Origin of the sequence: Nocardia puris (genome assembly GCF_036051655.1) — a bacterium.
GTDB lineage: Bacteria > Actinomycetota > Actinomycetes > Mycobacteriales > Mycobacteriaceae > Nocardia > Nocardia puris.
In genome coordinates this window covers 861845-1317592 of the sequence record NZ_CP107943.1, presented here as the reverse complement: position 1 = coordinate 1317592, position 455748 = coordinate 861845, and the positions used below count along the sequence as shown (strand labels likewise).

Genomic DNA, 455748 nt, shown 5'->3' with positions numbered 1-455748 from the left:
GATTCCTTGACGAAACTTCAAGAGCGACAGTCGAAGTTGCAGGCGCTCGACATCAAGCCCATGCCCGACGACGACGGCAACGCGGTCGATATGTGGCTTGTCCAGATCGGCGGCAACGTTGAAGTTCCGGCCGAACTCGCCTCCGACGAAGACGACGAGCCCGAGGACGATGACGGACTAGAGGACCTGGACGACGAATAAGACTCGGAGTGTCTAACTGCCCCCGGGCACTCCGCCCATAGCCCCGCGACATACGCCCCTTCCCGTTCCTGTCGCGGGGCTTCGCCGTAGATGAGGGAGAAGCACATGCACGTAACGGATCGTCGGGCTGAGGCTGTGCGGATGCGTCAGAATGGCGCGAGCACCGAGGAAATCCGAAAGACGTTGGGATACAAGAACGCCGGGACTGTCCGAAGGCATTTGCGCGAGGCTGGTACGTCGGTAGTGCTACCCAAGCCGGAACGTCGTTCGCGTCCCAGTGATGACGACGGGTTGCCAGTAGATGTTCTGACGTCTCGGGATCGTCGCGTGCATCGAATGATCGAGCAGCACGCGCGGAGGCGTCACGAGCGTCTTGAGGGTCTGCTACGCGCGTCCGGGTTGCACGTGTCGCAAATGACTGCCGCGCAACTCGGTTCGCGTGTCTGGTCGTTGGAGCAATACGACGGTTAGGCGGTTCCGAGGTTCCGGTGATCGCTCACGCTGTCGAACCAGCGGATGAAGTCCACGGTCGATCCCCACCCCTCGCGAATCCGGTCATGGATCGCACGCTGATCATGGCCCGGTACGAACTGACGTCCGCCGGATACTTCAGTGCCGCAGCCACATTCACACACGCGGGGCGCTCCAGGTTCGTTGTCGATGTAGGTAACAGGGTTGCGGAACGCATCTACGGTCCGGCCAATGAGAGAGTCGTACGCAGCGTCGCCGGGCTTGAGTACGCGGCCCACGATGGCCTGCTTGACGCCGCCGTCTACCAGGTCCACGTCTTCGATGCCGTCGATCTCGACAACCGTGCGGACTACGCCATCGAATGAGAACGTCGCATACCTCTCCTTGGCTGCGCGTGGGCCGAGCTTCCACACGCCACGGTTCTGCTTGTACGTCACTTCGTCGGACTGGCCGTAGTCCCAGCCGACCTGGGTACGACCCCACACGCACGAGTCGAGGACTTCGCGGTGAGGACCGAGCTTGAAGTTGAGCGCCATCGTGTACTCCTAATCGGGAAGCGTAACCCAAGGGCTTAGGTTATCGGTTACGATGGGAAGTGTAGGCGCGACGGAGACGATAAAGCAAGGGCTTGGGTTAAGTTTATCTGCCTCTGATCACAGTCCGTGCACACAGTTGCCGACGTGCGGTGTGGAACCGGTCATCTCATCAGCCATCAGAACGCAGCCGATCCAGTGCGGCCGTGATCATGGCTCGCGCGTCCTTGCCGTAGACGGCCTGCGCGCGGAGTAGGTCGAATGCCTTCTCGTACAGGGCGATTTCGCGAGGCTGGGTGATGGTGAGTTCGGCGGCGATCGTCTCAACCATGACCATGCGGGCGTCGTAGATGACGAAGTTGGTAGTCACCACGTTGTGGGCGACCTCCAGCGGAATGACGCCGAGCACGACGCGCGGAAGCTGCATCACTGTGAGTACGCGGTCAAGCTGGCCGATCATTACCTCGGCATCGCCCATGCGGGTGTAGAGGGCCTGTTCAGCGATGATGAAGTGGAACTTGTGGTCGCCGTGGTACAGGACGCGCTGACGTTCGATGCGCGAGGCTACGCCCTCGTCGAGATCGTCGGGGATGTCGTAGAAGTCGATCACCTGTCGAAGGATTGCTTCGGCGTACGGCGGGGTGTGGAGAAGGCCGGGCAGCACATTGGACTCGTACCACCGCAGAAGGCGGGCCTTGTCTTCGAGCGTGATGGATTGCTGCTGTCGTCGGCGCGTGCCAGTGCCCAGAAGACGCCGGTACTCCAGGTATGCGGCTTCGACGTTGCGCAGGGTGGCAATGAGGTCGGGCACTTGATCCGCGGTGCCGGTATGGATGCACCACACCCGGATGTCGTCATCGGTCGGCGTCTGCTTGCCGTACTCGATCTTCGACACCTTGGAGCTGTGCCAACCCGCGAGAGCGGCAAGCCTCGTACCACTGAGCCCGGCGTCCTTGCGGATGTCCCGCAGCCGATGGCCGAGTGCCTGCCGCGCCTCATCAACTCCTGTCACCGGGTGATGTACTCCGCGTGGGGGACGCCCTTGTCCCACACCCGATTCCACACGCTGCGGATGTACCCGACTATCACGGGATCTGTCGTGACGGCCAGACCGCCGGCCGCCCCATCGGGGGTAAAGGTGTTGAACGCCACGAGGTTGTCATCGAACAGCCAGAAGTCGTCCGTAGACAGCTCGGATGGGTCGATCAGATGCCGAGCCAGATACCGGATGTCCTCGCCGTCCTTGATGTTGCGATGGGCGACCTCAAGCGACCATCGGACGTAATCGGTGTGCGGCTCGGTGACCACGCGGGCTCGCTTCATCTGGCGACCTGATGCGGTTATCCCACGGACCAGTTCTTCCCACTCGCGGAACCACTCGTAGTCGTCGGGCTCCCCGTCGAGAAAGAGCCGGAACGGTTCGGACTCTTCGGGTGTGGAGTAGGAATCCTGCACTTCGAGGTGATACGCCGTGCGCTCGAAGGTGTGGAAGAGGTCGTAGAACGCCTCATGCTGCAACAGCTGCATCGCCCCTGATCTCCTGTCCGACCGGAACCTCGATGCACGTCTCGTGGTCCGGGATATTCATCTCTGCCAACACATCTGCGTCGGTCACCAGTTCGCCGCTGAGGGTGAACGTCCCGTGGCCGGTGTCCTGGAGCAGCACGCCCAGGCACGTCCCTGGTTCGAGGAACGCGAGTAGCGGGTGCGAGATCTCCACCTGGTCATCGTGTCCCGGTACCCGCCAGCCCTGAACGATGTAGGTGCCACGGTCTGTGAAGTACAGGGTCGGGGAGTTGCCGCCGTTGGTGTGTTTGCCGAGGAAACGTATCTTCATGATTTTCTCTCCCTCTATGGTTGTGCTCCGTTTTGCGAGCACACACATAGATCGTCAGATGCCATCGGTGACCAGTCAACACCTCAAGGGCTCAGAAGCAAAACGGAGCAAAAGTATTCAGATTTGCGCGCTCAGATTCTTACGTTCGATTGCAACGGGTCGGGTGAGGTGCGCTTGACGCCTTCACCCGACTCGGAGCCAATCTGCGAAAGGGCTTGGCGTGCAAGACGAACAGTGCCATGTACGCATCCGGTTCGGGCCTCACGTGCTCGACTTCTGCGCAGCGAGACAGGCCGCGATTCTGTACGCGAAGGACGTAGGGGAATGGCTCGGCGTTCCCGTACTGATAGACGATGAAGTCCGCGACGACATGCCGCCCCTACCCTGCGAGTCGCTATGGTCGTGATCGCCCTCAGCCTCGTCGTAGTCGCGGCGTTCGCGCTCGGCTTCATGCTGGGCCGCCATCGCTCCACACCGCGCCCGCCAGGACGGCACAGCGTCGCGTACTTCGAAATGGCCTCTGAGACAACGATGGAGCTGCCGGTCGTCACCGAAGCGCGACGCACGACGCGATGACCTACCGTATCCGTCCCTGAGTCGTCTCCAGAACACCTGGCACGTGCCCGCTCGAGTGATCGTATGGTCGACGTTCGCGAGGACCTCACGGGCGAGCTGAGGGGCAGATGTGCTGGTAGAGCGGCGATTCCACCACAAAGCCCCGGCCGTAGCCAGGGCTGAGAGGTTCGCGAGGTTACTCGGCGTCGGGTGTGGGTTCTTCGGTCGCCTGCTTCGCGGCTTCGGCCTCGGCCTTTTTCGCGGCCTTGGTGGCTTCGCGTTCCTTGATCCACTTGGTGAAGCGGGTCTTCATCGGACCAACGTCCTTGGTGGTGAACGAGTAGCGCGACCCGGCGCCCACAGCTTCGTAGTCGTCCGACGCGCGCAGGAACACGCGCAGCGTCTTCGGGTCGGTGCCCAGCGCTTCGGCAACCTGCTTGGTGGTCAGGGTCTCGGCGGGCTTCGTGGTGGTCTTTTTCGCGGCGGGCGTAGTCATCGTGGTCTCCTTCGTCGGTGTCGCCTTGGTGGCGTGCGACAGCAACGTAAGAGAGGTCGGGCGCTGGTCCGTATAGGTCGCGATGGACTCCGTGGCAAGTTGTGACCTTCGCCCCCGCGTCGCGCAGCGGTGTGGGTGTGTGTCGTGTGCGTGCGCTGTGTCGTCTGGGATGCGTGCCGACGTCACGGTGTGAATGTTGACGCCAGAGCACGAAAAGCCGGTCTCACCTGCGTAGAAGCAATACAGTATCGCGTACCGTGTTGACACGCGGGGGCGCTACTCGGCTTTCTCGTAATGAAAAGGTCGGGGGTTCGATTCCCCCAGGCGGCTCCAGGTCAGAGGCCCTTTCCGGTTCGCCGGGGAGGGCCTCTGTCGTGTCAGTGTGCCAGGAACTGCCAGGACGTGGATTGTGCTCGGCCGACGTCCATTGTGGAGTTCCGCGGGACTGGTCTCGCCAGGCCGCGGTCCGCGTCGTGTTTGCGACGTTTCACTCGTCGAAATGCCTACGGCGACCCTTGGCCGGTGCTGGTTCGCGGGCGGGCCGGTGAGGTGTGGCCACCGGATGCGACGGCGATTCTCGGCTTGAACCTGACGTAAGGTCAGGTCTTAGCGTTGATGGCGCCGGCGCACGGTGTGCCGGTGGAAGTGGGATGAGATCGGATGGGCCGGTACGGAACCGAGCGGGTGTGGAAGGTCGGTGAGCTCGCGGCGGAGGCCGGGCTGACGGTGCGGACGCTGCATCACTACGACCGCATCGGGTTGGTGTGCCCCGCGGAGCGGACCGGCACCGGACACCGGCTCTACACCGCCGGTGATGTCGAGCGCCTGTACCAGGTGCTGGCGCTGCGCCAACTGGGACTGGGACTGGATCGGATCGCCGATCTGCTCGCGGGCACGGTGGATATGGCGCAGGTGCTGTCGGCTCATCGCGACTACCTTGCCGCGCAACTGGCCGCAACCCGGGACCTGTTCGCCCTGGTCACGTCCCTGGCCGCGACAGCGGAGGACAGGCCGGACACCTCCTCGGACCGCTTCCTGGAATTGATCAGGAGAACAGTCATGGTCGACGACACCTTCAAGCAGTACTTCACCGAGGAACAGCTGACGCAGCTCGCGCAACGCCGGGAGGTGATCGGCGAGGAGCGGATCCGGCAGGCCGAAGCGGGATGGGGTGAACTCATCCCCGAAGGTCGACGCGGCGATCGCGGAGGGAATGGATCCGGCTTCACCGCAAGCGCAGCGGTTGGCGGCGCAGTGGATGGACCTCCTGGAAGGCTTCCACGGCGGCGACGAGGGCCTGCGCGACAGTCTGTACCGCATGCAGGCCGGCGAGGCCGACCGGATAGAAAGCGAGTTCTGCGGACCGTCTCCCGCGCAGATCGAGTTCATCGCGGCGGCGAACGCCGCGCGCGGGTAGGCGACCTCCTGCGGGGAGGCGCTCGGCGTCGGAGACCCTTTCGTTTCGTTGGGAGGGTCTCCGCCTTGCCGGCGATGCAGTTGGCGCTGGCCGACGAGGTCTACAACGGTCACGCCACCTCGCACCGCTCGTTTCTGCCGCCGGGAAACGATGCGAATCGGGCCGGTGTCGACGACTTCTCCTACGTACCCGCAGACCGCGCGAAACCTGCCGGGAGAGCCGGATACGAGCCGGGCGAGCTGAGCTTCGACCTGGTGATCGACGTCGCTGACGAGAATCTCGCGCAGTGGTTGCAGAGCCACTACGACAAGATCGGCGTGACGCTCTCCACCGTGAGTCTGGACCCCGGATGAGTTGTTCGGTGTGCGTGTACAACCCGGAACCCGACGACGGCGTGGACGAAGTTCGGCGAGAACCGACGCCGAACGGCTCCACAACGGGTTCAACGGCTTTGAATTACCGCGGCCTGTTCCGCACGGACTACGAATCCCGCACGCTGCGTGAGCATTTGCGGGGGAGCCCGGTACCCGCCTGAGGGGGTTGCTCCCGGGCCGGGCGTCGTTGACCGACCCGGGAGAACGATGCGGATCAGACCGCGGTGGCGTGGGAATGCCGGGCGCCGCCGGCGATCTGATCGAGGAGCGTGTTGAAGCGGTCGGCGGCTTCGACGTTGCCGAGGTGGCCGGTGGGCCAGATCTGGTGGCTCGCCAGCGAACCCGCTTCGGTGAGGCCCGCCAGAATGGGGGCGTTCATGCGGGCGGGCAGCAGGCGGTCGTACTCGCCCGCGATGACCGTGGTGGGCACGGTCAGGTGCTTGGCGGCCTCGCCCAGGTCGAGCTGGGCGAGGGCGGCGGCGTGCAGGCCGCGGGTGAGCGGACGGCAGGAGCGGATGATGCCGAGCGAGAACGCCACCTCGTCGGCGGTGGCCTTCTTGTTCATGATCCGCGCTTTGAAGATCGCGTTGACGGCACGGCCGCCGGGCAGCGGCACCGGCGCGGTGAGCACCGACTCCGAGATCAGCATCGGCATGCGCACGCCCGCGCCGAGCACCGTGACCGGGCGCTTGGCCACCGTGAGCGGCTTGTTCAGCAGCGGCAGCATGTCGGTCTCGTGCCGGATCTCGCGGGCGGCGGTATTGGCCAGCGCCACGGCCGAGGCGCGCGCGGCGACCTGCTCGGGGTAGCGGGCGCCCCACGCCTGGATGGTGATGCCGCCCATGCTGTGGCCGACGAGCACCGCGCGGCGACCGCGCGGGAGGGCGGCGTCCAGGACGGCGGCCAGATCGTCGGCGAGGGTGTCGCCGCTGGGGGCGATCGAGCCCAGCGTGCTCTCGCCGTGGCCGCGCTGGTCGTAGGCGACGACGCGGTAGCGGTCGGCCAGCGCGTTGATCTGCGGGTTCCAGTACTCGATGCAGCAGCTCCAGCCGTGGATGAGCACGATGACCTCGCCGTCGGCGGGGCCGTACGCGTGCACCCGGAGGCGGGCGCCGTCGACGGTGGTGACGGGGATGACATCGTGCGGCACGGTCGGCTTGTTCAGCGAAGCGGTCGCGAAGGTGCGGGAGCGAAGTCCGGCACGGTAGGCCGCGGTGAGTGGTTCCGCGGTGCGGACGCCCGCCAGGGTCTTCATCGAGGTCACCAGCATTGAGCACTCCTTTGTGTCGTCCGCCACGTTACAGTGCAAGCACAGTGCTTGCTAGTGCAAGCGCTCAATGGCGGAAATCCTGGCTCCGTGATGTGAATACCCGGAATTCACTCCGGTGAACCGGCCCGACCGGCGCAAAGTTCGCGCGCCCGTGGGAAGGCCGGTCCACTCGGTGGGATTCGTCACACCGGGTTCATCGGCCGCCGCGCGCGAAGTGCTAGCCCGGACGCGGGATCGTTATCGGCTCGTGAGGAATGGAACGTCGCTGTTTCGAGTCGGGGACGGAACGCGCGGGCGTTCACCTTCCCTCGGGAGCCGCCGGCGGCAGGACGCCGAGGTGGAGCCAGGCGGCAGTGTCGATAGCGTGCGGGTCGCCGAGAGGTACCGGGCGACGATGGTGGCTCGCGCAGGTCGCCGAGGGGAACTGGGCGACGACGGTGACTCGCGCGGGTCGCCGAGAGGAACCAGGTGACAGTGTCGGCGTCGCGTAGGTCGCCGTAGATGAGCAAGGCGGGCCGCTCGGGGAAGGCGATGCGGGCGCCTCAGGGGGCCGCCAGTTCGGCGATCACGTCGGGGACGACCAGGCAGACCTGATCGTCGGGATGGAAATCGCTGGGCATGTCGCGGCGGTTGGGCGCGCGGACGAACACCACCACCGAGGAGCCATCACCCGGGTCGAACTCGACCGCGACGGCGCCGGAATCGTCGTCACCGAGTGTTCGCCAGTGACCCACATGCCCGAATTCGAGCCTGCGAGCCGCGCTGACCCCGAATCCGTCGAGCCGGGTACCACCAACGGCGTTCACGGCACGAAATTCTACGCTGCCTGCGCGAACGCCGAAGGTTTTCGATCATGATCACCGCCGGGCTGGCAGGATTGCGGCCATGACCGGGATCCGTTTCGCCGCCCCGATACCCGTCCTGCGGATGTTCGACGTCGCGCGGGCCTACGAGTTCTATTGCGACTACCTCGGATTCACCGTCGACTGGGAGCACCGCTTCGGCCCCGACTTCCCGCTCTACGCGCAGGTGTCGCGGTCGGGCGCGCGACTGCACCTGAGCGAGCATCACGGAGACGGCACGCCGGGCAGCGTGGTGTGGGTGGCCGTCGGCGATATCCACGCGCTGTACGCCGAGCTCGCCGCGAAGGACTACCGCTACGCCAAACCGGGCCCGCCCGAGGACGGCCCCGGCGGTCCGGGCTTCGACCTCACCGATCCGTCGGGCAACGTGCTGCGCCTGGCCCAGCCGGACGACTGAGGGCCGTCGAGCGCCCTGACCGGACTCGCCTCGGTGGCGTCGATCATGCTGCGGGGGCCGGCGCGATCGCGAGCACGGCCGCGGTGGCGCCGAACGGACGCGCGCCGCTACCGTGTTTCTCGTGGACACCGCGCATTTCGCCACCCAGCCGAGCCCCCCGCCGCAACGGGTGCGCAAGACGGGCTGGCGCGCGCTCGGATGGCCGCTGCTGGCGGCGGGCGCGGGCGTCGGCGCGGTCGCGCTGCTGCACTTTCGCGACCCGCACGTGGAGGGTTCCTACGGCCTGTGCCCGCTCTACGCGCTGACCGGCGTGTATTGCCCGGGGTGCGGCGGGATGCGCGCGGTGCACAACCTCACCGACGGCCGCATCCTCGACTCGTTGCAGAGCAACCTGATCGCGATCCCGTTGCTGCTGGCGCTCGCGCTCTTCATCGGCGACTGGGGGATGCGCGCGTGGCGCGGAGACAAACCCCGGGTTCCCGACATTCCGCGCCCGCTGCTGTGGATTCTGCTCGCGTTTCTCGCCGTCTACGCGGTGGTGCGCAATACACCGTGGGGCACCTGGCTCGCCCCGGTATAGGCACCGCTGTCCTTCGACCGGAGCGCCGTCTCGATTCGAGCGCCGACTACGGGGAAGCTGACGACCATGAGCCCACACAGCGCGGAGGTCCCGGAATGACCGACTCCTTGAAGGCCCGGGTGCGGGCGAAACTGGTGCGTCAGCTCGACGAGGACGGCGTCCCCGACAGCGAACAGGACGACCCGCGCCAGATCGCCGTCGCCGTCGACCTGGACGCCCTCGACAGCGTCGCCGACGACGACCCGCTGGTGGAGGAACTCGCCACCCGCTACCTGGTGTTCTGAGCGCTCAGCGCGATCCCGACCCCACCTGTCCGCCGTGCGGCGGCAGTTGCGGCAGCGTCTCCGAGTGCAGCCAGGCGTCCCACAGCGGCCGCAGCGGGATGGCGGTGTAGTGGCCCGCGAGGTCGGTGAACTCCTCGGTGGTGACCGACGCGTGCCGGTAGCGGTGCACCCATTCGCGGATCAGCGTGAAGAAGGTCTTGTCGCCCAGCTCCAGCCGCAGCGCGTGCAGGGTGAGCGCGCCGCGCTTGTAGACGCGGTCGTCGAACATGCGGGTGGCGCCGGGGTCGCCGACGACGATGTCCTGCGGCTGCCTGGTGAGGTTGTGCCGGGCGGCGCGGGCGAGCTGATCGGCCGTCGGACCGCCCGAAGCCTCCGACCAGATCCACTCCGCGTAACAGGCGAACCCCTCGTGCAGCCAGATGTCGCGCCACTGGCGCAGGGTGAGGCTGTTGCCGAACCACTGGTGGGCCAGTTCGTGCGCCACCAGCCGCTCCGAGCCGCGCCGCCCGTCGCAGTGGTTCGCCCCGAACACCGAGATGCCCTGGGCCTCGATGGGGATCTCGAGGTCGTCGTCGGTGACCACCACCGTGTACCCGGCGAACGGGTACGGGCCGAACTTCTCGGTGAAGACCTCCATCATCTGCGGCTGCCGCGCGAAATCGTGCTCGAAGTTCGCGCGCAACCGGGCGGGCACCACGGCCTGCATCGGGATCGCGGCGTGCGTGCCGCCCACCCGGTGCCTGCGGTACGGGCCGATCTGGATGGTGGCCAGGTAGCTCGACATCGGCTCCGGCTGCTCGTACACCCAGGTGGTCTGGCTGGCCTTGGTCTGCTTGCGCACCAAGGTGCCGTTGGCCAGCGCGTAGTACGGGCTGTCGGTGGTGATCGAAATGCGGTAGCTCGCTTTGGAACTCGGATGGTCGTCGCAGGGAAACCACGACGCCGCGCCGTTGGGCTGGCTGGCCACGAGCGCGCCCTCGGTGAGCTCCTCCCAGCCGACCTCGCCCCACGGACCGCGCACCGGCTTCGGCACGCCCGCGTACTGCACGACGACCGAGAGCGCGCCGCCGGCGGGGATCTTCTGCTGCGGCGTGATGGTCAGCTTGCCGCGCTGGTGGGTGTACTTGGCGACCTTGCCGCCGTTGACGAGCACCTTCGACACGGTGAGCGCCTGGGACAGGTCGAATGCGAAGCGCGGACGCGCGGCGGTGGTGACGGCGGTGATCTCGGCGCGCCCGCTCAACCGGTTGCTGGCGACCTTGTAGGTGAGATCCAGTTCGTACCGGGAGACGCGATAGCCCCGGTTCCCGTTCTGCGGCAGGTAGTCATCGATGGGGGCTTCGTAGAACTTGTCCCCCATCAGCGGCCCGTTTCCCGCGTCCACGGCGCGATGGGGTTGCCCCACCAGCGGGTCGAGGGCGGCACGGTGTCACCGCGCATCACCAGGGAGGCGGGGCCCACGGTGGCGCCGGCGCCGATGCTCGCGGCGGGCAGCGCGACACAGTGCGGGCCCAGGGTGGCGCCCGCGCCGAGCACGACGGTGTCCATGGCCATGATCCGGTCGTGGAACAGATGGGTCTGCACCACACAACCGCGTTCCACGGTCGCGCCGTCGCCGAGTGTCACCAGGTCAGCCTCCGGTAGCCAGTAGGACTCGCACCATACCCCGCGGCCGATGTCGGCGCCGAGCGCGCGCAGCCACAGGTTCAGCACCGGAGTACCCGTCGCGGCGCGCGCGAACCACGGCGCGGCGACGGTCTCCACGAACGTGTCGGAAACTTCGTTGCGCCACACGAACGAACTCCACAGGGGATGCTCCTCCGCGCGAATCCGCCCCACCAGCAACCACTTCGCGAGCACCGCGCTGCCGCAGGCCACCGCGCCCGCCGCCAGCAGCACCACGCCGCTGAGCAGCGCGGTGGGCAGATGCCCGATGCGCTGCGCCAGCCAGGCCAGCGCGAACAGCACGCCCAGGCCGATGGCGAAGGTCACCAGAACCGGGAACAGGCGGCAGGTCTCGACGAACGCGCGCGCCACCCGCAGCCGCTTCGGCGGATCGTAGGTGCGGCGCGCGTCGGCGGATTCGGAGGCGCGGCGCAGGCGCACCGGCGGGCTGCCCAGCCACGACGACCCGGCCTTCGCCTTGGTCGGCGCGGCCGAAAGTACCGCGACCAGACCGTTCTTCGGCACGCGGCGGCCCGGCGCGGTCATGCCGGAGTTGCCGAGGAAGGCGCGTTTGCCGACCTTCGCCTCGCCGATGCGCAACCAGCCGCCGCCGAGTTCGTAGCTGGCGATCATGGTGTCGTCGGCGAGGAAGGCGCCGTCGGCGACGGTGGTGAACTTCGGCAGCAGCAGCACCGTGGACGCCTCCACGTGCTTGCCGACCTTCGCGCCGAGCAGCCGCAGCCACACCGGCGTGAGCAGGCTGGCGTAGAGCGGGAACAGGAAGGTGCGGGCGGAATCGAGCAGCCGCTCGGTGGACCACGCCTGCCAGCCGACCCGGCTGCGCACCGGGTGGTAGCCCTCGGTGAGGCCGATGGCGAACAGCCGGACCAGCACGATGGTGGCCGCGGCGTACACGCCGAGGCTGAGCAGCACCGCGACCGGCAGCATGAGGAACGCGCGCGCGAGTCCGTCGGCGAGCGTGGTGGTGTCGCGCACCCACCAGGCCAGGAACGCGCCGCCCGCGCCGATGCCCGCGACCGGCAGCGCCGCCAGGATCATCGACGTGACGCCGAAGATCACCACCCAGTGCCGGGCGCGCGCGGGCGTCTCCGGCGGCCAGGGGTGCTGGGCCCGGCCGACTTTCACGGCGGGGGAGCCCGCCCATTGCTGTTCCGGCTTGACCCGTCCCGACACCGCGGAGCCGGGCGCGATCTCGGCGTTCTTGCCGATCTTGGTGCCGGGCAACAGGATCGAGCGCGCGCCCACCACGGCGCCGGGCCCGACGGTGATGGGGCCGATGTGCACGAGATCGCCATCGATCCAGTACCCCGAGAGGTCGACTTCCGGTTCGACGCTGCATCCGTCGCCGAGTTCGAGCATGCCCGTCACCGGTGGCAGGGTGTGCAGGTCGACGCCCTTGCCGATCTTCGCGCCGAGCGCACGCGCGAACGGGACCATCCACGGTGCGCCGGAAAGGTTTTCGGCACCGCTGGCTTCGGAGAGTCGCACGGCCGCCCAAAGGCGAAGGTGCACTTGGCCGCCGCGCGGATAACTGCCGGGTTTCACCCCGCGCAACAGGATTCGCGCGCCCGCGACGCACAGCGCCATCCGGCCGGGTGGTGAGATGAACAGGACGAACGCGATCAGCGCCCACCACCAGGACAGGCGCGGCAGCCACGGCAGCGAGCCCGACCACGCGGCGATATTGCCGACGATGGCCAGCCAGGTGAGCCACTGCAAACCCGTGAGCGTGGTGAGCGGGACCGTCGCGAGCACCTGGGTGATCTGCGCGGAGAGCGGGGTGGGGCGCACGTCGCGCTCTTCGACCTCGGCGACGGGTGCGCTGGCGTCGAGCAGCGCGGCAAGCGCGCCCAGGCGCGGATGGTCGTAGAGATCGGCCACCGTGATCCGCGGATACCGTTCGCGCAGCGCCGTGACCAGTTGGGCGGCGGCCAGCGAGCCGCCGCCGACGTCGAAGAAGTCGGTCTCGGGGCCGGTGACCTCCGCGCCGAGGATCGCGTCCCACTGTGTGGCGACCCAGCGTTCGGTGGCGGTGAGCCCATCGTCATCGGTGGCCGGGGCCTGTTTCGGGAGCGGCCAGGGCAGGGCGGCGCGGTCGACCTTGCCCGAGGTGCGGGTGGGCAGTTCGTCGACCACGGCCAGACGCGGCACCAGCGGGGCGGGCAGTTGTCCGGCGAGCAGTTCGCGCGCGGCGTGGATGTCGTAGTCGGTGTCAGGACCGGTGAGGTAGCCGACGAGGATCTTGTTGCCCGCCTTGGTGGTCCGGATGGCGGCGGCCGCGCCGGTGACGCCGGGCAGGTGTTGCAGCGCGTTGTCGATCTCGCCGAGTTCGATGCGCCGGCCGCCCAGTTTGATCTGGTCATCGGCGCGGCCCAGGAAGATCAGGCCCGCGCTCTCGTTGCGTACCAGATCGCCGCTGCGGTAGGCGCGCTCCCAGCCGAGGGTGGGCATTGGCGCGTACTTCTCGGCGTCCTTCGCGGGGTCGAGGTAGCGGGCCAGGCCGACGCCGCCGATGACGAGTTCGCCCGTCTCGCCCTCGGGGACGGGCTTGCCCTCGGCGTCGACGACCGCGAGATCCCAGCCGTCCAAAGGCAATCCGATGCGCACCGGGGGTTCGCCGGTGAGGCGGGCGGCGCAAGCCACGACCGTGGCCTCGGTGGGGCCGTAGGTGTTCCAGACCTCGCGGCTCGAATTGTCCTTGTCCGCAAGGCGTTCCGCGAGTTCCGGCGGGACGGCCTCGCCGCCGAAGATGAGCAGCCGCACCGGCTCCAACGCCTCCACGGGCCAGGTGGCGGCCAGCGTCGGCACGGTGGAGACCACCGTGATGCCGCGCCGCACCAGCCAGGGGCCCAGGTCCGCACCGGTACGCACCAGGGCGCGCGGGGCGGGCACCAGGCACGCGCCGTTGCGCCAGGCCAGCCACATCTCCTCGCAGGAGGCGTCGAACGCGACCGAGAGGCCCGCCAGTACGCGGTCGCCGGGCGCGATCGGTGCGTCCTGGAGGAACAGGCGCGCCTCGGCGTCGACGAAAGCGGCGGCGCTGCGGTGGGTTACGGCGACGCCCTTCGGTGTGCCGGTGGAGCCGGAGGTGAAGATGATCCAGGCGTCGTCGGTGAGGGTGGGGTGGGTGGTGGGGCCGGGTGCGGGCGGGTGGGCCGCCGTGCTTCCGGAGCTCTGCTGGCTTGTGCCCATGAGGGCTTCGTCTTCGACGGTGAGTTCGCGGGCGTCGTCGGCCGTACCCGCGGGGGCTACGTCGGCGATCTCGATGCCGTCGGCGGTGGCGATCGCGCGCACCCGCGCTTCGCCGAAGACGAGGCGGGCGCGCTCCTCGGGGTCGTCGGCGTCGACGGGCACGTAGGCGGCACCGGCCCACAGGACCGCCAGGATGGTGACGTAGAGGGCGCGGTCGCCCGACGGCATCCGCACGCCCACCCGGTCGCCTGGGCGCACGCCCGCCGCGTGCAGTTCGGCCGCCCGCGCCCGCACGGCGTCGAGCAGTTCGGCGTAGGTGAGGGTGGCGGCGCCGTCGTCGAGGGCGTCCGCGTCGGGGTGGGTCGCGGCGGTCGCGGCCACGATGTCGATCAACGTGCGCGGTGGCGGCGCGTCGAGCCCGCGCAGCAGCGGGGACCCCGATGCGCGCTCGACGGGCTCGTCGCCCGCCGAGGCGTCGATCTGTGGCTGGAGCATCACGTCCGGCCCACCTCTCATAGACCTGCCTGGCGTTGTCGTCTGTTTGTTTCACAGGAGGGTTACCGATTGGCAAACGCCGCGGGTGACCAACTGAACACGGTACTCGCGGTTCGGGGCAGTCAACGCCTTCGGCGCGTTGCTGAGCATGGGCAACGCCGTCGGCGTGGTGCCGGGCGGTTGGCCGCATGATGGGCCTGTGGTCGCCTCGGCGGGGAGTGTCGTCGCTGGCGACGAACCGGTTTGTGGTGAGTATGTGCTGGTCGAAGGGGTCGATGCGCGAGGTTTCAGGTCGGTGGGCCTGGGCTTGGAGGTGGGTCGGCCCGCGGGATGGGGCGAAGGGTGCGATGTGTGGCGCGAATCGCAACGAGATCGGCTTCGGGGCGTGGCCGATTTGCGCGAACCTCTTCGGATTCGGTTGCGCACGTGCGGAAGCCAACGCCTTCGGCGTATTGCTCGGCAGTAAGTGCCAGCGACACAGGTTTACGTTCGGGTCCCGAGATGCGCAGAGGATCCGTGAGGTCGTGATACCCGGGAAGGCGCAATGCCACGGGATGATCGGTTGGGTGGCACATTCGCCCCGGTGATTCGATGAGCCACGCCCTCGGCGTAATTGCCTGGCGGGGCCGGCGCCTCCGGCGCATCACTCGGCAGTGGTCCCGTCGTCGCAGGTGAGCTGGGACTCGCTGCGCTCAGGTTGCCGAGGCCGCTGTGCCCACCCCGAGGGCGGTCAGGATCGCCGCACTGGTCTGTTCGAGCCGGGTGCGCACGCGTGGGCTGCGCAGGAATGCCACGGCGCGGGCGGCGGCCAGGGCGAGCAGGACCATGAATCCGGCGGCGATGGCGCATTCGATCGCGCCGAGGGCGAGGGTGTTGAGGAAGGTGATCTCGGTGAGGAACTGGGGGAGCACGGCGAGGTAGAACAGGCCCACTTTCGGGTTGAACAGACACGAGATGACACCCGCGGTGAACGCCGAGCGAACCGAGGGAGGCGCGGCGGGCGCGCCCTCGCCGACCGGTCCGACCGTGCGGCGGCGGCTTTCGAGCAGCGCGCGAATTCCCAAGTACACCAAATAGATTCCGCCGACGACCTTCAACACGCGATACGCCGACGCCGACTGCTCCAGCAGCGCCGCGACTCCCGCCGCCACCACGACCGCCCACACCAAGCCGCCGAGCGCCGACCCGATCGCGGCGGCGACGCCGGGTCGCGCGTCGACCAGCGAGAACCGCAGCACCAGGAACGAATCGGGGCCCGGCGTCAGCGCCAGCACCACGCACAGTCCGACGAATCCGAGCAGCAGCGAAGGGGTCACCGATCGATCAGATCGCGGCCCGGTGTGACGCGCAACCGAAAAATCCCGGTTGACAACGCCGCGGCGGGTCTGCCAATCTCGGTTCAGGTCATGAGTGCCAGCGACAAGCCCCGGCTAGCTGGTCGGCAACCCTCCTCCGCGGTGGGGTGCTCCGGGTGACGACCTGGCCGCCGTCCGACCGGGCGCGGCAAGCGCGGACTCGCCCGAACCCCCTTTCGCGAGTCCCTGAACCGACGGGATGACGTGATGACTGCTGTGCTGGAACCGACCTGTGCCCCGCTCGCCCAGGTGTCCGGTGACGACCTCCGGGTGCCGCTCGTGCAGGGCGGCGCCCGCGAGTACGCCAACTTCGACTACGCCGCGAGCGCACCCGCGTTGCGCCAGGTCACCGACCGGATCGGGCAGCTGCTGCCGTACTACGCGAGCGTGCACCGCGGCGCGGGCTACGCCTCCCGGGTCTCCACCGAGTGCTACGAGGCCTCGCGCGGCGCGGTGCACCGTTTCCTCGACGCCGCCGACGATCAGGTCGTGGTGTTCACTCGCAACACCACCGATTCGCTGAACCTGCTGGCCTCCTGTGTGCCGGGCGATACGGTGGTGCTCGACATCGAGCATCACGCCAACTTCCTGCCGTGGACCAAGCACGGCCGCCGCGTGGTGCGCGCCGCCGACACCCTCGCCGAGACCATCCGCCTGCTGGTCGCCGAACTGTGCAGCCGCCCGACCGCGCTGCTCGCGGTGACCGGCGCGTCCAACGTGACCGGTGAGGTGCTGCCGCTGGAGCGGCTGGCCGATATCGCGCACCAGTGCGGCGCGCGCATCCTAGTGGACGCCGCGCAGCTGGCCCCGCACCGCCGGATCAGCTTGCGCGACAGCGGAATCGACTACCTCGCGTTCTCCGGGCACAAGCTCTACGCGCCGTTCGGGGCGGGTGTGCTCGTGGGGCGCCGGGACTGGCTCGACGCGGCCGAGCCCTACCTCGCGGGTGGGGGCGCCGTCCGTAACGTGACGGTTGATTCCGCCGAGTGGGCGCCGGCTCCGCAGCGGCACGAGGCGGGTTCGCCGAACGTGCTGGGCGCGGCCGCCCTCGCCGCCGCCTGCGACACGCTCGCCGCCATCGACCCCGACGACCTGATCGCCCACGAGCGCGCGCTCGCCGACCGCCTGCGCGACGGGCTGTGCGCGATCCCCGGCGTGCGCACCCTGCGCGTCTTCGCCGACAGCCCCGACACCGTCGGCATCGTGGCCTTCACCGTCGACGGTTTCGCCCCCGGCCACGTGGCCGCCTACCTCTCCGCCGAACACGGGATCGGCGTGCGCGACGGCCGCTTCTGCGCCCACCCCCTGCTCTCCCGCCTCGGCCTCGACGCCGCCCTGCGCGCCAGCATCGGCCTCGGCACCACCACCGCCCACGTCGACCGCCTCATCGACGCCATCGCCACCCTCGTCCGCGGCGACGCCACCTGGACCTACGCCCCCACCGAAGGCCACTGGAACCCCACCCCCGAAACCCGCCCCCTCACCACCGACCCCACCGGCACCACCCCCTGCCTCACCTTCTGAGCCGGGATCGGCCGCCGACTCTCCGATGCCGAATCGTGACCCATACCGTCGGTGTTATATAGCATTGATGGTATGGGTTGGGGTATTGTCGAGCTGGAGCCTGAGGTACGCCACTGGTTGGAATCGCTTCCGACCGCGATGTTCGCGCGAGCCGCGTTCCATATCGATCTATTGGCTGATGTGGGACCGCTGCTCGGCGAGCCGCATACTCGCCAGCTCGATGGGAAGCTACGCGAGTTGCGGTTCTATCTCGACAGCGAAGCGATTCGTGTGACCTACTGGCTGGCGTCAGGGCGCAGGATCGTACTGCTGACCGTGTTCGCCAAGTCGCGGATGCGGGAACGGGCGGAGATCGAGCGGGCGCGCCGAGCGTTTCGGCGCTGCGTCGCCGAGCGGCACACGGCCGAGGAGGATTGAACGATGGCTGATCGCACGGAATGGTCCGATCTCAGGGGCCGCCGGATGCGGGAGCCCGGCGCCGAGGAGGAGTACGCCGCCGCGCGTCTTGCTCATCAGCTCGGCCTGAAGATCAGGCGGATGCGTGAGGAGCGAGGGTGGAGCCAGGCGGAGTTGGCGGGTGCCGCCGGGATGACGCAGCCCGCTGTGGCGCGGTTCGAGGCCGGTGGGACGGTGCCGAGTTTGCCGGTGCTGGGGCGGCTCGCGCGGGCGCTGGATGCCGAGTTGGTGGTGGAGGTGCGGCCGCGGGTGGCGTGACGGCTCAGGTGTCGAGTTCGGTCGGCCGGTGGTAGCGGCCGTTGTAGTAGAGGAGGGGGGCGGCGGCGGGTTTTTCGTCGGTGTTGTCGTGGACCCGGGTGACGAGGCCGATGACGAGGGTGTGGTCGCCGATGGGGATGAGCTGGTGGACGACGGCGCGGACCCAGATGGGGGTGCCGTGCAGGACGGGTTCGCCGGTGTCCAGGGTGGTCCACAGGGAGCGGTCGGTGAACCGTTCGCCCGCCGCGCGGGAGAAGCGCTGGGCGATGTGGCGCTGATGTTCGCCGAGGAAGTGCACCACCACCGAGTCGGCGTCCAGCATGGCCGCCATGCTCGAGGACGTGTGCGCGATATTGAACGAGATGAGCGGTGGTTCCAGCGAGAGCGACGCGAACGAGGTGGCGGTGAACCCGATCGGACCGTCCGCGCAACTCAGCGTCACCACGGTGACGCCGGACGGATAGTGCCGCATGGACGTGCGGTACTGCTCGGCGGTGATCCCGCTCAGATCGTCGGGAACCCGGATGCCGGCCTCGGGCCTCGATGCGTCACTCACGCCTCGAACCTACGCCGGTCACGCGCGCGGCGGGCATGCCCGTTGACGTTCGTTTGACGTCCGCTCGAGAAAACCGCAGTTCATCAGGGCCGCGCTGAGAGGAATTCGACACCGCGCAAACTCACTCCACCTCGATCGGCAACCCCGCCGTGATCCGCATCAACTCCCGGAACGACGTCCGGAACAGCGTGTTCGGATGCCCGCCCGCCGCCCACACCTCGCGGTGCCGCGCCAGCGCCGTGTCCACCCAGGTGGGCAGGTTGCAGGGATGTCCGACGGGCGCGACGCCGTCGGCGGGCTGCCCGGTGACCTCGCGCACCATCTCGGTGGGCGCGGGCGAGAGGGTGCCGTCGAGCCGCTTGCCGGTCTGGTCGAGGTCGACGCGATGCACGCCGGAGACCAGCAGCAGCACCGGATCGTCGTCGAGCAGGAAGACCTGCGATTCGAGCACCGCGCCCACGTCCACGCCGAGGGCGCGCGCCGCTTCGGCGGGGGTGGGCGCCGCCGCGGGCCTGCTGACGAGGACGCCGTGATGCCCGCGCGAGATCAGCGTGTCCGCGACTCGGCAGGCGGCCGGACTCAACTGCGACCTGCGCATGAATCCAGGGTAGGACGGTTGCGGAAGATACGCCGGGACAATGGGATCGATCAGTATTCCGGCCACCCGCCTTCCGGCCCGAGCAGATCCTCGATGCGCGCCCGCGTGATTCGCGCCAGCTCGGTGACGCCGTGTTCCTCGCGGCCGGGAATCGTCTCGTGCGCAACCACATCCAGGGCGCGGTCGAGGTCGGCGCCGGAGAGCGCGAGCAGTTCCACATCGGCCTTGGCCAGCAGTGCGGCGCGATCGGCGTAGGGGCGGCCGTCCGCCATGGCCGCCGCCCAGGTGACGTTGCAGCAGCATTCGAACATGGCGTGCACGGCGCGCGAGCGGGTGAGGGAATTGAATCGGTCGAGGCCGATTCCTTGGTGCATCAGCATGGTGGTCTCCCAACCCGGAACAGCGTTTGCCGACGCGACCATGATCCGTCCGCGCACCCCCGGCGAACCAGGGGCACGCGGCGCATTTTGCACAGGATTAACGCGGGGGCCGCCACGTGACGCGCGGGTGTCGCCGACGGCCGCGACCGGTGCCGATACGCTGTAAAAATGACTGATTGGCAGGCTTTCACCGTCGAGATCTCCGACCATGTCGCGCGCGTGACGCTGACCGGCCCCGGCAAGGGCAACGCGATGGGCCCGGACTTCTGGCGCGAGCTTCCCGAGATCTTCCGCGGCCTCGACGCCGACCCGCAGGTGCGCGCGGTGGTGCTGACCGGTTCCGGCAAGCACTTCTCCTACGGCCTGGACCTGCCCGCGATGGCGGGCACTTTCGGCCCGCTGCTGGCCGAGAAGGCGCTGGCCGCGCCGCGCACCGATTTCCTGAAGGAGATCCGCCGGATGCAGGACTCGGTCACCGCGGTAGCCGAGTGCGCCAAGCCGGTGATCGCGGCCGTCTCCGGCTGGTGCATCGGCGGCGGCCTGGATCTGATCGCCGCCGCGGACATCCGCCTGGCCAGCGCCGACGCGCTGTTCAGCCTGCGCGAGGCGAAGGTCGCCATCGTCGCCGACATCGGCTCGCTGCACCGCCTGCCCGGCATCATCGGTGAGGGTCACCTGCGCGAACTCGCCTACACCGGCAAGGACATCGACGCGGCGCGCGCGGAGAAGATCGGCCTGGTCAACGACGTGTACCCGGATCAGGAGGCGGTGCTCGCGGCCGCCGACGCGCTGGCCGCCGAGATCGCCGCCAACCCGCCGCTGGTGGTGCAGGGCGTGAAGGACGTGCTGGCGCAGAAGCAGGCGTCGGAGGTGGCCGAGGGGTTGCGGTACGTGTCGGCCTGGAACGCGGCCTTCCTGCCCTCGGAGGATCTGACCGAGGCGATTCAGGCGGTGTTCGAGAAGCGCGCCCCGGAGTTCAAGGGCAAGTAGCGCATTCGGGCAGCGTTTGCCTCGGGCGCCTGTGGGGCGACATACTTGCGTCGCACAACTAATTGTGCGACGCAAGTAAAGGTGGCGGTGCGTGGACGACCTTCCGATCGAGGCGATCGCGATGCAGCTCACCCGTCTGGGGCGCATCCGGGAGCGCACGGCGGCGCAGATGCGCAGCGCCGACGGCGTCGAGCCCGCCGCCTACGTGGTGCTGTCGAAGTTGCTGAGCGAGGGGCCGATGCGCTCGGGCGCGCTGGCCGAGGCGGTGCATTCCGACGCGTCCACGGTGAGCAGGCAGGTCGCCCAGCTCGTGGAGCGCGGCTTGGTGCGTCGCGCGGCCGACCCGGCCGACGGCCGCGCCAGCGTGCTCGAGGTGACCGAGCACGGCCGCGCCATCGCCGCCCGCATCGGTGAGCGCCGCCGCCACAACCTCTCGCTGGTGACGGCCGATTGGCCCGAGCGCGATCGCGCGGCGTTCGCCGAACTGCTCACCCGGTTCGTGGACGACTACGAGCGCGTGCGCCCCTCGATGATCTCGCTGTTCCGCGGCCCGAACGGAACGGAGAGCGATTCGTGACGGCCCGCACCACCGAGGTCTCCGAGGGCGGCTTCACCCATCGCCAGATCCTGACCATCCTCAGTGGGCTCATGCTCGGCATGCTGCTGGCCTCGCTGGACCAGACCATCGTCGCCACCGCGATCCGCACCATCGCCGACGATCTCGACGGTTACTCCCTGCAGGCGTGGGCCACCACCGCCTACCTGATCACCGCCACCCTCACCACGCCGCTCTACGGCAAGCTCTCGGACATGTTCGGCCGCAAGCCGTTCTATCTCGCGGCCATCGCGATCTTCGTGGTGGGGTCGCTGCTGTGCACGCTGGCGCAGTCGATGTATCAGCTGGCGGTGTTCCGCGCGGTGCAGGGACTCGGCGCGGGCGGCCTGCTCTCGCTGGCGCTGACGATCCTCGGCGATATGGTCGGCGCGCGCGAACGTGCCCGCTACCAAGGGTATTTCCTCGCCGTGTTCGGCACCTCCAGCGTGCTGGGTCCGGTGCTCGGCGGCGTGCTGGCCGGCCAGGAGACGCTGCTCGGGGTGAGCGGCTGGCGCTGGGTGTTCCTGGTGAACGTGCCGCTCGGGCTGATCGCGCTGGTCGTGGTGTCGCGGGTGCTGCGGCTGCCGCACCGGCCGCGCTCCACCGACCGCGTGGACTGGTGGGGCGTGCTGGTGCTGGCGGTGGGGTTGGTGCCGCTGCTGGTCGTCGCCGAACAGGGCCGCGAATGGGGATGGGGGAGTGGGCTTTCCCTCACCTGCTACGTGATCGGAACCCTGGGCGTGCTCGGATTCGTCGCGGTGGAGCGGGGATTGGGCGGTGCGGCGCTGATTCCGTTGCGCATCTTCACCAATCGCACGTTCGCGCTCGGCGTGGTGATCGCGACCGTGGTGGGCGCGGCCATGTTCGGCGGGCTCGCGCTGCTGCCGCAGTATCTCCAGGTGGTGCGGGGCGTGTCACCGACGGTGGCCGGATTGCAGATGCTGCCGATGGTGCTCGGGATGATGACCGGGTCGGTGCTGGCCGGTCAGCTGATCGCGCGCACCGGCCGGTACCGGATCTTCCCGCTGATCGGCGCGACCATGCTGACGCTGGGGCTGTTCCTGCTGCACTTCCTGGACGCCGACAGCCCGATGTGGATGGTCATGCTCTTCATGGCGTGCACCGGATTCGGGCTCGGCAACCTGCTGCAACCGATCACGCTGGCGTTGCAGAACGCGCTGCCGCCCGCCGATATGGGCGTGTCCACGGCGGCCTCCACCTTCTTCCGGCAGATCGGCGGCACGCTCGGCGTCGCGGTGTTCCTGTCCATCCTGTTCTCGCGGCTCTTCCCGGATATCGCGGGCGAATTGCGCTCGGCCGCCGATGATCCCGAGTTCGCCAGGGCGGTCGCCGAGGGTGCGCGCAGCGCGAACCCGGCCGACGCGGCCTTGGCCAAGGGACTGCTCACCGGCGACACCTCGGCCGCGGGCGAGGTGCTCAAGGACAGCTCCATCGTCCAGCGCCTCAGCCCGGACCTGGCCCGCCCCTTCCAGATCGGCTTCGCCGAATCCATGTCCACCGTCTTCCTCGCCGCCACCATCCTCTCCGCCCTCGCCCTGGTGCTCGTCCTGTTCTGGAAGGAGATACCCCTGCGCACCGCGGGCGGCATCGCCGCCGCCAAAGCCGAGGCGACCGAAGACGATTCGCTCCTCGACGTCGAATCCCGCCTCGTCGACCGCACCGGGCTGCTGCTCCCGGGCGGTGAGGCCGTGAGTCCGCCGGTGAACGGGCGGGCGGAGAGCGCGGAGCGGAAGGGATAGGTGCCGCGCCGCTCGAGTCGCCGCGAATCCCCCTGCCGCGGTGCACCGTAGACCGGTGTCATATGAGGTGACGGTTCGCTGTGATGCGTATCGCGTTACCTGGTCCGGTGTTTGACACTCCTTCCGCGCGCCGGGTGTACTCGGGCCTGTTGTCCGAATCGTTATCCGGCGGTGGCCGGGGTGCGGCGGGCGGCGACGCAGGGTCGGGTCGGTATCCGCCTCGGTGGCCGGTACTTCCGGCCGGGGCCGAGGAGGCGCCGAAATATGGAGGAAGGTGGGGGATTTCGCGTGTCGGGTCGCCATCGCAAAGTGGACCTCAGACGCCGCACGGCGCGGATCGCCATGGGTGCGGTACCGATGTCGATGCTGGTCGCGTACTCCGGATCGGCTCAGGCGGCGCCCGCGCCGCAGCCGGGGATCACGATTGCGGATCAGCCGGGTGCCGCTGAGGGGCAGCAGCCCGGCGTGACGCCGCTGCCACCCGGCGCGCACGCGCCCGGGAACAGCGCGCTGCCGGGACTTCTCACCGGATCGGCGCAGCCTGCGCGCGCTCAGTTCATCACTCCGCAGCCGGGCGTGACCACGCCGAGCCAGCCCGGAGACGCGCGGGACCGGCCGGCGCCCACACCGGTGCAGCCCGGCGTGACCTAGCCGCCCACGCCGGAGCCGACGCCCGTGCAACCGGGCGTCACCGCACCGGTCCCGCCACCGCAATACGTCACGCCCGAACAGGATCTGGCGGGCGAGGCGCCGGAGACCGACTTCGCCCAGTACCGGCAGGAGCCCAATCCGCCGCAGGTCGCGCCGCTGAAGGTGGGCGAGCTGCATCCGCCGGAACCGACCCCGCCGGTCGCCGTGATCGTGCCGCCGTCGGACACGTTGCGCGCCGGTGATCTGAATGTCGTCGCACCGGATTTCCTTTCCCCGCAACAGGTCCACGACATCAACTCGGTGTTCGCAGGCCCGGAAGCGCAGATCTCGCAGTTCGCGCGCTCGGTCGGCGTCGCGCCCACCCGGGCGGACTCGGTGGCCGCGGGCGCCGTCGGCGGTGCGGTGACGGGTGCGCTGATCGGATGTGGCGCCGGAGTCGCCGTCGGGGCGGCGACACTGTTCATGGCGCCCTTGATGGTGCCGGTCGGCTGTGTGCTGATGGGTACGGGCTTCAGCGCGGTCGGCGGGCTGATCGGTGCCGGTCAGGGAGGTCTGCGATGAGGCGCATCAGGCTGGCCGCGACGGCTGTGTGCGCGCTCGTCGCGGTGGGTGTCGGCGCGGGAACCGTGGCGGCCGAGCCGGTTTCGTCGCCGGGCCACACGATCGACAGCGCGACACTGGTGCACGGCAACGAGCACGGCATCGGATACACCTTGCGCTACACGGAGGGCGAATCCGTGCGAACGACCTTGGACGGCGGCGTTTTTCGAGTGGTCGAAGCCGGCGTGGTGATCGAGGACGAGGCGGGCACGGTCGTCACGACGCTGCCGCTGGTGTTCCCCGCGCGCGATCGGCTCGTCACGCTGGAGCCGATCGTCGAGGCCGACGGCAAGTCGTTGACGCTGCGCGCGATCGATGAGCCGTTCCCCGGTCAGGACACGCGCAGCGCGCAGGAGCGCTGGCATGCCGAGGCCGAGCGCGCCGCGTTCGGTGCGCTGATCGGTGCGGGCATCGGGCTCGCGATCGGCCTGTTCGGCGGGATCATCGGAATTCCGTTGTTCACCGCCGTCGGCGCCGCGATCGGATTCTTCGTCGTCGGCGGGCAGCCGCTCATCGACGCCGGCGTCGCATACTTCACCGGCCAGCCCTGATTCGGTGGGTGGAGTTCGGCGCGAATCGAATTCCTCACCCCCGCAAGCACTTCCACCTAACGTTTCACCCCACAGGGTGGGGGAAACGAACCGCGGGGGTTGGTGGCACCACCCCTAGGGTCGGCTGTTTTCCCGGCGTTTGCTTTCTACCTTGAATGAGGTCGATGACGAATCGAATTCATTCAGGAGCAGGAAATGCGTATCAAATCCATTATCGCCGCGGGTTTGCTGGCTGTGGCCGCCGTTGCCGGGGCGTCGGCGGCGGGAACCGCCGGTGCGATGGCGCCGCACCCGTCGAGCTACGAGGGCACCTACAGCGGCTACCAGGGCACCTACATCGGCACCTACGCCACGCTGGCGGCGTGCCGCGCCGACGGTGAGTCGCCCAGCACGGGCGGCTACTACTGGGAGTGCGTGGAGACCTGGGACGGCTGGGACCTCTACATCTACTACTGACCCGACGCGCACCGGGCAGGGGAGGCCGGTGCCGGACGAGAAAAGGGACGCCCGTGTCGACGGGCGTCCCTTTCTGTCGCGGGGTGGTGGCTCAGTGGCCGCCCTGCTCCTGCAAACGCTTGAACGACGCCTCGATCTCGGCCTCCGCCTCGGCGCGGCCGACCCACTCCGAACCCTTCACGAACTTGCCGGGCTCGAGGTCCTTGTACCGCTCGAAGAAGTGCTTGATGGCGGCCAGCTCGAATTCCGGGATGTCGGCCAGGTCCTGGATGTGATTCCAGCGCGGGTCGCCCGCGGGGACGCACAGCACCTTGGCGTCGCCGCCTGCCTCGTCCTCCATCTTGTACATGGCGACCGGGCGGGCCTCGACGATCACGCCGGGGAACACCGAATCGGTCAGCAGCACCAGGGCGTCGAGCGGGTCGCCGTCCTCGCCGAGCGAGTTCTCGATGTAGCCGTAGTCGGTGGGGTAGGCCATGGACGTGTAGAGGTAGCGGTCCAAGCGCACCCGGCCGGTCTCGTGATCGACCTCGTACTTGTTGCGGGAACCCTTGGGGATCTCGATCGTGACGTCGAACTCCACGCCATCTCCTTCTGTGATGCATTCGGTCGGCGTGTTCCCCCGACCCGACAGGCTGTTCGGGGGAACCGTAGCGCAACGAGGATAGTGTGGTCACCGGGGACATGGGTGCGCCAGGAGTGCGCGGCGGAGTCAGGGAGACGGCGGCAGGTGCTTGGTCGGAGCAAGAAGAATATCGGCGGATTGGCGCAACGGCGGCGCCGCAGGCTGTGGATCTGGTTCGGCGCCACCTTCGGGGTGCTGGTGATCGCGGCGGCGGCGGGCGCCGCGATCGTGCGTCCGTGGACGCCCGAGTTCCGGCACGGCGGCCTCACCATCGCCGATCCGCCCGTGCCGGTGCGGCCGTTCCCGCAGGTCTCGCCCGCGCCGGCCGCCGCGCCCGCGCCGAGTCCGGCGGGGGTGGTGGCCGCGCTCGGCCCGGCGCTGGACAGCCCCGATCTGGGCGCGTTCGCGGGCGTCATCACCGACGCGGAGAGCGGAACGACCTTGTGGAGCAAGGATTCCGACAAGGTGATGATCCCGTCCTCGACCTTGAAGCTGCTCACCACGGCCGCCGCGCTGATCGCGCTGCCCGACGATCAGCGGGTCGCCACCACGGTGGTGGAGGGGTCGGCCCCCGGTGAGCTGGTGCTCGTCGGCGGCGGCGATCCCACGCTGACCGCCCAGCCCGACGGCAAGGGCTATTACCCGGATGCGGCGCGCCTGTCGGATCTGGTGGATCAGATCCGCGCCTCCGGCCGCGCCGTGGACACCATCGTGGTGGACCTGTCGGCCTACACCGGGCCGTCGATGGCGCGCGGCTGGGAGGATATCGACATTCCCGGCGGCTCCATCGCGCCCATCGACGCGGTGATGATCGATGGCGGCCGCCTCGACCCGCTGGTGGAGTACTCGCCGCGCACCCCGACCCCCGGCCTCGACGCGGGCCGCCGCCTCGCCGCCGACCTCGGGCTCGATCCGGCGCGGGTGCGGGCGGGCACGGCCGCACCGGGCGCCGCGCAGGTGGCGAAGGTGGAGTCGGCGCCGCTGCACACCCGTCTGCACGCCATGCTGGTGCACTCCGACAACGTGCTCGCCGAGACCGTCGGCCGCGAGATCGCCCTGGCCACGGGGCACGCACCGTCGTTCTCCGGCGCGGTGGCCGCCGTCACCGCCACACTGGAGCGGGCGGGCTTCGCGATGGACGGGACGGTCATGCACGACACCAGCGGACTCTCGGTCGACGACCGGCTCTCCGCGCGGCTGCTGAACGAGATCCTCGCGACGGCCGCGCGGCCCGCGCCCGACGCCCGCACCGTCCCGGCGGGCACCGACGCGCGCCCCGCCGCCGACGACTTGGCCGCCACGCTGGCGCCGATGCTGGACAACCTGCCTGTCGCGGGCGCGACCGGCTCGCTGACCAGCAGGTACGTCACCCAGAACCGGGTCGGCGCCGGATGGGTGCGGGCCAAGACCGGAACTCTGTCGGTGTCGAGCACGTTGGCCGGGTATGTGCTCGACCGAGACGGAAGGGTGCTGACCTTCGCGCTGATGTCGAACGACAGGCCGCCGGAGGTGAGCAGGCCGGCGTTGGATGCCATCGCGGGCACGCTGCGCAACTGTGGATGCTCGTGATGGGTGGTTGAACCATGTCGGATAACCCGGTGAACGGCAACGGCGCGGTCGCCGTCGCGAAGGACGGCGCCAAGCGGCGCGGAGCCCTGACGGGCAGCGTCGACTGGCGCCTGGCCGCGCGCACCGGGGCCGCGCTGGTGCCGCCCGGCCCGAAGGCCTCGCGGTACGCCGCGCGACAGGTGGTCGAGGAGCTGGCCGAGGCGTCGGTGCGGGCGGAGGGCCCGGTCCGCGAGGTCTCCGGTCTGCTGGACGACCGGCCGGTGCCCGCGGCCCGCGTGGTGGACCGGCCGGGCTGGATCAGCGCCGCCGCCGATTCCATGGGCCACCTCACCGGCACCGACGGCGACGAGAAGCGCGGACTGCTCGCGGGCAAGCCCGCCGGGGTGCAGGCGGGCGCCATGCTGGCGTTCCTGTCCACCGCGATCCTCGGCCAGTACGACCCGTTCACCGGGCCCGACGGCACGCTGCTGCTGGTGGCGCCCAACATCATGATGGTCGAGCGCGCGCTGGGCGTGGACCCGGGCGACTTCCGGTTCTGGGTGTGCCTGCACGAGGTCACCCACCGCGTGCAGTTCTCGTCGGCGCCGTGGCTGGCCGAGTACATGCGCTCGAATGTCGACACGCTCGGCGAGATCGGTGACGAACCGATGGCCGAGATGCTGGGCCGGCTGATGAACGAGCTGCGCGAGCGGCGTTCCGGTGATGCCCCCGACGATCCGGCCTCGCGCGGGATCGTCGGCCTGCTGCGCGCGACCCAGGCCCCCGCTCAGCGCGAGGCCCTGGACCGGCTGCTCATGCTCGGCACCCTGCTGGAAGGGCACGCCGACCACGTCATGGACGCCGTCGGGCCGACCGTCATCCCCACCGTCGCCCAGATCCGCGCCGCGTTCGACAAGCGCCGCAAGCGCCCCGCCAACCCGGTCCAGCGCCTGCTGCGCGCCCTGCTCGGCGTGGACGCCAAGATCGCCCAGTACGTGCGCGGCAAGAAGTTCGTCGACCACGTCGTCGACCGCGTCGGCATGGAGCGCTTCAACGTGGTGTGGACCAACCCCGACACCCTGCCCCGCCCCGACGAGATCGAAAACCCCGACCGCTGGATCGCGCGAGTTCTGGGCTGAGCCTCACCCCAACGCTTCCACCACCACCCGCGCCGCACCCGCGACCAACTCGTCCCGGCGTGCCGCGTCCTCCTGCCCGCGATTCGACATGATCGCCACCACGATCGGGGCCGCCCCCTCCCGCGGCCACAGCAGTGCGATGTCGTTGCGCGTCCCGTAGTTCGCCGAGCCCGTCTTGTCGCCGACGATCCAGTCCTCGGGCACGCCCGCGCGAATCGTGGTGTCGCCGGTGGTGTTTCGCACGAGCAGGTCCACCAGGGTCGCGCGGCGGTCGGGTGGCAGCAGGTCGCCGAGGGTGTAGGCGCGCAGGCTGGTGGCCATGGCGCGCGGGGTGCTGGTGTCGCGCGGGTCGCCGGGGGTGTAGTCGCTCAGGTCCGGTTCCCACCGGTCGGATTCGGTCACGTTGTCGCCGATGGCGCGCAGCGCGTCCTCGAAGCCCTGCGGTCCGCCCAGTTCCGCCATGGTGAGGTTCGCGGCGGTGTTGTCGCTGTAGCGGACGGCGGCGTCGATGAGTTCCAGCAGCGTCATGCCGGTGGCGACCCGCTGTTCGGTGATCGGTGCGTGTTCCAGGAGGTCGGCTTCGGTGTACGTGACGACGCGCTCGAGCTCCGCGAGGGTGTTGCGTTCCAGCAGCGCGCCCGCGGTGAGCGCCTTGTGGGTGGAGGCGAAGGCGAACCGGTCGTCGGCGTGGTGGGCGATCTCGCGCCCGGTGGCGGTGTCGATCGCGTAGACGCCGAGGCGGGCGTCGAATTCGGTTTCCAGGGCGGCGAATTCGGCCGCCAGGTCGAGCGCGGCCGGGGGCGCCGTGGACGACGCCGCCGTGGACGACGCCGCCGTGGGCGGCGTGGTCGGCGCGGCAGCCGGGTCCGGCCCGCCGCAGCCGGTGAGCGGGAGCAGGACCAGCAGGGCGGCACAGGCGGGGAGCGACGATCGTCTGGGCACGGGCATCCTTTCGCGTCCGGCGGCGGACGGGTGGGTCCGCGCGCCGCTCTCGTGGTTCCCGGTCGGGAGCCTCGGTGAACCTGTGTATCGGATTCGGTGGATGCCGGTGGATAACTGGCCGTAGGCTCCTGCGCATGGGCTGTGCGGTGAGAGGGACACCGGGGGCTGCGTCGCGCAGATTGCCCGAAACGCAGGCGGCGCTGGAGGTGCGCCACGCGGTGCGGGGGTGGGCGGGGGAGTACCTGGCCGGTGACGCCGTCGCGGTCGCGCTGTCGGGCGGGGCGGATTCGCTGGCGCTGACGGCGGCGGCAGTGGTCGAGATCGGACAGGTCGACGCGCTGATCGTGGACCACCGGTTGCAGCCGGGATCGGACGCGGTCGCCGCGACGGCCGCCGAGACCGCGCTCGCGCTGGGCTGCCGGTCGTCGCGCGTGCTCCCGGTGACGGTCGGCACCGACGGCGGCCTCGAGGCCGCTGCCCGCGCGGCCCGCTACGAAGCCCTCGACGCCGCCCGCGGCGACCTGCCTGTCCTGCTCGGGCACACCCTCGACGACCAGGCCGAAACCGTGCTGCTGGGACTGGCCCGCGGTTCCGGCGGACGCTCGATCCAAGGCATGGCCGCCCACAACGCGCCGTGGGGCCGCCCGCTGCTCGGCGTGCGCGGGCACACCACCCGCGCTCTCTGCGCCGACCTCGGCCTCACCCCGCACGAGGACCCGCACAACAGCGCGGCGGAATTCACCAGGGTCCGGCTGCGCACCGAGGTGCTGCCGCTGCTCGAGGACGTGCTCGGCGGCGGGGCCGCGGCGGCGCTGGCCCGCACCGCCGACCACCTGCGCGAGGACGGCGCCCTGCTCGACGCCCTCGCCGCCGACCTGCTCGACGCCGCCCGCCTGCCCGGTGATGGGCGCGCCCTGGACGCCGAGACGCTCGCCACTGCCCCCGCCGCCCTGCGCAGGCGGGCGGTGCGCGCCTGGCTGCTGGAATGCGGCGCGAAGGCCCTGACGGACAGGCATTTACGGGGCGTGGACGCGCTGCTCACCGCGTGGCGCGGCCAGGGCGGCGTGGCCGTCGGCGGCGCAGCGCCGGGCACCAGGTTGGTCGCCGCGCGCCAACGTGGCACGCTGACACTGCGTGAGCAGCGGCGGGAGCGATCGTGACCGGCGGACAGCACAGAGAAGGGACCCCAACTGACGTGTACGGCGACGACATCGCGTCGGTGTTGATCACCGAAGAGGAGATCGCGGCCAAGACCAAGGAACTGGCCGAGCTCATCGCCAAGCGCTACCCCGCGGACGCGCCGGAGGGCGATCTGCTGCTGGTCGGCGTGCTCAAGGGCGCGATCTTCTTCATGACCGACCTGGCCAAGGCGCTGCCGATCCCCACCCAGATGGAGTTCATGGCGGTGTCCTCCTACGGTTCGTCCACCTCCTCCTCGGGCGTGGTGCGCATCATGAAGGACCTGGACAAGGACATCGCGGGCCGCAACGTGCTGATCGTCGAGGACATCATCGACTCCGGTCTCACGCTCTCGTGGCTCAAGCGCAACCTGTCCACCCGCAATCCCGCCTCGCTGGAGGTGGTGACGTTGCTGCGCAAGCCCGACGCGCTGCGCACCCCCGTCGAGGTCGCACACGTCGGCTTCGACATCCCCAACGAGTTCGTGGTGGGCTACGGCCTCGACTACGCCGAGCGCTACCGCGATCTGCCCTACATCGGCACGCTGGACCCGAAGGTCTACGGCGGGGCCTGAGGCAGCAACGCGAAGATCGTCGCGGGCGAGCCGGAGCCGTCCCGGTGGACGGCGCCGCCCGCCACGATCCACGCGCCGGTCTCGGGGAGTTCGGCCAAGCCCGCGAGGCATTCGAGGCTGATCCGGTGCGCGCCGTAGAGCAGTTTCGACACCGCGTAGGTGGGGTCGGCGCCGTCGGGGCCGAAGGTGTCGATGCCGAGGGCGCCGCGCTCGCCGAGGCGGCCGGTGTGCAGCAGCCAGGTGAGCGTTTCGAGGGCGAATCCCGGTTGGCGGCCGGTGAATTCGGGGCGGCCCCATTTCGCGTCCCAGCCCGTCCACGCGATCACCGCCGAGCCGTCGGGGATACGGCCGTGTAGCGCTTCCCAGGCGCGCAGATCGTCCACGGTGACGAGATAGCCCGGGGCGGCGGCGCACTGTTCGCGCACGTCGACTTTCACGGCGGGCAGCACCAGGTCTTCGGGGTCCAGTTCGTGGGCGGCCAGACCGTCGGCGCGGAAGTGGATCGGTGCGCCCCAATGGGTTCCGGTGTGCTCGCCCTGGTGCACGTAGCGCAGGTAGTAGCCGTCGTCATCGATCGTCGCGACCACCTCGGCGCGGAATTCCGGGTCGCCAGGGAAGATCGGCGTGGTCGCCGGATCGTGCACGTGGGACAGGCTGATCACCCGGCCGAACGGGCGCGCCGGCCGGCTCACCGCGGCGCGGCCTGCTCATCGGGCTGCTGTTCCGGGGTGGGCGCCACCACGCGTTCGAGGGCCCGCAGATCGTCCTCCAGCGCGCGGAACAGCAGGTAGGTGATGACGAACGCGATGATCGCGCCCGCGCACAGCACCCGCACCGCGACGATCACCGATGGGATGTCGGCCGGCGGCAGGAATGTCACGCCCGCCACCGCCAGCAGCGGCACCGACGCCGCGATCGCCAGGTAGCCGTTGCAGCGGCGGTCCAGGCCGCGCAGGCGTACCGCGTCCTCGGCGTCGATCTCCCCGTGGCGCAGGAAGATCGGATAGACGCAGCGGACGATGTAGAAGCTGGCCAGGAAGAACGGATACGACGCCGCGATCGCACCGCACACCACGATTGACGCGAGGAAGTGCACGATTGCGTTGGCGGTGATGTCGCCGGTCGACAGTTGCAGGGCAAGAGGGAAGATCAGGGCCGACAGCACCCACAGCAGGAACGCGACTGCCACCGCGCGTTCGCTGACCAAGAGCGTGTCGGTTCTGGCTCGGCGCAACGTATCCGGGTCGTATCTGCGGCCTTGCCGCAGGCCCCGCGTCACCGTGAGCACATAGCGCGACACATACAGCACCACAAGGAAACCCAGCGGGAAGAACACCGCGTTCACCACGCTGGTGATGATCAGGAAGGTGCGCTGCGCGTCCTCGGGCATCCGGTCGACGATCAAGGTCTGGTTGTGCTGGATGTTGTACAGCGAGGCCAGCACATTCGGCACGCCGATCGCGATCAGCAGCACCGGGACGATCCACCGCCGCAGCCGCAGCCGCCAGCTCCCCGGCTGGGGATCGACCAATTCGCGGGCGCGCGCGTCCAGGCACAGGTCCAGCTGTTTGGCGAGCACCGCGCCGTCGGCCCAGCGCCTTTCCCGTTCCGGCTCCAGGCATTTCAGCAGCACTCGGCGCAGCGCGGCCGGGCAGTCCGGCGGCACCCGGTCCAGCGCGTGGGATTCGACGCCCACACTGCGGCGCTCCAGCATGGCTTCCAAGGTGGTGTCGTCGCCGCGTCCGTCCGCGCCCGCGGTGGTGTCGTCGAACGGCTTCGCGCCGGTGAGCAGTTCCCACAGCACCACGCCCAGGGAGAAGATGTCGGCGCGGGTGTCCAGATCGGCGGCGGTGCGGTCGCGGCCCGGATGGCAGGCCTCCAACTGTTCGGGCGACATATAGGCCAGCGAGCCGCCGAAGTATGCCACCGGGCTGGTGCCCTCGACGTTGCGGCTGAAACTGATATTGAAATCGGCGAGCTTGGGCACCGCCTCGGCGGTGAGCAGCACATTGGCCGGTTTCACGTCGCGGTGCAGCACGCCGTGCGCCGACGCGTAATCCAGCGCCTCGGCCAGCCTGCGGCCCAGCCAGGCGACAGTCTCCGGCCAGCTCAACGTCGCGATCTCGGCGCGCACACTGGAATCGGTGGGCCGGATCTCGCCCTTCTCCTCCATCGCCGCGTCCACCGCGTCCAGCAACAGCCTGCCGCTGCGCTCGGCGGGCGGAGTGGCGCGCACCCAGCGCAGCGCGCCGAGCAGCGTGCCGCCCGGCAGGAACTGCATGTACAGCAGGCGCAACCGTCGATTGCCCGCCTCGCCCGCGCGGAGCAGGCGCTGATCGAAGACGCGCACGATGTAGTCGTGATCCAGCTGGGCCAGCGTCTGCGGTTCGGTACCGTGATCGGCCGAGATCTTCACCGCGACCAGCCGCTGCAACGAGCGCTGCCGCGCCAGGAACACCCGCGCGAACGCACCGCTGCCCAGGCCGGTCAGCAGGTCGAAGTCATCGATGCGCTGACCGACCTCGATCCGGTCCAGCGGATCGGCGCCCCGCAACCCCGAGGTCTCGTCGCCGATCGCGGTGGCCGTGAGATCGGTGGTGCCGATCCCCGTCGCGGTCGCGTCCATGTCCGTAGTACGAACCGACGGAGTGGTTCGGTTCAATGCGGCCCGGGTGGGGTCGTCGGTGGTGGGGGTGTTTTCGGGGGGCCACGGGCGGGTGTTGTCCGGTGCGGCGGCGCGGGTCGGCTCGCCCGGGTCGGGCTCGGTGGTGAGCGAGTCGTTGATGGGTGTGTTTCGGTCCGGGCGGTCGGGTTCGCCGGTGGGCGGGTGGCCGGTCGGCCGCGGTGCGCCCGTTCCGGCCGACGATCGCGCGGCCTGGCGCGTGCCGTCGAGGCCGGGGGAGTCGGCCAGGGGTGTCCCCGCGGTATGGCGGGTGATGTCGGATTCGGTTCTGTTGCTGGATGATTCGTCGAAAGCGGGGTCGGTTACGGTCGAGTTGTCCGGCTGGTCCCGGACGTGCACGGTGATGTCGTTTTCGGGTGCGGCGAGGTCGGTGGCGGGGCGGGTGGCGTCGGGCTCGTGTGCGATCGGCGGGGTTCCGCCGGCGTCGCGTATCGAGGGATCGGCGCTCTGAGCCCCACGGCCGCGGGGTGCGCGGAGGGTGCGGTGGCCTCGGTCGGTGTCGTCTGCGGTACGAGGTGAGCCGGGTTCGTCGTCGCGGTCGTCGTCCGGGGTGGCGCGGCGGGTGCTCTGGTCGACGTCGTCGGTGTTGAGGAGTTCGCGGAGTTCGGCGGATTGGTGCGGGTATTCGCGCAGGTAGTCGCGGGGGTCGACGCGTTCGCCGCTGTGCCTGCGGACGACGAATTCCTCGTACACCAGGCCCGCGGGCAGATTCTCGGGCTCGAGGTCCGGGAACTCGGCGCAGTACTCGGCGAGCCGTTTGCGCCGAGCGGTGGCGGGGGAGCGGTGCAACCAGCGGTGTCGCAGGTCGACGCGGATCAGTTCGATCAGCGCCTCGAAGCGCAGCGTGCGCGCGTCGGGCAGGAAGGCGGCGATCTGGGGGAGCGGGCCCGGCCCCTCCTCCGGCGGCAGGCGCGACACGGCCGCCCACGCGTCGGCGAAACGCGCGACCGCGACGGACTCCGAGTGCAGGAGTCTGGCGCCGGTCGCGGAGCCCGAGGCCGGATCGGGGCGGGGAGTCCCCTCGGACTCGCTATTAACCATGGGACCACCAGCTGTAGAGAAACCCGCCACACCCGACGTCATCGTCCCCCGAGCAGTATCCGAAATGATAACTTGCGCCACAACAGCGGATCACCCGATTTCGACAACGATGCGACGGGGGCGAATCAGCACATGTACGACGAGGCCACGGCGGTAGCGGAGGATTCGGCGCACACCACGACCCCAGCCGCTCCCACACCCGCCACCCACCCCCTCGCCACCCCGCCGGAAGAATCCCCGGATCTCGACCGGCACGCCGGGCCCGCGACTCAGCCGCGCCGGAGCTGGGCGGCTGGCGAACCCGCATCTCCCGGACCCGCCGCCGAGATCGTGGCCGCCGTACAGGAAGGGACCGCCACCCCCTCGGAAATCGTGGCCGGTGCACTCGCGCGCATCGCCGAGACGGACCGGTGGACCAACGCTTTCCGAGTGGTCGATGCCCGCGACGCGCGCCAGGCAGCAGTGGCACTCGCCAAGCGGGTAAACCTCGACGCACTGCCGATGGCAGGTGTCCCCGTCTCGGTCGATCGGGAGTGGAGCGGTGATCCGGTGGTGAACCGGTTGCGCGACGCGGGCGCGATCGTGGTCGGCCGAACCGCCGTCTCGGAACTGGGCCTGTGGCCGATGACGGACGCGCCCGGCCGGATCACCCGGAATCCCTGGAACACCAAGCGCGGGGCCGGTGGGTCCGCGGGCGGCGCGGCGGCGGCCGTCGCGGCGGGCTTGGTACCCGTGGCGCATGGCGACGGCGGATTCTGGTCGGTGCGGGTGCCCGCGGCGTGCTGCGGGGTGTTCGGGCTCCAGCCGGGCCGCACCATCGGCGACACCGGCGGCGTGCTGGCCACCACCGTCGACGACGCGGCGCTGGTGCTCTCCGTCCTCGCGGCTCGCCCCGACCTGGCCTGCCCGGAACCGCCCGGACATCTACGCATCGCGCTGGCGCTGAACGCCCCGCTACGACTATCGCGCCGGGACCCGTACTGGATCGACGCGGCCCGCGCGGCGGCGGCCGTCGCCGAAGCGGCAGGTCACCGCGTCGAGGAAGCCGAACTACCGTACGGCGACATCGCGTCGGCCCTGCTACCGCGCTGGCTCACGATGGCCCTACCGGACCGGACCCCCGATCTACCCCCGCGCACCCGCAGGCACCTGGCCTTCGGCCGTCTCGCCCGCCGCCTGCACGCGACCCGCTCCACCCGGATCGACCGGGCCGAAGCCCGGCTGCTGGAATTCTTCGAACGCTACGACGCCGTGATCACCCCGGCGCTCGCCGCCTCCCCGCCCCGCGCTACGGCGTGGCATCACAGGGGATGGGCGGCCAATCTCCGCACCGCCGCGCGCTTCGCGCCCTTCACCCCCGTCTGGCACCTGATCGGCTGGCCCGCCGCGTCCGTGCCGATGGGCACGCACCCGCACACGGCCACGCCGCTCGCCGCGCAACTGGCCGCGCCACCCGGCCGGGAAGCCGCCCTGCTCGGGCTCGGCGCCCAGCTCGAGCGCCTGCACCCGTGGCGGCGGACCGTGCGCTGAGCGTCAGCTCGCGAGCGGTTGCTGCTGCTGGGTCGCGAAACCGCCGTCCACGGCGCGGCTCGCGAATTCCAGGATGGTCGGGCGCGAGTCGTCGGCCCGCCACGCCACGGCCAGTTCGCACGGGGCCAGGCCCGTGACGGGGCGCGCGGTGAGTCCCGGCCAGCGATACATCGGCACGTTGTTCTCGGCCAGCAGGCAGACGCCGAGTCCGAGGCTCACGGCCTCGAGCTTGTCCTCGGGGGTGGCCGCCTCCGCGCCGATGCGCGGGGCGCGCCCGCCGCGGGCGTCGTTGCCGAGCCAGAAGTCGCGCACCGCACCGGCTTCCGAGGGCAGCGCGATGAACGGCTCGTCGAGCAGATCGGCGAAGTCGATGGCGTCCTGGTCGGCCAGCGGGTGGTTCTCCGGCAGCAGCACCCAGCGCGGCTCGGTGCGCAGCACCTGCCAGCGGTAGCGGTTCGGGTCGGGCAGCGGCAGCCACACCAGCGCCAGATCGGCCTGGCGCCCGGCCAGTCCGCTGGACGGATCGGTCCAGGACGCGGCGTGCAGCGCCAGCCGATGCCCGCTCGCGCTCTCCAGATCGTTGAGCAGCCCCCGGCCCAGCGCGGACTGGATGCCCACCCGCAGCACCTCGCCGGCCTCCTGGAGGGACACGTTGGTGACCTCCCAGAGTTCGAGGATCTTGCGGGCGCCCTCCAGCAGTTCCTTGCCCGCGACGGTCAGGGCGACGCTGCGCTGGTTGCGATCGAACAGGACCACGTCGAGCTGGCGCTCCAGCTGGCGGATCTGGCGCGACAGGGTCGGTTGGGCGATGTGCAGCCGCTGGGCGGCGTTGGTGAAATGCAGTTCCTCAGCGACGGCGACGAAATACCGCAGGTCGCGCAAGTGCGGGTCCATAGCCCCTTGCTATCAGAATCGGTCCGCAATTTCCAGCCTTATCAGGCCGGAAAGTTTGGATAGTGGCATCGAAACAGTCGGCAGGTTTGTTAGTGACAGCATATTGCCTGAGCCGGACATATGCATCACCGATATGGCGAATTTCCGGCAGCCCGCGCGCATCCGGCGTATCCCCCTGGCTCTGGACGATTGACCAGCGCATATCGTCCGCCACCGTACCGTACTCGACGTCATGCCAGCTCGCCGGGCGCTCGCGGGCTATCGATCGGGAACCGCGCGCGCCGCCGAGTTGCGCCGGTCACGGAAAAATATGTGACGTTGAACACGTTTCGGCGCGCCGGAGTGACTGCGGCTGCCCGCATGCCGGAAACGCGACGAGGGCGCCGCGGCCATCTCGACCGCGACGCCCTCGGATACCGCCGGGCGTCAGGCGCCCCGCACGCGCTCCTCGTAGGCGCGGCGCTGCTCGGTGTCGACATCGCCCAGGAACGCGTCGCTCGCGCCGAGCGCCCGCGCGATCCCGTCGCCGACCGCCTCCGGCAACAGTCCGACCACCTGCGAGATCAGGCCCGCGACGGTCGTGACCCGCACCTTCGACCGCGGCGAGGCGATGAGATCGGCGATGGCGTCGGCGATCTCCTCGGGCTCGGCCGGCCGCAGCACCTTCGGCGTGCTCACGCCGGACCCGAGCTCGGTCTTGGTGAGCGTCGGCAGCACCGACGAGAACCGCACGCCACTCTCGCGATACTCCTCGCGCAGCGTGTCGGTGAACCCGAGTACCGCGTGCTTGCTCGCGTTGTAGGTGGCCAGGCCGGGGATGTGGGTCTCACCGGCCAGCGACGCGATATTGATGATGTGGCCCGCTCCGCGCGGCAGCATCCGGGCCAGGCCCAGCTTGGAGCCCAGGATCACGCCGTAGACGTTGATGTCGAGGATGCGGCGGGTGATCTGATCGGGCTCGTCCACCAGGCGGCCGGTCGGCATGATGCCCGCGTTATTGATGAGCACGTCCACCGGGCCGACCGAGCGCTCCACCTCGTCCAGGAACGCCTCGAACGAGGTATGGTCGGTCACGTCGAGCTTGCCGTAGAACTCGAAATCGCGCGCCGCGCCGGACTCCTTCACGGTGACCTCGTCGATGTCGCCGATCGCGATCTTCGCGCCGAGCGCCTGCAACGCGGTCGCGGTGGCCAGCCCGATGCCGCGGGCGCCACCGGTGATCACCACGACCTTGCCGCGGATCTTCGCCGAGTCCGTCATTTGTCGTCTCCCTTGAGTTTCAGCAGTGCGGGGATGTCGATGCGGCGCAGTCCGCGCGCCCCCGCCGCGCGCATCGCGCCGAGCGCGGTCAGCAGCTTGGGAACCTGGTACGGGTACCAGAACAGTTCTTTCTGCTGGGTGGGCAGCATCGGTTTGGTGATGGCCTGCTTGCGGCAGTACTTGCGCACGCCCTCGGCGCCGCCCCAGCGCGCGCCGACGCCGGACAGCCCCCAGCCGCCCATCGGCAGCGCGTAGCTGAACAGGTTGGCGAAGACGTCGTTGATATTGACCGCGCCGGCGTTCAGCTGCCGGGCGATCCGCTCGCCGCGCTCCTTGTCGCCGGTCCACACCGAGGCCGACAGGCCGTAGATGGAGTCGTTGGCCAGGCGGATCGCCTCGGCCTCGTCGGCCACCTTCATCACCGGCAGCGTCGGGCCGAAGGTCTCCTCGGCGACGCAGGACATGTCGTGGTTCACGTCCACCAGCACGGTCGGTTCGAAGAACGTGCCCTGGCCGGTCGCCTTGCCGCCGGTGAGCACCCGCGCGCCCGCCGCGACGGCCTCGTCCACGTGCCGCTGCACGATCCGCACCTGGTTCTCGTTGGCGAGGGCGCCCACGTCGTGCTTGAGCTCGCGCTCGTCGATGCCCTGGCGCAGGGCCTTGACGTTCTCGGTCAACTTCGCGACGAACTCGTCGTAGACCGGGGCCTCCACGTAGACCCGCTCCACCGAGATGCACACCTGGCCCGCGTTGAACATGCCGCCGAAGGCGATGCCGTGCGCGGCGCGGTCGATATCGGCGTCGGCGAGCACGATGGCCGGGTCCTTGCCGCCCAGCTCCAGGCTGTAGGGCACCATCCGCTCCACGCAGGCGGCCGCGATCCGGCGGCCGGTGGCGGTGGACCCGGTGAACTGGATGTAATCGGCGTTGGCCACCACGGCCGCGCCCGTCTCGCCCGCGCCCGTCGCGACCGCCAGCACCGGCGGCGCGCCGATCTCGGCCCAGCCCCTGGCCAGTTCCAGCGCCGAGAGCGGGGTCACCTCCGACGGTTTGAGGAGCACCGCCGCGCCCGCGGCGAGCGCCGGGATCACGTCCATGATCGGCATCGCCAGCGGGAAGTTCCACGGCGTGATCACCCCGACCACCGGATACGGCCGGTAGGCGACGGTGAGCTTCTTGACCCGCGCCAGCGGGCTGTGCGGCGACGGGTGGTCGTCGGCGAGGAATTTGGCCGCGCGGCGCGCGTAGTAGCCGATGAGGTCGGTGCCGAACGCCGGGTCGATCAGCGCGTCGGCGCGCGGTTTGGAGGTCTCCGACTGGAGCACGTCGGCCAGGTGCTCGGTGTTGTCGATCAGCCAGTCCTGGAGTTTCAGCAGCCACTCCTTGCGGCCGTCGGGGCCGATGGCCTCCCATTCCGGCTGGTAGAGGCGCAATTCGCGCACGGTGGCGGCGACCTCGTCGGCGGACTGGATCGGCACGGTGCCCACGATCCGGCCGGTGCCGGGATTGCGCACCTCGAGGACGGTCGGCGCGGTCTGCTTCGCGCGCGGCGCCCGCTTCTTCGCCGTGCTCGGCTCGGTATCGGTCACTTGCTGTCTCCCACTGCGTCGTGTGCGGTGCGCCGCTGCCGGCGTCCGCTGTGAATCAGCTCACTGAACTATGATCGTGACACAATGTGAACCAGGATTCTTGGACCACTTTGTCAACGGAATCGGATCTTCTTGTGACAGCGGAACAAAGTCGCCGGCGCGTGGCCACCGACAGCCAGGTGGTGCGGGACTGGCTGGCCGAGTACGTCTTCGAGACCATGCGCACCGAGACGCTGGAGGCCGTGGTCGACCGGCTCGACCGGGCCATCGTGGCCCGCGTCCCCGAACTGGCCGACCGCGATATGAACCGCGATCTGGCCGCCAGCACCCGCGCCCACGCCAGGACCATGCTGAGCGGGCTCACGGTCGACACGTTCGACTACGCGCTACCCGAGGAGGCGCACACCTTCGCCCGCACCGTCGCCCGGCGCGGCTACGACCTGCGACTGCTGCTGCGCACCTACCACTTCGGCATGGACGCCGTGCTCGATTACATGACCGACGCGCTCGACCAGCGCGAGGTCCCGCCCGAGATCGAGACCGCGGTGCTGCTGCGCCTGTTCGACCGCGCCACCAAGTGGGTGAACATGTCGGTCGAACTACTCACCGACACCTATATGGAGGAGCGTGAACGGGTGCTGCGCGCGGCGCTGAACCGCCGCACCGAGACCGTGCACGCGCTGCTGGCGGGGGAGGAGCTCGACGCCGACCAGGCGTCGGTGCGCCTGGGTTACCGGCTCACCGGCCACCACCTGCCGTACGTGCTGTGGACCGACACCGACACCACCGACGGTGAACTCGCCGCGCTCCTGGAACGGGCCGCGGGCCGCGTCGCCACCGAGCTGGGCTGTGCCCGCCCGCTCATCGTGCCGTCGGGCGCGACCGGGATGTGGGCCTGGGCGAGCGTCGAGGACCCGGGCCGCGCGGCCGAACTCGCCGCGCCCGGCCGGCTCGTCCGCGAACTCGACGGACGGGTCGAGCCCCCGGTGCGGATCGCGTTCGGCGTGCCCGCGCCGCGCCTGGACGGATTCCTGGCCGGGCACCGGGAGGCCGTCGCCGCCCGGCAGGTGGCCGAGCGGGGCGCGGGTGGTGCGCGCGTGGTCGCGTACCGGGATGTGGAGATCGCCTATCTCGCGGGCGCCGACGAATCGGCCATGCGCGGACTCGTCCGCCGCGAACTGGGCCCGCTCGCCGGCGCCGACCCCGCGGCGGTCCGGCTGCGCGAGACGCTGCGCGCCTACCTGGGCACCCACCGCAGCCCGGAGGCCACGGCGAAACTACTGGGGGTGCACAAGAACACCGTGCGCTACCGCGTGCAGCGGATCGAGGAGTTGCTCGGGCACCCGGTCGAGCGGCGGGGGTTGCCGCTCGAGGTCGCCTTGGCCTGTGTGGCGGCCTACGGCGTGGAGACCGGGTAGCTCAGTCCACCGCGGCGCGCCGCAGCGGCGGCTCGGCGGCGGTCGCGTCCACCGGCGAGTCGGGCAGCTCGGCGAGCAGTGTGGTGGTGGCCGCGGCGATGGTGGCGACCGCTTTGTCGACCGCCGCTTTCGTGGTGACGCTCAGTCCGGAGACGCCACCGACCTTGCGCACGTACTGCAGTGCGGCAGCGTAGATTTCCTGCTCGGTAGCCGCAGGTTCCAAGCCGCGCAGGCGGGTGATGCTTCCACTCATGGGTGCACATTAGCTGGCTGTCGGCCGATGCGGCAGTGCGGAAAGCGGGGTAACGCGAATTCACCGCCGGACACGCGGGCAGCTCGGCGATATCCGGGTACCCGGCCGGATCGATGGGGAACAATCGGTGGCATGCCAGCCCGCGGTATACCCACATTGACGACCTTCCCCTACGAAGAGCTCGACAAGCGGGAGGAGGACCACTGGTCCGGCGCCGCGGTGTCCGACGACGAACTGCGCGCGCTGGCGCTCGGCGGCTTCTACTCGACCCGCTGGGACGCCTTCCACGACGCGCTGCTGCTCGGTCCCGAGCGCGAACACCCGCTCGGCGACCGCCGCGAGCTCGCCATCGACACCCTCACCGGCGCCTGGGGCATCACCGACGGCACCGAGGCGCAGGCCTCCATGGAACAGCTGCTCGACGGGATGCACGCCCCGCTCTACGCGCTGGTCCACCCGTTGGTGAAGGCGTCGCTCAACGCCACCGAGCGCGACCGCTTCGGCGAGCGCGCCGACCGGCACCGCGCCTTCCTGCGCCAGGTCGGTTCCTTCCGCGGTATGGAGAACCCCGAGGCGCTGGTCCGCGACTACGACATCTGGTCCCAGGCCATCAAGATCGGTTTCACCGACCACCTCGCCCGCCCGCTGCCCGCCGACATCCACGCCTGGGATCTGGCCCGCGTGGTCGCGGTGGCCAGGATGGCGTTCACCGCCGGGTACCTCGACGCCGATGTGGCGTGGGGCTACCTCATGCGCGCGCTGCCGCTGGCCCAGCGCAAGTACCGCAACTGGCGCCAGTTCGGCGACGCCTACCTGGCCGGCTGGACCTACTGGCAGGCCTGCGAGGACCTGGCGGAACTGAAGAACGGCGGCGTCGACCGCCGGATGGAGCTGTTGCGCCTGTGGACGCGGCCCACCAGCCCGTGGCGGCGGATCCCGCTGCACGGGAAAGAGGAGGGCTGAGGCCCGCGCCCGCTACCCGGAATCGGGCAGCGAGCGCAGGATGCCGCGACCGTAGCGCTGGAACTGGCCGTCGTCGACCATGCCGAGCGAATGCCGTTCGACCAGCAGTTCCCATTCCGAATACAGCTGGGCCACACCGGGATCGGGCGCTCCGGAGGCGCCGTCGGCGGAATCGCGGCGCACCGCGAAGTTGACCGCGCAGGCCACCCGCTCGGTGTCGGCGCGGTCGGCGCCGGTGAAGTGCAGGGTGCGGTTGCCGTCGTGCACCTCGATGACGGTCGCGCCGCCCGGGGTGTCGATCTCGCCGGGGACCGGCACCGAACCCTCGATCGACCTGGCCCACAGCACCGCGGGGACCGGCAGTTCGTGCGCGTAGCGGGCGCCGGAGCCGATCGAGACGAACAGCAGCCTGCCCGTGGTCGCGGCGAGCAGCCCGGGACCGTTGCCCGCGGGCGGGTGCGCGACGGTGACCGCCGTCTCGAGCACGTACTCGTCGGGGGTGACGTAGCGCTGCAACGCCGCGATCGCGGACTTGGCCTCGCGCCGCGGCGCCATCCGGCGCACCGCGCGCTCCACGTCGGCGCGGCTCGGCCCGGACTTGGTCCAGGTGGGGGCGGGCGGATTCAGATCGGGCGCGGCCACATCGATGCGCTGCGCGGCCAGGACCTGTTCGTTGATCCGCTCGACGATCTCGCTGGCCGCGGGCACGTCGTGCTCGGCGATCAGCACCGGCAGCGGCGTGCGGTCCGCGGGCACGCCGGTCAGCACCGGGGTGGGATACCGCAGATAGATCTCGATGACGACGGCGTCGTCGGCGCGCCGGTTCAGCCGCACCTTCAGCAGGTCGGTGACCGGCACGTCCAGGACGCGCTCGCCGTCACCGCCGGGCCGCAGCACGATGAGCCTGCCGCGACCGTGACGCAGAATCGCCGTGGGTGTCCGTAGCTCGACTATGTCCATACCCCCTGCGCTCTTATCCGACTCGTCCGATGTGTGGCGCGCGGGTGGCCGCGCCGCGGTATCCGGGTGTGGTTGCCGTGGAGCCGCCTCCTCCGAACTCGTCGCCCACCGCGTGGGTGATGTGTCGTCGCTCACCATAGGTCGAACATGACATGATTGTGGCCACTCGACGAGAACCGTGTCGGGGATCTCGGGAACCTCCGCCGTTCCCCGTCCGTTCAACCGTCGAACCGCACCAACTGCCGCACTGCGCGATGTATCGAGTAGACCGTACGCGGTAACGTGGCATGTCCGCATCCGATCCACCCGGAACCCGGGTCGGTGCGGGCGGAATGTGACACGACGCGCCCGACGTTTCGCTAGGCAGAACCGGAGACACCCGGAAAGGACTGGCCGCCCGGCCTACGCTCTATGAACCGCAAGACAGTGTTCCGCACCCTGGCCATAGTCTCGGGCATCCTGCTCGTGATCTATGCGTTCAGCTATTTCGGCAATGACACACGCGGCTGGAAGAGCGTCGACACCTCGGTGGCGTTGAGCCAGCTGAGCGACAAGGGCAATGTCAAGAACGTCCAGATCGACGACCGCGAGCAGCAGCTGCGGATCGAGCTGAACAACGGCAACGACGCCACCGGCGGCGAGACCCAGATCCTGGCGAAGTACCCGGGCGGTAGCGACACCTCCGGCCGCATCTTCCAGGCCGTGCAGGATTCCGGCGCGCCCTATAACACCGTGGTCAAGCAGGAGAGCTGGTTCACCCAGATCCTGCTGTTCGTGCTGCCGATGATCATCCTGCTCGGCCTGTTCATCTTCGTGATGGCCCGCATGCAGGGCGGTGGCCGCGGCGGCATGATGGGCTTCGGCAAGTCCAAGGCCAAGCAGCTGTCCAAGGACATGCCCAAGACCACCTTCGCCGATGTGGCCGGCGCCGACGAGGCCGTCGAAGAGCTCTACGAGATCAAGGACTTCCTGCAGAACCCGGTGCGCTACCAGGCGCTGGGCGCGAAGATCCCCAAGGGCGTGCTGCTCTACGGCCCGCCCGGCACCGGCAAGACCCTGCTGGCGCGCGCGGTCGCGGGCGAGGCGGGCGTGCCGTTCTTCACCATCTCCGGTTCGGACTTCGTCGAGATGTTCGTCGGCGTCGGCGCCTCCCGCGTGCGCGATCTGTTCGAGCAGGCCAAGCAGAACAGTCCCTGCATCATCTTCGTCGACGAGATCGACGCGGTCGGCCGCCAGCGCGGCGCGGGCCTCGGCGGCGGTCACGACGAGCGCGAGCAGACGCTGAACCAGCTGCTGGTCGAGATGGACGGCTTCGGCGACCGCACCGGCATCATCCTGATCGCGGCCACCAACCGGCCCGACATCCTGGACCCGGCGCTGCTGCGCCCCGGCCGCTTCGACCGGCAGATCCCCGTCGGCAACCCCGACCTGGCGGGCCGGCGCGCCATCCTGCGGGTGCACTCGCAGGGCAAGCCGATCGCGCCCGAGGCCGATCTGGACGGGCTGGCCAAGCGCACCGTCGGCATGTCCGGCGCCGATCTGGCCAACGTCATCAACGAGGCCGCGCTGCTCACCGCCCGCGAGAACGGCGCCGTCATCACCGGTGAGGCGCTGGAGGAGTCCGTCGACCGCGTGATCGGCGGCCCGCGCCGCAAGAGCCGCATCATCAGCGAGCACGAGAAGAAGATCACCGCCTACCACGAGGGCGGCCACACGCTGGCGGCCTGGGCGATGCCCGATATCGAGCCGGTCTACAAGGTCACCATCCTGGCCCGCGGCCGCACCGGCGGCCACGCTATGACGGTGCCCGAGGACGACAAGGGCCTGATGACCCGCTCGGAGATGATCGCCCGCCTGGTCATGGCCATGGGCGGCCGCGCGGCCGAGGAACTGGTGTTCCACGAGCCCACCACCGGCGCGTCCTCCGATATCGACCAGGCCACCAAGATCGCCCGCGCGATGGTCACCGAGTACGGCATGAGCGCGCGCCTGGGCGCGGTGCGCTACGGCCAGGAGCAGGGCGACCCGTTCCTGGGCCGGTCCATGGGCATGAGCTCGGACTACTCGCACGAAGTGGCCCGCGAGATCGACGAGGAGGTGCGCAACCTCATCGAGGCCGCGCACACCGAGGCCTGGGCCATCCTCAACGAGTACCGCGACGTGCTCGACGAGCTGGCCACCGCGCTGCTGGAACGCGAGACCCTGCACCGCAAGGATCTCGAGCAGATCCTGGCCGCGGTGGACAAGCGTCCGCGCATCACCGCGTTCAACGATTTCGGCGACCGGGTGCCCTCGGACAAGCCGCCGGTGAAGACCCCGGGCGAGCTGGCCGCCGAGCGCGGCGAGCCGTGGCCGCCGCCGGAGCTCACCAAGCGCCCCGAGCCCGCGCAGCAGCGCGACGCCGTGCCCGCCAACGGCTATCCGCCCGCGGGCGGATACCAGGCGCCGCCGCAGTACGCCCAGCCCGCGACGGGTGGGCACCCGGTGCCGCACGCGCCCACGCAGGCGTACCCGCGCCCGTCGGGCACGCACGGTTCGCGCCCCGACTACGGCGCCCCCGCCGGTTGGTCGGCCCCCGGCTGGCCGCCGCGCGAGGAGCCGCAGCAGCAGAACTACGGCGGTGGCTGGAGCGAGCGGCCGCGTCCCGGTTACCAGCCGTGGGCCGACCCGCAGCAGGGTGGCAGGCCGCAGCAGGGTGGCTACGAGGAGCAGGGTCGTCCCGCGCCGCGCGAGGACGACGACCGCGACTGGGAGGGACCGAACGGTCGGCGCTGAGCGATCGCCGATTACGCTCGACGTCGGGGTGCCGGGTGATTGCCGGCGCCCGGGATTTGGAGGTGTCCTCGTTTGTCGGCCAACAATCACGTCGTCGGCTCGGCGCTCACCGAGGTAGCGCGCGACGGGCAGCCCGCCCGTCCGGAGCTGGTCGCACTCGGGACCGGCCGGGCTTTCGACCAGGCACGCGCCGAGGCGGCCGTGCGGGAACTGCTCATCGCGGTCGGTGAGGACCCGGACCGTCCCGGTCTGATCGATACGCCCTCGCGGGTCGCGCGCGCGTATCGCGAGGTGTTCGCCGGACTGTACGTGGAGCCCGATCGGGTGCTCGACACCACGTTCGACGAGGGACACCAGGAGCTGGTGCTCGTCCGCGACATCCCCATGTACTCGACCTGTGAGCATCACCTGGTGTCGTTCCACGGCGTCGCGCACGTCGGCTACATCCCCGGCCCCAGCGGCCGGGTGACCGGCCTGTCCAAACTGGCCAGGCTGGTCGACCTGTACGCCAAGCGCCCGCAGGTGCAGGAGCGCCTGACCAGCCAGGTCGCCGACGCGGTGATGCGCAAGCTGGAGCCGCGCGGCGCGATCGTGGTGGTGGAGGCCGAGCACCTGTGCATGGCGATGCGCGGCATCCGCAAGCCGGGCGCGTCGACCACCACGTCGGCGGTGCGCGGGCTGTTGCAGTCCAACGCCGCCTCGCGGGCCGAGGCGCTCGATCTGATCCTGCGCAAGTGAGGGAGGCCGCGGTGTCCGCTCGCCCCGTCGTCCGAGCGCGCGGTGGCCGCTCGTGCGTCGTGATGGGCGTGGTGAACGTCACCAGCGATTCGTTCTCCGACGGCGGGCGCTACCTGGACCCCGAGGTGGCCGTGGCGCACGGCGTGGAGCTGTACCGGGCGGGCGCCGACATCATCGACGTGGGCGGCGAGTCGACCAGGCCGGGCGCGGTGCGCGTGGACCCGAGGACCGAGGCCGCGCGGGTCGTGCCGGTCATCCGCGGACTGGTGGAGGCGGGCGTCCCCGCCAGCGTCGACACCATGCGCGCGAGCGTGGCCGAGGCCGCGCTGGACGCGGGTGCGTCGGTGATCAACGACGTGTCGGGCGGGCGCGCCGATCCGGCCATGGTGAAGGTGGTCGCGGCGGCGGATGCACCGTGGATCCTGATGCACTGGCGCGCGGGCGCCGACTACCGCCACACCGGCCCGGCCGACCATTACGACGACGTGGTCGCCGAGGTGCGCGCCGAACTGTCCGCGCAGGTGGATCTGGCCGTGGCGGCGGGCGTCGAGCCGGAGCGGCTGATCCTGGATCCCGGCCTCGGTTTCGCGAAGAACGCCGACCACAACTGGGCCCTGCTGGCCGCGCTGCCCGAATTCGTCGCGAGCGGCATACCGATCCTGATCGGCGCGTCGCGCAAGCGTTTCCTCGGCGCGCTGCTCGCCGACGAGGAAGGCCCCCGCCCGCCCGACGGCCGCGAGGTCGCCACGGCGACGGTCTCGGCGCTGGCCGCCACCCACGGCGCGTGGGGTGTGCGCGTGCACGATGTGCGCGCCTCCCTGGACGCCATCGCCGTCACCGACGCGTGGCGCCGCGCCGCCGCCACCCGGGTGGCCGGATGAGTTCGGACCGGATCGAGCTGCGCGGCCTGCGCGCGTTCGGCCGTCACGGCGTGTTCGAGCACGAGCGCCGCGACGGCCAGGAGTTCGTCGTCGACCTCACCGTGTGGCTGGACTTCACCGCGGCCGCCGCCTCCGACGACCTCGCCGACACCGTGGACTACGGCGCGCTGGCCGAACGCGCGGTGCGGATCGTGCAGGGACCGCCGCGCGATCTGATCGAGACGGTGGTCTCCGAGATCGCCGACGACGTGATGACCGATCCCCGGATCCGCGCGGCGGAAGTGGTGCTGCACAAGCCCTCGGCCCCGATCCCGCACACCTTCGCCGACGTCCGCGTGGTCACCACCCGCGCCAGGGAGGACGCGTCGTGAACGAATCCCGTTCGGGGACAGTATGAGTCGCGCCGTCCTGTCGATCGGCTCGAATATGGGGGACCGGCTCGCGCAGCTGCGCTCGGTGGTGGCCGGGCTGGGTGAGCGCGTCGTCGCCGTGTCGCCGGTGTACTCGACCGCGCCGTGGGGCGGCGTCGATCAGGACGATTTCCTCAACGCCGTCGTCGTCGCCGAGGACCCGGCGCTGGACGGGTGGGGCTGGTTGCGCCTCGGTCAGGAGTTCGAACGCGCCGCGCATCGCGTGCGCGAAGTGCGGTGGGGGGCAAGGACATTGGACGTGGACGTCGTGACCTGCGCGGAGCGTGGCGCGCCGGTGGTGAGCGCCGACCCCGAGCTGACGCTGCCCCACCCCCAGGCGCACAACCGGGCCTTCGTGCTGATCCCGTGGCTGGATGTGGACCCCGGCGCACACCTTGCCGCCGACGGCGCCGACCGCCCGATCCGCGACTGGCTGGCCGCGCTCGACCCTGCCGAGCGGGCCGGGGTGCACCGGACCGAGTTCGAGCTGCGCGAGGTGCCCGAACGCGGCGATCGTGTCCGCGCGCGCCGGGGGCCGGCCGGGAGGCCCGCGTGAAGCTGCAGCCGACCAGGATGCTCGACCTGCTGATCAACTTCCTGATCGCCGCGGTGGTCGCGTGGATCGCCACCCGCATCGCCTACGGCAATTTCCCGCCCATCTCGGTGTTCGCGGGCGCGTCCCTGTACCCGGTGGCGGCGATCGAGGTGGTGCTGGCGTTCGTCATCCGGTCGCGGGTGAACGACAGCCAGATCGGCGACGGCCGTCACCAGCTGCACCCCATCACCGCCGCCCGCGCGGTGGCGCTGGCCAAGGCGTCGTTGCAGGTGGGGTCGATCGCGGCGGGGATCTGGCTCGGCTTCCTGTTCTGGGTGTTCCCGCAGCGCGGCACCCTGCGGGCCGCCGCGGCCGACGCGCCCGGGGCGATCGTCGGATTCTTCGCGGCGCTGGCGCTGGTGGGCGCCGCGCTGTGGCTCGAGTATTGCTGCCGCGCGCCCGAGGATCCGCCGGACGATCCGGCTACTACTTAGCAAACATTCTGGGTGGAATCACCGTCGCCGCTTCTGTGCGCCCGGGCCCATCCCCGCTACCCTGGCGTCCATGGTTTCACCCTCCCGTAGCAGCACTTCCCGTCGACGGCGGGATCACGCGGGAAAATTGTTCGTCGGCGCGCTGATGGCGCTCGGTCTGGTTGCCAGCATTTTCCTGGTGTTCAGCGACAACCTCCAGTACACCAGGATCGGCCTGGTAGCCGCGCTGTGGGCGGCCGCGATCGGCGCGCTCGCGGCCACGAAATACCGCAAGGACGCCGCCGTCGACAACGCCAAGGTGCGTGATCTCCAGACGGTGTACGAACTCCAGCTCGAGCGGGAGATCACGGCTCGGCGCGAGTACGAGATGGGCGTCGAGGCGCGGGTGCGCGAGGAGGTGGGCGCCGACGCCGCGGAGATGGCCGCGCTGCGCGCCGAACTGACCGTCCTGCGCGAGAGTTTGCAGCGCCTGTTCGACGGCGATCTGCCGATGGATCGCCCCGCGCTGCGCGCCGACGCCACGCGGGTGCAGGAACTGCCGCGCGCGCACGGGAGCCCGGCGAACGGTAGCTCGCCGAATGCCAACGGCCGTCCGGACATGATGACGCCCATCTTCTCGCCCGATCACCCGGCCCCGCCCGCCTTCGCGACCCCGTACGACGAGCCGGTCACCGCCGAGACCTCCGTCGTCACGGTGGACGACGAGTACGACACCGGGCCGATCTCGACCCCCGCCGGGTGGGCCGACGCCTTCACCGATCCCGGCGAGACCGCCGCGCATCCGTACGCCCCGGACGACCCGGACACCGACGTGTCCATCGGCCCGCCGCTCCCGCCCAGCGGCTGGTTCGGCCCCGAGCCCGACGCCGAGGACGCCGGGCGGAGCGCCTCGCTCGGTTCGCCCGATTCGGCCGAGCCGTTCGGCACGCCGGAAGCGGCCGCCGCGTTCGGCGCTGCCGACGCCGAGGGCCCGTTCGGCCCGCCGACCCCGGCCCGGCCCGAGGCACAGTCGGTCCCGCGCCGCCTGCCGCCGCCCGAGGAGCCGGCGCGCCCGTCGATTCCGGAAACGCCCGCCCCGGTGATCGGCACCTCGAGCACGCGCCGCCGCAGGCGGGTGGCGGATGAGGAGAACGGCGACACCGGGCGCCGCCTGTCGGTCGCCGAGATCATGGCGAACCTGCAATCGGAGCGCGGCGGGGACGGATAGGCCGGCAGGACTCGTCGCACGATGCGCGCGGGTCGAGCAGGTTGACGAGCCGCAGCCGCACGTCCGGCCGATATCCGGGCGCTCGCACCTCGCGGCTGTCCGCACCCACCGCCGCCCGCACCCACCGCCGCCCGCAGCCGCACGCGCCCACTGTTCGATATCTCACGTCGCGGCCCCATGGCATGGGGAAACGCCCGGCCGATATCCTCTCCTCGTAACGTCCGGTACCCGCAGCGCGGGACTGGAACGACATCGAGAGGACAACGTTGACCTCGAGAAGTGTGACTTCCGACGACGCGGCTTCGGGTTTCGACCCCGCGCCCGCACGCCTGACGGTGGGAATCGTCTCGGCGGGACGCGTGGGTTCGGCACTCGGCGTCGCACTCGAACGCGCCGGACACGTGGTGTTCGGCGTCGCCGCCATTTCCGACGCCTCCAAGCACCGGGCGCGGACCAGGCTGCCCGAATCGCGGATCCTCCCCGTGGAGGAGATCGCGACGCGCAGCGAGCTGCTGCTGCTCGCCGTGCCCGACACCGAGCTGGCCGGGCTGGTGCGCGGCCTGGCCGGGGCGAAGGTGGTGCGTCCGGGCACCCTCGTGGCGCACACGTCCGGCGCGAACGGTGTGGGCGTGCTCGCGCCGCTGGCCGAGCAGGGCGCGCTGCCGCTGGCCATCCATCCGGCGATGACGTTCACCGGTCACGACGAGGACGTGAGCAGGCTGGGCAACGCCTGCTTCGGCGTCACCGCCGCCGACGAGGTGGGTTACGCCATCGCGCAATCGCTGGTCATCGAGATGGGCGGCGAGCCGGTCCGGGTGTCCGAGGGCGATCGTGCGCTATATCACGCGGCGCTCGCGCACGGCAGCAACCATCTGGTGACCTTGATCCTGGACGCGGTCGAGGCGCTGCGCGAAGCGCTCTCCGGTCCGGGCCTGCTCGGCCAGCAGACCGTCGACGACCAGCCGGGCGGACTGGCCGAGCGCCTGCTCGCCCCGCTCGCCTCGGCCGCCTTGGACAACGCGCTGCGCCGCGGGCAATCCGCGTTGACCGGCCCGGTCGCGCGCGGTGACGCCGACGCCGTCGCCGCGCACCTGGCCGCGCTGGAGGCGGTGGACCCGCGCATCGCGGCGGGCTACCGGGCCATGTCGCTGCGCTCGGCCGAGCGCGCCGACACCAACCCCGCCCTGATCGAGCTCCTGGAAGGACGCCGGTAGATGGATCCGAAGCTGCTGCCCGGCGCGAGCGACGGGCCCGGAGGAGGCATCGTGCGTAACCACGCAGGGCACCGGGAGCGCCGAAATGGATAAACGAGCGTATCGACCCGGCGAACTCACCGTGCACCACGATCCCGCCGTCGTCGCCTCCGTGGCGAAGGCGTTGCGTTCGGTCGGGCGCACCATCGGCTTGGTGCCCACCATGGGCGCGCTGCACGAGGGCCACCTGGAGATCGTGCGCCGCGCCAAGCGCACCAATCAGGTCGTGATCGTCTCGATCTTCGTCAACCCGCTGCAATTCGGCGCGAACGAGGATCTGGACAAGTACCCGCGCACCCTCGACGCCGACGTGGCGCTGCTGCGCGCCGAGGGCGTGGACCTGGTGTTCGCGCCCAGCGTGTCGGACATGTACCCCGACGGCCCGCGCACCACCGTGCACCCCGGCCCGCTCGGCGCCGAACTCGAAGGCGCCAGCCGCCCCACGCATTTCGCGGGCATGCTGACGGTGGTGGCCAAGCTGTTCCAGATCACCCGCCCGAGCGAGGCGTTCTTCGGCGAGAAGGACTACCAGCAGCTCACGCTGATCCGGGAGATGGTGCGCGATCTGAACTTCGACCTGAAGATCGTCCCGATCCCGACCGTACGCGAGGCCGACGGGCTCGCCCTCTCCTCCCGCAACCGCTATCTCGATGCGGCGCAACGGGAAACGGCGCTGACTCTCTCGGCGGCGCTGGCCGCGGGCAGGCACGCGGGCGGCCTCGGCGGCCCGAGCGTGCTGGCCGCCGCCCGCGCGGTGCTCGACACCGCGCCCGGCCTCGACCTCGACTACCTGGAGCTGCGCTCCTCGACCCTGGGCCCCGCGCCCGAATCCGGCAACGCCCGGCTGCTGGTGGCGGCCAAGGTCGGCGCCACCCGGCTCATCGACAACGCCGCGATCACCCTGGGCGCGCCGATCGACGGTCACCCGAACCTCGCGGTCCAGCCGGAACCGGCGGTGTCCGAGCCCGCCCCGAACCCTCACGCTTCCTGAGAAAGGCGACGAAGATGTTGCGCACCATGATGAAGTCCAAGATCCACCGCGCCACCGTGACCCACGCCGACCTGCACTACGTCGGCTCGGTGACCGTCGACCAGGATCTGCTGGACGCCGCCGACCTGCTCGAGGGCGAACAGGTCTGCATCGTCGACATCGACAACGGCGCCCGCCTGGAGACCTACGTGATCGCGGGGGAGCGCGGCTCCGGCGTCATCGGCATCAACGGCGCCGCCGCGCACCTGGTGCACCCCGGTGACCTGGTGATCCTCATCGCCTACGGGATGATGAACGAGCGGGAGATCGCCGAGTACGACCCCAAGGTGGTCTTCGTCGACGAGCGCAACCGCCCCGTCGAACTGGGCTCCGATCCGGCGCACGCCCCCGAGGGATCGGGGCTCACCTCCCCGCGCTCGCTGACCTTCGCCTAGCGCGGGCACGGATCGGGGAGCAATGCTGCTGACCATCGACGTCCGTACCACCAGCATCGAGCTCGGCCTGTTCGCGGGCAGCGGCTCGCACGCGCGGCTGGCCCGGCACTGGCGGATGCACACCAATCCGCTGATGACCGCCGACGAGTTCGCCATGCACGTGCGCGGATTGGTCGGCTCGGAACTGGACACCGTGGTGGGCGTCGCGGCGCTGTCCACGGTGCCGCCGGTGCTGCGCGAATTGCGCGCCATGCTGGCCAAGTATTGGGCGCACGTGCCGCACGTGGTGGTGGAACCCGGTGTGCGCACCGGAATTCCGCTGCTGGTGGACAATCCGAAAGAGATCGGCGCCGACCGGATCGTGAATGCCCTTGCGGCGCATCAGCGTTTCTCCTCGGCGGCGATCGTGGTGGATTTCGGCACCGCCACCATCGTGGACCTGGTCTCGGCCAAGGGCGAATTCCTCGGCGGCGTGATCGCGCCCGGCGTGGCCATTTCCGGTGAGGCGTTGATCGAACGCGCCGCGCTGCGCCGCGTGGAATTGGCGCGCCCGCGTTCGGTGCTCGGCAAGAACACCGTGGAGGCCATCCAGTCCGGCGCCGTATTCGGGTTCGCCGGTCTGGTGGACGGCGTGATCGACCGCATTCGCGACGAGTTCGACGCATTCGCCGGCGACGACGTCGCGGTGGTGGCCACCGGCATCAGCGCGCCGCTGATCGTGCCGGAGTCCGAGACCGTCGAACACCACGAGCCGCACCTCACGCTGACCGGCCTGCGGCTGGTCTACGAGCGCAATCTCGCGCGCAAGCGGGCGTAGGGCCGCGGAAAATGGGGCGAGGGTCACGTGGGCGCCGGGCTTCCGCATCCGGAAAGCGCGCTGATACACTCGGCCGCGTGACATTGCGCGTGCGTACCCGGGAGTGTTGTCGAGGCTGACTAGGCCTCGACCGATCGAGGCCGCCCCTAGGCCCTCGACCGTCACGAACTCCTGGAGATGCGCTGATGCGTTCTTCTGTCATTTCCCTCGATTCCGCGCGCACCACCCTGTCGGCCACCCCGCCGCTGGACCGCGCCGTAGCGCCCACCTTGCCCACCCGCCTGCGTCCCGCCGATCTGCTCCGGCTGACCGACGAGGGCGCCGAGGACGTGCTGGCCGGCCGGTACGACCACCTTCTGCCCACCGGCGGCAGCTGGCCCGTCGACGAGCGCTGGGCCACCCGGCTGCTCACCGACGACGAGGTCGACGTCTGGCTGATCAGCTGGACGCCGGGTAAATCCACCGAACTGCACGACCACGCCGGATCGCTGGGCGCGCTCACCGTGCTCAGCGGCGCGCTGTCCGAATACCGTTGGAACGGCAGGGAATTGCGCAATCGCACCCTGTCGGCCGGCGATCAGGCATCCTTCCCCATCGGCTGGGTGCACGACGTGGAACGCGCCCCCGCCGCCGTCGTCGAATCCACCGGCCCGCTCGAGCCGACGCTCAGCGTGCACGCCTACTCCCCGCCGCTCACGGCCATGTCGTATTACGAGGTCACCGGCCACGGCACCCTGCGGCGCACCCGAACCGTCCTCACCGACCAGCCCGAAGGTGATATCTGATGAGCCGTTTGACCATCGATCAGATGCTCGACGACGCCCGCGCCCGACTCGACCGGATCTACGCGTTCGAGGTGCCCCAGGCGCTCGCGCGGGGCGCGATCCTGGTCGACATCCGCCCGCAGGCCCAGCGCGACCGCGAGGGCACGCTTCCCGGCGCGCTGGTGATCGAGCGGAATGTGCTGGAATGGCGCCTCGACCCGTCGAGTTCGGCGCGCCTGGCGCTGGCCGCCGATCACGACGTGGAATGGATCATCGTCTGCTCCGAGGGCTACACCTCCAGCCTGGCCGCCGCCTCGCTGCAACTGCTCGGCCTGCACCGGGCCACCGACCTCGTCGGCGGCTATCAGGCGCTCAAGGCCGCGGGTCTGCTCACCGTCGCCAGTGGCGCGCCGCACTTCGCCCGCGAGGTGACCGCGCTGGCCTCGCTGTAATCCCCTCGACGCTTCCATCTCGAATTACCCGGTAAACCAATAGCTTTCGACTACCGGTCGCGGTTCGCCCGGAACCGCGACCGGTGCGTCGTGTCCGGGCAAGGGCTCCGGAATCGATGCGGATTCGTTACCGCGGGGCGGGGTGCGGGCGGCTCGCAAAAGGATTTCCGGTGCACGCTAGGGTTAGCGGATGTGAGCACCTCGAACACGCCCCCAGCACGCCCCGCCGCGGAAGTCGACGACGTTCCGGAGCAGATGCGGATTCGCCGGGAGAAGCGTGAGCGGCTGCTCGAAGCCGGCTCCGAGGCATACCCCGTCGTCGTCGCGCGCACCCACACCCTGGCCGAGATCCGCGCCGCGCACCCCGATCTGGCGCCGGACACCGCGACCGGCGAGCAGGTGGGTGTGGCGGGCCGCGTCATATTCCTGCGCAATACCGGCAAACTGTGCTTCGCCATGCTCCAGGAGGGCGACGGCACCAAGTTGCAGGTCATGATCAGCCTGAACGGTGTGGGCGCCGACGCGCTGGCGTCGTGGAAGTCCGATGTGGACCTGGGCGACTTCGTCTTCGTGCACGGTGAGGTCATCTCCTCGCGCACCGGGGAATTGAGCGTGATGGCCGATTCCTGGTCGATGGCGGCCAAGGCGCTGCGCCCGCTGCCGGTGGCGCACAAAGAGCTCAGCGAGGAGTCGCGGGTCCGCCAGCGCTATGTCGATCTGATCGTGCGGCCCGAGGCCAGGGAAATGGCCCGCAACCGCGTGCGGGTGGTGCGCGCGCTGCGCAACGCGCTGGAGCGCCGCGGCTTCCTCGAGGTGGAGACGCCGATGCTGCAGACGCTGCACGGCGGCGCCGCGGCCCGGCCGTTCGTCACCCATTCCAACGCCCTCGATATGGACCTCTACCTGCGCATCGCGCCGGAGTTGTTCCTGAAGCGCTGCGTGGTCGGCGGTATCGAGAAGGTCTTCGAGATCAACCGGAACTTCCGCAACGAAGGCGCCGACTCCACGCATTCGCCCGAGTTCGCAATGCTGGAAACCTACGAGGCCTACGGCACCTACGACGACTCGGCGAAGATGATCCGGGAATTGGTGCAGGAAGTGGCGCAGGAGGCCTTCGGCACGCAGGTCGTGACGCTCGCCGACGGCACCGAATACGATCTCGGCGGCGAGTGGGCGACCGTCGAGATGTACCCCTCGTTGTCGGATGCGCTCGGCGTCGAGGTCACCCCGGAAACGTCTGTCGCGGAATTGCGTGCGCTCGCCGATCGCACTGGACTGGAAATTCCCGAAGGCAAGGGCTATGGTCACGGCAAGCTGGTCGAAGAACTCTGGGAGCACGCATACGGAGACAAGCTCTACGCACCGACTTTCGTGCGCGACTTCCCGGTCGAGACCTCCCCGCTGACGCGGCAGCATCGCAGCAAACCCGGCGTCACGGAGAAGTGGGACCTGTATGTTCGCGGCTTCGAGTTGGCCACGGGCTATTCGGAGTTGGTGGATCCGGTGATCCAGCGCGAGCGGTTCGTCGACCAGGCCAGGCTGGCCGCGCAGGGCGACGACGAGGCAATGGTCCTGGACGAGGACTTCCTCGCCGCGATGGAGCACGGCATGCCGCCGACGACGGGAACCGGCATGGGAATCGACCGGTTGTTGATGGCGCTGACGGGTTTGGGAATCCGCGAAACGATACTGTTCCCAATTGTGCGTCCGGTCACTCGCTGAGGTAACTTGGATCTCGTCTTGGAAATTTCCGAATTCGGGGTATTCTTGCCTCGGGTAATCGGCCTGGAGGCGGGTCGCACGATTTCGAGAGGACGTTCATCTCATGGCAAAGAAGGTCACCGTTAGCCTGATCGACGATGTCGACGGTGAGTCCACCGCGGACGAGACCATCGAGTTCGCGATCGACGGTGTGTCGTACGAGATCGACTTGTCCGCGGCGAACGCGGCCAAGCTGCGTGACGGTCTGGAGCAGTGGGTTTCCAGCGCTCGACGGACCAGTGGCCGCCGCCGTGTGAAGACCGCCGCCGGCGCCACGACCGCGCCGAAGAGCCGGGTCTCCATCGATCGTGAACAAAGCGCCGCAATTCGTGAGTGGGCGCGCCGTAATGGCCACAAGGTGTCGGCGCGGGGCCGTATCTCCGCCGACATCACCGAGGCTTACAACAAGGCCGCGAAGGGCTGATCGGTAAATTCCGCTGCCGCCCGGGCGAATCGTGCGACGCCCGGGCGGCAGCGTCGTTTCCTGGCGCGCCGCACGTCGCCACGCCGGGCCGGCGCGGTTCGATCTTGCTCGCGGGTGCCGGGGCGCGGCACCATGGAGGCTGTGCGAAGGTTGTCACTGGCGGTATGGAGAGATGAGGTATCGGCGCAGTGACCGGATTCGTCGGATCAGTATTGCGATTCACCGATGACTCGGGCCGCCAGCAGGAGCTGGGTCTGAGCCCGGAGCGTCAGCGCGTCACCATCGGCCGTTCCCCGCAGGCCGATCTGGCGCTGCGCTGGGACGCCGAGGTGTCCCGGCTGCACGCGGCCGTCGAGTATCTGGGCACGCACTGGACCATCGTGGACGACGGCCTGTCCACCAACGGCACGTTCATCAACGGTGAGCGACTGGTCGGCCGCCGCCGCCTGATGGACCGCGACCGCATCCGGGTGGGCACCTCGCTGCTGTCCTACCACGACTACGGCGCCGAGGCCGACGACGCGACCCGCACCTCCAGCAGTTCGGTGCCGACCCTGCGCTCGCTCACCGAGACCCAGCGCGCCGTGCTGGTCGCGCTGTGCAGGCCGTACAAGAACGGCACCGGTTTCGCCACGCCCGCGTCCAATCAGCAGATCGCCGAGGAACTGTTCCTCAGCGTCGACGCCATCAAGACCCACCTGCGCACGCTGTTCGCGAAATTCGGCGTGGAGAACCTGCCGCAGAACCAGAAGCGGGTCCGCCTGGCGGCACTGGCCATGCAGAGCGGGATCATCTCCGAGCGCGATCTCTAGGACCGTGGACGCTCGCGCATGGGCGCGAGCGTCCGGGCCATGGTCGCCCGCGCGCGATCGCGATTGACTGATATCGCCTCGCCGGGACACTCCGGCCGCAAAGTCAGGAGAGATCGCATGATCGCGCTTCGTATCGCCGCCCTCGTCGCGGCCGCGCTGTCGACCGGGCTGATCGCCGGCGTCTTCTACGCCTACGCGATCTCGGTGATGCCCGCGCTCGGCGGGCTCGACGACCGGACGCTGGTGTCGGTCATGCAGAAGATCAACGTGGTGATCATCAACCCGTGGTTCATGATCGGCTTCCTCGGCACGGTGGGTTTCAGCGCGCTGGCGGCGGCGCTGCACCTGGGCCGGGAGCATCGCGCGACGCTCGTCTGGGTCGGTATCGCCTTGGCGCTCAACGTGATCGCGTTCGCCGTGACGGTGGCGTTCAACGTGCCGCTCAACGTCGGGCTGGAGGCGGCGGGCGATCCGGGCGCCATCGCCGACCTCGCCGCAGTTCGCGCGGAGTTCGAGGCGGAGTGGGTGCGTTACAACGTGATTCGCGCGGTGCTGCACACGCTGGCCTTCCTGGTGCTGTGCGGCGCGCTGTTCGCGGCGGGCGCGCAGCAGGGGGAGCGGGCCGCGCTGCCCGCCACCGAGCCGGTTCCGGCGCACAGCGCGAACCAGTTCCAGTAGTCGGCTCGCCGAAACCGTGCCATCTGGGACAGTGCTCGAGTTACCTTTCTGGAACAGGTTTCAGAAAGGTAACTCCCATGCGACGTGTCCCAGGTGCGCTGACGGTGGCTCTCGTGCTCGCGGCGCTGTGGATCAGCGCCGCGGGCGCGGCGCACGCCCAGCGCTATCCGGTGGTCTACAACTTCTTCTCCGGCATCCCCTACGAGCTGACGAATCCGGGCGGTTCGCTGCCGGGCGCCAACGACTGGTCGTGCCGTCCGAGCGCGGAGCATCCCAACCCCGTCGTGCTCGCGCACGGGACCGGCGGTGGGGCGCAGACGAATTGGGGCGTGTACGCGCCGCTGCTGGCCAACGAGGGGTACTGCGTGTACGCGCTCACCACGGGGGCGCACGCGGTGCCGTGGCCGCTGTCGGAGATCGGCGGGATGCGCCCGATCCAGGAGAGTTCGGCGCAGCTGGCCGCCTTCGTCGACCGCGTGCTGGCCGCCACCGGGGCGCGGCGGGTGGACATCGTGGGGCATTCGCAGGGGAACTTCACCGGCAACTACTTCGTCAAGAAGCTCGGCGGCGCGCCGAAGGTGGACAAGCTGGTCGCCATCGCACCGCCCTGGCTCGGCACCAACGCGGGCGGCGTGGGCACGGCGGCGCAGTTCGCCGACCGGCTCGGCATCGGCGCGGCCTTCCGCTCCGGGCTCGGTGACCAGCTCTGCATGGCCTGCCCGCAGATGTTCCAGGGCTCGCCGTTCCTGACCGACCTCAACGCCGGCGGCGTCTACCACCCTGACGTGACCTACACGAATATCGCCACCCGCTACGACGAGGCGGTCGTGCCGCACACCAACGGCCTGGTGCCCGCGCCCAACGCCACCAATATCGAGGTGCAGGACGGCTGCGCGCAGGACTTCACCGAACATGCGGGCATCGCGGGCTCGATGCGGACGGCGCATTTCGTGTTGAACGCCCTGGACCCGGCGCATCCGCGCCCGGTGCCCTGCGTGTTCGCCGCGCCGTTCACGGGGTAGGTGCGGATCGGGGACGAGGGCGTCCTCGCGTGTTCGCTGTGCGCGGACCCACGCCGATGACCGCCCCACTGGTCGCCGGTCGACGGTAGGTTGTCCGGAACCAGGTCGTATCCGGGCGGCGGAATCCCGCGCGGGTGCGGACGGTCGGCGGGAACAATCGGGCCCGCCCGGCCGTTCGGCCTGGCAGACGCGGTGTTCGCCGACGCCGCCGCGTGTGGCGCTGTTCGCTGTGGGCAAAACCGGATCGGAAACGAAACCCGGGACGGCCACGTTATGAGTGAATGACCGTGTTGCCGCCGGTCCGCAATAGGGTGGACTGGAGGCGGCTCGGACCCCTGCCAACTAGAGTGGAGGCGGGGGCCGCAACCCCCGGGCTTCATGGCAGGCTGACGACCACAGGTTGACCACACAGCGGGTGAAGCGTCGGACGCCACTGAAGGTCTGAGCAGGAGAGTGAGGGAGCGATGTTCGAGAGGTTCACCGACCGCGCGAGGCGTGTCGTTGTCCTGGCCCAGGAAGAGGCCCGGATGCTCAACCACAACTACATCGGCACCGAGCACATCCTGCTTGGCCTCATCCACGAGGGCGAGGGTGTCGCGGCGAAGTCGCTGGAATCGCTTGGCATTTCGCTGGAGGGTGTGCGCAGCCAGGTGGAGGAGATCATCGGCCAGGGCCAGCAGGCCCCGTCCGGTCACATCCCGTTCACCCCGCGCGCCAAGAAGGTGCTGGAGCTGAGCCTGCGCGAGGCGCTGCAGCTCGGCCACAACTACATCGGCACCGAGCACATCCTGCTCGGCCTGATCCGCGAGGGTGAGGGCGTCGCGGCGCAGGTGCTGGTGAAGCTGGGCGCCGATCTCAACCGCGTGCGCCAGCAGGTCATCCAGCTGCTGTCCGGCTACCAGGGCAAGGAGCCGGTGGAGTCCGGCACCCGCGGCGAGGCGGGCACCCCGTCCACCTCGCTGGTGCTCGACCAGTTCGGCCGCAACCTCACCCAGGCCGCGCTCGAGGGCAAGCTCGACCCGGTCATCGGCCGCTCGAAGGAGATCGAGCGCGTCATGCAGGTGCTGAGCCGCCGCACCAAGAACAACCCGGTGCTGATCGGCGAGCCCGGCGTGGGCAAGACCGCCGTGGTCGAGGGCCTGGCGCAGGCCATCGTCAACGGTGAGGTCCCCGAGACGCTCAAGGACAAGCAGCTCTACACCCTCGACCTGGGTTCCCTGGTCGCGGGCAGCCGCTACCGCGGCGATTTCGAGGAGCGCCTGAAGAAGGTGCTCAAGGAGATCAACACCCGCGGCGACATCATCCTGTTCATCGACGAGCTGCACACGCTGGTCGGCGCGGGTGCCGCCGAGGGCGCCATCGACGCGGCCTCCATCCTGAAGCCGAAGCTGGCCCGCGGCGAACTCCAGACCATCGGCGCCACCACCCTCGACGAGTACCGCAAGTACATCGAGAAGGACGCCGCCCTGGAGCGCCGGTTCCAGCCGGTGCAGGTCGGCGAGCCCACCGTCGAGCACACCATCAACATCCTCAAGGGTCTGCGCGACCGCTACGAGGCGCACCACCGGGTGTCCATCACCGACGGCGCGCTGGTGGCCGCCGCGACGCTGGCCGACCGCTACATCAACGACCGGTTCCTGCCGGACAAGGCGATCGACCTCATCGACGAGGCGGGCGCGCGCATGCGCATCCGCCGCATGACCGCGCCGCCGGACCTGCGCGAGTTCGACGACAAGATCGCCGACGCCCGCCGCGAGAAGGAAAGCGCCATCGACGCGCAGGACTTCGAGAAGGCCGCGCGCCTGCGCGACAAGGAGAAGCAGCTCGTCGCCAAGCGGGCCGAGCGCGAGAAGCAGTGGCGCTCCGGCGATCTCGACGTCGTCGCCGAGGTGGACGACGAGCAGATCGCGGAGGTGCTGGCCAACTGGACCGGCATCCCCGTCTTCAAGCTCACCGAGGAGGAGACCAGCCGTCTGCTCCGCATGGAGGACGAGCTGCACAAGCGGATCATCGGCCAGGAGGACGCCGTCAAGGCGGTCTCCAAGGCGATCCGCCGCACCCGCGCCGGTCTGAAGGACCCCAAGCGCCCCTCCGGCTCGTTCATCTTCGCCGGCCCGTCCGGTGTCGGTAAGACCGAGCTGTCCAAGGCGCTGGCCAACTTCCTGTTCGGCGACGACGACGCGCTCATCCAGATCGACATGGGCGAGTTCCACGACCGCTTCACCGCCTCGCGCCTGTTCGGTGCCCCTCCGGGCTACGTGGGCTACGAGGAGGGCGGCCAGCTCACCGAGAAGGTGCGCCGCAAGCCGTTCTCGGTGGTACTGTTCGACGAGATCGAGAAGGCGCATCAGGAGATCTACAACACCCTCCTGCAGGTGCTCGAGGACGGCCGCCTCACCGACGGCCAGGGCCGGACCGTGGACTTCAAGAACACGGTGCTGATCTTCACCTCGAACCTGGGCACCTCCGACATCTCGAAGGCCGTGGGCCTGGGCTTCACCCAGTCCAACGCCGAGGGCTCGAACTACGAGCGGATGAAGCTCAAGGTCAACGACGAGCTCAAGAAGCACTTCCGCCCCGAGTTCCTCAACCGCATCGACGACGTGATCGTCTTCCACCAGCTCACCAGCGAGCAGATCGTGGAGATGGTGGACCTGATGATCGGTCGCGTCGCCACGCAGCTGAAGAACAAGGACATGGCGATCGAGCTCACCGATCAGGCCAAGAGCCTGCTCGCCAAGCGCGGTTTCGACCCCGTGCTCGGTGCCCGCCCGCTGCGCCGCACCATCCAGCGCGAGATCGAGGACCAGCTCTCGGAGAAGATCCTCTTCGGCGAGATCGGCCCCGGCCAGACCATCGAGGTCGACGTCGAGGGCTGGGACGGCGAAGGCACCGGCGAGGACGCCAAGTTCGTCTTCACCGGCAAGGCCAAGCTGACCAAGACCCCCATCGAGGAGAAGCCCGAGGTCGTCCTCACCGGCGCCGCCGAAGGCACCACCGAGGCCGCCGCCTCCGGCGAGTAAGTCACGAACCAGAGCCCGCCCCCATCGAAAGATGGGGGCGGGCTTTCTTGTGCCTGCAGTCTTTGTTCCCGCAGCGGTGAACCAGCCCGACTGTCCGTGGGTGTGGCGGGGACGTGCTGCGCCGCAGGTGAATCGTTCGGGGCGGCGATATTCGCTCGATGCGGTGGCGGGCGGCCAATAGACTGGGGTGAGCTCGGGAGGGGTGTCGAAGTGGCGGGTCTGATTCCAGAAGCGCCGGTTACGGGGGACCCGGACCGGGACGCGAAAGTCGCCGAGAATTGGCCGGAGATCGCACGTTCGCTCCGGATCGCGTTGGTCGTCGTTCCGCTGGCGGTCGTCGGGGTGATGGCGGCGGGCATGGTGTTCGCGCCGCTGGAGGTGGTGCTGTGGCTATTGCCGCTGCACATCGTCGTGATGAGTTGCCCACCGTTGATCGCGTTGCTGTGGTTTCAGGGGTTCGGCGTGCATCGGGTGGACGAGTGGCGCAAGGCGTCGCGGGGGATCGACGCGCAGTTGTGGTTGCACGGTTGCCAGATCTTCCTGGCCATCGCGGCGATCGATGGCGCCTGGGTGTCCACGTGTTTCCTGGTGCTCCTCGTCGGCATCGGATTACGGGGGCTCAGCGAGTCGCATCTCTTTCGTGCGCGATTGCGCGCGGTCCCGAGATATCTGCCGGGGGACGTGCGGCCGCCGCGCACTCCGCCCGATCGGACGTTGCCCGTGGGCCGCGTGGAACTCGCCACGGTGACGGGCGACGGCGTCTACGACATCGTGCTCGACACCGACCGTATCGAGGTCACCGGCCGTGGGGCGGACACCAGCCCGCTGGCCGCAATTCCCTTGCGCGACATACGGAGAATCGAAACCGCCACGTACGAGGACGACAACCCGCGCTACTGCTGCTATGTCGCCGCGGACGGCCGCGCGCTCTTCGGCGACCGCCCCCGAGCCGTCGTCCTGCGCGCCGGAGCCCACGGCGTCCTGCGCATCCCGACCGCGGACGCCGATCACACCGTGAACCTCATCAGGAACCGCCGCGGGTGAGTCGGCCGCGTTCAGCATCCTCCTGACGCCGCTGTCGTCCCCGAACTGATCCGCCGTCGTCGCGAGTGGTTCTCGCGACGTGCCGACCGCGTGACCGGAGTCGCCTCGAAGATTGCCGGCGCGCTGCGGATCAGCCCCAGAACATCAGGGCTGCCTGTTCTTTCGCGGCGGTGTCGGTGAGGAAGGTTCTCAGGTCGCCGTAGTTTTCTTGGAGGTAGTCCAGCGCCCAGTCGGTGGTCCAGATAGTGGGGTAGATGTCGCTGTCGCTCATACGGTTCGCGTCGTAGTGGCGCGCCAGGTCCGAGAATGGCATGTCCCGCAAGGTATTCGCGGCCTGCGCTACGGTGGCCGCGCTCCATCCGAAGCGTGACCCGTCATCCCTGATCGGGTCGCCGTCTTTCAGCAAGTCGATATCGATATCCGCCGCGGAGAACAAGAACTGCAGGCCGTCCCATGCCTTGTCGAGATCGGTCTGGGCGAAGCCGGGGCGGTCCTCCAACACCTCGTCGAGCACGTCCTCGTTCCCGAGGAGGACCTCCTCCAGTTCCTCCGGCGTCACCGCGTAGAAGCTCATGATCATGCCCATTTACCTACCCCCACTGCTCGGTTGATCGAATACCGGCGAGAGTACTGCCGGGGTCCGACACGAACGGCGGACGCGGGCTCAGTTTTTCTCGGGTTCAGGGGTTTCCGAGACGTTCGCCGTGGGTTCCTTCGGCGCGGGCTCGACCTTTCCGTTGCCCTCGGCCCCCACCGCGGCGGGGACGCGGCGCAAGCCGGTGTCGGAGGGGAGGCGGGCGGCGACGCGATAGCCGCCGCTGGGGCGCGGGCCCGCGGTGAGGGCGCCGCCGAGGGCGTGGATGCGTTTGCGCATGGTGATGATGCCGTTGCCGACCGGGCCGGTGCGGGCGGGCGTGGTGGTGGGGCGGGAATTGTCGATGGTGAGGTCGAGCGAATCGGCGGTGTAGCGGATGGTGACGTTCGCGCCGGCGCCAGGGGCGTGCCGCAGCACGTTGTCGAGGGATTCCAGGATGATCGTCGCGGCGGCCACGTCGATGGTGCCCGGCAGGCGACGCACCTCGCCGACGATCTTGGTCTCCACGTTCAGCCCGTCGGCGCGCACGCCGCGCAGCAGCACGTCCAGGTCGTCGATGCTCGGGTCGGGCAGGCGCACCGGCTCGGGCGCGACGGGCGCGGGTTCGGGCTCCGGCTCGGGTTGGTGCGCGGGCTCGCGCACCTCCAGCCGGGGCGCGGCCCGCCAGGCGCCGCGCCGCGGACGCGCCGGGCGGGTGGGCAGCGGGTGCTGCTCGGCCTCCTCCAGATCCTCGGCGCTGACCCCGGCGCGGATCACGCCGAGCAGTTTGTGCACCTCGGCCAGGGATTCCCGGCTGGCGATCTTGATCGCGGCGAGCGTGCTGCGCGCCTGCTGCGGCTTCTTGTCGAACAGTTCCAGCGCCATCGAGGACTGCACGTTGATCACCGAGATGTTGTGCGCCAGCGCGTCGTGCAGCTCGTGCGCGGTCGCCAGGCGCCTGCGGTTCTCGGACCGTTCGCGTCGGGCCTTCTCGTCGCGGCGCGCCGCCGCGGCCCGCGCCCGCCGCTCCCGCTCGGCGATGCGCCACTGGCGCAGCACCTCGGCCGCCGCCACCAGCGCCGCGAGCCAGCCGAGGATGCCGAACGCCGCCCACAGGTCGGTGTGCCTGCCGAGCAGCGCGGGCACCGGCCACACGAACAGCAGGTACGCGGCGGGCACGACCGGGTATGTCCACCAACGGTTTCCGTGCACGGCGGCGGTGAGGAAGGCGATCGCGAAAGCCAATACCACCGGCCCGAATCCGTAGCCGACGGCGAGGTAGAGCCCGCAGGCGGCCAGCGTGACCCCCAGCACCGGCAGCGGCTGCACCCGCCGCAGGCCCAGCGCCAGCGGCCCCGCCACAAGCAACACGTAGCCGAATACGTCCAGCGCCCGCACCCCGGACTGGCTCGCGTTCACCGCGTAGCCGCCCCCCACCTGGATCGCGGCGACGATCGCCGCGATGCCCCAGTCCCGCACGACCGAGCCACGATTCGCTTTGCCTGGCGCATTCACCCTTGCAGCCTAAGCGGCCGACCGCCGTTCGGCGCCCGTCAACCGAGCATTTGCGGCGTTCTCGCCGCAAACGCGGAGGTCGCGATCGCCCTCGCTACGCGGGTGACCTCGAACGTCCAGCGGGGGCATGTCGTCGAGTCGCCGCGGCCCGGCCCATGGGGTCGACGATCCGAACCTCTTCCCGCCGAGAGCAATCGGGGTGCTCGGTTCTACTTCACCGGCAGGCGGCGCGCCGTCGGCCGGAATCCGGCGCGATCGCCGGGGCCGATCCGGTCGATTCCCCTTACCAGGTCGAACACGGGGCTTGACCTGAACGAATGTTGGGGCCCGATCTCGGTGCGGTCGCCGCCGTGGCGCTCACCGAGGACGGGCACGCGGGCCGCGCCTACAACCTCGCGGGCCCGGAGGCGCTCACGCCGCGACAGCGCGTCGCGATGCTGGCCGAGACGGTGGGCCGCGCGATCGTCTTCGAGCAGATCAGCCGCGAGCGGGCGATCGACCGGCTGCTCGCGACGAGTGTCTCGCGCGCTGACGCCGAGTGCGTGATCGGCTGGTACGCCGACCCGCCGGCGTCGGCGAGCACACCCGACGGCACCGTCGAGCGGATCCTCGGCCGCCCCGCGCGCACGTTCGCGGAGTGGGTGACCGAGCACAAGGACCGCTTCTGAGCGGAAGTCGGGCGGTGGCGGCGCGCGTACCGAGGGGTCGCGCCGCCCTCGCCGGTCCTGAACGCGTGCGCCCGGCTCGCGGCTGATCATGTTGCGCGCCAGAGTGATTCGCTTGCGGAGAGCCGACTCCTGGCTCGCGCGTGCCGAGGGGAGTAGCGCCGCCCTCGGCGGGTTGTGAGTACGCGGGCACGGCTTGCAGCTGATCATGCTGCGCACCAAGAGGATTCGCGCGTCCAGAGCCGGGTCATGAAGTCCGGCAGGCCCTCCAGCAGCGAGCTCTTGTGGACCGCGCGGTCGCGCGTCACGAGCGCCCGGTCCGGATTCGGACCGAGCCCCGATGCGCTCGGCGTGGTCGTGCACAAGATCGTGTCCGCTCGGCCGATTTCTCGCCCTCACGCTGATTCTGGGCGGAATCGTGCTCGCGCGCGTCACCGATCCCGGCTGAGTCCGCCGGGCGGAGTATGGTCCGGTCATGAATGCCCAGCCCGTTCGCACACCGGATCTGTCCACGCGGCCGCACGAGATCACCGTCGAGCGGGTGATGAAATCCCCGCCGGGTTTGCTGTACGCCGCGCTGACCCAGGGCTTCGACATCTGGTTGGCCGTACCGGATTCCGTGCGCATGACCCCCGCCGTGCGCGAGCCGTTCTACTTCGAGACCGAGGCCGAGGGTGAGCGGGTGCCGCACTACGGCCGGTTCCTGCGCCTCGAGCCCGAGCGCACCATCGAGTTCACGTGGGTGACCCGCGCGACCGAGGGCGCCGAGACCGTGGTGACGATCGGGTTCGTCAAGCAGCCGCGGGGCATCCGGCTTCGCCTGCGCCACGCCGGATTTCCGGGGGAGGAGGCGGCCCGGCGCCACGGACGGGAGTGGCTCGCGCTGCTGGAACGGCTGGACAGCCGATTGAGCCCCGCGGACTGAGCGCGGGCGAGTAGGTTCGGATCAGACGAACTCGTCCACCCTCGTGAAAGGACAACGATGCCCACACGCACCGCGCGCACCGCATGGACCGGCGGACTGCAGGACGGTTCCGGCCAGGTCGAACTGACCAGCTCCGGTGTCGGCAAGTACGACGTGTCGTTCCCCAAGCGTTCCGCGGACGCGGCCGACGGCACCACCAGCCCCGAGGAACTCATCGCGGCGGCGCACTCCTCCTGCTACGCGATGGCGCTGTCGGCCCAGATCGGCAACGCGGGCGGCACCCCGGAGAGCCTGGACGTCACCGCCGATGTCACGCTCGGCCCCGACCCGGCGGGCGGCTTCCGCATCACCGGTATCAAGCTGACCGTCCGCGCCCGGGTCTCGGGCCTGGACGCCGACGGCTTCATCGCCGTGGCCGAGGCCGCCAAGGCGGGCTGCCCGGTCTCCAAGGCGCTCGCGGGCGTCGACAGCATCACCCTCGACGCCGCGCTGGCCTGACGGTTCTCCCCGCGCGGGAGTCGTCTCGCCGGACACGGTCCCGCGCCGGGTGTACGTGGCGCGGGACCGCGGTGACTGTCGGTACACGCTCCGACCCATCACAAGGTAGTCCAAATAAATTTGTTTGGCTACCCGAAACTCGTGGTGTGTCGACCGGCGAAGTGCGCGCGAGCGCCGGACGCCCACATCGCGGGCACGGCGACGAGCACCGCCGCGACGTGCACAGCCCGCAGGACCGCGATCAGCAGCGTGCCGGGTGTGGCCGCGCTCCACGGGATTCCGCCGTCGAGCACCGCGGTGGCCGGTTCGATCAGCAGCGAGGACAGCCCCACCACGCCGAGCCCGAGGGTGAGCGCCAGCCGCGCCGGATGACTGCCGCGCGACATCAGCACGGCCGCCGCCAGCACGGCCAGGTAGAGCGCCGCCCGCACTGCGAGTCCGACGGCGAGCCCTCCGACATCGGCCTCGGCGGTGTCGAGCGCGACGGCGGTGTGGACGAGTGCCTCGGCTACTCCGGCGAGCAGGGCGACCACAACTCCGGTGAACGCGATCGAGACCGGTCGCGGAACGGAAGGGGCAGTGTCGGTCATGGAAACCGACACTGCGCCTTCACGTCTCGTCGCGGATCACGCCGCGGTAGCGACTTCCTCCCCTACCGTGGTGCCAGAGCGCGAGGCGAACTCGGTGAGCGCCGCGAACACCAGGCCGAGCGCGGCCCACAGCGTGGTCGTGACGGCCAGCGACGACACCCGGAACTGCCACAGCAGGCTCGGCGGGAAATCCTCGGCCACTTCGTCGATCCCGGGCAGCAGCACGTAGCCCAGTGCGGTGATCAGCACGAACGCCGCGACACCGGCGATCAGGCGCACCGTGTCCAGCTGCCCGGCGAGCAGCTTGTACACGTACACCCCGGCGCCGACGGCCGCCAGGCCGAGCAGGACCACGGCCACCCACAACCAGGTGCGCTCGTTGATGGTCTCCGGATCGCCCACGGCCGGTGGATTGGCCGGGTACTTGAAGAACGGCACCGCGACGATCGCGGCCCAACCACCCACACCGAGCGCGAGGGCCAGCTTCGGCCCCGGCAGCGCGGTGTGGCGCCGCGCGTAGTGCGCGACCGAGGCGAACAGGGCGCCCACCGCGAGACCGGTGATGCCGAGTGCGAGGAACTGGCCGAACTTCTGTCCGGACCTGCTCACCGCGGCCCCGTCGTCCCCCTCGCCGTGCGAGTGACCGCCCGCCTCCTCCTCGGGGGCGTGCGCGGCGGCCGCCTCCTCGATGGCGATGGCGGCGTCGATCTTGGGCTCGCCGACGAAATAGCCCACCGTGGCGGCCAGCAGACCGGCGATCAAACCGGCCAGCAGGCCGCGCAGCAGCAGGGTCTTCAGTGTTCCGGTCAGTGGCACGGGACACCCAGCAGGTGACGTCCGTCGTGCATCAGCTCGTGCAGGAACATCCCGCCGCGCGAGAGGGTCCCCTGGTCGAAGCCGACCAGGTACAGGGTGAGCAGTGCGAGCAGAACGACACCGACCGTGACGAGCACGGTTGCCAGGGAATCGGTTTCCCGTGCGGGTGAATGCGCGATGGCCATTCGAGTCCTCCTAGGGGAAGGGGCGCGTCCCCGTGAGATGGGCGGTCGCGACGGTGCCGGTGTCTGGCTTTCCGGCACCGTTCCCGCCGGGCCGCGAACGGCTCGGGACGGACTCGGTGCGAGGAACACAGTGGCGCGACCGCTCCGGATTCACACCGGAATTACCGCATCACCCTCGCTTTGGTCATCTCGAACTGTGACATTCCACGCCATCGGCGTCAATACGCGTCAGGACGCGGGCTTGGCCGCCACGTCCAGCACCACCTCGAACTCCAGCAGCGAGGCGCCCGTCGAGACCGGCTTCTGTTCGCCGGACCCCGCGTGCGCGGCGCGGGCGGGCCCGTCGCGCCAGGCGGCGAAGGACTCCTCCGAATCCCACTGTGTCACCACGAAATAGCGGTTCTCGCCCGCCGTGGGACGCAGCAGCTGGAAACCGAGGAAGCCGGGGGAATTCTCCACGGCGTGCGCGCGGTGGGCGAACCGCTTCTCCAGTTCGGGACCCGCGCCCTCGGGGACCTCGATCGCGTTGATCTTCACGACAGCCATGCCCCGACAATACGTCGGCGCGGCGGGTGCGATGCGCGCGCCGACGCCTCGACCGGGCACAATCGAGCCGATGTGGTACGACGAAGGCGGAGCAGGGGTGCCGATCCTGCTGCTGCACGGCTTGATGGGCAGCGCCCGGACCTGGGGCGATCAGCTCGACTGGCTGCGCGGGCACGGCCACGTCTACACCTTCGACGCCGCGGGCCACGGCCGTCCGGCGCCCGCCGAACTCAGCACCGAGGCGTTCGTCACCGATCTGGCCGAGGCCACCGCGCACCTCACCGAGCCGATGGTGGTGATCGGCCATTCCATGGGCGCGCTGCACGGCTGGGTCTTCGCCGCCCGCCACCCCGAGCGGGTGCGGGCGCTGGTGGTGGAGGACATCGCGCCGGATTTCACCGGCCGCACGGCCGCCGACTGGGCCGCGATGATCGAGTCCTGGCCGCAGCCGTTCCCGGACGCCGATTCGGTGCTCGACTACTTCGGCCCGGTCGCGGGCCGGTACTTCCTGAACTCCTTCAGCCACGGTCCCGACGGCTACCGGCTGCACGGCTCGGTGGCCACCTTCCGCGACATCTCCGAGGAGTGGGGCGGCCGCCACTTCTGGGACGAGTGGCGGGCCGTGCGGGTGCCCGCGCTGCTCATCGAGGGCGAGCACACCATCACCCCGCCCGGCCAGATGCGCGAGATGGCCGAGACCAACCCCAACGCCGAGCACGTGCTGGTCCGCGGCGCCGGGCACCTCGTGCACGACGACCAACCGGAGCGCTATCGCGAGGCCGTGGAGAAGTTCCTGCGGCGCGTCCTGGACTGAGGCCTCGTGACCGGCTGAGCGGGCTGAACCGGGTCAGCCGCCTTCGCCCGCGAGCGCGAACAATCCGTCGGCGGTCTGCTCGATCAACCCGTCCACCAGCAGCGAATCCAGCGCCCGGTCTCGCTGGCCCGGATCGCGCGTCCACGCCAGATCCAGCCGCACCCGCTCGACCGGTCCGCTCGCGTCGCGCAGTACGTCGAGCAGGCGGCCGCGGGCCTGGCGGTCGGTGCCCTCGTACTTCTGCGTGCGGCGCACCACGTCCGAGACGGGCCGCCCGGCCGCCACCCAGGCGCAGTCCGGCAGCGGGCAGCGCGCGCAGTCCGGGGTGCGGGCCGTGCACACCGTAGCGCCCAGCTCCATCAGGGCGGCGGAGAACTTCGCGGCGCGGGCCACCTGCGCGGGCAGGAGCGCCTCGGTCTCGGGCAGATCCCGCGACGACGGGTTGCCGGCCTCCGCGCGCCCGTGCACCGCCCGCGCCACCACGCGCCGCACGTTGGTGTCCACCACGGGAACCCGCTGCCCGTAGGCGAAGCACGCGACGGCGCGCGCGGTGTACGCGCCGATGCCGGGCAGGCTCAGCAGGACGTCCACGTCGGCGGGCACCTCGTCGCCGTGCTCGGCGGCGAGCACCCGCGCGCATTCGTGCAGCCGCAGGGCCCGGCGCGGATAGCCGAGCTTGCCCCACGCGCGCAGCACCTCGGCCTGCGAGGACGCCGCCATCGCCGAGGGCACCGGCCAGCGCGCCACCCACTCCCGCCAGATCGGCTCGACCCGCACCACCGGCGTCTGCTGGAGCATGATCTCGCTCATCAGGATCTGCCACGCCGTCACGCCCGGGCGTCGCCAGGGCAGATCGCGCGCGGACTCGGTGTACCAGTCCAGCAGCGCGTCGTGGTCGACGTGGCCCGTGCCCGGACCCCGCCGGATGTCGGTACCGCCGCGCATCTCCCTCACCGTCCCCGCCGAGCGGCGGCCAGTCGATCTTTGCCGGCCCGTAACGAAGCGGACTCGCTGGTAACCATCGGCATGTGCACAATGGCGATATGCCTGGTTCCAATCCGATAAGTGCCTGGAAGTCCCTCCGCGAGGGCAACGAGCGCTTCGTCAATGGCAATTTGATGCATCCTAGCCAAGGCGCGGCCGACCGGGCCAAGCTCGTGGCCGGTCAGCATCCGCACGCCATCCTGTTCGGCTGCGGCGACTCCCGGGTGGCCGCCGAACTGATCTTCGACCAGGGACTCGGCGACATGTTCGTGGTCCGCACGGCGGGGCACGTGGTGGACAGCTCGGTGCTCGGCTCCATCGAATACGGCGTGCACGTGCTGAACGTGCCGCTGATCGTGGTGCTCGGACACGACAGCTGCGGCGCCGTGAAGGCCACCATCGACGCGCTCGACGGCGGCGAGGTGCCCGGCGGGTTCATCCGCAGCGTGGTGGAGCGGGTCACCCCGTCCATCCTGATCGGGCGCCGCGAGGGCCTGTCCGGGGTGGACGAGTTCGAGGCCAGGCACGTGGTGGAGACCAGCAAGCTGCTCATGCAGCGCTCGATGATCATCTCCCAGCGGGTGGCCACCGGTCAGCTCGCGATCGCGTGCGTGACGTACAAGCTGGCCGACGGCCAGGTCAAATTGCAGCGCGTCGTCGGCAATATCGGCGAGGTCGTCTGATCCGGTCCGGGCGGGCCGAATCCCCAGCGTGCGGGGGTCGGCGCGGGCGCCACGCCCGCGCCGACCGGCCCGACACGCCGAGGTCCTGAGACGCCCCACCCGGTCGTGGCCGTAAGTTTGAGACGTGCTGGAACCGACTGGACCACTGCCTCCGGAGATCTACTGGCGTCGTCGCGTTTTCGCCATCGGAGTTCTCGTCGTGGTGCTCGCGCTGGTGATCTGGCTCGTGGTGATGGTCGCCCGCGGCGGTGACTCGCCCGGCGGAACCGCGGCCGCGACCTCGACGACCACCGCGGCGACGTCGACCTCGGCCGCACCGGAATCCGACACCGCCGACCCGAGTGCCACCCCGGCGCCGAGCGCCGCGCCCGCGGGGGCGGCGGGCCAGTGCCCCGATCAGTCGCTGGCGGTGAAGGTGACCGTCGAGCAGCCCACCTATCAGGTCGGCGAACAGCCGGTGTTCGGGATCGTCATCACCAACATCTCCTCGGAGACCTGCTCGCGCGACGTGGGTTCGGGCCTGCAGCAGATCTCGGTCTACACCCTCGACGGCACCCGCAGGCTCTGGTCGAGCACCGACTGCTACCCCGACGGCCAGCCCGACGTGCGCGATATGAACGGCGGCGAGCAGGCGGCCTTCCAGGTCACCTGGTCGGGATCGACCTCCCAGCCGAACTGCGCGGGCGAGCGCGTGCCGGTGCCGCCGGGCGCGTATTCGGTTGTCGCGCAACTGGGTTCGGTGCGCAGCGCGGCCGAGCCGTTCAATATCGCCTGAGCGGAGCGGATTTCGGCGATTCGGTCCGCGCCCGGCGTGATCGGGGCGGCGCGCTGGAAGCCCGCACCGCGCAATCGGGCCCGCTCAGAACCGGCGGATCGGGCCGGGACGGTCGAACGGGCGGTCCGGGCTCAGCGCGGCCAGCCGGGTGAGCGCCTCCCTGATGCGCGCCGCCCGCGGCACGCCGATGCCGTCCACCGCTTGCAGATCGGCGACGGTGGCGGCCAGCAGCCCCTGCACGCTCCCGAACGCCGACACCAGCGTCTCGATATCGGTGAACCGCAGGCGCGGGATGCGGGCCAGCACGCGGAAACCGCGCGGGCGCACCGGGCGCTCCAGCGCCGCCGCGCCGTCCGGATAGCCCAGCGGCGCGGCCAGGCTCGCCGGGTCCAGCAGTTCGGCGTCGGTGAGCGCGTCCATGCCCGACAGCGCCCGCTCGACGGTCGCGGGGGTGACCGGGCCCGCGAGGTAGTCGCGGACCAGCAGTTCGCGCGACCACGCGCTGTCGCCGATCAGCTCCTCCAGCCGCAGCGCCAACTGCCTGCCGTCCACGCCGAGCTCGAGCACATCGCGCTCGATCTCGTGCCCCACGCGGCGCATCCGTTCCAGCCGCTGCGCCGCGCCGAGCGCGTCGCGCAGGGTGACCACATCCTCGAGCTCGGCGGCGGTGAGCTCGGCGCACACGTCGTCGTAGCCGCCGCGATAGCGCTCCAGCGTGCCCAGCGCCTGATCGGCGCGCGTCAGGATGGCCGCCGACGGCTGCACCAGGTGGCGCACACCGGCCACGTAGACCGTCATCGTGCGCATCGATTTGCTCACGGCCACCACGGGATGGCCCGTCTGCGCGGCGGTGCGCTCGGCCGCGCGGTGGCGGGTGCCGGATTCCGCGCTGGGCAGTGACGGGTCGGGTACCAGGTGCGCGTTCGCGCGCACGATGCGCGACGCGTCGGCGGTGAGCACCACCGCGCCGTCCATCTTCGACAGTTCCCGCAGCCGGGTCGGCGCGAAGTCCACGTCGAGTTCGAAACCGCCGTCGCACAGGGCGCGCACCCGCTCGTCCCAGCCGAGCACGATCAGCCCCCCCGTGCGGCCCCGCTGGATGCGCTCCAGGCCGTCGCGCAGCGCGGTGCCCGGCGCGATCCTGGCGATCACCTCCGGCAGCGGCGAGTGCTCGGGCGCCTCGCGCGGCGGCTTCGGCGGGACCGACCTGCCGCGCAGGTACGCGGCCCACCGGCCCGGGATCACTCGGCCTCGCCCCGCGGTGACCGTCCCGAGCGCAGTCCGCTGATCCGCAGCGCCGACCGCACGTCACCCACCTCGTGCACGCGCATCCCCCCGTTCTTCACCCGCTCCAGGCCCGGCGGCACCAGCGCCGTGGTGAACCCGAGCCGTTCGGCTTCGGCCAGCCTACGAGCCACCCCCGTCACCTTGCGCACCTCGCCCGCCAAGCCGACCTCGCCGAGGATCACCCAGCCCGCGGGGATCGCCGTATCGGCTTCGGCGCTGGCGATGGCCAGCGCGATGGCCAGGTCGGCGGAGGGCTCCACGAGCCGCATCCCGCCCACGGTCGCCGCGTAGACGTCGTGCTTGCCGAGGAACACCCGCCCCCGGCTCTGCAGGACGGCGAGCACCATCGCGACCCGGTTGTAGTCCAGGCCGCTCACGGCGCGGCGCGGCTGCGGGATCTCGGTGCGCACGGTGAGTCCCTGCACCTCGCCGACCAGCGGCCGCTTGCCGTCCATGGCCACGGTGACCGCGGTGCCGGGGACGGTCTCGGTGCGGTGGTGCAGGAACAGCCCGGACGGATCGTCGACGCCGGCGATGCCGTCCTCGTGCAGCTCGAAACAGCCGACCTCGTCGGCGCTGCCGAAGCGGTTCTTCAGGCCGCGCACCATGCGCAGCGTGGAGTTCTTGTCGCCCTCGAACTGCAACACCACGTCGACCAGGTGCTCCAGCGTGCGCGGGCCCGCGACGTTGCCGTCCTTGGTGACGTGGCCGACCAGCAGCACGGCCACACCGCTGGCCTTGGCCAGCGAGGTGAGCGCGGCCGTCACGGCGCGCACCTGCGTGACGCCGCCGATCACGCCGTCCACGTCGGGCGCCAGCATGGTCTGCACGGAGTCGACCACCAGCAGTGTCGGGCGCACCTGCTCGACGTGTCCGAGCACGACCGACAGATCCGATTCGGCCGCCAGGTAGACCCGCTCGTGCACCGCGCCGGTGCGGTCGGCGCGCAACCGCACCTGGCCCGCCGACTCCTCGGCCGTCACGTAGAGCGCCCGCTCGTCGCGCGCGGCGGCCCAGCGGTGCGCCACCTCGAGCAGCAGCGTGGACTTTCCCACACCCGGCTCGCCGGAGAGCAGCACCACCGAACCCGGCACGACGCCGCCGCCGAGCACCCGGTCCAGCTCGTTCACGCCGGTCGGCTTGGCCCTGGTGACCTTCGAATCAATGGTGGAGATGGGCGCCGCGGCCGTGCTCGGCAGCATCGCCTTGCGGCCGGGTGCGGCGGCGGAGGTGGACGCGGCGACCTCGTCGACCGTGCCCCACGCCCCGCACTCCGGGCATTTGCCGACCCACTTGGCGACCTCGTGCGCGCACGCCGAACACCGGAAGACCGGCTTGTTCCTGGCCAAAGGCGCCCCCGCCTCTCGGGATGTCGGACCGCGTCAGCGCGCGCCGGCGCGTCGGCTCAGTGGCCGCCGCCCGCGCCCTCGGGCGCGGGGCCGGACTTGTCGGACTCGTGCCGGTCGGCCTCGACGCCCGCGTCCACCGGGACCTGCACCTGGACGGTGCCGTTCTGCTTGAAGTTGAACGACACGGTGTAGGTCAGGCCCGGGGTGATGTCCTTGGTCAGCCCGGTGATCTCGATGAGCGCCTGGTTCGCCTCGGGGTCGATGGGCGGCTGCGCCGAGGTGGCCGGGGCTTGGGTGGTCGGCGAGGCCGTCGGCTCGGCGGTGGGAGAGGTGGTCGGCGCGGAGCCGTGGTCGTCGCCGTGCTCGCCGGCGGCGCCGGCGGTGGCCGCGGCCACGACGGTCTGCTGCGGGCCGACGCTCAGCACGCGGTCGCCGGTGGGCGGGGTGATCGTCACGGTGCCGAGGTCGGTGGTGACGCTGGTCAGCTCGTCGGTGACGGTGCCGCTGTTGTTCACGATGGCCAGCGCGAGCACCGCCTTGCCGCCCTGGGTGTTGGTGTAGCCCTCCGACGGGTACACGATGTGGACGTTGCGCAGGGAGATCTGCTCCACATCGATGTTGTTGCCGTTGATGGCCGGAGCCTGGTTGGCGGTCTGGGAGACCTGTCCCGCGCTGCAGCCGGACAGCGCCAGGGCCGCGCCCGCGGCGAGTGCGGCAACGGTGACCATGAGACGAGGCTTGCGCGCCACCGGCGAGGCGGTCACAGCATTCTGGGCAGTCACGGGTTGTCCTCCATGTCGACCGGGATCACTCCGCTACGGAGAGTAGTAACTAGGCAGCGTAGTAGTCGACATCGGGAAGGCCGCGCCCGGCCCGGCGTGTCCGCGCCGCGACACCGCGTGCGGTCGGCATCCGTTGGATAACGGTTCGGTGGCCCGCGGGGTCGAGTAGCGGGTGGAGTGCCCGGAAGAGGGCGGCGTCTCGGGCCCAGGTGGTGCCGGTCGATAACTCGTTACGGCACAACGTAATGCACACCGAGCGGGTTCTGTCAACCCCCTCGGCGCGCTAGTTGTGGCCCTGACCTGCACAGTTGATCGCGCCGTTATCGAGTCGCATGTTAAACTGTGAACATCGAAAGGGGCACGGGACACATGATTTTTAAGGTCGGAGACACCGTCGTTTACCCCCACCACGGAGCGGCGCTGATCGAAGCAATCGAGACTCGCACCATCAAGGGTGAGCAAAAAGAGTATCTGGTCCTGAAGGTCGCACAGGGTGACCTCACCGTCCGCGTTCCTGCGGAAAACGCCGAATACGTAGGTGTGCGCGACGTCGTGGGCCAGGAGGGTCTCGACCGAGTCTTCCAGGTGCTGCGCGCGCCGCACACCGAGGAGCCGACCAACTGGTCCCGCCGCTACAAGGCCAACCTCGAGAAGCTCGCCTCCGGCGATGTGAACAAGGTGGCCGAGGTCGTGCGCGACCTGTGGCGCCGGGAGCAGGATCGCGGGCTGTCCGCCGGTGAGAAGCGGATGCTCGCCAAGGCCCGTCAGATCCTCGTCGGTGAGCTCGCGCTCGCCGAGGGAACCGACGACGGCAAGGCCGAGACGCTGCTCGACGAGGTCCTCGCCGCGGCTTCCTAGACCGTGAACGACGCCGACAGCGACAATTTCGTCGTTGCCTTGGTGCCTGCCGCCGGTCGTGGCGTTCGCCTGGGTGAAAACATGCCCAAGGCGTTCGTCCCGGTCGGCGGCACGCCTATGGTCCGGCTGGCCGTGGACGGCCTGCTGGCTTCGGGCGCGGTCGACCGTGTCATCGTCATGGTGCCCGCCGAACTGGTCGAGAGCGCAGTCGCCCTGCTGCCGCCCTCGGACGCCGTGCACGTGGTGGTCGGCGGGGCCGAACGCACCGACTCGGTGCGCGCCGGTATCGCGGCCGCCCCGGATGCCCGAAGTTTCCTGGTGCACGACGCCGCCCGCGCGCTGACCCCGCCCGGCCTGATCGCGCGGGTTGCCGCCGAATTGCGCGCCGGTCATCGCGCGGTGGTCCCCGCGCTGCCCGTGGTCGACACCGTCAAGTCGGTCGACGCGCAGGGCGTCGTCACCGGCACCCCCGATCGCGCCACATTGCGCGCCATCCAGACCCCGCAGGGCTTCGCTGCGGGCGTGCTGCGCGAGGCCTACGCGGCCGACGTGCCCGCCACCGACGACGCGGGACTGGTCGAACGCCTCGGCATCGCGGTGCGCACCATCCCCGGCGACCCGCTCGCCTTCAAGATCACCACCCCGCTGGATCTGCGCCTGGCCGAGACGCTGTGCGCCGCCGCGCGCGGCGTATGAGAACGTCGTGGCCATGCGAGTTGGTATCGGCAGCGACGTCCACCCCATCGAACCCGGCCGCCCGTGCTGGATGGCCGGCTTGCTGTTCGACGGCGACGACGGGTGCGCGGGCCACTCCGACGGCGACGTCGCCGCGCACGCGCTGTGCGACGCGCTGCTCTCCGCGGCCGGCCTCGGCGATGTGGGCGCGGTGTTCGGCACCGGCCGCCCGGAGTGGGCGAACGTCTCCGGCGCGGCCATGCTCACCGAGGTGCGCAGGCTGCTCGGGGCCGCCGGCTTCGCGGTCGTGAACGCCGCGGTGCAGGTCATCGGCAATCGGCCCAAGATCGGGCCGCGCCGCGAGGAGGCGCAGCGGGTGCTCGGCGAACTGCTGGGCGCGCCGGTTTCGGTGTCGGGCACCACCACCGACGGGCTCGGCCTCACGGGCCGCGGCGAGGGTGTCGCCGCGATCGCCACCGCGTTGCTGCGCGAGGACGTATAGCACCACCGTGCCCGCCGGTCGAGCCGGGGCACGATCCCCCAGCTAGACCGACTAGGATCGACCCCCGTGACACTGCGCCTCTATGACACCGAACGCCGAACCATGCGCGAATTCGCGCCGCTGGTTCCCGGCCGCGCTTCGGTGTACCTCTGTGGGGCGACGGTGCAGGGGCAACCCCATATCGGTCATCTGCGCAGCGGCGTCGCGTTCGACGTGCTGCGCCGGTGGTTGCAGGCGCACGACTACGACGTGCTCTTCATCCGCAACGTGACCGACATCGACGACAAGATCCTCACCAAGGCCGCCGAGGCGGGCCGTCCCTGGTGGGAGTGGGCCGCCACGCACGAGCGCGCCTTCGACGAGGCGTACCGGCTGCTCGGCGTGCAGCCGCCCTCGGCGGAGCCGCGCGCCACCGGGCACATCACCCAGATGGTCCAGCTGATGCAGCGGCTCATCGACCGCGGGCACGCCTACGCCGCCGAGGGCAACGTCTACTTCGACGTGCTGAGCTTCCCCGCCTACGGCCGACTGTCCGGGCACAGCATCGAGGACGTGCACCAGGGCGAGCGGGTGCTCGAGGGCGAGGGCAAGCGCGATCCGCGCGATTTCACCCTGTGGAAGGCCGCGAAGCCGGGCGAGCCGAGCTGGCCGTCGCCGTGGGGCGCGGGTCGCCCCGGCTGGCACCTGGAGTGCTCCGCGATGGCCGAGTACTACCTCGGCCCGGAGTTCGACATCCATTGCGGCGGTATGGATCTGGTGTTCCCGCACCATGAGAACGAGATCGCCCAGTCCAACGCCGCCGGCGACGGTTTCGCCAGGTACTGGCTGCACAACGGCTGGGTCACCCTGGGCGGGGAGAAGATGTCCAAATCGCTGGGCAACACGCTCTCGGTGCCCAACGTGCTGAAGATGGTGCGCGCCGTGGAGCTGCGCTTCTACCTCGGCAGCGCCAATTACGGCTCGGTGCTGGAGTACTCGGAGAAGGCGCTCTACGACGCGGCCGCCTCCTACCAGCGCATGGAGGCGTTCGTGCACCGCGTGGTCGAACGCGTCGGCGAGGTCCCGGTCGGCAAGTGGACCGACGAGTTCGCCGCCGCCATGGACGAGAACCTCACCGTGCCGCGCGCGCTGGCCGAGGTGCACCGCGCCGTGCACGAGGGCAACAAGGCCCTCGACGCGGGCGCCACCGACACCGCGCTGGAGCTGGCCGGCCAGGTGCGGGCCATGCTCGGCATTCTCGGGGTCTGCCCGCTGGATCCGCAGTGGCACGGCGGGCAGGACGATTCGGCGGCCCGCGAGGCGCTGGACGTACTCGTCGAGGCCGAACTCGAGCGCCGTCAGCAGGCCCGCGCCGACAAGGACTGGGCCAGTGCCGACGCCGTGCGCGACCGGTTGCAGGCCGCGGGTATCGAGGTCACCGACACACCCCGGGGCGCCGAATGGTCGCTGGGCAACGCGCGCGGAAAGGCGAACTGATGGCAGGGAACTCGCAGCGGCGCGGTGCGATCCGCAAGGGCGGCACCAAGAAGGGGCAGGTCGTCGGGTCCGGCGGCAAACGCAGGCGCGGTCTGGAGGGGCGCGGCGCGACCCCGCCCGCCGAGCTGCGCACCAAGCATCCCGCCGCCAAGCGCGCGGCGGCCAAGGCCCGTGCGGCGCAGGCGCGCCCGAAGTCCGGCGGCGCGCCGGGCCGGGCCGGGGGCCGCCGGGACGACGGTCCCGAGTTGGTGCTCGGCCGCAACCCGGTGGTGGAGTGCCTGCGCGCCGAGGTGCCCGCGACCGCGCTGTACGTGGCGGTCGGCACCGAGAACGACGAACGCCTCAGCGAGAGCGTGCAGCTGGCCGCCGACGCGGGCATCTCGATCCTGGAGGTGCCGCGCACCGACCTGGACCGGATGAGCAGCAACGGCCTGCACCAGGGCCTGGCGCTGCAGGTGCCGCCGTACCGCTACGCCCACCCCGACGATCTGGCCGACCGGGCGCAGAGTTCGGCCGAGCCCGCGCTGCTCGTCGCGCTGGACAACATCTCCGACCCGCGCAACCTGGGCGCGGTGATCCGCTCGGTGGCGGCGTTCGGCGGGCACGGCGTGGTCATCCCGCAGCGCCGCAGCGCCAGTGTCACGGCCGTGGCCTGGCGCACCAGCGCGGGTGCCGCGGCCCGGCTGCCGGTCGCACGGGCGACGAATCTGACGCGCACGCTGAAGGATTGGGCCGACCGCGGCTTCCAGATCATCGGCCTGGACGCGGGCGGGGACGTCACGCTGGACGAGTTCGACGGCAGCGTGCCCACCGTGATCGTGGTGGGCTCGGAGGGCAAGGGCCTGTCGCGGCTCGTGCGCGAGACGTGCGACGCGGTCCTGAGCATCCCGATGGCGGGCCCGGTGGAGTCGCTGAACGCGTCGGTCGCGGCGGGCGTGGTGCTGGCCGAGGTGGCGCGGCAGCGGCGGTCCTGACCGGTAGCCGAAATCGGACTTGCGGCCTGAAGCGCAAAAGCGCTCCGGCCCCGTAGAATTCGGCTGGTGGTGATACCCAACCAGCCTGTCGGCAGCCCGGTCGAGCATCCGCACGCCAACGCGGTGCTCGCGCTAGGCGCCGCCAGCATCTTCTGCTGCGGCGCGCTCGGCCCGGTCGCATGGGCGATGGGCAAGCGCGCCGTCGATCAGATCGAGGACTCCAACGGCGCCGTCGGCGGTCGCGTGCAGGTCATGGTGGGCATGACGCTCGGGATCATCGGCACCGTCCTCATGGTGCTGATCGCGATTCTGTTCCTGTTCGTGATGGTCGGCGGTCGCGCCTGAGCCGACCGCTCAGTCCAGCACGGGGCGTTCGGCGCCGCCGTCCCAGGACGGCCATTCGGAGCTGATGCTGCCGGTCCAGTTGGGCTGCCTGCGATCGCGGAACGCGGCCATCGCCTCGCCGCCGTCGACGCTCTTGGCGACCTGCGCGTTCAGTTCCGACTCCAGCTGACCCACCATGGCCGGGGTCATGCCGAGCCCCTCCCACAGCAGCCGCTTGGACAGCCCGACCGGCAGCGGCGCGGACCCGTTGGCCAGGTCGTGCGCGACCGCCAGCGCCGTGGGCAGCACCTCGCCGCCCGCCAGGCAGGCGTTGGCCAGGCCCATGGCCTTGGCCTCGTCGCCGTCGAAGGTGCGCCCGGTGAGCATGATGTCGGCCGCGTTGGCCATGCCGACCAGGCGCGGCAGCGTCCAGTGCGCGTAGCCGTCGGCCAGCACGCCGCGGCGCACCTGGCTGAGCCCGTACACCGCGTCGCGGGCGACGTAGCGCAGATCGCACTGCAACGCCAGCGCCAGCCCGATGCCGACCGCGTGCCCGTTCACCGCCGCGATCACCGGCTTGCGCACCTTCCACGGCGCGGGCTCGATGGTGGCGCTGACCTCGCCGACCCGGCTGGACAGGTCGGCCCCCGCGCAGAACGCGGGCGGGGTGCCGGTGATCACCACCACCCGGATCGCGTCCTCGGCGTCGCACCGCTGCAGCGCGGCGCCGAGTTCGGCCGCCATCGCGGGCGTGAAGGCGTTCTGCTGGGCGGGGCGGTTGAGCGTGAGCACGGCGATGCCCGCGGAGACATCGACGAGCAGTTCCGAACTCATGCCCATGGATCGTAGTGGATGGGTGTCGCGGGCACGGCCGCTCCGCGCGGCCCGTTCACCGCAGGATCTTGCGGCCGATGGCGTACTTGTGCACCTCGGTGGGGCCGTCATAGAGGCGGAAGGCGCGCATATCGCGGAAGATCATCTCCACCACGGTCTCGTCGCTGATGCCGATGCCGCCGAGCACCTGCACGCAGCGGTCGGCGACCTTGAACAGTTCCTCGGAGACGTAGCTCTTCGCGATGGAGCTCTCGTGGCGGGCCTTCTCGCCGTTGTCCATCAGCCAGCAGGCGTGCCAGATGGTCAGGCGACACTGGTGCAGCGCGATCTCGTTGTCGGCCAACATGAACGACACGCCCTCGTGCTCGCCGATCGGCTTGCCGAACGCGGTGCGGGTCTTGGCGTGCTGGATGGCGATGCTCTGCGCGCGTTCGGCCGCGCCCAGCCAGCGCATGCAGTGCGTGAGCCGCGCGGGCGCCAGGCGCAGCTGGGCGTAGCGCAGCGCCTGGCCCGCCTCGCCGAGCAGCGCGGTGCGGGGCAGCACCAGGTTGTCGAAGCGCACCACGCCGTGGCCCGCGACGTAGTTGCGGTCCATGGTGTTCATGGTGCGTTCGATGACGATGCCCGGCTGGTCGCCGTTGGTGAGGAACAGCGTCGGCCCCTCGGGCAGGTGCGGGTTGGGCGCGAGGCGGGCCATGATGATCCACGTCTTCGCGCCGTTCGCGCCGGTGATGAGCCATTTGCGCCCGTTGACGGTGAAGTTCTCGCCGTCGAAGGTGGCTTCGGTCGAGAGCTGGGCGGGATCGGAGCCCGCGCCCTCGGGCTCGGTCATGGCGAACACCGACCGCTGCCTGCCGTCGATCACCGGCACCAGGTAGCGCTCGGTCTGCTCCGGGTTCGCGATCTTGGACAGCAGGAACATATTGCCCTCGTCGGGCGCGGCGCAGTTCATGGCGATCGGCCCCAGCGTCGACCAGCCGGCCGCCTCGTAGAGGACGGCCTGCTCGACGTGGGTGAGCCCGCGCCCGCCGAGTTCCACCGGCGCCTGCACCGTGAGCAGCTTCTCGGCGCGCGCGAGTTCGACGAGTTCCTGGCGCAGGTCGTCGGTGGGGCCGTGCTGGGTCAGGCGCGGGTCGCGCTCGAACGGGACGATCCGGTCGATGACGAACTGGCGGACGCGGTCGCGCTCGGCGGCGAGTTCGGCGGGAATCGTGAAGTCGATCATCGGTGATCACCATTCGTTCGGCGGCGTTTGCGTCGAGCATACGAAACCGTGCCGGGGCGACTGAAGGCGGCTGCCATCAAATGCTGTCGAGCGTCGAAGTCCCGCGATGGGTTCGTAGTTCCGGAACGACGCGTCAGGTGTGCTCGGCCAGCTTCGACCGGTCTCCACCACGGGCCTTCGGCGCACGGCGTATCGCCGACAGCGCTCGACACGAGCCACGAGTTCGTCCACCTGCCGACCTCCCGCACCGGCGAATCTCAGCGCACGCGCGCGAGTCACAGCGCGGCACACGGAATTCGTGGCGCACCGGCGGCGAATCTCAGCGCACGCGCGCGAGTTTGCGCTTGCGCGCCCCGACCACCCGGCACACCAGGTAGATCGCGAACGAGATCGTCGTGACGAACGTCGACACCGGCACGCCGGGCGCCAGCGAGAGCAGGATGCCGCCGACCGCCGAGACCTCGGCGAACACGATCGCCAGCACGGTCGCGCGGGCCGGGTCGGCGGTGATCTGGGCGGCGGCCGCGGCGGGGGTGATGAGGATGGCGAGCACCAGCAGGGCGCCGACGATCTGCACGCCGAACGCGGCCGTGACGCCGAGCAGCACCGCGAACACGATCGAGAGCGCGCGCACCGGAACCCCGCGCGCCACCGCCACTTCCGGATCGGTGCTGGCGAACAGCAGCGGCCGGTAGATCGCGGCCAGCACCGCGAGCACCAGCGCCGAACACGTGATGAGCAGCGCCAGCCCGTCGTAGCCGACGCTCACCACCTGACCGGTGAGCAGCGAGAACTTCGACCCGGCGCGTTCGGGCCCCAGCCAGAGGAACAGCACCGAGAGCCCCAGACCGAAGGAGAGCACCACGGCGATCACCGAATCGCGTTCCCGCGCACGGGTGCCCAGCACGCCGAACAGCACGGCCGCCACCACCGATCCGGCGATCGCGCCCAGTCCCACGCCGACCCCGGCCAGCAGCGCGGCCGCCGCGCCGGTCAGCGACAGCTCGCTGGTGCCGTGCACCGCGAACGACATCTGCCTGCTGATGATGAGCGGTCCGATCGCCCCGGCGAGCAGGCCGAGCAGCGCCGCGGCGAGCACGGCCTGCTGCACGAAGTCGTAGCCGAGCAGATCGGCCGTGGTGGACAGGTCGAACATCTTCGAGAAGACGTCGGAGAGCTTGTCGATCACGCCTTGACCCCGCCCAGATCGGAGTCGGCGTGGCAGTGCGCGCCCGCGGCGCCCAGCGCGTCCATGGTGTCGCCGGTGCCGACCACCACCAGCCGCCCGCGCACGCGCAGCACGTCGACCTCGGTGCCGTAGAGCTCGGAGAGCACCGCCGAGGTCATCACCTCGTCGGGCGTGCCGATCCGGAACTTGCCGTCCACCAGGTACAGCACCCGATCCACCAGCGGCAGAACGGGATTGATCTCGTGCGTCACGAACAGCACGGCGGTGTCGTGCTCGCGCCTGCGCCGATCGATGAGTTCGGCCACCAGCCGCTGGTTGGCCAGGTCCAGGCTCAGCAGCGGCTCGTCGCACAGCAGCACGGTCGGGTCGCCGACCAGCGCCTGGGCCACCCGCAGCCGCTGTTGCTCACCGCCCGACATGGTCTCCAGCGGCGCGTGCGCGTACTTCTGCGCGCCCACGGCGGCGACGGCGGCGTCCACCTTGCGCTTGCGCTCGGCCCGTCCACGCAGCCCGAGCCCCCAGCGGTGTCCGTCCACGCCCAGCCCGACCAGGTCCACCCCGCGCAATTGCACGCCGGAGTCGATGGTCTTCTGCTGTGGGATGTAGCCGATGTGGTGATTGCCCATACGCGCGGCGGCTCCGGCCACGAACGCGCGGCCCGAACTCAGCGCGAGCTGGCCCAGCAGCACCTTCAGCAGCGAGGTCTTGCCCGAGCCGTTGGGTCCCAGCACGGCGATGAACTCGCCGGGCGCGACGTCCAGATCCAGGTCCTGCCAGAGCGTGCGTTCGCCGAAGGCGAGCCGCGCCGACTCGAGCCGCAGCGCGGACGAGCCGTCGGCGGCCCGCCGCACCCGTGCGGTGTCTCCGGTCAGCGCGGTCGCCTCTCCCATGGTGTCCCCGATCAGCGCAACGCCTCGGCCAGCGCCTCGGCGTTCGCGGTCTGCCACTGAATGTAATCCACGCCCTCGGGCAGGGTTTCGGTCACCTCGACGACGGGGATGTCCGCCGCCTCGGCCAGCGCCCGCACGTCCTCGGTGGTCTTGTCCTCGGTCTGGATGTTGTAGATCAGCGCGCGCACCTGCTTGCCCTCGATGAGCTGGCGCACGGCGGCGACGGCGGCGGGCGACGGGTCGGTGCCCTGCTCGATCGCTTCCTGGAACTCCTGCGGCGTGCGGTCCTGGGCCTTCGCGGCGAGCAGCAGGTAGGTGGCCAGCGGTTCGGTCTGCAAGACGGGCTGGTCCGGGTGTTCGGCCGCGATGCGGTCGGTGATGGCCTCGATGCCGGCCAGGCGCGCGGTGAACGCGGCGGCGCGGTCGGCGTAGTCCTGCTTGCGGTCGGGGTCGATCTCGCCCAGTTCCTCGGCGATGTGCTCGGCGACCGCGCCGACCACGTGCACGTCGTACCAGATGTGCTCGTTGCCGTGGTCGTGATCGTGGCCGGGGGAGGCCGGAGTGCCCGCGCCGCCGTGGCCGTCGGCCGGGGCGGTGGGCTGCGCCTCGTCGCCGTGGTCATGACCGTGGTCGTCGGCCGGGGCGGTGGGCTGCGCCTCGTCGCCGTGGTCATGACCGTGGTCGTCGGCCGGAGCGGTCGGCTGCGGTTCGTCACCGTGCCCGTCGGCCGGGGTCGTGGGCTGCGTGCCGTGGTCGTGGTCGTCGCCCTGGCCGATCTCGACCGCGTTGACCGTCCGCTTGCCCTTGCCGCCGACGACCTTCTCGACGAACTCGTCGTAGTGCCCGCCGTTGTACACGACCAGGTCGGCGTCGGTGAGCGTGGCGGCCTGCACCGCCGTCACCTCGTAGGAGTGCGGGTCGGCGGTCGGATCGGAGATCAGCGATTCGACTTTCACGTCGGGCCCCGCCACCGACTTGGCGACGTCACCCCACACGTTGGTGGACGCGACGATGGTGATCCCGTCGGACGCGTCGTCTCCGCTACCGCAGGCGGTCAACGCCACCGCGGCGGCGACACCCGCGGCGACTCCGGCGAACTTCATGGCGAGGCTGGTCACGCGGGTACTCCTGGCGGTGCAACGAGCGCAAAAGTGCTCTAGATCATAATGGAAACCGTTACCGTTTTACTTTACCAGCAACCCGCGTATCCGGCACCGCCGGTACGCCGCCCGAGCGCGGCCCGTGTATGGTGGCGGTCGTGTTGATCGAGTTCATGCGTCTGCGCGCCCGGTAGTCGGCGCACCCTTCCGCCTCGGTTCGAGGCCGGACTCCGTCCCCAGCCGCCGATGCGCTGCGGGCCGGACGTGTCGCCGACGATTCGTCACTCCGACACGAAAGTCTTTCTCATGACTGCCCTTTCCCCTGTTCCTTCGGCGCGCCCGACGTTCGTCCTCGTGCACGGTGCGGGCACCAGTTCGTTCTTGTGGACGTCCGTGCAACGCGAACTCGCCCTGCGCGGCCACCGCTCCTACGCCGTCGACCTGCCCGGTCACGGGCTCGACGCCCAGTACCTGCCCGCCTATCAGGCGCCGCAGGATCTCGCGGCCCTCGCCACCACTCCGTCCACGCTGGCCGGGGTGGGTCTGGACGAGAACGTGGCGACCGTGCTCGACGCGGTCACCGCGTTGCGCGACCACGGTCCCGTCGTACTGGTCGGCGCGAGCCTGGGCGGCACCACGATCACCGCCGCCGCGAACCGGGCGCCGCACCTGATCGACCGGCTGGTCTACATCTCGGCCTGGGTGTGCACCACGCGCCCGAGCCCGGTGGCCTACATGGCCGAACCCGAGTTCGCCGACAGCGTGCTGCCCGAGCTGGGCGGGATGAACGTGGGCGATCCGGAGCTCGGCGCGGGCCGGGCGAACTACCGTCTCGCCGATCCGGAACTGCTGGCACGGTTGAAGGAGGCGACCATGGCCGACCGCTCCGACGCGGAATTCCTGGCGTTCCTCAATATCCTGCAACCCGACGAGTCGATCGCGGCGATGACCGACGACGCCACGGCCGACCCCGCGACGTGGGGCACCGTCGCGCGCACGTTCGTGCGCCTGACGGCCGACCGCTCCCTCCCGATCGCCCTCCAGGATCGCCTCATCGCCGAGGCCGACGCGCTGACGCCCGGCAACCCGTTCGAGGTCCACTCCCTCGACACCTCGCATGCCGGATTCATCCACCGCGCGGGCGAAGTCGCGGACCTGCTGACCGCCTCGGTCTGAAAGACGAACGGCTCCCGCACTTCTCGCGGGAGCCGTTCGACGCCGACCGGGAAACGACTCCGGCCCCCGCGAAATCCGCGGGGGCCGGAGGGTTTTCGGGCGATCAGCCCTGCGACAGCGCCGCGACCGGACGGGCCGGCGCCTCGTCCGCGGGCTGGCTGAGCAACTGCGCGCAGCGCAGCAGGCCGAGGTGGCTGTACGCCTGCGGATGGTTGCCGAGCGAGCGCTCCGCGACCGGGTCGTACTCCTCGCTGAGCAGGCCGGTGGGGCCCGCCACGTCCACCAGCTGGGCGAACAGCGCCTCCGCGTCGGAGCGCTTGCCGATCAGCAGGTACGCCTCCACCAGCCAGGCCGCGCACAGGTGGAAGCCGCCCTCGCCGCCGGGCAGCCCGTCGTCGTGGTGGTACCGATACACGGTGGAACCGCTGCGCAGTTCGGCCTCGGTGGCCACGACCGTCGCCGCGAAGCGCGGATCGGACGGGTCGATCAGCCCGCTCAGGCCGATGTGCAGGGTGGCGGCGTCGAGGTCGGTGCCGTCGTAGGCGGCGGTGTAGGACTGCACCTCTTCGTTCCAGCCCTTGGTGGTGACCTCCTGGGCGATGGTGTCGCGCAACGCGGCCCACTCCGGCTCGGCCGCGCGGTCGAACTTCGCGGCCAGCGTGAGCGCGCGGTCCACGGTGAGCCAGCCCATCACCTTCGAGTACACGTGGTGGCGCGGGTTGCCGCGGATCTCCCAGATGCCGTGGTCGGGTTCGGTCCAGCGCCGCTGCACCGCGGAGACCATGGCGTGCACCAGTTCCCAATCCGCGTCGGGCAGCACCTGGCGCGGATCGGTGACGCCCTTGTGCTCGCGGGCGTGCGCGAGCGAGGCGATGAGATCCACGATCGGGCCGAACACGTCCAGCTGCACCTGCATGTTCGCGGCGTTGCCGACGCGCACCGGGCGCGAGCCCGCGTAGCCGGGCAGTTGGTCGATGACGGCCTCGGGCGGCAGCGTCTCGCCGTAGATGGTGTAGAGCGGGTGCAGGCGCTCCGGACCGGGCAGCGTCTCCAGCACCTGGTGCACCCAGCCGAGGAACTTCTCGGCCTCGCCGATCGAGCCGAGGTGCACCAGCGCCTGCGCGGTGAGCGAGGCGTCGCGCAGCCAGCAGTAGCGGTAGTCCCAGTTGCGCACGCCGCCGATGTCCTCGGGCAGCGAGGTGGTGGCCGCCGCCAGGATCGACCCCGAGGGCTCGTGCACCAGCCCGCGCAGCGTGAGCGCCGAGCGCTTCATCAGATCCGGCTTGAGCGGCGGCAGCTCCAGCGTGCCCGCCCACTCCGACCAGTACCGTTCCGCGATCCGTCGCCGCTCCGCCTCCGGCGTCATGGCGGGGTCGAGATCATTTGTGCCGCAGCGCAGTTCCAGCACGATCGGCCCGTTGGCCGGATCGACTACGGCGCGCGCCACGTCGTGGGTGCCGTCGGTGTCGATGGACCATTCGACACCGGGGGAGCGCAGCACCATCGGATCGTTGGTACCCAGCACCCGCAGCCCGTTGGACTCGCTCTGGATCGTCACCGGCACCTGGCCGAACTCCGGGCGCGGCGCGAAGGTCACCACGGCCTTGGCCTCGCCGGTGATGACGCGGGTCAGATCGGTGCGGTCGGGCGCCACGTCGTGCGGCAGGTAGTCCACCACTTGCAGACTGGCCCAGCGGGTTTCGACGGTCATCGTGCCGTCCACGTAGCGCTGCGAGAGCGGCAGGCCCGGCCGTTCCGGCGCGACGGTGAAGTGCCCCGCCTGCGGCCCGCCCAGCAGGTGCGCGAACACGGCGGCCGAATCCGGCTCCGGGTGACAGAACCAGGTGACGGTGGCGTCGGGCGTCACCAGCGCCACCGAGCGCGGGCTCGACAGCATGGTCAGCCGCTCGATGCGCGGCGCGCTCGCGCCGGCCAGCCAGGTGCGCCGCTCCTCCAGCAGGAAGGCCAGCGCCCGCGACACCGCCTCGGTGGAGTCGACCCGGTACTTGGCCAGGCTCTCGCCCTCGCCGACCTTGATGCCGACATCGGGGCCCGACAGCACACGGAACGCCTTCTCGTCGGTGACGTCGTCGCCGAAGAACACCGCCGCCGTCGCGCCCTCTTGATGGCGGATGGTGTCCAGCGCGGTGCCCTTGTCGGTCGGCACGACCGCCAGTTCGATGACTTCCTTGCCCTCGGTCACCTGCACGCCGACCCAGCAGGCCGGGCCTTGGCGCACGGTGGTCAGTGCGCGGCGCCCGATCTCTGGGCTGGCGTTGCGCACGTGCAGCGCGACGCTGGCGGGCTTGTTCTCCACGGTCACGCCGGGGTTCTCGGCCGCCACGCGCGCCAGCGCGGTCTGCACCTCGCCGAGCAGCTGTTTGGCGTCGTTGTCGATCGCGTGCACGAAGCCCACATCGAATTCCGAGCCGTGGCTACCGATCAGCTGCACCTCGACCGGAAGCCGGGAGAGGGCGGCGAGATCTCGCAGCGCGCGACCGGAGATGACGGCGGCCGTGGTTCCGGTGAGTCCGGCGAGCGCGCGTAAGGCGCTCACCGACTCGCGATGGGGATACGCCTTCGCCGGGTCGGAGACGATGGGTGCGAGCGTCCCGTCGTAGTCCGACGCCACCAGCAGTCGCGGCTCGCGCGCGACCGTGGACAAAGCACGGCGAAGTTCCTGTGGCAGATCCTGTGCGCTCACGCATCCAACCTAGTGATCGGAGGAGATGTTTCAGGGGGCGGCCAAAACAATACTGTGTTGAATTCGCCGCACCGCAGTGCGCCGGTGCTGGTGCGCACCGCCGCGAGCCGGATGTCCGAACGGGTCCAGTTAACACGCAGGTAACCGGCGGGTAACCTTGCGCGGCCGCGAGCGTCCTCGCGTCGCGCGGTGATCGCGAGCCGGTCCACGACGGCGCCGCCTCGGGCCGGCTGCCGGGCCGGTATCGAGTCGCTTTGTCCGACATGGTGGTTCGCGGTCTGCTCCGCGAGTGATAGCAAACGCGGCATGACACAACGGTAGTCCTGTCGACGCGTCGGCGCGCGTCGACAGGACTGTCGACGAAGATTATCCGGTTGTCGCTATCGAATCCCGCTATTTCACGGCTTGTTCGCCCAGCAGCAGGTCGACCGTCAGTTCCAGGCGGTCGGAGACATCGGTCGCCGAGGCCCGTCTGGTGAGCCACGCCACCAGATTGGAGAGCCACACGTCACTGATGACGCGCGCGATCGCGAGCTGGCGTTCGGTGGGCTCGCCGTCGTTCATGGCGCGCGCGAAAACGCGGTCCATCACCTTGCCGACGCGGTCCACCTCGGCGGCGGCCGAGGCGTCGGCGAACATGAACGCGCGCGTCATCGCCTCGGTGAGCAGCGGGTCGCGCTGCATCATTCTGGTGATCTGGGTGAGCAGCAGGTGCATGCGCTCGCGCGGGCTGGTGCCCGCCAGCGGTTTGCGTTTGCCCTCGAACTGCTCGAACTCGCGCGCCAGCGCGGAGACGAGCAGGTGCACCTTGGACGGGAAGTACCGGTACAGGGTGCCGACGGCCACGTCGGCGCGCTCGGCGACGGCGCGCATCTGCACCGCGTCGTAGCCGCCCTTGGAGGCCAGCGCCAGCGTCGCGTCCAGGATCCGCTTGCGACGTTCCCGTTGCGCGGCCGAGCTCAGGTCGTCTTCGCTGAGCGTCGTGACGGTCGCGGGCCGCGCCGCATTCGCGTCGGCGGGCTGCGATCGGGAGGGGCTGGCCATGGACGGGTGTCCTTTCCTTCGGGCGTCGTGGTGCGGCCTTGCGCGCGGTGGCGATCCGGTGCGGAAGAACGTCCCTTGACTTCCGCCCGGCTAGGATATTAGAACATGTTCTAGGTGTGGGAGTCACGCCGGAAAGGCGGTACGGATTGTGACCATCGCCACCACTGACGAGCATAAAGCCGTCCAGGAGTCGATGCGGGGGTGGGCCGCTTCGGTCGGTCCTATTGCAACAATGCGGGCCGAACCGGTCGGGTTCTGGCACACGTACTGGCCCGCCCTGGCCGGACTCGGGGTCTTCCGTGTCGCGGTCGCCGAGGATGTGGGCGGCGCGGGCGGATCGGTGGCCGACCTGGCCGTGCTGCTCGAGCAGGCGGCGCACGATCTGGTCGGCGGTCCCGTCCTGAGCACCGCGCTGGCCTCCCTGGTCACCGCGGGCGCCCTCGCCGAGGACGTGCCGTGCGGTGTCGCGCTCGACTCCGTTGTCGATCCGGGCGATGCGCCCGGCGCTCGGGTGAGCGTACCCGGCGCGGGTGCGGAAGTGTTGCTCTCCGGTGTCTGGGAGACGGTGCTCGGCGCCGCCCCCGGCACCGCCGTGCTGCTGCCGGTCCAGACGTCGGAAGGGTCGCGCTGGTGCCTGATCCCGCCCGGTGCCCAGGGCCTGCGCATCGAAGCATTGCCCGCCGCCGATCCCAGCACGCCGCTGGCTCGGGTGCACTGCGCCGAGGTCGCGGTGCCGGCGGATGCGCTCTTCGCCACCCCCTACGCCGTCGAGGATCTGCTCGTCGCGCTCGTAGCCGCTGAGCTGGCGGGCATCTCGGGCTGGTGCCTGGACACGGCCGTCGAATACGCCAAGGTGCGTGAGCAATTCGGCCGCAAGATCGGTTCCTTCCAGTCGCTCAAGCACATCTGCGCGTGGATGCTGTGCCGCACCGAGCTGATCCGCTCGGTCGCCCTCGACGCGGCCGCCGCCGTCGACGAGGGCGGCGCGGAACTGCCCGTCGCCTCCGCGATCGCGGCCGCCATCGCACTCGACGCCGCCGTCGAGACCGCCAAGGACTGCATCCAGGTGCTCGGCGGCATCGGCTTCACCTGGGAGCACGACGCGCACTTCTACCTGCGCCGCGCCACCGCGCTGCGCCAGTTGCTCGGCGGTTCGGCGCGCTGGCGGGCCCGCGTCACCGAACTCACCCGCGCGGGCCACCGCCGCACCACCGGCGCCGACCGCGTGCTCGCCGCCGACGGTGTCGCCGTGGACGGCTCGGCCGCCACCGGGCTGGCCGCCGAGGTGGCCGCCATCGCCGCGCTCCCCGCCGAACAGCGGCGCGAAGCGCTGGTGGAAGCCGGTTTCGTGATGCCGCACTGGCCCGCCCCCTACGGGCGCGGCGCCGACCCGATGACCGGCCTGATGATCTCCGAGGAACTGCGCCGCGCCGGGTTGGAGACCCCCGATCTGGCCATCGGCGGCTGGGCCATCCCCACCCTGCTCCAGCACGGCACACCCGAGCAGATCGAGCGGTTCGTGTGGCCGACCCTGCGCGGCGAGGTGGTGTGGTGCCAGCTGTTCAGCGAGCCGGAGGCCGGTTCCGACCTGGCCGCGCTGCGCACCACCGCCCAGCGCGTGGAGGGCGGCTGGCGGCTGCGCGGCCAGAAGGTCTGGACTTCGTTGGGCGACAAGGCGAATTGGGGTATCTGCCTGGCCCGCACCGATCCGGACGCGCCGAAACACCGTGGTATCAGCTACTTCCTGGTCGATATGCGGTCCGAGGGCGTGGAAGTCCGTCCGCTGGTGCAGATCACGGGCGAGGCGCGGTTCAGCGAAGTGTTCCTCGACGACGTGTTCGTCCCCGACGACGCGCTGGTCGGCGCGCTGAACAACGGATGGAAGATCGCCCGCGCCACGCTGTCGACCGAGCGGATCGCCATGGGCGGCAACGGCATCGGGCCGGTGCTCGAGGAGTTGATCGCCAAACTCCCGGCCACCGGGCCGGGCGCGGAACTGCGCAACGACCGGCTCGGCGGATTCGTCGCCGAGGCCGTGGCCGGGTTGCTGCTCGAGCAGCGCGCGGCGGTCGCCGTGCTCGCGGGCGGCGACGCGGGCGCGCAGAGCAGCGTCCGCAAACTCGTCGGCGTGCGCCACCGCCAGGCGGTCGCCGAATTCGCCGTCGAGACGGCGGGTATCACCGGTGCGCAGGATTCGGACGTGGTGACCGAGTTCCTGCTCACGCGCTGTCTGTCCATCGCGGGCGGCACCGAGCAGATCCTGCTCACCGTGGCGGGTGAGCGCATCCTCGGGCTGCCCCGGGAACCAGACGGCCAGTAGCCGAGTCAGGAGAACACCGTGGACTTCACCAGGGACGAGGGCCCCGACGCCGTCGCCGAGGTAGTTGTGAGCGTGCTGGAGCGCGAATCGGCCCGCGATATCGAGCTGTGGCCGCGCCTGGTCGAGGTGGGCCTGCTCACCGTCGCGCTACCGGAACGATTCGGCGGCGACGACGCGGGCCTGCTCGAGATCTCGGCGCTGCTCACCGAATTGGCGACCGATGCCGTGGCCGTGCCCGCGCTGCCGACGCTGGGCATCGGCCTGCTCGCACTGCTGCCGGCCCTACCGGACGACCTCGCTGAACGGGTGTACCCCGAGGTCGCCAAGGGCGCGGTGCTCACCGCCGCGCTCAGTGAGCCGGGTGCGCCGTTCACCGCCTCGCCCAAGACCACCGCGGTCGCCGAGGGCGATCGGGTGCGGGTCAGCGGGCACAAGGTCGCCGTCCCCTACGCCGAGCAGGCCCGCTGGCTGCTCATCCCGACCGATTCCGGGGTCGCGCTCGTCGAGGGCGACGCCACCGGACTGACCCGTACCCCCTCGCCCGTCTCCGGCGGGCTGCCCGAATGTTCGGTGCTGCTCGACAACGTGGAGATTCCCGCGGCGCAACTGCTGGCGGTGGACCTCGCGCACCTGCACCGGCTCGCCGTCGCCGGCATCGGTTCGGTCGCCGACGGACTGCTCGAGGGCGCGCTGGTGCTCACCGCCGAGCATCTGCGCGTGCGCCGCCAATTCGGCCGTCCGCTGGCCGAATTCCAGGCCGTCGCCCAGCAGATCGCGGACCTGTACGTGGTGTCGCGCACCCTGCACGCCGCGTCGGTCTCCGCGAACTGGGCGCTCGCGCAGGACGATTCGAGTCCCGAGCACCGCGAACGCACCGACGACGACCTGGACGTGCTCGCCTACACCGTGGCCTCCGAGCTGCCCGCCGCCATGCAGAAGTGTCACCACCTGCACGGCGGGCTCGGCGTCGACGTGACCCATCCGATGCACCGCTACTACTCCCAGGCCAAGGACATCGCCCGCTGGCTCGGCGGTGAGTCCTTCCGCCTGGATCGCCTAGGAGCAAGATGTACATCGATCTGACCGTCGAGCAGCACGCCCTGCGCGACGAATTGCGAAGGTATTTCGCCGATCTCGTGACTCCCGAGGAGGAGGCCGAGATGGCGGTGAACCGCCACGGCGACGCCTACCGCGCCGTGGTGCGCCGGATGGGCGGCGACGGCTGGCTCGGCGTCGGCTGGCCGAAGGAGTTCGGCGGCCAGGGATTCGGGCCGGTGGAACAGCAGATCTTCTTCAACGAGGCGGTGCGCGCCGACGTGCCGCTGCCGCTGGTCACCCTGCTGACCGTCGGCCCCACCTTGCAGACCTACGGCACCGAGGAACAGAAGAAGAAGTTCCTGCCCGGAATCCTCTCCGGCGACATCCATTTCGCCATCGGCTACTCCGAGCCGGAGGCGGGCACCGACCTGGCCGCGCTGCGCACCTCGGCGGTGCGCGACGCGAACGGCGACTGGATCGTCAACGGGCAGAAGATCTTCACCACCGGCGCGCACGAGGCCGACTACATCTGGCTGGCCTGCCGCACCGGTTCGGTCGAATCGCGCCACCGCGGCATCACGATCCTCATCGTGGACACGAAGGACCCCGGCTATTCGTGGACGCCGATCATCACCTGCGACGGCGCGCACCACACCAACGCCACCTATTTCGACAACGTCCGCGTGCCCGCCGACATGCTGGTGGGTGAGGTGGACAAGGGCTGGCGGCTCATCACCACCCAGCTCAACCACGAGCGCGTGAGCCTGGGGCCCTCGGGCAAGATCGAGCAGCTCTACGACAAGGTCCGCGACTGGGCCAACCCGCGCGGGCTGCTCATCGAGCCCGACGTGCGGCGCTCGCTGGGGCGCATGCACGCCATGGTGCGGCTCAACGAACTGCTGAACTGGCAGGTCGCGGCCTCCGCCGGTCACACCGCCAACGGCGAGGCCGACCAGTCCCAGGTCATCGCCGACGCCTCGGCCACCAAGATCTTCTCCACCGAATCCCTCCAGGAGGCGGGCAGGCTGGCCGAGGAGATCGTCGGGCGCCACGGCGACCCGGCCGAGCCCGCCACCGCCGACCTGCTCACCTGGCTGGACCGGCGCACCAAGCAGAACCTCGTGGTGACCTTCGGCGGCGGCGTCAACGAGATCATGCGGGAGCTGGTCGCGACCGCCGGCCTGAACCTGCCCCGGGTGCCGCGATGAGCCGCGCCGTGCGGCGGGCTCCGTTCGGCGACGGGCGGCCTGCCTGTGCCCCGGATGCCGCGATGAGTCGCGCCGGTCGCGAAAACCTCGATGAGCGAAGGAGATCCGCGTGACCGACACGCAGACGCCGGAGGCGATCGTCGCCGCCGCCGAGAAGATCATCGCGGCGGGAGAGTGCGCGCCGCGCCTCGCGCGCGACCCGGTGAACCAGCCGATGATCAACAACTGGGTGGAGGCCCTCGGCGACACCAACCCCATCTACACCGACGAGGCCGCGGCGCTCGCGGCCGGTCACCCCGGCGTGGTCGCCCCGCCCGCGATGGCGCAGGTGTGGACCATGTTCGGACTGAACGGCGTTCGGCCGCCCGACGATCCGATGGCCGCCGCCACCGAACTGCTCGACGCCGCCGGGTACACGTCGGTCGTCGGCACCAACTGCGACCAGATCTATCACCGGTACCTGGTGCCGGGGGAACGGGTCGCGGTGACCAGCCGGCTGGAGAGCATCACCGGCCCCAAGCGCACCGGGCTGGGCGAGGGCTTCTTCGTCACCTTCCGCACCACCTGGCGCGTCGGCGACGAAGTCGTCACCGAAATGCTGTTCCGCATCCTGAAATTCGCGCCCGGCACCGGCGCGGCCGCGAAACCGGCGGGGGAGCGGGTCAAACCGCTCGTCTCGCACGACACCGAATTCTTCTGGGAGGGCGCGAAACTCGGGGAGCTGCGCATCCAGAAGCTGCCGGACGGTTCACTGCGGCACCCGCCGATCCCGGCGCTGTGGAAGGACAAGGCCGAGTCCACCGACTACGTGGTGGCCTCCGGGCTGGGCACGGTGTTCAGCTACGTCGTGCACCACGCGCCGAAGGTGCCCGGCCGCGACCTGCCCTTCGTCGTCGCGCTGGTCGAACTCGAGGAAGGGGTGCGCATGCTTGGCGAACTTCGCGGCGTCGATCCGGCGTCGGTGCGGATCGGGCTGCCGGTGCGCGCCGCGTTCGAGAAGCTCGACGACGACACCGTGCTCCCGTACTGGACGACCGCAGAGAGGGCGAATCAGTGACCGCCACAGTCGAACCCGCGTCCGTCGAGGTGGGCGCGGCCCTGCCCGAACTGGTGATCCACGCCGACCCCACGTTCGTGATCAGCACCGCGCTGGCCACCCGCGACTTCCAGGACGTGCACCACGACCGCGACAAGGCCGTGGCGCGCGGATCCAAGGACATCTTCGTCAACATCCTCACCGACACCGGCCTGGTGCAGCGTTTCGTCACCGACTGGGCCGGTCCGCGGGCGGTGGTGAAGTCGATCTCGCTGCGCCTCGGGGTGCCGCTGTACGCCGGGGACACGCTCACCCTCACCGGCACGGTCACCGCCGTCGACGGCGAGGACATCCACATCGACGTGATCGGCCGCGACAGCCTCGGCGACCACATCACCGCGAAAGCCGTTATCGCCCACCGGAGTGCCGCATGACCGACCAGCCGCTGTCCGGCCGCGCCGCCATCGTCGGCATCGGCGCCACCGATTTCTCCAAGGAATCCGGGCGCAGCGAACTGCGCCTGGCCGCCGAGGCGGTCACCGCGGCCCTCGCCGACGCGGGCCTCACACCGGCCGACGTGGACGGCCTCACCACGTTCACGATGGACACCAACACCCAGGCCGCGGTGGCCAGGGCCACGGGCATTCCGCAGCTGAAGTTCTTCAGCCACATCGGGTACGGGGGTGGCGCGGCGTGCGCCACCGTGCAGCAGGCCGCCATGGCGGTGGCCACCGGCGTCGCCGACGTGGTGGTGGCCTACCGCGCGTTCAACGAGCGGTCGGTGTCGCGGTTCGGACAGTTCTCCACGGCGCTCGCCACCGCGCCCACCTCGTCGGGCATCGACGCGGGCTGGTCCTACCCGCACGGCTTGGGCACGCCCGCCGCGCAGGTCGCCATGGTGGCCCGGCGCTACATGCACGTATACGGCGCCACCAGTGCGGATTTCGGCCGCGTGGCCGTGGCGGATCGCAAGCACGCGGCCGTCAACCCCGACGCTTTCTTCTACGGCAAGCCGATCACGCTGGACGACCACCAGAATTCGCGGTGGATCGCCGAGCCGCTGCACCTGCTCGACTGCTGCCAGGAATCCGACGGCGGCGTCGCGCTGGTGGTCACGAGTGTCGAACGGGCGCGCGGCCTTCCGCAGCAGCCCGCCGTGATCGCCGGCGCCGCACAGGGTTCCGGTGCGGACCAGTACGTCATGACGAGCTACTACCGCGACGCCATGACCGGCCTCCCGGAAATGGGGCTCGTCGGCGAACAGCTCTGGGCACAAAGCGGTTTGCGGCCCGACGACATGCAGGCGGCCATCCTCTACGACCACTTCACCCCGTTCGTCCTCATGCAACTCGAGGAACTCGGCTTCTGCGGCCGCGGCGAAGCCAAGGACTTCATCGCCGACGGCGCCATCGAACTCGGCGGCCACCTGCCGCTGAACACCCACGGCGGCCAGCTCGGCGAGGCCTACATCCACGGCATGAACGGCATCGCCGAGGCGGTCCGCCAGATCCGCGGCACCTCGGTCAACCAGGTCGAGGCGCTGCGGAACATCCTCGTCACCGCGGGCACCGGCGTGCCGACCTCCGGGCTGGTCCTCAGCGCCGACTGATCACCCCCGTCGGCCCGCCGAACGTCGGGAGCCGGATGCCAAGGCGTCGGCAGTCCCACCGGTTCCCGGCGTTCGCCGGGCCGACGGGGGACGCGACACCGGGCACGGCGATACGTACCGGTCCGATGTTCGATCTATCCGGTCGGATAGCTGGCGTGCCGGGCTGGATTCATGGTGGGAACCATCGGGACAAAGCGGTGGCCAGGCCGTCTTCGGTTGCGGGTGGGCAGGTTTCGGTCGCGGCGGCGCGGACCTGGGAGGGCGCGTCGCCCATGGCGACGGAGTGGGCGGCCCAGGTCAGCATGTCGATGTCGTTGGTGCCGTCACCGATGGCCAGGGTGCGGTGGCTCGGGATGCCGAGCCTGACGCGTAGCCGTTCCAACATCGACCCCTTGGTCACCCCCGCTGCGGTGAGGTCAGCGACCGATTCGCCCGGGTAGCAACAAGATCGAACTCCCGGCAGATCGTCCGCCATCAGGACTGCGGCCAGTTCGCGGTCACTGTGACCTGGCCAGTGGACAGCCAGCCGGGTGGTCGAGGTTGCGGCCAATTCCAGGGTGTCGATGAGCTGCACGTCGCCGAAGAGCATGTCCGCGTCGTCGACGCGACCCGTCGCCAGTACGCCCGCGCCGGGAGCCTCGGCGACGAAGATCGCGCCCGGCAGCTGAGCAACCAGCGACGAGATCGGTTGGGCGAGAGCGAAAGACGATCGTTCGACCACGTCCCCTGTCCCGGCATCGAGCAGCGCCGCCCCGTTCGAACACACCGCGAAGCCGATGTGAATGCGCAGTTCTCGCAGGAACGGCAGTGTGGCGGGTGCCAATCGGCCCGTGCACAGCACGATGTGCGCCCCGGCCCGCATCGCTCGCGCGACAGCTTCGCGCACCGGGGCGGTGATCGTCTCGTGGGCGAACGGGTCCGCGGTGTTCTCGACGCACACGGTGCCGTCGATGTCCAAGGCGACCAGGAGCGGTCGGTTCGTGCCCGACTCGGTGTGTCGGGCATCGGGATTCGTGCCGTGCCGTTCATCCACAGGGTGATTGTCCCTGGGGATGGGTGTGGATATTCGGTGGACGGCGAGTCGGGCGGTGGGGAGGATCGGGTGGGTGAGTGAAGAGCCGTGGGGCGTCGAGGTGGCGGCCAGGTACGACACGCCGGGCGAAGGGATGTTCGCGGACGGGGTGATCGCGCCGACCGTCGACAAGCTGGTGGAGCTCGCCGCGGGCGGGCGCGTGCTGGAGTTCGCGATCGGGACCGGGCGGGTCGCGGTTCCGTTGGCGGAGCGCGGGGTTTCGGTGACCGGGACCGAACTGTCGCGCGCGATGGTGGCGAAACTTCGTGAAAAGGTCGATGAGGCAACGATTCCGGTGGTCGTCGGAGATATGGCGACGGCGGTGGCGCCGGGCGAGTACCAATTGGTGTATCTGGTCTACAACACGATCTCGAATTTGATGACGCAGGCCGAACAGGTCGAGTGTTTCCGCAATGCCGCGCGGCACCTCGCCCCCGGCGGGCGATTCGTCATCGAACTGTGGGTGCCGCAACTGCGCCGTCTCCCACCCGGACAGGACGCGGTCGTTTGGCACACCGCCCCCGACTACATCGCCCTCGACACCTACGACCCACTCGCACAACGAGTGGTCTCCCACCATTTCCGCATCGGCGAGAACAACCACGCGCATCTGAGCCTCAGCTCCCACCGATATATCTGGCCCGCCGAACTCGACCTCATGGGCCAATTGGCCGGATTCACCCTCGAATCCCGCCACGCCGATTGGGTGGGAAGTCCCTTGACCGCCGAATCCGAATCCCACGTGTCGGTGTACCGGCTCGGGGAATCGAGCTGAGTCGGGCGAGGCGGCTGCTGACGGGGATCGGCGCGCCACGCTGTCACGCGACTCCGTTGAGCACGGGCGGCCGATGAACCGGGCGCGGGTGATCGACCAACACCGGCGTTCCACCGGACGCCTCCGGACCCCGGTCGACTGAACCGTCGCCCCGGGATGATTCCGAGTGCCGCCGACCGGACCGGCCGCCCTGACCACACCATCTGGCGGACCGCCGCGCGGTTTCTCGCGTGCCGACTTGAACGTGAATCACCCTGGCTGTGCGCAGCCTGGGGAGCGCCGGCCCGTTCCTCCCACCGCTGACCAGCGGAGTCTCCTGGAGCCGCGATCTACCGCGACCACCCGGCCACCCGGTCGAGTCCCAGGTCACCATGGTTGCAGGATGGGAACGACTGTTAGAGTCGGGGACGTTCGCAGCCGTGGGCCGAAGGGGTGGGTATGACGCGCAGGATCGTGGGGATGGTTCTGGCGGCGGTCGCCGTGTCGGCTGTCGCGGGGTGTGGTGAGACGACCGAGGGGTCGCCGACCACGAGCACGAGTGTTCCGCAAGAAGCATTGTGGGACCCCTGCACGGAGATTCCCGACGGTGCGCTGTCCGAGGCGGGGCTGGACCCGACTACCAAGGACAGCGGGATCGCCGGTGTCGAACAGACCGGCTGGAAGATCTGCCGTTGGCGTAACAAAGAATTCTCGATGACCGTGTTCTCGACCGGCGAGAAGGTGGACTATTTCGAGTCGATGTCCGGGAATGTCGAGTTCCAGGATGTTACGGTCTCCGGCCGGACGGGCCGTCAGTTCAGGGTCGAAGGAGCGTCCAAGGATCGACTCTGTGACGTGGTTTTTCCGGTGCCGTCACAGGGTGTCGTGCAGTTGCGGATCTCCAGTAGTCCGGTTCCGGATGATCCGGTTGAGCCTTGCGGTGTGTTGTATCGAGTCGGCGAGTCGATAGTTCCATTGTTTCCGAAGTAACTGGGGGGAATGACGTGAGTGAGAATTTGTCCGAGTGGACCAGGCTGGCCGAGCAGGCTCGCGCTGGTGAGCTTTACTTGAACGACGAGGCAGCGGCGCGTCAGGTGCTGGTGGCCACTAATAAGCGTCTCGAGGATCTCGAGGAGTTGCTGAGATACTCGGAAGATGCTCGGAACGTCACCGGATTCGGTGATTTCGAGATGGCGGACATACTAGCCGAAAAGTTCCGGAAGCAGGCAACCGGTACAGATGATTCGATCGACACGATCATCGAGCGTGACATCGAGGTCGTCAAACATCAGCGCGACATCATGGCGATCTCCATCGCGCGCCTGACCGGCCAGGACTATACGAACGCCGCATCTATAACCTCCATCATCGACTCTGTGGGGAACGAGTCGTGAGCCCGCTCGGAGGAATGTTCAGCTGGAGCGTCGGCGACATGGGTTCGGCCATGCTCAGGAACCTGACCGACGCGATCGCCGGTGAGGAACTGGATCCGGGCACGAGGCCTGGTGACGTCCAGGGAAAGTACAACCAGCAGCGTTCGGACGTGCGCGGCAAGGCCTCCGATATCGGTTTCGACGGCACATTTCATCCTCAGGCCGTGTTGGACGAGGACATGTTCGAGCGCGAGAACGTCGAGGAACTGCGAAGACGAGTGGATGCGATCGACCTGACCCGCGTCGGTGAACTCATCGCGACGTGGCAGGGCATCCACGACCGTGCGAACGAATCGCTGCAAACCTATTCCGACAGCATCAAACGTCTCACCGAAGACGGCTTGTGGGCGGGCGCGTCCGGCGCCGCCGCGGTGGAAGCATCGAAGACCTACACAACCCACGGCTCCCAGCTCGCCAACGCCGCCCTCCTCACCAGCAACAAACTCGCCGAGCTGAAGACCGGCCTCGAGCCGACGAAACTGCTGGTCCCGCACGCGCCGGAAGACCGTTCCCTGATCGAGAACTCCCGCTCCTGGATGGCAGGCCGCGGCTGGCGCAGCAACACCGAGGCCGAGGACACCGCCAAGCTCGAGGCGGTGCGCGTGCTGAAGACGGTGTTCGCGCCGGTCGTGCGCGAGTCCGACACGAACGTGCCGGTCCTGCCGCAACCGTTCAACCCCGTCCAGCAGCCCGGCGACCAGCCCTCCCAGCCGGGGCCCGGCCCGGGCGGTCCCGGTCCCGGCAGCCCCGGACCCGGTCCCGGTGGCACCCCGGCGACAGAGCCGGAGACCCCGACCGACCCGGACATCGAGGATCCGTCCTCGACCGACCCGTCGCAGTCGACGCCCTCGTCCACCGACCCGTCGAGCACCCCCACCTCGACCGATCCGTCCTCGACGAACCCGGCTTCCACCAACCCGGCGTCCACGCCAACAACGAACCCGACCGGCCCCGGCAGCCCTGGTTCGCCGGGTCCGGGCAGTCCGGGCGCACCCGGCCCGGGTAGCCCGGGTGGCACCCCTTCACCGGGCCGTTCCATCCAGGGCGTTCCGGTGTCCGCGCCCACCGGCGCACCAGCCGGAGCGGCGAACTCCGCGGCCGCGCGCGGGATGAGCGGTCTCGGTGGCTTCGGCGCGCCGGGCGCGCGGGGCGGAAAGGGCGACGAGGAGTCGAACAAAGGCATCCCGGACTACCTGATCACCAAGGAACACGGTGACGAAGTGACCGGTCTGGATGACCTGCCGAAGACGGTCCCGCCGGTGATCGGCGAATGACGATCTCGAATTCGGCTGTGCACCAATACTTTCTCGTACGCCGATGGCGCTCGCTCGGCAGCGGGCTCCACACGGGGCGCCGTGCCCCGCTCTCGAAAGGCGCCCGCTCGTGACCACAGTGCGGCGGTGGCGGTTCACCGCGCTCGAGTTCCGTACCTTGTGGGAGTCCACCGGCCGCGACATCCTGCCGTACCCGCTGCGACATTGGCACACCGTCCGCTACGAGTCCGACGCCCTGCGCTTGCGCCGCGCCGCCGCCGAATCCGTGCGCCCGCACGTCGACGACGACTTGGTGCGCGCGCTGCACGTCCTGTTCGCCCCCGAAGCGCGCATCGAAGTCGCCGGCTTCCTCGGCCGCAACCGCGAGCGCGAACTGCGCGCGCACGCCGGTGTGCACTACCAGCACGGTGCGCTCGCGCGGCAACATCACGCCGAGGACGGCTACGGCGACATCTCGCTGGCGTTCCTCCCGGCCGAACAAGTGGCAGGCGCGGTCGCCGACTCCCTGCCGAAATGCGCTGCGGGACGGGCTGAACCGATGAAGATCGCCGCCGACGAACTCGACCGTCCGCTGCCGCCGATCCGCGACACGTGGCGTACCAGTCCGCGCGAGGAGTTCGAGAAGTTCTTCAACCGGCCCACTACCGGCTCGATCCACGTCGGTGTCTACCCTTGGGGCAGCGCTGACAATCGTCACACCGTGGGCCGCAAGGACTTCCAACTCACCGATTTCGAAAATGACGGTCGCTACGTCACTTTCGGCACGCGCACCATCGTCGCCAAGCCCACTACCCGCGACCGGATCGCGGCCACGTTGCAGGAAATGATCACCCGCACGGTGGAGGAAGTCCGCGCGGGCGATCACCTGCCCCGCTGACACTCGAGCGCCCCGGTCGGCGTGTGTAGCTTGGAACCCGCGCCGAGCCCGAGGAGGACCCGATGACCGACCGCCACCTGGTGGATGTGCACATCCTGCTCATCCGGAACGGCGAAGTGCTGCTCAGCAAACGGCGCAGCGGCGACCGTTTCGACGGCCGCTGGCACCTGCCCGCCGGCAAGCTGGAGGCCGGCGAGAGCGCCACGGCGGGCGCGGCGCGGGAGGCCCGCGAGGAGATCGGCGTCGAGATCGACCCCGCCGACCTGCGATTCGTGCACGCCGCCCACGTCATCGGCTCCGGCCTCGAATCCCGCCTCGGCCTGTTCTTCGAAACGTCCCGCTGGACCGGCGAACCCGTCAACCGCGAACCGGACAAGAGCTACGAACTGCGCTGGTTCGCCCTGAACGCCCTCCCCGACAACCTCATCGAATACCCCGCTTCGGCCCTCCACGCCCACCCCACCGGCGCCCCCTACTCCGAACTCGGCTGGTAGACCTCGCCCACCCTGTCCGAGCCTCGGATCCAATTCCCGCCGTAGCAGGGCGGTTGGCGGAACCTCGATCACTCACGCCCGCCGCCCAGCAAACGCACCAATCGCTGCCGCGCCGCCCGTCCGGTTCAGGAACGATCGCGACGACTGACTGTCATTGCGCCCCGCCCGGAGGTTCTAACAGGCAGATCTCTAGTCCATCGAGATGCGGAACCGGGTGGCGGCGTCGCAGGGCCGCCCGTGCACCGGGCAGCGCAGTACGTCGAATCCGCCGGTGAGGGACTCGATGAGCGACTTGTGTTCGCCCCACTCCCATTTCAACCACCGGGCGACACACGGGATCGTCGCGGACGCCGCGCCCGCCGTCTTCACAGCGATCGCCGCGCCCTGCGCACTCGCGCCGGTGGTCCACGTGTCGTCGACGATCAGCACATGCTTGCCATGCACCCGTGACCGCCATCGTTCATCCACGGTGTAGCGGTCGGCCACCAACTCGTGCCTGTCATAGGTGCCATCACCCGGCGTCAGCAGGAACTTCTGCATCGCCGACGCCCGGGTGAATCTCGGCAGCGCCGCGTTGGCGAGATTCGCGACCGGGTGCGTCGCGTCCGGACGCTCTCTCGACGGGACGAATGTCAGTGAGTCCCACGGTGAACCGAGCCAGGATTGCAGGCAACTCCGGTGCATATCCACCACGATGGAGATCATCAGCGCCAGATCCTCGGCGCATTCCACTGCCGGGGGCTGGCCGCGATACCCCTTGTAGGTGAGCATGTGGTGCGCGGATTGGTGGCGGCCGGCCGGGTGGTTTCCGACTGCGTACGTGAGCAGGACGGTCCGATCGGCCAGCTGGTCCCCGAAGACGTTTCTGGCCGCAGCACACTTCGCGCACAACGCCTCACCCGACGGGCCACGGCAAATGCCACAGACGTCCGGAGTCCCTGGTGTGTACGAGTTGGAGAAGAATCCACCGATTCGATCGCGTATCAGTCCTCGGCACACCAACGCATCGAGGGTGGCGTCGGCGACCCCCTCCGATGCCGCACGGTGTCTCTCGTGCACCAGGACGTCGTTCAGTTGTTGTAAGAACAGGTCGCGGGTGGACTCGGTCACCTGGTTCCCAGGATTCTGGTCAACGCTTCCCGTTGGACAAGGATTCGGTCAACGTGCTCGATCGCGTCCGCGGGTGCTTCCGCGATGTGCACGCCGGGTTCGCTCGACATAGCTCGACCCCATGATATCGATTGCGCGACCGAGGAATTCAGGATGACCGGCCGACCGTGGGCGACCGCCTCGCGCGCTTGAATGCGCGTTCCGCTCTTCTCGCCCGCTTCGACGATCACCGTCGCCGAGCCGTAGGCGCTCATCGTCACGTTGCGGGCGGGGAACGACCATCGCGACGGACCGTACTCCGGAAGAAAGTGGGTGAGTAGCATTCCGCACTCGGCGATTCGCTCCTGCAGTTCGCGATTCTCGCGTGGGTACGCATGGTCGAGTCCGTTGCCGAGGACAGCCACTGTCCGGCCGCCTGCCTCCAACGCGGCCCGATGCGCCGTGGTATCGATACCCCTGGCAAGCCCGGAGATCACCGTCACCCCGTGCGTCACCAACTCGCGGGAGACATCGTCCGCGAACTTCAACGCGTAGTCCGAGGCGTTCCGTGACCCGACGACGCAGACTCCGACCTCACGTGGCACCAGCACGCCTCGGGTGAATACCACGGGTGGCATCTGCCGGACCGAACGCAACCGTTCGGGGTAGCTGCGATCCATGAACGTGTGCATCTGAAACGGTGCCTGTTTCCAGGACTCGACATCGCGCAGCGCCTGTTCGAAGACTCTCGCTGCTTCGCTGTCACCGAAGAGATCTCCGGGATGCTCGTCCTGCCATAAACGCCAGGCGCTGCCGCGGTCGCTCACGCGTTCGGCCAGCCTGGACCAGTCGGTGTTCTTCGACGTCGAGCGCATCATCGCGATCAACGCGGCGCGGTCTCGGTCGCCCCAGTCCGTCGGCTGATCGTCTGTGGTGGAGTCGTCCCATCCCGGGGAGGCGTGCGCGGGTGCCACTCCAACCTCCTCGGATCGTGATTCGAACTTACATTCGAACCATGCCGTGGAGTGCTGACGTGGTCACAGAATTCCTGTGAGCCCGGTGGCCAGGTTCTCCAGTAGTTCGCTGATGGGTCAGCGTAGTCGTAGGGGCTGAGTTCTGGCACCGGGGCGCGCGGTGCTCGGCGGGTCAGTGGCCCCTCAGATACACGACCACCAGGCGGGTGAGTTGATCGATGCTCTCCGGGGTGCCCGGCTTCAGGTCCGCGCGGTTGCCGGTGGTGCGGTCGAAGACGGCGCCTTCGAGGACGGCGATGAAGTCGACGGCGGCGTCGGTGGGGGAGTCGTTGTCGCGGAACAGTTCTCGGGCGCGGTCGGGGGAGAAGAGGCTGCGGGACAGTTTGGTGCGGAGTTCGGGGTCGGTGCGGAGTTCGGTGAGCAGGGCGTGGCGGGTGCGGAGGTCGTCGGAGCGGTCGGCGAGGAGGCGGTCGACCCAGGTGGCGATGTCGCGGGCGATGAGGTCCGGCGATGCGGCCGCGGGTGCGGCGAATCGGGCCCGCTGGAAGTCCTCCCGGGAGCGCTCCGTGATGCGGTCCACGACGGCCGTGAGCAGTGCGCGGCGGGTGCGGAAGTAGTACGACGACGAGCCCGCGGGCAGGTCGAGGGCGGTGTCGAGGGCGCGGTGGGTGAGGGCGCGGACGCCGTCGGACGCGATGAGGCGGATGGCGGTGTCGGCGATCAGAGTGCGCCGGTCGGCTGTGGACATCGTCACCTTCCCTGGCGCGACTCCCGCGCCTCGCTCTACAACTGCAGGGACTCTACATCTGTAGAGGGAGGAGGATGCGATGTCGACAGGTCGCTCGCGGCGGGAGCCTTCGGGGCGGTTCCGGCGGCTACTCCGCGCCCGGTGGTTCGACGCCTCCGCGGCACGCAACGAATGTCCGGCCGACACGAGCGCGCCCTCGGGGGCGAATGCATCGGCGCGCGGCGGGACACGTCAGGCCGGTCCGGTGCGCCCGGATAACCTCCCCGACCTGGACCTCGACCCCCACCAGCGCGTCGCCGCCGACCGTTTGGCGAAACTCCTGGACCACCAAGGCAACCCGATCCCGCGCGCCCGCGGCGTCTACCTCCACGGCAGACCCGGCCGCGGCAAAACCATGCTCATGGACCGCCTCCCGTCCACCGCGCACCCGGACCGCGTGCGCCGCTTCCATTTCCACACCTACTTCGCCGAACTGCACCGCGCCCACCGCGAACACGGCTCCATCGACAAGGCGATCACCCACCTGATCGGCCGCACGAACCTGCTCTGTTTCGACGAGTTCCACGTCCACGACGTCGGCGACGCCATGCTCCTCGCCCGACTGCTGGACGCGCTCTTCGCCCGTCACGTGACCCTCGTCCTCACCTCCAACTACCCGCCCCCGGACCTGCTCCCCAACCCCCTGTTCCACGAGAAGTTCCTCCCCGCCATCGACCGCATCCTCGACAACCTCGACGTCCTATCGGTCGACGGACCGATCGACTACCGCACCCGAAAAGCACACACCACAACGGGATTCGCGTCGGGCCGCTACATCGTCGACAGGCGTGAACCCGCGGACCCACCGGACACTCGCATCACCCCCACCCGGCACGCCGGCATCCCGTCGAGCCGAATGCCCGACGCCACCGCCACGCCCTCGTCGCGGGCCGAGAATCTCCGCCTCGCCTCGAGTCGAGTTACCCACACAATCCAGGACCAGTCACCCCCGCCGATGCCGCCACCTCCCTCGGACAGCATCCGCACGCTCTCGACCCATAACGAGGCCGATCACGGCACGACCCCCGATCCAACCCCAACGCACACCCATCCATCCGTAAATATCCCCCTCGGCCCCCGAACTCTGACAGCCCGCTCCACCACCGAAACCTCCATAGATTTCGACTTCACCCAACTCTGCGCCCAACCCACCTCCGCCGCCGACTACGTAACCCTCACCCACCGCTACCACCGCTGGACCCTGCGCGACGTCCCACTCCTGCGGGATGTCCCACCCGACCACGCCATGCGCCTGGTGAACCTCATCGACGTCCTCTACGACGCCGATATCCCCCTTACGATTCACACCGCCGCCCCGCCCGCCGAACTGGTCGCCGGGGTGCGCGGCGTACCCGATCTGGCACGCACCGCGAGCCGCCTCTGTGAGATCTCACAAGATCACGCCGCAGGGGTTTGTTCGTGATCCTTCAGCGCGCGGACCTGCTAGGACGCGGCGCGTAACGTGGACTTACCGGAGGGTAATGCGAAGTATTCGATTCCCTCCCGAGCGGACCGTGCGGCATGTAACTATGTGGCTGTTTTGTGCAGTACTCAGGTTTGGTGGTAACACGGGTGGTCCGAGCGCGAGCGCCGATGGTACGCGTGATCGTGCTGGTCACGCTGCTGGCGTGTGCCTCCCTCGCGCTGCGCGGGCACATCCCGGGCGCGCCGCCGCCCGCCGAACCGAACGGTGCTCCGTCGGTGCTCGCTTTGGCGCTCATGCCGGTGTTGCTCACGGTCTCGGTGGTCATCCTGATCGCGGGTGTGATAGCCAGCCAGCATCGGCTGCCGCTGTCCATGCCGGAGGTCGATCACGAATCCGACGACCGGCAGTGGCGCCTGGGACGCTTCGGTCTCATCGTGCTGGGCGCGCTGGCCGTGCTCGCGGTGCTGCTGGCGATCGTGTCGGCGGTCTTCGTGCTCGGCGGGCGCACCACCGAACCCGCGGCGCCCGCCCCGGCGACGTCGGAAGGCGCACCGCCGGAACAACTGCCCACCGCGCCGCCTCCCGCCGACACCTCCACCGAAACCCTCACCGGCACCACGCTGCTGCTCACCATCTTCGGTGCCGGCGTGCTCATCGCCGTCGCGCTGACCGGGCTGATCGTCGTGGGTGTCACGGCTCGCCGCCGCCCGGTCCCGGTGCCGCCGCCGGACCCGCCCGCCCCCGAGACCGTCGCCGACTCGCTCGCCAGGGCCGCCGAAATGGGTCTGGCGGCGATGAACGCGCCCGGCCAGGACCCGCGCGGCGCGATCATCGCCTGCTACGCCGCGATGGAGAACGGCTTGGCCGCCGACCGCGCCGCCGCGCCGCTGGTCTCGGACACGCCGATGGAGGTGCTGGCCCGCGCGTTCGAGCACGGCCGCCTGCACGACGCGTCGGCGCGAGAACTGGTGGCGCTGTTCGAAGAAGCCAGGTTCAGCCCGCATTCGATGCTCGAATGGCAGCGCATGCGCGCCGAACAACTGCTGCGCATCGTCCTCGCCGATCTCCAGGGGGAACGGGTATGAATCGCACGGCGATCGTAGTGACCGCGCTGCTCGCGGTGGGTGTGCTGGAGCTGGCCGCGTTCGGCCGCGCCCGCGAGGCGATGCTCGTGCTGGCCGCCATTCCGGTCGCGGTGGCGCTCACCGCGCTGATTCTCTCGCTGCGCGAGCGCGCGAAGGCCGACACCGACCACTTCCCCGACGAGATGGAAAACGGCCCGCTGGAGATGTTGCGCCGTTGGGAAGCGCGCGCGAACATGCTGGCCACCCGCGCCGACGGCACCCGCGCCGACTGGGACCGCTACTTGCGTCCCTTGCTCGCGAAGGAGTTCGAACTGTCCACCGGCCTGCGGGTCGCGAAGAACCGCAAGGCCACCGAGGCCGCCGGGTTGCTGCAATTCGGCCCCGAACTGTGGCGCTGGGTCGATCCGGCCAATGTGGCGCTGCGCGATCAGACCACGCGCGCGCCGGGGCGCGCGGCGCTGGACGAAATCCTGCGCCGTTTGCAGAGAATGTGAAATGGGTTGAGACAAGTGCGAGTTGACTTATGACCATGCCATTGGATGCGACCGTCCAGCGAACCGAAGCGGTGCTGCGGGAACTGGCCCGGGTGATCGTCGGGAAGCACGACGAGTTGCAGCTGATCATGATCGCCGTGCTGTCCGGCGGACATATCCTCATCGAGGACCTGCCCGGCTTGGGCAAGACGCTGATCGCGAGATCCTTCGCCGCCGCGCTCGGGCTCGACTTCAAGCGTGTGCAATTCACGCCGGACCTGCTGCCCGCCGACCTGCTCGGTTCCACCATCTACGACATGAACAGCGGCCGCTTCAACTTTCGGCGCGGCCCGGTCTTCACCAACATGCTGTTGGCCGACGAGATCAACCGCACCCCTCCCAAGACGCAGGCCGCGCTGCTGGAAGCGATGGCGGAAGGACAGGTCAGCGTCGACGGAGACACCTTCCCGCTGCCACAGCCGTTTGTCGTGCTGGCCACCGACAACCCGATCGAGTACGAGGGCACCTACCCGCTGCCGGAGGCGCAGCTGGACCGGTTCGCCATCCAGCTGCGACTGGGTTACCTCTCCGAGCGCGACGAGACCCAGATGATCCGCCGCAGGCTGGAGCGCGGCTCGACGCCGCCGACGGTCGGGCAGGTGGTGGACACCAACGGCCTGCTGGAGATGCGGCAGTCGGTCGAGTACGTCACCGTGCATCCCGACGTGGTGAGTTACGTGGTGGCGCTGGCCGCCGCGACGCGCGGGCACCCGCAGGTCGAAGTGGGCGCGAGCCCGCGCGCCGAACTGGACCTGGTGCAGATGGCGCGGGCCCGCGCGCTGCTGCTGGGCCGCGACTACGTGGTGCCCGAAGACGTGAAGGCGCTGGCGATTCCGGCGATGGCGCACCGGATCACGCTGCGCCCCGAGATGTGGGTGCGGCGCATCCGCGGTGAGGACGTGATCGCCGAACTGCTGCGGCGCCTCCCGGTGCCGCGCGCCACCGGCACATGACCCGCCCCGCGCGGCACCGCGACGCCAGCGCCACCGTCGAGTCCGAACTGCGCTGGCGGCCCGCGCCTTTGGTCTACATGCTGGCCGGATGCGCGGCGGTGGCGCTGCTTTCGGCCGTGCTGTTCACGCGCTGGCAGCTGGTGGTGTTCGCCGCGCCCCTGCTCGGGGTGCTGGCGACCGCGCCGTGGCAGCGCTCGCGCACCCGCATCCAGGTCGACGGCAGCGGCACGCTGCGCTGTTTCGAGCAGGAAGAGGTGGTGCTCACCGTCGCCGCGTTCGTGGAGTCGGGGCACGCGCTGCTGCGGCTGAAGCCGGAGGCGGCGCCCGGCCTCGGCGTCGAGATCGAGGAGGCGAGCGATTCCGGAGCGGCGCCGGCCGGGCTGCGGCTGGCGCTCTCGGCCGGACGGTGGGGGCGCTATCCGGTGTCGGCGCGGGTGTCGGCGCTGAGTCCGGCCGGTCTGGCGATCGCGACGGTGACGTTGCCCGCCGGGCAGTTGTTCGTCTACCCGGTGACCGATCCGCAGCGAATGCGGTTGCCGCGCACCGAACTTCCCGAACGTCTCGGCACCCACCTGACCCGCAGGCACGGGCCCGGCGTGGAGTACGCCGACATCCGCGCCTACGCGCCGGGCGACCAGTTGCGCACGGTGAACTGGTCGGTGAGCGCGCGGCGCGGGCGGCTCTACGTCACCGAGCGGCTGACGAACCGGTCGGCCGATGTGGTGGTGCTGGTCGACACGTCCCAGCAGGCGCCGGGCCCCGCGACGGATTCGCTGGAGCTCTCGGTGCGCGGCGCCGCGCAGGTGGTGCAGTCCACCTTGCAGGCGGGCGACCGGACGGCCGTGGTGTGCCTGGGCGAGGCCCCGCGCTGGCTGCGGCCCGATATCGGCCGCCGCCAGTTCTACCGGATCGTGGACACCGTGCTCGACGTCGGCGACGAGCACATCCCCACCACCGGCACGCTGGCCCCGCACGCCGCTGTTCCGCTCGGGGCGATCGTGGTGGCGTTCTCCACGCTGCTCGACACCCAGTTCGCGCTGGCGCTCATCGACCTGCGCAAGCGCGGGCACGTGGTGGTGGTCGTGGACGTGTTGCGCGGCACCCCGTTTCGCGAGGGCCTCGACGAAACCCTCTCGCGCATGTGGCAATTGGAGCGCGCGTCGATGTATCGGGACATGGGCACGGTGGGCGTCGACATCGTCCGCTGGGACGAGGGCGCCCGTCTGGACGAGGTGATGCGGTTGCTGCCCGAACACCGCCGCACGGTACGGGTGCGGCGATGACCAGATTCCTCGCGGTGCTCGCGGGCGGCATGCTGGTCGCCGCGGTGACCCTCATGCTGCCGTGGGCGGGAGTGTTCGCTCTCGGGCTCGTGGCGGCGAGCTGGTGGTGGCGGCCCGCCGCCGTGCTGGCGGTGTTGCTCACCATCGGCGTGCTCGTCTGGGCCGACACGGGCGTGCTGGCCGCCGCGGCGACGGGTCTGGTCGCCACGGCGTACCTGCTGAACGCCGCCGCCGTCTCCGCTCCGGCGGGCGTGGTGCCCACGACGCTGCCCTCGGTGCTGGGCGCGGTGGTCTTCGCGGGCTGCGCCGCCGCGGCCGCCCTGGTCCCCGTGAACCTGGCATGGGCGCCCGCCCTGGCTCCGGTCCTGGTGATCCTGTTGTACGCCTTGATAGTTCAGGGGATCACACCACGGCGCGCGCCGGTGCAAGAGGGACCACCGGCCCCGCCCTGATCGAGGGCCGCACGATCGACCTGATGATGGTCGACCCGGGCAACCATCGCCGGGGACTCGGCCGCCTCCTGCTCCGGTACGCCGAAGAAACGCTCCTCGCCCGGTACTCGACCATCCGGCTGGAGACCTTCGTGGACAACGCCAGGGCCGCGTCGTTCTACGAGGCGTGCGGTTGGGTCCGCGCCGATCTCGTCGAGGGCGAGGGGCCGGCCGGATTCTAATGCACGAAGGGCCGCGCGGGCGGCCGATATCGCCCGCGTGGCCGCCTTCCCCTACTCGAACGTCAAGCTCACGTCCGCGAGCACCGGCGCGTCGTCGCGCTCCACGACCGTCGCCGCGATCACGAGTTCGCCGTCGGCGCGCCAGATCCGGGTGCGGATCGTCTCGCCCGGATACAGCACCCCGGCGAAGCGGGCGCGGAACCCGGTGACCCGGCTCGCGTCCGCGTCGAGCGCGGTGTCGGTGGCCGTCTTGCAGACGATGCCGTATGTGCACAACCCGTGCAGGATCGGGTTGGGAAACCCTGCGGCGCGGGCGAATTCCGGATCGGAGTGCAGCGGGTTGCGGTCGCCGAGCATCCGGTACAGCAGCGCCTGCTGCGGCAGGGTCGCGGTGGTGACGTCGAAATCCGGTGCGCGGTCGGGAAGTTCGGTCTTGGTGCTCGGCCCGCGTTCGCCGCCGAAGCCGCCCTCGCCCTTGGCGAAGATGGACGAGCGCGCGGTCCACAACAGCTCGCCGTCCGAGCCGGTGACGGTTCGCTCCTGCACCACCACGGCCGCGGATCCCTTGTCCCACAACTCGCTGATGTGTTCGGCCATCGTCGCCTTGCCCGAGGCGGGGAGGGGCCGGTGCACCCGCACCTCCTGGAACCCGTGCACCACCTTCGCCAGGTCGATATCGATGCCGGGGAAGCTCACCTTGGGCGGTTCGGTCTCGTGCAGCGTCGGCGCGACGGTCGCGAACGTGGGCAGCACCTGCGGTTCCCGGTCATCGAGATACCGCAGCTCACCGGCGTCGGTCCAGCGCGCGCCCGCGCCCAGCCCCAGCTGGTAGAGCTGCACGTCCGACGGCGTCCAGGCGAACTCGCGGCTCGGCAGTTCCGCGCCGAGCGCGACCTTCGGATCGATGGGCATTCAGTTCTCCTCCTGCGTGATGATGGACAACCCGCGCTCCGAGCGTGCGCCGGGCGCGCCGAACTCGGCGGTGCCGCGCCCGCTGAGCGGGATGATCGCCGCGCCCTCCGCAACGCCGCTCGCGCCGAGGGCCCGACCGTCCCGCGCCCCGGTGGATGCGAGCCGGGCGATACCGGACCGGACGCGCCGACCCGACGCGGAAGGCAGCCCTCGGTGCCGAACCCGGCTCACGCCACGACCCCGCCCTTGCGCTCGGCGATGTCGAGCGCCGCCAGGTACCCGAACGTGATCGCGGGGCCGATGGTCGCGCCGGGCCCGGCGTAGGTGTGGCCCATCACCGGGGCGCTCACATTGCCCGAGGCGTACAGGCCCTCGATCACGCTGCCGTCCTCGCGCAGCACCCGGCCCGCGGTGTCGGTGACCAGCCCGCCCTTGGTGCCGAGGTCGCCGGGCACGATCTTGGCCGCGTAGAACGGGCCCTGCACCAGCGCGGCCAGGCACGGGTTCGGCTTCACCGTGGGGTCGCCGTAGTACTTGTCGTAGGCGCTGTCGCCGCGGTGGAAGTCCTCGTCCACGCCCTGCTCCGCGAACGCGTTGAACCGCTCGACCGTCGCGGCCAGGTTCGGCACCGGCACCCCGATCTCGGCCGCCAGCGCGGCGAGCGTGTCGGCCTTCACGATCAGCCCGTTTTCCATCCAGCGGGACGGGAACCGCTGGCCGGGCTGCAATCCGGCGAAGATGTAGCGATTCCGGTAGCGCTGGTCGAACACCAGCCACGCGGGCACGTGCTCGCCCGGCCCCTCACCCTGCCCGTATTCGCCGCCGTACATGGTGTGCACGGCCTCGACGTAAGGAGCGGACTCATTCCCGAACCGCTTGCCGTCGGCGTCGACGATGATGCAGCCGGGCAGGTTCCGCTCGGCCAGGCAGAACCACGGCTTGCCGCCCTTGAACACCGTCGGCCCCCACCACGCGTCCTCCATCAGGTCGATGGCCGCGCCCAGCGCCATACCCGCCTGGATGCCGTCGCCGGTATTGGCCGCCGCGCCGGTGGTCCACTCGGTGGTGATCGGTTCGCGCTGGTACTTCTGGCGCATCTCCGCGTTGTGCTCGAAACCGCCGCTGGCCAAAACCACGCCGTGGCGCGCGCGGAACACCACGGGTTGCCCCTCGTGGGTGGCCTCGACGCCCACCACCACGCCGTCCTCGGTGATGATCCTGGTCAGCGGGGTTTCCAGGAGCACCGGGACGTTGCTGTCGAGCAGGCCCTTGCGCATCCCGGCGATGATCGCCTGGCCCATCCCCACCAGGTGCTTGCCGGTGAACTTCGCCCAGTACGTGCGCGCGCCGACGCGCAGCGCGCGCAGCATCCCCTTCGGGTGCCTGCGGATCAGGTTCAGCCGCACGAAATCGGCCTGGGTGACCACCACGTTCAGCGGCGCCTTGCTGTAGGGCGGCTCCAGCTTGAACCGCTCCGCGCCGAGCGTCTTGGCGTTGAACGGCTTCGGCTCGCAGGAGCGTCCCTGCGCCAGCCCGCCGGGCGCCTCCGGGTAGTAGTCCGAGTACCCCGGCACCCACGCCATCTTCAGCGGCGTGTGATCGAGAACGAAGTCGAACGCCTCTGCCCCCCGGTCGATGAAGGTGTCGATCCGTTCGGCGGGCGTGGCGTCGCCGATGATGCTGTGCAGGTAGCGCCGCGCTTCCTCGCGGTCGTCGGGGCGACCCGACGCGAGCAGCGCCTTGTTCCCCGGAATCCACACCCCGCCACCGGAGCGCGCGGTCGAACCGCCGTAGTGCGCGGCCTTCTCGATGATCACCGCGCTCAGCCCGCGGTGGGCCGCGGTGAGGGCGGCGGTCATCCCGGCGGCGCCGCTGCCGACCACCACCACGTCGTATTCCCGATCAGTCATGTAGAACACGTTATAGAATGGGGGCGCTGTTGGTCTATGTTGTGTGGCAGAAGACCTGCTCGGCGCACCGTTCGCCGAGGAAACTTGTTTCAGTTTCAGACCGGAGTGAACTACATGGCCCTCGATTGGGACCTGACCGCCGACGTGGTCGTCGTCGGATTCGGCGCCGCGGGTGCGTGCGCCGCGCTGGAGGCGGCCGACGCGGGTGCGCAGGTGCTGGTGCTGGAGCGCTTCCACGGGGGCGGCGCCGCCGCGCTCTCCGGCGGCATCATCTACGCGGGCGGCGGCACCTCGGTGCAGCGCGAGGGCGGCGTCGAGGACACCCCGGAGCAGATGCTCGCCTACCTCGAGCGGGAGGTGGGCGGCGCGGTCTCGCCGCGCACCCTGCGCCGGTTCGTCGCCGAGAGTCCCGCCATGATCGAGTGGCTGAAGGGCCACGGCGTGCCGTTCGAGGCGTCGCTGTGCCCGTACAAGACCTCGTACCCGAACGACGACTACTACCTCTACTACTCCGGCAGCGAGGTCTCCGGCTACGGCCGCGAGGTCGCCACACCCGCGCAGCGCGGGCATCGGGTGAAAGGGCGCGGCACCTCGGGCAAGAAGCTCACCGGCCCACTCGCCGCCAGCGCCGCCCGGTGCGGCGTACGGGTCGAAACACTCACCAGGGCAACGCGTTTGATCACCGACGACAACGGCTCGGTGATCGGCGTCGAATGCCTCTCTCTGCGCGACGCGCCGGGACGGGTGCGCGACCGCTACACCCGCATGGCGAAGATCGCGGCCAAGCCCGGCATCTACTACCCGCCGCTGCGCACGGCGCTGGAGAAGCGCCTCGACGACCTCGACCGCCGTTACGCCCGCCCGATCCGGGTGCAGGCGCGGCGCGGAATCATCGTCAGCGCGGGCGGTTTCATCGCCAATCGCGCCATGGTCGTCGAACACGACGCCCGCTTCCAGGGCGGTCTCCCGCTCGGCACCACGGGTGACGACGGCAGCGGCATCCGCATGGCGTGCGAGGTGGGCGCCGCCACCGACCGCATGGCGAACATCTCCGCATGGCGATTCCTCCTGCCGCCCAGCTCTTTCACGGGTGCGGTACTGGTGGACGGGCGCGGGCGCCGCGTGATCGACGAGACCCGCTACGGCGCGGCCGTCGGGCACCGGCTCGTCACCGAACACGAGGGCAAGGGCTGGCTGCTGGCCGACGCCGACCTCATGCGCACCGCGATCCGCCAGATCGGGCCGCAGGCCGCCTGGTTCCAGCGCATGCAGTTCGAGGTGATGCGCCGCACGGCCGTGCGCGGCCCGACGCTGGAAGCCGTTGCCGTCAAAGCCGGTATCGATCCGCAAGGGCTGCGCGCCACCGTCGCCGAACACAACGCGGCGATCGAGAACGGCGCCCCGGACCCGGTGGGCAAACCGGCGGAGTTCACCGTCGCGGTCCGGCGCGCCCCGTTCTGGCTGTTGGATGTGGGGATCAAACCCAGCCTCACCAATCCGTGCCCGATGCTCACCCTCGGCGGCGTGGTCGTCGACGACGACACGGGCGCGGTGAAAGACGCGGCGGGCAAGGACATTCCGGGTCTGTACGCGGCCGGGCGCACGGCTGTCGGCATCTGCTCGGACTCCTACGTCAGCGGACTGTCGCTGGCCGACTGCGTCTTCTCCGGCCGTCGCGCCGGACGCGCCGCGGCGGGCGAACCGGCCCTCACCTACGAATCAGCAACAGCGGAAGGGAATTAGCGTGCTGTCCGACGCGGTACGAACCGAACTCGCCGACGAACTCGCGCGGGCCGAACGCGAGAAGGTCGCCATCGACCCGCTCGTCGCGCGGTACCCCGACATCGACGTGGTCGACGCCTACGAGATCCAGCTCCTCAATATCCGCCGCCGGCTCGACACCGGCGCCAGGGTGGTGGGCCACAAGGTCGGCCTCTCCTCGGAGGCCATGCAGCGCATGATGGGTGTCGACGAGCCCGACTACGGGCATCTGCTCGCGGAAATGGAGGTGTACGAAGACGTTCCGGTGGAAGCCGGGCGCTACCTGTTCCCGCGCGTGGAGGTGGAGGTGGGGTTCGTCCTGGGCGCCGATCTGCCCGGTGCGGACTGCACCGAAGCCGACGTGCTCGCCGCCACCGTCGCGTTCGCGCCCGCCATCGAACTGATCGATTCGCGCATCAAGGACTGGAACATCGGTCTGTGCGACACCATCTCCGACAACGCGTCCTCGGCCGGGTACGTACTGGGCGCGCAGCGGGTCGCGCCCGGTGACCTCGACATCAAGGGGATCGACGCCGTGCTCACCCGCAACGACGAGGTGGTGGCCGAGGGGCGCAGCGACGCGGTGCTCGGCGATCCCGTCATCGCGGTGGCCTGGCTGGCGCGCAAGGTCGCCTCGTTCGGGGTGCGGCTGAAGGCGGGCGACATCGTGCTGCCGGGTTCGTGCACCCGCGCCATCGACGCCCGCCCCGGCGACAAGTTCCACGCCGAGTTCGCCGGACTCGGTTCCGTCCGTCTGCAATTCGTATAGGAGGCCCTGTCGTGTCCATCGGGACCGTCACCGCCGCGATCGTCGGGTCCGGCAATATCAGTACCGATCTGCTCTACAAACTGCTGCGTTCCGACGCCATCGAGCCGCGCTGGATGATCGGCATCGATCCCGAGAGCGAGGGCCTGAAGCGCGCCCGCGGCCTCGGGCTGGAGACCTCGCACGAAGGCGTGGACTGGCTGCTCGGGCAGTCGGAGAAGCCGGATCTGATCTTCGAGGCCACCAGTGCGTACGTGCACCGGGCGGCCGCGCCCCGCTACGCCGAGGCCGGCATCCGGGCAGTCGATCTCACGCCCGCCGCCGTCGGGCCCGCCGTGGTGCCGCCGGTGAACCTCGACGCGAACATCGAAGCGCCGAACGTCAACATGATCACTTGCGGTGGGCAGGCGACGATTCCGATCGTCGCGGCCGTCTCGCGGGTGGTGCCCGTGCCGTACGCGGAGATCGTCGCGTCGGTGTCGTCGGTGTCGGCCGGGCCCGGTACCCGCGCCAATATCGACGAGTTCACCAAGACCACCAGTCGCGGCGTCGAGACGATCGGCGGGGCGCAGCGCGGTAAGGCGATCATCATCCTCAACCCGGCCGAACCGCCGATGATCATGCGCGACACCATCTTCTGCGCGATCCCCGAGGACGCCGACACCGACGCCATCGCCGACTCCATCCACCGCATGGTCGCCGACATCCAGCAGTACGTGCCCGGCTACCGGTTGCTGAACGAACCGCAGTTCGACGAGCCGTCGGTGGTTTCCGGTGGGATGGCGAAGGTTTCGGTGTTCGTGGAGGTGGAAGGGGCAGGCGACTTCCTGCCGCCCTACGCGGGCAACCTCGACATCATGACCGCCGCCGCCACCAGGGTCGGCGAAGTCATCGCCGAGCAGATCACCTCGGCACGGGTGTAAGGAGCGTTCCCATGGCCTATTCCGCAGAACTCGACATCCGCGTCACCGACACCTCGCTGCGCGACGGATCGCATCACAAGCGGCACCAGTTCACCGCCACCGAGGTGCGCGATATCGTCGCCGCGCTCGACGGGGCGGGCGTGCCCGTCATCGAGGTCACCCACGGCGACGGGCTCGGCGGGTCCTCGTTCAACTACGGGTTCTCCAAAACCCCGGAGCAGGAACTGATCACGATCGCCGCGCAGACGGCGAAGAACGCGAAGATCGCGGTGCTCATGCTGCCCGGCGTGGGCGTCAAGGAGGACATCAAGATCTCGCAGGACAACGGCGCGTCCATCTGCCGCATCGCCACGCACTGCACCGAGGCGGACGTGTCCATCCAGCACTTCGGGCTGGCGCGCGAACTCGGGCTCGAGACCGTCGGCTTCCTGATGATGTCGCACACCCAGCCGCCGGAGTTCCTGGCGAAGCAGGCGCGCATCATGGCCGACGCGGGCTGCCAGTGCGTGTACATCGTGGACTCGGCGGGCGCCCTTGTGCTGGACCAGGTCTCGGATCGGGTGGCCGCGCTGGTCGCCGAACTCGGGTCCGACGCGCAGGTGGGTTTCCACGGTCACGAGAACCTCGATCTCGCGGTCGCCAACTCCGTCTACGCCATTCGCGCCGGCGCCACCCAGATCGACGGCAGCGCACGGCGTTTCGGCGCGGGCGCAGGTAATACGCCGGTCGAGGCGCTGGTCGGGGTGTGCGACAAGCTCGGCATCTCCACCGGCATCGACTTCTTCGCTATCGCCGACGCCGCCGAGGACGTGGTGCGCCCCGCCATGCCGCAGGAATGCCTGCTGGATCGCCAGGCGCTCATGATGGGCTACGCCGGGGTCTATTCCAGCTTCCTCAAGCACGCCGAGCGCCAGGCCGAGCGCTACGGGGTGTCGGCGGCGGAGATGCTGGTACGGGCCGGTCAGCGCAAGCTGGTCGGTGGGCAGGAGGATCAGCTCATCGATATCGCGCTCGAGTTGCAGCGGGAGAAGAACACCGTGCCCGCGTGAGGTCAGGTGTCCCGCGTTCGGCGCGGGGTGTACCGAGCAGGCCGCGAATCGTTCTGGTTCGCGGCCTGTTTCGTTGGTGGGCGTGGATCTCAGAGGCGGGTTTCGGGGACGGCGGTGATCATCCCGCCGTCCACCAGGATGTCCTGGCCGTTGACATAGGCCGCGTCGGGGGACGCCAGGTACGCGATCGTCGCGGCGACGTCCTCCGAAGTGCCCAGGCGGGCGGCCGGAACCACGGCGATGGCGGCGGATTTCGCTGCGGCGGAGACGTTTTCGCGGTACGAGGGCGTCTCGATGTAGCCGGGGGAGACCGAGTTGACGCGGATGCGCCGCGGGGCGAGTTCGGCGGCGAGCGTGCGGGCGAGGTTGTGGACCGCGGCCTTGGTCGCCGAGTAGAGCGCGGCGCCCTGGACGCCGCGGTGCAGCGCCCACGACGCGTTGAGCACGATGGCGGCGTGGTCGGGCAGCAGCGGCAGCGCCTTCTGCACCGTGAAGAACACGCCCTTGAAGTTGATGCCGACGACGCGGTCGAACTCGTCCTCGGTGACCTCGGCGGAGGGCTGGAACGAGCCGATGCCCGCGTTGGCGACCAGCACGTCCAGGCGGTCGAAGCGCGCGCGGATCGCGGTGGTGAGCGCGTCCAGGTCGGCGGGGTCGGCCACGTCGCCGCGCACGGCGAGCACCCGATCGCCCAGTTCCTCGGCCGTCGCGTCCAGCTTGCGCTGGTCCCTGCCGGTCACGATCACCTGCGCGCCCTCGGCGTGCAGGCGCCGCGCGGTCGCCAGGCCGATACCGCTGGTCGCGCCCGTCACCAGGGCGATCTTGTCGTCGAATCGGTTACCCACCGCCGGTCCTCCATTCAGTTTGAATGTACGAGAACCTACGTACTGTTCGAGTGTTCGTCAACAGTCGAGCTATCGTGAGCGTCATGTTGGCGAATCATCCGGACCGCGACCAGATCCAGTTGGCGAACGTCCTGGCCGCCCTGGGCAATCCGGTCCGCCTGCGCATCCTGGCCACCCTCGCCGACGGCGCCGAACACACCTGCGGCTCGATCCTGCCCGGCATGGCGAAATCCACCCTCACCCACCACTGGCGCGTCCTGCGCGACGCCGGCGTCATCCGCCAGATCATCGCCGGCCGCGAGCACCACCTCTCCCTCCGTCACGAAGACCTAGAAGCCCGCTTCCCCGGCCTCCTCCCCGCCCTGCTGGCGGCTGCCGGCGGAGAAGGGATTGCTTCGCCGCCTGCCCCTTGAGGAGCGGGCAGCCCCGGGCTGGCTGATATGTCGTCAACGACATATATGCTCGGTTTGTGGATCCGCTGTATTCGATCGAGATCGAACCGGAGGTTCGGGTCTGGCTGGAGTCGTTGCCGGCCAAGCACTTCCTCAAAGTGGAGGAATACGTCGGGTTGCTCGCCGACCGCGCGACAACGTTGGGCGAGCCGTTCTCTCGATATCTCGGCGACGGGGTTCGTGAACTACGGCCGACCATCGACGGTGCTGCGATTCGGATCACCTAATGGTTCAGGCCTGATCGGACGATTGTGCTTCTCCCTACCTTCAGAAAGACGAAGGACCGTGAAGACGCGGAGGTGAAACGAGCTATCAAGGCGCGAATGACGTGCGAAGCCGAGCATGGGCGTGCGCACGACGAATTCATTCGTGTGATCGACCGAGGAGAGTTGTGATGCCACATACCCGTTGGACCGGATTGCGCGGGGATGCTTCGGCCGAAGCGTCAGCTGTCGCGGAGGTTCGGGCCGAGATCCGGCTCGCCATGGCGCTGGCCGAGGCCATCTATGTGCGACGTACCGAACTCGGGCTCACGCAGGCCGAGCTGGCCGAGCGTGCCGGGCTGACGCAGGCCAAGATTTCGCGGATCGAGGGTTCCGACGCGGTGCCGACTCTGCCCCTGCTGGCGAAGCTGGCTCGCGCGTTGGACGCTTCGCTCAATATCGCCATCGACGAGGATGATTCTCGGGTGGAGTTGGTGCCGCATCACCGTGCGGCATGAGGGCGTTCGGGTGGCTTCTTGTGCGGGGCGGTGCTCGCGGAGTAGGAGTTACTCATGAGTAATGTTCTTGTGGTGGGTGGGACCGGGGCGTTGGGCAGACAGATCGTGCCATTGCTGCGGGCGAAGGGGCACGAGGTTCGGGTGCTGTCGCGGCGGGCGGGCGCGGGGACGCACGTGGGGGATCTGACGACGGGGGAGGGTTTGGCCGCGGCGGTCGACGGGGTGGATTCGGTGATCCACGCGGCCAGTGATTTCCGGAAGTCGGGGCGGCTGGATCCGAAGCAGACCGAGAACCTGCTGGCCGCGTCGGGATCTGTCGGGCACTTCCTGTACGTGTCGATCGTCGGCATCGAGCATTTCCCGCTGCGGTACTACCGGAACAAAGTCGCCTGCGAGAATCTGGTGCTGAAAAGCGCTGTGCCGCATACGATTCTGCGCGCCACCCAGTTCCACGAGCTGATCGGCGCGGTATTGCGCGCCGTGGAGCGCTGGCCGATCGCCCCGCTGCCCACCGACTTCCGCTTCCAGCCGGTCGCCACCGAGGACGTCGCCGCCCGCATCGCCGACCTCATCGCCGGCCAGCCCCTGGGCCGCGCTCCCGACATCGGCGGCCCGGAGGTCTTCACCCTCGCCGAACTGGCGCAAACCTGGCGCGCCTCCCGCCCCGGCCCCCGCCGCATCCTGCGCACCCCACTCCCCGGCCGCATCGCCCGCGCCTACCGCGAGGGCCGCAACACCTGCCCCGACCACGCCGACGGCACCCGCACCTGGTCGGAATACGTCGCCGGAAATCCCTCCGACGTTTACTTCGGCCGATCCTGAACCCCTAGCGACCCAATAGAATTCAACCGGTGCTCGAACTCCGCTCCGCAGTCGCGACAGGGGGCGGCTGCGGAGCGGAGACCCACCGAGACGTCGCTCCGGCCCGAAAGACCGGCCGGCCGAACAACACTCAGCCGCCCGCTCGTCTCCGCGGCAGGGGGATTCGGCGGAACAGGACGTACAGGATCACGCCGAGTGCCGCGCCGACGCCGAGGCCCACGCAGACGGCGAAGGCGCGGACGAAGTAGCCCACGCCCGAGGTGTGGAAGAGTTCGATGACCAGCCCCTGGTAGACGATGAGACCGGGGAGAAGGGCGCCGGTGATGCCGACGAGGGCCAGTGCGGTCATGGGCAGGCGCAGCAGGTCGGAGCACGCGGCGGCGGCGAAACCGAGGGCGGCCGCGGCGATCGGGCCGGACCACTCCGACGGCATGTTGCCCGCGTGGATGAGGGTCTGGTTGACGGCGGCCGTCAGCAGTCCGGCTCCGGCCGCGGGCAGTAGCAGATCGCGCCCGCCGCCGTTGAAGACCGCGTTGCCGAGCGCGCCGAGGATCGAGAACCCGATCGCCAGCCGGAGCGACAGCTGCGGCAGCGTGGGATCGATCGGATCGCCGAACGAAAAGCGTTGCGAGAAGGCCAGAACCAGCGCGCCGCCCAATGTGATCCCGCCGACCACGAGCAGCGCCGACGCCGCCCGAGCCAGCGCGGCGACCCCGTCGGAGCTGACCGCGTCGATGGCGGTGGACACCAGCTGCGGCATCGGCACCAGCAGCACCCAGTTGGTGGCGATGAGCACCGCCGTGTCGGTCAGTGTGATCGCGCCCGCCACGTGCAGCAGCCCGCCCAGCGCGGCCGCGAACGCGGTCTGTACGGCCACGCCGTAGAGGCGCGGTATCGCCAGCCGCCCGAGTCCGCGCCCCAGCGCGTATACCGGCGGGAGCACGACGGCGGCGGCCACCGCGGCCTTGGCCGTGCCGCCCACTTGGAGCGCGATGCACAGCGCCAGCAGCGAACCTCCGAACGGCAGGAACCACCACGGCCACGGCAGCGGTCCGCGCTCGGCGTCGGCGAGCATCCGCCGCGCGGTGTCGGGGTCGGTCCCGGAGAGGGTCACCTCGCGCGCCACGTTCTTCAACCGCTTCATCCGGTCGCAGTCGAAGGCGTCGATGGTCGAGGCGGCCGCCGTCCTGGTGAGCGCCTGCCCGTCGGCGCACAGGTATTCGAGGGTGACGGTGCGCCCGATCCCCACCACGGTGATCCGCTCCAACCCCATCGCCGCCCCGCACAACCGCACGGTCTGCGTCATCGGATCGGTCGCGTACCCGGATTCGAGCATGGCGGTCGCGAGCTTGACCAGGAAATCCAGCGACGCCCACGTCCGCCGCCGCTCGTCCTCGCCCATGCGCCGAATCTAGAGCCGGACGGCCGCGAGGTATGCGCACCACGCCGCACGATCGCGTACCCGCCGGGTTCTTCCTGGAACGACACCCGCCTCGGCGCGGATCGGTGAGGATTCACCACCCGAGCGGAGTCCCCGCGCTCACAACCAGGTGTCGAGCGTGGTGGTGGTAAGGAAGTGCTCGAGGTCGGCGCGCCACGGGGCCGGTGTGGTCTTCTCCGGTTCGATCGCCGTGTACTGCCCCCGGTAGAAGAGCAGGGGCCTGCCGGAGTCCGTGGACTCCGACAGGGCCCGCACGCGGCCGATCACGATGTAGTGATCGCCGCCGTCGACGACGCTGTCCACGGTGCACTGGATGGTGGCCAGCGCGTCGTCCAGGAGCGGGAGCTCCAGGTCCGAAGCGCGCCAGTCGATTCCGGCGAACTTGTCGGATTCGCGGGAGCCGAAGCGCGCGCAGACGGGTTGCTGTTCCTCGGCGAGGATGTTGACGCAGAACCGCCCCGACTTCTCGATCGCCGCCCACGAGCGCGACGCCTTGGTGGGGCAGAACAGCACCAGCGGCGGCTCCAGCGAGAGCGCCGCGAACGACTGGCAGGCGAACCCGACGGGCGCGCCCGCCTCGTCGAAGGTGGTGATCACCGTGATCCCGGTGCAGAACTGCCCCAGCACGTTGCGGAACCGGCGCGGATCGATCTCGGGATTCGCCTCGGTGGTCACGTCCATCTCCGTACCTCGTCGCGTGTCACTGCTGCCGCTGGCCGACCGTGAAGTCGTGACCCCACAGGCTCACCGCGGTGGATTCCCGCGCGATCCAGTCGTGATCGTCGACTTCCAGTCCCTCGCAACCGAATTCGACGTCGAATCCGCCGGGGGTCTTCATGTAGAACGAGAGCATCTTGTCGTTCACGTGCCGCCCGAGCGTGGCCGACATCTTCACCTTCCGGCGCAGCGCCCGGTCCAGGCACAGGCCCACGTCGTCGGCGTTCTCGACCTCGAGCATGAGGTGCACGATCCCGCTCGGCGTCGGCATCGGCAGGAACGCCAGCGAATGGTGGCGCGGGTTGCAGCCGAAGAACCGCAACCAGGCCGGTTCGCCGTCGGCGGGCCTGCCCACCATCTGCGGTGGCAGCCGCATGGAGTCGCGCAGCCGGAAGCCGAGCACGTCGCGGTAGAAGGTCAGCGCGGCCGCGTCGTCGGAGGTGCTGAGCACCACGTGCCCGAGTCCCTGCTCCTCGGTGACGAACCGGTGCCCGTAGGGGCTCACCACCCGCCGATGTTCCAGCGCCACACCGTGGAACGCCTCGAGCGTGTTGCCGGACGGGTCCTCGAACCGGATCAGCTCGTAGACGCGCCGGTCGGCCTTCTCGGCCGCGCTGCCCTCCTTGTAGGGCACGCCCGCGGCGTCGAGCCGGTCCCGGATGTCTTGCAGCTCTCCGGCGTTGGCGGTCTCCCAGCCGGAGACCTGGAGCCGGTCGTGCTCGCCGGGCACGATCACCAGTCGCGCCGGGAACTCGTCCATGCGCAGGTAGAGAGCATTCGGGTCGCCGCCCTTGCCCTCCACCATGCCGAGCACCTTGAGGCCGTATTCGCGCCAGGCCGCCATATCGGTGGCCTCGATGCGCAGGTAGCCGAGCGATCGAATGCCCATGGTCATTTCTCCTGAATCTGCGCCGGCGTCCCCGCCCGGTCGCGCCGAAGTGCGGCTGCGCGAGTGTCGCTCATCGGCGCTCCTTGCCGCTCCCGGACAGGAAGTCCGTTGCCAGCCGGTTGAATTCGTCGAACTTCTCCAGCTGCGCCCAGTGCCCGCAGCCGCCGAACACGTGCAGCTGCACGCGCGGGATCATCTTCGTCGCCAGGATCGCGCCGTCGAGCGGGTTGACCCGGTCCTCGCGGCCCCAGATGAGCAGCACCGGCTGACGCAGCTTGTAGGCGTCGCGCCAGAGCATGCCGAGCTCGAAATCGGGTCCGGAGAACGACTTACCCATCGCGCGGGTCGCGGCCAGCGACTCCGGCGTGTTCGCCGAGGCGAACCGCTCGTCGATCAGTTCCTCGGTGATCAGCTTCTGGTCGAACACCATGATCCGCAGGAACGCTTCGAGATTCGCCCTGGTGGGCTCGAAGTTGAAGCGCGACAGCAACTTCACGCCCTCGGTGGGATCGGGCGCGAACGCGTTGACGCTGAGCCCGCCGGGCCCCATCAGCACGAGCCGCCCCGCGCGGTCGGGGTAGTCCAGCGCGAACCGCACCGCCGCGCCGCCGCCCAGCGAATTACCCAGCAGGTGTACGCGTTCGGTGACGCCGAGGTGGTCGAGCAGATCCTTCAGCGCCGAGGCCGAGTGCGAGAAGTACTGCGGATGGTCGACGGGCTTGTCGGACTCGCCGAACCCCGGCTGGTCGACGGCGAGCACGTGGAAGTGCCGCGCCAGCACCGGGATATTGCGCGCGAAGTTCGACCACGACGACGCGCCCGGCCCGCCGCCGTGCAGCAGCACGATGGTGGGCCCGTTGCCGGTGCCCGCCTCGTGGTAGTGCAGCTTCAGGTCGGGGCGCACCTGCGCGTAGCGCGAGGTGGATTCGTAGGTGAGTTCCTCGGTCGCGGTCATCACACCATCCCGTCGGTGACCGGCAGGCCGAACTCGTGGGTGCCGTACATGACGTAGGCGCGCTCGGGATCGTTGGCCGCGTGCACCCGGCCCGCGTGCGCGTCGCGCCAGAACCGTTGCAGCGGAGTGCTGTCGGCCAGCGCGGTCGCGCCCGACGCCTCGAACAGCTTGTCGATCGACGCGATCGCCCGCCCGGTGGCGCGCACCTGATCGCGACGCGCCCGCACCCGCAGGTCGAACGGAACTTCCTTGCCCGCCCGCAACAGTGCGTATTCCTCGGCCACGTTGCCCGAGAGCTGGCGCCACGCGGCGTCGATATCGCTGGACGCCTCGGCCACGCGCACCTTGGTGAACGGATCGTCCTTGGCCTGCTCGCCGGCGTAGGCGGCGCGCACCCGCTTGCCCTGGTGCTCGACGTGCGCGGCGTACGCGCCGTAGGCCATGCCGACGATCGGCGTGGAGATGGTGGTGGGATGGATGGTGCCCCACGGCATCTTGTACACGGGGTCCGTGTTCTGTTCCAGGCCCGGCGATTTCAGCTCGTTCATGGTCCGCATGCTCAGGAAGCGGTGCCGGGGCACGAAGACGTCCTTCACCACGAGCGTGTTGGAACCGGTGCCGCGCAGGCCGACCACGTGCCAGACGTCGTCGATCTCGTAGTCCGAGCGCGGGATGAGGAAGCTGCCGAAATCGACGGGCTTGCCGTCCTTGATCACCGGGCCGCCCACGAAGGTCCAGTCGGCGTGACCCGACCCCGACGACCAGGCCCACGAGCCGCTCACCCGGTAGCCGCCGTCCACCACGGTGCCCGCGCCCATCGGGGCGTAGGACGAGGAGATGCGGACCTCGTTGTCCTCACCCCACACGTCCTGCTGGGCCTGCTGATCGAACAGGGCGAGGTGCCAGTTGTGCACGCCGATGATGCCCGCGACCCATCCGGTGGAGCCGCAGGCGGAGGCGATCTTGCGGACCGTGTCGTAGAAGACGACCGGGTCGGCGGCCAGTCCGCCCCACTGCTTGGGCTGGAGTAGCCGGAAGAAGCCAGCCGCCTGGAGCGCCTTGATGGATTCCTCGGGGATCTGGCGCAGGTTCTCGGTCTCCTGCGCGCGCTCGCGCAGGGTCGGCAACAGCGCTTCGATCCGCTCGGTCACTTCTTGCGTCATCTCGGGACCTGCTCCTGCCTGGTCGGATTGGTAACCGGTACTCATTTGCCTCTGAGACTAGAACAGGTTCTTATTTATGTCGAGAACCTGTGTTCATCCCAGGTCGTGGATGGGCCCGTGCAGGAAGTGGCCGGAATCGCTGGCATGGAACGCGACATTTTTGTAACGTGTTCTAGTACCGAAGGAGGAGGAAGCGCGATGGCTGTTACCCCGAAGGTCCGCGAGCTCGATGTGGGCTCCGCGCCGACCCGTTACGCGAGGGGATGGCATTGCCTCGGTCTGGCCAAGACCTACCGCGACGGGAAGCCGCACGCGGTCAACGTGTTCGGCACCAAGCTGGTGATCTGGGCCGACGGCAGCGGTGAGCTGCGGGTGCTCGACGCCTACTGCCGGCATATGGGCGGCGATTTGAGCATGGGCGAGGTCAAGGGCGACGACATCGCCTGCCCGTTCCACGATTGGCGCTGGTCGGGCACCACGGGCAAATGCACCGCGATCCCCTACGCGCGGCGGGTGCCGCCGCTGGCGCGCACGCGCAAGTGGATCACCCTCGAACGCAACGGGCAGTTGTTCGTCTGGCACGACCACGAGAACAACCCGCCCCCGCCGGAGATCACCATTCCGCACATCGAGGGCCCCTACACCACCGCCGACGGCAGCCCCAGCGAAGAGCTGGACAGCGGGTGGACGGACTGGACCTGGAACTCGATGCTCATCGAGGGCGCCAACTGCCGCGAGATCATCGACAACGTGGTGGACATGGCCCACTTCTTCTACATCCACTTCGCGTTCCCGACGTACTTCAAGAACGTCTTCGAGGGGCATATCGCCACCCAGTTCCTGGAGACCAAGGGCAGGCCCGACATCGGCATGGCGTCGAAGTACGGGGGCGACACGCTGCTGAAATCGGAGGCGTCGTACTTCGGGCCGTCGTACATGATCAACCCTTTGATCAACATCTACAGCGGCTACGAGGTCAAGAGCGTCCTGATCAACTGCCACTACCCGGTGACGCAGGATTCGTTCGTGTTGCAGTGGGGCATCACGCTGGAGAAGCCCAAGGGCGTCGACGGCGAGATGGCCGACAAGCTGGCCGAGAAGATGACCGAGGGCATCAGCGTCGGATTCCTCCAGGACGTGGAGATCTGGAAGCACAAGTCCAAGGTCGAGAATCCGCTGCTGTGCGAGGAGGACGGACCGGTCTACCAGCTGCGCCGCTGGTACGACCAGTTCTACGTGGACGCGGCCGAGGTGACCGAGAAGATGACCCAGCGCTTCGAGTTCGAGGTGGACACCACCAAGGCCAACGAGGCGTGGGAGGCCGAGGTCGCCGAGAACCTGCGGCGCAAGGCCGAGGCCGACGCGGCCGCCGAAGCGGAGGCCGGTGTCTGATGGCCGCGACCTGGGCCAAAGCGCCGGATTTCGCCGATCAGCCCGCCCGGCGGGCGGCGGTGCAGGCCCAGACCGTGGTCGACAAGCGCCACTATCTGGAGGAGGGGCTGACGCCGCTGCGGTGTCAGTCGTGCAGTGCGGAGGTGCTGGTGCGCAAGTCCAGTTCGCACCAGACCTCCGTGCAGTGGAAGGAACCTCCCCAGACCCACTGCCCGGTGTTCGCGAAATTGTGCGCGAACGGCAATGCCCCTGGACGGCCGGAGTCGTGCCCGCAGTTGGACAAGACCATCAAATGGGCCGTGGACGAAGGCGTCATCGAGGTGCCGAAGTAGTCAGTCGAGGCGGAAGTCGGCGAACTCGAACCCCGGCGAGACTATGCAGCTCACGAGGACGTACTCCGCACCGAGGGGGCGGGCCGACTGGCTGGTCCCGCCCGGCACCACCGCCTGCAACACCTGACCGCGCTCGATATCGGGTCCGAGGATGACCTCCTCACCGCCGATATCGAGCGCGAGCGGGCCGCCCCGATGCCACAACCACAGCTCGTCCGAGACCACGGTGTGCGGTGCGGACCGCTCGTCCGGCATCAGCAAGAAGTAGATCGCCGTGCCGGCCGACCGCTTGCCCGCGTAGCCCGGTGGATCGAATTCCACCGGGCTACGCCATGTTTGGCGGTACCAGCCGCCTTCCGGATGCGGTTGCAGATCCAGGGCTTCGGCCAAAGGCGGGCGTTCGTCGGTCATCCCGCGACTATGCCGGGTACGCCGCGCCGGCGCGAGGTGAAGGCGGGCGTGTCAGCGGGGTTCTTCGATGCGCCAGCTCAGGCCGTACGTCGCGAGACTGTCGAGGAATGCGGCGGGGTCGACGAGTTCGGCCGGGGCGAGCGCGCCGGGCTTCGCGCCGCCGCGGGCCAGGCGCACCGCGATCTCGACGGCGAGCAGGGCGGTGTCGCGGTAGGAGTCGAGGCCGCTGAACACGCCGCGGACCGTGCGGTCCGGGCCGTGGGCGTCCACGATCACGTCGTAGCGCAGGTCGGCGTCCGGAGCGTCGGGGAGCTGCGCGATGAGCTCCTCGGTGAACGAGCCGAGGGTGGCGAGGATGGCGCTGGAGAGCACGCCCGTCACCGAGGCGACCTCGGAGTGGCGGGGGACGGTGACGACCGGCGGCTGCGGGAATTTTCCTACGGGGATGGGGGATTCGGCACCGGGCAGGGTGAGTTCGGTGCGGTCGGACGGGCCGGTGCTCAGCGCGCCGTCCGCGTAGTGCCAGCCGCCCGTGCGGAACCAGTCCAGGCTCGCGAACACCGTTGCGGCGCTGCCCTTCGAGCCGTTGCCGCCGCTCTTGCTGTGGTGGCTGATCACCAGGTCGGCCGGGCCGTCGAGGCGGCGGGCGACGAGGTGGGCGAGCAGGTCGGCGGGCACGTTGTTGTCGGTGGCGCCCGGGACGAGGGTGACGCCCGCCGCCTCCGCCGCGGGGCTCTCGTCCAGGACCTGCCTGAGGAAGACCTGTTCGCCGGAGAGGTCGGTGTAGTGCGCGCCCGCCTCGATGGCGGCGCGCACCACGGGGGCGCCGTTGTCGACGTAGGCGGAGAGGGAACTGATCACGGCGTCGGCGCCGGTGAAGGCGGTGAGGAGGGCGCGGTGGTCGTCGAGTGTGGCGACGCGGATGTCGGGGTCGGTGAGGCCCGCCGCGTGGGCGGCCTGACGGAGGCGGGATTCGCTGCGGCCCACCAGGATCGGGGTGGCGCCGCGGCGGTGCAGGTCGGCGAGGATGTAGCCGCCGGTATGGCCGGTGGGGCCGTAGACGGCGATGGTGGGGTTCTGCGTTGTCATGAGGACGAATTTATGACCGTGCGTCGAGCTTTTGAATGGCTCAAATACTCACAATCATGTCTTGAACACTCACGCGATGCGCGTATCGTGAGCGGTGTGGATATCTTGAGCGAGACCATCGCCGCGATCCGGACCGGGCATCCGGCGTCCGGTATGTTCGTCCGGCACGCGCCGTGGGGGCGGCGGTATCCGGTGGTGCCTGGCGCGAGCTTCCATGTGGTGCTGCGCGGTTCGTGCTGGCTGGTGCCGCCGAGCGGCGCGCCGATCGAGCTCGGAGCGGGTGATGTGGTGTTCATGCCGCGCGGGGCGGATCACGATCTGCTCGACGGGCTCGACACGCCGGTGACCGAGGTCGCTCGGCCCGGCGAGCCCCGCGAACGTTCAGGTCCCGGGTTGCGTACCGAACTACTTTGCGGCGCTTACGAACTCGGCATGCAGCGCTCGCATCCGCTGTTGGACGAACTGCCCGAGTTTCTCCACTTTCCCGCGCGGCCGGGGCGGCATCCGGCGCTGCGAGCGGCGATCGACCTGCTCGCCGCCGAGGTGGGGGAGCCGCGCCAGGGCAGTGACGCCGCGGTGCCCGCGCTGCTCGAGACCATGCTGCTGTTCCTGCTGCGCGCCTGGTTCGAGGAGCGTACGTCGGATCGGCCGACGGGGTGGGCGGGCGCCTTCGCCGACCCAGCGGTGGCGGCCGCGCTGCGCGCCGTGCACGAGGACCCGGCGCGCGCCTGGACCATCGCCGACCTGAGCGCCGTGGCGGGAGTCTCTCGCGCCACCCTGGCCCGGCGCTTCGGCGCGACCATCGGCGAACCGCCGCTCGCCTACGTCACGCGCTGGCGCCTGCTGACCGCCGCCCGCTTGCTCCGCGACACCGACGCGCCTCTCGGCGCCATCGCCCGAAAGGTCGGCTACACCTCGGAATTCGCGTTCGCCAAAGCGTTCAAACGCCGGTACGGCCGAGCGCCCGGGAGGTATCGCCGCCCCGAAGCTTCGACGCCGCTGATGGCGGTGTGATGGTGGTGATCGCGGACAACTCCTGTTGTGGCGGTGGAATTCGAGCCGACCCGTTAATGGCGGTCTGGTTCGGGCAGGTTGTCGCCGGTGGTGAGCCAGCGGTGCGGCTGACCGGTGACGGCGACGATGTGGTCGAAGTCGTGGTCGCGGTGCAGGAGGGTGAGACCGCGCAGTTCCGCCGTCGCGGCGAGCACCAGGTCGACCGGGCCTGCGCCGCGGTGCATGCCGCGGGCCGTCAGCTCGGCTTGGACTTCCCACGCTCGCTCGAAGGCGCGGTCATCGATCGGCTCCCACCCGAAGATCAGTCGCATGTCCTCGATCGCGCGGGCACGGTCGGCGCCGGAGCGTGCGCTGCGGAAGAACTCGAGTTCGACGATCGGGCACAGCGCGATCAGGCCCGCGACCGCCGCGCGCTGCCACGCGAAGACCGACGGGTCCTGGCGCATGATCGGGACCAGCGCACTGGTGTCGATCAGGAACCGCGCGGCACTCACCGACGGTAATCACGCTTGTGCTCGAGCGCGTCGAGATCGAATGCGCCGTCGGCCACCGCATCTTGGATGCGCGTCAAAGCCAGTGCGCGGCGGCGCGATTCGAGCACTTCCCGCAACGCCGCGTGCACGGTGTCCTTCTTCGTGCTGGTCCCCAGTTCCTTGGACACATCGGCGACCAGCTGGTCGTCCAGGTCGATCACGGTCCGCGCCATTGCCCACCTCCGGATATCTTGACGTATATCAACTGTATCAGTGAAGATATACGGACGGGTGGATGGTTGACAGAAGGGGGAGAGTCATGGTTTCGATGTACGCGATTACGTACAGTGGGTGCACGCGGCCGATCAGCATTACGGAAGCGCGGGCCAACCTGGCAGCGGTTCTCGACAGTGTCACCGACGACCTCGAGGAAGTGGTGATCACGCGAGCGGGTCGTGAGTCCGCGGTGGTCATCTCGCTGCGCGAGTACGAGGCGTTGAAGGAGACGGCGCATCTGCTCGGGAACGCCGCGAACGCGCGCCATTTGATGCGATCCATCGCCGAACACCGTGCGGGTGAAGCGGTTCCACACGAGCTGATCGAGGTCGACGAGAGCCCGTCGGAGTGAGGATCACCTTCACTCCGTCCGCGTGGGCGGAGTACCTGTGGTGGCAGGTTCATGACAAGCAGACGCTCAGGCGGCTCAATCGCCTGAGCGAGGACATCGGCCGTAACGGCTACGAGGGGATCGGTAAGCCCGAGCCGCTGCGGCACGATCTGGCTGGATACTGGTCACGACGTGTTACCTCCGAACACCGGATCGTCTACGCGATCGAAGGCGACACGGTGGTGATCGTCGCTTGCCGCTACCACTACGAGTGAGTGGTAGCGGGTCAGCTGAAGGGGGTGGTGGGGCGGGGTTCGAGGACGCCGTCGATCCAGATGTCTACTTTTTCGTTGTAGAAGCAGGCGAGGCCGGCGATCTTCTGGCTTTCCGGGAAGGGGGCGCGGTAGGTCCAGACGATGTCGGGGTGGTCGGTGCCGTTGATGTGGGCGGTCCAGTAGTCGGCGGTTCCCTTGTAGGGGCATTGGGAGTGGGTTTCGGAGGGGTGGAGCAGGTCCATGCGGATGTCGGTCAGTGGGAGGTAATACCGTGCGGGGAGGCCGGTTTCGAAGAGGATGCGGGGTGAATGGGAGTCGGCGACCGTCACGCCGTCGATCTCCACGCGCACGTGGCGGGAGCTGGCGAGGATGTCGACGCGCGAGTACGGATCGCGCGGGTGCACGTAGACCGGCTCGTCCTCCTCGAACCACTCGTCCATGGCGTTCCAGTCCAGGCGCACCAGATCCCGCAACTGGGGCAGCGGGGAGTCCGGGTGGCGCAGCGCCGCACCGTCGGCCGTCACGCCGTCGACGGTCACGTCGTGCACCACGCCGTCGCCGCGGCTGGGGGAGCGCACCGTCGCACCGTTCGGCTTCAGCTCGGCGCGCACGTCCTCGGCGGGGATGTAATACGTCGGGTAGTACGGAACTTCCCACACCAGCACCGGTCGCGCGGTGTCGGCCACCAGGCGCCCACTCAGATAGGCCCGGACCCGCTTCTGACTGCTCGCGACCTTCACGCGCCCGCGCTGCTCCTCGGTCATACTTCTCGACGGTACGCCGCCGCTGAGGAGTTCAACGACCTGCAGGACGACTTCGCCGCGGCGGGCAGCGAGATCGAAACGGTAGCCCGCGAAGCCATCGCCGAGGAGTTCTGGTTCGTGGCCGACGCCTACGGCTTCGCCGACGCCGATATCGAGGAACTGATCGCACCCCGCGACTGGTAGCGGACTGCGGCTATAGGCGCCGGGCAGTCGGGGCCTGCGGCCCATATCGGGTCCGCACCAGGCGAGCGGGCCGCCCGTCACAGACAACCGCCGGGCTCGCGTATCGCGAGCCCGGCGGGAAAGAACCGCGCTCAGTCGCCGACGGTGATCGCCTGCGCCTCCTCCACGCTGTGCGGCGCCGGATCGTGATCGTCGATGTGGGCGAGGGCGGTGCGTCCGGCGATCAGCACCAGCACGGCCCCGGCGGTGCAGACCGCACCCACCCAGAACGGCAGGGCGACCATGTGCTCGCCGAGCTTGCCCGCCAGCCACGGCGCCGCGGCGCCGCCGGCGAACCGGACGAAGCTGTAGGCGGCCGAGGCGGTCGACCGCTCCACGGGCGCCGAGATCATCACGGCCTCGGTGATCAGCGTGTTGTTCACGCCGAGGAACAGGCCGGCGATCACGGTGCCCGCGATCAGCACCGCCTTGCTCTCGGCGAACATCGCCATCACGGCCAGGTCGGCGGCGAACAGCGCCAGCGACAGCACCATCATCGGCAGCGTCCCGAACCGCCGCTGCAAACGCGGCGCGAGGAACACCGAAGCGACGGCCAGCAGCACACCCCAGCCGCAGAAGATGAAGCCGATCGCGTACGTGCCCATATCGAGCGGGAACGGTGTGTAGGCCAGCAGAGTGAAGAAGCCGAAGTTGTAGAGCAGCGCGGTGAGGCTCACGACCAGCAGTCCGCGGTGCCGCAGCGCCTTGAACGGCGCGGTGATCGACGTGGGGTGCGCGGGCTTCGGGCTCTCGGGCAGCAGCACCACGATGCTGACGAACGCGATGGCCATCAGCACGGACACGCCGAAGAACGGCCCGCGCCAGCTGATTCCGCCGAGCAGGCCGCCGACCAGCGGCCCGGTCGCGATGCCGATGCCCAGCGCCGCCTCGTACAGGATGATGGCGCGCGCCACGCCGCCGCTGGCCGCTCCGACGATGGTGGCCAGCGCGGTCGCGATGAACAGCGCGTTGCCCAGACCCCAGCCCGCGCGGAAGCCGACGATCTGGGCGACCGTATCGGACAGACCCGCCAGCGCCGCGAACACCACGATGATGGCCAGACCCGCCAGCAGCGTCTTCTTCGCGCCGAACCGGCTCGACACCACACCCGTCACCAGCATGGCGAGGCCGGTGACCAGCATGTAGCTGGTGAACAGCAGCGACACCTGGGACGGCGAGGCGTTCAGTTGCTCACCGATCGGCTTGAGAATCGGATCCACCAGCCCGATCCCCATGAAGGCGATCACGCTGGCGAACGCGACGGCCCACACGGCCTTCGGCTGTTTGGCGGATGCGGACGCGCCGGCGTCGGCGCGGGATGTGGTCAACGTGCTCATCGGTTTTCCCTCGACGGATAGTGCCGGGGCGCGGTCTTCTTCAGCGCTTCCAGCAGTTCGTTCAGATCGGTTTCCATTCGCGCGAGTCGTTCGACATCGAAGTCGGCGAGCCGGGCGACCAGGGCGGCGCCGTAGGCGGCGCGCGCCCTGGCCAGCCGTTCACGTCCGGCCGGGGTGAGGGTGACCAGGACGGCCCTGGAGTCGTCCGGGTCCTTGGTCCGCGTCGCGAATCCTTCGTCGACGAGCTTGCCGAGCAGCGCCGTTGCCGCGGGCTGTGAGCATCGGTCGATCCTGGCGAATTCGCTGACCCGCAGCGCGTCGTGTTCGTCGAGCACCGCGAGGGCTCGCAGCACGGCGCGCGGGAGGTCGTCGTCGCTGATCACCCCGGCCAGCCGGGTCAGCCTGCCCGCCGTGACGAGGATGTCGACCACGATGTCGTCCGCTGAGTTCACTGGGGCCCGCTGCACGCAGATTATTATTACATAAGCTAACTATCTAAATCGCGTGAGGTGGGCCACGACACGGCGAACGCCCCGGCCGAGAAGGAGGAAGGCCGGGGCGTCCGCGGGACCGCTAGGCAGAGTGAGCCAGCGGACGTGGTGGGGTGCCGAAGAGTTCGGTGGTGGCGTGGGCGCGCTTGAAGTAGAGGTGGGCGTCGTGCTCCCAGGTGATCGCGATGCCGCCGTGGAGCTGGACGGTCTCGGCGGTGATCGCGGTGATCGCCTCCGAGCAGTGGCGGCGGGCGGCCCACACGTCCTCGGCGGCCGAGGGCAGGGATTCGGCGACCGCCGTGGCGGCGGCCCGGGCGGTGGATGTCGCCGACTCCGCGAGCACGTACATATCGGCCATGCGGTGCTTGAGGGCTTGGAAGCTGCCGATGGGGCGGCCGAACTGGACCCGGGATTTCGTGTACTCGACCGTCATGGCGAGGCAGTGCTCGGCGGCGCCGACCTGTTCGGCGGCCACTGCGGCCCAGGCGGTTTCGCGCAGCCGGGCGATGGTGGCCGCCGGATCGGCGGTGCCGAGCGCGCGGCCGTTGACGCCCTCGAAGGTGATCTCGGCGAGTTTGCGGGTGGGGTCCATCGTCGCGACGGCGCGGCGGGTGACGCCGGATGCGTCGGGGGAGACCTCGAACAGTCCCGCGTCGGTGACGACGATCAGGGTGTGGGCGTGCGCGCCGTCGAGCACGTAATGGGCGGTGCCGTCGAGCTTTTCGCCGTCGCTGTGGACGCCGGGCTCGTCCCAGCCGTCGGCGCCGGCCCAGCACACGGCCACCGTCGTGGTGCCCTCGGCGACGCCGGGCAGCAGGCGCGCGCAGGCCTCGGCATCACCGGAGAGCAGGATCGCCCGCGCGCCGAGCACGGCCGAGCCGAGCATCGGCACACCGGCCAGCACGCGGCCCAATTCGCCCACCACCAACAGGGATTCGGCCAAGGATGCGCCGAACCCGCCGTACTCCTCGGGAATCGCCAGGCCCGCCACGCCGATCTGCTCGCACAGCAGCCGCCACAGCTTCGGGTCGTAGCCCAGGTCGGTCTCCATCGCGGCCCGCAGCGCGTCGCGCCCGGCGTGCTTGGTGAGCAGGCCGCGCACCGAGGCGATCAGTTCCCGCTGTTCAGTCGTGGTCATGGGTCACCTCACGGCTCTCGGTCTCAGTGGTCTCGCACTCGGTCGCCGTCCACGCCGACCAGCGGAAGGCCGACGCGTCGCCGCCCAGCGACGCACCCCAGCTCATCGCGCACCTCGGGCGACGCGAAGGTTCCTCACGCCGACCCCCGTTCCGCGCGCAGCGCTGCGGCGATGCGGCCCCGGTGGAAATCGGCTGTCCCCCAGGCGGACTGGAGGGCGGTCACCTTCGTCAACCAGAGCGAGAGGTCGTATTCGGCCGTGTAGCCGATGGCCCCGTGTACCTGGAGCGCCGCGCGGGCCGCGGTGTGCGCGGCATCGGCGCAGGCCAGGGCAGCCGCGGACACGTCGCGGGCGCGGGTCGGTTCGGCCAGGGTGAGGGCGGCGCGGAACAGCAGGGGTTCGGCGAGGTCGAGCGCGATGAGGACGTCGGCGAGCTTCTGCTTCACCGCCTGGAATTCACCGATCGGCTTGCCGAACTGCTTGCGCTGCTTGGCGTATTCGGTGGCGGCGTGCAACAGCGCGCGGCCCGCGCCGAGCAGTTGGGCGGCGGCCGCCAGCGCGCCGGTGTCGAACGCGAGCGCCCCCGCCTCGGCGACGGTGTCGCCCTCCGCGACCACCGCGCCCGGCGTGAGGCGGAACAGCCTGCGCGCCGGATCGACCGAGCGCACCGGCTCGCCGACCTCGCCGAGCGTGACGCGAGCGCCGTCCACGATCAGCACCGGGTTCGCGATATCGGCGTCCAGCGCGAGGTGTTCGCCGCCGAGCGCGACCGTGCCGAGGGTGCCCTCGGCGATCGCGGGCAACCATCGGTCCGGCTCCGGAAGCGCTTGCAGCAGAGCGGGTATCGCGGCGGCGGTCTCCACCAGCGGCCCCGGTGCGGCGGCGCGGCCGATCTCGAGGAACGCGACCACGAGGTCGATCGGTTCCGCGCCGACCCCGCCGTGTTCCTCGGCGATCCCGAGCCCGAACACCCCGGCCTCCGCCAACTGACGGGCGAGGGCGAGTCCCGGGCCGGTGTCGCCACTCGCCCACGCGCGCACCGCGGCGGGTGTTCGGCCCGCGTCGAGCAATTTGCGCACGCTGGCGGCGAAATCGAGCTGTTCCGGGCTGAGTGCGAATCTCATCGGCGTGCCCCCGTGGGTCGTCCGAGCCGCGGCTCGGGGTGTGGTGCGGGTCTGGTGCGGCCCGTCAGCGGACGGTTGTTCGGGGATGTCCGGTCTCTCATCGCCCACCCCTCGGCAGTCCCAGCAGGCGCTCGGCGATGATGTTGCGCTGGATCTCGTTGGTGCCCGCGTAGATCGGGCCCGAGAGGGAGAACAGGTAGCCGTCGGTCCACCGGCCCGCCTGTTCGGCGGCCGAACCCAGGATGTCCAAGGCGGTTTCGTGCAGGTCGATGTCGAGCTCCGACCAGAACACCTTGGTGATGGACGATTCCGCGCCCAGCTTGCCGCCCTCGTTCAGCCGGGTGACCGTGCCGAACGTGTGCAGCCGGTACGCCTCGCTGCGCACCCAGGCGTCCACCACGGCGTCACGCTGCGCAGTATTCGCGGTATCACCGGATTCGAGCCACAGGTCGGTCAACCGGCGCGCGGTCGCGCAGAAGCGCCCCGGGCTGCGCAGCGAGAGCCCGCGCTCGTTGCTGGACGTGCTCATGGCCACCCGCCAGCCTTCACCGGGCGCGCCGATCACGTCACGGTCGGGGACGAACACGTCGTCGAGGAAGATCTCGGCGAAGCCGGGCTCGCCGTCGAGCTGCGGAATCGGCCGCACCGATACGCCTTCGGCGGTGAGCGGGAACATCACGTAGGTCAGGCCCTTGTGGCGCTCGGCCTCCGGATCGCTGCGGAACAGTCCGAATGCCCAGTCCGCGAACGCCGCTCGCGAACTCCAGGTCTTCTGCCCGCTCAGCAGCCAGCCGCCCTCGGCGCGCCGCGCCGTCGACCGGATACCGGCCAGATCGCTGCCCGCCTCCGGCTCTGACCACGCCTGGGCCCAGATGTCGTCACCGCGCGCCATACGAGGCATGATCCGCGCCAGCTGTTCTGGTGTGCCGTGTTCGAAAAGGGTTGGGGCCAGCAGGAAGATGCCGTTCTGGCTGACCCGTCCCGGCGCGCCCGCGGCGTAGTACTCCTCCTCGAACAGCACCCACTCGAGCAGCGACGCGTCGCGTCCGCCGTATTCGCGCGGCCACGACACCACCGAGAACCGGGCGTCGGCCAGCGTGCGCTCCCAGTCGCGATGCGCTTCGAACCCGGCCTTGGTGTCCATGGAAGGCAAAGGGGCCGAGGGTTTTTCGGCGGCCAGGAAGGCGCGGACCTCCCGCTGGAAATCCCGTGCCGCCGCGTCCAGATCCAGATCCACTACGTCGTCCCGTTCTGCTCGGCCGCGCTCGCGGCCTTCATGGTCTTGGCGTTCATGCCGCCGAGGGAATCCGCGCCGACCTCGGCGTTGTGCGCGTGCGCGAAGTGGTGCAGGCCGAACACCGAGTCCATGCCGGTGCGCATCCCCATCAGGTCCTCGGCCTGGTTCACCGCCTTCTTGGTGAGCGCGAGCCCGAAACGCGGCATGGCGGCGATCTTCTCGGCCAGCGCCAGGGTCTCGGCCTCGAGCTGGTCGCGCGGCACGACGCGGTTCACCATCCCCCACTCCTTGGCCTGCGCCGCGCCGAACCGGTCGCCGGTGAACAGGAACTCCTTGGCCGCGCGCGGACCCATCACCCACGGGTGCGCGAAGTACTCCACGCCCGGAATGCCCATCCGCACCACGGGATCGGAGAAGAAGGCGTCGTCGGAGGCGATGATCAGATCGCACACCCAGGCGAGCATGAGCCCGCCCGCGATACACGCGCCCTGCACCATCGCGATGGTGGGCTTGGGGATTTCGCGCCAGCGGCGGCACATGCCGAGGTACACCTCGGTCTCGCGCGCGAAACGCTGGTCGCCGCCCGCCTTGTCGACGTGGTCCCACCACAGCGTGGCCTTGTTCGGGTAGCGCACGTGGTGGTCGCGGCCGGGCGTGCCGATGTCGTGGCCGGCGCTGAAGTGTTTTCCGTTGCCCGCCAACACGATCACGCCCACTTCGTCGTCCTCGACGGCGCGCTCGAAGGCGGCGTCGAGGGCGTAGGTCATCACCGAGTTCTGCGCGTTGCGGTAGCCGGGCCGGTTCAGCGTGACGATCGCGATCCGGCCGCGCCGCTCGTAGGTGACGACCTCGCCCTCGTCCGGAACCCCGGCGTGCTGGTCTGTCATCAGGACTTCTCCTCACGTAGTTGACGCTTGAGCACCTTGCCCGCGGCGCTGTAGGGCAGCTGGTCGCGGAACTCGACGAAGCGCGGCACCTTGAAATTGGCCAGCACCGACCCCGCGTGCGTGAGCACCTGGTCCTCGGTGAGCGTCGCACCGGGCTTGCGCACTACGAAGACCTTGCCCACCTCGCCCATCCGGGTGTCGGGCACGCCGACCACCGCCGATTCGGCCACGCCGTCCAGCCGCGCGAGCGCCTGCTCCACCTCGGCCGGGTAGACGTTGAACCCGCCGGAGATGTACATGTCCTTGAGCCTGTCGGTGATCTTCAGGTAGCCGCGTTCGTCCAGGGTGCCGACGTCGCCGGTGTGCAGCCAGCCCTCGGCGTCGATGGCCTCGGCGGTGGCCTCCGGATCGTCCAGGTAGCCGAGCATGACGTTCGGCCCGCGCAGCAGTACCTCGCCGGCGTCGCCGAGTTTCAACTCGAAACCGGCGATGGGGCGGCCGCAGGTGGTGGCGATGGTCTCGGCGTCGTCGTCGGCGCGGCACATGGTGCCGAAGCCCGCGGCCTCGGAGAGCCCGTAACCCGTGATGACGACGTCGAATTCGAGTTCCGAGCGCATCCGCTCGACCAGCACCACCGGCACCGTGGCCGCGCCGGTCACGGCGATCCGCAGGGAGCTCAGGTCGTAGGCATCGCGGTCGGGAAAGTCGAGGATGGTCTGGTAGATGGTGGGCGGGCCGGGCAGCACCGTGACCTTCTCGCGGCCGACCAGGCGCATCGTCTGCGGCACGTCGAAGGTGGCCTGCGGGATGATGGTCGCGCCGGTGACCAGGCACGCGAGGATGCCCGCCTTGTACCCGAAGTTGTGGAAAAACGGGCTGACCACCAGGTAGCGGTCGTCGCTGTTCAGGGTGGTGCACTCGGCCCACGCGCGGACGACCGACAGCGCCTGCCGGTGCGCGACGAGCGTTCCCTTGCTGCGGCCGGTGGTGCCCGAGGTGAAAAGGATGTCGGAGATGTCGTCGGGGGTGACCGATGCGGCGATGTGCTCGGTTTCCTCCACCGACACCGGTTCTGCGACGGCCGCCAGATCGGACCAATTGAGTACCGAAGGATCATCGCTCACGACAGCGCTGTCCGGCTCGACCGGAATCACGACGATGGTGTCGATACCCAATTCGGGCGCCGCCGTGCGCAATTCGCTGAGCCGGTCGCGACCGAGGAACGTTCCCGCGATGAACAACGCCTTCGCGTGGACGCGGGAGAGCACGTCGGCGGCTTCGTCGGCCACATAGCGGGTGTTCAACGGCACCAGCGCCGCCCCCGCGTAGTGCGCGGCCAGCGCGGCGATCACCCAGTGGTGGGTGTTGGGCGCCCACATGGCCACCCGGTCGCCGGGCCGCACGCCGCGCGCGACGAGCGCGCGCGCCGTCTGCTGGACGGCGGCGAGCAGCTGGTTCCAATCCAGCCGGACATCGCCGTCGGCCAGCGCGGGGGCCGTGCCGAAGGACCGCGCGGCATCGTGCAGCGCCAGCGGTGTCGTCTGTGCAGGGGTTGTCACGGGGTGTTCCTCACCGGTTCGAGTGCGCCTGTCGTCCACACCTTACAAAGCAAGTGCTTGGTAGGTTATCCTACCGGCGTGGTTGCGATCCAGACCTCAGATTCCGGCACCGCCGCCGCCGACGCGCGGTTTTCCGCCGAAGTGCGCGAGTGGCTGGCCGAGAATCTGCACGGAGAGTTCCGCGCGCTGCGCGGGTTGGGCGGTCCCGGCCGCGAACACGAGGCGTTCGAGGAGCGGCTGGCCTGGGACCGGCACCTCGCCGCGTCCGGCTGGACCTGCCTCGGCTGGCCGAAGGAGTACGGCGGGCGCGAAGCCACCGTGCGCCAGCAAGTGATCTTCCACGAGGAGTACGCCAAGGCGAACGCGCCCGCGCGCGTCTCGCACGTGGGTGAGGAACTGCTCGGCCCCACCTTGCTCGCGTTCGGCACCCAGGCGCAGAAGGACCGGTTCCTGCCGGGTATCCGGACCGTCGCCGAGCTGTGGTGCCAGGGGTATTCGGAGCCGGGCGCCGGCTCGGATCTGGCGGCCATCGGCACCGCCGCGCACCTCGACGGCGACGAGTGGTCGGTCAACGGGCAGAAGATCTGGACCTCGCTGGCGCACGTGGCGGACTGGTGCTTCGTCGTCGCGCGCACCGAGAGGGGCTCGGTGCGCCACAAGGGCCTGTCCTACCTGCTCGTTCCCATGAAACAGCCGGGCGTGGAAGTGCGCCCGATCATCCAGCTCACCGGGACCTCGGAGTTCAACGAGGTGTTCTTCGACGACGCGCGCACCGCCGCCGACCTGGTCGTCGGCGAGCCCGGCGACGGGTGGCGCATCGCCATGGGCACCCTGACCTTCGAACGCGGCATCTCCACCCTCGGCCAGCAGATCCGCTTCGCGCGCGAACTCGCCGACATCGAGGCGCTGGCCCGGCGCACCGGCGCGGCCGACGACCCCTTGATCGCCGATCGCCTGGACCGGGCGTGGGTGGGACTGCGTGTCCTGCGCGCCCACGCGCTGCGCACGATGGAGGGTGCGGGTGTGGACGACGGCGGGCAGGCGTCCGTCGCGAAACTGCTCTGGGCCAACTGGCACCGCGGGCTGGGCGAGCTGGCCATGGCCGTGCTCGGCGCGCGCGGGCTGGTGGCCGACGAGGACGACGATCTCAACGAATGGCAGCGGCTGTATCTGTTCACCCGCGCCGACACCATCTACGGAGGTTCGAACGAAGTGCAGCGCAATATCATCGCCGAGCGGGTGCTCGGGCTGCCGAGGGAGGCGCGGCCGTGAACGGGCGGGCCGTCGGGACCGAACTTCAGGCGGGCCGGAGCGAGGTGCGAGCATGAGCGGGCCGTTGTCGATCGCGCCCGAACCCATCCCCGGGCACGGACTGCTGACCGGTCGCGTCGCGGTGGTCACCGCCGCCGCCGGTACCGGGATCGGGTCGGCGACCGCGCGCAGGCTGTTGGCCGAGGGCGCCGACGTGGTGGTCTCCGACTGGCACGAACGCCGGCTCGGCGAGACCGAAGTCGAACTGAAAGGCGAGTTCCCCGACCGGCGGGTGGCCGCCATCGCCTGCGATGTGCAGAGCACCGAGCAGGTGAACGACCTGGTGCGCGGCGCGGCCGAAGCGCTGGGCCGCATCGACATCATGGTCAATAACGCCGGACTCGGCGGCGAGACGCCCGTGGTGGACATGACCGACGAGCAGTGGGACCGGGTCCTCGACATCACGCTCAACGGCACCTTCCGCTGCACGCGCGCCGCGCTCGGGTACTTCCGGTCGGCGGGGCACGGCGGTGTGATCGTCAATAACGCGAGCGTGCTCGGCTGGCGCGCGCAGTACGGGCAGGCGCACTACGCGGCCGCCAAGGCCGGCGTGATGGCGCTGACCAGGTGCAGCGCAGTCGAGGCCGCCGAGCTGGGCGTGCGCGTCAACGCGGTCGCGCCGAGCATCGCCCGGCACGCCTTTCTGGACAAGGTCAGCTCCACCGAACTGCTGGACCGACTCTCCGAGCGGGAGGCGTTCGGGCGCGCGGCCGAGCCGTGGGAGGTGGCCGCGACCATCGCCATGCTGGCCAGTGACTACACCAGTTACCTGACCGGCGAGGTCGTCTCGGTGAGCAGCCAGCGCGCCTGAGGCGATCTCGGTGAGATCGTTTCCCGGCCGCTGATCATGCTTCCGATCAGGTAAAAAGGCTGGCGTGTCGGGGGTGCGGGTGTGCCATGCTGAAAGTGGTCGGATCCCGCACTCGGAGTTAGGGGCGATCGCCATGGGCTCGGAATGCCCAGATCCCCGCGAACAACTGGAACTCGATGTGGTGAGCGAAGTCGTGCTCGCCAGGCGTCGGCTGGACAGTATGGTGCTCGCCGCGCTCACCCTCGGCGCCGAACTCATGGCGCACGAATCCGAACGGGCCACCGCCTCCCGCGCCGCGCAGATCCTCGAGGGTTTCGCCGTCGACGAGGAGGCGATCACCCGCGATCCCAAGGCCGCCCTGCGCGCCGACCTCGCGCGCGACCGCGCCCGCCTGCGCCGCATCGGCGTGGGCGGCGGCCTGTCCGAGCAGGACCGGCACCGCAGACGCCGCACCGCCCTACTCTGCGAGGTGCGCTCGGATCTGCTCGAGGTGCTGCGCCGGTGCCGGCGCGAGCGCGTCGACGGCACCGCCGTCGGCGCCGCCATCGCCCAGGGGCTGTGCGCCGCCACCGACAAGCTCGTCCTCGGCGCCGATATGACCGCCTACCAGGCGTGGCAGCGCGGCATGGTGCTGAAGATCAGCGAGGAGCCGGTGCCCTACGGTCCGCCGCGCGCGATGGCGACCGTCGACGCGGGGCCGGGGTGTGTGCCGCTGACCGTCGAATGGGATACGCCGGAGCGGCGATTGGCGCTGGTGGCGCGGATGGCGCGGGCGGGGGTCTCGCCGGTGATCATCTGCGATCGATTGCTGGCGGACCTGTCGATGTCCTCGCCCCTGCGCTACTCGCTGCGCTGAGCCTGACGCCGAGAGCCGCCGCGCTCCCGTGCCCACCTTTCACCAAGCAAATGCTTGGTTTATGATAGCCGTTGTGACGGCACCTGACTCTTCGAAATCGGCTCGACGGACGGAACTGCTCGCCATGGCGGCCGATCTCTTCGCGGAGCGCGGGTTGCGGGCGACCACCGTGCGGGATATCGCCGACGCGGCGGGGATTCTATCGGGCAGCCTCTACCACCACTTCGATTCGAAAGAGTCGATGGTGGACGAGATCCTGCGCGGATTCCTCGACGACCTGTTCGGCCGGTACCGCGAGATCGTCGGGGCCGGGCTGAGCGCGCGCGACACGCTCGAGGCGCTGGTGCTCGCGTCCTACGAATCCTTCGATCGCAGCCACGCGGCGGTCGCCATCTATCAGGCCGAGGCCAAGCGGCTGCGCGATGCGGAGCGCTTCGCCTACATCGAGGAGTACAACCGCGAGTTCCGCGAGCTGTGGCACCGGGTGCTCACCAGCGGTGTCGAGGACGGCAGCTTCCGTCCCGAGCTCGACGTCGAACTCGCGTACCGCTTCCTGCGCGACACGGTGTGGGTCGCCGTGCGCTGGTACCGGCCGGGCGGCCCGATCACCGTCGAGAACCTCGCCAAGCAATATCTCACCATCGTGCTCGACGGCCTCACCGCGCCGCGGCACCGCGACTAGGAGTTTTCATGTCTACACCCTCGGCCCGCCGTGCTGCGCGTACCCACCCCGCCGTCTCCGCAGGCTCCGACGGCAACCGTCCCCCTTATGCCCCACTGCGGGACGCCTACGTCATCGACGCGGTGCGCACCCCGGTCGGCAAGCGCGGCGGCGCGCTGGCGGGCGTGCACCCGGCCGATCTCGGCGCGGCGGCGCTGCGCGGCCTGCTGGACCGCTCGCCGATCGACCCCATCGCCGTCGACGACGTGATCGTCGGCTGTGTCGACAACATCGGCCCGCAGGCGGGCAATATCGGCCGCACGGCCTGGCTGACGGCGGGGTATCCGGAGGAGGTCCCCGGCGTCACCGTGGACCGCCAGTGCGGTTCGTCGCAGCAGGCGGTGAACTTCGGCGCGCAGGCGATCATGAGCGGCACCGCCGAGGTGATCGTCGCGGGCGGCGTGCAGAACATGAGCGCCATCCCGATCTCGGCGGCCATGCTGGCCGGCAAGGAGTACGGCTTCGACTCGCCGTTCGTCGGCGCGCAGGGCTGGGACCACCGCTACGGCACCGACGAGGTCTCGCAGTTCCGCGGCGCGCAGCTGATCGCCGAGAAGTGGGGCATCAGCCGCGAGGACATGGAGCGCTGGGCGCTGCGCAGCCACGAGCGCGCCCGCCGGGCCATCAAGGAGGGCAAGTTCGACAACGAGATCGTGCCGGTGGGTGATTTCTGGATCGACCAGGGCCCGCGCGAGACCTCGCTGGAGAAGATGGCCTCGCTGCCGCCGCTGGCCGAGGGCAGCCCGCTCACCGCGGCCGTGGCCAGCCAGATCTCCGACGGTGCCAGCGCCGCCCTGCTCGCCTCGGAGTGGGCGGTCCAGGAGTACGGGCTCACCCCGCGCGCCCGCATCCATCACGTGAGCGCGCGCGGCGCGGACCCGATCTTCATGCTCACCGCGCCGATCCCGGCCACCAAGTGGGCGCTGGAGAAGACCGGTCTCACCATCGACGACATCGACGTGGTGGAGATCAACGAGGCGTTCGCCCCCGTGGTGCTGGCGTGGTTGAAGGAGACCGGCGCCGATCCGGAGAAGGTGAATGTCAACGGCGGCGCGATCGCGCTCGGCCACCCGCTCGGCGCGACCGGCACCAAGCTGTTCGCGACCCTGCTCAACGAGCTGGAGCGCCGCCAGGGGCGCTACGGCCTGCTCACCATCTGCGAGGGCGGCGGCACCGCGAACGTCACGATCATCGAACGACTCTGACGGATCTCCCCTGAGCGGGTGGACCGCGGCGCTCGCCGAATGCCCCGCGCCGATGTCCACCTCGCACGGGTCCGGTCGTTCGCGTGCCGGAAGGTGAACGACGAAGTGCCGCCCGGACTTCCGGGCGGCACCTCGTCGAACGCGCGCTCAGACGGGCGGGGCTTGCGTGACCGTCGCCCCGTCACGCAACGCCGCGAGCGCATCGATCCGAGCGACCGCGTCGGTCATGATCCGGTCGATCAGGTCCGCGCAGGTGGGCAGGTCGTCGATGATGCCGGTGACCTGTCCCGCGGCGAGGACGCCCGCGTGGGTGTTGCCCTCGACGAGCCCGGCGCGCAACAGCATCGGGGTATTGGCCGCCATCACGACCTGAGACCAGGTGAGGTCCTTGGTCTTTCGCATGGCCAGGCCGTCGCGAACCATCGTGGACCACTTCATCCCGGTCATGCTCTTGAAGCGCGCCGCGTTCGACACCGCGGCCGCCAGCCCGCGCCAGCGGCCCGAATGTTCCAGGCGCTGCACGAGTTCGGTGTTGAGCACCCGGTGCGGCATACCGTCGACCTTGAGCGAGACCACCGTGTCCTGGAGGTGGCGGTCCAGGTACTCCTGCTTCACCGCGTCGGGCACCGTGCTCTCCTGGGTCAGCAGGAACCGGGTGCCCATCGCGATCCCGGCCGCGCCGTAGGACAGCGCCGCAGCCAGCCCGCGCCCATCGAAGAATCCGCCCGCGGCCACCACCGGGATGTCCACCGCGTCCAGCACCGAGGGCAGCAGCAGCGTGGTGGCGACCGGGCCGGTGTGCCCGCCGCCCTCCCCGCCCTGCACGATCACCGCGTCGGCGCCCCACGACGCCACCTTCACCGCGTGCTTGGCCGCCCCGATCGACGGAATCACCACCACGCCCGCGTCTTTCAGCTTCGCGATGAGTTCCTTCTTGGGCGCCAGCGCGAACGACGCCACCGCCACCCGCTCGCGGATGAGCAGGTCGATGCGGTCGGGCGCGTCCGCCGCGTCGGCGCGGATGTTCACGCCGAAGGGCTTGCCGGTCTGCGCCTTCGTCTTCGCGACGGCGGCCTCGAGCTCCTCATACGTCATGGTCGCCGAGGCCAGGATGCCGAGCCCGCCCGCGTTCGAGGTGGCCGACACCAGGCTCGGTCCGGCCACCCAGCCCATGCCGGTCTGCACGATCGGATGCTCGATGCCGACCAGTTCGGTCAGCGGCGTCCGCAGCCGGGGCGTCACGACGGCACCTCGCTCTCGCGAATCTTCTTGGGGTCGAGCACATCCCGGATGATCCGCAGTTCCTCGGCCGTCGGCAGCCGGGACTCGCCCGCCTCGGCGAGCCCCGCGATCTCGAACGAGGTGTTCTCCGCGACCTCCTCGGTCGTGACGCCGGGGTGCAGTGACCGGGCGCGCATGGTGTGGCCGGGACCTTCGAAATCGAAGACGCCGAGATTGGTCACCACGCGGTGCAGGTGCAGGAAACGAAACGCCGGATTGTCCGGATCGACCTTGTCGTAGCCGACGCCCGACACGATGTCGACCCGGTCCACGAACACGCGCTTGGTGTGCCGCGCGACCCAGTAGCTGGTCGGATGGTTGAGGGTGTTGCCGGGCGCCCCGCGCACGCCGAACATCTGGCGCGTGGGCTGTTGCAACGGGCCGAAGGCGGACAGGTTCTGGTTGCCGTACCGGTCGATCTGGTTGGCGCCCATCACCACGTGCCGGCGTCCGGAGGCGACCACGTCGAACACCCGGCGGAACGGAATCCAGCCCTCCACCGGCGACTTCCCGCCCAGCGGCGGCGTCTCGGCGAGATACAGCGCCTCGCCGTCGGAGAGCAGCAGATCGGGTTCGGTGGTGAGCTTGGCCAGTCGCGCACCCAGGGTGCTCATCGGCGTCATGGGCGAGGCCATGATCTCGCCCGCGCCCGCGAAGATCTCGGCGCAGGCCACCGCGCAGACCTCCGCGCGGGTGATGGTGTCGGTGCTCATCTACGCCTCCTGGAACTTGCGCACGGCGGCCTGGTACTCGTCCTCGGACACCGCGAGATAGGTGTCCACGAACTCCTGCCACGACTCGGGTGTCTTCGCGGCCTCCACGTAGTGCCGCTGGAATTTCTCGTCGCGCCGGTAGTCGTCGCCCGCGAGCGTGAAGTGCGCCCCCCCGGGAGCCTCGACCACGCCGTCGACCATCATCCGGTTGAGCAGAAGCGATTGCAGGGGAACGGCTTTCGCCAGTTCCTCGGTGTCCACGATCCGCTCCACCGACAGGTAGCGGCGCTCGGCGGCCAGGCAGTAGAGGTCGTCGAAGTACGGGTCGACGCCGGTGTATGCGGCGTTGCCGTGCTTGTCACCGATGCTCAAATGCACCAGTGCCGCATCGAGATTCAGCGCGGGCATCGCGGTCAGCGTCTCGGGCCTGCCGTCCGGTCCCGGGTACGGCGAGGCGACCGTCCGCAGCTCGCCCTCCCAGAAGTTCGGCACGTCGGAGCCGAGCCCGGCGCGGATCGGCAGGAACGGCAACCGCGCCGCGGCCGCCTCCAGCCCGCACTTGAGCATGCCCTCGTCCATCTCCCTGGCGATCAGCGCGCCCGACGTGCGGGCCTTCGCGAACCACGGATCGTAGAACGGGGCCGAATCCAGTGACACGAAGCCGTAATACGCCTTGCGCACCTTGCCGGCCGAGCACAGCAGGCCCAGATCCGGCCCGCCGTAACTCACCACGGTGAGATCGGTGACGTCGGAGCGCAGCAGGGCGCGCACCAGCGCCATCGGCTTGCGCCGCGAACCCCAGCCGCCGATGCCGATGGTCATGCCGCTGCGCAGCTCGCCGACCACGTCCTCGAGCGACATTCTCTTGTCGCGCATGTGTTTTCCCCTACTTTCCGGCCTTGCGGGCCGCGAGATCGTCGTCGAATCGGGCCCTGATCTCGTCGGCCACGCCCGCGAGATTGAGTTCGAAGGTGAAGCCCTGCTCGTAGCGGTAGCTGCGGTGCACGTCCTGGAGGTCGATGCCGTTGAGCGCCCGCTTGGCCGCCCGCAGCACGCGGCCGTCCTTGGCCGCGATGTTCTTGGCGAGCTCCATGGCGGCGGCGTCGAGTTCGGCGCGCGGCACCACCTGGTACACCGACCCGTGGTGGTGCAACTGCTGCGCGGTGATGGTGCTCGCGGTGTAGAACAGCGCGCGCATGAGGTGCTGGGGCACCAGCCGCGCCAGGTGGGTGGCCGCGCCGAGAGCGCCCCGGTCCACCTCGGGCAGGCCGAAGGTGGCGTCGTCGGAGGCGATCACCACATCGGCGTTGCCGACCAGGCCGATGCCGCCGCCCAGGCAGAAGCCCTGCACCACCGCGATCACCGGCACCGGGCAGTCGTACACCGCGCCGAACGCCTCGAAGCAGCCGTGGTTGGCGTCGATGAGCGCCTGGTGGCCCGGTTTGCTCTGGATCTCCTTGATGTCCACGCCCGCGTTGAATCCGCGGTTCTCCGCGCGCAGCACCACCACCTTGGTCTCCGGGTCGCGCCCGGCGGCGCGCACGGCGTCGGCGATGGCGAACCAACCGTCGGTCGGAATGGCGTTGACCGGCGGATAGTCCACCGTGACCACGGTGATGCCGGTTGATTCGGTGTGACGGTCGATCCCCATCGCGTATCCCATCGTGCGTGCCGGAAGTCTGTCGCATTGGCAAAGCAAGCAGTTGCTTGGTAGGTTAGCACGGTGGGACTCGAAATCGATCTGGCCGATCGCGTCGTTCTGGTCACCGGCGGGGTGCGCGGTGTCGGCGCGGGCATCAGCCGAGCCTTCCTCGCGGCGGGGGCGACCGTGGTCGCCTGCGCGCGCCGTCCGGCCGATACGCCCGTCGTGCACGGCGATCGCGAGATCGACTACCTGCCCTGCGACGTACGCGATCCCGACGCGGTCCGAGAGCTGATCGACACCGTCGTCGCGCGATACGGCCGCCTCGATCACCTGGTGAACAACGCCGGTGGCGCGCCCTTCGCCCTCGCCGCCACCGCCAGCCCGAAATTCCACGCCAAGATCGTGGAGCTGAATCTGCTTGCCCCGCTGCTCGTTTCGCAGGTGGCCAACGAGGTGATGCAGCGCCAGGACGCGGGCGGCTCCATCGTGATGGTCTCCAGCGTCAGCGGGCACCGCGCCTCGCCGGGCACCGCCGCCTACGGCGCCGCCAAGGCGGGCGTCGACAGCCTCACCCAGTCGCTGGCCGTGGAGTGGGCGCCCAAGGTGCGGGTCAACTCGCTGGTCGTGGGCCTGGTCGAGACCGAACTCAGCGAACTGCACTACGGCGACCGCGACGGTGTCGAGGCCGTCGCCGCCACCGTGCCGCTGGGCCGGATGGCCGCGCCCGAGGACATCGGCCGCGCCGCCGTCTTCCTGGCCTCACCGCTGGCCGCCTACATCAGCGGCGGCTCGCTGCCCGTGCACGGCGGCGGCGAGCGCCCGGCCTTCCTCGCCGCGTCCACCGCCGCCAACGGCGCGAAGCACTGACCGCAACCGCAACGAAAGAGGACAACAGGGAATGGACGAGCAGATCTGCGCCGGGCGCACCGTCATCGTCACCGGCGCGGGCCGCGGGATCGGCCGGGCGCACGCGCTGGCCTTCGCCGCCGCGGGCGCGCGCGTGGTGGTCAACGACATCGGCTCGGCCCTCGACGGTGCCGCCACCACCGAGACCCCGGCCGCCCAGGTGGTCGCCGAGATCGAGGCGATGGGTGGGCAGGCCGTGGTCAACGGCGACGACGTGGCCGATTGGGCGGGCGCGCGCAACCTGGTCCGCCAGGCCGTGGACACCTTCGGCGGGCTGGACGTGCTGGTCAATAACGCCGGCTTCGTGCGCGACCGGATGCTGGTCAACCTGGGCGAGGAGGAGTGGGACGCGGTGATCCGCGTGCACCTCAAGGGCCACTTCGCCACCATGCGGCACGCCGCCGAGTACTGGCGCGGGGAGGCCAAGGCCGGTCGTCCGGTCGACGCCCGGATCATCAACACCAGCTCCGGCGCCGGCTTGCAGGGCAGCGTCGGCCAGGGCAACTACGGCGCCGCCAAGGCGGGCATCGCCGGGCTGACCTTGACCGCGGCCGCCGAGTTCGCCCGCTACGGCATCACCGTCAACGCCATCGCCCCCGCCGCGCGCACCCGGATGACCGAGACGGTGTTCGCCGAGACCATGGCCAAGCCCGATTCCGGCTTCGACGCCATGGCCCCGGAGAACGTGTCCCCGCTGGTCGTGTGGCTGGGCAGCGCCCGGTCGGCCGGGGTGACGGGCCGCATGTTCGAGGTCGAGGGCGGCAAGGTCGCGCTGGCCGACGGCTGGCGCCACGGCGTGGCCGTCGATCGCGGCGCGCGGTGGGAACCCGCCGAGCTCGGGCCCGTGGTCGCCGACCTCATCGCGAAGGCGGCGCCGCCGGAGCCCGTCTACGGCGGGTGAGCCGCACCGAGGTTTGCTGAGCGGGCTGGGTAACCTGCCAGTGAAACCTCGGCTAACACCGGGGAGGACGAAAGTCCCCGGTGCCTGTGACCGGGGGTACTTTCTCTGCGTCGATTCCTGGCGGGCATTACTATGGGCGATCGTCCGTAGAAGTCCGGGTGGGTGAATCGCGACCGGGCGGAGATCAGCGCTGTAGGTACGGCGTGCTCCCCGTGTGACGGGGAAGACCCAGGGAAGGCTCGCGAATGGCCGTTGGTCGCATGTTCCGCGCGGTGGCACTGGCCGGTGCTGTTGCCGGGTTTGCGCTATGCGGATCCGTCGCGGCGACCGCGCAACCCGGTGGCATCCCACTGGAGGAGCCCTCGTCGCCCGGATCGTCCGAAGTGACGCCGCAGCCGCTGGGCCTGGACCCGAACAACCCCGGGTATTACGGCGAGGAGATCGGCACGCCCGGTCCCGTCGCGGGCCCGGGCTCCGGTTCGGCGGGCGCGGGCTCGGCCGCCGCTGGTTCGGCGGGAGCTGGTTCGGCCGCCGCTGGTTCGGCGGGAGCTGGTTCGGCCGGTGCGGGGTCGGCGGGTGCCGGTTCCGCCGCTGGTTCGGCCGCAGGCGCGGGTTCCGCCGCGACCGGCTCCGGTGGGCTCGGCGCGGTGCTCGGCTCCGGTTCCGCCGGCCTGGGCGCGCTGCTGGGCACCGGCTCGGCCGGCCTGGGCGCCGTGCTCGGAACGGGTTCCGCCGCAGTGGGTTCCGCCGGTGTGGGCCTCGGCGCGACCGGTTCGGCCGCGCTCGGCACCGGTTCGGCCGCACTCGGTTCGGCGGGCGTCGGCGCCGCCGCGACGGGTTCGGCCGCGCTCGGCTCCGCCGGTGTGGGATCGGCCGGAGTCGGTTCCGCCGCAACGGGTTCCGCCGCCCTCGGCTCGGCCGCGGTGGGGTCCGCGGCGGTCGGTTCGGCCGCGCCCCTCCTGCTGCTCCTCATCCCGATCCCGGCCGTCCCCGCACCGCCCGCCGTGGTTCCGCCGGTGCCGGTCATCATTCCGCCGGCCGTTCCGGCCGTGCCCGCGATCCCGGCTCCGCCGCTGGCCCCGGTGCCCGTCGCCGCGCCGCCCGCGCTACCCGAACAGGCGCCACCACCGCCGCCACCTGCCCCACCGGCTCCGCCCGCGGCACCCGCCGCGCCCGCGAACCCCGACCACAACGTCCGCCCGACCAGCGCCGACGACGGCCTGCCCGAGCCGAACATGCTCTCGGTGATCGGCGGCCTCGCCGCGCTCGCCCTGGCGGGCGCCGGTTCCGGTGCGGTGAGCTTCCAAGGCGCCTCCGCCGCGCAGGCGCGCATCGACGCCGCCCGCGCCCAGTTCTTCGGCCCGAGGTCGTGAGGTAGCGATGAGTGAGAGCAGGACGCAGAGCAGCTCCCGGTCCTACCGCCGGGTGGCGGCCGCCGTCGACGCCGTGTGCGCCGTCGCGGCCGACTCCGACGCCACCACCCTCGACGAGGTGGTGGCCGCGATCGCCGACGAGCGCAGGCGCGAAATCGAGATCGCCAGTGCGCATCTGGGCCCCGGCGTGTGCGGACAGCGCCGGTTCTACCCCGACCGCGACGTGATCGTGCTGGCCCAGGCACTGCCCAGCCGCGACCACACGCTGGCCCACGAACTCGGGCACATCGTGTTCGATCACGAGGGCGCGCCCGCCCCCGAGGTCACCCTGGAGGCCAGCGACGATTTGATCGCCTACATGCTCAGCCAGCGCGCGCACCAGCAGATCGTGGACGACGGCGCCGACGAACTCGCCGAATGGGAGGCCGAGACCTTCGCCGCCATGCTCATGACCCGACTGCGCGTGTTCAACAGCCGGGGCGCAGGCGTCTCGGTCCTTCGATTCGATGAGGCACTCGGATGACGCTGTGGCTGACCGCAATGCTGGTGTGGATCGCGGCGGGTGCGCGCGTGGGCCGCGTGCTGGTCAAGCCCGCCACCACCGCGCGCGTCGCGATCGTCGTCGCGGTGGCGGCGGTGGCGGCCGCCGCGACGGTGGCCGTGCCCGAAATCGCTTTGGCCATCGACAATCTGCTGCCGCGCGGCCTGCCTCCGGGCCTGCTGTCCGACGGCATCGTGCTCGGGTCGTGGCTGGCCTTCGTCACCGCGACCTCGGTCGTCGCGGCGGCCGCCTGGCCGGTGGTGTCGCGGCGCAACCTGCGCCAGATCGCGATGCTCATCTACGCCGGAGGCGGTGTGGCGGTGCTGATCTCGCTGCTGTGGTCGTTCACCTTCGGCTGGATGCTCGTCGCGCTGGGCAGCGTGTTCATCGTGGTAACCGGTCTGCGCAACCTGGACTGGACCACCCTGGGCCGCGGTATCGCCATCTATACGGCGGGCACCGCCGTGGTGGGTGTGCTCGCGGCGCTGAACATCGGCCGCGCCCTCACCGACGCGCCCCGCGCCCCGCACGGCGAACCCACCTTCGCCTGGGTGGCGTGGGAAATCGCCAGTCTGCTCATCTCTTTCGGCGCGGTCTGGATCGTGGTGGAGCTGTGGGTGCGCGCGCGGCTGCTGCTGCGCCAGATCCGCCCGCTGCACCGCACCATGATCAAGCGGTTCCCCGAGGTCGTCGCGCACGATCAGACCGGAACCTCCACGCAGCTGCGGGCTTCGGACCAGGTGGCCCAGATCATGGACGCGCTGTACCTGCAGTCGGGCAGCGGTGTGGAGCTGGTCGCGGCGGGCGCGCCGCCGGCCTCGATCCCGGAGCGGGCCGGGCTGGTGGCGGAGTGGGCGCGTAACCCGTTGGGTGACATCGTGGTCGACGCGCGCTGGATCGCGCCGCCGGAGGGCGTCAGCCCGCGCGGCTGGGTGCGGGCCATCGCGCTCGCTTTCGAGAAGGCGCAGGGCGCCAGGGCGGAACGGGCGCGGTCGCGGTGACGTCGCCGGCGACCCGTGCTCGCGGTGTCGCCGCCCGCTGAGAATCGTGCCCGGGAAACTCGGGTCTTTCCAACGGACTTCGCGCGTCGCAGAATGCCGCGGTTCGCAGCAGTGCGTTTGCCCAATGGCGTTCCGCGCACCGAGCGGTTCGTCCGGAGCGTACGTGCAAACGTTCTTGCATTGCGCTGAATCGGAATGTGTGCGCACGCGGTCCACACACGAGCCTAATGCGCGAGCGAACCGCGCCGGGGTGCCGTCGCGGCGGCCGCGCCGAATTGGCGGGCGGCCGCGACGGCCGCGCTATGGGCGGCGGATCGCACAACGCGGCACAGTGCGACCTTCCGGTCGCACTGTGCCGCGTTGGTGGTGAACCCTATTCGGTTCCATCCGGAGGAATTTCGGGCAAGCCTTCGCTGGCCCGCAACTTCTCCGCCATGGAGGTGAGGAGGTTCTGTGATTCTTCGGAGAGGTCGAACGCCCTACTCGACAACCGTCGCAGCCCATAGCCCTGCAGCTGGGCCAGCAGCTCGAGATCGTGATCGATCTTGGCCGCGTAGATGTCGTTGAAGAAGTAGTCGGGCTTGACCTTGAAGAACTTGGCCAGTGCCGCCACCGTTTCGTCCGACGGGTTGGTCCGTTGCCCCGACCGCAACTGCGAGAGATACGGTTTCGAGATCGGATGCCCGGAGGCCGTCAGCGCAGCCGCAACCTCCGCGTTGGTGTGCGGCTTGCGCCCCGGGGGATGCACGGTTTCGAACAGCTTGTTCAGCCGCGCCGCGAAATCAGCCATTGTGAGCCGCCCAATTCCCTTCGCTGTACTAACAGTCGTTATCTCGGATACGTATCATTGATATTAGCGGCTCAGTAACTGAAAACCTACGCCTGATTCCGGATTTCCTTGAAGCTTCCAGGCGTGACGTCGGCGAAGGCACTGGGACGGCGGCGTTTGCGGGTCGCGCCAACGTCTCTAGTAGAGGCCCGGTACGACCCGGTTCTAGCCCGTCGCGACGGTCTTCCCCGACGGCTCGATGATAGCTAAAAGATAGCTGACATCTCATCTAGTCGGTTGTATCGCGGATTGTGTGGTGTACGACACGTTTTCCGGGCCCGGGGATGAACGTTCAACTTGCAGCATGGAATTGGTTGAACTTGCTACAACCTCTCGATGATCGTACCTGTCGCCAGTGCGCCACCGGCGCACATGAGCACCATCGCGGTGCCCTGGCCGGTGCGTTCCAGCTCGTGCAAAGCCGTTGTGATGAGCCGGGATCCGGTCGAGCCCACGGGGTGGCCGAGTGCGATGGCTCCGCCGTTGACATTTACCCGGTCCATGTCGGGTTGGTGTACAGACGCCCAAGATAGTGCGACCGAGGCGAAGGCCTCGTTGATCTCGAAGAGATCGATATCGCCGATGCTCATCCCGGATCGCTCCAGCAGACGCGTGCACGCCTGCACCGGGCCGTCCAGGTGGAACTCGGGCTCCGCGCCGACGAGCACCTGGGTCCTGATCCGCGCGCGCGGGCGCAATCCCGCTGCGGTGGCGGCCTTTTCGTCCATCAGCAGCACCGCGGCCGCGCCGTCGGAGATCTGTGAGGAACTGCCCGCGGTGTGCACGCCGCCCTCCAGGACCGGCTTCAGCTTCGCCAGCCCTTCGGCGGTGGTCTCGCGCAGGCCCTGATCGCGGGTGACGTCCACCTTCTCGCCGGTGAGCGCGCCTTCCTTGTCCACCGCGGGTGCGGTGACCGGGAGCACCTCGCGGTCGAAGCGGCCTTCGGTCCAGGCCCGCGCGGCCAAGCGCTGTGAGCGCGCGCCGAATTCGTCCACGTCGGCGCGAGTGATGCCGCGCCGCTTGGCGATTCGTTCGGCGGCCTCGAACTGGTTGGGCAGATCGATGTTCCACGACGCGGGCCTGCGCGGCCCGGCGTGCTCGCCGACGTTGGCGCCCAGCGGAACTCGGCTCATCGCCTCCACGCCACAGGCGATGCCGACGTCGATGGCGCCGGTCGCGATGAGTCCGGCGATGAGGTGGTTCGCCTGCTGCGCGGACCCGCACTGCGCGTCGACGGTGGTGGCGCCGGCCTGCCAGGGGAGCCCGGCGTGCAGCCAGGCGACACGGGTGACGTTATTGGACTGTTCGCCCGCCTGGGTGACGCAGCCGCCGATCACCTGCTCGACCCGGGCCGGATCCAGGTGGGCGCGCTCGAGCAGGCCGCGCTGGGCCAGTCCGAGCAGTTCGGCGGCGTGCAGCCCGGCCAGCCACCCCCCGCGCTTGCCGATCGGGGTGCGCGCGGCCTCGACGATGACGGGTGTGCCCATCTCGGTCCTTTCCTCGGTGCAAACTGAAACGTGTGACAGCAGGATCTCGCCAGCTTCTTTACTAGTCCTTCCGGCTGTGCTGGAATTGATTGTAGAACGTGTTTCAGTTTGTCGAAGGAGACATCTGGTGGTTGAGACCCGCAGCGCCCACCCGAAACTGCCGGACGGGTTCGACGTCACGGACCCGGACATCTACGCCCATCGCGTGCCGGAGGCCGAGTTCGCCGAGCTGCGCAAGGCCGCGCCCCTGTGGTGGAACCCGAAGTCGCCCGAGGTGGGCGGCTTCCACGACGACGGCTTCTGGGTGGTCAGCACCCACGCCGACGTCAAGGAGGTGTCGCGCCGCAGTGATGTCTTCTCCACCCACGAGAACACCGCGATCCCGCGCTTCAACGACGACATCACCCGCGAGCAGATCGAGCTGCAGCGCTTCATCCTGATCAACAAGGACGCGCCCGAGCACACCAAGCTGCGCAAGATCATCTCGCGCGGCTTCACGCCCAGGGCCATCAACAGCCTGCGCGCCGAGCTCTCGGCGCGGGCGCGGGAGATCGTGACCGCCGCCGCGCAGGCCGGCTCGGGCGACTTCGTCACCCAGGTGGCCTGTGAGCTGCCGCTGCAGGCCATCGCCGAGCTGATCGGCGTGCCGCAGGAGGACCGCATGAAGGTCTTCGAGTGGTCCAACGAGATGACCGGCTACGACGACCCGGACATCGACATCGACCCGGTCGCCGCGTCGACGGAGATCCTCGGCTACGCCTACCAGATGGCCGAGGAGCGCCGTCAGCGCCCGGCCGACGACCTGGTCACCACCCTGATCGAGGCCGATGTCGACGGCGATCACCTCACCCCGGAGGAGTTCGGCTTCTTCGTCATCCTGCTGGCCGTCGCCGGCAACGAGACCACCCGCAACGCCATCACGCACGGCATGATGGCGTTCCTCGACAACCCCGACCAGTGGGAGCTGTACAAGCGGGAACGCCCGGCCACCGCGGTGGACGAGATCATCCGCTGGGCCACCCCCGTCACCTCGTTCCAGCGGACCGCGCTGGAGGACACCGAACTGAGCGGGGTGCGGATCAAGAAGGGGCAGCGGCTGGTGCTGCTGTACCGCTCGGCGAACTTCGACGAGTCGGTGTTCGAGAACCCGGACACCTTCGACATCACCCGCGACCCCAACCCGCACCTGTCCTTCGGCGGCACCGGCGCGCACTTCTGCGTCGGCGCGAACCTGGCCCGGCTCGAGATCGACCTGATCTTCAACGCCATCGCCGACCACCTGCCCGACATCACCAAGATCGGCGATCCCAAGCGGCTGCGGTCGGGTTGGCTGAACGGCATCAAGGAGTTCCCGGTGGACTACCGCACCGCCGGGGCGTAGCGCACGAAAAGGGCCCCTCGGACCGGAGTACCCATTCGGTCCGAGGGGCCCTTCCCTGTGCCGCCCCGAGGGGGAGGGGCGGCCGGTTATCAGTCGACGCGCCTGGCGGTCGCCATCGCGCGGTCGACCTCCCAGAACGCGCGCAAGGCGGCGATCTTGCCCGCGCCGTCGACCCGGTAGGTGAACACGCCGTCGGCGTCGATCTGATGTCCGCCGAGGCGGCTGCGGATGGTGCCGGTGAAGGCCACCTCCGCGCCGCAGGCGAAAGAGTCGTCGAAGAGGAATTCGATCGACTCGGTCTGCGCTATCGCCTTGTCCCAGAACGCCGCGATCGCGTCACGCCCCCGATGCCCCTTGCCCTCCGGGTCGAATCCCGACGGGCCGATGGGATCTTCGACGATCCCGTCCTCGGCGAACAAAGCCAGCCACGCGTCCTTGTCCCGCGCCCGCACCGCCGCCTGCGACGCCAAACCCGCGGCCCGAGCGGGATGTTCGGTCTTCGTGCCGGTCATCAGCGAGGCCTCTCCGCACCTACAACCCACATGGAAAAATACTGGGACCCACCGCCATACGCGTGGCCCATCGCCTTGCGCGCATTCGGCACTTGGTAATCACCCGCCTTGCCCATGACCTGCTTGGCGGCCTCGGCGAACCGGATGAGCCCGGACGCGCCGATCGGGTTGGAGGAGAGCACGCCGCCGGACGGGTTCACCGGGATGCGGCCGCCGATCTCGGTCTCGCCCTTCTCGGTGAGCTTCCAGCCGTCGCCGGGGGCGGCGAAGCCGAGGTTCTCCAACCACATCGGCTCGAACCAGGAGAACGGCACGTAGATCTCGGCGGCGTCGATCTCCTCGAGCGGGTCGGTGATCCCCGCCGCCTGCCACAGCGCGGCGGCGGCGTCGCGGCCGGCCTGCGGATTCACCTGGTCGCGCCCGGCGTAGGTGGTGGGTTCGGTGCGCATGGCGGTGCCGTGCACCCACGCCACGGTGCGGCCCTGCGCCTCCACGGCGGCCGCGGCGTCGGCGTCACCGAGCACGATGGCGCAGGCCCCGTCGGAGGAGGGGCAGGTCTCGTCGAAACGGATGGGGTCCCACAGCATTTGGGAGGCGAGCACCGACTCCATGGTGATGTCGGGCTGGCGCAGGTGGGCCAGCGGGTTCTTCGCACCGTTGCGGCGGTCCTTCACCGCGACCATGGCGCCGATGTGCGAGGGCGCGTTGGCTCGGCGGATGTAGGAGCGCACGTGCGGCGCGAAGTAGCCACCCGCGCCCGCGCCCACCGGCATGGTGAACGGCACCGGGATCGACAGCGCCCACATCGCGTTGGATTCGGACTGCTTCTCCCACGCCACCGCGAGCACCCGCTTGTGCACGCCGGCCTGCACCAGGTTGGCGGCCACCACGCCGGTGGAGCCGCCGACCGAGCCCGCGGTGTGCACGCGCAGCAGCGGTTTGCCGGTGGCGCCGAGCGCGTCGGCCATGTGCAGTTCGGGCATCATGACGCCCTCGAACAGGTCGGGCGCTTTGCCGACCACCACCGCGTCGATATCGGCGATGGTGAGTCCGGCGTCGGCGAGCGCGCGATCGATCGCCTCGCGGCACATGCCCGCCATCGACACGTCCGAGCGTTTCGTCACGTGATGTGTTTGACCGGTGCCGAGCACCGCGGCCGGGAAGCTCACTGCCCCTCCAAAACGGTAACGAGGTTCTGTTGCAGCGCGGGACCGCTGGTGGCGTGGGCGAGGGCGCGATCGGCCTCGCCCGCCATGATCGCCTCGGCCGCGAAGCCGATGCGCTCCAGTCCCGCCGCGAACATGGGGTTGCCGGCCAGCGGGCCGCCGGACGGATTGACCTTGGTCTCCGGTTTCAGTCCGATCGCCTCGGCGAGGATCAGCTGCTGGTGGCTGAATTGCGCGTGCAGTTCGGCGATATCGAAGCCGCTCAGGTCGCCGCCCGTGACCTGCTGCGCCGCGGCGGCGGTGGACGGCGAGACGGTGAGATCGCGCGCGCCCAGCACCGGGGTGTCGATGCGGTGCGCCATGCCCTTGATCCAGACCGGTCGCTCACACAGGTCCCGCGCCCGGTCGCCGACGGCGAGCACCACGGCGGCCGCGCCGTCGGTGACGGGCGCGCAGTCGTGGGCGCGCAGCGGATCGGCGACATACGGTGTGGCGAGCAGACTTTCGACGTCGCCGGAGCCGTTGGCCGCCACCGCGGCCATATCGCGTTCGCTCCAGCGGCCCGCGTCGATGCCCGCGCGCGCCTGGAGTCCGGCGATGGACAGCGCGTCGGGCCACAGCGGCGTCACGAGGTAGGGGTCCAGCTGCATGGTCATGATCTGGCGCAGGGTGCCCGCCGAGGACTTGCCGAAGCCGTACACCAGCGCGGTGCGCGCCTGCCCCGACTTCAGTTTCACGAACGCCTCGTACAGCGCCCAGGCCGCGTCCATCTCGACGTGCGATTCGTTGATGGGCGGCACCGCGCCGATGGCGTCGACCGCGGAGATGAACGAGAACGCCCGTCCGGCAAGGTAATCGGAAGATCCCGAGCACCAGAAGTCGATATCGGACTTGCTGATGCCCAGCTTCTGGTAGAGCTGGGCGAAACAGGGCACCAGCATCTCGACACCGTTGGTGGTGCCGAAGGTCTCCGGCACGTGCGGCGCGTGCGCGAAGCCCACGACCGCGATGTCGTTGTCAGTCAACGTGCTCGCCTCTCAGAGGTGGTGGGAGTAGGTCTCGTAGTCGGCGTCGGGTTCGCCGCTGGGTTCGAAGTGGTCCACGTTCTCCAGCCCGTGGCCCCACTCCTCGCGGGGTTTCCACACCGCCTTCACCCGCATGCCCATGCGCACTTCGCTTGCCTCGCAACCGAGTACCAGGTGCAGCACGGGGATGTCCGCGCCGTCGAGCAGCACGTAGGCCGCCACATACGGCGGCTTGATGCGCTGGCCGAGGAACGGCACGTTCACGATGCAGAAGGTGGTGACGGTGCCGTGGTCGGACAGTTCGATGTAGTCGTCGGTGGGCCTGCCGTCGGTCGGATTCGCCCCGCGCGGCGGGAAGTACACCTTGCCCGCGGCGTCGGTGCGCGCGCCGATGAGCTTGCCCTCGGCCAACCCGCGCAGGTAGACCGTCTCCTGCGGGGACGCGGTGTGCTTGTAGGACAGGTCGACCGGCGTGGTGATCATCGTGACGGGATCGCCACTCGCGGAAGCGCTTTCGATGCCGTTGCCCTCGCCCGGCTCGAAACACGCGATATCGGTGATGAATCCCTGCGTCTCGTCGGCCCAGCGGATTCGCACGCGCAGACCGGTGTGGATGTCCTCGGGGGAGGCCACGTCCACCGCGTGCAGCAGCGTGGTGTCGGCACCGTCGAGCTTGATCAGCGCCCACGCGAACGGCCGGTCGAAGGGCTGGCCGGGCAGCGGATCGCGGACCCAGGTCCAAGTGGCGACGGTGCCGGTGTCGGACACGTCGACGAATTCGGTGAGCGGCTCGGTGGTGACCGGATCGTACTCGGCGGGCGGGACCAGCACGCGGCCGTCCGAGCCGCGGATGCCGACCACACGGCGCGCGCGCAGCTCGGTCAGGAACCTGCCGATGACCGGCCCTACCGAGCGGGTGTAGTCGAATCGCGCCCGCAGCGGGGCGCTCAGCACGTCGGGTGCGGTGCTGGTGCTCAAATCCGGCCCTCTCTCCGTTCGTGTCCGGCGGCGTTCGCCGGACTCGGCCCGTACCGTCGACGGGGGAAGCGGTGTTCAACCCGGACGGGGCGCGGGCGCCGCCGATCCGGCCGGGTCCCGCCCCTGACTTCGCCGGATGCGGTATTCCCCTGCGTCACGCTATCGAGTAGAACAGGTTCTTATTCTGGTGGCAAGCAGTGGATCGGGAAAGGGTCGGCCATGAAGTTCGGATTGCAGCTCGGTTATTGGATGGCGCAGCCGCCGCGCAACGCGGGGGAGATGGTCGTCGCGGCCGAGCGGGCCGGTTTCGACGCGGTCTTCGCCGCCGAGTCGTGGGGCTCGGACGCCTTCGGCCCGCTCACCTGGTGGGGGTCGGACACCGAGCGCGTCCGGCTGGGCACGTCGGTGGTGCAGATGTCGGCGCGCACGCCCGCCGCCACCGCCATGCACGCGCTGACCCTGGACCACCTCAGCGGCGGCCGCGCCATCCTCGGGCTCGGCGTCTCCGGGCCGCAGGTGGTGGAGGGCTGGTACGGGCAGCCGTTCGCCAAACCGTTGCAGCGCACCCGCGAGTACGTCTCGATCATCCGCAAGGTGCTGGCCCGCGAGGCACCCGTGACCAATGACGGCCCGCACTACCCGCTGCCATACACCGGACCGGGCGCGGTCGGGCTCGGCAAGCCGCTCAAGCCGATCACCCACCCGCTACGTGCGGATCTGCCGATCTGGCTGGGCGCCGAAGGCCCGAAGAACGTGGCGCTCACCGCCGAGATCGCCGACGGCTGGCTGGCCATCTACTACGCGCCGCGGCTGGCCGATATGTACAACGCGTGGCTCGACGAGGGATTCGCCCGGCCCGGTGCCCGCCGGTCGCGGGAGGACTTCGAGATCGCCGCCAGCTGCCAGGTGGTGATCACCGACGATCCGGCGGCCGAGCTGGAGAAGATGCGCTGGATCATGTCGCTCTACATCGGCGGGATGGGCGCGCCGGAGCTGAACTTCCACGCGCAGGTGTACCGGCGGATGGGCTACGAGCGCGAGGTCGAGGAGATCGGCAAGCTGTTCCAGGCGGGCAAGAAGGCCGAGGCCGCGGCCGTGGTGCCCGACGAGCTGATCCTGGACACCGCGATCATCGGCGACGCGGACCATGTGCGCGAACAGGTGAAGGTGTGGGAGGCGGCCGGCGTGACCATGCTGCTGGTGTCGGTGCCCGATCTCGAGCAATTGCGTCTGCTCGCACCCCTTGTCGAACAGTAGAACGCGTTCTAGATTCAATGGGGTGACGGCGCAGGAGTCAGCCAACGTTCTCGGTCTGTGGAATATCGCCGCGGCCGATCCGGACCGGATCGCGGTCGTCGATCCCGGCGGCCGGGAGGTGACCTATCGCGAGCTGGCCACGCTCGCCGACCGCTACGCGACCGGTCTGCGCTCGCTCGGGATGGCCACCGGCGACGTGCTGGTGAGCATGGTGCACAACTGCGTCGAGGCGGTGGCGGCGTACTTCGCCGCCTACCAGGCGGGGCTGTACATCGTCGCGGTGAACTGGCACCTCACCGGTCCCGAGGTGGCCTACATCCTGCGCGACAGCGAGGCCAAGGCGTTCTTCGCGAGCGAACGGTTCGCCGCGGCCGCGAAAGCCGCCGCCGACGAGGCGGAACTGCCTGTCACGGCCCGCTTTTCGGTGGGCCCGATCGAGGGGTTCAAGTCCGTGGCGTGGCTGGGCGCGGCCGACACCGGCAGGCCCGCCGACCGCAGCACCGGCGCGCCGATGCTGTACACCTCCGGAACCACGGGGCGCCCCAAGGGAGTTCGGCGCCCGCTCACCGGCGCCGACCCGGATGTGGTGCCGCCGCACACCGGCGCGTTCTTCGGCCTGTTCGGGCTCGCGCCCTACGGCGACCACGTGCACATCTGCGGCTCGCCGCTGTATCACACGGCCGTGCTGAACTTCGCGACGATCTCGATCCAGTTGGGGCACAAGCTCGTTCTGATGGACAAGTGGGATCCCGAGGAGATGCTGCGGCTCATCGACAAGTACCGCGTGACGCACAGCCACATGGTGCCCACCCAGTTCCACCGGCTGCTCGCGCTGCCGGAGGGGGTGCGCGCGAAGTACGACGTGTCCTCGCTGCGCAGCATGGTGCACGGCGCGGCGCCTTGCCCGCCGGAGACCAAACGCAAGATGCTCGAGTGGTGGGGGCCGGTCGTCACCGAGTACTACGCCGCGACCGAGGGCGGTGGCACGGTGATCACCGGCGAGGAGTGGTTGCGCAAGCCCGGTTCGGTCGGCAAGGCGTGGCCGTGGTCGGTGATCAAGGTGCTGTCCGAGGCGGACGGGTCCGAGGTCGCCCCCGGGGAAGCCGGCCTGGTGTACATGAAGATGGGCGGCTCCAGCTTCGAGTACCACCACGACAAGGCCAAGACCGAGGACGCGCGCGTCGGCGACATGTTCACCGTCGGCGACATCGGTTACCTGGACTCCGATGGCTACCTCTACCTCTGCGACCGCCGCTCCGACCTGATCCTCTCCGGCGGCGTGAACATCTACCCCGCCGAGATCGAGAGCGTGCTCGTCACCCACCCCAAGGTCGCCGACGTCGCCGTCTTCGGCATCCCGCACCCCGACTGGGGCCAGGAGGTGAAGGCCGTCGTCCAACCCGTCGACAACGTCGACCACGACGACGCCCTCACCGCCGAACTCCTCGCCTTCGCCGCCACCCAACTGGCCAAGTACAAGATCCCCCGCACCGTCGACTACCTCCCCGAACTGCCCCGCGACCCCAACGGGAAGCTCTACAAGCGCAAGCTGCGCGATCGGTACGTGCCTGCGTCGTAGTCCGGGCGGCGCGGGGCCGCGACGATCAACAGGCCGCCAGTCGTGCCAGATCGAACGCCTCTTTGGCCGGAGCCGACAGTGCCGCGCGAAGACGGGTTGCTTCGGCGGCGGACCACAGGCACTCGGTGAACTCGGCTTCGCTCATCTCCGCCGGAACGTAGAACTCCGCGACACGGGGCGGTTCGCCTTCGGACGCCGACCAGACAACAGCCTGCCGGTCCGTCAGGTTGTGTCGTACGGGTTCGAGAACGCCTCCGTCGGCACTGTCGTAGACCGTCTGCGCTTCCTCGGAGGTCAGGTGGACGAACACGCCGAGTGACCCCTCGTCGGTCTCGTCGAACATCCACCAGAGCAACGCACCGCTGGGGATGTGGAACAGCATGATGTTGGAGAAGCCGTCCCAGCGTCCGAGTACCAGCGGCTGCCGGAGCGGCTTCTCGATCAGCCATCCGTATCGGTCGGTCACGTCGGATCACCTCCAATCCCCCAGGTCAACGACTCCAGTGTGACACGGGTGGGACTGACCCACCATGCCTGATTGATCACCAGCTCGTGGGCTTGCTCTGGCTCGATCGGGGCGAGAACACTCACGTGTGCGGGGTTGCGTGGTGTCGGTGTCCGCATCACCAAGTAGTCAGCCTCGATCAAATCGCCGACACGGAACCATCTCACGCGTTCTCGAATGCGGATGCGGGCCGGCGGATTCATACCCCTCACCGCCATTCCTGCCTCCTCCGGCGTGCACTTCCCGAGCAGCATCGAGATGTCGTCCTCGATCGGCGTGCGTCGATCGAATCGGGGTTGCTCGCGGAACTCGTATGTCCCGTCCGCGCGGACCCGCCCGTACCGACTGACCCACGCAGTTGGATCGACCGAGGAGATGTGGCGGTATTGCGGTCCGGTCCAATGCGGTGGATCTTCGGGCGATCTCCGCCCGCTGCCGCCAACGGCCATCGAGAAGTACCCCCCTCGAGTTTCGACACGACGAAGATGTGCACGAGTGTCAGCCATACCCCTTGGCTGGAGGGCTTCGACAAACCTGAATACCGGTAGCTTGTCGTACCGTCCCTGAGCCCGTATCCAGGCTACCCCCCAGCTGCCTCTGTGACGGACGACCGGATTCCGGAGCCGTGGAACCGTCGGTATCTCAGCGGCTGTTTCGCGCCGCCTCGGCACGGCGCAGTGCGTGGTCGCGGAGTTGCTCTTCGGACGTGAAGTCCACTTGGCGGGCCGCGTTGGCCAGCGCGGTGACCACACAGGTGCCGAAGGGGCCGTCGTGGTCGAACAGCGTGGCCGAGCCCACCGCGACGCCGTCGGCGCTGAGGTGGCTGTCGCCCTCGATGCCGAGTTCGGGGCCGCGCGGCGGGCGAGAGAGGGCCAGGGTGAGGTCGGCGTTGATGAAGCCGATGCCCGCGCTGCCCCAGTTGGTCATCAAGCTGGCCGATTCGCCGAGTTCGGCCGCGGCGACGAACGGTGACGGGGGCTCGCCGAGGACCGGGGCCGGCGGGCGCTGCCATGCGCGTTTGCGCGTGTCGTTCTGGTGTTCGGCCAGCGACTCCGACCACCCCGCGTCGCTGCCCCACAGGTGGGTGCCCGCGCCCGCGAGCACATCCGAGGGCGGTGGGGCGGGCTGCTCGGCGCGCGTCCAGAGGTTTCCTGGCGGCTGCTCGGAGCGTTTCAGGAACACCACCGTCGCCCTGGCCACCGCCTCACCGCCCTGGATGAGTTCGGCGTCGGCCACCACGATCCGCCGACCGGCGCGCACCGGCGTCGTCACCACTTCGACCGGTTTGCGCAAGGTGGGCCGGAACAGATCGACGGTCAGCCGCGCGGGCACGAAACCCGGTGCGCCGTACTCGATCTCGAGCGCCCATGCCAGCAGGCCGCAGATCGACGGGCCGTTCACCATATCGGGCGACCACGCGCTGGCCGCCAACGGCAGCGGCTCGAACCCGCGCTCGGTGCGCTCGAAGAACGCCATCTCCATCGAATCTGCCTTCCTTGACGCGCAAAAGGGCCGCCGGAGTGCGGCGGCCCCTCGCGCGGAGACTACTTGCCGGCGACCGTGCCGTGCTCGTCGGCCGGACGGGCGGCGGTTTGCTCCTTGGCCCAACGGTAGTCGGGCTTGCCCGCCGGGGAGCGCTTGATCTCGTCGACGAACCAGAGGCTGCGGGGGTGCTTGTAGGGGGCGATCTCCTGGGTGAGGACCGGGCGCAGATCCTCCAGCGACGGACGGTTCGCGCCGCGACACTGGACGACGGCGGCCACGCGCTGGCCCCAGCGCTGATCGTCCACCCCCACCACGAGGGCGTCGAAGACGTCGGGATGCGCCTTGAGCGCGCCCTCCACCTCCTCCGGGTAGATCTTCTCGCCACCGCTGTTGATGCTCACCGAACCGCGGCCGAGCATGGTGACGGTACCGTCCTCCTCGACGCGCGCGTAGTCGCCGGGGATGGAGTAGCGCACCCCGTTGATCTCCTTGAACGTCGCCGCGGTCTTGGCCTCGTCCTTGTAGTACCCGAGCGGGATGTGCCCCTTGCGGGCGAGGATGCCCACCTTCCCCGAGCCCGGCTCGACGGGCTTGCCGTCCTCGTCGAGCACCTCGGTGGCGGCGTCGATCTTCACGCGCGGCCCGCCGGTGTGGGTGGCGCCCTTGGTGACCATCGACAACCCGCCGAAGCCGGTCTCCGAGGACCCGATGGAGTCCGAGATCATCCGGTTCGGCAGCAGATCGAGGAACTTGTCCTTGAGCGCCGGCGAGAACAGCGCCGCGCTGCTGGCGATCACGTACAGGCTGGACAGGTCGTAGGGCTTGCCGGTCTCCGGGTTGCCCTCCTCCAGCGCGTCGAGCATCGGCTGCGCCATCGCGTCGCCGGTGATGAAGATGAGGTTGATCTGGTGCCGGTCGATGTGCTGCCACACGCCGTGGCCGCTGAACTCCGGGATCATCACGGTCTTGCCGCCGCCGAACAGGCTCTGGAAGGTGGCCCACTGCGAACCGCCGTGGATCATCGGCGGGATCGGGAAGCGCGTCATCGGCGGGTTCGCCGCGCCCAGCTTCGCCAGGTCCCATTCGTCGGCGACGTACTCGCCGGTGAGGAAGTTGATCCCGCCGCCGAGTACCCGCCACACGTCTTCCTGCCGCCACATCACGCCCTTGGGCATGCCGGTGGTGCCGCCGGTGTAGAGCATGTACAGGTCGTCGGGCGAGCGTTCGCCGAAGTCGCGGTCCCCGGAGGCCTGGGCCAGCGCGGCCTCGTATTCCACCGAATCCGCCGCGAGCGGCACCGAATCGACCGTATCGTCATCGACGACGACCACGGTTTTCAGCTTGGGCAGATTCGGGCGGATGGCGGACACCTTCGGGGTGTAGCGGCGCTCGTGGATCAGCGCGACCATGTCCGAATTGTCGAAGATGTATTGCAACTCGTTCTCGACGTATCGGAAGTTCACGTTGATCATCACGGCGCGCGCTTTGAAAACCGCGACCATGGCCTCGACGGCCTCGATCGTGTTGCGCGAGTATATGCCCACCTTGTCACCCGGTTGGACACCGTTTTCCAGCAGGTAGTGCGCCAGTTTGTTGGCTCGCTCCTCCAGCTGGGCGTAGGTCACCTCACGGGCGTCGTCGGCCAGTGCGACGCGGTCGGGCATGAGGTCGATGGCGTGTTCGACGAGGTCCGCTATGTTGTGGCTCACACCCTAAAAATAGAACGTGTTACTGTTCCTGACAAGGCTCGAAAGTCAGGAGATCAGCAATGCCGCACTGCCTCGTCGAGAAGCGCGATCACGTGCTCGTCGTCACCATGAACCGGCCCGAGGCCCGCAACGCGCTCTCGGCCGAGATGATGGCGATCATGCGCGACGCCTGGGACCGGGTGGACAGCGATCCGGACATCCGCGTCGCGATCCTGACCGGCGCGGGCGGCGCGTTCTGCGCGGGCATGGATCTCAAGGCGATGAACGCCCGCCCGCCCGGCGAATCGTTCTCCGGCGGCGGCTTCGACCTCACCCGGCTCGACGCGCTGCTCAAGGGCCGCAGGCTCACCAAACCGCTGATCGCGGCGGTCGAGGGCCCGGCCATCGCGGGCGGCACCGAGATCCTGCAGGGCACCGACCTGCGCGTGGCCGGGGAGAGCGCGAAATTCGGCGTGTCCGAGGCACGCTGGGGCCTGTTCCCGCTCGGCGGCTCCGCGGTGCGGCTGGTGCGCCAGATCCCCTACACCGTGGCCGCCGAGATCCTGCTGACCGGGCGGCACCTGAGCGCCGCCGAGGCCAAGGAGATCGGGCTGATCGGCCACGTGGTCCCCGACGGTTCCGCGCTGGACAAGGCCCTCGAGCTGGCCAGCCAGATCGCGGCCAACGGACCGCTGGCGGTGCGGGCCATCCTGCGCACCATCCGCGAGACCGAGGGCCTGCACGAGGAGGAGGCCTTCAAGATCGAGGCCCAGCTCGGCGCGGAGGTCTTCCGGTCCGCCGACGCCAAGGAAGGGCCGAAGGCGTTCGCCGAGAAGCGGGCGCCCCACTTCACCGGGCAGTGAGACACCGCGGCCCCCGTGCGCGCACCGCGCCGGGGGCCGAGTCGTGCCCAGGTCACTCCGCGCCGGGGTAGGCCATCCAGAACGGCTCCCACTGGTGGCCGTCGGGGTCGATGAAGTTGCGGCCGTGCATGCCGACCTCGGCCTCCTGCGCGGCCTTGTCCGGGTTGACCTCCTCGGTGGCGCCGGCGGCCAGCGCGGCGGCGGCCAGCGCGTCCACCTCCTCGCGGCTGCCCAGCGAGAGCGCGTAGGTGGCGGAGATGACGGCGCCGGTGTCGGCGACCGGGCGCTTGCTGAAGGTGCTGAAGAACTCGCGGGTCAGCAGCATCAGGCAGATGTTGTCGTCGACGACGATGCAGGCGGCGTTGTCGTCGGTGAAGTCCTGGTTCACCTTCCAGCCCAGGGCCTCGTAGAAGGCCTTGGAGCGGTTCAGGTCGGCGACGGGGAGGTTGATGAAGATCATCTTGCTGCTCATGGAGTTTCGTCCTTTCGGGGCGCTCGGTGCGTGGTCACAGGTAAGGACGGGGCAGGTGCGCCGAACTCATCGCTGCCGCCGAAAATTCTGATCTTGAAGGGTCGACCAGGCAGTTTTCGGGCCTGTCGCTTGTCGGTGGCCTGTGGCATCGTGACCTCCATGACCGAATCGTCCGGCCCGGCCGCGACCCTCTCGCCCGACGTGCTCGCGTCGTTCGAGGGGCACCGGCGGGAACTGTGCGCCTACGCGTACCGCATGCTCGGCTCCTCGTTCGAGGCCGAGGACGCGGTACAGGAGACTTTCACGCGCGCGTGGAAGTCCTACGACTCCTTCGAGGGTCGCGCGAGCCTGCGCTCGTGGTTGTACCGCATCGCCACCAATGTCTGCCTGGACATGCTCGACGGCCCGCAGCGCCGGGCCAGGCCGATGGATCTCAACGGCCCGTACCGCCCCGACGCGCCGCTCCCGCCGCCGCAGCCGGACTACGTCTGGATCGAGCCCATCCCGAATTCCCTTGCCTTCGGGGCTGATCCGGCCGAGCACGCCACCATCAAGGACACGCTGCGCCTGGCGTTCGTGGCCGCCTGTCAGCACCTGCCCGCCACCCAGCGCGCCATCCTGATCATGCGCGAGGTGCTGCGCTTCTCGGCCAGCGAGACGGCCGAGGCGCTGATGATGTCGCCCGCGTCGGTCAACAGCGCCCTGCAGCGGGCGCGCGCGACCATGTCGAAGATCAAGCCCACCGACTCCGACGGCTACGACGAGACCGACGAGAACCAGCGCAAGCTCATCGACGATTTCGTCACCGCGTTCGAGTCCTACGATATGGACGCGCTCACCTCACTGCTGAAAGCCGATGTCGCGCTGTCGATGCCGCCGCTCGAGCTGTGGGTCTCCGGCCCGGAGAACGTGGCCGCGTTCATGCTCGGCCACGGCGCGGCCTGCCGCAATTCGCGGATGATCCGCCTCGAGGGCGCCAACGGCCTGCCCGCCTTCGGCCACTACAAGCCCACCGACGAGCCGGGCGTGTACTCCCCGTGGTCCATCACGGTGCTCGAACTCGAGGGCAAGACCATCACCGGCCTCAACTTCTTCCTCGACACGGAGAAGTTGTTCCCACTGTTCGACCTGCCGATGGAACTGCGCGACCCGGCCTGATCGGCGAGACACGAAGGGGCCGTTCGTCTTTGTAGACGAACGGCCCTTTGTGCTCGGCCTTCACGATCCTGGCTGCGGTCAGTCGGTGGACGGGATTGTGCCGAGGGATGCCGAGGGTCGATAAGCTGCGACGAACTCGGACACCTCGCACGGGCCCCTGAGCTTGTCGAGCAGTTCCGGGTCCGCATAGATCTCGGCGGTGTGTTGCCACGCGGTCAGTTCGTGGACAAATACTTCTGTTTTCGTGATCCGTACGTGCGTCAGTTCCGCCACGGCCTCGGCGCGGCCGTCGTCCGGTAAGTCGGCGAGCCAGGGGTACTCCCGCGTCATCCGGTCGATCGGGGGTTCTGGGACGTCAGTGGTCACTTCGGGCAGGCTATCGGCGAATGCGGCTGTGCGCAGGTGATTTCCGGTGAACGGCGAAGGCCCGCCGGATTCGGCGGGCCTTCGTCCTGCTGTGCTCAGGAAGGTGTCGCCAGCAACGCACCCAGGGACCGGAGGTGGTCGGTGGCCGCGCCGAGGGCGAACTCGTTGTGTTTGGCGGCGGTGAAGTAGTTGTGGACGATGTGGTCGCGGTCGATGCCGACGCCGCCGTGCACGTGGACGACGGTGTGGGCGACGCGGTGGCCGGCGTCGGCGGCCCAGAATTTGGCGGTGTGGACGGCTTCGGCGGCGGGCAGGTCCTCGGCGAGGCGCCAGGCGGCTTGGGTGACGGCCAGGCGCAGGCCCTGCACGTCGATGTAGGCGTCGGCGAGGCGCTGGGCGACGGCCTGGAAGCTGCCGACGGCCTTGCCGAACTGCTCGCGCTCGCGGGCGTAGTCGGCGACCAGCCCGAGGGCCTTCTCCAGCGTGCCGAGCTGCTGGGCGGCCAGGCCAAGCCACGCGCGGGTCAGGATCCAGTCCAGGATGTCGGCCCCGTCCTCCACCGTGCCCACCAATTCCGCCGGGGTCTCGGTGAATTCGACCGCGAACTCGGCGCTGAAGTCCACCACCTGCTGCGCGGTGACGCGCACCGAAGCGTCGGAGGGATCGACCAGGAACACCGCGGGACGCCCGGAAATGCTGGCGGGCACCAGGATTCGCGCGGCCCGGTCGGCGTTCGGCACGGTGGTCTTCGCTCCGGTCAGCCGCCAGCCGTCACCGGTCTCCACCGCGACGGTCGCCGGTTCGGCCGGTTCCCAGTTCTGCTCCTCGGCGAGCGCGGCGCTCAGCACCACCTTGCCCTCGCCGGCCTGCGCGGCCCAATCCCGTTGCGCCGCGGACCCGAACGCGGCCAGCGCGTTCGCCGCGACCACGATCGACCACAGGTACGGCACCGCCGCGACGGACTTACCCAGTTCGCGTAGCACGGCCGTCTGCTCGAGCGCGCCCAGCCCGCTGCCGCCCGCGTTCTCCGGCAGCACGGCCGCGAGAATCCCGGTCTCGGCCAACGACTTCCACAGCGCCTCGTCGAACCGGCCCGCCGCGTCGAGTTCGCGCAACCGGTCGGCGGTGACCAGCTTGGCGCAGACCTCGCCGGTGAGGCGGGCCAGATCCAGCTGGGCTTCGGTGGGGGTGAAATCCATGGTTTCTCTCTGCTCCTGGAAGAAGACGCTCAGCGCGCCGCGGCCGGCTGACGGAGGGCGGTCATGGCGATGATGTCGCGCTGGACCTCGTTGGTGCCGCCGCCGAAGGTGAGGATCAGCGCGGCCCGGTGCATGCGCTCGAGCCGCCCGCGCAGCTCGGCGCCGGGGGAGTCCTGGCGCAGGTACGCCTGCGGTCCGAGCACCTCCATGAGCAGCCGGTACGCCTCGGTGGCCAGTTCGGTGCCGTACACCTTGCAAGCCGAGGCGTCCCACGGCCGCGGGGCCGCGTCGCCGCCCGCGTCGGCGCGGCTGGCGATCTCCCAGTTCAGCAGCTTCAGGTACTCGACCTTGGCGTGCACCTTCGCCAGGTTCAGCTGCACCCATTCCCGGTCGATCACCCGCGAGCCGTCGGCGGCCTTGGTGGTGCGCGCCCATTCGACGGTCTGGTTCAGCGCGAGGGTGAGCGGCCCGGCCGAGGTGAGCGCGACCCGCTCGTGGTTGAGCTGGTTGGTGATCAGCGCCCAGCCGCCGTTCTCCTGGCCCACCAGAGCGCTCGCGGGCACCCGCACGTCCTGGTAGTAGGTGGCGCTGGTGTCGGGTCCGGCCATGGTGTGCACCGGCGTCCAAGAGAAGCCCTCGGCGTCGGTGGGCACGATGAGCATGCTGATGCCCTTGTGCTTCTTGGCGGTCGGGTCGGTGCGCACGGCCAGCCAGACGTAGTCGGCGTAGGCGATGAGGCTGGTCCACATCTTCTGGCCGTTGATCACGTAGTCGTCGCCGTCGCGCACGGCGGTGGTGCGCAGGCTGGCCAGGTCGGTGCCCGCGCCCGGTTCGGAGTAGCCGATGGAGAAGTGCAGTTCACCGGCCGCGATCTTGGGCAGGAAGAACTTCTTCTGCTCCTCGCTGCCGTAGTGCATGATCGTCGGCGCGACGGAGTTGATGGTCAGGAACGGCACCGGCGCGCCCGCGACGGCGGCCTCGTCGGTGAAGATCAGCTGGTCCATGGTCGGGCGGTCCTGCCCGCCGTACTCCTTCGGCCAGGCCAGCGTGAGCCACCCGTCGCGGCCCATCTCGCGCACGACCTCCCGGTAGACGTTGCCCTGTCCGTACTCGCCGGTCGTCGCGCTCAGCGCGGCCCGGCGCTCCGGGGTGATCAGCCGCGCGAAGTAGTCGCGCAGTTCGGCGCGGAGCTCTTCTTGCTGCGGCGTGTACGCAATGCGCATGGCAAAACCTCGTGTCGTTCGATTCGCTTGTCCCGATGATTGCATATCGACTGAAACATGTTCCAGTATTGGGTGTGGAATCCGGCGCGGTCCGTGGCGCCGGCTTGTAGGCTGCCAAGCAGCGGCAGTAGAGGAGTTCTGATGAAGCTCAGCTTTGATCCCGACCTGTGCGAGGCGAACGGAATCTGCGTCGGAATCGCCCCCGACGTGTTCGAACTCGATGACGACGACCAGTTGCACCTGCTCGTGACCGAGGTGCCCGCCGACCGCGTCCCCGAGGTGGAGGATGCCGTCTCGCAGTGTCCGAAAGCGGCGTTGAAGCTCGGATGAAGTTTCTTGCCAGCACATTGAAACGCGTTCTAAAGTCGCCCCGTGAGTGAGAACAATCTGAGCCTCGAGGGGCGCGTGGCGATCGTGACGGGAGCCGGTGCCGGGCTCGGCCGGGCCGAGGCATTGGCGCTGGCGGGCGCCGGCGCGGCGGTGGTGGTCAACGATCTCGCCGAATCCGACTCGGTCGCCGACACCCTGGCCGCCATCCGCGCGCTCGGCGTGAAAGCCGAGTTCGTCGCGGGCAGCATCGCCGAACGAGCCACCGCCGACGCGCTGATCCGCACCGCGGAGGAGTCCTTCGGCGGCGTGGACATCGTCGTCAACAATGCGGGCATCACCCGCGACCGGATGCTGTTCAACATGTCCGACGACGACTTCGACGCCGTGGTCGCGGTGCACCTGCGCGGGCATTTCCTGCTCTCCCGCAGCGCCGCCGCCTACTGGCGCGGCAAGTCGAAGGCGGCGGGCGGTCCGGTCTACGGCAGGCTGGTCAACACCTCCTCGGAGGCGGGCCTGCTCGGCCCGGAGGGGCAGGCCAACTACGGCGCCGCCAAGGCGGGGATCACCGCCCTCACCCTGTCGGCCGCGCGGGCGCTGTCGCGCTACGGCGTGCGTGCCAACGCCATCGCGCCGCGGGCGCGCACCGCGATGACCGAGGCCGTGTTCAGCGCGGCCCCCGAGACGGGCGTCGACCCGCTGGCCCCGGAACATGTCGCGCGGCTGGTGGCCTACCTGGCCTCGCCCGCCGCCGACGCGGTGAACGGACAGCTGTTCGTGGTCTACGGACCGATGGTCGCGCTGATGGCCGCCCCGGTGGTCGAACAGCGCTTCGACGCGGCCGGTGACGCGTGGACCGAGGGCGACTTGGCCGACACGCTGTCGGGGTACTTCGCGGACCGTCCGGCGGGCCGTACGTTCTCCGCGTCCTCGCTCACCGAGCTCGGCTGATCGCCGGGCGGTGGCGGGGTCGCCGCCCGGCAACTGATCAACTGACCATCTGTTGATCATGGGTCCGGCACTTGGTAGACATGGTCAGGCGGGTGTGTGAGGTGTCACAAACGCACCCTCACCAGCCGGAGATCCTTGTTTCAACTTTGGGGGCGGACATCTCGAAAAAGTGCAGTTCAAATGTGACGAAAACCGCACGATGACAATGTGAACGTGTTCTAATCAGTCCGGCGATACGGCCATGGCGCCGAGTCGCGCCACGAGCAGTGCAAGCAGTTGAGCAAGGAGGATCGCGGATGAACGAGGTCCTTGCTGTCCCGTTGCGGGCCGTCGGCGGGTTCTTCGAACTCACCGCCGACGTGGCCCGCGCGAGTGTCCGCAGGCCCTTCCAAGCGCGTGAGTTCATCGATCAGTCCTGGTTCATCGCACGCGTCTCCATCGTGCCGACCCTGCTGGTCGCGATCCCGTTCACCGTTCTGGTGAGCTTCACGCTGAACATCCTGCTCCGCGAGATCGGCGCCGCCGACCTCAGCGGGGCGGGCGCCGCCTTCGGCGCGGTCACTCAGGTCGGCCCCATCGTCACGGTGCTCATCGTGGCGGGCGCCGGCGCCACCGCGATCTGCGCCGATCTGGGCGCCAGAACGATCCGGGAAGAGATCGACGCGATGCGCGTGCTCGGCATCAACCCGATCCAGCGGTTGGTGGTGCCGCGCGTGCTGGCCTCGATGTTCGTCGCGCTGATGTTGAACAGCCTGGTCTGCACCATCGGCATCGTCGGCGGCTTCCTGTTCTCGGTCTACCTCCAGGACGTGAACCCCGGCGCCTTCGTCAACGGGATCACGCTGCTCACCCACCTGCCCGAGCTGATCATCTCCGAGGTGAAGGCCGGGCTGTTCGGGCTCATCGCCGGACTGGTCGCCTGCTACCTGGGCCTGAACGTCAAGGGCGGTCCCAAGAGTGTCGGTGACGCGGTGAACCAGACCGTGGTGTTCGCCTTCATGGCGCTGTTCGTGGTGAACGTGGTGGTCACCGCCGTCGGCATCAAGTTCACGGTGCGGTGACGCGATGGCCTTCGTGATCCAGTCCCGCTTCCCCCGCACGGTGCGGCGGGTGCGGCGGATGTCGGACTCGCTGGACTCGGTCGGCAAGCACGCCGTGTTCTACGCGCAGACCGTCGCCTCGCTGCCGCGCGCGCTGATCCACTACCGCACCGAGACGATCCGGCTCATCGCCGAGATCTCCATGGGTACCGGCGCGCTGGCCGTCATCGGCGGCACCGTCGTCATCGTCGGCTTCCTCACGCTGTTCGCCGGCGGCACCATCGCGGTGCAGGGCTACAGCTCGCTCGGCAATATCGGCGTCGAGGCGCTGACCGGCTTCTTCTCCGCCTTCATCAATGTGCGCATCGCCGCGCCGGTGATCTCGGGCATCGGCCTGGCCGCCACCATCGGCGCCGGTTCCACCGCCCAGCTCGGCGCGATGCGGGTGTCGGAGGAGATCGACGCGCTCGAGACCATGGCCATCCGGCCGGTGCCGTACCTGGTGGGCACCCGCGTGCTGGCCGGGATGATCGCCATCGTCCCGCTCTACGCGCTGGCGGTGATCGCCTCGTTCCTGGCGGCGCGGTTCGCGACCGTGGTGATCTACGGACAGTCGGCGGGCGTGTACGACCACTACTTCTCGACGTTCCTCATCCCCAGCGACATCCTGTGGTCGTTCGGCCAGGCGATCCTCATGGCCTTGGCGGTCATGATGATTCACACCTACTACGGCTATCACGCCGCGGGCGGCCCGGTCGGCGTCGGCGTGGCGGTCGGCAACGCGGTGCGCGCCTCGCTGGTCGCGGTGGTGACGGTGACGCTGCTGGTCTCGCTGGCCATCTACGGCACGTCCGGCAACTTCAACCTCTCCGGGTAGCGACATGGACAAGATCAAGCTCAAACTCGCGGGCCTGGTGATGGTGCTGGCGCTGGTCGCGGTGGTGGCGATCGCGCTGACGATGTTCGTCGGCGGGTTCACCAAGACCGCCGAGATCCTGGTGCAGGCCCCGCGCAGCGGCCTGGTGCTCGACCCCGACGCCAAGGTGAAGGTGCGCGGCGTCGAGATCGGCCGGGTGGCCGCCGTCGAGCACACCGACGAGGGCGCCACCCTGCGCCTGGCGGTCGATCCGGCGCAGCTGAAGCTGGTGCCCGCCAACGCGGGCGTGGACATCCGCTCCACCACCGTGTTCGGCGCGAAGTACGTGAACTTCGTGGTGCCGCAGGACCCTTCGTCGTCCTCGATGGAACCGGGCGCCACCGTGGTCGCCGAGCAGGTCACCGTCGAGTTCAACACCTTGTTCCAGCACCTGTCCGATGTGCTGGCCAAGGTGGAGCCGGAGAAGCTGAACGCCACGCTCTCCGCGCTGGGCACGGCGTTGCAGGGGCGCGGGCAGTCGCTGGGCGAGCTGCTGGCCAACCTGGACGCCTACCTGCGCGAGATGAACCCGATGCTGCCCACGCTGCGGGAGGATTTCGCCAAGACGGCCGAGGTGACCGACCTGTACGCCGACACGGTGAACGATCTGCTGCGCACCGCGGACAACCTCGTCGTCACCGGGCAGACCTTCGTCGACGAGCAGAACGCGCTCGACGACGTGCTCGCCAACGTGGTCGGCCTGGCCGACACCACCGGTTCGGTGCTGCGCGAGAACGAGCAGAACCTGGTGACCGCGCTGGATCTGCTGCGCCCCACCACCGGCCTGCTCGCCGAGTACGCGCCGGGACTGAACTGCATGATCAACGCCATCGGCGCGCTGCTGCCGGTCGGTGAGGCGATGTTCGGCGGCATGCAGCCGGGCGTCACGATGAACACGAACTTCATGCCGGCCGCCGAGCCGTACAAGTATCCGGAGGATCTGCCGAAGGTGAACGCGACCGGCGGACCGCGCTGCGAGGGGCTGATGGACCGAGTACCCGGCAGTCATTCGAACTACGTCGTCACCGACACCAGTCAGGGCGCGCCCTACGTGCCGTCGATGAAGCTGGAGTTCAACGGCTCCAAGGTGTTTCAGCTGCTCTTCGGCGGCCTGCCGGGGGTGACCGGATGAGGAACACCAAGACCACGGTCAAGCTGGCGATCTTCACCCTGGTGATGACGCTGATCTTCGCCGGACTGGCGGTGGTGTTCAGCCAGATGCGGTTCGCCCGCGAGCACGGCTACCACGCCGTGTTCACCAGTTCCTCCGGAATGCTGCCGGGCGCGAAGGTGCGCATCGCCGGCGTGCCGGTCGGCTCGGTCAGCTCGGTGAAGGTGGGCGAGGACAACCTCGCGCACGTGAAGTTCGACGTGGACCGCAAGTACCGGCTGCTCACCAGCACGCGCGCCGCGATCAGGTACGAGAATCTGGTCGGCGACCGGTATCTCGAACTGCTCGACGGTCCCGGCACGGCCGACACCCTGCACGCGGGCGGCACCATCCCGACCGACCGCACCTCGCCCGCCCTCGACCTGGACATGCTGCTCGGCGGCTTCAAACCGCTGCTGCGCGGCCTGGATCCGGCGCAGGTGAACGATCTCACCAACGCGTTGTTGCAGATCTTCCAGGGCCAAGGCGGCACGCTGGTCTCGCTGCTGAACTCCGGCGGCGACTTCGCCAGGACGCTGGGCGAGCGCGACGCGCTGATCGGCAGCGTGATCGACAACCTCAACACCGTGCTGGCCACCATCGACGAGCGCGATCAGCAGTTCGACACCACGCTGAACGAATTGCAGCGCCTGGTCAGCGGTTTGGCCGCCGACCGCGATCCGATCGGCGACGCGATTCCCCGGATCGCCGGCGCCACCGGTGATCTCACCGATCTGCTCGCCCAGGCCCGCCCCGACCTGCGCGCGACCGTCGAGCAGACCGGGCGGCTGGCCACCAACCTCGACAACGACTCCGACACCGTGGAGTGGGTGCTGGAGCGGTTGCCCGAGACCTACCGCAAGCTGATCCGAATCGGTTCCTACGGTTCGTTCCTCGCGCTCTACGTGTGCAGCACGAACTTCATCGTCGACGGTCCCGACGGCAACCCCCTGCACATCACCATGCCCGGCGGGCAGGACACGGGAAGGTGTGCACCCTGATGAGCGAGCAGAGATCCCCCGCCGTGACCATCGGCGTCGTCGGCATCGTCCTCGCGATCGCCATCGCGCTGTCGGCGTTGCAGTTCGACCGGCTGCCGTTCATCCGCGGCGGCGCCACCTTCACCGCGCACTTCGCCGATGCGGGCGGCCTGCTGCCGGGCGATCCCGTGCAGGTGGCGGGCGTGCGCTCCGGCCGGGTGGAGGACGTCGAGCTGGACGGCGCGAGGGTGCTGGTGCGGTTCACCCTGGACGAGGCGATCGTGCTGGGGGACAGGACATCCGCCGCGATCAAGACCAACACCGTGCTCGGTCGCAAATCGCTCGAGGTGGCGCCGCAGGGGGAGGGCGCACTGCGGCGCGACGACACCATCCCGCTGGAGCGCACCACGTCGCCGTATTCGCTCAACGACGCGCTGGGTGATCTCGCGGAGACCGTCGACGGACTGGACATGGTCAAGGTGGACCAGACGCTGGACGCGCTGTCGGAGACCTTCGCCGACACCCCGGCCCCGCTGCGCAACGCCCTCGACGGCGTGACCGAGCTCTCGCGCACCATCAACGCCCGCGATCGGGCGCTGTCGGAGCTGCTGACCAGGGCGCAGAATGTCACCAAGATCCTGTCCGACCGCAGCGCCCAGATCAACGCGCTGCTGCTGGACGGCAACGAACTGCTCGGCGAACTGGACCGCAGGCGCACCGCCATCGGCCAGCTCATCGTCTACGTCAACGGGCTGGCCCAGCAGTTGCGCGGGCTGGTCGCCGACAACGAAGCCCAGCTACGGCCCGCGCTGGAGCGGCTCAACTCGGTGGTGGACATCCTGCAGCGCAACCGGCAGAACATCACCGAAGCCCTCGACGGGCTCGGCCCGTTCGCCGCGGCACTCGGCGAGCAGGTCGGCAATGGCCCGTGGTTCAACGCTTACGTCGTCAACGCGACCAGCGTCGGCCTGCAACCCCTGGTCGACGCGCTGGTCTGGCCCGAGCATCTGCCCGCCGACCTGCGCAACTTCTTCTTGAACCCACCGCCCTCCATCGGGCCCGCGGTCCAGGAGCCGCCGCGATGAACCTTCCTGCCGCTGTCCGCAAGCCCCCGCGCTGGGCGCTGATCCTGGCCGGTGTAGTGGTCGCCGCCCTGGTGATCGCCGGTGTGTACCAAGGGGTCTCGAAGATCGGGACGAAGACCGTCACCGCCTACTTCCCGTCCACCACCGGCCTCTACGAGGGCGACGACGTGCGCGTGCTCGGCGTGAACGTCGGGCGCATCCACGACGTGGAGCCGGGACGTGACCAGGTGCGCGTGGAGTTCACCGTCGACCGCGGCGTGGACATCCCCGCCGACGCGCGCGCTGTTATCATCTCGCCCTCGCTGGTCTCGGCGCGGTTCATCCAGCTCGCCCCCGCCTACACCGGCGGGCCGAGAATGGCTGACGGCGCGACCATTCCGGTCGAGCGCACCGCCGTTCCGGTGGAGTGGGACGACATCAAGGCCGAATTGTCCAAGCTGGCTACGACTCTGGGCCCGGTGGGCGACGACGAGCAGGGCTCGTTCGGCCGGTTCGTGGAAACCGCCGCGGAGAACCTGGACGGCAACGGCGACCGGATGCGCGAGACGCTGCGCGAACTCTCGGCCACGCTGACCACGCTGTCCGACGGGCGCACCGACCTTTTCGGCACCGTGCGCAACCTGCAACAGTTCGTCGAAGTGCTCTCCGCGAGCAACGAGCAGATCGTGCAGTTCGGCGGCAGGCTGGCCTCGGTCTCCTCGGTGCTGGCCGGCGTGTCCGCGGATCTCGGTGCGGGCCTGGACAATCTGGATCTGGCGCTGGTCGATGTGAAGCGCTTCCTGGACGGCAGCGGCGCCGAGCTCACCGAGAGCGTGCAGCGGCTCGCCGACGCCACCCAGATCCTGGTGGACAAGCGCCCCGAGTTCGAGCGCGTGCTGCACTCGGGCCCGACGGCGCTGGTGAACTTCTACCAGCTGTACAAGCCCGCGCAGGGCACCATCACCGGCGCGGTCGCGCTCAACAACACAGCCGATCCGCTGAGCTTCCTGTGCGGTTCGATCCGCGCGCTGGAGGAGAACGATTCCGATCGCTCCGCCGACTTGTGCGCCCTGCACTTGGCGCCGGTGATCCAGTCGCTGGCCATGAACTACGTGCCGATCATGACGAACCCGGCGACCGGTGTGCACGCCTTCCCGAACCAGCTCACGTTCAGTCCGCCGAGTCTGGCGGCGAGCGCGCCGCCCGCGCCGACCAAGCCGGCGCCCGCGCCGGTCACCGTGCCGAACGGACTGCCCGGGCTGGCGATACCGGGGCTGGTGCTGCCGGGAGGAGGACGATGATGCGCACGCGACGCGGCACCACCGCACTGGCCGTCGGCCTGGCGCTCGCGCTGGGCGCCACCGGTTGCGAATGGGATGGCCTCAACTCGCTGCCGCTGCCCGGCGCCGAGGGCAAGGGTGAGGGCGCCTACGAGGTACGCATCCAGATGCCGAATGTCACCACGCTGACCAGGAACTCGCCGGTGCGCGTCGACGACGTGCCGGTGGGCACGGTCACCGGCATCGAAGTGCAGGACTGGCACGCGCTGGTCACCGTCTCGCTCAACGGCGATGTGCGGTTGCCCGCCAACGCGACCGCCCGGATCGGCCAGACCAGCTTGCTGGGCAGCAATCACGTCGAGCTGGCCGCACCTGCCGACGAGGCCCCCGAGGGGGAGTTGCGGGGCGGCGGTGTGATCCCGCTGCGGCGCGCCGGCGCGTTCCCCACCACCGAGCAGGTGCTGTCCTCGCTGTCGGTGGTGCTCAACGGCGGCGGTGTCGCCCAGCTCGAGACCATCACCCGCGAACTGAACGCCGCGCTCACCGGTCGCGAGGACGCGATCCGGGATCTGTTGCCGCAGTTGGAGACCCTCACGTCGAACCTGCGTGATCAGACCGGCGACATCATGTCCGCGCTGGAGGGCTTGGACCGCCTCGGCGGGCAGCTGGCAGGCCAGCGCGACGTGCTCGCCAACGCGATCGACAACCTGCACCCCGCGCTCACGGTGCTCGCCGACCGCCGCGAGAACATCACCGGCGCGCTCACCGCACTGGGTGAACTCAGCGACGTGACGCAGCGCGTGATCGATGCGAGCGGGGAGAACCTGACGTCGAACCTGAACAGCCTGGTGCCCGTCCTGCGGCAGTTGGCCGACACCGGAGGCAATCTCAGCGAGTCGCTGACCATCCTGCTGACCTTCCCGTTCCCGATGCGGGGCCTGGACAACGCGATCAAGGGCGACTACCTCAACCTGTTCATGACCGTCGACATGACCGGTAAGCGCCTGGATTCCAACTGGCTCACCGGCACTCCGCTCGGCGGCCGGTTCGGCGGCGTGGAGGGTGTGGTCGGTAGCTTCGCGCCGAGCACCGCCAGCGATATGGGCAACCCGGCCACCGGGCCGCTCCAGACCGGGCCCGCACCGAATCCGCAAGCGACGCCGACCATTCCGGGTCTGCCGCCGATCCCGGGCCTGCCCGCCATTCCGGGGCTCACCGTTCCGCTGCCCGGCGCGGGTGAAGGGGGTGCGGGCCGATGAAGCTCACCAAGTTCGTCAAGACCCAGCTGGTCATCTTCGCCGTGCTCACGGTGATCGGCCTGACCGTCATGTCGGGCACCTACGTGCAATTGCCCGCGATGTTCGGCATCGGGCGCTACGACGTGACAGTGGAACTCGCCGCGACCGGCGGGCTTTACCAGAACGCGAACGTCGCCTATCGCGGCACGAACGTCGGCAAGGTGCGCGAGGTGCGGCTCACACCCGACGGCGTCGAGGCGGAGCTCTCCATCGACAGCGACTACAAGATCCCCGCCGACGTCGACGCCTGGGTGCGCAGCGTGTCGGCCATCGGTGAACAGTACGTGGACCTGATCCCGGTGCAGAATCCGCAGGGCGGGAATCTGGTTGCGGGATCGGTGATTCCGCAGAGCCGCACCCAGCTGCCGCAGGATGTGGGCACGCTGCTCGACCAGACCGACCGGTTGCTCTCCAGCGTCGCCGACACCCGGTTGCGGCAGGTGATCGACGAGGCGTTCCGCGCGTTCAACGGCGCCGGACCCGACCTGCAGCGCTTCATCGACTCGGCCTCGCTGCTGGTGCAGGAGGCGCAGAACGCGCAGGAGCCCACCAAGAAGCTGATCGAACAGATCGGGCCGTTGCTGGACACCCAGATCCGCTCCGATCCGGCCATCCGCTCGTGGACCGCCGACCTGGCGACGGTGACCGATCAACTGCGCCAACACGATCCGGCGCTGCGCGGCATCCTGCGCGAGGGACCGGCCGCCATGGAGCGAGTGACCACCCAGTTCGCCGACCTGCGGCCGACTCTGCCGCTACTGCTGTCGAACCTGGTGAGTCTCGGGCAGGTGAGCACCATCTATCACGCGGGTATCGAACAATTGCTTGTCGTATATCCGCCGTTGGTCGCGGCGTTGATGACGGCCGTGCGCGGACCCGTGGAGTACGGCGTCATGGTGGACTTCATGATGACGGTCAACGATCCGCCGGCCTGCACGACCGGCTTCCTCCCGCCGAACGAGCGGCGGTCCCCGAGCGAACTGAACTTCGTCGACACCCCGCCCGGCCTGTACTGCAAGATCCCGCAGGACTCGCCCATCGAGGTGCGCGGCATCCGTAACACGCCCTGCATGGAGTTCCCCGGCGTGCGCGCGCCGACGCCGGAACTGTGCCGCACCGGGTACGTGCCGGAGGGCGACAACCCGCCGTTCGGCCCGCCGCAGCCGGTGGCTCCCGCGAGCGCGCCCGCCGATCCGGGACAGGTGGCTCCGGCTTCCTACAGCACACCCGCGGCGGCCAAGTCCTACGACCCGGAGACGGGCGTCTACATCGGCACCGACGGTCGCACGTATCGTCAGGGTGATATCGGACCGGGCGGTTCGGGAACGGTACCGTCGAGCTGGCAGGCGATGCTCGAGGAGCAGCAACGATGAGTGATACGAATTCGAACACACATCGGGGGCGCAGGAAGGCCGTGCGGTCCGCGGGGCCGCCCGTGGACGAGGCGGGGACGGTCGCCGGGGACGTGACGGTCCGCCTGGGTGGTGATGCGGTCGAATCCCGTTCGGCTGGTGGGGGATTCGGTGGTGGTGCCGGGGCTGTGTCGTCGGAGGGTGGCAAGGGCGCCGGCGCGGCTGGTTCGGTGCCGCTGGCGAAAGGCGGTGCGAGTGATGCCGGGCCGCAGGCGAAAGGCGTTGCCGGATCGGGCGATGCTGTGCGTCGGTCGACGGACGCTGCCGGTTCGGGCGTTGCCGAGTCGCTGACGAAGGGCGACCGTGGTGCGTCCGAGGCGGGCGATGCCGGCGGTTCGGTGCCGCTGACGAAGTCGGACAGCACCGATTCCGCGGAAACTGCCGTCGTGCTCTCGAAATCGGATGCCGCCGAATCCGATTCGGCCGACGCGAAGGCCGATGGCGAGTCCGCATCCGAGACGACCGGTCGGCCGGGTGTCGGGCGGATCCTGCTCGCGGCCGCCGCGGCCGTGCTCGTCCTCGCGCTCGTCGCGGGCGCGGTGGTCTCGGTGTTCCTCACCCGGTCCATCGACGAGCGCGACGCGCGCCGCGCCGAATACGTGCAGACCGCGCGGCAGGCGATCCTGAACCTCACCACCATCAACGCCGACTCCGCCAAGGAGGACATCGACCGCATCCTGTCGATGGCGTCGGGCCAGTTCAAGACCGAATTCGACGGCCGCGTCGACCCGTTCCTGAGCATCGTGCAGCAGGCCGAGGTGCGCTCCAGCGGCGAGATCGTGGAGGCGGCGCTGGAGATCGACGCCGACGATTCCGCCAAGGTGCTCGTCGCCGCCAAACAGACCCTGACCAACGCGGGTCAGGCCGAACCGCAGACGCGGTTCTACCGGTTCCGCGTCACCGTCACCGACACCGACGGCGGTCTCACCGCCTCCAACGTGGAGTTCGTGCCATGACCAGAACCCGAGTACTGATCGCGGCGGGCGTCGCGGGCGCCGTCGCGCTGGCGGCGGTGATCGTGATGGGTGTCAACGGATTCCGCTACTGGAGCGACCGCGAGGCCGAACAGGCCAGGCAGGACGCCGCGGCCGCGGCCAGCCGCACGGTGGCCGCCATGTTCAGCTACGAGTTCGGCACCGTCGACACCGAACTCCCCAAGGCGGCCGACAACCTCTCCGCCGACTTCCGCGCCGACTACCTCAAACTCATCACCGAGGCCATCGCCCCCGGCGCCAAGGAAAAACAGCTCACCGTCCAAGCCACCACCCAAGCCGCCGGCATCGTCTCCGCCGAAGACGACCGCGCCGTAGTCCTCCTCTACCTCAACCAGATCACCACCAGCAAAGACTCCCCCCAAGGGACCACCACCGGCAGCCGAGTCCGCGTGACGGTCGACAAAACCGACGGACGGTGGCTGGTGGATTCGGTAACCCCGATCTAGAGGGTGTTGATACGCCGCCATCCGGTGGGGAGGGATCTTTGGAATCCGAGACCTGTGCGGCCTTCGTGACACAACCGTCGGTCATCGCAGATCCATCGGGGGCAGGGCCGTGGGTTCGACGCTCAACGCCCGCAACACTTTTCGCAGGCCGATCAGGTCGTGCAACAGAGCTGCGCGCTCGATGTCCACCACGAGGCGGTGATCGACTCCGGCCAGTCCGGCCAGTCCGGCCAGTTCGGTGCGGGTGAGGCCGTGGATCGCGCGTTCGTCCCGGACCACTCGCGCCAATGTCGACGGGTAGCGCAGGTACTCCCGCCGGGGGCGGTGCAATACCGACCACACGCGTTCCTTGTTCCCCGCGATGGCGTGCACGACCAAGTTTGACCCGCCGTCCAGCTCGGTCGGCGCGCGACCAGCCCACCAATCGACCAGCAGTCCGGCCGGATCATCGGCGGTGCGCAGCAGCCGCAATCGCTCCGCTGTGCGAGCCCGCAACTGGCCGGTCAGGCCCTCCAGCGACCGGGTGTGCAGCGCTCGTGTCAGCGCGCGCTGCGACGCCACCGACAGCGGTCGCCGCGCTGCCCGTCGCACGGGGGCCGGCGCGTCGATATCCCACCGCCGGCCCACCTTCACGGCGGACACCCCGCCTGTTCGCGCCAGCGCGCGAACTCGTCGCGGGGTCGGTGCGCACGGTCGCGCCGCCGTTGTAGGACACGTCGACGATATCGGGGCTGATGCTTCAGCAGTTGCCCGCCACCCGCTGTTCGGCGTGCGCCGCGCCCGCGAGCGCACTCGCGCCCACCACACCGGCCGCCGCGATCCCGATCATGGCGATTCCTTTGCGAAACACAGTCTCGTCCTCCCTGATGCCGACCGTTTCCGCGCGCGACCCCCGGGACGCACGGCTCTCCCTCGACCCCAGCCGCCGGATCGCTCACGCGTCGCGCGGCAATCGGACCGTAAAGATCGTTCCCTCGCCGGGCACGCTGCGCACGCCGACGGTTCCGCCGTGCGCTTCGACCAGTGCGCGCACGATCGACAGCCCCAGACCCGTCCCGCCGCTGGCGCGGGTGCGGGAGGTGTCGGTGCGGTAGAAGCGTTCGAAGACTCGATCCGCTTCGTCCGGCGGCAATCCGGGGCCGGTGTCGGCGACTTCCAGCACCACGTCATAGAGCTCGGGGGTGAGTGCGACCGTGATATCTGCGTCGGGTGGTGTGTGGGTGAGCGCGTTGTTCGCCAGGTTGGCGAGCACTTGGCGCAATCGGGTCTCGTCGCCGTCCACCTCCAGAGTGCCCTTGCCGGAACGCACTTCGAGCGTGATCCGCCGATCGGTCGCGGTAGCGGCGGCGACGGCGCGCGCGCTGTGGACCGCGTCGCCCGCGAGGGTCAGCAGGTCGACCGGCCCGCGCTCCAGCGGCCGTTGCGCGTCCAGCCGCGCCAGCATCAGCAGGTCCTCCACCAGCACGCCCATGCGCTGGGCTTCGCGTTCGATGCGGTCCAGCACCAGCACCGGATCGTCGGTCGCGCCTTGGCGATACAGCTCGGCGAATCCGCGAATCGTGGTCAGCGGGGTGCGCAGTTCGTGGCTGGCGTCGGCGACGAAGCGTCGCATGGTCGCCTCGGAATCGCGCGCGGCGGCCTCCGACGCCTCGGTCGCCGCGAACGCCGACTGGATCTGGGCCAGCATGCCGTTCAGCGACCGCGACAGCCGATCCACCTCGGTGTCGTTGCCACGCACCGGAACTCGTCGGTGCAAATCGCCTTTGGCGATGGCCGCCGCGATATTCTCCACCCGCCGCAACGGCAGCAGGCTGCGGCGGATCACGAAATACGCCGCCAGCGCCAGCACCGCCAGCACCGCCGAGCCGACTGCCACTTGCAGCATCACCAATCGCCGCACGGTGTCGTCGTTCTGCGTGAGCGGGAGCGCCACGGTGGTGGCCACGTCGGGGGTGCGGACTTGCACCACGCGCCACCGCGTCGGATCGCCGTTCAAGGAGTCCACCGTCACCGGATGCGCCGCGGACACCGCGGTGAGATCAGGAACCGCCTCCACGTCGAACGGCTTGGACACGAAAGTGCCCGCGCCGTCGGCGTATTCGGTGGTCACGTAGAACGTGGTGGGGGTGCCGCGCTGGTCGGGCGGCGGGGCGGGGAGCGCGGGACGGATGGCCCGGACCCGCGACATCGCGGCGTCGGCCAACTGTTGATCGGTGCGGTTCATCAGCGAGTTCTGCAACGACGAGGTCACCGCGAGGCCCGACACCAGCAAGCCCAGCGCGGCCGAGATCACCAGCGCGAGAACCAAGGTCACGCGCAGCGGGACGGCCGACAGCCGATCGCCCACCGCCTTGCGCGCCCGGCTCAGCGGATCCTGCTCACGCCGAATCCGGTTCGGGCGTGCGGCCTTCCGCGTCGTCTGGTCGGCGGTCACGGCGTCCGGCTGCGGTCGGGCGCGCGCATCACGTACCCGACGCCGCGCAACGTGTGGATCAACCGTCGCTCCCCGGTGTCCACCTTCTTGCGCAGATACGACACGTAGGTCTCCACCACGCCCACCTCGCCGCCGAAGTCGTAGCGCCACACGTGATCCAGGATGCGCGGCTTGCTCAGCACCGTGCCCGCGTTCACCATGAAGTAGCGCAGCAGCGTGAACTCCGTCGGGGACAACGCGACCGGTTCGCCCGCCTTCCACACCTCGTGCGTGTCGTCGTCGAGTTCGATGTCCTCGAACCGCAGGCGCGGCGAATCCCGTACGGGCTCACCGTGACCCGCGCGCCGCAGCACCACCCGCAGCCGCGCGACCACCTCTTCCAGGCTGAACGGCTTGGTGATGTAGTCGTCGGCGCCCAGCGTGAGCCCGGCGACCTTGTCCTGCACGTCGTCGCGCGCCGTCAGGAACAGCACCGGCGCGTCGATGCCGTCGGCCCGCAGCCGCGGCAGCAGGCCGAAGCCGTCCATGCCGGGCATCATGACGTCCACGATCAACGCGTGCGGGCGGAACGAGCGCGCCCGGTCCAGCGCTTGGGCCCCATCGGCCGCCGTCTCGACCTCGAAGCCCTGGAACCGCAGACTCACCGACAGCAGTTCCACGATCATCGGCTCGTCGTCGACGACGAGCACCCTCGCCTCGGGAAGTCCCGCCGGTGCATCGTTCATACAGACCACGATCGTCCGCCCTGTTCAGGGCTTCCTGGGGAGTACCTGGGAACTTGCTGTGTCTTTGGCGCGCCGGGGCGCGCGGGTTCGCGGCCCTTTGTGTCTCGCGTCCCAGCGCTCGAGACTTGCGCTGGCGCGCGTGCGCTTCGAGCGCTGGGACGCGAGACGGCCGCGAACGGTCGGTCGTCGGGCTCCCTCCCCGGGGTGGTCGGGAGGGTGGGGATCGTGCGTTGTCAGTTGAGGGTTGGGGCGAGCCCGGTGAAGGTGTGCCGGTGTTTTTGGAGCGCTGGCTGGCGCGTGCGGGTTCGCGGCCGGTCGTCGGGCTCCGTCCCCGAGGTAGATGAGAGAGTGCGGATGGGGCGTTCGCGCCGGAAGGAGAACCTGCTCGGGATGGACCCCCACGTGATCAGCGCCGTGGGGTCTCCGACTCCGAATAGGTGTCCTCGTCCGTCAGCAGCGCGCTGCCCGCGACCTGTCCCTGCGCGAGCGCGTCGAGGAAGGCGCGGGCCCAGCGGTCGACGTCGTGGGCCAAGACCTGGCGGCGCAGCGAGCGCATGCGGCGGCGTTTGGTGTCGCGGTCGTCGTCGAGGGCGGAGACGATCGCGTCCTTGACGCTGTCCAGGTCGTGCGGGTTGCACAGGTAGGCCTGGCGCAGTTCGGCCGCCGCGCCGGTGAATTCGCTCAACACCAGCGCGCCGTTGAGGCCGCTGTGGCAGGCGACGTACTCCTTGGCCACCAGGTTCATCCCGTCGCGCAGCGGCGTCACCAGCATGGCGTCGGCGGCGACGAAGAACGCGATCAGCTCGTCGCGCGGGATCGGCCGGTGCAGGTAGTGCACCACCGGGTACCCGACGCGCGCGAACTCGCCGTTGATGCGGCCCACCTGGCGTTCGATATCGCCGCGCATCTGGATGTAGCTCTCCACGCGCTCGCGGCTGGGCGTCGCCAACTGCACCATCACCGTCTCGTGCGGGTCGACGCGCCCCTCCTCGAGCAGCTCCTGCAACGCGTTGAGCCGGATGTCGATGCCCTTGGTGTAGTCCAGGCGGTCCACCCCCAGCAGGATGTTCTTGGGATTGCCCAGCTCGGCGCGGATCTTCGCGGCCCGCTCCTTCACCGACCGGCGGCGCGAATGCTCGTCCAGCTCCGCCGAGGCGATCGAGATCGGGAACGCGCCCACCCGCACCGTGCGGAAACCGACCTGCACCACACCCAGCTTGGACCGCACACCCACCGTGCCCCGCGAGGTGGGCTGTCCGGCCAGCCGCCGCGCCAGGTACAGGAAGTTCTGCGCGCCGCCCGGCAGGTGGAAACCGATCAGGTCCGCGCCGAGCAGACCCTCGATGATCTCGGTCCGCCACGGCATCTGCATGAACAGCTCGACCGGCGGGAACGGGATGTGCAGGAAGAACCCGATGGTGAGGTCCGGGCGCAGCATCCGCAGCATCTTCGGCACCAGCTGCAACTGGTAGTCCTGCACCCACACCGTCGCGCCCTCGGCGGCGACCTTCGCGGTGGCCTCGGCGAACCGGCGGTTGACGTTCACATACGCCGCCCACCAGGCCCGATCGTAGGTCGGGCGCACGATCACGTCGTGGTACAGCGGCCACAGCGTGCCGTTGGAGAAGCCCTCGTAGTAGTCGGCCACCTCCTGCGCCGTCAGAGGCACCGGATGCAGTTCGAGGCCGTCCTCGATGATCGGGTCGACGTCCACATCCGGGACGCCGGCCCACCCCACCCAGGCCCCTTTGTTATTGCGCAGCACCGGCTCCAGCGCGGTGACCAGGCCACCGGGACTGCGCTTCCAGCGGGACGTGCCGTCGGGCAGCCGTTCGAGGTCGACGGGCAGACGATTGGCGACGACGACGAATCCGGAACCCGAATCACCGGGTCGCAGATCGGACTCCGACCGGTCGGAATCCGCCGGTGCGGACAGGGTGGGCTCGGAATCGTCGGACGTCTTGTCGTTCATCTGGTCCACTCACGCATCCTTCGCGCTGATCCCCACGGAGTCGCAGGTCCCAATGGAGTTGTCGATCGGTTTCGACGGCGCCGTTGTCGTCGAGCGGGGTCGGCCGTTATTCGGTGCGGCTGCCCGGGCCGATGCCGAGCATCGACAGCAGCATCCGGCACTCGTCGGCATCCGCCGCGTAGGCCGCCACCACGCGCTGCGCCTGGCGGGCGGTCTCGTCGGCGAGTGGTTCCAGGTCGTCGTCCGCGATATCGTTCGCGCTGCCCTTCGCGGCCATCTTCTTGTCCTCCCGGCTGATTACGCTCGTACGTGCGAGTAGTCCATGGTAGGTGACTTCCCCGCGTACACGGCTGCTGGTGCCAGTATCCCGTGTTCGTCGCGATCGGGCGGGGCTGGGGATACCGTGGGGCAGCACCAACTGACGAAAGGGTCGACGATGCCGCTGGCGACGGTGAACGGAATTTCGCTCAACTACCAGGTCAAAGGTGACCGGGCGAAGGGCACCGACACCAAGGGTGGCGGGCCGCTGGTGGTGATGATCATGGGCACCGGCAGCCCCGGCCGCGTGTGGGAACTGCACCAGGTGCCCGCGCTGGTCGCCGCGGGCTACCGGGTCTGCACCTTCGACAACCGGGGCATCGCGCCGTCCTACGAATCCGCGGCGGGCATCACCATCGACGATCTGGTCGCCGACACCGCGGGCCTCATCGAACTGCTCGACGAGGGTCCCGCGCTGGTCGTGGGCACCTCGATGGGCGCGCGCGTCACCCAGGAACTGGCCCTGGCCAGGCCCGATCTGGTGCGCAAGGCCGTGTTCATGGCCGGGCACGGGCGCCTCGACCAGTTCCAGAAGACGCTCTCGCTGGGCGAACACGATCTCGACGCCGGCGGTGTGAAACTGCCGCCCAAGTACGAGGCCGCCATCACGGCGGTGATGAACCTGTCGCCGGCCACCATGGCCGACGTCAACGCCGCCCGCGACTGGCTCGACCTGTTCGAATTCACCGGCGGACCGGTCACCCCCGGTATCCGCGCGCAGCGGCGGATGGACCACGACTTCGACCGCGTGCAGGCCTATCGCGGCATCACCGTGCCCAGCCTTGCCATCGGCTTCGCCGACGACCGCATGATCCCGCCGTACCTCACCAGGGAGGTCGCCGAGGTCATCCCCGGCGCCCGCTACCAGGAGATTCCCGACGCGGGCCACTTCGGCTACCTGGAACGTCCCGAGGCCGTCAACAAGATCCTGCTCGATTTCTTCGCGGGGTGAACCGTCGTGTGCGAGAGTCCGTGAGGTAATCGCCCAGCCGTAACGTCTCCCTTGCTAGGGTCGACACAACGCCCAGGGAGTCTTCCGGGACGAGTGCGCCGTGTTCCACGGGCCCGCGCCGGAGCGACCCCAGGGGCGATCCCGTACAAAGCGCCAGTATCCAGTGAGGTGAAATTGAGCACCAATCCCTTCGATGACGAAGACGGCCGCTTCTTCGTTCTGGTCAACGACGAGGAACAGCACTCCCTGTGGCCCGCCTTCGCCGAGGTCCCGGCCGGGTGGCGGGTCGTGTTCGGTGAGGACAGCCGCGCTGCCTGCGTCGAGTACGTCGAGAAGAACTGGACCGATATGCGTCCCAAGAGCCTGCGCGACGCGATGGCCGCCGACGACGCGGCCCGGCAGGGCGCCCAGTCCTGACCCGCGGTATCCGATACTGCGCCGGGAACAGCTGAACCCCGCCGCGCGGCACCGAAACCCGGTGCCGTGCGGCGGGTATCCCCGGCTATGATGGGCACCGCTTCCCGCCTCCTTAGCTCAGTGGTAGAGCACCGCTCTTGTAAAGCGAAGGTCGTCAGTTCAATCCTGACAGGGGGCTCCAAACTTGATCGGCGGCCGGATTCTTCCGGTCGCCGATCGCTGTTTACGGGAGGACTCAGCCGGGTGGCCCGCTCGCGAACGTGGCGGGGCGGCTCAGTACTCGGGGCGTGACCCCGCTCAGCCGCGGCTGGCGTGTTCGCCGTTCTCCGCGCTCGGCGGGAGGGCGGGGTCGCCGACCGGGACGAAATTCAGGTCGACGCGGTAGCCGAGGGTGTGGGCGGTGCGGGCCAGGTCGCGCAGGGTGAGGTTGCGGCGGCCGTTGAGGCGGCGGGCGAGTTCGGTGGGGTGGGTGCTGAGCAGGGCGGCCAGGTCGTGGCGGGTGAGGCCGGCGGTGGTCATGGCGCCGGCGATGAGGTCGGTCGCGTCGAACAGCAGTTGGTCTTCGGCGTCCTTCGCCGCGGCCTCCGGCGTCCTGGTGAACCACGTGGTCGTCATGCCCTGCTTCCCCCTCGATGTCGTGTTCGCGATCAGGTGACGTTTGATACCACAACGGGATTCGCGCCGCGCCGGGTTCTGTGGAGGCCGCGAGATATCAGCGGCGAGTCGGCGTTGCGCCGCGGTGGGCACCCGCGCCGATCACGTTCGTGCGCCCGCTGGTCGCGGCGGTGGAGGCATACTGCCTGGCGTGCGCGGCGTCGTCTCGCATCAAGGCGCTCATGCCGTCGACAGGGGCGCGGCACGCTGGGCGGAGGGGAGCGGATGTGGAGTTGATTCCGGTGACGCCGCCGGGGGTCGTCGGACCCGTGGACGAAGTGCTGCGGGAACGGTGGGAACGATCGCGCCGATTTCTGCGCTACGCGTTCGTGGCGATCCCCGGCGCCGGGGTGGTGTTCGCGGCAGTGCTGACCATCGCGCGCGGCGTACCCGGTGGGTTGGAGGGAGTGCGGCCGCTGGTCATCGGCGGTGCCGCGCATGTCGCCATGGTGTTCGCGGCGGCTCCCGCGGTGGGCGGAGTCCTGCTGTTGCGCCCGCGGAGCCCGGCGGCGTGGTCGGCGTTGCAGCATCCGAAGGCGTGGGGGTGGTTCGCGGGCGGAATCGTGATGGTGCAGGGGATCGTGGCCGATCGAATCGCGAGTCTCGTCGGTGCCGCGTCCGGTGACGTGTGGTGGTCGGGCCTGTTCCTGGTGCTGCTCGCGGTGGTGGGAGCCGCGGGGTGGAGCGGGTGGCGCGCCGGTCACGAGTTTCTGGAGCCGATGCACGCCGCGCTCGGCGACACGGGCATCGCCGTCGACATCATGCGCGAATCCAGTTGGGACTACGGGGTGGCCGTGGTGCTGAATTCGACGGTGGTGACGGTGCACGCCGACGCCCTCACCGTCCTCCGCCGTGGCGGCCGATTCGGATTCCTCCCCGGCAGCAACGTGCGATTCGACCGCGTCGTCGCTGTGCGCAGCGGGTGGGCGCCACCTGGCTCCGCGGGAAACCTGTGGACCGAGCTGCCGGTCGGTGCCGCCGACCGCATCCCGCCGACCACTCCGGCGGTGGTGATCCGCACCGTGGATCGGGACATCGTCCTCACCATCGGTAACGCCGCCTTCGCCGCCGAACTCCTGCACCGCCGGCTCCTCCGCTACGCGGCCTTGCGCCGATACCCGGGACCGGGCTCGCGCCGACCGAGCCCGCCTTACGGCCCGACTTCGAAATAAAGGGAACCGATCGGTCGGCCGCCGCGTCCAACCTCTATGAACACACCCTGTACCCAACCCGGAGGAGGCCGCGGTGACCAGCAGCTTCACCGTCGAACTGGCGGATCTGCGCAAACACGCCGAGTCGTGCGGCGATTTCGGTGACCGCGTCGCGTACGCCGCCGAGGCCGCCCGGCACCTGATGCTGCTCGACGACGGCTACGGCATGTTCGCCACGCCGTTCGTCACGGCGGTGAAGATGGTGCAGGCCACGGCCGCCCTCGCACTCACCGGTATGGGCACCGCCCTCGAGGCCACCGCCGACAAGATCGTCACCTGCGCCGACACCTTCCAGGGGCTCGACACCGAGCGCGGTTCCGAACTGGACGGCTGCGAGATCGGCGACGGGCCGCGCTGAGCGGCCGGAGAACATCATGACGACGCCTTTTCTCACCGATCCGGCCCGGATCGACAACTCGCTGATCGAGACCGGCACCGACAGTCGCAACGCCTACCACCAGTCCGGCCCGCTCGGCCTGTTCGTCACCACGTCCGATTCTTCCGACACGCTCGGCATGACGCGCGGGCTCACCTTGTTCGAGGGCTTCGACGAGATCCAGGACGGAATGAACCGCGGCGACCCGGGCGTGTTCGAACTCGGTGTCGTGGCCGTCGGGCTCGAGATGGCCGCGATGTACTCGGATCCGGTCGCCTACGTGGCCGGTCAGATCGTGTCCTGGATGCTGGAGCACATCAAGCCCGTCCGGGAGGTGTTCGACAAGCTGGCGGGCAACCCCGACATGATCAAGGCCTACTCACAGTCGTGGACCAATATCGGCAACCACGTCGAGGAGGTCGCCTGCGATACGAAGGCAGCGGTCACCGGCGACACCGCGAAGTGGGAAGGGCTGGCCGCCAACGCCTATCGCGTCTACGCCGGTGTTCAGACGGCGCAGGTCGCCTCGCTCGCCGCGGCCTCGTACGGTCTGGCCGAGCTGACCCGTGCGATGGGGGAGATCATCGGCGGTGTGCGCACCGCAGTCCGCGACATCCTGGCCGGTATCGCGGGCAAGCTGGTGTCGTGGACGCTGAAACTCGCGTTCTCCGTCGGTACGGCCACGCCCCTGGTGATCTCGGAGGCCGTCGCCAAGATCGCCGAGACCATTTCGGACGTGTCGCTGCTGCTGAAGGCGCTCGCCAAGGACGTGAAGGAGTTCGGCACCACCGCCGTGGCGATCCGCGATCTGATCGACGGCCTGTACAAAGCGCTGGCGGGCAAGGACTCTCAGAACACGAAGGCGGTGCTGGGGCTCATCACCTGACGACGGGACGCCGAACCGATTGGGGCGGAGCCGGTTCCGGGCCGCGTAGGGGGCGGCCCGGGACTCGCGTCAGTCCGGGACGTTGGCGCCGTGGCCGAGGTCGCGCAGGGCCTGCTTGATCTTGGCCTGCGCCTCGTCGAGGGATTCGGCGGACGGGTTGGGGTCGGCGCCGGAGATGTCGAAGTCGCCGAGGGAGTAGGCGGGGAACACGTGCACGTGCAGGTGCGGGACCTCGAGCCCGGCGATGAGCAGGCCCGCGCGGGGCGCCTCGAACGCCGCGCGCACGGCCTGCCCGACCTTCTGGGCGACGACGTTCAACCGCGCGAAGGTGTCGGGATCGATGTCCTGCCACTGGTCGATCTCCGCGCGCGGCACCACGAGCGTGTGGCCCTGGGTGACAGGGGCGATGGTCAGGAAGGCGACGAATTCGTCGTCCTCCCAGACGAATCGGCCCGGAAGCTGACCGGCGATGATCGCACTGAAGACGGAAGCCATGTCCGCAGCGTAGTACCGCTACACCCCGACGAAGTGGGAGAGGATGCCCTGCACCTCGTAGATGTCGACCTGCCGGTTGAACTTCTTCTGCACCGGCGCGTCCATGCTGGACACCCAGATGATCAGCTCGGCGTCCATATCGAAGGTGCCCGCCGTCTCGACCGCGAAATGCGTGATGGAGCGGTACGGGATGCTGTGGTAGCTCACCTTCCGTCCGGACAACCCCTGCTTGTCGACCAGGATCAGGCGGCGGTTGGTGAACAGGATGGCGTCGCGCACCAGCAGGTACGCGGCGTAGATCTGTTCGCCGTTGCCGAGCAGCTTCGCGTACTCCTGCTGCGCCTGTCCCGGATCGATGCGTCCGGCGTTGCCCATCAGTCCGTCGATCAGACCCATGATCTCTACGTCCTTCGCGGCGTCGGTGGTGGGCGGGACGGCGTGCCCCGGCCTCCCCACCCATGATCCACGCGTCGCGGGCGCGAGGGGGGAAACGCCGTAACCGAATTCGCGAGTGGCCGCCGAACGGCGCGTGAACGGCGGGTGACCAAGAGGCCGATGCCCGGCGGGGCGGCGCGGCGGGTCACCTAAGCTGTCGTGCGTGCGCGTACTCGTCATCGGATCCGGAGCCCGTGAACATGCCCTCGTCCAGGCTCTGCGCCGCGACCCGGGGGTGAGCGCGATCTACGCCGCGCCGGGCAACGCGGGCATCGCCCAGCACGCACAGGTGCGCCCGGTGGACGCGTCCTCGGGGGAGGCGGTGGTGGCACTGGCCACCGAGCTGTCCGCCGATCTGGTCGTCATCGGTCCCGAGGTGCCGCTGGTGCTGGGCGTGGCCGACGCGGTGCGCGCGGCGGGCATCGCCTGCTTCGGCCCCTCGGCCGCGGCCGCGCGGATCGAAGGCTCCAAGGCGTTCGCCAAGGACGTGATGGCCGCGGCGGGCGTGCGCACCGCGCACAGCGAGATCGTGGACAACCCCGCCGACCTCGACGCCGCGCTGGACCGGTTCGGCCCCACCTGGGTGGTCAAGGACGACGGCTTGGCCGCGGGCAAGGGCGTGGTGGTCACCGCCGACCGGCTGGCGGCCCGCGATCACGGCGCCGAACTGCTCGAGCAGGGCCATCCGGTGCTGCTGGAGTCGTTCCTCGACGGCCCGGAGGTCTCCCTGTTCTGCCTGGTGGACGGCGAGACGGTGGTGCCGCTGCTGCCCGCGCAGGATCACAAGCGCGTCGGCGACGGCGACACCGGCCCGAACACCGGCGGAATGGGCGCGTACACGCCGCTGCCGTGGCTGGCTCCCGAGACCGTCACCGCGATCGTGGAGGACGTGGTCAAGCCGGTCGCCGCCGAACTGGTGCGCCGCGACTGCCCGTTCTCCGGCCTGCTCTACGCCGGTTTGGCGATCGGTGCGGCGGGCCCGGCCGTGGTCGAATTCAATTGCCGCTTCGGCGATCCCGAGACCCAGGCGGTGCTGGCGCTGCTGGAGAGCCCGCTCGGCGAACTGCTCAACGCCACCGCCACCGGCACGCTCGCGCAGGTGGCGCCGCCGCGCTGGCGCGACGGCGCGGCCGTCACGGTCGTGGTGGCCGCCGAGAACTACCCGGGCCGCCCGCGCGTGGGCGATGTGATCACGGGGGCGGGCGAGTCGGCCGACGAATCCGCCGCCGTGCTGCACGCGGGCACCGCGACCCGCGAGGACGGCGCCCTGGTGTCGGCGGGCGGGCGCGTGCTCAGCGTGGTCGGGGTGGGCGAGGACCTGTCCGAGGCGCGCGACCGGGCCTACGAGCGCATCGCCTCGATCAAGCTCCCCGGCAGCCACTTCCGCACCGACATCGGCCTGGCCGCCGTCGAGGACCGGATCACCGTCCCGGGCTAGCCGCACCAGCGGCTTCCGCCACCAGCCATGACGGTGGTCACGGCTATTTCCCGACCGGCCGGCGGTCGTCGCGTCCAGTGCACGCCGGCCGGGTGTGCCCGGCCACCGTGCTTGTCCCTCAGAAACTCAACCCGCGCTGCGCCAGCCAGGCGCGCGGGTCGACGTACTGTCCGCCGACGATCACCTCGAAGTGCAGGTGCGGGCCGGTGGAGTCGCCGCGGTTGCCCATGCGGGCGATCTGCATACCGGCCGGGACGCGTTCGCCGACCGAGACGAAGAAGTCGTACATGTGCCCGTAGACGGTGATGGCGCCGTCGTCGTGGCGGATGCGCACCCACAGGCCGAAGCCCTGCGCGGGCCCCGCGTCGATGACGGTGCCGCCGGCCACGGCGTAGATCGGGGTGCCGATCGGGCCCGCGACGTCGATGCCGTTGTGGAAGGTGCCCCAGCGGGTGCCGAATCCGGAGGTGAAGACGCCGCGGGTGGGCAGTACGAACCCGCTGCCGCCGGGCAGGATCGAGCCGGGGGGCAGCGGCGCGGTGCCGCCCATCCAAGGCTGCCATTCGCCCGCGGCCGCGGCGGCCGCCTCGGCTTTCGCCCGCTCCAGCGTGGCGCGGGCCGCGGCGGCGACCACCGCGGCCTCGCGCAGCCGTTCACCGTTGGCGATGGCGTCGAGGTAGCGGCGCACCGACGGGGGAGTGGACTGCATCTGCTGCGGCTGGGCGAAGAAGACGCGCTGCGCCTCGTTCGGCCCGGGTGTGTGAGTCGACAGACCCCAGTCGAACGGCGAATCCGCGCCCGCCAGCACGAGCACGGCGATCAACCCGCCGATGAGCACGCGATGTTTGCGCAGCAAGGCCCGGTAGTCGCGGCGCTTCTGTTCCTCCCACAGCTCCCGCAGATCGGGGCGCGGACGGTTGCGCAGGTCGTCGACCATCCGACGGGCGCGACGCCACAGATCTCGGGCGGTGTGATCTTTCCGGAAAGCGGCGCGCCGATCGGGCGGTATGACCCCGATGCCACCCGCTCCACGTACCCGATCAAGCCCAGCGCGGCGAGCCTCGTCAAGCATTACGCACGACCTTAGCCGTGCCGAGTGACCCGGCGCACGGACGAGGGGTGGATGTGGTGCGCAAGTCGCTATTGCCGGGGTGGGGGCGCGGCGCAGGGTCTACCGTCTGTCGGGTGTCTCGAGAATCCCGCCGGTCGACCATTCCGCCGTTCTATGTGATGGACGTGTGGAAGGCCGCCGCCGAACGCGCCAGAACCCACGGTGACGTGCTCGTCCTCGCGGCGGGCCAGCCCTCCACCCCCGCGCCCGCGCCGGTGCTGCGCGCCACCAAACTGGCGATCGACGCCGAATTGCTCGGCTACACGGAGACTTTCGGCATCCTCCCGCTGCGCGAGGCCATCGCCGCGCATCACACCGACACCTACGGCTACGCCGTCGACCCCGACGACGTCGTAGTGACGACCGGCTCGTCGGGCGCGTTCACGCTGATCTTCCTCGCGGCCTTCGACGTGGGCGACACGGTGGTGGTCGCCCGCCCCGGCTACCCCGCCTACCGCAACACCCTGGCCGCGCTCGGCTGCCGGGTGGTCGAACTCGACTGCGGACCCGATACGCGGTTCCAGCCGACGGTCGCCATGCTGGAGGCGCTGCCGGAGCCGCCCGCCGGCCTGGTGGTGGCCAGCCCGGCCAACCCGACGGGCACCATGATCGCCCCCGACGAGCTCGCGGCGCTGGCCCGCTGGTGCGACACGCACGGCACGCTGCTGATCTCGGATGAGATCTATCACGGCATCACCTACGAGACGGCGGGCTCGGATCAACACACATCGTCCGCCTGGGAAACATCGCGCGAATCCGTGGTTATCGGCTCGGTGTCCAAGTACTTCTCCATGACGGGGTGGCGGCTCGGCTGGATGCTCGCGCCCACCGGCCTGCGCCCGGCGCTACAGCGCTTGGCGTCGAATATGACGGTCTGCCCGCCCGCGATCTCGCAATACGCGGCGCTGCACGCCTTCGGCCCGGACGCGAAGTCCGAGCTGGACGGACACGTTCGCCGTTATGCCGTGAACCGCCAACTGCTTTTGGAAGGGCTGCCGAAGATCGGCATCACCGACTTGGCCCCCGCCGACGGAGCCTTCTACGCATACGCCGATATCGGCCACCTCACCGACGACTCCCGCAAGTGGTGTGCCGAGGTCCTCGACCACACCGGTGTGGCGCTCTCGCCCGGCATCGATTTCGACACTGTCAATGGGCATCGCACCGTTCGCTTCTCGTTTGCCGGAGCCACCGCGGACATCGCCGAGGCGCTGGCCCGTCTGGGTCGCCATACCGGTGCCTGAAGCGCTTGCCCGGCAACAAGTTTCCGCAGTCCGGCACCAGGAAGCCGCAGATGGGGTAAAACAACGGTGGCTGGGTTTCCACTCTCGATTTCGCACGGATGAACTGATGACGACTGGCACGATGGCACGGTGATAACCGCGACGACCCCGAAAGGCGAACGGCGTCGCCAGGCTCTGGTAGCGGCCGCCGCCGAGTTGTTACTCGAAGGCGGATTCGATGCGGTGCGGCATCGTTCGGTCGCGACGCGCGCGGACCTACCGCTCGCCTCGACCACCTACTACTTCGAATCCCTGGAAGACCTGATCGCCCGCGCGGTCGAATTCAGCGGCAACGCGGAACTGGAGGCCATGCGCCGCCGGGTCGGCGAGGTGAGCCACCGCCGCCGCGGCGCCGAGGCCACCGTGGACCTGGTGCTCGACCTGCTGGTCGGACCGGACGGCCCCGACGAGAACACGCACGGTCACCTCATCGCCCGCTACGAGCGGTCGGTCGCCTCCGCCCGCCACCCCGAACTACGCGAGGTCCAGCTGCGGTTGCGCGCGCAGCTGGACGAGCTGCTCGCCGACGCGCTGCGCCGCTCCGACCGGTCGGTGCGGCCCGAGCAACTGCGCCGACTGGTCGCGGTCGTGGACGGCGCGGTGGTCGCCGCGCTCACCGAGAGCAACCCCGAACCGCGCCGGATGGCGCGCGGCGCGCTGCTCGAGGTGATCGACATCGTCGCACCGCCGCTACGCGGGGAACACGCCGACGGACACCCGCGCGGCCCGCTGAACTCGACGTCCGGGCAAACCGACAGGTTCCGGCCACTAGACTGACCAGACGTGAGTCTCGTCCCGAATGTCCTCGCCACCCGTTACGCCAGTCCGCAGCTGGTGCGCCTGTGGTCGCCGGAGCACAAGATCGTGCTGGAGCGGCGGCTCTGGCTGGAGGTGCTGCGCGCGCAGTCGGAACTCGGGATCGAGGTGCCCGAGGGTGTGCTCGCCGATTACGAGCGAGTCATCGACCACGTCGACCTGGCCTCCATCGCCGAACGCGAACGGGTCACGCGCCACGACGTGAAGGCGCGCATCGAGGAGTTCAACGCCCTCGCCGGGCACGAGCACGTGCACAAGGGCATGACCAGCCGCGATCTCACCGAGAACGTGGAGCAGTTGCAGATCCGGCTCTCGCTCGAGCACGTGCACGCCCACGGCGTGGCGATCGCGGCGCGGCTGGCCGAGCGCGCCGCCGAATACCAGACCCTGGTGATGGCGGGCCGGTCGCACAACGTGGCCGCCCAGGCCACCACCCTCGGCAAGCGGTTCGCCTCCGCCGCCGACGAGCTGCTGATCGCGCTGACCCGGTTGCGGGAGCTGATCGACCGCTACCCGCTGCGCGGGATCAAGGGTCCGATGGGCACCGCCCAGGACATGCTCGACCTGCTCGGCGGCGACGCGGCCAAGCTCGCGACGCTCGAGCAGCAGGTGGCGCGCCACCTCGGATTCGCGACCGTGCTCACCAGCGTGGGCCAGGTGTATCCGCGCTCGCTGGACCACGATGTGCTGTCGGCGCTGGTGCAGGTGGGCGCCGGGCCGTCGTCGTTCGCGCACACCATCCGGCTGATGGCGGGGCACGAGCTGGTCACCGAGGGCTTCCAGCCCGGTCAGGTGGGCAGTTCGGCGATGCCGCACAAGATGAACACCCGCTCCTGCGAGCGCGTCAACGGGTTGCAGGTGGTGTTGCGCGGGTACGCGTCGATGGCCGCCGAACTGGCCGGCGCGCAGTGGAACGAGGGTGACGTGTTCTGCTCGGTGGTGCGCCGTGTCGCGCTGCCCGACGCGTTCTTCGCCGTCGACGGGATGATGGAGACCTTCCTGACGGTGCTCGCCGAATTCGGCGCCTACCCGGCCGTGATCTCCCGCGAACTGGACCGCTACCTGCCGTTCCTGGCCACCACCCGGATCCTGATCGCCGCCGTGCGCGCGGGCGTGGGCCGCGAGACCGCGCACGAGGTCATCAAGGAGCACGCCGTGGCCGTCGCCCTCGCCATGCGCGAACAGGGCCGCGAACCCGACCTGCTCGACCGCCTCGCCGCCGACGACCGCCTCCCCCTCGACCGCGCCGCCCTCGACCAAGCCCTCGCCGACAAGTCCGCCTTCGTCGGCGCCGCCCCCGACCAAACCGCCGAGGTCGTGGGGCAGGTCCAGAAGCTCGTGGACGCGTACCCGGAAGCCGCCCGCTACACCCCTTCGCCGATCCTCTAGCGCGCCATAGGGTTTCGGCGCTGCCCGCGCGCCGGTGCGATAGCGGAAGGGTATCGTCGCGCGGGTGCCCATCCACGCCTTCGTCGACGAGTCGATCCGCAAGGACCGCTACATCCTGTGCGCCGCACTGATTCCCGAGAATCGCCTCGGCCATGCTCGTTCGGTCGTCAAGGACTACCTGCTACCGGGCCAACGGCGATGGCATTTCAATCACGAACCTGAGCAGCGACGCCGCCGGATAATCGAGGCGATGGCGCGATGCTCCACCGTAGGTGTGGCCGTCTACGAGGGCCGAGGCCCTGAAATCTCGACGCGGCGGGCGTGTCTCGAAGCGCTCGTGCTGGACCTCGTCGCCACCGATGCATCGCGGTTGGTCATCGAATCGCGGGCGGGGCAGGACCACCGGGACCGGCACTGTATCGCGGAGGTTCTCGCCAGGAAGCCGACGAACCTCTCGTACACGCATCTGCCGCCGCACAGTGACCCGGCACTGTGGTGGCCCGATGCGGTGGCTCGTTCGGCGCAGGGGGCAGATGGAAACAGGTCGTCGCTCCACTGATTCGCATCTGCGTTGACGTCGACAAACCACGTCGATGAAACGCGAAACCCGACCGCCCACCGTCCGGTGAAGAGTCGGGTTCACTTCTTCCAGCTAGTGCCGGAAGCTGATGTCAGCTTATCACTCGGGATTGTCGCGTTCGAGCCATTTCGAGTGGCGGCAACTTCGCAGTGCGTTCGGACTGGAGGTTGAGAGAGCGGTGCGTGATGTCGTGTGGGAAGCCAACGCCTTCGGCGTATTGCTCGGCAGTAGGTACCAATTCCACAGGAGTGCAGTCGGGCCGGTTCTGGGCGCGTGTGTCCGGGTGCCCGTTGGAGTCCGCCGGGACGGCGGGGTTCGTTAGGGTGCGGTGTGGATCCCTACACGATTTTCGCGGAGATCATTGCGGGGCGGGCGCCGGCGTCGAAGGTGTATGAGGACGATGACGTGGTCGCGTTCATGGATATTCGGCCGGTGACGCCGGGGCATCTGTTGGTGGTGCCGCGGGTGCCGGCGCGCAACCTCGCGGAGTTGGACCTGGAGGTGGGCGGGAAGCTGTTTCAGGTGGGGCAGCGGTTGGCGGCGGCGCTGCGGGAGAGCGAGGTGGCCTGCGACGGGGTGAACTTCTTCCTGGCGGACGGGGTGACGGCCGGGCAGGAGGTGTTCCATGTGCACCTGCACGTCATCCCGCGCACACCGGGTGACGGATTCGGGTTGCGGGCGCGTCCCACCAGCCCGCACCGCGCCGATCTGGACTATCTGGCGGGGTCGATCCGGGGCGCTCTGGATAGAGTGGACCGGTCCGGGGGCCTGTGACACATGGTGCGGACGGGAAAGCTGTTCTGTACCGTGCAGTTTGCTGTGGAAACGCCCGATGGCGATTCGCCACCGGGACGCCCCCGGCTCGAGATACGTTGAATGCCATTGTCATGCGGTGATGGAGGTTGGTAGTGCGGCGTTACAGAGTTGCTGTTGCAGTGCTGGCCCTGGCGATCGCCATGCTGGGACCTTCGATGATCGACCCCGCTCCCGCGTCGGCCGCCCAGGTCGTTCGCATCGATCGGCTCAGCCCGACGCGCTCGGCCGTCTGGGTCGATTCGCCCGCGATGCGCAGCACCATCCAGGTGCAGGTGCTGCACCCGGCGGGCGGCGGCGCGCGCCCCGCGTACTACCTGCTCGACGGCCTCGACCCGGGTGTCGGCCAGAGCACCTGGACCAACGCGACCGACGCGGAGGCCTTCTTCCGCGGTAAGAACGTCAACGTGGTGCTGCCGATCGGCGGCCAGGCCGGCTACTACACCGACTGGCTCCACGACGACCCGAAGTTCGGGCGCTACAAGTGGGAGACGTTCCTGACCCGCGAACTGCCGCCCATCATCAACGGCGAGTTCAACGGCAACGGGGTGAACGGCATCGGCGGCCTCTCCATGGGCGGCAACGCGGCCTTCATCCTCGCGGCGCGCCACCCGCACCTGTACCGGGCGGTCGCCGGCTACAGCGCCTGCCCCGACACCAGCCTGGCCACCGGCGCGGTGATGTTCTCCATCGCCAACCGCGGCGGCAACCCGCTCAACATGTGGGGCCCGCCCGGCAGCCCCGAATGGGCCGCCCACGATCCGGCGCTCATGCTGGATCGCCTGCGCGGCAAGGCGATCTACCTCGCCACCGGCACCGGCATCCCCGGACCGTACGAGGCGCAGATCAAACCGCAGCTGGCGGAGAACATCTTCCTCGGCGGCCCGGTGGAGGTCGGCGTCAACATCTGCGTGGTCGGCTTCGAGCAGAAACTGCGCGCCGCCGCCATCCCCGCCCGCCTGGACTACAGCCCGGTCGGCACCCACTCCTGGTCCTACTGGCAGGACCACCTGCACCGCTCCTGGCCCACCATCGGCCCGGCCCTCGGGGCGTAGACCCGGTTCGCTGTCCGCCGCTCGAGGCCTGAACCCGGGCGGCGGACTCGACTACGACCGGAACATCCGTCGGGACGTCACCACCGCCCCGAGGACAATCACCACACCCGCCCCGAGCAGGATCGGCCCCGCCGGCGCCCCGAGGATGGTCATGTCCTCGGTGCGGTGGATGCGGCGGCGGTAGTCGGTGTCTTCGGCGGCCGGGGCGAAGGTGAAGTCGGTGGTGATCTCGGCGGGTTCGCGGATGGCGATCCACATCTCTGTCAGGTAGTCGTGCCCGTCGGCGAGCAGTTCGCGCAGCGCGGGATCGTCGGTGTCGGTGATGCGCCCGGCGAAGTCGACGCCGACGCGCTGGGACGCGGCGTCGGCGTCGGTGCGTTCGAGGCGGTGTTCGCCGAGCAGGTAGAGCCGCACCGACTGCGGCTCGCGCGCCGCCGCCGACATGCGCATCGGGTAGACGAAACGGTCGGAGTCGAAGGTGAGGCGCACCGGGTCCAGCGCGCCGTCCAGCGGCGCGTCGGCGACCAGGCGCATGGCGACGAACGACCAGCCCTCGCGCAGGTAGGGCTCCAGCGTGGCGGTCACCTCGGGCCGCAGCTCGTAGCCGTTCTCGTCGAGCCACGCGCGCACGCCGTCGAGCGCGCCGCCGGTGAGCGTGGTCGCCTCCAGCGGACCGAGCGTGACCTGTTCGAGCACGGTCGGCGCGCTGCCCGGCGCACCTCCCGAGGCATCCCCGCGCTGGTCGGCGAACCAGCGCCGGTCGGTGACGATCTCCGGTTCGGTCAGGCGCTCGAGCTCGCGGAACGTGTCCGACGACCCCGCCTCCACCCGCGCCGGCGTGGGAGTGGGCACCAGCAGCGCCGCCTCCTCGGCCCCGCCGCCCAGCGCCAGCTGCATGAGGATGGTCTCGCGCACCCCGTCCCAGCGCACCACCGCGACTTCGTTGCGCACGGTCGCGGTGTCGCCGGGACTCACGATGCCGCCGCAGGCGCACGCGGAAACCGGTGCGAGCGCACCGATTCCGGCCGACGCGCACAACACCGCCGCCACCGTCGCGAACCGGGCGACCAGGATCGAGCGCATGCGCGCGAGCGTACTGCGCCCGGAGCGGCTCGGCACCTCGATCGAAGGACACTCGGGGGCACGGCCGGCGCGCCGGCGCGGTTCGACTGGCGCGAGTGGCTCGGCGGACGTCGTCTCGAACGAGGTCGCCGAGCCCGCCTGCCTGACGTGCCCTCCCGCAAGACTGTGGCACGGCTGTCGGACGGCCCGCCGCGACACCCGCGTGCCGATCGCGCGCCGGAGCGCTGGGCTACTCGGTCGCCTCGCGCAGGATGGCACCCGCGCCCGCTGATCGCGCAGGGCGAAACGCACGCGCCGCTGCGCCACCGGCGCGAACAGTAGGGTGGAGCGCATGTCTGTCGAGAGTGTGGTGGCGGCGCCGATCGCCAAGACGGTGCCGACCGAGCGGGTGCATCACGGCGACGTCTTCGTCGACGAGTACGAGTGGCTGCGGGACAAGGACGATCCCGAGGTCGTCGCCTACCTGGAGGCGGAGAACGCCTACACCGAGGCGCGCACCGCCCACCTGGCCGGGCTGCGCGAGAAGATCTTCACCGAGATCAAGTCGCGTACCCAGGAGACCGATCTCTCGGTGCCCACCCGCATGGGGGAGTACTGGTACTACTCGCGCTCCTTCGAGGGCAAGCAGTACGGCGTGCACTGCCGCTGCCCGATCGACGCCGCCGCGGCGGGCATCGACGCGTGGACGCCGCCCGTCCTCGAGGCCGACAGCGAGATTCCCGGCGAGCAGGTGCTGCTGGACAGCAACGAGCTGGCCGAGGGGCACGAGTTCTTCGCGCTCGGCGCGTTCTCGGTGAGCCACGACGGCTCTCTGCTCGCGTACTCGGTCGACACCGTCGGCGACGAGCGCTACACCCTGCGCTTCAAGGATCTGCGCACCGGGGAACTGCTCGCCGACGAGATCGCGCGCACCGCGCCCGGCGCCACCTGGTCGCTGGACGGGACGCACGTCTTCTACCAGACCGTGGACGAGTCGTGGCGGCCCGACACCGTGTGGCGGCACCGTCTCGGCACCCCCACCGACGGCGACGTCAAGGTCTTCCACGAGCCCGACGAGCGCTACTGGGTGAGCATCGGCGGCACGCGTTCCGAGAAGTACCTGATGATCTGGGTCGGTTCCAAGATCACCACCGAGGGATGGGTGCTGGAGTCCGGCAATCCCGAGGGCGAGTTCCGGGTGCTGCTGCCGCGCCGCGAGGGCGTGGAGTACACGGCCGAGCACGCGGTGATCGGCGGCGAGGACCGGTTCCTCATCCTGCACAACGACGTGGTGGACGGGGTGAAGGCGGAGAACTTCGTCCTCGCCGAGGCGCCCGTGGGTGACCCGTCGAACTTGACCACGCTGATCGCCCACCGCGACGATGTGCGGCTCGAGGACGTCGACGCCTTCGCCGACCACCTGGTGGTGAGCTACCGGCGCGAGGCGCTCACCAGGGTGGCGGTCTGGCCGCTCACCGAGAGCGGCTACGGCGATCTGCGCGAACTGGAATTCGATCTGGAGCTGTTCGCCGTGGGCGCGGGCGCGAATCCGGAATGGGAGCAGCCGACGCTGCGGATCGGGCTCACCTCGTTCATCACGCCGATGCAGGTGTTCGACTACGTGCCCGCCACCGGCGCCCTGCTGCTGCGCAAGGAGCAGCCGGTGCTGGGGGGTTACGACGCGAAAGATTATGTGCAGCACCGTGATTGGGCCGTGGCCGAGGACGGCACCCGGGTCCCGATCTCGCTGGTGTGGCGCGCCGACGCGGTGACCGAGGGCCCGAAGCCGTTGCTGCTCTACGGGTACGGGTCCTACGAGGCCAGCATGGACCCCACGTTCTCGGTGGCGCGCCTGTCGCTGCTGGACCGGGGCATGGTGTTCGCGGTAGCGCACGTGCGCGGCGGCGGCGAGATGGGCCGGATCTGGTACGAGCACGGCAAGACGCTCACCAAGAAGAACACCTTCACCGACTTCGTCTCCTGCGCACGGCATCTCATCGACACCGGCGTCACCTCGCCGGACCTGATGGTCGCCGACGGCGGCAGCGCGGGCGGCCTGCTCATGGGCGCCGTCGCGAACCTCGCGCCGGAACTGTTCCGGGGCATCCTGGCCAACGTCCCGTTCGTCGACCCGCTCACCTCCATCCTCGACCCCTCGCTGCCGCTCACCGTCATCGAATGGGACGAGTGGGGTAATCCCTTGGCGGACAAGGAAGTCTACGAGTACATGAAGTCCTACTCGCCGTACGAGAACGTCGAGGCCAAGGACTACCCGGCGATCCTGGCCGTCACCAGCATCAACGACACCCGCGTCCTCTACGTGGAACCCGCCAAATGGGTCGCCAAACTCCGCGCCACCAAGACCGGCGACGCCCCGCTGCTGCTGAAGACCGAAATGAGTGCGGGCCACGGCGGCGTCAGCGGCCGCTACGCCAAGTGGAAGGAAGTGGCCTTCGAACACGCTTGGGTGCTGGACACGGTCGGCCTCGCCGAGAAGTGAACCGGTGGTGATGGCCGGGGGCTATCACCCGTGACGGGCTGTTCGTCGGCTGGTCATGTGGGTTGCACGGGGTGGTCATATCGGGCGGGCATCGTGGAGGCATGAACGCTGAGCTGATCGTGTCCGTGTCGGGGATCCGGGACACCACGCGCGATGCCGCGATCGAGTTCGCCGCGGAGATGGATCGCCGGGACGTGCGGTTGTCGCTGCTGGTGGCGCCCCGGTTGAAGGGGAAGTACCGGCTGGTGGACGATCCCGCGACGCAGTCGTGGCTGCGCGGCAGGCGGGCGCGCGGCGACGCGATCGTGCTGCACGGATACGACCAGGCCGCCACCAAACGCCGTCGCGCCGAGTTCGCCACGCTGCCCCGGCACGAGGCGCGGCTGCGGCTCACCGCCGCCGACCGGGTGATGGAGCGGGTGGAACTGCGCACCCGCCTGTTCGCCGCGCCGCGCTGGGACGCGTCGGCGGGCGCCGTCGCGGCGCTGCCCGAGGTGGGCTTCCGCCTGGCCCTCGGCCTCACCACCATCCACGATCTGGAGCGCAACACCGCGCAGCGGGCTCGCGTCTACGGCATCGGCGAGGGGTTCCGCGCCGAACCGTGGTGGTGCCGTGCGCTCGTGCTGGGCGCGGCCCGCACGGCGCGGCGGGGCGGTGTGCTGCGGCTGGCGATCTCGGCGGCGCAGCTCCAACGCTCCGGCCCCCGCCAGGCCGTGCTCGACGCCGTCGACCTGGCGCTCTACCACGGCGCGCACAGTGAGGTCTACCGCTGGGAACCACTCGACCTCGTGCGCGCCGCCTGAGACCAGCCCGCACCGGCGCTGCCGCCCCGAACACGGCGAAAACCGGGGCGGCAGCGCCACTCTCACCGATCCGGCACTCCGCGCGCGATGCGGGCACCGCCGCACCGATGCCGCTCCGGTCGGCTCGAAGCCGAGCGGATGAGCAGGTCGATGCGCTCGCGCTCCTCGGCGCGCGCACGGACGGCGGAGCGGCTGGCCTCGAGTTCTTCGAGAGTGGGCCTGGCGTCGGCGAAGGTCGTGGCGGCGTCGAGCAGGATGACGCGGCCCTCAGTCCTGCGGCTGATCCGGCACCACAGGTGTCGCGTCGTGGGTGAATCCGCCCGCCTCCGCGCGGGTCAGCGACACCGACAGCGGGTGGCGGCCGAGCTGGTCGACGCTGCGGCGGATGTCGGCGAGCAGCAGGTCGACCATGTCGTGGGTGAACCCGTGCCGGATGACGGCGCGCATCACCGTCTCGCCCTCGCGGTCGGCGGGCAGCGGGTAGGCGGCGATGAGCCAGCCGCGGGTGCGCAGCCGGTCGGACAGGTCGTAGAGGTTGTAGCCGGGTGACCCGACGAGCCGCCACGAGACCGCCGCGATGCCGCGCGCCGGGTCGCCGTCGTGCACCAGCTCGAACGGACCGAAGGTGCTGAGCCCATCGGCCAGCCGCCGCGCCACCCGGTAGATCGCCTCCTGCACACGCGTGTAGCCGGTGCGCCCGAGCCGGATGAAGTCGTAGTACTGGGTGATGACCTGTCCGCCCGGCCGGGAGAAGTTCAGGTTGAACGTGGCCATGCTGCCGCCGAGGTAGTCCACGTTGAAGATCAATTCCTGTGGCAGATCGTCGTTTTCGCGCCACACCGCCCATCCCGCGCCCAGCGGCGCGAGCCCGGTCTTGTGCCCGGACGCGTTGATCGACTTCACGCGCGGCAGCCGGAAGTCCCACACCAGGTCGGGCGCGGTGAACGGCGCGAGGAATCCGCCGCTGGCCGCGTCGACGTGCAGCGGGATGTCGGGCCCGCCCCCGGCGTGCAGGTCGTCGAGGGCGCGGGCGATCCCGGCGACGTCCTCGAACAGCCCGGTGAACGTCTGTCCCAAGGTGGCGACCACCATGATGGTGTTCTCGTCGCAGTGCGCGGCGACGTCGTCGGGGTGCATGGTCAACCGGTCGCCGCGCAGCGGGATCTGGCGAATCTCCACGTCGAAGTACCTGGCGAACTTCTCCCAGCAGACCTGAACCGGCCCGCAGACGAAGTTCGGTATCCCGGACCCGCCGCGCTTGCGCCAGCGGAACTTCGCCGCCAATCCGCCCAGCATCGCCGCCTCGCTCGACCCCGTGGTCGATGTGCCCAGCGTGGTCCCCGGATCGGGCGCGTGCCACAGGTGCGCGAGCATCCGCACGCAGCGCCGCTCCAACTCGGCCGTCTGCGGGTACTCGTCCTTGTCGACGATGTTCTTGTCCATCGATTCGTTCATCAACCGGCGCGCCTCGTCGTCCACCCAGGTGGTGCAGAACGTCGCGAGGTTCATCCGCGAGACCCCGTCGAGCAGCAGTTCGTCGTGCACCATCTGGTAGGCGACCCGCGAGAAGGTCTCCTTCTCGGGGAACCGGTCGCGCGGCGCGGGCGCGTCGAGTTCGGGCAGGGCGAACAGGTCGTCGAAATCCGGTGCGTCGGGCATCTGACCTCTCCCAGCGAGCTGCTCGGTGTTTGCCACGTGACGGTTGCCGATTCATTCTGCAACGAATCCGCTGTTGAAGTGAGTAATTCGCCGGGACGCCGAGGATGCTGAGCGGCTACTATCGCGCCAAGACGCGGTGTGGTTCGTGAGTTCGGAGCATGGGTTTTTCCTGAGCTGGATGGAGCGGAAGGCGGCGGGCATGACCGGCACGGCGACGAAGGCGGCGGTCACCACCAAGTACATCTCCTGGGTGACGCTCGCGCTCATGACCACCAGTTCGGTGGCCAGCCTGCGCGCCTCGCCCACCATGGCGGTGTTCGGCCTGGCCTGCGTGTTCCTGTATCTCGTTCCGGCGCTGCTGTTTCTGCTGCCGACCTCGCTGGTCGCGGCGGAGCTGGCCTCGGGCTGGCAGGGCGGTGTGTACAAGTGGGTCGGCGAGGGATTGTCGAAACCCCTTGGTTTCCTGGCGATCTGGTGTCAGTTCGCCATGACGATTTTCTACTACCCGAGCCTGCTCGCTTATGTCGCAAGCACTTTCGCCTACATCATCCACCCGTCGCTGGCCGCGAGCGGCGTGTACGTGGCGATCGTGATCATCACCGTCTATTGGGCCGGAGTGTACATTTCCGCGCACGGCACCAAGACCGTCGCGGGCCTGTCCAGCATGGGCCTGATCATCGGCACACTGGTGCCCGGATCGGTGTTGGTACTGCTCGGTGTGGTCTTCCTGGCCCAGGGCAACCCATCGGCCGCGCCGATGGACGCCGCGCACCTGCTGCCCGCGTGGACCGGCCTGGCCAGCCTGGTGCTGATCGTCAACAACTTCCTCAGCTACGCGGGCATGGAGATGAACGCGGTGCACGTCTCGTCGCTGAAGGACCCGGCCAAGGAGTACCCCAAGGCGATGTTCCTCGCGGTCGGGCTGGTGCTGGTGATCTTCATCGTGCCCGCGCTGGCCATCAGCTGGGTGGTGCCCGCGGCGAGCCTGAGCCTCACCGCGGGGGTGATGCAGGCGTTCGACGGCTTCTTCGCCCACTTCGGCATCGGTTTCCTGACGCCGGTGGTGGGCATCATGCTGGTGGCCGCGGCGCTCGGCGGCATGCTGACCTGGCTGGCGGGCCCGTCCAAGGGCCTGCTGCTGATCGGGCGTTCCGAGGGGTACCTGCCGCCGGTGCTCACCCGGCTCAACAAGCATGGCGTGCAGCAGAACATGCTGGTCGCCCAGGGCGTGTTCACCACCTTGATCGCCCTGCTCTACGCGTTCATCCCCGACGTGTCGAGCGCGTACTGGATCCTGTCGGTCATCACCACCCAGGTCTACTTGATCATGTACGTGCTGATGTTCGCGGCGGCCGTGCGCTTGCGGCGGCTGCGACGGGATCATCCGCGCGGCTATCGCGCGCCGGCGCTGTTCGCGCTGTGTGGCCTCGGCACCGTTGCGGCGTCGGCGGCCTTCGTGATCGGGTTCGTGCCGCCCTCGCAGTTCGGCGGCGGGTCCCCGATCGTGTACGTGCTGATCGTGGGTGGCGGACTGGGTGTGGTCGGGCTGCTCATCCCGTACCTGTTCTACCGATTCCGCAGGGAGAGCTGGAAATCCGAGACGCAGGAAGGGGTGGCCGCATGACGCTCGGCGATGCCCCCGACCGGGCCCGCCGACTGATCTACCTGGTGGTCGGCGCGCTGTTGCTGGTGCTCGCGGTGGTGGGCGTCGTGCTCTTCGACGACCATCACGACGACGAGATCGCCACGGCGAAAGCCGAACGGCTGCACCAATTGCTGATCGATGCGGGCCTGCCCGCCCCCGCACCCGGCGTGATCGCCGCCGCCCTCGGCGACGACGGCGGACTGGTCTGCGCGGACCCGGACAACCCGCTGGTCAAGGCCCGCTATCAAGCCGCGATCGTGAACGGGGCGTCCGGTCCGGCCAGTCGGCCGGTGATCGGCGATCGCGATACCGTGATGGCTGTCGAACTGGCCATCGCGACCTACTGTCCCGACCGGCTCGGCACCTATCTGGACCAGGTGCGCACCTTCGAACTCGAGCACACCACGAAATGAGGCGCTGACATGACCACCGACGATCCGCATACCGCCGAGCTGCGCGCTCGCGTCGCCGGGTTGATGGGGCACGCGAAAGAGGATCTGGCGCAGCTTGTCTCGTTCAAATCGGTGGCCGATCCGCGTCAGTTCCCGCCGGAGGAGTGTGAGCGCGCCGCCCAATGGGTGGCGGACGCGTCGGCCGCGGTGGGCCTCACCAAGGTGGGCCTGCACGAGACGCCCGACGGGAGCAAGACCGTGATCGCGTCGCGTCCCGCGCCGCCCGGTGCGCCGACCGTGCTGCTGTACTGCCACTACGACGTGCAACCGCCGCTCGACGAATCCGCTTGGCGCACACCGGTGTGGACGCTCACCGAGAAGGACGGCCGCTGGTACGGGCGCGGCGCGGCCGACTGCAAGGGCAATGTGGTGGCGCACCTGACGGCCTTGCGCGCGGTGGGCCCGGACCTGCCGGTCGGCGTCACGCTGGTGGCCGAGGGCTCCGAGGAACAGGGCACGGGCGGGCTGGAGCGATTCGTGGAGAGCAACCCCGACCTGTTACGCGCCGACGCCATCGTGGTGGCGGACTGCGGCAACTTCGCGGTCGGCGTGCCGACCTTCACCGAGACGCTGCGCGGAAACGTGAACGTGGTGGTGACGGTGGAAACCCTTGCCGGGCCGATGCATTCGGGCATGTTCGGTGGCGCCGCCCCCGACGCGCTGGCCGCCCTGATCCAGGTGCTGGCCGGTCTGCGCGACGAGCGGGGCAACACCACGATCGCCGGGCTCGACAACACCCAGACCTGGGACGGCGCGCAGTACTCGCCCAAGCAGTTCCGGCTGGACGCCGGTGTGCTGAACGGCGTCGATCTGGCGGGCAGCGGCACCGTCGCCGAAATGCTCTGGGCCAGGCCCGCTCTGACCGTGCTGGGCATCGACGCCCCGCCGGTGGTCGGGTCGTCGGCGGCGATCCAGCCGACCGCGCGCGCCCGGCTGAATCTCCGTATCCCGCCGGGTATTTCACCGGCCGAGGCGCACGAAGCGCTGGAAGCGCATCTGCGGGCCAACACCCCGCTGCACGCGCGCATCACGATCGAGCCGGAATCCGAAGGCGCGCCGTTCCGTTCGCCCAGCGGCGGTCCGGCCCGCGCCGCGCTCGACGCCGCGCTGGCCGCGTCCTACCGCCGCCCCACCACCACGCAGGGGCAGGGCGGCTCGATCCCGCTGTGCAACGTCTTCGCCGACACCTACCCCGACGCCGAGATCATGCTGATCGGCGTCGAGGAACCCCGCTGCCTCATCCACGCCCCGAACGAGAGCGTCGATCCCAGCGAGATCGAGCACATCGCTCTCGCCGAGGCGCTGTTCCTGACGACCTACGGCGCGAACTAGCCGACGTTGGCGTCCAGAGAGCAGGTCACCGGCGGCAGCGGCACCGGGCCGACATTGGTGACGCGCAGGTCCAGGCGCACCGGCCCGGCCCCGGTCGGTACGTCGTAGAAGGTGACGGGCTGGGAGTAGAAGCCCACCCGGCGCGAGCCCTGGAGCAGCCCGGACGCACCCGTGTTCAGGTTGGTCCAGGTCACCGAGAGGTGGCTGTCATAGCCCCAGAAGCTGTGCTGGGAGTCGCCGACCTGGATGTCGGGGCGCCCGCCGCGGCCGTCGCGCTGGTAGACCCCGACCGAGCCCACGTGCGGCATGTCGACGATGTAGGGGCTCAGGCCGATGCAGCGCGGCGGCAGCCAGTCCAGCGTATCCGCCTGTGCGCCACCGGCTCCCGCCAGTGCCGCACCTGCCGCCAGCGCCGTCGCCGCCGCGATCTTCCGCACCATACGCATGGATTCTCCTCCTGAGGTTCGACAGCCGAGCATCACCCCATGCATATCGGAACGGCCCGAAACGTTACGTTGCGCAATGAAATACTCAGCCGCCCGCAGACAATAGTCTTGGGAGCTTGTGAATTCGTGCGATCGCTCGGCGGCGCTCAGAACTCGCGCTGATCCTCCGGTTCCAGCACGGTGAATTCGGTTCCGGCGGGCCCCATTTCGGAGAGCCTGCCGAAGTAGATGCCCCGGGCTTCCGGCTGGATGATCCCGAAGTGGATGGGGAACGCGGTGCGCGGGTTCACCGCCCGCAGGTAGTCGACCGCCTCGCTGATGCGCATCCACGGCGCGACCGCGGGCGCGGCCAGCACGCCGACGGGGACCGGCGGCACCCACAGCGAGTCGCCGGGGTGCACGAGCTCGGCCGGATCGTCGGCGGTGCCGAGCTGGAAGACGGTGTTGTCGACCACGGGGATCTCGGGGTGGATCACGGCGTGCCTGCCGCCGCCGCCCGTGATCCGCAGATCGCCGAGGTCGAGCACGTTGCCCGCGTGCACCGCCTCCCAGGGGCCGCCGCGCTGGGCGGCGGTCTGCGGGTCGCAGAGCAGGCGCGCGCCAGGGTTCGCCTCGATCAGCGCCTCGATGCGGTTCGGGTCGATGTGGTCGGGATGCTGGTGGGTGACGGCGATCGCGTCCAGGCCGGTGATGCCCTCGAATCCGTGCGAGAACGTGCCCGGATCGAACAGGACCTTCTTACCGTGCAGCTCGACGAGGAGGCAGGAGTGACCGAAGTGGGCTATGCGCATGCCGCCATGCTATTGGCTCGGGCGCGGTCGCCGGGTGACCCTGGCGGCGGGCGGCGCGGGCTCGGCGGCTACCATTTGACCGTCGCGCCGCGGGTACCGGGTACCGGTCGGCGCGGCCGCAAATCATGGTCGGCGCGGCCAATCGCGCTGCTCAGACACACCCCGCACACCCATATGAGGAGCAACGCGTGGCACGAGTCGTGGTCGAGGTGATGCCGAAGGCCGAGATCCTGGACCCCCAGGGGCAGGCCATCGTCGGTGCGCTCCCGCGCCTGGGATTCGCCGGGATCTCCGATGTGCGGCAGGGCAAGCGATTCGAGCTGGACGTGGCCGACGATGTCAGCGACGCCGAGCTCGAGCAGATCGCCGAGAGCCTGCTCGCCAACACGGTCATCGAGGAGTGGAAGGTGGTCCGGCTGCCATGACGGCACGCATCGGGGTCATCACGTTTCCCGGCACGCTCGACGACGTCGACGCGGCGCGGGCGGTGCGCCGGGCGGGCGCCGAGGCCGTGAGCCTCTGGCACGCCGACGCCGACCTGAAGCAGGTCGACGCGGTGGTCGTGCCCGGCGGCTTCTCCTACGGCGACTACCTGCGCGCCGGCGCCATCGCCCGATTCGCGCCGGTGATGGGCGAGGTGGTGCGCGCGGCCGGCCAGGGCCTGCCGGTGCTTGGCATCTGCAACGGCTTCCAGGTGCTGTGCGAGGCCGGTCTGCTGCCGGGCGCGCTCACCCGCAACGAGGGCCTGCACTTCATCTGCCGCGACGAGTGGCTCACCGTGGAGTCGGTGGACACGGCGTGGACCTCCCGCTACGAGCCGGGCGCTCAGATCCTCATCCCGCTGAAGTCGGGTGAGGGCCGCTACCAGGCCTCGGCCGCCGTGCTCGACGAGCTCGAGGGCGAGGGCCGCGTGGTGTTCCGCTACACCGGCGACAACCCGAACGGCTCGCAGCGCGGCATCGCGGGCATCGCGTCGGCGAACGGTCGCGTGGTGGGGCTCATGCCGCACCCCGAGCACGCCACCGAGCCGCTGACCGGCCCGAGCGACGACGGGCTCGGCCTGTTCCTCTCGGTGCTCGACACCCTGGTGTCGGCCTGATCTTTTCGGTGTGAAGGCCCGGAACCCGCTGGTTCCGGGCCTTTTTCACGAGATGCGGTCGAGCAGGACGAATTCCACCCCTTCGGCTCTGGCGAGATAGCCGGGTTGCACGGCCTGGTTGCCGTCGAAACCCCTTGGGCCGCTGGGGGTCTCGTAGCGCACGCCGGTGGCGAGGGCGCGCTGGATGCTCGGCACGTGCAGCGAGCCCACCGCCTCGGCCAGGCCGCGCAGTGCGTGGATCGCCTCGTAGGTGGCGTTGCTGAAGCTGGTGAGCGCCGGCGCGAACTCGCCGTACCTCTCGCGGTAGCGGGCCTTGCGGTGGCGGCCGTCGGGGAGCCGGTCGTCGAGGAAGAAGCGGGACGGCACGTACAGGTTGTGGTTGGCGCCCGCACCGCCGCCGAGCAGCACATTCTCATCGGCGGCCGGACTCACGCGCACCTGGTCGGCGGACCGCCCGGTGGCGGCGAACCGGCGGTTGAAGCGCACCACGTCGGCGCCGACCAGCAGTACCACCACCCCGTCGGCGCGGTCCAGATCGGGGTGGGTGAAGAAGTCGCCGAAATCGGTCGCGCCGAGCGGGACGTAGCGTTCCAGGACGATGTCGCTCTGATCGGAAAGGCTGCGGCGCAACGCTTTCGCCGTCTCGCGGGGCCAGATGTAGTCGCTGCCGATGATCGCCCAGCGCCGCACGCCGAGTTCGCGGCGCAGCCAGTGCACGGCGGCCACGGTGTGCCCGGCGGGGTGTTCGCCGAGCATCAGCACGCCGGGCGGCTCCGGCAGTCCCTCGTGACTGATCGCGAAAACGTACGGCACCCGTCCGTCGTTGACGCGGGCGACCGCGCGGCGCACCGCCGAGGTGTGCCAGCCGGTGATCGCGTGCACCATGCCCGTGGCGAGCAGGGCCGACACCTCGGCGGCCACCTCACGGGGCGGGCGTCCGCCGTCGATCGTCGTGGTCCGAATTTCGCGTCCGAGAATTCCCCTGCCCCGGTTGATTTCGCTCGCCGCGAGCGAAATCGCGGCTTCGCAGGAGGGTGCGAAGATCCCGCCCGGGCCTTGCGCGGGGACTATGTCGAGGATCTCGATCGAGCCGTCCGGGCTCTCGCCGAACGCTGACATTCGGTACTCTTCTTCTGTTCGAGCGAATTTCGAAAGCAGGCGGGGAAATGACGACCATTCTAAACGGATACGACACGCTGCACGGCGCGCTGCGTGCCGCCGAACACCGTTGGCTCCGTCACCTCGACGCCGCACTGTGTGCCAGGCAGCTTTCCGCCGATCAGTGGTCCATGCTGTGCAACCTCTCCAGTGAGACCGGCGTCACTATGAGCGAGCTGGCCGCGCGCTCCCAGCTACCCCCCTCCTCGGCCACCAGGCACGCGGACTGCCTGGCCGAGCGCGGCCTGATCTTCCGCGTCGCCGCCGAGGAGGACCGCAGGCGCATCCTGATCGGCCTGAGCAGACTGGGTGTGGAGCTGGTCGAGGCGGTGCGGGCCGAGGAGGAACTGGCCGAGCGCCAGTTGCAGGCCAAGATGGGGGCGCGCCGGTACGCGGAGCTGAAGCGGTTGTTGGAACTGGTCGCAGGAAGCTGAGCCGACACCTTCCGATGTTCGCTGCGCCGGTCCCGATCACATCAGGTCGAGGGTTTCGAAGTCGGCGCCTGCCGCGCGGGTGAGGAAGGTGGGGGTGACGATCTGGTCGCCTCGGAAAGTGAATGTTCCTACGGCGCTCTCCAGTACCGGGCGGTCGGCCAGGGTGCGGTGCATGGTGGTGGTGTCGAAGGAGCCCGTGGCGTCGGCTACGGCGCGCAGCGCGTGCAGGGAGCGGTAGACGCCGTTGGCGAAGCGGCTGAAGGTGGGGGCGAAGCCGCGGTGCAGGCGGCGGTAGCGGTCCAGCAGGTCGCGGTCGCCCGCGCAGCGGCGGTCGGGGATCACGCGCGAGGGCACGTAGATGTTGCGGTTGGCGTCGAGACCGCCCGCCAGCAGGACGTTCTCATCGATCGTCGGGCCGGTGCGGAACTGGCGGTCGGCGCGGCCCGCCCGGGTGAACGCGCGGTTGAAGCGGGCCGCGTCGCCGCCCACGAGCAGCAGGATCACGCCGTCGGCGTCGTCGAGACGGGGATCGCCGAGCACGTCGTCGAATGCGGTCGCGCCCAGTGGGACGAAATGTTCGGCCACGATCTCGTGGGTGGGCGCGAGGATTGTCCGCAGCGCCGGGGTGATTCGGCGCGACCAGCCGTATTCGCTGGCCACCACCGCCCACCGGCGCGCGCCGAATTCGCGGTACAGCCAGTTCACGGCGACGAGCGTTTGGATACCGGGGTGCTCGCCGATCATGAATACACCGGGCAGTTCGGGGTCGAGGCCGTCGTGGCCGACGCCGAATACGCACGGCGCGCGACCCGCCGCGGCCCTGGTGACGGCGGAGCGGTTCTCCGGCATGGGAATTCCGGTGATAGCGTGGACCATTCCCGTGGCGAGCAGGGCGGATACCTCGTCGGCCACGCGCTGCGGCGGCCCGCCGCCGTCGATGGTGGTGACGCACACCTCGCGGCCCAGGATGCCGGTGCCCTCGTTCATCTCGGCGGCCGCCAGCGCCGCGGCCGCCTCACACGACGGCCCCACGATCGCGCCCGCCCCGGTGCGCGGCGCGATATTGATGATTTCCACGGGCGCGTTCATGATCGCCGCCCCTCCGTCCAGAATTCACCGGACATTCTCTTTTCCAGCTCGCCGAACAGTCTAGCGCCGGAGTATCGCGATGAGTTTCCCGGCAATTACCCGTGCGATACAAGGGGATTAATGCGGAGTGTTGTCGTTTGCTGTGGTCAGCGGCGCAGGAACCGATACCCGGTGACGAGGCGGATCGTCGCGACCTGCGTGGCCGCTCGCTGCTCCGGATCGGGGATGCGCCGAGGAGCGTCGCGGGCGTGCGGGCCGCGGCTGTGCGGCTGCGCATAGGATCGGCGGCATGCCCGTTGTCACGACCAGCGCGACCGCCGAAGGGCTGTGCGCGTTCATCGATGCCTCGCCCTCGCCGTTCCACGTGTGCCGCACGGTCGCGGCGGAACTGGACGCGCTGGGGTTCACCCGGTTGGCGGAGGCGGCGGCGTGGCCGCAGGCGGCGGGGCGCTACTACGTGGTGCGCGGCGGGTCGCTGGTGGCGTGGGCCGACGCGGGCGGGGACACGCCGTTCCGGGTGGTCGGCGCGCACACCGACAGCCCGAACCTGCGGGTCAAGCAGCATCCGGATCTCGCGGTGGCGGGTTGGCAGCTGGTGGGCCTGGAACCGTACGGCGGCGCGTGGCTGAACTCGTGGCTGGATCGGGAGCTGGGCGTCTCCGGACGGCTCACCGTGCGCGACGGAAACGCGGTGCGCGAGCACCTGATTCGCGTCGACGAGCCGATCTTGCGGGTGCCGCAGCTGGCCATCCACCTCGCCGAGGACCGGCGCGGCGTGACGCTGGACCCGCAGCGGCACGTGAACGCGGTGTGGGGCGTGGGGGAGCGGCCGCGCTCGTTCCTCTCGTTCGTCGCCGAGACCGCCGAGGTGGACCCGGCCGCCGTGTTGGGCTGGGAGCTGATGACCCACGACCTCGCGCCGAGCAGGCTGGTGGGCCGCGACGCCGATCTGGTGAGCGCGCCGCGCTTGGACAATCAGGGCACCTGCTACGCGGGCCTGCGCGCGTTCCTGGCCGCGATCGAGGAGCCCGGCGCGGCGGTGCCGGTGCTGGCGATGTTCGACCATGAGGAGGTCGGCAGCCAGTCCGATCGCGGCGCGCAATCCGATCTGCTGCCTTCGGTATTGGAGCGCATCGTGCTGGCGCGCGGGGGTGGGCGCGCCGAATACCTTGCGGCCCTTGCCGGTTCGGTCTGTGCCTCGGGCGACATGGCGCACGCCACCCACCCCAACTACCCCGAGCGCCACGAACCCGCCCACCGCATCGAGGTGAACGGCGGGCCGGTGCTGAAGGTCAACCAAAACCTCCGGTACGCCACCGATTCCGTCGGCGCCGGCGCCTTCGCCCTGGCCTGCGCCCAGGCCGACGTCCCGCTCCAGCGCTACGTCCACCGCGCCGACCTCCCCTGCGGTTCCACCATCGGCCCCATGACCGCCGCCCGCACCGGCATGCCCACCGTCGACGTCGGCGCCCCCCAACTCGCCATGCACTCCGCCCGCGAACTCATGGGCACCGCCGACGTCCCCGCCTACGCCGCCGCCCTCACCGCCTTCCTCACCCCGGACACGGTGAACGCCTGAGCCCAAGGCGGCCGAGTCCGCAAGATGCGGAGCGATCGTCGATGTCACACGGTTGCGCAGCTGCGAGCCGAGCGCCTCGGTCATCCCGGCGCGCAAGGTCGTCCCCGGTACCCGAATCGGCTGGCTACTCGGCAGTGCGACCGGACCCCGATCAGGCTGGGGCCGAGTTGGTTTCGGACGCCCGAGCGACCACCGGGCGGTAGAGGGCGACGGCGACGACGAGCACCGCGAAGGTCGCGAGGACATAGCTGCTGCCGAGGATCTGCTGCCACCAGGTCCAGTCGAGTTCGAGGTCGTCGGAGTGGGGGAGCAGCCACTGGGGGCCGATGAGGAAGAGCACGGTGAAGCCGAGGACGGTCGCGGTGAAGCCACGGCCGCGGCGGGTGCCGACGCGGATGCGGGCGAGGGCGTCGGCGGCGACGAGCAGGGCGGGCGCGATCCAGACCCAGTGGTGCGACCACGAAACCGGGGAGACCAGGAGGATGGCGGCGGCGTTGACCAGCAGCGCGGCCACGGTGGCGCCGGCCTGGATCAGCCGGTGCATCCACACGGCGGCCAGCGCGATCGCGATGAGCGACAACGTGATCCAGATCGCGGTCGCGGCCCCGTCGGACACCCCGAGGCGGAACGCGAACCCCTTCAACGACTGGTTGCCCGCGAAGTAGGGCGGGCCGATGCGACCGGTGTCGTGCAGGGTGTGGAACCAGTAGTCCACCGAGTCGCGGGGGAAGAGCAGGAACCCGACGCCGACCGCGCCTATCGCCGACGCGACCATGGTGCCCGCGGCCTTCCAGTCCCGCCGCAGCAGGAAGTACAGCAGGTATGCGGCCGGAATCAGCTTGATCGACACCGCGATCCCGATGAGCATGCCGCGCGGCCAGAAAGGCTTGCGCACCAGGCAGTCCAGCGCGATCGCGGCCATCAGGACCAGGTTGATCTGCCCGAATCCGAATGTCTGGCGCACCGGCTCGAGGTACAGCGAGAACGCGAGCGCCGCGATCACCAGCGGCACCGCCACCGTGCGATCCAGTTGCGGCCGCACCCGCGCGAGCACCAGCCACAGCGTGATGCCGAGGCTGCCGAGCGAGGTCAGCAGCACCGCGATCTCGGCCAACTGCAACGGCATCAGGGCCAAAGGCGCGAAGAACAGCGCGGCCAGCGGGGGATAGGTGAACGGCAGGCCGATCCCGAACACCGGGGGCATCGGTCCGTACAGATCCCCGCCGTCCAGCCAGGTCCGCGCGCCGTTGCGATAGACCTGGAGATCGATGTACCCGTACCACCAGTGCGCGAGCAGGGAGATCACCGCGGACAGCAGGAACAGCGCCAGGGCGGCGGCCAGCCACCGCAGGTGCCGGGACGAGGCGGTGGCCGCCGGAGAGGAGGAGGGGTTCGGCTCCTGGACGCCGGGCGCGGCACCGGCCGAATTCGCAACCCCCGTTCGTTCGCTCACCCGCACAGAGTATCCGGTGCCGCCCGCTCGTCGGGGCGCTGCACCCCGGCGGGGCAAACCGCCCGGTCCGACCCGTCGCGACCGCGCGCTGACCGTGCAAAACCACACCGCCCGCGGCACCGCCCCGAACGCTCGGGCAACAATCCAGCGACCGGCACTTCACCGGAGCCGGCCCGCGCACCCCCGGATCGCGCCCCTCACCTGCGGGGCCGCCGCGCCCGCCCTCTAGACTGGCAGCCGGGCAACTCGCCGGAACCCTGCGACAACGTCCGTCGCCGCACCGAGTTCGCCTACCCGCCGGCTCCGCCGGTTCGCCGAACCCCCTGCCCGGCCGAAAGGACCCAGGTAACTCCGTGACTCCGCAGGTCGACACCGTCAGCGCAGCCGCAGCAACCCCCGACGTGACGCAACCGTACAAAGAGCTCGGCCTCAAGGACGACGAGTACGCCCGCATCCGGGAGATCCTCGGCCGCCGCCCCACCGACGCCGAGCTGGCCATGTACTCGGTGATGTGGAGCGAGCACTGCTCCTACAAGTCCTCCAAGGTCCACCTGCGCTACTTCGGGCAGACCACCACCGACGAGATGCGCGCGTCCATGCTGGCGGGCATCGGCGAGAACGCGGGCGTGGTGGACGTGGGCGACGGCTGGGCGGTCACCTTCAAGGTGGAGAGCCACAACCACCCGTCCTACGTGGAGCCCTACCAGGGCGCGGCCACCGGCGTCGGCGGCATCGTGCGCGACATCATGGCGATGGGCGCGCGCCCGATCGCGGTGATGGACCAGCTGCGCTTCGGCGCGGCCGACGCGCCCGATACCCGCCGCGTAGTGGACGGCGTGGTGCGCGGCGTGGGCGGCTACGGCAACTCCCTCGGCCTGCCGAACGTGGGCGGCGAGACCGTCTTCGACGCCTCCTATCAGGGCAACCCGCTGGTCAACGCGCTGTGCGCCGGGGTGATGCGGGTCGAGGACCTGCACCTGGCGTTCGCCTCGGGCACCGGCAACAAGATCATCCTGTTCGGCGCGCGCACCGGTCTGGACGGCATCGGCGGCGTCTCGGTGCTGGCCTCGGACACCTTCTCCGGTGACGAGTCGGGCACCGGCCGCAAGAAGCTGCCGAGCGTACAGGTGGGCGACCCGTTCACCGAGAAGGTCCTCATCGAGTGTTGTCTGGAGCTGTACGCGGCCAATCTGGTGGTCGGCATCCAGGACCTCGGCGGCGCCGGATTGTCCTGCGCCACTTCCGAACTCGCGGCCGCCGGGGACGGCGGTATGCACATCGAACTCGACAAGGTGCCGCTGCGCGCGACCGGCATGACCCCGGCCGAGGTGCTCTCCAGCGAATCGCAGGAGCGCATGTGCGCGGTGGTCACCCCCGAGAACGTGGACGCGTTCATGGACGTGTGCCGCAAGTGGGACGTGCTGGCCACGGTGATCGGCGAGGTCACCGACGGTGAGCGCCTGATCGTCACCTGGCACGGCGAGACCGTGGTGGATGTGCCGCCGCGCACCGTCGCCCATGAGGGCCCGGTCTACGAGCGCCCGGTGCGGCGCCCCGAGGAGCAGGACGCGCTGGTCGCCGACACTCCCGACAAGCTCTCGCGCCCCAAGACCGCCGACGAACTGCGCGCGACCCTGCTGACCATGCTGGCCAGTCCGCAGCTGTGCAGCCGCAAGTGGATCACCGAGCAGTACGACCGCTACGTGCGCGGCAACACCGTGCTGGCCGAGCACGCCGACGCGGGCGTCATCCGCATCGACGAGGAGACCGGCCGCGGCATCGCGCTGGCCACCGACGCGTCGGGCCGCTACACCAAGCTCGACCCGTACACGGGCGCGCAGCTGGCGCTGGCCGAGGCGTACCGCAACGTCGCCACCACCGGCGCCACGCCGAAGGCCGTCACCAACTGCCTGAACTTCGGTTCGCCGGAGGACCCGGGCGTGATGTGGCAGTTCCAGCAGGCCGTGCGCGGCTTGGCGGACGGCTGTGTGGCCCTCGGCATCCCGGTCACCGGCGGTAACGTGAGCTTCTACAACCAGACCGGCCAGGACGCGATCCTGCCGACCCCGGTGGTGGGTGTGCTCGGCGTCATCGACGACGTGCACCGCCGCATTCCCACCGGCCTGGGCCTCGAGCCCGGCGAGACGCTGATCCTGCTCGGCGAGACCCACGACGAGTTCGGCGGTTCCATCTGGTCGCAGGTCGCGCACGGTCACCTGGGCGGCGTCCCGCCGAAGGTGGACTTCGCCCGCGAGCGGCTGCTGGCCGAGGTGCTCACCGCCGGTTCCCGCGACGGCATGATCAGCGCCGCGCACGACCTCTCCGAGGGCGGGCTCGCGCAGACCGTGGTGGAGGCCGCGCTGGCCGGCGAAACCGGTTGCCGCATCCTGCTTCCCGAGGGCGCCGACCCGTTCGTGGCGCTGTTCTCGGAGTCGGCGGGCCGCGTGCTCGTCGCGGTGCCGCGGTCGGAGGAGACCCGTTTCACCAAGATGTGCGAGGCGCGCGGCCTGCCGTGGACCCGGATCGGCGTCGTGGACCAAGGTTCCGATTCCGTCGAGGTGCAGGGCCACTTCTCGGTTACCATGGCCGAATTGCGCGACGCCTACGAGGGCACGCTCCCGAAACTGTTCGGAGCCAGCGCAATCTGACCCTCCAGGGAGGCTCGGATGGCAACCGCTGAGCTACGCGATAGGTTCGCCCGTCTGGGCGGCAGATTCGCTCGCTGGTTCCATCCGGACTACCCGGGCTTGGTGGTCGCCACCCTGTTCTTCTGCTGGTCGCTGACGCCGTCGCTGCTGCCCCGCGACTGGTTGTTCGCGGGGTTGGTCAGCGGCGTCAACGCCGCGATCGGCTACGGCGTCGGCTGCCTGCTGCACTGGGCCTACCGGCGCTGGGTCGCGCCGAAGGTGCGCCTGCCCGCGTCGGTGGAGGAGCGGATCGCGGCCCGTCCCGGCTGGTTGGTGCCCGTGGCCAAGGGCGCGCTGGTGGCGGTGTGCGCGCTGGCGGCGGTGCTGGTGATGATCCGCTCGGCCTACTGGCAGCGCGAGATCACCGCGCTGATGGACATGGAACCGACCACCACGTCGGGCTTCCTGCGCACCGGCCTGCTCAGCGCCGCGGTGTGCGCGCTGGTGATCGGGCTCGCCCGCGGGCTGCGGTGGCTGGTGCGCTGGGTGACGAACCAGCTGGTCCGGTGGGTGAAGATCCCGCGCCGGGTCGCGCTGCCGATCGGCGTGGTGACCGTGGTGGTGCTGGCGCTGCTGCTCGGCAACGGCGTGCTGGTGCGGGTCTTCTTCGACGTGGCCAATTCGGCGTTCAGCGTGCGCAACAGCAACACCTCGCCCAACGCCGTGCCACCGATCCAGCCGGAACGCTCCGGCAGCCCGGCCTCGCTCGCCGCGTGGGACACCCTCGGCTCCGAAGGCCGCTGGTTCGTGTCCTACGCCCCCGGCGCGGAGACCATCCAGCAGGTCACCGGACGCCCCGCCCGCGAACCGATCCGCGTCTACACCGGCCTGGAATCCGCCGACGGCATGGAAGCGCAGGCCGAGCTGGCCGTCGCGGAACTGGAGCGCACCAAGGCATTCGAGCGCGAGGTGCTCGTCGTGGTCACCACCACCGGCACCGGCTGGGTGGACTCCACGAGCGTCGAATCGATCGAGCTGATGTTCGACGGCGACACCGCCGTGGTCGCCACCCAGTACTCGTATCTGCCGAGCGCGCTCTCGTTCCTCTCCGACAAGGAGAAGGCCACCGAGTCCGGACGCCTGGTGTTCGACAAGGTGCACGAGCGCTGGTCGGCGCTGCCCCCGGAATCGCGGCCCAAGCTGCTGGTCTACGGCGAGAGCCTGGGTTCGCAGGGATCGGAGGGCGCGTTCAGCGGGTTGGCCGACCTGCGGGCGCGCACCGACGGTGTGCTGTGGGTCGGGCCGCCGAACTCCAATCGCCTCTGGCGCGAGTTCGTCACGCGGCGTGATCCGGGTTCACCCGAGGTGCTGCCGATCTATGCCGACGGGCTGGTGGTGCGTTTCGCCGACGCGCGCGCCGACCTGTGGAGTACCGGGCAGACCTGGTTGAACCCGCGCGTGGTGTACCTCCAGCACGCGTCCGATCCGGTGGTGTGGTGGTCGCCGGATCTGCTGTTCACCGAACCGGATTGGCTGCGCGAACCGCGCGGGCCCGACGTCACGCCCACCATGACGTGGTATCCGATCGTCACGTTCTGGCAGGTCGCCGCCGACCTGCCGAACGCGCAGCGCGTCGCCGACGGGCACGGTCATCGCTACGGCACGTTGGTGCTCGACGCGTGGGCCGCCATCGCGGACCCGCCGGGCTGGTCCGAGGAACTGGCCGAGCGGGTGCGCGCGTATCTGGAGGAGTCGGCGGATCGGGAGCGCGAGTTGAAGTAGGGCGGGGCGCGTCATCGGAGGTCGCGGTGTGCGCCCGGCCCGAAGGGGGCGAACACCCCCGGGCGGGCCCGGACCCCTCGTCGCCGGACCCGCGCGCGGAGTGTTCGCCCGCGGTGGTCAGATCTTCGGTTCGTACGGATTGTGTTCAGCCATCAGCTTTTCCAGCCGCGCCGCGTCGATGCGGTGGGTGGTGGAGTTGGCCTCGTGCTGGTCGCGGACCACCTTGGCCAGGGTGAAGCTGCTGGTCACCAGGAACAACACGGACATCGCCATGAAGCCGCGCTGCCACACGTCCAGTGGGAGATAGAAGATGCCGACGCCCGCCCCGAACAAGCTGACGCCGAACGCGATCGCGGCCTGCGCCACGTATGCCGAGGTGCTTTTCGGCGAGGCGTTTGGAGTGCTCATGGTCATCGAGTGTGCTCGAGCGGGCGGTCCGGCGACCGTGTAGGAATACTCGAGGCGCGTGGGTATTTGCCGCGCGCCGAACTGTGATCCCTACCCGGTCGCCCCGCGTGGCCCGCCGCCAACGCGTCCGGCTGTCGGCGCGGACCGCCATACTGTTCGGGTGCTCGAGAAGGCCGACACTCTGACGAAGCTGCGCGCCCGCGTGGCTGTCGTGGTGCGCCGCGCCGAGGACATCATCGACCTGAACTACGTCGGCCTGGTGGTCGCTACGGTGTTCTTCGCCCTGTCGGTGACGCCGTCGCTGGTGCCGCGCGACTGGCTGTTCCAAGGTCTGATCTCGGGGATCAACGCCGCGCTCGGCTACGGCCTCGGCTGTCTGGTGGAGTGGGGGTTCCGCTCGCTGGTGCGGCCGCGCTGGACCATTCCCGCGCCGCCGACCTGGGTGCGGTACGCAGTGAAATCGGCGCTGCTGTTCACGGCGGCGCTCACGGCCGCGCTGATGCTGGTGCAGTCGGCGCGCTGGCAGCGCGAGATCACCGCACTGATGGGGATGGAGGGCACCACCACCCCCGCCTACCTGCGCACCGGGTTCCTGAGCCTGGCGGTCGCGGCGGCCGTGGTGGCCGCCTACCGCACGCTGCGCGAGATCATCCTGTTCCTGGCGCGCCAGCTCAACCGGCGGATGAAGGTGCCGCGCGAGCTCGCGCCCACCGCGGGCGCGCTGGTGCTGGTGGTGCTGGCGGTGACGCTGTTCAACGGTGTCGCGTCGCGGGCGTTCACCGCGGTGGCCAACTCGGCGTTCAGCGTGCGCAACGACCACACCTCGCCCAACGCCGTGCAGCCGCAGCAGCCGGAGCGCTCCGGCAGCCCGCAGTCGCTGGCGGCGTGGGAAACCCTTGGCTTCGAGGGCCGCTGGTTCGTCTCGACCGGGCCCACGGCCAGCCGCATCGAAGCGGTCACCGGGCGCACCGCGCGCGAACCCATCCGCGCGTACGTGGGGTTGGAGTCCGCGCGCAACGACCAGGAGCAGTCCGCGCTGGCCGTGGAGGAACTGGAGCGCGCCGGCGCCTTCGAACGCCAGGTGATGGTGGTGGTCACCACCACGGGCACCGGCTGGGTGAATTCCCTTGCGGCGGGCGCGATCGAGTACATGTACGGCGGCGACACCGCGATCGTCGCGAGCCAGTACTCGTACCTGCCGAGCGTGCTGTCGTTCCTGTCCGACCGGGAGAAGGCGGCCGCGGCGGGGCGCGAGCTGTTCGACGCGGTGTACGCGCACTGGTCGCTGCGGCCCGCCGACTCGCGCCCGAGGCTGTTCGTGTACGGCGAGAGCCTGGGTTCGCAGGGATCCGAAGCCGCGTTCGAGGGACTGGCCGATCTGCGGGAGAAGGTGGACGGCGCGCTGTGGGTGGGGCCGCCGAATTCGAATCGCCTGTGGAAGCAGTTCGTTTCGCGCCGCGACCCGGGCTCGCGCGAGGTGCAGCCGATCTACGCCGACGGGCTGGTGGTCCGATTCGCCGCCGAGGCGGCCGATCTCGCGGTGCCGGGGCCGGAGTGGCGGGCGCCGCGCATCGCCTACCTCATGCACCCGTCCGACCCGATCGTCTGGTGGTCGCCGGATCTCATCTTCTCCCAACCGGATTGGCTGTCCGAGCCGCGCGGATCGGACGTGTCGTCGCAGATGCGCTGGGCTCCGTTCGTCACGTTCTGGCAGGTGACGGCCGATCTCACCAACGCCCAAGGGGTTTCCGACGGCCACGGCCACCGCTACGGCAGCCTGGTGCTCGACGGGTGGGCCGCCATCACCGAACCCCCCGACTGGAATGCCGAACTGGCCGAACGCATCCGGGTCAACCTGGAGTTGGCGGAGGAGCAGGAGCGGGAGACCAAGTGAGGGGGAGCGGTCGCTTCGTCGACGCGGCTGTCGCGTGCGCGCTTCCGCTGCTGTGGAGCAATGTGGTCCTGCCGAGGCTGGGGATGGATCATCGGGGGCGCACGGCGGCCAACGTGGTGTTTGCGAGTGGGTACGCGGCGGTTCTCGGTGGGCGGCCGCGGTGGTGGTCATCGCGCGGGGCGCGCGCGGGTGCGCTGGCCGGTGCGGTGGTCTTCGCCGGTTACGGTGCGGCGCTGGCGATTCCGTCGGTGCGTGCGCGGTTGGGGGAGTTGTCGGGGCGCGATCAGGATGTGAGCACCGCCGAATGGGTGCTGGTGCACATCCCGTTCGGCACGGTGTACAGCGAGGAGTTGATCTTCCGCGCCACCTTGGAACCGTTGCTGGACAACGCTTTTCCCAAGGCAGGCCCACTGCTGGGCGCTGCCGCCTTCGGCCTGTGGCACATCCACCCCGCCCGCGCCGGCGGCGACAGCGTTCCGGCGACGGTGCTCGTCACGGCCGGTGGTGGTGTGCTGTTCGGAGAACTCCGCCGCCGCACCGGGAGCGCGACCGCCCCGGCGCTGCTGCACTGGGCGTTCAACGCGGGCGGGGTGCTGGTCACGCACGTGGCGGCGGCGTTGGGGTCCACCACGCCGGTCCGTGGGCGGGAATTATCGAGCGTGAATGGTGTTGGCTCGGGGCATGAAACTCGATGATTCGGCGCGCGCTCTGATCGGCGCCGGCGCGGATGCGACTTTGGTGACGCTCAATCCCGACGGCAGCCCGCAAGTCAGCCTGGTGTGGGTGGGTTTGCGTACGAACGACGACGGTGACGACGAACTCTTGGTCGGGCACCTCGGCGAGTACAAGAAGGTCCGCAATGTGCGCCGCGACCCTCGCGTCGCCGTCACCGTCGTCTCCCGCGAGCGCGGCGAACTCATGACCCCATACCTCGCCGTCACCGGCACGGCCTACGTCACCGAGGGCGGCGGCCCGGAACTCCTCGCCGAACTCGCCGAAACCCTGGCCGCCCCCGGCATCGACTTCCCGCCCGCCGACGCCCCACCCGGCCTCATCACCCACGTCCGCATCGAGAAGGTCGGCGGCATCGGACCCTGGGCGGAGTGAGCGAGTCGCGCGGTGCCGGGCAGCGTGTCCCGTGATCGAGGTCGGGGATCGGGCGGGCGGACTCACGGCCGAAGAGCCGGCCCGTCGTGACCGTCGCGGGGATTGTGTGGCGACGTGCGGGGCGGTCGGCGCGGGAACGGAGTCGGACGGTCTCGGTACCCTCGGCGGCGTGGGACGACGAGCGGTGGTGGACCCGGCGGAGATGCGGGCGGCGGTGGCGGCGGTGAGCGCGTGGTTGCGCGACGAGACGGTGCCCGAGCCGGCGCGCACCGAGCTGGCGGCGGCCGTGCGCACCACCGCCCGCACCCTCGCCGCCACCGCGCCCGGCCATTCGGTGGAGGTGCGCGTCCCGCCATTCGTCGCGGTTCAATGCGTGGCAGGCCCCCGCCACACCCGCGGCACCCCACCCAACGTCGTCGAAACCGACCCGCGCACCTGGCTTCTCCTCGCCACCGGCCTGCTCGACTTCGACACCGCCGCCACCTCCGGCGCCCTCACCGCCTCGGGCATCCGTGCCGCCGAAGTCGCCCACTGGCTCCCCATCGCCCGCGCCGACTGAACTCGCGGCAACCGATTCGTCCCCACCGCAACGGGTGTCGCCCAGGAGCCGCGGCTCGACGTACGACCGCGCTCCGACGTGGATTCAGGTGGTCGCGCGGTTCACGCGGTGCAGGCCTTTGTAGTCGTAGTAGCGGGTGATGATCGCGCCGAAGGCGAGGCCGACGAACAGGCCGAACAACGTCATCCAGAAGCCGCGCGTGAGGCCGGCGGACCAGTTGCCGTCGAAGTACAGGATGGAGCGCACGGCGAGGAACACTTGGTGCATGGGCTCGAATTCGGCGAGCCAGGCCACCGAGCGCGGGGTCGCCTCGATCGGCACCGTGCCGCCGGAGGAGGGCAGGCCCAGCACGATGAACAGGATGAGGTTCACCAGCAGCCCGGCCGACCCGATCGCGGCCAGCACCGACAGACCGGTGAAGCCGACGGCGAGGATCGCGAACGCGCTGTAGAGGAACAGCCCCAGCGGCTGGTCCACCGGCATCCCCAGAGCCTTCGCCACCAGCAGATAGACCAGCGAGGCGACAACCGCCAGCACCGCCATCACGCCCCATTTGATGAGCAGGGTTTTGAAGCGCGAGATCGGCGTCGGCGGGAAATGCACGTACCAGGGCCCGTATTCGGTGGGCGTGAACCCGAGCGCGGAATCGACCATGGTGTGAATCGTCATCGAGCCGACCACGCCGATCAGCAACAGGAGCAGGGCGTAGAAGAACGCGGTGAGCCCGGCACCGGTCCCGGCGGGCAGCGGCCGGTATTCCTCCGCCACCAGATGCACGGGACCGGCCAGCGTGAGCCGCGTGGCCCCGGACAGTTCGGGCGCGGGTCCGCCGTCGGGCGGGGCGAGTTGCGCGGTGACCTGTTCGGTGAGCTGCTGCCCGACGCGTTCATTGATCTGCGGGAACGCCTGCGCGGTGATGCGATTGACGATCGCGGTAGCGAAAGCGCCGGTGCGCGGGTTGGTTTGGAAGGTGAGGATCGGCCGTTCGATATCTCCGGGCACCACGCTGCCCACGCCGAGAATCCCCAGCCGCTTGCTGAAATCGCCCGGGATGATGATCGCGCCGTAGACCGCGCCGGTCTGCATCTGCCGCTGCGCCTCGGTGATTCCGAGCACACGCAGGTCGATCTTGTCGGCGGGCACCGCTTCGCGCAAACCCGCCGCGACCTCCTCGCCGAAGTTGACGCGCTGCTCCTGGCCGGGCTGACCGAGTGTCTCGCCCACGTCCTGGTTCACCAGGGCGATGGGGAAGTGGTGCAGGTTCTTCTCGGGATCGGCCACGTAGACCAGGTACATGTAGCCGAGCAGGGCGGCGAGCAGGGCCAGCACCGCGAGCGGTGGGCCGCCGAGTCGCAGGTAACCGGGCACGCTGCGCGCCGGTGTGTCCGAATCGTCCCCGCTCACGCTCCGCGTTGTGACCACGATCGCACGGTACCGCCGCGACCGTGCTCGCGCGGGGGATCGACACGGGAGATTGCTGCCGGTATGCGGAGGTCGTGATCGGGATCGGCCGCGCACCCGTAGAATGACGTGTGCCCCCAGCCCGCCCTAACAGGGAGCAAACGGTGACCAACGTCGAACCACCCGTCGACAGCCTCGCAGCCACCCCCGACCAGGACGAGAACGAGCCACGCGAGGAGTGTGGCGTGTTCGGTGTCTGGGCACCGAGCGAAGACGTGGCCAAGCTCACCTATTACGGGCTGTATGCCCTCCAGCACAGAGGCCAGGAGGCGGCGGGCATCGCGGTCTCCGACGGCCAGCAGATCCTGGTGTTCAAGGATCTGGGCTTGGTCTCCCAGGTGTTCGATGAGCAGACGCTGGCCGCCATGCCCGGCCACATCGCCGTCGGGCACTGTCGCTACTCCACCACCGGCGGGGTCACCTGGGAGAACGCCCAGCCGATCTTCCGCACCACCGCCGTCGGCTCCGGACTGGCGTTGGGCCACAACGGCAATCTGGTCAACACCGCCGAATTGGCAAGTCGCGCACGGGAACTCGGCCTGATCGGCAACCCCGTGCAGGGCGGGCGGCCGCAGCCGGTCGGGGCCACCTCCGACTCGGACGTGATGACCGCGCTGCTCGCGCACGGCGCCGCCGACTCCAGCATCGAACAGGCCGCCATGCAGCTGCTGCCGCAGCTGAAGGGCGCGTTCTGCCTGACCTTCATGGACGAGCACACCCTCTACGCCGCGCGCGACCCGCACGGCGTGCGTCCGCTGTGCCTGGGCAGGCTCGAGCGTGGCTGGGTTGTTGCCAGTGAGACCGCCGCCCTCGACATCGTCGGCGCGTCGTTCGTGCGCGAGATCGAGCCGGGCGAACTGCTGGCGATCGACGCCGACGGGGTGCGCTCGATGCGTTTCGCCAACCCCGAGCCCAAGGGCTGCGTCTTCGAGTACGTCTACTTGGCGCGCCCCGACTCCACCATCTCCGGTCGCTCGGTGCACGCCACCCGCGTCGACATCGGGCGCAGGCTCGCCGATGAGCATCCGGTCGAGGCCGATCTGGTGATCCCCGTGCCCGAATCGGGCACGCCCGCGGCGGTCGGCTACGCGCAGGGCTCGGGTGTGCCCTACGGGCAGGGCCTGATGAAGAACGCCTACGTGGGCCGCACCTTCATCCAGCCGAGCCAGACCATCCGTCAGCTCGGCATCCGGTTGAAGCTCAATCCGTTGCGCGAGGTGATCCGCGGCAAGCGGCTCATCGTGGTGGACGACTCCATCGTGCGCGGCAACACCCAGCGCGCCCTGGTGCGCATGCTGCGCGAGGCGGGCGCCATCGAGATCCACGTGCGCATCGCCTCGCCGCCGGTCAAGTGGCCCTGCTTCTACGGCATCGACTTCGCCTCGCGCGCGGAGCTGATCGCCAACGGCGCGGGCGCCGACGACGACTACGCCGACATGGTCGAGAACGTGCGCCGCTCCATCGGCGCCGACTCCCTCGGCTACATCTCCACCGAGGGCATGATCGCCGCCACCGAACAGCCCCGCACCCGCCTGTGCTGCGCCTGCTTCGACGGCAACTACCCGATCCCCCTCCCCACCGAAGCCGCCATCGGCAAGAACGTTCTGGAAGGAATGCTCAGCGGCCGCCCGGAAGCGGCCCTGCTGGCGGAGAATGCCAACGCCAGCGCACTGAGTCGGCCGTAGACGATCTTCCTGTCACAGCCGGCGACTGATCTCGTTGAGCACATCGGTAACTCGCCGGGTACGTCCAGAACCCGGCCATGCCACCAGCTGTCGGCCCGACGATCACCTTGTGTGGCTCTCACGACCGGCGAAAATCCCGGGGAGGCGGGGAAGCTAAGCTAGGTTGAGCTGGCCAACATCCGCCCGATCGGTTTGGAGCTTTCCCCGACAATGACTGAACAGACCCCCACTGGTGGTGCTTCGTACGCCGCGGCAGGCGTGGATATCGAGGCGGGTGACCGCGCGGTCGAGTTGTTCGGGCCATTGGCGAAGAAAGCCACCCGTCCCGAGGTGCAGGGTGGGCTGGGCGGATTCGCCGGCCTGTTCGCGCTGAAGGGCGGCTACAAGGAGCCGCTGCTGGCCGCTTCCACCGACGGTGTGGGCACCAAGATCGCGGTCGCCCAGGCCATGGACAAGCACGACACGGTCGGCCTGGATCTGGTCGCGATGGTCGTCGACGATCTCGTGGTGTGCGGCGCGGAGCCGCTGTTCCTCCAGGACTACATCGCCATCGGCAAGGTCGTCCCGGAGAAGGTGGCCGAACTGGTGTCCGGCATCGCCGAGGGTTGCGTGCGTGCCGGTTGCGCGCTGCTGGGCGGCGAGACCGCCGAGCACCCCGGCCTGATGGACCCCGACGACTACGACCTCTCCGCCACCGGCGTGGGCGTGGTGGAGGCCGACGCGGTGCTCGGCCCCGACCGGGTGCGCCCGGGCGACGTGGTGATCGCGATGGGCTCGTCGGGCCTGCACTCCAACGGATACAGCCTGGCCCGCAAGGTGCTGCTCGACATCGACCGCATGTCGCTCACCGGCCACGTGGAGGAGTTCGGCCGCACCCTCGGCGAGGAGCTGCTCGAACCCACCCGCATCTACGCCAAGGACTGCCTGGCGCTGATCGCCGAGACCGACGTGCGCACCTTCTCCCACGTCACCGGCGGCGGCCTGGCCGCCAACCTGGCCCGCGTCATCCCGGCCGGCCTGGTGGCCGAACTGGACCGCGGCACCTGGAACCCCGCGCCGGTGTTCAAGATGATCGCCCAGCGCGGCCGGGTGGAGCGCCCCGAGATGGAGAAGACGTTCAACATGGGCGTCGGCATGGTCGCCGTCGTCGCCCCCGAGGACGTGGACCGCGCGCTGGCGGTGCTGACCGCTCGGCACATCGAGTGCTGGACGCTGGGCACGGTGAAGAAGGCCAAGGACAGCGACGCCGTGCGCGCCGTACTCCTGGGCGAACACCCCCGCTTCTAGGGGTTGGGAACAGACGACGACAGCGTCCGCATCGTGAGTGATGCGGACGCTGTTCTTCGTGTACAGCAAGCCGTCAGAGGCGTTGCTACCGGTGACAACGTTGTAAGGGGGAGGCCGGGTGGCCTCCCCCTTACAACGTGTCTATGTCCGGGTCAGCGGCGCCAATCGTCGTCGTAGTCGTCGTCCCAGCGGGAGCGGGACTCGTCCGCGTCGTGCTCATCGGACAGCAGCCCACCGCCACTGTGGCTGGGGCTTCCCGAGAGCTCACGCTGAAGGCTCGCGAAGTCGGTCGCGGGGGAGCTGTACTTCAGCTCGCGTGCGACCTTGGTCTGCTTTGCCTTAGCCCGGCCACGGCCCATGGCTGACCCCCTCGCGTCACTGCGGGGCGGCCTGGGGTGTGTTGGCGGCCCCGTTCGAATTAATACTCTTCCTGACAGACACTTTAGCGTGTGTCCGGCGGTCGCGCTTCCAGGAGTGGGGGAAGATCTCCCGAACGGACGCCGTTTGCCCGGTCTTCGCCGTGTGTGCTGTCTCCTACAGTATGCCGGGAATCGCCCGGATCACCCCTACCCTGGCACCGCCGCCCAGCACCGGCGGAGCCGCCAGCTCGGTGTGGACATCGGTCCAGTCCACCCCCATCGCGTGCAGAATCGCCAGCGTCAGGGGCATGCGGGCGCGGTCGTGGCCGTCATCGATCTTGTACGCGAAGGCCCGCCCGTCGGGCAGCGCCCCGGCGTGCACGCCGTCGGCGCCGATTTTGCACACCAGTCCGGGGGTCGCCGACATGGTGAGCAGATCGGGTGCGTCCGTGCCCGAAATCACTCGCGGATGGGCGCGGATGGCGTCGGCGACCCGGCGCGGCGGGCTGCCCGGCTCCGCCGTGGCCATGGTGGCGAAGGCGCGGGCGAGGTTGACCAGCGAGACCGGGATGATCGGCAATCCGCAGCCGTCGATCCCCAGATCGGTCTCGGGTTCGCCGGTGATCTCGGTGACGGTCGAGATCACCGCCTTCTGCAGCGGGTGGCCCTCGTCCAGGTAGCCCTCGGTGGGCCAGCCGTTGACGGCGCAGGTGGCCAGCATCGCCGCGTGCTTGCCGGAGCAGTTCATGTAGATCCGGCGGGCGCCGTCGGCGCGGATCGCCGCGGCCCTGGCCCGCTCCTCGAACGGCAGGTCGGGCGGACAGGCCAGGTCGTGTTCGGTGAACCCGAAGCGCTCCAGCAGCCGGCGCACCAGCGCGACGTGGTCGGACTCGCCGTAATGCGAGGCGGTGACGATGGCGAGTTCGGCGTCGTCGACGGGTTCGAAGCCGTTGCGCAGCAGGGTGATCGCCTGCATGGGTTTGTTGGTGGAGCGCGGGTAGATCGGCAGGTGCACCTCGCCGAGCTGGTGGGTGGGTTCGCCGTCGGCGCCGAGCACCACCAGCGATCCGCGGTGCACGCATTCGCGGAAGCCGGAACGGACCACTTCGACCAGTTCGACGCTCATCGGGCGGCTCCTGTCGTGGTGCCCGCCGTGGCGGCGGGCGTGGCGGGCGATCTGCTTGCGGATATCGTCGGACACGGTGGGCTCGACGTCCGGCAAACGGGTCAGCCGGTCCATATCGGCGCCGGTGAAGACGTCGCGAACGGTGATGCCGTGCGCGGGTTCGTACACCACTTCGACGGGATCGCCGGCCCCGATGGCGCCCTCCTCGAGCACGCGGAAATAGCAGCCGGTGTCGCTGCGCAGGGTGAACCGTTTGACCCACTGGGCCGCACCCGACCAGTGCTGGAACGTGGCGCACGGCACGCGCGGCGCGCTCACCTCGAGCAGGGTGTCGCCGATGCGCCAGTGCGCGCCGAGCACGGCGTCACTGACCGGGAGCCCGGTGAGGCGCAGATTCTCCCCGAACCAGCCCGCGGGCAGCTCGCGGCCGAGTTCGCCGGCCCAGCGGCGCGCGTCCTCCTCGGCATAGGCGTAGACGGCTTGGTGCGTGCCGCCGTGGTGCGCGGTGTCGCACACGTGATCGCCCGCGAGACCGAGCGTGCCCACCCGCACCCGACCGGGCACCGGCCGCTTGTCGATGGCGGTGCGGCCGACGCGACCCGGTACTTCGAGCTCGGCGTGGACCACGCACACCGCCAGCACGCGGGGATCGGTCATCGGCGCTCCTCTTTCAGCTCGTGTGACATGGGGAAAGACCGCATCGCGGTGCCGCAGCGGCCGGAGGGGCGTGGTGCGATGCGCCCGCACTGCGCTGACTCTGTGCATGCGAGTCCGGGTCATGCTCGGGAGCCACAACGAAGGGCCCCGCGATGGACATCGCGGCCGTCGAGTGTGAACGCGTCCCGCCCGCCACTTGTCGACGACACCAGGGTGAACCCGGTTCGCGTTCAGCGCTTGCCACGAGGCGCCCGCCGACGACGGTCGTGCGATACGCCCGCGCCGAGAGCGTTTCGGGCCGTAGGGCGCCCGCGTTCAACGCCCGCGCAGCCGGTCGACGGCGAGGCGGCCGGCTTGGGGCGCGTCGTCCACCGGCACCGAATCCGGATCGATGGCGGCGGCGCTGGGCCCCGCGACGAGTTCGGTTTCGGTGGGGACCGTGCGTTTGATCAGGGCGAGGGCGATGGGGCCGAGTTCGTAGTGGTCGATGACGGTGCCGAGCCGCCCGACGGTGCGCCCGCCCGCGGTGACGTCGTCGCCGGTGGCGGGGCGGTCGTCGGCGGACCCGTCGAGGTGCAGCAGCACGAGCTTGCGCGGCGGCTTGCCGAGGTTGTGCACGCGGGCGACCGTCTCCTGCCCGCGATAGCACCCCTTGTCCAGGTGCACGGCGCCGCGTTCGGCGGGGCCGCCGATCCAGCGGACCTCGTGCGGGATGGTGCGCTCGTCGGTGTCGAGCCCGATGCGCGGGCGCAGGGCCGCGACCCGCAGCGCCTCGAAGGCCCACAGCCCGGCCGGTTCCGCACCGGCCGCGGTGAGCTTGGTCCACCAGTCCCCGAGCCGATCGCGCGGGACGACCAGATCGTAGGAATCCTCGGTCGGCCACGGCATCCGCCGCAGGAAACCGCCGCCGGGCAGCGGCACCGCCGCGTACACCTCGGGCAGCTCCGCGACGCCGAGCGCGTCGGTGAGGTCGGCCACGCCGGGGCCGAGCAGGCTGAGGACGGCGTGGTCGGTGGCCTCGCGCGGCTGGGCGTCGGCCCAGAAGACCATCTTGCGCAGGAAGTCGAGCAGCGCGGGCCCGCGCTCGGGCTCGGTGTCGATCCACACCGTGCCGTCCAGATCGGTGAGCACGAAGTGGTGCTGCACGCGGCCGTTGAGATCGAGGTCCAGGTTCTCGGCGGTGCGCCCGTCGCCCAGGTTCGCGATGTGCTGGCTGGTGATGGTGTGCAACCAGCTCAGCCGCTCGGCGCCGGTGATGGCCAGGACGTACCGGTTCGAGCGATCCACCACCGCCACCCGCTCGGCGGCGGCCCGCTGTTCACCGAACGGATCGCCGTGGTGCCAGGCGACCGTGGCGTCGGGGGAGCCGGGTTGACCCGGCACGGCGCCGGGAGCGGAGAGGAGGGGGCTGGGTGTATCGACCGAGGACACACATCCACTGTAGGCGCGCCGCGGATCGGGCGCCCAGGGCGGGCTCGTGTGGTGCCCGGGACAAACACGAGCGGACCACACGCCTACCGCCTACGCTCGACGCATGGTAGATCGAGTTCTTGTCACCCTCGACGGCGCGGTCCGGGATGCGGACGCGCCGTTGCTGTTTGCCGACGACATCGGGGTGCTGCGCGGCGACGGTGTCTTCGAGACGGTGCTGGTGCGGGCCGGCAACGCGTGCGCAATCGAGTTCCATCTCGGTCGCCTCCGCCGTTCCGCCCAGGCGCTCGACCTACCCGAGCCCGAGACCGGCAAGTGGCGCGAGGCCGTCGAGATCGCGGCCAAGGAATGGGGCGCCGAGCGCGAGGGCGTGCTGCGGCTGGTGCTCACCCGCGGCCGCGACGCCGAGCTACCGTCCTCGCGCTCGAGTGTCACCTCGGGTGATCTGGCCGCCGCCGTCCCGGTGCCCACGTCCTACGTGCTAGTGGTCCCGGTGCCCGACCGGGTGGCCAAGGCGCGCACCGAGGGCGTCTCGGTGGTCACGTTGGCGCGCGGCATCTCGATCGACCTGGCCCAGGCCGCGCCGTGGCAGCTGCTCGGCGCGAAGACGCTGTCCTACGCCACCAACATGGCGGCGCTGCGGTTCGCGCACCGGATGGGCGCCGACGACGTGATCTTCACCAGCACCGAGAACCGCGTGCTGGAGGGCCCGCGCTCGAGCGTGGTGATCGTGCGCGACAAACAGCTCATCACCCCGCCCTCGAAAAACGGTGTGCTGCCGGGTGTCACGCAGCGCGCGCTGTTCGCCGAGGCGCAGAAGGCGGGCTGGGAGTGCCGCTACGACTCGCTGTACACCGCGGATCTGCTCACCTGCGACAGCATCTGGCTGCTGTCGAGCATCACGCTGGCGGCGCGGGTGAACTCGCTGGACGGGCTGCGGATGTCGGCGCCCGACAACGCCGCCGAGATCGTGGAGCTGGTGGATCGCGGCATCGAGCGGGCGGGCGCGATCGGCGACTGGTGATCCCGGCGAATCTTCAGCGTGTCGTGTCCGAGAGCACGTTGAGCTTCGGCCACTCCGGCGTAGGCTGTACTACGACTTGTCGTAGATCGGCTGGAGGGTCGGATGGACGTACTGGACCTGTCGCGGTGGCAGTTCGGCATCACCACCGTCTACCACTTCATCTTCGTGCCGCTGACCATCGGTCTGGCCCCGCTCGTCGCGGCCATGCAGACCGCCTGGGTGGTCACCGGTAAGGACCACTGGTACCGCCTCACGAAGTTCTTCGGGAAGCTGTTCCTGATCAACTTCGCGCTCGGCGTCGCCACCGGCATCGTGCAGGAATTCCAGTTCGGCATGAACTGGAGCGAGTACTCCCGCTTCGTCGGTGACGTGTTCGGCGCGCCGCTGGCGCTGGAGGCGCTGGTCGCGTTCTTCATGGAGTCGACGTTCCTCGGCCTGTGGATCTTCGGCTGGACGCGACTGCCGAAACTGCTGCATCTGGCGGCGATCTGGATGGTCGCCATCGGCGTGAACGCCTCGGCGTACTTCATCGTCGCCGCGAACTCGTTCATGCAGCATCCCGTGGGCGCGCGCTACAACCCCGAACGCGGACGCGCCGAGCTCACCAGCATCTGGGAAGTGCTCACCAATAACACCACGCTGGCCGCGTTCCCCCATGTGATCGCGGGCGCGTTCCTCACGGCGGGCACGTTCGTCGCGGGCATCGCGGGCTGGTGGATGGTGCGCAACGCGCGCAGCGGCGATCCGGCGAAAGTCGACGAGGCGCGGTCGATGTGGCGTCCGGCCGGACGCGCCGGACTGCTGGTGGTGGTCGTCTCGGGTGTCGCGCTGGTGCTCACCGGCGACATCCAGGGCAAGCTGATGTTCGAACAGCAGCCGATGAAGATGGCCTCGGCGGAATCGCTGTGCCACACCCAGACCGACCCCAAGTTCTCGGTGCTCACCGTCGGCACGCACAACAACTGCGACAGCGTGACGCACCTCATCGAAGTGCCCTACGTGCTGCCGTACCTGGCCAAGGGCGAGTTCAGCGACGTCACCCTCGAGGGTGTGCAGGATCTGCAAGCGGCATTCGTCGAGAAGTACGGCCCCGGCGACTACCGGCCCAACCTGTTCGTCACCTACTGGTCGTTCCGCGCCATGATCGGCCTGGCCGCGGGCTCGGCGCTGCTGGTGTTCGCCGGATTCTGGGTCACCCGGCGCGGGCGGATCGCCGACCAGAAGTGGTACTCGCGGCTGTGCCTGATCGCGATCCCCACCCCGTTCCTGGCCAACAGCGCGGGCTGGGTGTTCACCGAGATGGGCCGCCAGCCGTGGGTGGTGGTGCCGAATCCGACCGGTGATCCGAACCTGAGCATGACGGTGCAGCAAGGTGTCTCCGACCACGCGCCGGGCACCGTGATCACCTCGCTGGTGGTGTTCACGCTGCTGTACGGCCTGCTCGCGGTGGTGTGGTTCTACCTGATACGGCGGTATGTGATCGCCGGCCCGGAACCGGCCGCGTCCACGAAGAACGGCGCCGGACCCGACGAAACCGGGCCTGACCGCGATGCCGAAGAACCTGCCGTCGAACAGCTTTCGTTCGCGTACTAGAGGAGCCCGGCGATGAGTCTGCAAGAGTTCTGGTTCATTCTGATCGGCGTCCTGTTCACCGGTTACTTCGTGTTGGAGGGCTTCGACTTCGGTGTCGGCATGCTGATGTCGATACTCGGCAAGGGCTCCGACACCCGAAGGCGCGTGGTGCTCAACACCATCGGGCCGGTGTGGGACGGCAACGAGGTGTGGCTCCTCACCGCGGGCGGCGCCATGTTCGCGGCGTTCCCCGAGTGGTACGCGAGCCTGTTCTCCGGGTTCTACCTCGCTCTGCTGCTGGTGCTGGTCGCGCTGATCCTGCGCGTGTGCGCGATCGAGTACCGCAGCAAGATCGACGATCCGCGCTGGCGGGCACGCTGCGATCTCGGCATCGGCATCGGTTCCTGGATACCGGCTCTCGCGTGGGGCTGGGTGTTCGCCAACGTGGTGCGCGGCGTGCCGATGAACGAGGACAAGAAGATCGTCGGCACCGCCTGGGACCTGCTCAGCCCGTACGCGCTGCTGGGCGCGCTGACAACGGGGCTGCTGTTCCTGCTGCACGGCGCGATCTTCCTCAACCTCAAGACCGGCGGCGAGGTGCGCGACGATTCGATGCGGATCGCGCGCTGGCTGCTGGTGCCGACGGCCGCTGTGGTCGGCGTGTTCGGGGTGTGGACGCAGCTGGCGTACGGCACCGGCTGGACGTGGATTCCGTTGGGGCTGGCCGTGGTCGGGCTCGTGGTCGCGGGTGCGGCGGTGCTCGCCCATCGTGACGGCTGGGCGTTCACCGGCACCACGCTGGCGATCGGCGCGGCCACCGTGCTGCTGTTCGGCTCGCTGTTCCCGAATGTGCTGCCCTCCACCCTCGATGACGCGTTCAGCCTCACCATCGACAACGCGTCATCCACGCCGTACACGCTGAAGGTGATGAGCTGGGCGGCGATCGTGGTGACGCCCATCGTGCTCGGCTACCAGGGCTGGACGTACTGGGTGTTCCGCAAACGCCTGACGGTGGAACAGATCCCGGGCCACATCGGCCTGCCGCTCAAACCCGCCGGGGACTGAGCGATGGCCCGCCCGCCCGTCGACCCGCGCCTGTGGCGGCACGCGCGGTCCACCCGGCGCTACCTGGTGCTGAGCGTGGCGCTGTCGGTGGTGATCACGCTGTGCATCGTGGTGGTCGCGGTGATGCTCGGGCGGGTGCTGGCCGGGGTGATCACCGATCCCGCGCTGCGCGGATTCGACGACTGGACGGTCGAACTCGTGGTGCTGGGCCTCGCGCTCGGCACCCGCGTGCTGGCGAGTTGGGCGCAGGCGCGGATCGGGCACCGGGTCGGTGCGGCGGCGGTGGCGGAGCTGGAATCGGCGGTGCTGGCCGCGGGTGCGCAGTTGCCGCCGCGCGAACTCGAAAGCCGCCGAACCGAACTCGCGGTGGTGGTGAGCACCGGGCTCGACGGGTTGCGCGGATATCTCGCGGGATACATTCCGGCGCTGTTGCTTTCGGTGCTGGTGCCGCCGATCCTGCTGGTGGTGATCGCCCGGCACGACCTGGTGTCGGTGGGGATCGCGGTGGTGACGCTGCCGCTGATCCCGATCTTCATGATCCTCATCGGATTGCTCACCCAGGGGCGGGCCGCCGCGACGCTGGTGGCCACCACGCGGCTGTCCGATCAGATCCTCGACCTCTTCGCGGGTATGCCGACGTTGCGCGCGCTCGGGCGGGAAGGGGGAGAGGTTGTCGCGCCGGAGGATTCGTCGCGCACGATGGCCGGTCGCGTGCGCGAGCTCGGCGACACCCTACGCGTGCGGACCATGCGGGCGCTGCGGATGGCGTTCCTCTCCTCCGGGGTGCTGGAGGTGCTGGCGACGCTGAGCGTGGCGCTCATCGCCGTCTCCATCGGCCTGCGCCTGGTGTACGGCAACATGGAGCTCTACGACGGGCTGGTGGCGCTGATCCTCGCGCCCGAGGTGTACCTGCCGCTGCGGTTGGTGGGTGAGCGCTTCCACGCGGCGCAGGACGGAATGGCGGCGGCGGACAAGGCTTTCGCGGTGCTCGAGCCGGAACGGGGCGAGGATCGTGAGGTAGGCGCGGCGGGGCCGGGAGGTTCGGCGGTCCGAGCGGGTCGGCGCGCGGATGTGTCCAACGGGTCGACGGCCGGCAGCTCAGAAGGTTTGGGGCGGATCGAGATTCGCGGGCTCGGGGTGCGGGCGCGGGAGGGGTGGGCTCCGTCCGGGCTCGATGCGGAGATGCGACCCGGGGCCGTGACGGTGCTGGCCGGGCCCAACGGGAGTGGCAAGTCCACGGCGCTGCTGGCGTTGCTGGGGTTGGTGGCGCCCGACCGCGGGTGCGTGCTGGTCGACGGCACCGACGTGCGGGAGCTGGATTCGCGCGAGTGGTGGTCGCGGGTGGCGTGGTTGCCGCAGCGGCCGGTGCTGGTGCCCGGCACGTTGCGGGAGAACCTCGAACTGTTCGGTGCGCACGACGGTGACCACGCGGCGCACGGCGCGGTGCGCGTACTGGACGACCTCGACGCGGCCTGCGCGGCCACGGGATTCGACGCCGTCCTCGACGAACTCCCGGATCGCTGGGACACCGTGGTGGGCGTCGGCGGCGTCGGCCTGTCGCTCGGGCAGCGCCAGCGCCTCGCCCTCACCCGCGTGCTCGCCACCGACCGGTCCGTCCTGCTCCTGGACGAACCCACCGCCCACCTCGACATCGCCAGCGAGGCCGCCGTCCTCGCGGCCCTGCGCGCCCGAGCGCGCGCCGGTGCGACGGTGATCGTGGTCGGCCACCGGCCCACCGTTCTCGCGGCCGCCGACCACGTGGTCGAGGTGCGCGCGGAACTCGTGGACGAGGCGGTGAGCCGGGCATGAAGCAGCGTGGAAGGGCCGTGCCCGCTTCGGGCAGTGCGGCGAGGAGCGCGAAGTCCGGACCCGGTCTGATCGCGGACGTGCGGCGGATGTGGGGGTTGCTGGAGCTCTCCCGGTGGCGGGTGGCCGTCGCGGTGGGGTGGGGCGTGTTGGCGCTCGGCAGCGGGCTCGGGCTGGCGGCGCTGGCGGCGTGGTTGATCGCGCGGGCCTGGCAGATGCCGCCGGTGCTGGATCTGACCGTCGCGGTGGTGACGGTGCGGGCGCTGGGCATCTCGCGCGGGTTGTGCCGGTACCTGGAAAGGCTTGCGACGCATGACGTCGCGCTGCGGTCCATGACGACGGCGCGGGCCGGGGTGTATCGGGCGCTGTCGCGGTCGGATGTGTGGATGCGGCGGGAACGGACCTCGGGCGGCGAATCGCCGGCCGTGGGTCCCGTCGGGGAACGAGGTTCGGGAGCGGAGCCGACCACCGCCGCCGCTCGGCGTCCTGCCTTCGGGAAGGCGTTGCCCGCGAACGGTTTCCGCGGTGATGAGCCCGCGGCCGACAGTCCCGCTCGGATGCGGCGCGGTGATCTGCTCGTCCGGATCGGCAGCGACATAGACGATCTCGGTGCCGTCGTGGTGCGGGCGCTGGTGCCGATCGCGGTGGCCGTGGTGCTGGCGATCGCGGCGGTCGTGCTGCTGGCCACGATTTCCGTGGCGGCGGCCGGGATTCTGGCCGCGTGCCTGGTGCTCTCCGGCGTGCTCGCGCCGTGGCTGTCGGCGCGGGCCGCGCGCGAGGCCGAGATCGCGGTGCGGGCCGACCGCGCCGAGTTCACCGCGCGCTCGCTCACCGTGCTCGACCACGCCGCCGAACTGCGCGTCGCGGGACGGCTCGACGCCGCCCTCGCCGCGGCGCGCGATTCGGGACGGCGTGCCGTCGCGGCGGAGGACCGGGCGGCCCGGCACGGTGCGTGGGCGGCCGCGGCCACCCCGTTCGCCATCGGCGTCAGCGTGCTCGGCGCGCTGCTGATCGGCCTCGCGATCTACGGTCCGACCGGCGGGCTGCCCGGCGGTATGACGCCGATGGCGCTCACCATCCTTGTGCTGCTGCCGCTTTCGGCGTTCGAGGCGGTCGGTCCGCTGCCCGCGGCCGCGCAGGCGATCACCACCGCGCGGGCCGCGCTGCGCAGGCTCGACGCCGCCGAGACCCCCGACGCGCGCCGCGTCTCGCCGCCCGACCTGCCGGATCTGCCTGCGGGCCGCCGGATCGCGGTGGTCGGTCCCAGCGGTGCGGGCAAGACGACACTGCTCATGGCGTGGGCGGGATTGTTCGACACCCCGCGCCCCGGCGTCACGTTCTTCGCCGAGGACGCGCACCTGTTCGGCACCAGCGTGCTGGAGAACCTGCGGGTGGCGCGCGGCGACATCACCGACGCCGAGGCCGAGGAGGCGTTGCGCAAGGTCGGCCTCGGCGACTGGCTCGACTCGCTACCTGAGGGCGTCCACACCGATCTGGTCGGCGGCGCGGCGGCGGTGTCGGGCGGTCAGCGCCGGCGCATCCTGCTCGCCCGCGCCCTGCTCGCCCCCGCGCGCGTGCTGCTGCTGGACGAGCCCACCGAACACCTCGAGGCCGAGGCGGGCGCCGACCTGCTGCGCGCCCTGCTCGACCCGTCCGGCGGACTCGTCGAACCCGACCGGACTGTGGTGGTCGTCACACATCAGCCGCCCGCTGGGCACCGGGCCGACGCCGTCGTCCACGTCGACGCATCGGGCCAGGTCAGCACCGAATTCGCCACCGAGAAACCGGCCGCGTTCGCCTGACGGAAAATCCGTTGCCGGACCATCGAGGGCGGACTACCTTCGTCCGTACACAAGGAAGGAGGTGGTCGGAAATATGAATTCCAGGACACGTGAGGTGGCTGCCCGCTAGGCACCACCGCTGTAGGCGTATCCGCCCGAGCCGAAGTGCTGAGCGAATACCAGGCAGCCACCCGGCCCCCGAGCCCCCGGTCCGTCCGACCGGGACCCGTGCAGGCACCGCCCGCACCGGTACGGCTCGGGGGCCGTTCCTGTTCCCGGGGGAGTGCTAATGGAGGTATCGCCGCTCCCCGCGCATGTGGGGATGAGCCCGCGCCATCTAGGAGTCCGCGAACTCGCCTCCCCGCGTGTGCGGGGATGTTTCTCACGTAATCGGCCAGGTCAAGTACGATGACGGTGCTCCCCGCGCGTGTGGGGACGAGGGTGCTAGTCGCTTTTCCAACTCCATTGCGCGCTCGGTGTTCCCCGCGCGCGCGGGGATGAGACCTCACATAGGTGGGGTCGGTAGGCAGACCATCGAATTGGTGACACTGGTCCGGTGCTCCCCACGCGTGCGGGGATACTCCTTCGACAGTGGACCGGCGGTGGTCCACGACATCGAGGCAGGGCCAATGACTGTTGCGCCACTACCAGACTGGGTCATTCCGCCTGCGGGGGGCTACACCGTCGACGCCTTCCTACAGCTCCGCGGACTTCCGAAGCACACCGAACTGATCGACGGGGGGTTGGTCTTCGTGAGTCCGCAGCAGAAGTGGCATCGCCAAGTTCTCGACCTGTTCCGTCGCGAGCTGGATCTGCAAGCGCCGCAGCATCTCCGAGCCGACCGGGAGATGGCGGTCCGGCTGAGCAACCGCCAGATGCCGGAACCGGATGTCATCGTGGTCACCGCCGAAGCGTTCGAGCGGCCCGATCCCTCGTCGTACTACTTCGCCGACGATGTGGTGCTCGCCCTGGAAGCGGTGTCGCCAGACTCCGAAGAGCGCGATCGCGAAACCAAACCGCCGAAGTACGCGAAAGCAGGTATCGCGCACTATTGGCGTGTGGAGCGCGGCGGCGGTGACGCCCTTGTGGTCTACGTGTACGAACTCGACCCCGCCACGAACCGGTACGTGCCGACGGGGATCTTCCACGACCGGCTGGAAGTCAGCGTGCCTTTCCCGATCGCGATCGATCTGACCGCTGTCCGGAGGCGGGGCTGACTGCGCGTCGAAATAGGCCGTCAGGCCGGTGCGGAACCCCGCACCGGCACCGGGTGTGATCCTCAGCCGATGTAGCGCTGGAGGCGGGCGGAGAGGCGGGGTTCGAGGGGGCCGTCGGCTACTACGCGCTCTTCGACGTAGGCGAGGTCGCCGCCTTCGACGATGCCGTAGAGGCGCTTGGCGCCGCCGACGACGACGCCGGACTGGCTGCGGATCACCACGTCGGTGGCCAGCTCCCAGGAGGACTGGGTGAGCGCGGTGCCGTAGAAGAGTTCGACGATGCCGGTGCTGTGGGTGAGCAGCAGTTCGAGCACTTCGTCGTCGCCGTCGATGCCGACCCGCCAGTATCCGGTCTCGCGCAGGTCCGGGCCCTCGTAGGCGCCGTCGGACCCGATGATCCAGGACCGCGAGTCCCAGGACAGGAAGTCGCCGCCGTCGTGGGAGACGATGATCTGCTGGCCGAAGCGGTAGTCGCCGCGCTCGGGGTGGTTGCCCTCGCCCTCACCGCGCCACACGCCGACCATGGGCAGCAGCGCCAGCATGGACGAACTCAGGTCGGGGCCCAGGCGCAGGTTAGCGGTGTCCTCGGGCAGCGGCAGGTCCGGCAGCACCGGAATATTGCGCGCGGCGGTCGATTTCGCGCGTTCGGCGGCCTCGGCGACGGCCTGGTCGCCGCTGCGACGCGGGGACTCACCGTCCGGCCGGTCGGCGGGCGCGTGGCCGTTCATGTTGTCACTCGCTCGCTCGGCCGGTTCGGAACCTTCGCTCGCGAGGTCACTCATGATTCGGTGAACAGCCGGTAGAAGACGTAGAGCCCGAACCACCCGATGAGGATGGATACGGCGACCAGCAGAATCTCGAAGAAGAGGATCACACCTGGATTTTAACGACCGCGCTCGGCGGACAGTGCGACGGCCCCGGAGCAGTGTGCTCCGGGGCCGTCGGATGCGGCTTACTTGGCGACCGCGACGTCCACGGCGTGGATGCCCGCGCCCTCGGGGCGGACCTCGGCCGAACCGTTGCCCGCCGAGGACAGCGCGCGCACGGTCCACGCACCCGGCGCCGCGAAGAAGCGGAAATCGCCGGTGCCCGACGCCACGACCTCGGCCGTGAAGTCACCGTTGCCGTCGAGCAGGCGCACGAACGCGCCGCCCACCGGCTGGCCGTCGGTGCTCAGGACCCGGCCGGTGATGACCGTCTCCTTCTCCACGTCCACGCCCGCCGGAATGGCCTGACCCTGGGTCGGTGCTGCGCACATATTCCTTACTCTCCCAACTCGATCGGAGCGCCGACGAGCGAACCGTATTCGGTCCAGCTGCCGTCGTAGTTCTTGACGTTCTGGTGGCCGAGGATCTCCTGCAGCACGAACCAGGTGTGCGAGGACCGCTCGCCGATGCGGCAGTAGGCGATGGTCTCCTTGGCGCCGTCCAACCCGGCCTCGGCGTAGATCTTGGTCAGATCCTCGTCGGACTTGAAGGTACCGTCCTCGTTCGCGGCCTTGCTCCACGGCACGTTGATGGCGCCGGGGATGTGGCCGGGACGCTGGCTCTGTTCCTGCGGCAGGTGCGCGGGAGCCAGGATCTTGCCGGAGAACTCGTCGGGGGAGCGCACGTCGACCAGGTTCTTGGCGCCGATGGCCGCGATGACCTCGTCGCGGAACGCGCGGATCGACAGGTCCGGAGCCGAGGCCTTGTACTGGGTGGCCGGGCGCGAGACCGCGTCCTTGGACAGCGGGCGGCCGTCGAGCTCCCACTTCTTGCGTCCGCCGTCGAGCAGCTTGACGTTGTTGTGGCCGTACAGCTTGAAGTACCAGTAGGCGTAGGCGGCGAACCAGTTGTTATTGCCGCCGTAGAGGACGACCTCGTCGTCGTTGGCGATGCCGCGCGCCGAGAGCAGATCGGAGAACTGCTCCTGGTTCACGAAGTCACGACGAACCTGATCCTGCAGGTCCTTCTTCCAGTCGAGCTTGACGGCACCCTCGATGTGTCCGTTGTCGTAGGCGGAGGTGTCCTCGTCGACCTCAACGAAGACCACACCCGGCTTGTTGAGGTTTTCTTCGGCCCAGTCCACGGAGACCAGGACATCGGAGCGAGCCATTGTTTTCCTTTCAGAGGGGGAACTTGCAGGGTCAGTTCGGTGCCGGATGCCGGCGGAAGCGGGCGACCAGCGGGTACATCTGGCAGCCCAGGCAGATCCCGAACGCCGCGTTCAGGAACGCCGCGAAAAGGGCGAGGCCGGCGAACACCGCGCCGACGACGGTGGCGCCGAGCGCGAAGCCCAGCAGGCTGACGGCCGCGAACACGAACCCGAGCAGCTGGGCGAACCGCAGCGGCGGGGTGGGTTCGGTCTCGCTGACGGGTGCGAGCCGCGGCGCGACGAAGGTGGCGAAGATCCGGCCGTACGGGTGCTTGCGCGGGCCCGCGACGGCCCCGATCGCGAAGACGACCGCCTGCGCGGCGATCAGCACCGCGGCGAGGACGGTCGAGACGATCGCGGCGAGCAGCACCAGCACCAGGACGGCGGTGGTGACCCAGGCCGCGAAGCGGGGGCCGCGCACGTCGACGCGGTCGGGCGCGGGAATGGCCGCGGCCGGGTCGGTGTTCGACGTTTCGGTGAACTTGGTGGATTCGGTGGACATCGTGCGTACTCCTGCGCTGAATGCGGCGAATGGCTGAAAGATTGCCGGTCTGCCGGGGGATCAACGATCACTCGCGCGGCAAACGCTGGGTCGGCGCCAGGAAAACTGGGGGGGCCGACCGATCAGCGGCACAGGCAGCAACAACCACCGAGCCGACACAGATCCACTGTGCGGCGTCGGGTGAGCATCAGCTCGTGGTCGGATTGCACGAGAGGCAGTTTACCAACTCGGCGGGGGAAATGGGCCCCGGGTCCGTCGGATGAGGCCGCGCGGGCGCCCGGCCCGCGGGTTTCAGGCTGTCAAGGGGGCCAACGCCGAGCGCAGATCGCCGGCCTTGGGCACACCGGAGATGCGGAACCGCTCGCGGCCCTCGGCATCGAACACGAACGTGGTCGGCAGCGAGAGCACGTTCAGCTCCTTGGCCAGCGCGGGTTCGGCGTCGATGTCGACCTCGATGTCCTGCGGCGGTTTCGGCGCGTCCGCGAGATCCGTTGCGACACCGGCCACTACACGGCGCACCGCGGCGCACGGCCCGCACCAGTCGGCGGAGAAGTGCAGCACGGCGGGACCCGTGCCGGAGACGCCGACGGCGGCGAGCAGGTGGGTGCGGGTGTCCGCGGCGGGTGCGGCCGCGCGCACCTTGCCCTCGCGGCCGCGCACGGCGAGGCCGACGGCGAGGCCCGCCACCAGCACCAGGGCCAGGATTGTGATCTCGATCATGTCCGCTGCAACTGGTCCAGGTCGATGGTCACGTTGTCTCCTTTGCCTTCGACCACTATCTGTCCGCCGAGTGCGTACACCCGGGTGGGGAGCACGCCGAACGGCAGGTCCTTCGTATCTATGGTGCGCGAGAATCGCGCGAGCACGGCGGGCCGGTCGGCTTCGGGGACGACGGCGGTGGTGGTGAGGTCGGTGTCGCTGCTGCGGTGGAAGCCCGTCGCGACGATCTGCACCTTGTCGCCGTCGAGCAGCAGATCGGCCTGCACCGCGACCTTGTCGCCGACCGGTCCGCCCGCCGTGCCTTGCCGTGCGCCGGTGCCGGGCAGCGTGCCGGTGAGCACCAGCGCGCCCTCGGTGGTGACCCCCGATCCGCCCGATCCACCCGTTCCGTCGGATTTGTCCGCCGGGCGCGAATGCACTTGCAGGTCCGGGATATTGAAGAGTTTGCCGAGTTCGGTCGGCTGGATGCGCATCGCGCCCTCGACCCGCTCCACCGGCACCCGGCGCAGGTTCCCGTCGACCAGGTCGCGCAGGCCGATCCGCACGCCGGTGAGGGTGGCGTCGATGGAGATCTCGCCCGGAATGTCGGGGCGCACCACGTCGGCGCGGATCAGCACGCTCTGGTATCGGCCGTCGACGGCCTGCGTGACGAACGGGAAGCCCTGGATGGTGACCGCGGGGTCGGCGCCGAGGTCGGCTCCGTCGCGCAGCGCGCGCGAGACGCGGTACTCCGAGTAGGCGGCGACGCCGAAGTCGGCGATCACAGCCACACCCGCGAGTACCAGCAGTCCGATGATCAGCTTGCGCATGCTCTGCACAGTAATCCGGTGGCGCGGTCGCGGCAGCCACGGTGTCGCCACGCGCACGCCGGGGTACCCGTAGGGCGTGCTCACCTGGGTTGACGCGCTAACCTTGCATCCGAATCACCTGTGGATCAGCGATGTGGCTTTTCGCGGTGCTGAGTTGTTGCCCGGAGCTACGAGAACGGAGGAGAGCCTGTGGAGCTGCTCCTGCTGACCTCCGACCCCAATCCCGAGTCGGTGTTGCCCTCGCTCGCGCTGCTGGCGCATAACGTGCGGCCCGCCCCGACCGAGGTGGCGTCGCTGCTGGAGGCCGGTACCGCCGATGTCGCGCTGGTGGACGCGCGCACCGATCTGGCCGCCGCGCGCGGCCTGTGCCGCCTGCTGGGGAGCACCGGCTCCTCGGTGCCGGTGGTGGCCGTGCTCACCGAAGGCGGCCTGGTGGCGGTGAACGCGGACTGGGGTCTGGACGACATCCTGCTACCCGGCACCGGCCCCGCCGAGCTGGACGCGCGCCTGCGGTTGCTGGTCGGTCGCAACGGCGGTGTGGCCAGCCCGGAGAACACGGGCAAGATCACCCTGGGCGAGCTGGTCATCGACGAAGGCACCTACACCGCGCGGCTGCGCGGGCGCCCCCTCGACCTCACCTACAAGGAGTTCGAGCTCCTCAAGTACCTCGCGCAGCACGCGGGCCGCGTCTTCACCCGCGCCCAGCTGCTGCAGGAGGTGTGGGGTTACGACTTCTTCGGCGGCACCCGCACCGTCGACGTGCACGTGCGGCGCCTGCGCGCCAAGCTGGGCAGCGAGTACGAGTCGCTGATCGGCACCGTGCGCAACGTCGGCTACAAGGCGGTGCGCCCCTCGCGCACGGCGGCCAAGGGCGAGGCGGTGGCGTTCCCCGAAGACGAATCCGAGGACGACGCGGGCCTCACCCCGGTCAACGGCTCGGCCCCGTAGCGCGCGCGGAATGCGGCGGTGTCGTCGCGCGCTGTCCGATGTGACGATGACGACGCCCGGCGCGGGCGACCAGCCAGAGAGGACGGCCCGTGGCCCAGCGGCGATGGATCGATGACGTGGACCCGGCGACCGCGAACGCGGTGCGCGCGCTGCTCGCCGAGGCCACCGGCGCCGACGGTGTGGCACCGGTCTCCGAGCAGGCCGTGCTGTCGCTCGGCGAATCCGGCGCGGCGCGGCACTTGGTGGCCGAGCGCGACGGCGTGATCGCCGGATACGCGAATCTCGTGCCCGGTCACGGCGATCATCCGGCGATGGCGGAGGCGGCAGTCGCGCCGTCCGCGCGCGGCCAGGGCCTGGGCACCGAGCTGGTGCGCGCGGCGCTGGCCGAAGGCGGTGTGGGCGCGCGGGTGTGGGCGCACGGCGACCGGCCCGCCGCCAAGGCCGTCGCGGCGCGGCTCGGGCTGGTCACGGCGCGGGAGCTGTGGCAGATGCGCAGGTCTTTGGCAACGCCGGAGCTACCGGAACTGACGGTGCCGGACGGCGTGCGGTTGCGCACCTACGCCGGACCGGACGACGACGCCGAGCTGTTGCGCGTCAACGGGGCCGCCTTCGCCTGGCACCCCGAGCAGGGCGCGTGGACCGAGCGCGATATCGCGGTGCGCCGCGCGGAGCCGTGGTTCGACCCGGCGGGCCTGTTCATCGCCACCGCCGCCGACGAGCGCACGGTGCTCGGGTTCCACTGGACCAAGGTGCATCTCGACGAACGGCCGCCGGTCGGCGAGGTGTACGTGGTGGGGATCGATCCGGCCACCCAGGGGCGCGGGCTCGGGCGCTTGCTCACGCTGGCGGGCCTGCGCCACCTGCGCGACCGCGGGCTCGGCGAGGTACTGCTCTACACCGAGGCCGACAACGCCGCCGCCGTGCACACCTACACCCGCCTCGGGTTCGCGGTCGCGCACGTCGATGTGGCCTACTCGGCACCCGAATGAGCGGCAGGCCCAGGCCGATCCGCACGGCCGCCGAGCGGCCGGTGCGGGACTATTGCGGGCACGGGCAGTAAAGCTGCGGCAAACATCACACATAACGGGCGGAATCGCGCCGGGCTGTTCACCTTGCGTTCACCCAGCCTGGTCCAACTGTCAACCGGGCGAATCTACGTTACTTGTGGGCAGTGCGAGCTGCCTGGTGCGCAAGTTCCCCGCGAACGGCACCACAACACCCGCCCGGGCCGGTGAGGGACCGGGCGAGTCGGACGCGATTCCCGGAGGAATAGTGAATTTCAAGCGCAGCAGCGCCTTCGTCGGTGTGCTGGCCGCGGTCTCCATGCCGCTCGTGGCTTGTGGCAGCGACGACAACACCTCTACTACCGGCAATGTGTCGGTCAACTCCGACCTCGAGTGCGGAGGCAAGGAGGCCCTCAAGGCCAGTGGCGCGTCGGCGCAGAAGAACGCCATGGAGCGCTTCATCGCCGCCTACGAGGCCAACTGCGAGGGCTTCACGCTCAACTACACGTCCAGCGGCTCGGGTGCGGGCGTCAACGAATTCGTCGGCGGCCAGACCGATTTCGGCGGCTCCGACTCCCCGCTGAGCGAGTCCAAGGGCGAGTACGCCAAGGCCGAGGAGCGCTGCGGGGCTCCGGCGTGGAATCTGCCCACCGTGTTCGGCCCGATCGCGATCACCTACAACCTGGCCGGTGTGTCCGACCTGGTACTCGACGGCCCGACCGCCGCCAAGATCTTCAACGGCACCGTCACCACCTGGAACGCCCCCGAGATCGCGGCCCTCAACCCGGGCGTCACCCTCCCCGGCGACACCATCAAGGTGATCTACCGCTCCGACGAGTCGGGCACCACCGACAACTTCCAGCTCTACCTGGATGCCGCCTCCGACGGCGCCTGGGGCAAGGGCGGCGGCAAGAGCTTCGCCGGCGGCGTCGGTGAGGGCGCGAAGGGCAACGAGGGTACCTCGGCCGCCATCGCGGGCACCCCCGGCTCCATCACCTACAACGAGTGGTCCTTCGCCAAGGCGCAGAACCTGTCGGTCGCCCAGATCGTCACCTCGGCCGGTCCGGACCCGGTGGAACTCACGGTCGAGACCGCGGGCAAGGCCATCGACGGCGTGAAGATCAAGGGAGAGGGCAACGACCTGGTGCTCGACACCAGCTCGTTCTACACGCCCACCGAGGCGGGCTCGTACCCGATCATGCTGGCCACCTACGAGATCGTGTGCTCGAAGTACGCCGACGCCGACACCGCCACCGCGGTCAAGGCATTCCTGACCTCGGCGGTCACCAACGGCCAGACCGGTCTCGAGGACAACGGATACATCCCGATCCCGGACCAGTTCAAGACCCGCCTGACCACCGCGATCAACGCGATCTCCTGATCGTCGCGCTGCCATGACCGTGCACCCTGAGGTGACCCCCGCGGGCTCGTCGGACTCGACGAGCCCGCGGGCGGCTGGAGATACTGCGCCTATGTCGAGCGAACCGAAGGCTGATAAGCCTGCCCCGCGACGCGCCGCTCCGAACGAGCGCTATGAAGTGATCTTCCGATCGCTGGCGACGGCGGCCGGTGCGACCATCGTGGCCGCGATCGCGCTGATCGCGCTGTTCCTGCTGATCCGCGCGGTGCCCTCGGTCATGGCGAACGAAGCGAACTTCTTCACCAGCACCGAATTCAACACTTCCGACGCCGACCACCTGCGCTTCGGTATTCGCGACTTGTTCATGGTCACGGTGCTGAGCTCGGTGTTCGCCCTGGTGATCGCGGTGCCGATCGGTGTCGGCATCGCGCTGTTCCTGACCCACTACGCTCACAAGTCGGTAGCGCGGCCTTTCGCGACGCTGGTCGACCTGCTGGCGGCGGTGCCGTCGATCGTATTCGGCCTGTGGGGATTTCTGGTGCTGGCGCCTGAGCTGGAACCGGTGCAGCGTTTCCTCAACGACAATCTCGGATGGTTCTTCCTGTTCTCCGACGGCAACGTCTCCATCGCAGGCGGCGGCACCATCTTCACCGCGGGTGTGGTGCTCGCGGTGATGATCCTGCCGATCATCACCTCGGTGTCGCGTGAGGTGTTCCATCTCACCCCGAGGGAGCACATCGAGGCCGCGCAGGCGCTGGGCGCCACCAAGTGGGAAGTGGTGCGGATGACCGTACTGCCCTACGGCCGCAGTGGTGTGATCGCCGGGTCCATGCTCGGCTTGGGCCGCGCGCTCGGCGAGACGATCGCGGTTCTGGTCGTGCTGCGCACCGCGGCGCAGGCGGGCGGATGGTCGCTGTTCGACGGCGGCTACACCTTCGCGTCCCGCATCGCGGCCTCGGCGGCGGAGTTCTCCTCGCCGCTGCCGACCGGTGCCTACATCGCGGCGGGCTTCGTGCTCTTCGCACTGACCTTCGTGGTCAACGCGCTGGCGCGGCTCGCCGCCGGCGGAAAGGTGAACGGCTGATGGCGACAATGACCAAGTTCGACGCGCCGGTCAAGGCGCCCACCTTCCGGCACGTCAGCACCGGGCGCCGGATCCGCAACCACCTCGCCACCGGCTTGGTGACGCTCTGTTTCGTCATCGCGCTCATCCCCCTGGGATGGGTGCTGTGGATGGTGATCAGCAAGGGGATCGGCGCCATTCTGACCTCGGAGTGGTGGCTGAATTCGCAGCGGGGCATCCTGCCCGACCAGACCGGCGGCGGTGTCTACCACGCGATCTACGGCACTGTCGTGCAGTCGGCGGTCGCCGCCGTGCTCGCGGTGCCGCTGGGTATCATGGCCGCGGTCTACCTGGTCGAATACGGCCGGGGCAGACTGGCCCGCGTCACCACCTTCATGGTCGACATCCTCGCCGGTGTTCCCTCGATCGTCGCGGCCCTGTTCATCTTCGCGCTGTGGATCGCCACGCTCGGTTTCCCGCAGAGTTCGTTCGCGGTGTCGCTGGCTCTGGTGCTGCTCATGCTGCCGGTGGTGGTGCGCAGCACCGAGGAGATGCTGAAACTCGTCCCCGACGAGTTGCGCGAAGCCTCATACGCGCTGGGCATCCCCAAGTGGAAGACCATCATGCGCATCGTCATTCCGACGGCGCTGCCGGGCATGATCTCCGGTATTTTGCTCGCCCTGGCGCGAGTCATGGGTGAGACCGCACCGGTTCTGGTGCTGGTCGGCTACAGCAAGTCGATCAACACCGATCTCTTCGACGGCAACATGGCCTCGCTGCCGTTGATGATCTACCAGGAGCTGGCCAACCCCGAAGCCGCCGGACGTGAGCGTGTGTGGGGTGCGGCGCTCACGCTGATCCTGCTCATCGCGCTGCTGTACGTGGCGGCCGCCGGTGTCAACAAGCTGCTCACGCGGAACCGATAGAAGGCGAAACGGAAACCACAATGGCCAAGCGGATCGACGTCAAAGACCTGAACATCTACTACGGCAAGTTCCACGCCGTGGCCGATGTCGCCCTGACCGTGTTGCCGCGCAGCGTGACCGCCTTCATCGGTCCGTCCGGCTGCGGTAAGTCCACCGTGCTGCGTTCGCTCAACCGGATGCACGAGGTGACCCCGAACGCGCGCGTCGAGGGCGCGGTGCTGCTCGACGGCGAGGACATCTACGGCGCGCAGGTGGACCCGGTGGGCGTGCGCCGCACCATCGGCATGGTGTTCCAGCGCCCGAACCCGTTCCCCACCATGTCCATTCGCGACAATGTGGTGGCGGGCCTGAAGTTGCAGGGCGTGCGCGGCAAGAGCGAACTCGACGAGGTCGCCGAGCGTTCGCTGCGCGGGGCCAACTTGTGGAACGAGGTCAAGGACCGTCTCGACAAGCCGGGCGGCGGCCTGTCCGGCGGTCAGCAGCAGCGCCTGTGCATCGCCCGCGCCATCGCGGTCTCGCCCGACGTGCTGCTCATGGACGAGCCCTGCTCGGCCCTGGACCCCATCTCCACGCTCGCGATCGAGGACCTGATCACCGAGCTGAAGAAGGAGTTCACGATCGTCATCGTGACCCACAACATGCAGCAGGCCGCCCGCGTGAGCGACCAGACCGGCTTCTTCAACCTGGAAGCCCAGGGCAAGCCCGGCAAGCTCATCGAAATCGACGACACGGAGAAGATCTTCTCCAACCCGGGAAACAAGGCCACGGAGGACTACATCTCCGGCCGCTTCGGATAAAGAGTTTCGACGAAATGGGCCCGCGCTGTGTACGCGGGCCCATTTCGTTGGAACACCTTGACCAGCAGTCGATCTCCGCCAGGACGCCCGACGCTACCCACGTATCACGCGAGAACATGGGTAACTCACCGGGGACGGGCCAACCCAGCCACCCACGCCAACGCCTGTCGCGTCCACACCCTCCACGCACCTGACGCAGGCCAGAAACGCGGAGAGGCGGACGAACCTAGCTTTCGGCGTCAGGGTCGGCCGGCAGTTCGCCCGTCACCAAGAACACCACCCGTCGCCCGATCTCCACCGCGTGGTCGGCGAAGCGCTCGTAATAGCGGCCCAACAGCGTGACATCGACGGCCGCCGCGACGCCGTACTTCCAGTCGCGGTCCATGAGCAGGGTGAACAGGTGGCGATGCAGGTCGTCCATCGCCTCGTCCTCTTCGGTGAGTTGTGCGGCGCGCTCGGGGTCTCGCGTCTCGAGCACTTCGCGGGCCGAGGCGCCCATGGCGACCGCGATGCGCCCCATCTCGGCGAAGTAGCCGTTCACCGATTCGGGCAGCGCGTGGTTGGGGTGCCTGCGGCGGGTCACCTTGGCCACGTGCAAGGCCAGCGCGCCCATCCGGTTGACGTCTTGCACGATCTGGATCGCGCTGACCACCTGACGCAGGTCGCCCGCGACCGGCGCCTGGAGCGCCAGTAGGGCGAACGCCTTCTCCTCGGCGTCGCCGATCAGCTCGGCGATCCGGTCGTATTCGGTGATCACCTGCTCGGCCAGAGCCAGGTCGGCCTGGAGCAGCGACTGGGTGGCCCGGTCCATCGCCGAACCCGCGAGACCGGCCATTTCGCCCAGCAGGTGGGCGAGATCGGCCATTTGCTCGTTGTAGATGACACGCATGAAACCAGACATTAGTTCCCAGCACTGTCCAAGTCACCAACGGAGGGTGAATGGCTGGTGCGCGCCGGTCCACCGGGGCGGTGCCGCTGTCAGTCGCAGAGATCCTCCCCGGCGTTGACATGCTCGAGGTCGGACGGAAGGGTGACCGGCGTCGTATCGGGTGCGCTGGTGGCGGGCACATCGGTGATGGTGTCGCCGACCGGTGTCGGCGCGTTCACCACCAGGCCGGTCGCGGAGTCGGCGCCGACCACCACATCGATGATCGAGCCGAGTTCGTCGGCCACTTCGAGAGTGACTCCGGGGATGGCGCTGGCCACGGTCGCGGCCTCGGCCTCGTGCCCGCTCGCGTAGCGGATCTTCGTGGTCGCGGATGCGCCTTCGGCGTAGTTCCCGGTGGTGTAGATCTGGAAGCCCTGGTTGCTCAACCTGGTGGCCGCGACGCCGGCCAGGCCGGTGACGCCCGCGCCATTCGAAACCTGCACCGAGACGGTGCTGGGATCGACCGCGATATAGGTCGGGGGCGCGGGCGGGGCCGACGTCGTGGTGGCCGGATCGGGAGCTGCGGGCGGCTTCTCGCCCGGCAGCGGCTGATCGTCGCGGATGGCCTTGAAGATGGCCTTGATATCGGTCTCCCGAGGGATCTCGTTGCCGTAGGAGGTGGTGCCCGCGGTGGGCACGGTCAGGAACGTGACGGCACCCGCGTCGACTTTTTGCAGTGAGCGGCCCAGCGTCAGCAGATCTTGTGGGGTGACTTTGTCGACCCAGGTGTGATTGGTGAAGTCGTTGATGAACCGATTCAGACGTCCCGGATCGAACAGCACCCGACTCGACAGAGATTCGCGCAGCAGCGAGGCCAGGAAGCGCTGCTGGCGGTTGATGCGGTCGTAGTCGCTGCGCTCCTCGCCGTAGACGTGGCGGGCGCGTACGTAGTTCAGCGCGGTCTGGCCGTCGACCCGTTGCCTGCCCGTGTTGGCGATGACGGTCCCGAGCACGCTGTCCTCGATCGGCTTGTTCGCGCACACCTCGACGCCGCCGATGGTGTTCACCATCGCTTCGAAACCGGCGAAGTCGATGCCGATGAAGTGCCCGATCTGCAAGCCGGTCATCTTGCGAATCACGTCCACCAGGCACCGCGGGCCGCCCAGCGCGTAGACGGCGTTGAGCTTGTCGCCCATCGCCGACGGGTACATCTCGCCCGTGTAATCGCCTTCGTCGTTGTCCCAGCGCTCACATTTCGGGCGGGTCACATCCAGATCGCGGGGGAAGGAGACGGCCACGACGCGCTGGCGGTTCTGCGGAATGTGCACCAGCATCACGGTGTCGGCGCGCGCGCCCTCCGCGTCCGCGAGAGTGCCCGCGCCCATCTGCCCGTTGACGCCAGCCCGGGTGTCGGTGCCGACGATCAGATAGTTCTCGTCGCCGAGCTGGGCGGCGGAGTCGACGACGTCCTCGGTGCTGCCGTCCACGGCGGAGACCTGGGTGAAGCTGTTGCCGGTCGTACGCAGATAGCTCCAGCCGCCTCCCGTGATCAGCAGCGCGAGCACCGCGAACACCGCCGCGGTGGAGCGGCCCATGGCACGGAGCCTGCGGCTGCGGCGCTGTTTGGCCGCGGCCAGGCGCGAGAGCGGCTGGGTGCCGACGGGTTTGGGTGCGGCCTTACCGCTGGACGGCTTGGCCTCGACGGTTTCCGTGGTGGGCCAGCCGGTCTCGGTGGTGCGCTTCTCGGCGGGCTCGTCGTCGGGTTCGACGACCGGCGGGATGATGTCGGTGACGGCCTCGGCGGGCTCCGCATCGAGGCGGCGCGGCGCGGGGGCGGCGCCGGTGATGTCGTCGACGACGGGTGAGGCGGCGCGGCGCGGCGCGTTCTTGCGGGCCTTCTCCGCGCGGCGGGGTGCGGCCTCGGGGGCGCGGCGCGTGCGGGCGTCGTCGGGGCCGGGGGATGCCGGCGCGCGGTGAACGGACTCGGGTCCGGCTGCGTCGGGGGAGCGGTTCGCGTTCGGCGATCGGCGAGACCGGGTCGACTCGTCGGGCGCGAGTGATTCGGGCGCGCGGCGCGGGTCGATCGATTCGTGCGGGGTGCGGGCTCGCTCGTCGAGGCCTTCGGGGGCGCGGCGGGGATCTACCGATTCCGGCGCACGGTGGGCGCGGGTTCGCTTGTCCGGGCCGGGAGAGGCGGGGGCGCGGCGTGGGTCGACGGACTCGGGCGCTCGACGCGTACGGGCGTGCTCGGCCGGATCGGACGCGCGGCGGGTGCGGGCGTGCTCCGGCGGATCGGACTCGGGTGCGCGCCGCCCGCGCGGCTGTTCGTCGGCACGCCGGGTGGGTTCGGGGGCGCGGCGCTGCGGCACCGGGTCGGCCGGACGGGTCGGCGTGGCCGCGGCGCGGGGAGTGGCGTCGAGGGGACGGCTGGGCGGCGCCTCGGCGCGACGGCGCCTGCGGCCGACACGTTCGCTGTCGACCTTCTCCACCAGATCCTGGACGGTCAGCGGGGCGCCGCCGGCGTCGGCCGCGGCGTCGGCATGGCGCGAGCGCCGGCCGGTGCGCGCACCGTCGTGCTCGGTGTCCGCCGCGGGATAGCGCTCCCACGGGGCGCGACCTCCGGGCCCTGGCGCACGCCCGTGCCGATCGTCACCCACCAACGAACCTCGCTTTTCGTCTTTGCCGCCGCCTGGGCCGAGCTCGACCGGCATGACCGATTTCGCCAATGATAACGATTCCGCCACGGCGGGCCAGCCGGGAGCGGATCCGATAACGCCGCAAAGCCGTTCGCTATTCGTCGCTGTCCGTTAGCCGAATAGTAGCGAATTCGTCGGCGTCCGCGCTGTTCTGCGCCGATCGTGTTAACGGCGATTTGCCCGATCGATCGTCCGGCCCGGTGGCACTTCTCGCGATCGGTGTGCGCGATCTCGCACGATCGGCGCGTCGCGCGTGCGCCGGGCGCGCCCGCCGAGAGCGGCATCGTGGCGTGTCAGCCGCCGCTGTGCATCACGTCGGCGGCGGTGGGGACGGCCGGGTCGTCGGGGTCGTCGAGCCAGCCGTGGGGGAGGGCGACCTTGCCGGGGGAGCCCTGCCGCCCGCGCGGGCCTTCCGCGTCGCGGGGGAACGGTGCGGTGGGGTCGAGTTGGGCGATGAGGTCGCCGAGTTCGGCGACGCTCGAGACGGTGGCGAAGGCGCGGCGCAGATCGGCGCCCACCGGGAAGCCCATCAGGTACCAGGCCATGTGCTTGCGCAGATCCCGCATGGCCTTCTCCTCGCCGAGGTGTTCGGCCAGCAGCGTGCCGTGGCGGTGCAGCACCTCGCCGACGCGGCCCAGGTTCGGCGGTGTGGGCAGTGGTTCGCCGCGCAGTGCGGCCTGCAACTCCGCGAACAGCCAGGGGCGGCCCAGGCAGCCGCGCCCGACCACGACGCCGTCGCAGCCGGTCTCGGCCATCATGCGCACCGCGTCGTCGGCGGAGAAGATGTCGCCGTTGCCGAGCACCGGGATGGTGGTGACGGCTTCCTTGAGCCGGGCGATCGCGGTCCAGTCGGCCTGCCCGGAGTAGCGCTGCGCCGCGGTGCGCGCGTGCAGCGCGACCGCGCGGGCGCCCTCGGCCTCGGCGATGCGGCCGGCGTCCAGGTAGGTCAGGTTGTCGTCATCGATGCCGATGCGGAACTTCAGCGTCACCGGCACGCCCGCCGGCTCGGCCGCCCCGACCATCGCACGCACGATCCGGGCGAACAGCGCGCGCTTGTAGGGCAGCGCGGCACCGCCGCCGAGGCGGGTGACCTTGGGCACCGGGCAGCCGAGGTTCAGGTCGATGTGGTCGGCCCAACCCTCGCCGACGATGATCCGCACGGCCTCACCCAGCGTCTCCGGATCCACGCCGTAGAGCTGCATCGAGCGCGGGTGCTCGTCGGCGTCGAAGGACATCATGTGCAGTGTCTTCTCGTTGCGCTCCACCACCGCGCGGGCGGTGATCATCTCGCACACGTAGATCGAGGTGGAGCTGCCGAACTCGCGGCACAGCTTGCGGAAGGCCAGGTTGGTGATGCCAGCCATCGGCGCGAGCACCACCGGCGGGTCGACCGGGTAGGGGCCGATCCGCAGGCCGACGGGCGCTTCGGTAGTCATCGTCACGCCTTCCAGTGTGGCAAAGGGCCTGCGTCACTGCCGAGGCAACCGCCCGCGCGCGCCCCTGCGGCGGTGTCGTCGCCCACGCGGAGAAGCTGGTGTGTGCCGGCCCACCGGGCCGCGACGAGGGACCTCGCGGGGGACGAAATCGCAGGACGGCATAGTCTGGGACAGAAGGCACCGCGGCGTCACGGGCCGCCCGCCCTCGTCCTGACATCGAAAAACGACATCGGAGTACCCCCATGCCAGCCGAGGACAGCGAATCGGACGTGACCCCAGACGACAAGGACACCGTCCACCTGAAGAAGGACGATCAGGCGCCGGAGCAGGGCGATTCGACGCCCGCCGCGCCGAGCGCTCCGGCCGCTTCCGCCGCCGGGGCGACTGATGCGCCGGCGCCCGCCGCCGCTCCGGCTGCTTCGGCCGCGACGTCCCAGCCCGCCGCCGTCTCCATCCCCCTCAGCTCGCTGCTGTGGGGCGCGGCGGTCGCCGTCCTCGCGGCGCTGGTGGTGGTGTTCGGCGTGATGTGGTGGTCGGCCAAGGGCGATCTGGACGACCGCGACGCCCAGGCCGCCGACGTCGCCCGCGCCGAACAGGTCGCCACCGAGTACGCGGTGGGCGCCGCGACGGTGAACTACCAGGACATCAACGCCTGGGTCGGCAAGCTGAAGGCCAACACCACCCCGCAGCTGTCCACCAAGTTCGACGCCACCGCGCCCAAGCTGGAGCAGATCCTGATCCCGCTGAAGTGGACCTCCACCGCCGCGCCCATCTCGGCGAAGGTGATGTCGCAGGAGAACGGCGTCTACAAGGTGAACGTCTTCGTCACCGTGAACTCCACCAACGCGCAGACCCCCGAGGGCGCGCAGACCACGGTCACCTACACCGTGACCCTGGACGAGAACTCGGACTGGAAGATCACCGACGTGGGCGGCTCCGACGGCGCCCTCTCACTGAACTGACGTCGGACACGACGAGAGCGCGCCGCCCCGGGATTCGTTCCCGGGGCGGCGCGCTCTCGTCGTTTCGCGGATCAGCCCGCGGCGGCGCCAGCCAGTTCGGCCTTCTTCGCCTCGCGCGCGAGCATGCGGTCGCGCTGCTCTTCGAACTTCACGACGTCCTTGGACAGCTTCTCCAGGAAGTTGCCCAGGCGCTCGCGGACTTCCTCGCCGCGCGCGCTGAAATCGTCGCGCTCGAAGATGCGCCACTTCTTCAGCACCGGGTTGACGACCTCCTCCAGGTGCTGGCGCAGGTCGTAGATGCCGTGCTTGGCCATCAGCACGCCGTTGCGGCGGAAGTTGGGCATGCCGGCGCCCGGCATCTGGAAGTTCTCCAGGATCAGGGTGATGGCGTCGAGCGCCTGGTCGGGCACGAGGTCCAGCGCCGCGCCGCACATGTTCCGGTAGAAGATCATGTGCAGGTTCTCGTCGGCGGCCACGCGCTGGAGCATGCGGTCGGCGATCGGGTCGTCACAGACCTTGCCGGTGTTGCGGTGGCTGACGCGGGTGGCCAGCTCCTGGAAGGTGACGTAGGCGACCGAGTGCAGGAAGCCCGCGTCGGCTTCGGTGGGGGAGGCGAAGCCGTTGGTCATGTGGATCATGCGCGCCTCTTCGAGGGCGACGGGGTCCACGCCGCGGGTGACCACCAGGTAGTCGCGCATCACGATGCCGTGCCGGTTCTCCTCGGCGGTCCAGCGGCCGACCCAGGTGCCCCAGGCGCCGTCTTGGGAGAAGTTCTCGGCGATCTCGCGGTGGTAGGAGGGGAGATTGTCCTCGGTGAGCAGGTTGGTGATCATGGCCGCCTTGGCGACCTCGCTCAGGCGGGACTGTTCGGGGTCCCAGTCGATGCCGCCGAGCGCCGCGAAGTTGCGGCCCTCGTCCCACGGGACGTAGTCGTGCGGATGCCATTCCTTCGCCAGGGAGAGGTGCCGGTTGACGTTCTCTTCGGCAACCGGCTCCAACTCCGTCAGAAGCTCGAGTTGAGTCAGATCCCTTGCCATGTAATAGCCCTTCATTGAGTGCGTGCACGCTTTTGCAGGTCGGCTCCCCCGGGGTTTGACCGTGCTGATGCAGCCATACCTTACGGGACCGTAGGTGTGATGCGAAACGCATCCGGCTTACTTCAGGTGCTCTGTGTGACACTTCATACGTCTGCGCTGACGAAGGTGTGCCTGTCCTGAGTGTAGGCCCGGCACGGTCCGGTGTCCGATGTACGGAGAGGGGCCGGCCCGCAGCGAAGGGTCTATCGCTGCGGGCCGGGGGGTGTTAGCCGGGCACCGACACCCGGGGGCGTCAGCGCTTGCCGCCGAGCAGTCCGCCGAGCACGCTGCCGATCGCGCCGCCCGCGTTCTTGGCGAGGGCCTCGCCGATCGCGCCGCCGATGCCGCCGCTGTTGCCGCTGCCGCCGAGCAGTCCGCCGAGGATGTCGCCGATCCCACCGCCACCGGAGGACGGCGCGGGCGCCTGCGGGGCCGCCGCACCGCCGCCGCCCATCTGTTTGGCCAGGTAGGCGAGCACGATGGGCGCGAGGATGGGCAGCAGTTTGGCCACCAGGTCGTTGCCGCCGGTGCCTTCGGTGGCGCCGAGGGCGCTGATCACGGTGTTCTTCTCCGCGCCGAAGACGTTGTCCACGATCTTGGCGCCGTCGGCGACGTCGACCTGCTCGATGTCGACCGCGCCCGCGCCGGACACCAGCTCGCCGTCGTGCTTGCCGAGCGCGCCGACCAGCGAGGCGGCGCCCTCGGGCTGGGTGGCGTTGGCCTGCAACCCGCCGAGCAGGGTCGGCAGCGCGGCCTGCACCGCGGAGCTCGCGGTGGCCTCGTCGACGCCCAGCTTCTGGGCGATCTGTCCGATGGGAACGTTGGAGAGCAGTTCGTCGAAGGAAGTCATCAGCTCCACCTGTGTCGAATGGATGCCCCGGGTGTGCCCGTGACGCGCTCACAGTAGGGGAAACCCCGCGTGGCGTGTGGGGTTTCCCCTTTGCTGTGAGCACGCGTCGCGCCGCGAATCAGGCGGTGTCCGATGGGCCTGAACCCGGTCGGGCCCCGCGTGGTCACGCTGGGCTGCCGCCTCCGGGCCCGACCTGGATCAGGCGGGCAGGCAGGCCCCGTCGAGCGCCCGGCCCTCGCGGGTGGTGAGGCCGTCGAGGATGGTGCAGGCCGTGCCGTTGGCGATCGGCACGAACACCGAGGCCAGGCGCGTGTCGTCGACGCACTGCACCGACGCCGGGCGGAACCCGGTGACGGCGAGGCTCGTGTCGTACTGGTAGCCCGCGTCCGCGCAGGCCTGCTTCGCCGCCTGCACGTAGGCCTCGTCGACCGGGTTCGCGGCGGCCTGACCGGCGGCCACGAGGGGGAGCACGGCGGCGATGGCGGCTCCGGCGAGGATGGAGATCGTGCGGTGTGCGTTTTTCTTCATGGGCGAGATCCTATGGGTTGAACCGGGATTCGCCGAAGGTTCCGGCCGCGATACTTCGCGGGGAAGCTTTCACCTGCGGCGTCGCGGCGCGCCCGGCTCGCGGCACCGCCGGAGGCCGCGGACGCGAGGTGACAATGCGTTCGTGCCCGTCGCGGACGGTCCGCTATGCTGTCGTGCCGAGCCCCTTTAGCTCAGTTGGTAGAGCTGGTGACTTTTAATCACTAGGTCGTAGGTTCGAGTCCTACAGGGGGCACCGTCGATTGGGGCGAGCCGTGCGCGCTCGCCGTTCGTCTGGGGAGTTCCCCGGGCCGCTGTCCCGCCGATTCCGGTGTCCCGTCTGGTAGATATGGAGCATCGTGCGTTTCGCGCACCGGTTCCTCTGGGGAACGGGTGCGGGCGATCCCGGCGGCGCCGCCCGCCGATCCGGTGTGCGAGGCAAGGGGATTCGGGTGCCGGATGCGCGGGCCGGTGGTAACGGCGAGGGGCCCGGACACGATGGTGCCGGTAATTGTCACCTGTACGGCTTTGTTCAATCCGGTATAACCTGGATATCATCGAATCATGTTGTCTACCACTGGCTTTGGATCGTCAGGGGTCACCTTCGCGCGGGGCGGCGCCCCGCGCCCCGGGTGGTCACCGGCGTGGTGTCCGCACGCCGGTGCGCGGTGGTGGCCGTCGTGAACGCCGCTGCGACGCTGGCGAATTCGCGCGGCCCGCAGCCCGGGCACTCCGATTGCGCGATGTTTGCTGTCACGGATATCGGCGCGTTTCGGGCGGTCGGCTGCACGGTTTGCCGCGTGTCGGCGGCGGATTCCGGGTACGGTGACGCCTTGGTGAATTCCGGAAGAATCGCCGTTGCTGCCGGGGGTTCGGAATTGAACCTGTCGTTGTTGGGCCCGAACGTGTCGCGACCGGGATGCCCGATCGTGGCGAACAAGGAGTCTATGCCGCAGGAGGCTGAGCCGAGACGACGTAATGCCCGGATGCGCACCCCCTGCGGCGCACCCGGGCAGGAAAACTATACCAGCCGGTGTGTTTCAGGTTTTCCCTCAGTTTTCGTACCCAAAGTTTGAAATCGGGCGAAAACCCGGTTTGAAGTATTGATCAATCGCATGACTTCGCGCCAAAGGTTCGTTTCCTTCCGGGGGAGCGCCGATTGGTGGCGAGTGGCTTCGGAGGCGTTTCGAGCATGGCACGGCAACAAGAGCGGGCCCGCCGGACACGTGCGGCGATAATCAGGTCCGCCGCCGTAGAGTTCGGCAAGAGCGGTTATGCCGCGGCATCGCTCAACCGCATTCTGGAAGGATCGCGCGCCACCAAGGGCGCCATGTACTTCCACTTCGACTCCAAGGAGGACCTGGCGCGCGCCGTGCTCGACACGGCCGTCGAGCGCTATCGCTCGTCGGCGGAACGCTGGCTCGCGCGAACGGATCTGGGTCCCCTCGACATCCTGCACGGCATCGTCGACGAGATGGCGCTGCGGCTCGAACACGACATCATCGTGCAAGCCGAGTACCGGCTCATCATCGAACCCGACTTCTACCGTGACGTCCCCGCCGGCGGCGGGCGCATCCTCGGCCGCGCCACCCGCGTGCTCGCCGTGCGCGCCATCGAACACGGGCAGCTGCGCGCCGACGCCGACCCCGACCGGTTCACCCGCACGCTCGCCGCCGCCCTGGCCGGCCAGCGCTACATGATGGATCTGCTCGGCGGCGCCTCCGATCTGCGCTCTCGCTTCACCGAAGTGCTCGAGGTCATCGTCGACTCCATGGCGACCCCCGAGTGGGGCGAGAAATTCCGCCTGCACGGGTGGCGCGCGTCGGCCCGCCTCGAAGAGCTCGGACTGGGCCTGTGACCAGGCGATTTGGAAAGCTCGCCGACCCTGTCATAAGCTATGCGAGCTCCCAACGGACAGCCGTTGAAAGCCGGTCCGGGGAAACCCGGGACGAGCCCCCTTCGTCTAGCGGCCTAGGACGCCGCCCTTTCAAGGCGGTAGCGCGGGTTCGAATCCCGTAGGGGGTACGGTCTTCGGATCGTTGGAAGCACAGCAAGGCCCTGTGGCGCAGTTGGTTAGCGCGCCGCCCTGTCACGGCGGAGGTCGCGGGTTCGAGTCCCGTCAGGGTCGCAAGTAAGCGCCGGAGAAATCCGGCGCTTCGCGTATGGCATTCCGAACGGGTGCCTGCGGCCAGGTAGCTCAGTTGGTACGAGCGTCCGCCTGAAAAGCGGAAGGTCGCCGGTTCGATCCCGGCCCTGGCCACGTTCCATTCGCCGCGAGGCCCATGCCCATTCAGGGCATGGGCCTTCGCTCATTCCAAGTGTCTTGTGGGGGTGCAACCCCCACACCCCGCCCGGCGGGCTTCGCCCCCGGACCCCCTCCGTGGGTGGTTGCGTTGGGTGGGGATGTTGCGGGCCTGAGGTGGACTGCTCGGAGAGCTGCCATGACCTCTTCGTGGGGGCGCGCGAGGCAACGCCCTCAGGGTCTCGCGAGCGACGCCCACACTTCTGGCCATGGCACTGGATGCTGAGCAATGCGCCGAAGGCGTTGGCTCCCCTGTGGGGGCAACGGGTTTCGGGTTTCGGGGGTGGCGGCTGATTCGGTGCGGGGGATCGTGGCGTTCGGCGGGGGTGCGTTACGCTGGTCGGTCGCCGTATCCGCTCAGGAGTCCGTCAGGTGGATCGAGTACGGTGACTGGAAATCGACGAACGCTCGGCGCCCGCTGTGGGCTGCGGGCTCGACCAGGTGAGCAGGGAGGGCGACCCTTGAGGGTTACCGTTGTTGTGCCGACCTACAACGAGCGGGAGAATCTGCCGGTGGCGGTGGAGCGGCTGACCGCGCTGCCGGTGTCGGATCTGCACATCCTGGTGGTCGACGACAATTCGCCGGACGGCACCGGCGAGGTCGCCGACAAGCTGGCCGCCGAACTGCCCAACGTCGTCGGCGTGCTGCACCGCACCGAGAAGGACGGTCTGGGCCGCGCCTACGTGGCGGGCATCAGCCGCGCGCTCGACGAGGGTGCCGACGTGGTGATCCAGATGGACGCCGATCTCTCCCACCCCGCCGAGGTCATCCCGGCCATGCTGGACAAGCTGGACGAAGGCGACGCGGGCGTCGTCCTCGGGTCCCGCTACGTACCCGGCGGCTCCACCGCCGAGGAATGGAAGTGGTACCGCAAGGCGCTCTCGGCCTGGGCCAACTTCTACGTCAACCTCATCCTGCGCCTCGGCGTGAAGGACGCCACCGCCGGATTCAAGGCGTGGCGGGCCGACACCCTGCGCGCCATCGACGTGGCGGGCATCCGCAGCAACGGCTACTCCTTCCAGGTCGAGATGAACTACCGGACCGTGAAGAAGGGCTTCCGCATCGCGGAGGTGCCGATCCGGTTCGAGGAGCGCACCAAGGGCGCGTCCAAGATGAGCCTCAAGGTGCAGCTGGAGTCGGCGCTCATGCCGTGGAAGCTGCTGTTCGGCCGCTCGGTTCAGTAGCCCGGACGACAAACGGCCCCGCATCCATCGGATGCGGGGCCGTGTCGCATTCGCCGGGCATTCAGCGCTCCAGCAGCTTGCGGCGCATCCCCTCGGTGGCGATCACCAGGGCCGGCACCAGCACCACGTGCATGACCGACAGCGCCACCATGGACGGGGTGTCGAAGTCGGTGGTGACGGTCAGGCCGATGGTCGCCAGCGACAGCGCCGAACCGATCACGGCGGCCAGGCGCAGCGCGCCGACCCACTTGTAGGCCAGCAGGGCCGCGGCGGTCAGCCCGATCGCCATCGGCACGGCCGACAGGACGATCACGCCGCCGGGGGCGACGTCGATGGTGGTGTCACCGTCGACGGTGGTGAACGACCCACCCGCGGCTTCGCCGATCAACCAGATGACCAGGTTGACCAGCACAGCGCCCACGACCGCGCCGACGACGGCGACCTTGCGGCTCAGGGCGGGGATGCGGTCGGTGAAGGAACCGGTGGAGGCCGGGTTCGCGGTGGTGGTTGTCATGGTGTCCTCCCGATGGGATCGACGTGCTCGGTGTGGATCCCATCGTGAGACCTCAACGAATATTCAGGTCAAGGCACGAGATATCCGATGTGACTCACATCACTGGATGCTCGAATCCGGCCACTCCACCAGCGTTTCCAGGAAAAGCCGCCTGACCTGCTCCACCCGGTCGTCCAGATCGGCCGGATTCCACCCGCTCACGTCGATCGGGGCCAGCACCGCCACATCCACCGTGCCGCGCCGCGCCACCATCGAATTGCGCCAGGAGATCTCCCCCGCGTTGCGGATCACCACCGGGATCACCGGAACGCCCGCCTGCATCGCGATATGAAATGCGCCTTTCTTGAACGCCCCCACTTCCGGTGTGTAGGAGCGGGTGCCTTCGGGCGAGATCGCGATGGAAAGGCCGCCGCGCAGAGTCTCCACCACCGGCGCCAGCGCCGCTTTGGCGCGCGAGGTATCGGACCGATCGATGAATGTCACCCCGACGAAGCGCATGAGCGGGCCGAAAATCGGATTGCGGGTGAGTTCCTTTTTCCCGATGCCGGTGACGCCGCCGCCGAGCACTTTGGGCACGATGATCACGTCGAATTGACTCTGGTGGTTGAACAGGAACACCGCTGGTCGCGGTGCCCGCGCGTGCTCCGCTCCCGTGATCCGCAATCGCACGCCCAGCACCCGTAATGTCGCGCCGGTGCCGTAGGCCATCAGGGCATCGGCCATCTTGCGGCGCTGCCGCGTGTAGGACTTGGCGACCACGCCGAACAGGGCGCCACCGAGCAGCGCGGCCAAGCCCGCGACCGTGCGCACGTAGTCGAGTACCCGCGGCGCGTGACGCGGGCGGAAAGACAGTGCGGTCCAGGCGTTCTCGTCGGCGGCGGCGCCGAGCCCGCGCTCGGGGTTCACTGTGACCGGGTGGCCCACCAGCGTGAGCAGCGGGAGGTCGGCCAGGTCGGAGCCATAGGCCCAGCTGGCGCTGAGGTCCACGTCGGCAGAGTCGGCGAAGGCGCGCACGGCGTCGGCCTTCCCGTTGCGCCACAGGGTCTTTCCCTCGGGATATCCGGTGAGCACGCCGTCCTCGGTGGACATGGTGGTGCACAGCACCCGGTCGACGCCGAGTTCGGCGGCGACCGGCTCGGCCTGGAACCGCGTGAGCGCGCTGGTCAGCACCACGGTGTGCCCGGCCGCCTCGTGCGTACGGATCAGTTGCCACGCTTCGGGATACAAGTGCCCGTAGACGGTGCGGCGGAACAGCCGGGTGCCGAGTTCGTCGGCCTCGTCCTCGGGCAGTCCCGCCAGTGTGTGCGAGAGCTGTTGCAGGAAGCGGCTGTACTCGCCGTCGGTCAGCCCGTCGCGCAGTCCGGCCAGCAGCGTCGACTCCACACCGTTGCCACCGCGCAGCCGCCGGTACCAGGGGCGCCGGAAGCCGTCCAGCACGGCGTCGAGGTCGAAGAACGCCGCGATCCCGGGGCCGTGCGGTCCGGAGCGGATGGCGGCCAGCGTGGCTGCCAGATCGGCCGGTGCGGCGCGTTCCGGTTCGGCGGGTTCGGGGGCGGCGGCGTGGCTCATCACGCCTCCCGGCCCGGGATGTTGGACGGGTCGAGCGCGGCGGCCTGCGTGATGCGCGCGCCGATCGAACGCAGCCTGGCCGCGAATTCCCTCCGGCGCTCGGTGAGTTCGGACCGGTCCTTGGCCGACTCGCTCGACACCGGCGCCAGCAGCCCGTAGTTGTCGGCGAGTTTGAGTGCGCTGCCGAACAATTCGGTCGACACCGACTCCGGGCTGTGCAGCCGCTGTTGCAGCAACATCTGCTTGCCCACCGAAACACATTCGGCCAGGAACTCTTTGCGGTCGATCTCCTCGGCCGCGTCACGCGCCGCGAGCCGCTCGGCCACCACCAGTTGCGCGTCGACGAACGAGCGCAGCACACGGTGGGCCATCATGAAGCCCGAGGCGGTGAGCTTGCCGAGCACATCGGCGCCGAGGGTGTTCTTGCGGGTGCGGGTGTTCCACTCCGGATCGATGAGCAGCACTTCCCTGGTGATCTGCGCGGTGAACTCGGCCCGGTCGGGGAAGAAGAACTCGAACTTGAGCAGGTCGCGCAGCCGGAACGCCTCGTCCCAGCCGAACTGGAGCTGATCGGGTTCGCCGGCGTCCACCGCGGCCAGGATGGACAGTTCCAGGATGGCGCGGTTGACGAACCAGTGGACCGCGCTGTTGCGGTAGAACGCGGCCTCGAGGTGCGCGCCGCTCTCGATGGAGTACACCGGCTCGAGCCCGCCCCGGTACACGGTCACCACCTTGGCCACCGAGAGCTGTTCCAGCACCACGGCCAGGTTCTGTTCGTCGCGCAGGGCGTCGATCTCGCCGCTGGGCAGTCCGCGTTCGGCGATGTAGCCGAGCACCGGCGCGAGCAGGGCCCGCACCTCGCCGAGGGTGAGCGCGCGCTCGTGCACACCGAGCAGCGCCAGCGTGACGAGCGCGTTGACCGTGATCGGGGTGACCGCGTTGATGCCCACGGCGACCTCGAAGGCCAACCGCTGCACGGCTTTGCGCTCGAGCTCGGCGATCTCGGCGTCCTCCTCGGCGACCGAGTCGCGCCCGGAGTCGATGCTGTGCAACGGAATCGACACCCGGGGTGCGGCGAGCGGATCACCGTGCGCGGCGAGCCGGTCGCGCGCCGAGAGCGGCTCGCCGAAGCGCACGTAGACGTGACCGGCCGAATGTTGCTGATTGCGAATGTATCTGGCCAGCCAGGTCAGGCCCTCGGGCTTCTTGGTGCCGCCGACCTGTTCGGTGGCGATCGCGCCGAGTTCGTTGAGCCGTTCGTAGGTGATGGAGACGGGCACCAGCATCACGTCGTCGACGCGGTCGGCGCGCACCGCCGAGGCCAGGTAGTTGAGCAGGCCGTAGCGGGGCGGGCGCAACTTGCCCGTGCGGGTGCGGCCGCCCTCGAAGTACCACTCCAGATTGAATCGTTTGGCCAGCAGGTAGGCGAAGTACTCCTCGACCACCGCCTTGTACACCTCGTCGTCGCCGAAGCTGCGGCGGATGAAGACGGTGCCGGTGCGCCGGGCGATCGGGCCCATCGGCCAGAACCGCAGGTTCGCGCCGCCGATCACGTGGTTGGGCGGGAAGTCGTTGCGCGCCAGCACGTCTCCGAGCACGAACGCGTCGACGTAGGAGCGGTGCGAGGGCAGGAAGACCAGCGGGTAGCGACGGTTGAGGGCGCGCAGCGCGACCAGGCCGGACTCGTCGGTGTCCACCTTCCACGTCGAGGCGTGCACCGGCCGCATGGCCTGGGTGAACAGGTCCGACACCAGCCTGCTCTGCGCGGCGACGAGTTCGCCGAGGCATTTCTCCGCGCGGCGGTAGACCTCCTGCGGGTCCTCGCCGATGCTGTCGGCGATGTACTCGAGGCGGCGCAGGAAATCGGGCGAGTCGAGAATCTCCTCGGTGACCAGCCGCGGCACCTTGTACCGGTCACCGATGACGGTGCGCTCGGCGCGTTCCAGCGCCACCACCGCGGCGCGCACCACCGCGCGGGCCAGCGGTTCGGTGGTGCCCGCGGCGTGCAGGGCCGCGGCCTCCGGGTTATTGGCCCGCAGTTCGCTGAGCAGGGCGGGTTGACCGATGATCACCGCGTGCCGGTCGGGATGGCGGCGCACCAGCCGCCGCTGCGCCAGCCGGTGCGGTTTGCGGGGGTTGGTGAGCATGGCCAGATCGGCGAACGTCAATCGTCGCACGCCATCTCGTTCCGGCGGCAGCCAGAGCACCCGCACGGGCACCACCAGCGGATCGTCGCGGCGGCCCGCCAGCCGTTCGGCGACGGCGCGCGGGTCCAGGTCCAGCTGGGTGACGGGCGCGCCCACGCCCGTCTCGCGGGCGATCCCGCCCGCGCCGAGCCAGGACCCGATGAGATCGCGCTCGACCCCGGAGGCGGCGTCGACCAGCGCAACCACCGAGCGCGGTTCGGTGGCGGACCTCGTCGTCGTCGACGGGTCGCCGCGGTGTTCGATCATCGATGCTCTTCCCTCCGCAGTGACGCTCCTCCCATTCAAGCCTGCCGCGGGCCGGTGCGCAGGCACTCCGCGCGGCGAGTTGGAATCGGGGCGTGACGGGGGCGGGAAGGGCGGGCAAGATGGTTCGCCTGTGGCAGCGCGCACAGCGTGGCAACACTCAGGTAATGCTAACCTTACCTCTCGAAGTGGGTTCAGCATTACTTGGAGGATCGTTGTCGACCACGGGCGAACGCGTGCGCGTTGAGTATGTGACCGATCCGGCGGCAGCGATGTCCCGGCTGGCGGCAGCGGACAGGTTCGGCGAGTACGTCATGTACGAGCGCCCGGGGGAGTGCATCTTCGCGGCCGATCCGATCGGCGGAATCGAGTTGACGGCGCGCGAACTGCGCGTCACCTGGGACGGGGAGACCACGGTGCGCCCGTGGTCCGGTTCGCCCGCGCAGGCGCTGGATCAGGCGCTGGCCCTGCTCCAGACCGAGGGCCGCCGGGCCTACGGGTGGATCGGGTTCGAATTCTGCGCGTGGTCGCTGGACGCCACCGCGTATCTGGATGAGCGGACCGTCGTGGCGCGGCTGATGATCCCGCGCGTGGAGGTCCGGGTGGACGAGTCCGGCATTCGCGTCGCGGGCGCTTCGCCTACCGAGACCGGCGACATCCACGATCTGATCGCCTCGTCGCAGGACGCCGAACTGCCGAGCGCGCAACCCGCCGACATCCGCGTGGACGCCACCGGCTATCACGGCCGGGTCGCCGCGGCGATCGAGGAGATCCGGGCGGGCCGCTATCAGAAGGTCATCCTGTCCAGGAAGGTTGAGCTGCCGTTCACTGTCGACGTGCCGGCCACCTACCGCCTCGGCCGGGCCCACAACACCCCGGCGCGTTCGTTCCTGCTGCGCCTCGGCGGGCTCGAGGCGGCGGGTTTCAGTCCCGAGCTGGTGGCCTCCGTGGACGACGATCGCGTGGTCACCACCGAGCCGCTGGCCGGCACCCGCGCCTTCGGCCGCGGACTGGAGGCCGATATGGCCGCCCGCGCCGATCTGCTCAGCGATCCGAAGGAGATCGTGGAACACGCGCTCTCCGTGCAGACTTCGTTCGGCGAGATCAGCGCCGTGGCCGATCCGGGCACGCCGGTGGTGTCGGACTTCATGGCGGTGCGCGAGCGCGGCAGCGTGCAGCACCTGGCCTCCACGGTGCGCGGCAGGCTGGCCGCCGACCGCTCCAGCTGGGACGCGCTCGAGGTGCTGTTCCCCTCCGTGACAGCTTCGGGCATCCCCAAGCGCGAAGGCGTGGACTCGGTGTTCCGCAACGACGGCAGCCCACGCGGACTGTATTCCGGTGCGGTGGTGGCGATCTCACCGACGGGTGCGCTGGAGGCCACGCTCGTCTTGCGCGCGGTCTACCAGACCGCCGAGGGTGCGTGGCTGCGCGCGGGCGCGGGGATCGTCGCGCAGTCGACGCCCGAGCGGGAGTTCGAGGAGACCTGCGAAAAGCTCGGCAGCATCGCGCCTTACGTGGTCAAGGCGTAGGGGCGCTGTTCAACGGACAAGGGCCGCACCGGATCTGAACCGCTGCCCGGAACCGAGTTCTCGGTCCGGGCAGCAGGCCGATCGGTGTGCGGCCCTTCGCGTTTCACTCGGCGGCGCGCAGCGCCTTCTTGTCGATCTTGCCGACCGCGGTGATCGGCAGCTTGTCGGCCTGGCGCAGCACGTCGGGCAGCTTGTAGGTGGCCAGGCCGCGCTCGGTGAGGAAGGTCTTGATCTCGGCCAGTGAGGGCATCTCGCCGTCGACGACCAGGACGGCGCAGACCTTTTCGCCGAGTGCGGCGTCGGGCAGGCCGACGGCGGCGGCGTGGCGGACCGCGGGATGGGCGAGCAGGTGCTCCTCGAGTTCGTCGCAGGAGATGTTCTCGCCGCCGCGGTTGATCACGTCCTTGATGCGGCCGGAGACGATCAGATGGCCCGAGGGCAGGCGGCGCACCAGATCGCCGCTGCGGTAGTACCCGTCGGGGGTGAAGGCGCGGGCGTTGTGCTCCGGCGCGCGGTAGTAACCGCGAATCGTGTACGGGCCCTTCGTGATCAGCTCGCCCTCCGCGCCGGGTGCCACGTCGTTGCCCTCGCCGTCGACCACGCGCACCTCGTCGGACTCCGAGAGCGGGCGGCCCTGCGTGGTGTGCAGGAGTTCGGCGTCGTCGTCGAGGCGGGTGAAGTTGAGCAGGCCCTCGGCCATGCCGAACACCTGCTGCAGGGTGGCGCCCAGGGCGGGGGTGACCTCCTTGGCGTTCACCTCGGCCAGCTTCGCGCCGCCCACCTGGAGCAGGCGCAGCGAGGAGAGATCGGCCTCCTCCCAGTCGGTGGCCGCGCACCACAGCTGCGCCAGCGGCGGCACCACGGCCGTGACGGTGACGCGGTGGCGTTCGATCGTGGCGAAGGCGTTCTCCGGGCTGGGGTCGGCGGCGAACGTCACCGCGCCGCCCACGCTCACCGTGCCCAGGATGCCGGGGCAGGCCAGCGGGAAGTTGTGCGCGGCGGGCAATGTGGCCAGGTAGACGTCGTCGGCGGTGAGCGCGCACACCTCGGCGCTGGCGGTCGCGTTGTAGACGTAGTCGTCGTGGGTGCGCGCGATCAACTTCGGCAGGCCGGTGGTGCCGCCGGAGACCAGCATCAGCGCGATATCGGAGGCGTCGATCTCGGGCAGCGAATCACCCTCGCGCGGCACGGTTTGCAGGTCGGTGAACGGGCCGGGATCGCCCAGCACCAGCACGTGGCGCAGGCTCGGCACGGCCGGTCGCACGGCGGTGGCCAGCTCGCGGTAGTCGAAATCGCCCTGCCGGTCGGCGACGATGTAGGCCACGGCCTCCGACAGCGCCGCCAGGTGCTCGATCTCGGCCCTGCGGTGCGCGGGCAGGGTGAGCACCGGGATGATGCCCGCGCGCAACAGGCCGAACAGCACCGTGAGGAATTCGGGCACGTTCGGCAACTGCACCACCACGCGGTCGCCGGGCGCGATGCCGAGGGCCAGCAGGCCGTGCGCCATCCGATCGGCTTCGGCGTCCACCTGGGCGTAAGTGCGGGCGCCCTCGTGGGTGAGCAGCGCGGTGCGCTCCGGCGTGCGCCGCGCCGTCTCGCGCAGCAGATCACCCAGCGGACGCCCGGTCCAGTAGCCCGCGGCGCGATAGCTCGCGGCCGCGTCCTCGGGGAAGGGCACGAAGCCTTCACGATGATTGCTGGCAGTGCTCACGATATGCCTCACAGGTACTGACGGCGGGGGGCTAGTTAGGTAACCCTATCTCAGGATGTGAGGGTATCTCCGGGCGGACTCGTTCCACCGGGCTTCGGCGCATCCGCAGCGAGCGACGGGAGGGGTGGGGCGCGCTAGACTCGCGGCATGACGCGCTGGGACGCCGCTGACATTCCCGATCAAGCCGGTCGGACGTTCGTCGTGACGGGGGCCAACAGTGGGCTCGGGGCGGTTACCGCTCGGGCGTTGGGGGCGGCGGGGGCGCGGGTGGTGCTGGCCTGCCGCAATGTGGAGAAGGGGCGGCGGGTGGCGGACGAGATCGGGGAGCGGGCGCTGGTGCGGGAGCTGGATCTCGCCGACCTGTCCTCGGTGCGCGAATTCGCCGAGCACACAGAGCCTTTCGATGTGCTGATCAATAACGCGGGCGTGATGGCGGTGCCGGAGGGGCGCACCGCCGACGGTTTCGAGAAGCAGGTGGGCACCAACCACCTCGGCCACTTCGCGCTCACCGGCCTGCTCCTGGACCGCGTCGCCGACCGGGTGGTGACGGTGTCCAGCGGCGCGCACGCCATCGGCCGCATCGACCTCGACGACCTGAACTGGGAGCGCCGCAGGTACCAGCGCTGGGGCGCGTACGGCCAGGCCAAGCTGGCGAACCTGATGTTCGCCTACGAGCTTCAGCGCAAGCTCACCGCGGCCGGTTCGCCGGTGGTGTCGGTGGCCGCGCATCCCGGCTACGCGGCGACCGAATTGCAGTCGCACACCGAGTCTTTCCTCGATCCGATCATGTCGCTCGGCAACCGGCTGTTCGCGCAGAGCCCCGAGATGGGCGCGCTCCCACAGCTTTTCGCCGCCACTGCCGAGGTCGAGCCCGGCGCGTTCTACGGCCCCACCGGGCTGGCGGGCATGCGCGGCTACCCGGGCCGCTCCGGTTCCACCAAGCAGTCGCGCGACGAGGCGGTCGCGCGCGGGCTGTGGGAGCTGTCGGAGAAGCTCACCGGGGTCACGTACTCGTTCCGCTGAGCGCTGTCACACTTCCGGGCCCACGCGTCGTCTTCCCGGTAGCGGCCGCCCCCGAGCGGCCGACCGGAACGAAGGAGTACGCCATGGAACCCCGATTCGACCTCTTCGGCAACCAAATCGCGATGAAGGTCATCCAGCGCCTCGGCAATACGGGCGAGTGCTGCGCCAGACCGAGCTGTCGCACGCCACGCAGGAACTGGTGAAGCTGCGCGCCAGCCAGATCAACGGTTGCGGCATGTGCACCGACATGCACGCCAAGGACGCGCTCGCCGCGGGCGAGGATCAGGTGCGGCTGAACCTGGTCGCGGCCTGGCGCGAGGCGACGGTGTTCACCGAGGCCGAGCGCGCGGCACTGGCGCTCACCGAGGAGGGCACCCGCCTGGCCGACGCGCACGTCGGCGTCTCCGAGCGCACCTGGGAGCTGGTCACCAAGCACTACGACGACGACCAGATCGCCGCGCTGATCTCGCTCATCGCGATCATCAACGCCTACAACCGGTTGAACGTGATCGCGGGCACACCGGCGGGCAGCTACACCCCTGGCCAGTTCGACTGACGGTGTGAGCTGCGTCGCGAAGCGGGGTGTGGAGTTGGCGTGCGCGCCACTTCGGCGTACTCGGCTGGTACAGTCGCCGTCGTGCAGCACGCATATTTTTGGTTTAGCAAGCCGGCCCTGGGTGGGTCGGTCTGCGGCAACCACATGCGCTGACTTCCTTCCACCCCGAGCCGGATACGGACCGGCTCGTCGGGTGTTCGAAATCCGTGGGTCGGCCTGAACGAAAAGGAACCCACCGAAATGACAACCGCAGCCGACGTCGACGCGCGGCATTCCGACCTCGACGACCAGCGCACCCTGTCCGTGAGCCCGCTGCGCTCACCGGCCGAGGTGCGCCTGGTGCACCCGATCACCGACCCGCTCGCCGACACCGTGCGCGCCGGCCGCAAGGCGACCGTCGACGTACTCAACGGTGACGACGACCGCCTCATGGTGATCGTCGGCCCGTGCTCCGTGCACGACCCCGCGGCCGCGCTGGACTACGCGCGCCGCCTCGCCGCCAAGGCCGCCGAGGTGAACGACCGGCTGCACGTGGTGATGCGCGTCTACTTCGAGAAGCCGCGCACCAGCCTGGGCTGGAAGGGCCTGATCAACGACCCGCACCTGGACGGCTCGTTCGACGTGAACACCGGCCTCGGCATCGGCCGCAAGGTCCTGGTCGACATCACCGCCCTCGGTCTGCCGGTGGCGTGCGAATTCCTCGACCCGATCACCCCGCAGTACATCGCCGACCTCGTCTCCTACGGCGCGATCGGCGCGCGCACCGCGGCCAGCCAGGTGCACCGTCAGCTCAGCAGCGCGCTGTCCATGCCGGTCGGCATCAAGAACGGCACCGACGGCGACGTGCAGGTCGCGGTCGACGGCGTGCGCGCCGCCGCCGCCAGCCACGTGTTCCCCGGCACCGATCTGGACGGGCGCGCCGCCCTCATCCGCACCAGCGGCAACCCCGACTGCCACGTCATCCTGCGCGGCGGCACCAACGGCACCAACTACGACGCGGCCTCGGTCGCCGAGGCGTGCCTGCGCCTGGAGAAGGCCGCGCTGCCGCAGCGCGTGGTCGTCGACGCCAGCCACGGCAACAGCAACAAGGACCACAACCGCCAGGTCGACGTCGTCACCGATATCGCCGAGCGCCTCGCCGCCGGTGAGAACGGCGTGGTCGGCGTGATGCTGGAGAGCTTCCTCGTCGCGGGCCGCCAGGACCTGACGCTGGGGCGTTCGGAGGATCTGGCCTACGGGCAGTCGATCACCGACGCGTGCCTGGACTGGGAGACCACGGCCGCGCAGCTGGATCGCCTCGCGGACGCTGTCGGTCGGCGCCGAAACATCTGAGCTGTGTTTTTTGGCGCGCCGGGGCGCGCGGGTTCGCGGCCCTTGATGTCTCGCAACTCAGCGCTCGAGACTTGCGCTGCGCGCGTGCGCTTCGAGCGCTGAGTTGCGAGACGGCCGCGAACGGTCTGTCGTCGGGCTCCCTCCCCGAGATGGCTGGGAGGGTGGGGATGTTGCGTTGTCTGCTGAGGGTCGGGCGAGCGGGGCGCCGCGCCGGGTGGTGCTGAGTGGGTGAGGCCAGGGTGGGCGAGCCTGCTGTGTCGAGCCGTTGCGCGCGGAGGTTGGGGCGCAGGCGGCTTCACGCTCGCGTGGCCGAGACGCACAGCAGGTCGCCCGATTGGCGGAGGCGGGGCAGGAAGCCGGCGGTGGTGAGGTGGGCTTCGAGTTTGCCCGGTGGGGGTTTGGGGGAGGTGGCGGGGTCGGTGGGGTCGCCGTAGCCGTAGCAGAGGTGGAGGGTGCCCGCGGGGGTGAGCAGGGCGGCGAGGGTGGCCAGTTCGGTGACGGGGCGCTTGGTCCAGAAGACGTTGACGTTGACGGCGAGGATCTTGTCGAAGCGGTCGATGCCGAACTCGGCGCGCAGGCGGGCGGGCAGCGACGAGTCGAGGTCGGCGTGCAGCAGGCCGATGCGTCCGGCCTCGAGCTGCGGCGCGAGGCGGGCGGCGGCGCGGGTGACGGCGGTGGCGGAGCGATCGACGCCGATCACCTTGCCCTCGGGCACCCGCTCGGCGAGCAGTCCCGGCGACGGGCTGGAACCGGGACCGATCTCGAGCACCTGGTCGGACGGGCGCAGGTCCATGGTGTCGGCGAACCAGCCGAACCGCGCGTCACCCACGGGTGCACCCCGCGGCGGGGTTCCGGATCTCCATGCCCCATCGTGGCACGGGCGGCGTCCGGGCCGTGATCGAACGACCGTAGAATCTGCCCGATGGTTGCCGCTCTCCTCGCAGACCTGTTCGAATCGCATCGGGCGCCCCTGCTTTCCGTCGCCTACCGGCTCACCGGAGGCGTCGTCGACGCCGAGGACGCGGTGGGGGAGACCTGGTTGCGGCTCACCGGCACCCACCAGTCCGAGATCGACGAGCTGCGGCCCTGGCTCATCGCCATGGTGGGCCGAATCTGCTTGGACCACATGCGCGGTGCGCCCGCGCGCCGGGAAACCTATGTGGGGCAGTGGCTGCCGGAACCGGTCGTCACCAAACCGGCCGCGTCCGGCGTGTCTGATCCGCTGGAAACCGTTGTGCGACAACCGGAATGCCGCATGGCGATGATGGTGGCGCTGGACGCGCTCACGCCGGAACGGCGGCTGGCGCTCGTGCTGCACGAGGCCGGGCCGTCGTTCGAGGAAATCGCCGACATTCTGGAAGTGCCCGTGGCCCAGGCGCGAAGCGCGGCGGAACAGGGGCGCGAGACCGTGCGGGACGTGCCCGCTCCGGTCTCCGACACCGAGCACGACGCGGCGGTGCGGAAGTTGCTGGCGGCGCTGGAATCCGGCGACGAGGCGGCGGTGGTCGCGGCGCTGCACCCCGACGCCGTACTGATGGGCGACGCGAACGGCACCACGCCCACGGTCACCGTGGTCGGCGGGGCGGAGCGGATCGCCCGCGAAATGCTGGCGCTGGTGCGCCGATACGGAATCGGCGCGTCCTGCGACGCCGCGACCCGCTACGAACTCGCCACGGTGAACGGGCGCACGGGTGTGGTGATGAATCTGGATTCCGCTACCGACGAACAGGATTGGCATCCGGCGCGGGTGGTCGGCTTCACCGTGCGCGACGGAGTGATCTGGGGCGCTTACGATCACGCGAACCCGGCCAAACTGACCGGCGTGCGCCTGGGCTGAGCCGCCGTGGCCGGGCCCTCATCGCCCGGCCCCGGCGGCCGAGGGTCACGGCGTGGTCGACCCGGTGAACCAGTCGCCCGTCGAGGAACCGGTGCCACCGTTGCCGGTGGTGGAGCCGGTGAACCAGTCACCGGTGGAGGAACCGGTGAACCAGTCGCCGGTGCCCGCGATCAGATCGTGCGCGACGTTGCGCACCAGACCGAGCACCGTTCCGGCGACCTCCGACGCGGCCGGATTCAGTACGAGGTCGAGATACGAGGCCATGAGCGCCCCTTTCCGAATGCCACCGCCCGGGGGCGGTGGTTTGTGAGATGGAACACGGCGAGGCTAGCGGCCGGTGGGAGAACGCACAACCATGCAGGTAAAGGGCGTAAAAGAAAAGTGAAACATAGCTGTTCGCTATCTATCGGCAACAATGGCGACCGCTCCGCTACTCTCCGTGTATGTCCGTTCCACCCCAGACCGTCGCTCGCCTGCGCCCCTTCGCCTCGACGATCTTCGCCGAGATGACCGAACTGGCCGTCCGCCACGACGCGGTCAACCTGGGCCAGGGCTTCCCCGATACCGACGGCCCGGCGGGCATGCTCGAGATCGCGCGCCAGGCGATCGCCGACGGCGTCAACCAGTACCCGCCCGGCCGCGGTATGCCCGTGCTGCGCCGCGCCATCGCCGACGATCGCGCCCGCCGCTACGGCACCGCCTACGACCCCGACGCCGAAGTGCTGGTCACCGTCGGCGCCACCGAGGCCATCAGCGCCGCGCTGCTCGGCCTGGTCGAGCCCGGCGCGGAGGTGGTGCTCATCGAGCCCTATTACGACTCCTACGCCGCGGCCGTGGCGCTGGCGGGCGCGACGCGGCGCACCGCGCGACTGGTGGCCGAGGGCGACCGCTTCGTGCTCGATCTCGACAGCCTGCGCGCCGCCGTCACGCCGCGCACCCGGATGCTGGTGGTCAACTCGCCGCACAACCCCACCGGCACGGTCCTGGACCGCGCCGATCTCACCGCCATCGCCGAGATCGCTTGTGAGCACGACCTTCTCGTGCTCACCGACGAGGTGTACGAGCATCTGGTGTACGACGGACGCGAACATGTCAGCCTGGCGACGCTGCCCGGGATGGCCGAGCGCACCGTGGTGGTGTCCAGCGCCGCCAAGACCTTCAGCGTGACCGGCTGGAAGATCGGCTGGGCGTGCGGCCCCGCGCCGCTCGTCGACGGTGTGCTCGCCGCCAAGCAGTTCATGTCCTTCGTGGGCGGCGGCCCGTTCCAGCCCGCCGTCGCGCACGCGCTGAACAACGAACTCGGCTGGGTGGCCGGCATGCGGGATACCTTGTCGGACCGCCGGGTTCGCCTCGCGTCGGCGCTGGCCGACACCGGCTTCGGCGTGAAGGAAAGCGGCGGAGGGTATTTCGTGTGCGCCGACATCACGCCGATGGGCGCCACCGACGGTCTCGAGTTCTGCCGCGCGCTCCCCGGGACCCTCGGCGTGGCCGCGGTCCCGGTGAGCGTCTTCGCCGACGACAAGCCGTCGTGGAATCGCCTGGTGCGCTTCACCTTCTGCAAGCGCGACGAGACGCTGGACGAGGGCGTGCGCAGGTTGCGCGCCGGCGTGCGGGTGGGCTGAGCCCGATCGTCAGCCCACCGGGTCGGCCAGCCGCAGCGATTCCACCAGCCCCGCGTACAGCTCATCCGTGGCCAGCAAGGTCCCGTGGTCGCCGCGGGCCCGCACCCGGCCGCCCTCCATGACCAGGATCGTGTCGGCGTCGACCACGGTGGAGAGCCGGTGCGCGATCGTCACGACCGCGCCGCGCTCGGCCATCTCCCGGATGCACTCGTGCACGGTGGCCTCGGTGAGCCCGTCCAGCTGGGCGGTCGCCTCGTCCAGCAGCAGCACCTCGGGCTCGCGCAGCAGGGCGCGGGCCAGCGCGATCCGCTGGCGTTCGCCGCCCGACACGGTGGTCGGGGAGAGCGGCTCGTCGAGGGAACCGACGCGGTCGGACAGGTGGACGGTGTCGAGCACCCGCCGGACCTCGGCCTCGGTGGCGTCGGGGCGGGCGTAGCGGATGTTGTCGCCGATGGTGCCGGGCACCACCGGGGTGTCCTGTTCGACATAGGCCAGGCGCTCCCGGATCTCGCGGTGCGTGTACTCCCGGTAGGGGCGGCCGTCGAGCAGTAGTTCGCCATCCTGCGGTTCCAGGAAGCGCAGGATCAGCGAGAGCACCGTCGTCTTGCCCGCCCCCGACGGGCCGACGATCGCGGTGTGGCCGTGGCGCGGGATGACCAGATCGAGATCGCGCACGGCCGGCGGCAGATCCGGACCGTAGCCCGCGGTGACGTCGCGCAATTCCAGCACCGGCCCGCCGTTGGGTCCGGCCGGTCCGCGCGGCGCTGTCGCCGTGCGGGGCTCGACCGGCATCGACTCGACCTCGCGGATGCGTTCGGCCGCCGCGATCCCGGCCTGGAGGGCGGTCACGTTCTGGGTGAGTTCGCTGATCGGGCCCATCAACCCGAACGCGTACAGCAGGAACGCGATGAGCGTGGACACGACCATCGCGTCCTGCGACACCCGCCAGGCGCCGACCGCGAGGATCGCGATGATCGCCAGCTGCACGCCGGTCCATGCGATCGACCAGGCCATCGCCTCGCGCCGCACGGCGATCACGCTGTGGCGGGCCGATTCCCGCGCGTCGACCATGATCTGCTCGGCCTGCCGGTCCTCCGCCCCGCTCACCTTCACCGTGCGCAACGCGCGCAGCGCGCCCTCCAGCGTGCCGCCGACGCGCCCCACGAACTCCTGGGCGCGGGTCTGGGCCTTCGCGATCGAGGGCATGAGCGTGGAGAACAGGATCGCGACGATCACCACGGCCAGCACCGTGGTGCCGAACAGCATGAGGTCCAGCACCGCCATCAAGGTCAGCGAGCCGATCAGCATCACCGAACCGTTGATCAGGCCGATCACCGAGGACGTCGCGGCCTCGCGCAGCAGCACGGTGTCGGAGGTGACGCGGGTGACCATCTCGCCGGCGGGGCGGCGGGTCGCGGCGGGCACGGTGGCGGTGAGGAAGCGGCGCACCATGCGCTCACGCGCGCCGAGCACGACCCGTTCACCGAGGGTGCCCAGCAGCGTCCACTGCCAGTAGCTGAACACGATGCCGACGACCGTCAGCGCGAGCAAGGCCAGCACCGGCCCGCCCAGTCCGCCGCCCTCGCTCAGCGAATCCAGGATCCACTTGGTGACCAGCGGCGTCGCCAGTCCCATCGCCGATCCGGCGAGCGCGAGGACCAGGCCGAGCGCGAGCGTGCCCGGGTAGGGCCGCGCGAACGACCAGAGCAGCCGCAGCCTGGGGAACTTCGCGTTCGGTTCGGGAACGTTCATGTCCGCAAGTGGAACATATTTGTTCCGTTATGGTCAATTCCTTTCCTTATGGGTATAGGAGTTACCATGCGACCTATGACGGTCAGCACTCCCGCGCGGGAACGCACCCGGCGCGCGATCATGGACGCCGCCGTGCGGGTGCTGGCGCGCGACCCGTCCGGCTCGCTGGGGGACGTGGCGACCGAGGCGGGCGTCGGGCGCACCACTGTGCACCGCTACTTCCCGGAGCGCACGGACTTGATCAACGCCATCGCCGTCGACACCCGCGACAAGCTCACGGCGGCGCAGCAGCGGGCCCGGCTCGACGAGGGCTCCGCGCTGGACGCGCTGGAGCGGCTGTGCGTGGAACTGTTCGATCTGGCGGCGCAACAGATGCTGCTCACGCTCGACGATCCGGTGTTCGCGGAGGCGTCCTGGGAGGACGGCCCGTGCGAGGGGCAGATTCGCCGGACCATCGAAAGGGGTAGGGACGCGGGCGAATTGGACGCCGAACTCGACCCGCGCTGGGTGGAGAACATGATCTGGTCGTTCGCCTACGTGGCCTGGATGTCGGTCAACGACGACACCGGGATGTCGCGGCACCTGACGCTGCGCAACTGCCTGCGCACGCTGCGCAAAGCACTCGCGCCATAAAACCTGACCGGCGTTGTCAGGTTTGGCTGTGACGATCGGTGCCATGACGACTAGTTACTACACCGCGACCAGCCTCGACGGATACCTCGCCGACACGGACAACTCGCTGGACTGGTTGTTCGCCGTGGCCGATGAGGAGGAGGCGACCAGCGACGTGGACGACTTCTACGCCGGGATCGGAGCCCTGTGCATGGGCGCGACGACCTACGAGTGGATCGCGGCCAACAATCCGGCCGGGTACTGGGCCGAGAACTACGGTGACCGCCCATGCTGGGTGTTCACCCACCGGAACCTGCCCGAAATCCCCGGCGCCACCCTGCGTTTCGTGTCGGGTGCGGTGGAGCCGGTGCACCAGGAGATGGTCGAGGCGGCCGGGGAGCGCGATATCTGGGTGATGGGCGGCGGTGATCTGGCGGGCCAGTTCGCCGATGCGGGACTGCTCGACGAGGTGATCGTGGGGATCACGCCGGTGACGCTGGGCGGCGGCGCGCCGCTGTTGCCGCGGCGCATCCTGTCGGATCGGATGCGGCTGGTGTCGGTGGAGCGGATGGGGCAGTTCGCGAAGCTCGGCTACCGATTGGACGGCGCCGCAACCTGATTCAGGTCGCGCCCGAGTACAGGAAGCCGCCGAGCCCGACGGTGAAGGCGAGGCAGCCGTAGAGGGCGTGCTCGACGGTGACCACGAGAATCGAACCGGTGCGCCGGTAGCGGTGGGCGAAGAGCAGGCCGCCGATCAGGGTGAGCGCCACGGCGATCCAGTTGCCGAAGATGATGTGCGCGAACCCGAACGCCACGGCGCTCGCCGCGATCATCGCCCACCCGCTACCGAAAACCGGTGCGTACCTGTGGAATACGAAGGTTCGGTAGATCAGCTCCTGGGGATAGACCGAGAGCAGCGGGTAGAACACCATCACCATCGCCCACACCGCGGGCTCGGTGCGCGGCAGGTCGAACAGCCGCTCCGGGCTGAACACCGCCAGCACCACACCGCTGGCGACCGTCGCCGCCACCCACAGCCCGAGCATCGACGGCAACTCCGCCCGCAGGGTGCGCAGCTGCTCCCGGACGCTCGCCCTCGGCACTCCCTCGCGCCCGCGCAGCCAGAAGTGCGCGCCGACGGCCAGCAGCACCAGCAGCGGGATCGGGCTGCCGGGACTGCCGATCGCCGCGTACGCCCCGACCAGGACGAAGAACAGCACCCCGAACTCGATCCCGAGTCGCGTCGCGCGCCGCTCCCGGCTTACAGTCCCGTCCCGCGGCGCCTCGGTGGCCGTCACCTCCCCGAGGCTACGGACCTCGGCCGTACTCGGCCACCCGTATCGCCGCGCGAGACCCCTGCGCCCTGTCAGGATCGATCCATGACGACCGTCTACTACACCGCCGCCAGCCTCGACGGGTTCCTCATCGGCGAGGACGGCTCCCTGGACTGGCTGGCCGGCGTCGAATCGATCGAGGAGGACGACGGGTTCTTCGACGGCATCGGCGCGATGTGCATGGGCGCGAACACCTACGAGTGGATCCGGGCCAACGAACCGCCCGAGTCGTGGCACGAGATGCACGGCGACCTCCCGTGCTGGGTGTTCACCCACCGCGATCTGCCGCGATTCCCGGGGCCAATCTGCGGTTCGTCTCCGGAGATGTCGCGCCGGTCCACCGCGAAATGCGCGCGGCCGCAGGGGGTCGCACGGTGTGGATCGGCGGGGGCGGCGATCTGGCGGGACAGTTCGCCGACGCGGGATCGCTCGACGAGGTGATCGTCGGCGTCGCGCCGGTGACGCTCGGTGCGGGTGCGCCGCTGCTGCCGCGCCGTCTGCTCTCGGATCGGTTGCGGCTGGTCGATGTCGAAAAGGCCGGGCAGTTCGCGAGACTCACGTATCGGCTGGGGTGAGCGGCGCTATTCGCCGGTCAGCCGCTGGCGCAGGGCGGCCGCCCGCAGCGTGAGGTGGTTGCGTTCGGGGACGTTGAGGGCCTCGGCGGCGGCTTTCGCGTAGAGGTCGGCCGCCTCGGCGAGGTCGCCCGCCCGTTCGTGCAGGTAGGCGGCGGAGGCGGTGTAGCGGGGCAGCGTGGGGTCGAGTTCGGCGAGTGCTGTGAGCCCGGCGCGCGGCCCGTCCGCCTCCCCGACGGCGACCGCGCGGTTGAGCCGCACGATGGGGCTGTCGGTGAGGGCGACCAATTCGTCGTACCACTCGACGATCTGCACCCAGTCGGTCTCCTCGGCCGTCTGCGCGTCGGCGTGCAGGGCGGCGATCGCCGCCTGGGCCTGGAACTCGCCGAGCCGGTCGCGGGCCAGCGCGGCTTGGAGCACGACCACGCCCTCGGCGATGAGATCGCGCCGCCAGCGGGTGCGGTCCTGTTCGGCCAGCGGCACCAGACTGCCGTCGGTGCGGGTGCGGGCCGGGCGGCGGGCGTGGTGCAGCAGGAACAGGGCGAGCAGGCCCGCCACCTCGGGGTCGCCGGTGGTGGCGGCCAGCTGCCTGGCCAGGCGGATCGCCTCGGCGGCGAGGTCGACGTCGCCGCTGTAGCCCTCGTTGAACACCAGGTACAGCACGCGGAGCACGGTGCGCAGGTCGCCGGGCCGATCCAGCCGGACGGTGCTCACCGTGCGCTTGGCCCGGCTGATCCGCTGCGCCATCGTCGATTCCGGCACGAGATACGCCTGCGCGATCTGGCGAGTGGTGAGCCCGCCGACGGCCCGCAGCGTCAGCGCGACGGCCGAGGCCGGGGTGAGGCTCGGGTGCGCGCACAGGAAGTAGAGCTGGAGGGTTTCGTCCACGGACGCGGCCGGGCCGGGCGGCGGCTCGTCCGACACGCGGAGTTCGCGGTGGCGGCGCGCCGCGTCGGCGCGCGCCAAGTCGAGGAAGCGCCGCCACGCGGTGGTGATCAGCCAGCCCTTGGGGTCGGCGGGGCGGTCGGTCCGCCAGGTCTCGACGGCTTTGAGCAGCGCGTCCTGGACGGCGTCCTCGGCGGTCGCGAAATCCGCCCCGCGGTGGACGAGGGCCGCCAGAACACCGGGGATCAGGTCCCGCAGCTCGTCCACCGCGTCGGCGGAAGTCATTCGCCGCCGGTCGCTTTCGTCGACATGAACGGGCGCACCTCGAGCCATTCGTGGATCGGTTCCCCGCCCGCGCCGGGGGCCGCCGACAGTTCGCCCGCCAGCTCGATCGCGCGCTCGTGCGAGTCGACGTCGATGATCATCCAGCCCGCGATCAGGTCCTTCGTCTCGGCGAACGGGCCGTCGGTGACGGGCGGCTTGCCCTCCCCGTCGGAGCGAACCCACTCGCCCTGCGCGGACAGCGCCTGACTGTCGACGAATTCGCCCGTGTCGCGCAAGTGATCGGCGAAATCGCTCATGTACTGCAGGTGGGCTTCGATCTCGGCGGGCGTCCAGCGGTCCATCGGCACGTCGTTCACCGAAGCCGGGGCGCCGCGATAGTGCTTGAGGAGCAGGTACTTGGCCATGGGATTCTCCCTTTCGGTTTCGGTGACCCCGGTGGGTCACTCACCACTGGGACGGAGCCGTCACGACGTTCTCGACATCCGCTGGCGAACTTTCTCGAGATTTTTCCCGGGCGTGGCTACCCGGGCAGTTCGGCGTCGAAACGGGCGCGCGCGTGCTCGACGTCGGGCAGGGTGACGGTGGCCCAGTGCAGCAGGGCGTCGATGAGGCCCTGTAACGACCGGCCGACCTCCGTGATGCGGTACTCGACGGCCACCGGCCTGGTATGGGTGACGACGCGCGCCACCATGCCGTTGCGTTCCAGGCGGCGCAGCGCGGTGGTCAGCGATTTCTGCGTGACCAGCGGGATCGCGCGGCGGAGTTCGTTGAAGCGCAGCGGCTGCGCGCAGAGGGCGTCGAGCACCTGCAGCGACCACTTGTCGAGCACCTGGTCCAGCAGTTCGCGGTGCTGCGCGGTGAGCGCGGTATCCGTCATGACACCTAGTCTCGTTGAAGTTCCCTTCGAGTACCAGATATACCTCGGATACCTACTTCCGGCGAAGGGAAATCCCATGGCAGTGCGACTCAGCACCCCCGAAGGCATGTTCACTCCCGTTCCGTACCACCACGTTTCGGTGAGTACGGGCACTCGGCACGTGCACGTCGCGGGACAGATCGCGCGCGATGCCGACGGCAACCCGGTCGCGCCCGGCGACCTCGCCGGGCAACTCGCCCAGGCGTTGCGCAACACCGCGCGCGGCCTCGCCGGCGCCGGCGCGACCTTCGCCGACGTGGTGCGCCTGCGCTTCTACGTCACCCACTGGACGCCGGACAAGTACCCGGCCTTCCTCGAAGGTATCGACCGCGTCGCCACCGAACTCGCCCTCCCCCAACCCCTCCCACCCCTGTCGGCCATCGGCGTCGACTACCTCTTCGAACCGGACGTGCTCGTGGAAGTGGAGGCCTACGCCATCCTCGACTGAGGGGGACGGTCGCGAGGCTCTCCGTCCCGACCGCCGCTAACCGCGCGCATCCGGACCCTTTGGAGTCGCGACGCCGCGCTGGGCATCGAGCCCCGCGCGGAAATTCGGATGAGCCTGTACGAAAGCGAATCGTTCATCGTAGATCGGCCGGATTGTCACCGGCTCGGAACTTCTCTTGACAAGCCACATCCACACGCACAAGCCAATGGGAACCGTGCCGGGGAAAAATGCCAACAGCAATGGCCGGATCACAGTGCCGAGCACTATTCCGGACCACCCCAGGACGATCACGATCGTCAAGGCGATCAGATTCGCTGCCATCACACCCAGAAGAAGATTGGCGACTAGGCGGTGCGACCGACCGGATTGCCGGCAACGCTCACAAACCGGCCACTTCCCCACGACGATGGTCGACACGGGTGATATTCGGGACGGTTCGATCCCCGAGGGGCGATGAAATCTGGGATGTTGCTTGGTGTCATAGAACAACACTCGGATCGGCGTGCGTGATATCGCAGGCCGCCCATGATTGCTACAGATGTCCGGAAGCTCCTCGGCGATCTCCAGCTCGAGCGGCTCCACACTTCGCGGCGGCCCATTGTGATACAGCAGGGTGGTGGACGAAAGCGGTTCGCGGCAGCGGCGCAATTGCACGGTGGCGTCGCCCTCGGCGGTCCAAGGCCGCTGGTAGGTCATCGGCGGATAGAGATGCTTCTCATCCATTTTATTCCAGCCAACCTCTTGCGCGCCGGTCTTGAAAGTAGCGATCGTCGTCGTCCGGCTCTTCTGGAACTACAATTCGTTCCCGATCAGGTCTGCGGGTACCGGGGATGGTGTTCTGCGGCTTGAAAGGCTCACTCGCAAGTGAATCCCCTCCTATGGAAATCGTTGATGCGTCGGACGCCGCATCCGGAACTTCTCTCTTGGTTTTCGAGTCCGTCTCGATGTCTTGTCCGGCGGCAATAGTCGAATTGCTATCGCTATCGAAACGGTCGGCTCGATAGCGCGCAAGTATATCCTCGCCCAATTCGGCCAGTTGTTCTATTTCCTCGCGTGTCTTGTTTGCCGCGTTCTCGCGAATGGCCGGTTCATAGGCATCGCTCAGTCGCATCATTGCTTCGCCTCGGGCGAACTCTCGCAGGCTTTGTCGGCCGTTTGCGACTTCGTTGATCTGATTCTGAAGGTCTTTGTCCGAGATGTCGTCGGCTATAATCTTCAGAACCTTGGAAAGGTGGCGTGACATGCCGATATCGCCATTCGCCAGATCGAGCATCGGCTCGTGGTCGGGGTTCACTATGATACTCCGGGGTGATCGTACGACGACGCGGGAAGTGCTGGAATTTCAGAAGCCTCCGTTGCCGCACTGACTCCGGCTGCGATAACGCCGGTGAGAGCCTCGGCGGCGTTGACGAGATGACCGATCGAGCTGAGTATACTGGCGATCTTCGACGTCATTATCAATACCAGGCCTGCTGCGATGGCCTGCAATCCGGCGGCTATTCCGGCGCCTACGCCGGTCGCGGCAGCCTTCGCCGCTGCGATCTGTGTCAAAAGCCATTGAAGAGCGCAGTCGCCGAGAGTTTGGACGGCATCAGCTATGCCGTTCGCCATGCCGTAAGCTGCAAGCGCGTAGGCCTTGATCTCGTCGGCTACCTTCGTCATAGGATCGATTTGGTTGTCGATGGCAGTAGTCAACGCGGAGAAATAGGAGCGCGCGCTCTCGGCTGCGTTGCCCTGCCATGATTTCTCGACGTTGAGCATAGCGGCATCGATCGACTCGCGATACGCGCGGTTGTACTCGGTCAGGTTGCGTATTGCATCGGCGGATTTCTGGAGGGTGGACCAGTCTCCGGAAAAATTGTTGGTTATCGTACTGATTGTATTGAAGCCACCGCCCGACACGAATGGCGATGTGGCCATCGCGATCAGGTTGTTCAGGTGGTATGTGAGACTGAGCCCGTTTCCGCTGATTATCAATTCGACATAGTCGTGAATGGGGTCCGATATATCGGGTGTAGCAAGCTTGTCGATCGGATCACTCGTCACTTCCCGAGCTCCTCATAGTAGGAGTCCATGGTCTTGGATGTTTTTGAATCCTGTGTGCGGTAGAGTTTCCCGGCATTATTCAGCTCCGTGGATGAAGAATGGGTAACGCTGCCGAGTCGCTCATAGTTTGATTTCAGCTGGTTGCAGGCATCCTGCAGTTGATCGAGTACCGGCGAGAGGAGGATGCCTCCACTGCTCTGGACATCAAGCCATTCTTGGGCATATCGGACTGCTCGGGTGTTGTCTTCGGCGATCTTCCACAGCTCACGCGCTGCTGTTTCAATGTCGTCGGGATCTACCTTGAATTCCTGTGCCATGCTATCGTTTCGCCCCTGCTTGGTCGGTTGTTGTGCTTATGCGGTGATCGAATCTATTTCAGATCCACGGAGAGTTGATGTGACGATTTCCGCTGCTGCCGCGGAAACGGATTCAAGGTGTAGTTCCTCGTCGATAGCCTCTGCCCGGGGCATACCGACTTCTTTCACCCCCGGACCTCGCTCGACGATAGCGGCCTGGCCGACCTCGAGGCAATGTCGACGGAAGGGATGGTGTGATGAGTTTCCGGAGTTGGCGCTGAGACGTCGCCGGTAGGTCGGTGCCGCTGCGAGATTCAGGCGTCTGCGGTGTGCGGGCGGTCGTCTCAGTCCGGCTGGGGGTCGGGGCGGTGGCGGGGTTGGGGGGCGCGCCAGTTGTAGCGGCGGGCGAGGAGGCGGAAGGTGATGGCACCGGCGGCGGCGAGCAAGCCGGACCAGGCGCGGTAGGCGCCGAAGTGCAACAGGGTGGCGGTGGCGGCGGCGCCGAAGAGGGCGGGGACGGCGTAGAGCTCCTGGTCGGGGCGCAGGACGGCGGGCACTTCGCCGGCGAGCACGTCGCGGATGACGCCGCCGCCGATCGCGGTGACCATGCCCAGCAGGGCGGCCGTGGGCGCGCCGGTGCCGTGCGCGTAGGCGATGGCGGTGCCGGTGACGCAGAACAGGCCGAGGCCGATGGCGTCGAAGATCTCCAGCCCGCTGCGCGTCAGGCGGTGCGAAGGGTGCCGGAAGAAGATGGCGAAGGCGGTCAGCGCCGCCGCGCACAGGTAGGTGAGGTCGGTGAACGCGGCGGGCGGCGTCCGCCCGATCAACAGATCCCGGATCACACCGCCGCCGAGCGCGCACCCGCACGCCAGCACCGCCATCCCGAAGATGTCGAGATTCTTGCGCACCGCCAGCAGCGCCCCCGACGCCGCGAACGACACCACCCCCAGCAACTCCCCACCGCGCTGCGCGAAATCCACGGCGGACTGCCACTGCGCCAGCACCTGCGTCACGCCCACTCCCTTCACCGTCCTGCCAGCAGCGTCCCACGCGGTGACAAGCCACGGCGCACGCCGACCGCGAAGTGTCGCCGCGAGGGCTGGTATTCGGTCGAGTGCCCGAGTAGGTGCCGCATCCGGATGCAGTCGCTCGGGCGTAGTGGAATTACGCCGGGACGGGCCTGGTGCGGTCGGTCGCGACGGTGAGGGCGATGGCGCCGAGGGCGGTGCCGGTGACGAAGCGCTGGGTGCGCAGCCAGAGGGGGCGGGTGGCGAGGAAGGCGGCGATGGCGCCGGCGGCCAGGATGATCAGGCCGTTCACGGTGAGAGCCACGGTGATCTGGACCGCGCCGAGGTAGAGGCTCTGCAACCAGACCGCGCCGTGCTCGGGCGTGACGAACTGGGGGATGAGCGCGAGGTACATGATCGCGATCTTCGGGTTGAGCAGATTGGTGAGCAGGCCCATGGTGAACAGCCGCCGCGCCGGATCGGCGGGCAGCTCCGAGGGCGCGAACACCGACCCGCCCCCGGGCCGCACCGCCTGCCACGCCAGCCACAGCAGATAGGCCGCGCCGAGGAGCTTCACCGCCAGGTACAGCCCCGGCACCACCGCGAACACCGCCACGATCCCGGCCGTCGCCGCCGCCAGATACACCCCGAACCCGGCCGCCACCCCCGCCAAGGAGACCAGCCCGGCCCGCCGCCCCTGCGACACCGTGCGCGACACCAGATACATCATGTTCGGCCCCGGGGTGAGCACCATCCCCAGCGCCGCCGCCGCAACCCCCAGCACCGCAGTCGTCTCGATCATCCGTCGATCCTCCCCGGGCGCACCGGCGGTTGTCTCGGGCCAGTTCGAGGTCGCTGGCCTGCCGCGGTCCGCACCCCGGCCCGGCCGATCCGCCTGCGGCCCGACAGACGTCAGGACTGGAGGGCGACAGCGACCTTCGGCCGGGCGCTCCCGGAGTCGTGCCTGTCACACCACGGCCTGTGTTATCCGCCGACAGTCCCGCTCGGAACAATTCCGCCCCACCGAACGCTGTACATCCGAGCCCCGACGACCACATCCCGGCTCCCTGCGCGATGTCGGTACCGTCGGGAACAATGGCTCCGAAGCGGGTAACCCTGCTCCCGGCCCCCACAACACCAGCCGGGAACCCGACACACCCCACCCTCCCAGCCACGTCGGGGAGGGAGCCCGACGACCGACCGTTCGCGGCCGTCTCGCAACTCAGCGCTCGTAGCGCATGCGCGCAGCGCGCGTCTCGAGCGCTGAGTTGCGAGACATGAAGGGCCGCGAACACGCGCGCACCAGCGCGCCAACCAACACAGGAGGCCAGGTGACCGACGGTCCGCTGATCGTGCAGAGCGACAAGACGCTGCTGCTGGAGGTCGACCACGAGCTGGCCGACGCCGCCCGCCAGGCCATCGCGCCGTTCGCGGAGTTGGAGCGCGCACCCGAGCACGTGCACACCTACCGGGTGACGCCGCTGGCGCTGTGGAACGCGCGCGCCGCCGGGCACGACGCCGAGCAGGTGGTGGACGCGCTGGTGAGCTTCTCCCGCTACGCGGTGCCGCAGCCGCTGCTGGTCGACATCGTGGACACCATGGCCCGCTACGGCAGGCTCCAGCTGGTGAAGCATCCGGCGCACGGCCTCACGCTGGTGAGTCTGGACCGCGCGGTGCTGGAAGAAGTGTTGCGGCACAAGAAGATCGCGCCCATGCTCGGCGCGCGCATCGATGACGACACGGTGATCGTGCACGCCTCCGAGCGCGGCCGGGTGAAACAGATGCTGCTCAAGATCGGCTGGCCCGCCGAGGATCTCGCGGGGTACGTCGACGGCGAGGCGCATCCGATCGAGCTGGACTACACCGGCGGCCAGTGGCATCTGCGCGACTACCAGGAGATGGCGGCCGACTCGTTCTGGGCGGGTGGCTCCGGCGTGGTGGTGCTGCCGTGCGGCGCGGGCAAGACGATGGTGGGCGCGGCCGCGATGGCGAAGGCGAAGGCGACCACGCTGATCCTGGTGACGAACACGGTCGCGGGCAGGCAGTGGCGGCGCGAGTTGCTGGCCCGCACCTCGCTCACCGAGGACGAGATCGGCGAGTACTCCGGCGAGCGCAAGGAGATCCGCCCGGTCACCATCGCCACCTACCAGGTGATCACCCGCCGCACGAAGGGCGAGTACAAGCATCTGGAGTTGTTCGACAGCCGCGACTGGGGCCTGGTCATCTACGACGAGGTGCACCTGCTGCCCGCGCCGGTGTTCCGCATGACGGCCGATCTCCAGTCCCGCCGCAGGCTCGGCCTCACCGCGACGCTGGTGCGCGAGGACGGCCGCGAGGGCGACGTGTTCTCCCTCATCGGCCCCAAGCGCTACGACGCGCCGTGGAAGGACATCGAGGCGCAGGGCTGGATCGCGCCCGCCGACTGCGTGGAGGTGCGCGTCACCCTCACCGACGCCGAGCGCATGTCCTACGCCACCGCCGAACCGGAGGAGCGCTACAAGCTGTGCTCCACCGCGCGCACGAAAATCGCGGTGGTGGAGTCGATCCTGGCCAGGCACACCGATTCGCCGACGCTGGTGATCGGCGCGTATCTGGACCAGCTCGACGAACTCGGCGCGGCTCTGAACGCGCCCGTCATCCAAGGTTCGACGAAAACCAAAGAGCGCGAAGAACTTTTCGACGCGTTCCGGCGCGGCGAGATCCGGGTGCTGGTGGTGAGCAAGGTCGCGAACTTCTCCATCGACCTGCCCGAAGCCGCGGTGGCGGTGCAGGTGTCGGGCACGTTCGGGTCCCGGCAGGAGGAGGCGCAGCGCCTGGGCCGATTGCTGCGTCCGAAGCAGGACGGCGGGCAGGCGCACTTCTACTCGGTGGTCGCCCGCGACACTCTCGACGCCGAATACGCCGCGCACCGCCAGCGTTTTCTGGCCGAACAGGGGTACGCCTACCGCATCACCGACGCCGACGATCTGCTCGGCCCGGCCGTCGGATAAGCGGAGGCAAATCCTCCGCAACGTGTGCTAGGAAAGAAGACGTGCGACGCTTCGAATTCGCGGTGGACCCCGGGCACGCGCACGCGGTGAACGAAGTCTTCGCCGACCTGCGTCGCCTGTGGATCATGGCGATCGCGGCCGCCGCCGGAGCCTCGGCCGCCACGGCCTATCTGATCTGGCTGAACCACCCGTGGTCGTATCTGCTCGCCGTGGCCACCGCGCTCGGCGGGATGACCGCCGTGTGGGTGGCGTTCTGGGCGCGCCACCGATCGCGCGTCGACCGCCTCTACGCCGACGGCGAGCTGGTGCCCGCCGTGGTGTCGGAGGCCGACCGGCGCGGCATCGTGCTGATGGCGCTGGTCGATCTGTCGGTGCCCGAGGCCGCGTCGCGCCGGTACGCGCTGGTGGTGCGCGTGGCGCGGCATCTGCCCGGCCACCGCAGGCGCGCGGGGGAGCGGGTGCCCGCCGTCGCGATCCGCAACGATCGCACCGCGCGCCCGACCGGGGAGGGGTTGCGGTCGGTGAGCACCATGCCGATCGCCTGGGGCACCGCCGACGTCGGCGTCATCGAGCGGGCCTGCGCCGCCATCAGCGAGGCCGAATGGCGTTTGCTCACCGACAATCTCGCCCTCGCCGCGCAGGTCCGCCGCACCTCGGCCAAACGCCTGCTGCTCGACCCGAGGCAACTGCCCGACGACCTGCGGGATTGAGCCGCGAAATCGGTTGCGGCGCGGGCCTAGACTCGGGGAATGGTGCCCATGGCCAACCTCGTCGCGTTCACTGTCGCGGCCACCGTCATCGTCGTGATCCCCGGTCCCGGTGTGCTGTTCACCATCGGCCGCGCGCTGGCGCTGGGCAGGCGCGCCGCGCTCATCTCGGTGCTGGGGCACGCGGCGGGCGTGATGGCGTGCCTGGTGCTGGTCGCCGTCGGGCTCGGCACGCTGCTGGCGGCGTCGTCGGTCGCTCTCACGGTCGTGAAGTTCGCGGGCGCGCTGTATCTGATCTATCTGGGCGTCCAGGCCATCCGCGAACGCAAGTCGCTGCGCGAGGCACTGGGTGAGCCGGTCCGGGCGGGCGCCGAGCGGCGGGTGTTCCGGCAGAGCGTGATCGTGGGCGTGACGAATCCGAAGGCGATCGTGTTCTTCTCGGCGGTGCTCCCGCATTTCGTGGACCCCGCCGCGGGCGCGCTGCCGGTGCAGTTCCTGATCCTCGGCGCGGTGTTCCTGCTCATCGCGCTGGTCTCCGACAGCGCGTGGGCGCTGCTGGCCGCCTCGGCGCGCGGCTGGTTCGCGAAGTCGCCGCGCAGGCTGGAGGCGGTCGGCGGGGCGGGCGGGGCGATGATCGTCGGGCTCGGCGCGTCGGTGGCCGTCGGCGGCGCGACCGGTCACAACGGCTAGCATCCACCCGGCAGCGGAGTCGGGTGGTGAGAGGGGTCGGTCGCGTGAAATGGTCCGCAGCGGTGGGTGCGGTGGTGGCGGGCGTGCTGGTGGTCTGCGGAGCGGGCCCGGCGCACGGCGATCCACTGGCCGGCGCGCCGGGGGCCGGTGACCCCTACTACCCGCTGGACGGCAACGGCGGCTACGACGTGGGCCACTACGAGGTGACCATCGACTACGACCCGCCCACCCGCACGCTCACCGGCAGCACCCGCGTCGACGCGACCGCCACCCAAGGGCTGCGCGTGTTCAACCTCGACTACTCCGGGCCGCCGGTGCGCGCGGTCACGGTGAACGGCCTGCCCGCGGGTTTCGATCGCCACGGCGAACACGAACTCACCGTCACCCCGATGCTGCCGCTGCTGCCGGGCCTGGGCTTCACCGTCACGGTGGACTACGCGGGCGAGGCCGTGAACAGCGAGGGCGAGGGCTGGACCATCGCGCCCGACGGCGGCGCGTTCGCCGCTGGGGAACCGCATTCGGCCTCCACCTGGTACCCGCTCAACGACACCCCGCTGGACAAGGCGACTTTCACGCTGCACGCCACCGTGCCCGCGGACTACGACGTGGTGTCCAACGGCGTGCGCACCCGCAACGCGGTGGAGGGCGACAAGCGCACGGTCAGCTGGGAGGCGCGCCAGCCCGTGATCGGCTACCTCACCACCGTCGCCATCGACCGGTTCACCTTCCTCGAGCAGACCTGGGGCGGTGTGCCGCTGCTGAGCGCGTTCGCGCCCGGCGCGGAGGGCAATCGGGAGACCGAGCAGCGACTGCCGGAGATCCTGGACTTCGGCCGGGATCTGTTCGGCCCCTACCCGTTCGACGCGGCGGGCGGCATCTACGTGTCGGCGGACCTGAGCTTCTCGCTGGAGACCCAGACCCGCCCCATCTACGCGCCGTGGACCGATCTGCCGACCGTGGTGCACGAGATCGCGCACCAGTGGTGGGGCGATTCGGTGTCGGTGCGGCAGTGGTCCGACATCTGCCTGAACGAATGCTTCGCCAGCTACACCGCCGACTACCTGTGGCCGGAGCGCAAGGAGGGCGTCGACGTCGACGCGGAGTATCGCGAGACCATCGCCGAGTGGCGCGACGACGCCAGGTTCTGGGAGGTGCCGCTCGAGAATCCCGGCGCGGGAAAGGAATTCACCGCCGTCTACTACCGCGGCCCGCTGTTCCTGCACGCCCTGCGCAAGCAGATCGGCGACGAGGTGTTCTTCGGCGTGCTGCGGGAATTCCCGGCCGCGCACGCCTACGGCAACGCGTCCATGCCGGAGTTCCGCGAATTCGTGCAGCGCAAGTCGGGCACGGATCTGAGCGGTTTCTTCGACGCGTGGTTGAACCGCACCACCCCGCCGCCGGACGAATTCCTGTTCCCAGGGGACCTGCGTCCGTAAAGGCCCGTGGCGCATTGCCTTTTCGTGCCGAGTTAGTCTCCAGCGCGGGCTCGGGCGCGATCCACACGGCTCTTCGCGCGCTCCACTTGCCGTCGCGCCGAGACCACTTGGTCCTGGGCCGCGCGTTCTCCCGTCCGAGCGAACTGTTTCTGTTGTTCCGCGTGTTCGAGTTCCTCGCGCAGCTCGGTGATCCTGGCGCGCGCCTCGGCCAACCGGCGCTCGGCTTCGGCGGCCGCCTCCGTGGCGGAATCCAGTGCCGCCCTGGCTATTTCGAGATCGCCGAGGGCGTCGTCCAGCTCTCGCCGCGCCGCCTCGCCGGTCTCCTCGGGCTCGGCGGGCTCGGGCGCTTCGGGCGCGGCGGCCGGAACCAGCGACAACCCGGCCGGGCCGAAACCCTCGTAGGTCGCGGCCGCGCTCAGCGTCCCGGTGCGCACCCGCTCGGCCACCTCGGGATCGGCCAGCGCGGCCGTGAGCGTCGCGGCGATCTCGCGCAACCCGGTCTCGCCGATCCGTTTCCCGGCGTCGGCGGCGAGCGCGCCCGCGCGGCGGGCCAGCGCGTTCACCACCTGCTGACGTTGCACGGACAGTTCGCGCAGCCGCTCGCCGGACAGTTCCCGCTGCGCCGCGCGCAGCGCCGAGGCCAGCCGCAACAGCGCGTCCACCTCGCCGGGTTCGGCGCGGACCAGCAGGTTCACCGCCCAGGCCGACACCGTGGGCTTGCGCAGCGCCCCGATGGCGGCGGCCAACTCCTTGTCGCCCGCGCGTTTGGCCTCGGCGACCCGGGCCGCCCGCGCCGCGGTGAACTCCGCGGGCGGCAGACCGTACAGGTCGACGGCGACCTCGTCTGGCGTCATACTTGCCAAGCGTAACGACATGTCGTCCGGTGACGACAAGGTCCACGTATTGGACGTACGTCCACATCGTGGGCGATCTGTGAAAGGCATTGCCAGTGAACTACTTCGGACTTCAGTCCCTCACCCAGCTGCTGCCGCGCGTGCTCGGCTTCTCCCTGCTCGCGCTGTCGGGTCTCGGCTTCTACTGATACCCGCGGCCGCCCTCGTGGCGGTGCGGTCACCGCGAGCATCCGGGTATCCTCTGGCGCGTTCACTCCCGTGAACGTTTTCGCTCCAGAGAGGTTTTCACGTGAAGTTCCCCGGGACGAGTCTGCCGGCACGTGTTGTGCTCGCGCTCCTGGCGGTGGCCGCGCTCGCGGTGGCCGGCTGTTCGGCGGTCGACGAGGCCACCAAATCCGACGTGGCCAAGACGGAGGTCGGTGACTGCATCAACATCACCGACAACTCGCCCACCGCCACCGAGGGCGAGCCCATCGACTGCGCGGACCCGAAGGCCGTCTACAAGGTGCACCAGAGCTTCGACCAGCAGAGCGACTGCGCGTCGAACGAGTACACCAGCTACACCGAGCAGCTCGCCTCCGGCGGCACCGCCTTCCTGTGCCTGGCGCCGAACTTCGCCCAGGACGCCTGCTACAACGACGTGGGCACCTCGCCCTACATGTGGGTCGACTGCGGCTCTACCGACGCCACCTTCAAGGTGCTCCAGCGCGTCGACGGCGAGACCGACGAACTGCTGTGCGACCAGGCCACCGAGTTCATCACGGTCTCCGACCCCAAGACCCTGTTCTGCCTCGGCAAGCCCTGATCACTCCAGCAGCGCCACCGACGCGATCCGGTGCAGCGTGAAATGCCGCACCGTGCCCGTCACCGGGTCGAGCGCGTCGAGCTGGCCGTTGCCCACCTTGAGCGGTTCCACCACGCGCTGGGACGCCCGCCCGGACGCGTCGACGTAGCCGATGTTCACCGACCGCCGCACCCGCGCCGCCAATTGCAGCAGCGCGAGTGTGGCGGCGGTGCTCGTTCTGGTGCCGTCCGTGCGCACCGACTGCCCGGCGCGGGCGCTGGCTGCGCGCTCGCCCGACCGCAGTTCGGCGACCAGTAGTTCCAGCTGTTCGATGCTCGGCGGGGCGGGCCGGTACGCCTGACGGGCGTTGGGCCGCACCAGGATTCGTGCGCCACGCCCGCGCAGGTCGACGATCGCGCCCGCCGAGTCCTCGCCCGCGGGTGCGAATCCCGCCGCGCGCAATCGCTCCAGCACCTCGCCGAGCGGCGCCTGCGCGATCGCCACCGTCGGCGCGATCGCCCGCAGCGCCAGTTCGTGCGCGACCGGCGCGGCCAGCACCTGCGCGATCAGCGCGGGATCGTCGCTGCGCAGGAACGATTGAGCCATGCCCGCCCGCAACTGTCCGTGCCTGCGCGCGACGTCGTCGATCAGGTAGGTCAGCGCCTGCGGGACGGGCGTGCGCGAATGCGTGGTGAACAAGGTGTGCAGTTCGGCGGCCGTCATGCCGGCGTCCAGCGCCCGTCGCACCGAGTCCTCGCTGATCCGGTAAACGGTTGCGGCCCCGGCCGATTCGACGTCGGCCACCAGCGCCACCCGTTGCCGCAGTTCCGGGGTGAGCGGGCCGGGCGCGATGACGGTCAAGTCCGCCTGCACGAGGACGTGATCCACCGGCTCGGGCAGTGCCGCGTCCATCTCCTTCTCGGCGTCGGCCGCGCTGGTCGCCGCGCCGTGCAGCAGCGCGCGGGCCGCCGAGCCGAGCGCCCCGCGCCCGAGCAGCCCCACCTCCGCCGCCTCGCGCAGCGTGTTCTCCACGACCTCGCGCCGGAAGTGCCGGCGCCTGCGCGGCTGCCGCCAGGCCAGCACCCGGCCGATATCGGCGGGATCGACCGCCACCCCCGAGGGCTGTTCGGCCAGCAGATGCAGGATCGCGGCGCGGTCGCGCGGCGCCACCGGGTTGCGCAGTTCCAGCGAGAGTGCCGCCAGCGGTTTGTCGTTGGCGTCGCGCATGCCGATCATCCACGGCATCCGGTCCAGCTCCAGCCAGACCATCGCGAGCACCGTCCAGCGGCGCGCGGGCGGCGCGTCCAGCCAGCCGTCGGCGGCGGGTGTGGGGGCCCAGTAGTCGTCCACGCCGTCGATGTCGACGGGCGGCTCGGGCTGGCCCTTCTCGAGGAGTTTCGCGGCGGCCAGCAGTTCGACGAGCAGTCCCGCCCTGGTCTCCTCGATGCCGGTGTGCTTGGCGATGCGGCGCAGTTCGCGCACCCCCAGCCCGCCTGCGCGCAACGCGGGGGCGGGAACCTCGCCGAGCACGTCGAGGATGTCGGCGCAGTGGCGTAGCAGTTCGCCCACCTCGCCCGCCGCGACTGCGTTCACCTCGGCGGGGGTGTGTTTGGTGACGGTCGGGCGCGGCGGCGTGAGCGTGTACGGATGCGTGACGGGTTCGCGGCGCAGGACCTGCCCCACGGTGACCGGCAGTTCCACGGTTTCGTCGTCGACGCGGTGCAGCAGGCGGCGGGAAAGCAGCTGCGGCACCGGACGGTCGGCGGGCGTGCCCGGCGCGGCGTCGCGGGTGCGGCCGCGCGGGCCGGTGGTGGCGAGCTTGTCCAGCAGTGCGCGCTCGGCCGGGGAGATCCGTGCCAGGGCCTCGGTGGTCTCGTCCTCGGTGAGCTCGTCGGGGAGTTCGGTGGCGGTGCCCACCGGCCAGGGCAGCGCTTCGGCCGCCGCGCCGACGAGGTGGAGATCGTCGCCGTGCTGCCAGACCAGCGCGCGCTCGGTCAGGCGGGTCAGCGCGCCCTCGATGGCGGTCTTGGTGGCGCGGCCCTTCAGCGCGGCGAGCAGGGCGGTGCGCGTGAGCGCGGCGTCGTCGCCGGGCGCGCGCGAGGTGCCGTGCGCCGTCAGCGTTTCCACGATGGCGAAATCGAGGGTGGTGAGGTCGTCGGTGGCCCGCAGTACCGAGGCGCGCTGCTCGGCGCGGGCCGCCAGCACCGCCATCGACGACGGCAACGGCACCGCCAGATCCGGCCGCAGCTCGAGCAATCGCACCAGCTGCGCGTCCTCGCGGGCGGCGAGCCAGCCCTCCAGGGACGCGGTCACACTCGAAGTCTCAACCATGTGCGCTCGGGATCCGTCGCGAAGTCACAGAGTCGATCCTCCCATTTCCGCGTTCCGGTGTGTCGGTGCGCAGGTGTGAAAGGCCTGGCACGTGCATCGGTTCGTGCGTTTGCGCGGACGTTCGTGCGTGCGGCGGCAAGATCGCGCGGCTCAGGGTGGCTCGGGGGAGGGCTCGGGTTAGCATGTGGGCGTGGTGAACAAATCGAAGAAACCCTATGTCGACAACGGTTGGCCCGAGACGGCCGACGGTGACCACGCGGTCACCGAACTCGCGGCCAGCCGGGCGGGCAACCTGTCGCCCTACGGCGAGGACACCGAATTCCCGGTGCCCGCCGAGACACTGGCCTACGTGCACCCCCACACGGTGATCAACCGCTGACGGCGCGCCCGCAGGCACGGACAAGGCCCCCGCATCCTCGTCGATGCGGGGGCCTTGTCCGTGCGGGGCGAGATCAGGAGGGCAGCAGGCCCTTGTTCGCCTCGTAGAAGTTCACGACCGCGGGATCGAGCGGCACATTGCTCGACTTGGCGGCGTTGAAGAAGTCCAGCGCGGGCTGCGGGATGTGCACGCCCTGCTGCTGCACCGTCGCGATGGCGCGATCGACCGCCTCGAAGATCTCCTGGTTGGGATGCGCGGCCTGCTGCTGCGGCGCGGAAGGGGCGGGGTTCCAGCGCGGGGCCTCCGGGGTGGCGGGGGCCGAGCGGGGGGTGGGCGAGCTCTTCAGGCCCAGCTTGGCCGAGCAGGAGGGCCAGGCGCCCCAGCCCTGCGAGGCGAGGACCTTCTCGGCCACCGCGATCTGCTGTTCGCGGGTGGCCTGGTTGGCGGTCGCGGCGTACTGCTGGCCGCCGTGAGCGTTCCAGGTGCTCGGGGAGAACTGCAGGCCGCCGTGGTATCCGTTGCCGGTGTTGATACCCCAGTTGCCGCCTGCTTCGCACTGCGCGAGGCGATCCCAGTCGGAGTCGGGAGCCGCGCTGGCGTTTCCGGCGAGGGCGGCACTCGCGGTACCGAAGATCGCGCCGGTGACGGCGACCTTGGCGACGGTGCGCCCGGTGGAGGTCGGCTTGCGATGGCGTCCACTCATATCGGGTGTCTTCCTCTCGTACGCACCTGCGAGGATTCGCTCGGGTTCGGACTGAGAGGTCGTCCGTCCCGCCCTCACCCCTGCAATCCGTCGGGGTCCGGTACCCGCGGGGCGAGGCTCGGTGCGGCGGGCCGGTGGTGCCGGGTGTCCCCGGCTGGAATAGACGGTACGACGATCGCCGCGAAAAATCACCATTTGGTAACCGGCGTGTGCGCCAGGGTCTCGAACCGGTCTCGACCCTCGCGAGATCCCTTCTGTGCAGCTAGGAGCCGTTGCGTGGCTCACAGTCACGCTCGCGCAGGCGCCGTTATCGGCTCGTTATGTGACCAGGATCACAGGATGGATCGAGTAACGGAACGCGCGCCGGGGTATTCGCGCGTCAGCTATCGGGACCGGCGGCCCGACCAGAGCGCGTAGATCAATCCGAGCAGGAAGCCGACGGGCGCGAGCATGGCGATCAGGTACACCCACAGGCCCGGTGCGGAACCGGTGATGAGTGCGGTGAGGAAGATCGCGATCACGGCCAGCACCCCGGCGAGGAACAGGCCCATCGCGACGTACAGCAACCAGGGGGCGGAGCGGCGCGGACCGGGCGCGGCGGGAGGGGTCGTCACCCTAGGACCGTAAAACTGATGTGCTCGCGTTATCACCACCGGGGTAGACTCGAAGTGAATCGCGTCCTACAGGTTTGTGGGGCGCGTTCTTTTCGCAAACTGCAAGGAGTCTCGCCCGGCGCGCGCGCCGGGCGGCTTCGAGTAGTAAGGATGTGTCCGCGCCACGGTGGCGCGGGTGTCGACGATGAACGGGTGAGCGCAGTGCCGACCGGCAGGGTGAAGTGGTACGACGTCGAAAAGGGCTTCGGCTTCCTTTCCCAGGACGAGGGTGAGGACGTCTACGTCCGCTCGTCCGCGCTGCCCGACGGCGTCGAGGGGCTCAAGCCGGGGCAGCGCGTGGAGTTCGGGATGGCCGCGGGCCGTCGCGGTCCGCAGGCGCTGAGTCTCAAGCTGCTCGAGGCGCCGCCCTCGGTGCGCCAGGGCCAGGAGCGCGGGGGCCGCAAGGAGCCCGTCGCCGGTCCGCGCCGCACGCCCGACGAACTGCACGGGATGGTCGAGGACATGATCACCCTGCTGGAGACGAAGGTGCAGCCCGACCTGCGCAAGGGGCGCTACCCCGACCGCAAGATGTCGCGCACCATCTCCGAGGTGGTCCGCGCCGTAGCGCGCGAGCTGGATCACTAACTCCCACGCGGGAATTCGCACGCCGCGGGGCCGTGCGCCCCGCGGCGTTCTCTCACGACTCGGTGCGGATCGACCAGGTGGCGTGCGGGACGGTGGACTCGCGGCCCTGCTCGTCGATCGCGGGCACCGGCAGCTGGAACTCCACGCCGATGAGCCGCAGCTCGGGCAGCGGCTGCGAATCGATGGTGATCGCCACCGCGCCCTTCGGGTAGTCGTTGCGGCTCACCACGCGGTCCACGATGTCGCCGCTGGGCAGCGCATACACCAGCTGCGCCAGCCACGGCGCCTCGGCGATGTCGGGCGGTAGCGAGATCTGCAGCGGGTAGCCCTGCGGCACCGCGAGATCGACGGATTCGCCCGAGCGGCAGTCCGACATCTCCAGCCGCTGGCCCTCCACCAGCCGCACATCGCAGTAGTGGTACGGCGGCACCGTGACGGTCTTGCCGTACGCGTAGGCGGTGATCTCGGGATCGTGCTCGGGTGCGTTGCGGACCGCCACGGCCACCAGTCCCGCCGTGACGCCGGCGAGCACCAGCAGCGCGACCGCGACGAGGGCCGCGACGGTGCGGCCTGAGAGCTTGTTCACCTGAGCGGATCTCCTTGTGTGCGTGGGCCTGCGGGGACTTCCTGTTCGGCGTGCTGGGGCCGGTTGCCGCCGAAACCGGGCAGCAGTGAGTGGCCGCGGTAGCTGACGAAGGTCTGGATCAGTCCGAGCACGAGTATCCCCGAGACCACCGCGAAGCCTTTCCAGTAGTCCGTCGGCAGCAGCACGCCGGCCGCGCCGCCGATCACCCAGCTCAGCTGCAACACGGTCTCCGAGCGGCCGAAACCGGAGGCGATGGACTCCGGCGGCAGGTCGTCCTGGATCGAGGCGTCCAGCGACACCTTGGCCAGCGCGCTCGCGCCCGCGGCGATCAGCGTGGCCACCGCCGCGCCCAGCAGGTTGTCGGCGAACACGGCGAACAGCGCCACCGCCGCGCAGGCCGCGGTGCAGCCGACGACGATCAGCGCGGGTTTGCCCAGTTTCATGCGGGCGCCCGTCGCGTTGCCGGTGAAGTTGCCGACCGCGGCGGCCGCGCCGACCGCGCCGAGCATCGCGGCCTGCTGCAGCGGGCGATGTTCGGTGGCCTTGGCGACGAACGCCACGTAGAAGGTCAGGAAGCCGGTGAGCACGCGGATCGACCCGTTGCCCCACAGGCCGGTGACCACGGCGCGGCCCAGCGGCTGCCTGCGTTTGCGCGGCGGCACGGCCGACCGTTCGCCGGCGCGCAGCACCTCGGTGTGCTCGTCCTCGCCGTGATAGCTCAGCGTGGCCGGCACCTCGCCCTCGGTGACCTCCACCCAGCGCGGGATGCGCAGGCTCAGGTAGGTGCCCGCGGCCGCGATCAGCGCGGCCAGCACCAGCGCGCCCGCCGACCCGGTGAGTGCCGCGACGGCCGCCGCCACCGCGCCCGCGCCGATGGTGCCGCCGACCAGGCCGAACACGGTGAGCCGGGAGTTGGTGCGCACCAGGTCGATATCCGGTGGGAGTACTCGGGGTGTGACCGCGCTCTTGAGCACGGAGAACGATTTGGAGCCCACCATCATGCACAGCGCGAGCGGATACAGCGCCCACGTGTCGAACTGGAGGATCAGCACCACCGCGAGCACCGCGCGGACTGCGAACGAGGTGGCCAGTGCCAGGCGGCGGCCGCGCTGCAACCGGTCCAGCAGCGGACCGATCAGCGGCGCGATCACCGCGAACGGGGCGATGGTGATCAGCAGGTACAGCGCCACTTTGGACTTGCTCTCGGCGGTGGCGCTGGCGAAGAACAGCGTATTGGCCAGCGACACCGCGATCGCCGCGTCCAGCGCGAAGTTCGCCATGGTGGCGTAGGTGAGCGCGGTCAGGCCCGACTTGTCCGCGCCGTCGGCCTTGGCCGCGCGCTGGAAGGTGGCGATGCCCTTTTCGGTGAGTTCGCGCCCGCGCAGTGCGGCGACGCGCGTGACCGTGAGCTTGCGCGGCACGCGCTGGGGGTGGGCGGTCTCGTCGGGGATCTCGTAGCGCTTGGTGTCGGCCGGAGGTGCCGCGTCGTCGGGGACGGGCGCGGAGACGCCGCGCGGTGGCGCATCGGGGCGCACCGGGCGCTTGCGCAGCGGGCCCAGCGGCGCGCGGCCGGGCTCGCCCTCGGTGTCCAAGGGCGGCAGCGGCCTGCGCCGGGTGGGGGCGTTCGGCGGCGGATACCGGTCGTAGCCGGGATGCCGTTCGATCGGCGCCTCCTCGCCATCCCACGGACCACGCTCGGCACCGTAGGGATCGCGCGGAGTAGTCACCCCCCAATTCTGTCGTACGCCGCCGACACCCGGCGGGCGGTGCTGCCGGATGTCGGGCGGAAGTGACGGATCTTGCGTTCGCCGGTAGCGGAATCGGGTCCCTACTCCGGGACGAAGCGGACCTCGAACATCGTCGGCCAGTACTTGCCCGTCACCAGGAAGCGGTCGGTGCCGGGGAGTTGGGCGATGCCGTTGAGCACGTCGGCGCCCGCGCGCTGATCGCGGGGGAGCAGGCCGCTCGCGTCGGCGACACCGAGCAGCGCGCCGGACTCGGGGTCGATGCGCAGGATGCGGTCGGTGGGGTAGTCGTTGGCGTAGACGGAACCGTCGGCGGCGCACTCCAGTTCGTTGAGCCGCGCGCCCGCGAAATCCACGTCGGTGGTGCCGGTGATCGCGAACGTGACCGGGTCGCGGAAAGTCAGCGTGTTCGAGCCGTCGCTCATCACGAGTCCGCCGTCGCGGGCGCACAGGCCCCAGCCCTCGCCGTCGTAGGAGTGCTCGGCGCGCACCGCGAGCGTGACGGGATCGCGGGCGAACGCGGTGCCCTCCCGCCACGTCAGCTGCCACAGCGTGTCGCCCGCCCTGGTGATGCCCTCCCCGAAGTAGGGGGCGGGCACCTCGACGCGCGCGAGTTCCGCGCCGGTGCGCAGATCGGTGGCGCGCACGGTGGACCGGCCCGCCAATCCGGTGCCCTCGTAGAGCACGTCACCGTGGACCTCGAGGCCCTGGGTGAAGGCGCGCGGGTCGTGCGGGCGCGTGCCCACGACCTCGACGCGCAGCCGGGGCGCGTCGGGACCCGGGTCCGCGCAGCCGCCGGTCGCGAGCAGACCGGCGAGCACTGCGACGGCCACCGAACGGCGGGTGTGTTGCATACGGCAAAATGTAGGTCGTGAGCGCAGTTTCTGTTTCGGACCCCGACGTCCGGCCGGTTCTCGTCGAAGCCGCAGGCCTGGCGCGGCGTGCGCTCCTGGACCTGGAGCCGTCCGGGGTGGGCGACCACCTGGGCGTCAGCGCCGAGGACGAGAGCGCGGCCACCCACCGCTTCGCCGCCACGCTGCCCGGCTATCGCGGGTGGCAGTGGGAAGTGGTGGTGGCGGCCCCGCCCGGCGCCGACCGCGCGACCGTGAGCGAATCCGCCCTGCTGCCCGGCCCGGACGCGCTCGTCGCGCCCGATTTCGTGCCGTGGGACCAGCGCGTGCGCCCCGGTGACCTGTCGCCCGGCGACCTGCTCGCCACGGCCCCCGACGATCCGCGCCTGGTGCCCGGCTACGTCGACAACGGCGATCCCGAGGTGGCCGAGGTGGCGCTCGAGATCGGCCTCGGCCGCTCGAAGGTGCTCAGCGAGGAGGGCCGCCTCGAGGCCGCCGAGCGGTGGTACTCCGAATTCGGCCCCGGCACCGAGATGGCGAAGGCCGCGCCCGCCACCTGCGGGCTGTGCGGGTTCTACCTGCCACTGGCCGGCGCCCTGCGCGCCGCGTTCGGCGTCTGCGCCAACGCGATGGGCGCCGACGGCCGCGTCGTGCACACCGAATACGGTTGCGGCGCCCATTCCGACGTGGAGATCCCCACCGGCGCGGGCAGCCCCCTCTACGAAGCCTTCGACGACGCCGCCTTCGATGTGATCCCCGCCGAGGAACTGCGGAAGTCGGCCGAGGGCGCGGTGGAAGCCGCGCCGGCCCAAGGGGTTTCCGGCTCGGAGACCGGGGACGTCTCGTCGGATACCGATGAGGTGCCGGTCGCGCAGGTCGCCGAGGTCGACGCCGCGAGTATCGCTTCCGTGCGGGACGCCGAGGTCGCCGCAGATGCGGAGACGGCGGCCGCCGATGTCGAGCATGCGGAGACGGGGGAGTCCGCCACCGAATCGGCGTCGTTCGGACAGTCCGACCAGCCTGCCGCCGATATCACCCCGGAGCCGACCGGTGTCGAGGCGGCGGAAGCGTCCGCTGTCGATGCGGGGGCGCAGAATGCGGCGGTCGCCGAAGAGGCTGTGCCCGCCGATGCCGAAGCGGTTGTCGCGGAGGACGTTTCCGACGAGGTCGGTGCGGCGGGCGAGGGTTCCGCCGAGTCGGTTGCCGACTCTCCTGCGGATGCCGAGCGCAGCGACGCTTCCGATCGGGTTGTCGCGCAGGATGAGTCGTCCGAGAGCGGTGCGGACGACGCTTCCGCGACTGGCACGGAGGAGGCGTCCGTCGAGGCCGAGAACTCGGATATCGAGGCCGAGCGGTCGGAGTCCGGGTCATCGTCGCCGAACTGAGCGCGGACGATCCGTTCGGGCTCGGCGGGCTGCGGGCGGGTGTGCTCGCCGCGTGGCGGGATTCGCCGACGCGGCTGCGCGAGGACGCCGCCTCCGAGGCGGATCTGGTGCGCGCGGGCTACCGCGACCGGCTGCTGACCGAGCTGGCGCAGAACGCCGCCGACGCGGCCGCGAAGGCCGGGGTACCGGGCCGGCTGTCCGTGCGCCTGGACGGCGACGCCCTCTACATCGCGAACGCCGGTGTGCCCCTGGATCTTTCCGGAGTACACGCACTGACAGCGCTGCGCGCTTCCGGTAAGTCCGACGCGTCAGTCGGCCGGTTCGGCGTCGGCTTCACCGCCGTCCTCGCCGTCGGCGACGACATCGAGTTCCGCTCCACCACGGGCTCCCTGCACTTCTCCCGTACCCGCACCCGCGAAGCCCTGCGCGACAACGGCATCCGCGAACCCGAGGACCCGTCCTTCCACCCGCCGGCCCTACGCCTGGCCTGGCCCTCGCCCACCCCGCCCGCTCCGGGCTACGACTCCGAAATAGTCATCCGGCTGCGCGAAAGCGCGGACCCCGCAGCACTTCTCGCCGCGTTCCGGAGCGAAGCCCCGGACCTGCTCCTCGAACTCCCGGCCCTGCGCACGATCCGCATCGGCACGAGCCCTGACACCGCCGAATTCACCTCCTCCATAACCGATCTCGGCGGCAACCTCGAGGAACTGCGCATCCTCGGCCCCGGCGCGGACGAACGAGTCTGGTGGCAGTTCCGCGCGAAGCGGACACGATGGCTGGTCCCCGTCCGCGACGGCCGCCCGCGCCCCGCCGCCCACGACGTGCTCCGCGCGCCCACCCGCTCGGACGAGGAACTCTCCCTCCCCGCCGTGCTGGTCGCCGACATCCCGACGCAGCCCGACCGGCGACGCCTCCTGCCCGGCGCGCGCGTCGCCGAATTAGCCCGGGGCTACGCCGATTTCGCCCGCGCCCTACCACCGCGAGACCGCCTCGTCCTGGTCCCGGCTCCCGGCTTCGCGCGCGGCGAGGTCGACGGGCTGCTCCGCGAAGCGCTGGTAGACGAACTCCGCACGCACGCTTGGCTTCCCGTCCACGGCGACGGCGAGGCGATCCCCACCAGAGCGACCGTATTCCCCGACCTCACCGAGGAATTGGCCGCCCTGCTCGAAGACGTGGTGGGCCCACTCCTGCTGCCCGAGCTGTCGGGCCGCGCCCACACCGAAGCCACCGCCGTCCTCGACGTGCACCGCCTCGGCCTGGCCCGCCTCGCGGAACTCTCCGCCGGTCTGGAACGCCCGCCGGCCTGGTGGCGAGACTTCTACGCAGCCCTGGAACCCTATGTGAACGACCAGCTTTCGGCCGAGGAACTGGGTGCGCTCGCGGTCCCGCTGGCCGACGGACGCCTGGTCACCGGCCCGCGCACCACCGTCCTGGACGACAACCTCGCCGAGCCGATCCCGCTGCACTGGGCGCGCCTGGTGCACCCGGAGGCCGCGCATCCGCTCCTGGCGCGCCTGGGCGCCCGCACCGAGACCGCCGAGGACCTGCTGTCCGACCCGGCGCTACAGGCCGACCTGGAGGACCGCCCCGACGACCCGGACCTGGCCGACGCCGTCCTGCGCCTGGCCGCGTACGCCGACCCGGCCGCGCTGCCGTCCTGGCTCGGCCTGCTCGAATTGCCCGACACCGAGGGCGACCCGCGCCCGGCCGACGAACTGCTGCTGCCCGACGCCCCGCTCTACGCGCTGCTGGTCGAGGACGCTCCGTTCGGCACCGTCGCCACCGAGGTCGTGGACCGCTACGGCGCACCCGCCCTGCGCGCCGTGGGCGTCGGCTGGGATTTCGGGGTGGTCAGCGAGACCGATCCGACCGGTCCCGACCACCACTTGGACGACGAGGAGACCTGGTGGGCGGGCCTGCCGGAGGACCCGCCGGAGCTGGTCGCGGTCCGCGATCTGGACCTGGTCGACGAGATCGCCTGGCCCGACGCCCTGCACCAGCTGCTCGCCGAACCCCGCACCCGCCCGCTGCTGGCCGACCGCGACGGCTACACCGCGTGGTGGCTGCGCACCCACGCCCGCGTGGACGGGGTTCCGCTCGGTCTGCACCGCCACCCCCGCGACCCCGAATTCGCCGGTCTGCTCCCGGAATTCGCGGTGCCCGAACTGACCGATGCCGACCTGGACGTCCTGCGTGGCGTCCTGGCCGACGCGAATGCCCTCACCCTCGATCTCGCCGAAACGCTGCTCGAGTCCCTGGCCGATCCGGCGAAAACCCCGGCTCCCGAAGTGGTTTCCCGCGCGCACGCCCGCCTGGCCGCCGCGTCGCACCGCCTGGACCCGGCCGAACTCGTCCTGCCCGAACGGGTCCGGGCGCTCTCCGGCGCGACCGTGGACGCCGCCGACGCGATGGTGCTGGACCTGCCGTGGTTCGGCCTGGTCGTGCCGCCGGATCGCCTGGTCTTCGGCGACGAGGCCACCGCCGCCGACCTGGCCACACTGCTGGATCTGCCGCTGGTCTCCGAATCGGTCACCGCCGAGGTGCTCGGCGCGGGCCGCCGCGCCTCGTGGACGGACGAGCCGCTGGGAGTGGTGCTGCGCCACGTGTTCTCGCTGCCCCCGCAGGAGGGCGAGCTCGTACTGCACGACGACCTGCGCGTGCGGGTGCGCGGCGCGGTGACGGGCGCAGTGCGGGTGCCGTGGTGGCGCGAAGGCGCGGTGACCCACGTGCTCGCGCCCGCCGGGGTCTGAGCGCCGTCAGTCGGCGTACTGGGCCACCATCTCCGCGAGCAGGTCGAGCTGGGTGCGCACGGCCTCGCTGTCGTTGTCGACCAGCCAGCGCAGCACCACGCCGTCGATGACGTTGAGGGTGAACCGGCTCAGCGTCTGCACCGGTACGGACCAGTGGGTGGCGGTGGCATCGCGGGCGTGTTCCAGGATGTCGCCGACGGTGGAGTCGTTGAACGCGTACTGCTCGCGCGCGATGGCCAGCTTCGCGGGCGTCTGCTCACCCTCGCGCAACGCGTAGGTGGTGGTCTCGTAGGTGAGCAACTGCCGTTCGGGCGTGGCCTCGATGTTGAGCCACATCAGTTCCAGTCCGGCGCGGATCAGTTTTTGAAGCGCTTCTTTTCCAGTCTCTACGTCCTGCCAGACCGTTTCATTGGCATCGACGGAATCGCGCAATTCCATCGATAGCGCCTTGACCAACTCGGTCATCAGCGCGTCCTTATTTTCGAAACAGTAATGCACCACACCGAGCGAGACGCCGGCTGCCTGAGCGACATCGCGCGTGGTCACGCCTGCGACGCCCTTTTTCTCGGCAAGGCCGATGGCTGCCTCGATGAGATGGGCCCGTCGTTCTTCGACGCTCAATCGGGAGGACACCTCAGGGAGTTAAGCGCCCGTTACGCTTCGAGTCAATTCGGAACACCGAGGAATCTGTACTGGACGTGCGTCCAGTTGTGTGGTTCGCTCACCAAACCAGGTGAAGGGAGTCGTGCATGTCGATATCACGCAGAACAGTCGTCGCGGGCGCCGCGGCCGGATCGGCCGCGCTCGCCGTCGCGGGCGCCGTGCCGGGACCCACGGCCCCGCCCGCGGGCGCCGCACCCGCCACGGGCGGCTATCTGATCGGTATCGGCATGTCCGACCTCACCGGCCCCGCGGCCGAATGCGGGATGATGGGGTACTCGCAGTTCGAGCAGACCACCGCGGGCACCCACCTGCGCCCGCGCGCCCGCGCCTTCGTGATCGCCGCCGGCGGGCGGCGCGTGGTGTTCGCGGTCGCCGAGAACGGGGTGATCTTCCAGTCCGTGCACCGCGGTGTGCTGCTGGAACTGGCCCGCCGCTACGGCGACCTCTACACCGAGCAGAACGTGCTGCTCACCTCCACGCACTCGCACGCGACGTGCGGCGGGTCCGGTCACGACTACGCCTACAACCTGGCGACCATGGGCTTCCAGCAGCAGGTCTACGACGCCGAGGTGAACGGGATCGTGGAGGCGATCGCCGCCGCGCACGACGACCTCTCGCCCGGCACGCTGGCGCTGGGCCGCGCCGAACTGCACGATGCGAGCGTCAACCGGTCGCGGGTGGCCTTCGAGCGCAATCCGGCCGCCGACCGCGCGCATTTCCCCGGCGCCATCGATCCGGCCGTCACGTCGCTGTCGATCGTCAAGGGCGGCGAGCGGGTCGGCGCGATCACCTGGTTCGCCACCCACAACACGTCCATGACCAACCAGAACCGGCTGATCAGTTCCGACAACAAGGGTTACGCGTCCTTCGCGCACGAGTACCTCGACCACGGCGTCCGATACCTCGACGGCGCACCGGGTTTCGTGTCCGCCTTCGCGCAGACCAACGCGGGCGACATGTCGCCGAACCTGAACCTGAAGCCCGGCTCCGGACCCACCGAGGACGAGTTCGAGAACACCAGGATCATCGGCGAGCGCCAGCACCGGGCGGCCGAAAGGGCGCTGGGAGCGGCGATTTCGATCAGCGGCCCGGTGGACGCGATGCTCTGTTACATCGACCTCGCCGCCATCACCGTGGACGGGCGGTTCACCCCGGACGGGCAACCCAAGCGCACCGCCCCCGCTGCCGCGGGCGTCTCGCTGGTGGCCGGCAGTGTGGAGGACGGTCCCGGGCTGCCCGGTGGACCCGTTCCGGAAGGGGTGCGCAATCCGCTCGTCCCGCTCGGTGATCCGTATCAGCCCGCGCCCACGTGGCTCGCGGATGCCCAGGCGCCCAAGCTGATCGCCGCGCCGCTGGGCCTGCTGCCGCCGGTGGCGTGGGTGCCGAACGTGGTGCCGATCCAGATCATGCGGATCGGCGAGCTGTACCTGGCGGCGGCGGGCGGGGAGTTCACCATCGTGTCGGGGCTACGCGTGCGCCGCACGGTGGCCGAGGCGCTGGGTGTCGGGGTGGATCAGGTGCTGCTGCAAGGCTATTCGAACGCCTACCACCAATATGTCACCACGCCGGAGGAATACGACGTGCAGCAGTACGAGGGCGGATCGACGCTGTTCGGCCGCTACACGCTGCCCGCCTATCAGCAGGAGTTCGCCCGCCTGGCAACGGCTTTCGCCGCGCGCACACCGGTGCCGCGCGGGCCCGCGCCGCGCGACGTGTCCGGGATGCAGCCGACGCTGAGCACCCCGCCCGGCCCGGACGTCACGCCGCCCGGACGCGGATTCGGCGACGTGCTGGTGCAGCCCGCGTCCTGCGCGCGGGGCGAGCGGGTCGAAGCCGAATTCGTCTCGGCCCACCCGAAACACAACCCGAGGCGCAACGGCACCTTCCTCGAAGTGCAGCGCCGCACCGGCGGTGGTTGGCGACGGGTGGCCAACGAGGGGGAGTGGGCGGTGCGCTTCCACTGGAGCAAACGCGGTGCGGCCGAGTCGATCGCGCGGTTCACCTGGGATGTGCCCGCCGACGCCGCACCCGGCACCTACCGGATGGTGCACTTCGCCGACGCCCTCGGGGCTGACGGTGTGCTGCGGCCGTTCACGGGGACGACGGCCGAGTTCGACGTTCGCTGACCGATTGCCGTGGCGCCGGGCGCGTTCGTACGGCGAGTCAGAGCCCGGTCTGCGCGCCCTTGTCGCCGCGCCGGGCGCCGCGCCGCTGGATCAGGAAGATGGTCAGGCCGAGCAGGCCGACCACCAGACCCATCAGGCAGATCGGGCGCGCCGTCGCCCAGCGCTCACCCCCCGCGTACACCACCAGGGTGGCCACGACCCACAGCGCGCTGCCCACGGCCAGCACCGGGCGCGGGTCGGTCAGGCGCGGCGGGATCTCCGGCACTTTCTGCGTCACGAACCCCAGCGTAGCGGCGCGAACTCGGGACCGGTCGCGCACGTGTCACGTATCGTTTGCCAGTGTGACAACACCATCGGACGTCCGCACCCTCGCCGGGGAGCTCTCACTGGCGGTGGTGCGGCTGACGCGCCATCTGCGGGGGCGCCGCGCCGATTCTCAGATCTCGCTGACCCAGCTGTCGGCACTGGCGACGCTGTCGCGCGACGGCGCGATGACGCCGGGCGCCCTGGCGGCCAAGGAGCGGGTGCAGCCGCCGTCGATGACGCGGGTGATCGCCTCGCTGGTCGACATCGGCCTGGTGAAACGCGAGCCGCACCCCACCGACGGTCGCCAGATCATCGTCTCGCTCTCGGCCGCGGGCCGCGCGCTGATCGCCGACGAGGCCAGCGCGCGCGAGGCGTGGATGACCGAGCAGCTCTCCACCCTCAGCGAGGAGCAGCTGGCGGTGCTGAGCCGCGCGGTGTCGATCATGAAGGACATCGTCGCCGAATCGGAGTAGGCCGCACCGGAGCGGGCGCCGAACCCGCTGCGCCGGTGGGGATTCCGCTCGGCGTGATCGATTCAGGAGCGGTCGCCGAAGGGGCGGTCGCTGTCGACGATCTCGCGGCCCAGCGGGAACAGCGAGAGCGGGATGAACTTCAGGTTCGCCCACCCGAACGGAATCCCGATGATCGACAGGAACAGCGGAATGCTGGTGAGGAAGTGGCCGATCGCGAGCCACCAGCCCGCCACCAGGAACCAGATGATATTGCCGATCAGCGAGCCCGCGCCCGCCCCCGGCTTCTCCACCGTCGTGCGCCCGAACGGCCACAGCACGTAGGCGGCGATCCGGAACGAGGCGATCCCGAACGGGATCGTGATGATCAGGACGCAACAGATGATGCCCGCGATGATGTAGCCGATCGCCATCCATAGTCCGGCGAAGATGAGCCAGAGGATGTTGAGGATCAGCTGTATCGGCTTCATGTGTCCAGGATGCCAGGTCGCCGCGGCGCGCGGGAGTCCCGCGCGCCCGCGGCGCGGCCGGTCAGAAGAACCAGCCCAGTTCGGCGTCGCGATCCCAGCCGAAGGCCTCCTCCAGCTCGTGCACGAATCCGATGTCCTTGGCGCGCAAGCGGTCCGCCGCCGCGAACACCCGCGCCGGGTACGCGCCGAAGTACAGGCTGGCCAGCACGTCGATGCCGGTCTCCACATCCGGTTCGCGGCCGGTGGGCGCGCACTCGGCGTGACCGTCGCGCACCCGCAGCGCGAAGGTGCCGCCCGCCTCGCGGAACGGGTCGGTCACGGCGAGTGTCAGGTCCAGGTCGCGGCGGTAGGCGCGCGCGGTGAGCGCGGCGGGGACGTCCATGAGCCGCAGCCACAGCGAATCGTGGCGGGAGCGGGTGCGCACCAGGCGGGAGTCGGTGAGCAGATAGGGGAGCGGGTCGTTGTCGCCGATCGCCGCGCGCACCTCGGTGACCAGGTCCAGGCCCAGCAGCGCCCGCCACAGCGCCGCGTGCGCCTCGCCCGTGACGGCGCGGAACTCGTCCACGCGGACGTTCATGGCCGACTCGTCGTGGTGGTAGCGGTAGATCGCGTACCCGTCGGGGTGCAGCAGGGTGAACAGTTCCGAACCGCCGTCGCGTTCGGCGGGCGGGTCGGCGAACAGGTTGCCCCAGGAGGCGTCGGGGCGTTCCTGGGCGGCCGGGGTGAGCCGGCGCCAGCGGTCGTAGAGGGCGCGGATCCGTTCCTCCGCGTCGCCCGGATCGACCAGGTCCACACCGCCCGGATCGGGTGCGGTCGGCCGGAATTCGGCGAAACGGCGGTCGATGCGCACGCTGTTCTCGCGCACGGCGGGCCCGTAGCCGAACCGGCCGTAGATGGTGGCTTCGGAGGCCGTGAAGATCGTCAGCGGCAGCCCGGCCGCCTCGATCCGCTCGTGCTGCTCCTCGTACATCGCCCGGAGAATGCCCCGCCGCCGATGCGTCGGCGCCACCGCCACCCCGGCGATCCCGCAGGCCGCGACCTGCCGCTCCCCGGGCACGGTCACCTCCATATCCCGCGACCGCACATGCCCGACGACCCGGCCGCCCGCCTCCGCGACGATCGCCTCCTCCGCATCCCACAACCGCGCCCGCCGCTCAGTCCGCTCCGCGTCGGCCCGCCCCCCGAACGCCGCCGCTGTCAACGTATCGACGGCCCCCTGATCCCCCGTCGTACCCGACCGAATGGTGATCCCAGCGCCCAGTGTCATACCCCGACCGTCCCACGAACCGCCCCCGAGCCGCACGGCATTTTCCTCGGATTGCGACGGGAACTCGGGGTAACGGCTCACCAGGGGATCGCGCTGTGCCAGGTGGTCGAGTCGCGCATCGGGATCGAGGCAACCGATCGAGTCCGGGCGGCATCGACCGTCTGTTGCGGACTCGTCGGACGATGCGTGTCGCACGATGGCCGGGCTGCGCTGCGTGGGGACGCCGGTGTCGGGGTGGACGACCGCACCGGGCAGGATATGGCGCGTGGCGCTGGTGATCGATATCGAGGACCCCGGGGATCCGCGGGTGGATGATTTCCGGGATCTGGCGTCGGCGGACCGGCGGCCGGATCTGCCGGGGCGTAAGGGGTTGGTGATCGCCGAAGGGGTTGTGGTGGTGCAGCGGATGCTGGACTCGCGATTCCGGCCGGATGCGCTGCTGGGGGTGGCGCGGCGGTACGAGCAGTTGGCGGCGGATCTGGACGGTGTGGAGGTGCCGTATTACCGGGTGGATGCCGAGGTGATGGCGCGGATCGTGGGATTCCACCTCAACCGGGGCGTGCTGGCGGTGGCGCGGCGGCCGCGCGAGCTGACGGTGGACGAGGTGCTGGACGGGGCGCGCACCGTCGCGGTGCTGGAGGGCGTCAACGACCACGAGAATCTGGGTTCCATGTTCCGCAACGCCGCCGGACTGGGCGCGGAGGCGATCCTGTTCGGCGACCGCTGCTCCGACCCGCTGTACCGGCGTTCGGTGCGGGTGTCGATGGGCCACGTGCTGCGGGTGCCGTTCGCGCGCATGAACACCTGGCCCGACGATCTGGAAGTCTTGCGGCGCAAGGGATTCCAGATCATCGCCCTCACTCCGAATCCGGCCGCACCCACCCTGGCCACGGCGATGACGGGTGAGCGGGTGGCGCTGCTGCTCGGCGCGGAGGGCCCCGGCCTCACCGAAGAGGCCATGCGCGCCACCGACATTCGCGCGCGCATCCCGATGGCGCCGGGCACCGACTCCCTCAATGTCGCGACCGCCGCCGCGATGGCATTCTACGAACGCGTCCGGACTGCGGAAGGAAGGTGAGTATGGCCGAGACAACGCACGAGCCCACACCGTGGGCGGCCGGACTGGCCGTGGCCGGGTTGGTGGCGGCGCTGGTCACCTCGGCGGTTTACGCGTTCGGCGCGGCACTGGCGCAGGTGCATCCGCTGCTGGCGATCCTGGTCAACCTCGTCGCGGTCGGCGGGGCCGCGCCGAGTGCGTGGCGCTGGCGGTTTACCCCGGTGGCGCGCTGGGTCCTGCTCGGGGCGGGGATCGGCGTCGCGTGTGGCTGGTTCGCGTTGGTGGTGAAAGGACTTTCGTCGCTCTAGGGGTCAGGAGACGCGGTCGTGGCCGCGGAGCCATCTGAAGAGCCCGCGCCGCGGCCGCGCTGGCTCGGGTTCGGGCACCTCGGGCTCGATGAGGCTGGCGTGGTCGGGCGCTTCGCCTTTCGGATACAGCGTGAACCCGCACACCGCGATATCGCCCGGCGCCAGGGCGTCCTCGGCGGCCGGTGCGCGGTAGTGGAATCCGATCCATTCGTCATTGGCGGCGTCGGCGAAATCCGGCGGGTCGAACGGAAGGGTCTGCGGGTCGGGCAATTCCCCGGCCCGCCATCGCACCGGATGCTCACCCGCCCAGAACGACCGCTCCCACACCAGCGGCAGACCGACGTCTTCGAGGATGTTCACTCGCGACGAACTGAACGAGCGCCGTAATTCGCCCCGCTCCCAATGCGCGAACGCTCCCCAGCCGTACGCGGTGTCGAACGACACCAGATACGTGTGCTCGGATGCCAACGGCCGCACCAGGAATTCGGGCAGTTTGGTCGGTTTGGGAATCGCCGCCTGCGCCGAGCAGACCACGGTCACACCGGGATAGCAGCCGATATACACCTCGTCGGGATCGGGACCCGCGCAGCCGCCGAGCGTGCCGACCATGATCGGCACCACATCGCGGTCGGCGTAGAGCTGTTTGGCCAGCGCGAGCGCCGCGTCGGGATCGGGTTCGTGCTCCGCGCGCAGCACGGCGGGCGGATCCGCCGCGTCGACATACCAGAGGGACGAGGCTTTGGACAGCATTTCCGGCACCTCCCGATGGTTGTGCGAAACACCTGCGCGAACTTCTCGCTACCAGCCGGCGCCCGCCGGGTACGACTCATCCGGAAATGTACCCGCCTCGGACGTTCCGCGACGGACCTTCGGTGCCCGAACACGCGGGCGCACCGGGAAATCGACGCGCGCGCCGGTGTGGGCAACCGCTGCGCGCACGCCGGGGGAAACGGCTAGTGACCCGAGCTGCGCACGCCGAGCAGCACGTCCTCCCAGGACGGCATCGGCGCCTTGCCACGCTTGGTGCGGGGCTTGGACTGCGCGGGCTTGGCGGGCTTCGCCGGCTCTTCGGCGGGCGGCTCCGCCGCCGCGGCGGGCTCGGCCGGCTCCTTCTCGGGCGCCGGGGGCGGTGCCTGCTTATCCGCGGTGCCCGCGCTCGGCGCGGTGGGGGCCTTCGGCGCGGGCGCCGACGCGGCGGTGCCGTTCGTCGCCGCACCCGCCGTGACCGTGGGGCCCACGGCCGCGGCGGGAATCGCGGCCGCGCTGCCACCGGCCGCGACGGCGCGCTGCTCGTAGTATTCGTCCAGCGCGGGCTGCGGCGGCTGCTGACGCGCGGTGGCCGGACGCGAGGCCGGGGCGGGCGGCTCCCGGTGCGGTTCGGCGACCGGCTCGGCGGGCGCGGGCGGCTCCAGCTCCTGCTGCGGCGGCAGCACCGTGGCCAGACCGCGCAGGGCCCGGCCGAAATCGGGGTCGATCAGATCGGTGGCGGGATCGTCGAGCGGCGAGACCGAACCGCCGTGCGCGTCGGGCTGGTAGCGCCAGTGCGCGGCGATCTCGGAACGCCCGTTCTGCCACTGCAACTGGGCGACCCAGTAGCCCTTCTCGTCCTTCCAGGCATCCCACTCGGCATTGTCGAGGGTGTGCCCCCGCTCGGTGAACGCGGCGGTGACGACGTCGATCAGGGTTTCCACGGCCGGGCCGTCGGGGCGCACCGGATGCGCCTTCTGGGCCAGCTCGGCGGCGCGGGCGCGCTCGAGCAGCACCGGGTAGGCGAAACGCTCCACCCGGCTCGCGGGCATGCCCGACTCCTCGGTGACCTGTTCCACGGAGGCGCCGGCACGGATACGGGCCTGGATATCGCGGGGACGCATGGAAGCTTCCATTTCGATCTCTATCTGGCCGAATCGGGCAAGGTCTCCGCGCGCGGCGGCTCGTAGTTTGTCGTCCGCGGGCAGGCGGAACTTCTGACCGGACTCGGTGTCGATGCACACGATGTGGGTGGAGTCGGGCGTCACCCCGATCACTCGAAGTTCACGCACCGTTACCTCCTTATCGCGTCGACTCGCGACACCGCCCACTTTCCGAAACAGTAGTGCACAGTTGATGATCTCGACGCAAGACACGCGGCACGAATATCTGCCAACAGGTTACATAACCCGCTAATCTTCTGTGTTTGTTTGCGCGCGCGGCCGGGCCGCCGATACGGAAACGGCCCGCGCTCCGAAGGAGCACGGGCCGCAATCCTTGTGCAGGTCAGAGGTTTTCGACGACCCAGTCGACGCTGCGGGTGAGCTGGGTGATGTCCTCGGGGTCGATGGCCGGGAACATGCCGATGCGCAGCTGGTTGCGGCCCAGCTTGCGGTAGGGCTCGGTGTCGACGATGCCGTTGGCGCGCAGGACCTTCGCGACCTGCGCCGCGTCCACCGACTCGGCGAAGTCGATGGTGCCCACGACCTGCGAGCGGTGCGCGGGATCGGTGACGTACGGGGTGGCGTACTCGCTGGCCTCGGCCCACGAGTACAGGCGCGAGGACGAATCGGCGGTGCGCTTCACGGCCCAGTCCAGGCCGCCGTTGCCGCCCAGCCACTCGATCTGATCGGCGAACAGCAGCAGCGTGGCCAGCGCGGGGGTGTTGTAGGTCTGGTCCTTGGTGCTGTTGTCGATGGCGACGGGCAGCGACAGGAACTCCGGGGTCCAGCGGCCGGAGGCCTTGATCTCCTCGACGCGGGCCAGCGCGGCCGGGCTCATCAGCGCGATCCACAGGCCGCCGTCGGCGGCGAAGCACTTCTGCGGGGCGAAGTAGTAGACGTCGGCGTCGGTGATGGTCACCGGCAGGCCGCCCGCGCCCGAGGTGGCGTCGATGGCGATCAGAGCGTGCTCGGAACCGGCCGGACGCGAGACGGGGATCGAGACACCCGTCGAGGTCTCGTTGTGGGCCCAGCCGATGAGGTCGGCGTTCGGGTCGGCCACCGGCGCGGGCGCGCTGCCCGGCTCCGAGGACACCACGATCGGGTCGCCGATGAACGGGTTGCCCTTGGCGACCGAGGCGAACTTGCTGGAGAACTCACCGTTGGTCAGGTGCAGCGAACGCTCGCGGATCAGGCCGAACGCGGCGGCGTCCCAGAACGCGGTGGTGCCGCCGTTGCCGAGCACCACCTCGTAGCCCTCGGGCAGCGAGAACAGCTCGCGCAGACCGCTGCGCACCCGCGCGACCACGTCCTTGACCGGCTTCTGCCGGTGCGAGGTACCGAATACCGAGGCGCCCACCTTCACCAGGGACTCCAGCTGCTCCGGGCGCACCTTGGAGGGGCCGCAGCCGAATCGTCCGTCGGCTGGCAGCAGATCGGCGGGAATGGTCGGGAACGCAGTGGTCATGGCCAACAGGGTAAAGCGTGTCCGACCTGGCCGGTTCGCGTGGGTAGCCGGTCGGCGGCCGCGACGTCCGGAAATCGGCGCGGTTGTGATCAACCCCTCATAGGCGACGGGTATCGGTGTGTGCTGCGACACAACGAGGTTACGATCTGCGGCCATGGGCATGGCGGCGGTGAACCCCGGGTGGCGGCTGCGCGGTCGGAGATCCTGGGGTTCCGGTCAGCGGGCGAATGCGCTCACGAGCGCGGCGCGGCGCGAACTCCTGATGCGCGGCACGGCCGGTTCGGCCACGATTCTCGGCGTGCGCTCCGCGTCCTCGCCGGGATTCGCGCTGCCGTTCGGCGTGGGTGGCGACGGTGACCGCGATCCGGATCACCTCTTCTGGGTGCGCGTCGCGATCGACGGCGCCGAGCCCTACGAGACCCGCGTGCGCCAGCGCGTGCGCGACGCCGACCTGGCGGCGATGCAGCCGGGTGACGTGGTGTGCTGCCGCGTCGATCCCGGCGATCGCGACCGGCTGGTCCTCTACGTCCCCGACGCGGACGAGGCCGTCCGGGTGAGCATCGCCAAGATCCTGGCCGACGGCCGCCGCGCCGACGCCACCGTGCTGGCCGCCACCCCGGTGGCCGCCGACTACACCGGCCGCGACGATCCCGTCCTGCGCCTCGACCTCGAATTGCGCGCCTGGGACGAGCCGCGGCCGTGGCGGGTGCGGCTCACCCAGCCGGTGCCGCTGGCCGCGATCGGCCTGGTGGATCTGGGCAGGCGGCTGGAGGCCGCGTTCTTCACCGTCGACCGCGGGGAATCGGTCGCGGTGGACTGGGCCGCCTCGCTCGGCGAGGAGTGAGGGCCGCTCGGCGACTAGGGTTGCCGGCTGTGAGTGCGGTGCGGTCCAGACACAACTACGCCGGCCAGTCGGTCGCCGAGCGGCAGGTCGAGCGGCGGGCGCTGTTCCACGAGGCGGCGCTCACGGTGTTCGCGGACAAGACCTACGCGCGCAGCTCCATCACCGATGTGTGCGCGGCCGCCGGGTTGTCGCGCAGGCAGTTCTACGAGCAGTACTCCTCCCGCGAGGACCTGCTCGTCGAGGTCTACGACAGCATCCAGGCGCGCGCCCGCGACGCGGTGGTCACCGCTCTTGCCGAGGCCGGCACCACCGACGCGCGCGTGCTGGTCGAGGTCGCCGTGCGCGCCTACGCCGCCGCCATCGTGAGCGATATCCGGCGCGCCAAGGTGGCGTTCGTGGAGATCGTCGGCGTGAGCGAGGCCGTCGAGCGGCATCGCGCCGAGGTGCGCGACCGCTGGGGCGCGGTGGTCGAGGCGGCGGCGGCCGGGCTGCCCGGCGTGCGGACGCCGCCCGGCGGGTGGCGGGTGGCGATGGCCGCGTTCATCGGTGCGGTCAACGGCGTGGCGCACCAGTGGAGCCTCGATGATCCGCGCCCGCCGGTCGACGTGCTGGTCGAGGTGCTGACCACGCTGTTCACCGCGCTCGCGCTGGAGCGCTGACCCCCGCCGATTGCGATCTGGGACACAGTCGTGCCATAGTGTGACCCACATTGAGACGCAGTCGTCTCAATTGGGAAATCGTAAGGATGTGGGTCGATGGGGACCGGATTCGGATCGGCGCTGCGGCGCCGGTTGCGTGTGTTGTCGATGGGGGCGGCGGTGGCCGTGGTGGTCGCCGGTGGCGGTGCGTCCGCGAGCGCCGATCCGGGCGAGCCCCCCGTACCGCCGATCGAACCGGCGCGGGTGCTGCCGCTGCCGCCGGAACTCGACCCCACCTTCTATCACCAGCCGCCCGAGGTGCTGGCCGCCGCCGCGCCGGGCGAGATCATCGCGGCGCGGCAGGTGAATCTGGCCAACCTCAGCGTGATTCCGCTCAACGTGGACGCCTGGCAGGTGGCCTACCGGTCCAACGACAGCCGCGACCAACCGCTCTCGGCCGTGGCGACGCTGATCAAGCCGCGCGGCACGTCCCCCGGACCGCGCAAGCTGCTCTCGCTCCAGATCGCGGAGGACTCCACCGCCGGCTACTGCGCAGCCTCCTATGCCCTGCAACATCTTTCGGCCGCGCCGTTCCTCGGCCAGATCGTCGCGCCCGGGGAGTTCCTGCTCGCCCAGGCCGCCTTGCAGCAGGGCTGGGCGGTGGTGATCCCCGACCATCAGGGCCCGAACTCGGCCTACGCGGCGGGCCCGCTCGGCGGGCGCATCACCCTCGACGGCATCCGCGCCGCCACCTCGTTCGCGCCGCTGGAGGCGGGCCCGGACGCGCGAGTGGGCCTCTACGGCTACTCGGGCGGGTCCATGCCGACCGGCCACGCGGCCGAGATGTACCGCAGCTACGCGCCCGAGCTGAACATCGTGGGCGTCGCGCAGGGCGGTGTCGGCGCCGATCTGGGCGCCACCCTGAACATGGCCAATAACCAGGCCACTTCCGGGCTGGTTTTCGGCGCGATCATGGGTTTGGCGCGGGAGTACCCGGACTTCGCGGCTTTCCTCGAGAGCGAAATGGACACGTTCGGCAAGACTCTCATGGCGGTCAAAGCTCCGCTGTGCGTGCAGTACCAGTCGGCGCTGCTGCCGTTCCTGAACCTCAAGGGGTTCCTGCGCGGTGAGGGCGACCCGCTGCACCACCCTGTGGTGGCCGCGATGCTCGAGGACACCAAGCTCGGCAAGACCGTGCCCGATGTGCCGATGTTCATCTGGCATTCGCGGTGGGACGAGATCCTGCCGCTGGGCTCCACCGAGGAACTGGTGAACACCTACTGCCGGGACCCGAAGGCCAGCGTGCAGTTCACCCGCGATCACGCCAGCGAGCACATCATCGCCGAGATCACCGGCGGCCCGTCGGCACTGCTGTGGCTGATGGATCGGCTGAACGGCGTTCCGGCGCAACAGGGTTGCACCACCAGCGATATGCCGACGATGGTCGCCACGCCGGGGCAGTTGCCCTTCCTGGCCGAGGTGTTCGGCGAGACCGTGGCCTCGTTCTTCGGAAAGCCCATCGGGGCCAACTGAATTCGGAGAAAGAAGCGAGCCGGGTGCCTTCGGCGGCAAGGGATTTGCCGCCGAAGGCACCCGGCTCGCGGGTCTTCGCGTCCTACAGGTGGTTGATGGCGGACCAGCCCGCGACCTCGTCGGGCTGACGCGGGCCGGGGCCGGTGTAGATGGCGGCCGGGCGCACCAGCTTGCCGAGACGCTTCTGCTCGAGGATGTGCGCGCACCAGCCCGCGGTGCGGCCACAGGTGAACATGGCGGGCATCATGTGCGCCGGGACCTCGGCGAAGTCCAGGATCACGGCGGCCCAGAACTCGACGTTGGTCTCGATGGCGCGGTCCGGGCGGCGCTCGCGCAGCTCGGCCAGCGCGGCCTGCTCCAGCGCGGCCGCCACCTCGAAGCGCGGCGCGCCGAGGCGCTGGGCGGTGGCGCGCAGCACGCGGGCGCGCGGGTCCTCGGCCCGGTACACCCGGTGGCCGAAGCCCATCAGCTTCTCCTTGCGATCCAGGATGCCCTTGACCAGCGCGCGGGCGTCGCCGGTCTTCTCGACCTCCTCGATCATGGGCAGCACGCGGGCCGGGGCGCCGCCGTGCAGCGGGCCCGACATGGCGCCGATCGCGCCGGACAGCGAGGCCGCCACGTCGGCGCCGGTGGAGGCGATCACGCGCGCGGTGAAGGTGGAGGCGTTCATGCCGTGCTCGGCGGCCGACACCCAGTAGGCGTCGATGGCCTCGGTGTGGCGCGGGTCCGGATCACCCTTCCACCGGGTCATGAAACGTTCGGTGACAGTGGTGCATTCGTCGATCTTCTGCTGCGGGACCGCGGGCTGGTAGATGCCGCGCGCGGACTGCGCCACGTAGGACAGCGCCATCACCGAGGCGCGGGCGAGGTTCTCGCGGGCGGTCTCGTCGTCGATGTCGAGCAGCGGCTGGTAGCCCCAGATCGGGGCGAGCATGGCCAGGCCGGCCTGCACGTCGACGCGCACGTCACCGGTGTGCACCGGCAGCGGGAAGGGCTCGGCGGGCGGCAGTCCGCGGCCGAACTCGCCGTCCACCAGCAGCGCCCACACATCGCCGAAGGTCACCCGGTTGGTGACCAGGTCCTCGATGTCCACGCCGCGGTAGCGCAGCGCGCCGCCGTCCTTGTCCGGTTCGGCGATATCGGTGGTGAACGCCACCACGCCCTCGAGTCCGCTGACGAAATCGCTGGGTACCGCTGCCTGGCCACTGGGAACCGCGGGGCTGGTAGTCATGTTGTGACTCTCCTTGCACTTCGGGTCGCATGCGCTTCTCGCCGATGAGGGTGCCGCTCGCCGAGCACATGCCGATCACCAGAACCTTAGCTCCCTGCTACCGCGGAGTAACGTCTGCCCCATGCGTGACCTGGACAATGAGGCGCCCGCCGCGGCGCCGATCCCGACCGCGCCGGGCCCGGAGACGACCGGTGCGCCCGGGCCCACCGACCTGTCCGCGATGCGGGCCGAGTACGGCGGCCCGCCGTTCGGCTCCGGCGAGGACACCGATCTGGACGAGACCTGGCTGGCCGGGGGCTGGGAGCCGCTGCTGCGGCACTGGATCGAGCAGGCCACCGCGGTCGGCATCCCCGAGCCCAACGCGATGGTGGTGGCCACCGTCGCGGTGACCGGCGGGCAACCTCGCCCGGTCGCGAGAACCGTGCTGTGTAAAGGGCTCTCGCCGGAAGGTGTGACTTTTTACACGAATTACGACTCCGCCAAGGGGCGGCAATTGGCCGAGGTGCCGTTCGCGGCGGCCACGTTCCTGTGGCTCGCGCTGGGCAGGCAGGTGCACGTGCGCGGCCCGGTCACCAAGACCTCCGCCGAGCAGACCGCCGTGTATTGGCGTGCCAGGCCGCGCGATTCGCAGCTGGGCGCGTGGGCCTCGCGGCAATCCCAGCCGATCTCCTCGCGCGCCGAACTCGACCGCACGCTGGCCGAGACCGCCGAGCGCTTCGCCGGCGTCGAGGAGATTCCCGTGCCGCCGCACTGGGGCGGCTACCTGCTGCGCCCCGACGAGGTCGAGTTCTGGCAGGGTCGCCGGGGCCGCCTGCACAACCGGATCCGGGTGCGGGTGATCGACGGCCGGATGACGGTCGACCGCCTGCAACCGTGACCCATATACATGTGATGAATTCGCGCTGACGCGCTACTCTCCCGTCGCGTGAAGCTGCTCGCCGACACCACACCGCTGCGCTACCCCGATTTCCGGCGCCTGTGGACCACCAACATCGTGACCGTGATCGGCGCGCAGCTGGCCGTGGTGGCGGTGCCGACGCAGATCTTCCAGATCACCGGCAGCTCCGGCTATGTCGGGCTGTCCGGGCTGTTCGGCCTGGTGCCGTTGGTCGTGTTCGGGCTGTGGGGCGGCGCGCTCGCCGACGCGATGGACCGGCGGGTGCTGCTGATCATCACCACCGCGGGCACCGCCCTGACCGCCGTGCTCTTCTGGGCCCAGGCCGCCGCCGGACTCGACAACGTGTGGCTGGTGCTCACGCTGTTCGCCGTGCAGCAGGCCTTCTTCGCGGTGAACCAGCCCACCCGCAGCGCCGCCATCTCGCGCCTGCTGCCGCCCGAACAGCTCGCCGCCGCCAGCTCGCTGAGCATGACCGTGCAGCAGGTCGGCGCCATCGCGGGCCCGGTGCTGGCCGGCGCGCTGATCCCGGTGATCGGGCTGTCCACGCTGTACCTGGTGGACGCGGTGGCCCTCACCGTCACGCTGTGGGCGGTATGGCGGCTGCCCGCCATGCCGCCGGCCGGGGCCACCCGCAGCGCCGGGCTGCGCGCCGTGTTCGACGGCTTCTCCTACCTGGCGACCCAGCCGGTCCTGCTGGCCTCGTTCGTCGTCGACGTCATCGCGATGGTGTTCGGCATGCCGCGCGCCCTGTTCCCGCAGATCGCGCACGAGACCTTCGCCGACCCCGCCACGGGCGGGGTGGCGCTGGGCCTGCTGTTCGCGGCGATGTCGGCGGGCGCGGTGCTCGGCGGCGTCTTCTCCGGCTGGATACCGCGCATCCGCAGGCAAGGGCTGGCCGTGCTGATCTGCATCGCGCTGTGGGGCGTGGCGATGGTGGGATTCGGCGTCGCGGTGGGCCTGGCCGGGCAGTGGTTCGGGCTGGGCGTGTGGCTGTGGATCGCGCTGGGATTCCTGGCCTTCGGCGGCGCGGTGGACATGGTCTCGGCCGCGCTGCGCACCGCCATGTTGCTCACCGTGGCGACCGACGAGATGCGCGGGCGGCTGCAAGGGGTGTTCATCGTGGTGGTCGCGGGCGGGCCGCGCATCGGTGATGTTGCCCACGGTTTCGCCGCGGCGAGCCTGGGTACGGCCGTGGCCTCGGCGGGCGGCGGTGTGCTCGTCGTGGTGGGCGTGATGCTCGCCGCCGTGGCGTTCCCCGCGTTCGTGCGGTACAAGGTAGCGCGGACGCACCCCGCTCCGCTGCCCGGATGACGGCGGAAACCTCACGTGAGGCCCACAGGTTTGTGAGGTCGCCGGGTGGGCACCCTCGTGGCCGGGCGGAGTGGACAGCGACTAGCGTCTAGGTAATCGCACCGCCGTGCCGACCGCACTTCGATGCCGACGGTCCTAGCCTGAGAGGGATCCTTCTGTGCCCGAGAACGACCACATCAACGACGCCAAGCCGGTCCTGAGCTATCCCGGTGGCGAATACGCCATGACCGTCACCGGAGCCTCGGAAGGCAACGACGGTATCGACCTCGGCAAACTGCTGGCCAGCACCGGGTACGTCACCTACGACCCCGGTTTCATGAACACCGCGCCCACCAAGTCGGCGATCACCTACATCGACGGCGAGGCAGGCATCCTGCGCTACCGCGGGTACCCGATCGATGAGCTGGCCGAGCGCTCCACCTTCATCGAGGTCAGCTACCTGCTCATCTACGGCGAGCTGCCCTCGCAGGCCCAGCTCGACGAGTTCACCGACCGCATCCGCCGCCACACGCTGCTGCACGAGGATCTCAAGCGGTTCTTCGACGGCTTCCCGCGCAACGCGCACCCGATGCCGGTGCTCTCCTCCGCGGTGAACGCCCTGTCGGCGTACTACCAGGACTCGCTGGACCCGCGCGACCCCGAGCAGGTCGAGCTGTCCACCATCCGCCTGCTGGCCAAGCTGCCCACCATCGCGGCCTACTCCTACAAGAAGTCGGTCGGCCAGCCGTTCCTCTACCCGGACAACTCGCTGAGCCTGGTGGAGAACTTCCTGCGCATGACCTTCGGCTTCCCGGCTGAGCCCTACGAGGTGGACCCCGAGGTGGCCGCCGCGCTGGACATGCTGCTGATCCTGCACGCCGATCACGAGCAGAACTGCTCCACCTCCACGGTGCGCCTGGTCGGCTCCTCCGACGCCAACCTGTTCACCTCGGTCTCGGGCGGCATCAACGCGCTGTGGGGCCCGCTGCACGGCGGCGCGAACCAGGCCGTGCTGGAGATGCTCGACGACATCAAGGCCTCCGGCGGCGACGTCAAGGAGTTCATCCGCAAGGTCAAGAACAAGGAAGACGGCGTGAAGCTCATGGGCTTCGGGCACCGCGTCTACCGCAACTACGACCCGCGCGCCGCCCTCGCCAAGAAGCACGCCGACGCCATCCTGCGCAAGCTCGGCGGCGACGACGAACTCTTCGACATCGCCCAGGCGCTCGAAGAGGCCGCGCTCACCGACGAGTACTTCATCGAGCGCCGCCTGTACCCGAACGTCGATTTCTACACCGGCGTCATCTACAAGGCCATGGGCTTCCCGACCCGCATGTTCACCGTGCTGTTCGCGATGGGCCGGCTGCCCGGCTGGATCGCGCACTGGCGCGAGATGCACAGCGAGCCGCTGAAGATCGGCCGTCCGCGCCAGATCTACACCGGATACGGCGCGCGCGAATACCGTGAGATCACCAACCGCTGAACCAACTATCGAAGGGGATAGCCGCATGACCAAGCCGGTTGTCGAATTCCAAGGGGGCCCCGCGCCCACCGAGCTCGTGATCAAGGACATCATCGAGGGCGAGGGCAAGGAGGCCGTGCCGGGTGGCACCGTCGAAGTGCACTACGTCGGCGTCGAATTCGACACCGGTGAGGAATTCGACTCGTCGTGGAGCCGCGGTGAGTCGATCGTGTTCCCGCTGCGCGGCCTCATCCAGGGCTGGCAGGACGGCATTCCCGGTATGAAGGTCGGCGGACGTCGTCAGCTCACCATTCCGCCGGAGCTGGCCTACGGGCCGGCGGGTGCGGGTCATCAGCTGGCGGGTAAGACCCTGGTATTCGTCATCGATTTGCTGAACGCGAACTGATTTCTGCCGTTCGACGCTGAATCGCGACTCCCCATCTTCTGTCGGCAGAAGGTGGGGAGTCTCGTATCTCCGGCGGGTCTGACGTTCGAGGTCCGCCCACCCTTACCGAATTCTCAGAGAATCGCCGATGGTGTTGCCAGAGGCGGTGTTTAGCGTTCTGGTGTGATCGGAAATCGCGGACGCTGGGTGCTGCTCGTTGTCGGGATCTTTACCGCCGGGGCGATCGGTGGTGTGGTGACGGCCTGCTCCGGGGGCGGGGACGCGCCCACCGGGATCGCGCTGGTGAACCAGGACGCGGGTCCCACGGGGGAGCGGATCGCGCAGGCGTTGCAGCAGGACGGCGGCGGATACGAGTGGACCGTCGCCGAACCCGGCGCGAGTGCCGACGACTACGCGGCCGTGATCACCCTGCCCGCGGATCTCACCGAGTCGATGGGGACCCTGGCGACCACGGAGCCGAAGCGGGCCAAGGTCACCGTCACCGCGCACGAGAACGCCGACGACGCGTTCGTCGACGGCGCGGCGCGCGAGGTGACGCACCGGATCGGCGCGGCGGGTGTGGACGCGGCGCTGGCGGTCGTCTCGCAGGCGCGCACCCAGCTGAGCGGTGTGCAGTTGAACGCGCAGCTGCTGAGCGCGGGCGTGAACGCGGCGGCGCAGGGCGCGGATCAGTTCAGTTCGGGCGCCGATCAGCTGCTCGGTTTCCTCGACTTCGCGAAAGAGGGCTCCGCGCAACTCACCTCGGCCATCGCGATCCTCAACGAGACCGTGGACGGGGCCGCCGCCCAAGCCGAACAGTTGGCCTCCGCGCTGGATTCCACGGGCGTGACCATCGCGCAGGTGCAGCAGACCGCCGGGACCGTCAGCGGCGGCCTGGACCAGATCCTGCCGCTGCTGCGCGCGCTGCCCTTCGCGGGCGATCCCGCGGTGGCCGACATCATCGCGAAACTCGAAGGGCTGCGGGCGGTCTCGAGTCAGGCGGGCGCGCAGCTCGAGGGGTTGGACCTGCTGGTCGGCGGCGCGGTGGACCCGAACACCGATCTGGGCACGCTGCTGCGCACCGTCGTCGGGCGGTTGCAGGGTGCGAGCGCGCAGCTCAACGAGGGCGCGAAGCTCGCGGAGGGCCTGCCGCAGCTGGCCGAACAGGGCGGCGCCCAGCTGGTGGAGGCCATCTCGATGATGACCGGCGGTGTCACCCAGCTCCAGCAGATCGTCGGCAACCTCAACACCCAGACCGGCAAGGCCATCGAGGCGCTGCCGATGCGCGGCGCCGCGCAGCAGTCCGCCATCGCGCTGGCGCTGACCGATCCGGTCGACATCGTCAGGGAGTGAACAGGACAGCCGAGACGTCCCGCGCGCAGGCCCGCTCGTTCACGCGGACGGCCGCAGTGCCGATCGTCGCGCCGGTCCCGTATCGATCCCACCCGGCCCCGACGTGCGGCCGCGTTCCTCGCGCAGCGTGGTGCGTGTCGCTGTCGCGCGGTCGGGCTCGTGTGCCCGCGGGTTGTCGTCATCCCGAGACGCCGAGTATCAGCTCGACTCCGCCTTGCCGGATCGCGACCTGAGCGACGGAGGTATCCGGCCAGAGGTCGACGGCAGGCCTACACCCATTCCTCGCGTTCGGCTTCGGCGTCGCGCAGGCGGCGTTCGGCGCGGTCGAGCCAGCCGGTGAAGGTCGCGCCGAGTTCGGCGGGGGTGGTGGGTCGCACGGTGATGTTCTGGCCGGTGCTCTCGGTGTAGCGGCCGTCGCCGCTGATGTCCCACCACTGGAGGGTTTCGACGGCCTCGGGGCGCGAGTGCAGCGGCCCCACCCGCAGCCCGGCGGAGCCGCCACCGTCGGCGGGGCGGTGCAGGAGCCGGCGGTAGCGTTCGCGCGGGGTGTTGCGGGCGTTGTCGCGCAGGTAGGTGCCCTGGTCGGCGCGCAGGTCGCCGGGGTGGAAGGTGGCGGGCGGTTCCAAGCCGGGACGGCAGGCGGGGATGGAGCGGACGATATGCGCCGCAAGGGATTCCGTGCTCACCGCTCGCAGACGGATGGGCCCGTTCACCTCCGCGCGCACGGTCTGGAACGCGACGACCGCGCTGAATCTGTTGCGCGCGCCGACGATCCGGTACTGCTTCACATCGCCGGTGCTGTCCTTGTGCTTGCGGGTGCCGCCGAGGATCTCGATACGCATCTCCGAGGTGGACAGGGTGTGCAGCGCGAGCTCGATCCGCTCCAGCTCGCCGGCCGGGTAGCGGCCGCGCACGGTCAGGCGGTGGCGGGCGAAATCGTTCTGAAAGGCGAAGCGGCTCAGGTACTTCAGCGGGCGTGGGAAGCGGTCGTTGGCGTCGCTGTACCAGAGGGCGGCGAAATCCTCGGGGTCCCAGGTCCATTCGAGCATCGGTATATCCATTCGGTCGTACTGCGGGCCGCCGCGGCGCTCCCGCGGCGGGCCGGTCGGCGGTGGGCTAGTCGGACGGGTGCTCGCCGATCACACCGCCGGGAATGGTCTTCGGGATCTCACCGAGCAGCTCATCGGTGTTCTCCTGGTTGATCAGGTAGTCGGGGACGCCGCGGTTGGACTCTTCGTCACCCTTGCCGCCGCGCGCGCCCGCGCCGGGCATGCCCATACCGCCGAGGCCCGACATCGCGCGGTTCGTCGCCGCGGAAGCCGCGCCGGCGGAACCGGAACCCGGAACCCCTTGCAGGCTTTGGACACTGCGGCCCGGGGACGGCGTGCTGCCGGGTCCGGGCGAGCCGGGAGTGCCGGGTCCCGGCGAGCCGGGCGTGCCCGCCGGGTTGGTGCCCGAGGGGACGGTCGGGGTGGTCGGGCGGTTCTGATCCGGTTGCGTGGAAGCGGGATTGGTCGACGACGGGTCCGTTGAGCCGGGGTCGGTCGAGGTGTCGTCCGTGTCGTCGGGAGTCTCGTCGTCCGGCTGCTCTTCCTCCTCATCCGGCTCCTCTGTGGCGGGGTCTTCCCCCGTGCCCGGGCCGGGCGTGCCCGGGCCTGGCGTGCCAGGGCCGGGGGAGCCCGGCGTGCCGCCCGGATCGTCGCTGTTGGCGCCCGTCGGGGTGGAGATGTCGAGGGGGTTGGTCGGGTCGACCGGTTTCGGGAGGACGGGGATCTGGCCGTCGAGTCCGAGGAAGGGTTTGACGTAGTAGTCGCTCATGACCGCCTGCGCCTCTTCCTGACGATCCTCGATCACGGAGTCGCGGTTGGTGCCGACCCACGGCCAGGAATCCTTGTGCAGGGGGTGCTTTTCCTCGACGGGCTCGGGGAGACGGTTATTGGTCTCGGAGATCGCCTGCGCGGCGGCGGCCACCCGCGTGCCGAGAAGCCGCAACGGGTCGGTCATCTCGTGCGCGGACTTCGTGTACCGCTCGATCGCGTCCTTCGACTGCGTCGCGGCTTCGCCCTCCCACGCGGTCGAAATCGACTTCCGGATACTCGCACCGAAAACGCCGACACCGGCTTCCCATTGGGTGGCCAGGGCGCTGTAGCGCGTGGCGATATCGTGCCCCGAACCGGGCTGCAACGGGTTGAATGCCGCGCTGATATCGACGTGCTTGTACTTGCGCGGGTTCTCGCCGCCGTCGGTGATGCGGGTCTGCTCGTTCTGGGTCATGTCGCGATCGCCCTACGGGGAGAGAGGTTCGGGCTGCGGCGATGGAGTGATGCCGGGCTGGCTGAGGACGGCCCGGATCGGGGTGGGTCGATCGGGAAGCCGTTCGAGCAGAGCATTGACCCGTTGTGCGAACTCGGCGTCGGCGGCGATGTAGCGGTCTTTGATGACGTTGTGGAGCGTTTGGATGTCCTGGACGATCTTGTAGTGCTCGTCGAGTAGGGCGTAGACGCTGTTGTCTGAGCCCTTGGCCTTTTCCTTGAAGCGGCTGACCAGAGTCTGTGCGGAGGTCAGCATCTCGACGTCGGCGCCGATACCCCATTGGCTGTTCTCGATGTTCGAGATGGCCTCGGCTTCGTCCTTCATGGTGTCGATCAAGTCGAGAAACCGTTGGCAGTCGCGGTCGATGTAGACGAAGTCCTCCGGCTCGATGGTTGCGTCCAATAGCGTGGTGTACGGCCCGACCACCCGAGCAGCCCCCTGTTCCGAGCGTGTCGTAGCCGGAAACGAGGTGGTCACCGCGTGACCCTTGAAGAGACCGTCCAAAGTCACTTGAAGGAGACATCACGCGATGACCGATATCCAGCGTATCGACCCGAGCAAGCCCTTCGACACCCAACTCGCCGCGGCCAGCCCTGATCTGCTGCGAGAATTGCTGTCCAGCTTCGTCCACACGATCATGAACGCCGAAGCCGACAGCATGTGCGGCGCCGACTACGGGCAACGCAGCGAGGACCGGGTCAACTCCCGAAACGGATACCGCCACCGCGATTTCGACACCCGCGTCGGGACCATGGACGTCGCGATCCCGAAACTGCGGTCGGGTAGCTACTTCCCCGACTGGCTGCTCGAACGCCGCAAACGCGCCGAACGAGCCCTGACCAGCGTGGTCGCGACCTGCTACCTGCTCGGTGTCTCGACCCGGCGGATGGAGAAACTCGTCGAGTCCCTCGGCGTCACGCAGCTGTCGAAGTCGCAGGTCTCGATCATGGCCACCGACCTCGATGCCCAGGTCGAAGCGTTCCGGACCCGCTTACTCGACCAAGGCCCTTACACGTTCGTCGCCGCGGACGCCCTGGTGTTGAAGGTGCGCGAGAACGGGCGGGTGGTCAACGTCCATGCCCTGATCGCGACCGGTGTCAACGCCGACGGCTACCGCGAAATCCTGGGCTTGCAGGTCACCAGTGGTGAAGACGGTGCCGGCTGGTTGGCGTTCTTCCGTGATCTGGTCGCGCGGGGTTTGTCCGGGGTCGAGTTGGTCACCTCCGACGCCCACGCCGGGCTGGTCGCGGCGATCGGAGCGACCCTGCCCGGCGCGTCCTGGCAGCGTTGCCGGACCCACTACACCGTCAACCTGATGTCGATCACACCGAAAACGTCGTGGCCGTGGGTTCGGACTCTGCTCCACTCGGTCTTCGATCAAGCCGACCCGGAATCGGTTGGGTCTCAATATGATCGGATGCTCGACGCATTGGCCGAGAAGCTTCCGAAAGTCGCCGCGCACCTGGACGCGGCCCGCGCCGACCTGCTCGCGTTCACCAGCTTCCCGAAACAGATCTGGCGTCAGGTCTGGTCGAACAACCCCCAAGAACGGTTGAACAAGGAAATCCGGCGCCGCACCGACGTCGTCGGGATCTTCCCCGACCGCACCGCGATCATCCGCCTCGTCGGCGCTGTCCTGGCCGAACAACACGACGAATGGATCGAAGGCCGCCGCTACCTCGGCCTCGACGTGTTGGCCCGCTCCCGCAACCACACCGAACCCAGCGATGAACAGGAGGATCCCGCAGCGTTGACCGCCTGACCGGCAGCGGTCACGCGGCGATCACTTCGATACACCACGCATTTGGACTTGACCGGCTCGATCCGCAGTCCGAGCCTGCCCTCCCGGGCTTCGGTGATCAAGTTGGCCAACGGCGATGGCGCTTCGTCATCACTCATCGTTCCCCCTCTGGGTGCTTGGTTCCTGGGTGGTGCATCAGCTTCCGGCCGGCAGCGTGGGAACTACCTTCTGTGCCAGATTCAGGCCGTGGTCACATGCATCGACATCGGGAGCGTCGCGTGACGACGACCTGGTGACGTGGAACTCGAGGCTCCCGCCCTTCATCTCGACGTTGATGCTGCAAACCTCGGGTCCGCGGTCACTACGCCGGGCTGAGATGGCTGGGCGACCGGCTACGGTGAGTTCGCGTCCTTCGTTGTAGAACTCTTTACGTACGAAATCGAGCGTCATGTTCGTGACCTGAATGGAAGCCGCGTAGTTTCCGGATCGCACCCAGCGGCATCCCCGCCACATCACTTGTGCCCCCCAGGCATCGGCATGAGCGGTATTCGGGATGACCCCCGGATACAGCTCCTCCGCTTCCAAGAGCTCTTTCGGCACATCCGTGCACGGGTCGTACGACTGCGGCACGTCCGGTTCCAGCCCCAGCGAGTTCTTCCCATCCTCCGCACTCGTACTGGTACCCCCGCCGGCCGGCTGCGCCTCCCCGTCGGTGGTCGACCCACACCCGACCAACCCGGCCCCGGCCGCCACCACTCCCAGAATGCAAACAGCCCTGGTAACGGCTCGCATCGTCACCCCCGCTTCCCGTTCCACGGTCACTCAGTCGCGGCAACTATATCCAACAGGCAAACCTCCAGGCTGCCGCGTCAACCACCCGGACCCGCGGGAACGACCGTGCCCCGCACCGAGCCGCATCCATCCTCACACCTACTTGGACGCGGCTACTTGCAATCTGGTTCCCCCTGATTTTCATGCCACGCGAACACCCATGCGGGCGGCGAACCGCACCACGGAGTGGTCCGAGTGCCGTGTAACCGGCCGGGCCGCTGGAGTGTTCGTGTCGGACGCCTGACGGCTCGCGGTCGGGTTGTGATCGCCGACGGTGAGCGGTGCATACGTAGCCCTTCCGCGTACTCGATTCAGTAGGTGCCGAAGCGGGCGGTGTCGGCGAGCACGGTGTCGATGGGCGTGGGGGACAGGTCGAAGGTGCGCTGGGTGAGGGCCGAGTCGAAGACGTCGGGGTGCTCCAGCGAGTAGAACATTTCGATCAGCTCCGCCATGACGGGGTCGTCCGCGCCCGCCCATGCCAGATCGGTCCGGGACATCGGAACCAACTGGGGCGCGGGCGATTCGGTCAGCGTCGCGAGGCGCTCTACGACATCCCGCAACGACATGACCGTCGACGGCACGTGCCAGGCCCGTCCCCAGGAACGTTCGTCGCGGGCGACGGTGGCCAGGGTCAGTGCGACGTCGTCGACGTACGACCAGCTCTTCGGCACGTCCGGGTCGCCGGGGTAGCCGGCCGGTTCCCCGGCGAGCACGTTGCGTGTCACCAGAAAGTTGAACACCGATCCGGCGTCTCGGCCCAGGTAGTCCGAGGCGCGCACTTCGGCGACGCGCACCCGGCCTGCTTCGTGGGCGGCCTTCGCGTCGAGCCACATACGTGCTCGCACAGCACCTTTCACCGCGACCGGCGACATGGGCAGGTCCTCGGTCATGGGACCGTCCACCCGGCCGTAGCCGTAGGTGTTGCTCAGCGAGACGTAGTTCGCGCCAGTGCGTTCGGCGGCGGCGAGCACGCTTTCGGCGATGGGCGGAAAGTCCGTGGGCCACCGGTCGTAGGCGGGCCAGGTGGTGTTGATCAAGGTCAGCGCGCCCGCGGTCAGCGCCGCGAGTCTGTCGGCGTCACTGGTGTCACCGACCACCTTGTCGATCAGCGGATGGTCGGGTCCGAGCCCACGCCGGCTGATCAGCCGTACCCGCTCACCGGCCTCGGCGAGCAGCAGCGCGGTCCGGCTCCCTGTGCTCCCGGCACCGGCGACGACGTGCAGAGACATTGTATTCCTCCTCGACTGGGGCCACCCCGCGGCGGTCCGCACCTGACTCTGTCGGGCACGAAGCGGGTATGGTAGTGGCCTGAATGCCACATATTCCAAGGATCGAGCCATGCACCGTGTTGTCGTTCTCGCCGTCCCTCCGGTGACCACCTTCGATCTCGCGATTCCCGAAATGGTCTTTCCCGCAGTGCGAGTCGACGACGTGCCCGTCTACGAAGTGGTGGTGTGTACAGCCGATCCGGGCATCGTGCCGGGATACACCGGACGCGACGTGGTGGTCGAGTGCGGCCTGGACCAACTGGAGACGGCCGACACCGTCATAGTCACCGGAACCGGCGCCCGCGGCGAATCCGACCCCCGCGTCTTGACCGCCCTGCGCGCGGCCGCCGATGCGGGTACGCGCATCACCTCGATCTGCACCGGGGCGTTCGTGTTGGCCCAGGCGGGTCTGTTGGACGGGAGGCCCGCGACCACCTATTGGCTGTACTCGGCCGAGATGCGCGCCCGGTTCCCCGCGGTGGACCTGCGACCGGATGTGCTCTTCGTCGATGACGGTGAGATCCTCACCTCGGCCGGATTGGCCGCCGGGCTGGACCTGTGCGTGCACATCGTGCGCCGCGATCACGGTGCGGCCGTGGCCAACGCGGTGGCGCGCCTGGCCGTCGTCGCGCCCCTCCGCCCCGGTGGCCAAGCGCAATTCATCGAAAATCCGCTCCCGCCGGAAACCGGCACTTCGTTGGCAGAAACCCGCGCGTGGGCGTTGGCACGCCTCGACGAACCACTCACGCTGCGTGAGCTGGCCGCCCACGCCCACATAAGCATCCGTACTCTCACGCGCCGCTTCCGCGCGGAAACGGGATCCAGTCCCCTGCAATGGCTTCTGCACCAGCGGATCGACCGGGCGCGGGAACTGCTGGAAGTCACCGACCTGCCCGTGCCCGAGGTCGCCCGTCGATCCGGCCTTGGCACCGGGGAATCGCTGCGCCTGCACCTGACGAGACGGCACGGCCTGACCCCCAGCGCATACCGCACCGCGTTCAGCCGCAAGTGAGCTCCGCCGCAGCGGCGTTCGGGCTCAGCGTCCGGGGGGCCCGTCCGAACCCGGCTGCGACGCAACGCGCCCGCGCTCGGGGAGGTCGAGCACGAGTCGCGCTCCGCCCAACGGACTGTTCTCGAAATACGCTCGCCCACCGTGTAATTGGGCCTGTTGGGCGACGAGCGCGAGGCCGAGCCCGGATCCGCCTTTGCTGGCCTGGCTGCCCCGGTAGAAGCGAGCGAAGACGGCGTCGCGTTCGCCGGCGGGGATGCCGCGGCCGTTGTCGTCGACCGCGATGACGATGCGTCCGTCGGGAGTGCGGTGCGCGGACACCACGGCCTCGGTGGCGCGGCCGTGTTTGACGGAGTTGGCGAGGGCGTTGTCGACCGCCAGGCGCAGGCCGGCGGGCAGGCCGCGGGTGACGAGTTCGGCGTCGGTGTCGATGCGCACGGACAGGCCGGGGAAGTGGCGCATGGCGTCGTGGGCGGCCTGGTCGCACAGGTCGCCGACGTCGGTGTCCACGTGGTCGCTGTCGTTGATCAGGTCGCCGGTGGCCAGGCGCTCCAGCGCGGCGAGGGTGGCCTCCACCCGGCCCTGGCTGCGTTGCAGGTCGACGAGGATCTCGGCGCGCTGGGCCTCGTCCAGGTCGAGGGTGCGCAGCACCTCGAGGTCGGTGCGCATGGCGGTGAGTGGGGTGCGCAATTCGTGCGCGGAGACGGCCGCGAAATCGCGCGCGGTCTCCAGTGCGGCGGCGGTCTGGGCCTGCGCCTCGTCCACGCGCTCGAGCATGAGGTTGACCGCGTCGGCGAGCTTCTCCGCCTCCCGCATGCCCGAACCGTCCACGGGCGGAAGGGGATTCTCCGGATCGGGGAAGGCGCTGCGCGCGCCCACCTGCCGGGTGAGGTCCACGATGGGCCGCACCGCGCGCCCGGCCAGTACCCAACCGAGCGCACCGGCCGCCGCCACGGCGAGCAGCGCACCCAGGAGCACCCACCGCTGCTGTTCGGCGGTGGCGCGCGCGGCCTCGTCGGCGGGGATGCCGAGCGACACCGTGCGCCCCGGCGGCTGATTCCGGGTGGTGGTGAGGACGCGATAGGGAATGCCGTCGACGGTGACGGTCTGCGAGCCGGTCGGCAGATCGGGGAGCTGCACGGGGCTGCTCGCGACCACGGCGCCGTCGTCGCGCACGGTGACGGCCATGTCCTCGTTGAGCCCGGTGAGCCCGAGCACGCCGACCGCGATCACCGGGTCGATGAGCACCAGCCGCGACGCGACCGTCAGCTGCTGATCGCTCTGCTGGAGGTTGTTGCGCTCGATGGCCTGCACCGTGATGCCGCTGAGCGCCGTCACGATGATCACCGCACCGGCCGCCGCGGCCCCGGCGACCCGGGTCCGCAACGAAAACGTCCGGCGCGGACGCTTTTTCGCCGGTGGGCGCGCGGTCATCGGTCTTCCGGTCCGCGATATACGGCGGTCACTTCGGTGCTCGCAGCACGAACCCCACACCGCGAATGGTGTGGAGCAACCTTGGGGTGTCGTCGATTTCGAGTTTGCGGCGCAGATAGCCGACGAACACGTCCACCACATTGGTGTCGGCCGCGAAGTCGTAGCCCCACACGAGTTCCAGCAATCGCTCGCGACTCAGCACGACACCCGCGTTGCGGGCCAGCGTCGACAGCAACTCGAACTCCCTTTTCGTGAGCTCGATTTCCTTGCCGTGCAACAAAGCTCGGTAGCCGGCCACATCGACTTCGAGCGGCCCCACGGTGATCGCGCCCGGAGTCGCGGGAGCCGGGGTGTCGGTGCGGCGGCGCAACAGCGCCCGTATCCGCGCGACGAGTTCGGCCAGAACGAAAGGTTTTACGAGGTAGTCGTCGGCGCCGGATTCCAAGCCGGAGATCCGGTCGTCCACCGACGCGCGGGCGCTCAGCACGCAGATCGGCACCTCGTTGCCCATGGCGCGCAGCGCCGTCACCACGCCCGCGCCGTCCAGCACCGGCATGTTCATGTCCAGCACGATGGCGTCGGGCGCGTGCTCGTTCACGCTGCGCAGCGCGGCGGCGCCGTCGCGGGCGACCAGCACCTGGAAACCGGACAGGCGCAGGCCGCGCTCGACGGAGGCCAGCACGTCCTCGTCGTCGTCCACCACGAGAACGGTCGGTGTCGCTGGGGTCACGGCATCGGCGCCTCTCCGTGTCGGCGTGACGGCGGTCCGGCCGGGACCCGCGCCACGTCGCCCGCCGTGCGCGGGCGCGTGCTCGAAGGTACCCAGCCGGACGCCGGATCAGCGGATCGGTCGCGCATGTCGGGCGGGCGCGTCACGGATCGGTCAGTACTGGTGGCAGACCGCCGCCACTTCGGCGATGGTGTCGCGCAGCTGCGCGGCGCGCGGATCGTTCTCCGCCTGCCGCGCCGCCTCCGGGTTCTCCGCCAGCAGCCGCTCGAACTCGGCGCGGCGCTGCTCCACCGGCTGATCGAAGCGGCGCTGGAGCTCGGCCTTCTGGGTGGGGTTGGCGTCGAGGATCGCGGCCAGCTGCGGCGCCTTGTCGTGCAGGGCGGCGTCCACCTGGGCGAAGGTGCAGTCCGAGGTGAGCAGGGGCCCGACCAGCTCGGCCGGATCGGCCGCCGCGACCGCGGGCGTGAGCAGCACGGTGACGGTGGCGAGGCCGCCCGCGGCGAGCGCGGCGAGGCCGGTGGTACGGCGGATTCGGTTCATCGGTGATGCCTCCGAGGGGTCGAGGGGTGGCGCGTAACCACCTCCGACGGTATTACCCCGCGCTGGCACGGGGGTGAACCCGCCATGAGAAAGCTCTGAGAGCGGCCGGGAAATCAGGACGGCGCAACGGAATCCGCGCCGGGCGGGTCCGCGTCGCCGTTCTCGGCCGCGGCCAGCGCGTCGGCGCGGGCGGTGATGATCTGGTCCTCCAGCGCCGCGAGCACGCCGCGGTCCTCGATGGTCGAGGGCACCTCGTACTCGTCGCCCGCGGTGATCTGGCGGATGGTCTTGCGCAGGATCTTGCCCGATCTGGTCTTGGGCAGCCCGGCCACGACCACCGCGTCGTGCAGGGCGGCGATCGCGCCGATCTGCTCGCGCACCCGCTGGGCCAGCTCGTCGCGCAGGCGGTCGGGCTCGATCTCCGCGCCTTCCTTCAGCACGACGTAGGCGATCGGGCGCTGGCCCTTCAACTCGTCGGGCAGGCCGATCACCGCGCACTCGGCCACGGCGGGGTGTCCGGAGATCGCGGCTTCTATGCTGCCCGCCGAGAGCCGGTGCCCGGCCATATTGATCACGTCGTCGCTGCGGCCGAGGACGAAGAGGTAACCGTCTTCGTCGACGTAGCCGGAGTCCCCTGTCGTGTAGTGGCCGGGGAAGGCGGACATATAGGAACGGATGAGCCGGGGCTCGTCGTGCCATAGGCCGGTCAGGGTGCCCGGCGGCATCGGCAACCCGATGACGATATTGCCCTCGGTGCCGACGGGGACCGGGTTGCCCTCCGCGTCCAGCACTCGAATGCGATACCCGGGCACCGGGACCGACGCCGACCCCGGCTTGATCGGCAGCTCCTGCAACCCGAGCAGGTTGGCGCAGATCGGCCAGCCCGTCTCCGTCTGCCACCAGTGGTCCACCACCGGGCAGTCGGGCCGGTCGGCCAGCAGTGTGTCGCGCGCCCACTCGTAGGTGGCCGGATCCAGCCGCTCACCGGCGCAGAACAGCGCACGCAACCCCGACAGGTCATGGTTGCGGGCCAGCTTGGCGTCGGGATCGGCCTTGCGGATGGCGCGCAGCGCGGTCGGCGCGGTGAACAGCACCCGCACCCCGTGCTCGGCCACCACCCGCCAGAACGCGCCCGCGTCGGGGGTGCCGACCGGCTTGCCCTCGTACAGCAACGTCGTGGCACCGACCAGCAGCGGCGCGTACACGATGTAGGAGTGGCCCACGACCCAGCCGACATCGGAGGCGGCCCACATCACCTGACCGGGCCCCACGTCGTAGATATTGCGCATCGACCAGGTCAGCGCCACGGCGTGACCACCGTTGTCGCGCACCACGCCCTTCGGCTTCCCGGTGGTGCCCGAGGTGTAGAGGATGTACAGCGGATCGGTCGCGGCCACCGCAACGGGCTCGGCGGGCTCGGCGCCACGCACCGCGTCGTCCCAGTCCAGCCACTGCGCGGCAACCGTCTCGGCCGAACTCGGCAGGGAGTCGGTGGCCGCCTGCGGCGCGGCGAAAGTGATGGTCTCGAACTTGCCGGGCCGCTGCTTGACCACCACGTGGCGCGGCGCGGTGGTCTTCGCGAGGTCCAGCGCCTGGAGCACGATCGGCGGATATTCGATCCGGCGGCCGGGTTCCAGCCCCCCCGACGCGGTGACAATGAGCACAGGTTCGGCGTCGTCGATGCGGGCCGCCAGCTCGGGTGCGGCGAACCCGCCGAACACCACCGAGTGCACCGCGCCGATGCGCGCGCAGGCCAGCATCGCGATCACGGCTTCGGGGATCATCGGCAGATAGATGACGACCCGGTCACCCTGCCGCACGCCGAGTCGCAGCATGGCGCCGGCGAAGGTCGCGACCTCGTCGAGCAGCTCCGCGTAGGTGTAGACGACCTTGGTATCGGTCATAGCGGAGTCGTATATAAGGGCGGGCTGGTCGGCCCGGCCGCCCTCGGCCACCGGGCCGGTGCGCACGTGCCGATCGAGGGCGTTGTACGAGGTATTCAGCGTGGCGTCGGGAAACCACCTGGTCACGGGGCGGGCGCTGGTGTCGGAGAGCTGGGTGGGCGGGGTCACCCAGTCGATCGCGCCGGCCGCGCCGGACCAGAACTCCGCGGGGTCGACCAGGCTGGTCTGGTAGACCGGCCGGTAGCCCCGCTTGGCGTCCGGGCCCGGCTTCGGGTCGCCGCCCCCCGCCGACTCGCCGCGCGATGTTGTGCTCAACCCCGACTCCCTAGCTTCGCCTCGATGCCCGCCTCGATAGATCTGCATGATTGTGGCAGACTTCACGCGACGCCCGGGTGGGTGCCGCGACCTCTGGTTATGCCTGGAACGGGCAGGTCAAGGCCCGTAGCTCTACTCGGTGTCACCCAAGCTGTTATTGATCCGTTAGAATCTGATGTCACTTATTTGGGCCGTCGTAGACGCAATTTCTCGGCCAGCCGCAGTTCTCGGCCAGCTCCACCCGTCGAGCCAGCATGCGATTGTGGAGGTTCGCTGATGGCGCGTGGATGGGGCCAGTTTGGAAAGTGAGTGGGAGATGCGTGACGCCGCTAGGTCCGGCAAGAAGCGCTGGGCGCTCGGCAATTGGGACCTGCGCTGGAAGGTTACGGCGGTTCTCGCCGTGCCGCTGGCGGTCGCGGTGGGGCTCGGCGTGTCGAGGATCACCGCGGAGTTCTCCGAGGCGAACCGGCTGGAGTCGGTCGCCGAGAGCGTCGAGGCGATTCCGGCCGTCACCGGCCTGAGCGCCACGGCCGCCACGGTCGCGGGCGGCCAGATGGCCACGGTGATACCGGGCATCGAGATCGTCGCCGACGCGGATCTCGCCGCGCTCGGCGCGGCGATCGCCACCGCGGAGGGCGCGCTGGGCAACCTGGGCGACACCCCCGAGGCCGCGGCCGCCCTGCGCAACATGATCACCGAGGCCAAGGGCATCGAGTCGCGCGGTAAGGCCTACCAGGCGTCGTCCGAGGCGCTGGGCGTCATCGACACGATCCGCAATAACAGCGTGCGCATCGTGGAGAACGTCGTCTCGCAGGTCAGCGACCAGCGCATGGACGCGGCCAAGCTACGTCTGGTCGACTCGCTGAACACCCGCGCGGCGCTGGTCGGCGAGATCGCGGCCTCGACCGAGTTCCTGCAGGATTCCAAGGGCGGCATCCAGAACTTCCTGGTCGCCGCCAACACCGAGAACGCGCTGCTGAACGTGCTGGCCAACCGCCTGCCCGAGGGCGACGCCACGATCGCGGATCTGCGCGCGGGCGTGGAGACCCGGATCGACCTGGTCGACAGCCCCGAGACGCAAGCGGGCCGCCCGCCGGTGTTCGAGATCAAGGGCTCGCTGGAGAGCAGCATCGACGCCTACGAGCTGCTGGTCGCGAAGGCCACCGACGACATCGACAGCGCGATGACCTCGCTGGCCGGCACCGCCAACCGCGACGCCTGGACCTACACCGGCGTCGTCATCGCGACCATCCTCGCGGCGCTGCTGCTCGCGGTGTTCGTCGCGCGCTCGATGATCGTGCCGCTGCACCGCCTGCGCCTGGCCGCCCTGCGCGTCGCCGAGAGCGATCTGCCGCACGAGGTCGCCCAGCTGCGCAACGGCGCCTCCCCCGAGGACGTGCCGCTGGAGCCGATGCCGGTGCGCAGCACCGAGGAGATCGGCCAGCTGGCCCGCGCCGTCGACGACATCCACGGGCAGGCGCTGCGCCTGGCCAGCGATCAGGCGCAGATGCGCGCCCAGGTCAACGACATGTTCGAGACCCTGGCGCGCCGCTCCAAGTCGCTGATCGACCACCAGCTCAGCCTGATCGAGGCGATGGAGTACGACGAGAAGGACCCGCGCCTGCTGGAGAACCTGTTCCGGATCGACCACCTGGCCGCTCGCATGCGCCGCAACGGCGACAACCTGCTCATCCTGGCCGGCACCAAGCAGCGCCGCGCCAAGTCCGCCCCGGTCGAGATCGCCGACGTGCTGCGGGCCGCGATCTCCGAGGTGGAGGACTACGAGCGGGTGAAGCTGGGCGCGACCCCGCGCGGTTCGCTCAAGGAACCGGCCGCCTCCGACCTGGCGCACCTGTTCGCCGAGCTGCTCGACAACGCGCTGCGCGCCTCGCCGCCGGAGACCGACGTCAAGTTCACCTTCGCCCAGGCGCACGACAAGGGCCTGCTGATCGAGGTCGCCGACCGCGGCATCGGCATGCCGCCCGCGGAGATGGCCGAGATCAACCGCAGGCTCGAGCAGACCGCCGAGCCCGGTCCCGACACCGCCCGCCACATGGGCCTGTTCGTGGTCGGCCGCCTGGCCGAGCGCCACGGCCTGACGGTGCGGCTGCGCCCGACGTTCGACACCGCGCGCGACCCCGGCGTCACCGTCACGGTGCACGTGCCGGTCGGCTTGATCGTGGCCGGGCAGCCGATCTCGGCGCCGCAGCCGCTCACCCCGTCGGTTCCGACGCCCGCTCCGGCGCCCGCGCCGGAGCGTCCGTCCACGCCGACGTCGATGCAGACCCGCGCGGTCACCCGCACGCCGAGCGGCAACATGATGGTCACCGTCGATCCGGGCGTGAGCGGGCCGATTCCGGTCGGCAAGCCCGAGCAGACGGGTCCGGGCGGATTGCCGCAGCGGCAGCCGGGTGCGGCCATGTCGCCCTCGCTGCGCCAGGACTCGGCCCAGTCGAGCCCGACCCTGCGCCCCGCCCCCGGGCAGCCCGGACAGGCGACGGGTGCGCCGCAGCGCGGCAAGCTCGCCGCGGCCGCCATGCCCAAGCGCACCTTGGCCCCCGGTGGGCCGAAGCCGCCCACCCCGCCCGGTGCGCCCACCCCGCCGCCCGCGGTCGCCGGTCCCACGCCGGGTCGCACCGCGCCGCCGGAGGGCAAGGGTGGCCTGCCGCAGCGTCAGCCGGGTGCCGCGGGCGCCCCGCCGCCGCCCACGGGCGGACTGCCGCAGCGTCAGCCGGGCTCCAACGGCGCCCCGGCTCGCGACGGCCTACCCCAGCGGGACGCCGCGAGCGGCGCCCCGCAGCGGGATGGTGGGCTGCCGCAGCGTCAGCCGGGTGCGAACGGTGCGCCGTCGTCGCGTGAGGGTGGGCCGAGTGGTCTGCCGCAGCGTGAGGGTGGTCTGCCCCAGCGTGATCCGGCCGCCGGTGGTCTGCCGCAGCGTGAGAGCGCGTCCGGTGGACTTCCGCAGCGTGATCCGGCTGCCGGTGGACTGCCGCAGCGGGACAGTGCCTCCGGTGGACGTCCCCAGCGCGAGGGTGGGCCGAACGGCTTGCCGCAGCGTGACGGTGGCTTGCCGCAGCGTCAGCCGGGTGCGAACGGTGCGCCGTCGCGTGAGGGTGGGCCGAACGGTCTGCCGCAGCGCGAGAGTGCTTCGGGCGGTCTGCCGCAGCGTGAGGGCGGCGTGCCCCAGCGCGACCAGGCCGAGGGCGGCCTCCCACAGCGGGATTCGGCCGCGAACGGCCTGCCCCAGCGTGAGGGCGGCGCCAACGGCCTGCCGCGTCGTGATCCCGGCGCCAACGGTGCCCCGCAGCGCGACGGCGGCCTGCCGCAGCGCCCGGCGGGCAACGGTCTGCCCCAGCGCGACCCGGGCGGTTTGCCGCAGCGCGATCCGGGCGCGGGTGGTCTGCCGCAGCGTCAGCCCGCTCCGGCGGCCGGGCCGCAGCAGTCCGCGCCCAACGGTTTGCCGCAGCGCGCACCCGCCTCGAACGGTCTGCACCAGCGGGCGCCCGAGGGACTGCCCCAGCGCGATCCCGGCGCCACCGTGCTGCCCCAGCGCGAGGCGCCCCCCGGGGTGGCCCTGCCGCAGCGGGAGCGCACCGCGCCCGCCGCGCACGAGTCCGCCGACGGCGGACAGGCCGGGGCCCGCGACCCCGGCAAGCACAGCTACCGGTCCAACCCGGCCCAGACGGCCTCGTTCTTCCAGACCCGGCTCCAGCCCGCCGCTGAACCCGGATCGCCGATGGACAGCCCGATCTTCGCCGAGATGATGTCGGCCTGGCTCGCCGACCCGAACCCGGACCGCTCCCAGATCGCCGCCTCCTTCGAATCACCCGGTGACGAAGGATGGCAGGCGGCCCGCCGGGCCAGCGAGGCCCAGGCCGAACAGAAGACCGCCGCCGGCTTGCCTCAACGCAATCCGGGCGGGAGGCTGGTCCCCGGCGCCGTCAGCGGTGCCGCGGATCGGGCGCCGAGCCGAGATCCGGAATCGATCAGGTCCAGCTTGAGTCGCCACCAGCAGGGCGTCCGGGATGGCCGCGCAATGAGAGCAATGAACCTAACCGGAGACAAAGGAGACCGATGAACCCCGATCTAGGTGGTACGAATCGTCAGCTGGATTGGCTGGTTTCGAACTTCGCCAACGAGGTTCCTGGCGTAGCTCATGCCGTCCTGGTCTCGGCTGACGGACTGCTCATGGCCGCGAGCTCGCAGCTGCCCGTCGATCGCGCCGAGCAGCTCTCGGCCGTGACCGCCGGACTGGCCAGCCTCTCGGTGGGCGTATCGAATCTGTTCGAAGGCGGCACGGTCCTGCAATCGGTCGTCGAGATGGAGCACGGCTACCTGCTGCTCATGGCGGTCGGCGACGGCTCCTACCTCGCGGTGCTGACCAACACGTCCTGCGATATCGGACAGGTCGGCTACGAAATGGCCCTGTTGGTCGAGCGTGTCGGCCAGACGGTTCAGGCCACGCCACGCGTCACGATGGGTTCCTGATGGTGGGATGGACATAGAAGATCACGGCGTGGGGAGCGAGCCCAGCCTCGTGCGCCCTTACTCACTGACCGCCGGTCGCACCAGACCGAAGGTCGAGTTGGCGCTGGAGGCTCTGGTCGCATCGCATCCGGTCGCCCTGGAGCGGCAGTTCGAACTGACCAACATCGAGACGTCCATCGTGGAGTTGTGCAGAGAATCGCCGTCCGTCGCCGAAGTAGCGGCGCGGCTCGGTATTCCGATCGGTGTGGCGCGGGTACTCGTAGCCGACCTGATCGAGGCCGGGCACGTGCGCGTTTCGGCGACTTTGAAAGACGATTCCAGCGACGATGAACGTCGCGAGCTGATCGAAAGGGTTCTCAGTGGACTCCGGCGTATTTGATTCGACGGCACAGGTCGACACCCGCACCAGCAAGCCCACTTCGGCGAAGATCGTGGTCGCGGGCGGTTTCGGTGTCGGCAAGACCACGCTGGTCGGTGCCGTCTCGGAGATCGTTCCGCTGCGTACCGAGGCATTGGTCACCAATGCCAGTACCGGAATCGACAACCTGACCGGTATCCCGATGAAGTCCACCACCACGGTGGCCATGGACTTCGGCAGGATCAGTCTCGCGGACGATCTGGTGCTGTATCTGTTCGGTACGCCGGGCCAGTACCGGTTCTGGTTCATGTGGGACGACCTGATCCGCGGCGCGATCGGCGCCGTGGTGCTGGTCGACACCCGCAGGCTGGAGGACAGCTTCGCGGCCGTCGACTACTTCGAAGCGCGCAACCTGCCTTTCCTGGTGGCGCTCAACGAGTTCGACGACGCGCCGCGGTACCCGATCGAGGACATCCGGCAGGCCCTCGCGGTCCCCGCCGACGTCCCGATCCTGTCCATCGACGCGCGGCGGCGCGAGCCCGCCAAGCAGGCGCTGGTCGCGCTCACCGAATACGCCCTGCGCAAGGTCATGCAGGGTTACTGATCAACGGGCGGCAGCCGCCCCCTGCGGCTGCCCTCCCTCGTGGGCGCACACGGGTCACTCGTGGTAGAAGCACGCCTTCATCCGGTTCGGGATCTCCCGAGCCGGATTTCTTCGTTGCAGGATCGGGGGAGTCGGGTGGGCTGGTTATGCTCGCGCGATGCGGATTTCGGCGCGGGAGTGGCTCGGGCAGTTGCTCGACGAGGGGTCGTTCACCGGGTGGGATCGGACCCCGGTCGAGGTGGACGCGTCTCCGCGCTATCGGGAGGAGTTGCGGGCGGCCGCGGTGGCGGCGGGCACCGATGAAGCGGTGATCACCGGTGCGGGGGCGCTGCGCGGCCGTCCGGTGGCGGTGATCGCCTGCGAGTTCGGGTTCCTGGCCGGGTCGATCGGTGTGGCCGCGGCCGAACGGGTGGTGGAGACGGTGGAGCGCGCTACCGCACTGGGGTTGCCGCTGATCGCGTCGCCGACCTCGGGCGGCACCCGGATGCAGGAGGGCACCGTCGCTTTCGCGCAGATGGTGAAGATCGCGGGCGCGCTCGCGACGCACAAATCGGCGGGCCACCCGTACCTGGTGTATCTGCGGGATCCCACCATGGGCGGGGTGTTCGCGTCGTGGGGGTCGCTGGGCCACATGACCTTTGCCCAACCCGGCGCGCTCATCGGCTTTCTCGGGCCACGCGTCTACAAAGCGCTGTACGACAAGGACTTTCCCGAGGGCGTGCAGACGGCGGAGAACCTCTACCGGCACGGGGTGATCGACGGCGTCGTGCCGGTGCGCGTGTTCCGTCTGATCGCGCACCGAGCGTTGAGTGTGCTCAGTGGAGAACCGTCGCCGCCGAGCGCCGGGCGGTCACGTCCGGGGGATTCGTCCGGGGCTGCGCGTAGTTCGGACGAGTTGCCGGACAGCGGTTCTCGGGTGCGTCGACAGTCTGGTTCGGATTCAGCGGGTGGTGCTGGAGCCCCGCCCAGTGGGGTACCTGGGGTTGAGCCTTCCGGTCCGCATGCGGCCGGTGGTGCGGAGGTCTCAGAGCAGGGCGGGTCCCGGGCGGGGCGGCACTCAGGTCCGGATTCGGCCGAGGGCGCGGATATGTGGCCGGACAGCGATTCTCGGGCGGGTGGAGGCTCCGGTCGGGATGTGGTGCGTGACGCGGATGTTTCGGCGGAGCCGGTGTCGGCGCGTGTGGAACGCCGGGGATCGGAGCTGCCTGTACCGGCGGGTGCGACCCACGTCGATGTGCCCGCGTGGCGGTCGGTGCTCATCTCTCGTCGCCCCGACCGCCCGGGGCTGCGGGAGTTGTTGCGCCATGTGACGCAACGGGTTCCGCTCAGCGGCACCGGGCAGGGCGAGGCCGATCGCAGTGTGGTGCACGCGCTGGCCCGGTTCCGCGGGCAGCCGTGTGTGGTGTTCGGGCACGACCGGTCGGGTGGTGCGGGCGAGACGATGGGGCCCGCTGCGCTGCGGGAGGCGCGGCGCAGCATGGCGCTGGCCGAAGAACTGCGGGTGCCGCTGGTGCTGGTGATCGACACCGTGGGCGCGGCGCTGTCGAAGGAGGCGGAGGAGCGCGGGCTCGCACCCGAAATCGCGCGCTGCATAGCGGATCTCGTCACGCTCGATACGCCGACCGTGTCGGTGCTGCTCGGCCAGGGCACCGGCGGCGGTGCGCTCGCGCTGTTGCCCGCCGACCGCGTGCTCGCCGCGACCCACGGCTGGCTCGCCCCGCTGCCGCCCGAAGGCGCCAGCGCGATCGTGTACCGCGACACCGACCACGCCCCGGAACTGGCTGCCGCCCAACGCATCCGATCCCTCGACCTGCTCGCCGACGGCATCGTCGACCGCATTGTCCCCGAATACCCCGACGCCGCCGACGAACCCATCGACTTCGCCCGCCGCATGGTCGCCGCCATCGCCGAAGAACTCACCCACCTGCGCACCCTGCCCCAGGCCGACCTGGCCCGCACCCGCCACACCCGCTACCGCCGCCTCGGCACGAGCTGAGGATTCGCACCCACGACATCCCGCCCAGCCCCCCGGGCAGGGACTTCCGCCTACCGTCGCCGCAGGTCCGAACCGCCGCCCACTGCTGCCCGGTGCCACCCGGTGTCGACCGCTGCGGCCCGGTGTTGCTCGCTGCGGCCCGGTGTTGCTCGCCGCGACCCCGTCCCGCCTGCCGCGCGGCGCCCGGGCGCGACACACCCACACACCCCCGCTCACCACCCGAAACGTCCGGTTCGGGACCTTCGCCCGTGATCAACACGCGCGGACGCGTCGTTGACGGTTCGGCCGAGCACTTCTACGGTCGATCGGGTGAGCTTCCGAAGCGAGACCTCCGCCGTGCCGTCGATCGTGCTGAACGACGGCAACGTCATCCCGCAGCTCGGGTTCGGCGTGTTCCAGGTGCCGCCCGACGACGTGGCCGATGTGGTGACGGCCGCGCTGGAGGCCGGGTATCGCAGCATCGACACCGCGGCGGTCTACGGCAACGAGGAGGGCACCGGCCGCGCCATCCGGGCGTTCGGCCTGCCCCGCGACGAGGTCTACGTGACCACCAAGCTCTGGAACGCCGACCAGGGCTACGACGCCACGCTGGCCGCGTTCGACACCAGCTTGAAGAAGCTCGGCCTGGACTATCTGGACCTGTACCTGATCCACTGGCCGGTCGCGAAGGCGGACAAGTTCGTCGACACCTACCGCGCCTTCGTCGAGCTCAAGCGCCAGGGCCGGGTCCGCTCCATCGGCGTGTCCAATTTCACCGTCGACAATCTGCGCAGGCTGATCGGCGAGACCGGCGAGATCCCGGCGGTCAACCAGATCGAGCTGCACCCCGCGCTGGCTCAGCGCGAACTGCGCGAATTCCACGCCGACAACGCCATCGCCACCGAGGCGTGGAGCCCGCTCGGCCAGGGCACCCTGCTGGAAGACAGGACGATCACCGCGATCGCCAACGAGCTGGGCCGCACCCCGGCGCAGGTGATCATCCGCTGGCACCTCCAGCTCGGCAACATCGTCATCCCCAAGTCGGTGACGCCCGCGCGCATCGCCGCGAACTTCGACGTCTTCGGCTTCGAGCTGAGCCCCGAGCAGATCGACGCCATCAACGCCCTCGACCGCGGCGGCCGCATCGGCCCCGACCCGGAAACCTTCGCCGCCGGCCTCGACTGAACGGCCGGCCAGCCCCGCGGCCAGCGGAAATCGGCCGCGTCGGCGAGCAACGGCAAGGTCCGGGCTCTCGGTCGGCCGGACGCCCTGCCACGCCGCCACCTGGACCGTCCGCCGCGCCACCCGTCTCCAACCGGATCGCGCGCGGCTGGATCCACATCGCTCCCCGCGTGCCTGCCGACGCGGGGCAGGCAGCTCAGCGCAGGCCCAGGTACTCGGCCAACTCCACCGCCGCCGCCCGCCCCGCGCGGTTCGCGCCGACCGTACTGGCGGACGGCCCGTACCCGATCAGGTGCACGCGCGGATCCACGGCCGCCTGGGTGGCCAGCCGCCCGGTCATCGTGATGCCGCCGCCGGGGCCGCGCAGGCGCAGCGGTGCGAGGTGGTCCAGGGAACTGCGGAATCCGGTGGCCCACAGGATCACCTCGGCGCGCTGGAAGGTGCCGTCGGCCCAGCGCACCCCGTCCGGCTCGACGCGCTCGAACATCGGCAGCCGGTGCAGGGCCCCGCGTTCGGCGGCGGCGCGCAGCCGGTCGTCCCAGAGCAGCCCGGTCACCGACACGACCGAACCCGGCGGCAGCCCGCGGCGCACCCGGTCCTCCACGAGGGCGACGGCCGACCGGCCCGCGGCCTCGGTGAATTCGTCCGTACGGAACACCGGTTCGCGCCGCGTCACCCACGTGGTGGTCGTCACCTGGGAGATCTCGTCGAGCAACTGCACGGCCGAGATCCCGCCGCCGACCACCACCACGTGCTTGCCCGCGAACTCCTCGGCCCGCCGGTAGTCGCGGGTATGCAGCTGGCGGCCGGCGAACGTCTCCTGCCCCGGGTAGTGCGGGATGAATGGCTTCTCCCAGGTGCCGGTGCAGTTGATCAGCCCCCGCACGCGGATCGTGTCGGACCCGGTCTCGGCGTTGAGCACCGCGCCGGGCGTGCGCGGTTCCCCGTCGGACCCGCGCCTGCCGTCGCAGGGCTGGCCTTCCGCTGTCCGGTCGCAGACCACCCGCACCGAGACCGGCCGACGAACCCGCAGGTCGAAGCGCTTTTCGTAGAGCTCGTAGTAGTGCGGCACGGCCGTGGACGCCTGCGCGGACCGCGCGTCGGGCGGCAGCGTCTCCTCGAACGCCATGCCGGGCAGGTCGTGCACCCGATTCACCGTCGCCAGCGTCAGCGAAGGCCACCGGAACTGCCACGCCCCGCCGGGCCCCGGCGCGTGATCGACCATCAGGAAGTCGTGCTCGGGGCGCAGCCCGAGGCGGCGCAGGTGGTAGCCGGCCGACAGTCCCGCCTGACCGGCGCCGATCACCAGGATCTCGAAGTCGGTCGGCACAGCCGCCGATGGTATCCGCCTTCAGCGAACAGGGCCGCCGCCTGTGGCAGAGTGAGAGTAACCAGTCGACACGTTCAGCCGGGGAGGATGCATGCTCGGAGCCAGCCGGGACGGTGACGTCGTCACCATCGAACTGCGGCGCGAGGAGCGCCGCAACGCGCTCAACGACGAACTCGTGACCCTGCTGCGCGAGGCCGTCCTCACCGCGGTCGCCGACGGGGCGCGCGTCCTCGTGCTGACCGGGCGTGGCCCGATCTTCTGCGCGGGCGCCGATCTGAACGGGGTCTACTCCGACACCTTCCTCGACGGCCTGCTGGACATGCTGCACACCATCGAATCCGCGCCGATCCCGGTGATCGCCGCGATCAACGGCGGTGCACTCGGCGCGGGCGTGCAGCTGGCGCAGGCCTGCGATCTGCGGGTCATGTCGCCGGATTCCTATATCGCGATTCCCGCCGCCAAGCTCGGCATCACGGTGGACCGCTGGACGGCCCGGCGCCTGGTGTCGCTGATCGGCGGCGGCCCGGCCCGCACCGTCCTGCTGGGCGCGGAGCCCGTGTCGGCGGCCGACTGCTACGCCTTCGGTTTCGCCAACCGGCTCGGCACGCTCGACGACGCGCAGTCGTGGGCCAAGTCGATCGCCGAGCTGGCGCCGCTCTCGCTGCGGCACCTCAAATTGGTGCTCAACGACGACGGCACCCGCGATCCGGAGACCGCCCAGCAGCGCGAGGCCCTGGAAGCCGCCTGGACCAGCGCGGACGCCTCCGAAGGGCGGCTGGCCCGGCAGGAGAAGCGCCCGGCGAAGTTCGTGGGGCGATGATGAACGTCAAGAAGTTCCTCGGGTACGCCACGGGCGCGACCGTGGTCGCGTGGGTGGTGCGCGCGGCGTGGGGGATTCCGTCGGCGATCGGCGCGTCCATGTCGGCCATCCAGCCGTACGCGGCGGGGTCGATCAGCTACCGCGGCCGCCAGTTCCACAACACCGAGCCGAGCAGCCAGCTCACCGGTTCGCCGCAGTCGCTGCTGTATTCGGCGTTCACCCAGCGCCACCTGGGCAGGCCCAAGCGCGTGGTGCCGCTGCGCAAGCCCGACGCGCCCGCCGAGGCGGCCGATCTGGCCGTCACCTGGTACGGCCACGCGTCGGCGCTGATCGAGGTGGACGGGTACCGCATCCTCACCGATCCGGTGTGGAGCGAACGGGTCTCGCCCTCGGCGCTGATCGGCCCGGCCCGGCTGCACCCGGTGCCCGCGCCGCTGTCGGAGCTGCCGCCGGTGGACGCGGTCGTCATCTCGCACGACCACTACGACCACCTGGACAAGGAGACGATCCGCGCGCTGGTGCGCCACCAGTCCACGCCGTTCCTCGTCCCGATCGGCATCGGCGCGCACCTGCGGCACTGGGGTGTGCCCGAGCACCGGATCGTCGAATTGGACTGGGGCGCTTCGGTTTCGCTGGCGGCGCTGGGCCGCGAGCGGGACGGCACCGACTTGGTGCTCACCTGTACCGAGGCGCGCCACTTCTCCGGCCGCGGCCTGGTGCGCAACACCACGCTGTGGGCATCGTGGTCGATGGTCGGCCCCACCCGGCGGGTCTACTTCGGTGGCGACACCGGCTATACGAAGGCGTTCGGGGAGGCGGGCGCGGCGCTGGGTCCGTTCGATCTCACGCTGCTGCCCATCGGCGCCTACGACGAACGCTGGGCCGATATCCACATGAACCCCGAGGAGGCGGTACGCGCGCACGCCGACCTGTGCGTCGGCGACCCCGGCCACGGCCTGCTGGTGCCGATCCACTGGGCGACGTTCAATCTCGCCTTCCACGGGTGGTCGGAGCCGGTGCGCCGGATGGTGTCGGCGGCGGGCGCGGCGGGTACTCCGGTCGCGGTGCCGATGCCGGGTGAGCGGCTGTTGCCGCATGCCCTCCCACCACGGGATTCGTGGTGGGAAGATATTGGTTGACACGGTCGGGTCACACCGACTCCCCGAATGGCGATGGAAGGAACCACGGCGATGAGCTTGGCGGACACTCTGAAGGGCCTGTTCGGTAAGGGCAAGGACGCCGCGTCCAAGAACGCGGGCAAGATCAACGAAGCCGTCGACAAGGCCGGTGACTTCATCGACCAGAAGACCGGCGGCAAGTACTCGGACAAGATCGAGAAGGGCAAGGAGGCCGCCAAGAAGGTGGTCCCGCCGGAGCAGCCCGGCCAGCCGGGTCAGCCGGGCCCGACCCCGCAGCCCTGATGTCGAGGCGGGGGCCGTGATCGCGGTCCCCGCACCGAGTTACGGTGTCGCGCCGTGCGTTCGGTGGCGGCCCGGGGCGCCCCGACATCGAGGTCGATCTCACCAATCTCGACAAGGTGCTCTATCCCGGGACCGGAACCACCAAGGGCGAGGTGATCGCCTACTACGCGGCCATCGCCCCGGCGATGTTGCCGCATATCGCCGGGCGCCCGGTCACCCGTAAGCGGTGGCCGAACGGGGTGGAGGAGACCTCGTTCTTCGAGAAGAACCTCGCCGAGCACGCGCCCGCGTGGCTCGCGCGGCGCACTGTCGCGCATTCCGACCGTCGCGTCACCTACCCGCTGATCGAGTCCGAGGCCGGGCTGGCCTGGATCGGGCAGCAGGCGGCGCTGGAAGTCCATGTGCCGCAATGGCGTTTCCGCGGTGACGAGATCGGCCCCGCCACCCGGCTGGTGTTCGACCTCGATCCGGGGCCCGGCACCGGGTTGGCCGAATGCGCGCTGGTGGCGCTCGCGGTGCGCGAGATGGTCGAGGAGGTCGGACTGCGGATCTTCCCGGTCACCAGCGGTAGCAAGGGCATCCACCTGTATGTGCCGCTGGACCGGGAGCTGAGTCCCGGTGGCGCGTCGACGGTGGCGAAACAGGTCGCCACCAACCTCGAGCAGCTGCATCCGGAGCTGGTCACGGCGACGATGGCGAAGGCCGTGCGGCGCGGCAAGGTGTTCCTCGACTGGAGCCAGAACAACCCGGCCAAGACCACCATCGCCCCGTACTCCCTGCGCGGGCGGGCCGAGCCGAACGTCGCCGCGCCGCGCACCTGGGAGGAGATCGAGGACCGGGAACGCCTGCGGCACTTACGTTTCGACGAGGTGCTCGCCCGCTGGCGCGATACGGGCGACCTGATCGCCGAACTCGATCCGCCGCTGGAATCCGAGGACTCGCTCACCACATACCGCTCGATGCGCGACCCGGCCCGCACGCCCGAACCGGTGCCCGCCGAGGCGCCCACGCCCGGCGCGGACAACCGGTTCGTCGTGCAGGAGCATCACGCCAGGCGCCTGCACTGGGACGTGCGGCTGGAACGCGACGGCGTGCTCGTGTCGTGGGCGGTGCCCAAAGGACCACCCACCTCGCCCGATCAGAACCGGCTCGCCGTGCACACCGAGGACCACCCGATCGAATACCTGCACTTCCACGGCGAGATCCCCAAGGGCGAGTACGGCGCGGGGGAGATGACGATCTGGGACAGCGGCACCTACGACACCGAGAAGTGGCGCGACAGCGAGGTGATCGTCGCGTTCCACGGCGAGCGGCTCACGGGGCGCTACGCGTTCATCAAGACCAAGGGCAACCAGTGGTTGATGCACCTCATGCGGGATCAAGGGGGCTCGGGGGGAGTGCAGGCGAAAGCGCCGGTTCGCGAGGGCCGGTCCGGTGCGGCACGCGAGGCCCAGGGCCCGAATGGCCGATCGCCCAACGGTTCCGGCACACCGTTTCCGCGCGGCCTGAAGCCGATGCTCGCGACCACCGGTGACGTCACCGACCTGGACGACGACGAGTGGACCTTCGAGACGAAGTGGGACGGCTTCCGCCTCATCGCCGAAATCACCGACGGCACTTTGGTTCTGCGCAGCCGGGCGGGCAACACCGTGACCGACCGCTATCCCCTGATGGCGATGCTGGCCGACGAACTGGCCGGGCACGACGTCGTCCTCGACGGTGAGGCCGTGGTGTTCGACAGCAAGGGGATCCCGAATGTGGGTCTGCTGCAATCGGATCCGGGCAGCGCCGTGTTCATCGTATTCGACCTGCTCTACCTCGACGGCACCTCGCTGATCCGCAAACGCCACGCCGACCGCAGGCGAGTGCTGGAGGCGCTGGCCGCCACCGCGCCCGCGCTGCGGGTGCCGCCGCCGCTGGCCGGGCCGGGTGCCGACGCCGTCGCGCGCAGCGCCGAGCAGGGCTTCGAGGGTGTGGTCGCCAAGCGCAAGGATTCGGTGTATCTGCCGGGCAAACGCGGACATTCGTGGGTCAAGCAGCGCAACTGGCAGACGCTGGATGTGCTGGTCGGCGGCTGGCGGCGCAGCGAGGCCCGCGAGTTCAAATCGCTGCTCGTCGGCGTCGAGCACGAGGGCGAGCTGGTGTACGTGGGCCGGGTCGGCACCGGTTTCGGTGACGAGATCATGCGCGATCTCTCGGCCCGCCTGCGGAAATCGGAACGCAAGACCACCCCGTTCGCCAATCCGCTCACCAAAGAGGAAGCCGAGGGCGCGGTCTGGGTGACGCCGAAGATCGCCGGAAAGGTGCGGTTCATGAACTGGACCGACACCGGTCGCCTCTGGCACCCCGCCTGGCTGGGCGAATCCCGCTGACCGCACGATGTGACGACGATCGCCGACGGTTTGCCGACGCGATGGCGCCCCGTCCGGTTAGGGTTGCCTCGGCGATTGCCCAGACTCGGATGTGAGGAGTGCGCAGTGGATTTCAAAGGTTTGGCGGGTAAGGCGCGGGATCTGGCCCAGCAGAACGCGGACAAGGTCGATTCGGTCATCGACAAGGCCGGCGATCTGGTGGACGACAAGACGAGCGGTAAGTTCAGCGGCCACATCGACTCGGCTCAGGATGCCGCGAAGAAGGCCATCCGGGAACAGTAGTGCGCCCCGCGCACGCGGGGTTGTTCCGGCCACCCGCAACCACGGCTGACCAAGTACGCGTCGAGCGCCGGTCCCTCGCGGACCGGCGCTCGATTGTGTTGTGGGCTGTTGGTGAATCTTGTTGTGGTTCAGTACTTCAGGGCTGGACCTACTCGCCGGCCCACTTGGTCGTGCCCGGGGGCGCGTTGAGCGTGTTGATGAGATCGATGCCGGCGACGATCAGGGTCGGACCGCCCGCGATGATGGTTCCGACGATGGCGCCGATGCCGGCGGCGATGGGGATGGTGCCGATGGCCAGCGGGCCGCCGATGACTCCGATCAATCCGATCGCACCACCGACGATCAAGCCGATGAAGCTACCGATCGCCGTGGCGATACTGAACTGCGTCAGGAAAGCCTCCATGGCGCGCTGATTCTCGGTGTTGGACGCCACCGGCAACACCGCCGCCGGCCGTGCCGCCGCCACGTTCTTCACCGCCGTCAACTCCAGCACCCGCCCGTCATCCCGGACGGTGTGCGGCATCGGGTATTCGAGTCCGTCCTGCCGTAGCGACAGGGGGAGGGTGAGGACCGTGCGACCGGTCGTGTCCTTGATGTCCACGGAGTTGCCCGCGAGGGCGAACGTGCCGTGGGTGAGGGTGGTGACGATGGTGTCGCCGACGAGTTTCGCCTCGTATCCGATGTCGGGTACGGGCGCCGCGACCGGTTGCGCGTTGGCTGTGCTCGCGCCGACGGCGACGGCGACGACGAGCGGGACAACGGCCGCGGTGATCCTGCGGAAAATCATTCGGGTGTTCCAATCTTCATCAGGTCTCTAACCTTCCGAACTCCCCGCATGCCGAAATACGAGCCCTCCCAAGGCATGTGGGGCAGATTTGTGATCTATGACAGCAGCTGCGCCAACCACACATTACTGGTTTGGCCCCTTGAAGAAACGGGTATTCGGACCCTTTTGCCGCACCGATTGCGGACCGGATGCTGGATAACCTATGCGATATCGCTATAGACGCACGTGAAAAGGGGGAATCGAGCGGGGCCACCGGTTTGCTCACCGGTGGCGCGTTACTCGATTGTGCTCTTGATCTTGTCGATCGCCGTGGAATTCAGCTCGTCCTGGTTCTCGAACGCCGACGCGATCGCGTCCACGCCGGTACTCAGCGCGTCGACGGCTTTGCTCAGGCCCTCGATGCCCTTCATGCCGTCCTCGGCGCCCGGTGTGTACTCCTTGGCGAAGTTCTCACCGATCTCGTCGTTGCCCCAGCACTCGCCCTCGGCCTCGACCGTGGACTGCACATTCCTGGCCGCCTCCAGCACCTTGGCCGCGGCGGCCGCGAACCCCGGTTTGGTGGAGCGCAGCGCGTCGGGATCGACCTGCAAACTGCTCATCGTCCACCGTCCAGGTAGCTGCGGTTGCGGTAGTACTCGTCCTCGTCTTCGTCGTCCATCAGGACGGGCTGAGCCGGCGCGGGCTCGGCGGGCACCGGCTCCGGAAACAGGTCGCGCACCAGATCTTTGATGCTGGGCGCGCCGGGCACCAGGTCGGGCAGGTCGGGAATGGAGTCGCCGACGCTCGCCAGCGCGCCGAACGTGCGCTCGGCCTCCTCGCCCGCCAGCCGCGCGGCCGCCTGGGTGGCCTCGGTGATGGAGGCGCCCAGCTTCTGCGGCGTGGTGCGCTTGAAGGCGTCGGGCTCCAGGTGCACCTCGGTGGGCACGCCCGCCGCGTTCGCGGTAACCCGGACCAGCTGGTCGGAGGACCACGCCGTCACCGACGCGGCGGCCAGCCTGGACTGCGCGTCGGCCAGTTCACGGCGCTGCCGCTCGAAGGTCTCCAGCAGATCGTCGATCTCCCCTTGCAGCGCACGATTCTGCGCGAGCTGCGCCTCGCGTTCCGCGTCGGCCATGGGCACGCCCCTCCCGTTCGAAGTCCCGGTCCTTCATCGGTTTTCGACGCGCCGCGCCGCTCCCCGGTTCCCTCCAAGTGTGCCTGTTCGCTCGCGCGCCGGTCACACCAGGATGTCGAGCAGGATCGACCCTGCGCACACGGCCACCACCGCGCCCAGCGCCACGGCGTCGCGCCGGCCGGGCGCGCTCGGGTGCGCGGTGAGCTGACCGGTGCCGCCGCGCGCGGTGATGGCCTCGCCGAGTTCGGTGGCGCGCCTGCTGGCCACGGCCATGGCGGCGGTGAGGATGTCGATGATCGGGCTGTCGGCGGCCCGGTCCAGCAGCCGTTCCTTGGGCCGCAGTTTGCGCGCGGCGCGCAGCACCCGGATCTCCTCCAGCAGCAGCGGCAGCCCGCGCAGCGTCAGCGCGACCACCACGGCCCACTCGTCCACCGGCACCCGCACTCGGCGCAGCGGTTTGCCGAGTTTGGCCAGCGCGGGCGCGATCTCGCCCATCGGAGTGGTCCACGCGATGAGGAACGAGGCGGTCAGCAGAACCAGCCCGAACACCACCACCCGCGTGTAGCTCAGCACGGCCGCCCCGCCCACCGGCATGTTCAGCAGCGCCCCGAGGCCGAGCAGGCCCCAGAACCACCAGGGCAGCCGGGGCAGCGTGCCCAGCGGCAGGCGGGCGACGATCCCGATCACGATCAGGAAGACGATCATCACGCCGAGCACGATCCAGGTTGGCCAGAACATCACCAGCAGGCTGAGCAGGAACGCGGCGATCATCTTCGTGCCCGCCCACAGTCGGTGCACCGGGCTCGACACCGGCACCTGGCGCAGCAATACCGTGCTCATCGGCGGCCTCCGTTCTCCCAGCCCCACGCGGCGTCGCCGGGCCCGGGTGGGGGAGCGGCGGCGCGGGGGTCGTGGCGCGGTGCGAAGTGGGGCGCGGCGGGCGCCGGGTCCACCGCCGGTTGGGTCTCGAGGATGCGCCCGGCGTTCAGGTGCACGGTGCGGTCGCACACGGCGGACATGTCGGCCACGTCGTGGGAGATGACGATCAGCGTCTGGCCCGCGTCGCGCAGCCGCGCCAGCAACTCGACGATATCGGCGCGGCCCTCGGGGTCCAGGCCCGCGAGCGGTTCGTCCAGCACCACCACCTGCGGGTGGCTGGCCACGATGGCCGCGAGCACCACCCGCTTGGCCTGCCCGCCGCTGAGTTCCTCGATCGAGCGGGCGGCCAGCGCGCGGTCCAGCCCGACGGCGTCCAGTGCCCGGCCGACCGCGCCCGAACCGGTGGCGCGCCCGCCCCAGTCGGCGATTTCCTCGCCCACCGTCTGCTTCTGCAACTGCAAACGTGAATGCTGGAACGCCAGCTCCACTCGCCCGATCTGCCGGGTCACCGGCCGCCCGCTCAGCTGGCAGCGGCCCGCGGTCGGTTCGATCAGGCCGGCGATGATCCACGCCAGCGTCGACTTGCCCGACCCGTTGCCGCCCACCACGAGCAGCGCCTCGCCGCGGCGCACCACCAGATCGACGCCGTGCAGCGCGGGCGCCTCCCACGGCGTGCCGCGGTTGTAGGTGTGGCGCACGTCGCGCAGTTCCAGGATGGCCGGGCCCATCGGCAGGCGGCGGCGGTCGCGCGCGGGCTGCGGCCAGGCGGGCAGGTGCTCGACGGTGCGTCCGCCGGCCAGGTGGATCACGCGGTCGGCGGCGGCCGCGTCGGCCTCGTGGTGGGTCACCAGCACCACCGCCATCGCGTGCCGGTGCGGCAGGCCGGCGAGCAGCGTGACGAGTTCGCGGCGGCCGTCGGGGTCGATCATCGAGGTGGCCTCGTCGGCGATCAGCAGGGCGGGGCGGCGGGCCAGCGCGGCGGCCACGGCCAGCCGCTGCTGCTGCCCGCCCGAAAGGGTCGCGGTCTCGCGGTCGCCCATCCCGTCCAGGCCCACCTCGCGCAGCAGCGCGTCCACGTCCACCTCGGCGGCCAGGTCGGTGGGCAGGCCCCACACCACGTCGTCGGCGACGAGCACGCCCAGCGTCTGGCTCTCCGGCCGCTGCAACACCAGCGCGGTGCCGCCGAGGTGGCCGAGCCCGGCCGATCCGGGGCGCTCCACTGTGCCCGAGGTGGGCGGCAGCCCGGCCAGCAATCGCGTCAGCGTGGATTTGCCGGACCCGTTGTGCCCGACGATCGCGACGAATTCGCCCAGGCGCACGGTCAGGTCGATATCGGTCAGCGCCTCGTTCGCGGCCCCCGGATACCGGAAGCCCGCGCCGCGCAAGGTGACCGGCAGCGGCGCGATGGGCCGCTGGTCGTGCGGCGCGTCGAGCCGGTCGCGGTTGGGCAGCCAGGCCAGCCGGTCCAGCACCGACCCGAGCACGAACCAGGAGAACAGCGCGCTCACCACCACGCCGATCGCGACGCCGCCGCCGACGTAGGCCCACCACCAGGCGAGCACGGTGTCGGTGACGTCGGAGGCGGCCCGGCCCAGCGGTTCCAGCGCCGCACTGCGCTCGGCCAGCCGCTGCACGCCCTCCGCGGTGTTGCGCAGGGTGGTGAAGAACAGTTCGCGGGTGCGCGAGAACAGCAGCAGCGAACCCACCGAGAACGCGCCCCACGCCACCCCGGCCAGCGTCGCGGCCGCCAGCACGGTGAGCAGCCCGCCGCCGCGGCGCTTCACCCCGCCGATGATGCCGCCGATGGTGGCCGTGCCGAGGACGCCGAGCGCGGGCATCACCCCGGCGGCCACGAACGTGACCAGCGTCGCCGCGACGGTGGCGGCCAGCAGCGTGCGCATCCGGTAGCGGTGGGCGATCATGCCCAGCGGCACCGCGGCCACCAATTGCAGCGCCGCCGCGAACGGAATCACCGATCCCACCGTGACCAGCCCGACCGTCACCCCGCCGAGCACCGCGCCGACCGCCAGTTCGATCGGCCGCAGCGGCCCGCGTTCGTCGAAACCGGTCCGGCCGTCGGCCGTGGGCAGATCACTCACGCACTCAGTCTGCCAGGGACCGATCGAGCGGTCCGGCAGTCCGGGACCGCGCCGTCGGCCGGTGCGGAGGGTCCGCCGGGTCGTGCGGGCGCGCACGGGACGATGTGGGATCGACCACCGAACGGCCGGGCGGCCCATTCGCCGGGTGCGATCACGCCGCGCGGGTCAGCGCGAAATGCGCGCGGACGAGCTTGCGGGTGCGGCGGCGGTAGCTCGACACCGTGCCGGGCCAGTTGTTGGTGATGCGGCCGGAGGCGGTGCGGTACCAGCTGGTGCAGAAGTTCCACGGGGTGCGGTCCAGGCGCTGTTGCAGGGCGGTGTTGAACGCGCGCTCCGGCTCGTCGCGCACCTCGAGGTGGTGCCCGGGGTGCTCGGCGAGCAGGCGCACGGCCTGCCGGATGTAGCGGGCCTGGGATTCGATCATGTAGATGATCGAGCCCGCCGAGAGATTCGTGTTCGGCCCATACACCAGGAACAGATTCGGGAACTCGGGCACGGCTATGCCGTAGTAGGCGTGCGCGCCCTCGGACCATACGTCGGCGAGTTCGCGGCCACCGCGCCCGCGAATACGCATCGGCCACAGGAACTCGGTGCCTTTGAATCCGGTGCCGTAGATGATCACGTCCACCTCGTGCAGCGCACTGTCCTCCGTGCGCACCCCCTCGGGAGTGATCTCGGTGATGGGCGTCGTTTCGACGCGCACGTTCGGCTGGGTGAGTGCGGGGTAGTAGTCGTTGGAGAACAACCCCCGCTTGCACCCGATCGGGTAGTCCGGCGTCAGTTTGGCGCGCAGTTCCGGATCGTCGACCTGTTTGCGCAGATGCCGCGCCGCGATCGCCGACACCACGCGCGCGATCGCCGGGAACTCCACCAACCCCAGCGACACGAACTCACCGATCGACCACCACCCCAGTCGCTCCACCGACAGCGCGCCGGGCACTTTGGCGAACAGCTTGTGCTGGATGGGGGAGTAATCGGTGTCGAACTTGGGGATCACCCACGCCGGGGTGCGCTGGAACACGGTGAGCCGCCCGACTTTCGGCTGGATCTCCGGTATGAATTGCACCGCGCTCGCACCCGTGCCGATGCACGCCACGCGCTTGCCGGCGAGCTCGACCTCGTGGTCCCACTCGGCGGAGTGGAACGAGGGCCCGGCGAAGGTGTCGCGGCCGGGGATGGCGGGCCAGGCCGGCCGGGAGAGCTGGCCCACGGCGGAGATCAGCACGTCGGCCACGCGGGTGCGGCCGTCGGCGGTGTGGGCCGTCCACTTGCCCGAGTGCTCGTCGAACGCGGCTTCGGTGACCTCGGCGCCGAACCGGATCGCATCGAGCAGGTCGTGTCGTTCGGCGACCCCGCGCAGGTAGTCGTGGATCGCGGCGCGTCCCGAATAGCGTTGTGGCCAATCGGGTTTGGGCTCGAACGAGTACGAGTACAGCGGTGAGGGCACGTCGCAGGCGGCGCCGGGGTAGGTGTTCTCCCGCCAGACGCCGCCCAGGTCGTCGGCGCGCTCCAGGATGGTGAGGTCGGTGACGCCCTCGCGGCGCAGTGCGATGGCCGCGCCGATGCCGCCGAAGCCCGCGCCGATGACGAGGACCGAGGGCTGCCGCGCCGCCGTCATGTGACCCTCCTCACGATGCCTGCCGTCTCCACTGTAGGACCGATCCCGGGAGTGTCATCGAGACTTTCGGCCATAATGTCGGCTATGGACCGGACGCTGGCCACCGGAATCCGCGACTGGAACTTCCCGCGCGGCATCGCCAGCGTGGCGCTGATCGTCGGCCACGCGGGTGAGTACGGCGTGCCCGTGCCGCGGATGCTGGCCGGCACCGGGCTCACCGAGGCGACGCTGCGCGACCCCGACGCCCAGGTGGACGCGCACACCGAGCTGGCCGTGGTGCGCAATCTGGTGCGCGCCGTGGACTCGCCCGCGCTCGGCCTGGAGCTCGGCACCCGCTACCGCATCACCACCTTCGGCATCTTCGGCTTCGCGTGCGTGAGCAGCCCGACGCTGGGTGAGGCGATCTCGTTCGCGCTGCGCTATCTGGACCTGAGTTTCACGTTCTGCCTGCCCGTCGCCCAGTGGACCGGCGACGAACTGGTGGCCCGCGTGCACGACGATCTGGTGCCCGCCGACGTGCGCCACGTCCTGGTGGAACGCGACGTCGTGGCCATGCACCAGGTGATGAGCGATCTGCTCGGGCGCCCGTTGCCGCTGCTGCGCGCCGAATTCCGTTCCGCCGAGCCGGAATACATCGACAGCATCACGTCCGTCTTGGGCGTGCGGCCCGAGTTCGGCCGCCCGCAGAACCTGTTCGCCCTGGACGCCGGCATGCTGGACGAGCCGCTGCCCCAGGCCAACGAGCACACCTGGGCCATGTGCCTGGCCCAGTGCCGCCAGCTCATCGACCGCCGCCGTGCCCGCACCGGCATCGCCGCCGAGGTGCGCGAACTGCTCGTGCCCGGCGGGGCCGACGGGTTCGCGCCGCCACCCGGAATCGACGCCGTGGCACGCAAACTCAACGTCAGCACCCGCACGCTGCGCCGCCACCTGGACACGGCGGGCACCAGTTACCGCGCCCTGCTGGACGAGGTGCGCCGCGCGCTGGCCGAGGAAATGCTCACCACCACACCGCTTTCGGTGAGCGATGTCGCGATCCGCCTCGGCTACGCCGAATCCTCCACGTTCATCTACGCGTTCAAGCGGTGGACCGGGGTGACACCCGCGGCGTACCGGCGCGAGCGCATCGCCGCGCGGTGATCAGGGCTGCTCGCCCAGGAATCCGCCCATGGGCACCGGCCGGAAATGCGTGGTGAGCGCGCCGTTCTCGTCGACGATGTGCAGCGCGACGGCCGGGTCGGGCGCGTAATCCATGACGTGGCCCGGCAATTCGAGTTCCCACTCGCCACCGAGCACGCTCGCGGTGCTGGGCGCCACCAGCAGCGGCCGCCCCGCGAAGGTGGTAGTGGCCGCCGAATGCGCGTGCCCGGTGAGCACGCCGATCACGCGCGGATCGCCGGTGATCACCTCGGCGAGACGCTCGGGTTCGGCGAGGGTGATGCCGTCGATGATCGGGCTGTGCAGGTGCACCGGCGGGTGGTGCATGGCCAGCAGCACCGGCCCGTCGGCGGGGGCGGCGGCCAGCGTCTCGCGCAGGAACGCGAAGGTCTCGTCGCCGAGCAGGCCGCCCGCCTCGCCGGGGATGGTGGAGTCCAGCAGGACGATGGTGAGGTCGCCGACGCGCACCGCGCCGTTGATGGGCCCGGACGACGCCGGTTCGCCGAGCAGCACTTCGCGGAACGCCGCGCGCTCGTCGTGATTGCCGGGCAGGAAGCGCAGCGGCACATCGGCGGTCAACGCGGTCCGCGCCTCGGCGTACTGGTCGGGCTTACCCGAGTCGGTGACGTCGCCGGTGATCAGGATGAGGTCGGGCTTGCGGCGTAGGCCGGCCAGATACGCCATGACCACCTCGGCTCGCTCCGTGTTGCGGGAACCGAGATCGATATGTGTATCGCTGACCTGAGCCACCAGGATCATCGGCGTTCGCTTTCTCTGAGGGATCGCTCCGTTGCGTCAGAGTGTGCCCACATCGTGTGCCCGGCACTTTCCCAGGCTAGATGACCTGCGCATTGTCCGTCTGCATGAGGCTCACCACCGGCCGTCTGTTCCCCGGCATCGGGTGCGTCAGCTCACAACAGGGTCGCCGCGTGGTCCAGCAGAGCGGTCGTGTCGTCGGCGGCGACGGGTGCCAGGAAATCGGGGCCCGGTGGCGCCACCAGGTCGAGTTCGGGCGGCGTGCGCCACGGCGCGGTGAGCCCGAGCCGCCACGAGTGCAGGTAGGTGCGCGGGTGCGCGCCGGTCTTGTCGAACAGCGGATCGCCCACGATCGGATACCCGATCCACGCCAGGTGCACGCGGATCTGATGGCGCCTGCCGGTGACCGGGCGCAGCGCCAGCACCGTGTACTCACCGGTCCGTGACACCGTGGCGAACTCGGTGAGCGACGGATAGTTCTTGGTCTCCAACAGATCTCGCGCGTCGACGGACCAGCGATCCCCGGCGTGGCGGATGCGTTCGCGGGGCGCGGCGATGCGCACCCGGTTCTTGCGGCCCACGCTCAGCGGCAGGTCGATCGCGCCGCGCTCGGGCAATCCGGTGCCCGCCACGATCGCCAGGTACGTCTTCACGGCGGTCTGCTTGTTGAACTGCCTGGTCAGCTGCCCGTGCGCGGTGAGGTCCTTGGCCAGCAGCACCAGGCCGGAGGTCACCTTGTCGATGCGGTGCACCGGATACAGCGTCTCGCCGGTGGCGGCGGCCAGTTCGACCACGTCGATGTCGTGCCGCTCGCCGGTCACCGAGATCCCCGCGGGCTTGTTCAGCGCCAGAATCGCCGAGTCCTCGGCGACCAGCGCCTCGTCCCGCAGCGCGGGCCACTCCGTTCGCACCACATCCACACCGTCGACAGTACGGGCCGCGAGCGACCGGCCCGCATTCCCCGCGTGCCGGTCAGCGCCGCCACCGGTTCAGCAGCAGATCGCCCGCGAGGGCGTTGACCTCGGCGCGGGTGCGGCCGGGATGGTCGGCGGCCAGGAAGTGGTTGCCGATCGCCATGCAGAACGCCAGCAGGCTGCGGGCCTCGATCTCGTCGGGGTCGGTGCAGAAGGTGCCGATCGCGTCGCGCAGCAGCTGCATGCGGCGGTTGTCCACGCGGCGCAGGCGTTCGGCGACGGCGGGATCGCGGCGGGCCCAGTCGCGCACGGCCAGGTCGATGGGCAGCAGCCGGTCGCCGGAGAAGGTGAGCCGGCCGGCCAGCCTGGCCTTGTCCACCGCGTCGCCCTCGGCCCGCTCGATCCGCTCGAAGACCTCGTCCACGGCCTCGCGCTCCCAAGTGTCGAGCATCTCGGCGAGCAGCGCCTCGCGGTTGGCGAAGTAGCCGTAGAACCCGCCCTTGGTGACGCCGAGCGCCTTGGCCAGCGCCTCCACGCGCACGGCGTCGACGCCGCCGGTGGCCAGCGCTCGCAGCCCTTCGTCGATCCACGTCTCGCGCGGTGTGCGCAACGCGCCCATGGTGTGGCCCACTCCATTCCGTCGTTCCGTTGTGCGGTGCCGTATAACAGGTCTAGCCTCTGCTTATACGCAACCGTATAACGCGCGGCGGGCGGTGTCACCCGTGCCGCGCCACGAGAAGGGAGAACTCCGATGGTCAAGTGGGCCGGCGGGCTGATCGTTTTCATCGGGGTGGCGCACACGCTGATCGCGCTGGCGCTCACGGCGCCGTCGCACGCGGGGGCGTGGATCGGCCGGGAGCTGTGGGGAGAGAAACTCGCCGAGATGAGTTCCGCCAACGGCGCGTACTGGCTGACCCTCGGCAGCTTCGGCATCCCGCTCGCCGTCGTCGGGTTCCTCGTGCTGTGGATGGACCGGCGCGGACTCACGCCGCCGACGTTCATCGCCTGGACGCTGGTGGTGACGACCATCAGTGACCTGTGGTTCTTCGGGCCGTCGCCGGGGCCGATCCTGCTGATCGCGGCGGGTCTGCTGCTGGCGGCCGATCGGCGGGCGAAGCGTGCGGAGGGTGCGGTCGCGGCGGCGGTGTGAGGTGCGGTCGTGCCCGCGGGATCTGCTCGCGGCCACCATCGGCCTGGCCGGACGCAGCCTAGAGGTCGACTCGGGATCGGAAATCAGTTGGCGCGCAACGTGTGCGGGCGCAGACGGTTGAATCCGCGGACGCGCACGCTGCGCAGGTTGCGCACCTCGAACTCCGGGTGGTCGGCCAGTTCCTCGGCCGCGGCGTCGTCGATCAGGATGGTGCCGGGCCGGGCGACGCCGGTGAGCCGGGAGGCGATGTTCACCACCGAGCCGTACAGGTCGCCGAAGCGTTGCAGCACTTCGCCGTACGCGAGTGCGACACGCAATTCCGGTGTGCCGCCGACCATCATGGTGGACTCCTGGATGGCGATCGCGATGCGTGCCCCGTCGACGGCCGTCTCCGCCGCGAACATCACCTCGTCGCCGACGTGCTTGATCACCCAGCCGCCGTTCTCCGCGATGGCGGCGGTGGTGGTGGACTCGAAAGCCTCCAGCAGCGTGGACAATTCGTCGGGGTGCAGGTGCCGGGTGAGCCGGGTGTAGCCGACCATGTCGGCGAAGCCGACCGCCAGCGTGCGGGTGGAGTCCTCCGCCGTCGCGCCGCCGTCGAAGGAGCGCGACAGCGCCGCCGAGAGGTGGCGTCGCCACACGTAGCTCTGGAGTTCCTGCACCACCGAGATGGTCCGTTCGGCGGCGGCTTTCGCGACCTCGGCCGGGTCGCGGCCCTCGGCTTCGGCGGCCGCGATCTGGGCGCCGATCTCGGCCAGCACCAGATCGGCCTGCCACTCCGCGAGCCGCGCCATGGCCTGGCCGATGGTGCGCGCGGTCGCCGCCTGCTGGCGCAGGTCGGATTTCTCGGCCACCTTCAGGCCGCGGAAGTCGCGCACGGCCGCCACGTCGGCGTCGGTGTAGTCGACCTCTGGGTCGGAGCTGGCGGGGAAGCCGAGCGCCGTCCACAGGCGCCGTGACACCTCCGGCGAGACGCCGGACCGTTTCGCCACTTCGACGCGGGTGTACTTGCGCTCGCCACCGAGCAGGCATTCCTCCACCGCCGATTGGACCAGCCGGGAAACTTCGCTCGTCGCCATATCAGCCACCTTACGGCGAAAGCACGACAATTCAGGCCCGAGGTGGGTGCGTTGGGGCACGTCACAAGGGGTGCGGTGGGTCTAACGGGTGGTCGCGCGCGACTGATGCCGGAGCCGCGGCCGGGGTGGCGCGTGTAAGTGGTCCGGTGCTGGGACCCTCACCCGGAGTGGGCGGAACGGCATGATGGGCGGGTGATTGCGACAGCGCCCGCCACCGATACGACGATCATCGCCGACGGCGTGCCCGTGCACGTCCGCGTCGACGGGCCGCCGGACGCCCCGGCCGTGCTGCTCGTCCACGGGTTCGCGTCCTCGGTGCACTGGTTCCGGGATCTGGCGCGCCTGCTCGCCGCCGACCACCGGGTGATCCGCTACGACCTGCGCGGGCACGGCGCGACCGGCGGCGACACCGGTCTCGATCCCGAAGCGCAGGCCCGCACCGCGCACGCACTGCTCGGCGAACTCGACATCGATCGGGTCGCCGCATTCGGGCATTCCTACGGCGCGGACGTCGCCATGGCGTTGGCCCGCCGCACGCCGATCGTCGAACGGGCCGGAATCATCGGGCAAGCTCCCGACTACAGCTACGCGGACCTGCCGGGCGACGGCGTGCTGAAGGCCGCCGGGTGGCTGGTGCGGCCGATCCACCGGCTCAGCCCGTCGCCCGCCGTCCGCGCGGCCATGGGCACCGCCTTCGCGCCCGGCTTCCCGCAGGACAACGCCTTCGACCACCCCGACCGCCCGGTGCTCGACTACCGCGCGATGAGCCCCGGCATGTTCCGCGAGGTCCTGCCCGTCCGCCGGGCCCGCCTCGCGGCCGACCCGCTCGACGCCCAGGGCCGGGCGCTCGGCAGGCCGTGGCTGGTCCTGCACGGGGACCGAGACCGGATGTACTCGGTGCACGAGACCGTCGCCCGGTATCGCGCGGCGGGCGCGCGGGTCGAAATCATCCGGGGGACAGGGCATTCCCCGCATATCGAACGTCCGCACGAGGTGGCCCGGATCGTGCGGGGGTTTCTCGGGATCTGAGAGCGAGCAAAGAGTTTCTCCACCCTCTGCTATCGATCAGTAAACTCGACGGCATTGATATCCCTCGACGCCGGAGGCGGATGGACGATGGAAGTGGTACTGATCCTCGTCGTGCTCGCGCTCGTGGCCATTCTGCTGCTCACGCGCGGGAATCTGAACAAGCAGCGGTCGGAGAACGACCTGGCCGACGCGCTCGCCGACGCCAGGCAGGTGAACGAGCGGCTCGGCGGCCAGATCTACAACCTGACCGGTAGCAACGACGCGGCGAAGCAGGCGCTGGCCGACGCCGCCGAACGGCACACGGCCGCGGGCTCCCAGATCGACCTCGCCCGCACCCCCGTCCAGGCGCGGCTGGTGAAACAGACGGCGCTGGAAGGCCTTTACTACATCCGCGCCGCGCGCACCGCCATGGACATGGACCCCGGCCCCGCCATCCCGGAGCTCGAGGGCCAGTCGAGCGCGGGCCGCGTCACCGAGGACCGCGTCGTCGACTTCGAGGGCCGCGAGATCGCCGCCTCCCCGAAGCCCTCCTCCGCGACCCCCAACTACTACCCGGGCGGCCGCGTCGCCGGCCGTCCCGTCCCGGCGGGCTGGTACTCCGAACCGTGGTGGCGCCCGGCGCTGATCGCCGGTGCGTGGGGCGTCGGCTCGGCCCTGCTGTTCACCTCGCTGTTCGCGGGGATGTCGGGTGTCGCCTACGGCGCGCAAGGCTTCGAGAGCGGCTACGGCGAGGGCTACCAGGACGGACTGGACGCCGGGGGTGACCAGGGGCTCGATGCCGGCGACCAGGGCGGCGATTGGGGCGGCGGCGACCAAGGTGGCGACTGGGGCGGCGGCGATTGGGGCGGTGGCGGAGATTTCGGCGGCGGCTTCGACTTCTGATGCTCGGTCGCGCTGGGATGGCGAGCTACGCAACGCCGCCCCGGCCGGTCACCTGCCCGCCAGCAGCGCCGTGATCAGCGAACCCCGTTGCAGTGCTTCGGCATTGGCCGCCTCCGACTCATAGCTGGCGGTGACCACCGCGAGCGATTCCGGCGTCGGTCTGCCGACGCAGTGCGGGGCCAGGCGCCGGAAGAACTCGTCCGGCGTGAACACGGCTTCCGGCGGGTGCACGCCGGGCCGCTGCGCCCGCATCAGCGCGCCGACGGCCAGCGGAATGCCGGTGACCTCCGCCATCGTCAGCCCCGGCACCTGCCCGAGCGCGCACGCGACGGTGGCGGGCGCGCCGTCCCGCTCACCCGTGGCGAGGGCGAACAGCGGCGGCAGGGTCGATCCGGCCAGCAGCCCGACCGATCCGGAGGGCAGTAGGTTCTCGGCGAGCGCGGCGACGGACGCGGCGCTAGCGCGGCTGAGCACCCCGTGGGTGACGCCGCGACCGAGCAACGTCAGCACCCCGGCGACATATCGCGGCGCCAGCGCGAGATTCACGCTCTCCCGGATATCGGGAAACGCGCGGGCGAGGGTCACCGGTTCGGGATGGCCGAAGGTCCACCCCGTCGCCCGGCCCAGTCCCGGGTACTCGACGACGGTGCGGCGCAGCGGCCGCTCCCACACCTGTTCGCCGCCGCGGATCACCGGAATGGTGTTGCTGACCTGCTCGATACCGTGCACCACCGCGGCGCTGGGCCGCCACGAGCGCGACTCCGGTTGCGCCATCGCGAGATTCCAGCCGGTGATCACGGTCTCGGCGCGGTCCAAGCCGGCCAGAGCGTGCGCGGCCAGCAGGTTCGCCAGTCCGGGGCTCGCGCCGATGCCGAGGACCGCGGTGATCCCGGCGGCCTCGGCCTCGGCGCGCATGTCGAGCATGGTCACGGTGGGTGCGGGGTCGTCGCACACATCGACGTAGTCGCGTCCGGCGTCGATGGCGGCGCGCAGCACGCCGGGGCCGAATCGGAAGTACGGCCCCACGGTGTTCACCACCACGTCGGCCTCCCGCATCCGCGCGACCAGCGCCGCGTGGTCGGTCACGTCGACGGCCACCGCCGTCGCCTTCTCGCCCAGTTCCGCGGCGACGGCGCGCGCCCGGTCCGCGGCCAGATCGGCGATCACCACCTGATCGACCTCCGCGTCGGCGCCGAGTACCCGGGCGGCCGCCCGCCCGACCTCGCCCGCCCCGCCCAGAACCAACACCCGCATCGCACGCTCCCCTCAGATCATCCGGTTACACCGCGACACTATCTGTGACGTCCGGTACCAGGTGGGGATTCGCGGGATTCCCCCGCTTCCGCTTCCCGAACGGGAACCACCAGTTCCACGAGTCGGCCACCGACATGAGCACCGGCACCAGAATCAACCGCATCACGGTGATGTCGATCGCGATCGCCACCGCCAGCCCGAACCCGATCTGCTTGAGCTCCAGCACATCCGCCACCACCAGCGACCCGAACACCGCGATCATGATGAGCCCGGCGATGGTGATCTGCGGCGCCACCGCGGCCATCGCCCGCCGCACCGCCTCCCGGTTGTCGCCGCAGCGCAGGTACTCCTCGCGCACCCGCTGCACCATGAAAACCTCGTAGTCCATGGACAATCCGAACAGCACCGCGAACATCGCCACCGGCAGGAACGCCTGGATGGTGCCGACGCTGTCGAACCGCAGCACCGACTCGCCGTACCCGTGCTGGAACACCGCCACCGTCGCCCCGAGCGAGGCGGCCGTGGCCAGGGCGTTGAGCACGATCGCCTTGACCGGGATCACCACGCTGCGCAGCGTCACCGCCAGGTATATCAGCGAGAGCGCGAGGACGAGCAACACCACGGCGAGGAACATCCGCCCCGTCTCGCTCGCGATATCGGTGTACTGGGCCGCCATGCCGCCGACGCCGACCACTACACCGGGTGCTGCGAGTTGCCCGGAGTCGCGGAGCTTTTCGACGAGCTCGACCGTCTGCGGCGCGTCGACTGCGTGCGCGGACTGCACCATGCCCAGCAGGCACCGTGGCGCGCGCACATCGTCGACGAGCACGCCGTCGGCGGCCGCACCCAGCGGGGTGTCGGGCAGGCCGCCGAGTCCACCGGGCATGGGCGTGTCGAAAACCGAAGCGGCGGACAGGACTTCGTCCATCTGTCCGGTGCGGGCGAAATAGCCCTGTATCGCGGTGATCTCGTCCCCGGTCAGCGGGCGTTCGACCTCGGCGCACGCGGTCACGTAGATCGGGGCTACCGCCGATCCGCCGAAAGCCTGTGCGGCGGACGCGTACCCGGCGCCCGCCGGAGTGCTCGCCAGGGTCGGGATGCCGAGGTCGAGTCCGAGCCGCATGCCGGCGGCGGGCAGCGCGAGCGCCACGAGCAACGCCGCCGCCGGAACGCCCAGCACCACCGGTCGTCGCTGCACGAAGGCCACCCACCGGTACCACCGGCCGTCCGGCTCGCCGGTGGCGGGCGCGCGCAGGCGCAACCGCGACGCCGAAATCGCCAGCAGCGCGGGCAATCCTGTGACCGCCGCCAGCATCGCGCACAGCACCACCAGGGCCGCCGCGATGGCGATGTCCCGGAACACCGGTCCGTCGATGATCAGGATCGAGCACAGCGACACCATCACGATGACACCGGACACGATCACGGTGTGCCCGGACGTCCGCATGCAGGTGCTCAGCGCGGCGATCACCTGGTCGCGGGTCACCGGCCCGGCCGTTCGGCCCGGAAGTTGCTCACGGAATCGGCTCACCATGAACAGCGCGTAGTCCACGCCGACCGCCAACCCGATGATCGTGGCGACCACCAGCGCGAACTGCGAGGTCTCCGCTACCCCCGAGAGTGCCGCGATGCCGATGCTGCTGAGAGTCACGCCGAGCCCGGCCGCGCAGATCGCCAGCGCGGTGGCCAGCACCGACCGCAGACCCCACAGCAGCAGGACGAGTGCCAAGGTGAGCCCGACGATCTCCGCGCGCAGTTGATCACGGCGTTCTACATCGGCCAGCGCCTTGTTCAGCGGCGTCTCACCGGTCAGATCGGCCGCGGTTCCCGGTGGGAGATCCACTGTGCGTAAGGCATTTTCGATCCGGTCCGTGGTGGCGTCGCGGTCGGACACCGAACCGTGCAGCGGGAGGAGCACCATCGCGGTGCGCCGGTCGTCGGCGAGGAGTTCGGTGCCCGCCATCGGCGTCGTCGGGTCGACGACCTCGCCGACACCCTCGAGATCGCGCACCGCGGGCGTCACGGCACGCGTGGCCGCGGCCACCGCCCCCGGATCGTCACCGGTGACGACCACCGCCACCTGCTCGGCGCCGAGACGCGGAAAGCGTTCGGCGAGCAGCGTCGCCGTGCGCTCGGAATCCGAGCCGGAGATCGAATAGTCGGGCAGGCGCAGGTGGTTCTCCAGCCGGTCGAACTGGATGCCGCCGACCACCAGGATCAGCAGCCAGAGCGTGGCCAGCGGCCATCGGAGCCGGTAACACTGCCGCGCCCAGGTGAGCGCGAGACCTGGCCGTTCATCGTCGGGGTTGTGCATAGTCGGGTCGCCTTCGCGCGTCGTGGGAATGCCTGGCGCGGAACGGGATTCGATCCGCGCCAGGCCGGGGAACTTCGTCAGTGCACGAAGAAGTTGTGCCGCTTCATCTCCGCCACACTGGTGCCGAACGCGTCCACCACGGTGTCCAGATCGCGGTAGGTGTGCGCGTCGTTGAGCAGGATCGTGTGCAGCTCGGGCAGATACACGTTGTTCAGTCGCATGTAGTACGCCAGCGCGAGGGTGGCCTTGACGTGGCTGCCCGCCGTCTGGTCCCGCGGCAGTGCGGGTTTGGCGTAGTCGAAGCCGATGCTGAACAGCGTGTGCTTGCCGCTCACCGTCGCGGGCACGCCCTCGCGCTCCGCGACCGCCCGCAGCCCGTCGCGCAGATAGTCGGTGCGCGCGTCGAGTTCGGTGTAGATGGCCGGGTTGTCGCGCAGGTGCCGCAGCACCGCCGCGCCCGCCGCCGTCGACACCGAGTTGCCGCTGGTGGTGCCGCCGCAGAACGCGCGGGTCGCCCAGTCCTCGAACGGATCGTTCGTGGTGCGCGCCGCCCACATCGCCCGGCCGTGGCCCACTACCGCGCCGCCGGGCAGCCCGCCGCCGACGATCTTGCCCAGGCAGGTCAGGTCCGGTTCCACACCCGTCAGTGTCTGCACACCGCCGTAGGTGACGCGGAAGCCGCTCACCACCTCGTCGAAGATCAGCAGCACGCCCGTCTCGTCGCACACCGCGCGCAGCGCGCGCAGGAACTCGAGGTCGTAGTCGACGGCCATCGACGGCATCGGCTCGATCAGCACCGCCGCCAGCGAATCCGCGTTGCGGCGGATGCGATCGATGGAGGTGGGCGAACCGTATTGCAGCACAAGGGTGTTGTCCACCACACTGCGCTGCGCGCCCGCCGAGTTGCTCACCGGCTCCGGCTCGGCCGCGCTGCCGCGGTAGCGGAACCACGACGACACCATGCCCTGATCGGACCAGCCGTGATAGTGGCCCTCGAACTTCGCGATCCGGTCCCGACCGGTCGCGGCGCGCGCGATCCGCGAGGCCGTGAGCACCGATTCGGTGCCGGAGTTGGTGAACACCACCGACTTCCCGCCGCCGAACGCCTCGCCGATCAGCTGCGCCAGGTCGACCTCGGCGGCGTTGCCGATCGCGTTGACCGCGCCCTTCTCCATCGCGGTCGTGACCGCCTCGACCACCACCTTGGGCCGATAGCCCAGGATGTGCGGGCCGAAACCGCTGGCCAGGTCGATGTAGGTGTTGCCGTCGATATCGGTGATCGTGCAGCCCTCGGCCGTGTCCACGATCAGCGGGTATTCGCTGGGCAGCACGTAGCGGTCCATGTGCGTCTGCGCGATCAGGGCTCGCTCGCCGTCCTGTTTGACGGCCATCGACTTCGGCATGTGGCCGGCGATCCGGTCGTCGAACAGCGTCTTGAGCTCCTCACTCATGAACGGCGAGAACCGGTCGGTGAAGCGCCGCGCGTTCGACCAGATGTCGATCCGCGGGTCCACCGCGCTGATCAGTCCCTCACCGGTGAGGAAGGCCAGGCCCAGCAGGGTGAAATCGGTGGTGAGCCGCCAATTCGCCCCGCGCAGCACCTTGGTGGCGTCGTCGAAGAAGCCCATGGTCGACCACGCGTCGGTCTTCGCGTCGAAGTGGTAGCGCAGCACATCGATCAGGTCCTGCCGGAACGACGCCGGGATCGCCGAATTCGCTTCCGGCGCAACGGTGAACGCGTCGATGAAGCGGTCCACCGCCCGGTCCCACTGCTTCTGGATGCACCCGTAGTAGAACGAGGCCAGCGCCCACTTGCCGTCCTCCGACAGGGAGCCGACCAAGCCGTAGTCGAGCATGATGATCTCGCCGTCGTGGGTGAGCATCATATTGCCGGGGTGCGGGTCGACGTGGAACAGCCCGTGGAAGAACGCCATTGTGTAAAAGGTGTCCTGCATGCGGCGGGCGAGTTCGTCCTTGGGGAACCGGCACTGCTCGAATGCGGTGCCCGGCACGGCGTCGCCGATGAATTCCATCACCAGGATGTCCTCCGAGCACAGTTCCCGGTGGACGCGCGGGACCCGCACGAAGGGATGCGACGCGAAATTCGACCGCACCTGCTCCTGGCGTTGCGCCTCCAAGCGCATATCGCATTGTTCGACCAGGAACGGGCGCAGCTCGGCGAAATGGCTCAGCGCGTCGTAGGACCGGGCCGCGGGAAACAGCTTCTGCACCGTGGCCAGCATCCCGGCGGTCGCCGCGGTGCTCGCCGAGAGGCGCTCCCGGACACCCGCTTTCACGATCTTGACGGCGACCTCCTCGCCGGTGTCCAGACGGCCGCGATGCACCTGGGCCACCGTGCCCGCGGCGATCGCCACTGGATCGAACGAGGTCAGCCGCCCGCGCAGGTCCGGATGCGCCGCCGTGCGCAGCAGCGCCTCGGTCTCGGCCGGCGTCATCGCGGGCATGTCCGCGAACAGGTGCCGGAATTCGGCGATGGCGTCGGCGTCGAACAGGCCGGTCTGCGTGCCGAGGATCTGCCCGGCCTTGGTGTACATCGGTCCCATGCGGAGCAGGAACTCCCGCAAATTGACCGCCACCTGCTGCTTGGATCCGCTGCGCCGGAAATCCCGGTACCCCTTGACGCCGTAATACGGAAGCCACCTGGCCAGCCGGCCCACTTCCCGTGCGGCACCACGCTTGGCGGATAGAGCAGCCATGAAAAACCCTCCCACTTAATAGGATCTGTGCTCGACAGATTCAGGCATCTGCGACGACAACAGGGCGCGAAAGATCAGCGACCCGGTCGTCGAGAAAAATCCGGAAGAAATCCGGTACGAATCGCGAATACCACAAACCCCGATGTCTCGGATTCGCGAGAAAGAATGCCGTTCGGCCCCCGCGCCCCACGTGGGCGTCCGGGAACCCGGCGAAGACGCGCCGCGATCGGGGCCCCGGGTCCACGATGACCAGGACGAGCCCGCCTGTATCCGCTCGGCGCGCGGTCGACTCGAGTGGCGACATGCCGCGGGACGAACCCGACTACTCGATGAATCTCATTGCCTCAGAGTGGATTTCACCCGTCCGGCCGATCACCCCACTCCCACCGCTGCGTCGTAACCCTGCGGCAGCCACGTTAGATGATACTTGCGGTGACACACAACCTCGCCGGTCAGTGATAGATCGCACGCCGGGGGATTGCGTCCTTCATGTAACCCATTGCGCGGCAAACAAATCCGCAGCTCAGAGCGGTCATCCTCGCCGTTCGCCCCCACTTCAGCCCAGGTGCGCCGCCCACCCTCTCCGCTACACGACCCCGCATCGGCCCGGTGAACTCGTAAATCCCCACCACCCTCACAGCCCCGAAAAACGCACCCACCCGCACCGCCCTCACAACGCCGTCCGCGCCCCGGCGAACTCGCCCGCCGGGACCACCGCCCACCCCACAACCGCATCGCACCCCAGCCCCCCGGCCAGGTATAGTCACCCCTGGACAAAGCCCACCACCCGGCCCACCGGCCCCGGGCCCAGTCCACGGAAACGTGCACACCGACGAGAACGACCCAGGTCCTCCCGCCGACGTGCACACCTCCAACCCAGCCTTCGTAGCTCAGGGGATAGAGCACCGCTCTCCTAAAGCGGGTGTCGCAGGTTCGAATCCTGCCGAGGGCACTTATCTGCGACGGCATTTCCGCAGGTCAACGATGCTTCGACTGTAGCCCCGAATAGCTCGACATCAGGAATTTCAGGTCACACGCGGTCCCGCTTGTACCGCCGCAGGGCGCACCGAACAGGGAACCCACTCCAACGTGATGCGATCACCCCGCCGGACGAGAAGCCGAGCAGACCCGGCGGTCGCGCGCACCGATCTTCTACGGGGGCGGGGTCAAGGCGAATCTGCTGTTCTTGTTCGACCGCGCCTGTTTGTGTCGGGTGCCGAAGAGGGGTCGGCGTTGACCTGATCGAAGATCAGATCCTGGCGCCCTGCTCGGTGATCCGCGTACGGATCCGGGTACACGTCGAAGGGGACGTTGTCCCCGTCGATCACCGGCTCCTCACAGGAGTACTCGCTGACCAGGTTCTCGCGCGCGAGCTACCGGCACGTGGCGGCCGAGTCGTTTTGAGGCTTCAGTCCGGGCCGGCGCGGAAGGCGCTCCACCGGTGCAGCACCTCACGGTCGATGCCGGGGGGCAACTCGGCCAGTAAGGATCCGTCGATGAGGTCCAGTGTCAAGCGCGCGGGCAGACGCGGGTCACGGGTCGCCATGGTCCATATCCCAAACCCGATGTACATGCGCGCACTGAGCGCACGAGAACCGATACCCGAATGCCTTGTCCACCAATTCTCAGGCCCCGCAAACGAACAACACCTCCCGCGCATCCTCGCCGTCCAGTGTGGCGACATCGGCACGTACCCACGCCCAGTCGAGCCGCGGGACCACACCGTAGGTGCGGGGCCGGAGAATCACCGCCACCGGGTGCGCCGGCGCCGTTCGATGCAGGCGGCGCACCAGCGTGTGCGTTCGTTACGGGGTGTAGAGGAAGTTCGTCCACTCGACGTCGTGGCCGTGGCAAGTGGCCCGGAACTCGACCTCAGGATGCTCGTCCATCGCCTGGTACCTGCTCACCAGTTCGGCAATCTTGGCGGCGGTGTTGAGCAATTTCGTTCCCTGCTCGGCGAACACCGCGCCCTCGGGGTTCGTCGGTTCGGCGACAGCTGTGCGCGTGACCGGGGAGAAGGTCTGCGGCCACGGGAGTCGATACACCCGCACCAGCGCCCCGGTCTCGGGGTGAGTCATCCGCCGGTCTCGACGCAACTGACCGTCGCTGTCCGCGGTGAGGACGGTGATGATCTGGGCGAGGTTGTAGACACAGTGGGTGCTGTGATCGTTGGGACGGCCCCCGCTGGACGGATTGCGGGCGAAATATGCTGCACGCCCGTGGTTTTCTCCGTCCGTGCGATCTCGGCCACAGGATGCACCCGCGCCCCGCACCCGATGGTGTGCAGGCCGATGGCTTCGGCCACGACTGCCCGTAGTCGGCGATCTGGGAGGCGAGCAGAATCGCGCCCGTGCCCGGGTGGCGAGCGCGTGACATCGCGGCCTTCGATGAATATTCTGCGCCTCTGCCATCACAGTCCGTCCGCCCCGCTTCGTGATCACGCTGCTCAATCCAGAGTAGGACCGAAACGAGCCAACCTTCGCCGAGGGCGACCGACCCGGCGTCGCGCTCATCACCTTCTTCGTCGGGCTCGCCTTTGCTCGTCCTGCTCGTGATCCGCCGGCTGTGCATGCCGGTGCCCATGATCAACGTCCGCCTCTTGCGGGGCCAGGCTTTCACCGGCGCGGCGGTCACCGACCTGCTGTCGATGTTCACCATGGTCTCGAGATCCTTCCAGTTGTGCTGCGCTACAGGGTGATACGCTCGGACAGTTGGGGAGCTCGGATGGTGGTGCCGATCGTTCACCACACTGTGGCATCCAGAAGGCTGATGCGCGCTGAGGAGTCGATTTCGGATGCATGGGCCGGAACCCGGAGAGTCGAGCCGCCTCGACCGAAAGATCGGCTCCGGGCGGCAGGGCCTAGCGCGAAAAACCGTCAATGATCGATATAGGGATCATCGACCACGTCGGGCGCGAAAGATCTATATATGAATCATCGACGTGGGCGAATCTGCATCCCCGGGATCGCCACGCTTACCCCGCCCCAGGAAACCGCGCGACAACGACGAGTCCACCCCCCTCCCGCGCCGACAACGCAAGCGTCCCCGAATGCGCCCGCGTGATGCTGTCGGCAATCGCCAAACCCAACCCGACCCCCGCATGGTGGTTGCGCACCCGCTCCGCTCCTCTCTGAAACGGTTCGGTAAGCGTCGCAACAACTTCCGGCGACAACACCTGACCAGTGTTCTCCACGACGAGCGCCACACCTCCGGGATGCACGCCGGTCGTGACCCACACCGCCCCGCGCCCCGGCAGGTTGTGGACGATCGCGTTGTGGACGAGGTTCGTCGTGAGTTGGAGGAGGAGGGTGGGGGAGCCGAGGGTGGGGGCGACCACGCCGGAGGTTTCGAGGGTGATGCCGTGCCGTTCCGCAAGGGGCAGAAGGGTTTCGGTGGCTTCTTCGGCGAGGAGGGAGAGGTCGACGGGTTCGCGGGTGAAGGAGCGCTGGTCGGCGCGGCTGAGCAGGAGCAGGGCTTCGGTGAGGTCGATCGCCCGGGTGTTGACGGCCTGGAGGCGGTCCACGAGTTCGGCGCTGTCGTGGTCGCGGTCGTTGCGGGCCACGTCGAGCAGGGTCTGGGTGATCGCGAGCGGGGTGCGCAGTTCGTGCGAGGCGTTGGCCGCGAACCGGCGCTGTTCGGCGACGTGGGCTTCCAGCCGGGCGAGCATGGCGTCGAAAGTGTCGGCGAGCTCGCGCAGTTCGTCGCGGCGGCCCGGCAACTGGATTCGGTGCGAGAGCGACCCGTTCGCGGCCATGCGGGCGGCGGCGGTGATGCGCGTGAGGGGAGCGAGCATCCGGCCGGCGAGGATCCACCCGCCCAGCAGACCGAACATCAGCAGGAAGAGCAGCACCACCGCCATGAACGGCACGAAGGCGCGCAGGAGGAGCGAGCGGTCGATCCAGAAACTGTCGGTGGCGTTGATCCAGCCGGTGGGCAGGAAGTACAGGTAGAAGATCAGCACGGCGGCGAGCAACAGGACACCCGCGACCATGAGGAAGCCGGCGTAGCTGAGGGTCAGCTTGAGGCGGACGCTCAGTCCGGGGGCCCTATGCACGGCCGGTGTCCGCGTCGATGCGGTAGCCGACACCGGCGACCGTGGCGATGATCCACGGTTCGCCGAGGCGTTTGCGCAGCGCCGAGACGGTGATGCGCACGGCATTGGTGAACGGGTCGGCGTTCTCGTCCCACGCCCGCTCCAAGAGTTCCTCGGCGCTCACGACTCCGCCCTCGGCCGCGACCAGGACTTCGAGCACGGCGAACTGCTTGCGGGTCAGCGCGACGTAGCGGCCGTCGCGGTAGACCTCGCGGCGGAACGGGTCCACCCGCAGCCCCGCGATCTCCCGCACCGGCGGCCTGCTGTGGGCGCGCCTGCGGTCGAGCGCCCGGAGGCGGAGCACGAGTTCGCGGAGGTCGAACGGTTTGGTGAGGTAGTCGTCGGCGCCGAGTTCGAAGCCGGTCGCCTTGTCGTCGAGCCGGTCGGCGGCGGTGAGCATCAGGATCGGCATGCCGCTGCCGGAGGCGACGATGCGCCGGGCGATCTCGTCGCCGGACGGGCCGGGGATGTCGCGGTCGAGGACGGCGATGTCGTAGCTGTTGACGCTCAACAGTTCCAGCGCGGCGTCGCCGTCGCCCGCGATATCGGCGGCGATCGCGTCCAAGCGCAGCCCATCGCGGATGGCCGTCGCCAAATAGGGTTCGTCCTCGACGATCAGTACACGCATAGACCCTCGATCCTCCCAGCCGGGGTATATCGCCGGCGTATCGAAAACCGCATACGGGCTGGCAACGCCGCGCTGCCTTGACTGGGCGCATGAACTATCGCCAACCAGCACGAACCCGGCCAGCTGTCCTCCTGGCACTCGTGGTCGGCGCCGCCCTGCTCCTCGGTGTGCTCGCGTACCAGCCGCTCGCGTCGCTGGGCACGTCGTCCGTCGCGTCCATCGGCGTACCTCCCGGCGCCCACCATGATCCCCCCGGTGTGTCGGTCTTCGCCGACGACATTCCGTCGGTGGCCAATCTCGATCCCGATCTGCTCCGCGCCCTGCGCCGCGCCGCCACGGACGCCGCCGACGACGGCGTGGAGTTCGTCGTCAACAGCGGCTGGCGTTCGCGGGAGTACCAGGCGCAACTGTTGCGCGACGCGGTGGCGGAGTACGGCTCGGAAACCGAGGCCGCGCGGTGGGTGGCCACCCCCGACACGTCCGCGCACGTGTCGGGCGACGCGGTCGACCTCGGGCCGGACGCGGCCACGGCGTGGCTGTCCAGGCACGGCGCGAGCTACGGACTGTGCCAGATCTATGCGAACGAGCCGTGGCATTACGAACTCCGCTCCGACGCAACTGATTACGGCTGCCCCACCCCGTACGCCGACCCCACCGAAGATCCGAGGATGCATCAGTGACCACACCGGAATGGCGCCTGCCGACGCGAATTCTGTTCCGGTTCAGCGCTATCTACTTCAGCCTGTTCTGCCTGCTCGTCACGCCGATACCGTTCGCGCTGCTCGGTGTCCTCGCCCGCTGGGTTCCCGGACACGGCGGGCCGTGGGGCGCGACCGTGACCGACCCGGTCACCGGTTGGGTGGGCGAGACCGTATTCGGCGTGGATGCGTTGCTGCGCAAGGATTCCGGGGCCGGTGATCAGACGGCGATCTGGGTGCTGGTGTTCTGCGTACTGGTCGTCGCGGTGGTGGGCGCGACGGCGTGGACGGTTTTCGATCGTCGCACGTCCCACCCCCGGCTCCGGGCTTGGTTCACGTTGGTCCTGCGGCTGTGCTTGGGCGGGCAGATGCTCTCGTTCGGCATGGCGAAACTGATCCCCAACCAAATGCCCGGCCCGAACCTGGCGCAACTGCTCCAGCCGTACGGCAGCTTCAGCCCGATGTCGGTGATTTGGCTGCAAGTGGGCAGTTCGCCCGCGTATGAGATGACGCTCGGTGCGGTGGAAGTCGCTGCGGGACTACTGCTTTTCGTGCCGCGGACCCAAGTGCTGGGTGCGGCGTTGAGCTTGTTGAGCACGGCGCAGATCCTGCTGATGAACCTTACGTTCGACATCCCGGAGAAGCTGCTCTCCGCGCACCTGCTGGGGATCAGCCTGGTGCTGCTCGCCCCGTATCTCCGGCGACTGTTCGATGTGTTCGTGCGACAACGCGCGTGCGAACCGCTGAAACCGCCCGCGCTGTTCACCGACGGCCGGAAGAACCGCACGGCGGCGTGGGTTCAAGTCGCCCTTGGTGTTTGGCTTGTGGTGAGCGGCAGTATCGACAACTGGCGGGTCTGGCAGGAGCAGCACAGCGCGGCGAGTCCCCGGTCTCCGCTGTATGGCATCTGGGAGGTGCGAGACTTCACCCTCGACGGACAGGCGATTCCACCGCTGACCACCGACGAGACTCGTTGGCAGCGGCTGGTTTTCGATGGCCCGGAGGAAGCGACCTACCAGCGGATGAACGGCGAACTGATACCCGCGCGCGCCGTCTTCCACCCCGACGGACGGTTGGAACTCACCACGAGAGACGAGCAGCAACCCTTCGCGACCGTGTTTACCGAGCGGCCCACCGCGGACCGGCTGATCATCCGCGGACACCTGAACGGCCGCTCGCTGACGATCACCTTGGATCGCGTGGACCTGAACACCTTCCCCTTGCGCAGCCGCGGATTCCACTGGGTGCAGGACTACCCGTACTTCCGCTAGGCGCGCCAACCGTCACCAAGTCGTGAGAATCGGTTCCGAGTGTTCGCGCTGCCGCCACAGTTCGCCGAGCCGGGCGACGCGGCTCGGGTAGCCGGCCGACGTGATGTGGGAGATCCGGTCGCCGTCGGTTTCGAGGACCAGGGCGCCGAGCACTTCGCCGTTCTCGCGTACGGCGATCGCGGCCGGGGAGCCGTTGACGATGTCGGCGTGGAAGGAGACCGGGCCGCCGAGGATCCGCCGTTTCGTCGCGGTGGCCTTGAAGGCGCCGCGCAGGGAGATGATCATGCGTCTCGGGTTCGGGTAGACCAGGATCTTGCCGGTCAGTCCGCCATCGGTGATACCGCTGGCGTCCTGGGTGAGCAGGGCGACGAGCTGCTCGGTGCGGCCCGACACCGCCGCCGCGAGAAAGGCCGTGACGATCTTGCGGGCGGCGGCGGGGTCGACGGCGCCGCCGCGCCGCGCGGACGCGACGTGGCGGCGGGCCCGGTGCGTGTGCTGCTGGCTGGCCGATTCGCTGATGTCGAGCATGTCGGCGATCTCGGCGTGGCTGTAGCCGAACGCCTCGCGCAGCACGTACACCGCGCGTTCGACCGGCGCCAGGCGTTCCAGCAGCACCAGCACGGCCAGCGAGACCGATTCGCGTTGTTCGGCGGTCTCGGCGGGGCCGAGCAGGGGATCGCCGTCCAGCAGCGGCTCGGGCAGCCACGATCCGGCGACGCGTTCGCGGCGCGCGGCCGCCGAGCGTAGCCGGTCCAGGCACAGGTTCGTGACGACCTTCGCCAACCAGGCCTGCGGCACGTCGATCCCGGACCGGTCGGCGGACTGCCAGCGCAGGAAGGCGTCCTGCACGGCGTCCTCCGCGTCGGCGGCCGAGCCGAGCAGGCGGTAGGCCAACGAGGCCAACCGGTCCCGGTCGGCCTCGAAGAGCTCCGTGGCGGCGTGGTCGATCGTCACTTCCGTCACTCTAGGCGGCGACTCTTTCCGGGAGCGGCGCGTCGGGCGACAGGCGGCGCTTGCGTTTCGGCATGCCGCCGCCCGCGCGCAGCACGTTCCAGGCCGCGCCCCAGAGTACGAACGCCTTGAAGCGCGCCGTCTTGCGGCCCGTGAAGGCCACCTTCGGCCGCAGGTCGGCCCCGACGGTCTGGAAGATCGCGTCCCGCTCGCCCAGGCCGATGCAGTTCCCGAGGTACTTCAGCGGTTCGACGTCGAACCGGCGCCCGGTGAGCCGGCCCTCGAGCGCGGCGACCGCCTGCATGCTGGAGAAACCGGCCGAGGCGCACGACATCGGCAGCGGCTGGCCGTTCGCTCCGATGACATGGACGCTGTCGCCCACGGCGTAGATCTCCGGATGCGAGACCGACCGCAGGCTGCCGTCGGTGACGATCCTTCCGGTGTCGCTCACCTGCACGCCCGCCGCCGCGGCGATCGTCGGAACGGTGAAGCCGGCCGCCCACACGGTGACGTCGGCGGGGAAGATCGTGCCGTCTTCGGCGACCGCCCGGGTGGGTTCGACCCGCGCGATCACGGTGTGCTCGTGCACGGCGATGCCCAGGTGGTCGAGCCTGCGGCGCAGGTGCTCCTTCGCCTTGGTCGACAGCCAGTCGCCGGGCGCGGTGCGGGAGGCGAGCGTGACCGCGAGATCCGGCCGGGTCTCGGCGATCTCGGTGGCGGCTTCCAGGCCGGTCAGACCACCGCCGACGACCAGGACTTTCGCGCCCTCGCCCAACTCCTGGAGTCGCTGTTGGAGTCGCAGCGCGGACGGGCGCCCGGCGATGTCGTGGGCGTACTCGGCCACGCCGGGCACCCCGTCGCTCGCCACCGCGCTGCCGAGCGCGTAGACGAGCGTGTCGTAGCCGATCTCCTCCTCGCACTCCTCGTCGGCCACCGTGACCGACCGGCGTTCGGGATCGAGAGCGGTCACCCGGGCGACCCGCAGCCGCACCCCGGTACCCGCGAAGGCGTCGGCGAGCGCGCGGGGCCGGTAGTCCCGGCCGACCGCCACCTGATGCAGGCGGATCCGCTCGACGAAGTGGGGATCGGCATTGACGACGGTGATCTCGAAGTCGTCCGGATGCAGTCGGCGGGCCAGGTTCCCGGCGGTGTTGGTCCCGGCATATCCGGCCCCGAGGACAACGATGCGGTGTGTCATGGTGTCGCTCCTGTCTGGTTCGCGTGCCCTTTGAACGAGACGGGAGGGGGATTCCTGACAGGGGCGGGTGTGGTGTGCGTCACGGGCGCGCGGCGATCACGAAGACCACGCCGCCAGGAGTTGCGCCCGATTGTAGGCCGCGTCGAGGCCCAGGCAGTCGATGCCGCTGCGTGAAACAGCGATCACCGGCACGGGTTCGGGCGTGAGCGCGGCGCGGTGAACGGGGCCGGGGACTCGGCCGGGGCGGGACCTTCGTCGGTGACGGCCTGCTCGATGCCGACCGTCAGTTCGACCGGCAACCGCTCGGGAGCGCCGTCGGCGACGTGGGCCCATTCGAGGGCGAAGTAACAGCGTCCGCCCCCGCGGCAGGCGTCGGTGACGGGAGTGCCGGTCTTCGGTTGCGCGGCGCCGGTCCACGCCATGGCGCCGGTCAACGCGACGCCGTCGTCGGACCTGGTCGCGAGCGCGCTCTCGGAGACGCGGCAGTCCTGCCCCTGCGCACCGTGCACGCGCAGATCCGTGCGATTGTTGGCGAACATCGACGCCGCCGCGTTGCGGAGGAACGACAGGGTGCCGCCGAAGCACGCGGTCGCGCCGTCAGGGATGTCCACCGCGTAGAAGCGTTGTGCGCGGTGCCCGAGGACGTCCAGGTACTGTCCCGGCTCGGCGATCGCGTCGAAAGGCCCGGAGCCACGAGGTTCCGGGCCTGCTCCGGGGTCGGGTCAGGATTTCGCGGTCCGGTCGAGAAACGTGGTGATCATCGGGACCAGCAGTTCCGGGCGGTGGACGCCGGAGATGTGGGAGGCGCCGGGCAGGATGGCCAGTTCGGAGTCGGGGAGACCGGCGGGGGTGTCGCCCATGATGCCGCCGCCGCGCAGGCGGAAGATCTCGACGGCGTGCTCGGGGGTGACGATGTCGGAGTCGGCGACGATGGTGAGGGTGGGGGAGGGCATGGCGGCCACGGCGTCGGCCGGGAAGGTCGGTGTGTTCGCGTCCATCTCCTTCACCTTCGCCACGAGGGTCGGGAAGTCTTGCGGGCGGGGCGCATTGGCCAGGTAGTCGGTGTGGAACGGGGAGCCGTGCAGCATCTCCGGCTCGAGCTGGGTGATGCCGTCGAGCACGCCGGGATGCAGGCCCTTCGGCGAGAGGCCGACCGAGAGCAGGACCAGTTTGCGCACCAGGCCGGGATGGCGCAGCCCGATGTCGAGGGCGACGCCGGCGCCCATGCTGTAGCCGAAGAGGTCGGCCTGCTCGACGCCGATCTGGCGCAGCAGCGCGGCCGTGTCGTCGGCCATGTGCTCGGTGCGCAGCGGCCGGTCGATATCGGCGGTGCGCCCGTGCGCCTGCTGTTCGATCGCGATGATCTGGCGGTTCTCGGACAACCCGGGCAGCACGTCACCGAAATCGGTCCCGATGCCCGACAGCGCGCCGTGCAGCAGCACCAGCGGCGGCTGATCGCTCTCCTCCCCGTGCACCTCGTAGTACATATCGAGTCCGTTGACCTGGGCGTGGCGACCGGGCTGCGCGGCCGGCGATTCGCCCGCGCTATCGGTGCACCCGGTCAGCAGGGCGGTGGTGGAGAGGGCGAGGGCGGCAACCGCGGCCAGTGCGGGCTTGATCATGGTCTGCTCTTCTCTGTGCTGAAGGTGGTGGGCGAGGCCGCGGTTCCTCGCCGGTGTCAGTCATGGAGACGGGGGTCGAGAGGGGAATTCATCGCAGAGCGGAGATTCGTTGCCGCGCCTGCTCGTATCGGCACCGCCCTGGGCCGCTCGTGCCAAGGCTGCGGAGCTGGCATGGGGTTGAGCGATCTGATGCGCTGTGGCACCTCAGCCGGGCACACCGGGGCGGCGCTCGGCCGGATTCGATCCACCTCGCGGCCGGTCGCGACGCACGAGCGGTGGCGCGCTGGTCGGCTGGCGGAATGTAACCCAGTCGCTCGTTACATTTCCTGGTCGCGTGCACGAGATTCGTCGTGCGGGCGGTCCGGCGGAGGTGGAGCGTGCCGATGATTTTCGGCGCTGGATCGCGTCGTAGCCGGTAAACAGATGTTCGGGCCCGTGGGGTTCGTGGCGGAAGGAACGGGAATATGCCGGTGGTTGCGTCGAAGGACGGTACGGAGATCGCGTATGACATTGCGGGTGCGGGGCCGGCGCTCGTGTATATCACCGGTGCGACGTGCTTTCGGCGGTTCCGGCCCGTTGTCGCGGATGTGGATGTGTTCGCGAAGGGGTTCACGGTTTACAGCTATGACCGGCGGGGGCGTGGGGACAGTGGGGACACGTTGCCGTGTGCGACGGAGCGGGAGGTCGAGGACGTCGAGGCGATCATCGATGCCGCGGGCGGATCGGCTGTGTTGTACGGGCATTCGTCGGGGGCCGTGCTGGCGCTAGAGGCCGCGAGCCGGTTTCCGGACAAGGTCGACGGAGTGGTGATCTACGATGCGTCGTACGTGCACGACGAGAGCGAGCGGGTGTCGTACGCCCGGCTCGCCGAGCAGGTCGGTGCGCTCCTGGCCGAAGGTGGAAATGCCAAGGCGCTCAAAGTGTTTCTCCAGGGGATCGGTATGCCGAGGGTGTTCGTCGCCCTGCTGCCGCTGATGCCGGGTTGGAAGTCCATGAAGGCGCTCGCCCCCACCCTCATGTACGACATCGCGCTCACCGCGGACCTGCCGCCCGTGGAGCGTTTCGCGAATCTCGACCTGCCCGTGCACGTGACCGTCGGGGAGAAGAGTCCGCCCGGCCTGCACGACGTGGCGCGTCAGCTGGCCGACGCCCTTCCGCGCGCGACCCACCGGATGCTCGCCGGGCAGGATCACATGGTGAGCGCGAAAGAGTTGATGCCGATCCTGGCGGAATCGGTCGCGCACCGCTGAACGAGAGGCTTCGACGCGGCCAGCCGGACGCGCTGATCCACCAGCAGGTGATGGCCCAGTTCGTGGGCGAGCACGGCTTCCAGCCGGCGCGGCCCCAGCGCGCCGACCGCCCAGCTGGTGACCGCGACGATCCGGGTAGGCCCGGCGTACGCGTTCAGCTGTCCCGACGGTTCGATTCACAGCGAATACGGGCCACCCGTCCGCCTGCGCGATGCGGGTGACGTTCTCCCATGCGGCGGTGAGGGTTTCGAGTTCGCGTTCGGACGGCTCGCGAAACTTGAAGGCGGTGGCGAAGTTCTGGCGGCTCGGGCTGAACCACGCGGCGTCGAACAGCAATACGCCGACGAATACCCACAGCCCGGCCACCACCGCCGCGACCCAGGGCCCGACCCACAGCGCGAGAGTCACGAGGATCAGCGCACTCGCCGCCACGGCCGGCGCGCTGAGGAGCGCGCTCACCCATCGTGAGGATCCAGGAGATCGCGGATCATGCGGTCGTTCCACACCCGCCCCTCTCCACCGCGTATCCGAGTAGTACCCGCCCGTGACCGCCGATACTCCGCGTCCCGCACCCGGGGCGCAACTCGGCCCCTACTCCACCGTCACGCTCTTCGCGAGGTTGCGCGGCTTGTCCACATCCCTTCCCAGCGCCAGCGCCGTGTGATACGCCAGCAGTTGCAGCGGGATCGTCAGCACGATGGGGTCGAGTTCGGGGGTGATGCGGGGGACGCGGATCACCTCGTCGGCGCAGTTCGGCGGGAGATCGGCGTTGGTCACGGCGATGACGGGGCCGCCGCGCGCCTTGATCTGCTCGATGGTGGCGAGGTTCTTGGACAGCAGTTCGTCGTCGGGGACCAGCACCACACTGGGCATCTCGGGGTCGATCAGGGCCAGCGGGCCGTGTTTGAGCTCGGAGGCCTGATACGCCTCGGCGTGGATGTAGGAGACCTCCTTGAGCTTCTGCGCGCCCTCGCGGGCGACCGGCCACATGCGCACCCGGCCGAGGAAGAACATGCTGCGGGCCTTGGCGCACTTGTTCGCGATGCCCGCGATGGCGGGCTCGTCGGTGAGGACCTGGTCGACGGCGCCGGGCAGTTCGCGCAAGCCCTCGACGATGCGCCGTCCGCCGGCCACCGAGAGATCGCGCACCCGGCCGAGCAGCAGCGCCAGCATGGCGAACGACACGGTCATGTTGGTCAGCGCCTTGGTGGAGGCGACCGACACCTCCGGGCCCGCGTGCAGGAACATGCCCGCACCGCACTGGCGGGCGATGGCGCTGCCCACCACGTTGACGGCGCCGATGACGCGCCCGCCCTTGCGCTGCAACTCCTGGACGGCGGCGAGGGTGTCCATGGTCTCGCCGGACTGGCTGATCGCGACATAGAGCGCATCGGGATCGACCACGGGGTTGCGGTAGCGGAATTCCGACGCGGGTTCGGCGAGGGCGGGGATGCGCGCCAGCTCCTCGACCAGCTGCGCGCCGAGCTGGCCCGCGTAGTAGGCCGACCCGCAGCCCAGGAACACGACCTTGCTGATGCCGCGCAGCTCGCGGGCGTTCATGTTCAGGCCGCCGAGGTGGGCGGTGGCGAACCGGTCGTCCAGGCGTCCGCGCAGGGCGCGGCGCACGGCCTCGGCCTGTTCGGCGATCTCCTTGCGCAGGAAGTCGGGGTAGCCGCCGAGCGCGTAGTCCTCGGCGCCCATCTCGATCGTGGTGGGTGTCTTGATCGTGCTCTGGGCCTCGTGACCCAGTGTGCTGGTGCGGAATTCGGTCGCGCGCACCGTGGCCAGCTCGCCGTCGTCCAGGAACACCACGCTCTGGGTGTGATGGACGAGCGCGGCGACATCGGAGGCCACGAACATCTCGCCGTCGCCCACGCCGAGGACGATCGGGCTGCCATTGCGCGCCACCACCATCTCGGCGGGGCGGCGCGCGTCGAGCACCAGCAGGCCGTAGGTGCCCTGGACCCGCTGCAACGCGGCGCGCACCGCGTCCTCGAGTGAGTCCGATTCCTCCAGTTCGGCGGCGACGAGGTGGGCGATCGCCTCGGTGTCGGTGTCGGAGACCAGGCGGGTGCCGCCTTCGGTCAGCTCGGCTCGGAGCTGTTCGGCGTTCTCCACGATTCCGTTGTGCACCAACGCGATTCGCCCGCCGCTGTCGGTGTGGGGGTGGGCGTTGACGTTGTTGGGCTCACCGTGCGTGGCCCAGCGGGTATGGGCGATACCGGCTTTGCCGCGCAGCGCCGCCACATCGGCCATATCGCGCAGATCCTGCACCCGCCCTTGCGTTTTCGTGACGCGCAGCTTCCCGCGGTGCGGCAGGGCCAGCCCCGCCGAGTCGTAGCCGCGGTACTCCAGCCGATGCAACCCTTCCAGCAGGACCGGAACAGCTTGCCGGTGACCGATGTAGCCGACGATTCCACACATTGCGAGACGGACTCCTCACCCGTAGACGATGCGACGCAGTTGCCGTTCGGTGAACGCCGGGGCCGCCACCGGGCGCCGGGCCAGCTCGTCGGCCAGCCGCCGCCAGATCTCGGCGTTGCGCACCTGCCTGGCCTGCAACTCGGCGTGCCTGCGGCGGACGAACTGCTCGGCGGTCTCGTCGAAATAGCCGACGACATCGGCGACCACCCGGGCCGCCACCTGTTCCGGCAGCCCGGTGGACGCGGCCACGTGGCGGACCAAGTCGGCGGGTGCCCCGTCATTCACCCGGACGATATTGCCCGCCGCGCGCGGTTTCGCCAACTTTCCTGCCCGAATTCGGGCAGATTCGGCGGGCGTATCGAGGTCAGTGGCGGGTTTAGAGTTCGCTCGGCGGGTGTGGTCGGGTAATCGGTCCTGGTGCTTATTTGACCCTGTGCGGCACTTCGTAGTGCCGCTAGGTCTGCCAGGCGGCGCGCACGATGGCTTCGGTCCGGAACGGTATTCCCGGCACGACATCGGCTTCCGGGCAGGTCTCGCCTCCGGGTGAGAGCCCGGGTCACGCGACCTGGGCCTCCTTTCGGCGGGGCAACAGGAACGCCGGGATCAGCGCCAGCGCCATCAGCGCCGGGGCGACCAGATAGGTCTGCCGGAACGCGGTGGCCAGGTCGGGCGCCACGGCGGCGTGTTCGGCGGCGCTCATGGCGTGGATCTCCTGGAGGCCGCCCGCGACCGGCAGCAGCCAGCCAAGCACCACCGAGGACACCGCGATGCCGATCGCCATCGCCGTCGTGCTGATCATGTTGACGGTGGTCGATCCGGCCGCCTGCTGGTCGCGGGTCAGCGCCCGGGTGGCGGTCGTGATGACGGGCATCATCGTGCCGCCGCCGCCCGCGCCCATCAGCAGCATCGTCGCGCCGAGCGCCCAGTACGGGGCGTCCGCGTCGAGCTGCACGACGAACAGCACGAATCCGGTCAGCGCGACCGTGATCGAGACGGGCAGGTACCGGCCCGGCGGAATGCGGTCGATGAGCCGCCCCGCGACCTGCATGGTCGCACCCGACGCCAGCGCGAACGGCACGCCCAAAGCCCCCGCCATCAGCGCGGTTTCGCCGCGCACCACTTGGAAGTACAAGGGCAGCAACAGCATCGAGCCGAAGTATCCGGCCGCGAAGAGCGCCAGCAGCACCGCCGAGAGGCCGGTTGTCCGGTGGGTGAGCACCTTCAGGTCCAGCAGCGGTTCGGGCACCCGCAGCGCGCGGCGGACGAACGCGACGATCAGCGCGACGCCCACCACCAGTGGCCCGAGGACGGCGGGCTCGGTGAACCCGCCCCGCTCACCCGCCGCGGTGACCCCGTAGATGAGCAGGGCCAGGCCGGGGGACATCAGCAGCAGTCCGCGAACGTCCAAGGCGCGCGGAACTTCCCGCACGTCGTCGGGCAGCACGCGCGCGGCCAGGATCAGCACCAGCGCGCCCAGCGGCAGGTTGATGAAAAACATCCACCGCCAGGACAATTCGTCGATGAAGTAGCCGCCGATGACGGGCCCGAGCAATGGCCCCACCAGGATCGCCAGCCCCAGCGTGCTCATCAGTCTGCCGAGCCGCTCGGGCCCTGCGGCGCGCAACAGGATCGTCATGCCCACGGGCATCAGCAGCCCGCCGCTCAGTCCCTGGATCACGCGGAAGGCGATGAGCGACTCCACATTCCACGCCGAGCCCACCAGCACGGAACCGAGCGCGAACATCGCGACGGAGGTCAGGTAGAGCCGTTTGGCGCCGAACCGGCCGACCAACCAGGCCGACGTGGGGACGATCGCGCCCAGGGCCAGCGAATAGCCGGTGACGGCCCACTGGATCGTCCCCAGCGCGGCGTCGAAATCGAGCGAGAGCCGGTTGATCGCGACGTTCACCACCGTCTGGTCGAGCGTCGCCATCACCAATCCGGCGACCAGCACCAAGGCGATCCGCATCGGGTCGCGCACCGGCCGTGCCGTGTCGGGAATCGTCGTGGTCATCTCGGGTCACTTCCCGTACGGGCGGGTCGCGCGGGCGTCGCGCAAGGTCTCGGCCCACCAGATCAGTTGGTCCAGCAGCGTTTCGGCCGCGGTCTCGGCGGCGGCGGGTTCGATGAGTTCGCCGCTGTCGTCGAAGCGGCCCCAGGGATTGTGGAAGCTCACGGTGTCACGCACGGTCACGGCGTGCAGTTCGGCGAAGACCGGGCGCAGGTGCTCCACCGCGCGCAGTCCGCCGGACAGCCCGCCGTACGCCACGAAGGCGACCGGTTTGGCGTGCCACTCCTTGTCGTGGCTGTCGATCAGGTTCTTCAAACCGCCCGGGTAGCTGTGGTTGTACTCCGGTGTGACGACGGCGAATCCGTCCGCGTCGGCGAGGGTGCCGGCGTGCTCGGTGTCCCTGGCGTCGACGATGTCGATCTGTAGTCCGTCGCGGCGGCGGGCCCGGCGCACGAACCAGTCGGCGATGGTGGGACCGAATCGACCCTCCCGTGTACTGCCCACGATGACGGCGATACGCAGCGGATGTTCGGTCGCGGTGGTCATGGTTCTCCCTCGATTCGGCCGCCGGGATGTCCGAGCGGCTGGAGACCACCTTGCAACCTCAATGTATGTTGAGGTCAAGCCCGCGCCGGTCGATCGCCGACGGCCGGTGAACGGTGTGGCTGCGACCTGGTCATCTGCCGCGCCACGGCCTCGGAGGAGTTCGGTCTCAGCCCGCGTCGTCGCGTCGGATCGCGGCTCGGGTGAGCGCCGTGAGCGACCGCACGAACGCCTCGCGATCCGCCTTCGGCAACCGGCCGAGCAGCCGGTCCTCCGCCGCGTGGATCGCGCCCTGGACGCGGTCGCGCACCCGCTTGCCCTCCTCGGTGATCTCCACGAGCCGCACGCGGCGGTCGGCGGGATCGGGGTGGCGGGCGATCAGTTCGCGGTCCTGGAGGTCGTCGAGGATCGGGATCAGGCGCGACTTGTCGGCGCCGATGGCCTCGGCGAGCGCCGCTTGGGTGCGCACCGGCTCGTCGTCGCCGTGCCCACGCTGCGTGCGGGCTGGGATCTCGCCGCCCTGCTAGATCACATGACGGTCCAGAATCTCGGCTTCACGGCGGCGGCCGCTGGGGCGTGGTGGGCACGACGGCGCCGACCGCGCCGAGCCGGGCGCCCACTTCGCCCCGCGCGCGACCCTCCGCCGGGCGCGACCGCCTGGGAGACCACGCTGGCGCTGTACGGACGTTCACCGCACTGGCCCGATCGGTGAAGGTGCGCCGCGCGGTAGTCCGGCGAAAACCGGTCGCGCTGAGCGCGCTCGGCTCGCCGACATCCGCCAAACGGCGTTTCGCGGCGGGGTGATGGGGTACACATGATCTCCGGGGCCGGTTACCGGGGAGGCGGAGACACTGGACGCACTGTGGACGTTCGTGGTGAATCGGCGGCATCAGCTGCTCACCGACTCCTACCTGCATGTTTCGGCGGTGGTGCAGTCGGTCGTGCTGGGCGCGATCGTCGCGGTGGTGATCGGGGTGCTGGTCTACCGGAGTCCGCTGGGGGCGTCGGTGGCCACGGCGGCCGCCAGCACGATCCTGACGATCCCGTCGTTCGCCCTGCTGGGCTTGCTGATCCCGCTGCTCGGGCTGGGCGTGGCGCCCACCATCACCGCGATGGTCCTATACGCGCTGCTGCCGATCCTGCGCAACACCATCGTCGGGCTGTCGGCGGTCGATCCGGCCATCACCGACGCGGCGCGCGGCGTCGGGATGAACAAGCTGGGCGTGCTCGCGCGCATCGAACTGCCGCTGGCCTGGCCCGCGATCCTCACCGGCATCCGGATCAGCACCCAGATGTTGATGGGCATCCTCGCCATCGCCGCCTACGCGAAGGGGCCGGGCCTGGGCAACCTGATCTTCTCCGGCCTGACCCGCCTCGGCACGCCGAACGCCGTACCGCAGGCCCTCACCGGCACCGTGCTCATCGTGGTGCTGGCGCTGGCGCTGGACGGCCTGCTGCTGCTCCTCGGCAGGCTCACTACGTCGAAAGGGATCCGTGTCTGACTCCGAACCCGTGTCCGGTGTCGAGATCGTCCTCGACGCGGTCACCAAACGCTATGGCGACCAGCGCGATCCGGCGGTCGACAACGTCAGCATGACGATCCCCGCCGGCGAAATCGTGGTGCTGGTCGGCCCGTCGGGCTGCGGCAAGACCACCACCATGCGGATGATCAACCGCCTGATCGAGCCCACCTCGGGCACGATCACCATCGGCGGCAAGGACGCGCTGTCCATCGATCCCGACGAATTGCGCCGCGGCATCGGCTATTCCATCCAGCAGGCGGGGTTGTTCCCGCACATGACGGTCGCGAAGAACGTGGCGACCGTGCCCGGCCTGATCGGCTGGGACCGCAAGCGGATCACCGAGCGTGTCGACGAAATGCTCGAACTGGTGGGACTCGATCCCGGCACCTATCGGAATCGCTACCCGCGCCAGCTCTCCGGCGGACAGCAGCAGCGCGTGGGGGTGGCGCGTGCGCTGGCGGCCGACCCGCCCGTGTTGCTGATGGACGAGCCGTTCGGCGCGGTGGACCCGATCACGCGCGGGTTGTTGCAGGACGAGCTGATGCGATTGCAGTCGGAGCTGCGCAAGACGATCGTGTTCGTCACCCACGATTTCAACGAGGCGGTCAAGCTCGGCGATCGAATCGCGGTGCTGGGCAACCAGTCCCGCATCCTCCAATACGACACACCCGCCGCGATCCTGGCGGACCCGGCCGACGACACGGTCGCCGGTTTCGTCGGCGCCGACGCGTCGCTGAAGCAGCTCACCCTCACCCGCGTGCGCGACGTCGAGCTGGGGAACTGCCCGACCGCCGCCGAGGACGACCCGGTGGACGACCTGCGCCGCGCGCTCGACGGCGCCGACTGGCCGTGGGCGCTGATCCTGGACGGCAGGCAGCGCCCGGTGCGCTGGGTGTCGACTCCGCATCTCGCGCACGCGGATTCGCTGCGCACGGTGGGAAGCGCGGTGGGCGAGATGGTGTCGCTGCAATCGACGTTGCAGGACGCGCTCGAGGCGCTGCTCGCGGAGAGCACGGCGACGGCGGTGGTGACGGGGCGTCGCGGTGAGTACACGGGGTTGATCACCATCGACACGCTGGTGGGGCACTTGTCGGCAATGCGCGCCGAACACGCGCCGAACGGTGCGGCAGAGGAGGATTCGCCTTCCGGTGCGGTAGGCGCGGCGAATCCGGTCCACCGCGACGAGGGTCCGGCATGACCGCGATCACCGCCCCGGCTCGCACCGCCTCCCCGTCCGCGGAACGGCGGTCCGAGCGCCTGCGCCTGCTGGTGCAGCCCGCCATCGTCCTGATTCTCGCGGCGGGCGTGCTGATCTGGGCGTTCAACCGCGAGCTGACGATCACGCAGCAGGCCAGCCTGAACGCCTCGAACCTCGTCACGGTCACCTGGCAGCACGTGCTGATCACCGCGACGGTGGTGCTGATCGTGGTGGCGGTGGCGGTGCCGCTCGGCACGCTGCTGTCGCGCCCGCGCTATCGCAAGCTCGCGCCGCTGTTCGTCGGCATCGCCAATATCGGCGCGGCCGCGCCCGCCATCGGTCTGATCGTGTTGTTCTACCTGGTCACCAGGACCACCGGCTTCTGGATCGGTGTCGCGCCGATCGCGTTCTATTCGCTGCTTCCGGTGTTGCGCAACACGATTCTGGGCTACCAGCAGGTGGACCGGACGCTCATCGACGCGGGGCGCGGGCAGGGCATGTCGACGCTGACGGTGTTGCGGCGCATCGAATTCCCGCTCGCGATCCCCTATATCTTGGCGGGCCTGCGCACCTCGCTCGTGCTCGCCGTCGGCACCGCAACGCTCTCGTTCCTGGTGAGCGCGGGCGGGCTCGGCATCCTCATCGACACCGGATACAAGTTGCGCGACAACGTGACCCTGGTCGTCGGCGCGGTGCTGGCCGTGGCGCTGGCGCTGCTGGTGGACTGGCTCGGCGCGCTGGCCGAGGAGTTCCTCGGGCCGCGGGGGCTGAAATGAGTGCCCGCCCGGTGGTCGCCGCGCTCCGGAGTCTGTGCCTGGTCGCGCTGCTGGTGGTGGCCGGGTGCGGGTTGGAAGCCGGTTCGTCGGTGCCGTTGCGGGTGGGGCCGGGCAGTATCCAGCCCGTGCCCGAGCTGGAGGGTGTGGCGATCACGGTGGGGTCCAAGGACTTCACCGAACAGAACGTGCTCGGGTACCTCATCGAATTCGCGCTGGTCGCCGCGGGCGCCGACGTGCGGGACCTCACGAACATCCAGGGCTCCAACAGTTTGCGCGACGCCCAGTTGCACGGCCAGATCGATATCGCCTACGACTACACCGGCACCGGCTGGATGAACTACCTCGGCAACGAGACGCCGGTGCCCGACGAGCAGGGCCAGTTCGACGCTGTGGCCGAGGCGGACCTGACCGGGCACGACATGGTCTGGGCGGCAATGGCTCCCATGAACAACACCTACGCGCTGGTCACCAACGAGGCCACCGCCGCCGAGACCGGGGTGCGCACGCTCTCGGACTACGCGCGCCTGGTCGCCACCGACCCCGGGCTCGCGGCGACCTGCGTGGGCACCGAATTCAATGTGCGCCAAGACGGTTTCCCCGGAATGGCGCGCAAGTACGGCATCGATGACGGCGCGGTCGAGAAGCGGATCGTCCAGGACGCCTTGGTCTACACCTCCGTCTCCGACGGGCGCCAGTGCCGCTTCGGATCGGTGGCCGCCACCGACGGCCGCATCCCCGCGCTGGGTCTGCTCCTGCTCGAGGACGATCAGCGGTTCTTCCCCAAATACAATGCGGCGCTGGTGATGCGGCGCGATTTCGCCGAGGCCCATCCGGCCGTCATCCGCGTCATGGAGCCCATCTCGGCCCTGCTCACCAATCCGGCCATCACCGAACTCAACCGCCAGGTCGACGTCGACGGGCGCGAACCCGCCGACGTGGCGCGGGACTGGCTGGTCGCGGAGGGATTCGTCACGAAAGGGTGAAAGCTGATGTCGCCGAAGACCGTTCGATCTGCTGTGGCCCAACGGGACGCCGAACGTCGCCGGACTTCGGTGACTTTCGAACGGCGGCGTCGCTGGCCGATCTTGTTGGCGGGTGTGGTGCTGGTGCTGGCGAGCTGTACCGACCAGCCCGACGACACGGCGCCCCAGGAATCCGCGCCCGTGCCTACTGAGGCCGCCACGGCGACCAGCGACGATCCGACGGCGACTGCCGACCCGTCGGCGACCACCAGCGAAGTCGCCGCCACCGAGGTCTTCTCTCTGATCGCAGTCGACGCGTCCGGCGCGCCACGCGACGGATTCTCGGTGATCACCCCCGACCCCTTCGGCGAACTCGACTGTCGTGACGCCACTCCCAGCCGCTCCGCCGACACCCCGGGTATCTACCACTGCGGCGCCTCCGCCGACGCAGCCGACGTCTGCTGGCCCTCGGGCACCGAACTTCTGTGCGCCAACGATCCGTGGCGCCGAGAACTGCGCCGCTATACCCTGGCCGGCCCCCTCGAACCCATCGGCCGCACCGACTCCCCCGAACCCTGGGCCCTCGAGCTGGCCGACGGCCGCCAGTGCCGAATCCGAGTCGGCGGCGCCTGGGGCGGCCGCTCCGACGGACTCGTCGGCGCCTACTCCTGCACCGGCGGCGGCGACGTCGTCCTCCAACCTTCCACCGCCCGCACCGCCCTCGACAAATCCACCCCCACCTGGCGCGTCCGCATGGGCCCCCTCGGCGCCGCCGACCCCGACTTCCCACCCCCGTCCGTGGTCGACGTCAGTACCGCCTACTTCGCGGCCGCGCCCGAGTAGCGGCCAGGGGCAACCGGCCGCCGGAGGGCTGCCAGCAACTTCTCCCGGTCCTCGGCCGACCCGTCCCACTGCTCCTCGATCATGTCCACCAGCCCGCGGAACACCACGTCCAGCAGGCCGGGGAAGCGCGCGTGCAGGTCCTCGTAGCGCAGCCGCATCACGCGGGTGCGGCCTCGGATCGTCGTCCGGGTGATCCCCGCTTCGCGCAGGACCCGGTAGTGGTGCGAGAGCGTCGATTTGTGCAGCGCGATGTGCTGGCTGAGGTCGCCGCAGTTCTCGCCTTCGTCGCAGGCCAGGCACGCCACGAGCTGGAGGCGGACGGGGTCGGAGAGCGCGTGCAGGACTGACGCCAGCTCCAGGTCGGCCGTCTCCGGGTGCGGCAACTCGGCGGGCACGGGCACCTCTTTCTGCTCCCTTGACAGTTTGATGATCGTACAACAATCATAGTTGGAGATTCGTCAAACAATTAGGAGGTGCCGGATGTCCGGCGAAACACGCACGCCCGTCACGGTTCTGGGGCTCGGGCTGATGGGCTCGGCGATCGCGAGGGCCTTCCTGGCGGCCGGGCATCCGACCACCGTCTGGAACCGCACCGCCGCGAAAGCGGACGCCCTGGCCGAACTCGGCGCGACGCGCGCGCCCTCGGTGTCCGAGGCGGTCGGCGCCGCGCCGCTGGTGGTCGTCTCGCTGCTCAACGACGAGGCGGTGGCTGCGGCGTTGGGCGAGGTGTCCTTGCGGGGCCGGGTGCTGGTGAACCTCACGTCCTCCACGCCGGACCAGTCGCGGGCGCGGGCAGCGTGGGCGACGAGCCAGGGTGCGGAGTACGTGGACGGCGCGGTGATGGCGGTTCCGCAGGGCATCGGGACGCCGGACGCGCTACTGCTGTTCTCCGGCTCCGAAAGTGGTTATCGCACAGAGGAACCGGCGTTGCGGGCGCTCGCCGAACAGCGGCCCTACCTCGGTGCGGACCACGGCCGTGCCGCCGCGTTCGACGCCTCGCTGGTCTCGGTGTTCTGGCTCTCGCTGCTCGGCGTCTCGCTCGGCATCTCGCTGGCCGAGGCGGAGGGGATCAAGGGGAGCGAGCTCGTCCCGTTCGCGCCCGCGGTGGTGACGCTGCTGCCGGATCTGATGGCGCAGATCGCCGGCCAGGTCGAAGCCGGCGACTACCCCGGCGACGACACCACGCTGGCGTCGGCGTTCGAAGCCTTCAGCACGCTGCGCGGCGTGATCGCGCGGCACGGCATCGACACCGGCGTGTTGGACGCGTCGGGCGAACTGTTCCGCCGAGCCCTGGACGCGGGCCACGGCGCGGACGGGCTCGCCAGGCTGGTCCCGATCATGAGCGGAAGCCGTTAGCGCGCAACGGTACCCGGTCCTAGCGCGATCGGACCCGGCCCGTGCGCAACGGAACTCAGCCCGGGGCAACAAGGCTCCGCGAGAGCACAACCGGAGTCAGCCGGCGCGCAATGGAACCGGGGTAGATCCATTCCTTCTGAGCGCAACCCTGTCGAATCCTCATCACTCACGCCCACAACCCGCCAATCGGGCTTGCCCGAGTCGGCGAATGGGCGACTTGTGGCAAACGCGGCCGGACCACCCGCCCTCAACCAAACGGGCGACCCCAAGTCCGCAAAGCGGGACCCCGAAGCGAATGCGGAGGGGACCGCCGATGTGCAGCCCGAAGCGAAGGCGGAGGGACCACCTCTTCGAGTTCGGTGAACGCATCGGGTTCGACGGCGCGTGGATCCGGCAGCGGCATCTGGAGCACGGCGTCGGGTCGGCCGCTCCTACGGACGCATCGCCCGCCTGATCGACAACCTGCGCGGCGATTACCTCGGCGACCCGGACACGGTGATCCAGTCGCCCGGCAACACGCAGCGCCCCCGGCTGCAACCGCACAGTCCCGGCCTCATCGACCGCCTCTGGTACGGAGGCGGGAGCACCCGCTCGGTGCGCTGGGCCGGGGAGAACGGCCTGAACCTGCTCAGCGGCAATATCGTGTTCGGCGAGCACAGCGACGATTTCGGCACCACGCAGTCGGCGCTGATCGACGAGTACCGCCGACTCGTCGACCCGTCCCGCCCGGCGCGGGTCGCCGTCGGACGGGTGATCGTGCCGTACGACAGCGCGGATCGCGTGACCCGCGCCCGCTACCAGCGCTACGCCGCGAGCAGGCACGAGCGAACCCTCGCGCCGCGCGGCGAGCGGCGCATCCTCTTCGCCCCGGACCTGGTGGGCACCTCGGAGGAGATCCTCGACCGCCTGCGCACCGACCCGGTCCTCACCCGCACCACCGAACTGCGACTGGAACTGCCCTACGAATTCCACCGCGCCGACTACGAACAGATCCTGCACGACACCGTCGAATCCATCGCCCCCGCCCTGGGCTGGCGCCCCGACCCCAGTTCCGCAAATCGGGATCACGCTTCAACCAAGCGGGCGACCCCACCTCCGCAAAGCGGGATCCCGGAGGGGACCGCCAATGTGCAGCCCGGAGCGAAGGCGGAGGGACCACTCCGCGCGCAGTGACCAGCCACTACACCTTGTCCCTCACGTGCCAATACTCCCCGTAGCGTGGCCGGGCGGTGACGACGCGCCCCAGGCCTGCTCGCGCCCAATCCCCTCGCCCAGGCGCGGGCATCACTACCCCCGCGCAGCCCGAAGCGAATACGTCGGACCACGCTCCAACCAAACAGGCGACCCAGGTCCGCGAACCGGGACCACGCTCCAACCAAACAGGCGACCCAGGTCCGCGAACCGGGACCACGCTTCAACCAACGAGCGACCCCAAGTCCGCAAAGCGGGACCAAGGTTCAACCAAGCGGTCGACCGCCAGGTCCGCAAAGCGGGATCCGGAGCGAATGCGGAGGGAATCGCCAATGTGCAGCCCGGAGCGAAGGCGGAGGGACCACCTTAGCGCGCGGTGAGCAGGATCAGCGGGTACTGCTTGTCGGCCTTGCGCTGATACTTCTCGTAGCGCGGCTGGGCCGCGACGACGCGCTTCCAGGCCTGCTCGCGGTCGGCGCCCTCGAGCCGCCGCGGCGTCACCGGCACCGTGCCGATCTCGGGCGATTCGACGGCGACCTTGTCGGGGTGCGCCAGCAGGTTGGCGTACCAGTCCGGATTCCGGTCGCCGCCGCCCGAGGCCACGACGAGCCAGGAGCCCTCGTCCCCGGGGAACCAGGACAGCGGGGTCTCGCGCGGCTGTCCGCTGCGCCTGCCCTCGGTGTGCAGCACGAACATGTCCATCCCCATGTACCTGCCGCCCTTGCGGCGGATGCGCTTGGTCGTGCGGGTGTTCATCGTCCGCTGGAACCACAGCGACAGCTTTCCCTGGGACATCTCGGCTACCTCCCTCGTGCGGAACCGTCGCGCCGTACGGCGGGAGCCGGACCCTCCGGCTCGTCGACGGATCTTCTGCGAGGAACGGTACGGCCACGCCGTCTACCTGCGCTTCTCGATTCGTGATCGGTTCGGTCGGCGGGCGTGTCGTCCGCGTCGGCGAGTTCGGATCGCGCCGAGCGGGATCGCTCACTCCGGTGCGCGATCTTGTTAGCGTGCGGCGGTGGATCTGAGACTGGAAGGCAAACGGGTGATCGTGACCGGCGGGAGCCGGGCCATCGGATACGCCGTGGCGCGCGGGCTGGCGAACGAGGGCGTGGACGTGGTCCTCGCCGCGCGCACCGCCGAGACGCTGGAGACGGCCGCGCGGACGCTCGCGGAGGAGACCGGGCGGCGGGTGATCCCAGTGCCCACCGACACCGGCGACGACGAGCAGGTGCGCGCCCTGGTCTAGCGCACCGTCGCCGAACTGGGCGGCGTGGACATCCTGGTGAACTCCGCCGCGACACCGTGGAGCGCGGGGCCGGGCGCGGACCTGGCGGCGACGAGCGACGACATCGTCCGCCGCGAGGTCGAGATCAACGGTTCAACCAAGCGGTTTCCAAGCCCGCAAAGCGGGAGCACGGAACTACCATGACGGGGACCAAGGTTCGGCCAAACGGTCGACCCCAGGTTCGTCAAGCGGAAACCCGGAGCGAATGCGGAGGGGACCGCCGATGTGCAGCCCGGAGCGAATGCGGAGGGACCACTTCGATCGCGCAGACCATCCGCAATATCAGCGTGTCGGCGCTGACGAAGAACCTGGCCGACGAGCTGGGCCCGAAGGGCGTCAACGTGACCGTGGTGCACCCGGGGCTCACCAGGACCGAACGGCTCACCGCCCGCCTGTCCCCCCAGTCCGAGGCGACCGGGCGCGCGGTCGCCGACCTCGAAGCCGACCTGGTGCGCAACTCGGTGCGCCGCGTGATCGACGCGGGGGAGGTGGCGGATGTGGGTGACGTTCCTGGCGTTGCCGCGCAGCGTCGCGATCACGGGTGACGCGATCGCGGCGGGCGGCGGGGTGCCGGGGCCGATCTACTGCTGAGGCGGGGTCGCGACGCCGGGTATCAGCGGCGCGGCCGTCGGCATGATCCCGTCCCGAAACGCGAACGGTCCGCACCAGCTGGTGCGGACCGTTCCATTAAGAACCTGTGCCGGCGCTTCCCTCCGGCGCGATTCGCGTCAGTTGGTGCGGACGCTCAGACCGGGGTTGTCGGCGAGGACCGTGTGCAGCGGCTGGGCGAACAGCTGCGGGGCATTGCCGGTGAGCAGGCCCAGGAAGTTGGAGAACTCGCAGAACGGGTCGTCGGCGACCGAGGACGCGCTGGCGATGCCGAGGGCCAGGGTGCCGGTGATCACCGGGCCGCCGCTGTCGCCGCGCAGACCGCAGATGTTGGCGGAAAAGGTCTGGGTCTGCTCCCGCTCACCCACGAGCACCGTCTGGTCGACGGCGTTGATCACGCCGCAGCTGAAGCCGGTGGTGGTGCCGGACTTACAGACCGGCGCGCCCACCACGGGAACGGCGGTGCCGGTCAGCGCGATCGGCGCGCGACCGGGCACGCCCACCAGGTTGTTCTCGAAGCGCGGGCGCGACTGGTTATTGACCCGCACGATCGCGTAGTCCTGCGCGCCGAGCACCGACTTGTGGAAGGTGCCGAGCTGCTGGCCGATCTCGTCGCCGGGGAAGACCTCGAACACGCCGGCGGCGCCCGGAACCTCGGGGTTGCAGTGGCCCGCGGTGATGTTCACGACGTTGCCCGCGCCGTCGGTGCCGTTGAAGCCCAGCGAGCAGCGCATGAAGACATCACCCGACACGGCCGCGTACGCCTGGCCCGCCACCAGCGCGCCGGTGCCCGCCTCGGCGATCTCGCGGGGCTCGGCGATGGGCTGGCCCGTGACCGGCGGCGCCGACACGATCACACGGGCCGGGTCGATAAAGGTCGGCAGCGGCAGACCGGCCTGGTCGACGCGCACCGCGATCGCGTTGTTCACGGTGTCGATCACCGCGCCGCGCACCAGCTTCGACACCCACTCGGGCTGCCCGTCCAGCCACTGCGAGAACGCGGAGATCTCCTCGCGCAGCGCCGACTCGCTCTTGGCGACCTCATTGACGGTGAAGCCCGCCTCCTGCGCCGCCTCGCGCGCGGCGTCGGCGCCCTCGCCCTTGGCCAGCGCGATCACGCCCTGCCCCGCCTCGTTCAGCCAGGCGCCCGCGAAGACCTGCGGGAACTTCGCCTGCGCGTCGGTGGCGAAGGCGGCCACCTGCTGCGCCACCCCGGCGCGGTCCACGTACTCCTGCGGCGAGATCTTCAGATCCCGCTGCACCGCGGCGGCCAGTTCCTCCGGCAGCTGCGGCCCCGCCGGCTCCGCGTGCGCGCTCGCCGCGAGCGGACCCGCGATCAGCACGGCGGCCGCGGCGACGGCCGCACGGCGAACGAAGGCGCGAGTGCGGCCTGGGGAAGAGGGCGAGCGACGCATATCCGGCAGAAGCATGTGCCCGACTATATGGGGTGTCCGCCGCCGTGACCATCCGCCGTGATGATGAGCTCGCGCCGGGGGAAACCCGGTGCTGCGGCGGGGCCGGGCGCGGGCCATCCGGCGGGGATGCGTTCGAGCACGCCACCGGCGAAAGTGTCGTAGAGAGGCAAGGTTTCGAGGTGCACGTAGCCGATCTGGCAGTCGCACAGGGCGAGTGGGCGTCGCCTGGACCTTCGGCCTCACCGAGGAGGAGTATCACCCGAGCCGGGAGACGTAGGGGCTGGGCCGATCTTCGGTAACCCTGGTTCGGTGACCGGTGGAAAGGCGCCTTCGCTGGATGTGTGCGGACGTTCCTGGCGGTGTACCGCACCGGGTCGTTCACGGCCGCCGCGAAGGCGCTGGCCATCACTCGGCCGACGGTCACCGATCACATCGGGGCGCTGGAGCGGCAGCTCGGGCGGGAACTGTTCGTGCGCAACGCCGCCGGGACCACGGCGGCGCCGCACGCGCACGAGATGGCCGCCGCGTTCGGTGACCAACTCGACCACACCGACCGATTCTTCCTGGACGAGGTCGAGGCCGGCGAGGCGGTGCCGGTTCTGCACGTGGGTGGGCCGGCCGAGTTCACCACGTGCTGCTTGATTCCGGCGCTCGCCGACGTGCGGCACCGCCTGCCCGCCTTGGAGATGGTGTTCGACGTGGCGGGCGAACTGATCACCCAGCTGGTCGCCGGACGGTTGGATCTGATCATCTCCACCGTGCGGCCGCGGGAGCAGGGCGTCACCGCGTGGGCGGTCGCGGACGAGGAGTTCTGGCTGGTCTGCTCGCCGCGACTGGCGTCCGCCGAGCGCGACGCGATCCCGACGCTGCCGATCGTGACCTATCACCGCAGCCTGCCGATCGTGCGGCGTTACTGGACAACGATTTTCGGTGAGCAGCCGGATCTCGAGCCCGCGCTGGTCCTGCCGAATCTGCTGGCCGTCGAGGCCGCGGTCGTGCACGGCTACGGGATGTCGGTGTTGCCGACTATCTCACGCACCGCCGCGTCGCCGCCGGGGAATTGGTGCGGCTGGACGGCGCGGATGAGGTGCCACCGCTGAACACGCTGTTCCTGGCCGGGTAGACCGCGCGGCTGAAGCGTAGGACCGATCTGGCCAACGCCGCCGCGACCATCACGGACGCGCTCAAACGGCACCAGCCCGCCATCACGCCGTGACCCGCCTATGGGCGCCATCACACCGGGCAGAATCCCGCGTCGGCGACCGGACTCGCCGAAGCGGTGGTCAAGGTGCTCGCCGACCGGCAGTTCTCGGTGGGAACGCAGCTCGGGTGGGAGCGTCGGTCGTGCGCGCGGACGGGAACGCGGGTCCAGCATTCGGTAGGCGAGCGTGCGGCCTCGTCCCCGTCCGCGGGGCGGGGCCGCACGCGCGTCAGCGGCCGGCGCGGGCCAGGAGGTAGGAGCGCAGGACGAGGCGGAGTTCGGCGACCATGGCGGGGCGCTCGGATTCGGGGGCGTCGACGATCATCGGCATCATGCCGCGCAGGGTTTGGATGGCGACGGCGGAGGTGCGGGAGCGGTCGTCCGGGGTGAGTTCCGGGAAGACCGCGCCGATCAGGGTTTCCACCTGGCGGTGGATGGCCTGGTGGGCGGGGGCGACGGCCTCGCGCATGGCGGCGGGCATGTCGGTGCGGGCGAACAACGCCTTGAACCCGGGGTTGGCGAGGTTGAACTCGACCAGTGGGCCGAGGATGTGGTCGAGCAGCGCGTCCAGGTCGGCGGAGCCGGAGACCTCGAAGGCGCCCCGGAACTGGGTGAGCCGTTCCCGGTACAGCTCGGCGAGCGCGGCCGCCAGCTCCTCCTTGTTGCGGAAGTACTGGTAGAGCGAGCCGGGGGAGATGCCTGCGGCGGCCGCGATCGCGTTGGTGGTCGCGTTCTCGTAGCCGCGTTCGGCGAAGACCTCCGCCGTCGCGAGCAGGATCTGCTCGATGCGGCGGCGGCCGCGTTCCTGGCGGCGCACCTCGGCCAACACCCCTCCTCTTGAATATGCGAGCAATTACTCGTATTCTCGGCTGCACTTACGAGTAGTTGCTCGTATAAGTCGCAGACTATCAGAGGAACGGCCCATGCTCGGACGGTTCGTCACCCATCGACCACGCTCCCTACTGGCCGCCGCGCTGGCGGCATTCCTGCTGCTCGTCGTGTTGGCGAGCGGTGCGATGAACGCGCTCTCGCTGAACAGATTCGAGAATCCGAACGCCGAATCGGCGGCCGCCGCAGCCGAACTCGCGGATCGGTTCGACACGGGCGCGCCGAACGTCGCGGTTCTCGTCACGGCCGCCGACGGCGATGTGCGCGCCGCCGATGTCGAAGCCGTCGGCACCAGGCTCACCGACGCGCTCGCCGAGTACCCCGGCGTGGGCGACGCCTGGTCGTTCTGGTCGGAAGGCGCGCCGGATACCTTGGCGACCAAGGATTTCAGCAGCGCGCTCGTCCTGGCGTGGGTGCCCGGCGACGCGGATCGCGTGCGCGGGGAGATCCTGCCCGGCATCGAGGCCGATGTCGTAGACGCGCTCGCCGACCCGGCCGTGACGCTGTCCCTCGGCGGTGCGGACGAGGTGTTCCGCGATGTCGCCGCGCAGGCGTCGGCCGACTTCATCCGCGCCGAATTGATCGTGCTGCCACTGGTTTTCGGTCTGCTAGCCCTGGTGTTGCGCCGGGCGGCGCTGGCGGCGGTGACCGTGGGCATCGGCCTGTTCTGTGTGATCGGCACGCTGGCCGCGCTGCGTGTGGTGAGCACGTTCACCGACGTGTCGACGTTCGCCGCGAACATCGCGCTGGTCATGGGCATCGGGCTGGGTGTGGACTACGGGCTGTTCATGATCTACCGGTTCCGCGAGGAGCTGACGGCCGGTCACGACGTGCCCACGGCGGTGCGGCGGGCGGTTGCGGGCGCGGGGCGCACGATCGCGTTCAGCGCGTCGACGGTGGCGATCAGTCTGGCCGTGCTGTTCGCGTTCCCGTTCCCGTTCCTCCAGTCGTTCGCGTACGCGGGTATCGCGGTGGCGGTGACGGCGGTGGTGGGGTCGGTGGTGATTCTGCCCGCGGCGTTGATGTTGCTCGGGCGCCGCGCGCTGCCGAAGAAGGCGATTCCCGCTCCGGAACAAGGCTTTTGGTATCGCACGGCCGAGTGGGTGATGCGCAAGCCGGTGCTGGCGGGTGGTTCGGCGCTGCTGGTCCTGCTGCTGCTCGGCGCGCCCGCGCTGGGAGTGAACTTCGGCCCGCCGGACGACCGGGTGGTCGGCACCGAACAGCCGGTGCGCGCCCTGTACGACACCATCCGTGCCGACTTCGAGACCGAAGAGGCCGACGTCGTGCACGTGGTCTCGCCCTACGCCGAGCGCGCAGCGATCGCGCCGTACGCCGAACGCCTCGCCGCGATTCCCGGCGTGCTGCGGGTGGATTCGGCCGCCGGCACGTTCGGGGAGGGCGCGTCCGCCGTGTCCGCCGACCCGGGTCGCTTCGCGGACGGGGAGGCGACGTGGTTGCGCGTGCTGCCGACCGGTGAGCGTCTCGCGTCCGATCCCGACGGGCTGGTTCGCGAAATACGGTCGGTGGAAGCGCCTTTCGAGGTGCTGGTCGGCGGGTACCCGGCCGAGTTGGCCGACTACAGCGACGGTGTGATCGACCGACTGCCCCTGGTGGCGGCGCTCATCATGCTCGTCACCTTCGCGGTGCTGTTCTTGATGACCGGTAGCGTGCTCGCGCCGCTCAAGGCGTCGGTGCTGAACCTGCTCTCCATGTCGATCATGTTCGGCGTGCTGGTGTGGGGCTTCCAGAACGGCGCTCTCGCAGGGATTCTCGGCTTCACGCCGACCGGGGTGATCGAACCGAGCATCCCGATCCTCATGTTCTGCATCGCCTACGGCCTGTCCATGGACTACGAGGTGTTCCTGCTGGCGCGCATCAAGGAGGACTACGACCGCACCGGCGACCCGATCGGCTCCGTCCCGCGCGGCATCGCCCGCTCGGCCCCGCTGATCACCGCCGCCGCCCTCATCCTCGCCGCCTCCTTCGCGGTGTACGCCACCGGCGGCGTCGCCTTCCTCCAGCAACTGGGCATCGGCATGGCGCTCACCGTCGCCATCGACGCCACCCTCGTCCGCGGCATCCTCGTCCCCGCCCTCATGCGCCTCGCGGGTTCCGCCAACTGGTGGGCCCCCGCCCCCCTGCGCCGCTTCCACAACCGGTTCGGGTTGAAGGAGTCGGTGGAAGATGTTGTGCCCGAGGCAGTTCCGTCGCGGGTGTGAGTTGCTGAGCCGTCGCTGCCCGGCCGATCTCCTTCGGCCGGGCGGCTGGCTGTCTACGACACCCGTCGATCCGGGCGAGGTGCGACGCCGAGCACGCGTCCGTGCGATATCCGGACCGGCCGGCGCAATTGGTCAGTTCCCCCGCTCCGCGCGGGCTTCGGTGAGGAAGGCTGACATCGCGTCGGCGACCGCTTCGGGTTGGTCGAGCATCGACAACACGTAGGCGTCGTCTATTTCGACGAGGCGGGAGGAGGGGAGGAGGGTGGCGAGGCGGGGGCCGTGGTCGCGGGGCATGACTTTGCCCGCGGAGGACCAGAGGACCAGGGAGTCGCCGGAGAAGTGTTGGAGGGCTTCGGTGTTGGCGATGAGTTCGGCCTTGTCGAAGCGGGACTTGGTGTAGGCGAGGAGGTCTCGGCGGATGCGCTTGTCGCGCAGGCCGGGTTCGGTCCAGCCGCGTACGAGGTCGGCCGAGAGGGGGCGGCGGGCCATCCAGCCCAACATCAGGGGCGTCCGGCGCAGCCAGCCGATGCGTAATTGCCACAGTGCCACGCTGATTCCGCCGGGGGTGTAGGTGGCGAGGGCGGTCATCTTGCCCGGCAGGCCGGGCGGGAAGTTGTCGAACGCCTCGCAGGGCAGGATGATCAGCCGGCCGACGCGTTCGTCCAGGCCGTACGCGGTGAGGAACAGTCCGCCGCCCCAGTCGCTGTGCACCAGCACGACGTCGCGGAGATCCAGCGCCGCGAGGAATTCGGCGATCAACGCGTTGAGGCCGCGCAGGCTCAGGTCGGTGCCCGGTTCGAGGGGCAGCGGGTGCGCGCCCAGCGGCAGATCGGGCCGGAGGTAGCGGAAGCCCTCCGGCAGCAGGTCGATGACATCGTCCCAGACCGTGTGGTTCATGAACAGGCCGTGCAGCAGGACCACGGCTGGTCCTTCTCCCTGTTCGGCGTAGTGCATCCGGCCCGCGGAAAGTTCGACCGTCGGCATGGCGCGCCCCTTTCGAGCGATCGCTCTAGAGTGTTTGCTCTAGTCTGGAGGGGTGACCGAGAAGATGTCAATCAGCACCCGCGAGCGCCTCGTCACGGCGATGGCCGAACTGCTGCGCACCCGCGGCTACAGCGGCACCAGCGTCAAACAGGTCACCGCCGCCGCGAAAGCGCCCATGGGGTCGCTCTATCACCACTTCCCCGAGGGGAAACCGCAGCTCGCCGAGGCCGCGCTGCGTACCTCCGGCGCGGCCTACGGACAGCTCATCCCGCTGCTCATGGACCCCTACGACGACTTGCGCGAGGCCGTGCCCGCCGCCTTCACCGCCGCGGCCGAACAGATCGAGCAGACCGGCTGGATCAACATGTGCCCGGTCGGCACCGTCGCCGGCGAGATCGCCGACGCCGAACCCGCGCTGCGCGAGGTGACCGCCGAGGTGATCGGCGCGTGGATCACCGACGGCACCGAATACTTCACCCGCCGCGGCGTCCCGCCCGCCGCCGCCCACGACCTGATCCTGGCGATCCTCAGCGCCCTCGAAGGCGCGTTCGTCCTGTGCCGCACCCTGCGCTCGGCCGAGCCGCTGCGGTCCGCGGGCCGGGCGATGAGCGCGCGTGTGGAGGAGATCCTGTCGAGCAGCGTGCGCGCTTGATCGGGGCGGAGGGGATGAATTTCTGGTGCGGCGCGGCCCGCCGCCGCCGATATGGTCGAAAGCCGGACCGGTTCCCATACGTTCCGGTTCGTGTTCTTCCGCAGGGATCTTCCCGAGTCGAGTGCCGCGAACTTTCTCCTGCGGGCGATTGCGCCGCGAGGGTCGCGTGCTCGCTATCGCTCGCGCTCTTACGCCATGCCAGACGCGGAGCTGACGTGCGACTGGCCGTTGTGCGACCGATGCCTGCGGCGAATCCGATACTTCCGTGTCGCGATACTGCTGGCGATGGGGACCGGGCTGGTCGGACTCGCTACCACCGTGCTGATGGTGGCCACCCGGGACGGAATGCGGACCGAGGCGGAGAGCTACGGGCTCATCGCGTTGCTCCTGGGAGTTGCCATGGCGATATTCCTGGGCGCGGACTTCTCGCGTTCGGCGGTGGGTCCAGGGAAGCTCACCATGATGTCTGCTTTCGACGCGGTCATAGTGTCCGCCCACCCGGCCTTCGCGGCGGACCTGGCACGGTCCGCGCATCACGGTCCGGAATCGGGTGAGCCCGGGTAGGACTGTCCTCGGGATCGCCCGGGTGATATCGGCTGTGAACTCGCCTGTACCGGGTGAGGAAAATTTGCCCGTGGATCGCTCACACTGAGGCAATGGCAGAGGGTTCGCCCGGGGATGAGCAGGAGGCGCAGGAGGTCGGGGCGCGCCGGATGCCCCGGTGGTTGCCGAAGGCGCTGATCCTCGCCTTCGCGCTGTTCGGCCTCTTCCAATTGGCGGATTGGGCGGCGCATCGGCTGATCGGGTTGTTCCTCGTGCTGGTGGTCGCGTTCTTCGTGTCGCTGGCGATGGAGCCCGCGGTCGACAGCCTGATCGCGCGCGGGGTGTCGCGCGGGTGGGCGACGGGGTTGGTGTTCGTGGCGCTGGCGCTGTTCGTGGCGGGGTTCGTGGTGGCGCTGGCCGTGCTGCTGGTGCAGACCGTCGACGACGTGGTCACCGAGCTGCCCCGGCTGGTGAACGATCTGGTGGACTGGGTCAATCGCACGTTCCACCAGGACTTCACCCTCGACCAGCTGCGCGAACAGCTCACCAAGGACGCCGACACCCTCACCGCCTACGCCGAACGCGCCGCCGACAACGCGTGGGGGCTGTCCACCACCATCCTCGGCGGACTCGCGAAGCTGCTCATGGTCGCGCTGTTCAGCATCTACCTCACGGCGGGCGGGCCGGCGCTGCGGCGGTCGGTGTGCTCGATGCTGCCGCCCGCGAAACAGGACGAGGTGCTGCGGGCCTGGGATCTCGCGATCAAGAAGACCGGCGGCTACCTCTATTCGCGCGCGGTGCTGGCGGTGATATCCGCCGTGGCGCACGGTGTGTTCCTGGCGGTGCTCGGCATCCCCAACGCGATCGCCATGGGCGTGTGGTTCGGGGTGGTGGCCTCGTTCGTGCCGACCGTCGGTACCTACCTCGCGGGCGTGCTCCCGGTGCTGGTCGCGCTGACGATCCGCCCGCTCGACGCCGTCTGGGTGATCCTGTTCGTGGTGATCTACCAGCAGTTCCAGGACTACATCCTGCAACCGCGCCTCACCGCCCGCACCGTGGACGTGAACCCGGCCGTCGCCCTGCTCGCCGTGCTGGCGGGCGGCGCGCTGCTCGGCGCGGTGGGCGCGCTGCTGGCCATCCCCGCCACCGCCACCGTGCAGGCTTTCCTCGGTGCGTACGTGAAACGCTATGAGGTGAGCGAAGATCCGCGCATCGACCGCGCGCGGGCCAAACGCGCGAAACGCAAGCCCTGACGGCAAGAAGCCCGGTCCCGTTGCGGCGCAACGAGACCGGGCTCCGGCCGTGGCTCAGGACAGCGTGGTGACCGTCAGCTCACCGTCGGCGAACTGCGCGCGCAGGCGCTTCTTGTCGAACTTGCCGACGCTGGTCTTGGGCACCTCGGGCACGAACGTCCAGTGCTCGGGCAGCTGCCACTTGGCGAACTTGTCGGCCAGGAACTCGCGCAGCTCCTCGGCCTTGGCCTCGGCGCCCTCGGCGAGCGTGATGGCCACCAGCGGCCGCTCGTCCCACTTCTCGTCGGGCACGCCGATGACGGCGGCCTCGGCCACGGCCGGGTGCCCCATGACCGCGTTCTCCAGGTCCACCGAGGAGATCCACTCGCCGCCGGACTTGATCACGTCCTTGGAGCGGTCCACCAGCGTGAGGTAGCCGTCGGGGCTGATCTTGCCCACGTCGCCGGTGCGCAGCCAGCCGTCGTCGAACTTGTCCGGGTCGACCGCCGCGCCGTCGGGCGAGTAGTACGAGCCGGTGATCCACGGGCCGCGAACCTCCAACTCGCCCAGCGACTCTCCGTCGTTGGGCACCACGCTGCCGTCGTCGGCGACCAGGCGGGCCTGCACGCTGGCGGGGAAGCGGCCCTGGGTGTAGCGGTAGGACCATTCGTCGTCGCCGGTGACGCCCGCGGGCGGGTGCGCGACGCTGCCCAGCGGCGAGGTCTCGGTCATGCCCCAGGCGTGCACGACGCGCACGCCGTGCTTCTCCTGGAAGGTGTGCATCATCGACGGCGGCACCGCCGACCCGCCCACCACCACGGTGCGCAGGTGCGAGATGTCCTGCGGCTGCGCGGCCAGCCCGGCCAGCACGCCGCCCCAGATGGTGGGCACGGCCGCGCCGAACGAGGGCTTCAGCGCGCCCATCAGCTCCAGCAGCGGACCCGGCTGGAGGAACCGGTCGGGCATGATGACGTTCGCGCCCGACATGAGCGCCGCGTAGGGCAGGCCCCAGGCGTTGGCGTGGAACAGCGGCACGATGGCCAGCACCGTGTCGACGCCGGTGAAGCCCATGCCCGAGGGGGAGCACACCTGCATGGCGTGCAGCCAGTTGGAACGGTGCGAGTACACGACGCCCTTCGGGTCGCCGGTGGTACCCGAGGTGTAACACATTGCGGCGGCGGATCGTTCGTCGATCACCGGGAAGTCGAAGGTGTCGGGCTGGCTGGCCAGCAGCTCCGTGTAGGAGTGCACCTGCACGCCCTCGGGCGCCGTCAGGGTGGACGCGTCACCGTTGGCGACGATGACGTGGCGCACCGTCTTCATGTTCGGCAGCAACTGCGCGAACAGCGGCACCAGCGTGCCGTCCACGATGACGACCTGGTCCTCGGCGTGGTTGGCGACGTACACCACCTGCTCGGGGAAGAGGCGGATATTGAGCGCGTGCAGCACCGCGCCCATGGCGGGCACGCCGATGTAGGCGACCATGTGCTCGTTGTTGTTCCACATGAAGGTGCCGACGCGGTCGCCGACGCCGATGCCGAAGCCGCGCAGCGCGTTCGCCAGCCGCGCCGCCTCCGCGCCGAGTTCGCGGTAGGTCATGGTCCGCACGCCGTCGCCGGTCCAGGTGGACACCGTGCTCTCGCCCTGGAAGGTCGAGGCGTACTTCAGCAGCGTGGCCAGCGACAGCGGCTCGTCCTGCATCGTGCTCAACATCGGGTACTCCTTCTCCTCGGTGGTGGCATGAGCCACGTCACAGGGGCGATGCTACCCAAGGGTCACCCGCAGGTGGGGGGCCGCGTGGCAATCCGGATTTGAGACACGCCTGTCCGGGCGTGTCGATTTGTCTCCAACGCCGAAATCGCAGCGCGCAGCCCGTTCCATCGTGGCCGGAAATACCGATTTCCTGACCGCCGATCTCTCGGTGCGCCGGGTCACGACGTCTACCCTCGAGGTATGACGACGCCCTCCCTGATCATCATCGGCGCCGGGTTCGCCGGACTCGGCCTCGCGCTCGAGCTGCGCCGGGCCGGCCTGGAGAATTTCACCATCCTGGAGAAGGCCGCCGACCTCGGCGGGGTGTGGCGGGAGAACACCTACCCCGGCGCGGCGTGCGACGTGCCGTCCCCGTTGTATTCGTGGTCCTCCGAGCCGAAGTCCGATTGGCCGCGCCGGTTCTCCGAGCAGCGCGACATCCACGAGTACATGCGCGGCGTCGCCCACAAGCACGGGCTGACGCGGTTCATCCGGTTCGGCGTCGAGGTCACCGACGCCGAATTCGACGAGGCCGCCGGGCAGTGGCGGGTCACCACCGGCACCGGGGAGCAGCTGAGCGCCGACCTGCTGGTGCCCGCCGTCGGCCAGCTGTCGCGGCCCGCGCTGCCGAACCTGCCCGGTATCGACACCTTCGAGGGCGTGGCGTTCCATTCCGCCGAGTGGAACCACGACGTGGACCTGGCGGGCAAGCGGATCGCGTGCATCGGCACGGGAGCCAGTGCCATCCAATACATTCCGCGCATCCAGCCGGAGGCGGCGCATCTGACGCTGTTCCAGCGGTCGGCGGCCTGGGTGCTGCCCAAACCCGATGTGGAGTACAGCGCGCTGCATCACGCGCTGTTCAAATACTTCCCGCCGAGCCGGCTGGCGGAGCGGTTCGCGATCTGGTCGTTCTTCGAGGTGCTCGCGCTGGCGCTGACGGATATCCCGGCGATCAAGACGCCGGTGATCGCCCTGGCCGACCGGCATCGCGAAAAGCAGGTTCCCGACCCGGAATTGCGCGCCAAGCTCACCCCGGACTACGCGGCGGGCTGCAAGCGCGGACTGTTCTCCAACGAGTACTTCCCGGCGTTGGCGCAGCCGAACGTCACGGTGGAGACCACGGCGATCGAGGCCGTCACCCCGACCGGAATTCGCACGGTGGACGGCGTGGAGCATCCGGTCGACGTGATCGTCTACGGCACGGGATTCAAGGGCACCGAATTCCTCGCGCCCATGAACATCTACGGGCTGGGCGGGCGCAAGCTGGCCGACGTGTGGGGCGACGCGGGAGCCCGTGCTTACCTTGGACTTTCGGTGCCCGGCTTCCCGAACCTGTTCATGATGTACGGGCCGAACACGAACGTGGGGTCCGGTTCCATCATCTACATGCTGGAATCGCAGGCGCGCTACATCCGGCAGGTGGTGGAGTACCTGGCGGGCGAGCCGGGCCGCTTCGTCTCGGCCAAGGCCGAGGCCGAACAGCGGTGGGACGACTGGTTGCAGCGCCGCCTGAAGGACACCCCGTGGAACTTCTGCTCCAGCTGGTACCGCAACGCGGCCGGGCGCATCACCAACAACTGGCCGGGTGCGACCGTCCTCTACCGTTGGAAGACAAGGACTTTCGATCCTGCTCAATACGAGCAGGGGCGGGCGCGGGGGTGACCGGCCCGAGCGGGCCGGTCACGAAAAGCGCTAGCAGTTGCGCAGTTCCGGGCTCTGGTTGAGCAGCTGGGCGCGCGTGGAGATGAACCGGGAATAGGTTTCGCCGCCGACGGCGGCGAGCGGGAAGGCCGCGACCCGGTGGCAGTTCTGGAACGCCAGCTTCACGCCGAAATGGCGTTCCAGGCCGCCGCGGATGGCGTCGGAGGCCAGGGCGCGCAGCAGTTGGCCGCGGGCGGTCTCGTCGGGCGGCGCGATCTGGTTGTCGGCGAATTCGGCGGTGCCGGACTCCAGATCGGCGGCGACCCGGCTGACCACCTCCCACGCGTAGGGCAGGGAGGTCCGGACGCACTCGACGAAGTCGGCGTCGTCGATCTCGCCGAGTTCGGCGCGTTCGAGCAGGGCGGCGGGGACATCGAGAGACATGGCGCGCTCCTCGGGGGGATGAGGGTGGACGGCGGGTGCGATGCCCTCGCGAGTCTAATCGAAAGGCGTTGTCAGTAACCCCGGAATCGGCGCGAAAAGGCCGTTTCCAGTGCGGTTTTCGCGTCCGCCGCCAGCTGTGCGACGAGTTCGCCCGCCGGTTGCTCCACCGCGAGCGCATGGGCTTGGCCCGCCCACAGGTTGACCTCCTCCGGATTGCCCTCCGCCCGCGCCCGCGCGCGCAGCGGCCCGGTGGCGTAATGGATTTCGGGGTAGGCGACCGGCGCTGTCGCGGTGTGCTCGTCCAGGAAGCGGTTGCGGATGCCCCGGGCGCGCCGTCCGGTGAACGCGCGGGTGAGCGCCGTCGGGGTGGCGGTCGGCACGGCGGCGCGGTGCACCGGGTTGGTGCCCGCCTCGGGGCAGCGCAGGAAGGCCGTGCCCACCTGCGCGGCCGCCGCGCCCGCGGCGAGTGCGGCGGCCACGCCCGCGCCGGTCGCGATCCCGCCGGCCGCCACGATCGGCCGGTCGACGGCCGCGGTGAGCAGTTGCACCAGGGCGAGCAGGCCGAGCGGGTCGGTGCGGTCGTCCTCGGCGCGATCGACGAAGGTGGCACGGTGCCCGCCCGCCTCCGCGCCTTGGGCCACAAGGACATCGGCGCCGGCCGCGACCGCGAGTTCGGCCTCGGCCACGGAGGTGACCGTCACCCACACCTCGGATCCGGCCGCGTGCAGCCGCGCGATCTCGTCGGCCGAGGGGCAGCCGAACGTGCAGGTGACCACGGCGACTGGGTCGGCGGTCAGCAGGTCGAGCTTGGCGTCCCAGTCGTCGGTGTCGTGGGCGGGCGTGCCGAGTTCGTACCGGGCGCCCAGCTCGGTCAGGTAGGCGGCGAAACGCTCGGGCGGGGTGGCCGGGCCCGGGACGAAGAGGTTCACGCCGAACGGCGCGTCGGTGAGTGCGCGGGTCGCGGCGATGCGGGCCGCGGCGTCGGCGGCGCTCAGGTATCCGGCGGCCAGCTGGCCGAAGCCGCCCGCCCCGGAGACGGCGGCCGCCAGCTCGGGAGTGGAGGGTCCGCCCGCCATCGGGGCGAGCACGATCGGGACGCGCAATTCGTCGATGATCATGCGTCGAGTCTCGCTTGTTACCGCCCTGTGACCCAGCTCTCACCAGCGACCTCGAACTCGAAGGTTGCGAAATGGTCACGACGGGGTAGAGTTCCCGTCACAACGGATGCCGAAACGTTACAAAGTTCGGCCACCGGGAAATCGGGAGAGCTTCGCGATCCTATCCGGTACCGCGCCCGGCGCGACGGCTTCGTTGATGACTTGTAGTCGGACGCAAGGACGCAGCTTTGTCTCAGCACCGGGTAGGCCCCAGCTCCATTTCCGTCAGCGCGCTCCTCGGCGACGGTGTGACGGGTCGGCCGACGCGGCACCGCGCCGAGACCGGTCAGTTCGAGAAGGTCCGCGCCGCCGCGGGCGCCGCCGTCGCCGCGGGCGCCCTGGTCGGCACCGTCGCGCAGCTGGCCCCGGCCATCGCCAACGCCTCCCCGCTGGGCCCCTCCCGCGAGGCCGACGCGGCCGCCGACGAGATCACGTTCAAGGGCACCGTCGAGGCGCCCGCCCTCGCGGCCAAGCAGGTGTCCGCCCCGGTCGAGGCCGCGCCCGAGCCGGTCGTCGAGGCCACCCCGGTCGCGTCGCCCGTCGCCGCCCCCTTCGGCATCCCGAATCTGCCGCCCGAGCTCGCGGGCCCGCTGGCCCACGTCGAGGACGTGCTCAAGGGCGCCCAGCAGCAGTTCGCGCCCCCCGCCCCGGCCGCGGTCCGCCCGGTCGGCGGCGCCATCAGCTCCGGCTACGGCACCCGCTGGGGTGCCTTCCACTACGGCATCGACTTCGCCGATCGGCTCGGCGCCCCGATCCATTCGGTCAGCAGCGGCACCGTCGTCGAGGCCGGTCCGGCCTCGGGCTTCGGCCTGTGGGTGCGCGTCCTCCAGGACGACGGCACCACCGCCGTCTACGGCCACGTCAACGACATGTACGTGACGCAGGGTCAGCGCGTGAACGCCGGCGACGTGATCGCCTCGGTCGGGAACCGCGGCCAGTCCACCGGCCCGCACCTGCACCTGGAGATCTGGGATCAGGGCGGCGCCAAGATCGACCCGCTGCCCTATCTCGCCTCGCGCGGCGTCCCGATGCACTGGGGCCCCACCGCGCACTGATGCCGGTGCGCCACCCCACGTCGATGGCCGCCGAGACGCCACGGCGGGTGGTCCGGCGCGTATTCCTCCCACGACTCCGTCTTCCGGCTCCCGTTAAGCTCGGGCCGTGACCGAGCTCGGCGATATCTTCGAGCCGGCGTCGCTCCACGGGCGGGCCTACGCCGTGCTCGTGCACCATCCGCGATCCGGCCTCACCGATATCGCGCGCCTTCTGGACGTGTCCGCCGAGGAGGCGGCCGCGACTCTCGACGTGCTCGTCGCGATGCAGGCCGCCGTCCGCGTCGACACCAACGGTGAACCGCGCTGGGACGCGCACGCGCCGGAAGCACTGTCCGAGGCCGAGGCCCGGCGCCGCAGGCACGAGATCGACCAGATGCACGCCGTGGCCGCGCGGCTCAGCGAGACCTTCCGCTCGGTGCGGCGTTCGCCGCGCGGCAACGGCAGCGTGGTGCCGGTCTACGAGCGCCTGGAGATGCTGGCCGATTTCGAGGAGATGCAGACCGGCGCACGCGGCAGCGTCAAGATCATCGAGCGCGGTCCCTACCTCAGCGACCCGGACCGCGAGAACCAGCAGTACCTGCTCAAACGCAGCAGGATCGGCGAGGGCATCCGCTATCAGACCCTCTATCAGGACACCATCTACCAGGACGCGGACCGGTTGCGGCACGCCCTGTCGACCAATGCCGGCGGCGCGCAGGCGCGCACCCTGCCCGAGCCGCCGTTCAAGCTGATCATCAGCGACGACGAACGCGCCAGCCTGGTCCTGCACGCCGACGAGCGCCGCCCCGATCCGATGGGCCTGCGCTTCACCGACTCACCCGCGCTGCGCGCCTTGGTGCGCACCTTCGACGTGCTGTGGTCGCTGGCCGCGCCGATCTCGGTGAACCCGTCCGCCGATGAACTCGACGAGCGCGACAAAGCGATTCTCACCCTCATGGGCCTCGGCGCCACCGACGACACAATCGCGCGCAGGCTCGGCATGTCCCGGCGCACCGTGGTGCGCCGCACCGCGCGGCTGCTGGAAAGGCTCGGGGCCAGCACCCGGTTCCAGGCGGGCGTGCAGGCCACCCGCCGCGGCTGGCTGTGAGCTGCCGCACATCCGTGTTGCCCTGACGGTGCTCACGGGCGATACCCCACGGAAGTACCGGCACGGTGCGGGCTCGGCGGCTGCGTATATTGGATTTCTCCGAACGTGGCTCCATGTTCGAGAGTGCCGTGTGGGTTCGGGGACGGTCCGCCAATGCGGTCTGCAGGCGCGTGAACGGCGTGAGAGGAAGAACTAGCAATGGTTGGAGCCCGTCGATCGGGTCGGGGGAGCCGTCGTGCCAGGTCCAGCGCGCCGCTGCTGGCGCAGTTGCTCACCTCCGCGGTCGAAGGGGCCGCCGACGTCGTCGCGGTGCGCTACGCCCCGCTCGACGATCCCGCCGCCGAGCGCAGGCTCACCTACCGCGAACTCGACGAACTCTCCTCCCGGCTGGCGCGCGCGCTCATCGCGCGCGGCATCGGCCCCGGTGACATCGTCGCCGTCGGCATCGCCCGCAGCATCGAATCGATGCTGTCGGTGTGGGCGATCGCCAAGTCCGGCGCGGCGTTCGTGCCCGTCGACCCCAACTTCCCCGCCGACCGCATCGCGCACATCGTCGGCGACTCGGGCGCGGTGCTCGGGCTGACCACGTCGGTATACCGCGATCGGATGGATCAGAGCATCCCGTGGCTGGAGCTGGACGACGCCGAACTGCTGGCGCGAATCGAGCAACTGCCCGGTCACCCGGTGTCCTACGCCGACCGCGTGCGCGCGCTCGACCAGCGCCATGCGGCCTACGTCATCTACACCTCCGGCTCGACCGGCCGCCCGAAGGGTGTGGTGGTCAACCATCTCGGGCTCGGCGCGCTGGCCGGGGCGCTGCGGGACCGCTACGACATCCGGGGCGGGGAGCGCGTGCTGCACGTCAGCTCGCCGAACTTCGACGCGTCGGTGATGGAGATGCTGATGTCGTTCCCGCACGGGGCGACGCTGGTGATCTCCCCGGCCGCCGTCTTCGCGGGTGCCGACCTGCGCGAGCTGATCCGCCGCGAGCGGGTCGCGATCGGGGCGATCACCCCGGGCGTGCTGGAGTCGATGGACCCCGCCGGTCTGCCCGATCTGCGGGCCGTGGTCGCGATCGGCGACCGGTTCGGGGCCGATCTGGTCGGGCGGTGGACCGTCGACGGCCGCGCCTTCTACAACGGGTACGGCCCGACCGAGACCACGGTCGTGGTGACGACCACCGAGCCGATGCGCGCGGACGAGCCGGTCACGATCGGCACGCCGCTGCCCGGTGTCGGCGCGTTCGTCCTCGATTCCCATTTGCGGCCGGTGCCCGCCGGGGTGACCGGCGAGCTGTACCTGGCCGGGGGCGGGCTGGCCGAGGGCTATCTGAATCGGCCCGGACTCACGGCGGAACGCTTCGTGGCCAACCCCTTCGGCGCGGACAGCGGCCAGCCGGGCGCGCGCCTGTACCGCACGGGCGATCTGGTGCGGCGGACCGCCGCGGGCACGATCGAACACCTCGGTCGGTCGGATTTCCAGGTGAAGATCCGCGGCCTGCGCATCGAGCTGGGCGAGATCGACAGTGCGCTCACCGCGCACCCGGACGTCGACTTCGCCGTAACTCTGGGGCGTGAGCTGCCCTCGGGCGCGACCGCGCTGGTCGCCTACGTGCTGCCGAGTCCGGGCAAGACCGTGGACACCGCCGCGCTCGCGGAGTTCGCGGGCCGTTCGCTGCCCGCGTACATGGTGCCGTCGGTGATCATGGTGCTCGACGAGATCCCGCTGACGCCGGTGGGCAAACTGGACCGCGCGGCGCTGCCCGAGCCCGAGTTCGCGGTGCGCGAGTACCGCGAGCCCGCGACCCCGGCCGAACGGATCGTCGCGGAGGTGTTCGCCGCCCTGCTGCTGCGCGACCGGGCCGAGGCGCGGATCGGCGCGGGCGACGACTTCTTCGAACTGGGCGGCAACTCGCTGCTCGCCGTGCAGGCCGCGGCCCGGATCGGCGCGGCACTCGGCACACAGGTGCCGGTGCAGACGTTCTTCGAGGCCGGCACCGTCGAGGAGCTGGCCGCCCGGCTCGACGGTCTGGCCGAGGCGCCGTCGCTGCCCGAGCTGCGGCCGCGCCCGCGCCCGGATCGCATCCCGCTGTCCTACGCACAGCAGCGGATGTGGTTCCTGAACCGGTTCGACCCGGCGAGCGCCGTGAACAACATCCCGCTGGCCGTGCGGCTTTCGGGTCCGCTGGACGTGGCCGCGCTGCGCGGCGCGGTGCGCGATCTGGTGACCGGCCACGAAGTGCTGCGCACGGTATACCCGAGTGTCGATGGCGAGGGATTCCAGCTCATCCTGCCCGTCACCGACGAGCACGCCGTGCCCGAACTGCTGGTGCGGCCGGCCACGCCGGAAGAACTGCCCGGCCTGATCACCGCCGCCGTCACCGAGGGGTTCGACGTCACCGCCGCGCCGCCGATCCGGTTGCGGCTCTGGGAGATCGGCGACGACGAGCACGTGCTGGTGTGCGTGGTCCACCACATCGCCGGTGACGGTTTCTCGATGGCCCCGCTCACGCGCGACCTGATGGCCGCCTACGTGCGCCGCACGTCCGGCGCCGAGCCCGAGCCGCCCGCCCCGGCCGTGCAGTACGCCGACTACACGCTGTGGCAGCGCGAGGTGCTGGGCAGCGAAGACGATTCGGAATCGACGCTGTCGGAACAGATTGCGTTCTGGCAGCGCGAATTGGCCGGGCTGCCGGAACAATTGGATCTGCCCGCCGACCGTCCGCGCCCTGCCACCGCGTCGAATCGCGGTGCGACGCACGCCTTCACGGTGCCGCCCGAGGTGCACGCCGGGCTGCACGAAGTGGCGCGCGCCCACCACGCGACGCTGTTCATGGTGGTGCACGCCGCGCTCGCGACCTTGCTGGCCCGGCTCTCGGGCACCCGCGACATCGCCGTCGGCACCCCGGCGGCCGGGCGCGGCGAGGCCGCCCTGGACGACGTGATCGGCATGTTCGTCAACACCCTGGTGCTGCGCTCGGAGGTGGACCCGGGCGCCGGGTTCTCCGAACTGCTGGAGCGGGTGCGCGCCCGCGATATCGCCGCGTTCGGGCACGCGGACGTGCCGTTCGAGCGGCTGGTGGAACTCCTCGACCCCGCGCGCTCGGCGGCGCGGCACCCGCTGTTCCAGGTGATGCTGACCTTCCAGAACCTGGAGCGCACCGAACTCGCGCTGCCCGGCCTGACCGTCTCGGGCGTGGACATGGCGGCCGCCTCGGCGAAGTTCGACCTCCAGGTCACCGTGGTGGAGGAACCCGATTTCGGCGGTATCGCCACCGAATTCACCTACGCCACCGATCTTTTCGACCCCGAGACGGTGCGCGGCTTCGCCGAGAAGCTCGGGCGCGTGCTCGCGGCGGTGGCGGCCGACCCGGACGCGGTGGTCGGTGACATCGACCTGTTCGCCGCGGGTGAGCGGGATCTGGTGCTGCGCGAGTGGAACTCCCCGGGCGCGCAGGTGCCCGAGGTGACGCTCGTGGACCTGGTGGAATCCCGTGCGACGGCCACGCCCGACGCCGTGGCTGTGCGCTTCGGCGACACCGCGCTGTCCTACGCCGAGCTGCGGCGGCGTGCGAGCCGCCTCGCGCGGGCGCTCATCGCCCGCGGTGTGGGGCCGGAAGCCAAAGTGGCGGTCGCGCTTTCGCGCACCGAGGAGTTGCCCTTCGCGCTGTACGCGGTGCTGCTCACCGGTGCGGCGTACGTGCCCATCGACACCACCTATCCGGCGGCCCGCCTCGAGTTCACCCTCGGCGACGCCGCTCCGGTGTGCGTGCTCACCACCGCCGCCGACGCGGAAGCCGTTCCCGCCGGGGACATTCCGCTGGTGCTGCTCGACGAGGTCACCGACTTCTCCGACGCCCCGGTCACCGACGCCGACCGCCTCGCGCCGCTGCGCCGCGACAACCTCGCCTATGTCATCTACACCTCGGGCTCGACCGGTGTGCCGAAGGGCGTCGGTGTCTCGCACCGCAATGTGGTGCAGCTGTTCGCGAACACCGAGCCGCTGTTCGGATTCGGCGCGGACGACGTGTGGACGCTGTTCCACTCCTACGCCTTCGACTTCTCGGTGTGGGAACTGTGGTGCGCGCTGGCGACCGGCGGCACCGTGGTGGTGGTCGACTACCTGACCTCGCGGTCGCCGGAGTTGTTCCGCGCGTTGCTGATCCGCGAGGGCGTCACCGTCCTGAACCAGACGCCCTCGGCGTTCTATCAGCTGGCCGAGGCCGACGCGGCCGCCACCGACCCGGGACTCGCGCTGCGGTACGTGATCTTCGGCGGCGAGGCGCTCGACCTGCGCAGGCTGCGCCGCTGGTACGAGCGGCACCCGGCCGACGCGCCGCGCCTGGTGAACATGTACGGCATCACCGAGACCACCGTGCACGTCTCGTACGTGGCGCTGGACCCCGCCGACACCGACGAGGCGGCCAGCGTCATCGGCCGCGCGCTGCCCGGGCTGAGCGCCTTCGTGCTGGACAGCAGGCTCGCGCCCGCACCCGTGGGTGTGGCCGGCGAGATCTATGTCGCGGGCGATCAGCAGTCGAGGGGCTACCTGGGCAGACCGGGACTCACCGCCGCGCGGTTCGTCGCGAATCCGTTCGGGGAGCCGGGTTCTCGCATGTACCGGTCCGGCGACGTGGGCCGGTGGGCCACGCCCGGCGGTGCCGCGCGGCTCGAGTACGCGGGCCGCGGCGATCAGCAGGTGCAGTTGCGCGGGTTCCGCATCGAACTGGGTGAGATCGAAGCCGCCCTGGAGCGGTGCGCGGGCGTGCGGCACGCGGTGGTCGTGGTGCGCGCCGACGAACATGCGGGCGACCGCCTGATCGGTTACGCGGTGCCCGACGCGGATGCCGCCCTCGATCCGACGGAATTGCGTTTCGCCGCAGCCGAATTCCTGACCTCCTACATGGTGCCCGACGCCATCGTGGTGCTCGGCGAACTGCCGCTCACCCCGAACGGCAAACTGGATCGCAAGGCCCTGCCGGAACCGGAGTTCGTGTCCGGGGCGGAGTTCCGCGCCCCCGCGACCCCGGTGGAGCAGGCCGTGGCGGGCGTGTTCGCCGAACTGCTCGGCGCCGACGCGGTGGGCCGCGACGACGACTTCTTCGCCATGGGCGGCAACTCCCTGCTGGCCACCAGGGCGGTGGCCCGGATCAACGAGGCCGTCGACGCCGCGCTGGCGGTGCGCGAACTGTTCGAATCGCCGACCGTCGCCGCGCTGGCGGGGCGGATCGTGCCCGGCGGCGCGTCCGACCGGCCGCCGCTCACCGCCGCCGAGCGCCCGGCGCGGATTCCGCTGTCGCTGGCGCAGCGGCGCATGTGGGTGCTCAACCAGCTCGACACCGAATCCGCCTCGTACAACATCCCGTTCGCGCTGCGGCTGAGCGGCGAACTCGACGTCGCCGCGCTGTCGGCGGCGGTCGCGGACGTGCTGACCCGTCACGAATCGCTGCGCACCCGCTTCCCGTCCGACGGTCCGGGCGGCGAGCCGTACCAGGAGATCCTGCCGGTGGGCGAGGCGCTGCCGGGCGGGCTCGCGGTGCGCACCGTCGCCGATGTCGCCGCGGCGGCCACCGCCATGGCGGACGCGGGATTCGATGTCACGCAAGGGGCTCCGGTGCGCGCCGCGTTGTTCACCGACGGCACGGCGGGGGAGTGGCTGCTGGTCGTGGTGGTGCACCACATCTGCGCCGACGGCGCCTCCCTCACGCCGCTGGCGCGCGATCTGGTGACCGCCTACCTCGCCAGGAGCGCGGGCCAGGAGCCCGGCTGGCCGCCACTGGCGGTGCAGTACGCCGACTTCGCGCTCTGGCAGCGCGCCGTGATCGGTGACGACGGCGACGAGAACAGCGTGGCGGCACGGCAATTGGCGTACTGGCGCGAGCAGCTCGCGGGCCTGCCCGAACTGCTGGAACTGCCGCAGGACCGGCCGCGCCCCGCACTGCCCTCGCTGCGCGGGGCGACCACCTCGCTCGACCTGCCCGCCGAGCTGCACGCGGGTCTGGAGCGGATCGCGCGCGAGCACAAGGCCTCGCTGTTCATGGTCGTGCACGCGGCGCTGGCGGCGCTGCTGGCCCGGCTCTCCGGCGGCTCCGATATCGCCGTCGGCACGGCGGTCGCCGGGCGCGGGGAACGCGCGCTCGACGATCTGGTCGGTATGTTCGTCAACACGCTGACGCTGCGCACGGCGGTCGACAAGTCCGCCGCGTTCGACGATCTGGTCGAGACGGTCCGCGCGACCGATCTCGCCGCGTTCGCCAACGCCGACCTGCCGTTCGAGCGGGTCGCGGAGGTGGCCGCGCCGGGGCGCGGCGGCGAGCACAACCCGCTGTTCCAGGTGGTGCTGAACTTCCTGAACAACGAGCGGGCGAGCCTGGCGCTGCCCGGACTCGAGATCGCGGCCGTCGAGCCGGGCGCGGTCGCCGCCAAATTCGACTTGCAGGTCAACGTGGCTCCGGTGCCCGGCGAGGGCGGCGAGCCGGGTGGGCTGGCACTCGTCTTCACCTATGCCACCGACCTTTTCGACGAGGCGACGGTGCGCGCGCTCGGCCGCCGTTTCGAGCGGCTGCTCGCGGCCGTGGTGGCCGACCCGCAGGCGCCCGTCGGCGATATCGACATCCTGGACGAGGACGAGCGCGCCCGCCTGACCGGTGCGGCGCAGCCCGCGCCCGTCGCCGAACAGGCCGCGCCCGGGGGCGGCACCGCGCTCGCGCAGTCGTTCGGCGCGGCCGTCGAGGACGATCCGGACGGTCCCGCGCTGGTGTGGGGCGAGGAGGAGATCGGCTACGGCGAACTGGACGCCCGCTCCTCGCGCCTGGCCAGGGCGCTCATCGCGCGCGGTGTCGGACCGGGCGCGGGGGTGGCGGTGCGGCTGGATCGCGACGCACACTGGGCGGTCGCGGCGTGGGCGGTGCTCAAGGCGGGCGCCGCGGTGGTCCCGCACGCCGGGGCCGCCGTGCCCTCGGAGGGGCCGCCGGTCGCGATCGGCGTCACCGACTCCCGCCACGAGGGCGGCGACGGCGTCGACTGGCTGAACCTGGACGATCCCGCGGTGACCGCCGATATCGCGGTGCGTTCGGCTCGCCCGGTGACCTACGCCGACCGCACCCGCGCGCTGCGCGGCGCCGACCCGGTGTTCGCCGCGGGCGGGTGCGTCCGCACCTACGACGAGCTGGCCGCCGCGGCCGAGCGCCTGCGCGCCCGCACCGAGCTGACCTTCGAGTCGCGCACCTTCTACCGGGGCAGGCCGGTGTCGTTCGGCGCGCTGCTGGAACTGGTGGCGGCCGGAGTGTCGGGCGCGTCGATGGTGCTGATCCCGGAGCCCGAGGCGGGCGAGCTGTCCGCGGCGCTGGCCGAGGAGTGGGTGACCCACCTGGTTGCCGGGAGCTCCGGCCTCGACGCGATCCGCACCGACGGGCTGGAGGACCTGCGCGCGGTGGTCATCGACGGGGGCGCGACGCCGGATCACGTCGGGACCGTGGAGCTGGTGGTCGGCGTGGACGAGTTGCTGCGGGTGTGAGCGGCACACCAGCCTAGGCTGGGTAACGGCCCGCGGGGCGCGGTCCGATGAACATCGGTGGGGCGGAGGGCCAGGCGGCGCCGTCACGCTATCGGGTGGTTCGAAGATATGCGAGGTGGTAGACGAATGACCAGTACGGCTCGGACACGACCGGTCCGCACGCGCCGTCAACGGGTCATCACCCTGCCGCACCTGATGGCCGCCGCCGTCGAGGCGGGGCCGCAGTCGGTCGCCGTCGTGCACGCCGACGCGACCGCCACCCTCGGCTCGCTCACCTACGCCGAACTGGACGAGCGCTCGAACCGGCTGGCCCGGCTGCTGTTCGCGCGCGGCGTGGGCCCCGGCGATCTGGTCGCGGTGGCCGTGCCGCGCGGCCTGGACTCGGTGGTCGCGGTGTGGGCGGTCGCCAAGACCGGCGCCGGCTTCGTGCCGGTGGACCCGAACTACCCGGCCGATCGCGTCGAGCACATGGTCACCGACTCCGACGCGGTTCTCGGTCTCACCGTCGGCGCCGTGCGCGCGGGCCTGTCCGAGCGGGTGGAGTGGCTGGTCGTCGATGGCGACGAGCTGAGCGAGGCGCTGGCGCAGGCGTCGGCCGAGCCGGTCACCCACGTCGACCGCCCCCGCGCGATCCGCGCCGAGGACGCCGCCTATGTCATCTACACCTCCGGTTCGACCGGCCTGCCAAAGGGCGTGGTGGTCACCCAAGCCGGGCTGGGCAGCTTCTGCGAGGAGCAGCGGCAGCGCTACCGGGTGAGCGCCGACTCGCGCACCCTGCACTTCGCCTCGCCCTCGTTCGACGCGTCGGTGCTGGAACTGCTGCTCGCCCTCGGCGGCCCGGCGACCATGGTGGTGGCCGACCCGTCGGTGTACGGCGGCGACGACCTGGCCGCGCTGCTGCGCCGCGAACGGGTGACGCACGGCTTCATCACGCCCGCCGCGCTCGCGTCGGTGGACCCCGCCGGACTCGATGACCTGCGCGTGGTAGTGGCCGGTGGCGAGGCCTGCCCGCCGGAACTGGTGCGCCGCTGGGTGCTGCCGATCGCCGAGGGGACTCGCGAGTTCTACAACGGGTACGGCCCCACCGAGACCACGATCATGACCAATATCAGTGATCCGCTGGTACCGGGCGAGGTCGTCACCATCGGCGCGCCGATTCGCGGCATCACCGAATACGTGCTGGACGAGCGGCTCACGCCGGTGCCCGGCGGCGTGGTCGGCGAGCTGTACATCACCGGCGCCCAGCTCGCGCGCGGTTACCACCGGCGCCGCGCGCTCACCGCGTCGCGATTCGTGGCGAATCCATTCGAGCCCAGCGGTTCCCGGCTCTACCGCACCGGCGACCTGGTGCGGTGGACCGCGAGCGGCGCGCTGGAATACATGGGCCGCAACGACTTCCAGGTCAAGATCCGCGGCTTCCGCATCGAGCTGGGCGAGATCGACGCGGTGCTCGCCGCACACGACTCCGTCGACTTCGCCGTCACCGTCGGGCACAAGATCGACAGCGGCGCCACGATTCTCGCCTCTTACGTGCACGCCGCGCCCGGCGCGACGGCGGACCCGGCCGAACTGATCGCCTGGGCCGAGCGCAGTCTGCCCGCCCATATGGTGCCGACCGCGCTGACCGTCCTCGACGCCATTCCGCTCACCCCGGTCGGCAAACTGGACCGCGACGCGCTGCCCGCGCCCGTGCTCGAGCAGAAGGAGTACCGCGCCCCGCGCACGCCCGTCGAGCAGGTCCTGGCCGAGGTGATGGCCGAGGTGCTCGGCGTCGAGCGGCTCGGCGTGGACGACGACTTCTTCGCCCTCGGCGGCGACAGCATCACCTCGATCCAGGTGGTGTCGCGGGCGCGGGCGCGGGGCGTGGTGTTCACTCCCCGTGAGCTTTTCGCCACCCGCACCATCGACCAGCTCGCCGCGCTGGCCCGCACCGAGGACCCCGAGACGCTCGCCGACGACTTCGCCTCGCGCGAGCTGGTGCGCCTGGACGACGCGGAACGCGCCCGCCTGGCGGCCGCCTACCCCGGCCTGTCCGATATCTGGCCGCTGACGCCCTTGCAGTCGGGCATGCTCTTCCACGCGCAGCTGGCCGAATCCTCCATCGACGCCTACATCACCCAGTTCGTCATCGACCTCGGCGGCGAGGTCGACCACGACCGCCTGCGCGCCGCGGCGGCGGGCGTGCTGGGCAGGCACGCGAACCTGCGCGTCGCGTTCACCGAGGACGCGGCGGGCGATCCGATCCAGATCGTCCTCGACGACGTCGAAGTGCCCTGGCAGTACCTGGATCTCAGCGGCGACACCGATCCGGACGCGGCCTTCACACGCCTGCTCGACGCCGACATGCTGCGCCGGTTCCCGATGGACTCCGCGCCGCTGCTGCGCTTCACGCTGGCGCGCACCGGTCCCGGCACGCACCGCTTGATCGTCACCAGCCACCACATCCTCATCGACGGCTGGTCCATGCCGCTGCTCACCCGCGACCTGCTGACCTGGTACGCGCTCGGCGACGGATCGGTGCTGCCGCCCGCCCGCCCGTACCGCGACTACCTCGCCTGGCTGGACGCGCAGGACCAAGAGGCGAGCCGCGCGGCCTGGCGCGCCGCCCTCGACGGCGTCACCGAACCGACCCCGCTCGCGCCCGTCGATCCCGCGCGCGAGATCGCTGCGGGCATCGGCGTGGTGGATCTGGCGCTCTCCGAAGCGGATACGGCCGCGCTGTCGAGTCTGGCCGCCGCGACCGGCGTCACCGTCAACACCATCGTGCAGGCCGCGTGGGGCCTGCTGATCGGGCGCGCGACCGACCGCGACGACGTGGTGTTCGGCGCGACCGTATCGGGCCGCCCGCCCCAGCTGGCCGGGGTGGAGACCATGGTCGGCCTGTTCCTCAACGCGATCCCGGTGCGCGTGCGGCTGCGGCCCGGCGCGACGCTGGCCGAGCTGCTGCACGCCGTGCAGGCCGAACAGGCCGAGCTGCTCGACCACCACTACCTGGGGCTCAGCGAGATCCAGGGTCTCGTCGGGGTGGAGGGGCTGTTCGACTCGCTGGTGGTGTTCGAGTCGTTCCCCATCGACCGCGAGGCGCTGAACACGGCCGGTGAGATCGCCGGCGGTCTCACCGTCACCGGTGCGCTGGCGGTGAACGGATCGCACTACCCGCTCACCGTGATGGTGATTCCCGATGCGGCGCTGCAACTCTCGTTCAAGTACCTGCGCGACGTGTTCACCGAGGACGATGTGCGCGCGCTGGCGGGCCGCTTCACCGCGCTGCTGCACCGCTTCGTCACCGAGGCCGACGCGCGCGTGGCCGACGTGGACGTGCTGACCGCCGCCGAACGCGCCGAGCTCACCGCCCGCAACGCCACCGACGTCCCGGAACTCGTCGACGACGCGACCCTGATCCGCCTGTTCGACGCGCAGGCCGACCGCACCCCCGACGCCCCCGCCGTGCTGGCCGAGGGCGTCACGCTCACCTATGCCGAGCTGCGCGAGCGTTCGGCGGCGCTGGCCGGTGCGCTGGCCGCGCGTGAGGTGGGCCCGGAAGCGCTTGTGGCCGTGGCCATGCGGCGGTCGGTGGAGCTGGTGGTCGCGGTCTACGCGGTGCTGCGGACCGGGGCTGGGTACGTGCCTATCGATCCCGATCACCCGGCGGAGCGCAGCGAGTTCGTGCTCGCCGGTGCCGAGCCTGTTTGTGTGTTGACCAGGGCCGCAGACGAATTCACCACTTCGGCGGACATTCCCGTTGTGGCAGTGGACGACTTGACGGGCGCACCTTTGGCGGCGGCACCGGTGGTGCGCCCCGACAACGTGGCGTACGTGATTTACACGTCGGGTTCGACGGGTCGTCCGAAGGGTGTGGCGATCACGCATCGGCAGATGGTGAATCAGTTCCGGTGGGCGCAGGGTGCGTATCCGCACGACGGTTCGGATGTGGTGTTGCACAAGACGCCGATCACGTTCGATATCTCGACGTGGGAGCTGTTCTGGCCCTTGCAGGTCGGGGCGGCGATCGTGGTCGCCGAGCCCGACGGGCACCGCGATCCGGCGTACCTGGCGCGGACCATCGACGAATTCGGCGTCACCTCGGTGCATTTCGTGCCCTCGATGCTGGACGCCTTCCTCGACGGTGCGGAGGCCGACGGACGCCACGAATCGCTGCGCTGGGTGTTCGCGGCCGGTGAGGCGCTGTCCACCGAGACCGCCACGCGTTTCGCCAAGGCGCTGCCCGGCACCCGCTTGGAGAATTGGTACGGCCCCGCCGAGGCGACGGTGGTGACGGCCCATCCCGCCGCCGACGCCGAGGGCGTCTCGGTGCCGATCGGCGCGCCGGTCGCGAATACCCGTGTGTACGTGCTGGATCGGCAGCTGCGCGAGGTGCCGCCCGGTTCGCCGGGTGAGCTCTACGTCGCGGGTGTGCAGTTGGCGCGCGGCTACTACCGCGCGGCGGGGCTGACGGCCGAGCGGTTCGTCGCGCATCGCGACGGGCAGCGGCTGTACCGCACGGGCGACGTGGTGCGCTGGCGCGCCGACGGCACACCGGCGCTGGAGTACTTGGGCCGCAGCGATTTCCAGGTGAAACTGCGCGGCCAGCGCATCGAGCTGGGTGAGATCGAAGCGGTGTTGCTCGGCCACGATACGGTGCACCGGGCCGCCGTCGCGCTGGTCCACGGTGCGGCGGGCGACCGCCTGGTCGCCTACGTGGTGGCCGAGGGCGACGCGCGGATCGAGGAGACGGCCGTGCTCGACCACGTGCGCGCGCACGTGCCGTCGTACATGGTGCCCTCGGCGGTGGTGGTGCTGGACCGCATGCCGCTCAACGCCAGCGGCAAACTCGACCGCAAGGCGCTGCCGAAGCCGGAGATCGCGGGCCGCGCGCACCGCGAGCCCGCCACCGACGCCGAGCGCACGGTCGCCGCGGTCTTCGCCGAGGTGCTCGGGGCCGACCGGGTGGGCGCCGACGACGACTTCTTCGACCTCGGGGGCAACTCGCTGGCCGCCACCCGGGTCGCGGCCCGGCTCGGCCAGGCGATCGGCGCCCGCGTGCCGGTGCGCGCCGTGTTCGAGGCCCCGACCGTCGCCGACCTGGCTGCCGCGCTCGGACGCGGGGCGGGTGGCCCAGCCCGGCAGGCGCTCACCGCCGGACCGCGCCCCGATCCCGTTCCGCTGTCGCTGGCCCAGCAGCGCATGTGGTTCCTCAACCGGTTCGACACCGCGTCGGCGGTGAACAATCTGCCGGTCGCCGTGCGGCTCACCGGCGAGCTGGACGTCGCCGCGCTGCGCCAAGCTGTCGGCGACGTGGTCGCGCGCCACGAGACGCTGCGCACCGTATACCCCGTGGGCGCGAACGGCGTTGCCCATCAAGTGATCCTGACTCCCGACCAGGCGACGCCGGATCTGCGGCCGCAGCCCGTCACGGCGGGGGAGCTGGGCGAGCGCATCGCCGCCGCCGTGTCGGCGGGCTTCGACGTGACGACCGAAACGTCGTTCCGCGCGGAGCTTTTCGAGGTGGTGGGCACCGACGAGCACGTGCTCGTCGTGGTCGCGCACCACATCTCCGCCGACGGCTGGTCGATGGGTCCGCTGACCCGTGACGTGATGCTCGCCTACGCCGCCCGTCACGCCGGGCAGGCGCCCGGCTGGGCGCCGCTGCCGGTGCAGTACGCCGACTTCAGCGTGTGGCAGCGCGCGGTGCTCGGCTCGGAAGACGATCCCGCGAGCCTGATCTCGGCGCAGGCCGCGTACTGGCGGGAGGCGCTGGCGGGCCTGCCCGACGAGCTGAACCTGCCCGCCGACCGCCCCCGCCCGGCCGCGCAGTCGTTCGCGGGCGGCACCGTCGCCTTCACCGTCGACGCCGCCCGCACCGAACGGCTGGACGCGCTGGCCAAGGACCACAACGCGACCTTGTTCATGGTGTTGCACGCGGCGTTGGCGGTATTGCTGGCGCGGTTGTCGGGAACCGAGGACGTCGCGGTGGGTACGCCGGTGGCGGGTCGTGGTGAGGCCGAACTGGACGATGTGATCGGCATGTTCGTCAACACGCTGGTGCTGCGCACCGCCGTGCCCGGCGACACCGGTTTCGACGCCCTGCTCGACGTCGTCCGCGAAGCCGACCTCGGCGCGTTCGCCCACGCGGACCTGCCGTTCGAGCGGCTGGTCGAGATCCTGAACCCGGCGCGTTCGACGGCGCGGCATCCGCTGTTCCAGGTGATGCTGTCGGTGCAGAACCTGCCCGAGAACACCCTCGAACTCCCGGGCCTGCGCGTCGAAGCCGTCGACTTCGACATCGACACCGCCAAGTTCGACCTGATGGTCGGTATCAAGCAGTCCGCGGCCGGGCTGTACGCCGAGATCTCCTACGCGAAGGACCTTTTCGACGCCGACACCGTGCGCGGCTTCGCGGATCGGTTCGTGCGCCTGCTGGGGACGATTGTGGACAACCCGGCCACACCGGTCGGCGACCTCGACCTCCTCGCCGAGGACGAGCGCGCCCGGCTGACCGCTCCGCCCGCGCGGCGGGAGATCGGCTCGGCGGCGACGCTGGTCGAGCTGTTCGAGGCCCAGGCGCGTAAGACGCCATTCGATCCGGCTGTGATCGATCGCGCCGCCGTGGGTCAGACGGAGTGGACCTACGCGGAGTTCGCGACGCGCGTGCACCGGTTGGCGCGTCGTCTGGTGGATGCGGGTGTGGGTCCGGAGACGCTGGTGGCGTTGGGTATTCGGCGTTCGGTGGATCTGGTGGTCGCGATGTACGCGGTGCTGGAGGCCGGTGGCGGTTACGTGCCGTTGGATCTGGATCAGCCCGCCGACCGCATCCGGTATGTGCTGGAAACGGCTTCCCCGGTGTGTGTGCTCACCACGGAGCGGGATGGGTTCGATACGGCGGCCGTGGGATTCGACGGTGAACTCCCTGTGCTCACCGTCGATACGGAGGATCTGTCCGGGTACCGCGCGACGCCGCTCACCGATGCCGATCGGCGTGCGCCGCTGACCGGTGCGCATCCGGCGTACGTGATCTTCACGTCGGGTTCGACCGGTCGGCCGAAGGGTGTGGCCGTGCCGCATTCGGCGGTGGTGAACCAGATCCGGTGGATCACCGCCGAATACGGTATCGGCGACTCCGACACCGTGCTGTTCAAGACGCCGGCGACGTTCGATGTGTCGGTGTGGGAGTTGTTCGGTTCGCTCACCACGGGCGCGCGTCTGGTGGTCGCCACCGCCGACGGTCACCGCGATCCGCATTATCTGGCGGACACCATCGCCGCCGAGGGTGTGACGATCACGTCGTTCGTCCCGTCGATGCTCACGGTGTTCGCCGGTACGGCCCGTCGGGAGGCGCTGGATTCGCTACGGGCGTTGCTGGTGGCGGGTGAGGCGTTCACGAGTGCGGAGGTCGCCGCGATTCGCCGGGTGACCGATGCGGAGCTGCACAATCTGTACGGCCCAACGGAATTCACCGTCCACGCCACGTATGCGGCGGTGGATGAGCAGGTTACGGGTGCTGTTCCGATCGGCGTGCCGGTGTGGAACGCGGCGGCGTATGTGCTCGATGCGCGTCTGCATCCGGTGCCGGCCGGTGTCGCGGGCGAGTTGTATCTGTCCGGTGATCAGGTCGCGCGTGGCTACTTGTCGCGTCCGGACCTGAGCTCCGAGCGTTTCGTGGCCGATCCGTCCGGTGCTCCGGGTGCTCGCATGTATCGCACCGGTGATTTGGTGCGCTGGAACCGGGATGGTGCGCTGGTCTATTTGGGCCGCACCGATTTCCAGGTGAAGCTGCGCGGCCTGCGCATCGAACTCCCGGAGATCGAAGCGGCTCTGCTCGGTGACGACGCCGTCGCGCAGTCGGTCGTGGTCGTACGCGAAGACCCGCACACCGGCGACCGCCTGGTGGGTTACGTCGTACCCGAGGCGGGACAGACCGTCGACACGGTGGCACTGCGCGAACGCGCCGCCGCGGCGTTGCCGGCGTACATGGTGCCGTCGGCGCTCGTGGTGCTCGACGAGATGCCGCTGAACCCGAACGGCAAACTCGATCGAAAGGCGTTGCCGGAGCCGGTCTTCGAGCAGGCCGTCTTCCGCGCGCCGAACACGCCCGTCGAACAGATCGTGGCCGGAGTGTTCGCCGAGGTCCTCGGCGACGGCGACAGGCAACTCGGCCTCGACGACGACTTCTTCGCCCTGGGCGGCAATTCGCTGCTGGCCACCCAGGTCGCCGCCCGCATCGGCGCGGCGCTCGACACCGCCGTGCCCGTGCGGCTGCTCTTCGAGGCATCCACCGTCGCCGCGCTCGCGGCCGCCGTGGAACAGGCCGACGGCGAGCGGATCGCGCTGGTCGCCGGACCGCGCCCCGAGCGCGTCCCGCTCTCGCTCGCGCAGCGGCGCATGTGGTTCCTCAACCGCTTCGACGCCGAATCGGCCGCCTACAACATCCCGATCGCGGTGCGCCTCAGCGGTGATCTCGATATCGACGCGCTGCGCCTGGCTGTCGCCGACCTGATCGAACGCCACGAAATCCTGCGCACCGTCTACCCGCAGACCGACGCGGGCCCGGTACAGGTGATCCTGCCCGCTGACGGCGACGTGCCGACCCTGGCCGTGCGCGCGCTCGACGCCGCCGAACTGGAATCGGCGATGGCGCACCTGATCACGACGCAGTTCGACGTGACCGCCGAGGTGCCGCTGCGCGCCGCGCTGTTCGATTTGGGCGGTGCGGAATACGTGCTGGCGATGGTGGTGCACCACATCAGCGGCGACGGTTTCTCCATCGGCCCGCTCACCCGCGACCTCATGATCGCCTATGCCGCACGGACTTCCGGCGCGGCGCCGGGCTGGTCGCCGCTTCCGGTGCAATACGCGGACTTCAGCATCTGGCAGCGCGCGCTGCTCGGCGACGAAGACGATCCGAACTCCCGCGCGGCGGCCCAGATCGCCTACTGGCGTGACGAATTGGCCGGCCTGCCCGACCAGCTGGAGCTGCCCACCGATCGCCCGCGCCCGGCCACCCAGTCCTTCGCGGGCGCGAAGATCCCCGTCGAGATCGACGCCGAAACCCACCGCGCGCTGGCCGAATTGGCGCGTGCCGAGGGCGCCACGCTGTTCATGGTCGTGCACACCGCGCTCGCGGTGCTGCTGGCGCGCCTGTCCGGCGGCGACGACATCGCCATCGGCACCCCGATCGCGGGGCGCGGCGAGGCCGCGCTCGACGACCTGATCGGCATGTTCATGAACACCCTCGTGCTGCGCGCACGGGTCGCGCCCGGCGCGCCGTTCACCGAGATCCTGGCCGCCCAGCGCGCCGCCGACGTGCGCGCCTTCGCGCACGCCGACGTGCCGTTCGAGCGACTGGTCGAGGTGCTGAACCCGGCGCGCTCCACCGCGCGCCACCCGCTGTTCCAGGTGGGCCTGTCCTTCCAGAACATGGCCGCGGCGGATCTGGAGCTGCCGGGCCTGCGCGTGGCGGGCGTCGACATCGAGACCCACCTCTCGCAGTTCGACCTGCACCTGATCGTCGGCGACCGCTACGACGAGACCGGCGCGCCCGCGGGCATCGGCGGCACGCTCACCTACGCCACCGACCTGTTCGACGCCGAGACGGCGCGCGCCGTGGTGGACCGCTTCCACCGCGTCCTGGCCGCCGTCGTCGCCGAACCCTCGGTGCGGGCGGGGGAGATCGAGATCCTCGACGACGCCGAACGCACGCGAATCCTGCGCTCCTGGAACGCGACCGAGCATCCGGTCGACCCGGAGACCACGCTGGTGGACCTGCTCGAGGCCACGGTCGCCGCGCGACCCGAGGCGATCGCGCTGAGCGGAGACCGGCCCGGCCACGACCTCACCTTCGCCGAACTGGACGCGCGGGTGAACCGCCTCGCGCGGTACCTCCTTTCGCTGGGTGTCGGCCCGGACGAGCGCGTCGCTCTGGTGTTGCCGCGCTCGGTGGACCTGGTGGTCGCGATGTATGCCGTGGCCAAGGCGGGCGGCGCGTATCTGCCGCTCGACCCGGACATGCCGGTCGACCGCACCACCTACATCCTCGACACGGCCGCGCCCATCTGCGTATTGACCAGTGCGGCAGTCGGTTTCACCACCGACGCGGCCCCGGTCTTCCGCCTGGACGATCTGGATCTCGCGGCGGTCGACCCCGCCCCGATCCGCGCCGGCGAGCGCCGTGCCCCGCTGCGTGCCGCGCACACCGCCTACGTGCTGTTCACCTCCGGCTCCACCGGCAGGCCCAAGGGTGTCGCGGTACCGCACGGCGCGATCGTCAACCAGATGCTGTGGATGGTGGACGAATTCGGCATCGACGCCGACGACGTCACCCTGCTCAACATCCCCGCCACCTTCGACGTCTCGGTGTGGGCGTACTGGTCGCCGGGCGTGTGCGGCAGCAGGCTGGTGATCGCCGCGCCCGACGGCCACCGCGACCCGGTGTACCTCACCGACCTGATGCGCGCGAGCGGCGTCACCACGCTGCACGTGGTGCCGTCCATGCTGGACGGGCTGCTCACCGCGGCGGGCGGCGAGACGAGCCCCGCGCTGCGGCGGGTGCTGGCCATCGGCGAGGCGCTGCCCGCCGCCGTCGCGCAGCGGTTCGACGTCGCCAATCCCGCAGTGGCGCTGCTGAATCTGTACGGCCCGACCGAGGCGGCGGTCTCGGTCACCTGGCACCGCATCGGCCCCGGTGACACGCTCACCGTGCCGATCGGCGTGCCGGAGTGGAACACCGGCGTCTACGTGCTGGATCAGCGGCTGCGGCCGGTGCCCGCCGGGGTGTCGGGCGAGCTGTACCTGTCCGGTGTGCAGTTGGCGCGCTGCTACTTCGCGCGGCCCGATCTCACCTCGGATCGTTTCGTGGCCAACCCCTTCGAACCCGGCGCGCGCATGTACCGCACCGGCGACCTGGTGGCCTGGCGCGCCGACGGCACGCTGATCTACCGGGGCCGCACCGACTTCCAGGTGAAGGTGCGCGGCTTCCGCATCGAACTCGGCGAGATCGAGGCCGCGCTGCTGCGCCGCGACAGCGTCGCCGAGGCCGCCGTCTTGGCCCACTCCGACCCGCATCTCGGGGATCTGCTCGTCGCGTACGTGTCGTCGGTGGACGGCGCCGCGCTCGACACCGAGGCGGTGCGTACCGCGATCGCGGCCGAATTGCCCTCGTACATGGTGCCTTCGGTGTTCGTGACGCTGGATCGGCTGCCGCGCAACCCCAACGGCAAACTCGACCGCAAGGCACTGCCCGCGCCCGAGCTGGAAGGCGCGGCGTTCCGCGCGCCCGCGACGCCCGTGGAGGAGATCGTGGCGGGCGTGTTCGCGGACGTGCTCGGCGTCGAGCGGATCGGCGCGGACGACGACTTCTTCGCCCTCGGCGGCAACTCGCTGCTGGCCACCCAGGTGGTGGCCCGGCTCGGCGCCGCGCTGGCGACCCGGGTGCCCGTGCGCGAACTGTTCGAGGCTTCCACCGTCGCGGCGCTCGCCGTGCGGGTGGAGCGGCACGCGGGTGCGGGCGGCAGGCCGGCGCTGACGGCGGGTCCGCGCCCCGAGCGGGTGCCGCTCTCGCTGGCCCAGCAGCGCATGTGGTTCCTCAACCGGTTCGACCCGGGCGCGGCCGTCTACAACATCCCGGCCGCCGTGCGGCTCACCGGCGACCTGGACGTCCCCGCGCTCGTCGCGGCGGTCGGCGACCTGCTGGCCCGCCACGAGGTGCTGCGCACGGTCTACCCGGCCACGCCGGAAGGCCCCGTCCAGCGGGTGCTGCCGCTCGATCAGGCGGTGCCCGCCGTGACCGTCGAACCCGTCGCGGCGGCGGATCTGCCCGACCGCGTGCGCGCCGTGGTGACGGCGGGCTTCGACGTGACGGCCGAAGTGCCGCTGCGGGTCGCGCTGCTGCGCGTCACCGGCACCGAAAAGCCAGAGCACGTCGTGGTTTTCGTGGCCCACCACATTTCCGCCGACGGCTGGTCGATGGGTCCGCTGACCCGCGACGTGATGGCCGCCTACGCCGCCCGCACGGCCGGGCTGGCCCCGAACTGGGCGCCGCTGCCGGTGCAGTACGCCGATTTCAGCCTCTGGCAGCGCGCCGTGCTCGGGTCCGAGGACGACCCGGGCAGCCTGATCTCCGCGCAGGCGGCGTACTGGCGCGCTGCGCTGGCGGGCCTGCCCGACGAATTGAGCCTGCCCGCCGACCGGCCGCGCCCCGCGGTCCCCTCCTACGCGGGCGGCCGGGTGGCGTTCGAGGTCGACGCCGAGGTCCACCGGGCGCTCACCGAGCTGGCGCGCACCGAGAACGCGACGTTGTTCATGGTGTTGCACGCGGCGTTGGCGGTGTTGCTGGCGCGGTTGTCGGGGACCGAGGACGTCGCGGTGGGTACGCCGGTGGCGGGTCGCGGTGAGGCGGAGTTGGACGATGTGATCGGCATGTTCGTCAACACGCTGGTGCTGCGGACCCAGGTGCCGGGCGCGCTGTCGTTCACCGAACTCCTCGCCGAGGCCAAGGAAACGGATCTGCGCGCGTTCGCCCACGCCGACCTGCCGTTCGAGCGGTTGGTGGAGCTGTTGAACCCGGCGCGTTCGACGGCGCGGCACCCGCTGTTCCAGGTGATGCTGTCGCTGGCGAACCTGCCGGAGACCGAATTCGAGCTGCCCGGCCTGCGCCTCGGCGCGGTCGAGCTCGAGTCCGACACCGCGAAGTTCGATCTGTCGCTGACCGTCAGCGAGTCGGGTGGCGCGCAACCCGGTGGGCTGTACGCCGAATTCTCCTACGCCAAGGACCTTTTCGACGCCGACACGGCGCAGGGGTTCGCGGACCGTTTCGTGCGGCTGCTGCGGCTGGTCGCGGACAACCCGGCGGCACCGGTCGGCGATCTGGACCTGCTCGCCGAGGGGGAGCGCACCGCCCTGCTCACGCCGCCCGCGCGACGGGAGATCGGCGGTGCGGCAACCCTGGTCGACCTGTTCCAGGCGCAGGTTCGTGAGACGCCGCTAGATCCGGCTGTGATCGATCGCGCCGCCGTGGGTCAGACGGAATGGACCTACACCGAGTTCGCGACGCGCGTGCACCGGTTGGCGCGTCGTCTGGTGGATGCGGGTGTGGGTCCGGAGACGCTGGTGGCGTTGGGTATTCGGCGTTCGGTGGATCTGGTGGTCGCGATGTACGCGGTGCTGGAGGCCGGTGGCGGTTACGTGCCGTTGGATCTGGATCAGCCCGCCGACCGCATCCACTACGTCCTCGACACGGCCGCCCCGGTGTGTGTGCTCACCACGGAGCGGGACGGATTCGACACGGCGGCCGTGGGATTCGACGGTGAACTCCCTGTGCTCACCGTCGATACGGAGGATCTGTCCGGGTACCGCGCGACGCCGCTCACCGATGCCGATCGGCGTGCGCCGCTGACCGGTGCGCATCCGGCGTACGTGATCTTCACGTCGGGTTCGACGGGCCGTCCGAAGGGTGTGGCGGTGCCGCATTCGGCGGTGGTGAACCAGATCGGTTGGATCACCGACGAATACGGCATAGAGGCGAGCGATACGGTCCTGTTCAAGACACCCGCGACGTTCGATGTGTCGGTGTGGGAGTTGTTCGGTTCGCTCACCACGGGCGCGCGTCTGGTGGTCGCCACCGCCGACGGTCACCGCGATCCGCATTATCTGGCGGACACCATCGCCGCCGAGGGTGTGACGATCACGTCGTTCGTCCCGTCGATGCTCACGGTGTTCGCCGGTACGGCCCGGCCGGAGGCGCTGTCCTCGCTGCGCACACTGCTCATCGCGGGTGAGGCGTTCACCGCCGCCGAAGTCGCCGCGATTCGCCGGGTGACCGATGCGGAGCTGCACAACCTGTACGGCCCAACGGAATTCACCGTCCACGCCACGTATGCGGCGGTGGACGATCACGTCACGGGTGCTGTTCCGATCGGCGCGCCAGTGTGGAACGCGGCGGCGTACGTGCTCGACGCGCGCCTGCACCCGGTGCCGGCCGGTGTCGCGGGCGAGCTGTACCTCGCCGGTGACCAGGTCGCGCGCGGCTACCTGTCGCGTCCGGACCTGACTTCGGAGCGTTTCGTCGCGGACCCGTACGGCAAACCCGGCACCCGCATGTACCGGACCGGTGATTTGGTGCGCTGGAACCGGGATGGTGCGCTGGTCTATTTGGGCCGCACCGATTTCCAGGTGAAGCTGCGCGGCCTGCGCATCGAACTCCCGGAGATCGAAGCGGCTCTGCTCGGTGACGACACCGTGGCCCAGTCGGTCGTCGTGATGCGGGAGGACCCGCACACCGGCGAACGGTTGGTCGGCTACGTGGTGCCCAAAGCCGGGCAGACCGTCGACACGGCGGCCTTGCGGGAACGGGCGGCCGCGGTCCTCCCCGCGTACATGGTGCCGTCGGCGCTCGTGGTCCTGGACGAGATGCCGCTGAACCCCAACGGCAAACTCGATCGAAAGGCGTTGCCGGAGCCGGTCTTCGAGCAGGCCGTCTTCCGTCCGCCGAACACGCCGCTGGCCTCGGTCGTGGCGACCGCGTTCGAGGAGGTGCTCGGCACGCGGCAGCTCGGCCTCGACGACGACTTCTTCGCCCTGGGCGGCAACTCGCTGCTGGCCACCCGCGTGGTCGAACTGCTGCGCACCCGCACCGGCGCCGAACTCACCGTCGCCGCGTTCTTCGTCGATCCCACCGTCGAGGGACTGGTCGGACAGGTCGCGGCGGCGCTGGAGGCCGGGCACGACTACGACGGGGCCACCGACAGCGCCCTGGCCGTCCTGCTGCCCATCCGGGCGGCGGGCGAGCGGGCGCCGCTGTTCTGCCTGCCGCCCATGGCGGGCATGTCGTGGAGCTACGCCGGCCTGGCCCGGTTCCTGCCCGCCGACCAGCCGATCTACGGTCTGCAATCGCCCGCGCTGAGCGAGGACGACTTCGACCCGGCGGATGTGTCCGACCTGGTCGACCGCTACGTCGCCGAGATCGTGGCGGTGCGGCCGCACGGGCCGTACCGGCTGCTCGGCTGGTCGCTCGGCGGCCTGCTGGCCCACGGCGTGGCCGCCGCGTTGCAGGCGCGGGGCGAGCGGGTGGAGCTGCTCGCGATCCTGGACGGCGTCCCCGCGCCGGACCTGGACGACTTCCGCGCCGAAGTGCGCCAGGCCTTCGCGGGCCTCGGCATCGACCTGCCCGCCGACGCCGACCTGGCCACCTTGGACGACGACGCCCTCGCCGCCGTGCACGCGGCCCTGGTCACCGAGCCCGCGCTGTTCACCCTCGACCGGCTCGGCCGGATCTATCGGGGCGCGCTGCGCACGGTCGAACTGGCCGCGGCCCACCGGCCGGGCGTCTTCGAAGGGCGGGTCGACTACTTCACCGCCACCATCCCCGAAGCGGACGGCCGCACACACGGTGGCCCGGCCGACTGGGCGCCCCACGTGCGCGGGCCGATCGAGAACCATCCGATCGCGACCACGCACTTGGCGATGACCTCGCCGGAATCGCTCGCCGAGCTGGGGCCGCGCCTGGCCGCCCTGCTGGAGCAGGGGTGAGGTGACGCGTTTCCCGCGCGGGCTCCGGTGGCGGTAGCCTCAGCGCGATGTAACACCGCCTCCGAGGCGGCCGATCGGTCAGATGCCGATTTCGACCAGACCGATCGGCCTGTTGCGGCTGCCCGCCTAGACTGATGAGATTGCTCGGACCGCGCCGACCCACGGCAGTTCAGGATGGGCGGGGACCGACCGCCGGGGTGGTGCGGTGAAGCTGGACGCGAGAGGTGAATACGCTCGACATGGAAACTGCCCGCCGTTCTCCTCGCGGTAGTCGTCGTCGCAGGTCAGGCAGTCCGCTCTTCGGGCAGTTGCTCACCGCCGCCGTCGAATCCGCCGCCGACGAAGTCGCCGTGCGCTACGCGCCCTCCGCCGATCCCGAATCGGTCATCGAACTCACCTATCGCCAGTTGGACGAGGACTCCTCCCGGCTGGCCAGGGAGCTGATCGAGCGCGGTGTCGGCCCCGGCGACGTGGTCGCCATCGGCATTTCCCGCTCGGTGGCCTCGGTCCTGTCGGTCTGGGCGATCGCGAAGACCGGCGCGGCCTACGTGCCCGTCGACCCGAACTATCCGGCCGACCGGATCGCGCACATCGTGTCGGATTCGGGGGCCGTGGTCGGCCTGACCACCATGGCCCACCGTCGCGCGCTGGGCACCGGCGTGTACTGGATCGAACTGGACGACCCGGTGGTCGCCGAGCGCATCCTGCACCGCGAACACCGCCCCATCTCCTACGCCGACCGGGTGCGCCCGCTCGACGAGCGGCACCCGGCCTACGTCATCTACACCTCGGGGTCCACCGGCAAGCCGAAGGGCGTCGTCGTCACCCACACGGGGCTGGCCGGGCTGGTGGCGGCCGAGCGGGAGCACTACAAGATCGACGGTGACGCGCGCGTGCTGCACGTGTGCTCCCCGAACTTCGACGTGTCGGTGCTCGAGCTGCTGCTCGCATTCTCGGCGGGCGCGACGCTGGTGATCGCGCCGCACACCGTCTTCGGCGGCTACGAACTGGCCGATCTGCTCGCGCGCGAGCAGGTCACCCACATGCTCATCACGCCGGGCGCGCTGGAATCGGTGGATCCGGCCGGTCTGGACGAGCTGGGCACCGTCGTGGTGGCCGGTGAGAAGTTCGGTCCGGAACTGGTCGCGCGGTGGGCCGACGGCACCCGCGAGTTCTACAACGGTTACGGCCCCACCGAGGCCACCATCCTGGCGACCAGCACCGCGCCGCTGTACCCCGACGAGCCGATCACCATCGGCACCGCCATCCCGGGCGTCGGCGCGTTCGTGCTGGACGCCCGGCTGCGGCCGGTGCCCGCGGGTGTCGTGGGTGAGCTGTACCTGTCGGGGCCCGCGCTGGCGCAGGGGTATCTGAACCGGCCGGGGCTCACGGCGGAACGCTTCGTCGCGAGCCCGTTCGGCGCGCAGTCGGGCGCCCCGGGCGCGCGGCTGTACCGCACGGGCGACCTGGTGCGGCGCAACGAGGCCGACGGCACCCTCGAGTACCTGGGCCGCTCGGACTTCCAGGTGAAGATCCGCGGCCTGCGCATCGAGCTCGGCGAGATCGACAACGCCCTCACCGCGCACCCCGATGTCGACTTCGCCGCCACCCTCGGCCGCGAATTGCCTTCGGGCGCCACGGCTCTGGTGTCGTACGTGCTGCCGCGCACGGGCGCCACGCTCGACACCGCCGCCCTCACCGAGTTCGTGGGCCGGACGCTGCCCGCGTACATGGTGCCCACGGTGATCATGGTGCTGGACGAGATCCCGCTGACCTCGGTCGGCAAGCTGGATCGCGCCGCGCTGCCGGAGCCGGTGTTCGCGGCCGGGGAGTACCGCGCACCGTCCACGCCCACCGAGGAGATGGTGGCGGAGGTGTTCGCCGCGTTGCTCTTGCGCGACGACGCCGAGGCGCGCGTGGGCGCCGACGACGACTTCTTCGAGCTGGGCGGCAACTCGCTGCTGGCCGCGCAGGCCATCGCGCGCGTCGGCGCGGCGCTGGGCGCGCGGGTGCCGATGCAGTTGCTGTTCGACGCCTCCACCGTCGCGGGTCTGGCCGAGGAGCTGGACCGGTACGTGGGCACCGCGTCGGCCAGGATCGCGCTGGAGCCCCGGGAGCGGCCCGAGCGGGTGCCGCTGTCGTACGCGCAGCAGCGCATGTGGTTCCTGAACCGCTTCGATCCCGCCAGCGGGGTCAACAACATCCCGGTGGCCGTGCGGCTGTCGGGTGCGTTGGACGTGGCCGCGCTGAATGCGGCGGTGGCGGATCTGGTGCACCGGCACGAGGTGCTGCGCACGGTCTACCCCGAATTCGACGGTGCCGGTTATCAATTGGTGCTGCCGGTGGAGGATCCGCGCGCGGTGCCCGAGCTGGTGGCCGAGCCGGTCGGCGCGTCGAATCTGGTGGAGCTGGTGACCACGGCGGTCACCGCGGGCTTCGACGTCACCGCGGCGCCGCCGATCCGGTTGCGGCTGTTGGAGATCGGTGAGTCCGAGCACGTGCTGGTGTGCGTGGTGCACCACATCGCCGGTGACGGTTTCTCGATGGGCCCGCTGACCCGCGACCTGATGACGGCCTACGCCGACCGCGTCGCGGGCCGCGCCCCGCAGCTCGCGCCGCTGGCTGTGCAGTACGCCGACTACGCGCTGTGGCAGCGTGAGGTGCTCGGCACCGAGGACGATCCGGAATCGCTGCTGGCCCAGCAGGTCTCGTTCTGGCGCGATCGGCTGGCCGGGCTGCCCGACCAGCTGGAACTGCCCTCGGATCGCCCGCGCCCGGCCGTCGCCTCCTACCGGGGCGGGGTGGTGCGCTTCGAGATCGGCGCCGAGACGCACACCGCGCTGGGCGAGGTGGCGCAGCGGCACCATTCGACGCTGTTCATGGTCGTGCACACCGCGCTCGCGGTGCTGCTGGCCCGGCTCTCGGGAACCGAGGACATCGCCATCGGCACGCCCGTCGCGGGGCGCGGCGACGCGGCGCTGGACGACCTCATCGGCATGTTCGTGAATACGCTGGTGCTGCGCGACCGCGTCGATCCCGCCGCCACCGTCGACGACCTGCTCGAGACCGTGCGCCACGGCGATCTCGCCGCGTTCGGGCACGCGGACGTGCCGTTCGAACGCCTGGTGGAACTGCTCGACCCGGTGCGCTCGGCCGCGCGGCACCCGCTGTTCCAGGTGATGCTGACCTTCCAGAACCTGGAGCGCACCGAACTGGCGCTACCCGGCCTGACGGTGTCGGGTGTGGAGATGGCCGTGCCGCTGGCCAAGTTCGACCTCCAGTTCGCCGTGGCCGAACGCGTGGCGCCGGACGGTTCGCTGGACGGAATGTCGGCCGAGATCACCTATGCCACCGACCTTTTCGACGAGGCCACGGTGCGCGGGTTCGCCGAGCGGTTCGAGCGGGTGCTCGCCGTGCTGGCCTCGGATTCGGCCGCCGTGGTCGGGGATATCGACCTGCTGACCGACGCCGAGCGCGCGGCGGTGCTGCGCACGTGGAACGACACCGCGCATCCGGTGCCCGCCGAGACGCTGGTGTCGCTGTTCGAGCGGCAGCGCACGGCGACCTCCTACGCGACGGCGCTGGTCTTCGAGGGCGAACGCCTCACCTACGCCGAGTTCGGCGCCCGCGTGCACCAGCTGGCCCGCCACCTGCTGGCCGCCGGCGTGGGCCCGGAGTCGTTGGTGGCGTTGGCGATTCGCCGTTCCACCGAGCTGGTGGTGGCCATGTACGCGGTGCTGGAGGCGGGCGCGGGCTACGTGCCGCTCGACCCCGACCAGCCCGCCGAGCGCATCGACTACGTGCTCGACACCGCGCGCCCCGCGCTGGTGCTCACCACCTCGCGCGACGGGTTCGGCACCGCCGTCGCGCCGGTCCTCGAGGTCGACGCGCCCGAGATCGCCCGGTACGACGCGACACCCATCACCGCCGCCGAACGTGCGCGGCCGATCCGCCCCTCCGATACCGCGTACGTGATTTTCACGTCGGGTTCGACGGGTCGCCCGAAGGGTGTGGCGGTGTCGCATTCGGCGATCGTGAATCGTTTGCTGTGGATGCAGGATTCGTATCCGTTGGGTGCGGATGATGTGGTGTTGCAGAAGACTCCGGCGACCTTCGACGTGTCGGTGTGGGAGTTCTTCTGGCCGTTGCAGGCTGGTGCGCGCTTGGTGGTGGCGAAGCCGGACGGTCACCGTGATCCGGTGTATCTGGCTCAGGTTATTGCCGAACACGGTGTGACGACGGTGCATTTCGTGCCGTCGATGCTATCGGTGTTCGTCTCGACCCTCGGCGAGGGTGCCGACGCGCCCCGGGTGCGGCAGGTGTTCGCCTCGGGCGAGGCGCTGCCCGCCGTGACGGCGCGGCGGTTGCGCGAGCTGACAGGTGCGCGTCTGCACAACCTGTACGGTCCGACCGAGGCCGCGGTCGACGTGACGTATCACGAGGTCGTCGACGCCGACGAGGTGTCGGTGCCGATCGGCCGCCCCGTCTGGAACACCCAGGTCTACGTGCTGGATTCGCGTCTGCGCCCGGTCGCGCCGGGTGTCGCGGGCGAGCTGTATCTCGCGGGCGATCAGCTCGCGCGGGGATACCTCGGCCGTCCGGATCTGACGGCGGACCGTTTCCTCGCGAATCCGTACGGCCCCGCCGGTTCTCGGATGTACCGCACGGGCGACCTTGTCACCTGGACCGCCGACGGTGAACTGGAGTACTTGGGCCGCACGGACTTCCAGGTGAAGTTGCGTGGTCTGCGGATCGAGCTGGGCGAGATCGAGGCGGCCCTGCTGGCCCAACCCGGTATCGCGCAAGCGGTGGTCGTGCTGCGCACCGATGAGCACGCCGGTGACCAGCTGGTGGGCTACCTGGTGCCCGAACCCGATGTCACGCTCGAAACCGAGTCCGTGCGCAAGGAACTCACCGGCGCGCTGCCGGGCTACATGGTGCCCGCCGCGCTGGTGGTGCTGGACGCGTTCCCGGTGAACGCCAGCGGCAAGCTGGACCGGAAGGCGTTGCCCGCGCCCGTCTTCGGCGGTTCGTCGGAATACCGGGCCCCCGGCACACCGATCGAGCAGGCCGTGGCCGAGGTGTTCGCCAGCCTGCTCGGAGCGGGCGAAGTGGGCCTCGACGACGATTTCTTCGCGCTCGGCGGCAACTCGCTGCTGGCCACCCGCGCGGTCGCGCGCCTCAACGCCGCGCTCGACGCGAATGTCGAAGTGCGCGAACTGTTCGAGGCGCCCACCGTCGCCGCGCTGGCCGCCCGCGTGGTGCCCGGTGTGGCCGTCGACATCCGGCCGCCGCTGGTGGCCGGGCCGCGCCCGGAGCGCGTGCCGCTCTCGCTGGCCCAGCAGCGGATGTGGGTGCTCAACCGCATCGACCCCGGTTCGGCCGCCTACAACATCCCGTTCGCCATCCAGCTCGCCGGTCACCTCGACGTGACCGTGATCGGTCAGGCCGCCCTCGACGTGCTCGAACGCCACGAGGCGCTACGCACCCGGTTCCCCGCCGACGAGGACGGAAAGCCTTACCAGGAAGTCCTTTCCGTGGCCTCGGTGCTGCCCGAAGGACTGCAATCCGAACAGCCCGCCCACATCATGGGCCGGGTCGTGGAGCTCATGGGCTCGGGCTTCGACGTGACCGAGCATCCGCCGGTGCGGATCGCGCTGCTCAACGGCGGCGTGCCCGACAAGCACCTGCTGGTGCTCGTCGCGCACCACATCGTCGCCGACGGCGCCTCGCTCGCGCCGCTGGCCCGCGACCTGATGACCGCCTACATCGCCCGCGTCGAGGGTGAGGCGCCCGGCTGGGCGCCGCTGCCCGTGCAGTACGCCGACTTCGCGCTCTGGCAGCGCGAAGTGGTGGGCGCCGAGGACGATCCGGACTCGGTGGCCGCGCGCCAGCTCGCGCATTGGAAGCAGCGGCTGGCCGGGCTCACCGGCGCGGCCACGGTGCCGCAGGACCGCCCGCATCCGCCGGTGCCGTCCATGCGCGGCGCCTCGGTGGGCGTCACGCTGCCCGCCGACGTGCACGCCGATCTGGCCCGCATTGCGCGGGAACAGAATTCGTCGCTGTTCATGGTGGTGCACGCGGCGCTGGCCGTGCTGCTCGCGCGGCTCACCGGCGACACGGACGTGGCCATCGGCACGCCCATCGCGGGCCGCGGTGAGCGCGCCCTCGACGGCCTGGTCGGCATGTTCGTCAACACGCTGACGCTGCGCACCACCGTCGACCCCGACGCCACCTTCGCCGATCTGGTGCGCCAGGCCCGCGAAACCGATCTGGACGCGTTCGCCAACGCCGACATCCCGTTCGAGCGGGTGGTCGAGACCGTCGCGCCCGGCCGCGCGGGCAGCGCGAGCCCGCTGTTCCAGGCCGTGCTGGCCTTCCAGAACCTGGAGCGCCCCACGCTGGAACTGCCGGGATTGACCGTCGGCGTGCTGGATTCGGAGGCGATCGCCGCCAAGTTCGACCTGCTGCTCAACGTCGAACCGCGCCACCGCGCCGACGGCGCGCCCGCCGAGCTGGCGACCATGTTCACCTACGCCACCGACATCTTCGACGACGTGACGGTGCGCGGGTTCACCCGCATGCTGGCCACCGTGATCACGGCGGTCGCCACCGACCCGGAGCAGCCGGTCGGCGCCATCGATCTGCTCACCCCCGCCGAACGGGACCGGCTGCGCCCCAACCGGATTCCGGTGTCCCGCGTGGTCACGCTGCCGCAGCTGCTGCAGTCGGCGGTGCACAGCAGCCCGGACGGCCTGGCCGTGGTGGAGGGCGACGCCACCGAGCGTTTCGCCCAGCTCACCTACACCGAGCTGGAATTGCGCTCCACCCTGCTGGCCCGCCACCTCATCGCGCTCGGCGTCGGCCCGGAATCCGTGGTCGCCATCGGCATTCCGCGCTCGGTGGAGTCTGTGCTCGCGGTCTGGGCGATCACCAAGACCGGTGCGGCGTTCGTGCCGGTGGACCCCGGCTACCCAGCCGAGCGCGTCGCGCACATGATCGCCGATTCGGGGACCGTGCTCGGTCTCACGGTGTCGGGTGCCCGTCCGGCGCTGCCCGGCAGCGTGGAGTGGCTGACACTCGACGACATCGACTTCGTCCGCGGCCTGATGGTGTACTCGGCCAAGCCGATCGTGGACGCCGACCGCGTGCGCCCGCTGCGGCCCGAGCATCCGGCCTACGTCATCTACACCTCCGGGTCCACCGGCACGCCGAAGGGCGTCGTCGTGAGCCACGCGGGCCTGTCCGCGTTCTGCGACGAGCAGCGCGAGCGCTACCGGGTGATCCCCGGCATGCGCACCCTGCACTTCGCCTCGCCCTCGTTCGACGCGTCGATCCTGGAACTCCTGCTCGCCGTGGGCGGCGGCGCGACCATGGTCCTCGCCACCCCCGATATCTACGGCGGTGAACAGCTCGCCGCGCTGCTGCGCCGCGAACGGGTGACGCACGCGTTCATCACGCCCGCCGCGCTGGCGTCCATGGACCCGGCCGGACTGGACGAACTGCGGGTGCTCGTGGTGGGCGGCGAAGCGCTGCCGCCGGATCTGTTGCGCCGCTGGGCGGTTCCGTCCGGGCCCGGCCCGCGCCAGTTCTTCAACGCCTACGGCCCCACCGAGGCCACCGTCGTCTCCAATATCACCGCGCCGATGGGTCCGGACACTCCGGTCACCATCGGCCCGCCGATTCGCGGTGTCGCGGAATACGTGCTGGACCAGCGG

Annotated in this window: 421 protein-coding genes, 6 tRNA genes, 4 pseudogenes and 1 riboswitch (2 of these 432 only partly in view); of the genes and pseudogenes, 238 read left to right on the top strand and 193 right to left on the bottom strand. The window is 69.9% G+C overall.

The features are described from left to right. Window positions 1–201: the end of a hypothetical protein gene (locus tag OHB21_RS05765; protein ID WP_195125243.1), read on the top strand. Its footprint begins 234 nt before the window's first position; only the last 201 of its 435 coding nucleotides appear in the window; its start codon lies off the left edge, out of view; the stop codon is at window positions 199–201. A 467-nt stretch (window positions 202–668) separates the two neighbouring features. Here the strand turns inward: OHB21_RS05765 and OHB21_RS05760 are convergent, their stop codons facing one another. The 4 genes from OHB21_RS05760 to OHB21_RS05745 form a co-directional block, all read right to left on the bottom strand. Continuing rightward, a complete protein-coding gene (locus tag OHB21_RS05760; protein WP_195125244.1) occupies window positions 669–1208 on the bottom strand; it encodes a hypothetical protein in 540 nt (179 codons plus the stop codon). A gap of 169 nt (window positions 1209–1377) precedes the next feature. After that, window positions 1378–2217: a helix-turn-helix domain-containing protein gene (locus OHB21_RS05755; protein WP_195125245.1), complete on the bottom strand. Its 840-nt coding sequence runs from the start codon at window positions 2215–2217 to the stop codon at window positions 1378–1380. Further along, a complete protein-coding gene (locus tag OHB21_RS05750; RefSeq protein WP_195125246.1) occupies window positions 2214–2732 on the bottom strand; it encodes a DUF6879 family protein in 519 nt (172 codons plus the stop codon). Before OHB21_RS05750 ends, OHB21_RS05755 begins: the two co-directional genes overlap by 4 nt. Next, the gene (locus OHB21_RS05745; RefSeq protein ID WP_324192227.1) at window positions 2713–3084 is read right to left on the bottom strand and encodes a hypothetical protein; all 372 of its coding nucleotides are present in this window, start codon (window positions 3082–3084) and stop codon (window positions 2713–2715) included. Before OHB21_RS05745 ends, OHB21_RS05750 begins: the two co-directional genes overlap by 20 nt. Window positions 3085–3438: 354 nt before the next feature. On the opposite strand from OHB21_RS05745, the gene OHB21_RS05740 reads away from it, so the two are divergent. Continuing rightward, entirely contained in the window at window positions 3439–3618 is a 180-nt protein-coding gene (locus tag OHB21_RS05740; RefSeq protein ID WP_195125247.1) for a hypothetical protein, read from the top strand. A gap of 175 nt (window positions 3619–3793) precedes the next feature. Here the strand turns inward: OHB21_RS05740 and OHB21_RS05735 are convergent, their stop codons facing one another. Further along, window positions 3794–4093, bottom strand: a complete 300-nt coding sequence (locus OHB21_RS05735; protein ID WP_195125248.1) for a hypothetical protein — start codon at window positions 4091–4093, stop codon at window positions 3794–3796. A 660-nt stretch (window positions 4094–4753) separates the two neighbouring features. Here OHB21_RS05735 and OHB21_RS37415 point away from each other — a divergent pair. Then, window positions 4754–5863 carry a MerR family transcriptional regulator gene (locus tag OHB21_RS37415; protein WP_407675162.1) on the top strand — a complete coding sequence of 370 codons (1110 nt, stop codon included), beginning with the start codon at window positions 4754–4756 and terminating at the stop codon, window positions 5861–5863. Window positions 5864–6098: 235 nt separating this feature from the next. Here the strand turns inward: OHB21_RS37415 and OHB21_RS05720 are convergent, their stop codons facing one another. Further along, window positions 6099–7154 carry an alpha/beta fold hydrolase gene (locus OHB21_RS05720; RefSeq protein WP_195125249.1) on the bottom strand — a complete coding sequence of 352 codons (1056 nt, stop codon included), beginning with the start codon at window positions 7152–7154 and terminating at the stop codon, window positions 6099–6101. A gap of 542 nt (window positions 7155–7696) precedes the next feature. Beyond that, a complete protein-coding gene (locus OHB21_RS05715; protein ID WP_067513247.1) occupies window positions 7697–7960 on the bottom strand; it encodes a hypothetical protein in 264 nt (87 codons plus the stop codon). 79 nt (window positions 7961–8039) lie between these two features. Here OHB21_RS05715 and OHB21_RS05710 point away from each other — a divergent pair, with 79 nt between their 5' ends. The 3 genes from OHB21_RS05710 (at window position 8040) to OHB21_RS05700 (ending at window position 9278) form a co-directional block, all read left to right on the top strand. Next, entirely contained in the window at window positions 8040–8414 is a 375-nt protein-coding gene (locus OHB21_RS05710; RefSeq protein ID WP_195125250.1) for a glyoxalase superfamily protein, read from the top strand. 121 nt (window positions 8415–8535) lie between these two features. Beyond that, window positions 8536–8994: a DUF2752 domain-containing protein gene (locus OHB21_RS05705; RefSeq protein WP_084538081.1), complete on the top strand. Its 459-nt coding sequence runs from the start codon at window positions 8536–8538 to the stop codon at window positions 8992–8994. Window positions 8995–9089: 95 nt separating this feature from the next. Next, complete coding sequence (locus OHB21_RS05700) at window positions 9090–9278, top strand: hypothetical protein (RefSeq protein ID WP_195125251.1); 189 nt, start codon at window positions 9090–9092, stop codon at window positions 9276–9278. Between the two features lie 4 nt (window positions 9279–9282). Here the strand turns inward: OHB21_RS05700 and OHB21_RS05695 are convergent, their stop codons facing one another. From OHB21_RS05695 to OHB21_RS05685, 3 genes are all read right to left on the bottom strand, one after another. Beyond that, window positions 9283–10638, bottom strand: a complete 1356-nt coding sequence (locus OHB21_RS05695) for a M1 family metallopeptidase (protein WP_067513312.1) — start codon at window positions 10636–10638, stop codon at window positions 9283–9285. After that, window positions 10638–14651, bottom strand: a complete 4014-nt coding sequence (locus OHB21_RS05690) for a Pls/PosA family non-ribosomal peptide synthetase (protein ID WP_084538084.1) — start codon at window positions 14649–14651, stop codon at window positions 10638–10640. Before OHB21_RS05690 ends, OHB21_RS05695 begins: the two co-directional genes overlap by 1 nt. Before the next feature lie 692 nt (window positions 14652–15343). Continuing rightward, window positions 15344–15967, bottom strand: a complete 624-nt coding sequence (locus tag OHB21_RS05685; RefSeq protein WP_195125252.1) for a LysE family translocator — start codon at window positions 15965–15967, stop codon at window positions 15344–15346. Between the two features lie 86 nt (window positions 15968–16053). After that, window positions 16054–16167, top strand: a riboswitch (SAM riboswitch). A 46-nt stretch (window positions 16168–16213) separates the two neighbouring features. Here OHB21_RS05685 and OHB21_RS05680 point away from each other — a divergent pair. The 3 genes from OHB21_RS05680 to OHB21_RS05670 all read left to right on the top strand — a co-directional run bounded on the left by OHB21_RS05680 (window position 16214) and on the right by OHB21_RS05670 (window position 18244). Beyond that, window positions 16214–17530, top strand: a complete 1317-nt coding sequence (locus OHB21_RS05680; RefSeq protein WP_195125253.1) for an aminotransferase class V-fold PLP-dependent enzyme — start codon at window positions 16214–16216, stop codon at window positions 17528–17530. Window positions 17531–17602: 72 nt separating this feature from the next. Continuing rightward, window positions 17603–17947: a type II toxin-antitoxin system RelE/ParE family toxin gene (locus tag OHB21_RS05675; protein ID WP_195125254.1), complete on the top strand. Its 345-nt coding sequence runs from the start codon at window positions 17603–17605 to the stop codon at window positions 17945–17947. A gap of 3 nt (window positions 17948–17950) precedes the next feature. Continuing rightward, complete coding sequence (locus OHB21_RS05670; RefSeq protein WP_067513256.1) at window positions 17951–18244, top strand: helix-turn-helix domain-containing protein; 294 nt, start codon at window positions 17951–17953, stop codon at window positions 18242–18244. Between the two features lie 4 nt (window positions 18245–18248). Here the strand turns inward: OHB21_RS05670 and OHB21_RS05665 are convergent, their stop codons facing one another. The 3 genes from OHB21_RS05665 to OHB21_RS05655 all read right to left on the bottom strand — a co-directional run bounded on the left by OHB21_RS05665 (window position 18249) and on the right by OHB21_RS05655 (window position 19778). Beyond that, window positions 18249–18800 (bottom strand): flavin reductase family protein, encoded by a 552-nt coding sequence (locus tag OHB21_RS05665; protein ID WP_067513258.1) that lies wholly within the window; start codon window positions 18798–18800, stop codon window positions 18249–18251. 121 nt (window positions 18801–18921) lie between these two features. After that, the gene (locus OHB21_RS05660; RefSeq protein WP_067513314.1) at window positions 18922–19398 is read right to left on the bottom strand and encodes a YbaK/EbsC family protein; all 477 of its coding nucleotides are present in this window, start codon (window positions 19396–19398) and stop codon (window positions 18922–18924) included. 50 nt (window positions 19399–19448) lie between these two features. Beyond that, window positions 19449–19778 (bottom strand): 2-oxo-4-hydroxy-4-carboxy-5-ureidoimidazoline decarboxylase, encoded by a 330-nt coding sequence (locus OHB21_RS05655; protein ID WP_067513260.1) that lies wholly within the window; start codon window positions 19776–19778, stop codon window positions 19449–19451. Between the two features lie 168 nt (window positions 19779–19946). Between OHB21_RS05655 and OHB21_RS05650 the strand changes: the two genes are divergently transcribed. The 7 genes from OHB21_RS05650 to OHB21_RS05620 all read left to right on the top strand — a co-directional run bounded on the left by OHB21_RS05650 (window position 19947) and on the right by OHB21_RS05620 (window position 25381). Further along, a complete protein-coding gene (locus OHB21_RS05650; protein ID WP_067513262.1) occupies window positions 19947–20768 on the top strand; it encodes a crotonase/enoyl-CoA hydratase family protein in 822 nt (273 codons plus the stop codon). A gap of 91 nt (window positions 20769–20859) precedes the next feature. Then, the gene (locus OHB21_RS05645) at window positions 20860–21345 is read left to right on the top strand and encodes a MarR family winged helix-turn-helix transcriptional regulator (RefSeq protein ID WP_232331882.1); all 486 of its coding nucleotides are present in this window, start codon (window positions 20860–20862) and stop codon (window positions 21343–21345) included. Beyond that, a complete protein-coding gene (locus tag OHB21_RS05640) occupies window positions 21342–23123 on the top strand; it encodes an MDR family MFS transporter (protein ID WP_195125255.1) in 1782 nt (593 codons plus the stop codon). The genes OHB21_RS05645 and OHB21_RS05640 overlap by 4 nt, the downstream gene beginning before the upstream one ends. A gap of 342 nt (window positions 23124–23465) precedes the next feature. Beyond that, window positions 23466–23774, top strand: coding sequence for a hypothetical protein (locus tag OHB21_RS05635; protein WP_195125256.1), 309 nt, complete (start codon window positions 23466–23468; stop codon window positions 23772–23774). Between the two features lie 24 nt (window positions 23775–23798). Beyond that, the gene (locus OHB21_RS05630) at window positions 23799–24335 is read left to right on the top strand and encodes a hypothetical protein (RefSeq protein WP_195125257.1); all 537 of its coding nucleotides are present in this window, start codon (window positions 23799–23801) and stop codon (window positions 24333–24335) included. Then, the gene (locus tag OHB21_RS05625) at window positions 24332–24925 is read left to right on the top strand and encodes a hypothetical protein (protein WP_067513268.1); all 594 of its coding nucleotides are present in this window, start codon (window positions 24332–24334) and stop codon (window positions 24923–24925) included. The genes OHB21_RS05630 and OHB21_RS05625 overlap by 4 nt, the downstream gene beginning before the upstream one ends. A 195-nt stretch (window positions 24926–25120) precedes the next feature. Then, window positions 25121–25381 carry a hypothetical protein gene (locus tag OHB21_RS05620; RefSeq protein WP_067513271.1) on the top strand — a complete coding sequence of 87 codons (261 nt, stop codon included), beginning with the start codon at window positions 25121–25123 and terminating at the stop codon, window positions 25379–25381. Between the two features lie 91 nt (window positions 25382–25472). On the opposite strand, the gene OHB21_RS05615 is transcribed toward OHB21_RS05620, so the two are convergent. After that, window positions 25473–25964: an inorganic diphosphatase gene (locus OHB21_RS05615; protein WP_067513273.1), complete on the bottom strand. Its 492-nt coding sequence runs from the start codon at window positions 25962–25964 to the stop codon at window positions 25473–25475. A gap of 147 nt (window positions 25965–26111) precedes the next feature. Between OHB21_RS05615 and OHB21_RS05610 the strand changes: the two genes are divergently transcribed. After that, complete coding sequence (locus OHB21_RS05610; RefSeq protein WP_324192225.1) at window positions 26112–27575, top strand: D-alanyl-D-alanine carboxypeptidase/D-alanyl-D-alanine-endopeptidase; 1464 nt, start codon at window positions 26112–26114, stop codon at window positions 27573–27575. A gap of 14 nt (window positions 27576–27589) precedes the next feature. Next, on the top strand, window positions 27590–28693 hold the full coding sequence (locus OHB21_RS05605; protein WP_067513277.1) for a zinc-dependent metalloprotease: 1104 nt from the start codon (window positions 27590–27592) through the stop codon (window positions 28691–28693). A 3-nt stretch (window positions 28694–28696) separates the two neighbouring features. On the opposite strand, the gene bla is transcribed toward OHB21_RS05605, so the two are convergent. Further along, entirely contained in the window at window positions 28697–29635 is a 939-nt protein-coding gene (gene bla / locus OHB21_RS05600; protein WP_324192224.1) for a class A beta-lactamase, read from the bottom strand. A 134-nt stretch (window positions 29636–29769) separates the two neighbouring features. On the opposite strand from bla, the gene tilS reads away from it, so the two are divergent. Next, window positions 29770–30795 carry a tRNA lysidine(34) synthetase TilS gene (gene tilS, locus OHB21_RS05595; protein ID WP_195125259.1) on the top strand — a complete coding sequence of 342 codons (1026 nt, stop codon included), beginning with the start codon at window positions 29770–29772 and terminating at the stop codon, window positions 30793–30795. Window positions 30796–30830: 35 nt separating this feature from the next. Further along, window positions 30831–31388: a hypoxanthine phosphoribosyltransferase gene (gene hpt, locus OHB21_RS05590; RefSeq protein ID WP_067513280.1), complete on the top strand. Its 558-nt coding sequence runs from the start codon at window positions 30831–30833 to the stop codon at window positions 31386–31388. Here the strand turns inward: hpt and OHB21_RS05585 are convergent. Together OHB21_RS05585 and OHB21_RS05580 are read right to left on the bottom strand one after the other, a co-directional pair. Then, window positions 31373–32080 carry a cyclase family protein gene (locus OHB21_RS05585; protein ID WP_067513282.1) on the bottom strand — a complete coding sequence of 236 codons (708 nt, stop codon included), beginning with the start codon at window positions 32078–32080 and terminating at the stop codon, window positions 31373–31375. The genes hpt and OHB21_RS05585 overlap by 16 nt on opposite strands. After that, window positions 32077–34173: a serine/threonine-protein kinase gene (locus OHB21_RS05580; protein ID WP_067513318.1), complete on the bottom strand. Its 2097-nt coding sequence runs from the start codon at window positions 34171–34173 to the stop codon at window positions 32077–32079. Before OHB21_RS05580 ends, OHB21_RS05585 begins: the two co-directional genes overlap by 4 nt. 1071 nt (window positions 34174–35244) lie before the next feature. Here OHB21_RS05580 and OHB21_RS05575 point away from each other — a divergent pair. Continuing rightward, window positions 35245–36642 (top strand): amidase, encoded by a 1398-nt coding sequence (locus tag OHB21_RS05575; protein ID WP_195125260.1) that lies wholly within the window; start codon window positions 35245–35247, stop codon window positions 36640–36642. Window positions 36643–36645: 3 nt separating this feature from the next. On the opposite strand, the gene OHB21_RS05570 is transcribed toward OHB21_RS05575, so the two are convergent. The 3 genes from OHB21_RS05570 to OHB21_RS05560 form a co-directional block, all read right to left on the bottom strand. Next, complete coding sequence (locus tag OHB21_RS05570) at window positions 36646–37536, bottom strand: LysR family transcriptional regulator (RefSeq protein WP_067513284.1); 891 nt, start codon at window positions 37534–37536, stop codon at window positions 36646–36648. 426 nt (window positions 37537–37962) lie between these two features. After that, complete coding sequence (locus tag OHB21_RS05565; protein WP_067513286.1) at window positions 37963–38796, bottom strand: SDR family oxidoreductase; 834 nt, start codon at window positions 38794–38796, stop codon at window positions 37963–37965. Next, complete coding sequence (locus tag OHB21_RS05560) at window positions 38793–40385, bottom strand: aldehyde dehydrogenase family protein (RefSeq protein WP_067513288.1); 1593 nt, start codon at window positions 40383–40385, stop codon at window positions 38793–38795. The genes OHB21_RS05565 and OHB21_RS05560 overlap by 4 nt, the downstream gene beginning before the upstream one ends. Window positions 40386–40546: 161 nt before the next feature. On the opposite strand from OHB21_RS05560, the gene OHB21_RS05555 reads away from it, so the two are divergent. After that, window positions 40547–41803, top strand: coding sequence for a PucR family transcriptional regulator (locus OHB21_RS05555; protein WP_067513289.1), 1257 nt, complete (start codon window positions 40547–40549; stop codon window positions 41801–41803). 1 nt (window position 41804) lies between these two features. On the opposite strand, the gene OHB21_RS05550 is transcribed toward OHB21_RS05555, so the two are convergent. After that, window positions 41805–42056 carry a DUF2277 domain-containing protein gene (locus OHB21_RS05550; protein ID WP_067513291.1) on the bottom strand — a complete coding sequence of 84 codons (252 nt, stop codon included), beginning with the start codon at window positions 42054–42056 and terminating at the stop codon, window positions 41805–41807. Window positions 42057–42188: 132 nt separating this feature from the next. On the opposite strand from OHB21_RS05550, the gene OHB21_RS05545 reads away from it, so the two are divergent. Beyond that, window positions 42189–43019, top strand: a complete 831-nt coding sequence (locus OHB21_RS05545) for a DUF1266 domain-containing protein (protein WP_067513293.1) — start codon at window positions 42189–42191, stop codon at window positions 43017–43019. Between the two features lie 12 nt (window positions 43020–43031). Here OHB21_RS05545 and OHB21_RS05540 read toward each other — a convergent pair whose 3' ends face one another. Further along, window positions 43032–43979, bottom strand: coding sequence for a hypothetical protein (locus tag OHB21_RS05540; protein ID WP_067513295.1), 948 nt, complete (start codon window positions 43977–43979; stop codon window positions 43032–43034). A 411-nt stretch (window positions 43980–44390) separates the two neighbouring features. On the opposite strand from OHB21_RS05540, the gene ftsH reads away from it, so the two are divergent. The 20 genes from ftsH to OHB21_RS05440 all read left to right on the top strand — a co-directional run bounded on the left by ftsH (window position 44391) and on the right by OHB21_RS05440 (window position 64494). Continuing rightward, a complete protein-coding gene (gene ftsH, locus OHB21_RS05535; protein WP_067513296.1) occupies window positions 44391–46754 on the top strand; it encodes an ATP-dependent zinc metalloprotease FtsH in 2364 nt (787 codons plus the stop codon). A gap of 147 nt (window positions 46755–46901) precedes the next feature. After that, window positions 46902–47492 carry a GTP cyclohydrolase I FolE gene (gene folE, locus OHB21_RS05530; RefSeq protein WP_195125390.1) on the top strand — a complete coding sequence of 197 codons (591 nt, stop codon included), beginning with the start codon at window positions 46902–46904 and terminating at the stop codon, window positions 47490–47492. 62 nt (window positions 47493–47554) lie between these two features. Further along, window positions 47555–48373 carry a dihydropteroate synthase gene (gene folP, locus OHB21_RS05525; protein ID WP_195125391.1) on the top strand — a complete coding sequence of 273 codons (819 nt, stop codon included), beginning with the start codon at window positions 47555–47557 and terminating at the stop codon, window positions 48371–48373. Then, on the top strand, window positions 48370–48744 hold the full coding sequence (gene folB, locus OHB21_RS05520; protein WP_067513322.1) for a dihydroneopterin aldolase: 375 nt from the start codon (window positions 48370–48372) through the stop codon (window positions 48742–48744). Before folP ends, folB begins: the two co-directional genes overlap by 4 nt. A gap of 22 nt (window positions 48745–48766) precedes the next feature. Continuing rightward, window positions 48767–49339, top strand: coding sequence for a 2-amino-4-hydroxy-6-hydroxymethyldihydropteridine diphosphokinase (gene folK, locus OHB21_RS05515; protein ID WP_067513302.1), 573 nt, complete (start codon window positions 48767–48769; stop codon window positions 49337–49339). 2 nt (window positions 49340–49341) lie between these two features. Then, a complete protein-coding gene (locus OHB21_RS05510) occupies window positions 49342–49812 on the top strand; it encodes a DUF3180 domain-containing protein (RefSeq protein WP_228790314.1) in 471 nt (156 codons plus the stop codon). A gap of 70 nt (window positions 49813–49882) precedes the next feature. Next, window positions 49883–51019 (top strand): DUF6779 domain-containing protein, encoded by a 1137-nt coding sequence (locus tag OHB21_RS05505; protein WP_113975263.1) that lies wholly within the window; start codon window positions 49883–49885, stop codon window positions 51017–51019. A gap of 281 nt (window positions 51020–51300) precedes the next feature. After that, the gene (locus OHB21_RS05500) at window positions 51301–52233 is read left to right on the top strand and encodes a Rossmann-like and DUF2520 domain-containing protein (protein ID WP_113975264.1); all 933 of its coding nucleotides are present in this window, start codon (window positions 51301–51303) and stop codon (window positions 52231–52233) included. Between the two features lie 85 nt (window positions 52234–52318). After that, window positions 52319–53263, top strand: coding sequence for a pantoate--beta-alanine ligase (panC, locus tag OHB21_RS05495; protein ID WP_067514506.1), 945 nt, complete (start codon window positions 52319–52321; stop codon window positions 53261–53263). A 14-nt stretch (window positions 53264–53277) separates the two neighbouring features. Beyond that, window positions 53278–53697 carry an aspartate 1-decarboxylase gene (gene panD, locus OHB21_RS05490; RefSeq protein ID WP_067514508.1) on the top strand — a complete coding sequence of 140 codons (420 nt, stop codon included), beginning with the start codon at window positions 53278–53280 and terminating at the stop codon, window positions 53695–53697. 22 nt (window positions 53698–53719) lie between these two features. Next, on the top strand, window positions 53720–54514 hold the full coding sequence (locus OHB21_RS05485) for a type III pantothenate kinase (RefSeq protein WP_067514510.1): 795 nt from the start codon (window positions 53720–53722) through the stop codon (window positions 54512–54514). Window positions 54515–54699: 185 nt separating this feature from the next. Then, complete coding sequence (locus OHB21_RS05480) at window positions 54700–55299, top strand: cysteine dioxygenase (protein ID WP_195125261.1); 600 nt, start codon at window positions 54700–54702, stop codon at window positions 55297–55299. 8 nt (window positions 55300–55307) lie between these two features. After that, complete coding sequence (locus tag OHB21_RS05475) at window positions 55308–55730, top strand: rhodanese-like domain-containing protein (RefSeq protein WP_067514530.1); 423 nt, start codon at window positions 55308–55310, stop codon at window positions 55728–55730. Window positions 55731–55985: 255 nt separating this feature from the next. After that, window positions 55986–57452 carry a lysine--tRNA ligase gene (gene lysS / locus OHB21_RS05470; RefSeq protein WP_067514512.1) on the top strand — a complete coding sequence of 489 codons (1467 nt, stop codon included), beginning with the start codon at window positions 55986–55988 and terminating at the stop codon, window positions 57450–57452. 103 nt (window positions 57453–57555) lie between these two features. Further along, window positions 57556–57915: a histone-like nucleoid-structuring protein Lsr2 gene (locus OHB21_RS05465; RefSeq protein ID WP_067514514.1), complete on the top strand. Its 360-nt coding sequence runs from the start codon at window positions 57556–57558 to the stop codon at window positions 57913–57915. A 212-nt stretch (window positions 57916–58127) separates the two neighbouring features. Continuing rightward, the gene (locus OHB21_RS05460) at window positions 58128–58727 is read left to right on the top strand and encodes an FHA domain-containing protein (RefSeq protein WP_228801492.1); all 600 of its coding nucleotides are present in this window, start codon (window positions 58128–58130) and stop codon (window positions 58725–58727) included. A gap of 117 nt (window positions 58728–58844) precedes the next feature. Next, window positions 58845–59405, top strand: a complete 561-nt coding sequence (locus OHB21_RS05455; RefSeq protein WP_067514518.1) for an anthrone oxygenase family protein — start codon at window positions 58845–58847, stop codon at window positions 59403–59405. A gap of 77 nt (window positions 59406–59482) precedes the next feature. Continuing rightward, window positions 59483–60427, top strand: coding sequence for an esterase/lipase family protein (locus OHB21_RS05450; RefSeq protein ID WP_067514520.1), 945 nt, complete (start codon window positions 59483–59485; stop codon window positions 60425–60427). A 464-nt stretch (window positions 60428–60891) separates the two neighbouring features. Beyond that, entirely contained in the window at window positions 60892–63450 is a 2559-nt protein-coding gene (locus tag OHB21_RS05445) for an ATP-dependent Clp protease ATP-binding subunit (RefSeq protein WP_067514522.1), read from the top strand. A gap of 210 nt (window positions 63451–63660) precedes the next feature. Continuing rightward, the gene (locus tag OHB21_RS05440) at window positions 63661–64494 is read left to right on the top strand and encodes a hypothetical protein (RefSeq protein ID WP_328437726.1); all 834 of its coding nucleotides are present in this window, start codon (window positions 63661–63663) and stop codon (window positions 64492–64494) included. 130 nt (window positions 64495–64624) lie between these two features. Here the strand turns inward: OHB21_RS05440 and OHB21_RS05435 are convergent, their stop codons facing one another. Continuing rightward, window positions 64625–65074: a YfbM family protein gene (locus OHB21_RS05435; protein ID WP_195125263.1), complete on the bottom strand. Its 450-nt coding sequence runs from the start codon at window positions 65072–65074 to the stop codon at window positions 64625–64627. Window positions 65075–65158: 84 nt separating this feature from the next. Continuing rightward, on the bottom strand, window positions 65159–66583 hold the full coding sequence (locus OHB21_RS05430) for a sensor histidine kinase (RefSeq protein ID WP_195125264.1): 1425 nt from the start codon (window positions 66581–66583) through the stop codon (window positions 65159–65161). Between the two features lie 317 nt (window positions 66584–66900). Between OHB21_RS05430 and OHB21_RS05425 the strand changes: the two genes are divergently transcribed. From OHB21_RS05425 to OHB21_RS05415, 3 genes are all read left to right on the top strand, one after another. After that, the gene (locus tag OHB21_RS05425) at window positions 66901–67251 is read left to right on the top strand and encodes a Rossmann-fold NAD(P)-binding domain-containing protein (RefSeq protein WP_195125265.1); all 351 of its coding nucleotides are present in this window, start codon (window positions 66901–66903) and stop codon (window positions 67249–67251) included. Window positions 67252–67723: 472 nt separating this feature from the next. Next, window positions 67724–68173 (top strand): SRPBCC family protein, encoded by a 450-nt coding sequence (locus OHB21_RS05420; protein WP_067505646.1) that lies wholly within the window; start codon window positions 67724–67726, stop codon window positions 68171–68173. A gap of 57 nt (window positions 68174–68230) precedes the next feature. After that, complete coding sequence (locus OHB21_RS05415) at window positions 68231–68671, top strand: OsmC family protein (RefSeq protein WP_067505643.1); 441 nt, start codon at window positions 68231–68233, stop codon at window positions 68669–68671. 128 nt (window positions 68672–68799) lie between these two features. Here OHB21_RS05415 and OHB21_RS05410 read toward each other — a convergent pair whose 3' ends face one another. From OHB21_RS05410 to mhuD, 4 genes are all read right to left on the bottom strand, one after another. Continuing rightward, window positions 68800–69261 (bottom strand): hypothetical protein, encoded by a 462-nt coding sequence (locus OHB21_RS05410; RefSeq protein WP_195125266.1) that lies wholly within the window; start codon window positions 69259–69261, stop codon window positions 68800–68802. A 36-nt stretch (window positions 69262–69297) separates the two neighbouring features. Continuing rightward, window positions 69298–70077: a CbtA family protein gene (locus tag OHB21_RS05405; RefSeq protein ID WP_195125267.1), complete on the bottom strand. Its 780-nt coding sequence runs from the start codon at window positions 70075–70077 to the stop codon at window positions 69298–69300. After that, window positions 70068–70262, bottom strand: a complete 195-nt coding sequence (locus OHB21_RS05400) for a CbtB domain-containing protein (RefSeq protein WP_067505635.1) — start codon at window positions 70260–70262, stop codon at window positions 70068–70070. The genes OHB21_RS05405 and OHB21_RS05400 overlap by 10 nt, the downstream gene beginning before the upstream one ends. Window positions 70263–70490: 228 nt before the next feature. Further along, on the bottom strand, window positions 70491–70808 hold the full coding sequence (mhuD, locus tag OHB21_RS05395) for a mycobilin-forming heme oxygenase MhuD (protein WP_067505632.1): 318 nt from the start codon (window positions 70806–70808) through the stop codon (window positions 70491–70493). Between the two features lie 70 nt (window positions 70809–70878). Here mhuD and OHB21_RS05390 point away from each other — a divergent pair, with 70 nt between their 5' ends. After that, complete coding sequence (locus OHB21_RS05390) at window positions 70879–71622, top strand: alpha/beta fold hydrolase (protein ID WP_067505629.1); 744 nt, start codon at window positions 70879–70881, stop codon at window positions 71620–71622. Window positions 71623–71655: 33 nt separating this feature from the next. On the opposite strand, the gene OHB21_RS05385 is transcribed toward OHB21_RS05390, so the two are convergent. Beyond that, entirely contained in the window at window positions 71656–72567 is a 912-nt protein-coding gene (locus OHB21_RS05385) for an HhH-GPD family protein (protein ID WP_067505626.1), read from the bottom strand. 98 nt (window positions 72568–72665) lie between these two features. On the opposite strand from OHB21_RS05385, the gene OHB21_RS05380 reads away from it, so the two are divergent. After that, window positions 72666–73289 carry a carbonic anhydrase gene (locus OHB21_RS05380; RefSeq protein ID WP_067505624.1) on the top strand — a complete coding sequence of 208 codons (624 nt, stop codon included), beginning with the start codon at window positions 72666–72668 and terminating at the stop codon, window positions 73287–73289. Window positions 73290–73413: 124 nt separating this feature from the next. Beyond that, window positions 73414–74064 (top strand): hypothetical protein, encoded by a 651-nt coding sequence (locus OHB21_RS05375; protein WP_067505621.1) that lies wholly within the window; start codon window positions 73414–73416, stop codon window positions 74062–74064. Window positions 74065–74148: 84 nt separating this feature from the next. Here OHB21_RS05375 and disA read toward each other — a convergent pair whose 3' ends face one another. Genes disA through OHB21_RS05360 form a run of 3 tightly spaced genes read right to left on the bottom strand, consistent with a single transcriptional unit; the run spans window position 74149 to window position 77482 of the window. Then, complete coding sequence (disA, locus tag OHB21_RS05370) at window positions 74149–75282, bottom strand: DNA integrity scanning diadenylate cyclase DisA (protein WP_084537417.1); 1134 nt, start codon at window positions 75280–75282, stop codon at window positions 74149–74151. Window positions 75283–75305: 23 nt separating this feature from the next. After that, on the bottom strand, window positions 75306–76700 hold the full coding sequence (gene radA, locus OHB21_RS05365) for a DNA repair protein RadA (protein ID WP_067505618.1): 1395 nt from the start codon (window positions 76698–76700) through the stop codon (window positions 75306–75308). A gap of 56 nt (window positions 76701–76756) precedes the next feature. Further along, window positions 76757–77482, bottom strand: a complete 726-nt coding sequence (locus OHB21_RS05360; RefSeq protein ID WP_084537415.1) for a hypothetical protein — start codon at window positions 77480–77482, stop codon at window positions 76757–76759. Between the two features lie 369 nt (window positions 77483–77851). On the opposite strand from OHB21_RS05360, the gene carD reads away from it, so the two are divergent. The 6 genes from carD to OHB21_RS05330 all read left to right on the top strand — a co-directional run bounded on the left by carD (window position 77852) and on the right by OHB21_RS05330 (window position 82312). After that, window positions 77852–78340 (top strand): RNA polymerase-binding transcription factor CarD, encoded by a 489-nt coding sequence (gene carD, locus OHB21_RS05355; protein ID WP_011206964.1) that lies wholly within the window; start codon window positions 77852–77854, stop codon window positions 78338–78340. Window positions 78341–78343: 3 nt separating this feature from the next. Then, window positions 78344–79036 carry a 2-C-methyl-D-erythritol 4-phosphate cytidylyltransferase gene (gene ispD, locus OHB21_RS05350; RefSeq protein ID WP_195125268.1) on the top strand — a complete coding sequence of 231 codons (693 nt, stop codon included), beginning with the start codon at window positions 78344–78346 and terminating at the stop codon, window positions 79034–79036. Window positions 79037–79049: 13 nt separating this feature from the next. Then, on the top strand, window positions 79050–79517 hold the full coding sequence (gene ispF / locus OHB21_RS05345) for a 2-C-methyl-D-erythritol 2,4-cyclodiphosphate synthase (RefSeq protein ID WP_067505650.1): 468 nt from the start codon (window positions 79050–79052) through the stop codon (window positions 79515–79517). A gap of 66 nt (window positions 79518–79583) precedes the next feature. Continuing rightward, window positions 79584–80993, top strand: a complete 1410-nt coding sequence (gene cysS, locus OHB21_RS05340; RefSeq protein ID WP_067505613.1) for a cysteine--tRNA ligase — start codon at window positions 79584–79586, stop codon at window positions 80991–80993. Continuing rightward, window positions 80993–81967 (top strand): 23S rRNA (guanosine(2251)-2'-O)-methyltransferase RlmB, encoded by a 975-nt coding sequence (gene rlmB, locus OHB21_RS05335; protein WP_113975276.1) that lies wholly within the window; start codon window positions 80993–80995, stop codon window positions 81965–81967. The genes cysS and rlmB overlap by 1 nt, the downstream gene beginning before the upstream one ends. A gap of 66 nt (window positions 81968–82033) precedes the next feature. Continuing rightward, on the top strand, window positions 82034–82312 hold the full coding sequence (locus OHB21_RS05330) for a DUF4190 domain-containing protein (protein WP_067505569.1): 279 nt from the start codon (window positions 82034–82036) through the stop codon (window positions 82310–82312). Window positions 82313–82321: 9 nt separating this feature from the next. Here OHB21_RS05330 and OHB21_RS05325 read toward each other — a convergent pair whose 3' ends face one another. From OHB21_RS05325 to OHB21_RS05305, 5 genes are all read right to left on the bottom strand, one after another. Continuing rightward, window positions 82322–83125, bottom strand: coding sequence for an enoyl-CoA hydratase/isomerase family protein (locus tag OHB21_RS05325; RefSeq protein ID WP_195125269.1), 804 nt, complete (start codon window positions 83123–83125; stop codon window positions 82322–82324). Window positions 83126–83180: 55 nt separating this feature from the next. Beyond that, window positions 83181–84350, bottom strand: a complete 1170-nt coding sequence (locus tag OHB21_RS05320; RefSeq protein ID WP_195125270.1) for an acyl-CoA dehydrogenase family protein — start codon at window positions 84348–84350, stop codon at window positions 83181–83183. 319 nt (window positions 84351–84669) lie between these two features. After that, window positions 84670–85539 (bottom strand): metal ABC transporter permease, encoded by an 870-nt coding sequence (locus OHB21_RS05315; RefSeq protein WP_067505564.1) that lies wholly within the window; start codon window positions 85537–85539, stop codon window positions 84670–84672. Further along, entirely contained in the window at window positions 85536–86429 is an 894-nt protein-coding gene (locus tag OHB21_RS05310) for a metal ABC transporter ATP-binding protein (RefSeq protein ID WP_067505561.1), read from the bottom strand. The genes OHB21_RS05315 and OHB21_RS05310 overlap by 4 nt, the downstream gene beginning before the upstream one ends. An 11-nt stretch (window positions 86430–86440) precedes the next feature. Beyond that, entirely contained in the window at window positions 86441–87547 is a 1107-nt protein-coding gene (locus tag OHB21_RS05305; protein ID WP_407675161.1) for a metal ABC transporter solute-binding protein, Zn/Mn family, read from the bottom strand. A gap of 288 nt (window positions 87548–87835) precedes the next feature. Between OHB21_RS05305 and OHB21_RS05300 the strand changes: the two genes are divergently transcribed. After that, window positions 87836–88705, top strand: coding sequence for an alpha/beta hydrolase (locus OHB21_RS05300; protein ID WP_067505558.1), 870 nt, complete (start codon window positions 87836–87838; stop codon window positions 88703–88705). Window positions 88706–88808: 103 nt separating this feature from the next. Here the strand turns inward: OHB21_RS05300 and otsB are convergent, their stop codons facing one another. Both otsB and kstR read right to left on the bottom strand, forming a co-directional pair. Then, complete coding sequence (gene otsB, locus OHB21_RS05295; protein WP_067505555.1) at window positions 88809–91409, bottom strand: trehalose-phosphatase; 2601 nt, start codon at window positions 91407–91409, stop codon at window positions 88809–88811. A gap of 393 nt (window positions 91410–91802) precedes the next feature. Then, window positions 91803–92453, bottom strand: a complete 651-nt coding sequence (gene kstR, locus OHB21_RS05290; protein WP_067505553.1) for a cholesterol catabolism transcriptional regulator KstR — start codon at window positions 92451–92453, stop codon at window positions 91803–91805. A 148-nt stretch (window positions 92454–92601) separates the two neighbouring features. On the opposite strand from kstR, the gene OHB21_RS05285 reads away from it, so the two are divergent. The 6 genes from OHB21_RS05285 to OHB21_RS05260 all read left to right on the top strand — a co-directional run bounded on the left by OHB21_RS05285 (window position 92602) and on the right by OHB21_RS05260 (window position 99664). Next, window positions 92602–94773: an acyl-CoA dehydrogenase family protein gene (locus tag OHB21_RS05285; protein WP_067505550.1), complete on the top strand. Its 2172-nt coding sequence runs from the start codon at window positions 92602–92604 to the stop codon at window positions 94771–94773. Between the two features lie 18 nt (window positions 94774–94791). Continuing rightward, window positions 94792–95856, top strand: a complete 1065-nt coding sequence (locus OHB21_RS05280) for an acyl-CoA dehydrogenase family protein (RefSeq protein ID WP_067505547.1) — start codon at window positions 94792–94794, stop codon at window positions 95854–95856. Next, window positions 95841–97019, top strand: a complete 1179-nt coding sequence (locus OHB21_RS05275) for an acyl-CoA dehydrogenase family protein (RefSeq protein WP_195125271.1) — start codon at window positions 95841–95843, stop codon at window positions 97017–97019. The genes OHB21_RS05280 and OHB21_RS05275 overlap by 16 nt, the downstream gene beginning before the upstream one ends. Window positions 97020–97128: 109 nt before the next feature. Next, entirely contained in the window at window positions 97129–98076 is a 948-nt protein-coding gene (locus OHB21_RS05270) for a bifunctional MaoC family dehydratase N-terminal/OB-fold nucleic acid binding domain-containing protein (RefSeq protein ID WP_067505542.1), read from the top strand. Continuing rightward, window positions 98073–98489 (top strand): MaoC family dehydratase, encoded by a 417-nt coding sequence (locus OHB21_RS05265; protein ID WP_195125272.1) that lies wholly within the window; start codon window positions 98073–98075, stop codon window positions 98487–98489. The genes OHB21_RS05270 and OHB21_RS05265 overlap by 4 nt, the downstream gene beginning before the upstream one ends. Further along, on the top strand, window positions 98486–99664 hold the full coding sequence (locus OHB21_RS05260) for a lipid-transfer protein (RefSeq protein ID WP_195125273.1): 1179 nt from the start codon (window positions 98486–98488) through the stop codon (window positions 99662–99664). The genes OHB21_RS05265 and OHB21_RS05260 overlap by 4 nt, the downstream gene beginning before the upstream one ends. 169 nt (window positions 99665–99833) lie before the next feature. Here OHB21_RS05260 and OHB21_RS05255 read toward each other — a convergent pair whose 3' ends face one another. Then, window positions 99834–100697, bottom strand: a complete 864-nt coding sequence (locus tag OHB21_RS05255; RefSeq protein ID WP_067505522.1) for an HAD family hydrolase — start codon at window positions 100695–100697, stop codon at window positions 99834–99836. Between the two features lie 73 nt (window positions 100698–100770). Between OHB21_RS05255 and OHB21_RS05250 the strand changes: the two genes are divergently transcribed. From OHB21_RS05250 to OHB21_RS05225, 6 genes are all read left to right on the top strand, one after another. Next, entirely contained in the window at window positions 100771–101511 is a 741-nt protein-coding gene (locus OHB21_RS05250; RefSeq protein ID WP_232331667.1) for a methyltransferase domain-containing protein, read from the top strand. Between the two features lie 438 nt (window positions 101512–101949). Further along, window positions 101950–102480: a DUF3558 domain-containing protein gene (locus OHB21_RS05245; RefSeq protein WP_195125274.1), complete on the top strand. Its 531-nt coding sequence runs from the start codon at window positions 101950–101952 to the stop codon at window positions 102478–102480. 14 nt (window positions 102481–102494) lie between these two features. Continuing rightward, on the top strand, window positions 102495–102884 hold the full coding sequence (locus OHB21_RS05240; protein ID WP_195125275.1) for a hypothetical protein: 390 nt from the start codon (window positions 102495–102497) through the stop codon (window positions 102882–102884). Beyond that, complete coding sequence (locus tag OHB21_RS05235; protein WP_147265908.1) at window positions 102881–104197, top strand: hypothetical protein; 1317 nt, start codon at window positions 102881–102883, stop codon at window positions 104195–104197. Before OHB21_RS05240 ends, OHB21_RS05235 begins: the two co-directional genes overlap by 4 nt. A gap of 109 nt (window positions 104198–104306) precedes the next feature. Next, window positions 104307–105074, top strand: coding sequence for an ESX secretion-associated protein EspG (locus tag OHB21_RS05230; RefSeq protein WP_067505506.1), 768 nt, complete (start codon window positions 104307–104309; stop codon window positions 105072–105074). A gap of 62 nt (window positions 105075–105136) precedes the next feature. Beyond that, entirely contained in the window at window positions 105137–105568 is a 432-nt protein-coding gene (locus OHB21_RS05225; protein WP_195125276.1) for an NUDIX hydrolase, read from the top strand. Between the two features lie 189 nt (window positions 105569–105757). Here OHB21_RS05225 and OHB21_RS05220 read toward each other — a convergent pair whose 3' ends face one another. The 3 genes from OHB21_RS05220 to OHB21_RS05210 form a co-directional block, all read right to left on the bottom strand. Next, entirely contained in the window at window positions 105758–106339 is a 582-nt protein-coding gene (locus tag OHB21_RS05220; protein ID WP_067505500.1) for a ComF family protein, read from the bottom strand. A gap of 335 nt (window positions 106340–106674) precedes the next feature. Further along, a complete protein-coding gene (locus OHB21_RS05215) occupies window positions 106675–107631 on the bottom strand; it encodes a DNA-processing protein DprA (RefSeq protein ID WP_324192223.1) in 957 nt (318 codons plus the stop codon). A 172-nt stretch (window positions 107632–107803) separates the two neighbouring features. Further along, on the bottom strand, window positions 107804–108379 hold the full coding sequence (locus tag OHB21_RS05210; RefSeq protein WP_067505486.1) for a TetR/AcrR family transcriptional regulator: 576 nt from the start codon (window positions 108377–108379) through the stop codon (window positions 107804–107806). A 244-nt stretch (window positions 108380–108623) separates the two neighbouring features. On the opposite strand from OHB21_RS05210, the gene zapE reads away from it, so the two are divergent. The 7 genes from zapE (at window position 108624) to OHB21_RS37410 (ending at window position 114371) form a co-directional block, all read left to right on the top strand. Further along, on the top strand, window positions 108624–109841 hold the full coding sequence (gene zapE / locus OHB21_RS05205) for a cell division protein ZapE (RefSeq protein ID WP_324192222.1): 1218 nt from the start codon (window positions 108624–108626) through the stop codon (window positions 109839–109841). A gap of 170 nt (window positions 109842–110011) precedes the next feature. Then, window positions 110012–110929, top strand: coding sequence for a DUF4129 domain-containing protein (locus tag OHB21_RS05200; protein ID WP_228790227.1), 918 nt, complete (start codon window positions 110012–110014; stop codon window positions 110927–110929). Continuing rightward, window positions 110926–111423 carry a hypothetical protein gene (locus OHB21_RS05195; RefSeq protein WP_067505477.1) on the top strand — a complete coding sequence of 166 codons (498 nt, stop codon included), beginning with the start codon at window positions 110926–110928 and terminating at the stop codon, window positions 111421–111423. Before OHB21_RS05200 ends, OHB21_RS05195 begins: the two co-directional genes overlap by 4 nt. 29 nt (window positions 111424–111452) lie before the next feature. Beyond that, on the top strand, window positions 111453–112415 hold the full coding sequence (locus tag OHB21_RS05190; RefSeq protein WP_067505474.1) for an AAA family ATPase: 963 nt from the start codon (window positions 111453–111455) through the stop codon (window positions 112413–112415). After that, window positions 112412–113698 (top strand): DUF58 domain-containing protein, encoded by a 1287-nt coding sequence (locus OHB21_RS05185; RefSeq protein ID WP_067505470.1) that lies wholly within the window; start codon window positions 112412–112414, stop codon window positions 113696–113698. Before OHB21_RS05190 ends, OHB21_RS05185 begins: the two co-directional genes overlap by 4 nt. Further along, on the top strand, window positions 113695–114150 hold the full coding sequence (locus OHB21_RS05180; protein ID WP_067505467.1) for a hypothetical protein: 456 nt from the start codon (window positions 113695–113697) through the stop codon (window positions 114148–114150). The genes OHB21_RS05185 and OHB21_RS05180 overlap by 4 nt, the downstream gene beginning before the upstream one ends. Window positions 114151–114173: 23 nt before the next feature. Beyond that, entirely contained in the window at window positions 114174–114371 is a 198-nt protein-coding gene (locus OHB21_RS37410) for a GNAT family N-acetyltransferase (protein WP_067505463.1), read from the top strand. 51 nt (window positions 114372–114422) lie between these two features. Here the strand turns inward: OHB21_RS37410 and OHB21_RS05170 are convergent, their stop codons facing one another. Genes OHB21_RS05170 through kstD form a run of 3 tightly spaced genes read right to left on the bottom strand, consistent with a single transcriptional unit; the run spans window position 114423 to window position 117193 of the window. Then, entirely contained in the window at window positions 114423–115283 is an 861-nt protein-coding gene (locus OHB21_RS05170; RefSeq protein WP_067505460.1) for a MaoC family dehydratase, read from the bottom strand. Next, window positions 115284–115514: a hypothetical protein gene (locus OHB21_RS05165; protein WP_067505457.1), complete on the bottom strand. Its 231-nt coding sequence runs from the start codon at window positions 115512–115514 to the stop codon at window positions 115284–115286. Continuing rightward, entirely contained in the window at window positions 115511–117193 is a 1683-nt protein-coding gene (kstD, locus tag OHB21_RS05160; RefSeq protein WP_195125278.1) for a 3-oxosteroid 1-dehydrogenase, read from the bottom strand. The genes OHB21_RS05165 and kstD overlap by 4 nt, the downstream gene beginning before the upstream one ends. A 114-nt stretch (window positions 117194–117307) precedes the next feature. On the opposite strand from kstD, the gene OHB21_RS05155 reads away from it, so the two are divergent. From OHB21_RS05155 to dmpG, 4 genes are read left to right on the top strand one after another with little or no spacing between them, the layout of a single operon-like run. Then, entirely contained in the window at window positions 117308–118936 is a 1629-nt protein-coding gene (locus OHB21_RS05155) for an FAD-binding protein (RefSeq protein ID WP_195125279.1), read from the top strand. Between the two features lies 1 nt (window position 118937). Further along, window positions 118938–119723, top strand: a complete 786-nt coding sequence (locus tag OHB21_RS05150) for a 2-keto-4-pentenoate hydratase (RefSeq protein WP_067505454.1) — start codon at window positions 118938–118940, stop codon at window positions 119721–119723. Window positions 119724–119734: 11 nt separating this feature from the next. Next, entirely contained in the window at window positions 119735–120643 is a 909-nt protein-coding gene (locus OHB21_RS05145) for an acetaldehyde dehydrogenase (acetylating) (RefSeq protein ID WP_067505451.1), read from the top strand. 11 nt (window positions 120644–120654) lie between these two features. Continuing rightward, on the top strand, window positions 120655–121692 hold the full coding sequence (dmpG, locus tag OHB21_RS05140) for a 4-hydroxy-2-oxovalerate aldolase (protein ID WP_195125280.1): 1038 nt from the start codon (window positions 120655–120657) through the stop codon (window positions 121690–121692). 89 nt (window positions 121693–121781) lie between these two features. On the opposite strand, the gene OHB21_RS05135 is transcribed toward dmpG, so the two are convergent. Continuing rightward, the gene (locus tag OHB21_RS05135) at window positions 121782–122537 is read right to left on the bottom strand and encodes an SDR family NAD(P)-dependent oxidoreductase (RefSeq protein ID WP_067505446.1); all 756 of its coding nucleotides are present in this window, start codon (window positions 122535–122537) and stop codon (window positions 121782–121784) included. A gap of 83 nt (window positions 122538–122620) precedes the next feature. Between OHB21_RS05135 and OHB21_RS05130 the strand changes: the two genes are divergently transcribed. The 4 genes from OHB21_RS05130 (at window position 122621) to OHB21_RS05115 (ending at window position 124532) form a co-directional block, all read left to right on the top strand. Then, window positions 122621–122950, top strand: coding sequence for an ArsR/SmtB family transcription factor (locus tag OHB21_RS05130; protein WP_067505443.1), 330 nt, complete (start codon window positions 122621–122623; stop codon window positions 122948–122950). A 56-nt stretch (window positions 122951–123006) separates the two neighbouring features. Beyond that, window positions 123007–123216 carry a type II toxin-antitoxin system RelE/ParE family toxin gene (locus OHB21_RS05125; RefSeq protein WP_324192221.1) on the top strand — a complete coding sequence of 70 codons (210 nt, stop codon included), beginning with the start codon at window positions 123007–123009 and terminating at the stop codon, window positions 123214–123216. Window positions 123217–123383: 167 nt separating this feature from the next. Further along, window positions 123384–123710, top strand: a complete 327-nt coding sequence (locus OHB21_RS05120) for a helix-turn-helix domain-containing protein (protein WP_067505440.1) — start codon at window positions 123384–123386, stop codon at window positions 123708–123710. Window positions 123711–123764: 54 nt separating this feature from the next. Continuing rightward, window positions 123765–124532: an SDR family oxidoreductase gene (locus tag OHB21_RS05115; RefSeq protein ID WP_195125281.1), complete on the top strand. Its 768-nt coding sequence runs from the start codon at window positions 123765–123767 to the stop codon at window positions 124530–124532. A 130-nt stretch (window positions 124533–124662) separates the two neighbouring features. On the opposite strand, the gene OHB21_RS05110 is transcribed toward OHB21_RS05115, so the two are convergent. From OHB21_RS05110 to hsaA, 5 genes are all read right to left on the bottom strand, one after another. Next, the gene (locus OHB21_RS05110) at window positions 124663–125934 is read right to left on the bottom strand and encodes a threonine/serine exporter family protein (protein ID WP_195125282.1); all 1272 of its coding nucleotides are present in this window, start codon (window positions 125932–125934) and stop codon (window positions 124663–124665) included. Window positions 125935–126072: 138 nt separating this feature from the next. Beyond that, on the bottom strand, window positions 126073–126654 hold the full coding sequence (gene hsaB, locus OHB21_RS05105) for a 3-hydroxy-9,10-secoandrosta-1,3,5(10)-triene-9,17-dione monooxygenase reductase subunit (RefSeq protein ID WP_067505430.1): 582 nt from the start codon (window positions 126652–126654) through the stop codon (window positions 126073–126075). A 19-nt stretch (window positions 126655–126673) separates the two neighbouring features. After that, window positions 126674–127579 carry an iron-dependent extradiol dioxygenase HsaC gene (hsaC, locus tag OHB21_RS05100; protein ID WP_067505595.1) on the bottom strand — a complete coding sequence of 302 codons (906 nt, stop codon included), beginning with the start codon at window positions 127577–127579 and terminating at the stop codon, window positions 126674–126676. Window positions 127580–127649: 70 nt separating this feature from the next. Beyond that, window positions 127650–128534, bottom strand: a complete 885-nt coding sequence (gene hsaD, locus OHB21_RS05095; protein ID WP_067505427.1) for a 4,5:9,10-diseco-3-hydroxy-5,9,17-trioxoandrosta-1(10),2-diene-4-oate hydrolase — start codon at window positions 128532–128534, stop codon at window positions 127650–127652. Further along, complete coding sequence (gene hsaA / locus OHB21_RS05090) at window positions 128534–129697, bottom strand: 3-hydroxy-9,10-secoandrosta-1,3,5(10)-triene-9,17-dione monooxygenase oxygenase subunit (protein WP_067505424.1); 1164 nt, start codon at window positions 129695–129697, stop codon at window positions 128534–128536. The genes hsaD and hsaA overlap by 1 nt, the downstream gene beginning before the upstream one ends. Window positions 129698–129895: 198 nt before the next feature. Here hsaA and OHB21_RS05085 point away from each other — a divergent pair, with 198 nt between their 5' ends. Then, window positions 129896–131089 (top strand): Rieske 2Fe-2S domain-containing protein, encoded by a 1194-nt coding sequence (locus OHB21_RS05085; protein ID WP_067505421.1) that lies wholly within the window; start codon window positions 129896–129898, stop codon window positions 131087–131089. After that, window positions 131089–131421 (top strand): hypothetical protein, encoded by a 333-nt coding sequence (locus tag OHB21_RS05080; RefSeq protein WP_084537407.1) that lies wholly within the window; start codon window positions 131089–131091, stop codon window positions 131419–131421. Before OHB21_RS05085 ends, OHB21_RS05080 begins: the two co-directional genes overlap by 1 nt. Here the strand turns inward: OHB21_RS05080 and OHB21_RS05075 are convergent, their stop codons facing one another. Together OHB21_RS05075 and OHB21_RS05070 are read right to left on the bottom strand one after the other, a co-directional pair. Continuing rightward, window positions 131422–131832, bottom strand: coding sequence for a cupin domain-containing protein (locus OHB21_RS05075; RefSeq protein WP_067505419.1), 411 nt, complete (start codon window positions 131830–131832; stop codon window positions 131422–131424). A 51-nt stretch (window positions 131833–131883) separates the two neighbouring features. Then, entirely contained in the window at window positions 131884–132921 is a 1038-nt protein-coding gene (locus OHB21_RS05070) for a saccharopine dehydrogenase NADP-binding domain-containing protein (RefSeq protein WP_195125283.1), read from the bottom strand. Window positions 132922–133017: 96 nt separating this feature from the next. Here OHB21_RS05070 and OHB21_RS05065 point away from each other — a divergent pair, with 96 nt between their 5' ends. Then, window positions 133018–133935: an AraC family transcriptional regulator gene (locus tag OHB21_RS05065; protein WP_195125284.1), complete on the top strand. Its 918-nt coding sequence runs from the start codon at window positions 133018–133020 to the stop codon at window positions 133933–133935. A gap of 53 nt (window positions 133936–133988) precedes the next feature. Here OHB21_RS05065 and OHB21_RS05060 read toward each other — a convergent pair whose 3' ends face one another. Both OHB21_RS05060 and OHB21_RS37405 read right to left on the bottom strand, forming a co-directional pair. Next, window positions 133989–134429 carry a PIN domain nuclease gene (locus OHB21_RS05060; protein ID WP_067505411.1) on the bottom strand — a complete coding sequence of 147 codons (441 nt, stop codon included), beginning with the start codon at window positions 134427–134429 and terminating at the stop codon, window positions 133989–133991. Then, complete coding sequence (locus OHB21_RS37405; RefSeq protein ID WP_407675160.1) at window positions 134426–134629, bottom strand: type II toxin-antitoxin system VapB family antitoxin; 204 nt, start codon at window positions 134627–134629, stop codon at window positions 134426–134428. Before OHB21_RS37405 ends, OHB21_RS05060 begins: the two co-directional genes overlap by 4 nt. Before the next feature lie 98 nt (window positions 134630–134727). Between OHB21_RS37405 and OHB21_RS05050 the strand changes: the two genes are divergently transcribed. Together OHB21_RS05050 and OHB21_RS05045 are read left to right on the top strand one after the other, a co-directional pair. Next, a complete protein-coding gene (locus OHB21_RS05050; protein WP_228790233.1) occupies window positions 134728–135036 on the top strand; it encodes a type II toxin-antitoxin system Phd/YefM family antitoxin in 309 nt (102 codons plus the stop codon). Next, on the top strand, window positions 135033–135290 hold the full coding sequence (locus OHB21_RS05045) for a Txe/YoeB family addiction module toxin (protein WP_067505405.1): 258 nt from the start codon (window positions 135033–135035) through the stop codon (window positions 135288–135290). The genes OHB21_RS05050 and OHB21_RS05045 overlap by 4 nt, the downstream gene beginning before the upstream one ends. Before the next feature lie 11 nt (window positions 135291–135301). On the opposite strand, the gene OHB21_RS05040 is transcribed toward OHB21_RS05045, so the two are convergent. Continuing rightward, window positions 135302–136054 carry a DUF427 domain-containing protein gene (locus OHB21_RS05040; protein ID WP_195125285.1) on the bottom strand — a complete coding sequence of 251 codons (753 nt, stop codon included), beginning with the start codon at window positions 136052–136054 and terminating at the stop codon, window positions 135302–135304. On the opposite strand from OHB21_RS05040, the gene OHB21_RS05035 reads away from it, so the two are divergent. Then, on the top strand, window positions 135992–136237 hold the full coding sequence (locus OHB21_RS05035) for a DUF5713 family protein (RefSeq protein ID WP_324192228.1): 246 nt from the start codon (window positions 135992–135994) through the stop codon (window positions 136235–136237). The genes OHB21_RS05040 and OHB21_RS05035 overlap by 63 nt on opposite strands. Window positions 136238–136368: 131 nt before the next feature. Here the strand turns inward: OHB21_RS05035 and OHB21_RS05030 are convergent, their stop codons facing one another. The 7 genes from OHB21_RS05030 to OHB21_RS05000 form a co-directional block, all read right to left on the bottom strand. After that, entirely contained in the window at window positions 136369–137613 is a 1245-nt protein-coding gene (locus OHB21_RS05030; RefSeq protein WP_195125286.1) for an MFS transporter, read from the bottom strand. Continuing rightward, window positions 137610–138080: a MarR family winged helix-turn-helix transcriptional regulator gene (locus OHB21_RS05025; RefSeq protein ID WP_195125287.1), complete on the bottom strand. Its 471-nt coding sequence runs from the start codon at window positions 138078–138080 to the stop codon at window positions 137610–137612. The genes OHB21_RS05030 and OHB21_RS05025 overlap by 4 nt, the downstream gene beginning before the upstream one ends. 106 nt (window positions 138081–138186) lie before the next feature. Beyond that, on the bottom strand, window positions 138187–139242 hold the full coding sequence (locus OHB21_RS05020; protein WP_067505393.1) for an acyl-CoA dehydrogenase family protein: 1056 nt from the start codon (window positions 139240–139242) through the stop codon (window positions 138187–138189). A gap of 134 nt (window positions 139243–139376) precedes the next feature. Beyond that, window positions 139377–140366: an acyl-CoA dehydrogenase family protein gene (locus OHB21_RS05015; RefSeq protein WP_067505390.1), complete on the bottom strand. Its 990-nt coding sequence runs from the start codon at window positions 140364–140366 to the stop codon at window positions 139377–139379. Window positions 140367–140463: 97 nt separating this feature from the next. Continuing rightward, window positions 140464–141603 carry an acyl-CoA dehydrogenase family protein gene (locus tag OHB21_RS05010; RefSeq protein ID WP_067505387.1) on the bottom strand — a complete coding sequence of 380 codons (1140 nt, stop codon included), beginning with the start codon at window positions 141601–141603 and terminating at the stop codon, window positions 140464–140466. Beyond that, on the bottom strand, window positions 141603–142490 hold the full coding sequence (locus OHB21_RS05005; protein WP_067505384.1) for an enoyl-CoA hydratase: 888 nt from the start codon (window positions 142488–142490) through the stop codon (window positions 141603–141605). Before OHB21_RS05005 ends, OHB21_RS05010 begins: the two co-directional genes overlap by 1 nt. Further along, on the bottom strand, window positions 142490–144049 hold the full coding sequence (locus OHB21_RS05000) for a FadD3 family acyl-CoA ligase (RefSeq protein ID WP_195125288.1): 1560 nt from the start codon (window positions 144047–144049) through the stop codon (window positions 142490–142492). Before OHB21_RS05000 ends, OHB21_RS05005 begins: the two co-directional genes overlap by 1 nt. A 78-nt stretch (window positions 144050–144127) precedes the next feature. On the opposite strand from OHB21_RS05000, the gene OHB21_RS04995 reads away from it, so the two are divergent. The 5 genes from OHB21_RS04995 (at window position 144128) to OHB21_RS04975 (ending at window position 148953) form a co-directional block, all read left to right on the top strand. Continuing rightward, complete coding sequence (locus tag OHB21_RS04995; protein WP_195125289.1) at window positions 144128–145321, top strand: acyl-CoA dehydrogenase family protein; 1194 nt, start codon at window positions 144128–144130, stop codon at window positions 145319–145321. Between the two features lie 52 nt (window positions 145322–145373). Further along, the gene (locus OHB21_RS04990) at window positions 145374–146171 is read left to right on the top strand and encodes an SDR family oxidoreductase (RefSeq protein WP_067505375.1); all 798 of its coding nucleotides are present in this window, start codon (window positions 145374–145376) and stop codon (window positions 146169–146171) included. Between the two features lie 133 nt (window positions 146172–146304). After that, entirely contained in the window at window positions 146305–147027 is a 723-nt protein-coding gene (locus tag OHB21_RS04985) for a hypothetical protein (protein ID WP_067505372.1), read from the top strand. A 61-nt stretch (window positions 147028–147088) separates the two neighbouring features. Then, on the top strand, window positions 147089–147709 hold the full coding sequence (locus tag OHB21_RS04980; protein WP_195125290.1) for a TetR/AcrR family transcriptional regulator: 621 nt from the start codon (window positions 147089–147091) through the stop codon (window positions 147707–147709). A 95-nt stretch (window positions 147710–147804) separates the two neighbouring features. Next, window positions 147805–148953: an acetyl-CoA C-acetyltransferase gene (locus OHB21_RS04975; RefSeq protein ID WP_067505578.1), complete on the top strand. Its 1149-nt coding sequence runs from the start codon at window positions 147805–147807 to the stop codon at window positions 148951–148953. A gap of 147 nt (window positions 148954–149100) precedes the next feature. On the opposite strand, the gene OHB21_RS04970 is transcribed toward OHB21_RS04975, so the two are convergent. From OHB21_RS04970 to OHB21_RS04955, 4 genes are read right to left on the bottom strand one after another with little or no spacing between them, the layout of a single operon-like run. Further along, complete coding sequence (locus tag OHB21_RS04970) at window positions 149101–150195, bottom strand: NAD(P)H-dependent flavin oxidoreductase (protein WP_067505369.1); 1095 nt, start codon at window positions 150193–150195, stop codon at window positions 149101–149103. Further along, entirely contained in the window at window positions 150192–150947 is a 756-nt protein-coding gene (locus OHB21_RS04965) for a CoA-transferase subunit beta (protein ID WP_067505366.1), read from the bottom strand. The genes OHB21_RS04970 and OHB21_RS04965 overlap by 4 nt, the downstream gene beginning before the upstream one ends. Next, window positions 150948–151823, bottom strand: a complete 876-nt coding sequence (locus OHB21_RS04960; RefSeq protein WP_195125291.1) for a CoA transferase subunit A — start codon at window positions 151821–151823, stop codon at window positions 150948–150950. It lies immediately after the preceding gene. A 10-nt stretch (window positions 151824–151833) separates the two neighbouring features. Then, a complete protein-coding gene (locus OHB21_RS04955; protein ID WP_067505363.1) occupies window positions 151834–152598 on the bottom strand; it encodes an enoyl-CoA hydratase family protein in 765 nt (254 codons plus the stop codon). Between the two features lie 72 nt (window positions 152599–152670). On the opposite strand from OHB21_RS04955, the gene OHB21_RS04950 reads away from it, so the two are divergent. The 5 genes from OHB21_RS04950 to OHB21_RS04930 all read left to right on the top strand — a co-directional run bounded on the left by OHB21_RS04950 (window position 152671) and on the right by OHB21_RS04930 (window position 157314). Continuing rightward, window positions 152671–153459, top strand: coding sequence for an SDR family oxidoreductase (locus OHB21_RS04950; protein ID WP_067505360.1), 789 nt, complete (start codon window positions 152671–152673; stop codon window positions 153457–153459). Between the two features lie 31 nt (window positions 153460–153490). Beyond that, entirely contained in the window at window positions 153491–154399 is a 909-nt protein-coding gene (locus OHB21_RS04945) for an SDR family oxidoreductase (RefSeq protein ID WP_195125292.1), read from the top strand. Window positions 154400–154782: 383 nt separating this feature from the next. Beyond that, the gene (locus OHB21_RS04940; RefSeq protein WP_195125293.1) at window positions 154783–155772 is read left to right on the top strand and encodes a hypothetical protein; all 990 of its coding nucleotides are present in this window, start codon (window positions 154783–154785) and stop codon (window positions 155770–155772) included. Between the two features lie 7 nt (window positions 155773–155779). Continuing rightward, window positions 155780–156295 (top strand): ImmA/IrrE family metallo-endopeptidase, encoded by a 516-nt coding sequence (locus tag OHB21_RS04935; protein ID WP_067505334.1) that lies wholly within the window; start codon window positions 155780–155782, stop codon window positions 156293–156295. Continuing rightward, a complete protein-coding gene (locus OHB21_RS04930) occupies window positions 156292–157314 on the top strand; it encodes a hypothetical protein (RefSeq protein WP_067505331.1) in 1023 nt (340 codons plus the stop codon). Before OHB21_RS04935 ends, OHB21_RS04930 begins: the two co-directional genes overlap by 4 nt. Window positions 157315–157687: 373 nt before the next feature. Here OHB21_RS04930 and OHB21_RS04925 read toward each other — a convergent pair whose 3' ends face one another. Further along, window positions 157688–158104: a helix-turn-helix domain-containing protein gene (locus tag OHB21_RS04925; protein ID WP_019044759.1), complete on the bottom strand. Its 417-nt coding sequence runs from the start codon at window positions 158102–158104 to the stop codon at window positions 157688–157690. Between the two features lie 362 nt (window positions 158105–158466). Then, complete coding sequence (locus OHB21_RS04920; RefSeq protein ID WP_067505328.1) at window positions 158467–159630, bottom strand: steroid 3-ketoacyl-CoA thiolase; 1164 nt, start codon at window positions 159628–159630, stop codon at window positions 158467–158469. A 127-nt stretch (window positions 159631–159757) separates the two neighbouring features. On the opposite strand from OHB21_RS04920, the gene OHB21_RS04915 reads away from it, so the two are divergent. Further along, on the top strand, window positions 159758–161011 hold the full coding sequence (locus OHB21_RS04915; RefSeq protein WP_067505325.1) for a cytochrome P450: 1254 nt from the start codon (window positions 159758–159760) through the stop codon (window positions 161009–161011). An 89-nt stretch (window positions 161012–161100) separates the two neighbouring features. On the opposite strand, the gene OHB21_RS04910 is transcribed toward OHB21_RS04915, so the two are convergent. The 4 genes from OHB21_RS04910 to OHB21_RS04895 are packed head-to-tail and all read right to left on the bottom strand — an operon-like array spanning window position 161101 to window position 164692. Further along, window positions 161101–161523 carry a nuclear transport factor 2 family protein gene (locus OHB21_RS04910; RefSeq protein ID WP_067505322.1) on the bottom strand — a complete coding sequence of 141 codons (423 nt, stop codon included), beginning with the start codon at window positions 161521–161523 and terminating at the stop codon, window positions 161101–161103. Next, a complete protein-coding gene (locus OHB21_RS04905) occupies window positions 161523–162692 on the bottom strand; it encodes a thiolase domain-containing protein (RefSeq protein WP_067505319.1) in 1170 nt (389 codons plus the stop codon). Before OHB21_RS04905 ends, OHB21_RS04910 begins: the two co-directional genes overlap by 1 nt. Continuing rightward, on the bottom strand, window positions 162689–163714 hold the full coding sequence (locus OHB21_RS04900; RefSeq protein ID WP_067505316.1) for a thiolase domain-containing protein: 1026 nt from the start codon (window positions 163712–163714) through the stop codon (window positions 162689–162691). The genes OHB21_RS04905 and OHB21_RS04900 overlap by 4 nt, the downstream gene beginning before the upstream one ends. A 12-nt stretch (window positions 163715–163726) precedes the next feature. Then, window positions 163727–164692, bottom strand: coding sequence for a Zn-ribbon domain-containing OB-fold protein (locus OHB21_RS04895; RefSeq protein ID WP_067505313.1), 966 nt, complete (start codon window positions 164690–164692; stop codon window positions 163727–163729). A 219-nt stretch (window positions 164693–164911) separates the two neighbouring features. Here OHB21_RS04895 and OHB21_RS04890 point away from each other — a divergent pair, with 219 nt between their 5' ends. Then, on the top strand, window positions 164912–165949 hold the full coding sequence (locus tag OHB21_RS04890; RefSeq protein ID WP_067505310.1) for an LLM class F420-dependent oxidoreductase: 1038 nt from the start codon (window positions 164912–164914) through the stop codon (window positions 165947–165949). A gap of 22 nt (window positions 165950–165971) precedes the next feature. Next, window positions 165972–167528 (top strand): acyl-CoA synthetase, encoded by a 1557-nt coding sequence (locus OHB21_RS04885; protein WP_067505306.1) that lies wholly within the window; start codon window positions 165972–165974, stop codon window positions 167526–167528. 25 nt (window positions 167529–167553) lie between these two features. On the opposite strand, the gene OHB21_RS04880 is transcribed toward OHB21_RS04885, so the two are convergent. From OHB21_RS04880 to OHB21_RS04870, 3 genes are all read right to left on the bottom strand, one after another. Further along, window positions 167554–167994: a hypothetical protein gene (locus tag OHB21_RS04880; RefSeq protein ID WP_067505303.1), complete on the bottom strand. Its 441-nt coding sequence runs from the start codon at window positions 167992–167994 to the stop codon at window positions 167554–167556. Window positions 167995–168675: 681 nt separating this feature from the next. Further along, on the bottom strand, window positions 168676–169515 hold the full coding sequence (locus tag OHB21_RS04875; RefSeq protein WP_067505299.1) for a thioesterase family protein: 840 nt from the start codon (window positions 169513–169515) through the stop codon (window positions 168676–168678). Between the two features lie 62 nt (window positions 169516–169577). Further along, window positions 169578–171227, bottom strand: coding sequence for an acyl-CoA synthetase (locus tag OHB21_RS04870; protein WP_067505295.1), 1650 nt, complete (start codon window positions 171225–171227; stop codon window positions 169578–169580). A 59-nt stretch (window positions 171228–171286) separates the two neighbouring features. Between OHB21_RS04870 and OHB21_RS04865 the strand changes: the two genes are divergently transcribed. Next, entirely contained in the window at window positions 171287–172069 is a 783-nt protein-coding gene (locus OHB21_RS04865; RefSeq protein ID WP_067505292.1) for a crotonase/enoyl-CoA hydratase family protein, read from the top strand. 52 nt (window positions 172070–172121) lie between these two features. Here OHB21_RS04865 and OHB21_RS04860 read toward each other — a convergent pair whose 3' ends face one another. Beyond that, window positions 172122–172541 carry a VOC family protein gene (locus OHB21_RS04860; RefSeq protein WP_067505289.1) on the bottom strand — a complete coding sequence of 140 codons (420 nt, stop codon included), beginning with the start codon at window positions 172539–172541 and terminating at the stop codon, window positions 172122–172124. 159 nt (window positions 172542–172700) lie between these two features. Between OHB21_RS04860 and OHB21_RS04855 the strand changes: the two genes are divergently transcribed. Beyond that, complete coding sequence (locus OHB21_RS04855) at window positions 172701–173699, top strand: sigma-70 family RNA polymerase sigma factor (RefSeq protein WP_067505286.1); 999 nt, start codon at window positions 172701–172703, stop codon at window positions 173697–173699. Window positions 173700–173777: 78 nt separating this feature from the next. Here OHB21_RS04855 and OHB21_RS04850 read toward each other — a convergent pair whose 3' ends face one another. The 3 genes from OHB21_RS04850 to OHB21_RS04840 form a co-directional block, all read right to left on the bottom strand. Further along, on the bottom strand, window positions 173778–174065 hold the full coding sequence (locus tag OHB21_RS04850; protein WP_147265910.1) for a hypothetical protein: 288 nt from the start codon (window positions 174063–174065) through the stop codon (window positions 173778–173780). Between the two features lie 95 nt (window positions 174066–174160). Continuing rightward, window positions 174161–175264, bottom strand: a complete 1104-nt coding sequence (locus OHB21_RS04845) for an acyl-CoA dehydrogenase family protein (protein WP_195142129.1) — start codon at window positions 175262–175264, stop codon at window positions 174161–174163. A gap of 29 nt (window positions 175265–175293) precedes the next feature. Continuing rightward, a complete protein-coding gene (locus tag OHB21_RS04840) occupies window positions 175294–176487 on the bottom strand; it encodes an acyl-CoA dehydrogenase family protein (protein WP_067505277.1) in 1194 nt (397 codons plus the stop codon). 141 nt (window positions 176488–176628) lie between these two features. Between OHB21_RS04840 and OHB21_RS04835 the strand changes: the two genes are divergently transcribed. From OHB21_RS04835 to OHB21_RS04780, 12 genes are all read left to right on the top strand, one after another. Continuing rightward, entirely contained in the window at window positions 176629–176817 is a 189-nt protein-coding gene (locus OHB21_RS04835; protein ID WP_067505274.1) for a ferredoxin, read from the top strand. Window positions 176818–176859: 42 nt separating this feature from the next. Beyond that, the gene (locus OHB21_RS04830; protein WP_195125294.1) at window positions 176860–177765 is read left to right on the top strand and encodes a 3-oxoacyl-ACP reductase; all 906 of its coding nucleotides are present in this window, start codon (window positions 176860–176862) and stop codon (window positions 177763–177765) included. 296 nt (window positions 177766–178061) lie between these two features. Continuing rightward, window positions 178062–178826, top strand: coding sequence for an MlaE family ABC transporter permease (locus OHB21_RS04825; protein ID WP_067505269.1), 765 nt, complete (start codon window positions 178062–178064; stop codon window positions 178824–178826). Between the two features lie 4 nt (window positions 178827–178830). Next, complete coding sequence (locus OHB21_RS04820; protein WP_067505266.1) at window positions 178831–179682, top strand: MlaE family ABC transporter permease; 852 nt, start codon at window positions 178831–178833, stop codon at window positions 179680–179682. 4 nt (window positions 179683–179686) lie between these two features. Continuing rightward, window positions 179687–180853: an MCE family protein gene (locus OHB21_RS04815; protein WP_067505263.1), complete on the top strand. Its 1167-nt coding sequence runs from the start codon at window positions 179687–179689 to the stop codon at window positions 180851–180853. Beyond that, window positions 180850–181872, top strand: coding sequence for a virulence factor Mce family protein (locus OHB21_RS04810; RefSeq protein ID WP_067505260.1), 1023 nt, complete (start codon window positions 180850–180852; stop codon window positions 181870–181872). The genes OHB21_RS04815 and OHB21_RS04810 overlap by 4 nt, the downstream gene beginning before the upstream one ends. Beyond that, entirely contained in the window at window positions 181872–182936 is a 1065-nt protein-coding gene (locus tag OHB21_RS04805; protein WP_067505257.1) for an MCE family protein, read from the top strand. The genes OHB21_RS04810 and OHB21_RS04805 overlap by 1 nt, the downstream gene beginning before the upstream one ends. Then, a complete protein-coding gene (locus OHB21_RS04800) occupies window positions 182933–184216 on the top strand; it encodes an MCE family protein (protein ID WP_067505254.1) in 1284 nt (427 codons plus the stop codon). Before OHB21_RS04805 ends, OHB21_RS04800 begins: the two co-directional genes overlap by 4 nt. Further along, window positions 184216–185454, top strand: a complete 1239-nt coding sequence (locus OHB21_RS04795; RefSeq protein WP_407675230.1) for an MCE family protein — start codon at window positions 184216–184218, stop codon at window positions 185452–185454. Before OHB21_RS04800 ends, OHB21_RS04795 begins: the two co-directional genes overlap by 1 nt. After that, window positions 185451–186866 (top strand): MCE family protein, encoded by a 1416-nt coding sequence (locus tag OHB21_RS04790; RefSeq protein ID WP_067505248.1) that lies wholly within the window; start codon window positions 185451–185453, stop codon window positions 186864–186866. The genes OHB21_RS04795 and OHB21_RS04790 overlap by 4 nt, the downstream gene beginning before the upstream one ends. Next, window positions 186863–187861, top strand: coding sequence for a hypothetical protein (locus OHB21_RS04785; RefSeq protein WP_195142128.1), 999 nt, complete (start codon window positions 186863–186865; stop codon window positions 187859–187861). The genes OHB21_RS04790 and OHB21_RS04785 overlap by 4 nt, the downstream gene beginning before the upstream one ends. Further along, window positions 187858–188346, top strand: coding sequence for a h domain protein (locus tag OHB21_RS04780; RefSeq protein ID WP_067505244.1), 489 nt, complete (start codon window positions 187858–187860; stop codon window positions 188344–188346). The genes OHB21_RS04785 and OHB21_RS04780 overlap by 4 nt, the downstream gene beginning before the upstream one ends. Window positions 188347–188427: 81 nt before the next feature. On the opposite strand, the gene OHB21_RS04775 is transcribed toward OHB21_RS04780, so the two are convergent. The 5 genes from OHB21_RS04775 to OHB21_RS04755 form a co-directional block, all read right to left on the bottom strand. Then, complete coding sequence (locus OHB21_RS04775) at window positions 188428–188979, bottom strand: hypothetical protein (RefSeq protein ID WP_195125297.1); 552 nt, start codon at window positions 188977–188979, stop codon at window positions 188428–188430. A gap of 301 nt (window positions 188980–189280) precedes the next feature. Then, complete coding sequence (locus tag OHB21_RS04770) at window positions 189281–190693, bottom strand: sensor histidine kinase (protein WP_324192035.1); 1413 nt, start codon at window positions 190691–190693, stop codon at window positions 189281–189283. A gap of 83 nt (window positions 190694–190776) precedes the next feature. Further along, window positions 190777–191505, bottom strand: coding sequence for a response regulator transcription factor (locus OHB21_RS04765; protein ID WP_067505236.1), 729 nt, complete (start codon window positions 191503–191505; stop codon window positions 190777–190779). A gap of 406 nt (window positions 191506–191911) precedes the next feature. Then, window positions 191912–193477 (bottom strand): alpha,alpha-trehalose-phosphate synthase (UDP-forming), encoded by a 1566-nt coding sequence (locus tag OHB21_RS04760; protein WP_084537402.1) that lies wholly within the window; start codon window positions 193475–193477, stop codon window positions 191912–191914. A 106-nt stretch (window positions 193478–193583) separates the two neighbouring features. After that, the gene (locus OHB21_RS04755; RefSeq protein WP_170160797.1) at window positions 193584–193754 is read right to left on the bottom strand and encodes a hypothetical protein; all 171 of its coding nucleotides are present in this window, start codon (window positions 193752–193754) and stop codon (window positions 193584–193586) included. Window positions 193755–193913: 159 nt separating this feature from the next. Between OHB21_RS04755 and OHB21_RS04750 the strand changes: the two genes are divergently transcribed. From OHB21_RS04750 to OHB21_RS04740, 3 genes are all read left to right on the top strand, one after another. Further along, window positions 193914–194747, top strand: coding sequence for an alpha/beta fold hydrolase (locus OHB21_RS04750; RefSeq protein WP_067505233.1), 834 nt, complete (start codon window positions 193914–193916; stop codon window positions 194745–194747). Window positions 194748–194921: 174 nt separating this feature from the next. Continuing rightward, entirely contained in the window at window positions 194922–195164 is a 243-nt protein-coding gene (locus OHB21_RS04745; RefSeq protein WP_011207082.1) for an MbtH family protein, read from the top strand. A 106-nt stretch (window positions 195165–195270) separates the two neighbouring features. After that, a tRNA-Thr gene (locus OHB21_RS04740) sits at window positions 195271–195345 on the top strand. 116 nt (window positions 195346–195461) lie between these two features. Here OHB21_RS04740 and OHB21_RS04735 read toward each other — a convergent pair. Both OHB21_RS04735 and OHB21_RS04730 read right to left on the bottom strand, forming a co-directional pair. Further along, window positions 195462–195779, bottom strand: coding sequence for a helix-turn-helix domain-containing protein (locus tag OHB21_RS04735; protein WP_195125298.1), 318 nt, complete (start codon window positions 195777–195779; stop codon window positions 195462–195464). Between the two features lie 97 nt (window positions 195780–195876). Further along, the gene (locus tag OHB21_RS04730) at window positions 195877–196002 is read right to left on the bottom strand and encodes a hypothetical protein (RefSeq protein ID WP_267465142.1); all 126 of its coding nucleotides are present in this window, start codon (window positions 196000–196002) and stop codon (window positions 195877–195879) included. A 43-nt stretch (window positions 196003–196045) separates the two neighbouring features. On the opposite strand from OHB21_RS04730, the gene OHB21_RS04725 reads away from it, so the two are divergent. From OHB21_RS04725 to OHB21_RS04715, 3 genes are all read left to right on the top strand, one after another. Beyond that, complete coding sequence (locus OHB21_RS04725) at window positions 196046–196990, top strand: hypothetical protein (RefSeq protein WP_067505227.1); 945 nt, start codon at window positions 196046–196048, stop codon at window positions 196988–196990. 73 nt (window positions 196991–197063) lie between these two features. Then, window positions 197064–197387: a type VII secretion target gene (locus OHB21_RS04720; protein ID WP_195125299.1), complete on the top strand. Its 324-nt coding sequence runs from the start codon at window positions 197064–197066 to the stop codon at window positions 197385–197387. Window positions 197388–197403: 16 nt separating this feature from the next. Beyond that, window positions 197404–198291, top strand: a complete 888-nt coding sequence (locus OHB21_RS04715; RefSeq protein ID WP_195125300.1) for a hypothetical protein — start codon at window positions 197404–197406, stop codon at window positions 198289–198291. Window positions 198292–198360: 69 nt separating this feature from the next. On the opposite strand, the gene OHB21_RS04710 is transcribed toward OHB21_RS04715, so the two are convergent. Together OHB21_RS04710 and OHB21_RS04705 are read right to left on the bottom strand one after the other, a co-directional pair. Further along, window positions 198361–198786 carry an HIT family protein gene (locus OHB21_RS04710; RefSeq protein WP_067505218.1) on the bottom strand — a complete coding sequence of 142 codons (426 nt, stop codon included), beginning with the start codon at window positions 198784–198786 and terminating at the stop codon, window positions 198361–198363. Between the two features lie 18 nt (window positions 198787–198804). Beyond that, window positions 198805–199182 carry a PH domain-containing protein gene (locus tag OHB21_RS04705; protein WP_067505215.1) on the bottom strand — a complete coding sequence of 126 codons (378 nt, stop codon included), beginning with the start codon at window positions 199180–199182 and terminating at the stop codon, window positions 198805–198807. A gap of 202 nt (window positions 199183–199384) precedes the next feature. Between OHB21_RS04705 and purD the strand changes: the two genes are divergently transcribed. Continuing rightward, window positions 199385–200659 (top strand): phosphoribosylamine--glycine ligase, encoded by a 1275-nt coding sequence (gene purD / locus OHB21_RS04700; RefSeq protein WP_195125301.1) that lies wholly within the window; start codon window positions 199385–199387, stop codon window positions 200657–200659. 118 nt (window positions 200660–200777) lie between these two features. Here purD and OHB21_RS04695 read toward each other — a convergent pair whose 3' ends face one another. Further along, on the bottom strand, window positions 200778–201731 hold the full coding sequence (locus OHB21_RS04695; protein ID WP_195125302.1) for a M23 family metallopeptidase: 954 nt from the start codon (window positions 201729–201731) through the stop codon (window positions 200778–200780). A gap of 158 nt (window positions 201732–201889) precedes the next feature. On the opposite strand from OHB21_RS04695, the gene OHB21_RS04690 reads away from it, so the two are divergent. From OHB21_RS04690 to OHB21_RS04665, 6 genes are all read left to right on the top strand, one after another. Then, window positions 201890–203014 carry a pyridoxal phosphate-dependent aminotransferase gene (locus tag OHB21_RS04690; RefSeq protein ID WP_067505206.1) on the top strand — a complete coding sequence of 375 codons (1125 nt, stop codon included), beginning with the start codon at window positions 201890–201892 and terminating at the stop codon, window positions 203012–203014. Window positions 203015–203143: 129 nt separating this feature from the next. Continuing rightward, complete coding sequence (locus OHB21_RS04685; protein WP_067505203.1) at window positions 203144–203830, top strand: TetR/AcrR family transcriptional regulator; 687 nt, start codon at window positions 203144–203146, stop codon at window positions 203828–203830. Window positions 203831–203836: 6 nt separating this feature from the next. Then, a complete protein-coding gene (gene purB, locus OHB21_RS04680) occupies window positions 203837–205258 on the top strand; it encodes an adenylosuccinate lyase (RefSeq protein WP_195125303.1) in 1422 nt (473 codons plus the stop codon). Window positions 205259–205322: 64 nt separating this feature from the next. Further along, window positions 205323–205817 carry a hypothetical protein gene (locus OHB21_RS04675; protein WP_195125304.1) on the top strand — a complete coding sequence of 165 codons (495 nt, stop codon included), beginning with the start codon at window positions 205323–205325 and terminating at the stop codon, window positions 205815–205817. Window positions 205818–206168: 351 nt separating this feature from the next. Beyond that, window positions 206169–206612: an HIT family protein gene (locus tag OHB21_RS04670; RefSeq protein ID WP_067505194.1), complete on the top strand. Its 444-nt coding sequence runs from the start codon at window positions 206169–206171 to the stop codon at window positions 206610–206612. 134 nt (window positions 206613–206746) lie between these two features. Continuing rightward, a complete protein-coding gene (locus OHB21_RS04665) occupies window positions 206747–207706 on the top strand; it encodes an alpha/beta hydrolase (protein ID WP_067505191.1) in 960 nt (319 codons plus the stop codon). 51 nt (window positions 207707–207757) lie between these two features. Here OHB21_RS04665 and OHB21_RS04660 read toward each other — a convergent pair whose 3' ends face one another. Next, window positions 207758–208789, bottom strand: a complete 1032-nt coding sequence (locus tag OHB21_RS04660; protein ID WP_084537404.1) for a DUF2330 domain-containing protein — start codon at window positions 208787–208789, stop codon at window positions 207758–207760. Between the two features lie 331 nt (window positions 208790–209120). On the opposite strand from OHB21_RS04660, the gene OHB21_RS04655 reads away from it, so the two are divergent. After that, the gene (locus OHB21_RS04655; RefSeq protein ID WP_195125305.1) at window positions 209121–211268 is read left to right on the top strand and encodes a S9 family peptidase; all 2148 of its coding nucleotides are present in this window, start codon (window positions 209121–209123) and stop codon (window positions 211266–211268) included. A gap of 101 nt (window positions 211269–211369) precedes the next feature. Continuing rightward, on the top strand, window positions 211370–212071 hold the full coding sequence (locus OHB21_RS04650; protein WP_067505188.1) for a DUF2334 domain-containing protein: 702 nt from the start codon (window positions 211370–211372) through the stop codon (window positions 212069–212071). 267 nt (window positions 212072–212338) lie between these two features. Here OHB21_RS04650 and OHB21_RS04645 read toward each other — a convergent pair whose 3' ends face one another. After that, entirely contained in the window at window positions 212339–213730 is a 1392-nt protein-coding gene (locus OHB21_RS04645; protein ID WP_195125306.1) for a glutamate decarboxylase, read from the bottom strand. 199 nt (window positions 213731–213929) lie between these two features. On the opposite strand from OHB21_RS04645, the gene OHB21_RS04640 reads away from it, so the two are divergent. The 3 genes from OHB21_RS04640 to OHB21_RS04630 are packed head-to-tail and all read left to right on the top strand — an operon-like array spanning window position 213930 to window position 217159. After that, a complete protein-coding gene (locus tag OHB21_RS04640) occupies window positions 213930–215354 on the top strand; it encodes an APC family permease (protein ID WP_195125396.1) in 1425 nt (474 codons plus the stop codon). Further along, on the top strand, window positions 215351–215788 hold the full coding sequence (locus OHB21_RS04635; RefSeq protein ID WP_067504891.1) for a hypothetical protein: 438 nt from the start codon (window positions 215351–215353) through the stop codon (window positions 215786–215788). The genes OHB21_RS04640 and OHB21_RS04635 overlap by 4 nt, the downstream gene beginning before the upstream one ends. A gap of 9 nt (window positions 215789–215797) precedes the next feature. Beyond that, a complete protein-coding gene (locus OHB21_RS04630) occupies window positions 215798–217159 on the top strand; it encodes a dipeptidase (RefSeq protein WP_067504888.1) in 1362 nt (453 codons plus the stop codon). On the opposite strand, the gene OHB21_RS04625 is transcribed toward OHB21_RS04630, so the two are convergent. Both OHB21_RS04625 and OHB21_RS04620 read right to left on the bottom strand, forming a co-directional pair. Next, a complete protein-coding gene (locus OHB21_RS04625; RefSeq protein WP_147265926.1) occupies window positions 217156–217605 on the bottom strand; it encodes a hypothetical protein in 450 nt (149 codons plus the stop codon). The genes OHB21_RS04630 and OHB21_RS04625 overlap by 4 nt on opposite strands. A 146-nt stretch (window positions 217606–217751) precedes the next feature. Then, entirely contained in the window at window positions 217752–218396 is a 645-nt protein-coding gene (locus tag OHB21_RS04620) for an MBL fold metallo-hydrolase (RefSeq protein WP_067504883.1), read from the bottom strand. Window positions 218397–218584: 188 nt separating this feature from the next. Between OHB21_RS04620 and purS the strand changes: the two genes are divergently transcribed. Further along, window positions 218585–218821: a phosphoribosylformylglycinamidine synthase subunit PurS gene (purS, locus tag OHB21_RS04615; protein ID WP_067504881.1), complete on the top strand. Its 237-nt coding sequence runs from the start codon at window positions 218585–218587 to the stop codon at window positions 218819–218821. Then, a complete protein-coding gene (gene purQ / locus OHB21_RS04610; RefSeq protein WP_067504878.1) occupies window positions 218818–219495 on the top strand; it encodes a phosphoribosylformylglycinamidine synthase subunit PurQ in 678 nt (225 codons plus the stop codon). Before purS ends, purQ begins: the two co-directional genes overlap by 4 nt. 45 nt (window positions 219496–219540) lie before the next feature. Here purQ and OHB21_RS04605 read toward each other — a convergent pair whose 3' ends face one another. Further along, complete coding sequence (locus tag OHB21_RS04605; RefSeq protein ID WP_067504874.1) at window positions 219541–220614, bottom strand: substrate-binding domain-containing protein; 1074 nt, start codon at window positions 220612–220614, stop codon at window positions 219541–219543. Window positions 220615–220661: 47 nt separating this feature from the next. On the opposite strand from OHB21_RS04605, the gene OHB21_RS04600 reads away from it, so the two are divergent. After that, a complete protein-coding gene (locus OHB21_RS04600; RefSeq protein ID WP_067504870.1) occupies window positions 220662–221087 on the top strand; it encodes a MarR family winged helix-turn-helix transcriptional regulator in 426 nt (141 codons plus the stop codon). 36 nt (window positions 221088–221123) lie between these two features. Here the strand turns inward: OHB21_RS04600 and OHB21_RS04595 are convergent, their stop codons facing one another. Further along, window positions 221124–222176 (bottom strand): ABC transporter substrate-binding protein, encoded by a 1053-nt coding sequence (locus OHB21_RS04595; protein ID WP_067504866.1) that lies wholly within the window; start codon window positions 222174–222176, stop codon window positions 221124–221126. A 289-nt stretch (window positions 222177–222465) separates the two neighbouring features. Here OHB21_RS04595 and OHB21_RS04590 point away from each other — a divergent pair, with 289 nt between their 5' ends. Then, on the top strand, window positions 222466–223755 hold the full coding sequence (locus tag OHB21_RS04590) for a M18 family aminopeptidase (RefSeq protein WP_067504863.1): 1290 nt from the start codon (window positions 222466–222468) through the stop codon (window positions 223753–223755). Window positions 223756–223906: 151 nt separating this feature from the next. Here OHB21_RS04590 and OHB21_RS04585 read toward each other — a convergent pair whose 3' ends face one another. Beyond that, window positions 223907–225208, bottom strand: a complete 1302-nt coding sequence (locus OHB21_RS04585; RefSeq protein WP_084537390.1) for a glycosyltransferase 87 family protein — start codon at window positions 225206–225208, stop codon at window positions 223907–223909. A 353-nt stretch (window positions 225209–225561) separates the two neighbouring features. Between OHB21_RS04585 and purL the strand changes: the two genes are divergently transcribed. Both purL and OHB21_RS04575 read left to right on the top strand, forming a co-directional pair. Further along, window positions 225562–227856, top strand: a complete 2295-nt coding sequence (purL, locus tag OHB21_RS04580) for a phosphoribosylformylglycinamidine synthase subunit PurL (RefSeq protein ID WP_067504860.1) — start codon at window positions 225562–225564, stop codon at window positions 227854–227856. A gap of 18 nt (window positions 227857–227874) precedes the next feature. Next, window positions 227875–229617 carry an alpha/beta hydrolase gene (locus OHB21_RS04575; protein ID WP_067504857.1) on the top strand — a complete coding sequence of 581 codons (1743 nt, stop codon included), beginning with the start codon at window positions 227875–227877 and terminating at the stop codon, window positions 229615–229617. A 117-nt stretch (window positions 229618–229734) separates the two neighbouring features. Here the strand turns inward: OHB21_RS04575 and OHB21_RS04570 are convergent, their stop codons facing one another. Next, window positions 229735–230025, bottom strand: a complete 291-nt coding sequence (locus tag OHB21_RS04570; protein ID WP_067505091.1) for a YiaA/YiaB family inner membrane protein — start codon at window positions 230023–230025, stop codon at window positions 229735–229737. A 160-nt stretch (window positions 230026–230185) separates the two neighbouring features. Between OHB21_RS04570 and OHB21_RS04565 the strand changes: the two genes are divergently transcribed. The 4 genes from OHB21_RS04565 to OHB21_RS04550 all read left to right on the top strand — a co-directional run bounded on the left by OHB21_RS04565 (window position 230186) and on the right by OHB21_RS04550 (window position 233585). Continuing rightward, on the top strand, window positions 230186–231919 hold the full coding sequence (locus OHB21_RS04565) for an alpha/beta hydrolase (RefSeq protein ID WP_067504854.1): 1734 nt from the start codon (window positions 230186–230188) through the stop codon (window positions 231917–231919). Beyond that, window positions 231916–232614, top strand: coding sequence for a CPBP family intramembrane glutamic endopeptidase (locus tag OHB21_RS04560; RefSeq protein ID WP_067504851.1), 699 nt, complete (start codon window positions 231916–231918; stop codon window positions 232612–232614). Before OHB21_RS04565 ends, OHB21_RS04560 begins: the two co-directional genes overlap by 4 nt. Continuing rightward, a complete protein-coding gene (locus OHB21_RS04555) occupies window positions 232601–233026 on the top strand; it encodes a TIGR03618 family F420-dependent PPOX class oxidoreductase (RefSeq protein WP_067504847.1) in 426 nt (141 codons plus the stop codon). The genes OHB21_RS04560 and OHB21_RS04555 overlap by 14 nt, the downstream gene beginning before the upstream one ends. 169 nt (window positions 233027–233195) lie before the next feature. Then, the gene (locus tag OHB21_RS04550; protein ID WP_407675158.1) at window positions 233196–233585 is read left to right on the top strand and encodes a sterol carrier family protein; all 390 of its coding nucleotides are present in this window, start codon (window positions 233196–233198) and stop codon (window positions 233583–233585) included. Between the two features lie 84 nt (window positions 233586–233669). Here OHB21_RS04550 and OHB21_RS04545 read toward each other — a convergent pair whose 3' ends face one another. Then, on the bottom strand, window positions 233670–234941 hold the full coding sequence (locus tag OHB21_RS04545) for a YhgE/Pip domain-containing protein (RefSeq protein ID WP_195125397.1): 1272 nt from the start codon (window positions 234939–234941) through the stop codon (window positions 233670–233672). A 209-nt stretch (window positions 234942–235150) separates the two neighbouring features. Between OHB21_RS04545 and purF the strand changes: the two genes are divergently transcribed. Both purF and purM read left to right on the top strand, forming a co-directional pair. Next, complete coding sequence (gene purF, locus OHB21_RS04540) at window positions 235151–236731, top strand: amidophosphoribosyltransferase (RefSeq protein ID WP_067504844.1); 1581 nt, start codon at window positions 235151–235153, stop codon at window positions 236729–236731. A gap of 210 nt (window positions 236732–236941) precedes the next feature. Further along, entirely contained in the window at window positions 236942–238018 is a 1077-nt protein-coding gene (gene purM / locus OHB21_RS04535) for a phosphoribosylformylglycinamidine cyclo-ligase (protein WP_195125307.1), read from the top strand. A 152-nt stretch (window positions 238019–238170) separates the two neighbouring features. On the opposite strand, the gene OHB21_RS04530 is transcribed toward purM, so the two are convergent. The 4 genes and pseudogenes from OHB21_RS04530 to ygfZ form a co-directional block, all read right to left on the bottom strand. Continuing rightward, window positions 238171–238377: a DUF3073 domain-containing protein gene (locus OHB21_RS04530; protein ID WP_067504838.1), complete on the bottom strand. Its 207-nt coding sequence runs from the start codon at window positions 238375–238377 to the stop codon at window positions 238171–238173. A gap of 175 nt (window positions 238378–238552) precedes the next feature. Then, window positions 238553–239503 carry an asparaginase gene (locus tag OHB21_RS04525; protein WP_067504835.1) on the bottom strand — a complete coding sequence of 317 codons (951 nt, stop codon included), beginning with the start codon at window positions 239501–239503 and terminating at the stop codon, window positions 238553–238555. Between the two features lie 45 nt (window positions 239504–239548). Next, window positions 239549–240160, bottom strand: a pseudogene (locus OHB21_RS04520) (MOSC domain-containing protein); the annotation flags it as partial. A 315-nt stretch (window positions 240161–240475) separates the two neighbouring features. Then, window positions 240476–241591, bottom strand: a complete 1116-nt coding sequence (gene ygfZ, locus OHB21_RS04515) for a CAF17-like 4Fe-4S cluster assembly/insertion protein YgfZ (RefSeq protein WP_067504829.1) — start codon at window positions 241589–241591, stop codon at window positions 240476–240478. A gap of 103 nt (window positions 241592–241694) precedes the next feature. On the opposite strand from ygfZ, the gene OHB21_RS04510 reads away from it, so the two are divergent. The 6 genes from OHB21_RS04510 (at window position 241695) to OHB21_RS04485 (ending at window position 250056) form a co-directional block, all read left to right on the top strand. Continuing rightward, window positions 241695–242615, top strand: a complete 921-nt coding sequence (locus OHB21_RS04510) for an aminodeoxychorismate lyase (protein WP_195125308.1) — start codon at window positions 241695–241697, stop codon at window positions 242613–242615. A gap of 102 nt (window positions 242616–242717) precedes the next feature. Then, window positions 242718–244208, top strand: a complete 1491-nt coding sequence (locus tag OHB21_RS04505) for a cytochrome ubiquinol oxidase subunit I (RefSeq protein WP_067504824.1) — start codon at window positions 242718–242720, stop codon at window positions 244206–244208. Between the two features lie 12 nt (window positions 244209–244220). Continuing rightward, window positions 244221–245252 (top strand): cytochrome d ubiquinol oxidase subunit II, encoded by a 1032-nt coding sequence (gene cydB, locus OHB21_RS04500; RefSeq protein ID WP_195125309.1) that lies wholly within the window; start codon window positions 244221–244223, stop codon window positions 245250–245252. 3 nt (window positions 245253–245255) lie between these two features. Next, the gene (cydD, locus tag OHB21_RS04495; protein WP_067504817.1) at window positions 245256–247061 is read left to right on the top strand and encodes a thiol reductant ABC exporter subunit CydD; all 1806 of its coding nucleotides are present in this window, start codon (window positions 245256–245258) and stop codon (window positions 247059–247061) included. 86 nt (window positions 247062–247147) lie between these two features. Beyond that, window positions 247148–248860, top strand: coding sequence for an ATP-binding cassette domain-containing protein (locus OHB21_RS04490; RefSeq protein ID WP_228790437.1), 1713 nt, complete (start codon window positions 247148–247150; stop codon window positions 248858–248860). A gap of 581 nt (window positions 248861–249441) precedes the next feature. Next, entirely contained in the window at window positions 249442–250056 is a 615-nt protein-coding gene (locus tag OHB21_RS04485) for a Uma2 family endonuclease (protein ID WP_324192031.1), read from the top strand. A gap of 62 nt (window positions 250057–250118) precedes the next feature. Here the strand turns inward: OHB21_RS04485 and OHB21_RS04480 are convergent, their stop codons facing one another. The 6 genes from OHB21_RS04480 to OHB21_RS04455 form a co-directional block, all read right to left on the bottom strand. Then, complete coding sequence (locus tag OHB21_RS04480; RefSeq protein ID WP_084537387.1) at window positions 250119–250838, bottom strand: FABP family protein; 720 nt, start codon at window positions 250836–250838, stop codon at window positions 250119–250121. 170 nt (window positions 250839–251008) lie between these two features. After that, entirely contained in the window at window positions 251009–251314 is a 306-nt protein-coding gene (locus tag OHB21_RS04475; protein ID WP_040773727.1) for a DUF1416 domain-containing protein, read from the bottom strand. A 5-nt stretch (window positions 251315–251319) separates the two neighbouring features. Then, complete coding sequence (locus OHB21_RS04470; protein ID WP_067504808.1) at window positions 251320–252153, bottom strand: sulfurtransferase; 834 nt, start codon at window positions 252151–252153, stop codon at window positions 251320–251322. Window positions 252154–252184: 31 nt separating this feature from the next. Continuing rightward, a complete protein-coding gene (locus OHB21_RS04465) occupies window positions 252185–252694 on the bottom strand; it encodes a DUF4395 domain-containing protein (protein ID WP_195125311.1) in 510 nt (169 codons plus the stop codon). Window positions 252695–252985: 291 nt separating this feature from the next. Next, a complete protein-coding gene (locus OHB21_RS04460) occupies window positions 252986–253414 on the bottom strand; it encodes a thioredoxin family protein (protein ID WP_067504805.1) in 429 nt (142 codons plus the stop codon). Next, window positions 253411–254223, bottom strand: coding sequence for an LmeA family phospholipid-binding protein (locus tag OHB21_RS04455; RefSeq protein WP_067505075.1), 813 nt, complete (start codon window positions 254221–254223; stop codon window positions 253411–253413). Before OHB21_RS04455 ends, OHB21_RS04460 begins: the two co-directional genes overlap by 4 nt. A gap of 189 nt (window positions 254224–254412) precedes the next feature. On the opposite strand from OHB21_RS04455, the gene OHB21_RS04450 reads away from it, so the two are divergent. The 6 genes from OHB21_RS04450 (at window position 254413) to pstB (ending at window position 260321) form a co-directional block, all read left to right on the top strand. After that, window positions 254413–255171, top strand: coding sequence for a winged helix-turn-helix transcriptional regulator (locus OHB21_RS04450; protein WP_067504802.1), 759 nt, complete (start codon window positions 254413–254415; stop codon window positions 255169–255171). A gap of 89 nt (window positions 255172–255260) precedes the next feature. Further along, window positions 255261–256160, top strand: a complete 900-nt coding sequence (gene mshD, locus OHB21_RS04445; protein ID WP_195125312.1) for a mycothiol synthase — start codon at window positions 255261–255263, stop codon at window positions 256158–256160. 283 nt (window positions 256161–256443) lie between these two features. Continuing rightward, on the top strand, window positions 256444–257556 hold the full coding sequence (pstS, locus tag OHB21_RS04440; RefSeq protein WP_113975287.1) for a phosphate ABC transporter substrate-binding protein PstS: 1113 nt from the start codon (window positions 256444–256446) through the stop codon (window positions 257554–257556). Window positions 257557–257647: 91 nt separating this feature from the next. Then, window positions 257648–258619 (top strand): phosphate ABC transporter permease subunit PstC, encoded by a 972-nt coding sequence (gene pstC / locus OHB21_RS04435; protein WP_407675157.1) that lies wholly within the window; start codon window positions 257648–257650, stop codon window positions 258617–258619. Continuing rightward, on the top strand, window positions 258619–259524 hold the full coding sequence (pstA, locus tag OHB21_RS04430; protein WP_407675156.1) for a phosphate ABC transporter permease PstA: 906 nt from the start codon (window positions 258619–258621) through the stop codon (window positions 259522–259524). Before pstC ends, pstA begins: the two co-directional genes overlap by 1 nt. Window positions 259525–259544: 20 nt before the next feature. Then, complete coding sequence (pstB, locus tag OHB21_RS04425; protein WP_067504783.1) at window positions 259545–260321, top strand: phosphate ABC transporter ATP-binding protein PstB; 777 nt, start codon at window positions 259545–259547, stop codon at window positions 260319–260321. A 226-nt stretch (window positions 260322–260547) separates the two neighbouring features. Here pstB and phoU read toward each other — a convergent pair whose 3' ends face one another. From phoU to dusB, 3 genes are all read right to left on the bottom strand, one after another. Further along, window positions 260548–261210 (bottom strand): phosphate signaling complex protein PhoU, encoded by a 663-nt coding sequence (gene phoU, locus OHB21_RS04420; protein ID WP_067504789.1) that lies wholly within the window; start codon window positions 261208–261210, stop codon window positions 260548–260550. A gap of 89 nt (window positions 261211–261299) precedes the next feature. Then, a complete protein-coding gene (locus OHB21_RS04415) occupies window positions 261300–263846 on the bottom strand; it encodes an LCP family protein (RefSeq protein WP_233444461.1) in 2547 nt (848 codons plus the stop codon). 332 nt (window positions 263847–264178) lie between these two features. Further along, a complete protein-coding gene (gene dusB / locus OHB21_RS04410; protein WP_113975296.1) occupies window positions 264179–265321 on the bottom strand; it encodes a tRNA dihydrouridine synthase DusB in 1143 nt (380 codons plus the stop codon). Between the two features lie 242 nt (window positions 265322–265563). On the opposite strand from dusB, the gene OHB21_RS04405 reads away from it, so the two are divergent. After that, window positions 265564–266283 (top strand): hypothetical protein, encoded by a 720-nt coding sequence (locus tag OHB21_RS04405; RefSeq protein WP_228790240.1) that lies wholly within the window; start codon window positions 265564–265566, stop codon window positions 266281–266283. 71 nt (window positions 266284–266354) lie between these two features. Here the strand turns inward: OHB21_RS04405 and OHB21_RS04400 are convergent, their stop codons facing one another. The 3 genes from OHB21_RS04400 to OHB21_RS04390 all read right to left on the bottom strand — a co-directional run bounded on the left by OHB21_RS04400 (window position 266355) and on the right by OHB21_RS04390 (window position 268737). Beyond that, on the bottom strand, window positions 266355–267320 hold the full coding sequence (locus OHB21_RS04400) for an acyl-ACP desaturase (protein WP_067513074.1): 966 nt from the start codon (window positions 267318–267320) through the stop codon (window positions 266355–266357). 292 nt (window positions 267321–267612) lie between these two features. Continuing rightward, entirely contained in the window at window positions 267613–268209 is a 597-nt protein-coding gene (locus OHB21_RS04395; protein WP_067513076.1) for a DUF937 domain-containing protein, read from the bottom strand. Between the two features lie 198 nt (window positions 268210–268407). Continuing rightward, window positions 268408–268737, bottom strand: coding sequence for a hypothetical protein (locus OHB21_RS04390; protein WP_067513001.1), 330 nt, complete (start codon window positions 268735–268737; stop codon window positions 268408–268410). A 180-nt stretch (window positions 268738–268917) separates the two neighbouring features. Between OHB21_RS04390 and OHB21_RS04385 the strand changes: the two genes are divergently transcribed. The 7 genes from OHB21_RS04385 to OHB21_RS04355 all read left to right on the top strand — a co-directional run bounded on the left by OHB21_RS04385 (window position 268918) and on the right by OHB21_RS04355 (window position 272220). Beyond that, window positions 268918–268990: transfer RNA gene (locus OHB21_RS04385), tRNA-Lys, on the top strand. Between the two features lie 424 nt (window positions 268991–269414). Then, window positions 269415–269810, top strand: coding sequence for a hypothetical protein (locus tag OHB21_RS04380; RefSeq protein WP_147265925.1), 396 nt, complete (start codon window positions 269415–269417; stop codon window positions 269808–269810). Window positions 269811–269926: 116 nt separating this feature from the next. After that, window positions 269927–270592, top strand: a complete 666-nt coding sequence (locus OHB21_RS04375) for a TetR family transcriptional regulator (protein WP_067513005.1) — start codon at window positions 269927–269929, stop codon at window positions 270590–270592. A gap of 94 nt (window positions 270593–270686) precedes the next feature. Next, a tRNA-Glu gene (locus OHB21_RS04370) sits at window positions 270687–270759 on the top strand. 29 nt (window positions 270760–270788) lie between these two features. Then, window positions 270789–270862 (top strand) — tRNA-Asp (locus OHB21_RS04365). A 58-nt stretch (window positions 270863–270920) separates the two neighbouring features. Continuing rightward, window positions 270921–270994 (top strand) — tRNA-Phe (locus OHB21_RS04360). 503 nt (window positions 270995–271497) lie between these two features. Next, window positions 271498–272220: a polyprenol monophosphomannose synthase gene (locus OHB21_RS04355; protein ID WP_228790244.1), complete on the top strand. Its 723-nt coding sequence runs from the start codon at window positions 271498–271500 to the stop codon at window positions 272218–272220. Window positions 272221–272281: 61 nt separating this feature from the next. On the opposite strand, the gene OHB21_RS04350 is transcribed toward OHB21_RS04355, so the two are convergent. The 3 genes from OHB21_RS04350 to OHB21_RS04340 all read right to left on the bottom strand — a co-directional run bounded on the left by OHB21_RS04350 (window position 272282) and on the right by OHB21_RS04340 (window position 276756). Beyond that, on the bottom strand, window positions 272282–272734 hold the full coding sequence (locus OHB21_RS04350; RefSeq protein ID WP_067513008.1) for a DUF6069 family protein: 453 nt from the start codon (window positions 272732–272734) through the stop codon (window positions 272282–272284). Window positions 272735–272833: 99 nt separating this feature from the next. Further along, entirely contained in the window at window positions 272834–274303 is a 1470-nt protein-coding gene (locus OHB21_RS04345) for an HAD-IB family hydrolase (protein WP_084538061.1), read from the bottom strand. Beyond that, the gene (locus OHB21_RS04340; protein WP_084538062.1) at window positions 274303–276756 is read right to left on the bottom strand and encodes a glycerol-3-phosphate 1-O-acyltransferase; all 2454 of its coding nucleotides are present in this window, start codon (window positions 276754–276756) and stop codon (window positions 274303–274305) included. The genes OHB21_RS04345 and OHB21_RS04340 overlap by 1 nt, the downstream gene beginning before the upstream one ends. Window positions 276757–276968: 212 nt before the next feature. Here OHB21_RS04340 and OHB21_RS04335 point away from each other — a divergent pair, with 212 nt between their 5' ends. Then, window positions 276969–278282, top strand: a complete 1314-nt coding sequence (locus OHB21_RS04335; RefSeq protein WP_195125313.1) for a salicylate synthase — start codon at window positions 276969–276971, stop codon at window positions 278280–278282. Window positions 278283–278385: 103 nt separating this feature from the next. Here OHB21_RS04335 and OHB21_RS04330 read toward each other — a convergent pair whose 3' ends face one another. Beyond that, window positions 278386–279993, bottom strand: coding sequence for a (2,3-dihydroxybenzoyl)adenylate synthase (locus OHB21_RS04330; protein ID WP_407675155.1), 1608 nt, complete (start codon window positions 279991–279993; stop codon window positions 278386–278388). Between the two features lie 147 nt (window positions 279994–280140). Here OHB21_RS04330 and OHB21_RS04325 point away from each other — a divergent pair, with 147 nt between their 5' ends. From OHB21_RS04325 to OHB21_RS04315, 3 genes and pseudogenes are all read left to right on the top strand, one after another. Next, window positions 280141–281016 (top strand): oxidoreductase, encoded by an 876-nt coding sequence (locus tag OHB21_RS04325; RefSeq protein ID WP_067513014.1) that lies wholly within the window; start codon window positions 280141–280143, stop codon window positions 281014–281016. An 83-nt stretch (window positions 281017–281099) separates the two neighbouring features. After that, a pseudogene (locus tag OHB21_RS04320) lies at window positions 281100–281572 on the top strand (carboxymuconolactone decarboxylase family protein). Between the two features lie 240 nt (window positions 281573–281812). Next, entirely contained in the window at window positions 281813–282904 is a 1092-nt protein-coding gene (locus tag OHB21_RS04315; RefSeq protein ID WP_067513018.1) for a 3-deoxy-7-phosphoheptulonate synthase, read from the top strand. Between the two features lie 295 nt (window positions 282905–283199). Here the strand turns inward: OHB21_RS04315 and OHB21_RS04310 are convergent, their stop codons facing one another. Then, entirely contained in the window at window positions 283200–283733 is a 534-nt protein-coding gene (locus tag OHB21_RS04310) for a class I SAM-dependent methyltransferase (protein WP_084538063.1), read from the bottom strand. A gap of 93 nt (window positions 283734–283826) precedes the next feature. Between OHB21_RS04310 and sigJ the strand changes: the two genes are divergently transcribed. Next, window positions 283827–284741, top strand: a complete 915-nt coding sequence (gene sigJ, locus OHB21_RS04305) for an RNA polymerase sigma factor SigJ (protein WP_195125314.1) — start codon at window positions 283827–283829, stop codon at window positions 284739–284741. 45 nt (window positions 284742–284786) lie between these two features. Here sigJ and OHB21_RS04300 read toward each other — a convergent pair whose 3' ends face one another. Beyond that, window positions 284787–285005: a hypothetical protein gene (locus OHB21_RS04300; protein WP_067513021.1), complete on the bottom strand. Its 219-nt coding sequence runs from the start codon at window positions 285003–285005 to the stop codon at window positions 284787–284789. Between the two features lie 179 nt (window positions 285006–285184). Between OHB21_RS04300 and OHB21_RS04295 the strand changes: the two genes are divergently transcribed. Continuing rightward, entirely contained in the window at window positions 285185–286363 is a 1179-nt protein-coding gene (locus OHB21_RS04295; RefSeq protein ID WP_195125315.1) for a pyridoxal phosphate-dependent aminotransferase, read from the top strand. A gap of 9 nt (window positions 286364–286372) precedes the next feature. On the opposite strand, the gene OHB21_RS04290 is transcribed toward OHB21_RS04295, so the two are convergent. Beyond that, complete coding sequence (locus tag OHB21_RS04290; RefSeq protein ID WP_067513025.1) at window positions 286373–288115, bottom strand: ABC transporter ATP-binding protein; 1743 nt, start codon at window positions 288113–288115, stop codon at window positions 286373–286375. A 75-nt stretch (window positions 288116–288190) separates the two neighbouring features. On the opposite strand from OHB21_RS04290, the gene OHB21_RS04285 reads away from it, so the two are divergent. After that, window positions 288191–288748, top strand: coding sequence for a TetR/AcrR family transcriptional regulator (locus OHB21_RS04285; RefSeq protein WP_228790246.1), 558 nt, complete (start codon window positions 288191–288193; stop codon window positions 288746–288748). Window positions 288749–288791: 43 nt separating this feature from the next. After that, window positions 288792–289346 carry a dihydrofolate reductase family protein gene (locus OHB21_RS04280; RefSeq protein ID WP_067513029.1) on the top strand — a complete coding sequence of 185 codons (555 nt, stop codon included), beginning with the start codon at window positions 288792–288794 and terminating at the stop codon, window positions 289344–289346. 1 nt (window position 289347) lies between these two features. Here the strand turns inward: OHB21_RS04280 and OHB21_RS04275 are convergent, their stop codons facing one another. Beyond that, window positions 289348–290025 (bottom strand): CPBP family intramembrane glutamic endopeptidase, encoded by a 678-nt coding sequence (locus OHB21_RS04275; RefSeq protein WP_324192028.1) that lies wholly within the window; start codon window positions 290023–290025, stop codon window positions 289348–289350. Window positions 290026–290106: 81 nt separating this feature from the next. Between OHB21_RS04275 and OHB21_RS04270 the strand changes: the two genes are divergently transcribed. Both OHB21_RS04270 and OHB21_RS04265 read left to right on the top strand, forming a co-directional pair. Continuing rightward, window positions 290107–290502: a dihydrofolate reductase family protein gene (locus OHB21_RS04270; RefSeq protein WP_324192036.1), complete on the top strand. Its 396-nt coding sequence runs from the start codon at window positions 290107–290109 to the stop codon at window positions 290500–290502. Next, window positions 290409–290636, top strand: coding sequence for a dihydrofolate reductase family protein (locus OHB21_RS04265; protein WP_324192027.1), 228 nt, complete (start codon window positions 290409–290411; stop codon window positions 290634–290636). Before OHB21_RS04270 ends, OHB21_RS04265 begins: the two co-directional genes overlap by 94 nt. A 6-nt stretch (window positions 290637–290642) precedes the next feature. Here OHB21_RS04265 and OHB21_RS04260 read toward each other — a convergent pair whose 3' ends face one another. The 3 genes from OHB21_RS04260 to OHB21_RS04250 all read right to left on the bottom strand — a co-directional run bounded on the left by OHB21_RS04260 (window position 290643) and on the right by OHB21_RS04250 (window position 292680). Then, window positions 290643–291803 (bottom strand): RNA polymerase sigma factor, encoded by a 1161-nt coding sequence (locus OHB21_RS04260; RefSeq protein ID WP_195125316.1) that lies wholly within the window; start codon window positions 291801–291803, stop codon window positions 290643–290645. After that, window positions 291800–292207 carry a YciI family protein gene (locus OHB21_RS04255; RefSeq protein WP_195125317.1) on the bottom strand — a complete coding sequence of 136 codons (408 nt, stop codon included), beginning with the start codon at window positions 292205–292207 and terminating at the stop codon, window positions 291800–291802. Before OHB21_RS04255 ends, OHB21_RS04260 begins: the two co-directional genes overlap by 4 nt. Before the next feature lie 116 nt (window positions 292208–292323). Beyond that, on the bottom strand, window positions 292324–292680 hold the full coding sequence (locus OHB21_RS04250; protein WP_067513039.1) for a winged helix-turn-helix transcriptional regulator: 357 nt from the start codon (window positions 292678–292680) through the stop codon (window positions 292324–292326). A 76-nt stretch (window positions 292681–292756) separates the two neighbouring features. On the opposite strand from OHB21_RS04250, the gene OHB21_RS04245 reads away from it, so the two are divergent. Continuing rightward, complete coding sequence (locus tag OHB21_RS04245) at window positions 292757–293167, top strand: RidA family protein (protein WP_195125318.1); 411 nt, start codon at window positions 292757–292759, stop codon at window positions 293165–293167. Between the two features lie 36 nt (window positions 293168–293203). Here OHB21_RS04245 and OHB21_RS04240 read toward each other — a convergent pair whose 3' ends face one another. From OHB21_RS04240 to OHB21_RS04215, 6 genes are all read right to left on the bottom strand, one after another. Then, entirely contained in the window at window positions 293204–293890 is a 687-nt protein-coding gene (locus OHB21_RS04240) for a hypothetical protein (protein ID WP_147265924.1), read from the bottom strand. 1 nt (window position 293891) lies between these two features. Further along, a complete protein-coding gene (locus OHB21_RS04235) occupies window positions 293892–294461 on the bottom strand; it encodes a hypothetical protein (protein ID WP_195125319.1) in 570 nt (189 codons plus the stop codon). Continuing rightward, complete coding sequence (locus OHB21_RS04230; RefSeq protein ID WP_195125320.1) at window positions 294461–295213, bottom strand: hypothetical protein; 753 nt, start codon at window positions 295211–295213, stop codon at window positions 294461–294463. The genes OHB21_RS04235 and OHB21_RS04230 overlap by 1 nt, the downstream gene beginning before the upstream one ends. Then, window positions 295210–295530 carry a type VII secretion target gene (locus tag OHB21_RS04225; protein ID WP_084538064.1) on the bottom strand — a complete coding sequence of 107 codons (321 nt, stop codon included), beginning with the start codon at window positions 295528–295530 and terminating at the stop codon, window positions 295210–295212. Before OHB21_RS04225 ends, OHB21_RS04230 begins: the two co-directional genes overlap by 4 nt. A gap of 323 nt (window positions 295531–295853) precedes the next feature. Next, on the bottom strand, window positions 295854–296522 hold the full coding sequence (locus OHB21_RS04220) for a trimeric intracellular cation channel family protein (protein ID WP_232331877.1): 669 nt from the start codon (window positions 296520–296522) through the stop codon (window positions 295854–295856). A gap of 151 nt (window positions 296523–296673) precedes the next feature. Further along, on the bottom strand, window positions 296674–297318 hold the full coding sequence (locus OHB21_RS04215; RefSeq protein ID WP_067513045.1) for a LysE family translocator: 645 nt from the start codon (window positions 297316–297318) through the stop codon (window positions 296674–296676). A gap of 529 nt (window positions 297319–297847) precedes the next feature. Here OHB21_RS04215 and OHB21_RS04210 point away from each other — a divergent pair. The 4 genes from OHB21_RS04210 to OHB21_RS04195 are packed head-to-tail and all read left to right on the top strand — an operon-like array spanning window position 297848 to window position 302339. Next, entirely contained in the window at window positions 297848–299506 is a 1659-nt protein-coding gene (locus OHB21_RS04210; RefSeq protein WP_067513085.1) for a DNA repair helicase XPB, read from the top strand. A gap of 41 nt (window positions 299507–299547) precedes the next feature. After that, window positions 299548–300216, top strand: coding sequence for a DUF3239 domain-containing protein (locus OHB21_RS04205; RefSeq protein WP_084538066.1), 669 nt, complete (start codon window positions 299548–299550; stop codon window positions 300214–300216). 39 nt (window positions 300217–300255) lie between these two features. Continuing rightward, on the top strand, window positions 300256–300903 hold the full coding sequence (locus OHB21_RS04200; protein ID WP_195125321.1) for a LysE family translocator: 648 nt from the start codon (window positions 300256–300258) through the stop codon (window positions 300901–300903). A gap of 44 nt (window positions 300904–300947) precedes the next feature. After that, window positions 300948–302339 carry a M1 family metallopeptidase gene (locus tag OHB21_RS04195; RefSeq protein ID WP_195125322.1) on the top strand — a complete coding sequence of 464 codons (1392 nt, stop codon included), beginning with the start codon at window positions 300948–300950 and terminating at the stop codon, window positions 302337–302339. 32 nt (window positions 302340–302371) lie between these two features. On the opposite strand, the gene OHB21_RS04190 is transcribed toward OHB21_RS04195, so the two are convergent. Continuing rightward, the gene (locus tag OHB21_RS04190) at window positions 302372–303193 is read right to left on the bottom strand and encodes a hypothetical protein (protein WP_195125323.1); all 822 of its coding nucleotides are present in this window, start codon (window positions 303191–303193) and stop codon (window positions 302372–302374) included. Window positions 303194–303482: 289 nt separating this feature from the next. On the opposite strand from OHB21_RS04190, the gene OHB21_RS04185 reads away from it, so the two are divergent. Next, window positions 303483–303998, top strand: a complete 516-nt coding sequence (locus tag OHB21_RS04185) for an LppU/SCO3897 family protein (RefSeq protein WP_067513053.1) — start codon at window positions 303483–303485, stop codon at window positions 303996–303998. Here the strand turns inward: OHB21_RS04185 and OHB21_RS04180 are convergent, their stop codons facing one another. Continuing rightward, the gene (locus OHB21_RS04180; RefSeq protein ID WP_195125324.1) at window positions 303999–306308 is read right to left on the bottom strand and encodes a helicase-associated domain-containing protein; all 2310 of its coding nucleotides are present in this window, start codon (window positions 306306–306308) and stop codon (window positions 303999–304001) included. It abuts the gene before it with no gap. A 190-nt stretch (window positions 306309–306498) separates the two neighbouring features. Here OHB21_RS04180 and OHB21_RS04175 point away from each other — a divergent pair, with 190 nt between their 5' ends. Beyond that, complete coding sequence (locus tag OHB21_RS04175) at window positions 306499–306687, top strand: hypothetical protein (RefSeq protein ID WP_067513089.1); 189 nt, start codon at window positions 306499–306501, stop codon at window positions 306685–306687. Between the two features lie 73 nt (window positions 306688–306760). Here the strand turns inward: OHB21_RS04175 and OHB21_RS04170 are convergent, their stop codons facing one another. Continuing rightward, a complete protein-coding gene (locus OHB21_RS04170; RefSeq protein WP_067513057.1) occupies window positions 306761–307390 on the bottom strand; it encodes a resuscitation-promoting factor Rpf1 domain-containing protein in 630 nt (209 codons plus the stop codon). Between the two features lie 383 nt (window positions 307391–307773). Continuing rightward, complete coding sequence (locus tag OHB21_RS04165) at window positions 307774–308004, bottom strand: hypothetical protein (protein WP_067513059.1); 231 nt, start codon at window positions 308002–308004, stop codon at window positions 307774–307776. Window positions 308005–308205: 201 nt separating this feature from the next. Between OHB21_RS04165 and OHB21_RS04160 the strand changes: the two genes are divergently transcribed. Then, on the top strand, window positions 308206–308628 hold the full coding sequence (locus OHB21_RS04160; RefSeq protein ID WP_195125403.1) for a cold-shock protein: 423 nt from the start codon (window positions 308206–308208) through the stop codon (window positions 308626–308628). A 52-nt stretch (window positions 308629–308680) separates the two neighbouring features. Here the strand turns inward: OHB21_RS04160 and OHB21_RS04155 are convergent, their stop codons facing one another. The 3 genes from OHB21_RS04155 to OHB21_RS04145 all read right to left on the bottom strand — a co-directional run bounded on the left by OHB21_RS04155 (window position 308681) and on the right by OHB21_RS04145 (window position 311813). Next, a complete protein-coding gene (locus tag OHB21_RS04155; RefSeq protein ID WP_067513061.1) occupies window positions 308681–309214 on the bottom strand; it encodes a DUF2771 domain-containing protein in 534 nt (177 codons plus the stop codon). Beyond that, a complete protein-coding gene (locus OHB21_RS04150; protein ID WP_067513063.1) occupies window positions 309211–310941 on the bottom strand; it encodes an MFS transporter in 1731 nt (576 codons plus the stop codon). The genes OHB21_RS04155 and OHB21_RS04150 overlap by 4 nt, the downstream gene beginning before the upstream one ends. A gap of 101 nt (window positions 310942–311042) precedes the next feature. Beyond that, the gene (locus OHB21_RS04145) at window positions 311043–311813 is read right to left on the bottom strand and encodes a glutaminyl-peptide cyclotransferase (protein ID WP_067513065.1); all 771 of its coding nucleotides are present in this window, start codon (window positions 311811–311813) and stop codon (window positions 311043–311045) included. A gap of 17 nt (window positions 311814–311830) precedes the next feature. On the opposite strand from OHB21_RS04145, the gene OHB21_RS37400 reads away from it, so the two are divergent. Both OHB21_RS37400 and OHB21_RS04135 read left to right on the top strand, forming a co-directional pair. Then, a complete protein-coding gene (locus OHB21_RS37400; RefSeq protein ID WP_195125326.1) occupies window positions 311831–313195 on the top strand; it encodes a DUF3027 domain-containing protein in 1365 nt (454 codons plus the stop codon). A 41-nt stretch (window positions 313196–313236) separates the two neighbouring features. After that, entirely contained in the window at window positions 313237–315945 is a 2709-nt protein-coding gene (locus tag OHB21_RS04135; RefSeq protein WP_195125327.1) for a sacsin N-terminal ATP-binding-like domain-containing protein, read from the top strand. Window positions 315946–315951: 6 nt separating this feature from the next. On the opposite strand, the gene OHB21_RS04130 is transcribed toward OHB21_RS04135, so the two are convergent. Beyond that, window positions 315952–316566, bottom strand: coding sequence for a TetR/AcrR family transcriptional regulator (locus OHB21_RS04130; protein WP_228790253.1), 615 nt, complete (start codon window positions 316564–316566; stop codon window positions 315952–315954). A gap of 128 nt (window positions 316567–316694) precedes the next feature. On the opposite strand from OHB21_RS04130, the gene OHB21_RS04125 reads away from it, so the two are divergent. Then, window positions 316695–318734 carry a neutral/alkaline ceramidase gene (locus tag OHB21_RS04125; RefSeq protein ID WP_113975284.1) on the top strand — a complete coding sequence of 680 codons (2040 nt, stop codon included), beginning with the start codon at window positions 316695–316697 and terminating at the stop codon, window positions 318732–318734. Window positions 318735–318771: 37 nt separating this feature from the next. On the opposite strand, the gene OHB21_RS04120 is transcribed toward OHB21_RS04125, so the two are convergent. Further along, window positions 318772–319011 (bottom strand): DUF2530 domain-containing protein, encoded by a 240-nt coding sequence (locus OHB21_RS04120; RefSeq protein WP_067514793.1) that lies wholly within the window; start codon window positions 319009–319011, stop codon window positions 318772–318774. Window positions 319012–319075: 64 nt separating this feature from the next. Between OHB21_RS04120 and OHB21_RS04115 the strand changes: the two genes are divergently transcribed. Further along, window positions 319076–319513 carry a MarR family winged helix-turn-helix transcriptional regulator gene (locus OHB21_RS04115; RefSeq protein ID WP_067514791.1) on the top strand — a complete coding sequence of 146 codons (438 nt, stop codon included), beginning with the start codon at window positions 319076–319078 and terminating at the stop codon, window positions 319511–319513. Window positions 319514–319575: 62 nt separating this feature from the next. Here OHB21_RS04115 and OHB21_RS04110 read toward each other — a convergent pair whose 3' ends face one another. After that, window positions 319576–319980, bottom strand: coding sequence for a YccF domain-containing protein (locus tag OHB21_RS04110; RefSeq protein ID WP_067514789.1), 405 nt, complete (start codon window positions 319978–319980; stop codon window positions 319576–319578). 61 nt (window positions 319981–320041) lie between these two features. Then, window positions 320042–321247, bottom strand: a complete 1206-nt coding sequence (locus tag OHB21_RS04105; RefSeq protein ID WP_067514787.1) for a GNAT family N-acetyltransferase — start codon at window positions 321245–321247, stop codon at window positions 320042–320044. 265 nt (window positions 321248–321512) lie between these two features. On the opposite strand from OHB21_RS04105, the gene OHB21_RS04100 reads away from it, so the two are divergent. Together OHB21_RS04100 and OHB21_RS04095 are read left to right on the top strand one after the other, a co-directional pair. Beyond that, window positions 321513–322325, top strand: a complete 813-nt coding sequence (locus OHB21_RS04100; RefSeq protein ID WP_195125328.1) for a TrmH family RNA methyltransferase — start codon at window positions 321513–321515, stop codon at window positions 322323–322325. Window positions 322326–322327: 2 nt separating this feature from the next. After that, window positions 322328–322612 (top strand): DUF2537 domain-containing protein, encoded by a 285-nt coding sequence (locus OHB21_RS04095; RefSeq protein ID WP_067514781.1) that lies wholly within the window; start codon window positions 322328–322330, stop codon window positions 322610–322612. Window positions 322613–322615: 3 nt separating this feature from the next. Here OHB21_RS04095 and OHB21_RS04090 read toward each other — a convergent pair whose 3' ends face one another. From OHB21_RS04090 to serC, 3 genes are all read right to left on the bottom strand, one after another. Further along, window positions 322616–323362: a DUF6928 family protein gene (locus OHB21_RS04090; RefSeq protein WP_067514779.1), complete on the bottom strand. Its 747-nt coding sequence runs from the start codon at window positions 323360–323362 to the stop codon at window positions 322616–322618. 203 nt (window positions 323363–323565) lie between these two features. Then, on the bottom strand, window positions 323566–324651 hold the full coding sequence (sepH, locus tag OHB21_RS04085) for a septation protein SepH (RefSeq protein ID WP_113975283.1): 1086 nt from the start codon (window positions 324649–324651) through the stop codon (window positions 323566–323568). A gap of 214 nt (window positions 324652–324865) precedes the next feature. After that, window positions 324866–325987: a phosphoserine transaminase gene (gene serC / locus OHB21_RS04080; protein WP_067511690.1), complete on the bottom strand. Its 1122-nt coding sequence runs from the start codon at window positions 325985–325987 to the stop codon at window positions 324866–324868. A gap of 154 nt (window positions 325988–326141) precedes the next feature. Between serC and OHB21_RS04075 the strand changes: the two genes are divergently transcribed. From OHB21_RS04075 to OHB21_RS04065, 3 genes are all read left to right on the top strand, one after another. Continuing rightward, complete coding sequence (locus OHB21_RS04075; protein ID WP_067511693.1) at window positions 326142–326831, top strand: hypothetical protein; 690 nt, start codon at window positions 326142–326144, stop codon at window positions 326829–326831. A gap of 29 nt (window positions 326832–326860) precedes the next feature. Further along, a complete protein-coding gene (locus OHB21_RS04070) occupies window positions 326861–327490 on the top strand; it encodes a TetR/AcrR family transcriptional regulator (RefSeq protein WP_067511695.1) in 630 nt (209 codons plus the stop codon). A 96-nt stretch (window positions 327491–327586) separates the two neighbouring features. Then, window positions 327587–329002, top strand: coding sequence for a lipase family protein (locus OHB21_RS04065; protein WP_067511697.1), 1416 nt, complete (start codon window positions 327587–327589; stop codon window positions 329000–329002). 82 nt (window positions 329003–329084) lie between these two features. Here the strand turns inward: OHB21_RS04065 and OHB21_RS04060 are convergent, their stop codons facing one another. Continuing rightward, on the bottom strand, window positions 329085–330233 hold the full coding sequence (locus OHB21_RS04060) for a citrate synthase 2 (RefSeq protein WP_067511699.1): 1149 nt from the start codon (window positions 330231–330233) through the stop codon (window positions 329085–329087). A gap of 121 nt (window positions 330234–330354) precedes the next feature. On the opposite strand from OHB21_RS04060, the gene pdxH reads away from it, so the two are divergent. From pdxH to OHB21_RS04035, 5 genes are all read left to right on the top strand, one after another. Further along, window positions 330355–331110 (top strand): pyridoxamine 5'-phosphate oxidase, encoded by a 756-nt coding sequence (gene pdxH, locus OHB21_RS04055; RefSeq protein WP_195125329.1) that lies wholly within the window; start codon window positions 330355–330357, stop codon window positions 331108–331110. 48 nt (window positions 331111–331158) lie between these two features. Further along, on the top strand, window positions 331159–332442 hold the full coding sequence (locus OHB21_RS04050; RefSeq protein ID WP_195125330.1) for an MFS transporter: 1284 nt from the start codon (window positions 331159–331161) through the stop codon (window positions 332440–332442). A gap of 157 nt (window positions 332443–332599) precedes the next feature. Further along, entirely contained in the window at window positions 332600–333904 is a 1305-nt protein-coding gene (locus OHB21_RS04045; RefSeq protein ID WP_195125331.1) for a citrate synthase, read from the top strand. Window positions 333905–333929: 25 nt separating this feature from the next. After that, on the top strand, window positions 333930–334289 hold the full coding sequence (locus OHB21_RS04040) for an FKBP-type peptidyl-prolyl cis-trans isomerase (RefSeq protein ID WP_067511703.1): 360 nt from the start codon (window positions 333930–333932) through the stop codon (window positions 334287–334289). Between the two features lie 162 nt (window positions 334290–334451). Beyond that, entirely contained in the window at window positions 334452–335621 is a 1170-nt protein-coding gene (locus OHB21_RS04035; RefSeq protein ID WP_067511705.1) for a YhgE/Pip domain-containing protein, read from the top strand. 269 nt (window positions 335622–335890) lie between these two features. Here OHB21_RS04035 and OHB21_RS04030 read toward each other — a convergent pair whose 3' ends face one another. The 3 genes from OHB21_RS04030 to OHB21_RS04020 form a co-directional block, all read right to left on the bottom strand. Beyond that, window positions 335891–336670, bottom strand: a complete 780-nt coding sequence (locus OHB21_RS04030; protein ID WP_067511707.1) for an ESX secretion-associated protein EspG — start codon at window positions 336668–336670, stop codon at window positions 335891–335893. 67 nt (window positions 336671–336737) lie between these two features. After that, the gene (locus tag OHB21_RS04025; RefSeq protein WP_195125332.1) at window positions 336738–337895 is read right to left on the bottom strand and encodes a WXG100 family type VII secretion target; all 1158 of its coding nucleotides are present in this window, start codon (window positions 337893–337895) and stop codon (window positions 336738–336740) included. Window positions 337896–337907: 12 nt separating this feature from the next. Continuing rightward, a complete protein-coding gene (locus OHB21_RS04020) occupies window positions 337908–338411 on the bottom strand; it encodes a hypothetical protein (RefSeq protein WP_328437502.1) in 504 nt (167 codons plus the stop codon). Between the two features lie 52 nt (window positions 338412–338463). Between OHB21_RS04020 and OHB21_RS04015 the strand changes: the two genes are divergently transcribed. Further along, on the top strand, window positions 338464–339696 hold the full coding sequence (locus tag OHB21_RS04015; RefSeq protein WP_054811708.1) for an IS256 family transposase: 1233 nt from the start codon (window positions 338464–338466) through the stop codon (window positions 339694–339696). Window positions 339697–339870: 174 nt separating this feature from the next. Here the strand turns inward: OHB21_RS04015 and OHB21_RS04010 are convergent, their stop codons facing one another. Further along, window positions 339871–340497, bottom strand: coding sequence for a DUF3558 domain-containing protein (locus OHB21_RS04010; protein ID WP_195142126.1), 627 nt, complete (start codon window positions 340495–340497; stop codon window positions 339871–339873). A 320-nt stretch (window positions 340498–340817) separates the two neighbouring features. Next, complete coding sequence (locus OHB21_RS04005; protein WP_067511717.1) at window positions 340818–341735, bottom strand: NAD-dependent epimerase/dehydratase family protein; 918 nt, start codon at window positions 341733–341735, stop codon at window positions 340818–340820. Window positions 341736–341844: 109 nt separating this feature from the next. On the opposite strand from OHB21_RS04005, the gene OHB21_RS04000 reads away from it, so the two are divergent. Then, on the top strand, window positions 341845–342786 hold the full coding sequence (locus tag OHB21_RS04000; RefSeq protein WP_067511719.1) for a GlxA family transcriptional regulator: 942 nt from the start codon (window positions 341845–341847) through the stop codon (window positions 342784–342786). Window positions 342787–342810: 24 nt separating this feature from the next. On the opposite strand, the gene OHB21_RS03995 is transcribed toward OHB21_RS04000, so the two are convergent. From OHB21_RS03995 to OHB21_RS03980, 4 genes are all read right to left on the bottom strand, one after another. Then, a complete protein-coding gene (locus OHB21_RS03995; protein ID WP_195125335.1) occupies window positions 342811–344217 on the bottom strand; it encodes a sensor histidine kinase in 1407 nt (468 codons plus the stop codon). Window positions 344218–344245: 28 nt separating this feature from the next. Next, window positions 344246–344947 (bottom strand): response regulator transcription factor, encoded by a 702-nt coding sequence (locus tag OHB21_RS03990; RefSeq protein ID WP_067511724.1) that lies wholly within the window; start codon window positions 344945–344947, stop codon window positions 344246–344248. 153 nt (window positions 344948–345100) lie between these two features. After that, window positions 345101–345487: a hemophore-related protein gene (locus tag OHB21_RS03985; protein ID WP_067511725.1), complete on the bottom strand. Its 387-nt coding sequence runs from the start codon at window positions 345485–345487 to the stop codon at window positions 345101–345103. 113 nt (window positions 345488–345600) lie between these two features. Beyond that, entirely contained in the window at window positions 345601–347610 is a 2010-nt protein-coding gene (locus OHB21_RS03980; RefSeq protein WP_228790491.1) for an AMP-binding protein, read from the bottom strand. A gap of 412 nt (window positions 347611–348022) precedes the next feature. Between OHB21_RS03980 and OHB21_RS03975 the strand changes: the two genes are divergently transcribed. The 6 genes from OHB21_RS03975 (at window position 348023) to OHB21_RS03950 (ending at window position 356316) form a co-directional block, all read left to right on the top strand. Further along, window positions 348023–351784: an ATP-binding protein gene (locus OHB21_RS03975; RefSeq protein WP_195125336.1), complete on the top strand. Its 3762-nt coding sequence runs from the start codon at window positions 348023–348025 to the stop codon at window positions 351782–351784. Further along, entirely contained in the window at window positions 351781–352194 is a 414-nt protein-coding gene (locus OHB21_RS03970) for a roadblock/LC7 domain-containing protein (RefSeq protein WP_067511728.1), read from the top strand. Before OHB21_RS03975 ends, OHB21_RS03970 begins: the two co-directional genes overlap by 4 nt. 7 nt (window positions 352195–352201) lie before the next feature. Then, window positions 352202–352573 carry a DUF742 domain-containing protein gene (locus OHB21_RS03965; RefSeq protein WP_067511729.1) on the top strand — a complete coding sequence of 124 codons (372 nt, stop codon included), beginning with the start codon at window positions 352202–352204 and terminating at the stop codon, window positions 352571–352573. Next, entirely contained in the window at window positions 352554–353156 is a 603-nt protein-coding gene (locus tag OHB21_RS03960) for a GTP-binding protein (RefSeq protein ID WP_174867263.1), read from the top strand. The genes OHB21_RS03965 and OHB21_RS03960 overlap by 20 nt, the downstream gene beginning before the upstream one ends. A 157-nt stretch (window positions 353157–353313) precedes the next feature. After that, window positions 353314–355152 (top strand): acetyl-coenzyme A carboxylase carboxyl transferase subunits beta/alpha, encoded by a 1839-nt coding sequence (locus tag OHB21_RS03955; protein ID WP_195125337.1) that lies wholly within the window; start codon window positions 353314–353316, stop codon window positions 355150–355152. A 309-nt stretch (window positions 355153–355461) separates the two neighbouring features. After that, entirely contained in the window at window positions 355462–356316 is an 855-nt protein-coding gene (locus OHB21_RS03950; protein ID WP_195125338.1) for an aldo/keto reductase, read from the top strand. Between the two features lie 193 nt (window positions 356317–356509). Here OHB21_RS03950 and OHB21_RS03945 read toward each other — a convergent pair whose 3' ends face one another. After that, window positions 356510–357643 (bottom strand): NAD(P)-binding domain-containing protein, encoded by a 1134-nt coding sequence (locus OHB21_RS03945; RefSeq protein WP_195125339.1) that lies wholly within the window; start codon window positions 357641–357643, stop codon window positions 356510–356512. Between the two features lie 91 nt (window positions 357644–357734). On the opposite strand from OHB21_RS03945, the gene OHB21_RS03940 reads away from it, so the two are divergent. The 5 genes from OHB21_RS03940 to OHB21_RS03920 all read left to right on the top strand — a co-directional run bounded on the left by OHB21_RS03940 (window position 357735) and on the right by OHB21_RS03920 (window position 362538). Continuing rightward, window positions 357735–358463, top strand: a complete 729-nt coding sequence (locus tag OHB21_RS03940) for an enoyl-CoA hydratase (RefSeq protein WP_067511734.1) — start codon at window positions 357735–357737, stop codon at window positions 358461–358463. Beyond that, window positions 358460–359602: an MBL fold metallo-hydrolase gene (locus tag OHB21_RS03935; RefSeq protein ID WP_195125340.1), complete on the top strand. Its 1143-nt coding sequence runs from the start codon at window positions 358460–358462 to the stop codon at window positions 359600–359602. Before OHB21_RS03940 ends, OHB21_RS03935 begins: the two co-directional genes overlap by 4 nt. A gap of 51 nt (window positions 359603–359653) precedes the next feature. Continuing rightward, window positions 359654–359884: an antitoxin gene (locus OHB21_RS03930; protein WP_195125341.1), complete on the top strand. Its 231-nt coding sequence runs from the start codon at window positions 359654–359656 to the stop codon at window positions 359882–359884. Between the two features lie 44 nt (window positions 359885–359928). Beyond that, window positions 359929–362256: an ATP-dependent DNA ligase gene (locus OHB21_RS03925; RefSeq protein ID WP_195125342.1), complete on the top strand. Its 2328-nt coding sequence runs from the start codon at window positions 359929–359931 to the stop codon at window positions 362254–362256. Between the two features lie 105 nt (window positions 362257–362361). Continuing rightward, window positions 362362–362538: an antitoxin gene (locus OHB21_RS03920; protein WP_084537962.1), complete on the top strand. Its 177-nt coding sequence runs from the start codon at window positions 362362–362364 to the stop codon at window positions 362536–362538. A gap of 148 nt (window positions 362539–362686) precedes the next feature. Here OHB21_RS03920 and OHB21_RS03915 read toward each other — a convergent pair whose 3' ends face one another. The 6 genes from OHB21_RS03915 to OHB21_RS03890 all read right to left on the bottom strand — a co-directional run bounded on the left by OHB21_RS03915 (window position 362687) and on the right by OHB21_RS03890 (window position 369035). Continuing rightward, window positions 362687–363325: an ammonium transporter gene (locus OHB21_RS03915; RefSeq protein WP_195125343.1), complete on the bottom strand. Its 639-nt coding sequence runs from the start codon at window positions 363323–363325 to the stop codon at window positions 362687–362689. Between the two features lie 275 nt (window positions 363326–363600). Further along, window positions 363601–363924, bottom strand: a complete 324-nt coding sequence (locus OHB21_RS03910; RefSeq protein WP_067511742.1) for a hypothetical protein — start codon at window positions 363922–363924, stop codon at window positions 363601–363603. After that, window positions 363921–364439, bottom strand: a complete 519-nt coding sequence (locus OHB21_RS03905) for a YbaB/EbfC family nucleoid-associated protein (RefSeq protein WP_067511744.1) — start codon at window positions 364437–364439, stop codon at window positions 363921–363923. Before OHB21_RS03905 ends, OHB21_RS03910 begins: the two co-directional genes overlap by 4 nt. A 102-nt stretch (window positions 364440–364541) precedes the next feature. After that, window positions 364542–365279, bottom strand: coding sequence for an energy-coupling factor transporter transmembrane component T family protein (locus OHB21_RS03900; RefSeq protein WP_067511746.1), 738 nt, complete (start codon window positions 365277–365279; stop codon window positions 364542–364544). Next, window positions 365276–367417: an ABC transporter ATP-binding protein gene (locus OHB21_RS03895; protein ID WP_195125344.1), complete on the bottom strand. Its 2142-nt coding sequence runs from the start codon at window positions 367415–367417 to the stop codon at window positions 365276–365278. The genes OHB21_RS03900 and OHB21_RS03895 overlap by 4 nt, the downstream gene beginning before the upstream one ends. Before the next feature lie 151 nt (window positions 367418–367568). Then, entirely contained in the window at window positions 367569–369035 is a 1467-nt protein-coding gene (locus tag OHB21_RS03890) for a flavin-containing monooxygenase (RefSeq protein ID WP_067511748.1), read from the bottom strand. Between the two features lie 84 nt (window positions 369036–369119). Between OHB21_RS03890 and OHB21_RS03885 the strand changes: the two genes are divergently transcribed. Next, window positions 369120–370175, top strand: coding sequence for an AraC family transcriptional regulator (locus tag OHB21_RS03885; protein WP_067511750.1), 1056 nt, complete (start codon window positions 369120–369122; stop codon window positions 370173–370175). Here OHB21_RS03885 and OHB21_RS03880 read toward each other — a convergent pair whose 3' ends face one another. The 3 genes from OHB21_RS03880 to OHB21_RS03870 form a co-directional block, all read right to left on the bottom strand. After that, a complete protein-coding gene (locus tag OHB21_RS03880) occupies window positions 370176–370952 on the bottom strand; it encodes a metallophosphoesterase (protein ID WP_084537963.1) in 777 nt (258 codons plus the stop codon). Window positions 370953–371104: 152 nt separating this feature from the next. Beyond that, on the bottom strand, window positions 371105–371869 hold the full coding sequence (locus OHB21_RS03875) for an RluA family pseudouridine synthase (protein WP_232331844.1): 765 nt from the start codon (window positions 371867–371869) through the stop codon (window positions 371105–371107). A gap of 52 nt (window positions 371870–371921) precedes the next feature. Next, window positions 371922–372482: a TetR/AcrR family transcriptional regulator gene (locus tag OHB21_RS03870; RefSeq protein WP_067511754.1), complete on the bottom strand. Its 561-nt coding sequence runs from the start codon at window positions 372480–372482 to the stop codon at window positions 371922–371924. 132 nt (window positions 372483–372614) lie between these two features. Between OHB21_RS03870 and OHB21_RS03865 the strand changes: the two genes are divergently transcribed. Continuing rightward, entirely contained in the window at window positions 372615–373013 is a 399-nt protein-coding gene (locus OHB21_RS03865) for a DUF6463 family protein (RefSeq protein ID WP_195125345.1), read from the top strand. An 83-nt stretch (window positions 373014–373096) separates the two neighbouring features. Here OHB21_RS03865 and OHB21_RS03860 read toward each other — a convergent pair whose 3' ends face one another. Further along, window positions 373097–374092: an adenylate/guanylate cyclase domain-containing protein gene (locus OHB21_RS03860; protein ID WP_067511758.1), complete on the bottom strand. Its 996-nt coding sequence runs from the start codon at window positions 374090–374092 to the stop codon at window positions 373097–373099. Window positions 374093–374284: 192 nt separating this feature from the next. Between OHB21_RS03860 and OHB21_RS03855 the strand changes: the two genes are divergently transcribed. Together OHB21_RS03855 and OHB21_RS03850 are read left to right on the top strand one after the other, a co-directional pair. Further along, the gene (locus tag OHB21_RS03855) at window positions 374285–375121 is read left to right on the top strand and encodes an alpha/beta fold hydrolase (protein ID WP_198161832.1); all 837 of its coding nucleotides are present in this window, start codon (window positions 374285–374287) and stop codon (window positions 375119–375121) included. Between the two features lie 87 nt (window positions 375122–375208). Further along, entirely contained in the window at window positions 375209–376003 is a 795-nt protein-coding gene (locus tag OHB21_RS03850) for a DUF1542 domain-containing protein (protein WP_195125346.1), read from the top strand. 48 nt (window positions 376004–376051) lie between these two features. On the opposite strand, the gene OHB21_RS03845 is transcribed toward OHB21_RS03850, so the two are convergent. The 3 genes from OHB21_RS03845 to OHB21_RS03835 all read right to left on the bottom strand — a co-directional run bounded on the left by OHB21_RS03845 (window position 376052) and on the right by OHB21_RS03835 (window position 382288). Then, entirely contained in the window at window positions 376052–377257 is a 1206-nt protein-coding gene (locus OHB21_RS03845) for a saccharopine dehydrogenase NADP-binding domain-containing protein (RefSeq protein WP_195125347.1), read from the bottom strand. A gap of 25 nt (window positions 377258–377282) precedes the next feature. After that, a complete protein-coding gene (locus tag OHB21_RS03840) occupies window positions 377283–379571 on the bottom strand; it encodes an MMPL family transporter (protein WP_195125348.1) in 2289 nt (762 codons plus the stop codon). A gap of 77 nt (window positions 379572–379648) precedes the next feature. Next, window positions 379649–382288 carry an aminotransferase class III-fold pyridoxal phosphate-dependent enzyme gene (locus tag OHB21_RS03835; protein ID WP_195125349.1) on the bottom strand — a complete coding sequence of 880 codons (2640 nt, stop codon included), beginning with the start codon at window positions 382286–382288 and terminating at the stop codon, window positions 379649–379651. Window positions 382289–383167: 879 nt separating this feature from the next. Here OHB21_RS03835 and OHB21_RS03830 point away from each other — a divergent pair. Then, a tRNA-Arg gene (locus tag OHB21_RS03830) sits at window positions 383168–383240 on the top strand. Between the two features lie 456 nt (window positions 383241–383696). Here OHB21_RS03830 and OHB21_RS03825 read toward each other — a convergent pair. The 4 genes from OHB21_RS03825 to OHB21_RS03810 form a co-directional block, all read right to left on the bottom strand. Beyond that, window positions 383697–383834, bottom strand: coding sequence for a hypothetical protein (locus tag OHB21_RS03825; RefSeq protein WP_157115880.1), 138 nt, complete (start codon window positions 383832–383834; stop codon window positions 383697–383699). A gap of 259 nt (window positions 383835–384093) precedes the next feature. Continuing rightward, window positions 384094–384366 carry a hypothetical protein gene (locus tag OHB21_RS03820; RefSeq protein WP_067513710.1) on the bottom strand — a complete coding sequence of 91 codons (273 nt, stop codon included), beginning with the start codon at window positions 384364–384366 and terminating at the stop codon, window positions 384094–384096. Window positions 384367–385262: 896 nt separating this feature from the next. Then, window positions 385263–386342 (bottom strand): sensor histidine kinase, encoded by a 1080-nt coding sequence (locus OHB21_RS03815; RefSeq protein WP_113975377.1) that lies wholly within the window; start codon window positions 386340–386342, stop codon window positions 385263–385265. Further along, entirely contained in the window at window positions 386335–387009 is a 675-nt protein-coding gene (locus tag OHB21_RS03810) for a response regulator transcription factor (RefSeq protein WP_067513706.1), read from the bottom strand. The genes OHB21_RS03815 and OHB21_RS03810 overlap by 8 nt, the downstream gene beginning before the upstream one ends. A gap of 89 nt (window positions 387010–387098) precedes the next feature. Here OHB21_RS03810 and OHB21_RS03805 point away from each other — a divergent pair, with 89 nt between their 5' ends. Together OHB21_RS03805 and OHB21_RS03800 are read left to right on the top strand one after the other, a co-directional pair. Then, window positions 387099–387689, top strand: a complete 591-nt coding sequence (locus tag OHB21_RS03805; protein WP_195125350.1) for a M15 family metallopeptidase — start codon at window positions 387099–387101, stop codon at window positions 387687–387689. Further along, window positions 387686–388978, top strand: coding sequence for a DoxX family protein (locus tag OHB21_RS03800; RefSeq protein ID WP_067513701.1), 1293 nt, complete (start codon window positions 387686–387688; stop codon window positions 388976–388978). Before OHB21_RS03805 ends, OHB21_RS03800 begins: the two co-directional genes overlap by 4 nt. Before the next feature lie 12 nt (window positions 388979–388990). Here OHB21_RS03800 and OHB21_RS03795 read toward each other — a convergent pair whose 3' ends face one another. The 4 genes from OHB21_RS03795 to OHB21_RS03780 form a co-directional block, all read right to left on the bottom strand. Then, window positions 388991–389932 (bottom strand): sigma-70 family RNA polymerase sigma factor, encoded by a 942-nt coding sequence (locus tag OHB21_RS03795; protein ID WP_232331898.1) that lies wholly within the window; start codon window positions 389930–389932, stop codon window positions 388991–388993. A 10-nt stretch (window positions 389933–389942) separates the two neighbouring features. Continuing rightward, window positions 389943–391127, bottom strand: a complete 1185-nt coding sequence (locus OHB21_RS03790) for an NAD(P)/FAD-dependent oxidoreductase (RefSeq protein WP_195125351.1) — start codon at window positions 391125–391127, stop codon at window positions 389943–389945. Between the two features lie 182 nt (window positions 391128–391309). Further along, a complete protein-coding gene (locus OHB21_RS03785; RefSeq protein WP_067513699.1) occupies window positions 391310–391738 on the bottom strand; it encodes a hypothetical protein in 429 nt (142 codons plus the stop codon). A gap of 111 nt (window positions 391739–391849) precedes the next feature. Further along, window positions 391850–392749 carry an alpha/beta fold hydrolase gene (locus OHB21_RS03780; protein ID WP_195125352.1) on the bottom strand — a complete coding sequence of 300 codons (900 nt, stop codon included), beginning with the start codon at window positions 392747–392749 and terminating at the stop codon, window positions 391850–391852. Between the two features lie 464 nt (window positions 392750–393213). Here OHB21_RS03780 and OHB21_RS03775 point away from each other — a divergent pair, with 464 nt between their 5' ends. Next, window positions 393214–393999 carry an alpha/beta fold hydrolase gene (locus OHB21_RS03775; RefSeq protein WP_195125353.1) on the top strand — a complete coding sequence of 262 codons (786 nt, stop codon included), beginning with the start codon at window positions 393214–393216 and terminating at the stop codon, window positions 393997–393999. Here the strand turns inward: OHB21_RS03775 and OHB21_RS37395 are convergent. From OHB21_RS37395 to OHB21_RS03750, 6 genes are all read right to left on the bottom strand, one after another. Then, window positions 393939–394130, bottom strand: coding sequence for a M48 family metalloprotease (locus OHB21_RS37395; RefSeq protein WP_369123286.1), 192 nt, complete (start codon window positions 394128–394130; stop codon window positions 393939–393941). The genes OHB21_RS03775 and OHB21_RS37395 overlap by 61 nt on opposite strands. Before the next feature lie 460 nt (window positions 394131–394590). Then, on the bottom strand, window positions 394591–396423 hold the full coding sequence (gene glmS, locus OHB21_RS03770) for a glutamine--fructose-6-phosphate transaminase (isomerizing) (protein ID WP_195125354.1): 1833 nt from the start codon (window positions 396421–396423) through the stop codon (window positions 394591–394593). Window positions 396424–396438: 15 nt separating this feature from the next. After that, the gene (locus tag OHB21_RS03765; RefSeq protein WP_067513720.1) at window positions 396439–396708 is read right to left on the bottom strand and encodes a hypothetical protein; all 270 of its coding nucleotides are present in this window, start codon (window positions 396706–396708) and stop codon (window positions 396439–396441) included. Window positions 396709–396979: 271 nt separating this feature from the next. Continuing rightward, entirely contained in the window at window positions 396980–398437 is a 1458-nt protein-coding gene (locus OHB21_RS03760; protein WP_195125355.1) for a DHA2 family efflux MFS transporter permease subunit, read from the bottom strand. 6 nt (window positions 398438–398443) lie between these two features. Further along, window positions 398444–398980 carry an NADPH-dependent FMN reductase gene (locus OHB21_RS03755; RefSeq protein ID WP_067513684.1) on the bottom strand — a complete coding sequence of 179 codons (537 nt, stop codon included), beginning with the start codon at window positions 398978–398980 and terminating at the stop codon, window positions 398444–398446. A 166-nt stretch (window positions 398981–399146) separates the two neighbouring features. Next, on the bottom strand, window positions 399147–399446 hold the full coding sequence (locus tag OHB21_RS03750) for a MarR family winged helix-turn-helix transcriptional regulator (RefSeq protein ID WP_324192022.1): 300 nt from the start codon (window positions 399444–399446) through the stop codon (window positions 399147–399149). A gap of 382 nt (window positions 399447–399828) precedes the next feature. On the opposite strand from OHB21_RS03750, the gene OHB21_RS03745 reads away from it, so the two are divergent. The 5 genes from OHB21_RS03745 to OHB21_RS03725 all read left to right on the top strand — a co-directional run bounded on the left by OHB21_RS03745 (window position 399829) and on the right by OHB21_RS03725 (window position 404279). Beyond that, window positions 399829–400479, top strand: coding sequence for an ABC transporter permease (locus tag OHB21_RS03745; protein WP_067513681.1), 651 nt, complete (start codon window positions 399829–399831; stop codon window positions 400477–400479). After that, window positions 400472–401698 (top strand): ABC transporter ATP-binding protein, encoded by a 1227-nt coding sequence (locus OHB21_RS03740; protein WP_195125356.1) that lies wholly within the window; start codon window positions 400472–400474, stop codon window positions 401696–401698. The genes OHB21_RS03745 and OHB21_RS03740 overlap by 8 nt, the downstream gene beginning before the upstream one ends. Continuing rightward, window positions 401695–402474: an ABC transporter permease gene (locus OHB21_RS03735; protein WP_067513671.1), complete on the top strand. Its 780-nt coding sequence runs from the start codon at window positions 401695–401697 to the stop codon at window positions 402472–402474. The genes OHB21_RS03740 and OHB21_RS03735 overlap by 4 nt, the downstream gene beginning before the upstream one ends. Next, window positions 402471–403457: a glycine betaine ABC transporter substrate-binding protein gene (locus OHB21_RS03730; RefSeq protein ID WP_067513665.1), complete on the top strand. Its 987-nt coding sequence runs from the start codon at window positions 402471–402473 to the stop codon at window positions 403455–403457. Before OHB21_RS03735 ends, OHB21_RS03730 begins: the two co-directional genes overlap by 4 nt. A gap of 69 nt (window positions 403458–403526) precedes the next feature. After that, entirely contained in the window at window positions 403527–404279 is a 753-nt protein-coding gene (locus tag OHB21_RS03725; protein WP_324192021.1) for a hypothetical protein, read from the top strand. On the opposite strand, the gene OHB21_RS03720 is transcribed toward OHB21_RS03725, so the two are convergent. Further along, on the bottom strand, window positions 404255–404674 hold the full coding sequence (locus OHB21_RS03720; protein WP_084538125.1) for an ArsR/SmtB family transcription factor: 420 nt from the start codon (window positions 404672–404674) through the stop codon (window positions 404255–404257). The two genes, OHB21_RS03725 and OHB21_RS03720, sit on opposite strands and share 25 nt — an antisense overlap. Before the next feature lie 85 nt (window positions 404675–404759). Here OHB21_RS03720 and OHB21_RS03715 point away from each other — a divergent pair, with 85 nt between their 5' ends. Then, the gene (locus tag OHB21_RS03715) at window positions 404760–405635 is read left to right on the top strand and encodes an NAD(P)-dependent oxidoreductase (protein WP_195125357.1); all 876 of its coding nucleotides are present in this window, start codon (window positions 404760–404762) and stop codon (window positions 405633–405635) included. A gap of 384 nt (window positions 405636–406019) precedes the next feature. Beyond that, window positions 406020–406808, top strand: a complete 789-nt coding sequence (locus OHB21_RS03710) for an LLM class oxidoreductase (protein WP_228790256.1) — start codon at window positions 406020–406022, stop codon at window positions 406806–406808. Between the two features lie 384 nt (window positions 406809–407192). On the opposite strand, the gene OHB21_RS03705 is transcribed toward OHB21_RS03710, so the two are convergent. Further along, window positions 407193–407621, bottom strand: a complete 429-nt coding sequence (locus OHB21_RS03705) for a nitroreductase family deazaflavin-dependent oxidoreductase (RefSeq protein WP_067513662.1) — start codon at window positions 407619–407621, stop codon at window positions 407193–407195. 223 nt (window positions 407622–407844) lie between these two features. On the opposite strand from OHB21_RS03705, the pseudogene OHB21_RS37390 reads away from it, so the two are divergent. After that, a pseudogene (locus tag OHB21_RS37390) lies at window positions 407845–408705 on the top strand (SDR family NAD(P)-dependent oxidoreductase). Window positions 408706–408842: 137 nt separating this feature from the next. Here OHB21_RS37390 and OHB21_RS03690 read toward each other — a convergent pair. Next, window positions 408843–410153: a S1 family peptidase gene (locus OHB21_RS03690; protein WP_067513661.1), complete on the bottom strand. Its 1311-nt coding sequence runs from the start codon at window positions 410151–410153 to the stop codon at window positions 408843–408845. Between the two features lie 326 nt (window positions 410154–410479). Here OHB21_RS03690 and OHB21_RS03685 point away from each other — a divergent pair, with 326 nt between their 5' ends. Beyond that, complete coding sequence (locus OHB21_RS03685; RefSeq protein WP_067513660.1) at window positions 410480–411238, top strand: LysR family transcriptional regulator; 759 nt, start codon at window positions 410480–410482, stop codon at window positions 411236–411238. 330 nt (window positions 411239–411568) lie between these two features. Here the strand turns inward: OHB21_RS03685 and OHB21_RS03680 are convergent, their stop codons facing one another. After that, window positions 411569–412156, bottom strand: a complete 588-nt coding sequence (locus tag OHB21_RS03680) for a TetR/AcrR family transcriptional regulator (RefSeq protein ID WP_232331899.1) — start codon at window positions 412154–412156, stop codon at window positions 411569–411571. 106 nt (window positions 412157–412262) lie between these two features. On the opposite strand from OHB21_RS03680, the gene OHB21_RS03675 reads away from it, so the two are divergent. After that, a complete protein-coding gene (locus tag OHB21_RS03675; protein ID WP_195125359.1) occupies window positions 412263–414446 on the top strand; it encodes an MMPL family transporter in 2184 nt (727 codons plus the stop codon). A gap of 132 nt (window positions 414447–414578) precedes the next feature. Here the strand turns inward: OHB21_RS03675 and OHB21_RS03670 are convergent, their stop codons facing one another. Next, window positions 414579–415430, bottom strand: coding sequence for an alpha/beta fold hydrolase (locus OHB21_RS03670; protein ID WP_067513657.1), 852 nt, complete (start codon window positions 415428–415430; stop codon window positions 414579–414581). Between the two features lie 52 nt (window positions 415431–415482). Between OHB21_RS03670 and OHB21_RS03665 the strand changes: the two genes are divergently transcribed. The 3 genes from OHB21_RS03665 to OHB21_RS03655 all read left to right on the top strand — a co-directional run bounded on the left by OHB21_RS03665 (window position 415483) and on the right by OHB21_RS03655 (window position 417878). Further along, on the top strand, window positions 415483–416082 hold the full coding sequence (locus tag OHB21_RS03665) for a TetR/AcrR family transcriptional regulator (protein WP_232331895.1): 600 nt from the start codon (window positions 415483–415485) through the stop codon (window positions 416080–416082). A 285-nt stretch (window positions 416083–416367) separates the two neighbouring features. After that, on the top strand, window positions 416368–416646 hold the full coding sequence (locus OHB21_RS03660; protein ID WP_147266012.1) for a hypothetical protein: 279 nt from the start codon (window positions 416368–416370) through the stop codon (window positions 416644–416646). Window positions 416647–416738: 92 nt separating this feature from the next. Then, window positions 416739–417878, top strand: coding sequence for an AI-2E family transporter (locus OHB21_RS03655; protein WP_067513655.1), 1140 nt, complete (start codon window positions 416739–416741; stop codon window positions 417876–417878). 54 nt (window positions 417879–417932) lie between these two features. On the opposite strand, the gene OHB21_RS03650 is transcribed toward OHB21_RS03655, so the two are convergent. Beyond that, window positions 417933–419570 (bottom strand): long-chain fatty acid--CoA ligase, encoded by a 1638-nt coding sequence (locus OHB21_RS03650; protein ID WP_067513717.1) that lies wholly within the window; start codon window positions 419568–419570, stop codon window positions 417933–417935. A gap of 240 nt (window positions 419571–419810) precedes the next feature. On the opposite strand from OHB21_RS03650, the gene OHB21_RS03645 reads away from it, so the two are divergent. Continuing rightward, window positions 419811–421274 (top strand): flavin-containing monooxygenase, encoded by a 1464-nt coding sequence (locus OHB21_RS03645; RefSeq protein WP_067513650.1) that lies wholly within the window; start codon window positions 419811–419813, stop codon window positions 421272–421274. A 30-nt stretch (window positions 421275–421304) separates the two neighbouring features. Here OHB21_RS03645 and OHB21_RS03640 read toward each other — a convergent pair whose 3' ends face one another. Both OHB21_RS03640 and OHB21_RS03635 read right to left on the bottom strand, forming a co-directional pair. Continuing rightward, window positions 421305–421697 (bottom strand): SCO5389 family protein, encoded by a 393-nt coding sequence (locus OHB21_RS03640; RefSeq protein WP_067513649.1) that lies wholly within the window; start codon window positions 421695–421697, stop codon window positions 421305–421307. Window positions 421698–421768: 71 nt separating this feature from the next. After that, window positions 421769–422815, bottom strand: a complete 1047-nt coding sequence (locus tag OHB21_RS03635) for a nitronate monooxygenase (protein WP_113975378.1) — start codon at window positions 422813–422815, stop codon at window positions 421769–421771. 227 nt (window positions 422816–423042) lie between these two features. Here OHB21_RS03635 and OHB21_RS03630 point away from each other — a divergent pair, with 227 nt between their 5' ends. From OHB21_RS03630 to OHB21_RS03610, 5 genes and pseudogenes are all read left to right on the top strand, one after another. Further along, entirely contained in the window at window positions 423043–423909 is an 867-nt protein-coding gene (locus tag OHB21_RS03630; protein WP_084538155.1) for a M23 family metallopeptidase, read from the top strand. A 106-nt stretch (window positions 423910–424015) separates the two neighbouring features. Further along, window positions 424016–424996 carry a helix-turn-helix domain-containing protein gene (locus OHB21_RS03625; RefSeq protein ID WP_067513855.1) on the top strand — a complete coding sequence of 327 codons (981 nt, stop codon included), beginning with the start codon at window positions 424016–424018 and terminating at the stop codon, window positions 424994–424996. Window positions 424997–425194: 198 nt separating this feature from the next. Then, window positions 425195–432511 carry a non-ribosomal peptide synthetase gene (locus OHB21_RS03620; protein ID WP_195125360.1) on the top strand — a complete coding sequence of 2439 codons (7317 nt, stop codon included), beginning with the start codon at window positions 425195–425197 and terminating at the stop codon, window positions 432509–432511. 180 nt (window positions 432512–432691) lie between these two features. Further along, window positions 432692–448030, top strand: a pseudogene (locus OHB21_RS03615) (amino acid adenylation domain-containing protein); the annotation flags it as partial. Between the two features lie 239 nt (window positions 448031–448269). After that, on the top strand, window positions 448270–455748 hold the 5' end (the start) of the coding sequence (locus OHB21_RS03610) for a non-ribosomal peptide synthetase (protein ID WP_195125361.1). Its footprint extends 9258 nt past the window's final position; 7479 of the gene's 16737 nt are visible here — the first part of the coding sequence; its start codon is at window positions 448270–448272; its stop codon lies beyond the right edge, outside the window.

Excerpts from the sequence above, each read along its gene's own strand:
- OHB21_RS05760 (WP_195125244.1), bottom strand. The coding sequence starts at position 1,208 with ATGGCGCTCAACTTCAAGCTCGGTCCTCACCGCGAAGTCCTCGACTCG.
- OHB21_RS05750 (WP_195125246.1), bottom strand. The coding sequence starts at position 2,732 with ATGCAGCTGTTGCAGCATGAGGCGTTCTACGACCTCTTCCACACCTTC.
- OHB21_RS05740 (WP_195125247.1), top strand. The coding sequence starts at position 3,439 with ATGGTCGTGATCGCCCTCAGCCTCGTCGTAGTCGCGGCGTTCGCGCTC.
- OHB21_RS05735 (WP_195125248.1), bottom strand. The coding sequence starts at position 4,093 with ATGACTACGCCCGCCGCGAAAAAGACCACCACGAAGCCCGCCGAGACC.
- OHB21_RS37415 (WP_407675162.1), top strand. The coding sequence starts at position 4,754 with ATGGGCCGGTACGGAACCGAGCGGGTGTGGAAGGTCGGTGAGCTCGCG.
- OHB21_RS05720 (WP_195125249.1), bottom strand. The coding sequence starts at position 7,154 with ATGCTGGTGACCTCGATGAAGACCCTGGCGGGCGTCCGCACCGCGGAA.
- OHB21_RS05710 (WP_195125250.1), top strand. The coding sequence starts at position 8,040 with ATGACCGGGATCCGTTTCGCCGCCCCGATACCCGTCCTGCGGATGTTC.
- OHB21_RS05700 (WP_195125251.1), top strand. The coding sequence starts at position 9,090 with ATGACCGACTCCTTGAAGGCCCGGGTGCGGGCGAAACTGGTGCGTCAG.
- OHB21_RS05695 (WP_067513312.1), bottom strand. The coding sequence starts at position 10,638 with ATGGGGGACAAGTTCTACGAAGCCCCCATCGATGACTACCTGCCGCAG.
- OHB21_RS05690 (WP_084538084.1), bottom strand. The coding sequence starts at position 14,651 with ATGCTCCAGCCACAGATCGACGCCTCGGCGGGCGACGAGCCCGTCGAG.
- OHB21_RS05680 (WP_195125253.1), top strand. The coding sequence starts at position 16,214 with ATGACTGCTGTGCTGGAACCGACCTGTGCCCCGCTCGCCCAGGTGTCC.
- OHB21_RS05675 (WP_195125254.1), top strand. The coding sequence starts at position 17,603 with ATGGGTTGGGGTATTGTCGAGCTGGAGCCTGAGGTACGCCACTGGTTG.
- OHB21_RS05670 (WP_067513256.1), top strand. The coding sequence starts at position 17,951 with ATGGCTGATCGCACGGAATGGTCCGATCTCAGGGGCCGCCGGATGCGG.
- OHB21_RS05660 (WP_067513314.1), bottom strand. The coding sequence starts at position 19,398 with ATGCGCAGGTCGCAGTTGAGTCCGGCCGCCTGCCGAGTCGCGGACACG.
- OHB21_RS05655 (WP_067513260.1), bottom strand. The coding sequence starts at position 19,778 with ATGCTGATGCACCAAGGAATCGGCCTCGACCGATTCAATTCCCTCACC.
- OHB21_RS05650 (WP_067513262.1), top strand. The coding sequence starts at position 19,947 with ATGACTGATTGGCAGGCTTTCACCGTCGAGATCTCCGACCATGTCGCG.
- OHB21_RS05635 (WP_195125256.1), top strand. The coding sequence starts at position 23,466 with ATGGGTGCGGTACCGATGTCGATGCTGGTCGCGTACTCCGGATCGGCT.
- OHB21_RS05625 (WP_067513268.1), top strand. The coding sequence starts at position 24,332 with ATGAGGCGCATCAGGCTGGCCGCGACGGCTGTGTGCGCGCTCGTCGCG.
- OHB21_RS05620 (WP_067513271.1), top strand. The coding sequence starts at position 25,121 with ATGCGTATCAAATCCATTATCGCCGCGGGTTTGCTGGCTGTGGCCGCC.
- OHB21_RS05605 (WP_067513277.1), top strand. The coding sequence starts at position 27,590 with ATGTCGGATAACCCGGTGAACGGCAACGGCGCGGTCGCCGTCGCGAAG.
- tilS (WP_195125259.1), top strand. The coding sequence starts at position 29,770 with ATGGGCTGTGCGGTGAGAGGGACACCGGGGGCTGCGTCGCGCAGATTG.
- OHB21_RS05575 (WP_195125260.1), top strand. The coding sequence starts at position 35,245 with ATGTACGACGAGGCCACGGCGGTAGCGGAGGATTCGGCGCACACCACG.
- OHB21_RS05570 (WP_067513284.1), bottom strand. The coding sequence starts at position 37,536 with ATGGACCCGCACTTGCGCGACCTGCGGTATTTCGTCGCCGTCGCTGAG.
- OHB21_RS05565 (WP_067513286.1), bottom strand. The coding sequence starts at position 38,796 with ATGACGGACTCGGCGAAGATCCGCGGCAAGGTCGTGGTGATCACCGGT.
- OHB21_RS05550 (WP_067513291.1), bottom strand. The coding sequence starts at position 42,056 with ATGAGTGGAAGCATCACCCGCCTGCGCGGCTTGGAACCTGCGGCTACC.
- OHB21_RS05545 (WP_067513293.1), top strand. The coding sequence starts at position 42,189 with ATGCCAGCCCGCGGTATACCCACATTGACGACCTTCCCCTACGAAGAG.
- OHB21_RS05540 (WP_067513295.1), bottom strand. The coding sequence starts at position 43,979 with ATGGACATAGTCGAGCTACGGACACCCACGGCGATTCTGCGTCACGGT.
- ftsH (WP_067513296.1), top strand. The coding sequence starts at position 44,391 with ATGAACCGCAAGACAGTGTTCCGCACCCTGGCCATAGTCTCGGGCATC.
- folP (WP_195125391.1), top strand. The coding sequence starts at position 47,555 with ATGGGCGTGGTGAACGTCACCAGCGATTCGTTCTCCGACGGCGGGCGC.
- folB (WP_067513322.1), top strand. The coding sequence starts at position 48,370 with ATGAGTTCGGACCGGATCGAGCTGCGCGGCCTGCGCGCGTTCGGCCGT.
- folK (WP_067513302.1), top strand. The coding sequence starts at position 48,767 with ATGAGTCGCGCCGTCCTGTCGATCGGCTCGAATATGGGGGACCGGCTC.
- OHB21_RS05505 (WP_113975263.1), top strand. The coding sequence starts at position 49,883 with ATGGTTTCACCCTCCCGTAGCAGCACTTCCCGTCGACGGCGGGATCAC.
- panC (WP_067514506.1), top strand. The coding sequence starts at position 52,319 with ATGGATAAACGAGCGTATCGACCCGGCGAACTCACCGTGCACCACGAT.
- panD (WP_067514508.1), top strand. The coding sequence starts at position 53,278 with ATGTTGCGCACCATGATGAAGTCCAAGATCCACCGCGCCACCGTGACC.
- OHB21_RS05485 (WP_067514510.1), top strand. The coding sequence starts at position 53,720 with ATGCTGCTGACCATCGACGTCCGTACCACCAGCATCGAGCTCGGCCTG.
- OHB21_RS05480 (WP_195125261.1), top strand. The coding sequence starts at position 54,700 with ATGCGTTCTTCTGTCATTTCCCTCGATTCCGCGCGCACCACCCTGTCG.
- lysS (WP_067514512.1), top strand. The coding sequence starts at position 55,986 with ATGCGGATTCGCCGGGAGAAGCGTGAGCGGCTGCTCGAAGCCGGCTCC.
- OHB21_RS05465 (WP_067514514.1), top strand. The coding sequence starts at position 57,556 with ATGGCAAAGAAGGTCACCGTTAGCCTGATCGACGATGTCGACGGTGAG.
- OHB21_RS05455 (WP_067514518.1), top strand. The coding sequence starts at position 58,845 with ATGATCGCGCTTCGTATCGCCGCCCTCGTCGCGGCCGCGCTGTCGACC.
- OHB21_RS05450 (WP_067514520.1), top strand. The coding sequence starts at position 59,483 with ATGCGACGTGTCCCAGGTGCGCTGACGGTGGCTCTCGTGCTCGCGGCG.
- OHB21_RS05445 (WP_067514522.1), top strand. The coding sequence starts at position 60,892 with ATGTTCGAGAGGTTCACCGACCGCGCGAGGCGTGTCGTTGTCCTGGCC.
- OHB21_RS05435 (WP_195125263.1), bottom strand. The coding sequence starts at position 65,074 with ATGATCATGAGCTTCTACGCGGTGACGCCGGAGGAACTGGAGGAGGTC.
- OHB21_RS05425 (WP_195125265.1), top strand. The coding sequence starts at position 66,901 with ATGTTGGGGCCCGATCTCGGTGCGGTCGCCGCCGTGGCGCTCACCGAG.
- OHB21_RS05420 (WP_067505646.1), top strand. The coding sequence starts at position 67,724 with ATGAATGCCCAGCCCGTTCGCACACCGGATCTGTCCACGCGGCCGCAC.
- OHB21_RS05415 (WP_067505643.1), top strand. The coding sequence starts at position 68,231 with ATGCCCACACGCACCGCGCGCACCGCATGGACCGGCGGACTGCAGGAC.
- OHB21_RS05410 (WP_195125266.1), bottom strand. The coding sequence starts at position 69,261 with ATGACCGACACTGCCCCTTCCGTTCCGCGACCGGTCTCGATCGCGTTC.
- OHB21_RS05400 (WP_067505635.1), bottom strand. The coding sequence starts at position 70,262 with ATGGCCATCGCGCATTCACCCGCACGGGAAACCGATTCCCTGGCAACC.
- mhuD (WP_067505632.1), bottom strand. The coding sequence starts at position 70,808 with ATGGCTGTCGTGAAGATCAACGCGATCGAGGTCCCCGAGGGCGCGGGT.
- OHB21_RS05390 (WP_067505629.1), top strand. The coding sequence starts at position 70,879 with ATGTGGTACGACGAAGGCGGAGCAGGGGTGCCGATCCTGCTGCTGCAC.
- OHB21_RS05385 (WP_067505626.1), bottom strand. The coding sequence starts at position 72,567 with ATGCGCGGCGGTACCGACATCCGGCGGGGTCCGGGCACGGGCCACGTC.
- OHB21_RS05380 (WP_067505624.1), top strand. The coding sequence starts at position 72,666 with ATGCCTGGTTCCAATCCGATAAGTGCCTGGAAGTCCCTCCGCGAGGGC.
- carD (WP_011206964.1), top strand. The coding sequence starts at position 77,852 with ATGATTTTTAAGGTCGGAGACACCGTCGTTTACCCCCACCACGGAGCG.
- ispF (WP_067505650.1), top strand. The coding sequence starts at position 79,050 with ATGCGAGTTGGTATCGGCAGCGACGTCCACCCCATCGAACCCGGCCGC.
- rlmB (WP_113975276.1), top strand. The coding sequence starts at position 80,993 with ATGGCAGGGAACTCGCAGCGGCGCGGTGCGATCCGCAAGGGCGGCACC.
- OHB21_RS05325 (WP_195125269.1), bottom strand. The coding sequence starts at position 83,125 with ATGAGTTCGGAACTGCTCGTCGATGTCTCCGCGGGCATCGCCGTGCTC.
- OHB21_RS05320 (WP_195125270.1), bottom strand. The coding sequence starts at position 84,350 with ATGATCGACTTCACGATTCCCGCCGAACTCGCCGCCGAGCGCGACCGC.
- OHB21_RS05310 (WP_067505561.1), bottom strand. The coding sequence starts at position 86,429 with ATGGGAGAGGCGACCGCGCTGACCGGAGACACCGCACGGGTGCGGCGG.
- OHB21_RS05300 (WP_067505558.1), top strand. The coding sequence starts at position 87,836 with ATGACTGCCCTTTCCCCTGTTCCTTCGGCGCGCCCGACGTTCGTCCTC.
- kstR (WP_067505553.1), bottom strand. The coding sequence starts at position 92,453 with ATGGCCAGCCCCTCCCGATCGCAGCCCGCCGACGCGAATGCGGCGCGG.
- OHB21_RS05275 (WP_195125271.1), top strand. The coding sequence starts at position 95,841 with ATGTACATCGATCTGACCGTCGAGCAGCACGCCCTGCGCGACGAATTG.
- OHB21_RS05260 (WP_195125273.1), top strand. The coding sequence starts at position 98,486 with ATGACCGACCAGCCGCTGTCCGGCCGCGCCGCCATCGTCGGCATCGGC.
- OHB21_RS05245 (WP_195125274.1), top strand. The coding sequence starts at position 101,950 with ATGACGCGCAGGATCGTGGGGATGGTTCTGGCGGCGGTCGCCGTGTCG.
- OHB21_RS05225 (WP_195125276.1), top strand. The coding sequence starts at position 105,137 with ATGACCGACCGCCACCTGGTGGATGTGCACATCCTGCTCATCCGGAAC.
- OHB21_RS05220 (WP_067505500.1), bottom strand. The coding sequence starts at position 106,339 with ATGCTCACCTACAAGGGGTATCGCGGCCAGCCCCCGGCAGTGGAATGC.
- OHB21_RS05210 (WP_067505486.1), bottom strand. The coding sequence starts at position 108,379 with ATGTCCACAGCCGACCGGCGCACTCTGATCGCCGACACCGCCATCCGC.
- OHB21_RS05200 (WP_228790227.1), top strand. The coding sequence starts at position 110,012 with ATGGTACGCGTGATCGTGCTGGTCACGCTGCTGGCGTGTGCCTCCCTC.
- OHB21_RS05195 (WP_067505477.1), top strand. The coding sequence starts at position 110,926 with ATGAATCGCACGGCGATCGTAGTGACCGCGCTGCTCGCGGTGGGTGTG.
- OHB21_RS05190 (WP_067505474.1), top strand. The coding sequence starts at position 111,453 with ATGACCATGCCATTGGATGCGACCGTCCAGCGAACCGAAGCGGTGCTG.
- OHB21_RS05185 (WP_067505470.1), top strand. The coding sequence starts at position 112,412 with ATGACCCGCCCCGCGCGGCACCGCGACGCCAGCGCCACCGTCGAGTCC.
- OHB21_RS05180 (WP_067505467.1), top strand. The coding sequence starts at position 113,695 with ATGACCAGATTCCTCGCGGTGCTCGCGGGCGGCATGCTGGTCGCCGCG.
- OHB21_RS37410 (WP_067505463.1), top strand. The coding sequence starts at position 114,174 with ATGATGGTCGACCCGGGCAACCATCGCCGGGGACTCGGCCGCCTCCTG.
- OHB21_RS05170 (WP_067505460.1), bottom strand. The coding sequence starts at position 115,283 with ATGCCCATCGATCCGAAGGTCGCGCTCGGCGCGGAACTGCCGAGCCGC.
- kstD (WP_195125278.1), bottom strand. The coding sequence starts at position 117,193 with ATGACTGATCGGGAATACGACGTGGTGGTGGTCGGCAGCGGCGCCGCC.
- OHB21_RS05155 (WP_195125279.1), top strand. The coding sequence starts at position 117,308 with ATGGCCCTCGATTGGGACCTGACCGCCGACGTGGTCGTCGTCGGATTC.
- dmpG (WP_195125280.1), top strand. The coding sequence starts at position 120,655 with ATGGCCTATTCCGCAGAACTCGACATCCGCGTCACCGACACCTCGCTG.
- OHB21_RS05130 (WP_067505443.1), top strand. The coding sequence starts at position 122,621 with ATGTTGGCGAATCATCCGGACCGCGACCAGATCCAGTTGGCGAACGTC.
- OHB21_RS05120 (WP_067505440.1), top strand. The coding sequence starts at position 123,384 with ATGCCACATACCCGTTGGACCGGATTGCGCGGGGATGCTTCGGCCGAA.
- OHB21_RS05115 (WP_195125281.1), top strand. The coding sequence starts at position 123,765 with ATGAGTAATGTTCTTGTGGTGGGTGGGACCGGGGCGTTGGGCAGACAG.
- OHB21_RS05110 (WP_195125282.1), bottom strand. The coding sequence starts at position 125,934 with ATGGGCGAGGACGAGCGGCGGCGGACGTGGGCGTCGCTGGATTTCCTG.
- hsaB (WP_067505430.1), bottom strand. The coding sequence starts at position 126,654 with ATGGACGTGACCACCGAGGCGAATCCCGAGATCGATCCGCGCCGGTTC.
- hsaC (WP_067505595.1), bottom strand. The coding sequence starts at position 127,579 with ATGGGCATTCGATCGCTCGGCTACCTGCGCATCGAGGCCACCGATATG.
- hsaD (WP_067505427.1), bottom strand. The coding sequence starts at position 128,534 with ATGACCGCGACCGAGGAACTCACCTACGAATCCACCTCGCGCTACGCG.
- hsaA (WP_067505424.1), bottom strand. The coding sequence starts at position 129,697 with ATGACGCAAGAAGTGACCGAGCGGATCGAAGCGCTGTTGCCGACCCTG.
- OHB21_RS05085 (WP_067505421.1), top strand. The coding sequence starts at position 129,896 with ATGGCTGTTACCCCGAAGGTCCGCGAGCTCGATGTGGGCTCCGCGCCG.
- OHB21_RS05080 (WP_084537407.1), top strand. The coding sequence starts at position 131,089 with ATGGCCGCGACCTGGGCCAAAGCGCCGGATTTCGCCGATCAGCCCGCC.
- OHB21_RS05075 (WP_067505419.1), bottom strand. The coding sequence starts at position 131,832 with ATGACCGACGAACGCCCGCCTTTGGCCGAAGCCCTGGATCTGCAACCG.
- OHB21_RS05070 (WP_195125283.1), bottom strand. The coding sequence starts at position 132,921 with ATGACAACGCAGAACCCCACCATCGCCGTCTACGGCCCCACCGGCCAT.
- OHB21_RS05050 (WP_228790233.1), top strand. The coding sequence starts at position 134,728 with ATGGTTTCGATGTACGCGATTACGTACAGTGGGTGCACGCGGCCGATC.
- OHB21_RS05040 (WP_195125285.1), bottom strand. The coding sequence starts at position 136,054 with ATGACCGAGGAGCAGCGCGGGCGCGTGAAGGTCGCGAGCAGTCAGAAG.
- OHB21_RS05030 (WP_195125286.1), bottom strand. The coding sequence starts at position 137,613 with ATGAGCACGTTGACCACATCCCGCGCCGACGCCGGCGCGTCCGCATCC.
- OHB21_RS05020 (WP_067505393.1), bottom strand. The coding sequence starts at position 139,242 with ATGACCACGACTGAACAGCGGGAACTGATCGCCTCGGTGCGCGGCCTG.
- OHB21_RS05015 (WP_067505390.1), bottom strand. The coding sequence starts at position 140,366 with ATGAGATTCGCACTCAGCCCGGAACAGCTCGATTTCGCCGCCAGCGTG.
- OHB21_RS05005 (WP_067505384.1), bottom strand. The coding sequence starts at position 142,490 with ATGACAGACCAGCACGCCGGGGTTCCGGACGAGGGCGAGGTCGTCACC.
- OHB21_RS04990 (WP_067505375.1), top strand. The coding sequence starts at position 145,374 with ATGAGCGGGCCGTTGTCGATCGCGCCCGAACCCATCCCCGGGCACGGA.
- OHB21_RS04985 (WP_067505372.1), top strand. The coding sequence starts at position 146,305 with ATGGGCTCGGAATGCCCAGATCCCCGCGAACAACTGGAACTCGATGTG.
- OHB21_RS04980 (WP_195125290.1), top strand. The coding sequence starts at position 147,089 with ATGATAGCCGTTGTGACGGCACCTGACTCTTCGAAATCGGCTCGACGG.
- OHB21_RS04965 (WP_067505366.1), bottom strand. The coding sequence starts at position 150,947 with ATGAGCACCGACACCATCACCCGCGCGGAGGTCTGCGCGGTGGCCTGC.
- OHB21_RS04960 (WP_195125291.1), bottom strand. The coding sequence starts at position 151,823 with ATGCGCGACAAGAGAATGTCGCTCGAGGACGTGGTCGGCGAGCTGCGC.
- OHB21_RS04955 (WP_067505363.1), bottom strand. The coding sequence starts at position 152,598 with ATGGGGATCGACCGTCACACCGAATCAACCGGCATCACCGTGGTCACG.
- OHB21_RS04945 (WP_195125292.1), top strand. The coding sequence starts at position 153,491 with ATGGACGAGCAGATCTGCGCCGGGCGCACCGTCATCGTCACCGGCGCG.
- OHB21_RS04935 (WP_067505334.1), top strand. The coding sequence starts at position 155,780 with ATGAGTGAGAGCAGGACGCAGAGCAGCTCCCGGTCCTACCGCCGGGTG.
- OHB21_RS04930 (WP_067505331.1), top strand. The coding sequence starts at position 156,292 with ATGACGCTGTGGCTGACCGCAATGCTGGTGTGGATCGCGGCGGGTGCG.
- OHB21_RS04925 (WP_019044759.1), bottom strand. The coding sequence starts at position 158,104 with ATGGCTGATTTCGCGGCGCGGCTGAACAAGCTGTTCGAAACCGTGCAT.
- OHB21_RS04920 (WP_067505328.1), bottom strand. The coding sequence starts at position 159,630 with ATGGGCACACCCGTCATCGTCGAGGCCGCGCGCACCCCGATCGGCAAG.
- OHB21_RS04910 (WP_067505322.1), bottom strand. The coding sequence starts at position 161,523 with ATGACCGGCACGAAGACCGAACATCCCGCTCGGGCCGCGGGTTTGGCG.
- OHB21_RS04890 (WP_067505310.1), top strand. The coding sequence starts at position 164,912 with ATGAAGTTCGGATTGCAGCTCGGTTATTGGATGGCGCAGCCGCCGCGC.
- OHB21_RS04875 (WP_067505299.1), bottom strand. The coding sequence starts at position 169,515 with ATGGAGATGGCGTTCTTCGAGCGCACCGAGCGCGGGTTCGAGCCGCTG.
- OHB21_RS04865 (WP_067505292.1), top strand. The coding sequence starts at position 171,287 with ATGCCGCACTGCCTCGTCGAGAAGCGCGATCACGTGCTCGTCGTCACC.
- OHB21_RS04860 (WP_067505289.1), bottom strand. The coding sequence starts at position 172,541 with ATGAGCAGCAAGATGATCTTCATCAACCTCCCCGTCGCCGACCTGAAC.
- OHB21_RS04855 (WP_067505286.1), top strand. The coding sequence starts at position 172,701 with ATGACCGAATCGTCCGGCCCGGCCGCGACCCTCTCGCCCGACGTGCTC.
- OHB21_RS04845 (WP_195142129.1), bottom strand. The coding sequence starts at position 175,264 with ATGGATTTCACCCCCACCGAAGCCCAGCTGGATCTGGCCCGCCTCACC.
- OHB21_RS04840 (WP_067505277.1), bottom strand. The coding sequence starts at position 176,487 with ATGCGCATTGCGTACACGCCGCAGCAAGAAGAGCTCCGCGCCGAACTG.
- OHB21_RS04835 (WP_067505274.1), top strand. The coding sequence starts at position 176,629 with ATGAAGCTCAGCTTTGATCCCGACCTGTGCGAGGCGAACGGAATCTGC.
- OHB21_RS04825 (WP_067505269.1), top strand. The coding sequence starts at position 178,062 with ATGAACGAGGTCCTTGCTGTCCCGTTGCGGGCCGTCGGCGGGTTCTTC.
- OHB21_RS04820 (WP_067505266.1), top strand. The coding sequence starts at position 178,831 with ATGGCCTTCGTGATCCAGTCCCGCTTCCCCCGCACGGTGCGGCGGGTG.
- OHB21_RS04815 (WP_067505263.1), top strand. The coding sequence starts at position 179,687 with ATGGACAAGATCAAGCTCAAACTCGCGGGCCTGGTGATGGTGCTGGCG.
- OHB21_RS04810 (WP_067505260.1), top strand. The coding sequence starts at position 180,850 with ATGAGGAACACCAAGACCACGGTCAAGCTGGCGATCTTCACCCTGGTG.
- OHB21_RS04805 (WP_067505257.1), top strand. The coding sequence starts at position 181,872 with ATGAGCGAGCAGAGATCCCCCGCCGTGACCATCGGCGTCGTCGGCATC.
- OHB21_RS04800 (WP_067505254.1), top strand. The coding sequence starts at position 182,933 with ATGAACCTTCCTGCCGCTGTCCGCAAGCCCCCGCGCTGGGCGCTGATC.
- OHB21_RS04795 (WP_407675230.1), top strand. The coding sequence starts at position 184,216 with ATGCGCACGCGACGCGGCACCACCGCACTGGCCGTCGGCCTGGCGCTC.
- OHB21_RS04790 (WP_067505248.1), top strand. The coding sequence starts at position 185,451 with ATGAAGCTCACCAAGTTCGTCAAGACCCAGCTGGTCATCTTCGCCGTG.
- OHB21_RS04785 (WP_195142128.1), top strand. The coding sequence starts at position 186,863 with ATGAGTGATACGAATTCGAACACACATCGGGGGCGCAGGAAGGCCGTG.
- OHB21_RS04780 (WP_067505244.1), top strand. The coding sequence starts at position 187,858 with ATGACCAGAACCCGAGTACTGATCGCGGCGGGCGTCGCGGGCGCCGTC.
- OHB21_RS04765 (WP_067505236.1), bottom strand. The coding sequence starts at position 191,505 with ATGAACGATGCACCGGCGGGACTTCCCGAGGCGAGGGTGCTCGTCGTC.
- OHB21_RS04760 (WP_084537402.1), bottom strand. The coding sequence starts at position 193,477 with ATGAACGACAAGACGTCCGACGATTCCGAGCCCACCCTGTCCGCACCG.
- OHB21_RS04755 (WP_170160797.1), bottom strand. The coding sequence starts at position 193,754 with ATGGCCGCGAAGGGCAGCGCGAACGATATCGCGGACGACGACCTGGAA.
- OHB21_RS04750 (WP_067505233.1), top strand. The coding sequence starts at position 193,914 with ATGCCGCTGGCGACGGTGAACGGAATTTCGCTCAACTACCAGGTCAAA.
- OHB21_RS04735 (WP_195125298.1), bottom strand. The coding sequence starts at position 195,779 with ATGACGACCACGTGGTTCACCAGGACGCCGGAGGCCGCGGCGAAGGAC.
- OHB21_RS04730 (WP_267465142.1), bottom strand. The coding sequence starts at position 196,002 with ATGAGCGCCTTGATGCGAGACGACGCCGCGCACGCCAGGCAGTATGCC.
- OHB21_RS04715 (WP_195125300.1), top strand. The coding sequence starts at position 197,404 with ATGACGACGCCTTTTCTCACCGATCCGGCCCGGATCGACAACTCGCTG.
- OHB21_RS04710 (WP_067505218.1), bottom strand. The coding sequence starts at position 198,786 with ATGGCTTCCGTCTTCAGTGCGATCATCGCCGGTCAGCTTCCGGGCCGA.
- OHB21_RS04705 (WP_067505215.1), bottom strand. The coding sequence starts at position 199,182 with ATGGGTCTGATCGACGGACTGATGGGCAACGCCGGACGCATCGATCCG.
- OHB21_RS04695 (WP_195125302.1), bottom strand. The coding sequence starts at position 201,731 with ATGCTTGACGAGGCTCGCCGCGCTGGGCTTGATCGGGTACGTGGAGCG.
- OHB21_RS04690 (WP_067505206.1), top strand. The coding sequence starts at position 201,890 with ATGGACGTGTGGAAGGCCGCCGCCGAACGCGCCAGAACCCACGGTGAC.
- OHB21_RS04660 (WP_084537404.1), bottom strand. The coding sequence starts at position 208,789 with ATGCGCTCGATCCTGGTCGCCCGGTTCGCGACGGTGGCGGCGGTGTTG.
- OHB21_RS04655 (WP_195125305.1), top strand. The coding sequence starts at position 209,121 with ATGTCTGTCGAGAGTGTGGTGGCGGCGCCGATCGCCAAGACGGTGCCG.
- OHB21_RS04650 (WP_067505188.1), top strand. The coding sequence starts at position 211,370 with ATGAACGCTGAGCTGATCGTGTCCGTGTCGGGGATCCGGGACACCACG.
- OHB21_RS04645 (WP_195125306.1), bottom strand. The coding sequence starts at position 213,730 with ATGCCCGACGCACCGGATTTCGACGACCTGTTCGCCCTGCCCGAACTC.
- OHB21_RS04640 (WP_195125396.1), top strand. The coding sequence starts at position 213,930 with ATGACCGGCACGGCGACGAAGGCGGCGGTCACCACCAAGTACATCTCC.
- OHB21_RS04635 (WP_067504891.1), top strand. The coding sequence starts at position 215,351 with ATGACGCTCGGCGATGCCCCCGACCGGGCCCGCCGACTGATCTACCTG.
- OHB21_RS04630 (WP_067504888.1), top strand. The coding sequence starts at position 215,798 with ATGACCACCGACGATCCGCATACCGCCGAGCTGCGCGCTCGCGTCGCC.
- OHB21_RS04625 (WP_147265926.1), bottom strand. The coding sequence starts at position 217,605 with ATGCGTATGGTGCGGAAGATCGCGGCGGCGACGGCGCTGGCGGCAGGT.
- OHB21_RS04620 (WP_067504883.1), bottom strand. The coding sequence starts at position 218,396 with ATGCGCATAGCCCACTTCGGTCACTCCTGCCTCCTCGTCGAGCTGCAC.
- purQ (WP_067504878.1), top strand. The coding sequence starts at position 218,818 with ATGACGGCACGCATCGGGGTCATCACGTTTCCCGGCACGCTCGACGAC.
- OHB21_RS04605 (WP_067504874.1), bottom strand. The coding sequence starts at position 220,614 with ATGTCAGCGTTCGGCGAGAGCCCGGACGGCTCGATCGAGATCCTCGAC.
- OHB21_RS04600 (WP_067504870.1), top strand. The coding sequence starts at position 220,662 with ATGACGACCATTCTAAACGGATACGACACGCTGCACGGCGCGCTGCGT.
- OHB21_RS04595 (WP_067504866.1), bottom strand. The coding sequence starts at position 222,176 with ATGAACGCGCCCGTGGAAATCATCAATATCGCGCCGCGCACCGGGGCG.
- OHB21_RS04590 (WP_067504863.1), top strand. The coding sequence starts at position 222,466 with ATGCCCGTTGTCACGACCAGCGCGACCGCCGAAGGGCTGTGCGCGTTC.
- OHB21_RS04575 (WP_067504857.1), top strand. The coding sequence starts at position 227,875 with ATGGCAACCGCTGAGCTACGCGATAGGTTCGCCCGTCTGGGCGGCAGA.
- OHB21_RS04570 (WP_067505091.1), bottom strand. The coding sequence starts at position 230,025 with ATGAGCACTCCAAACGCCTCGCCGAAAAGCACCTCGGCATACGTGGCG.
- OHB21_RS04555 (WP_067504847.1), top strand. The coding sequence starts at position 232,601 with ATGAAACTCGATGATTCGGCGCGCGCTCTGATCGGCGCCGGCGCGGAT.
- purM (WP_195125307.1), top strand. The coding sequence starts at position 236,942 with ATGACTGAACAGACCCCCACTGGTGGTGCTTCGTACGCCGCGGCAGGC.
- OHB21_RS04530 (WP_067504838.1), bottom strand. The coding sequence starts at position 238,377 with ATGGGCCGTGGCCGGGCTAAGGCAAAGCAGACCAAGGTCGCACGCGAG.
- OHB21_RS04525 (WP_067504835.1), bottom strand. The coding sequence starts at position 239,503 with ATGAGCGTCGAACTGGTCGAAGTGGTCCGTTCCGGCTTCCGCGAATGC.
- OHB21_RS04510 (WP_195125308.1), top strand. The coding sequence starts at position 241,695 with ATGGTAGATCGAGTTCTTGTCACCCTCGACGGCGCGGTCCGGGATGCG.
- OHB21_RS04505 (WP_067504824.1), top strand. The coding sequence starts at position 242,718 with ATGGACGTACTGGACCTGTCGCGGTGGCAGTTCGGCATCACCACCGTC.
- cydB (WP_195125309.1), top strand. The coding sequence starts at position 244,221 with ATGAGTCTGCAAGAGTTCTGGTTCATTCTGATCGGCGTCCTGTTCACC.
- cydD (WP_067504817.1), top strand. The coding sequence starts at position 245,256 with ATGGCCCGCCCGCCCGTCGACCCGCGCCTGTGGCGGCACGCGCGGTCC.
- OHB21_RS04490 (WP_228790437.1), top strand. The coding sequence starts at position 247,148 with ATGTGGGGGTTGCTGGAGCTCTCCCGGTGGCGGGTGGCCGTCGCGGTG.
- OHB21_RS04480 (WP_084537387.1), bottom strand. The coding sequence starts at position 250,838 with ATGAGTGACCTCGCGAGCGAAGGTTCCGAACCGGCCGAGCGAGCGAGT.
- OHB21_RS04475 (WP_040773727.1), bottom strand. The coding sequence starts at position 251,314 with ATGTGCGCAGCACCGACCCAGGGTCAGGCCATTCCGGCGGGCGTGGAC.
- OHB21_RS04470 (WP_067504808.1), bottom strand. The coding sequence starts at position 252,153 with ATGGCTCGCTCCGATGTCCTGGTCTCCGTGGACTGGGCCGAAGAAAAC.
- OHB21_RS04465 (WP_195125311.1), bottom strand. The coding sequence starts at position 252,694 with ATGTCCACCGAATCCACCAAGTTCACCGAAACGTCGAACACCGACCCG.
- OHB21_RS04460 (WP_067504805.1), bottom strand. The coding sequence starts at position 253,414 with ATGATCGAGATCACAATCCTGGCCCTGGTGCTGGTGGCGGGCCTCGCC.
- OHB21_RS04455 (WP_067505075.1), bottom strand. The coding sequence starts at position 254,223 with ATGCGCAAGCTGATCATCGGACTGCTGGTACTCGCGGGTGTGGCTGTG.
- pstC (WP_407675157.1), top strand. The coding sequence starts at position 257,648 with ATGTCGAGCGAACCGAAGGCTGATAAGCCTGCCCCGCGACGCGCCGCT.
- pstA (WP_407675156.1), top strand. The coding sequence starts at position 258,619 with ATGGCGACAATGACCAAGTTCGACGCGCCGGTCAAGGCGCCCACCTTC.
- pstB (WP_067504783.1), top strand. The coding sequence starts at position 259,545 with ATGGCCAAGCGGATCGACGTCAAAGACCTGAACATCTACTACGGCAAG.
- phoU (WP_067504789.1), bottom strand. The coding sequence starts at position 261,210 with ATGCGTGTCATCTACAACGAGCAAATGGCCGATCTCGCCCACCTGCTG.
- dusB (WP_113975296.1), bottom strand. The coding sequence starts at position 265,321 with ATGACTACCGAAGCGCCCGTCGGCCTGCGGATCGGCCCCTACCCGGTC.
- OHB21_RS04405 (WP_228790240.1), top strand. The coding sequence starts at position 265,564 with ATGCCAGCCGAGGACAGCGAATCGGACGTGACCCCAGACGACAAGGAC.
- OHB21_RS04400 (WP_067513074.1), bottom strand. The coding sequence starts at position 267,320 with ATGGCAAGGGATCTGACTCAACTCGAGCTTCTGACGGAGTTGGAGCCG.
- OHB21_RS04395 (WP_067513076.1), bottom strand. The coding sequence starts at position 268,209 with ATGACTTCCTTCGACGAACTGCTCTCCAACGTTCCCATCGGACAGATC.
- OHB21_RS04390 (WP_067513001.1), bottom strand. The coding sequence starts at position 268,737 with ATGAAGAAAAACGCACACCGCACGATCTCCATCCTCGCCGGAGCCGCC.
- OHB21_RS04375 (WP_067513005.1), top strand. The coding sequence starts at position 269,927 with ATGGCACGGCAACAAGAGCGGGCCCGCCGGACACGTGCGGCGATAATC.
- OHB21_RS04350 (WP_067513008.1), bottom strand. The coding sequence starts at position 272,734 with ATGACAACCACCACCGCGAACCCGGCCTCCACCGGTTCCTTCACCGAC.
- OHB21_RS04345 (WP_084538061.1), bottom strand. The coding sequence starts at position 274,303 with ATGAGCCACGCCGCCGCCCCCGAACCCGCCGAACCGGAACGCGCCGCA.
- OHB21_RS04340 (WP_084538062.1), bottom strand. The coding sequence starts at position 276,756 with ATGATCGAACACCGCGGCGACCCGTCGACGACGACGAGGTCCGCCACC.
- OHB21_RS04325 (WP_067513014.1), top strand. The coding sequence starts at position 280,141 with ATGACGCGCTGGGACGCCGCTGACATTCCCGATCAAGCCGGTCGGACG.
- OHB21_RS04315 (WP_067513018.1), top strand. The coding sequence starts at position 281,813 with ATGACAACCGCAGCCGACGTCGACGCGCGGCATTCCGACCTCGACGAC.
- sigJ (WP_195125314.1), top strand. The coding sequence starts at position 283,827 with ATGGTTGCCGCTCTCCTCGCAGACCTGTTCGAATCGCATCGGGCGCCC.
- OHB21_RS04300 (WP_067513021.1), bottom strand. The coding sequence starts at position 285,005 with ATGGCCTCGTATCTCGACCTCGTACTGAATCCGGCCGCGTCGGAGGTC.
- OHB21_RS04295 (WP_195125315.1), top strand. The coding sequence starts at position 285,185 with ATGTCCGTTCCACCCCAGACCGTCGCTCGCCTGCGCCCCTTCGCCTCG.
- OHB21_RS04290 (WP_067513025.1), bottom strand. The coding sequence starts at position 288,115 with ATGAACGTTCCCGAACCGAACGCGAAGTTCCCCAGGCTGCGGCTGCTC.
- OHB21_RS04285 (WP_228790246.1), top strand. The coding sequence starts at position 288,191 with ATGACGGTCAGCACTCCCGCGCGGGAACGCACCCGGCGCGCGATCATG.
- OHB21_RS04280 (WP_067513029.1), top strand. The coding sequence starts at position 288,792 with ATGACGACTAGTTACTACACCGCGACCAGCCTCGACGGATACCTCGCC.
- OHB21_RS04270 (WP_324192036.1), top strand. The coding sequence starts at position 290,107 with ATGACGACCGTCTACTACACCGCCGCCAGCCTCGACGGGTTCCTCATC.
- OHB21_RS04265 (WP_324192027.1), top strand. The coding sequence starts at position 290,409 with ATGCGCGCGGCCGCAGGGGGTCGCACGGTGTGGATCGGCGGGGGCGGC.
- OHB21_RS04260 (WP_195125316.1), bottom strand. The coding sequence starts at position 291,803 with ATGACTTCCGCCGACGCGGTGGACGAGCTGCGGGACCTGATCCCCGGT.
- OHB21_RS04255 (WP_195125317.1), bottom strand. The coding sequence starts at position 292,207 with ATGGCCAAGTACCTGCTCCTCAAGCACTATCGCGGCGCCCCGGCTTCG.
- OHB21_RS04250 (WP_067513039.1), bottom strand. The coding sequence starts at position 292,680 with ATGACGGATACCGCGCTCACCGCGCAGCACCGCGAACTGCTGGACCAG.
- OHB21_RS04245 (WP_195125318.1), top strand. The coding sequence starts at position 292,757 with ATGGCAGTGCGACTCAGCACCCCCGAAGGCATGTTCACTCCCGTTCCG.
- OHB21_RS04240 (WP_147265924.1), bottom strand. The coding sequence starts at position 293,890 with ATGGATGAGAAGCATCTCTATCCGCCGATGACCTACCAGCGGCCTTGG.
- OHB21_RS04225 (WP_084538064.1), bottom strand. The coding sequence starts at position 295,530 with ATGGCACAGGAATTCAAGGTAGATCCCGACGACATTGAAACAGCAGCG.
- OHB21_RS04215 (WP_067513045.1), bottom strand. The coding sequence starts at position 297,318 with ATGATCGAGACGACTGCGGTGCTGGGGGTTGCGGCGGCGGCGCTGGGG.
- OHB21_RS04200 (WP_195125321.1), top strand. The coding sequence starts at position 300,256 with ATGGTGCCCATGGCCAACCTCGTCGCGTTCACTGTCGCGGCCACCGTC.
- OHB21_RS04190 (WP_195125323.1), bottom strand. The coding sequence starts at position 303,193 with ATGACGCCAGACGAGGTCGCCGTCGACCTGTACGGTCTGCCGCCCGCG.
- OHB21_RS04180 (WP_195125324.1), bottom strand. The coding sequence starts at position 306,308 with ATGGTTGAGACTTCGAGTGTGACCGCGTCCCTGGAGGGCTGGCTCGCC.
- OHB21_RS04170 (WP_067513057.1), bottom strand. The coding sequence starts at position 307,390 with ATGAGTGGACGCCATCGCAAGCCGACCTCCACCGGGCGCACCGTCGCC.
- OHB21_RS04145 (WP_067513065.1), bottom strand. The coding sequence starts at position 311,813 with ATGCAACACACCCGCCGTTCGGTGGCCGTCGCAGTGCTCGCCGGTCTG.
- OHB21_RS04125 (WP_113975284.1), top strand. The coding sequence starts at position 316,695 with ATGTCGATATCACGCAGAACAGTCGTCGCGGGCGCCGCGGCCGGATCG.
- OHB21_RS04110 (WP_067514789.1), bottom strand. The coding sequence starts at position 319,980 with ATGAAGCCGATACAGCTGATCCTCAACATCCTCTGGCTCATCTTCGCC.
- OHB21_RS04105 (WP_067514787.1), bottom strand. The coding sequence starts at position 321,247 with ATGACACTGGGCGCTGGGATCACCATTCGGTCGGGTACGACGGGGGAT.
- OHB21_RS04095 (WP_067514781.1), top strand. The coding sequence starts at position 322,328 with ATGGCCGAGACAACGCACGAGCCCACACCGTGGGCGGCCGGACTGGCC.
- OHB21_RS04090 (WP_067514779.1), bottom strand. The coding sequence starts at position 323,362 with ATGCTGTCCAAAGCCTCGTCCCTCTGGTATGTCGACGCGGCGGATCCG.
- serC (WP_067511690.1), bottom strand. The coding sequence starts at position 325,987 with ATGACCACTGCGTTCCCGACCATTCCCGCCGATCTGCTGCCAGCCGAC.
- OHB21_RS04075 (WP_067511693.1), top strand. The coding sequence starts at position 326,142 with ATGGGCATGGCGGCGGTGAACCCCGGGTGGCGGCTGCGCGGTCGGAGA.
- OHB21_RS04065 (WP_067511697.1), top strand. The coding sequence starts at position 327,587 with ATGGGGACCGGATTCGGATCGGCGCTGCGGCGCCGGTTGCGTGTGTTG.
- OHB21_RS04060 (WP_067511699.1), bottom strand. The coding sequence starts at position 330,233 with ATGACTACCAGCCCCGCGGTTCCCAGTGGCCAGGCAGCGGTACCCAGC.
- pdxH (WP_195125329.1), top strand. The coding sequence starts at position 330,355 with ATGCGTGACCTGGACAATGAGGCGCCCGCCGCGGCGCCGATCCCGACC.
- OHB21_RS04040 (WP_067511703.1), top strand. The coding sequence starts at position 333,930 with ATGACCAAGCCGGTTGTCGAATTCCAAGGGGGCCCCGCGCCCACCGAG.
- OHB21_RS04030 (WP_067511707.1), bottom strand. The coding sequence starts at position 336,670 with ATGCTCGAATGGACCTGGGACCCCGAGGATTTCGCCGCCCTCTGGTAC.
- OHB21_RS04025 (WP_195125332.1), bottom strand. The coding sequence starts at position 337,895 with ATGACCCAGAACGAGCAGACCCGCATCACCGACGGCGGCGAGAACCCG.
- OHB21_RS04015 (WP_054811708.1), top strand. The coding sequence starts at position 338,464 with ATGACCGATATCCAGCGTATCGACCCGAGCAAGCCCTTCGACACCCAA.
- OHB21_RS04005 (WP_067511717.1), bottom strand. The coding sequence starts at position 341,735 with ATGTCTCTGCACGTCGTCGCCGGTGCCGGGAGCACAGGGAGCCGGACC.
- OHB21_RS04000 (WP_067511719.1), top strand. The coding sequence starts at position 341,845 with ATGCACCGTGTTGTCGTTCTCGCCGTCCCTCCGGTGACCACCTTCGAT.
- OHB21_RS03995 (WP_195125335.1), bottom strand. The coding sequence starts at position 344,217 with ATGACCGCGCGCCCACCGGCGAAAAAGCGTCCGCGCCGGACGTTTTCG.
- OHB21_RS03985 (WP_067511725.1), bottom strand. The coding sequence starts at position 345,487 with ATGAACCGAATCCGCCGTACCACCGGCCTCGCCGCGCTCGCCGCGGGC.
- OHB21_RS03975 (WP_195125336.1), top strand. The coding sequence starts at position 348,023 with ATGCGTGACGCCGCTAGGTCCGGCAAGAAGCGCTGGGCGCTCGGCAAT.
- OHB21_RS03970 (WP_067511728.1), top strand. The coding sequence starts at position 351,781 with ATGAACCCCGATCTAGGTGGTACGAATCGTCAGCTGGATTGGCTGGTT.
- OHB21_RS03965 (WP_067511729.1), top strand. The coding sequence starts at position 352,202 with ATGGACATAGAAGATCACGGCGTGGGGAGCGAGCCCAGCCTCGTGCGC.
- OHB21_RS03955 (WP_195125337.1), top strand. The coding sequence starts at position 353,314 with ATGCGGATTTCGGCGCGGGAGTGGCTCGGGCAGTTGCTCGACGAGGGG.
- OHB21_RS03940 (WP_067511734.1), top strand. The coding sequence starts at position 357,735 with ATGCTCGGAGCCAGCCGGGACGGTGACGTCGTCACCATCGAACTGCGG.
- OHB21_RS03935 (WP_195125340.1), top strand. The coding sequence starts at position 358,460 with ATGATGAACGTCAAGAAGTTCCTCGGGTACGCCACGGGCGCGACCGTG.
- OHB21_RS03930 (WP_195125341.1), top strand. The coding sequence starts at position 359,654 with ATGAGCTTGGCGGACACTCTGAAGGGCCTGTTCGGTAAGGGCAAGGAC.
- OHB21_RS03915 (WP_195125343.1), bottom strand. The coding sequence starts at position 363,325 with ATGATTTTCCGCAGGATCACCGCGGCCGTTGTCCCGCTCGTCGTCGCC.
- OHB21_RS03910 (WP_067511742.1), bottom strand. The coding sequence starts at position 363,924 with ATGAGCAGTTTGCAGGTCGATCCCGACGCGCTGCGCTCCACCAAACCG.
- OHB21_RS03905 (WP_067511744.1), bottom strand. The coding sequence starts at position 364,439 with ATGGCCGACGCGGAACGCGAGGCGCAGCTCGCGCAGAATCGTGCGCTG.
- OHB21_RS03900 (WP_067511746.1), bottom strand. The coding sequence starts at position 365,279 with ATGAGCACGGTATTGCTGCGCCAGGTGCCGGTGTCGAGCCCGGTGCAC.
- OHB21_RS03890 (WP_067511748.1), bottom strand. The coding sequence starts at position 369,035 with ATGACGGCGGCGCGGCAGCCCTCGGTCCTCGTCATCGGCGCGGGCTTC.
- OHB21_RS03885 (WP_067511750.1), top strand. The coding sequence starts at position 369,120 with ATGGACCGGACGCTGGCCACCGGAATCCGCGACTGGAACTTCCCGCGC.
- OHB21_RS03880 (WP_084537963.1), bottom strand. The coding sequence starts at position 370,952 with ATGATCCTGGTGGCTCAGGTCAGCGATACACATATCGATCTCGGTTCC.
- OHB21_RS03870 (WP_067511754.1), bottom strand. The coding sequence starts at position 372,482 with ATGGGCGCGTTGCGCACACCGCGCGAGACGTGGATCGACGAAGGGCTG.
- OHB21_RS03865 (WP_195125345.1), top strand. The coding sequence starts at position 372,615 with ATGGTCAAGTGGGCCGGCGGGCTGATCGTTTTCATCGGGGTGGCGCAC.
- OHB21_RS03860 (WP_067511758.1), bottom strand. The coding sequence starts at position 374,092 with ATGGCGACGAGCGAAGTTTCCCGGCTGGTCCAATCGGCGGTGGAGGAA.
- OHB21_RS03850 (WP_195125346.1), top strand. The coding sequence starts at position 375,209 with ATGGAAGTGGTACTGATCCTCGTCGTGCTCGCGCTCGTGGCCATTCTG.
- OHB21_RS03845 (WP_195125347.1), bottom strand. The coding sequence starts at position 377,257 with ATGCGGGTGTTGGTTCTGGGCGGGGCGGGCGAGGTCGGGCGGGCGGCC.
- OHB21_RS03840 (WP_195125348.1), bottom strand. The coding sequence starts at position 379,571 with ATGCACAACCCCGACGATGAACGGCCAGGTCTCGCGCTCACCTGGGCG.
- OHB21_RS03835 (WP_195125349.1), bottom strand. The coding sequence starts at position 382,288 with ATGGCTGCTCTATCCGCCAAGCGTGGTGCCGCACGGGAAGTGGGCCGG.
- OHB21_RS03825 (WP_157115880.1), bottom strand. The coding sequence starts at position 383,834 with ATGGCGACCCGTGACCCGCGTCTGCCCGCGCGCTTGACACTGGACCTC.
- OHB21_RS03820 (WP_067513710.1), bottom strand. The coding sequence starts at position 384,366 with ATGACTCACCCCGAGACCGGGGCGCTGGTGCGGGTGTATCGACTCCCG.
- OHB21_RS03810 (WP_067513706.1), bottom strand. The coding sequence starts at position 387,009 with ATGCGTGTACTGATCGTCGAGGACGAACCCTATTTGGCGACGGCCATC.
- OHB21_RS03805 (WP_195125350.1), top strand. The coding sequence starts at position 387,099 with ATGAACTATCGCCAACCAGCACGAACCCGGCCAGCTGTCCTCCTGGCA.
- OHB21_RS03790 (WP_195125351.1), bottom strand. The coding sequence starts at position 391,127 with ATGACACACCGCATCGTTGTCCTCGGGGCCGGATATGCCGGGACCAAC.
- OHB21_RS03780 (WP_195125352.1), bottom strand. The coding sequence starts at position 392,749 with ATGATCAAGCCCGCACTGGCCGCGGTTGCCGCCCTCGCCCTCTCCACC.
- OHB21_RS03775 (WP_195125353.1), top strand. The coding sequence starts at position 393,214 with ATGCCGGTGGTTGCGTCGAAGGACGGTACGGAGATCGCGTATGACATT.
- glmS (WP_195125354.1), bottom strand. The coding sequence starts at position 396,423 with ATGTGTGGAATCGTCGGCTACATCGGTCACCGGCAAGCTGTTCCGGTC.
- OHB21_RS03760 (WP_195125355.1), bottom strand. The coding sequence starts at position 398,437 with ATGACCACGACGATTCCCGACACGGCACGGCCGGTGCGCGACCCGATG.
- OHB21_RS03755 (WP_067513684.1), bottom strand. The coding sequence starts at position 398,980 with ATGACCACCGCGACCGAACATCCGCTGCGTATCGCCGTCATCGTGGGC.
- OHB21_RS03735 (WP_067513671.1), top strand. The coding sequence starts at position 401,695 with ATGACCGCGATCACCGCCCCGGCTCGCACCGCCTCCCCGTCCGCGGAA.
- OHB21_RS03730 (WP_067513665.1), top strand. The coding sequence starts at position 402,471 with ATGAGTGCCCGCCCGGTGGTCGCCGCGCTCCGGAGTCTGTGCCTGGTC.
- OHB21_RS03715 (WP_195125357.1), top strand. The coding sequence starts at position 404,760 with ATGTCCGGCGAAACACGCACGCCCGTCACGGTTCTGGGGCTCGGGCTG.
- OHB21_RS03705 (WP_067513662.1), bottom strand. The coding sequence starts at position 407,621 with ATGTCCCAGGGAAAGCTGTCGCTGTGGTTCCAGCGGACGATGAACACC.
- OHB21_RS03690 (WP_067513661.1), bottom strand. The coding sequence starts at position 410,153 with ATGCTTCTGCCGGATATGCGTCGCTCGCCCTCTTCCCCAGGCCGCACT.
- OHB21_RS03675 (WP_195125359.1), top strand. The coding sequence starts at position 412,263 with ATGCTCGGACGGTTCGTCACCCATCGACCACGCTCCCTACTGGCCGCC.
- OHB21_RS03670 (WP_067513657.1), bottom strand. The coding sequence starts at position 415,430 with ATGCCGACGGTCGAACTTTCCGCGGGCCGGATGCACTACGCCGAACAG.
- OHB21_RS03660 (WP_147266012.1), top strand. The coding sequence starts at position 416,368 with ATGGGGACCGGGCTGGTCGGACTCGCTACCACCGTGCTGATGGTGGCC.
- OHB21_RS03655 (WP_067513655.1), top strand. The coding sequence starts at position 416,739 with ATGGCAGAGGGTTCGCCCGGGGATGAGCAGGAGGCGCAGGAGGTCGGG.
- OHB21_RS03650 (WP_067513717.1), bottom strand. The coding sequence starts at position 419,570 with ATGTTGAGCACGATGCAGGACGAGCCGCTGTCGCTGGCCACGCTGCTG.
- OHB21_RS03645 (WP_067513650.1), top strand. The coding sequence starts at position 419,811 with ATGACGACGCCCTCCCTGATCATCATCGGCGCCGGGTTCGCCGGACTC.
- OHB21_RS03640 (WP_067513649.1), bottom strand. The coding sequence starts at position 421,697 with ATGTCTCTCGATGTCCCCGCCGCCCTGCTCGAACGCGCCGAACTCGGC.
- OHB21_RS03635 (WP_113975378.1), bottom strand. The coding sequence starts at position 422,815 with ATGATCATCGACGAATTGCGCGTCCCGATCGTGCTCGCCCCGATGGCG.
- OHB21_RS03620 (WP_195125360.1), top strand. The coding sequence starts at position 425,195 with ATGGTTGGAGCCCGTCGATCGGGTCGGGGGAGCCGTCGTGCCAGGTCC.